Source organism: Pseudomonas sp. Z1-29 (assembly GCF_051131995.1).
In the GTDB taxonomy this organism is placed as follows: Bacteria; Pseudomonadota; Gammaproteobacteria; order Pseudomonadales; family Pseudomonadaceae; genus Aquipseudomonas.
Genome location: NZ_CP071645.1, coordinates 2,799,160 through 3,260,532 on the forward strand (window position 1 = coordinate 2,799,160; position 461,373 = coordinate 3,260,532).

At 61.8% G+C, this 461,373-nt stretch carries 386 protein-coding genes and 6 pseudogenes (2 of these 392 cut by a window edge); 200 read left to right on the top strand and 192 right to left on the bottom strand.

The annotated features are described in order from the left end of the window. Both J3P84_RS12840 and J3P84_RS12845 read right to left on the bottom strand, forming a co-directional pair. Positions 1-482, bottom strand: the beginning of a protein-coding gene (locus J3P84_RS12840) for a pyridoxal phosphate-dependent aminotransferase (RefSeq protein WP_434631285.1). 733 nt of this gene lie to the left of the window's left edge; only the first 482 of its 1,215 coding nucleotides appear in the window; the start codon lies at positions 480-482; the stop codon falls past the left edge of the window. 23 nt (positions 483-505) lie between these two features. Beyond that, on the bottom strand, positions 506-1,174 hold the full coding sequence (locus tag J3P84_RS12845) for an RraA family protein (protein WP_434630723.1): 669 nt from the start codon (positions 1,172-1,174) through the stop codon (positions 506-508). Between the two features lie 103 nt (positions 1,175-1,277). Here J3P84_RS12845 and J3P84_RS12850 point away from each other — a divergent pair, with 103 nt between their 5' ends. Continuing rightward, positions 1,278-2,171, top strand: a complete 894-nt coding sequence (locus tag J3P84_RS12850; RefSeq protein ID WP_434631288.1) for a LysR family transcriptional regulator — start codon at positions 1,278-1,280, stop codon at positions 2,169-2,171. A gap of 382 nt (positions 2,172-2,553) precedes the next feature. Here the strand turns inward: J3P84_RS12850 and J3P84_RS12855 are convergent, their stop codons facing one another. After that, entirely contained in the window at positions 2,554-3,468 is a 915-nt protein-coding gene (locus J3P84_RS12855) for a LysR family transcriptional regulator (RefSeq protein ID WP_434600907.1), read from the bottom strand. Between the two features lie 257 nt (positions 3,469-3,725). On the opposite strand from J3P84_RS12855, the gene J3P84_RS12860 reads away from it, so the two are divergent. From J3P84_RS12860 to J3P84_RS12880, 5 genes are all read left to right on the top strand, one after another. Then, positions 3,726-4,751, top strand: a complete 1,026-nt coding sequence (locus tag J3P84_RS12860) for a zinc-dependent alcohol dehydrogenase family protein (protein ID WP_305500796.1) — start codon at positions 3,726-3,728, stop codon at positions 4,749-4,751. A 677-nt stretch (positions 4,752-5,428) separates the two neighbouring features. Next, a complete protein-coding gene (locus J3P84_RS12865; protein WP_434630725.1) occupies positions 5,429-6,913 on the top strand; it encodes a hypothetical protein in 1,485 nt (494 codons plus the stop codon). A 75-nt stretch (positions 6,914-6,988) separates the two neighbouring features. Further along, positions 6,989-8,386: a GntR family transcriptional regulator gene (locus J3P84_RS12870; protein ID WP_434630727.1), complete on the top strand. Its 1,398-nt coding sequence runs from the start codon at positions 6,989-6,991 to the stop codon at positions 8,384-8,386. A gap of 92 nt (positions 8,387-8,478) precedes the next feature. Continuing rightward, on the top strand, positions 8,479-10,125 hold the full coding sequence (gene pgm / locus J3P84_RS12875) for a phosphoglucomutase (alpha-D-glucose-1,6-bisphosphate-dependent) (protein WP_434630730.1): 1,647 nt from the start codon (positions 8,479-8,481) through the stop codon (positions 10,123-10,125). A 219-nt stretch (positions 10,126-10,344) separates the two neighbouring features. Continuing rightward, the gene (locus J3P84_RS12880; RefSeq protein WP_434630732.1) at positions 10,345-12,813 is read left to right on the top strand and encodes a UvrD-helicase domain-containing protein; all 2,469 of its coding nucleotides are present in this window, start codon (positions 10,345-10,347) and stop codon (positions 12,811-12,813) included. A 54-nt stretch (positions 12,814-12,867) separates the two neighbouring features. On the opposite strand, the gene J3P84_RS12885 is transcribed toward J3P84_RS12880, so the two are convergent. Together J3P84_RS12885 and J3P84_RS12890 are read right to left on the bottom strand one after the other, a co-directional pair. After that, positions 12,868-13,146: a DUF1652 domain-containing protein gene (locus J3P84_RS12885; protein WP_003201764.1), complete on the bottom strand. Its 279-nt coding sequence runs from the start codon at positions 13,144-13,146 to the stop codon at positions 12,868-12,870. Between the two features lie 209 nt (positions 13,147-13,355). Further along, complete coding sequence (locus J3P84_RS12890) at positions 13,356-14,798, bottom strand: MFS transporter (protein WP_434630735.1); 1,443 nt, start codon at positions 14,796-14,798, stop codon at positions 13,356-13,358. Between the two features lie 129 nt (positions 14,799-14,927). Here J3P84_RS12890 and J3P84_RS12895 point away from each other — a divergent pair, with 129 nt between their 5' ends. Further along, positions 14,928-15,848: a LysR family transcriptional regulator gene (locus tag J3P84_RS12895; RefSeq protein WP_434630738.1), complete on the top strand. Its 921-nt coding sequence runs from the start codon at positions 14,928-14,930 to the stop codon at positions 15,846-15,848. A gap of 16 nt (positions 15,849-15,864) precedes the next feature. On the opposite strand, the gene J3P84_RS12900 is transcribed toward J3P84_RS12895, so the two are convergent. Then, positions 15,865-16,089 (bottom strand): YgdI/YgdR family lipoprotein, encoded by a 225-nt coding sequence (locus J3P84_RS12900; RefSeq protein WP_434573973.1) that lies wholly within the window; start codon positions 16,087-16,089, stop codon positions 15,865-15,867. A gap of 221 nt (positions 16,090-16,310) precedes the next feature. On the opposite strand from J3P84_RS12900, the gene J3P84_RS12905 reads away from it, so the two are divergent. The 3 genes from J3P84_RS12905 to J3P84_RS12915 all read left to right on the top strand — a co-directional run bounded on the left by J3P84_RS12905 (position 16,311) and on the right by J3P84_RS12915 (position 22,359). Next, positions 16,311-17,963: a VRR-NUC domain-containing protein gene (locus J3P84_RS12905; RefSeq protein WP_434630741.1), complete on the top strand. Its 1,653-nt coding sequence runs from the start codon at positions 16,311-16,313 to the stop codon at positions 17,961-17,963. A 5-nt stretch (positions 17,964-17,968) separates the two neighbouring features. Beyond that, positions 17,969-20,347, top strand: a complete 2,379-nt coding sequence (locus J3P84_RS12910) for an ATP-dependent DNA helicase (RefSeq protein ID WP_434631291.1) — start codon at positions 17,969-17,971, stop codon at positions 20,345-20,347. Between the two features lie 77 nt (positions 20,348-20,424). Next, the gene (locus J3P84_RS12915; protein WP_434630744.1) at positions 20,425-22,359 is read left to right on the top strand and encodes a PAS domain S-box protein; all 1,935 of its coding nucleotides are present in this window, start codon (positions 20,425-20,427) and stop codon (positions 22,357-22,359) included. 67 nt (positions 22,360-22,426) lie between these two features. Here the strand turns inward: J3P84_RS12915 and J3P84_RS12920 are convergent, their stop codons facing one another. From J3P84_RS12920 to J3P84_RS12950, 7 genes are all read right to left on the bottom strand, one after another. Next, positions 22,427-22,657 carry a hypothetical protein gene (locus tag J3P84_RS12920; protein WP_305500811.1) on the bottom strand — a complete coding sequence of 77 codons (231 nt, stop codon included), beginning with the start codon at positions 22,655-22,657 and terminating at the stop codon, positions 22,427-22,429. 80 nt (positions 22,658-22,737) lie between these two features. Continuing rightward, entirely contained in the window at positions 22,738-23,994 is a 1,257-nt protein-coding gene (locus J3P84_RS12925; protein WP_434630747.1) for an FAD-dependent oxidoreductase, read from the bottom strand. Continuing rightward, complete coding sequence (locus tag J3P84_RS12930; protein ID WP_434630750.1) at positions 23,991-24,227, bottom strand: 2Fe-2S iron-sulfur cluster-binding protein; 237 nt, start codon at positions 24,225-24,227, stop codon at positions 23,991-23,993. The genes J3P84_RS12925 and J3P84_RS12930 overlap by 4 nt, the downstream gene beginning before the upstream one ends. After that, complete coding sequence (locus J3P84_RS12935) at positions 24,220-25,335, bottom strand: NAD(P)/FAD-dependent oxidoreductase (RefSeq protein WP_434630752.1); 1,116 nt, start codon at positions 25,333-25,335, stop codon at positions 24,220-24,222. Before J3P84_RS12935 ends, J3P84_RS12930 begins: the two co-directional genes overlap by 8 nt. Next, positions 25,332-26,264: a 4-hydroxyproline epimerase gene (locus J3P84_RS12940; RefSeq protein ID WP_434630755.1), complete on the bottom strand. Its 933-nt coding sequence runs from the start codon at positions 26,262-26,264 to the stop codon at positions 25,332-25,334. Before J3P84_RS12940 ends, J3P84_RS12935 begins: the two co-directional genes overlap by 4 nt. Positions 26,265-26,373: 109 nt before the next feature. Then, on the bottom strand, positions 26,374-27,045 hold the full coding sequence (locus J3P84_RS12945) for a GntR family transcriptional regulator (protein ID WP_434630758.1): 672 nt from the start codon (positions 27,043-27,045) through the stop codon (positions 26,374-26,376). Between the two features lie 80 nt (positions 27,046-27,125). Then, on the bottom strand, positions 27,126-28,292 hold the full coding sequence (locus tag J3P84_RS12950; protein WP_434630761.1) for an MFS transporter: 1,167 nt from the start codon (positions 28,290-28,292) through the stop codon (positions 27,126-27,128). Between the two features lie 132 nt (positions 28,293-28,424). On the opposite strand from J3P84_RS12950, the gene J3P84_RS12955 reads away from it, so the two are divergent. Beyond that, positions 28,425-29,837, top strand: coding sequence for a PLP-dependent aminotransferase family protein (locus J3P84_RS12955; RefSeq protein WP_434630764.1), 1,413 nt, complete (start codon positions 28,425-28,427; stop codon positions 29,835-29,837). A 77-nt stretch (positions 29,838-29,914) separates the two neighbouring features. Next, positions 29,915-32,056: a TonB-dependent siderophore receptor gene (locus tag J3P84_RS12960; RefSeq protein ID WP_434630767.1), complete on the top strand. Its 2,142-nt coding sequence runs from the start codon at positions 29,915-29,917 to the stop codon at positions 32,054-32,056. Positions 32,057-32,113: 57 nt separating this feature from the next. On the opposite strand, the gene J3P84_RS12965 is transcribed toward J3P84_RS12960, so the two are convergent. After that, a complete protein-coding gene (locus tag J3P84_RS12965; RefSeq protein ID WP_434630770.1) occupies positions 32,114-32,848 on the bottom strand; it encodes an SDR family NAD(P)-dependent oxidoreductase in 735 nt (244 codons plus the stop codon). A gap of 310 nt (positions 32,849-33,158) precedes the next feature. Then, positions 33,159-33,365: a tautomerase family protein gene (locus J3P84_RS12970; RefSeq protein ID WP_030140737.1), complete on the bottom strand. Its 207-nt coding sequence runs from the start codon at positions 33,363-33,365 to the stop codon at positions 33,159-33,161. A 123-nt stretch (positions 33,366-33,488) separates the two neighbouring features. On the opposite strand from J3P84_RS12970, the gene J3P84_RS12975 reads away from it, so the two are divergent. Next, a complete protein-coding gene (locus tag J3P84_RS12975; RefSeq protein ID WP_434630773.1) occupies positions 33,489-34,412 on the top strand; it encodes a LysR family transcriptional regulator in 924 nt (307 codons plus the stop codon). Positions 34,413-34,506: 94 nt separating this feature from the next. Here the strand turns inward: J3P84_RS12975 and J3P84_RS12980 are convergent, their stop codons facing one another. Beyond that, positions 34,507-34,938, bottom strand: a complete 432-nt coding sequence (locus J3P84_RS12980; RefSeq protein ID WP_305500832.1) for a nuclear transport factor 2 family protein — start codon at positions 34,936-34,938, stop codon at positions 34,507-34,509. 110 nt (positions 34,939-35,048) lie between these two features. Next, on the bottom strand, positions 35,049-35,945 hold the full coding sequence (locus J3P84_RS12985; protein WP_434630777.1) for a LysR substrate-binding domain-containing protein: 897 nt from the start codon (positions 35,943-35,945) through the stop codon (positions 35,049-35,051). A gap of 202 nt (positions 35,946-36,147) precedes the next feature. On the opposite strand from J3P84_RS12985, the gene J3P84_RS12990 reads away from it, so the two are divergent. The 5 genes from J3P84_RS12990 to nahK all read left to right on the top strand — a co-directional run bounded on the left by J3P84_RS12990 (position 36,148) and on the right by nahK (position 44,317). Then, positions 36,148-37,455 carry an MFS transporter gene (locus tag J3P84_RS12990; RefSeq protein WP_434631294.1) on the top strand — a complete coding sequence of 436 codons (1,308 nt, stop codon included), beginning with the start codon at positions 36,148-36,150 and terminating at the stop codon, positions 37,453-37,455. Further along, complete coding sequence (locus J3P84_RS12995; RefSeq protein ID WP_434573996.1) at positions 37,452-38,726, top strand: glucarate dehydratase family protein; 1,275 nt, start codon at positions 37,452-37,454, stop codon at positions 38,724-38,726. The genes J3P84_RS12990 and J3P84_RS12995 overlap by 4 nt, the downstream gene beginning before the upstream one ends. A gap of 369 nt (positions 38,727-39,095) precedes the next feature. Continuing rightward, entirely contained in the window at positions 39,096-40,280 is a 1,185-nt protein-coding gene (locus J3P84_RS13000; protein ID WP_305500837.1) for a porin, read from the top strand. A 301-nt stretch (positions 40,281-40,581) separates the two neighbouring features. Further along, positions 40,582-41,745, top strand: coding sequence for a nitric oxide-sensing protein NosP (gene nosP / locus J3P84_RS13005; protein ID WP_434630781.1), 1,164 nt, complete (start codon positions 40,582-40,584; stop codon positions 41,743-41,745). After that, positions 41,675-44,317 (top strand): hybrid sensor histidine kinase/response regulator NahK/ErcS', encoded by a 2,643-nt coding sequence (nahK, locus tag J3P84_RS13010; RefSeq protein WP_434630784.1) that lies wholly within the window; start codon positions 41,675-41,677, stop codon positions 44,315-44,317. The genes nosP and nahK overlap by 71 nt, the downstream gene beginning before the upstream one ends. Before the next feature lie 169 nt (positions 44,318-44,486). Here nahK and J3P84_RS13015 read toward each other — a convergent pair whose 3' ends face one another. From J3P84_RS13015 to J3P84_RS13040, 6 genes are all read right to left on the bottom strand, one after another. After that, complete coding sequence (locus J3P84_RS13015) at positions 44,487-45,152, bottom strand: response regulator transcription factor (RefSeq protein ID WP_305500841.1); 666 nt, start codon at positions 45,150-45,152, stop codon at positions 44,487-44,489. A 53-nt stretch (positions 45,153-45,205) separates the two neighbouring features. Then, on the bottom strand, positions 45,206-45,739 hold the full coding sequence (locus J3P84_RS13020; protein ID WP_434600884.1) for a PQQ-dependent catabolism-associated CXXCW motif protein: 534 nt from the start codon (positions 45,737-45,739) through the stop codon (positions 45,206-45,208). 172 nt (positions 45,740-45,911) lie between these two features. Beyond that, positions 45,912-46,703 (bottom strand): ABC transporter permease, encoded by a 792-nt coding sequence (locus tag J3P84_RS13025; protein WP_434630788.1) that lies wholly within the window; start codon positions 46,701-46,703, stop codon positions 45,912-45,914. After that, positions 46,700-47,431, bottom strand: coding sequence for an ABC transporter ATP-binding protein (locus tag J3P84_RS13030; RefSeq protein WP_434630791.1), 732 nt, complete (start codon positions 47,429-47,431; stop codon positions 46,700-46,702). Before J3P84_RS13030 ends, J3P84_RS13025 begins: the two co-directional genes overlap by 4 nt. Continuing rightward, positions 47,428-48,402 carry a YVTN family beta-propeller repeat protein gene (locus tag J3P84_RS13035; RefSeq protein WP_434630793.1) on the bottom strand — a complete coding sequence of 325 codons (975 nt, stop codon included), beginning with the start codon at positions 48,400-48,402 and terminating at the stop codon, positions 47,428-47,430. Before J3P84_RS13035 ends, J3P84_RS13030 begins: the two co-directional genes overlap by 4 nt. Positions 48,403-48,428: 26 nt before the next feature. Further along, entirely contained in the window at positions 48,429-49,595 is a 1,167-nt protein-coding gene (locus tag J3P84_RS13040; protein WP_434574008.1) for an ABC transporter substrate-binding protein, read from the bottom strand. Positions 49,596-49,993: 398 nt separating this feature from the next. On the opposite strand from J3P84_RS13040, the gene J3P84_RS13045 reads away from it, so the two are divergent. Together J3P84_RS13045 and J3P84_RS13050 are read left to right on the top strand one after the other, a co-directional pair. Continuing rightward, positions 49,994-51,250, top strand: a complete 1,257-nt coding sequence (locus J3P84_RS13045) for a histidine kinase (RefSeq protein WP_434630796.1) — start codon at positions 49,994-49,996, stop codon at positions 51,248-51,250. After that, a complete protein-coding gene (locus J3P84_RS13050) occupies positions 51,247-51,885 on the top strand; it encodes a response regulator (RefSeq protein ID WP_434630799.1) in 639 nt (212 codons plus the stop codon). The genes J3P84_RS13045 and J3P84_RS13050 overlap by 4 nt, the downstream gene beginning before the upstream one ends. Before the next feature lie 45 nt (positions 51,886-51,930). On the opposite strand, the gene J3P84_RS13055 is transcribed toward J3P84_RS13050, so the two are convergent. Together J3P84_RS13055 and exaA are read right to left on the bottom strand one after the other, a co-directional pair. Beyond that, positions 51,931-52,569 carry a pentapeptide repeat-containing protein gene (locus J3P84_RS13055; RefSeq protein WP_434630802.1) on the bottom strand — a complete coding sequence of 213 codons (639 nt, stop codon included), beginning with the start codon at positions 52,567-52,569 and terminating at the stop codon, positions 51,931-51,933. Between the two features lie 146 nt (positions 52,570-52,715). After that, a complete protein-coding gene (gene exaA / locus J3P84_RS13060) occupies positions 52,716-54,572 on the bottom strand; it encodes a quinoprotein ethanol dehydrogenase (RefSeq protein ID WP_434630804.1) in 1,857 nt (618 codons plus the stop codon). 251 nt (positions 54,573-54,823) lie between these two features. Here exaA and pedF point away from each other — a divergent pair, with 251 nt between their 5' ends. From pedF to mqo, 11 genes are all read left to right on the top strand, one after another. Further along, a complete protein-coding gene (gene pedF / locus J3P84_RS13065; protein WP_305500856.1) occupies positions 54,824-55,285 on the top strand; it encodes a cytochrome c-550 PedF in 462 nt (153 codons plus the stop codon). Between the two features lie 5 nt (positions 55,286-55,290). Continuing rightward, a complete protein-coding gene (locus J3P84_RS13070) occupies positions 55,291-56,166 on the top strand; it encodes a substrate-binding periplasmic protein (RefSeq protein ID WP_434630807.1) in 876 nt (291 codons plus the stop codon). Between the two features lie 10 nt (positions 56,167-56,176). After that, on the top strand, positions 56,177-56,932 hold the full coding sequence (locus J3P84_RS13075) for a quinoprotein dehydrogenase-associated SoxYZ-like carrier (RefSeq protein ID WP_434630810.1): 756 nt from the start codon (positions 56,177-56,179) through the stop codon (positions 56,930-56,932). Between the two features lie 16 nt (positions 56,933-56,948). After that, on the top strand, positions 56,949-57,884 hold the full coding sequence (locus J3P84_RS13080) for a quinoprotein relay system zinc metallohydrolase 1 (RefSeq protein ID WP_434630812.1): 936 nt from the start codon (positions 56,949-56,951) through the stop codon (positions 57,882-57,884). A gap of 274 nt (positions 57,885-58,158) precedes the next feature. Then, positions 58,159-59,934, top strand: coding sequence for a PQQ-dependent methanol/ethanol family dehydrogenase (locus tag J3P84_RS13085; RefSeq protein WP_434630815.1), 1,776 nt, complete (start codon positions 58,159-58,161; stop codon positions 59,932-59,934). A 273-nt stretch (positions 59,935-60,207) separates the two neighbouring features. Then, on the top strand, positions 60,208-61,728 hold the full coding sequence (exaC, locus tag J3P84_RS13090) for an acetaldehyde dehydrogenase ExaC (RefSeq protein WP_434630817.1): 1,521 nt from the start codon (positions 60,208-60,210) through the stop codon (positions 61,726-61,728). Positions 61,729-61,969: 241 nt separating this feature from the next. Further along, positions 61,970-62,041 carry a pyrroloquinoline quinone precursor peptide PqqA gene (pqqA, locus tag J3P84_RS13095; RefSeq protein WP_434631297.1) on the top strand — a complete coding sequence of 24 codons (72 nt, stop codon included), beginning with the start codon at positions 61,970-61,972 and terminating at the stop codon, positions 62,039-62,041. Positions 62,042-62,170: 129 nt separating this feature from the next. Continuing rightward, positions 62,171-63,328 carry an alcohol dehydrogenase-like regulatory protein ErcA gene (gene ercA / locus J3P84_RS13100; protein ID WP_434631300.1) on the top strand — a complete coding sequence of 386 codons (1,158 nt, stop codon included), beginning with the start codon at positions 62,171-62,173 and terminating at the stop codon, positions 63,326-63,328. Then, positions 63,312-64,682, top strand: a complete 1,371-nt coding sequence (locus J3P84_RS13105) for an ATP-binding response regulator (RefSeq protein ID WP_434630820.1) — start codon at positions 63,312-63,314, stop codon at positions 64,680-64,682. Before ercA ends, J3P84_RS13105 begins: the two co-directional genes overlap by 17 nt. A 212-nt stretch (positions 64,683-64,894) precedes the next feature. Next, the gene (locus J3P84_RS13110) at positions 64,895-66,100 is read left to right on the top strand and encodes a DUF1624 domain-containing protein (protein ID WP_434630823.1); all 1,206 of its coding nucleotides are present in this window, start codon (positions 64,895-64,897) and stop codon (positions 66,098-66,100) included. Between the two features lie 378 nt (positions 66,101-66,478). After that, positions 66,479-68,122 (top strand): malate dehydrogenase (quinone), encoded by a 1,644-nt coding sequence (gene mqo, locus J3P84_RS13115; RefSeq protein ID WP_434630826.1) that lies wholly within the window; start codon positions 66,479-66,481, stop codon positions 68,120-68,122. A 166-nt stretch (positions 68,123-68,288) separates the two neighbouring features. Here mqo and J3P84_RS13120 read toward each other — a convergent pair whose 3' ends face one another. After that, positions 68,289-68,738 (bottom strand): Rrf2 family transcriptional regulator, encoded by a 450-nt coding sequence (locus J3P84_RS13120; RefSeq protein WP_434574027.1) that lies wholly within the window; start codon positions 68,736-68,738, stop codon positions 68,289-68,291. 144 nt (positions 68,739-68,882) lie between these two features. Here J3P84_RS13120 and J3P84_RS13125 point away from each other — a divergent pair, with 144 nt between their 5' ends. After that, entirely contained in the window at positions 68,883-69,782 is a 900-nt protein-coding gene (locus J3P84_RS13125; protein ID WP_434630830.1) for an NAD(P)/FAD-dependent oxidoreductase, read from the top strand. A 3-nt stretch (positions 69,783-69,785) separates the two neighbouring features. On the opposite strand, the gene J3P84_RS13130 is transcribed toward J3P84_RS13125, so the two are convergent. Genes J3P84_RS13130 through J3P84_RS13140 form a run of 3 tightly spaced genes read right to left on the bottom strand, consistent with a single transcriptional unit; the run spans position 69,786 to position 72,819 of the window. Further along, positions 69,786-71,093: a CitMHS family transporter gene (locus J3P84_RS13130; RefSeq protein WP_434630833.1), complete on the bottom strand. Its 1,308-nt coding sequence runs from the start codon at positions 71,091-71,093 to the stop codon at positions 69,786-69,788. A gap of 53 nt (positions 71,094-71,146) precedes the next feature. Next, positions 71,147-71,470, bottom strand: a complete 324-nt coding sequence (locus J3P84_RS13135) for an AtuA-related protein (RefSeq protein ID WP_434630836.1) — start codon at positions 71,468-71,470, stop codon at positions 71,147-71,149. Further along, entirely contained in the window at positions 71,470-72,819 is a 1,350-nt protein-coding gene (locus tag J3P84_RS13140; protein WP_434630839.1) for an acyclic terpene utilization AtuA family protein, read from the bottom strand. The genes J3P84_RS13135 and J3P84_RS13140 overlap by 1 nt, the downstream gene beginning before the upstream one ends. Positions 72,820-72,920: 101 nt before the next feature. Here J3P84_RS13140 and J3P84_RS13145 point away from each other — a divergent pair, with 101 nt between their 5' ends. Then, on the top strand, positions 72,921-73,799 hold the full coding sequence (locus J3P84_RS13145) for a LysR family transcriptional regulator (protein ID WP_434630842.1): 879 nt from the start codon (positions 72,921-72,923) through the stop codon (positions 73,797-73,799). Positions 73,800-73,942: 143 nt separating this feature from the next. Here the strand turns inward: J3P84_RS13145 and J3P84_RS13150 are convergent, their stop codons facing one another. Next, positions 73,943-74,794 (bottom strand): CAP domain-containing protein, encoded by an 852-nt coding sequence (locus tag J3P84_RS13150; RefSeq protein WP_305500875.1) that lies wholly within the window; start codon positions 74,792-74,794, stop codon positions 73,943-73,945. Positions 74,795-74,988: 194 nt separating this feature from the next. Next, on the bottom strand, positions 74,989-75,762 hold the full coding sequence (locus tag J3P84_RS13155) for an L-iditol 2-dehydrogenase (protein WP_434630846.1): 774 nt from the start codon (positions 75,760-75,762) through the stop codon (positions 74,989-74,991). A 409-nt stretch (positions 75,763-76,171) separates the two neighbouring features. Between J3P84_RS13155 and J3P84_RS13160 the strand changes: the two genes are divergently transcribed. The 3 genes from J3P84_RS13160 to J3P84_RS13170 all read left to right on the top strand — a co-directional run bounded on the left by J3P84_RS13160 (position 76,172) and on the right by J3P84_RS13170 (position 79,061). Then, entirely contained in the window at positions 76,172-77,113 is a 942-nt protein-coding gene (locus J3P84_RS13160) for an AraC family transcriptional regulator (RefSeq protein WP_434630849.1), read from the top strand. 75 nt (positions 77,114-77,188) lie between these two features. Then, on the top strand, positions 77,189-78,415 hold the full coding sequence (locus J3P84_RS13165) for an RtcB family protein (protein WP_434630852.1): 1,227 nt from the start codon (positions 77,189-77,191) through the stop codon (positions 78,413-78,415). Between the two features lie 10 nt (positions 78,416-78,425). Beyond that, on the top strand, positions 78,426-79,061 hold the full coding sequence (locus J3P84_RS13170) for a hypothetical protein (RefSeq protein WP_434630855.1): 636 nt from the start codon (positions 78,426-78,428) through the stop codon (positions 79,059-79,061). Between the two features lie 231 nt (positions 79,062-79,292). Here J3P84_RS13170 and J3P84_RS13175 read toward each other — a convergent pair whose 3' ends face one another. Beyond that, on the bottom strand, positions 79,293-81,065 hold the full coding sequence (locus J3P84_RS13175; RefSeq protein WP_434630858.1) for a sigma 54-interacting transcriptional regulator: 1,773 nt from the start codon (positions 81,063-81,065) through the stop codon (positions 79,293-79,295). Between the two features lie 282 nt (positions 81,066-81,347). On the opposite strand from J3P84_RS13175, the gene J3P84_RS13180 reads away from it, so the two are divergent. The 6 genes from J3P84_RS13180 to J3P84_RS13205 all read left to right on the top strand — a co-directional run bounded on the left by J3P84_RS13180 (position 81,348) and on the right by J3P84_RS13205 (position 90,374). Next, entirely contained in the window at positions 81,348-82,820 is a 1,473-nt protein-coding gene (locus J3P84_RS13180) for a benzaldehyde dehydrogenase (protein WP_434630861.1), read from the top strand. A gap of 46 nt (positions 82,821-82,866) precedes the next feature. Next, positions 82,867-83,634: a coniferyl-alcohol dehydrogenase gene (locus J3P84_RS13185; protein ID WP_434630864.1), complete on the top strand. Its 768-nt coding sequence runs from the start codon at positions 82,867-82,869 to the stop codon at positions 83,632-83,634. A gap of 70 nt (positions 83,635-83,704) precedes the next feature. Further along, the gene (locus tag J3P84_RS13190; protein ID WP_434630867.1) at positions 83,705-85,354 is read left to right on the top strand and encodes a DUF1302 domain-containing protein; all 1,650 of its coding nucleotides are present in this window, start codon (positions 83,705-83,707) and stop codon (positions 85,352-85,354) included. Between the two features lie 15 nt (positions 85,355-85,369). Further along, positions 85,370-86,731, top strand: coding sequence for a DUF1329 domain-containing protein (locus J3P84_RS13195; protein ID WP_305500892.1), 1,362 nt, complete (start codon positions 85,370-85,372; stop codon positions 86,729-86,731). Positions 86,732-86,797: 66 nt separating this feature from the next. Next, complete coding sequence (locus J3P84_RS13200; protein WP_434630870.1) at positions 86,798-87,901, top strand: WD40/YVTN/BNR-like repeat-containing protein; 1,104 nt, start codon at positions 86,798-86,800, stop codon at positions 87,899-87,901. Positions 87,902-87,953: 52 nt separating this feature from the next. After that, entirely contained in the window at positions 87,954-90,374 is a 2,421-nt protein-coding gene (locus tag J3P84_RS13205) for an efflux RND transporter permease subunit (protein ID WP_434630873.1), read from the top strand. 164 nt (positions 90,375-90,538) lie between these two features. Here J3P84_RS13205 and mhpT read toward each other — a convergent pair whose 3' ends face one another. After that, a complete protein-coding gene (mhpT, locus tag J3P84_RS13210) occupies positions 90,539-91,765 on the bottom strand; it encodes a 3-(3-hydroxy-phenyl)propionate transporter MhpT (protein WP_434574056.1) in 1,227 nt (408 codons plus the stop codon). A 310-nt stretch (positions 91,766-92,075) separates the two neighbouring features. On the opposite strand from mhpT, the gene J3P84_RS13215 reads away from it, so the two are divergent. After that, entirely contained in the window at positions 92,076-93,383 is a 1,308-nt protein-coding gene (locus J3P84_RS13215) for an OprD family porin (RefSeq protein ID WP_434630876.1), read from the top strand. A gap of 180 nt (positions 93,384-93,563) precedes the next feature. Here the strand turns inward: J3P84_RS13215 and J3P84_RS13220 are convergent, their stop codons facing one another. Next, positions 93,564-94,052, bottom strand: a complete 489-nt coding sequence (locus tag J3P84_RS13220) for a MarR family winged helix-turn-helix transcriptional regulator (RefSeq protein WP_434574059.1) — start codon at positions 94,050-94,052, stop codon at positions 93,564-93,566. A 214-nt stretch (positions 94,053-94,266) separates the two neighbouring features. Between J3P84_RS13220 and J3P84_RS13225 the strand changes: the two genes are divergently transcribed. From J3P84_RS13225 to J3P84_RS13240, 4 genes are all read left to right on the top strand, one after another. Next, positions 94,267-95,097: a p-hydroxycinnamoyl CoA hydratase/lyase gene (locus J3P84_RS13225; RefSeq protein WP_305500902.1), complete on the top strand. Its 831-nt coding sequence runs from the start codon at positions 94,267-94,269 to the stop codon at positions 95,095-95,097. Positions 95,098-95,202: 105 nt separating this feature from the next. Then, the gene (locus J3P84_RS13230; protein ID WP_434630879.1) at positions 95,203-96,651 is read left to right on the top strand and encodes an aldehyde dehydrogenase; all 1,449 of its coding nucleotides are present in this window, start codon (positions 95,203-95,205) and stop codon (positions 96,649-96,651) included. Between the two features lie 144 nt (positions 96,652-96,795). After that, entirely contained in the window at positions 96,796-98,667 is a 1,872-nt protein-coding gene (locus tag J3P84_RS13235) for a feruloyl-CoA synthase (RefSeq protein WP_434630882.1), read from the top strand. Positions 98,668-98,816: 149 nt separating this feature from the next. After that, positions 98,817-99,530 (top strand): GntR family transcriptional regulator, encoded by a 714-nt coding sequence (locus J3P84_RS13240; protein ID WP_434630884.1) that lies wholly within the window; start codon positions 98,817-98,819, stop codon positions 99,528-99,530. 138 nt (positions 99,531-99,668) lie between these two features. On the opposite strand, the gene J3P84_RS13245 is transcribed toward J3P84_RS13240, so the two are convergent. From J3P84_RS13245 to J3P84_RS13255, 3 genes are all read right to left on the bottom strand, one after another. Beyond that, complete coding sequence (locus J3P84_RS13245) at positions 99,669-100,619, bottom strand: PDR/VanB family oxidoreductase (protein ID WP_434630887.1); 951 nt, start codon at positions 100,617-100,619, stop codon at positions 99,669-99,671. Continuing rightward, entirely contained in the window at positions 100,616-101,701 is a 1,086-nt protein-coding gene (locus tag J3P84_RS13250) for a Rieske 2Fe-2S domain-containing protein (RefSeq protein ID WP_434630890.1), read from the bottom strand. The genes J3P84_RS13245 and J3P84_RS13250 overlap by 4 nt, the downstream gene beginning before the upstream one ends. Before the next feature lie 127 nt (positions 101,702-101,828). Next, a complete protein-coding gene (locus J3P84_RS13255) occupies positions 101,829-102,734 on the bottom strand; it encodes a LysR substrate-binding domain-containing protein (RefSeq protein WP_434630892.1) in 906 nt (301 codons plus the stop codon). A 156-nt stretch (positions 102,735-102,890) separates the two neighbouring features. Here J3P84_RS13255 and J3P84_RS13260 point away from each other — a divergent pair, with 156 nt between their 5' ends. From J3P84_RS13260 to J3P84_RS13300, 9 genes are all read left to right on the top strand, one after another. Beyond that, a complete protein-coding gene (locus tag J3P84_RS13260) occupies positions 102,891-104,015 on the top strand; it encodes an NAD(P)/FAD-dependent oxidoreductase (RefSeq protein ID WP_434630895.1) in 1,125 nt (374 codons plus the stop codon). Next, the gene (locus J3P84_RS13265; protein WP_434630898.1) at positions 104,005-104,334 is read left to right on the top strand and encodes a (2Fe-2S)-binding protein; all 330 of its coding nucleotides are present in this window, start codon (positions 104,005-104,007) and stop codon (positions 104,332-104,334) included. The genes J3P84_RS13260 and J3P84_RS13265 overlap by 11 nt, the downstream gene beginning before the upstream one ends. Next, complete coding sequence (locus J3P84_RS13270; protein WP_434630901.1) at positions 104,327-105,700, top strand: FAD-dependent oxidoreductase; 1,374 nt, start codon at positions 104,327-104,329, stop codon at positions 105,698-105,700. Before J3P84_RS13265 ends, J3P84_RS13270 begins: the two co-directional genes overlap by 8 nt. Further along, positions 105,697-106,047, top strand: a complete 351-nt coding sequence (locus tag J3P84_RS13275; RefSeq protein WP_434630904.1) for a RidA family protein — start codon at positions 105,697-105,699, stop codon at positions 106,045-106,047. Before J3P84_RS13270 ends, J3P84_RS13275 begins: the two co-directional genes overlap by 4 nt. A 141-nt stretch (positions 106,048-106,188) precedes the next feature. Beyond that, positions 106,189-106,971 carry an ABC transporter substrate-binding protein gene (locus J3P84_RS13280; protein WP_434630907.1) on the top strand — a complete coding sequence of 261 codons (783 nt, stop codon included), beginning with the start codon at positions 106,189-106,191 and terminating at the stop codon, positions 106,969-106,971. Positions 106,972-107,038: 67 nt separating this feature from the next. Continuing rightward, complete coding sequence (locus J3P84_RS13285; RefSeq protein ID WP_434600846.1) at positions 107,039-107,464, top strand: GlcG/HbpS family heme-binding protein; 426 nt, start codon at positions 107,039-107,041, stop codon at positions 107,462-107,464. A gap of 318 nt (positions 107,465-107,782) precedes the next feature. Continuing rightward, positions 107,783-108,619: an AraC family transcriptional regulator gene (locus tag J3P84_RS13290; protein WP_434630910.1), complete on the top strand. Its 837-nt coding sequence runs from the start codon at positions 107,783-107,785 to the stop codon at positions 108,617-108,619. Between the two features lie 54 nt (positions 108,620-108,673). After that, entirely contained in the window at positions 108,674-109,276 is a 603-nt protein-coding gene (locus J3P84_RS13295) for a LysE family translocator (protein ID WP_434630912.1), read from the top strand. A gap of 153 nt (positions 109,277-109,429) precedes the next feature. Beyond that, entirely contained in the window at positions 109,430-109,756 is a 327-nt protein-coding gene (locus J3P84_RS13300; protein WP_181288801.1) for a four-helix bundle copper-binding protein, read from the top strand. A 64-nt stretch (positions 109,757-109,820) separates the two neighbouring features. Here the strand turns inward: J3P84_RS13300 and J3P84_RS13305 are convergent, their stop codons facing one another. From J3P84_RS13305 to J3P84_RS13315, 3 genes are all read right to left on the bottom strand, one after another. Further along, positions 109,821-111,272, bottom strand: a complete 1,452-nt coding sequence (locus J3P84_RS13305) for a DHA2 family efflux MFS transporter permease subunit (RefSeq protein WP_434630917.1) — start codon at positions 111,270-111,272, stop codon at positions 109,821-109,823. Between the two features lie 139 nt (positions 111,273-111,411). Beyond that, on the bottom strand, positions 111,412-112,365 hold the full coding sequence (locus J3P84_RS13310; RefSeq protein ID WP_434568337.1) for a class I SAM-dependent methyltransferase: 954 nt from the start codon (positions 112,363-112,365) through the stop codon (positions 111,412-111,414). A 71-nt stretch (positions 112,366-112,436) separates the two neighbouring features. Then, entirely contained in the window at positions 112,437-113,117 is a 681-nt protein-coding gene (locus J3P84_RS13315; protein WP_434631303.1) for a murein L,D-transpeptidase catalytic domain family protein, read from the bottom strand. Positions 113,118-113,279: 162 nt separating this feature from the next. Here J3P84_RS13315 and J3P84_RS13320 point away from each other — a divergent pair, with 162 nt between their 5' ends. Beyond that, the gene (locus tag J3P84_RS13320; protein ID WP_434630921.1) at positions 113,280-114,842 is read left to right on the top strand and encodes a L,D-transpeptidase family protein; all 1,563 of its coding nucleotides are present in this window, start codon (positions 113,280-113,282) and stop codon (positions 114,840-114,842) included. On the opposite strand, the gene J3P84_RS13325 is transcribed toward J3P84_RS13320, so the two are convergent. After that, positions 114,843-115,475, bottom strand: a complete 633-nt coding sequence (locus J3P84_RS13325) for an NAD(P)H-dependent oxidoreductase (protein WP_434630924.1) — start codon at positions 115,473-115,475, stop codon at positions 114,843-114,845. Between the two features lie 86 nt (positions 115,476-115,561). Here J3P84_RS13325 and J3P84_RS13330 point away from each other — a divergent pair, with 86 nt between their 5' ends. The 3 genes from J3P84_RS13330 to J3P84_RS13340 all read left to right on the top strand — a co-directional run bounded on the left by J3P84_RS13330 (position 115,562) and on the right by J3P84_RS13340 (position 119,843). Continuing rightward, positions 115,562-116,191 (top strand): TetR/AcrR family transcriptional regulator, encoded by a 630-nt coding sequence (locus tag J3P84_RS13330; RefSeq protein ID WP_434630927.1) that lies wholly within the window; start codon positions 115,562-115,564, stop codon positions 116,189-116,191. A gap of 494 nt (positions 116,192-116,685) precedes the next feature. After that, positions 116,686-118,212, top strand: a complete 1,527-nt coding sequence (locus J3P84_RS13335) for an alpha-amylase family glycosyl hydrolase (protein ID WP_434630930.1) — start codon at positions 116,686-116,688, stop codon at positions 118,210-118,212. Positions 118,213-118,235: 23 nt separating this feature from the next. Continuing rightward, positions 118,236-119,843 (top strand): alpha-amylase family protein, encoded by a 1,608-nt coding sequence (locus J3P84_RS13340; RefSeq protein WP_434630932.1) that lies wholly within the window; start codon positions 118,236-118,238, stop codon positions 119,841-119,843. On the opposite strand, the gene J3P84_RS13345 is transcribed toward J3P84_RS13340, so the two are convergent. Then, on the bottom strand, positions 119,832-120,815 hold the full coding sequence (locus tag J3P84_RS13345) for an SDR family oxidoreductase (protein WP_434630934.1): 984 nt from the start codon (positions 120,813-120,815) through the stop codon (positions 119,832-119,834). The genes J3P84_RS13340 and J3P84_RS13345 overlap by 12 nt on opposite strands. A gap of 564 nt (positions 120,816-121,379) precedes the next feature. On the opposite strand from J3P84_RS13345, the gene nirB reads away from it, so the two are divergent. From nirB to J3P84_RS13360, 3 genes are all read left to right on the top strand, one after another. Continuing rightward, positions 121,380-123,941, top strand: coding sequence for a nitrite reductase large subunit NirB (nirB, locus tag J3P84_RS13350; protein WP_434630937.1), 2,562 nt, complete (start codon positions 121,380-121,382; stop codon positions 123,939-123,941). Continuing rightward, positions 123,941-124,312 carry a nitrite reductase small subunit NirD gene (nirD, locus tag J3P84_RS13355; RefSeq protein ID WP_434600836.1) on the top strand — a complete coding sequence of 124 codons (372 nt, stop codon included), beginning with the start codon at positions 123,941-123,943 and terminating at the stop codon, positions 124,310-124,312. The genes nirB and nirD overlap by 1 nt, the downstream gene beginning before the upstream one ends. A gap of 176 nt (positions 124,313-124,488) precedes the next feature. Continuing rightward, positions 124,489-124,929 carry a CBS domain-containing protein gene (locus J3P84_RS13360; RefSeq protein WP_434630940.1) on the top strand — a complete coding sequence of 147 codons (441 nt, stop codon included), beginning with the start codon at positions 124,489-124,491 and terminating at the stop codon, positions 124,927-124,929. Between the two features lie 150 nt (positions 124,930-125,079). Here the strand turns inward: J3P84_RS13360 and J3P84_RS13365 are convergent, their stop codons facing one another. Genes J3P84_RS13365 through J3P84_RS13380 form a run of 4 tightly spaced genes read right to left on the bottom strand, consistent with a single transcriptional unit; the run spans position 125,080 to position 129,717 of the window. Next, positions 125,080-125,562 (bottom strand): response regulator, encoded by a 483-nt coding sequence (locus tag J3P84_RS13365; RefSeq protein ID WP_305500942.1) that lies wholly within the window; start codon positions 125,560-125,562, stop codon positions 125,080-125,082. Beyond that, positions 125,559-127,871, bottom strand: a complete 2,313-nt coding sequence (locus J3P84_RS13370) for an ATP-binding protein (RefSeq protein WP_434630944.1) — start codon at positions 127,869-127,871, stop codon at positions 125,559-125,561. The genes J3P84_RS13365 and J3P84_RS13370 overlap by 4 nt, the downstream gene beginning before the upstream one ends. After that, positions 127,868-128,536, bottom strand: a complete 669-nt coding sequence (locus J3P84_RS13375) for a response regulator (protein WP_434630947.1) — start codon at positions 128,534-128,536, stop codon at positions 127,868-127,870. Before J3P84_RS13375 ends, J3P84_RS13370 begins: the two co-directional genes overlap by 4 nt. Further along, positions 128,533-129,717, bottom strand: coding sequence for a sensor histidine kinase (locus J3P84_RS13380; protein WP_434630950.1), 1,185 nt, complete (start codon positions 129,715-129,717; stop codon positions 128,533-128,535). The genes J3P84_RS13375 and J3P84_RS13380 overlap by 4 nt, the downstream gene beginning before the upstream one ends. Positions 129,718-129,892: 175 nt before the next feature. Between J3P84_RS13380 and J3P84_RS13385 the strand changes: the two genes are divergently transcribed. The 4 genes from J3P84_RS13385 (at position 129,893) to J3P84_RS13400 (ending at position 134,506) form a co-directional block, all read left to right on the top strand. Continuing rightward, positions 129,893-130,414: an SgcJ/EcaC family oxidoreductase gene (locus J3P84_RS13385; RefSeq protein WP_434630953.1), complete on the top strand. Its 522-nt coding sequence runs from the start codon at positions 129,893-129,895 to the stop codon at positions 130,412-130,414. A 150-nt stretch (positions 130,415-130,564) separates the two neighbouring features. Beyond that, positions 130,565-131,074: a sigma-70 family RNA polymerase sigma factor gene (locus J3P84_RS13390; protein WP_434568353.1), complete on the top strand. Its 510-nt coding sequence runs from the start codon at positions 130,565-130,567 to the stop codon at positions 131,072-131,074. Further along, positions 131,074-132,015, top strand: a complete 942-nt coding sequence (locus J3P84_RS13395; RefSeq protein ID WP_434630956.1) for a FecR domain-containing protein — start codon at positions 131,074-131,076, stop codon at positions 132,013-132,015. Before J3P84_RS13390 ends, J3P84_RS13395 begins: the two co-directional genes overlap by 1 nt. A 67-nt stretch (positions 132,016-132,082) precedes the next feature. After that, positions 132,083-134,506: a TonB-dependent siderophore receptor gene (locus J3P84_RS13400; RefSeq protein ID WP_434630959.1), complete on the top strand. Its 2,424-nt coding sequence runs from the start codon at positions 132,083-132,085 to the stop codon at positions 134,504-134,506. 182 nt (positions 134,507-134,688) lie between these two features. On the opposite strand, the gene J3P84_RS13405 is transcribed toward J3P84_RS13400, so the two are convergent. After that, positions 134,689-135,090: a hypothetical protein gene (locus J3P84_RS13405; protein WP_434630962.1), complete on the bottom strand. Its 402-nt coding sequence runs from the start codon at positions 135,088-135,090 to the stop codon at positions 134,689-134,691. A 248-nt stretch (positions 135,091-135,338) separates the two neighbouring features. On the opposite strand from J3P84_RS13405, the gene J3P84_RS13410 reads away from it, so the two are divergent. Beyond that, complete coding sequence (locus J3P84_RS13410) at positions 135,339-136,409, top strand: M42 family metallopeptidase (RefSeq protein ID WP_434630965.1); 1,071 nt, start codon at positions 135,339-135,341, stop codon at positions 136,407-136,409. A 115-nt stretch (positions 136,410-136,524) separates the two neighbouring features. Here J3P84_RS13410 and J3P84_RS13415 read toward each other — a convergent pair whose 3' ends face one another. Together J3P84_RS13415 and J3P84_RS13420 are read right to left on the bottom strand one after the other, a co-directional pair. Then, entirely contained in the window at positions 136,525-137,004 is a 480-nt protein-coding gene (locus J3P84_RS13415) for a DUF1348 family protein (protein WP_434630968.1), read from the bottom strand. Between the two features lie 92 nt (positions 137,005-137,096). After that, the gene (locus tag J3P84_RS13420; RefSeq protein ID WP_434630971.1) at positions 137,097-137,663 is read right to left on the bottom strand and encodes a TetR/AcrR family transcriptional regulator; all 567 of its coding nucleotides are present in this window, start codon (positions 137,661-137,663) and stop codon (positions 137,097-137,099) included. Between the two features lie 124 nt (positions 137,664-137,787). Here J3P84_RS13420 and pssA point away from each other — a divergent pair, with 124 nt between their 5' ends. From pssA to J3P84_RS13455, 7 genes are all read left to right on the top strand, one after another. Then, positions 137,788-139,131, top strand: a complete 1,344-nt coding sequence (pssA, locus tag J3P84_RS13425) for a CDP-diacylglycerol--serine O-phosphatidyltransferase (protein ID WP_434630974.1) — start codon at positions 137,788-137,790, stop codon at positions 139,129-139,131. An 11-nt stretch (positions 139,132-139,142) separates the two neighbouring features. Continuing rightward, positions 139,143-140,159 (top strand): AraC family transcriptional regulator, encoded by a 1,017-nt coding sequence (locus tag J3P84_RS13430; protein WP_434630977.1) that lies wholly within the window; start codon positions 139,143-139,145, stop codon positions 140,157-140,159. Between the two features lie 250 nt (positions 140,160-140,409). Next, on the top strand, positions 140,410-142,074 hold the full coding sequence (locus tag J3P84_RS13435; RefSeq protein WP_434630980.1) for an AMP-binding protein: 1,665 nt from the start codon (positions 140,410-140,412) through the stop codon (positions 142,072-142,074). Positions 142,075-142,090: 16 nt separating this feature from the next. Then, entirely contained in the window at positions 142,091-142,852 is a 762-nt protein-coding gene (locus tag J3P84_RS13440; protein WP_434630983.1) for an SDR family NAD(P)-dependent oxidoreductase, read from the top strand. Between the two features lie 11 nt (positions 142,853-142,863). Next, positions 142,864-144,051 carry an acetyl-CoA C-acyltransferase gene (locus tag J3P84_RS13445; RefSeq protein ID WP_434630986.1) on the top strand — a complete coding sequence of 396 codons (1,188 nt, stop codon included), beginning with the start codon at positions 142,864-142,866 and terminating at the stop codon, positions 144,049-144,051. 9 nt (positions 144,052-144,060) lie between these two features. Continuing rightward, positions 144,061-145,188, top strand: a complete 1,128-nt coding sequence (locus tag J3P84_RS13450; protein WP_434630989.1) for an acyl-CoA dehydrogenase — start codon at positions 144,061-144,063, stop codon at positions 145,186-145,188. Positions 145,189-145,201: 13 nt separating this feature from the next. Then, on the top strand, positions 145,202-145,975 hold the full coding sequence (locus J3P84_RS13455; RefSeq protein ID WP_434630992.1) for an enoyl-CoA hydratase: 774 nt from the start codon (positions 145,202-145,204) through the stop codon (positions 145,973-145,975). 124 nt (positions 145,976-146,099) lie between these two features. On the opposite strand, the gene J3P84_RS13460 is transcribed toward J3P84_RS13455, so the two are convergent. From J3P84_RS13460 to J3P84_RS13485, 6 genes are all read right to left on the bottom strand, one after another. Next, positions 146,100-147,251, bottom strand: a complete 1,152-nt coding sequence (locus tag J3P84_RS13460; protein WP_434630994.1) for an acyl-CoA dehydrogenase family protein — start codon at positions 147,249-147,251, stop codon at positions 146,100-146,102. Positions 147,252-147,253: 2 nt separating this feature from the next. After that, positions 147,254-148,360 (bottom strand): enoyl-CoA hydratase/isomerase family protein, encoded by a 1,107-nt coding sequence (locus J3P84_RS13465; protein WP_434630997.1) that lies wholly within the window; start codon positions 148,358-148,360, stop codon positions 147,254-147,256. A gap of 134 nt (positions 148,361-148,494) precedes the next feature. Continuing rightward, the gene (locus J3P84_RS13470; protein WP_434630999.1) at positions 148,495-149,202 is read right to left on the bottom strand and encodes an HPP family protein; all 708 of its coding nucleotides are present in this window, start codon (positions 149,200-149,202) and stop codon (positions 148,495-148,497) included. A 288-nt stretch (positions 149,203-149,490) separates the two neighbouring features. Continuing rightward, positions 149,491-150,432, bottom strand: coding sequence for a LysR family transcriptional regulator (locus tag J3P84_RS13475; protein ID WP_434631002.1), 942 nt, complete (start codon positions 150,430-150,432; stop codon positions 149,491-149,493). A 59-nt stretch (positions 150,433-150,491) separates the two neighbouring features. Beyond that, the gene (locus J3P84_RS13480) at positions 150,492-151,040 is read right to left on the bottom strand and encodes a hypothetical protein (RefSeq protein WP_434631005.1); all 549 of its coding nucleotides are present in this window, start codon (positions 151,038-151,040) and stop codon (positions 150,492-150,494) included. A 24-nt stretch (positions 151,041-151,064) separates the two neighbouring features. Beyond that, positions 151,065-151,868, bottom strand: a complete 804-nt coding sequence (locus J3P84_RS13485) for a putative hydro-lyase (protein ID WP_434631007.1) — start codon at positions 151,866-151,868, stop codon at positions 151,065-151,067. A gap of 289 nt (positions 151,869-152,157) precedes the next feature. On the opposite strand from J3P84_RS13485, the gene J3P84_RS13490 reads away from it, so the two are divergent. Further along, a complete protein-coding gene (locus tag J3P84_RS13490) occupies positions 152,158-153,399 on the top strand; it encodes an OprD family porin (protein ID WP_434631010.1) in 1,242 nt (413 codons plus the stop codon). Between the two features lie 18 nt (positions 153,400-153,417). On the opposite strand, the gene phnE is transcribed toward J3P84_RS13490, so the two are convergent. From phnE to J3P84_RS13510, 4 genes are read right to left on the bottom strand one after another with little or no spacing between them, the layout of a single operon-like run. Next, positions 153,418-154,185, bottom strand: coding sequence for a phosphonate ABC transporter, permease protein PhnE (gene phnE / locus J3P84_RS13495; RefSeq protein WP_434631012.1), 768 nt, complete (start codon positions 154,183-154,185; stop codon positions 153,418-153,420). Further along, positions 154,182-155,009, bottom strand: coding sequence for a PhnE/PtxC family ABC transporter permease (locus J3P84_RS13500; protein WP_305500994.1), 828 nt, complete (start codon positions 155,007-155,009; stop codon positions 154,182-154,184). The genes phnE and J3P84_RS13500 overlap by 4 nt, the downstream gene beginning before the upstream one ends. Then, complete coding sequence (locus J3P84_RS13505; protein WP_434631016.1) at positions 155,003-155,800, bottom strand: phosphonate ABC transporter ATP-binding protein; 798 nt, start codon at positions 155,798-155,800, stop codon at positions 155,003-155,005. Before J3P84_RS13505 ends, J3P84_RS13500 begins: the two co-directional genes overlap by 7 nt. Beyond that, positions 155,797-156,648: a putative selenate ABC transporter substrate-binding protein gene (locus J3P84_RS13510; RefSeq protein ID WP_434631019.1), complete on the bottom strand. Its 852-nt coding sequence runs from the start codon at positions 156,646-156,648 to the stop codon at positions 155,797-155,799. The genes J3P84_RS13505 and J3P84_RS13510 overlap by 4 nt, the downstream gene beginning before the upstream one ends. 403 nt (positions 156,649-157,051) lie before the next feature. Here J3P84_RS13510 and J3P84_RS13515 point away from each other — a divergent pair, with 403 nt between their 5' ends. From J3P84_RS13515 to J3P84_RS13540, 6 genes are all read left to right on the top strand, one after another. Then, positions 157,052-157,915 carry a LysR substrate-binding domain-containing protein gene (locus J3P84_RS13515; RefSeq protein WP_434568379.1) on the top strand — a complete coding sequence of 288 codons (864 nt, stop codon included), beginning with the start codon at positions 157,052-157,054 and terminating at the stop codon, positions 157,913-157,915. A gap of 119 nt (positions 157,916-158,034) precedes the next feature. Next, positions 158,035-159,087 (top strand): putative 2-aminoethylphosphonate ABC transporter ATP-binding protein, encoded by a 1,053-nt coding sequence (locus tag J3P84_RS13520; RefSeq protein ID WP_434631022.1) that lies wholly within the window; start codon positions 158,035-158,037, stop codon positions 159,085-159,087. Between the two features lie 13 nt (positions 159,088-159,100). After that, entirely contained in the window at positions 159,101-160,804 is a 1,704-nt protein-coding gene (locus J3P84_RS13525; RefSeq protein WP_434631306.1) for a putative 2-aminoethylphosphonate ABC transporter permease subunit, read from the top strand. 21 nt (positions 160,805-160,825) lie between these two features. Next, the gene (phnX, locus tag J3P84_RS13530) at positions 160,826-161,653 is read left to right on the top strand and encodes a phosphonoacetaldehyde hydrolase (protein ID WP_434631025.1); all 828 of its coding nucleotides are present in this window, start codon (positions 160,826-160,828) and stop codon (positions 161,651-161,653) included. 31 nt (positions 161,654-161,684) lie between these two features. Then, positions 161,685-162,704 (top strand): putative 2-aminoethylphosphonate ABC transporter substrate-binding protein, encoded by a 1,020-nt coding sequence (locus J3P84_RS13535; protein ID WP_434568383.1) that lies wholly within the window; start codon positions 161,685-161,687, stop codon positions 162,702-162,704. 64 nt (positions 162,705-162,768) lie between these two features. Continuing rightward, entirely contained in the window at positions 162,769-163,926 is a 1,158-nt protein-coding gene (locus tag J3P84_RS13540; RefSeq protein WP_434631028.1) for a TIGR03364 family FAD-dependent oxidoreductase, read from the top strand. Between the two features lie 52 nt (positions 163,927-163,978). Here J3P84_RS13540 and J3P84_RS13545 read toward each other — a convergent pair whose 3' ends face one another. The 8 genes from J3P84_RS13545 to J3P84_RS13580 form a co-directional block, all read right to left on the bottom strand. Further along, positions 163,979-164,677 carry an outer membrane protein gene (locus J3P84_RS13545; protein WP_434631031.1) on the bottom strand — a complete coding sequence of 233 codons (699 nt, stop codon included), beginning with the start codon at positions 164,675-164,677 and terminating at the stop codon, positions 163,979-163,981. Between the two features lie 73 nt (positions 164,678-164,750). Continuing rightward, positions 164,751-165,227: an SRPBCC family protein gene (locus tag J3P84_RS13550; protein ID WP_434631034.1), complete on the bottom strand. Its 477-nt coding sequence runs from the start codon at positions 165,225-165,227 to the stop codon at positions 164,751-164,753. Positions 165,228-165,286: 59 nt separating this feature from the next. Next, a complete protein-coding gene (locus J3P84_RS13555) occupies positions 165,287-168,700 on the bottom strand; it encodes a beta-ketoacyl synthase N-terminal-like domain-containing protein (RefSeq protein WP_434631037.1) in 3,414 nt (1,137 codons plus the stop codon). 87 nt (positions 168,701-168,787) lie between these two features. Beyond that, positions 168,788-169,621 carry an acyl carrier protein gene (locus J3P84_RS13560; RefSeq protein ID WP_434631039.1) on the bottom strand — a complete coding sequence of 278 codons (834 nt, stop codon included), beginning with the start codon at positions 169,619-169,621 and terminating at the stop codon, positions 168,788-168,790. Positions 169,622-169,703: 82 nt separating this feature from the next. Then, on the bottom strand, positions 169,704-171,485 hold the full coding sequence (locus tag J3P84_RS13565) for an FAD-dependent monooxygenase (protein WP_434631042.1): 1,782 nt from the start codon (positions 171,483-171,485) through the stop codon (positions 169,704-169,706). A 3-nt stretch (positions 171,486-171,488) separates the two neighbouring features. Next, positions 171,489-172,100 (bottom strand): HAD-IB family hydrolase, encoded by a 612-nt coding sequence (locus tag J3P84_RS13570; RefSeq protein ID WP_434631045.1) that lies wholly within the window; start codon positions 172,098-172,100, stop codon positions 171,489-171,491. Next, positions 172,090-173,595: a class I adenylate-forming enzyme family protein gene (locus tag J3P84_RS13575; protein WP_434631048.1), complete on the bottom strand. Its 1,506-nt coding sequence runs from the start codon at positions 173,593-173,595 to the stop codon at positions 172,090-172,092. The genes J3P84_RS13570 and J3P84_RS13575 overlap by 11 nt, the downstream gene beginning before the upstream one ends. A gap of 67 nt (positions 173,596-173,662) precedes the next feature. Then, the gene (locus tag J3P84_RS13580; RefSeq protein WP_434631051.1) at positions 173,663-174,679 is read right to left on the bottom strand and encodes an SDR family oxidoreductase; all 1,017 of its coding nucleotides are present in this window, start codon (positions 174,677-174,679) and stop codon (positions 173,663-173,665) included. Between the two features lie 444 nt (positions 174,680-175,123). Between J3P84_RS13580 and J3P84_RS13585 the strand changes: the two genes are divergently transcribed. Continuing rightward, a complete protein-coding gene (locus tag J3P84_RS13585; RefSeq protein WP_434631054.1) occupies positions 175,124-175,720 on the top strand; it encodes a TetR/AcrR family transcriptional regulator in 597 nt (198 codons plus the stop codon). A 369-nt stretch (positions 175,721-176,089) separates the two neighbouring features. On the opposite strand, the gene J3P84_RS13590 is transcribed toward J3P84_RS13585, so the two are convergent. Further along, positions 176,090-176,851 carry a DNA-binding protein gene (locus tag J3P84_RS13590; protein WP_434631056.1) on the bottom strand — a complete coding sequence of 254 codons (762 nt, stop codon included), beginning with the start codon at positions 176,849-176,851 and terminating at the stop codon, positions 176,090-176,092. Positions 176,852-176,935: 84 nt separating this feature from the next. On the opposite strand from J3P84_RS13590, the gene J3P84_RS13595 reads away from it, so the two are divergent. Then, positions 176,936-177,409, top strand: coding sequence for an antitoxin Xre/MbcA/ParS toxin-binding domain-containing protein (locus J3P84_RS13595; protein WP_434631059.1), 474 nt, complete (start codon positions 176,936-176,938; stop codon positions 177,407-177,409). A 315-nt stretch (positions 177,410-177,724) separates the two neighbouring features. Here J3P84_RS13595 and J3P84_RS13600 read toward each other — a convergent pair whose 3' ends face one another. The 3 genes from J3P84_RS13600 to J3P84_RS13610 all read right to left on the bottom strand — a co-directional run bounded on the left by J3P84_RS13600 (position 177,725) and on the right by J3P84_RS13610 (position 180,629). After that, a complete protein-coding gene (locus tag J3P84_RS13600; RefSeq protein ID WP_434631062.1) occupies positions 177,725-178,183 on the bottom strand; it encodes an antibiotic biosynthesis monooxygenase in 459 nt (152 codons plus the stop codon). 207 nt (positions 178,184-178,390) lie between these two features. Further along, the gene (locus tag J3P84_RS13605; RefSeq protein WP_434631065.1) at positions 178,391-179,866 is read right to left on the bottom strand and encodes an aldehyde dehydrogenase family protein; all 1,476 of its coding nucleotides are present in this window, start codon (positions 179,864-179,866) and stop codon (positions 178,391-178,393) included. After that, entirely contained in the window at positions 179,856-180,629 is a 774-nt protein-coding gene (locus tag J3P84_RS13610; RefSeq protein ID WP_434631068.1) for a GMC oxidoreductase, read from the bottom strand. The genes J3P84_RS13605 and J3P84_RS13610 overlap by 11 nt, the downstream gene beginning before the upstream one ends. A gap of 308 nt (positions 180,630-180,937) precedes the next feature. On the opposite strand from J3P84_RS13610, the gene J3P84_RS13615 reads away from it, so the two are divergent. Then, complete coding sequence (locus J3P84_RS13615; protein WP_434631071.1) at positions 180,938-182,485, top strand: hypothetical protein; 1,548 nt, start codon at positions 180,938-180,940, stop codon at positions 182,483-182,485. An 8-nt stretch (positions 182,486-182,493) separates the two neighbouring features. Next, the gene (locus J3P84_RS13620; RefSeq protein WP_434631074.1) at positions 182,494-182,721 is read left to right on the top strand and encodes a hypothetical protein; all 228 of its coding nucleotides are present in this window, start codon (positions 182,494-182,496) and stop codon (positions 182,719-182,721) included. 54 nt (positions 182,722-182,775) lie between these two features. On the opposite strand, the gene J3P84_RS13625 is transcribed toward J3P84_RS13620, so the two are convergent. Continuing rightward, positions 182,776-183,795, bottom strand: a complete 1,020-nt coding sequence (locus J3P84_RS13625; protein ID WP_434631076.1) for an acyltransferase family protein — start codon at positions 183,793-183,795, stop codon at positions 182,776-182,778. Between the two features lie 210 nt (positions 183,796-184,005). On the opposite strand from J3P84_RS13625, the pseudogene J3P84_RS13630 reads away from it, so the two are divergent. After that, positions 184,006-184,209, top strand: a pseudogene (locus J3P84_RS13630) (cell wall hydrolase); the annotation flags it as partial. Between the two features lie 279 nt (positions 184,210-184,488). Here the strand turns inward: J3P84_RS13630 and J3P84_RS13635 are convergent. Next, the gene (locus J3P84_RS13635) at positions 184,489-185,364 is read right to left on the bottom strand and encodes a DNA-binding protein (protein WP_434631078.1); all 876 of its coding nucleotides are present in this window, start codon (positions 185,362-185,364) and stop codon (positions 184,489-184,491) included. Positions 185,365-185,442: 78 nt separating this feature from the next. Between J3P84_RS13635 and J3P84_RS13640 the strand changes: the two genes are divergently transcribed. Continuing rightward, a complete protein-coding gene (locus tag J3P84_RS13640; RefSeq protein WP_434631080.1) occupies positions 185,443-186,564 on the top strand; it encodes a tyrosine-type recombinase/integrase in 1,122 nt (373 codons plus the stop codon). Positions 186,565-188,918: 2,354 nt separating this feature from the next. Here J3P84_RS13640 and J3P84_RS13645 read toward each other — a convergent pair. Genes J3P84_RS13645 through J3P84_RS13655 form a run of 3 tightly spaced genes read right to left on the bottom strand, consistent with a single transcriptional unit; the run spans position 188,919 to position 192,318 of the window. Then, positions 188,919-189,863: an ATP-binding protein gene (locus J3P84_RS13645; protein WP_434631083.1), complete on the bottom strand. Its 945-nt coding sequence runs from the start codon at positions 189,861-189,863 to the stop codon at positions 188,919-188,921. 9 nt (positions 189,864-189,872) lie between these two features. Further along, entirely contained in the window at positions 189,873-191,777 is a 1,905-nt protein-coding gene (locus J3P84_RS13650) for a hypothetical protein (protein ID WP_434631085.1), read from the bottom strand. Continuing rightward, entirely contained in the window at positions 191,767-192,318 is a 552-nt protein-coding gene (locus J3P84_RS13655; protein ID WP_434631087.1) for a hypothetical protein, read from the bottom strand. Before J3P84_RS13655 ends, J3P84_RS13650 begins: the two co-directional genes overlap by 11 nt. 522 nt (positions 192,319-192,840) lie before the next feature. Here J3P84_RS13655 and J3P84_RS13660 point away from each other — a divergent pair. After that, the gene (locus tag J3P84_RS13660; RefSeq protein WP_434631089.1) at positions 192,841-194,091 is read left to right on the top strand and encodes an MFS transporter; all 1,251 of its coding nucleotides are present in this window, start codon (positions 192,841-192,843) and stop codon (positions 194,089-194,091) included. Positions 194,092-194,096: 5 nt separating this feature from the next. Here the strand turns inward: J3P84_RS13660 and J3P84_RS13665 are convergent, their stop codons facing one another. After that, positions 194,097-195,062 carry a LysR family transcriptional regulator gene (locus J3P84_RS13665; protein WP_434631091.1) on the bottom strand — a complete coding sequence of 322 codons (966 nt, stop codon included), beginning with the start codon at positions 195,060-195,062 and terminating at the stop codon, positions 194,097-194,099. 293 nt (positions 195,063-195,355) lie between these two features. Here J3P84_RS13665 and argH point away from each other — a divergent pair, with 293 nt between their 5' ends. From argH to J3P84_RS13700, 7 genes are all read left to right on the top strand, one after another. Then, complete coding sequence (gene argH / locus J3P84_RS13670) at positions 195,356-196,783, top strand: argininosuccinate lyase (RefSeq protein WP_434631093.1); 1,428 nt, start codon at positions 195,356-195,358, stop codon at positions 196,781-196,783. A gap of 146 nt (positions 196,784-196,929) precedes the next feature. After that, positions 196,930-197,808 (top strand): amino acid ABC transporter permease, encoded by an 879-nt coding sequence (locus J3P84_RS13675; RefSeq protein WP_434568408.1) that lies wholly within the window; start codon positions 196,930-196,932, stop codon positions 197,806-197,808. A 10-nt stretch (positions 197,809-197,818) separates the two neighbouring features. Then, positions 197,819-198,583 carry an amino acid ABC transporter ATP-binding protein gene (locus tag J3P84_RS13680; RefSeq protein ID WP_434568409.1) on the top strand — a complete coding sequence of 255 codons (765 nt, stop codon included), beginning with the start codon at positions 197,819-197,821 and terminating at the stop codon, positions 198,581-198,583. 39 nt (positions 198,584-198,622) lie between these two features. Then, complete coding sequence (locus J3P84_RS13685) at positions 198,623-199,447, top strand: ABC transporter substrate-binding protein (protein WP_434631096.1); 825 nt, start codon at positions 198,623-198,625, stop codon at positions 199,445-199,447. Between the two features lie 151 nt (positions 199,448-199,598). Further along, positions 199,599-200,447: a polysaccharide deacetylase family protein gene (locus J3P84_RS13690; RefSeq protein ID WP_434631098.1), complete on the top strand. Its 849-nt coding sequence runs from the start codon at positions 199,599-199,601 to the stop codon at positions 200,445-200,447. Further along, the gene (locus J3P84_RS13695) at positions 200,440-201,324 is read left to right on the top strand and encodes a polysaccharide deacetylase family protein (protein WP_434631100.1); all 885 of its coding nucleotides are present in this window, start codon (positions 200,440-200,442) and stop codon (positions 201,322-201,324) included. Before J3P84_RS13690 ends, J3P84_RS13695 begins: the two co-directional genes overlap by 8 nt. Positions 201,325-201,349: 25 nt before the next feature. Next, on the top strand, positions 201,350-202,522 hold the full coding sequence (locus J3P84_RS13700) for an MFS transporter (RefSeq protein ID WP_434631102.1): 1,173 nt from the start codon (positions 201,350-201,352) through the stop codon (positions 202,520-202,522). A gap of 37 nt (positions 202,523-202,559) precedes the next feature. Here the strand turns inward: J3P84_RS13700 and J3P84_RS13705 are convergent, their stop codons facing one another. The 7 genes from J3P84_RS13705 to J3P84_RS13735 form a co-directional block, all read right to left on the bottom strand. Next, the gene (locus tag J3P84_RS13705) at positions 202,560-204,413 is read right to left on the bottom strand and encodes an ABC transporter ATP-binding protein (RefSeq protein ID WP_434631104.1); all 1,854 of its coding nucleotides are present in this window, start codon (positions 204,411-204,413) and stop codon (positions 202,560-202,562) included. A 77-nt stretch (positions 204,414-204,490) separates the two neighbouring features. Next, the gene (locus J3P84_RS13710) at positions 204,491-204,946 is read right to left on the bottom strand and encodes a GNAT family N-acetyltransferase (RefSeq protein ID WP_434631308.1); all 456 of its coding nucleotides are present in this window, start codon (positions 204,944-204,946) and stop codon (positions 204,491-204,493) included. A 34-nt stretch (positions 204,947-204,980) separates the two neighbouring features. Further along, positions 204,981-206,297, bottom strand: a complete 1,317-nt coding sequence (locus tag J3P84_RS13715; protein ID WP_434631106.1) for a sensor histidine kinase — start codon at positions 206,295-206,297, stop codon at positions 204,981-204,983. 57 nt (positions 206,298-206,354) lie between these two features. Beyond that, positions 206,355-207,068 carry a response regulator transcription factor gene (locus J3P84_RS13720; RefSeq protein WP_434631108.1) on the bottom strand — a complete coding sequence of 238 codons (714 nt, stop codon included), beginning with the start codon at positions 207,066-207,068 and terminating at the stop codon, positions 206,355-206,357. A gap of 85 nt (positions 207,069-207,153) precedes the next feature. Further along, positions 207,154-207,960, bottom strand: coding sequence for a MipA/OmpV family protein (locus J3P84_RS13725; RefSeq protein ID WP_434631111.1), 807 nt, complete (start codon positions 207,958-207,960; stop codon positions 207,154-207,156). Positions 207,961-208,081: 121 nt separating this feature from the next. Continuing rightward, a complete protein-coding gene (locus tag J3P84_RS13730; protein ID WP_434631114.1) occupies positions 208,082-209,251 on the bottom strand; it encodes a fumarylacetoacetate hydrolase family protein in 1,170 nt (389 codons plus the stop codon). A gap of 126 nt (positions 209,252-209,377) precedes the next feature. Further along, positions 209,378-211,384 (bottom strand): M10 family metallopeptidase C-terminal domain-containing protein, encoded by a 2,007-nt coding sequence (locus J3P84_RS13735; RefSeq protein ID WP_434631117.1) that lies wholly within the window; start codon positions 211,382-211,384, stop codon positions 209,378-209,380. A gap of 310 nt (positions 211,385-211,694) precedes the next feature. On the opposite strand from J3P84_RS13735, the gene J3P84_RS13740 reads away from it, so the two are divergent. Next, complete coding sequence (locus tag J3P84_RS13740; RefSeq protein WP_434631120.1) at positions 211,695-212,867, top strand: zinc-dependent alcohol dehydrogenase; 1,173 nt, start codon at positions 211,695-211,697, stop codon at positions 212,865-212,867. Positions 212,868-212,888: 21 nt separating this feature from the next. Here the strand turns inward: J3P84_RS13740 and J3P84_RS13745 are convergent, their stop codons facing one another. The 3 genes from J3P84_RS13745 to J3P84_RS13755 form a co-directional block, all read right to left on the bottom strand. Next, on the bottom strand, positions 212,889-214,205 hold the full coding sequence (locus J3P84_RS13745) for a hypothetical protein (protein WP_434631123.1): 1,317 nt from the start codon (positions 214,203-214,205) through the stop codon (positions 212,889-212,891). Positions 214,206-214,282: 77 nt separating this feature from the next. Next, complete coding sequence (locus tag J3P84_RS13750) at positions 214,283-215,584, bottom strand: NAD(P)/FAD-dependent oxidoreductase (protein WP_434631125.1); 1,302 nt, start codon at positions 215,582-215,584, stop codon at positions 214,283-214,285. A gap of 43 nt (positions 215,585-215,627) precedes the next feature. Next, positions 215,628-217,067, bottom strand: a complete 1,440-nt coding sequence (locus J3P84_RS13755; protein ID WP_434623610.1) for an APC family permease — start codon at positions 217,065-217,067, stop codon at positions 215,628-215,630. A gap of 225 nt (positions 217,068-217,292) precedes the next feature. On the opposite strand from J3P84_RS13755, the gene feaR (J3P84_RS13760) reads away from it, so the two are divergent. Beyond that, entirely contained in the window at positions 217,293-218,258 is a 966-nt protein-coding gene (feaR, locus tag J3P84_RS13760; protein WP_434600780.1) for a transcriptional regulator FeaR, read from the top strand. A 123-nt stretch (positions 218,259-218,381) separates the two neighbouring features. After that, entirely contained in the window at positions 218,382-219,194 is an 813-nt protein-coding gene (locus tag J3P84_RS13765; protein ID WP_434623612.1) for a molybdenum cofactor biosynthesis F family protein, read from the top strand. A 66-nt stretch (positions 219,195-219,260) separates the two neighbouring features. Here J3P84_RS13765 and J3P84_RS13770 read toward each other — a convergent pair whose 3' ends face one another. Next, complete coding sequence (locus J3P84_RS13770) at positions 219,261-220,466, bottom strand: MFS transporter (protein WP_434623614.1); 1,206 nt, start codon at positions 220,464-220,466, stop codon at positions 219,261-219,263. Between the two features lie 113 nt (positions 220,467-220,579). On the opposite strand from J3P84_RS13770, the gene J3P84_RS13775 reads away from it, so the two are divergent. The 4 genes from J3P84_RS13775 (at position 220,580) to J3P84_RS13790 (ending at position 224,097) form a co-directional block, all read left to right on the top strand. Next, a complete protein-coding gene (locus tag J3P84_RS13775) occupies positions 220,580-221,230 on the top strand; it encodes a TetR/AcrR family transcriptional regulator (RefSeq protein WP_434623616.1) in 651 nt (216 codons plus the stop codon). 35 nt (positions 221,231-221,265) lie between these two features. Continuing rightward, positions 221,266-221,868 carry a TetR/AcrR family transcriptional regulator gene (locus tag J3P84_RS13780; RefSeq protein ID WP_434600778.1) on the top strand — a complete coding sequence of 201 codons (603 nt, stop codon included), beginning with the start codon at positions 221,266-221,268 and terminating at the stop codon, positions 221,866-221,868. A 310-nt stretch (positions 221,869-222,178) separates the two neighbouring features. Then, positions 222,179-222,862 (top strand): type 1 glutamine amidotransferase domain-containing protein, encoded by a 684-nt coding sequence (locus J3P84_RS13785; protein ID WP_434623618.1) that lies wholly within the window; start codon positions 222,179-222,181, stop codon positions 222,860-222,862. A 74-nt stretch (positions 222,863-222,936) separates the two neighbouring features. After that, positions 222,937-224,097, top strand: coding sequence for an alkene reductase (locus J3P84_RS13790; protein WP_434623620.1), 1,161 nt, complete (start codon positions 222,937-222,939; stop codon positions 224,095-224,097). Positions 224,098-224,232: 135 nt separating this feature from the next. Here J3P84_RS13790 and J3P84_RS13795 read toward each other — a convergent pair whose 3' ends face one another. Further along, positions 224,233-224,823 (bottom strand): TetR/AcrR family transcriptional regulator, encoded by a 591-nt coding sequence (locus J3P84_RS13795; protein WP_434623622.1) that lies wholly within the window; start codon positions 224,821-224,823, stop codon positions 224,233-224,235. Positions 224,824-224,923: 100 nt separating this feature from the next. Between J3P84_RS13795 and J3P84_RS13800 the strand changes: the two genes are divergently transcribed. Next, positions 224,924-225,682: an SDR family oxidoreductase gene (locus J3P84_RS13800; protein WP_434623624.1), complete on the top strand. Its 759-nt coding sequence runs from the start codon at positions 224,924-224,926 to the stop codon at positions 225,680-225,682. 36 nt (positions 225,683-225,718) lie between these two features. Continuing rightward, complete coding sequence (locus J3P84_RS13805; protein ID WP_434623626.1) at positions 225,719-226,453, top strand: NADPH-dependent F420 reductase; 735 nt, start codon at positions 225,719-225,721, stop codon at positions 226,451-226,453. A gap of 42 nt (positions 226,454-226,495) precedes the next feature. Here J3P84_RS13805 and J3P84_RS13810 read toward each other — a convergent pair whose 3' ends face one another. Beyond that, positions 226,496-227,410, bottom strand: coding sequence for a LysR substrate-binding domain-containing protein (locus tag J3P84_RS13810; protein ID WP_434623628.1), 915 nt, complete (start codon positions 227,408-227,410; stop codon positions 226,496-226,498). Positions 227,411-227,560: 150 nt separating this feature from the next. Between J3P84_RS13810 and J3P84_RS13815 the strand changes: the two genes are divergently transcribed. Beyond that, positions 227,561-228,571 (top strand): zinc-dependent alcohol dehydrogenase family protein, encoded by a 1,011-nt coding sequence (locus tag J3P84_RS13815; RefSeq protein ID WP_434623630.1) that lies wholly within the window; start codon positions 227,561-227,563, stop codon positions 228,569-228,571. Positions 228,572-228,622: 51 nt separating this feature from the next. On the opposite strand, the gene J3P84_RS13820 is transcribed toward J3P84_RS13815, so the two are convergent. From J3P84_RS13820 to pstS, 6 genes are all read right to left on the bottom strand, one after another. Next, positions 228,623-229,243, bottom strand: a complete 621-nt coding sequence (locus tag J3P84_RS13820) for a hypothetical protein (RefSeq protein ID WP_434623632.1) — start codon at positions 229,241-229,243, stop codon at positions 228,623-228,625. Then, positions 229,243-229,941: a hypothetical protein gene (locus J3P84_RS13825; protein ID WP_305501063.1), complete on the bottom strand. Its 699-nt coding sequence runs from the start codon at positions 229,939-229,941 to the stop codon at positions 229,243-229,245. The genes J3P84_RS13820 and J3P84_RS13825 overlap by 1 nt, the downstream gene beginning before the upstream one ends. 95 nt (positions 229,942-230,036) lie before the next feature. Continuing rightward, on the bottom strand, positions 230,037-230,798 hold the full coding sequence (gene pstB / locus J3P84_RS13830) for a phosphate ABC transporter ATP-binding protein PstB (RefSeq protein WP_025214260.1): 762 nt from the start codon (positions 230,796-230,798) through the stop codon (positions 230,037-230,039). Between the two features lie 75 nt (positions 230,799-230,873). Further along, a complete protein-coding gene (gene pstA, locus J3P84_RS13835; protein ID WP_434623635.1) occupies positions 230,874-231,785 on the bottom strand; it encodes a phosphate ABC transporter permease PstA in 912 nt (303 codons plus the stop codon). Beyond that, positions 231,785-232,750 carry a phosphate ABC transporter permease subunit PstC gene (gene pstC / locus J3P84_RS13840; protein ID WP_305501066.1) on the bottom strand — a complete coding sequence of 322 codons (966 nt, stop codon included), beginning with the start codon at positions 232,748-232,750 and terminating at the stop codon, positions 231,785-231,787. Before pstC ends, pstA begins: the two co-directional genes overlap by 1 nt. Before the next feature lie 74 nt (positions 232,751-232,824). Continuing rightward, positions 232,825-233,856, bottom strand: a complete 1,032-nt coding sequence (gene pstS / locus J3P84_RS13845; RefSeq protein ID WP_434623637.1) for a phosphate ABC transporter substrate-binding protein PstS — start codon at positions 233,854-233,856, stop codon at positions 232,825-232,827. A gap of 188 nt (positions 233,857-234,044) precedes the next feature. On the opposite strand from pstS, the gene ppk2 reads away from it, so the two are divergent. Further along, positions 234,045-234,962 carry a polyphosphate kinase 2 gene (gene ppk2 / locus J3P84_RS13850; RefSeq protein ID WP_434623639.1) on the top strand — a complete coding sequence of 306 codons (918 nt, stop codon included), beginning with the start codon at positions 234,045-234,047 and terminating at the stop codon, positions 234,960-234,962. A gap of 307 nt (positions 234,963-235,269) precedes the next feature. Further along, complete coding sequence (locus J3P84_RS13855; protein ID WP_434623641.1) at positions 235,270-236,028, top strand: hypothetical protein; 759 nt, start codon at positions 235,270-235,272, stop codon at positions 236,026-236,028. A 13-nt stretch (positions 236,029-236,041) separates the two neighbouring features. Here J3P84_RS13855 and J3P84_RS13860 read toward each other — a convergent pair whose 3' ends face one another. Further along, on the bottom strand, positions 236,042-237,475 hold the full coding sequence (locus tag J3P84_RS13860) for an HD domain-containing phosphohydrolase (protein ID WP_434623644.1): 1,434 nt from the start codon (positions 237,473-237,475) through the stop codon (positions 236,042-236,044). A gap of 111 nt (positions 237,476-237,586) precedes the next feature. Here J3P84_RS13860 and J3P84_RS13865 point away from each other — a divergent pair, with 111 nt between their 5' ends. Together J3P84_RS13865 and J3P84_RS13870 are read left to right on the top strand one after the other, a co-directional pair. Continuing rightward, positions 237,587-238,348, top strand: coding sequence for an alpha/beta hydrolase (locus J3P84_RS13865; protein WP_434623646.1), 762 nt, complete (start codon positions 237,587-237,589; stop codon positions 238,346-238,348). 57 nt (positions 238,349-238,405) lie between these two features. Further along, entirely contained in the window at positions 238,406-239,965 is a 1,560-nt protein-coding gene (locus J3P84_RS13870) for a GMC family oxidoreductase (RefSeq protein WP_434623648.1), read from the top strand. Positions 239,966-239,993: 28 nt separating this feature from the next. Here J3P84_RS13870 and J3P84_RS13875 read toward each other — a convergent pair whose 3' ends face one another. Further along, positions 239,994-241,694 (bottom strand): diguanylate cyclase, encoded by a 1,701-nt coding sequence (locus J3P84_RS13875; protein ID WP_434623650.1) that lies wholly within the window; start codon positions 241,692-241,694, stop codon positions 239,994-239,996. 190 nt (positions 241,695-241,884) lie between these two features. On the opposite strand from J3P84_RS13875, the pseudogene J3P84_RS13880 reads away from it, so the two are divergent. Next, a pseudogene (locus J3P84_RS13880) lies at positions 241,885-243,575 on the top strand (thiamine pyrophosphate-binding protein). A 27-nt stretch (positions 243,576-243,602) separates the two neighbouring features. Here the strand turns inward: J3P84_RS13880 and J3P84_RS13885 are convergent. The 20 genes from J3P84_RS13885 to gspG all read right to left on the bottom strand — a co-directional run bounded on the left by J3P84_RS13885 (position 243,603) and on the right by gspG (position 278,094). Next, on the bottom strand, positions 243,603-244,583 hold the full coding sequence (locus tag J3P84_RS13885; protein WP_434623653.1) for a LysR substrate-binding domain-containing protein: 981 nt from the start codon (positions 244,581-244,583) through the stop codon (positions 243,603-243,605). 85 nt (positions 244,584-244,668) lie between these two features. Next, a complete protein-coding gene (locus tag J3P84_RS13890; protein WP_434623655.1) occupies positions 244,669-245,613 on the bottom strand; it encodes a peptidylprolyl isomerase in 945 nt (314 codons plus the stop codon). Beyond that, entirely contained in the window at positions 245,610-246,089 is a 480-nt protein-coding gene (locus J3P84_RS13895; protein WP_434568437.1) for a YbjN domain-containing protein, read from the bottom strand. The genes J3P84_RS13890 and J3P84_RS13895 overlap by 4 nt, the downstream gene beginning before the upstream one ends. A 20-nt stretch (positions 246,090-246,109) precedes the next feature. Further along, complete coding sequence (locus J3P84_RS13900) at positions 246,110-246,766, bottom strand: DNA repair protein (RefSeq protein WP_434623657.1); 657 nt, start codon at positions 246,764-246,766, stop codon at positions 246,110-246,112. 15 nt (positions 246,767-246,781) lie between these two features. After that, entirely contained in the window at positions 246,782-248,473 is a 1,692-nt protein-coding gene (locus tag J3P84_RS13905; RefSeq protein ID WP_434623659.1) for a putative porin, read from the bottom strand. 40 nt (positions 248,474-248,513) lie between these two features. Continuing rightward, positions 248,514-249,218 carry an energy transducer TonB family protein gene (locus J3P84_RS13910; RefSeq protein ID WP_305501091.1) on the bottom strand — a complete coding sequence of 235 codons (705 nt, stop codon included), beginning with the start codon at positions 249,216-249,218 and terminating at the stop codon, positions 248,514-248,516. A gap of 2 nt (positions 249,219-249,220) precedes the next feature. Beyond that, positions 249,221-249,646 carry an ExbD/TolR family protein gene (locus J3P84_RS13915; RefSeq protein ID WP_434568441.1) on the bottom strand — a complete coding sequence of 142 codons (426 nt, stop codon included), beginning with the start codon at positions 249,644-249,646 and terminating at the stop codon, positions 249,221-249,223. 11 nt (positions 249,647-249,657) lie between these two features. Further along, positions 249,658-251,457 (bottom strand): DUF2341 domain-containing protein, encoded by a 1,800-nt coding sequence (locus J3P84_RS13920; protein ID WP_434623662.1) that lies wholly within the window; start codon positions 251,455-251,457, stop codon positions 249,658-249,660. Positions 251,458-251,474: 17 nt separating this feature from the next. Then, on the bottom strand, positions 251,475-253,079 hold the full coding sequence (locus tag J3P84_RS13925; RefSeq protein WP_434623664.1) for a ShlB/FhaC/HecB family hemolysin secretion/activation protein: 1,605 nt from the start codon (positions 253,077-253,079) through the stop codon (positions 251,475-251,477). 26 nt (positions 253,080-253,105) lie between these two features. Continuing rightward, entirely contained in the window at positions 253,106-253,708 is a 603-nt protein-coding gene (locus J3P84_RS13930) for a transposase (protein ID WP_434631310.1), read from the bottom strand. Between the two features lie 410 nt (positions 253,709-254,118). Beyond that, positions 254,119-266,550 carry a filamentous haemagglutinin family protein gene (locus tag J3P84_RS13935; RefSeq protein ID WP_434623666.1) on the bottom strand — a complete coding sequence of 4,144 codons (12,432 nt, stop codon included), beginning with the start codon at positions 266,548-266,550 and terminating at the stop codon, positions 254,119-254,121. 214 nt (positions 266,551-266,764) lie between these two features. Beyond that, positions 266,765-267,934 carry a substrate-binding domain-containing protein gene (locus J3P84_RS13940; protein WP_434600755.1) on the bottom strand — a complete coding sequence of 390 codons (1,170 nt, stop codon included), beginning with the start codon at positions 267,932-267,934 and terminating at the stop codon, positions 266,765-266,767. A gap of 153 nt (positions 267,935-268,087) precedes the next feature. Continuing rightward, the gene (locus J3P84_RS13945) at positions 268,088-269,275 is read right to left on the bottom strand and encodes a substrate-binding domain-containing protein (RefSeq protein WP_434600754.1); all 1,188 of its coding nucleotides are present in this window, start codon (positions 269,273-269,275) and stop codon (positions 268,088-268,090) included. Positions 269,276-269,783: 508 nt separating this feature from the next. After that, complete coding sequence (gene gspF, locus J3P84_RS13950; protein ID WP_434600753.1) at positions 269,784-270,995, bottom strand: type II secretion system inner membrane protein GspF; 1,212 nt, start codon at positions 270,993-270,995, stop codon at positions 269,784-269,786. After that, a complete protein-coding gene (gene gspE, locus J3P84_RS13955; protein ID WP_434623669.1) occupies positions 270,995-272,413 on the bottom strand; it encodes a type II secretion system ATPase GspE in 1,419 nt (472 codons plus the stop codon). The genes gspF and gspE overlap by 1 nt, the downstream gene beginning before the upstream one ends. 163 nt (positions 272,414-272,576) lie before the next feature. Further along, positions 272,577-274,940, bottom strand: a complete 2,364-nt coding sequence (gene gspD, locus J3P84_RS13960) for a type II secretion system secretin GspD (RefSeq protein ID WP_434623671.1) — start codon at positions 274,938-274,940, stop codon at positions 272,577-272,579. Beyond that, positions 274,937-275,482 carry a type II secretion system protein GspM gene (gene gspM, locus J3P84_RS13965; protein WP_434623673.1) on the bottom strand — a complete coding sequence of 182 codons (546 nt, stop codon included), beginning with the start codon at positions 275,480-275,482 and terminating at the stop codon, positions 274,937-274,939. The genes gspD and gspM overlap by 4 nt, the downstream gene beginning before the upstream one ends. After that, positions 275,475-276,656: a type II secretion system protein GspL gene (gene gspL / locus J3P84_RS13970; protein WP_434623675.1), complete on the bottom strand. Its 1,182-nt coding sequence runs from the start codon at positions 276,654-276,656 to the stop codon at positions 275,475-275,477. Before gspL ends, gspM begins: the two co-directional genes overlap by 8 nt. Beyond that, positions 276,653-277,636 carry a type II secretion system minor pseudopilin GspK gene (gene gspK / locus J3P84_RS13975; RefSeq protein ID WP_434623677.1) on the bottom strand — a complete coding sequence of 328 codons (984 nt, stop codon included), beginning with the start codon at positions 277,634-277,636 and terminating at the stop codon, positions 276,653-276,655. The genes gspL and gspK overlap by 4 nt, the downstream gene beginning before the upstream one ends. A gap of 8 nt (positions 277,637-277,644) precedes the next feature. Continuing rightward, positions 277,645-278,094: a type II secretion system major pseudopilin GspG gene (gene gspG, locus J3P84_RS13980; RefSeq protein WP_434568451.1), complete on the bottom strand. Its 450-nt coding sequence runs from the start codon at positions 278,092-278,094 to the stop codon at positions 277,645-277,647. 148 nt (positions 278,095-278,242) lie between these two features. Between gspG and gspI the strand changes: the two genes are divergently transcribed. Continuing rightward, complete coding sequence (gene gspI, locus J3P84_RS13985) at positions 278,243-278,617, top strand: type II secretion system minor pseudopilin GspI (RefSeq protein WP_434623680.1); 375 nt, start codon at positions 278,243-278,245, stop codon at positions 278,615-278,617. A 145-nt stretch (positions 278,618-278,762) separates the two neighbouring features. Here gspI and J3P84_RS13990 read toward each other — a convergent pair whose 3' ends face one another. Beyond that, positions 278,763-279,191, bottom strand: a complete 429-nt coding sequence (locus J3P84_RS13990; RefSeq protein WP_434568453.1) for a type II secretion system protein N — start codon at positions 279,189-279,191, stop codon at positions 278,763-278,765. A 120-nt stretch (positions 279,192-279,311) separates the two neighbouring features. Here J3P84_RS13990 and gspH point away from each other — a divergent pair, with 120 nt between their 5' ends. The 4 genes from gspH (at position 279,312) to J3P84_RS14010 (ending at position 282,152) form a co-directional block, all read left to right on the top strand. Beyond that, entirely contained in the window at positions 279,312-279,761 is a 450-nt protein-coding gene (gene gspH, locus J3P84_RS13995) for a type II secretion system minor pseudopilin GspH (protein WP_434631312.1), read from the top strand. Continuing rightward, positions 279,758-280,369 (top strand): type II secretion system protein GspJ, encoded by a 612-nt coding sequence (locus tag J3P84_RS14000; protein WP_434623682.1) that lies wholly within the window; start codon positions 279,758-279,760, stop codon positions 280,367-280,369. Before gspH ends, J3P84_RS14000 begins: the two co-directional genes overlap by 4 nt. A 294-nt stretch (positions 280,370-280,663) precedes the next feature. After that, positions 280,664-281,839 (top strand): integrase core domain-containing protein, encoded by a 1,176-nt coding sequence (locus J3P84_RS14005; RefSeq protein WP_434623684.1) that lies wholly within the window; start codon positions 280,664-280,666, stop codon positions 281,837-281,839. A gap of 121 nt (positions 281,840-281,960) precedes the next feature. Then, entirely contained in the window at positions 281,961-282,152 is a 192-nt protein-coding gene (locus J3P84_RS14010) for a hypothetical protein (protein WP_434631583.1), read from the top strand. A gap of 82 nt (positions 282,153-282,234) precedes the next feature. On the opposite strand, the gene J3P84_RS14015 is transcribed toward J3P84_RS14010, so the two are convergent. From J3P84_RS14015 to J3P84_RS14025, 3 genes are read right to left on the bottom strand one after another with little or no spacing between them, the layout of a single operon-like run. After that, positions 282,235-283,176 (bottom strand): FecR family protein, encoded by a 942-nt coding sequence (locus J3P84_RS14015; protein ID WP_434631314.1) that lies wholly within the window; start codon positions 283,174-283,176, stop codon positions 282,235-282,237. A gap of 37 nt (positions 283,177-283,213) precedes the next feature. Then, positions 283,214-283,759, bottom strand: a complete 546-nt coding sequence (locus J3P84_RS14020; protein WP_305501123.1) for a sigma-70 family RNA polymerase sigma factor — start codon at positions 283,757-283,759, stop codon at positions 283,214-283,216. Then, positions 283,756-284,388, bottom strand: coding sequence for a TonB C-terminal domain-containing protein (locus J3P84_RS14025; protein ID WP_434623686.1), 633 nt, complete (start codon positions 284,386-284,388; stop codon positions 283,756-283,758). Before J3P84_RS14025 ends, J3P84_RS14020 begins: the two co-directional genes overlap by 4 nt. Positions 284,389-284,592: 204 nt before the next feature. Between J3P84_RS14025 and J3P84_RS14030 the strand changes: the two genes are divergently transcribed. The 8 genes from J3P84_RS14030 (at position 284,593) to J3P84_RS14065 (ending at position 293,562) form a co-directional block, all read left to right on the top strand. Continuing rightward, positions 284,593-284,934, top strand: coding sequence for a hypothetical protein (locus J3P84_RS14030; protein ID WP_434623688.1), 342 nt, complete (start codon positions 284,593-284,595; stop codon positions 284,932-284,934). 364 nt (positions 284,935-285,298) lie between these two features. Next, positions 285,299-287,476: a type VI secretion system Vgr family protein gene (locus tag J3P84_RS14035; protein WP_434623690.1), complete on the top strand. Its 2,178-nt coding sequence runs from the start codon at positions 285,299-285,301 to the stop codon at positions 287,474-287,476. A 17-nt stretch (positions 287,477-287,493) separates the two neighbouring features. Then, positions 287,494-287,952, top strand: a complete 459-nt coding sequence (locus J3P84_RS14040) for a DUF6484 domain-containing protein (RefSeq protein ID WP_305501128.1) — start codon at positions 287,494-287,496, stop codon at positions 287,950-287,952. Positions 287,953-287,967: 15 nt separating this feature from the next. Beyond that, the gene (locus J3P84_RS14045) at positions 287,968-289,080 is read left to right on the top strand and encodes a DUF2169 family type VI secretion system accessory protein (RefSeq protein WP_434623692.1); all 1,113 of its coding nucleotides are present in this window, start codon (positions 287,968-287,970) and stop codon (positions 289,078-289,080) included. Beyond that, the gene (locus J3P84_RS14050) at positions 289,080-290,117 is read left to right on the top strand and encodes a hypothetical protein (protein ID WP_434623694.1); all 1,038 of its coding nucleotides are present in this window, start codon (positions 289,080-289,082) and stop codon (positions 290,115-290,117) included. Before J3P84_RS14045 ends, J3P84_RS14050 begins: the two co-directional genes overlap by 1 nt. Beyond that, positions 290,117-291,307, top strand: coding sequence for a PAAR-like domain-containing protein (locus J3P84_RS14055; RefSeq protein ID WP_434623696.1), 1,191 nt, complete (start codon positions 290,117-290,119; stop codon positions 291,305-291,307). Before J3P84_RS14050 ends, J3P84_RS14055 begins: the two co-directional genes overlap by 1 nt. Positions 291,308-291,330: 23 nt before the next feature. Then, positions 291,331-292,257, top strand: coding sequence for a hypothetical protein (locus tag J3P84_RS14060; RefSeq protein ID WP_434623698.1), 927 nt, complete (start codon positions 291,331-291,333; stop codon positions 292,255-292,257). A 33-nt stretch (positions 292,258-292,290) separates the two neighbouring features. After that, the gene (locus J3P84_RS14065; protein ID WP_434623700.1) at positions 292,291-293,562 is read left to right on the top strand and encodes a TIGR02270 family protein; all 1,272 of its coding nucleotides are present in this window, start codon (positions 292,291-292,293) and stop codon (positions 293,560-293,562) included. A 10-nt stretch (positions 293,563-293,572) separates the two neighbouring features. Here the strand turns inward: J3P84_RS14065 and J3P84_RS14070 are convergent, their stop codons facing one another. Further along, entirely contained in the window at positions 293,573-294,574 is a 1,002-nt protein-coding gene (locus J3P84_RS14070; protein ID WP_434623702.1) for an NAD(P)-dependent oxidoreductase, read from the bottom strand. A 111-nt stretch (positions 294,575-294,685) separates the two neighbouring features. Here J3P84_RS14070 and J3P84_RS14075 point away from each other — a divergent pair, with 111 nt between their 5' ends. The 7 genes from J3P84_RS14075 to J3P84_RS14105 all read left to right on the top strand — a co-directional run bounded on the left by J3P84_RS14075 (position 294,686) and on the right by J3P84_RS14105 (position 301,809). Next, positions 294,686-295,300: a TetR/AcrR family transcriptional regulator gene (locus tag J3P84_RS14075; protein ID WP_434623704.1), complete on the top strand. Its 615-nt coding sequence runs from the start codon at positions 294,686-294,688 to the stop codon at positions 295,298-295,300. A 336-nt stretch (positions 295,301-295,636) separates the two neighbouring features. Beyond that, positions 295,637-296,317 carry a class I SAM-dependent methyltransferase gene (locus J3P84_RS14080; protein WP_434623706.1) on the top strand — a complete coding sequence of 227 codons (681 nt, stop codon included), beginning with the start codon at positions 295,637-295,639 and terminating at the stop codon, positions 296,315-296,317. 35 nt (positions 296,318-296,352) lie between these two features. Next, complete coding sequence (locus J3P84_RS14085; protein ID WP_434623708.1) at positions 296,353-297,894, top strand: class I adenylate-forming enzyme family protein; 1,542 nt, start codon at positions 296,353-296,355, stop codon at positions 297,892-297,894. A gap of 18 nt (positions 297,895-297,912) precedes the next feature. Beyond that, on the top strand, positions 297,913-298,941 hold the full coding sequence (locus J3P84_RS14090; protein ID WP_434623710.1) for a class I SAM-dependent methyltransferase: 1,029 nt from the start codon (positions 297,913-297,915) through the stop codon (positions 298,939-298,941). Continuing rightward, entirely contained in the window at positions 298,934-300,115 is a 1,182-nt protein-coding gene (locus J3P84_RS14095) for a hypothetical protein (protein ID WP_434623712.1), read from the top strand. The genes J3P84_RS14090 and J3P84_RS14095 overlap by 8 nt, the downstream gene beginning before the upstream one ends. 35 nt (positions 300,116-300,150) lie before the next feature. After that, entirely contained in the window at positions 300,151-300,537 is a 387-nt protein-coding gene (locus J3P84_RS14100) for an ectoine synthase (protein WP_434623714.1), read from the top strand. 48 nt (positions 300,538-300,585) lie between these two features. After that, a complete protein-coding gene (locus J3P84_RS14105) occupies positions 300,586-301,809 on the top strand; it encodes an MFS transporter (RefSeq protein WP_434623717.1) in 1,224 nt (407 codons plus the stop codon). 38 nt (positions 301,810-301,847) lie between these two features. On the opposite strand, the gene J3P84_RS14110 is transcribed toward J3P84_RS14105, so the two are convergent. Both J3P84_RS14110 and J3P84_RS14115 read right to left on the bottom strand, forming a co-directional pair. After that, positions 301,848-302,279, bottom strand: a complete 432-nt coding sequence (locus tag J3P84_RS14110) for a DUF1810 domain-containing protein (RefSeq protein ID WP_434623719.1) — start codon at positions 302,277-302,279, stop codon at positions 301,848-301,850. A gap of 48 nt (positions 302,280-302,327) precedes the next feature. After that, positions 302,328-303,242 (bottom strand): LysR family transcriptional regulator, encoded by a 915-nt coding sequence (locus J3P84_RS14115; protein ID WP_434623721.1) that lies wholly within the window; start codon positions 303,240-303,242, stop codon positions 302,328-302,330. Between the two features lie 205 nt (positions 303,243-303,447). Here J3P84_RS14115 and J3P84_RS14120 point away from each other — a divergent pair, with 205 nt between their 5' ends. Next, a complete protein-coding gene (locus J3P84_RS14120; protein WP_434631317.1) occupies positions 303,448-304,203 on the top strand; it encodes an SDR family NAD(P)-dependent oxidoreductase in 756 nt (251 codons plus the stop codon). 120 nt (positions 304,204-304,323) lie between these two features. Here J3P84_RS14120 and J3P84_RS14125 read toward each other — a convergent pair whose 3' ends face one another. From J3P84_RS14125 to gabT, 3 genes are all read right to left on the bottom strand, one after another. Continuing rightward, a complete protein-coding gene (locus tag J3P84_RS14125; protein ID WP_434623723.1) occupies positions 304,324-304,812 on the bottom strand; it encodes an Lrp/AsnC family transcriptional regulator in 489 nt (162 codons plus the stop codon). A 46-nt stretch (positions 304,813-304,858) separates the two neighbouring features. Continuing rightward, a complete protein-coding gene (locus J3P84_RS14130; protein WP_434623725.1) occupies positions 304,859-305,515 on the bottom strand; it encodes a 2-haloalkanoic acid dehalogenase in 657 nt (218 codons plus the stop codon). Positions 305,516-305,602: 87 nt separating this feature from the next. Next, entirely contained in the window at positions 305,603-306,895 is a 1,293-nt protein-coding gene (gabT, locus tag J3P84_RS14135; protein WP_434623727.1) for a 4-aminobutyrate--2-oxoglutarate transaminase, read from the bottom strand. A 286-nt stretch (positions 306,896-307,181) separates the two neighbouring features. Here gabT and J3P84_RS14140 point away from each other — a divergent pair, with 286 nt between their 5' ends. The 4 genes from J3P84_RS14140 (at position 307,182) to J3P84_RS14155 (ending at position 311,935) form a co-directional block, all read left to right on the top strand. Further along, positions 307,182-308,108: a 2-hydroxyacid dehydrogenase gene (locus J3P84_RS14140; RefSeq protein ID WP_434623729.1), complete on the top strand. Its 927-nt coding sequence runs from the start codon at positions 307,182-307,184 to the stop codon at positions 308,106-308,108. Between the two features lie 225 nt (positions 308,109-308,333). Further along, positions 308,334-309,191 (top strand): GNAT family N-acetyltransferase, encoded by an 858-nt coding sequence (locus J3P84_RS14145; RefSeq protein WP_434623731.1) that lies wholly within the window; start codon positions 308,334-308,336, stop codon positions 309,189-309,191. Positions 309,192-309,240: 49 nt separating this feature from the next. Beyond that, positions 309,241-309,948, top strand: a complete 708-nt coding sequence (locus J3P84_RS14150) for a cupin domain-containing protein (protein WP_434623733.1) — start codon at positions 309,241-309,243, stop codon at positions 309,946-309,948. A gap of 1,039 nt (positions 309,949-310,987) precedes the next feature. After that, positions 310,988-311,935, top strand: coding sequence for an IS110 family transposase (locus J3P84_RS14155; RefSeq protein WP_434623735.1), 948 nt, complete (start codon positions 310,988-310,990; stop codon positions 311,933-311,935). A gap of 202 nt (positions 311,936-312,137) precedes the next feature. Here the strand turns inward: J3P84_RS14155 and J3P84_RS14160 are convergent, their stop codons facing one another. The 10 genes from J3P84_RS14160 to J3P84_RS14205 all read right to left on the bottom strand — a co-directional run bounded on the left by J3P84_RS14160 (position 312,138) and on the right by J3P84_RS14205 (position 325,095). Next, complete coding sequence (locus J3P84_RS14160) at positions 312,138-313,217, bottom strand: tartrate dehydrogenase (RefSeq protein WP_434623737.1); 1,080 nt, start codon at positions 313,215-313,217, stop codon at positions 312,138-312,140. A gap of 33 nt (positions 313,218-313,250) precedes the next feature. Continuing rightward, entirely contained in the window at positions 313,251-314,708 is a 1,458-nt protein-coding gene (locus J3P84_RS14165) for an NAD-dependent succinate-semialdehyde dehydrogenase (protein ID WP_434623739.1), read from the bottom strand. A 130-nt stretch (positions 314,709-314,838) separates the two neighbouring features. Next, on the bottom strand, positions 314,839-315,996 hold the full coding sequence (gene argE, locus J3P84_RS14170; RefSeq protein ID WP_434623741.1) for an acetylornithine deacetylase: 1,158 nt from the start codon (positions 315,994-315,996) through the stop codon (positions 314,839-314,841). Then, on the bottom strand, positions 315,993-317,834 hold the full coding sequence (locus J3P84_RS14175) for an ABC transporter ATP-binding protein (protein WP_434623743.1): 1,842 nt from the start codon (positions 317,832-317,834) through the stop codon (positions 315,993-315,995). The genes argE (J3P84_RS14170) and J3P84_RS14175 overlap by 4 nt, the downstream gene beginning before the upstream one ends. Position 317,835: 1 nt before the next feature. Then, the gene (locus tag J3P84_RS14180; RefSeq protein ID WP_434568485.1) at positions 317,836-318,711 is read right to left on the bottom strand and encodes an ABC transporter permease; all 876 of its coding nucleotides are present in this window, start codon (positions 318,709-318,711) and stop codon (positions 317,836-317,838) included. Further along, a complete protein-coding gene (locus J3P84_RS14185; protein ID WP_434623746.1) occupies positions 318,708-319,664 on the bottom strand; it encodes an ABC transporter permease in 957 nt (318 codons plus the stop codon). Before J3P84_RS14185 ends, J3P84_RS14180 begins: the two co-directional genes overlap by 4 nt. 39 nt (positions 319,665-319,703) lie before the next feature. Beyond that, positions 319,704-321,350, bottom strand: coding sequence for an ABC transporter substrate-binding protein (locus J3P84_RS14190; RefSeq protein ID WP_434623747.1), 1,647 nt, complete (start codon positions 321,348-321,350; stop codon positions 319,704-319,706). Positions 321,351-321,433: 83 nt separating this feature from the next. Next, a complete protein-coding gene (locus J3P84_RS14195) occupies positions 321,434-322,708 on the bottom strand; it encodes an NAD(P)/FAD-dependent oxidoreductase (protein ID WP_434623749.1) in 1,275 nt (424 codons plus the stop codon). Positions 322,709-322,744: 36 nt separating this feature from the next. Next, on the bottom strand, positions 322,745-323,413 hold the full coding sequence (locus J3P84_RS14200) for a haloacid dehalogenase type II (RefSeq protein ID WP_305494668.1): 669 nt from the start codon (positions 323,411-323,413) through the stop codon (positions 322,745-322,747). A 356-nt stretch (positions 323,414-323,769) separates the two neighbouring features. Continuing rightward, positions 323,770-325,095 (bottom strand): NAD(P)/FAD-dependent oxidoreductase, encoded by a 1,326-nt coding sequence (locus tag J3P84_RS14205; protein WP_434623751.1) that lies wholly within the window; start codon positions 325,093-325,095, stop codon positions 323,770-323,772. A gap of 318 nt (positions 325,096-325,413) precedes the next feature. Between J3P84_RS14205 and J3P84_RS14210 the strand changes: the two genes are divergently transcribed. Then, on the top strand, positions 325,414-326,874 hold the full coding sequence (locus tag J3P84_RS14210) for an aldehyde dehydrogenase family protein (RefSeq protein ID WP_434623753.1): 1,461 nt from the start codon (positions 325,414-325,416) through the stop codon (positions 326,872-326,874). 178 nt (positions 326,875-327,052) lie between these two features. Here the strand turns inward: J3P84_RS14210 and J3P84_RS14215 are convergent, their stop codons facing one another. The 4 genes from J3P84_RS14215 to J3P84_RS14230 form a co-directional block, all read right to left on the bottom strand. Beyond that, positions 327,053-327,745, bottom strand: a complete 693-nt coding sequence (locus J3P84_RS14215; RefSeq protein ID WP_434623755.1) for a type 1 glutamine amidotransferase domain-containing protein — start codon at positions 327,743-327,745, stop codon at positions 327,053-327,055. Between the two features lie 148 nt (positions 327,746-327,893). Further along, entirely contained in the window at positions 327,894-329,147 is a 1,254-nt protein-coding gene (locus J3P84_RS14220) for an OprD family porin (protein WP_434623757.1), read from the bottom strand. 90 nt (positions 329,148-329,237) lie between these two features. Then, entirely contained in the window at positions 329,238-330,542 is a 1,305-nt protein-coding gene (locus tag J3P84_RS14225; protein WP_305494673.1) for a CitMHS family transporter, read from the bottom strand. A gap of 56 nt (positions 330,543-330,598) precedes the next feature. Continuing rightward, complete coding sequence (locus tag J3P84_RS14230) at positions 330,599-331,681, bottom strand: 4-oxalomesaconate tautomerase (protein WP_434623760.1); 1,083 nt, start codon at positions 331,679-331,681, stop codon at positions 330,599-330,601. A gap of 168 nt (positions 331,682-331,849) precedes the next feature. On the opposite strand from J3P84_RS14230, the gene J3P84_RS14235 reads away from it, so the two are divergent. Next, positions 331,850-332,740: a LysR family transcriptional regulator gene (locus J3P84_RS14235; protein WP_434623762.1), complete on the top strand. Its 891-nt coding sequence runs from the start codon at positions 331,850-331,852 to the stop codon at positions 332,738-332,740. A gap of 62 nt (positions 332,741-332,802) precedes the next feature. After that, on the top strand, positions 332,803-333,597 hold the full coding sequence (locus J3P84_RS14240) for an SDR family NAD(P)-dependent oxidoreductase (RefSeq protein ID WP_434623764.1): 795 nt from the start codon (positions 332,803-332,805) through the stop codon (positions 333,595-333,597). Between the two features lie 21 nt (positions 333,598-333,618). On the opposite strand, the gene dctA is transcribed toward J3P84_RS14240, so the two are convergent. After that, positions 333,619-334,926, bottom strand: coding sequence for a C4-dicarboxylate transporter DctA (gene dctA, locus J3P84_RS14245; RefSeq protein WP_434623766.1), 1,308 nt, complete (start codon positions 334,924-334,926; stop codon positions 333,619-333,621). Between the two features lie 97 nt (positions 334,927-335,023). Next, positions 335,024-336,193: a mandelate racemase/muconate lactonizing enzyme family protein gene (locus J3P84_RS14250; protein ID WP_305494702.1), complete on the bottom strand. Its 1,170-nt coding sequence runs from the start codon at positions 336,191-336,193 to the stop codon at positions 335,024-335,026. Between the two features lie 99 nt (positions 336,194-336,292). On the opposite strand from J3P84_RS14250, the gene J3P84_RS14255 reads away from it, so the two are divergent. After that, positions 336,293-337,201, top strand: a complete 909-nt coding sequence (locus J3P84_RS14255) for a LysR family transcriptional regulator (protein WP_434623768.1) — start codon at positions 336,293-336,295, stop codon at positions 337,199-337,201. Here J3P84_RS14255 and J3P84_RS14260 read toward each other — a convergent pair. The 3 genes from J3P84_RS14260 to J3P84_RS14270 all read right to left on the bottom strand — a co-directional run bounded on the left by J3P84_RS14260 (position 337,175) and on the right by J3P84_RS14270 (position 342,635). Then, complete coding sequence (locus tag J3P84_RS14260; RefSeq protein ID WP_434631320.1) at positions 337,175-338,314, bottom strand: alpha/beta hydrolase; 1,140 nt, start codon at positions 338,312-338,314, stop codon at positions 337,175-337,177. The genes J3P84_RS14255 and J3P84_RS14260 overlap by 27 nt on opposite strands. An 83-nt stretch (positions 338,315-338,397) precedes the next feature. Next, the gene (locus J3P84_RS14265) at positions 338,398-341,496 is read right to left on the bottom strand and encodes an efflux RND transporter permease subunit (protein WP_434623770.1); all 3,099 of its coding nucleotides are present in this window, start codon (positions 341,494-341,496) and stop codon (positions 338,398-338,400) included. Then, the gene (locus J3P84_RS14270) at positions 341,493-342,635 is read right to left on the bottom strand and encodes an efflux RND transporter periplasmic adaptor subunit (protein WP_434623772.1); all 1,143 of its coding nucleotides are present in this window, start codon (positions 342,633-342,635) and stop codon (positions 341,493-341,495) included. The genes J3P84_RS14265 and J3P84_RS14270 overlap by 4 nt, the downstream gene beginning before the upstream one ends. A 175-nt stretch (positions 342,636-342,810) precedes the next feature. Between J3P84_RS14270 and J3P84_RS14275 the strand changes: the two genes are divergently transcribed. The 5 genes from J3P84_RS14275 to J3P84_RS14295 all read left to right on the top strand — a co-directional run bounded on the left by J3P84_RS14275 (position 342,811) and on the right by J3P84_RS14295 (position 348,900). Next, a complete protein-coding gene (locus tag J3P84_RS14275; protein ID WP_434623774.1) occupies positions 342,811-343,611 on the top strand; it encodes a MipA/OmpV family protein in 801 nt (266 codons plus the stop codon). Beyond that, positions 343,611-344,297, top strand: coding sequence for a response regulator transcription factor (locus J3P84_RS14280; RefSeq protein ID WP_434568519.1), 687 nt, complete (start codon positions 343,611-343,613; stop codon positions 344,295-344,297). The genes J3P84_RS14275 and J3P84_RS14280 overlap by 1 nt, the downstream gene beginning before the upstream one ends. Beyond that, positions 344,266-345,630, top strand: coding sequence for a sensor histidine kinase (locus tag J3P84_RS14285; RefSeq protein WP_434623777.1), 1,365 nt, complete (start codon positions 344,266-344,268; stop codon positions 345,628-345,630). Before J3P84_RS14280 ends, J3P84_RS14285 begins: the two co-directional genes overlap by 32 nt. 543 nt (positions 345,631-346,173) lie before the next feature. Next, positions 346,174-346,647 carry a (2Fe-2S)-binding protein gene (locus J3P84_RS14290; RefSeq protein WP_305494711.1) on the top strand — a complete coding sequence of 158 codons (474 nt, stop codon included), beginning with the start codon at positions 346,174-346,176 and terminating at the stop codon, positions 346,645-346,647. 12 nt (positions 346,648-346,659) lie between these two features. Beyond that, positions 346,660-348,900 carry a molybdopterin cofactor-binding domain-containing protein gene (locus J3P84_RS14295; protein WP_434623779.1) on the top strand — a complete coding sequence of 747 codons (2,241 nt, stop codon included), beginning with the start codon at positions 346,660-346,662 and terminating at the stop codon, positions 348,898-348,900. A 67-nt stretch (positions 348,901-348,967) separates the two neighbouring features. Here J3P84_RS14295 and J3P84_RS14300 read toward each other — a convergent pair whose 3' ends face one another. Continuing rightward, on the bottom strand, positions 348,968-349,231 hold the full coding sequence (locus tag J3P84_RS14300) for a DUF2790 domain-containing protein (RefSeq protein WP_434623781.1): 264 nt from the start codon (positions 349,229-349,231) through the stop codon (positions 348,968-348,970). 165 nt (positions 349,232-349,396) lie between these two features. After that, on the bottom strand, positions 349,397-350,917 hold the full coding sequence (locus tag J3P84_RS14305; RefSeq protein WP_434623783.1) for a methyl-accepting chemotaxis protein: 1,521 nt from the start codon (positions 350,915-350,917) through the stop codon (positions 349,397-349,399). Between the two features lie 167 nt (positions 350,918-351,084). Between J3P84_RS14305 and J3P84_RS14310 the strand changes: the two genes are divergently transcribed. After that, the gene (locus tag J3P84_RS14310) at positions 351,085-352,233 is read left to right on the top strand and encodes a MalY/PatB family protein (RefSeq protein ID WP_434623785.1); all 1,149 of its coding nucleotides are present in this window, start codon (positions 351,085-351,087) and stop codon (positions 352,231-352,233) included. Positions 352,234-352,411: 178 nt separating this feature from the next. On the opposite strand, the gene J3P84_RS14315 is transcribed toward J3P84_RS14310, so the two are convergent. Then, the gene (locus tag J3P84_RS14315; protein ID WP_434623787.1) at positions 352,412-352,816 is read right to left on the bottom strand and encodes a VOC family protein; all 405 of its coding nucleotides are present in this window, start codon (positions 352,814-352,816) and stop codon (positions 352,412-352,414) included. Between the two features lie 178 nt (positions 352,817-352,994). On the opposite strand from J3P84_RS14315, the gene J3P84_RS14320 reads away from it, so the two are divergent. Then, positions 352,995-353,852, top strand: a complete 858-nt coding sequence (locus tag J3P84_RS14320) for an SDR family oxidoreductase (RefSeq protein WP_434568527.1) — start codon at positions 352,995-352,997, stop codon at positions 353,850-353,852. Positions 353,853-354,021: 169 nt separating this feature from the next. Here the strand turns inward: J3P84_RS14320 and J3P84_RS14325 are convergent, their stop codons facing one another. The 3 genes from J3P84_RS14325 to J3P84_RS14335 are packed head-to-tail and all read right to left on the bottom strand — an operon-like array spanning position 354,022 to position 355,502. After that, on the bottom strand, positions 354,022-354,465 hold the full coding sequence (locus tag J3P84_RS14325) for a DUF421 domain-containing protein (RefSeq protein ID WP_434623790.1): 444 nt from the start codon (positions 354,463-354,465) through the stop codon (positions 354,022-354,024). Between the two features lie 7 nt (positions 354,466-354,472). Next, the gene (locus J3P84_RS14330; RefSeq protein WP_434623792.1) at positions 354,473-354,991 is read right to left on the bottom strand and encodes a hypothetical protein; all 519 of its coding nucleotides are present in this window, start codon (positions 354,989-354,991) and stop codon (positions 354,473-354,475) included. Positions 354,992-355,001: 10 nt separating this feature from the next. Continuing rightward, positions 355,002-355,502 carry a CinA family protein gene (locus tag J3P84_RS14335; protein ID WP_434604896.1) on the bottom strand — a complete coding sequence of 167 codons (501 nt, stop codon included), beginning with the start codon at positions 355,500-355,502 and terminating at the stop codon, positions 355,002-355,004. A 167-nt stretch (positions 355,503-355,669) separates the two neighbouring features. On the opposite strand from J3P84_RS14335, the gene J3P84_RS14340 reads away from it, so the two are divergent. Then, on the top strand, positions 355,670-356,281 hold the full coding sequence (locus J3P84_RS14340) for a Yip1 family protein (RefSeq protein ID WP_434623794.1): 612 nt from the start codon (positions 355,670-355,672) through the stop codon (positions 356,279-356,281). A 155-nt stretch (positions 356,282-356,436) separates the two neighbouring features. Beyond that, on the top strand, positions 356,437-360,582 hold the full coding sequence (locus J3P84_RS14345; protein WP_434623796.1) for a CheR family methyltransferase: 4,146 nt from the start codon (positions 356,437-356,439) through the stop codon (positions 360,580-360,582). A 207-nt stretch (positions 360,583-360,789) separates the two neighbouring features. Here the strand turns inward: J3P84_RS14345 and ligD are convergent, their stop codons facing one another. The 4 genes from ligD to J3P84_RS14365 are packed head-to-tail and all read right to left on the bottom strand — an operon-like array spanning position 360,790 to position 366,939. Further along, positions 360,790-363,411 (bottom strand): DNA ligase D, encoded by a 2,622-nt coding sequence (ligD, locus tag J3P84_RS14350; RefSeq protein WP_434623798.1) that lies wholly within the window; start codon positions 363,409-363,411, stop codon positions 360,790-360,792. Next, positions 363,408-364,571, bottom strand: a complete 1,164-nt coding sequence (locus J3P84_RS14355; protein ID WP_434623800.1) for a carboxylate-amine ligase — start codon at positions 364,569-364,571, stop codon at positions 363,408-363,410. The genes ligD and J3P84_RS14355 overlap by 4 nt, the downstream gene beginning before the upstream one ends. Then, entirely contained in the window at positions 364,543-365,544 is a 1,002-nt protein-coding gene (locus J3P84_RS14360) for a methyltransferase (protein WP_434623802.1), read from the bottom strand. The genes J3P84_RS14355 and J3P84_RS14360 overlap by 29 nt, the downstream gene beginning before the upstream one ends. 9 nt (positions 365,545-365,553) lie before the next feature. Further along, the gene (locus J3P84_RS14365) at positions 365,554-366,939 is read right to left on the bottom strand and encodes an iron-containing redox enzyme family protein (protein ID WP_434623804.1); all 1,386 of its coding nucleotides are present in this window, start codon (positions 366,937-366,939) and stop codon (positions 365,554-365,556) included. Between the two features lie 319 nt (positions 366,940-367,258). Between J3P84_RS14365 and J3P84_RS14370 the strand changes: the two genes are divergently transcribed. After that, positions 367,259-368,590, top strand: coding sequence for a cation:proton antiporter (locus J3P84_RS14370; RefSeq protein WP_434623806.1), 1,332 nt, complete (start codon positions 367,259-367,261; stop codon positions 368,588-368,590). A 3-nt stretch (positions 368,591-368,593) separates the two neighbouring features. On the opposite strand, the gene J3P84_RS14375 is transcribed toward J3P84_RS14370, so the two are convergent. Together J3P84_RS14375 and J3P84_RS14380 are read right to left on the bottom strand one after the other, a co-directional pair. Further along, positions 368,594-369,130, bottom strand: a complete 537-nt coding sequence (locus J3P84_RS14375; RefSeq protein ID WP_434604881.1) for a hypothetical protein — start codon at positions 369,128-369,130, stop codon at positions 368,594-368,596. Between the two features lie 494 nt (positions 369,131-369,624). Continuing rightward, on the bottom strand, positions 369,625-370,884 hold the full coding sequence (locus J3P84_RS14380) for an IS256 family transposase (protein ID WP_434623808.1): 1,260 nt from the start codon (positions 370,882-370,884) through the stop codon (positions 369,625-369,627). Positions 370,885-371,061: 177 nt separating this feature from the next. Here J3P84_RS14380 and J3P84_RS14385 point away from each other — a divergent pair, with 177 nt between their 5' ends. The 11 genes from J3P84_RS14385 to J3P84_RS14435 all read left to right on the top strand — a co-directional run bounded on the left by J3P84_RS14385 (position 371,062) and on the right by J3P84_RS14435 (position 380,613). Further along, positions 371,062-371,811 carry a helix-turn-helix domain-containing protein gene (locus J3P84_RS14385; protein WP_434623810.1) on the top strand — a complete coding sequence of 250 codons (750 nt, stop codon included), beginning with the start codon at positions 371,062-371,064 and terminating at the stop codon, positions 371,809-371,811. A 232-nt stretch (positions 371,812-372,043) separates the two neighbouring features. Further along, the gene (locus tag J3P84_RS14390; protein ID WP_434623812.1) at positions 372,044-372,862 is read left to right on the top strand and encodes an ABC transporter substrate-binding protein; all 819 of its coding nucleotides are present in this window, start codon (positions 372,044-372,046) and stop codon (positions 372,860-372,862) included. Between the two features lie 10 nt (positions 372,863-372,872). Beyond that, positions 372,873-374,651, top strand: a complete 1,779-nt coding sequence (gene lhpI / locus J3P84_RS14395; protein ID WP_434623814.1) for a cis-3-hydroxy-L-proline dehydratase — start codon at positions 372,873-372,875, stop codon at positions 374,649-374,651. After that, complete coding sequence (locus tag J3P84_RS14400; RefSeq protein ID WP_434568542.1) at positions 374,644-375,309, top strand: amino acid ABC transporter permease; 666 nt, start codon at positions 374,644-374,646, stop codon at positions 375,307-375,309. Before lhpI ends, J3P84_RS14400 begins: the two co-directional genes overlap by 8 nt. A 9-nt stretch (positions 375,310-375,318) precedes the next feature. Then, positions 375,319-375,969 (top strand): amino acid ABC transporter permease, encoded by a 651-nt coding sequence (locus J3P84_RS14405; RefSeq protein ID WP_434568543.1) that lies wholly within the window; start codon positions 375,319-375,321, stop codon positions 375,967-375,969. Further along, positions 375,962-376,684, top strand: coding sequence for an amino acid ABC transporter ATP-binding protein (locus tag J3P84_RS14410; RefSeq protein ID WP_305494738.1), 723 nt, complete (start codon positions 375,962-375,964; stop codon positions 376,682-376,684). Before J3P84_RS14405 ends, J3P84_RS14410 begins: the two co-directional genes overlap by 8 nt. Before the next feature lie 156 nt (positions 376,685-376,840). Then, on the top strand, positions 376,841-377,869 hold the full coding sequence (locus tag J3P84_RS14415; protein WP_434604877.1) for a trans-3-hydroxy-L-proline dehydratase: 1,029 nt from the start codon (positions 376,841-376,843) through the stop codon (positions 377,867-377,869). A 191-nt stretch (positions 377,870-378,060) separates the two neighbouring features. Further along, positions 378,061-378,978, top strand: coding sequence for a dihydrodipicolinate synthase family protein (locus tag J3P84_RS14420; protein ID WP_186632069.1), 918 nt, complete (start codon positions 378,061-378,063; stop codon positions 378,976-378,978). A gap of 214 nt (positions 378,979-379,192) precedes the next feature. Next, the gene (locus tag J3P84_RS14425; protein WP_434604876.1) at positions 379,193-379,747 is read left to right on the top strand and encodes a DinB family protein; all 555 of its coding nucleotides are present in this window, start codon (positions 379,193-379,195) and stop codon (positions 379,745-379,747) included. A gap of 15 nt (positions 379,748-379,762) precedes the next feature. Next, the gene (locus J3P84_RS14430; RefSeq protein WP_434623818.1) at positions 379,763-380,113 is read left to right on the top strand and encodes a DUF6152 family protein; all 351 of its coding nucleotides are present in this window, start codon (positions 379,763-379,765) and stop codon (positions 380,111-380,113) included. Beyond that, positions 380,113-380,613: a DUF6644 family protein gene (locus tag J3P84_RS14435; RefSeq protein ID WP_434623820.1), complete on the top strand. Its 501-nt coding sequence runs from the start codon at positions 380,113-380,115 to the stop codon at positions 380,611-380,613. The genes J3P84_RS14430 and J3P84_RS14435 overlap by 1 nt, the downstream gene beginning before the upstream one ends. A 75-nt stretch (positions 380,614-380,688) precedes the next feature. Here the strand turns inward: J3P84_RS14435 and J3P84_RS14440 are convergent, their stop codons facing one another. The 5 genes from J3P84_RS14440 to J3P84_RS14460 form a co-directional block, all read right to left on the bottom strand. After that, positions 380,689-381,753 (bottom strand): 2,3-butanediol dehydrogenase, encoded by a 1,065-nt coding sequence (locus tag J3P84_RS14440; RefSeq protein ID WP_434631323.1) that lies wholly within the window; start codon positions 381,751-381,753, stop codon positions 380,689-380,691. A gap of 81 nt (positions 381,754-381,834) precedes the next feature. Continuing rightward, positions 381,835-382,947, bottom strand: a complete 1,113-nt coding sequence (locus tag J3P84_RS14445; protein WP_434623821.1) for an acetoin dehydrogenase dihydrolipoyllysine-residue acetyltransferase subunit — start codon at positions 382,945-382,947, stop codon at positions 381,835-381,837. Then, entirely contained in the window at positions 382,947-383,963 is a 1,017-nt protein-coding gene (locus tag J3P84_RS14450) for an alpha-ketoacid dehydrogenase subunit beta (protein ID WP_305494746.1), read from the bottom strand. Before J3P84_RS14450 ends, J3P84_RS14445 begins: the two co-directional genes overlap by 1 nt. Before the next feature lie 33 nt (positions 383,964-383,996). Beyond that, entirely contained in the window at positions 383,997-384,974 is a 978-nt protein-coding gene (locus tag J3P84_RS14455; protein WP_434604870.1) for a thiamine pyrophosphate-dependent dehydrogenase E1 component subunit alpha, read from the bottom strand. Positions 384,975-384,976: 2 nt separating this feature from the next. Further along, positions 384,977-386,050: an ATP-NAD kinase family protein gene (locus tag J3P84_RS14460; RefSeq protein ID WP_434568550.1), complete on the bottom strand. Its 1,074-nt coding sequence runs from the start codon at positions 386,048-386,050 to the stop codon at positions 384,977-384,979. A 344-nt stretch (positions 386,051-386,394) separates the two neighbouring features. On the opposite strand from J3P84_RS14460, the gene J3P84_RS14465 reads away from it, so the two are divergent. After that, entirely contained in the window at positions 386,395-388,260 is a 1,866-nt protein-coding gene (locus J3P84_RS14465) for a sigma-54-dependent Fis family transcriptional regulator (protein WP_434623824.1), read from the top strand. Between the two features lie 4 nt (positions 388,261-388,264). Here the strand turns inward: J3P84_RS14465 and J3P84_RS14470 are convergent, their stop codons facing one another. From J3P84_RS14470 to J3P84_RS14480, 3 genes are all read right to left on the bottom strand, one after another. Continuing rightward, entirely contained in the window at positions 388,265-388,594 is a 330-nt protein-coding gene (locus J3P84_RS14470) for a hypothetical protein (protein ID WP_305494753.1), read from the bottom strand. A gap of 295 nt (positions 388,595-388,889) precedes the next feature. Then, the gene (locus J3P84_RS14475) at positions 388,890-390,101 is read right to left on the bottom strand and encodes a cytochrome c biogenesis protein DipZ (RefSeq protein ID WP_434623826.1); all 1,212 of its coding nucleotides are present in this window, start codon (positions 390,099-390,101) and stop codon (positions 388,890-388,892) included. 195 nt (positions 390,102-390,296) lie between these two features. Next, complete coding sequence (locus J3P84_RS14480) at positions 390,297-390,560, bottom strand: DUF2790 domain-containing protein (RefSeq protein WP_434623828.1); 264 nt, start codon at positions 390,558-390,560, stop codon at positions 390,297-390,299. A 223-nt stretch (positions 390,561-390,783) separates the two neighbouring features. Here J3P84_RS14480 and J3P84_RS14485 point away from each other — a divergent pair, with 223 nt between their 5' ends. The 7 genes from J3P84_RS14485 (at position 390,784) to J3P84_RS14515 (ending at position 399,634) form a co-directional block, all read left to right on the top strand. Next, a complete protein-coding gene (locus tag J3P84_RS14485) occupies positions 390,784-391,524 on the top strand; it encodes a response regulator (RefSeq protein ID WP_123344949.1) in 741 nt (246 codons plus the stop codon). After that, complete coding sequence (locus J3P84_RS14490) at positions 391,521-392,843, top strand: ATP-binding protein (protein ID WP_434604862.1); 1,323 nt, start codon at positions 391,521-391,523, stop codon at positions 392,841-392,843. The genes J3P84_RS14485 and J3P84_RS14490 overlap by 4 nt, the downstream gene beginning before the upstream one ends. A gap of 338 nt (positions 392,844-393,181) precedes the next feature. Beyond that, a complete protein-coding gene (locus tag J3P84_RS14495) occupies positions 393,182-393,820 on the top strand; it encodes a ferric reductase-like transmembrane domain-containing protein (protein WP_434623831.1) in 639 nt (212 codons plus the stop codon). Positions 393,821-393,836: 16 nt separating this feature from the next. After that, positions 393,837-394,355: an HvfX family Cu-binding RiPP maturation protein gene (locus J3P84_RS14500; RefSeq protein WP_434623833.1), complete on the top strand. Its 519-nt coding sequence runs from the start codon at positions 393,837-393,839 to the stop codon at positions 394,353-394,355. Between the two features lie 99 nt (positions 394,356-394,454). Continuing rightward, positions 394,455-396,254, top strand: a complete 1,800-nt coding sequence (locus J3P84_RS14505) for a thiamine pyrophosphate-requiring protein (protein ID WP_434623834.1) — start codon at positions 394,455-394,457, stop codon at positions 396,252-396,254. 2 nt (positions 396,255-396,256) lie between these two features. Further along, a complete protein-coding gene (locus tag J3P84_RS14510) occupies positions 396,257-396,931 on the top strand; it encodes a DUF2238 domain-containing protein (RefSeq protein ID WP_434568558.1) in 675 nt (224 codons plus the stop codon). 129 nt (positions 396,932-397,060) lie between these two features. Next, the gene (locus tag J3P84_RS14515) at positions 397,061-399,634 is read left to right on the top strand and encodes a bifunctional diguanylate cyclase/phosphodiesterase (RefSeq protein WP_434623836.1); all 2,574 of its coding nucleotides are present in this window, start codon (positions 397,061-397,063) and stop codon (positions 399,632-399,634) included. Between the two features lie 71 nt (positions 399,635-399,705). On the opposite strand, the gene J3P84_RS14520 is transcribed toward J3P84_RS14515, so the two are convergent. Further along, entirely contained in the window at positions 399,706-400,146 is a 441-nt protein-coding gene (locus J3P84_RS14520) for a carboxymuconolactone decarboxylase family protein (protein ID WP_434623838.1), read from the bottom strand. Between the two features lie 163 nt (positions 400,147-400,309). Here J3P84_RS14520 and J3P84_RS14525 point away from each other — a divergent pair, with 163 nt between their 5' ends. The 3 genes from J3P84_RS14525 (at position 400,310) to J3P84_RS14535 (ending at position 402,845) form a co-directional block, all read left to right on the top strand. Then, entirely contained in the window at positions 400,310-401,743 is a 1,434-nt protein-coding gene (locus J3P84_RS14525; protein ID WP_434623840.1) for a PLP-dependent aminotransferase family protein, read from the top strand. A gap of 124 nt (positions 401,744-401,867) precedes the next feature. Next, on the top strand, positions 401,868-402,161 hold the full coding sequence (locus J3P84_RS14530; RefSeq protein ID WP_305494768.1) for a putative quinol monooxygenase: 294 nt from the start codon (positions 401,868-401,870) through the stop codon (positions 402,159-402,161). Positions 402,162-402,440: 279 nt separating this feature from the next. Then, positions 402,441-402,845, top strand: coding sequence for a cupin domain-containing protein (locus J3P84_RS14535; protein WP_434623842.1), 405 nt, complete (start codon positions 402,441-402,443; stop codon positions 402,843-402,845). Between the two features lie 40 nt (positions 402,846-402,885). Here J3P84_RS14535 and J3P84_RS14540 read toward each other — a convergent pair whose 3' ends face one another. Beyond that, on the bottom strand, positions 402,886-403,827 hold the full coding sequence (locus J3P84_RS14540; RefSeq protein WP_434623844.1) for a p-hydroxyphenylacetate 3-hydroxylase reductase component: 942 nt from the start codon (positions 403,825-403,827) through the stop codon (positions 402,886-402,888). A 71-nt stretch (positions 403,828-403,898) separates the two neighbouring features. Continuing rightward, positions 403,899-405,068, bottom strand: a complete 1,170-nt coding sequence (locus tag J3P84_RS14545; RefSeq protein WP_434623846.1) for a p-hydroxyphenylacetate 3-hydroxylase oxygenase component — start codon at positions 405,066-405,068, stop codon at positions 403,899-403,901. Between the two features lie 312 nt (positions 405,069-405,380). On the opposite strand from J3P84_RS14545, the gene J3P84_RS14550 reads away from it, so the two are divergent. The 6 genes from J3P84_RS14550 to J3P84_RS14575 all read left to right on the top strand — a co-directional run bounded on the left by J3P84_RS14550 (position 405,381) and on the right by J3P84_RS14575 (position 410,537). Beyond that, positions 405,381-406,679: an NAD(P)/FAD-dependent oxidoreductase gene (locus J3P84_RS14550; protein ID WP_434623848.1), complete on the top strand. Its 1,299-nt coding sequence runs from the start codon at positions 405,381-405,383 to the stop codon at positions 406,677-406,679. A 167-nt stretch (positions 406,680-406,846) separates the two neighbouring features. Then, on the top strand, positions 406,847-407,212 hold the full coding sequence (locus J3P84_RS14555) for a cupin domain-containing protein (protein ID WP_305494777.1): 366 nt from the start codon (positions 406,847-406,849) through the stop codon (positions 407,210-407,212). A gap of 51 nt (positions 407,213-407,263) precedes the next feature. Continuing rightward, entirely contained in the window at positions 407,264-407,920 is a 657-nt protein-coding gene (locus tag J3P84_RS14560) for a response regulator transcription factor (protein WP_434623850.1), read from the top strand. Between the two features lie 242 nt (positions 407,921-408,162). Next, complete coding sequence (locus J3P84_RS14565) at positions 408,163-408,984, top strand: molybdenum cofactor biosynthesis F family protein (protein ID WP_434623852.1); 822 nt, start codon at positions 408,163-408,165, stop codon at positions 408,982-408,984. Next, a complete protein-coding gene (locus J3P84_RS14570; RefSeq protein WP_434623854.1) occupies positions 408,977-409,777 on the top strand; it encodes an SDR family NAD(P)-dependent oxidoreductase in 801 nt (266 codons plus the stop codon). The genes J3P84_RS14565 and J3P84_RS14570 overlap by 8 nt, the downstream gene beginning before the upstream one ends. Next, positions 409,770-410,537, top strand: coding sequence for an SDR family oxidoreductase (locus J3P84_RS14575; RefSeq protein ID WP_434623856.1), 768 nt, complete (start codon positions 409,770-409,772; stop codon positions 410,535-410,537). The genes J3P84_RS14570 and J3P84_RS14575 overlap by 8 nt, the downstream gene beginning before the upstream one ends. A gap of 134 nt (positions 410,538-410,671) precedes the next feature. Here J3P84_RS14575 and J3P84_RS14580 read toward each other — a convergent pair whose 3' ends face one another. The 4 genes from J3P84_RS14580 to J3P84_RS14595 form a co-directional block, all read right to left on the bottom strand. Continuing rightward, complete coding sequence (locus J3P84_RS14580; RefSeq protein WP_434623858.1) at positions 410,672-411,634, bottom strand: IS110 family transposase; 963 nt, start codon at positions 411,632-411,634, stop codon at positions 410,672-410,674. 624 nt (positions 411,635-412,258) lie between these two features. Continuing rightward, complete coding sequence (feaR, locus tag J3P84_RS14585; RefSeq protein ID WP_434623860.1) at positions 412,259-413,221, bottom strand: transcriptional regulator FeaR; 963 nt, start codon at positions 413,219-413,221, stop codon at positions 412,259-412,261. A gap of 121 nt (positions 413,222-413,342) precedes the next feature. Beyond that, on the bottom strand, positions 413,343-413,963 hold the full coding sequence (locus J3P84_RS14590; protein ID WP_434623862.1) for a DUF3156 family protein: 621 nt from the start codon (positions 413,961-413,963) through the stop codon (positions 413,343-413,345). Then, positions 413,908-415,407: an APC family permease gene (locus tag J3P84_RS14595; RefSeq protein WP_434623864.1), complete on the bottom strand. Its 1,500-nt coding sequence runs from the start codon at positions 415,405-415,407 to the stop codon at positions 413,908-413,910. The genes J3P84_RS14590 and J3P84_RS14595 overlap by 56 nt, the downstream gene beginning before the upstream one ends. A gap of 292 nt (positions 415,408-415,699) precedes the next feature. On the opposite strand from J3P84_RS14595, the gene J3P84_RS14600 reads away from it, so the two are divergent. Beyond that, positions 415,700-417,028, top strand: a complete 1,329-nt coding sequence (locus J3P84_RS14600) for an alginate export family protein (protein WP_434623866.1) — start codon at positions 415,700-415,702, stop codon at positions 417,026-417,028. A gap of 15 nt (positions 417,029-417,043) precedes the next feature. Here J3P84_RS14600 and J3P84_RS14605 read toward each other — a convergent pair. Beyond that, positions 417,044-417,235, bottom strand: a pseudogene (locus J3P84_RS14605) (methyl-accepting chemotaxis protein); the annotation flags it as partial. Between the two features lie 105 nt (positions 417,236-417,340). Beyond that, a pseudogene (locus tag J3P84_RS14610) lies at positions 417,341-418,126 on the bottom strand (PAS domain-containing protein); the annotation flags it as partial. Positions 418,127-418,211: 85 nt separating this feature from the next. Here J3P84_RS14610 and J3P84_RS14615 point away from each other — a divergent pair. Then, the gene (locus J3P84_RS14615; protein ID WP_434623868.1) at positions 418,212-419,699 is read left to right on the top strand and encodes an aldehyde dehydrogenase family protein; all 1,488 of its coding nucleotides are present in this window, start codon (positions 418,212-418,214) and stop codon (positions 419,697-419,699) included. 152 nt (positions 419,700-419,851) lie between these two features. On the opposite strand, the gene J3P84_RS14620 is transcribed toward J3P84_RS14615, so the two are convergent. The 5 genes from J3P84_RS14620 to J3P84_RS14640 all read right to left on the bottom strand — a co-directional run bounded on the left by J3P84_RS14620 (position 419,852) and on the right by J3P84_RS14640 (position 425,669). Then, a complete protein-coding gene (locus J3P84_RS14620) occupies positions 419,852-421,315 on the bottom strand; it encodes an amidase (protein WP_434623870.1) in 1,464 nt (487 codons plus the stop codon). A 17-nt stretch (positions 421,316-421,332) separates the two neighbouring features. Beyond that, positions 421,333-422,583, bottom strand: a complete 1,251-nt coding sequence (locus J3P84_RS14625) for an MFS transporter (protein ID WP_434623872.1) — start codon at positions 422,581-422,583, stop codon at positions 421,333-421,335. Positions 422,584-422,592: 9 nt separating this feature from the next. After that, the gene (locus J3P84_RS14630) at positions 422,593-423,525 is read right to left on the bottom strand and encodes a SphA family protein (RefSeq protein WP_434623874.1); all 933 of its coding nucleotides are present in this window, start codon (positions 423,523-423,525) and stop codon (positions 422,593-422,595) included. Positions 423,526-423,596: 71 nt separating this feature from the next. Further along, positions 423,597-424,568 carry a helix-turn-helix domain-containing protein gene (locus tag J3P84_RS14635; RefSeq protein WP_434604814.1) on the bottom strand — a complete coding sequence of 324 codons (972 nt, stop codon included), beginning with the start codon at positions 424,566-424,568 and terminating at the stop codon, positions 423,597-423,599. Between the two features lie 99 nt (positions 424,569-424,667). Next, a complete protein-coding gene (locus J3P84_RS14640) occupies positions 424,668-425,669 on the bottom strand; it encodes an ABC transporter substrate-binding protein (protein ID WP_434623876.1) in 1,002 nt (333 codons plus the stop codon). A 209-nt stretch (positions 425,670-425,878) separates the two neighbouring features. On the opposite strand from J3P84_RS14640, the gene J3P84_RS14645 reads away from it, so the two are divergent. From J3P84_RS14645 to J3P84_RS14670, 6 genes are all read left to right on the top strand, one after another. Further along, entirely contained in the window at positions 425,879-426,898 is a 1,020-nt protein-coding gene (locus tag J3P84_RS14645) for a GlxA family transcriptional regulator (protein ID WP_434623878.1), read from the top strand. Between the two features lie 348 nt (positions 426,899-427,246). Next, positions 427,247-428,317: a sensor histidine kinase gene (locus J3P84_RS14650; protein WP_434623880.1), complete on the top strand. Its 1,071-nt coding sequence runs from the start codon at positions 427,247-427,249 to the stop codon at positions 428,315-428,317. Between the two features lie 19 nt (positions 428,318-428,336). Then, on the top strand, positions 428,337-428,987 hold the full coding sequence (locus J3P84_RS14655) for a response regulator transcription factor (RefSeq protein WP_434623882.1): 651 nt from the start codon (positions 428,337-428,339) through the stop codon (positions 428,985-428,987). 100 nt (positions 428,988-429,087) lie between these two features. Continuing rightward, a complete protein-coding gene (locus J3P84_RS14660; protein WP_434623884.1) occupies positions 429,088-429,462 on the top strand; it encodes a response regulator transcription factor in 375 nt (124 codons plus the stop codon). A gap of 979 nt (positions 429,463-430,441) precedes the next feature. Beyond that, on the top strand, positions 430,442-431,644 hold the full coding sequence (locus tag J3P84_RS14665) for an NAD(P)/FAD-dependent oxidoreductase (protein WP_434623886.1): 1,203 nt from the start codon (positions 430,442-430,444) through the stop codon (positions 431,642-431,644). Positions 431,645-431,858: 214 nt separating this feature from the next. Continuing rightward, complete coding sequence (locus tag J3P84_RS14670) at positions 431,859-432,770, top strand: LysR family transcriptional regulator (protein WP_434623888.1); 912 nt, start codon at positions 431,859-431,861, stop codon at positions 432,768-432,770. 186 nt (positions 432,771-432,956) lie between these two features. On the opposite strand, the gene J3P84_RS14675 is transcribed toward J3P84_RS14670, so the two are convergent. The 5 genes and pseudogenes from J3P84_RS14675 to J3P84_RS14695 all read right to left on the bottom strand — a co-directional run bounded on the left by J3P84_RS14675 (position 432,957) and on the right by J3P84_RS14695 (position 437,718). After that, positions 432,957-433,997: an ABC transporter substrate-binding protein gene (locus tag J3P84_RS14675; RefSeq protein WP_434623890.1), complete on the bottom strand. Its 1,041-nt coding sequence runs from the start codon at positions 433,995-433,997 to the stop codon at positions 432,957-432,959. A gap of 127 nt (positions 433,998-434,124) precedes the next feature. Continuing rightward, on the bottom strand, positions 434,125-435,294 hold the full coding sequence (gene argE, locus J3P84_RS14680; RefSeq protein ID WP_434623892.1) for an acetylornithine deacetylase: 1,170 nt from the start codon (positions 435,292-435,294) through the stop codon (positions 434,125-434,127). After that, entirely contained in the window at positions 435,287-435,961 is a 675-nt protein-coding gene (locus J3P84_RS14685) for a DUF1028 domain-containing protein (protein WP_434623894.1), read from the bottom strand. Before J3P84_RS14685 ends, argE (J3P84_RS14680) begins: the two co-directional genes overlap by 8 nt. 10 nt (positions 435,962-435,971) lie before the next feature. After that, complete coding sequence (locus J3P84_RS14690) at positions 435,972-436,382, bottom strand: RidA family protein (protein ID WP_003201555.1); 411 nt, start codon at positions 436,380-436,382, stop codon at positions 435,972-435,974. Continuing rightward, positions 436,382-437,718, bottom strand: a pseudogene (locus J3P84_RS14695) (flavin-containing monooxygenase). The gene J3P84_RS14690 and the pseudogene J3P84_RS14695 overlap by 1 nt, the downstream one beginning before the upstream one ends. Positions 437,719-438,115: 397 nt before the next feature. Between J3P84_RS14695 and J3P84_RS14700 the strand changes: the two are divergent. Genes J3P84_RS14700 through J3P84_RS14725 form a run of 6 tightly spaced genes read left to right on the top strand, consistent with a single transcriptional unit; the run spans position 438,116 to position 443,081 of the window. Further along, a complete protein-coding gene (locus tag J3P84_RS14700; RefSeq protein ID WP_434623896.1) occupies positions 438,116-438,538 on the top strand; it encodes a nuclear transport factor 2 family protein in 423 nt (140 codons plus the stop codon). Continuing rightward, complete coding sequence (locus J3P84_RS14705; RefSeq protein ID WP_434623898.1) at positions 438,535-439,290, top strand: SDR family NAD(P)-dependent oxidoreductase; 756 nt, start codon at positions 438,535-438,537, stop codon at positions 439,288-439,290. Before J3P84_RS14700 ends, J3P84_RS14705 begins: the two co-directional genes overlap by 4 nt. A gap of 3 nt (positions 439,291-439,293) precedes the next feature. Continuing rightward, a complete protein-coding gene (locus tag J3P84_RS14710; RefSeq protein WP_434623900.1) occupies positions 439,294-440,541 on the top strand; it encodes an NAD(P)/FAD-dependent oxidoreductase in 1,248 nt (415 codons plus the stop codon). Further along, entirely contained in the window at positions 440,538-441,353 is an 816-nt protein-coding gene (locus J3P84_RS14715) for a DUF1365 domain-containing protein (RefSeq protein WP_434623902.1), read from the top strand. Before J3P84_RS14710 ends, J3P84_RS14715 begins: the two co-directional genes overlap by 4 nt. Further along, the gene (locus J3P84_RS14720; RefSeq protein ID WP_434623904.1) at positions 441,325-442,593 is read left to right on the top strand and encodes a class I SAM-dependent methyltransferase; all 1,269 of its coding nucleotides are present in this window, start codon (positions 441,325-441,327) and stop codon (positions 442,591-442,593) included. Before J3P84_RS14715 ends, J3P84_RS14720 begins: the two co-directional genes overlap by 29 nt. Beyond that, positions 442,590-443,081, top strand: a complete 492-nt coding sequence (locus J3P84_RS14725; protein WP_434623906.1) for a DUF2878 domain-containing protein — start codon at positions 442,590-442,592, stop codon at positions 443,079-443,081. The genes J3P84_RS14720 and J3P84_RS14725 overlap by 4 nt, the downstream gene beginning before the upstream one ends. Before the next feature lie 16 nt (positions 443,082-443,097). Here J3P84_RS14725 and J3P84_RS14730 read toward each other — a convergent pair whose 3' ends face one another. The 3 genes from J3P84_RS14730 to J3P84_RS14740 form a co-directional block, all read right to left on the bottom strand. Continuing rightward, positions 443,098-443,403 carry a DUF6482 family protein gene (locus tag J3P84_RS14730; protein ID WP_434604779.1) on the bottom strand — a complete coding sequence of 102 codons (306 nt, stop codon included), beginning with the start codon at positions 443,401-443,403 and terminating at the stop codon, positions 443,098-443,100. Continuing rightward, positions 443,400-443,966: a chalcone isomerase family protein gene (locus J3P84_RS14735; protein WP_434623908.1), complete on the bottom strand. Its 567-nt coding sequence runs from the start codon at positions 443,964-443,966 to the stop codon at positions 443,400-443,402. Before J3P84_RS14735 ends, J3P84_RS14730 begins: the two co-directional genes overlap by 4 nt. Positions 443,967-444,056: 90 nt before the next feature. Then, positions 444,057-445,112, bottom strand: coding sequence for a LacI family DNA-binding transcriptional regulator (locus tag J3P84_RS14740; RefSeq protein ID WP_434623910.1), 1,056 nt, complete (start codon positions 445,110-445,112; stop codon positions 444,057-444,059). Positions 445,113-445,239: 127 nt separating this feature from the next. Here J3P84_RS14740 and J3P84_RS14745 point away from each other — a divergent pair, with 127 nt between their 5' ends. From J3P84_RS14745 to J3P84_RS14755, 3 genes are all read left to right on the top strand, one after another. Then, positions 445,240-446,163, top strand: a complete 924-nt coding sequence (locus J3P84_RS14745) for a TIM barrel protein (protein ID WP_434623912.1) — start codon at positions 445,240-445,242, stop codon at positions 446,161-446,163. A 20-nt stretch (positions 446,164-446,183) separates the two neighbouring features. After that, entirely contained in the window at positions 446,184-447,353 is a 1,170-nt protein-coding gene (locus J3P84_RS14750; protein ID WP_434623915.1) for a Gfo/Idh/MocA family protein, read from the top strand. A 204-nt stretch (positions 447,354-447,557) separates the two neighbouring features. Further along, a complete protein-coding gene (locus J3P84_RS14755; RefSeq protein WP_434623917.1) occupies positions 447,558-448,460 on the top strand; it encodes a sugar phosphate isomerase/epimerase family protein in 903 nt (300 codons plus the stop codon). A 10-nt stretch (positions 448,461-448,470) separates the two neighbouring features. Here the strand turns inward: J3P84_RS14755 and J3P84_RS14760 are convergent, their stop codons facing one another. After that, positions 448,471-448,929 carry a metallophosphoesterase family protein gene (locus J3P84_RS14760; protein WP_434623919.1) on the bottom strand — a complete coding sequence of 153 codons (459 nt, stop codon included), beginning with the start codon at positions 448,927-448,929 and terminating at the stop codon, positions 448,471-448,473. Between the two features lie 128 nt (positions 448,930-449,057). On the opposite strand from J3P84_RS14760, the gene J3P84_RS14765 reads away from it, so the two are divergent. The 3 genes from J3P84_RS14765 to J3P84_RS14775 all read left to right on the top strand — a co-directional run bounded on the left by J3P84_RS14765 (position 449,058) and on the right by J3P84_RS14775 (position 454,821). After that, entirely contained in the window at positions 449,058-450,626 is a 1,569-nt protein-coding gene (locus tag J3P84_RS14765; RefSeq protein ID WP_434623921.1) for a sensor domain-containing diguanylate cyclase, read from the top strand. 104 nt (positions 450,627-450,730) lie between these two features. Beyond that, on the top strand, positions 450,731-452,734 hold the full coding sequence (locus J3P84_RS14770; protein ID WP_434623923.1) for a peptidase U32 family protein: 2,004 nt from the start codon (positions 450,731-450,733) through the stop codon (positions 452,732-452,734). Between the two features lie 347 nt (positions 452,735-453,081). Next, positions 453,082-454,821, top strand: a complete 1,740-nt coding sequence (locus J3P84_RS14775) for a dipeptidase (RefSeq protein ID WP_434623925.1) — start codon at positions 453,082-453,084, stop codon at positions 454,819-454,821. A gap of 179 nt (positions 454,822-455,000) precedes the next feature. On the opposite strand, the gene J3P84_RS14780 is transcribed toward J3P84_RS14775, so the two are convergent. Together J3P84_RS14780 and J3P84_RS14785 are read right to left on the bottom strand one after the other, a co-directional pair. Further along, the gene (locus J3P84_RS14780; protein ID WP_434631326.1) at positions 455,001-456,161 is read right to left on the bottom strand and encodes a methyl-accepting chemotaxis protein; all 1,161 of its coding nucleotides are present in this window, start codon (positions 456,159-456,161) and stop codon (positions 455,001-455,003) included. Positions 456,162-456,176: 15 nt separating this feature from the next. Then, positions 456,177-456,623 (bottom strand): annotated as a pseudogene (locus J3P84_RS14785) (MCP four helix bundle domain-containing protein); the annotation flags it as partial. A 651-nt stretch (positions 456,624-457,274) separates the two neighbouring features. Between J3P84_RS14785 and J3P84_RS14790 the strand changes: the two are divergent. Then, the gene (locus tag J3P84_RS14790; protein WP_434623927.1) at positions 457,275-459,932 is read left to right on the top strand and encodes an excinuclease ABC subunit A; all 2,658 of its coding nucleotides are present in this window, start codon (positions 457,275-457,277) and stop codon (positions 459,930-459,932) included. A 360-nt stretch (positions 459,933-460,292) separates the two neighbouring features. After that, on the top strand, positions 460,293-461,373 hold the start of the coding sequence (locus tag J3P84_RS14795; protein WP_434623929.1) for a putative Ig domain-containing protein. The gene runs 4,532 nt beyond the window's last position; 1,081 of the gene's 5,613 nt are visible here — the first part of the coding sequence; its start codon is at positions 460,293-460,295; its stop codon lies beyond the right edge, outside the window.

A 461,373-nucleotide genomic window follows, 5' to 3' on the forward strand; every position in this document is an offset into this window, starting at 1 on the left:
AATGCCGCAGGCGTCAGCTTGAAGCCGCTGTCGGCGTGGCACGTCACGATTCGCGGCTCGCCACCGCACAACTGAACCATTTCGGGATAACTGACCCAATAGGGCGCCGGCATGATGACTTGATCGCCCTCGTCCAGCGTTGCGGCCAGCGCGTTGTAGATCACCTGCTTGCCGCCGTTGCAGACCAGGGTGTCTTGCCAGTCAACGTCCAAGCCATTTTCGCGGCGGAACTTGGCAGCCACCGCTTCACGCAATGCGCGCACGCCGGCCACCTGGGTGTAGCGAGTGTGGCCTTGCTCAATTGCCTTGATCGCCGCTTGGCGAATGTGCTCTGGCGTATCGAAATCCGGCTCGCCGGCGCACAGGGAGATAATGTTCGCGCCTTGCGCCCGGCGTTCCGCCACCCGATCCATGATGCGGTAGGTCGCTGAAGGCTGGGCACTCGCCAGACGTGGATTCAAGCGTTGGATATCGATGTTCACGTCGACTGCCTCGTTTGTGACATTCATCGTGCGTGCTCCACCTGGATGGCTTCGAACTGGCGGTCATGCATGACCTCGGCGACCGAGCGGCCGCCCCGGACGGCCTCGACCATACCGTCCTGCCGGCGGGCGATGCGTTCGCCCAGGTCGAGCACTTTTTCGATATGGGCCTGGGGCACGAAGACGGTCCCGCAACTGTCGGCGATGACAAAGTCGTCCTCGCTGACAGGCACGCCGGCGATGTCGAGGGTCACGGCCGAATCGATCTGGATAACCCGATTGCGCGCGCTGACCATGGTCACGCCCCGGCCATACACCGGATACCCAATCGTCGCGCTGCCGTCGATGTCACGGCTGTAGCCATCGATCACCGTGCCGCGTATCTGCTTGCCCACCGCTGCGTTGGCGAGGATGTCGCCCCAGCAGGAAACGCCGTCGAGTCCGCCGGCGATCACCAGCACCCGATCATCGCTGTCGATCCGTTCGATAACCGGGGTGATCAGGTGCACCGTCGGGGCGTTGTCGGTCTTTGCCGCCAGCAGCACGGTACTGGCGCGGCCGACGATCTTCGGGCAGCTCCAGAGCGGGCGCAGCCCGACGGTGGCGCCGGGCAAACCGAGGAAATCGAGTGCATCGGACACGGTGTTGGTGTCCAGCAATGCCAGGCGTTGGAGTAAATGAGCTTGATTCATGGAGGAGCCCCTTGATAGCGGAGGAGCCCAGTGTCAGCGAGGGGATTTGATAGGTATATTACGAATCACGGATGTATTACATACGTTGAACCTATGGAACCCCATGATTAACTTTCGCCTGATTCGTCATCTGTGGTTGTTTCTGGCGGTGGCCGAGGAACAGAATTTCGGCCGCGCCGCCAAACGCCTTGGCATGTCGCAGCCACCGTTGAGCGAGCAAATCCAGATCCTTGAACAAGCACTCAAAGTCACGCTGTTCGAACGTTCGCGCCGTGGTGCCAGGTTGACCCCGGTCGGCGCTGCGATTCTGCCAGCCGTGCGCAAATTTGCCGACCAACTGCAGCGTTTGGAGCTCGCGGTGGAAGAGGCGGTGGCGGGGCAGTCCGGAATGCTTACCATCGGCGCGATTTCCACGGCCATGTTCGATGTTCTGCCTGGCGTGATCGAGCAACTGAAAATCCAGTATCCGCAGCTCACCGTATCCGTTCGGGAAATTGACAGCGTCGAGGCGATTCCGGCGCTGGAGGCGGGAGACATCGATCTGGCCTTTGCTCGCCTCGACGGTGACTTTGGCGCGTCGATCCAATCATTTCCATTAACGGAAGACCGCCTGATGGTCGCGCTGCCCGTCGATCATCCATTGGCATCACGCAAGCGAATCAGCCTGGCCAGCCTGGCTACCGAACCGTTAGTGATGTTTTCTCGCAAGGTCAGCCCGGTGTATTTCGACAGTCTGATTGCCACCTGCCGCGCCAGCGGATTTTCTCCGCGGGTCCTGCACGAAGTCCGTTCGGTGGCATCGCAAATCGCGTTCGTCAGTTGTGGCCAGGGTATTGCGTTGGTACCGGCGTCGCTGAAGAAACTGGCGCCCAGCAACGTGGTATTGCGCCCGCTGAGCCAGAAACTCAATGTCGTCACGACTGCCGTGGCCTGGAATACGCTGCGTCCGAATCCGCTGGTGGAAGCGTTGGTCAACCAGTTGAGAGCCAGGGGGTGATACGTTTGGCCTATGGAAGCTCTTCTGGATAAGGAAGTTCGAGCGTGCTGCTAACTCTGGCGCTGCGCGCTTGCTAGCAGCCATGCCTACTTGTTCGCCAGCCTTTCGTTCAAAGGAACGTCAGCGCGCCCCATCGGACGCATTCACACCTGCGATTATCCATGGTGGGGGCCGCAATGGTGCCACGCCCGTTGAGCCAAAACCTCAGCCGGCGGTGCATTGATTTAGGTGAGACTCAACCTCAGGCTGGGGGCATCCTTTTCAAACCATCCAAATCATGCCCTCAGATGTGCCCCCAATGTAGCCATCCACTGGAAGTGAACGGAGCTCCATGGTTTGTCGAAAGGCAAAATGGTCAGATAAACAGCCTGCCAGACAACGCCTAAAGACTCTCAGGGTCCCCAAAAAACATCTGAATCCGCGATCTCAACCAGCGTTCGCCCGGGTCGTTGTCCTGGGAGCCGCGCCAGGCCATGTGCAGTTCGAAGCTGCGCACGGGGATCGGTGGGTCTTCAGCGCGCACGCCGCCGGCGGCGGTCAGTGCTTCGGCGGTGTAGTCGGGCACGGTGGCGATGATGTCGGTGCCCGACAGCAGCGTGCTCAGGCCGTTGAACTGCGGTACGGCCAATACCACATGGCGCTTGCGGTCGAGCTTTTCCAACTCTTCATCAATGAACCCGCTCAAGTCGCCGGCAAAGGACACCAACGCATGGGGGCGGGCGCAGAATTCGTCCAGCGTCAGACGTCCCGGCGCGGTGTCGGCGCGCAGCACTTTCGGCGAGCTGCGGCGCAAGACCTTGCGCTTGGCGTTGGCCGGCAGGTCGTCGGTGTAGCTGACGCCGATGGAGATTTCGCCGGAGGCCAGCAAGCCCGGCATCAGGATGTAATTGACCCGGCGCACCACCAGCACGATGCCTGGCGCTTCGGCCCGCAGGCGCTTGAGCAGCATCGGCAGCAGGGCGAACTCGGCGTCATCCGACAGGCCGATGCGAAAGACCGAGGTGCTGGTGGCAGGATCGAATTCCGCCGCCCGGCTGACCGCCGTGGAAATCGAATCCAGGGCCGGAGAGAGCAGGGCGAAGATTTCCACCGCCCGCGCGGTGGGCTCCATGCTGCGCCCGGTGCGCACGAACAGCGGATCGTCGAACAGGCTGCGCAGGCGCGACAGCGCGGCGCTGATGGCCGGTTGGCCGAGGAACAATTTCTCGGCGGCGCGGGTCACACTGCGCTCATGCATCAATGTTTCGAACACGATCAACAGGTTCAGGTCGACACGACGCAGGTCATTACGATTCATCTGGGGTCCTGGCAGATTCGGCAAGCTTGACGTGGGCGGCCATATGGGAACAATGGCCGGCATGAATCTTACGGGGAAAGGCTGGTACTCTGCACCGGCTAATTGCATTTTTCAGGGCGGGGTCCTACAGGGCCGGTTCAGTTTTCTTGCTGCGGAATCAATGACAGGCATGTCGACTATTAATAGCCACTGATGGTCTTGGCTACAAAGCCCGGATAGAGTTCATGGCATTAGAGGTTACTTTGACGAGGTTTGCGATGTCCCGCACGATCCGTTTTCACAAGTTTGGTGGTGCCGAGGTGCTCAAATGCGAAGAGCATGCGGCGGCTCTTCCTGCGCCAGGAGAAGTGCAGGTCCGCGTCGAAGCGATCGGCATCAGTTGGTACGACACCCTGTGGCGCCAGAACCTGGCATCGTCCCAGGCGCGCCTGCCTTCAGGCCTTGGCCATGAAATGGCCGGCGTGGTGACAGCCGTCGGCGACGGGGTCGATGACTTGGCCGTAGGCGACAAAGTCGCCAGCTTCCCCGCCGAGAGCCCGAACGATTATCCGGTGTACGGTGAGGTCATCGTCCTGCCGCGCACCGCTTTGACCCGCTATCCCGACGTGCTCAGCCCGATCGAGGCCGCGGTCCATTACACGCCGCTGCTGATCGCCTATTTCGCCTACATGGACCTGGCAAGGGTCAAGCCCGGGCAGTTTGCGCTGGTGACCGATGCCAGCCATTGCGCCGGTCCTTCCTTCGTGCAACTTGGCAAGGCGTTGGGCGTGCGGGTGATCGCCGCCACCAAGACGGCTGAAGAGCGTGAATACCTGCTGTCGCTGGGCGCCGAAAAAGTCATCGTCACCGAAGAGCAGGACTTGTTGATGCAAATCAACAAGCTCACCGACAGCCGTGGCGTCGATGTGGTGTTCGACGGCTTGGGCGGGCCGCAGATGTCTCTGCTCGGCGATGTCCTGGCGCCCCGTGGCAGCCTGGTGCTGTATGGCTTGCAGGGCGGCAACCAGACACCGTTTCCAGCCTGCGCGGCGTTCCAGAAGAACATCCAGTTCTTTGTCCACTGCATCGGCAATTTCACCGGCAAGCCGGAGCTGGGCATTCTCCAGGACCAGGTCGCGTTGCAACGGGCGTTGCGTGATATCAACCAGTTGACCGCCGACCGTGTCCTGTTGCCCCTCAAGACTCGGGTGTTCCCGTTCTCCGAGTTCGTCGAGGCCCATCGGTACATGGGCGAATGTCCTTGCCGTGAACGCGTTGCCCTCCAGGTAGTCGACCCCGCCTGATTTCCTCTCTTGCGCAAGAGTCATCGTTTCGACTCTTGCGCTGTTTTCGGCCGCCCTGGCCAGTCTTCTTGACCGTTCTGTGTGTCTGTCCTTCAGCAGGCCTGCGCATGGCTGCGCACGAATCAACGACGCCGTTTACTCCCGGCTGTCGAAAGGCGGCATCTTGCAAAAAGCAACTGAACTGGTTTTTGCCGCCAATCTGTATCTTTTAATCATTACTCAAGTCTTGATAATTGAATACTGACTCTCGAACTCAAGGAGGAATTGCTGCGCAGCACTCGTTTGCGCGGCCGTCTGCTGTTTCTTGTTCCTATTTAAAGTGTCCGGGGTGTTGTTTGCTCTGGGTCGCCTGCTGCCTTGAAGAAGATTATCTTGGCAAGAGGTAAAGCGTCGCTCGGCATATTCCTTGTTTTCTGTCTCCATTGTCTGTGGGACGCTGTAAGAAATCTCCTAGGACGGTTTGATAGGTGGGCGAAGATCAATGAATACGGGTGCTTTTGGCGAAAAGAGAAAAGCAGGGGGCACGATCCATACATGTGTAGATTAATTACATCGCGCGAAAGCAAAGTGTATCGTCAATACTCTTAATAAATGGCAAAGGCATTCACCCGACTGGCGCGTCGAGCAATCAACGTGGTGTGGGTGCGACGTCGATAAACGGATTTTAGGTAAAAGTTATGAGTGCAATTCATCAACAGGCAATGACTTACGTATATCAACAGGTATTGCAACGCTTGTTGGAATTTTATTCCCGTGCGGAACGGACCGCACTGCAGCTTCTGGTCCAGCGATTGATCGTCGCCGCTGGCGGTATTGAACGAATTGGCACCTATCGGGTGCTGGTGGCCCAGAATGGCAGTCGGGAGGGGTTCTATGCGCTGACGGCCCTGCGCGCCGCGCAGTTGAGCATTGCTGGCCGGCATCCGACGACTTTCGACCTGCGCGTCGCCACGCCACGCCTGGGCGAGATGACCCAGGCCACCCTGGAGAATATCCACTGTTGCTACAGCGCTCTGTTTCTCTACGACGACCCACGGGTAGAGCTGCTGATGGCGGACAATCGAGAGGTGGTGCCGTTTGATCGCTCCAAGCCGTTATCGGCGCAAGGGCGCGAGGCCAATCGCACTGACATGCTGATGCTTGGGCACCTGCGTTCCTCCGACAGCCTCCTGGGCGTGGGCGACGAAGGCTACCTGGCGATGGCGGAGTTCTACAAGAACATGGCTCGCTGGGATGCGGGCGTGGATTCATGGGTCAGTTGCGACACGCCACGCCAGCAAAAGCAGTTCCTGTCCGGGTTGCGCCGGGCGACCCGCAAGATCGGTCTGGTGTTTGAGCCCGTGGGTGGATTCGACGGCCTGTTTGCCCAACTCGATTTCCTGGGCAGTGACCTGTTCCGGCGTTTTTATGGCCAGGAGCACCTGGGTGTCTGGCAACCCGAAGGGCGGCTGGAGGCCTGCCGGCAAGTCGGGCACATCCGTATCGATGATCTGATCACCGAGCGGCTGGAAGAAAGCAATTGGGCGTTGTTCAGCGAATTCCTCGGCGTCAGCTCCGATGAGCTGGTTGCGCCATCGCTTGAGCATGAATACCTGAGTCCGTACCTCTCGGCCCACCTATGTGGCTTGCAGGCCTGTCATCAGCAGGAGCGCGGCTATGCGGCTGGCTACACCGATTATGTGCAACGCATGATCATGGTCATGCACCGCAAGCGTATGCCGGAGCCCGTCTGCCAGCAGGTCCAGGGGCTGTTGGGTTCACCGTCGGAGATTCCCGAGCGTCGAGCCGTGATCGCCCTGGAAACGGAAAAAAATCTGAATCTGAACGAAACGCAACTGGTGTGCATGCTGTTTGCGCCCTTCGTTGAAAAGGGCGCCGGCCTGGAGCATTTCCTGCGGTGCTGTCATCCCGGCATGCTGGTGGGCATGCCCGATCTGCACAGGGCGTTGCGGGGCGGCCCGGTCACGGATCAGGTGGCGCATTGGATGGTCGATGTCAGTGGCCTGCCCGTTGCGATGCTGTGCAAGTTGTACCGGGCCAGAATCACCACGCCGGAGCCGGAAATCATCCGGGCGGACCCGCAAACGGCCATGGAGCGCGCTGATACGGACCAGGGCGGGCAGGGCGCCGATGATCCCGGCGAACGTGCAGCGCGGCGCTGAGGGACGGGGTTTGACGTATTTTGTCGTGGACACTCAGGCCCGGTTGGTGAAGGTTCGGTCCGGTGGGCCGGTCTCATGAAGGGCCACCGTGAAACAGACTTCACCTACCAGGCGGTTTATCGGTACCTGACGAACCTGATCAATGAGCTGGGCGCTGATGCTCGGGTGCGTCTGCCGTCATTGCGGCAGTTGGCCGAGCGCCTCAATGTCTCCATATCCACCATCCAGTACGCTTATTCCCTGCTGGAAAAGGAAGGGCGGGTCTATTCGATTGCCAAGTCCGGATACTACGCATTGCCGATGGTCAGCGTGTCCACTCTTGGCGATGGCGATGATTTGCTGGAGACCCTGTACGTCAACGCGCGTCGCCCAGGCATGCTGGTGCTCAGCGGTGATGAACCGGCTTCGTTGCAGCCGCTCGACAGTCCGCTTCTGTTGCTTGAACGCGAGCTCCTGCGCCAGTACCCCCGCGCTTCACAACATCCCCTACAGCCCTGGGGAGAGCAGGAGTTGCGAACCGCACTGGCGGCACGCTACACCTCTTCACCGTCGCGATGCTGGAGTGCCGATGACGTCTATATCGGCGCTGACTTGCGCGGCGTTCTGGAAATCCTGATAGCGGTGCTGGCACTCAAGGGCAACACGGTGCTCGTGGAGTCGCCCTGCGAATGGACCGTCCTGCGTTTGTTGCAAGCGGCCGATATCCGCGTCATCGAGCTGCCCTTGCTGGACGAGGGGGAAATCGATATTGAACAGTTGGAGCGGTTGCTGGCGAATGAAACGGTATGCCTGATGGTGGTGTCTTCGGTGTTGAGCATGCCCAGGAGCAGGTTGAAAAGTGCAGCCGACCGGCGAGCACTGGCGCGTCTGCTGGAACAGTACGGCACGTGGGTACTGGAGAACGACAGCCATACGGAGTTGGTATTCGAGCCCGGCGCGTTGCCTTTTCGAGAGTGGCTCGACCCGGACCGGCTGATCGTGTATTCCACCTTCGAGACAACCATAGGGCCCGAGGCGCCCTACGGTTATGTGCTGTCGCGCCAGCTGACGCTGATGTTGCAGCGTCATTTCCTGTTGCGCGCATTTCGTCTTTCGCCGATTCGCCAGAAAGCGATTGCGCGTTTATACAACAATGGCCGGATCGACCAGCATCTACTGGTATTGCGACGCCTGCTACGCGAAAGCGCCGCTTCGGCGACGCAACTGTTGCGCGAGCGAGTCGGAGACTGCCTGCAATGGGAGGAGCCCGAGGGCGGCGCAACAATCTGGGTACGCTCTTCACGCCAGGTCGATCTGCGGCGGGTTTTCCAACGGCTGCTCGCCCGGCGAATCGTCATCGCGCCGGGAGAGCTGTTCAGCACCCAAGGACGATATGACCAGCATTTTCGGTTGGCTCATGCTCTCGACGGCGTGGGCGGCCGGGAAGCGGCCTTCTGCGCACTGGCCGAGGCCTTGAGGCTCGAACAATCCTGATCGCGGGGCGATGGATCGAACCCGTCGCGTGATGGTCGAACTGTCAGTAAACTGCCTTCATTTTTCCGAGCCACTCCATTCCGAGGTTTTGCATGACAGTCAGTCCATTTGCGGGCAAGCCGGCGCCGGCAGAGTTGTTGATCGATATCCCGCGACTGGTGACGGCGTATTACACCGGCCGGCCCGACGCCTCGATTGCGACCCAGCGCGTCGCGTTCGGCACTTCCGGGCACCGTGGCAGTTCGTTCGATCTGGGGTTCAACGAATGGCACGTACTGGCCATCAGTCAGGCGATCTGCCTGTACCGTGAAGCCCAGGGCATCGACGGACCGCTGTTTGTCGGTATCGACACTCATGCACTGTCGACTCCGGCGGGAGCCAGCGCGTTGGAAGTGCTGGCCGCCAATGGCGTGACCGTGATGATCGCCGAGGGTGACGAGTACACCCCGACGCCAGCGATTTCCCACGCCATCCTGTGCTACAACCGTGGCCGTACCACTGGGCTGGCTGACGGCATCGTCATTACGCCGTCGCACAATCCGCCGCAAAGTGGCGGCTACAAATACAACCCCACCAATGGCGGTCCGGCCGATACCCATATCACCAAATGGATTGAAGCCAAGGCCAACGAGCTGCTGGCCAACCAGTTGGTTGGCGTCAAGCGCATCAGCTACGAACAGGCGCTCAAGGCCGACACCACTCACCGTCACGATTACCTCAATACCTACGTGGCAGACCTCGGCAACGTCATCGATTTCGATGCGATCCGTGGTGCAGGGCTGCGCCTGGGCGTAGACCCGCTGGGCGGCGCTGGCGTGCGCTACTGGCCCGCCATCGCCGAGCACTATCGACTGGACCTGGAAGTGGTCAACACCCAGGTGGATTCCACCTTCCGCTTCATGACGGTCGATTGGGACGGGCAGATCCGCATGGACCCGTCCTCCAGCCACGCCATGCAAGGGTTGATCGGTTTGAAGGAGCGCTTCGACGTGGCCTTCGCCTGCGACCCGGATCATGACCGCCACGGCATCGTGACGCCGAGTGGCGGCTTGCTGGCGCCGAACAATTACCTGGCGGTCTCCATCGATTACCTGTTCCAGAATCGGCCGCAATGGCGTGCCGATGCGGCGGTCGGCAAGACCGTGGTCAGCAGCGGCTTGATCGACCGCGTGGCCAAGCGCCTGGGCCGCCGCCTCTATGAGGTGCCGGTGGGCTTCAAGTGGTTCGCCGACGGCCTGTTCGATGGTTCCCTTGGCTTTGGCGGCGAAGAAAGCGCCGGTGCCTCGTTCCTGCGCAAGGATGGCGGCGTATGGAGCACCGACAAGGATGGGCTGATCCCGGCCTTGTTGGCCGCTGAAATGACGGCTCGCACCGGTCTCGACCCAAGCCAGGCCTATCGCGCCCTGACGGACGAGCTGGGCGAGCCGTTCTCGGTACGTGTCGATGCCAAGGCCAGCCCGCAGCAGAAAGCGCTGCTGAGCAAGCTGTCGCCGGATCAGGTCCAGTCCACTGAGCTGGCGGGCGAAACGATCCAGAGCATCCTCAGCCACGCCCCGGGTAACGACCAGGCCATCGGCGGCCTGAAAGTCATGACCGAAAATGGCTGGTTTGCCGCGCGTCCGTCCGGCACCGAGGACATCTACAAGATCTACGCCGAAAGCTTTATTGGCGACGAGCACCTGAAACAGCTGGTGGTCGAGGCCCAGGCGCTCGTGGATGGCGCAATTTCCGGGCAGTGATCGAGTCCTTTTCGCGAGCAGGCTCGCTCCCACAGGTAATCTGACGTGGGAGCGAGCCTGCTGGCGAAGGGCCTAGTCCCCTGAAATAGCGCAATGCCAACCTGCCATGTCACTTTCATTTCATCGCCTAAATAGCTGACGGCAAAGCTTTTGGCTGGAATCCGGCTGCAAATCCAGACACCATAGCCCTCATGGTTCTGAACACCGGAGTCCTTCAGCGTGTCGCAACACACTCCCGATCTTCCTCCCGAACTCCTGCCACTGGCCCAGATGCCCTGGCTCAAGCGCCTGGCTGCGCGATTTTTTGGTCATGGCCTGACGCGCCTGCGCGCCCAGCATCGGGCGTCCTGGTTGCATGGCCAGGCCGATGGCTTTCGTAGCGGGCACACCGCGGGTTTTGATTATGGTTTCAAGGAAGGCAAAGCCGAAGGCCTGGAAGAGGGGCGTCAGGTCCTGCTGATCAGGGATTCGCGCAGCACCGAGCATCCGGGGCCCAAAGTCGACGATCTGTTGTTCGATGACTGGCGCCTGCCGCTTACCGCCGAACTGAAGAAGCGCATCAAGGCCGACGTCGCGCGCCTGCTACCGGCGCATGCGCAACCCAGCAGCGCACAGTGGAAGATGATTTTCAGCGATACCCCGGCGACGTCGGTCGTCGCGGGAGCAGGCGCAGGCAAGTCCACAACGCTGGTACTGCGCATCGTGCTGCTCTGTCATTACTTGGGGTTCGAGCTGGATTCGATGACCGTGGTCACGTTTACCCGCGAATCGCGCAAGGACTTCATGCAGAAGCTCATCGACATGTTTGCGCTTTGGGGGCATGCGATCAGCCTGGCGCAGGCACGCGAGCTGGTGCGCACGTTCCACTCACGAATCCTGCCCATGGTGCGCAGCCTGCCTGGATTCGAACGGCTCCAGGCCTTCGAGGCGCTGAGCCTTCGCGCCGGGCCAAGTGACGATGGCGCCTTGGCCAGCCCATTCGACCTGCGCATCAACGAGGTCCAGCGCCAGCACCTCAACGCCTGTTATCACAGCCTCTACAAGCGTGACGAGCGTTTCCGCGAGCTGATCAAGCCGCTTTCCCGGCACGCCTTGCAGCTCAAGACGCTGGAGCGCGATCACCCGGATGTGCAGAAGCGGATAGCCGTGACTGAACTGGCGGCCCAGCGCGACGAAGCACTGTGCGACGCGATCGAGGATCTCTGGTTCAAGGCGGGCGCCTGGCCACTCAAGGGGATCGAGCCGAAACGCCAGGCCTTCGAAGTCAATGGTTCCAGGTTTCATTGCCACGGTTACGTTCCGTCGCTGGACGCCTGGGTAATGCTGGGTTTCGATCCACGTGAGGATTCTCAGCTCAGCCGGCCCGGCGCCAAGCTGAGCCTGCGCGCGGAATGGGCTGTAAAGCGGACCCTGTTTCAAGCTTTCTGCCGTAAACCTTTGATATGGCTAGATAGTTATGAGGAGTCCAGGCGCGTATTGGCCTCGTTGGCCGGGGAGGCCAGTGCCGGTCCGGGGTTCGATTACAAGGTCAAGGGAGAGCTGGGCTCCGCCCCTTTGCTGGACTGTTTTGTCGCGGCGGCAGGGTTCATCGAGAATCTCGGCCTGGATGTCCCTGATGCCGTGGGCCAGATGAGTTTCTCCCATGACGATCCCGATCGGTATTTCTTCGAAGCGTTGAGCCGCTTCTGGCGCGCTTTCGAGGATCATCTGCTCGACCAGTCGCCGCCGGTCATGACCTACAACCGCATGTTTGCGCTGTTCAGCGAGCATTCAGAGGAAAACCTCAAGCTGCTCGATGACGCGCTGTTGCGGCCGATGGCCCACTTGATGATCGACGAGTTCCAGGATGTGTCGCCGCAGATCGTTTCCTGGATCCGAGCGAGCCTGCGCGAAGTGCGCAGGCGCGGTACCGCCCTGCACGTGGGGCGCGCCGCCCAGCGTTCTTCGCTGTTATGCGTGGGTGATGACTGGCAATCGATCTATGGCTGGCGCGGCAGTTCGCCAAGTTTCTTCATGGCCTTCAACAAGCAATTCCCGTCCCCGGCCAGCACGCGGGTAATGCTCACCGAAAACTACCGCAGCCATCAATACATCATCGACGCCGCCGAGCATGTCGTGCGCGCGGCGGCGGCCATGCCTGGCAAAAAAGCCAAGGCCAGCGGCGTGTCACGAACGCCAAGTCCGGTCAATGTGCTGGATCGGGATGACGAAGGGTTGGCGCGGCGGCTTGATGAGCATTACCGGAAGGGTGATTCGATCTTGATGCTGTATCGAAGAAGTAGCGACAAGTCATTGTTGGAAAAGCATATTCAGCCAATAGTTAATGTTGATTCTAGCTTGCCGGTGCCAATGAGGCGCTTCAGGCAAATGACTTATCACAGCGCGAAAGGCCTTGAGGCGGATGCGGTATTCCTGCTGGGTGACTGCCAGCATCTGACCAGTTCGCCGTACAAGAACCAGGTCTACCGGATGGCCGGGCTGGGCCAGGACGGCGACACCGAACCGTACGACACGGCGCAAAAAGATGAAATTCTGCGCTTGGCATACGTGGGGATCACGCGGGCGGTGCAGCATTGCTACTGGTATGTGGACGGCCAGGACAGTCAAGCCGCCAACGCGCCCAGAGCCTCGGACCGTGTCGCGGCGGGCAAGCCATTCTTTGTCGATCATCGCCGTGCGCGCGGCTGATACGTGTCACAGTCGATAATCACAAAAAAGCCCACGTTAACGTGGGCTTTTTGTTCAGGAAGCGAATCGTCGCAAGCCAACCGGCGGTACGAAGGCTTCAAGCTCGGCTTCCACCGCTTCGATGATCCGCTCCACATCGGGCGCGTTCATCACGGTGGCGCAGGGGATGCCTGCAATCGCGATCATGGTTTCGCCGCTGGCACGGTCGAACAACCGCGCAACCATGCTGCCCGGCGCATCCATGCTGGCCTCGAAGCCCATGGGATGGAAATGCCAGCGCATCAATTGGCAGGCGTTGGGGAACGTAACCTTGCTGAAAGATCCTTTATTCATCTGTAGCCCGCCTTCTTCATCAAGCGCTTCCGTTTGCTCATGTCAGGAAGGAAGAGCCATCATGGCCCTACCAGTGAGAATTAAAATAGCACCGGAAAATGAAGCTGATGTGGATTTTTTCAGTCCGTTTGGCGATTGGTTCAGTTTTTTTGATCTGGATCATGACTTAACCGGGAATGTTCAGAATGACATCATCGGTTGCGTGAGGTTTATTGCCGTTGGGACGACGCCTCTGGATCGCGGTATTTCAGCGCAATCAGCAGTGCCAGGCCCGCTATTGCAAGGGCAATGGCGAAGGTGACGTGCAAGCCGTGGGCCGCAGTCCCGGGCGTTGTAGCGCCGATACCGTTCGTCGGCAAAGTGCTGGCGAAGACTGCACCGAGCGCCGATGCGCCAGTAAGGAATCCCAGGTTGCGCGACAAGTTGAGCAAGCCGGCAATGGCCCCCCGCTGATGGGCGGGGAGCTCGGCCATGACCGATGTATTGTTGGCCGTCTGGAACATCGCATAGCCAAGTGTCGTGACTACAATGGCCGCGGCATAACCGGCTATGCCCAAGGCGGGAGGAACCAGCGACAGCAGCAGACAGCCGAACATCAGGGTCGTCAGCCCGACAAGACGCATGAGGCGCACGCCGAAACGGTCCGCCAGCCGCCCAGCGGGCATGCCGGCGAGGGCGGCGACACACGGCCCTGCCGCCAACACCAGTCCCACCGTTGTCGGAGGCAACCCGAGGGCGATGGCGAGATAGAACGGGCCAACCAGCAGGGTCGCCATCATGATCGCGGCTACCAGCGCGCTTGTAGCCAGGCTCGAGACGAGCAGGCGGTCGCGGAACATCGGCAGCGGGATCAGCGGCGACGCGAGTCGTTTCTGCGTCCGGACGAACCATCCGCCGCTCAGGACCGCCGCCAGCAACAGGCCGAAATTCAGTGCGCCAAAGCTCCCACGTCCGAGTGTCATGGCGAGGGCATAAGCGCCCAGTGTGAAAGCCAGCAGGAGCGTGCCCAGCCCATCGAAACCCACGCGCCCGGTCTTTTGCGCCGGATATCCGGCAGGCAAAAAACGCCAGGCCAGCAACAGCGTCAGTAACCCGAGAGGAATGTTGACCAGAAACAACGCCTGCCAGCCAAATCCGCTGATCAATACGCCGCCAAGGGACGGCCCGAGGGCGGTGCCGACCGCTGACAGCGTGGCGAGCAGGCCCATGGCGCTGCCGGTCCTGGCTTTGTCGACCGTTTCGCCGACAAGGGCCAGGGTCAACGTCATCATGATGGCCGCGCCCACGCCTTGCAGGGCCCTGGCAGCGATCAGCAGCCACAACGACGGCGCCAGGCCACACAGGGCCGAAGCCAGCGTGAACAGCGCGATGCCCACCAGCAGCAGCTTGCGGCGCCCGATCAAGTCGCCCAAGCGTCCGAGGCTGACGATCAGCGTGGTGATCGCCAGCAGATAGGCGAGGACCACCCACTGGACCAGTTGGAAGGACGCATCGAATGCCTGGGCCAGCACCGGCAGGCCGACGCTGGCGACGCTGGCGCCCAGGGATGCGAGCAGCGTTGCCAGTGCAAGGCTGGCCAGGGCCCCATGTGCCTTGCGCTGCGGTGGATTGTCGGCATTTGTTGACAGGTGATCTGCAGTAACGGGTTTCATCGTGTCCTCTCTGTCTGCGGCTCCTTCGGCGCAGCTGTCAGAACGGTACGCCGAGGCATAACATGGCGGAAGACGCAGCAGTTGCATGTTATAGCTGCACACAACGCCATCTGTGATCGAGTCCCGTCAATGTCCGCACCCGATTTGAATTTGCTCCTCACCCTGGATGTGCTGCTGTCCGAAGGCAGCGTGGCTGGTGCGGCGCGGCGGCTGCGCCTCAGTCCATCGGCCATGAGCCGGGCATTGGCGCGGTTGCGCCAGGCCACTGGCGACCCGTTGCTGGTGCGGGCCGGGCGGGGTCTGGTGCCAACTCCGCGCGCGCTGGCGTTGCGCGAGCAGGTCAGTCAACTGGTTCAGGACGCCCAGGCCGCGCTGCGCCCGGAGCAGGCGCCGGATCTGCGTCGAGTGAACCGAACCTTCACGCTGCGTACCCGGCAAGGCTTCGTGGAGAATTTCGCGCTGGAGCTGATTGCCCGAGTCAGCGAACAGGCGCCAGGGGTTCGGCTGTGTTTCGTCGACAAGGCCGATAAGGACAGCGCCGCGCTGCGCGAGGGCAGTGTGGATCTGGAAACCGCCGTGGTGGATGAGCGCACCCGTCCGGAGTTGCGCACGCAGGCGTTGTTTCGAGACCGCCTCATCGGCGTGGTTCGCCCAGGGCATCCGCTGAGCCAGATCGAGGTGAGCGCTGCCGACTATGCGATGGGCGCGCACATCGGCGTGTCCCTGCACGACCTCGATCATGGACCGATGGATCAGGCGTTGGGGGCATTGGGTCTGTCCCGTGAAATCATCACCAGCGTCCCGGGGTTTTCCGCTGCGCTGGGGCTCGCCCGGTCCAGCGACCTCATCGCCAGCGTGCCGGAGCGCTACACCACCCGCTTGCGCGCCGGCATGCACAGTTTTGCGCTGCCGTTTGCGCTGCCCGGGTTCACTATCGCGATGCTCTGGCACCCGCGTATGGATGCCGATCCGGTGCATCGCTGGTTAAGAGGTTGCATGAGAGAGGTTTGCGCGGATCAATACGCGCGCAAAAAACCCGGGGGGCAATAAGCCTGGAGGAAACGGTTCAGTCTTCCTTGCGAATCGTCGCCACTTCATCGGCGCGGACCCGGACTTTGCGGCCAGAAATGTCTTCGAATTCGTAGAAGCCATCGGCGGTGCGGGTGTTCGGCGTGTCCTCGGTCAAATACTGGGTACCGTTCTGCAAGGTCACCACGGTCGGCGAGGCGCAGCCGGCCAGCGCCAGCAGCGCGGTGACGACCAAGGGCAGGCCGAGAAACCTGATGTTCATATCCATAACCTCTTTCGAAAGGACGCAGCCCGGCTGATTCGACCGGGCCATCACTGAGTCAACCGCCATTGGTCTCGCTTGTTGTAGGAAAGTTCATCGCACAGGGAAGGATTTCTCCTTTAAATATAGGCGACCGCTCATCTTTTGCAGTTGCCTGCGCGGCGAGTAGCTGATATCTGTACGCATAACCAGTATTTCAGCATGCGTGGCGCTTTTTTTTCGTGACAGCCAATCCCCTTGACGACCCCTTTTATTACCTGAACAACTTCCAGCGGGTCCTCGCCTGGTTGACGCAACGCTATGCCGACGTATTGAGTGTCGAAGAGCAGCGGTTTATCGATGATTTCATCGCTTTGCCGCGTCCGGCCCAAGGCTTGCTGGTGCGGATGGTGATGCGCAAGGGCCTGCACTTTCGTCACACCAAACTGCGCTACGCGGAAATTGGCGATATCGCCGACGCCGTGGCGCCGTTGTTGGCGCTGGGCTGGGTCGAAGAGCAGGCGTGCCTGAGCCTTGTCGAACTGTTCGAGGTGCTGCTCAAGCCGGAAGTACTTCTGTGCCTGGGGCATCTGATCGAGCAACCCAAGGCACGCAAATCCGAATGGCTGCAGGCGCTGAGTAATCAGGACGGCCAGCCGCAGCCGTTTCGCGCCTGGTGCCCGCAACTCGAAGAGCGGCTGTACAGCCTCACGGTGATGGGGCTGTGCGACCGTTTGCGGTTGATGTTCTTCGGCAATCTCTATCAGGACTGGTCGGAGTTCGTGCTGGCGGACCTGGGTATCTTTGTCTATGAAGCCGTTGAGTTCAGCGCCGAGTCCCGGGGGCTGCGCAGCCGCGAGGACATCGATGCCTGTGTCTTCCTGCATGAATGCCAGCAACGCTTCGACGCCGGCGAACCGCTCGAACCGATCATCGCCCGGGTCAATGCCCTGGAGCTGGGCAATCCCTGGCTTGAGCGGCGCCGGGGCAAGCTGTTGTTCCAGATCGGCCAGCATTGCGAACGCATCGGTGATTTTGCCCAGGCCCTGAGTCTTTATCGCGGTTGTACCTACCCCGGCGCGCGACTGCGAATGATCCGCGTGCTGGAGCGCATCGGCGAATATGCCCTGGCCCTCGAACTGGCTGAAGCCGCGGCCCAGTCGCCCCAAAGCGCTGCCGAGCGCCAGGCCTTGCTCCGGATCGTGCCCCGACTGCGGCGCAAACTGGGCGGGCCGCCGGTGGCCCGCGCCGTGGCCAGGGAGGTCGAACGACTGGACTTGCATCTGCCGCGTGTCGACCCGACGTTGTCGGTGGAATATTACGTCCAGGCTCATCTGCATGACGAAGCCGCCCCGGTGCATTACGTCGAAAACAGCCTGGTCAATTCGCTGTTCGGCCTGTTGTGCTGGCCGGCGATTTTCGCGCCGCTGCCGGGGGCTTTTTTCCACCCGTTCCAGCGCGGGCCGGTGGACCTGCTGAACGAAGATTTCCATGACCGTCGCGCCGAACTGTTCGCGGCCTGTTTCGCCGAGCTGGACGACGGGCGCTATCGGCAGACCATCCGTCAACGTTACGCGGAAAAATGGGGCGTGCAGTCACCGTTCGTGTTCTGGGGCGCACTGTCCGAAGACCTGCTGGACCAGGCGCTTGACTGTCTGCCGGCCGAACACCTCAAGCACTGGTTCGGCCGTCTGCTGCTGGACATCAAGGCCAACCGCGCCGGCATGCCCGACCTGATCCAGTTCTGGCCGCAGCACAAGACCTACCGCATGATCGAAGTCAAAGGCCCCGGCGATCGCCTGCAGGATAACCAACTGCGCTGGCTGGAGTTCTGCCACGAACACCGGATGCCCGTCGCCGTCTGTTATGTGCAATGGGCGGAGCAGGGCGCGTGACCGAGATGCCGGGCTACAGCATTGCCGTGCGGGCGTTATGCGAGTTCACCGCGAAGGTTGGCGATCTCGACTTGCGTTTCACGCCGTCACCCACCGCCCTGGAAGGTATCGTCGGCCACCGTACCGTGGCATCGCGGCGCCAGGAGGGCTATCAGGCCGAAGTCAGCCTGGAAGGCGTCTATCAGACGTTGAAGGTCAAGGGGCGGGCCGACGGCTACGACCCGGCCCGCAATCGCCTGGAGGAAGTGAAGACCTATCGGGGCGACCTGAGCAAGCAACCGGACAACCACCGCCAGTTGCATTGGGCCCAGGCGAAAATCTATGGCTGGCTGCTGTGCGACAAGTTGCAGTTGCCGCGCATTGACGTTGCCTTGGTCTATTTCAACATCGTCAGTGAAAAGGAGACCTGCCTGGCCCAAAGCTGCGAAGCCTCGCAGCTCCAGGCGTTCTTCGAGCAGCAGTGCGCACGGTTCCTGGCGTGGGCCGAACAGGAAATGCGCCATCGCCAGGCGCGTAACCTGGGCGCCCAGGCGCTGACGTTTCCCCACGCCGGCTTTCGGCCGGGGCAACGTCACCTGGCTGAATCGGTATTCAAGGCGGTCAGCACCGGGCGCTGCCTGATGGCCCAGGCGCCCACCGGCATCGGCAAGACCGTCGGCACCTTGTTCCCCATGTTCAAGGCCTTGGCGCCGCAGCGTCTGGACAAGGTGTTCTTTCTCACGGCAAAAACCCCCGGACGCAGACTGGCCCTGGATGCGGCCCGGCTGATCACCAACAACGCCCCGGCGATGCCGCTGCGGGTATTGGAAATGATCGCGCGGGACAAGGCTTGCGAGCATCCGGACAAAGCCTGCCACGGCGAATCATGCCCGCTGGCCCGGGGGTTTTATGATCGCCTGCCGCAGGCCCGGGCAGCGGCGAGCCAGGTCACGCTGCTGGACCAGGCGGCGTTGCGCGACATCGCCCTGAGCCACGAAGTCTGTCCGTACTACCTGAGCCAGGAAATGGCCCGTTGGGCCGACGTGGTGGTGGCGGACTACAACTACTACTTCGATTTCAGCGCCTTGCTCTTCGGCCTCGCCCAGGCCAATGGCTGGACCGTTGCGACCCTGGTGGACGAAGCCCACAACCTGGTGGAGCGAGGGCGCCAGATGTACAGCGCGAGCCTGGACCAGCTTGCGCTGGCGACGGTGCTGAAAACGGCGCCGGAGCCTTTGAAGAAAGCGTTGCGCAAGGTCAGCCGTCAGTGGAACGCCTTGCACGAGCCGCAAATTGCCGCCTACCAGGCGTATGAAAAACCACCGGAGAAACTGCTTCAGGCACTGGGAACGTGCACCAGCGCCATCGGCGATTACCTCAATGACCATCCCCAAGGGCTGGACAGTCAGCTGCAAGCGTTTTATTTCGATGCGTTGCAGTTCGGTCGCGTGGCGGAGGCATTTGATGAGCATTTCCTGTTCGATATTCACAAGCGCGAATCCAGCCGCCAGCGCAGCCTGTCGACGCTGTGCCTGCGCAACGTGGTGCCGGCCGGTTTCCTGCGACCCAGGTTCACGGCGTCGCGCAGCAGCGTACTGTTCTCCGCGACGCTGAGCCCGCGGCGCTATTACGCCGATTTGCTGGGGACACCCGCGGACACGGTGTGGATCGATGTCGAGTCGCCGTTCCAGGCCGAACAGCTGGATGTCCAGGTGGTCAGCCGGATCTCCACCCGCTTCGCCCATCGCCAGGGCTCCCTTGAACCGATCGTCGCGCTGATGGCTCGCCAGTTCGCCGAGCGTCCCGGCAACTACCTGGCGTTCTTCAGCAGCTTCGATTACTTGCAACAGGTGGCCGGATTGTTGGCCGAGCGACATCCGCACATTGCGACCTGGACGCAATCGCGCGGCATGGGCGAGGCGCCGCGGCAGGCGTTCCTCGAACGCTTCATGGAGCACAGCCAGGGCATTGGCTTCGCGGTGCTGGGCGGCGCGTTCGGCGAGGGCATCGACCTGCCAGGCTCGCGGCTGATCGGAGCGTTCATCGCCACCCTCGGGCTGGCGCAGTTCAACCCGGTCAATGAACAGATCAAGCAGCGCATGGCGACGATCTTTGGCGACGGCTATGACTACACCTACCTGTATCCCGGCCTGCAAAAAGTCGTGCAGGCCGCTGGCCGGGTCATCCGCACCCAGCAGGATCGCGGCGTGGTGATGCTGATCGACGACCGCTTTGGCGAGGCCAAGGTGCAGCGATTATTGCCGCAGTGGTGGACCGTCAGGCAGGAACAGGATACTCCAGCTGTGGGAGCGAGCCTGCTCGCGAAGGCGTCGGACCCTCTTGCACCTTCGCAGGCTGGCTCAACCGCTTCGCGAGCAGGCTCGCTCCCACAAGGGGCTGCATAGCCCCACATAAATCAGGTTTTTACTCGGGCTGCAGTTGTTCCATACTCCGCACAAATCCCTCTGATCCCTCGGCCAACATGCTTGAGAACAACCCAAAGACTACCCGCATCAACGAAGAACAGCGCTTTCGGCTGCTTATCGATGCCGTGGTCGACTACGCCATTTACATGACCGACCCGTCCGGCATCATCACCAGCTGGAACTCTGGCGCTCGACGCTTCAAGGGCTACGAGGAATCCGAGATCCTCGGCCTGCACTTTTCCCGGTTCTACACCGATCAGGACCGTGCCGCCGGGCTGCCGCAACTGGCCCTCGATACGGCCGTGCGCGAGGGGCGTTTCGAAGGCGAAGGCTGGCGGGTGCGCAAGGACGGCACGCTGTTCTGGTCCCATGTGGTCATCGACCCGATCATCGACAGCCAGAGCGGCGAACTGCTCGGTTTCGCCAAGATCACCCGGGACCTGACCGATCGCAAGATGGCCGAGGAAACCCTCAAGCAGAGCGAGCAACAGTTCCGCCTGCTGGTGCAAAGCGTCACCGACTACGCCATCTACATGCTTGATCCGGACGGGCAGGTGACCAACTGGAACCAAGGTGCGCAGCGGATCAAGGGCTACCTGCCGGCCCAAGCGATCGGCCAGCACTTCTCGATGTTCTACACTCCCGAAGACCGGGAGGCCGGGGAGCCGCAGCGGGCCCTGAGCATCGCCGCCAGCGTCGGCCGTTTTGAAAAGAAGGGTTGGCGCGTGCGCAGGGATGGCACGCGCTTCATGGCTCATGTGGTTATCGATGCGATTCGCAGCGATACCGGCACACTCCTGGGCTTTGCCAAGATCACCCGCGACATTACCGATGCCACGCAGGCGCAACAGGCCTTGGAGCAGGCTCGCGAGGCACTGTTTCAAGCGCAGAAACTGCAAGCGATCGGCCAGCTCACCGGCGGCATCGCCCACGATTTCAACAATCTGCTGACAGTGATCCTCGGCAATCTGGAAATCATGCGCAAGCGCATGCCCAGCGAACCAAAACTCACCCAACTGCTGGACAACGCCGTCCAGGGGGCGCTTCGCGGTGTTTCCTTGACCCAGCGCATGCTGGCGTTCGCCCGTCGGCAGAAGCTCAGCTCCGAACCAGTGGAGCTGGCGACGCTGGTGCAAGGCATCAGCGGCCTGCTGCAAAGCTCGATGGGCCCGTCGATTCATATCCAGACCCGATTTGCCGAGGCGTTGTCGCCGGTGCTGGCCGACGTCAACCAGCTCGAACTGGCGATCCTCAACCTGGCGACCAATGCCCGGGATGCCATGCCCCAGGGCGGCAGGATCTTGATCGAGGCGCAGGAGCGGCTGGGTAGCCAGGCCGGTGGTCCAGGAAGGCCGTTGGGCAACGAGCGATACATTTGCCTGTCGCTCAACGACGAAGGCGATGGCATGGACGAGATGACGCTGGCCTCGGCCGTGGATCCTTTTTTCACTACCAAGGGCGTGGGCAAGGGCACCGGCCTGGGATTGTCCATGGTGCATGGTCTGGCCGAGCAACTGGGCGGACGACTGATCCTCAAGAGCGAAAAAGGCGTAGGTACCACCGCCGAGCTGTGGTTGCCGGTGGCTGATGAGTCGACCACGGACAAGCCGCCCGCAGTAGAGACAGCTACGCCACCTGTCCACGCGCTGCTGGTATTGGTGGTCGACGATGACAGCCTGGTGATGACCAGCACCCGCTTGCTGATCGAAGACCTGGGCCACCGGGTGCTTTGCGCTTTGTCGGGCCCCCAGGCGCTGGAGTTGTATGAGCGCAACCCGGATATCGACCTGGTGATCACCGACATGGCCATGCCCCAGATGGACGGTGCGCAGTTGGCGAAACTGCTGCGCGACCGTCAGCCGACGCTGCCGATCATCCTGGCGACTGGCTACGCCGAGCGCCTGGAAGGCTTCGCCACGCAGTTGCCACGGCTGACCAAGCCGTTCAAGCAGATTGATCTGGTGCAGGTGATTGGGCAGACGATGAAATAAACCGTCTTGGGGTCGCTGCGCAACCCAGCGCGAGCAAGCTCCCTCGCCAGCAAAGCGACTTGCGCAGCTACTGGGTATTTTTCTTGAAGCCCCGCAGGTTCATCGCACACAGGCAGAACTGCAGGACGATCAGCGCATAGGCATCGGTGTGCAGACCCCACACGACCCAGAGAATGTTACTGACGATAAAACAACTGAACCCAGCGACCCGCCGGCGGGGTTGGCGTGAGCCGATCAGCCACGCGGCCAATACCGTTACCGCCATCGCGGGCCATTGGACCCATCCCAGATAATCCACGCATTTCTTCCTCTTGCCGTTGATGCTCTACAGACCTTGGCACGGGCGTGGAATTCTTTTTTTCAAGCACAGGGCCGTTCTCAATTGAACGGGAGATCCTCCAACCTCAGCAACGTTTCAATCCGCGCCGGACTGAAAGGCGGGCGAGGAGCAGGCGGCGTCCAGCCAAGCAGATGCTCCAGCGCCGCGCCACAGACCCGGCCCTGACACGCCCCCATGCCGCAACGACTCGCCAGTTTTGCCTCACGCCAGTTCTCAAAATCGCTCAGCTCACCATAGGCCACGTCTTCACAACGGCAGACCAAGGTGTCGCGTTGGGGCAGGTTCTTCAAATGGGCATCAAGGGCAAAGGCAGTGTTCAAGGCCCGGGCAAAACCTTGCCAGCGTGCACGACCAGGCCACAGACGCTCGGCGGCCGGGGTATCGCCGACAGCGGCGTGGCCAGCGATGGCGCCTTCCACCAGGGCCAGTTCGCTGCCGCCGAAACCGGTGCATTCACCTGCGGCGTAATGATCAACGCGAGTGGTGGCTTGCCGGGCATCGACCGCAAGCGCTTGTCCATCGAGGCCACAGCCTAAAGCCTGGCCCAGCTGGGTATTGGGAATAAGGCCGAAGCCACAGGCCAACCGGTCGCAGGCCAGTTCAACGGTTTTGCCGTGTTGCAGCAGCCGCACGCCTTCGAGTCTGTCCTTCCCCAATGCCTCCAACACATGGGTGCCGGTGCGGTAGTGCGCATCAAACAGGCTGAACGCCTGCAACAATTTGCCCGGCCAGCGCGGCAAGCTCGCGGCGAAACCCGCCACGGCGGCGCGGTTGGCTTGCTCGGCGATTCGCAGCAGTTGCGCCCCGTGATGTTTCGCCGTGGCCGCACTGGCAAGTAGCAGCGGCCCGCTGCCGGCGACCACCAAACGTTCGCCACGCACCGGCAGGCCGCCCTTGATCAACGCCTGCAGGCCGCCGGCGCCGGTGACACCGGGCAGCGTCCAGCCAGGGAAGGGCAGCAGCAGTTCACGGGCTCCGGTGCACAGGATCAAGCGGTCATAAGCGATCAGCCAACCCTGCTCGGCGTCTTCTACCAGCAGGGTTTTATCGGCGGCGCTGGCGATCACTCGGGCGCCCATGCGCCAGGACACATTGGTGCAAGCGCGCACACGTTCCCGCAAGCGCCGTGCCTGCTTGGGCAGGTTGGCCTGGGGGCCGTCGCGCCAGATCTGTCCGCCGGGGACCGGGTTGTCGTCGAGCAGCACAATGCGCGCGCCGCTGCCGGACGCCGCCAGCGCCGCCGCCATTCCGGCAGGGCCGGCACCGATGATCAGAATGTCAGTGGATTCATTCATGCGCGGGTGTCCACTTGCATGCCATCACGGCACAGCGTCTGGCAGGCCAGGCGCCGACGACTGTCGATCAGCACCCGGCATTCCTGGCAGATGCCCATGCCGCACAAGGGCGCGCGTCGCTGGCCAGTCACCGAGGTTCGGCTGCAGCCGTCGGAGCCCAGGGCCAAAGCCGCGGCGACGGTGGAGTCTTCAGCGATCGAGAGTTTGCGTCCATCAATGCAGAGTTCAAGCATGGGCAGGTTCTCCCAGGAAACGTTGCGGCAGATAAGGTTGTGCGGCCAGCGGCGCGGTTTCGTTGAACAGTTGCGCGACCAGCAGGTCGGCCGTCGCCGGCGCGGTGGTGACGCCGAGTCCTTCGTGACCCACCGCCAGCCACAAGCCCTTGCGTTGCGGATGCTGGCCCACCAGCGGCAGGCCGTCGGGGCTCGCCGCGCGAAAACCGGTCCAGGCGCGGATGCCGTTGAGATGCGCCAGGCCAGGCATGTAATCGACGGCGCGCTTGAGCATTTTCGCCAGCATCCAGCCCTCGACCTGCGGATCGATGTTGCCAAATTGCCGAGACGCGCCAATGAACAGTTGTCCGGTCGGGCGCGGCTGGATGTTACAGGCCACCGATGGCCCGCTGGCGTTGTGGGCGCTGGTGACATAACCCAGTTCGACCAGGGTGTGGGTGACAGTGGCGGGGTAGCGATCGGTAATCAACAGGTGGCCTTTCTTGGGTTCGATCGGCAGCTCCGGACACAAGTCGGTGGCCTGGATGCCGTTGGCGAGCACCACCGCTTCGGCGCTCAGCCAGTGACCCCCGGTGAGACGCACGCGGTGGCCGTCCACTTCGCTGACCTCGGCACGCTGCTGGCGAATGTTGTCGTGATCGAGCATCCAGCGGGCGGCGGCGGGCGCGTAGAGAATGCCGTCGCCCTTGATCAGCAGACCGCCTTCCAGTCCCGTCCGCAGTTCCGGTTCGCGTTGCTGCAAAGCGGCCTGGCCAAGCAGTTCGCAGGCTTCGCCGTGGGCCATCAGATTCAGGTACTTGTCGTGGGCCACGGCCATCTCTTCGGCGTTGGCGGCCAGCCACAGCGTGCCGTTATTGCGCCAGGAGCAGCCCTCAGGCAAGGCGGGGGCCAACTCGCGCCATCGCCGCAGGGAATATCGGCTCAGGGCCAGCTCCGCCGGGTTGTCGTCGAGGACCAGCAGATGCCCCATGCCGGCCGCCGTGGCGCCGTGCCAGCCGGCGTCGAGCACCAGCACCCGCAAGCCACGCAGGGCCAAGCTCCGGGCACAGGCCGCGCCGATGATGCCGGCGCCAATGACGATGACATCGGCGACAGGCCCCTCGCTCACGGGCGAATGCCCCAGGCGAACGGGTCGTCCGGATCGATGATCAACGTAGTTTCCGCGCTGATGTAGGCGCGGCCGCGGATGGTCGGGACGATGCGCTCACCTGAACGCTCGTACGAGCCTTCGAATTCACTGCCGATGACACTGGCCTGACGCCAGATCTGTCCCGGTTGCAACTTGCCGTCGGCGGCCAGGCACGCCAGTTTGGCGCTAGTGCCGGTGCCGCAAGGGGAGCGGTCATAGGCCTTGCCGGGGCAGAGCACGAAGTTGCGACTGTCGGCATCGGGATCATCGGCGAACAGTTCGATGTGATCGATCAGCCCGCCGTCCTCGCCCCGAAAGCCCTGCTGTTCAAGAGCCTGCTGGACCGCGAACGTGTAGGCGGTCAAGGCATCGAGATTGTCGCCCGCCACCCGCTGGCCGTGGTCGGCGATCAGGAAAAACCAATTGCCGCCCCAGGCCACGTCGCCCACCACCGGACCGATGCCGGGCACTTCCAGGCGCAACGCCTGGCGATAACGGTAGGCCGGCACGTTGCGCACGCTGACCGAACGATCTTCGTGCAGAGTGGCCTGCACCTTGCCCACCGGGGTCTCGATGTTATGCACGCCGGGGCCGATCCGGCCCAGGTGCGCCAATGACACCACCAGGCCGATAGTGCCGTGGCCGCACATGCCCAGGTAGCCGCTGTTGTTGAAAAAGATCACTCCGGCACAGGCCGTCGGGTCCACCGGTTCACACAGCAGGGCGCCCACCAGCACATCGCTGCCCCTGGGTTCCAGCACGCACGCGGTGCGCCAGGCATCATGCTGTTCGGCCAGGCGCTGCCTGCGCTCGGCCATGCTGCCCTGGCCCAGGTCAGGGAAACCGGCGGTGACCAATCGGGTCGGTTCGCCGCCGGTGTGGGAGTCGATCACAGTGATGCGTTTCATGGCGCCACGTCCGTTCAGGTGAGTGAACGCAAGCGTGGCCCGCGCCGGGGGGTGGCGGCTTGAGGGTTTTATCTGTCGCTCGTGACGAAATCGGCACAGCGCGAAGGCATCATCGGCTCGACGGCAGGAATTCGAACAGTGTCTGGCAGACTCCGGCGATGTGTTCGTCCAGCAGCTTCACCGCGCGTTCGACATCACCGGCCCGGCAGGCGTCGAGAATTTCCCGGTGCTCGTGGTCGGCGCGCTCCTTGCCCGCCGACAGGCTCATCTGCATGCGCAGATAACGTTCCAGCTTGTCGTGGACCGAGCGGATCAGCCCGACCATGAACGGCCGTTGCGCCGGTTCGTAAAGGCAGGCGTGCAGTTGCCAGTTGAGCTCGGCCCAGCGGCCGACGTCATCTTCGCCGATGAACTCGCGACAGATGCTGTCGGCGCGGGCGAAGGTCGCTTCGGTCATGTTGGGAATGGCCAGGCGCAGGACCTTGTCTTCGAGCAGCATCCGCACCTCGAACATCTGCGCCAGTTCCGCTTCGGAAATCCGCGTGACCATCGCCCCGCGGTTGCGCTGGAACAGCACCAGGCCTTCGGCCTCCAGGCGCTTGAGCGCCTCGCGCACGGGGATCTTGCTGACATTGAACTGCCGGGCGATGTCGTCCTGGCGAATCGGCTCGTCTTCGGCAAAGTGCCCGGCCACAATGGCATCACGCAGGTGACGGGTGATGATCTCCGAGGTGGAGGGGGTGTTGCCCAGGTCGGGCAGGTTGAACTTGGATAATGTCACGGCGGCGAGTCGTTCGGGCTGCGTTGGGGATATGGTATACGACTTTGCCTGCGGCGATGTCGAGCGCTGGTGTGACGAGGTCAGCCATGGGATGGCTGGGCGATGAAAGCTTCACTGCGAACGATCAGCAACCCGGTGACCGCTGCGCCCGCCAGCAGTGCCAGGCCGAACACCAGCAGCGCCATGTCAGCGCCGAAACGATCGGCCAGCAACCCGGTCACCACCACCGGGATGCTGAACCCGATGTAGGCGAACAGGAAAAAACCGGCGCTGACCCGGGCTTTCTGCGCACCGGCCATGGCGGTCACGGCCGACAACCCGCCGAGGTACAAAAAGCCGTAGCACGCACTGCTGGCGCCCAGGGCCCCGAACAGCACCGCGGCCAGGGAGCCGATGCTCGCGCCCCAGGCGAGCAATGCATAGCTCAACGGCAAGACCAACAAGCCCAAGCCAGTAGCTCTGGCCGGTTGCATGCGTCGCACCCAGGGCTGGAAGAGCAGCCCGCAGCTGATGACGGTAAACGTCGACAATCCCGACCAACGCTGCAAGTCATGGGTGGCGAGCACCGACGGCAGGATGGCGATCACCAGCCCGGAAGTGGCCCAGGCCAGCAGCATGGAAAAGCTGTAGGGCAGGCTCCCGGCGGGAAACAGCGGCAGGCGCAGCAGCGGCGCCTGCTCGATTCGCACCGCGGGGTCGGGCAGTCGCCAGACGACGATCAGCGCCAGGCCAGCCAGCACCAATTGCAGCCAGAAACTGCCAGGGATAACGCTGGGACAGACGAACAGAAACAGGCTGGTCAGCGCCGCGCCCAGGCCAAAACCCAGGGAGGTGCTGGCCGTGACCCGGTTGGCCGGTGAACGGCTGTCGGCGGTTGCCAGCAGTTCCGTCATATAGGCGGTCGCGGTCGCCGAGGCCAGCCCGGTCCCGACCCCCATCATCAGGCGCGCCACACCCAGGGCGATCAGGTTGGGCCAGAACACGGTGACCAGCGTCGCCAGCATCGACAGTGCAAGCGCCGCGATGATCAACGGTTTGCGGCCCACCCGGTCGGCCAAGCCGCCGAAGGCCAGCAGCACCGGCAACACCCCCAGCACATAACCGGAGAACGCCACCGCCGTGGCGCCGGCTCCATAGCCGGAAAGCTGCGCATAGGTGGTGTATAGCGGCGCCTGGAGATTGACCGCCAGGGTGATCAGGCACAGTCCGAATGCCAGGCCCCATGAGTGTCGTTGCGATGCGTTCAAGAGCGTTCCTTGAGAGTGCGGAGTCTCGGCGAACTATCGCGGCCGTCCCGCAGGCAAACAAGGAACAGACGGACGCCTTTTATGTTTAACTGTTTTCGCGAAATTCAAGAACACTTGGAGAGAGCCCGTGTCATGGACCTGAACATCAATCGCAACGCTACGGGGTCCCTGGTCCGGCAACTCGTCGCCAGCGTCAGCGACTGGATAAACGTCCACGGCATTCGCCCTGGCGCCCGCATGCCTTCGATTCGCCAACTGGCGACGGAAAATGGCTTGAGCCTGTCGAGCGTGATCAAGGCCTACGACCAACTGGTCGCCAGCGGTGTGTTGGAATCCCGGCATGGGTCAGGGTTTTTCGTGGCGCAACGCCGCCCCGAGGCGTTGGCCCCGGAAGCCGAGGAGGCTGTCGCCTGGAAACTGTTCGATAACCCATCGACCCAACTCAAGCTGGGGTGCGGCTGGCTGCCGGACGCCTGGCGCGACGACAGCGACCTGGGCCAGGCGATCCGCCAAGTGGTGCGCTGCGACAGTCACGCGTTGTTCAACTACAGCACCCCGCTGGGCTCCGCTCCTCTGCGCCTGCAGATCCAGAAGCGCCTGGGCCTGATCGATATTCACGTCGATCAGGCGCAAATCATCACGACCCAGGGCGCCAGTCATGGCCTCGACCTGCTGGTGCGCACGTTGCTCAAACCCGGCGACCTGGTACTGGTGGAAAGCCCCGGTTACTACAACCTGTTCAACCTGCTGAAGCTGCACGGGGTCAAGACTCTGGCAGTTCCGAGGACCGCGCAGGGCCCGGACGTCGCGAGCCTGGAGCGCTTGCTCGGCGCGCATGAGCCGAAGTACTTCTTCGTCAACAGCATGTACCAGAACCCCACCGGCACCAGCCTGGCGCCGAGCGTTGCTTATCGCCTGCTGCAACTGGCGACGCTGCATGACTTCCGTATTATCGAGGACGACATCTACGCCGACTTCCAGAACGGTCCGACCTCACGCCTGGCTTCCCTCGATGCCCTGGACCGGGTGATCTACCTGGCGAGTTTTTCCAAGACCTTGTCCAGTTCATTACGCGTCGGCTACGTAGTGGCCCAGCCGGAAATCATCAACCGCCTGGCTGAAATCAAGATGGTGACCGGCATCGGCTGTTCATTGCTGGCGGAAAACGTCGTGGCGACGCTGTTGGCCAACGGCGCTTATCGCAAGTTGATCCAGCGCTTGCGCCTGCGTTTGAACAAGCAGATGGCAAGCACGTTGCGCCAGCTTGAGCCGGCCCTTTGGGAAGTGTTTGCCGAGCCCTCGGGTGGCCTGTTCATCTGGGCGCGACCTCGGCATGTGCCGGCGGCGCGCGTGCAAACGATCGCCGAGCAATTGCAGGTGCAGTTGTCCCAAGGGGCGACGTTCTTGCCGAACGGGGAGGTCAGTGACTGGTTGCGCCTGAACGTGGCGTATACCCAGGATGCTCGTGCCCAGGCTTTTTTCCGTCAGATTGAACAGGAATCGACTGTTGGGACGGCAGTGCTAATGGGAATAGATATCAAATAGGAATGAGTTGCTGTATCTTTCGCGACCTATTCCTGCCGGTCTCCAGGCTGGCGTTCTTTCGTTAGGATTGTGTGTCGATGCGTCGGATACTCGTTTCTCTGTGTGTGCTTCAGGCTTATTCCATTTCCACTTGGGCAGAAGAACCCGGCACGACGGACAGGGCGCCTTTGGAGCTGCAAGCCACCGATATCGTCGGCACCTCGGACTTCGAGACCGCGCAGGGGCCGGTGAAGGGCTACCACGCGACCCGTTCGGCCAGTGCCACGCGTACCGACACCGCGCTTCATGAAACCCCACAATCGATCTCCGTCGTATCCCGCGATGTGGTGGAGGACCTCAGCGCCACGCGTCTTCAGGATGCCCTCGATTATGCCGGTGGCGTCGGCAGGGCCAACAACTTCGGCGGCCAGGGCCTGACCACCTTTACGGTGCGCGGCTTTACCACGGGCGAGTTCTACCGCAATGGTTTTCCGATCAACCGCGGCTATCCGAACATGCCGGATGCCAACACCATCGAGCGGCTGGAGGTACTGCGCGGCCCGGCGACGATGCTGTATGGCCGTGGCGACCCGGGTGGCACGTTCAATATCGTATCCAAGCAACCGCTGGCCGAGCGTACGGTGACCCTGGGCAGCCAGGTCAGTGACCAGGGCATGCGTCGCGGCACCCTGGATGCGTCGGGGCCGCTGGATGAAGAAGGGCGCCTGGCTTATCGCCTGAACGTGATCGGCGAGGGCGGCGATACGTTTCGCGATCACGTCGAGACCGAGCGTTATGGCCTCGCCCCGGTGGTCACCTGGCAGGTCAACGACACCACGCGCCTGACGTTCGAAGGCGATTTCATGCGCAACAACCATCCGCTGGACCGTGGCTTGACCCATTATCCCGGCCAGCGCGGCACGGCGTCCCGCGATACCTTCTTCGGTGAGAAAGACGCCGGCAAGCTGCACAACGACAACAGCATGCTGCAGGTGCGTTTCGAGCACATGCTCAACGACGACTGGACCCTCGCCGGCGGCACCCAGTGGCTCGACGGCACGTTGCAGGGCAACGCCGTCGAAGCCAACGGCATCGGCGCCGATGGGCAGACCCTGGGGCGCAACTTCAACTATCGCAAACTGGAATGGACCGACCGCGATACCCAGCTCAATCTCACCGGGCATTTCTCCACCGGCGGGTTCGAGCACACGCTGTTGACCGGTGTCGAGTATGAAGACTACGACTATAAGTCGATCATCCAGCGCTCTGCTGCCGGTGCCGGTGCGTATCCGATCGACATCTTCGATCCGGTGTATGGGCAGCCGCGCCCGGCGTTGACCCGCACGCCCACCAATGACCAGGAAAACCTCAAGACCTTCGGCTTTTTCATCCAGGACCAAGTGGCGCTGACCGAGCGTCTCAAGGTGCTGGCCGGTGCGCGTTTCGAGCGGTTCGAGCATGAGTACGAAACCTTCGTTCCCCAGGCGCGTCCCGGCAGCCGCAACTGGGACGTCACCGACAACGCCGTCACCCCACGCCTGGGCGTGATCTATGACCTGACCGACACGGTCGCCGTCTATGCCAACACCGCCCGTTCGTTCAAACCCAATAACGGCGCCAGCCGCGAAGGGGGCGGGTTCAAGCCGGAGGAAGGCAAGTCTTACGAAATGGGCGTCAAATGGGAGGCGCTGGATCGTCAGTTGAGCGTCGATGCAGCGATATACCAGATCGAAAAACGCAACGTGCTGACACCCGATCCGCTGGATTCGACCTTCAGCGTGGCGGCCGGCGAGGTGCGCAGCCGTGGTTTCGACCTGAACGTGGCGGGCAACCTGACGCCGGAGTGGCGCGTGATTGGCGGCTACGCCTATGTGGATGCCGAAGTGACCAAGGACGTCAACATCCCCACGGGTACGCGCTTGCTCAACGTGCCGAAGAACTCCTTCAGCCTGTTGAACGTCTACGAGTTCCAGGACGGCGGCCTCAAGGGACTGGGCCTTGGCCTGGGCGCCAGGTACGTCGACGAGCGGGCCGGCAACACCGCGGCCACCACCTTCACCATGGACGATTACACGGTGGTTGACCTGCTCGGCTACTACAAGGTCAACGAGCGCATTCGCCTCAACCTCGACCTCAAGAACCTGTTCGATGCGGATTACGAGGAGGGCGCGTTTGGTGGTGTGTACGCCTATCCGGGCGCGCCGCGCACCGTGCAGGCAGGTATTTCCTACACGCTGTAGCGACCAGGCCAAGCTGCACGAAAAACCCCGAAGGTTTCGCCTTCGGGGTTTTGTTTTTTACCACTTGCCGGTGCTCATCCCACCGTCCACCGGCAGGATCGCGCCAGTGGTGAAATCGGCACCCGCCAGGTACAGGACCGCTTCGGCAATCTCGTCGATGGTGCCTACCCGCCCGGCCGGGGCCAGGTTGTTGAGGAAGTCACGATTGGCCGGGTCATGCATCGGCGTGTCGATGATGCCAGGCGCTACCGCGTTGACCTTGATGTTGTGTGGCGACAGTTCGAGCGCCAGGGCACGGGTCATCTGGTTGACACCGCCCTTGATCAGCACCGGCAGCGCTGCCGGCACCTGGATGTTCGGTTGCAGGGCCACCGAGGCGGAGATGTTGATGATGAAACCCTGGCGGCGGCTGATCATGTGTGCGGCAGCAGCCTGGCTGGCGTAGACGAGCCCCTTGAGGTTGGTGTCCAACAGCGATTCGAGGTCTTGGGGGCTGTATTCGATGAAGGGTTTGGGCAGGAAGAACCCGGCGTTGTTCACCAGCCCGTCCACCGCGCCGAAGACTTCGATGGCTTTGCCGATGAGGGCGGTAGAGGTTGCCGGGGCGGCAATGTCACCGGCCACGCCGATGAAGCTCGCCGGGTGACCGAGCTGGCCGGCCGCGTCATCCAGGCCCGATTGCGAGCGGGCATTGCCCACCACGTTGTAGCCGCGAGCGAGGAACGCCTTGACCAGGCCAAGGCCGATACCGCTGGACGCGCCGGTGATGATGACGGTTTTCCGATTGCTCATGATGTTGACTCCTGATCACGTTGGGTTAGAACCGCTGCGCCTGGGTTGGCGGGGTTGAGATCAGGTTATTGATGCGCTCGGGTTTGATAAATGGGGGTTCTGGTACTTGAGTTGATACTTGGTGTAATCAATCCTGCAGAAATTCACCCAACTCCTGTGGGAGCGAGCTTGCTCGCGATAGCGGCCCATCAGTCACATTTGAACTGTCTGACCCGCCGCCATCGCGAGCAAGCTCGCTCCCACAGAGGTCGCGGGATGGTGGGCAGAAAAAAGCCCGGTCATTCGGACCGGGCTCGTCAGGGATGAAGGGTCATTCCTTGGGCTTGCTTCGATACTCGGTTGTCGTCATGCCCGCATAACCCCAGTTATCCGTGTCGACTTCCTCGATCACGATATGGGTCAGGTGCGGGTCCTTGCCCAGCACGCGCTGCAGGGTCTCGGTGATTTCGCTGATGACCTGGGCTTTCTGCTCGCGGGTAACGCCGTCGCGGGTGATACGAACATTGACGAAAGGCATGATGCACTCCAGTTGAGGAAAGTGCGCAGCAGATGCCGCGCAATCGATGACCACTGTATTTATACGTCACGGGCTGATAAACAGGCATCGGGAATCTTCTGTTGATACGCGGTGTAATGAATCATGAAGCGGCATTTCGAAGATTTGCAGTTGGGCAGCATCGAATTGTTCTGCCTGGCGGCCGAGGCGGGCAGCTTCACGGCGGCCGCCCAGGTGGCCGGGGTGACTCCGGCGGCGGTGAGCCGGTCGATCTTTCGCCTGGAGGAGCGCCTGGGTTCGCGGCTGTTCGTGCGTACCACTCGAAGCATCCGGCTGACCGATGCCGGCCGGACCTTTTTTGAGCAATGTCGCCAGGCGTTGACGCAACTGGTCGAGGCGCAACAGGAAGTGATGGGCGCGCAAACGGTGCCGTCCGGGCAACTGCGCATCAGCGTGCCCACGACTTACGGTCATCATCGCATCCTGCCGCTGCTGCCGGCATTTCGCGCGTTGTACCCGCAAGTCAGCGTGGATGTCCACCTGAGCAACCGCAACATTGACTTCGTTGCCGAAGGTTATGACCTGGCGATACGGGTACGCGCCCAGCCGGATTCTTCGATGATCGCCCGGTTGCTGGAGGACGCCGGGTTGGTGGTGGTTGCGTCCCCGGAGTACCTGCAACGGGCCGGCACGCCGCTCACCCTGGAAGACCTCGACTTACACGAATGCATCCAGTTCGAACTGCCCAGCAGCGGACGGCGTATCTCCTGGCTGTTCAATGTCGAGGGCAAGGAGAAGGAGGTGTTCGGGCAGGGCGGGTATTGCTGTTCCGATGATGTGCTGGGCGGCGTAACGCTGGCCAGGCATGGCGCGGGATTGTTCCAGACCTACAGATTCATCGTGGAAAAGGAACTGGCGGACGGGCAACTGGTGGAGGTGCTGGCGCCGTTCGCGGGACGCTCGCGCCCGTTCACCTTGCTGTACCCCCACGGCCGTTACGTGCCGCAGCGAGTGCGGGCGTTTGTGGATTTTCTGTTGGGGTATCGGCAGCAATGGGCCGAGGGCTGAAGCAGGCGCCCGGCCTGGCCGGATTCCCCGTGGCGAGGGAGCAGGCTCCCTCGCCACGATGGATCACCAATATTTCAAATAACGCTACTCGCGATCAGAACCGAAACGCCTGACGCCCGATCAGCAGCCACTTCCCATTCTGCTTCTGCCAGATCTGGAAGTTCTCGATTTCCGTCGGGATCACTTCGGTGCCCTTGAGTGCTTGCGCGGAAAAATGATTGCGCACCAGGGCCACATCGCCTGACAGGGTGATTTTCTGATTCTTCATCTCCAGGGTCTTGAACGCGCTTTTTCCGGTTTCGATGTCGGCGATGAAGGCTTTCTTGTCCTGGATGTTGCCGCTGGAATGGCCGTAGGTCAGGTTCTCGGCGGCGAGCGCCTGAAGCTGGGGAATGTCCTTGTGCAGCATGGCCTGGGTCAGGTGGTCGACCGCTTCGGCAACCTCTTTTTCAGCCGAGGCGGGGGCGGCTGCGGCGTAGCCGCTGAACAGGCACAGAAAGCCGATGACCGATAGCGCTTTTTTCATGAGAATTTCCTTGTTGTTGTAGGTATGCAGGAACGAGGCGTGAGCTCTCGTCGGTCATCGTACAACTTGTCAGGAAAGACTGGAATAGCCACGTGGTCCCGTAAATGTTCTTACAACCCCTCCCGAACCGCCCCGCGAATCCCCTCCAACAGCATCGTGAACGCCGGATTGTCGTTATCCTCCCGCCACACCAGATGCAATTCGCTTTGCACGCCTTCGCCCAGATCGATCTCGCGAAACACCACTTGCTTGAACACCACGCTGGTCGCGCACCGGGGCACCAGCGCCACGCCCATGCCGGCGTTGACCAGTGCCAGGATGGTCAGCGATGAACCGAGCCATTGCACGAACTGCGGGGCGACGCGGGCCGAGCGCAGCATGCCGGTGAGCAGTTCGTTGAAGGGTGGGTAGGCGGAGTGGGAGTACATGAGGAACGGTTGCCCGTCCAGATCCTGCACGCTGACAGACTCGGCGCTGGCCAGCGGATGGCCGGCCGGCACGGCCAGGACGAACGGCTCGCGTACCAGGCATTCGGTCGCGTAGCCGGTTTCCAGCAACGGCGAACGAACGATGCCGAGGTCGATGCGCCGGGCGCGCAAGGCTTCGTGCTGCTGGTAGGTGTTCATCTCCGCGAGGACGATCTTGACCTGTGGCTGTTTGAGCCGCGCCTCGGCAATGACTTTGGGCAGGAATTCATACACCGCGCTGCCGACGAAGCTGATGGTGACCGAGCCGATATCGCCCTGGGCAAAACGCTTGGCGGCCTCGGCGGCTTGTTGCGCCTGTTGCAGCAGGTTCTGCGCTTCGATGAAAAATGCCCGGCCGGCTGCGGTGAGGGCGACGCTGCGGGTGCTGCGGGTAAACAGCTCGACGCCGAGGTGATGCTCCAGCAACTGGATCTGTCGACTCAGGGGCGGCTGGGTCATGTTCAGGCGTTCGGCGGCCCTGCGGAAATTCAGTTCGGTTGCCACTGTGGTGAAGCAGCGCAGTTGGGCCAGTTCAAACATTGATTCAATCCCGGTATCAATCAAGTGCCAAGTTAGATTAGACGGGAACAATCCCTCGCGTCCATCATCAATCCGCTCCTCGCAAAAGCACAAAGCCCCACAAAAACAAGATTGGGAGGCACCCTTGAATCACATATCGGACTCGACCCTGGCCACCGCCGCGGCCAAGGTCAAACGTCACGTCCTGCCGTTGGTGGTGGTGATGTTCATCGTCAACTACATCGACCGCGTCAACATCGGCTTCGTCCGCAGCCATCTGGAAACCGACCTGGGCATTGGCGCAGCAGCCTATGGCCTCGGTGCCGGGCTGTTCTTCATCGGCTATGCGCTGTTCGAGGTGCCGTCCAATATGCTCTTGCAGCGCTACGGCGCCCGGGCCTGGCTGACGCGCATCATGTTCACCTGGGGCGCGGCGGCCATGGCCATGGCGTTCGTGCGTGGCGAAACCAGTTTTTATGTGTTGCGCTTCATTCTGGGCGCGGCGGAGGCGGGGTTCTTCCCCGGCATCATCTATTACTTCACCCAATGGTTGCCGGCCAACGAGCGCGGCAAGGCGATGGCGATCTTCCTCAGCGGTTCGGCGATCGCCTCGGTGATTTCCGGGCCGGTATCCGGCGCCTTGCTGCACATCAGCGGGCTGGGCCTGCATGGCTGGCAATGGATGTTCCTGATCGAAGGGGGCGCGTCCATCGTGCTGTGCGGGTTTGTCTGGTTCTGGCTGCAATCGCACCCCAGCCAGGCCAAATGGCTGACCGCTGAAGAAAAAACCGTGTTGATCGCCGCCATCGCCGAAGAGCAGCGGGCGCGGGAAGCCGCCCAGGTCATCAAGCCTTCAATGTTCAAATTGCTCGCCGACCGGCAGATCGCGCTGTTCTGCTTCATCTATTTTTCCATTGCCCTGACCATTTATGGCGCCACGTTCTGGCTGCCGAGCATGATCAAGAAAATGGGCAACCTGGGGGATTTCCAGGTCGGCTTGCTCAACTCGATTCCGTGGATCATCTCCATCGTCGCGATGTACGGCTTCGCTGCCCTGGCCGGCAAGTGGAAGTTCCAGCAGGCCTGGGTCGCGGTGACGCTGGTGATCGCCGCGTTCGGCATGTTCATGTCCACCACCGGCGGGCCGATCTTCGCCTTCGTCGCCATCTGTTTCGCGGCCATCGGCTTCAAGGCCGCCTCGGCGCTGTTCTGGCCGATCCCCCAAGGCTATCTCGACGCCCGCATCGCGGCGGCCGTGATTGCCTTGATCAATTCCATCGGCAACCTCGGCGGCTTCGTCGCCCCGACGGCCTTCGGATTCCTGGAGCAGACCACCGGTTCCATCGAAGGCGGCCTGTATGGGTTGGCGATCACCTCGCTGGTTGCCGCCGTGGTGATCTTTTTCGCCCGGACCCAACCGGGGCGCGGCAAACCTGACGCGCTGTCCGGCCAGCCTGAACACTCGGTCGAAGCTGACCTGCTGAACAAATCTCAAGCCCTGAAACCTGGCCCATCGGGAGCCGCTGCATGAAGATCAAACGCGTTACCGTGACCCCCATCGCTTTTCGCGATCCACCTTTGCTCAACGCCAGCGGCATTCATGAGCCGTTCGCGCTGCGCTCGATCATCGAGATCGAAAGCGACAACGGTTACATCGGCCTCGGCGAGAGCTACGGCGATGCGCCGGCCCTGGCGATCCAGCAGCAGGTACAGAGCCAGTTGATTGGCCTCGATCCGTTCAATCTCAACCAGTTGCGCGCTATCGTCCAGGCCACCGTGGCTGCCCACAAACCGGCGAGCGTCGCCGGGGCGGAATTGGCGCCGGGTTCGCATGCGAGCAAGGCGGTGAGCAATGCCTATTCCGCTTTCGAAGTCGCTTGCCTGGACTTGCAGGCGCATTACCTGAATGTGCCGCTGGTGGATTTGCTGGGCGGTGCGATCCGCGACGAAGTGCCGTTCAGCGCGTACCTGTTTTTCAAATACGCCGAGCACATCGATTCTCCGTACCCCGCGGACAGTTGGGGCGAGGCGCTGAATGAGCAGCAGATCGTCGCCCAGGCCCGACGGATGATCGAGGAGTACGGTTTCAAGAGCATCAAGCTCAAGGCCGGGGCATTGGAGCCGGAGCATGAAGTGGCCTGCATCAAGGCCTTGAAACAGGCGTTTCCTGGCTTGCCGCTGCGCATCGATCCCAATGGCAACTGGTCGCTGGAGACCTCTATCCGCATGGCCGAGCTGCTCGGTGATGACCTGCAATATTACGAAGACCCCACGCCCGGGCTCGAAGGGATGGCCGCGCTGCACAAGCGCACGGGATTGCCGCTGGCGACGAATATGGTGGTCACCGACTTCGACGAATTCCGCCGCAGCGTGGCGCAGGACAGCGTGCAGATTGTCCTGGCTGACCACCATTACTGGGGCGGGCTGCGCGATACCCAGATGCTCGCGAAGATGTGCGAGACCTTTGGTCTGGGCGTGTCGATGCACTCCAACTCGCACCTGGGCATCAGCCTCATGGCCATGGCCCACGTGGCGGCTTCGGTGCCGAACCTGGACTACGCCTGCGATACCCATTACCCCTGGCAGGAACCGGATGAAGAAGTGATCAAGGGCGGCAAGCTGGCATTTGTCGACGGTTGCGTGAAGATCACCCGGGCGCCGGGCCTTGGCCTGGAGCTGGACCGCGATCAACTGGGCAAGCTGCATGAGCAGTTCCTCAGTTGCGGCATTCGCCAGCGCGACGATGTGCGGCAGATGCGGCGCTACCGGCCGGACTGGACCACGGTCAAACCGCGGTTCTAATACTTCCAAGGGGGCCTGCTGCGCAGGCCAGCGGGAGCAAGCTCCTTCGCCACAAGAGCAACATGGTGAGAAACCTGTGGGAGCGAGCTTGCTCGCGATAGCGGTGTATCAATCGACATCTATGTTGATGATCCGGCGCCATCGCGAGCAAGCTCGCTCCCACAGGGCCTGCTGTTGCCTTCTCGGGCAATACCGCTGGCCCCCACCCAAAGTACCGCGCCCGCCAGCCTCGCCGTCTTACACCCAAACTGCCGCGCCGGGCCGGCGCTGCCAAAGCAGCCGGTAATCCCCTCCAAGGCAGCGTATGACGCGCCCGGGTGCCTTTCGATAATCGCCTCCGACATCCCGTCCCCTGTTGCGGAGCGCGCCATGCACAACAATAAGAATACCTGCCTGCGTTTTTTGCCTGCGGTCATCGCCGGCCTGTCGAGCCTGGGCCTGACGCCTTGGGCGCAAGCCGAAATCATGCTGTACGACAAGGACCAGACCACTTTCTCCACCGATGGCTACATCAACGCCTTCTACGTCAACAGCGACGTGGACCGGGCGGGGGAGCAGTTCGACCGGCGCCAGTCGCGGGTCAAGATGGGCTTTTTGCCCAACTACCTGGGATTCAACATGGGCAAGCAGGTCGATGACCTCAAACTCGGCGCCCGCGCCTCGTTCTGGGTGACCATCAATGACAGCGAAACCAACGGCACCGACACCGCCATCGACGTGCGGCAGTTCTACGGCACCGTCGCCAATCCGGAGTGGGGCGAGGTGCTGATCGGCAAGGACTTCGGCCTGTTCGCCCGCTCCAACATCTTGCTTGATGAGTTGCTGGCCGGTTACGGCCAGGTCAGCGACACCCTCGGCCTGGTGGATGGCGGCGGGGTGTCGTTCGGCAATATCGGCAGCGGCTACCCATACCCGTTCCCGACTTCGCAGATCACCTATCGCACTCCGGTGATGGACGGGTTGCGTGTGGCGGTGGGCATCATGGACCCGGTGGACACCAACGACAGCAGCGCCACCGGCAAGGCCTACCAGGAAAACCCGCGTACCGAGAGCGAGGTCACCTATCAGTTCGATCTCGGCGGGGCGAAAATCTACAGCTGGCTGAACGGCAGCTACCAGACCTCGGATAACACCGATACCAATGTCGAATCGGTCACCTCCAAAGGCCTGGGTTATGGCGTGCAAGCGAAGATGGGCGGGCTCTCGCTCACCGGCTCCGGGTTCCAGGCCAAGGGCATCAACCCGTTTTTCACCAACAACGCCGGCGAGGCCACGCTGCGCAACGTTGATAGCAAGGGATATCTGCTGCAGGGTTCCTACAAGCTCGGCAAGAATCGCCTGGCGCTGTCCTACGGCAAGACCGAGGACGACGGCAACGGAGTGGTCGGCAGCGGTGCCGACTACGAGACTCGCGGTGTCGCGCTGTTTCATGACATCAACGACAACCTCAAGCTCGTTGCCGAATACAACCAGTTCGAAATCAACGGCCACGACACCAGCGCGCAGAACGAAGACACCGACACCTTCGCGGTGGGGGCCGTGCTGACCTGGTAAGGCACGTGGCGAGGGAGCTTGCTCCCGCTGGGGTGCGCAGCAGCCCCTTGAACTGGGATTGAGGTATATCAGGCTCATTCAGTCAGATTTTCGGGGCTGCTTCGCACCCCAGCGGGAGCAAGCTCCCTCGCCACAAAAGCATCAATCCAGGTTTTCGTGGCAGCCCCTGCCGTGCGCATCGCGGTCGGGGCCGCCACGGTTCTCCTCCCATGGAAGTGTCCACCCGCTACCCAAGTAGCATTCGTCCGCCGGGCGCGGGTTCGTACACTCAGGGCTCTATCACGCACCGTCGGAGGCGCAGATGCAGCAGGCCCAGAGCGAAGGTGTGGTCAGCGCCATGTCCCAGGCAACGGACGTCGAGCAAGTGGCCCAGGAACTGGCGCGACAGCTGCTGCACCCGTACCTGGGTTTCGTGCTGTTTTTCTGTTCCGCCGAATACAACTTGCCGGCCCTCGGCCAGGCGCTGTCACGCAGTTTCGGCGGGATTCGCCTGGTCGGTTGCACCAGCGCCGGGGAAATCACCCCGCAGGGCTACGGTCGCAACTGCGTGACGGCGGTGGGGTTCGATCATCGGCATTTTTCCATTGCCGCCGAGCTGATCGGCGAGATGGAGCACTTCAGCCTGATCGACGCCCAGCAGATGGTCGAGCGACTGGCCGGTGGCTGTCGCAGCAACGTCCTGGCGCCGATCAAGGGCCACAGTTTTGCCTTGACCTTGCTCGACGGCCTGTCCAGTCGCGAGGAAATGGTACTGGCCGCGTTGAGCGCAGCCTTGGGCGACATCCCGCATTTCGGTGGCTCGGCCGGCGATGACAATTACCTGACCCACACCCACGTCTACTTTGAAGGCCAGTTCCACAGCGGCGCCGCCGTGGTGGTGCTGATCAATACCTGGCTGGAGTTCGAGGTGTTCACCACCCATCACATCCTGCCTCGCCAGGAGAAGCTGGTGGTGACCGGCGCCGACAGCGCCTCGCGACGGGTCTACGAACTCAATGCCGAACCCGCCGCCGAAGAATACGCCCGGCATATCGGTGTGCCGGTCAGCGCGCTGGATTACCGGATCTTTGCCGCCCATCCACTGGCCGTGCGCATCAACGATCAGTACTACGTGCGGGCGATCCAGCAGGTCCACTCGGACCTGAGCCTGAGTTTTTATTGCGCCGTAGAGAACGGTATCGTGCTCACGGCCATGCGCCCGGGGCCTCTGCTGCATAACCTGCAAGCGCTGTTTGACGGCTTGCAGGAGCGCCTGGGTGACCTGTTGTTGACCATCGGCTGCGACTGCTTCCTCAGGCGCCTTGAGCTGGAAGACAGCGCTGGCCTGGAGCAGATCGGCCAGTTCCTGCGCGAACAACGGGTGACGGGGTTCAACACCTATGGAGAACAGTTCAATGGCATGCACATCAACCAGACCTTCACCGGAGTTGCCATTGCCCGTCATCGCGTCCCCGGTCATCGCTGAACTGCAGGCACAGATCGCCGCCCTGCAACACGACAACCACAAGCTGCGGCGCATCAACGCGGCGCTGATCGAGCGGGTCGAATCCGGCGTGACCCGTGGCAGCGACCCGTACGCAGCGTTCCAGCATTCGGTGGTGCTGGCCGAACAGGTCCGCGAGCGCACCGACGCCTTGAACCAGGCGATGGCCGAGCTCAAGGCCGGCAACCATCTTCTGGGCGAAGCCCGGCTGCGGGCGGAAACCGCCCATCGCCATCTGATCGATGCGATCGAGAGCATTTCCGATGCGTTCGTGCTGTTCGACGAACAGCAACGCATCGTCCTCTTCAACAGCCGTTTCAAGGCGTTCTGGGCTCACAGCCGGGTGCGGATCATCGCGGGGATGCGCCTTGGCGAGGTCAAGCGCCTGATGACCGCCAATGGCCTGTTCAGCGAAGAAACCCGCGGCCAGCCCGATGAGCCGGTGCTGTACAGATTGCAGAACGGCCGCTGGCTGCAGGTCAGCGAACGGCCGACCCAGGAAGGCGGGCGGGTGTTCCTGTTTACCGATATCACTGACGTCAAACTCAGCGAAACCGTACGCCGTGAGCAAGCCATCGCGCAGAAATCCCACTTGCTGCAGCGTGCGGTGGACAACCTGTCCCAGGGCGTAGCGATGGTCAATGCCCAGGGCATATTGGAATTGTGGAACCGGCGCTTCCTGGAACTCAGCGGCCTGGCGCCGGTGGCGGCTCATCGGCCATTCATCGAGGTGATCGCCGACAGTGAGCTGCAACTGCTGACGCCGGCCAGTCGCGACGGCAATGGGCGGTTGATCCAGGAGTGCGAACAGCGCCTGTCCGATGGCCGGGTCCTGGAGATCCGGACTCATCCGCTGCCGACCGGCGGCTACGTCAATACCTTCACTGACATTACCGAGCGCTACCAGCATGCCGAGGCACTGAGCGAAAGCGAGCGCTGGATCCGCTTGATCACAGATCACGTACCGGCACTGATCGCCTACCTCAACGCCGACCTGGTCTACGAATTCACCAACAAGGTCTATGAGCAGTGGTATTGCTGGCCGCGGGGCGTGATGCTCGGCCAGAGCCTGCGCGAAGCCCACAGCGAGCAGCATTACCAGCGCCTGGAAGCCTACGTGGCCCGAGCGTTGGCCGGGGAGAGCGTGACCTTCGAATTCGCCGAGACCAACATCAACAATCAGGAGCGCTACATGCTGCGCTCCTACGTGCCCAATCGGCTGGCCAACGGCGAGGTGGTGGGTATCTTCGTGCTGATCCGCGACATCACCGAACGTCGCCGCACCGCCGAGGCCCTGCATCAGGCCTACCAGAACCTGGAGCAGCGCGTGCAGGAGCGCACGGCCGAGCTGACCACGCTCAACGACCAGTTGCTACGCGAGATCGACGAACGCAGCCGGGTCGAGCTGCGCCTGCGCGAAGCCAAGCGCGAGGCCGAGCGGGCCAACCTGTCGAAAACCAAATTTCTCGCCGCGGTCAGCCATGACCTGCTGCAACCGTTGAACGCGGCGCGGCTGTTCACCAGCGCCTTGCTCGAACGCCGCGAACCGGTGGCGAACGCGCAACTGGTGCGCAACGTCAGCAATTCGCTGCAGGACGTGGAAAACCTGTTGGGCACCCTGGTCGATATTTCCAAGCTGGATGCCGGGGTGATCAAGGCCGATGTGGCGCCGTTCGCCCTCAGTGAGCTGCTCGACACCCTGGCCGCCGAATACCTTCAGGTTGCGCGTAGCGAGGGCCTGGCGTTGCGCTTCGTGCCTTGTTCGGTGCTGGTGCGCAGCGACATTCAGTTGCTGGCGCGGATCCTGCGCAACCTGTTGAGCAACGCCATTCGCTACACCCCCAGCGGGCGGGTGGTCCTGGGTTGCCGGCGTCACGGTAACCGTGTCTCGATCGAAGTCTGGGATTCCGGTATCGGCATTGCCCAGGATCGGCTGGAGGAAATCTTCCAGGAATTTAAGCGTGGGGACGTCCAGCGCCCTGACCAGGATCGCGGACTCGGCCTGGGATTGGCGATCGTCGAGAAGATCGCCGGGATTCTCGGGCATCCGATCAAGGTCCGCTCCTGGCCGGGCCAGGGCTCGGTGTTCGCCATCGAGGTGCCGCTCAGCGCTACCGCACCCAAGCCGCTGGCGTGCCTGGATATGAGCGAGCCGATGCTCGAACGCCTGCGTGGCGCGCGGGTCTGGGTGCTGGACAACGACGCGGCGATCTGTGCCGGCATGCGCACCTTGCTCGAAGGTTGGGGCTGCCGCGTGGTGACTGCACTGTCGGAACAGGACCTGGCACGCCAGGTGGACGATTACCGCGCCGAGGCGGACTTGCTGATTGCCGACTATCACCTGGACCACGATCAGAATGGCATGGACGCGGTGGCCCGGATCAACGCCTGCCGCACCTCACCGATCCCGGCCATGATGATCACGGCCAACTACAGCAACGAACTCAAGCAGCAGATCCGCGAGCGCGGGCACACGCTGATGCACAAGCCGGTGCGGCCGATGAAGCTGAAGATTGCGATGAGTCATTTGTTGGGCCAGGCAACCAGCCGTTGAGAAGAACCGCTTTTTGTGGCGAGGGAGCTTGCTCCCGCTGGGCTGCGCAGCAGCCCCCATCCATTCAACTCAACCAGACTGACACACCGCGTTGCCTGGGTTTGGGGCCGCTGCGCAGCCCAGCGGGAGCAAGCTCCCTCGCCACGGGCGATCTTCTCCAGGCCGCGGTTCAACGCCGCAGGTAAGCCCCGAAATCGATATCCCCCGCACTGAGAATCGCCTGCACCCGGTTATGCACGTTGAGCTTGCGCAGGATCGCCGAGACGTGGGCCTTGACCGTGGTTTCGGCGATGTCCAGCGTGTAGGCGATCTGCTTGTTCGACTCGCCTTTGGTCATGCGTTCGAGCACCAGCAATTGCTTGCGGGTCAAGGCCTGGAGCAGTTCCGGCGGGAACGCCGGGGTCTCGTTCAGGCGCCGGCCCGTCGGGCTCTTCTGGGTGCGGATGATGTCTGGCGGCAGGTACACGTTGCCATTGAGGATCTGCTCGATGGCGTCGGTCATCTGCGCGCGCGGCGACGACTTGGTGATAAAACCCACCGCGCCATAGGTGATGGCCTGCAGGACGATCTGCTTGTCCTGCTCGGCGGACACGATCACCACCGGGATAGTCGGTGCCTCGTTGCGCAAGTTGATCAGGCCATTGAGGCCGTGCATGCCGGGCATGTTCAGGTCGAGCAGGATCAGGTCGAGGTCATCGTGTTCGCGAGTCAGCGCCAGGGCGCTGTCCAGGTCAGCGGTTTCCATCACCTCGCTCCCGGCGAAACCGTCGCTGATGACGTTGTGGATGGCTTCGCGAAACAGTGGGTGATCGTCGGCTATCAGGATTTTATACATGGCCATTCACCTCGTTATTGTCGTGTTGGGGCAGTTGCACGGCTCTCGGCCATTCAGGGCAAGGGTTCGGGGCGGGCCGCTTGCAGGGGCAGGTTGGCCGCCTCCCAGGCATCCAGGCCGTCGCGGTACCAATACAGATGTTTATAGCCCAAGGCGGCGGCGCGTTTTACCGCGTTCCAGCTCAACCAGCAATCGGAGCGGCAGTAAAAGACCAGCGGTTGATCGGCCTGGCCGGCGGTGGCTTTGCGCAGGTAAAACGTGAAGTAGTCCTGCCAGGTCGCGTCCAGTTCGCCGTCGCCGGTGTTGGCCAGCCACAAGCTGCCGGGCAGGTTGGCATGGGGTTCGGTGTCGATGAACCGGCCCTGGACCCAGGGCCGGCGGTAGACGTCGATCAGCACTGGCGCGGGCGTTTGCTTTAGCAGGCGCTGCAAGGCTTCGGTGTCGACGGTTTGCGCGCTGTCTGCGGAGGCGGGCGTCGGGCTGCGGTATTGAGTGATGCGAAAGCCCTGCGGGGAAAACAGCGAGGTGTCGGCCTGCGCGACATTCAGCGACAGGCCCAGCAAGACGATCGCGAGCAAACGGGGCATAGGTTTTATCCTTCTTGTTATGCGCCCATTACATGTCACGGTCGAGGTCTTGTGAATGCGACCATAGACAGGAAAACCGGTACTAAAGTAGTAATTTCGAGCGGATGTATCCACCCAGACCCTGTGGGAGCGAGCAAGCTCGCTCCCACAAGGGGTCGTGCGTATCGGCTGCTCAACTCGCCTTGCGCAATGCCGCATGCTGCGGATTGAACGTCCACACCGCCAGCAACGCAAACACCAGGCTCAGACCCACGCACATGGCCATCGCCAGCAGGTTGAATTGCCCATACAGGGCGAAGCGCACCAGCTCCACGCCGTGGGTGAACGGGTTCACCGCGCACAGCCAGTACAACCACGGACTGGCCTCGAGCATTTTCCACAGCGGGTACAGCGCCGAAGACAGGAAAAACATCGGGAAGATGACGAAGTTCATCACCCCGGCGAAGTTCTCCAACTGGCGGATCGCATTGGACAGCAACAAGCCGAGGGCACTGAGCATCAAGGCCACCAGCAGCAACGCCGGAAGCGCCAGCAGCAAGCCCGTGGCTGGAGGCTGGACGCCATACAACCAGGCGATGGCGAGAAAGGCATAGACCTGCATCAGCGAGATCAGCGAAGTCGCGAGCAACTTGCTCGCCAACAGGAAGGCCCGGGGCAGGGGGCTGGTGAGCAGTACGCGCATGCTGCCCATTTCCCGGTCATAGACCATCGACAGTGAGCCCTGCATGCCGTTGAACAGCAGGATCATGCAGGCCAGCCCCGGCACGATGTACACCTCATAAGGAATGTAGGTGTCGTAGGGCGCAATGATCGCAATGCCCAGGGCGGCCCGGAAGCCGGCGGCGAACACCAGCAGCCATAACAACGGCCGTACCAGGGCACTGAGCAACCGCGTGCGTTGCAACACGAAGCGCAGCCATTCGCGCATCACGATGCCGCTGAAACATTGCCAATACGCATTCATGCGGCCACTCCCGGGGTGGTCAATCGATCGAAGGCCGAGCCGAGGCTGCCGCCATGTTCCAGGCTCACCGCCTCGGCGCGACCGCTGGCGACCAGCCGCCCCTGATGCACGATCAGCAAGTCGTCAAAGGGCTGCACTTCGTCCAGCAGGTGCGTGGTCCAGAGCACGCTGATGCCCTGTTCGCGGCACAGTTGGCGGATATGCTCTCCAAGGGCCTGACGGCTGGCCGGATCGAGGCCGACACTCGGCTCATCGAGCAATAACAGGCGCGGCTCGTGCAGCAGCGCGCGGGCAATTTCCACCCGGCGCCGATGCCCGCCGTTGAGGTTGCGCACCCGCTCGTGACGCCGTTCGGTCAGGTGCTGGCGAGCCAGTTCGAGCTCAATCCGGACGTCGGCCTGGCGCCGGGCAAAGCCGTGCAGCGCGAGGTGATAACGCAGGTTCTGTTCGACGCTCAGGTCCAGGTCCAGGGTGCTTTGCTGGAACACCACCCCCAACTGGCGCAAGGCCTGGCGTGGCGCGCCCTGCAACGAGTGGCCGCCGACCCGGATCTCGCCGCGTTGCACGTCGTACAGGCGCGTCAGCAAGGCAATCAGCGTCGACTTGCCGGCACCATTGGGCCCGAGCAGCGCGGCGAAGCGTCCGGCGGGCAGGCTGAAACTGATCTGGCGCAGGGCTTCGCGCGCGCCGTAGGCAAAGCTCAGGTCTCTGACCTCCAAGGCGTTCATGGCGTGACCACCACGCCCCACGGATAACGTCCGACCTTCACCGACTTGAGCACCTTGCGGCTCTGCACGTCGATCACCGAGACATCGCCGCTGACGCCATTGGTTGCCAGCAGTTGCTTCTGGTCCGGGGTGAATGCCAACTGCCAGACCCGTCGACCCACCAGCAGGTAATCCAGCACTTCGAAGGTTTGCGCGTCGATCACCGCGACATGGTTGGCCGGGCCCAGGGCGACGAATGCCAGCTTGCCGTCGGCGCTGAGCTTGATGCCCACCGGTTGGACCTTGTCCGGGTGCACGCCCTTGATCTGGAAGGTCAGGGTCTTGAGTACCTGGCGGGTGGCGACGTCGAGAATGCTCAAGGTGCCGCCGATCTCGGCCGAGGCCCAGAGCTGCGTACCGTCGCGGTTGAATTCGACGAAGCGCGGCCGCTGGTCCACCAGGGTGTTGTCGGCCAATGTCTGGGTGCTGGTGTCGATCCAGTGCAGCATATTGGTGGTCTCGCTGGTGTTGACCGCCCACTTGCCATCGGGACTGACGGCCATGCCTTCGGGCTCGACGCCCACAGCGATCTGGCCGAGTACTTCGGAGGTCTGGGTGTCGATCACCGTGACCAGGGCATCGTCTTCGTTGGAGACATAGAGCCAGCGATCGTTGGGGTGCAGAGCGAACTGTTCCGGGTCCTTGCCGGAGGGCAACTCCTTGATGATCTTGCGGGTGGCAACGTCCATCACCTGGACGCGATCCGAATCGCTGGCGCAGATGTACAGCAGGCGATTGTCATGGGACAGCAGCAGACCCCGAGGGCGCTGGCCCACCGGCAGGGTGTCGACGACTTCCAGGCTGTGCATATCGATCAGGCTCAGGCTGTTGTCTTTCTCGTTGGAGACCCAGGCGATGGCGGCGACGGCAGGGCCCGCCGCGATCAACGCAGCGCCGAAGGCGAGGATCTGGCAAAGCAGGGAGCGGCGCATGGCGTTTTCCTTGTTGTTGTTATTGATCAGGGGTAGCGGCAGCTGACTTCGGGCTGGTCGTAGCCCAGGCTGTCCATTTCGTTGCTGGGGTGCAGGAACCCGTCCTGGGGGGAGGTACTGACCAGGGCGCGTGGCTGGACCAGCGCAATGGGTTGGCGCAATTGGCCGTTCCAGGGGCGATAGCTGAGCTTGCGGCCTTTGAAACCGTCGAGCGGCAGTTGGTCGCCGAGGGCCAGTTGGCGGATGGCGAACGGGTCATCCTGACGCAGCTTGCCGACGGCGGCGGCGATGCTGCGCACGGCGATCCAGGCGGCGAAGTCGCGGTCGTTCATCCAGCGTCCGGCCAAGGCTTCGAAGCGTTTTTGCAACTGCGCCGCACCGTAGGTCTCGACGGTCTTGTGCCAGCCGGTCGGGGTCAGTCCCTGGGTGCCGGCCACGGGGCGCGGGTACCAGGTCTGGTAGGGCACGTACTCGCCAAAATCGCCGCGTTCGTCGGCCACCAGCACCACGTCGTATTCGGCGGTCTGGGTGAACAGCGGCATGTCGGCCTGGGCACTGCGGCGCTGGTCGTTGTCGAACTGCCAGGGTTTCTCGGCGACGATCTTCATGCCGAAACGCTTCATGGCCCGGCGCAGTGCGGCGGCGTAGGCCTGGTCTGCGGGTGTCTGGCCGACGATCAGCAAGGCGCGCTGCCATTTGCGCACAACGCTGAACTGGATCAGCGCATCGGCGAGTGTCGCCCGATCAGGCAGGGTGTGCAGCACATTGCCCAGGCAGTCGCTGGTGCGCAGGCTGTCGTCGGGGCTGCCGGCGTTGAACAGCAGGCTGTCGGGCAGGGCGGCGCTGAGCTGGCGCAGGCTGGTAGCGGGTGCATTCACCACGAACAGCCGCAGGCCCCGATCGTGCTGGGCGCGGGCGGCCTGGAGCAGCGCTTCGGGGCTGTCTACGCTGGCGCTTTCGAGGCGGTAGTCGTGCTTGAGAAAACGTCCGGTGCTGTTGCTGTCGACAATCGCCAGCTCGGCGCCGCGCAGCCCGGCATCGGTGGGTTCGGCAATCACATTGGACAGCAGCGGGCCGGGATCGGGGCGATAACCCAGGTAGCCGATGCGCACTTGCAACGCCACGGCATCGCCGGCCTGAGCGGTGGTCGTAGCCAGCAGATAAACCAGGGCAAAACGTGCGAGCCGGCGCATGACATCCTCCATTGCAGGTAGCGCCAGCATAGGAAGGCCACGAGCGCGGGGAAATATGCAGAAAGTACCGCCGGGGCAGTACCAAGGTAGTAGCTCGGCGCGGGCGTCGGGGTTTTAGGATGGCGATAACGTCATTCATCAGGGAGCGGACGGATCGTGCGGATACTCAAGACGCTGCTGTTGCCGTTGTTGCTGATCCTGAGCCTGATCGGGGTTAGTCGCCCCCCATCTTTACCGGTGGGAGCGAGCCTGCTCGCGAATACGGCGGCCCAGCCACCCATGACGTCGCCTGGGCGACCGCTTTCGCGAGCAGGCTCGCTCCCACAGGGGGCCGGTGTCCCACAGGAGGCCGGTGTTCCACACGGGGCCGGTTCAGACCAGGGATCGGGGCGCTAGCCATGTCCGCCCTCTGGCGAATCAACCTCTGGGTCACGGTGTTCTTTGCCCTGGTCGCCGTGGCCTGCGCAACGCTGCTGCTGCACCAGGCCACCGCCGATGTGCAGCGCGAACTGCAATCGGCCGAGTCGGTGGTGCATTACCTGCGCGAAACCGCCGAGCGAGACCCGACCAGCCTGCAATCGCGCCTTACCGGCAGCCTGCGTCACGTGCGGGTGCATTGGCTGGCGCCTGGGGAGAACGCCCCGGCGAACGATCCCGGGTTGCAGGCCTGGCTGGGTCGCCAACTGTTGGCCGACGGCCCGGTTGCGCAGATGGTGGTCCTGCAGGACGGGCGTCGGGCCTGGATCGCTGTCGACCCACGGGATGAAATCGACGAGATCCTCGATTCCCTGGCGCAACTGTTCGGCGTCTGCCTGATGGCACTCTTCGTCAGTTTGCTGGTGATTCGCTGGGCGGTGCGCCGGGGCGTGCGTTTGCTGGATGAATTGCTCCACGCGATGCGCCAGGTGTCCGCCGGGGACTTGCAGGTCAGCCTGCGCACCGAAGGCGTTTCGGAAGCCCAGCAGTTGGCAGAGCATTTCAATCGGATGACCGCCGCGCTGGCCCAGACCCGCGCGGACAACGCCCAGCTGACCCGGGCACTGCTGGCAGTGCAGGAACAGGAGCGCACGCGCTTGTCGCAGACGCTGCACGATGACCTTGGCCAATACGTGGCCGGTATTCGCGCACGGGCCTGTCTGCTGCGCCTGGTCATCCATCAGCCGCCAGCCTTGGAGCAAACGGCAAACGAACTGGAAGAACACTGCGATCACCTGCAAAAAGGCTTTCGCGCGTTGGTCCACGACTTGTATCCGGTGGTGTTGCAGCACCTGCCGTTGTGCGAGGCAATCGGGCTGCTCGCGAGGCAGTGGCAGGACAGACACGGGATCGCCTGTCAGTTGCGAGTCGATGGAGCGTCGCTGTCGATATCCGGGCCTGACAAGGCCCACCTCTATCGCCTGTTGCAGGAAGCACTGACCAACATCGCCCGGCACGCCAACGCCAGTCAGGTACGGATTCGCTTGCAGCACCGCAGCGGCCGCCTGCGCCTGCTGGTGCGCGATAACGGACGTGGCGCGCAGCAACCGGCCCGGGCGGGTGTCGGCCTGCATTCGATGGCCGAACGGGCCCGCAGCCTTGGTGGTGAGCTGCGCATCATCAGCCAGCCCGGCGCCGGGTGGGCGCTGGCCTTGAATATTCCCCTGGAGGTTTCATGAGCATCTTGTTGGTGGACGATCACGCTGTGGTTCGGCAAGGTTACGCCAGCCTGTTGCGAGCGTTGATGCCGGAACTGCTGGTGCGCGAAGCGGCCTCGGGCGAAGAAGCGTTGAGCCAGGTGCAGGAACAGGTGCCGAACCTGGTGATCATGGACTTCGGCCTGCCGGGCATCAGCGGCCTGGAAACCACCCGCCGCCTGCGTCAACGCTTGCCGCAACTGCGCGTGCTGTTTTTCAGCATGCACGACGAACTGCCATTGGTGCGCCAGGCGCTGGACGCCGGCGCCGCGGGTTACCTGACCAAAAATTCGGCACCGCAAATATTGTTGGAGGCGGTGCGCCGGGTGCTGGCCGGCCATGCCTATATCGAGCAGACCCTGGCGACCCAACTGGCCTGCGCCAGCACGCGGCCCGATGCGGACCCGCGCCTGCAATCGATGACCCAACGCGAACTGGAGATCTTCGTCATGCTCGCCAGGGGCACCCCGGCGCGGACCATCGCCGAACAGCTGTGCATCAGCGCCAAGACCGTGTCCAACCATCTGACGCTGCTCAAGAGCAAACTGCAGGTCAGCTCCCATGCCGAACTGGTCCACCTGGGAATCGATATGGGCGTGGTGCGGGTGGCGGGGTGAAATGCTGATCCCCGTGGCGAGGGAGCAAGCTCCCTCGCCACGGTCTCAGTGATCCCAACTTGTGGGGCAGCCGATGCAGTCCTGCATATTCGCATCCTGGAAATTCCCGTAATGCTGGCGCGAGCCACTCAGGTTGGCCTGTTCCAGGTTGCTTTCAGCGAGCTTGACCTCTTGCAGGTTGGCATCGCGCAGGTCGGCGCCCTTGAGGTCGGCCTTGCTCAGCCAGGCCATCTCCAGGTCGGCGGCTTGCAGGTTGGCCTCGTGCAGGCGAGCCCCGGACAAACGGGCGAATTGAAGGTAGGCACCGCTCAGGTCGGCCCGCTGGAACTGTGCCCCCTGGGCGAACAGCCCCCAACCCTGGATTGCCTTGAGCGTGGCGCCGCTGAAATCCGCCAGGCGCAGGTTGCTCTGTTGCAGGCTGGCACGGTTCAGGTTGGCGCCCTGGAGCTGCGCCTTTTCAAGGTTGGCCAGGTCCAGCCGCGCATGACGCAGGTCGGCCTCGCGCAAGTCGGCACCGGCGAGATTCATCTTGCGCAGGTCCTGGCTCGCCAGGTTGGCGCCCCGCAGGTTGGCGCCGGGGCATTGACTGGATTCGGCGATGAGGCAGCCGTTGATGGTCAGTGGGGTGTCGTCGGCGTTGGCACCGGCGGCGAGGAGCAGAAGCAGCAAGGGCAGTGGTTTCATGGCCTACACTCGGGCAAGTGTGGGAGCGAGCTTGCTCGCGATAGCGCAGTGTCAGTCAACATAAATATCGACTGAACGATCGCCATCGCGAGCAAGCTCGCTCCCACAGGGGTTGTGGTGGGGGCAGGGCTCAGGTTGGGTCAGGGTTATTTCTGCGCCGTCGCTTTATCCCAACTCGGAATCTTGAACACCCAGAACGACCCGCCCTGGGCCACCGGTTTGGTCAGTTCGGCCATGTCGCCGCCCCACAACGGCACGGCGCCGCCATAACCGACCGTCACGCCGATGTACTGCTCGCCGTCCTGTTCCCAGGTGATGGGCGGGGAGACGATGCCGCTGCCGGTCTGGAACTTCCACAGCTCCTTGCCGGTTTTCGCGTCGAAGGCCTTGAAGAAGCCGTCACCGGTGCCGGTGAACACCAGGTTGCCCTTGGTCGCCAGCACACCGGCCCACAACGGCAGCGGCTCCTTGTGTTCCCACGCCACCTTGCCAGTGGTGGGGTTCATCGCCCGCAGGCTGCCGACGTGATCGTCGTACATGCGCTTGATGCGAAAACCCATGCCCAGGTAGGCCGAGCCTTTTTTGTAGCTGACCTCCTCGGTCCAGTACTCCTCCTTCCACTGGTTGCCTGGCACATAGAACAGCCCGGTGTCCTGGCTGTACGCCATGGGGTTCCAGTTTTTCCCACCCAGGAACGGCGGCGAAACCTCCACCGGTTTACCCTTGGTTTCGCCTGGCAACGGCTTGGCCGGACGTTGGCCGGGGTTTTCCACGGGCCGACCGGTCTTCAGGTCGATGTGGCTGGCCCAGGTGATGTTGTCGACGAAGGGGAAAGCGTTCTGCAGCTTGCCGTTGTTGCGATCCACCACGTAGAAAAAACCGTTGCGGTCGGCGTGGGCGGTGGCCTTCACCTGTTTGCCGTCCTTGTCCTTGTAGTCGAACAGCACCAGCTCGTTGTTGCCGGAGAAATCCCAGGCGTCATTGGGCGTGTGCTGGTAGAACCACTTCACTTCGCCAGTGCTTGGATCGACTCCCACCTGGCCCGAAGTGTAGAGACTGTCGTAGTCATGCGGATTGCCGTCCTTGGCCGTGCGCGCCCAGGTGTTCCAGGGACCGGGGTTGCCCGCGCCGACGATGATGGTGTTGGTCTCGGGGTCGAAACTGGCGCTCTGCCAAGGCGCGCCGCCACCGTGGCTCCAGGCCTCGACCTTGCCGGTCTCGGTGGTTTTGTCGTCAGGCCAGGAGGGCGCCTTGACGTCGCCGGTCGGCGTGCTGTCCTTGCCGTTGAGGCGGCCCATGTGGCCTTCGACAAACGGCCGCATCCAGACTTCTTCACCGGTGTCCGGGTCGCGGGCGAACAGTTGCCCGACGACACCGAACTCGTCGCCGGAGCTGCCGTGGATCAGCAGGACCTTGCCGCTGGCCTTGTCCTTGATCAGCACCGGGGCGCCGGTCATGGTGTAGCCGCCGGCGTGGTCGCCGAATTTCTTGTTCCAGACCACCTTGCCGGTGTTCTTGTCCAGGGCAACCACCCGTGCGTCCAGAGTCCCGAAGTAGATCTTGTCGCCATAAATGGCCGCACCACGGTTCACCACATCGCAGCACGGCCGGATGTTGTCCGGCAGGCGGTGGTTGTAGGTCCACAGGCGTTTGCCGGTCCGGGCGTCGAGGGCGAACACCCGGGAGTAGGAGCCGGTGACATACACCACGCCGTCGCTGACGATCGCCTGGGATTCCTGGCCGCGTTGTTTTTCGTCACCGAACGAGTAGGACCAGGCCGGGGTGAGCTTGAACACGTTCTTGTCGTTGACCTGGGCCAGCGGACTCCAGCGCTGGGCGTTGGTGCCCATGCCGTATTGCAGCACGTCCTTCGTCGTCAGGTGATCGTTGGCAATGTCTTCCCAGGTCACGGCGGCGTGCGCCTGCGGCCCCAGGGACAGGCCGCCGGCGAGCAGCAAGGCAACGCTCAGGGAGGAGAGGGCAGGTAGCGTTTTTATTGTCATGGTGGGATTTCCCAGTGAGGTTTTGGCCTGACTAGGGTCGGTCTCGCAAGCTTTGTCCGATACGGAAAAAGTCCCGCCCTTGCCGGGAAGACTTCCCAAAGCGCCTGTCTTTGCGACTTGCGTCGTATGGCCCGCTACCAAGGAACTAGACCCCGGCCACCAAAGCAGCATTCGGCCGACGGCGGGCGCTTCCTAAGATGACGGCACGGCCTCTGTGAAGAGGTCTTGCGTGCAATTTCGAGGGCATAACAATGACAACAAAACGCAACGCCATCATCGCTACCGCATTGCTGATAGGGCTGACTGGCGCAGGCTCGGCGTGGGCCCATGGCAACGTAGTGCCCCAGGCAGTGGAAACCCAAGGGCTAACGCCGATCAAGGACACCAACCTGCCGTTGGATGCCGACGGCTGGGCGGCACAGAACCCGTATCGCAATTCTCCCGAACGCGAAAAAGCCGTGGAGATCGGCGCCTCGGCCTACAACCAGAACTGCGCGGCCTGCCATGGCCTTGAGGCCAAGTCCGGCGGTATTGCCCCGGATTTGCGCATGCTTGACGCCGCCGAGGCTGGCGATGAATGGTTTGTCGAACGCGTGCGCCATGGCGCGGTGCGCGATGGCCGGGTGTATATGCCGAAAATGGCCGATTACCTGAGCCAGGAAGCGCTGTGGGCGGTGCGTACCTACCTGGACAGCGTGCACGTCGAGGAGTAATTGCCATGCGCCTGTTCGCGTGGGTGATGTGCAGCCTGCTGTTGTGTGGCCAGGCGGTGCAGGCGCAGGTGCGCAGCTATGACCAGATGATTGCCGCCGGTGAATTGAAGGTCGCGGTCTACAAGGACTTCGCTCCCTACAGCTTTGAAGACCAGGGTCAGCCGCGGGGCGTTGACGTGGAGCTGGCGCAGGCCCTGGCCAAGGCCCTGGGCGTACGGCTGAAATTGCTCTGGGCACCGCCCGGCGAAAAGCTCGACGACGACTTGCGCGACTACATCTGGCGCAGCAGTCCGCTGCACGATCGACAACTGGCCGATCTGATGATGCGAGTGCCTTATGACCATGACTATGTACAAAGGCGCAACGACGTTGGCGAGCTGGAGAACGCCCAGGTCGTGATGTTCGGTCCGTATCAGCAGGAATGCTGGCAAGTGGCGTACGACCGGCGTCGACTGGACTCGGTGGGCAGCGTTGCGGTGTTCCAGCAACACCCCATTGGCGTTGAAGTCGACAGCGTGCCGTCGTTCTACCTGACGTCCGTGTTCAACGGCATGCTCAGTGCCAAGACCCGCCATTATCCCAGCGTTGCCAAGGCGTTCGGGGCCATGCAGGCCGGGGAGGTCGATGCCGTCATGGCGATGCGCGGGGAAATCGACTGGCAAGTGCACCGGACGGCTGATCCGCAATTGGCCCTGGCAGAGAACGCCTATCCGAACATGGGCAAGCAGCGCTGGGAAATCGGCATGGCCGTGCACGAAAGCAACCGGCAACTGGCCTATGCGGTGGAGGAAGCCTTGGAAGCGTTGATCCGCGACGGCAGCCTCAAGGCCGTGTATGCCCGCTATGGCCTGCGCTACGAAGTGCCGGACATGTATCAATAGGAGCGCAGCGATGAACTGGCGAGCGTGGGGCCTGCTGTGGTGTTGCCTGCCGTTGATGGCGAGCGCTATCGAGCCGGGAAAGGACCCGGTGCCTTCCGTGATGTGGGCTTTCTATCACAAGCAACTGCTGGCGGACGCGCCGTTCGTGTTCGACCAGCGAGTCCGGCTGCTGGCGCCACCGTTTGCCGAAGACGCGCGCCAGGTGCCGCTGGAAATCGATGCCCGCGCCTTTACCGGTGACGTCGTGCGTATATTGGCCTGGGCCGAATTGAACCCGCTGCCGAAGATTGTCGACTTCCAGCCCACGGAACGGGTGCTGCCCTGGCTGTCGATCCGTATTCGCATCGAGCAAGCCACTCCATTGCGTGCGGCGGTGCAAACCCGCGACGGGCTGTGGCACGTCGGTTCGACGCTGATCGACGCGGCGGGTGGCGGCTGCACCGCGCCCAGCGTCGTGCGCACCCAACCGGGTTGGGAGAAGCACTTGGGCGAAGTGCTGGGCGGTCGCTACCCGCGGGGCGATTCGAGTCGCCTGCGTCTGCAGGTTGCCCACCCCATGGACAACGGCCTGGTCAGCGGCATCCCGGAGTTTTTCATCAACCAGGCTCGGCTGCTGGACGCCGACGGCAAGCTGTTGGCGCGCCTGGAGCTGTTTCCGGCGGTCAGCGAAAACCCCTCCCTGGGCTTCGACATCCAGGGCCCGGGACAGACCCGCCTGTTGCTGCGCGACAACAGCGGCAACGAGTTCGAAGCTGCCATTCCCTGACCACAAGGAGCACGCCATGCGCTGGTTGTTGCTGATCTGTCTTGGGCTGTGCCTGCCGGCCTGGTCCGCCACCGAGTATTCGCTCAAGCCACGGCAGATCGCCGAGGGCACGTGGCTGCTGGAAGGCAGCACGGATAATTTTGCCAAGGCCAACGGCGGCAATATCGTCAATACCGCGTTCATCGTCACCGAGGCCGGCGTGGTGGTCATCGACACCGGACCGTCAAAGCGCTACGGCGAGGCGCTGCGCCAGGCTATCGCCGCAACGACTGACAAGCCGGTGGCTCAGGTGCTGCTGACTCATCATCACCCTGACCATGTATTGGGCAACCAGGCCTTCAGCGATGTGCCCATCGGGGCGCTGCCCGGCACCACCGATCTGCTGCGACAGCAGGGCGACGCGATGGCGGAAAACATGTACCGGCTGGTGGGCGACTGGATGCGCGGCACCGAGGTGGTGCTGCCGACGCAGGCGTTGAGCCCCGGCACGCTGCAGGTGGGTGAGCATCCGTTGCGCTTGCTGGCGCTGGCCGGGCATACCGGGGCGGATCTGGCGATCCTTGATGAAACCACGGGCGTGCTGTTCGCCGGCGACCTGGTGTTTTATGAGCGAGCGCTGACCACCCCGAACAGCCCCGGCCTGGAGGTATGGCTCAAGGATCTGGACACCTTGCAGGGCCTGCCATGGAAGCAGATCGTGCCCGGACATGGTCCGGTGACGGCGGATGCCCGGCCATTCGCGCAGATGCGCGACTACCTCGGCTGGCTTGACCAACTGATGCGCGACGGCGCGGCCCGGGGCGACGACATGGCCGAGATGATCCGCAGCCCCATCCCCGAGCGCTTCGCCGCGATCAGCCTGAGCCGGTATGAGTTGATTCGCAGCGTCAGCCATCTTTACCCGCGTTATGAGCGGGCGGCGATGAGGCGGGTGGACACAAAGCCCCAGTAACTGCGGCGGTGAGAGGCTTCTGTGGTGAGGGGATTTATCCCCGCTGGGGCGCGAAGCGGCCCCCTGGATCTGTCTGGCATATCGAGTTTTAGGTCTTGGGGCCGCTTCGCAGCCCAGCGGGGATAAATCCCCTCGCCACAGGGGTGGCGGCCTGTACCAAGGAACTAGAAAACTCAACATTGCGGGCAATTGTTGGCGACGGCCCCGAGCCCAAGAATCTGTGGCAGACCGGGAAAATTTCCCGGGTATAACAATAACCGCAGAGGTAGCCGTCATGACTCATCCCGCACGTCGCCAATTCTTCGCCGTGAGCCTGCTGCTCAGTGCCATGCTGCTGTCCGGCTCGGCCTTGGCCGCCGTGACCGACCAGGAAATTCTCCAGGACCCGAAAAACCCACAGCAAATCGTGACCAACGGCCTCGGTGTGCAGGGCCAGCGCTATAGCCCGCTCGACACGCTCAATGTGAACAACGTCAAGGACCTGCGGCCGGTCTGGGCGTTTTCCTTCGGCGGCGAAAAGCAGCGCGGCCAGCAGGCCCAGCCGATGATCAAGGACGGGGTGATGTACCTCACCGGCTCCTATTCGCGGGTGTTCGCGGTGGACGCACGCACCGGCAAGAAACTCTGGCAATACGATGCGCGCCTGCCCGATGACATCCGTCCCTGCTGCGACGTGATCAACCGTGGCGTGGCGCTGTACGGCGACCTGGTGTTCTTCGGCACGCTGGACGCCAAGCTGGTGGCCTTGAACAAGGACACCGGCAAGGTGGTGTGGAGCAAAAAAGTCGCTGATCACAAGGAAGGTTATTCCATCAGCGCCGCGCCCATGGTCGTCAATGGCAAGCTCATCACCGGCGTGGCGGGCGGCGAGTTCGGCGTGGTTGGGCAGATCAGCGCCTTCGACCCGAAAAACGGCGAACTGCTCTGGACCCGACCGACCGTGGAAGGCCACATGGGCTACGTCTACAAGGACGGCAAGGCCGTGGAGAATGGTATTTCCGGCGGCGAGGCCGGCAAGACCTGGCCCGGCGATCTGTGGAAAACCGGCGGTGCCGCGCCTTGGCTGGGCGGTTACTACGATCCGGAAACCAACCTCCTATTGTTCGGTACCGGCAACCCGGCACCGTGGAACTCCCACCTGCGCCCTGGCGACAACCTCTATTCCTCGTCGCGCCTGGCGCTGAACCCGGACGACGGCACCATCAAGTGGCACTTCCAGAGCACGCCACACGACGGTTGGGACTACGACGGCGTCAATGAACTGATCTCGTTCAACTACAAGGACGGTGGCAAGGACATCAAGGCGGCAGCGACGGCCGATCGTAACGGTTTCTTCTACGTGCTCGACCGCACCAATGGCAAGTTCATCCGTGGTTTCCCGTTCGTCGACAAGATCACCTGGGCCTCCGGCCTGGACAAGGACGGGCGCCCGATCTACGTAGACACCAGCCGGCCGGGCGCACCGGGCAGCGAAGCCAAGGGCAGTTCGGTGTTCGTCGCCCCGGCGTTCCTCGGCGCGAAGAACTGGATGCCGATGGCCTATAACCAGGACACCGGTCTGTTCTACGTGCCGTCCAACGAGTGGGGCATGGACATCTGGAACGAGGGCATCGCCTACAAGAAAGGCGCGGCGTTCCTCGGGGCCGGGTTCACCATCAAGCCACTGAACGAGGATTACATCGGCGTGCTGCGGGCCATCGACCCGAAGACCGGCAAGGAAGTCTGGCGCCACAAGAACTTCGCGCCGCTGTGGGGCGGGGTGCTGACCACCAAGGGCAACCTGGTATTCACCGGTACGCCTGAAGGTTTCCTGCAAGCCTTCAACGCGAAGACCGGGGAAAAAGTCTGGGAGTTCCAGACCGGTTCCGGCGTGCTCGGCTCGCCGATTACCTGGGAGATGGACGGCGAGCAGTACGTCTCGGTGGTCTCCGGCTGGGGCGGCGCGGTACCGCTGTGGGGCGGCGAGGTGGCCAAGCGCGTGAAGGACTTCAACCAGGGCGGCATGCTCTGGACGTTCAAGTTGCCGAAAGAATTGGTGGCCAAGCGCTGAGCTGAATTTGTATCTCCCGTAAATGCAAACCTGTGGGAGCGAGCTTGCTCGCGATGGCGGCCGATCAGTCAACATCAATGCTGAATGTGCCGACCTCATCGCGAGCAAGCTCGCTCCCACACAAAACACCATCCATCGGTAAGTCGCGGCATTACCTACGACCAAATAACGAGAGCGCCCCCTGCCAATGACGCATTCGTCCATCGCGCGGGGCTCTCTACCATCGGCCTATCGCCTGTCCCGCGACAGGCATCGACCAGGCAGAGGCCCATCATGATTTACGCACAACCCGGAACCCCAGGCGCCGTCGTTTCCTTCAAGCCGCGCTATGGCAATTTCATCGGCGGCGAATTCGTTCCGCCGGTCCACGCTGAGTACTTCACCAACACGTCGCCGGTCAACGGCGAAGTCATCGGCGAGTTTCCGCGCTCCAGCGCCGCCGACATCGACAAGGCCCTGGACGCCGCCCATGCCGCTGCCGACGCCTGGGGCAAAACCTCGGTCCAGGATCGCTCCCTGGTGCTGTTGAAAATCGCCGACCGTATCGAGCAGAACCTGGAGCTCCTCGCGGTCAGCGAGACCTGGGACAACGGCAAGGCCGTGCGCGAAACCCTCAATGCCGACGTACCGCTCGCGGCTGACCATTTCCGTTATTTCGCCGGCTGCATCCGCGCCCAGGAGGGCGGGGCCGCGGAAATCAACGAACTGACCACGGCCTACCATTTCCATGAACCGCTGGGCGTGGTCGGGCAAATCATCCCGTGGAACTTCCCGTTGTTGATGGCCGCCTGGAAACTCGCCCCGGCCTTGGCCGCCGGCAACTGCATCGTGCTCAAGCCGGCGGAGCAGACGCCGCTGTCGATCACCGTGTTCGCCGAGCTGATCGCCGACCTGCTGCCAGCCGGCGTCCTGAACATCGTCCACGGCTTCGGCCGCGAAGCCGGTGAAGCCCTGGCCACCAGCAAGCGCATCGCCAAGATCGCCTTCACCGGTTCCACCCCGGTCGGCTCGCACATCATGAAATGCGCCGCCGAAAACATCATCCCGTCCACCGTGGAACTGGGCGGCAAGTCGCCGAACATCTTCTTCGACGACATCATGCAGGCCGAACCGGCGTTCATCGAAAAAGCTGCCGAAGGCCTGGTGCTGGCGTTCTTCAACCAGGGTGAAGTCTGCACCTGCCCATCCCGGGCGCTGGTCCAGGAGTCGATCTATGACGAATTCATGCAAGTAGTGCTGACGAAGATCCAGCAGATCAAGCGCGGCAACCCGCTGGACACCGAGACCATGGTCGGCGCCCAGGCGTCCGAGCAGCAGTACGACAAGATCCTTTCGTACCTGGACATCGCCCGGGAAGAGGGCGCCGAATTGCTCACCGGCGGCGCGGCGGAACGCCTTGAAGGCGACCTGTCGAGCGGCTATTACATCCAGCCGACCCTGCTCAAGGGCCACAACAAGATGCGCGTGTTCCAGGAAGAAATTTTCGGGCCGGTGGTGGGCGTGACCACCTTCAAGGACGAAGCCGAAGCCCTGGCCATCGCCAACGACACCGAGTTCGGCCTCGGCGCCGGCCTCTGGACCCGCGACATCAACCGCGCCTACCGCATGGGCCGGGCGATCAAGGCGGGTCGCGTCTGGACCAACTGCTACCACCTGTACCCGGCGCATGCCGCGTTTGGTGGCTACAAGAAGTCCGGCGTCGGGCGTGAGACGCACAAGATGATGCTCGACCATTATCAGCAGACCAAGAACCTGCTGGTGAGCTATGACGTCAATCCGTTGGGGTTCTTCTGATCCGAGACGTCGAACGCCCTGTGGGAGCGAGCCTGCTCGCGAAAGCGCCAGCTCAGTCAGCATGATTTTGACTGATACACCGTCTTCGCGAGCAGGCTCGCTCCCACATTGGATTTGTGTGGCTTCTGAATTGCTACGAACGCACCCCATGCACTCCTTCGAAAGTAGCATTCGGCCCCAGGCCGCCCCCGTGCATTAATGAACCTGCCGGAATCGCCCGGTACAAGAAGAGGAAAGACCCATGTGGACTAAACCCGCGTACACCGACCTGCGTATCGGCTTTGAAGTGACGATGTACTTCGCCACCCGATGAGTGCCGGCCCGGCCTGACGCGTTCGGGCCGGGCTACCCATTGGTCGGATTGCATTCACGGCGCGATGCTTTAGGCTCAAGGTATCCCACGACAATAACAACAGGCTTACCGATGAGCCCCCCTGAAAAAATGAGCCTCAGCCCGCTGCGCAAGTTCGTTTCTCCTGAAATCATGTTCGGTGCCGGCTGCCGGCACAATGTCGGCAACTACGCCAAGACCTTCGGCGCCCGGAAGGTGCTGGTGGTCACTGACCGCGGGGTCATCGCCGCCGGTTGGGTCGGTGATGTCGAAGCCAGCCTGCAAGCCCTGGGCATCGATTACTGCATCTACAGCGACGTTTCGCCCAACCCACGGGTCGAGGAAGTCATGCTCGGCGCCGAGACGTACCGTGAAAACCACTGTGACGTGATCGTCGCGGTCGGTGGTGGCAGCCCGATGGACTGCGGCAAGGCGATCGGCATCGTTGTCGCCCACGGTCGCAGCATCCTCGAATTCGAAGGCGTCGACACCCTGCAGGTACCCAGCCCGCCGCTGATCCTGATCCCGACCACGGCCGGTACCTCGGCCGATGTGTCGCAGTTCGTGATCATCTCGAACCAGCAGGAGCGCATGAAGTTTTCCATCGTCAGCAAGGCGGCGGTGCCGGATGTGTCGTTGATCGATCCGGAGACGACCTTGAGCATGGACCCGTTCCTCTCGGCCTGTACCGGTATCGACGCGCTGGTGCATGCCATCGAGGCGTTCGTCTCCACCGGTCACGGGCCGTTGACCGATCCTCATGCGCTGGAGGCGATGCGCCTGATCAACACCCACCTGGTACAGATGATCGCCAACCCGGCCGACGTCGCCTTGCGCGAGAAAATCATGCTCGGCAGCATGCAGGCCGGGCTGGCGTTTTCCAACGCGATCCTCGGCGCGGTGCATGCCATGTCCCACAGCCTCGGTGGCTTCCTCGACCTGCCCCATGGCTTGTGCAACGCAGTGCTGGTGGAGCATGTGGTGGCGTTCAACTACAACTCGGCGCCGGAGCGTTTCAAGGTGATTGCCGAAACCCTGGGCATCGATTGTCGCGGGCTCAACCATCGACAGATCCGCACGCGGCTGGTGGAACACCTGATTGCCCTCAAGCACACCATCGGTTTCCACGAAACCCTCGGCTTGCATGGGGTGAGTACCTCGGACATTCCGTTCCTGTCGCAACACGCCATGCATGACCCGTGCATCCTTACCAATCCACGGGAGTCGAGTCAGCGGGATGTCGAGGTCGTCTATGGCGAAGCCCTCTGACGAACAGCAAAAGGCCCTCGCCGGGCTGCTGGGACTGGGCAATCATTCGACGCGCAAGAGCCATTACCCGGAGCTGGCGGCGCGTCTCGCCGAACTGGAACAGGCCCGCCAGCATCTGCAGCAACTCAACGACCAACTGGAGCAACGGGTGGCGGAGCGCACCGATGCGTTGCTGGAGGCCAACCACAACCTGCAACAGCAGATCGCCCAGCGCGAGTTGGTCGAGCAACAGCTGCGCGATGCCCGGGACGCCGCCCAGGCCGCCAATCGCAGCAAGGACAAATACCTGGCCGCCGCCAGCCACGATCTGCTGCAACCGCTCAACGCCGCGCGGTTGCTGATTGCTACATTGCGTGAACGCCAGATGCCAGCCGCCGAGCATCTGCTGGTAGAACGCACCCACCAGGCGCTCGAAGGCGCCGAGGACCTGCTCACCGACCTGCTGGATATTTCCCGGCTCGACCAGGCCGCCGTCAAACCCGACCCGGCGCCGTATCGGCTGGATGAGCTGCTCGCGCCGCTGGTGTCGGAATTCCAATCGGTGGCCGGCGCTGCGGGCCTGGAATTGCGCGTGCGATTCGCCGATGAAGCGGTGCTGACCGACTTGCGGTTAATGACCCGCATCCTGCGCAATCTGCTGAGCAACGCCTGTCGCTACACCGACCAGGGCGGCATCCTCCTGGCGGCGCGGCGCCGGGGAGGGCGCTTGAGCCTGGAGGTCTGGGACACGGGCAGGGGCATTGCCGACGATTGCCTGGAATCGATTTTCCTCGAGTTCAACCAACTGGACGTCGGCCGCGCGGCGGACCGCAAGGGCGTCGGCCTGGGGCTGGCGATCGTCGAGCGTATCGCTCATATCCTCGGCTACCGGGTGCGGGTGCGTTCGCGGCCGGGACGCGGCTCGGTGTTCAGCATCGAGGTGCCATTGTCTGCCGAAAAGCCACTGCCCCTGACCCACGCGCCTGCTCAGGCCGTCGCCGGAAACCCGTTGCCTGGGCGCCGGTTACTGGTCATCGACAATGAGCTGAGCATTTTGCAGAGCATGGCGGCACTGCTCGGGCAGTGGGGGTGCGAAGTGCTGACCGCCACCGACGAAGCGGGCGCCTTCGATGTGCTGCAAGGCCGCGCACCGGAGCTGATCCTGGCGGATTTTCACCTCGACCATGGGGTGGTCGGCTGCGAGGTGGTCAAGCACCTGCGCGAACATTTCCAGCAAGCGATCCCCGCTGTGATCATCACCGCCGACCGCAGCGACCAGTGCCGCCGTGCCTTGCGCAAGCTGAATGCGCCGCTGCTAAACAAACCGGTAAAGCCGGGCAAGTTGCGGGCGGTGTTGAGCCAGTTGCTGGGGTAGTCGGTCTTCAATTAAACCTGTGGGAGCGAGCTTGCTCGCGATAGCGGAGTGTCAGGCAAACATGTTCCGGCTGACCCACCGCCATCGCGAGCAAGCTCGCTCCCACAAAGGCATCGGAATGGATAACAATATTTTGTGTTATGTTATCCCCTTTCTTTTGGCAGGAATTCTCATTTCTGATCCTGCAAAGCCCCCGACTCCTGAGTATCGCCATGAGCCTATCCCCAAGCGCGACAAGCCCGTCCGCTGTCATCGCTCCAACCCTCGCTTCCAGTACCGCAACAACCGCGACGCGCCTGCTCGCCATCGATGCCTTGCGGGGTTTTGTCATGTTGCTGATGCTGGTCGACCATGTCCGCGAAACGTTCCTGCTGCACCGCCAGGTCACTGACCCGATCGATGCATTGAGCGTGACCCCGGACCTGTTTTTCACTCGTTTGCTCAGCACGCTCTGTGCGCCAGTGTTCATCTTCCTTACCGGTTTGTCGGCCTGGCTCTACAGCCAGAAACACACCGCCAGCGAGACTTCGGTGTTCCTGCTCAAGCGTGGTCTGTTCCTGGTGTTCCTGGAGCTCACGTTCGTCTGTTTCGCCTGGAACGCCGAGTTTCCGCCGAAGACTTTGTGGCTGCAGGTCATCTGGTGCATCGGCATCTGCATGATCGCCCTGGCGGCGTTGCTGCACTTCAAACGCAGCTGGCTGATCGTGCTGGGCGTTGCCATCGTTGCCGGGCATAACCTGTTGGATGGTGTGGTGCTGGGGCCGGACTCGCCGTTTTTCGTGCCGTGGTCGATTCTTCATCAGCGGTCGTTCATCGAGATCACCGAGTTCACCCGGGCACGCACCACCTACCCGGTGTTGCCATGGATCGGCGTGATCCTGCTGGGTTGGGCGATCGGGCCATGGTTCGGCAAGGACATCGAAGCGGCCACGCGAGTGCGGCGCCTGCTCAAGGTCGGCATCGGCTTGCTGGTGGCGTTCGTGTTTATCCGTTATCTCAACGTCTACGGTGACAAACCCTGGGTCCAGACCGGAGATGCACTGCGCACCTTCATGAGTTTCATGAGCGCGACGAAGTATCCGCCGTCGCTGATGTTCCTGATGCCGACGTTGGCGGTGGGCCTGATCCTGCTGGCGCTTTTCGAAAAAGCCCAGGCGAAGGGCAGCATCGCGATTCTGGCCATCTATGGCGGCGCGCCGATGTTTTTCTACTTGCTGCACCTCTACGTGCTGAAGGCCATGTACCTGGTGGCGGTGTTTATCTGGGGCACCAATCAGGGCGCTTATTTCGGCTTCGACCACTTGCCGATGGTCTGGTTGTGGAGCGTGTTGTTGAGCGTCGTCCTGTTTTTTCCAACGCGTTGGTTCGCAGCGTTGAAACAACGTCGGCGTGACATCGCGATCCTCAAGTACCTCTGATTTCGGGGCGGAGCGCGTATTCACGGCGCGCAACCGAGCCATTAAAACGCCGTCATTTGGTCGGCGTTTTTACCTCGAATGCAAAAATGCGCTTCGGTCTGCTTATTTCCTTCTGTAAACTCCCCCCGCTGCGACAATCGGGCACGGCCTTGGCAGGCCCGATCCAGACCGTTTTGCAGTGTCCCTCACCCAGCTGAAGCCAAGACCTACAAGAAGTCAGCGCCGGAGAGACATAAATGTGAGGCCGATATTGCTCGGCCCCTGTAGGTCCTTCCTCCAGTCCATCGATCCCCGCCTGCTGGCCATGCCGGCATGGGTGCGGACCCTGCTCGAACAGGATTGGGGGACGGAATGGCGTTCCACCCTAGGGATACACACATGTTGAAGAAAACACATACGGCGCTGCTGGGCCTGGCGATGGCGATGGGTCTTGCGACCACGCACGCCGCCGAGCCGAAAAAAGTGGATGTCTTGCTCATTGGCGGCGGCATCATGAGTTCGACCCTCGGCGTCTGGCTCAATGAGCTGGAGCCGGGCTGGACCATGGAAATGGTCGAGCGCCTGGACGGTGTTGCCGAAGAGAGCTCCAATGGCTGGAACAACGCCGGTACCGGGCACTCCGCCCTGGCCGAGTTGAACTACACGCCGGAAGACAAGAACGGCAAGGTCGACATCTCCAAGGCTATCGAAATCAACGAAGCCTTCCAGATTTCCCGTCAGTTCTGGTCCTGGCAGGTCAAGAACGGCGTGCTGAAGAACCCGCGCTCGTTCATCAACTCCACCCCGCACATGAGTTTCCTGTGGGGTGACGAGAACATCGCCTTCCTGAAGAAGCGCTACGACGCTCTCCAGGCCAGCCCGCTGTTCGCCGGCATGCAGTATTCCGAAGACCCTGCGCAGATCAGCAAGTGGGTTCCGCTGATGATGCAAGGGCGTGACCCGAGCCAGAAAGTCGCGGCCACCTGGAGCCCGCTGGGTACTGACGTGAACTTCGGCGAAATCACCCGCCAGTTCGCTGCCCACCTGCAAACCAGGCCGAACTTCTCGCTCAAGCTGTCCAGCGAAGTGGAAAACATCACTCGCAACGAGGATGGCTCCTGGCGCGTTTCGTACAAGAACCTGAAAGACGGTACCGAAACCGAGACCGACGCCAAGTTCGTGTTCATCGGTGCCGGTGGCGGCGCGCTGCACCTGCTGCAGATGTCGGACATTCCGGAAGCCCGTGAATACGCCGGTTTCCCTGTGGGCGGTTCGTTCCTGGTAACCGAAAACCCGACCGTCGCCCAGATGCACCTGGCCAAGGCGTACGGCAAGGCTTCGGTTGGCGCGCCACCGATGTCGGTTCCGCACCTGGACACCCGTGTGCTCGACGGCAAGCGCGTGATCCTGTTTGGGCCATTCGCCACGTTCTCCACCAAGTTCCTGAAAAACGGTTCGTACTTCGACCTGCTGACCAGCACCACGACCCACAACGTGTGGCCGATGACCAAGGTCGGTATCGAACAGTACCCACTAGTTGAATACCTTGCCGGCCAGCTGATGCTGTCGGATGAGGACCGCTTCAACGCGCTGAAGGAATACTTCCCGGACGCCAAGCAGGAAGACTGGCGCCTGTGGCAAGCCGGCCAGCGCGTACAGATCATCAAGCGTGACGAAGAGAAGGGCGGCGTGCTGAAACTCGGTACCGAAGTCGTCGCTTCCCAGGACGGCAGCATCGCCGGCCTGCTGGGTGCCTCGCCAGGCGCCTCGACCGCTGCACCGATCATGCTGAGCGTGCTTGAGAAGGTCTTCAAGGACAAGGTAGCCACCCCGGCCTGGCAGGAAAAACTGCGCCAGATCGTACCGAGCTACGGCACCAAGCTGAACGACAATCCTGAGCGCGTCGCACAGGAATGGGCCTACACCAGCGAAGTCCTGCAACTGGATCCGCCTCCGGCTATCGGCAAGCCAGGCACCGCGGTAGCACCGGCCCAACCGGCTGCTCCTCGCGAGGCCAACCCAGCGGCCGACATGGCGCTGTAAACCGGACGCTGTCTGGTGAGGTACAAAAACGCCGCTCATTGAGCGGCGTTTTCATTTGCAGGCTAGGCCCACCTGTGGGAGCGAGCCTGCTCGCGAAAGCGTTGTGTCAGTTTGCTTAAATGTCGAGTGTGCTGCCTCTTCGCGAGCAGGCTCGCTCCCACAGGGATCAGTGGTGAGGCTCGACCTCGTGGGCGCCCCGAAACCGCGCATCAAAGTCCTCGGCCAACTGCGCCAGGGTAATGCTGCCCAGACGCTTGAGCAGCAACGCCTGGGCCTCGTCGAAGGCGTCCGTCAGCGCTGCGTTCACCGCTTGTTCCACCAGGCATTGCGGGTGGTCGGTCGACAGGCCAAGCGCAAAGATCGACGTGCTGCCCAACGCTTGATGAATATCCAGCAGCGTCATCTCCGAAAGCGGCTTGGCCAGGGCCCAACCCCCGCGATGGCCTTTTTCCGACGTGACGTAACCCTGTTCCTTGAGCAATGCCATGGTCCGGCGCACCACCACCGGGTTGGTGCCGAGCATCTGCGCGAGGGTGTCGGAGGTGGCGGATTGCTGGTGGCGGTCCATGTGGATCAATACATGGAGCATGCGGGACAGGCGTGTGTCGTTTCTCATCGGACTGACAGATTCCATTGCTGGGGCATGTGGGAGTATTACCCGTAATCGCAAAAGTTACGAGACTGTTGACAGCGGCTTTTCAAGAAACTTACGATGTGTCGAGACTTGCCGTGCCATCGAAACCACTCTTGGAGATCGCCCATGGAATACGACGTCATCATTACAGGCGGCAGCTATGCCGGTATGTCCGCGGGTTTGCAACTGGCCCGCGCCCGGCGCAAGGTGCTGGTGATCGACGCGGGCGAGCGTCGCAACCGCTTCGCCGCGACATCCCATGGTTTTCTCGGGCAGGACGGTCGTGCCCCGGACGATATAGCCGGCGACGCCCATGTTCAGCTCATGGCGTACCCGACGGTTGAATGGGTTCGCGACACCGCGACCCAAGCCAGCAGGGATGCCGAAGCTTTTATGGTCGAGACCGCAAACGGCCTGCGTTACCGTTCTCGCCGGCTGTTGCTGGCCACAGGCGTGATTGATGACTTGCCCGACGTGCACGGGCTGACTGAGCGCTGGGGCAAAAGCGTCTTCCATTGCCCGTATTGCCACGGCTACGAGTTGGACCAAGGGCCGATCGGCGTTCTCGCAACCTCGCCGATGTCACTGCACCACGCCCTGATGCTGCCTGACTGGGGGCCGACGACGTTCTTCACCAATGGCGTGCTGGAGCTTGATCCGGAGCAACAGGCGAGCCTCGATCAGCGTGGCGTCACCGTGGTGACCGAGCGAGTGGCGCGTATCGAAGGCGAGCGGGCCGACGTGGTATTGGCCAGCGGTCGGGTGGTCGCCATCGACGGCCTGTTCGTCTTGCCGCGTACGCGGGTTGCCAGTCCACTCGCGGCAGCCCTGGGCTGCGCGTTTGAAGAGGGTCCGCTTGGCGCGTTCATCCAAAGCGACGCGATGACCCGGGAAACCAGCGTGCCGGGCATATTTGCCTGCGGCGATGCGGCCATGCCGTTCGGCTCGGTCGCGCTGGCCGTTGGCGATGGGGTGAGGGCGGGCTCCGGGGTGCATCGGTCGCTGATCTTCCAAGCCCACCCTTGAGTTTCAGACTTGTACAGCCCCGGTTGCCACGGCAAAGGCGAGCATTACCAGGCTGACGCCCCAGGCCCAGAAAAACGTATAGGCCATGTGCTTGCGCAACTCTACGCCGGACAGTGCCAGGGCCAGATACACGCTGGGTACCACCGGGCTGATGGAGAAGCCGGTGTTCTCACCGATCAGCATGGCCCGGGCCACCGCTTCGAGAGGAACGCCAGCGGCGATGGCGACGTCCTTGATCACTGGCAGCAGGGCGAAATAGTAGGCGTCCGGCGAGAAGATCATTCCAAGCGGGACGCCGAAGAACCCGACAATCACATGCAGGTATTGGGCAGCACCGGCGGGCAGAATGTCGATCAGCGCCAAGGCCATGCCGTCTGACATCTTCGCTCCGGAGAGCACGCCCAGCAGCACGGCGGCGGCCATCATCACCAGAACCATCTGTAACGCATCGGACGCATGGGCCTTGAGGCGTTCGGCCTGGGCGTCGAGGGGTGGGAAGTTCAAGGGCAGGGCGATGCCCAATCCGACCATGAAACAGGCGTACAGCGGAAAGATACCGGTGAACAGGCACAGCAGAATGCCGCCGGTCAGGGCCACATTCAGCCAGTAGCGCAGCTGCCGGGGAGAGAGACTGAATTCGCGGCTTTGCATTTGCAGGTCGTCCATGCCACGCGTCGCGGCCGCGCCCAGCGACATCGGTTGGCGCCGCTGGGCGCGCGACCCCAGTATCGTCGCCACCCCGAGCATGCACACCAGGCCCACCATCTGCACCGGCAGCAACCCCAGCCACAGCTCGGTGGCATCGAGCCCCGACACGGCAGCGGCCCGCGCAGTCGTCCCGCCCCAAGGCACCATGTTGATGACCCCGGCCGTGGTCCCCACCAGGCACAACAGCATCGTCGGGCTCATGTTCAGGCGCTTGTACAAGGGCAGCAGTGCCGGGATCGTCAGCAGGAACGTCGCGGCGCCGACGCCGTCAAGATGCACCACTGAAGTCACCAGAACGGTAACCAGCGCCACCGCCAGGGGCTTGCCGCCCGTGCTGCGGATCAACAGGTTGACCAGCGGATCGAACAGCCCACGGTCGCGCATGATGCCGAAGAACAGGATGGCAAACAGAAACAGCGCGGCGGTCGGCGCGACGGTGACCAGGCCGGCCTTGATGAACTCGCCGATCTGCGCGAGGTTGAAGCCGGCGAGCAGGCAGACGACCACGGGAAGGGTGGTGAACGCCACCACCGGACTGATCCGGCGCAGCAATATCAGCCCGATAATGGCAAGCATCATCAGGAAACCCAGGGTTGTAATCATGTTGCAGCCTCTCTTTTTATTGTTGTCGGATGGTGTTGCAGGCGGCGAATCGGTCAGTCTTCCGGTCCCGGCAGGCGCAAGGCCAGGAGCAGGTAGCTCAGGCTTTTTCCATGGCGGTCGAGACCGCAGCTTCGATTCACGCCGCCTTCCAGGGCGTCCTCGAGCACGAAGTTCAACGCCTTCAGGTTCGGCAGTTCATAGCGATGCACCCTGGAGGGCTGGCGCGTCGCGAACTGCTCGGCGACGCGCTCGCAGCTCAGCACCCGAAGCAGCCAGGGATAATGGGCCGGGTCGTGGGGAAATACCGCGATGCTGAGGATATTGCCTTTGTCGCCGGCACGGGCGTGGGCGAAGTCGGCTAGGGTGACCAGGCTCATCAGTACCACTCCAGGGCTGTATGGATTTCATCACGCGGCAGCAGGAAGCTGCGGGTGGTAACGGCTTCTGCGAGGTGGCGCCGGACGCCACCGCCGCCAGCCGGTCCGTTGGTGTAGAGCGACTCGACTTCTGCCAGGAGGGTTTCGAGCAGCGATCGGTCGGTGTGGGTCAGGCCGATACGCACCCGCACGTCCTCCAGCAAAGGCGCCTGGGCCAGGTGTTTTTGCAGATAACGGCCACCCTGGTCGTTGAACAGGCTGGCGACTCCCGACAGGTCGATCCAGGGCTGTACACCTGGCGCCAGACGATCGAAACGCTGCAGCAGGATGTCGCGCGCCAGGGCGGCACGCGCCACGGCACCGGGGCCTGCATAGGAAATCTCGGCCTCGCCGAACCAGAGTCCGCGCATCCCCGCCAGGCCCTTGAGGGTGTCGGGGCGCGGATGGCCGATCACACCAGTGACTTCCACCCGGTCGTTCCCCAGGTCCTGTACGTGAGCCGCGCCCAGATCCAGCACGACGTCCGGCGTCAGATAACGTCGCGGGTCATGGACTTCGTAAAGCAATTGCTCCTTGACGGTCTGCTCGCTGACTCGTCCGCCGCTGTTGCGCGTCTTGCCGATGATCAAGCGGCCGTCCTGTTGAATTTCGGCGATCGGGCAGCCAAGGTTGGCCGGATCCGGGATGTCCTTCATTCCGGGATGGGCGAAATAGCCGCCAGTGACCTGGGCACAGCATTCCAGCAGGTGCCCGGCGGCGGTCGCGACGGCCATTTTTTGCCAATCGTCGGCCTTCCAACCCAACCCATGGCGGATCGCGCCTACCGCCAGGGACGGATCCGCAACCCGGCCACACAGCACGATGCCAGCGCCCTCGGCCAGTGCCTGGACGATGCCGTCGGCCCCGGTGTAGACGTTCACCGAAACAGGCTGTTCATCGGCACTCGACGACAGCCATCGTTCATAGCGCGGAGGCGTTTCTTCGAGCAGGTCGTCGCCCAGTACGCAGGCGATTTTCAGCGCCGGGAAACGGCCGGCCAATTCGTCGCGCAACCGTTGCGCGGCGGCCCTGGGGTTGGCTGCGCCGCCGTTGGTGATGATCGCAATGCCGGCTTCGATGCAAATGTCCAGCATGGGTTCGAGGAAGTCGAACAGGCGCGCGGAGTAGCCCGACCGTGGATCGAGGCGCTTGCGCAATTGCGCCTCGGCGAGGGTCCGTTCAGCCAGCAGCTCCAGCATGATGTAGCGCTGGCCGCTGCGTTGCGCCATGTCCTGGGCCAGGCGTAGCGCGGCGTCGGGCCGATCATTGGCAAAACCTGCGCCACACCCGACGAGAATTGTTTTTGTCATGTTCGTGTTCCACTGAAGGGTGGCCCCATAGTGGAGAGACAGAATTAATCTGTGAATTTTAAAGATAGAATCAATTGATCCAGTAATTTTATGAGCCGGTCATGAACGTTTCTTTCCGACAGCTTCGAGCCTTCATCCTCATCGCCGAGACTTCAAGCTTCACCCGCACCGCGGAACAGTTGCATCTGTCACAACCGGCGCTGAGCTACAGCATCCGCAAACTGGAAGAAAGCATGGGGTTGCAGCTGCTTGCGCGTAATACCCGCAGCGTCGAGTTGACGCCAGCCGGCGAGCATTTCCTGCCCCAGGCCAGGCGCATGCTGCGGGACATGGACGATGCCGTGCGCGATGCTCGCGACACCTTGAGCCTGAGTCGCGGCACGCTTCGGCTCGCGGCGTTGCCCACGGCTGCCGCGTCGTTTCTGCCGATCGCCATGGCTGCTTTCCAGCGTGAAAACCCCGGCGTGACGGTGAGCCTGCTGGATGGCCGCGCCGGAGAGATCCTCGGCTGGGTGCAGCGCGGCGAGGTAGACGCCGGCATCAGTTCGCTGCCTGACGACCTGTCTGGGCTGAGCTTCGAGCGCCTGCTGGATGACAATCTGGTACTGCTGAGCCACAAGCCCTCGCAGGGTGACGGCCAGGAGGAGTGGACGCAGCAGCCCTACATTGCCCTGACGCCTGATACGAGCATCCGGCCTTTGGCTGACGCGGCGCTGCGCTATTTGAACGTGGATGCAGTCCCAGCCTGGGAGGTGGCGCATATGAGCACGGCCACGGCGCTGGTACGGGAGGGGCTGGGATTCTCTTTATTGCCGGCCAGTTGCACGGCGGTGTTCAACATCGGCGAACAGTGCGCTGTAACCCCGATCGATCAGCCGGCCAAGCGTTCGATCGGGCTGTTGCAGCGCAAGCCGGTGGCACAATCGCCGTCGTTGAGCCAGTTCATGGGACATGTGCGGCGGGTTTTGCGGGGGGGGTGAGGCGGGCGCTTGATGTGGGGCCGTCTGCCGCCTTCGCGAGCAGGCTCGCTCCCACATTGATTGCGGCGTACCCGAATGACGCTTCAGGTGCTCTTCTGTGGGAGCGAGCCTGCTCGCGAAGGCGCAAGCCCGGTCAGCACCGGTCATTGAGTACCGAACATCGCCGTCCAGTAGATCCCCGCGTCACTTTTCGGGTCCACCGCATACCCGGCTCCCAGTTCGCGAAATTGCGGGTTCATCAGGTTGGCACAATGCCCGGGGCTGGCCAGCCAGCCGTCCACCACTTTCAAAGCCGTGTCTTGCCCAGCGGCGATGTTTTCGCCGATGGCCTGGCCCAGATAGCCGGCCAGTTCGGCGCGGTCGCCGGGCGTGCGGCCATCGCGGTCCTTGTGGTCGAAGAAGTTGTTGTTGGCCATGGCTCGGGTGTGATTCACCGCCGCCAGGGCCAGGGTGGCGTTCCAGGCCAGTGGAGTGGTCGCGGTGTAGGCCTCGGTGCCGCAGCGGCGCGGTTGCGCGCGGGCGCTGTTGATGAGTTTGAGCAGTTTCTGGCCTTCGGCTTGCCAATCGCCCAGTCGCGCCGACAACAGCGGGCGAGCCAGCACGATGCGCCATTCGCGGTCCAGTCGGCTGACACCGACGTCAATGAACTGCGGGTCCAGCACGACCTGGCAGAAACTTTCCTGCACGGCCTTCATCGCCGCTTGCGCGTCGCGCGGCCCGGACAGGCTGATCGCTTGCACGTTGACCATCGGATAGGCCGCCCGGGCCAACGCCTGTTGCAGATCGCCGATGCCATTGGCCGACAGGATCAACCGCGAATCCATCGCCAGCGGCGGCAGCTCCAGGGACGCCTGGCCGGCGCAGCTCTGGGACTGGCTGCGGTAGAGGTTGATGGACTCGACCAGTTTCGTCTCTTCGGTGGCTACCGCACTGACGGCGAACGTCAGCCCCAGCGACAGCGCGGCAAGACGCATGACGGAAAAAATCGCACGCATGTAAATCTCCCTTGAGCGGACGGCGCCTATGATGCGCAATTTTTGCCCCGCTGGGGCAACGGTATTCACGCTCTCTTGAAATCCCAGGGACGGCACCGTTTGGTACCGTTCGGGACGCTCCTCAAGTAGTGGGATCAATTTTCAGGCGAATAGGTCCATTTTCATCGTCTCAAGGCCGTAAAACCTGCGATGCGTCAGCTCATCCAGTTACCGCCGTCGACGTTATAGGTCTGCGCCACCACGTATTCGCTGTCAGCCGAGGCCAGGAAAACCGCCATGCCGACGAGGTCCTGGGCAGTACCCATCCGGCCATAGGGGACCTGCTGAGCGACCTGACGCTTCTTTTCCCCCAGGGTCAGGTTCTCGTGGCGCGCAAACAGCGCGTCGACGCCGTCCCAGTGCTCGCCATCCACCACGCCAGGAGCGATGGCGTTGACGTTTATCCGATGCTTGATCAAGTCCAACCCGGCGGACTGGGTCAGGCTGATCACCGCCGCCTTCGAGGCGCAATAGACCGCCACCAAGGCCTCGCCACGCCGGCCGGCCTGGCTCGCCATGTTGATGATCCTGCCGCCGTGGCCCTGGCGGATCATCTGCCGGGCGGCGGCTTGCAGCGTGAACAGGGCGCCGGCCACGTTGATGGAGAACAGCCGCTCATAGCTCTGCCGGGTGATTTCGACGATGGGCGCCAGATCGAACAGCGCCGCGTTGTTGATCAGGATGTCCAGCTTGCCCGCCCGGGCGACGACTGCCTCGATCGCCTGGTCGATCGAGACCTGGTCCGTCACGTCCATCCTTAACGCGTAGGCGTTGTCGCCCAGTTCGCTGGCGGTGGCCTGGGCCCGGTCCAGATCGATATCGGCAATCGCCACCGTCGCGCCTTCGTCGATATAGGCCTGGGCGAATGTCCTGCCGATGCCACGGGCGGCACCGGTTATCAGCGCGCTTTTTCCTTGCAGTCGTTTCATGGGGAATGGTCCTGTTCTGGTAACAAAAATGAAGGTCGGTGGCTCTTGTGGCGAGGGAGCTTGCTCCCGCTGGGTTGCGCAGCAACCCCAAAAACGGCCAATGCGTTTCGTCAGGTAAACCGCATTAACCGGTTTTACGACTGCTGCGCAGCCGAGCGGGAGCAAGCTCCCTCGCCACGGGTATTGGATGAACCGTCATTGCTTGGGCAGCAGGACGGATCCGCCGTGTCGATGGCGATTACAGCAGTGCCATTGAAGGTCGACAAACACGCAGAGGATCCCTGCGTGATACTTTTTTAACTGACCAACATGGCGGTAAAAAAAGTATCAGTGGAGCGTCAGAGCGAAGCTGGCGGACCGCTGGGCACCCGGCGTAAGGTGCGGTCCATAACGATAAGAGAGGCGCAACATGCCTGATCACCGAACGCTCCTTTACGGCCAGCAGCCGCCCGAGCTGGAAGTCATCCTGCCGGAGCCGGAGAACAGCTTCCGCTGGTACGAGCATGACTATCCTTATCCCATGGCGCGCTGGAATCACCACCCGGAGTTTGAAATTCACTTGATCCGTCGGGGCAGTGGCAAGCTGTTGGCGGGTGACTACATCGGCCCGTTTGGGCCCGGCCATGTGGCGATGATCGGTCCGGACCTGCCCCACGACTGGATGGGCGACCTAGCGCCTGGCGAGCATCTGGCTGGGCGCGACGTGGTGTTGCAGTTTGACGGAGCCACCCTGATGGCCCTGCGTCAGACACTGCCGGAACTGGGAAACCTGCAACGCCTGTTCGACCAGGCACGCCGTGGCCTGGCCTTTAGCGGCGACACCGCGCGGCACGCGGCGCACCTGCTCGAAGCGATCGGCCCGGCCCAGGGGCTGGCGCGGCTGGCGCTGTTTTTCCAACTACTCGACACCCTTGGCCGCGCCTGCGAAAGCGATGTCTTCTGCCTGGCCAGCCCTTGCTACGCGCCGACGCTCGATGAGCGCAGCTCGGCGCGCATTCAGAAAGCCTTCGAATATTTGCAAGCCGAATTGACCGGCGACCTGCGTCTGTCGGTGATCGCCCGGCAACTGGGCATGAGCGAACCTGGTTTTTCTCGCTTCTTCAAGCGCATCACCGGCCACGGATTCATCGACCTGATGCGCAAGCTCCGGGTCCAGCGCGCCTGCCGGCTGCTTTCGCAGAGCGAAATGGCGGTGACTGACATCTGTTTTGAGGTGGGCTACAACAACCTGTCCAACTTCAATCGGCATTTCCGCATTGAGATGAACCAGACGCCCAGCGACTATCGCCGGGGCGTTATTTCCGGCTCGCCACATCCAGACACGCACCCGCATTCGACAAATCCTCGCTGAATCTGCGTTCATGCCCAGTGTCGAAATTGTGAGCCGGCAATCAAGCGCGGCTCGTCATTGAACAGAACCGCGACCATGCACCAGAAAACCTACGAATTGCTGGAAGTCGCCAACGGCAAGCCCATCAAACTCTGGACCCAGGGCGTGCCGGTGGAGGCCGAAGCTCGCCAGCAATTGCTGAACACGGCAAAAATGCCATTCATTTTCAAACACCTGGCGGTGATGCCCGATGTGCACCTGGGCAAGGGCTCGACCATCGGCAGCGTGATCCCGACCGTAGGCGCGATCATTCCGGCGGCAGTGGGGGTGGATATTGGTTGCGGCATGATCGCCGCGCGCACTTCGCTCGATGCCGCCGATTTGCCGGACAGCCTCCAGGCCCTGCGCAGCGCTATCGAAAAAGCCGTGCCCCATGGGCGCAGTCTCAGCCATGGCGGACGCGACAAGGGCGCCTGGAGCAACGTCCCACGCGAGGCTGACCAGGCGTGGGTCGCGCTGGCTGCGCGCTTCAAGGCGATTACCGACAAATACCCGAAGCTGGCCCGGACCAACAACCGGCAGCATCTGGGTACGCTGGGCAGCGGTAATCATTTCATTGAAGTGTGCCTGGATGAGGCCAATCGGGTCTGGTTCATGTTGCACAGCGGTTCCCGGGGCGTGGGCAATGCCATCGGCAATCTGTTCATCCAGTTGGCCCAGGCCGACATGCGCCAGCACCTCGCCAATCTGCCAGACCGTGACCTGGCCTACTTCGAGGAGGGCAGCCGGCATTTCGACGATTATGTCGAAGCGGTGGGCTGGGCCCAGGATTTCGCCCGGCAGAATCGGGCCTTGATGATGGACGCGGTGATACGCGCCGCCCGGCAGGTCATCGGCAAACCGTTCGAAGTGGCGCTGGAAGCGGTGAATTGTCATCACAACTATGTGCAGAAGGAGCGACACTTCGGACACGACGTACTGGTGACGCGCAAGGGCGCGGTGTCGGCCAGGAAAGGCGAGTTGGGTATCATCCCCGGTTCGATGGGCGCCAGGAGCTTTATCGTGCGCGGCCTGGGCAACGAGCAATCGTTTTGTTCGTGTAGCCACGGTGCCGGCCGGGTCATGAGCCGGACCGAGGCGAAAAGGCGTTTCAGCGTCGAGGATCAGGTCCGCGCGACCGCCCATGTGGAATGCCGGAAAGACGCTGCGGTGATTGATGAAATTCCGATGGCATACAAAGACATAGACAAGGTAATGCATGCACAACGTGAACTTGTCGAAGTGCTGCATACGCTGCGTCAGGTCGTGTGCGTGAAAGGTTAGCGGAGCCAGCATGTTGAGCATTGTCGAGCAGGCAGCCAGTGAAGCGTTGCGCCAGCGAATGGAGGCGGCCGGTTGCGCTTTCGAATTCCTGGCGCTTGCTCCCGAGGCGGATGTAATCGTCGATCAGTCGCTGCACCGCCAGGCCGTGGACCGACTGTTCCAGCACATCGAGGCACAATGGCTTGAACGAGATCGCCAACTGCGCCTTGATCCGCGCTATGCCGATATCGCCCCACCGAGCATGCACTGGGACCTGAGCAAGGCCGTTCCCAAGGCGCTGGGTCAGGATCAGGTCATTCGCCTCATGCGCGCGAGAAAGACTGAACGCAACCCGCAAGCCTATGCCTTGTACGACGCGTTTTGCGAGCCGCCCTACAGCACCCGCTTCAACAACGACACGCCCCAGGCGCTGTTCAAAGAGTGGCTCGATTTGCTGGGGCTTGTGCCGGATAGCGGCGTGGTGGTGCTGGACTGGGTCGAAAACTTCAACTTCAACGGATTGGCCAGCGACGAGCCCGATCCCGCCCGGGATCCCTGGAGCGACTATTTCGATGATGGCCTGGAGTGGTGGGGGGTGTGGTGCCTGAGCATCTGGAATCCCGAGCGCCGGACCCTGGGTGTGCTGACGGCGAGCACGACGGATTAAAGGCCTCAATATCGGGCGCAGATACAGAACTGTGGCTAGGGTTCCACACAGCGCGGTCGCGTATTGAACCAGGCTCCGTGGCGAGGGGATTTATCCCCGCTGGGCTGCGCAGCGGCCCTAAAGCAGTTAACTCAATCTGCCTGGGACTACCGAGTAGTCCAGTTTTGGGGGCCGCTGCGCAGCCCAGCGGGGATAAATCCCCTCACCACAGGTTTGGTGCCAGTTCTGTGTTCAGTCTGGCTTACCGCGTTGGTGTTTCTTCAACCGGTAGGCAAACTGCGCCCGGCTCAAGCCCAGTGACCTGGCTGCCGCCGCCAGGTTGCCGCTGTTCAGTTGCAGGGCTTCGTTGATCAGGCGCGACTCCAGGCCATCGATGGAGAAGTCCGCGTCCCATTGGCTCAGGGACGGCAACAACGGCGCCTTCGCCGTGGCGTCGCTCGCGGCCGGCGCCAATGACGTGAGCCCGCCATTGCCGTCCACCGAATACGCATCCGCCGGCAATCGCTCGTCGCGAAACAGATGCACCAGATCAATGGCCTGGCCTTCTTCACTGGCAATCAAGCCGCGCTCGATGAGGTTCTGCAGTTCCCGCACGTTGCCTGGGAAGTCGTAGCGCAGCAGCATCTTCAAGGCGCGCATGGTCAGGCCCACCGGTGTACGACCGTATTCCCGGCAGAAGCGCTTGAGGAAGGCATTGATCAGCAACGGTATGTCATCGCGGCGATCGCGCAAGGGCGGGAGGGCAATGGGATAGACGTTGAGCCGGTAGAACAGGTCTTCGCGAAACTCGCCTTGCGCCACGGCTTTGCGCAGATCGAGGTTGGTCGCCGCGACCACTCGCACGTCGACCTTGATGGCATGGCCGCCACCGACCCGCTCGATTTCCCGCTCCTGCAACGCGCGCAAAAGCTTGCCTTGGCCGGCCAGGCTCAGGCAGGTGATTTCATCGAGGAACAACGTGCCGCCATCGGCCCGCTCGAAACGGCCGGGGCGTGAATGGGTGGCGCCGGTATAGGCACCGCGCTCGACGCCGAACAGCTCGGCTTCGATCAGGTTGTCGGGAATGGCCGCGCAGTTGAGGGCGATGAACGGCCCCTGGCGGCGCCGGCTCAATTGGTGCAGCTGACGGGCGAACATTTCCTTGCCCACGCCAGACTCGCCGGTGACCAGCACGGTGGCCGGTGTCAAGGCGACCCGTTGCAGAGCCAGCGTCGCCGCGTTGAACGCCGCACTGGCGCCAATCAGCGGTTGTTCGCTGTCAGGCAGCGGATCACTGGCAGCCATTGGGTCGGGCCTGGCGTCGGACGGCAAAGGCGCCGCCGGCTGTGAGGCATTGAGGTAGCTCAGGTCGCGCTCGATATCGCCCCATTGCTCAGCGGTCTTGCCGACGACACGACAGCGCTCATGCCCCATGCCCCGGCATTCCACTTCGCGAAAGACCACCAGTTGCCCGAACAACCCGCTGACGAAGCCGATCGCGTACCCCAGCTCTGTCCAGCACACCGGATCCTGCCCGGTGCCATAGGCGGCGATGTGTTCGTCGGCTTCGCAGGAGTGGTGCCAGAGAAATTCCCCCTCGTAGAACCCCGATTCCGCATCGAACTTGAAATGCAGCGGCTCGACCTTGGTCATGCCTTCGAGGGTATGCAGGTGCGTGCCTGCGCGAAACACCGCGGCTGCGTCGGCGTGGGGCCAGCGTTCACGAATCAGCCGGGCGTCCCGGGCGCCGGAGCAATAGCCGGTGCGGGTGAGCATGCCCCGGGCCTGCTCCAGCCCCTGGCGCTCGATGATTTCCCGACGCAACGCGCCGAAGGACGAACTGTGCAGCAACAACATGCGTTGGTCGTTGAGCCAGATACGCCCGTCATCGGGGGAGAAAAACAGGCAGTTGGTCAGTTCTGCCGGGGTTGGCGAGCTGCTGTCGCTCAGTTCCTTGCTATCGCCGCGTGGACGAAAAGGCTCGGCAGCGATCCGCTCCGGCAGCGGACAGTGGGGATTATTCATTGTTATTGCCCCTGAGGTGGTAGTCGAAATGAACACCTGGTCAGATAGTTATTAAGCATAACTTTATCAAATGAACAAGTGGCGATCGGCCAGCGGCTGGTTCGACGCCAGCAACGCTGCCCTTTGCCAGCCGGAGAGCCTTGATCCAGAGCCTTGCGCCAAGTTTGTGCAGGACCGCGGGTGAATTCGGCACACGGCTTGCTCAGCCACTCCTACGGCGTTTGCGCCAGCGTCGGCAAGGCGTGGCAAACGATGACAACAACAAAGAGCCGGGAGCTTTAAATGTCTGCATCCGAAAACCACCTGCTAGCCCAGGTGATCGCGTCCGAATGTGTCTTCAACGGGAATTGGGTGCCTGCCTCGGGCCCGTTGCTGACCATCATCGAGCCGGCCACCGGTGAGGCGCTGATGCGCAGTGCTTCGGCCGATGCTGCCGATATCGCCAAGGCCAGTCGCGATGCGGCCCTGGCGCAACCGGCCTGGGCCGCCCTCGGTCCACGGGAACGGGCGGCGATCTTTCGCAAGGCGGCTGACGTCGCCGAACGCTCCTTCGCGGAACTGGCGCTGTACGTCGCACGGGAAACCGGCGCGGCATTGTTCAAGGGCCAACACGAGGTGCGCGAGGCGATCGTGCTGTTGCATCAGGCCGCCGGCATGCTGTCTCAGGCTCATGGCGTGGTGCTGCCCAGCGAGGCAGGGCGCCTGTCTTATGCGCGGCGCTTGCCCCATGGTGTGATCGGAGTGATCTCGCCGTTCAACTTTCCCCTGGTATTGTCGATGCGCTCCGTGGCGCCGGCCCTGGCGGCGGGCAATGCGGTGGTGCTCAAGCCGGATCCGCAGACGCCGGTCAGTGGCGGCTTTCTGATTGCCCGTCTCTTCGAAGCCGCGGGCCTGCCCAAGGGCTTGTTGCAGGTATTGCCCGGTGCGGCCGACGCCGGGGAAGCGCTGTGCCGTGATCCCAACGTCAAGATGATCGCCTTCACCGGTTCCACCGGCGCCGGTCGCAAGGTGGCCGAAGTGGCCGGGCGCAACCTCAAGAAAGTCGCGCTGGAGCTGGGCGGCAAAAACCCCTTGATTGTCCTCGAAGACGCCGACCTGGACCTCGCGGCCCGCAATGCGGCCTGGGGCGCCTGGTTGCATCAGGGGCAGATCTGCATGGCCACCGGGTTGATCCTCGCCCATGAGTCGATTGCTCAGGCCCTCATTCAGAAACTGGTGGATAAAGCCCAGGCGTTGACGGTCGGCAACGCCGCCCGCGAGGAAGCCGCGCTCGGACCGTTGATCAACCAACGCCAGTTGCAGCGCGTGCACGACATCGTCAATGACAGCGTGCGCGCGGGGGCGAGGCTGGAAACCGGCGGTAACTACGACCGTTTGTTTTATCAACCGACCGTGCTCAGCGGCGTGAAGCCGGGCATGCGTGCCTTCGAGGATGAAGTCTTCGGTCCGGTGGCGAGCGTGGTCAGTTTCGCCAGCGACGAGGAAGCCATCGAGCTGGCCAATCGCAGCGAGTACGGCCTGTCGGCGGCGGTCATTTCACCCTCGGTGGGCCGGGCCATGGCGATTGGCGAGCGATTGCAGTGCGGCATGCTGCACATCAATGACCAGACTGTCGCCGACGAGTGCATCAACCCGTTCGGTGGGCGCGGCGCTTCGGGCAATGGCGGCAGCGTCGGCGGCCCGGCGGACTGGGACGAGTACACCCAGTGGCAGTGGGTCACGGTCAAGGACAAGGCGCCTGTCTATCCGTTCTGACCGGTCGGTTTCAACGGGGCAGATAAAAATAACAAGAGGATTCAACATGAAACTCGACAACAAAATTGTACTGGTGACCGGCGTCTCGTCGGGCATCGGTGCCGCCACGGCGAGCCTGCTGCGTGCCCACGGCGCCCGGGTGATCGGCGTGGACCTCAAGGCGCCGCACCAGACCCTGGACGGTTTTGTACAGGGTGACCTGAGCAGCGCCGAGAACATCGACCGCCTGCTGCCGCAGCTACCCGCACGGTTCGATAGCCTGTGCAATATTGCCGGGGTGCCGGGCACCGCCAATCCGCAACTGCTGGCGCGGGTCAACTACCTCGGGTTGCGCCACTTCAGCCAGGCGTTGCTGCCACGCATCAATGCGGGCGGGAGCATCGTCAATATCGCCTCGATCCTTGGCGCCGAATGGCCGCTACGCGTAGAGCAGCACAAGGCGCTGGCGCGCAGCGAAGGGTTTGCCGCCGGGCAAGCCTGGCTGGCTGACCACCCGGTGCCGGACCAGACCTGCTACCAGTATTTCAAGGAAGCCTTGATCGTCTGGACCTACCTGCAGGCCCAACCCTGGTTCCTGGAGCATTCGGTGCGCATGAACTGTGTCGCGCCGGGGCCGGTCTTCACGCCCATCCTCGACGACTTCGTGAGCATGCTCGGCGAGGCTCGGACCCAGGCCGATGCCCATCGCATGAAGCGTCCCGCCTACGCCGATGAGGTAGCGGCGGTGATCGCCTTCCTGTGTGCCGACGAGTCGCGCTGGATCAACGGCGTCAACCTGCCCGTCGATGGTGGATTGGCCTCCACCTACGTTTGAGAACCCAAGCCGCCACCCGAGCGGGTGGCGGCAAAGCCATGCCAAACAATAACAATAATGAGAGCACCCCATGGACAACCTCAAAGACAGCTTTGGTTTCAAGCATTGCGCGCTATTCCTGGCGCTTTGCAGCAGCGGTGTGATGGGCGAGAGGGCCGAGGCCATGCAAATGGACCTGGGTGACTCCGACTGGAAACTGCGCTGGGACAACACGATCAAGTACAGCCAGGCCTGGCGCCTGCACGGACAGGACAGCCGTCTGGTCAACGCGCCGACCGCCAATGGCCTGTACCCCTCGATCCAGAGCCAGGGCGACAAGAACTTCAGTCGCGGCCTGGTCTCCAACCGTCTCGACCTGTTTTCCGAAATGGACCTCAGCCGGCAAAACTACGGGCTGCGGGTTAGCGGCGCGGCCTGGTACGACGATATCTACAACCAGGACACCGACAGCAGCGAGCAGCCACATTTCCTCAGCGAAACCCGCGAGCTGCATGGACGCGACGCTGAGATTCTCGATGCCTTCGTGTTCCTGCGCGGAGACCTCGGGGATGACTCCCAAGGCGTGGCGCGTCTTGGACGCCACAGCCTGATCTACGGCGAAAGCCTGTTCTACGGCGGCAACGGCATTGCCAATGCCCAGGGGCCGACCGATGTGGTCAAGTTGCTCAGCGTGCCGGGCACACAGTTCAAGGAGATCCTGCGTCCGGTCAATCAGATTTCCGGGCAGTTGCAGATCAACCCGCAGCTGTCGGTGGGCGCCTACTATCAGTTCGAGTGGGAACGTTCCAACCTGCCCGGCGCCGGCAGCTACCTGAGCGACGCCGACGCCATCGGTTACGGCAGCGGTCCGCTGCGTGAGGTATTCGGCAACGACACGGTGAACGGCGGCGACCTGAAACCGCGCAATTCGGGGCAGGGCGGTATGCAGATCCGCTTCAAGCCGGCCGGCACAGAGCTGGAGCTGGGTTTCTACGCGGCCCAGTATCACGACAAGGTGCCGATCGGCTTGTATGCCTACCTGGACGGTCCGGCGGCTGCGGCCAGCGGACTGCCGATCCTCGGCTCCTATCGCCAGGTCTACGCCGAAGACATCAAGACCGCCGGCGTCAGCTTTTCTACCGCTTACGGTCCGTTCAACTTTGCCGGTGAATCGTCGGTGCGCTGGAACGCGCCGCTGGTGAGCAACCTGCAAGTAGTGACCCCCGGCATGCAGGCCGATGGTGGCGACGATGCGCTGTTCGCCCGAGGCAAGACCGCGCACGTCAATCTGTCGGCGATCTACCTGCTGTCGCCCACCGCTTTCTGGGACGGCGGCTCGGCCCTGGCCGAGCTGGCCTGGAACCGCACCCTGAGCGTGACCGAGAACGCTGCCGCGCTGGATTCCAATACCACCCGGGATGCCACCGCGTTGCGAGTATTGATGGAACCGGCGTACTTCCAGATCGTCGACGGGATCGACCTCACCGTGCCGATCGGCATGGGGATTGTGCTTGATGGACGTTCATCGGCGGTGAACAAATCCGGCTTCGGCAATACCCATTCCGGCGACTGGAGCGTCGGCCTCAAAGCCACCTACCTGCAGCGCTGGGATGTCGGCCTCAATTACGTGAACTTCTTCGGCGCACCCAAGGCCGGGCTGCGCGAGGACGGCAATTTCAGTTACGGCCAGTCGTTGGCCGACCGCGACTTCGTCTCGCTCTATGTGAAAACCTCATTCTAACAAGGTGGATTCGCCATGCAGAACCCAGCATTCCTGAACACCTGCGTCCTCGCCCTTGCCCTGGCCGGCATGAGCCTGGCGCAGGCGGCGGTATCGCCTGAGCAGGCCGCGCGCTTGAAAACCGATCTGACCCCCTTCGGTGGTGAGCGCGCCGGCAACGCCGATGGCAGCATCCCGGCCTGGCAGGGCGGTTACACCCAGGTCGCGCCCGGCTACAAACCGGGTGACAAGCGCCCCGATCCATTCGCCGGCGAGAAACCGCTGTACTCGATCAAGGCCTCGAACATGACGCAGTACGCCGGGCAACTGGCCGAGGGCACCCAGCTGCTGCTGAAGAAATACCCGGACTATCGCCTGGATGTGTACCCGACTCATCGCTCGGCCGCCGCGCCGCAATGGGTGTACGACAACACCAGCAAGAATGCCACGCGCGCCGCACTGGACGTGGACAGCGAAAAAGTCTCCAACGCCTATGGCGGCATCCCGTTCCCGATCCCTGAGAACGGTGCGCAGGTGCTGTGGAACTATCGGTTGTCCTGGCAGGGCGGCGACACCATCAGCTCGCCGTTCGATACCTGGCTGATGACCGCCGGTGGCAAGAAAGTCCAGGCGACCCGGGCCCAGTACACCTATCAGTTTCCCTACTACGTCGAAGGCGGCAGCCTGGAAAACTATTCGGGCAAGTACCTGCTGGGCAAGCTGTTCACCGAATTGCCCTCGTCCAAGGCCGGCGAGGGCCTGATGACCCATTGGGACCTGGACCCGGCCAATCGTGCGGCCTGGCAGTACCTGGTCGGTCAACGCCGGGTTCGTCGTGCACCGAACATTGCCTACGACACACCGGACTTCGTCACCTCCGGCGTCGGCCTGTTCGATGAGGCGTTCATGCTGTTCGGGCCCACCGATCGTTATGACCTCAAGCTGGTGGGCAAAAAAGAACTGATCGTCCCCTACAACAATAACCGCGCCGCGCTGGCCAAGAGCGACGAGCTGGTCAAGGTCGGTTTCCTCAATCCTGACCTGGTGCGCTGGGAGAAACATCGGGTCTGGGTCGTCGAGGCCACGCTCAAGTCCGGCAAGCGCCATGTCGTGCCGCGTCGCACCTACTACGTCGACGAAGACTCCTGGCAGATCCTGATGGCCGACGGTTATGACGCCCAGGGCAAGCTCGGTCGGCAGATGTATTCGCTGACGCTGCTGGCACCGGACCTGCCGGCCTTGACCGCACAGGTCATGTGGGGCAGCTACAACCTCGACACCGGGGCCTACTTCCTCAATTCGTCGAGCAACGACCTGACAGTCCAATACCAGAAGGTCGCGAAGCCTTCAGCGTCCTATTTCACGCCGGATGCCATGGCCAACGAAAACATGCGTTGAACCAGTGGTGGCCGTGACGAGGGAGTTCGGCGCGGCCACTGACGATTTTCCAGGCGGGATGACGATATGAACGTTGAAAAAATCTTCGCGAGCCGCGGTCCGCTATGGGCGGTTTGTGCCCTGGTGTGCTGCCTGTGGGCGAGCGTGCCTTGGGTCGCGCACGCCACGACCTTGGCCGTACTGCAGCAACCGGCGCTGCCCACGGCCAAGGCGCCACGCGCGGTATTGCTCGGGCTGGCCCGGGCCGGTGAGCGCCTGGTGGCGGTCGGTGAGCGCGGGATCGTGCTGCTTTCCGACGATGCCGGAATGAATTGGCGCCAGGCCAAGGTGCCGGTCAGCGTCAGCCTGACGGCGGTGCAATTTGTCGATGCCGAACAGGGCTGGGCGGTCGGTCATCTGGGCGTGGTACTGCACACCCGGGACGGCGGCGAAACCTGGGAAAAGCAACTCGATGGCGAGCGTGCGATCGCCCTCGCGATGCAGGTTGCAGAGCGCGATGCCGATGAGCCCGGCGGTGCCAGCCAGTTGACGCAGGCTCGGCATATGCTCGCCGACGGGCCGGATAAACCGCTCCTTGACCTGTATTTCGTTGATCGCCTGCACGGCTACGTCGTGGGGGCGTACAACCAGATCTACCGTACCGACGACGGCGGGCGTAGCTGGCAACCGTGGATGCGTCATGTCGACAACCCGCAGGGCTTGAACCTGTATGGCGTCCGCGGCGTGGGCAAGGACCTGCTGCTGGTGGGAGAGCGCGGCCTGCTGTTGCGTTCGAGCGATGGCGGACAGTCGTTCCACGCCTTGAAGTCACCGTATGAAGGCAGTTTTTTCGGCCTGCTTGGCACCCGCGACGGGGCCTTGATTGCCTACGGTCTGCGTGGCAATGCCTGGTGGTCGGACGATCGAGGCAACAGTTGGCGACGCCTTGAGACCGCTATCGAGTCGACGCTGGCGGCGGCGCTTGAGCTGCGCGACGGCAGCCTGTTGTTGGCCAGCCAGGGCGGTGAGTTTTTATTCAGCCATGACCAAGGCCGCAGCTTTGACAAGCGTCAGAGCCGCAGCGGTGGCACGGTTGCCGCCGTGCAACAGGCGGTCGATGGCAGCCTCGCCAGCGTCGGTTTGAGCGGCGTGGCCGCCGACCAGGATCCGCGAGGCTCCAGTAAACCTTGAAACTTCACGGTGTAGCGCTATCGGGCCACGGCTCGTGCAACAGGAGTCAAACTTGAAAGACGACAGAATCCAAACCGTGATCGGCCGCCAGGAAGACTTCGACCGGACGTCGGGCAATTTCGCCGAGCGGGCGATTTTCAACCATCGACCGCTGGTAATCCTGCTGTGCCTGCTGGTGACCCTGGTGCTGGGCTGGCAAGCCACGCGCATCGGTATCAATGCCAGTTACGAGAAGACCATTCCCACCGGGCATCCCTACGTCGCCAACTTCCTGGAGAATCGCAGTGAGTTGAGTGGCCTGGGCAATTCGCTGCGCATCGCCGTGGAGGTCAGGCAGGGCAGTATTTTCACCAAGGACTATCTCGATACTCTGGCCAGGCTCAATGATGAGCTCTATCTGCTACCGGGCGTCGACCGCCCCTATATGAAATCGTTATGGACCCCGACCACGCGCTGGACCGCCGTGACGGAGGAGGGGCTCGATGGCGGCACGGTGATCCCTGACGATTACGATGGCTCGGCCAGCAGCATCGAACAGGTGCGCACCAACGTCGGCCGTTCCGGTGAAGTCGGCCAGTTGATCGCCGGCAACTACAAGTCCAGTGTGATCTTCGTGCCGCTGCTGGAGATCAACCCGCAGACGGGCAAGGCGCTGGACTATGGTGAGTTTTCCCGGCAACTGGAGGCGTTGCGAAACAAGTACCAGACCGACGACCTGCGGATCCATATCACCGGCTTTACCAAGATCGTCGGCGACCTGATCGAGGGAATGACCCAGGTCCTGCTGTTTTTCGTGGTGGCGGTACTGGTGACGGTGATGGTGCTGTTCGGCTACACCCGTTGTGCGCGCAGCACCCTGGTGGTGGTGACCTGTTCGCTGGCCGCCGTGCTTTGGCAACTGGGGCTGCTGGCACTGCTCGGTTACGAGCTGGACCCATACTCGGCACTGGTGCCGTTCCTGGTGTTCGCCATCGGCATGAGCCACGGCGCGCAGAAGATGAACGGCATCATGCAGGACATCGGTCGGGGCACCCACCGGGTGGTTGCCGCGCGTTATACCTTCCGCCGGCTGTTCGCCGCCGGCATCACCGCCTTGCTCTGTGATGCGGTGGGCTTTGCGGTGTTGCTGCTGATCAACATCCGGGTGATCCAGGACCTGGCGGTCACCGCCAGCCTCGGGGTGGCGGTGCTGATCTTCACCAACCTGATCCTCTTGCCGATCCTGCTCAGCTACATCGGCGTCAGCCCGGCAGCGGCGCAACGCAGCCTGAGCGCGGAAACCACCGAACAGCAAGCGCAGATCAAACATCCGCTGTGGCGCGTGCTCGATCTGTTCACCCAGCGGCGCTGGGCCATTGGCGCCATGCTGGCTGGCTTGTTGTTGGCCGCGTCTGGTTTTGCCGTGAGCCTGCACCTGAAGATCGGCGACCTGGACCCCGGCGCTCCGGAACTGCGTGCCGACTCTCGCTACAACCGCGATGCGCTGTTCATGACGCAAAACTATGCGGCCAGCTCGGACATCTTCGTGGTCATGATCAAGACCCCGGAGGATCAGTGCACCCGTTACGCCAGCCTGTCCGCGGTCGACGCGCTGGCCTGGCAACTGGAGCAATTGCCCGGCGTGGAATCGACCACCTCGATGGCGGCGCTGAGCAAGATCGCCACGGCCGGGTATAACGAGGGCAATTTCAAATGGTATGAACTGATACCCAACGACGGCGCGCTGGGCGCCGTGCAAACCCGCGCGCCACGAGAGCTGTTCAACCAGGGCTGCTCGATGCTGTCGCTGTACGTCTACCTGGCCGATCACAAGGCTGACACCTTGAACCGCGTGGTGGAGGCCAGCGAGCAGTTCATCGCCGGACATCAGCTGCCAGAGGTCAAGTTCATGCTGGCAGCCGGCAGTGCGGGGATTGAAGCGGCGACCAATATCGTCGTGAAGAAATCCATGCGCGAGATGCTCTTCTGGGTCTACGGCGCGGTCAGCCTGTTATGCCTGCTGACGTTCCGCAGCTGGCGCGCCACCCTCTGCGCGATGCTGCCGCTGATGCTCACCTCGATTCTGTGCGAGGCGCTGATGGTGGGGCTGGGCATGGGCGTGAAAGTCGCGACGCTGCCGGTCATCGCCCTGGGCGTGGGCATCGGCGTCGATTACGCGCTCTATGTGCTCAGCGTGATCCTGGCGCGCATGCGTGCCGGCGACACCCTCGCCCAGGCGTACTACCAGGCGCTGTTGTTCACCGGCAAAGTGGTATTGCTGACGGGCATGACATTGGCGGTGGCGGTGTCGACCTGGGCTTTTTCACCGATCAAGTTCCAGGCCGACATGGGGATCTTGCTGGCCTTCATGTTCCTGGTGAACATGCTTGGCGCCCTGATCCTGCTGCCGGCCCTGGCATGGTGGCTGTTGCCGCGGAAGGTGTTTGAAAAGAAGCCTGAACTGAGCCGGCGGGAGCGCTGGGTGAGGGGCTGAAACGGTGATCCTGTGGGAGCGAGCCTGCTCGCGAAAGCGGAGCGTCAGTCGGTGAACAGGCTGAGCGTGCAGGCCCTTTCGCGAGCAGGCTCGCTCCCACAAGGGAACTTGGGGCAGACCTTTGTCATGACCACCGAAAGTCCGATGTGGGAGCAATAGCCCCGTCAGGATTTCTGCGCCACCGGCTCTGCCGTGCCCAACCGTGGCCCGGCCGAACGGCGGATCACGCTGAGGATGGCCAACGTCGCCACCACCAATCCAGGGGAAGTCGCCAGCAGTACCGCAGTGGTCCCGCCGCCAGCCGCGAGGATCTGGCCGGCGGCCAAAGGCCCGGCCACCGAGCCCAGGCGCCCGATGGCAACGGCTGCGCCGACGCCGGTTGCGCGCACCGCCGTAGGGTAGGAGGGCGGCGCCGAGGCATAAAGCACCAGTTGCGCCGCCATGACAAACAGCCCGGCGGCAAACCCGGCGATGCCCATCGGCATGATGCCCACCGACAAACCGACCCCGGCCAGGGCGCTCAGCAGGCCGGCATAGACAAACAGCACTACCTTGACGGCGTTGAAACGGTCCAGCAACAAACCACCGATCAACGATCCCAGGGCCCCGCCGATGTTGAACAGCATCTGCACCAGGCCGGCCTGGGGTTTGCTGAAACCTTGTTCCACCAGCAAAGAAGGCAGCCAGTTGAGCAGCATGTACATCACCGTCAGGGTGAAGAAATAACTCAACCAGAGGCCCAGCGTTGTCAGCCCCCGGCCTTCGCCGAACAGCGCCTGACCGGTCGAACCACGGACCTCGCCCGCGACGTGTCGTATCTGCTTGAAAGCACTGGACTCCGGCAGCCACAGCAGCATCAACGGCACCACCAGCAAGGGCGCCAGGCCACCGATGAAGAACGTCATCTGCCAGTGCTCGCCAAAGGTCATGGCGACCACTGCCGCCAGCGCGCCACCCAGCGGAACCCCGGCGTACATGACACTGATGGCGGTACCACGGCGTTGTTCGCCCACGGCTTCAGCGCACAGGGCGATGAGGTTGGGCAGGGCGGCGCCCAGTCCCAGGCCGGTCATGAAGCGCACCAGCAGCAGGCTGGAGAATTGCTCGACAAACGCGGTGCCGAGGGAAAACACGCCGAACAGCAGGACAGCGGCAATCAGGATTTTCTTGCGGCCGATGCGATCGGCAATCCAGCCGCCGAAAAACGCACCTGGCAGCAGGCCGATGATCCCCGCGCTGAAGACCCAGCCCATCATCTTCGGGTCCAGGGCGAAGGTCTGTCGCAAGCCGGCAGCGGCGGTGCCGGCCGATTGAAGATCAAAGCCTTCGATCAGCGCGACGATGAAACACAGGGCAATGGTCAACGTCGCACGACGCGGCGGATGGTTCATGGCGAATCCTCTTATTGTTTTTGTCGGGACTGCGGCTCGGAGGGACGCCGCAGCGCGGGATTAAGATTAACAAAGCTAACTAAAAAATGAATCGCGAGGAGCTAACTCGCGAAATCTTTGGTTTCTCTTGGAAATTCAGCAAGTTGACACCTACAGGAGAAACAGTCGTCATATTGGTTAATTATATTAACGTTCGATTATCGGACATTGCCGATTGACGAAGTACCGGGCCGTTTCCATTCTCTGTCCGCACAGCCCTCCACTCGGGGCTGCCTCGATAGAAAACAACAACAAAAAGCGGACATCGAACATGCCAGATATCATCCGGGACGCCCAGGCGGCGATCCCTGTTTCACCGCTCGTTCACTGGTTGGCAGGAACCGGGCTGAGTCTTCTTTGCAGCGTGGCGCTGGCCGAAGACTTCATCGACGACAGCCACGGCACGTTGACCCTGCGAAATTACTACATGGATCGCGATTACAAGGACGACGGCGCCAAGACTGCGGCCCGGGAGTGGGCCCAAGGCGTGTTCATGAACGTCGAGTCGGGATTCACCCCGGGTACGCTCGGATTTGGCCTGGATGTGAGGGGGCTGCTGGGCATCAAGCTCGACTCCTCGCCGGACCGCAGCGGCACCGAACTGTTGCCGGTGTCGAGTAGCGACAAGCGCGCGGCGGATGAGTATTCGCGGCTGGGCGTGACCGGCAAGTTGCGTTTCGGCCAAACCACGGTAAAGACCGGCGATGTCTCGATTTTCCTGCCGTTTGCCTTCGCCAGTCCATCGCGGCTATTGCCGCAGACCTTTCGCGGGACAACCCTGAGCTCCAAGGACGTCGACGGATTGACGCTGAACACCGGTTACATCGATCGCATCGCCCGGCGCGATTCCACCGATTACCAGCCGATGAGCATCGCCTCGCCCAATCGTCGTTTCAACGGCGCGGCGACCTCGTCTCACATGGCGTACGTGGGAGGCGATTATCAGGTCAACAAGGATCTCGACCTGCGCATCTACCACGCCGAAGTTGCCGATCTGTACCAGCAGAATACCTTCGCCTTGCTGCATAACCTGCCATTGGGTGATGGAGTGCTGACCACCGATCTACGGAGTTTTTTCAGCAGCGAGGAGGGTGCCGCCAAGGCTGGCAAGGTGGATAACCGCAACGTCTCGGCGTTGGTCGGTTATCGCCTGGGCGGGCATCGCGTCAGCCTGGGCTACATGCATTCGAGCGGCGATACGGCAACACCGTACGTGTCGGGCACCGAGCTGATGGGTTTGAGCGAAATGACCATGAGTTCGGACTTTCTCAATGCCAAGGAGCGCACCTGGCAAGCGATCCACGATTATGACTTCGCCGCCGTTGGCGTGCCTGGCTTGCGGACCCGGTTGCGTTACGTGCGTGGCGACCATATCGAGCTGGCGGCCCTCAATGCCGAGGATCGCAAGGAGCGTGAGTTCCAGATGGAGTTGGGTTATGTGATCCAGAGCGGCCCGCTGAAAAACGTCGGGCTGCTGGCGCGCAAGTCGATCTACCGAAACGACTTCCCGGGAACGGCGGCGTTTCGCGATGAAAACCAGACCCGGTTCCTGGTGACGTACAGCGTGCCGATCTGGTGATGTAAGGCGGCGATGTTCAGCTGTTGTGGCGAGGGGATTTATCCCCGCTGGGCTGCGCAGCAGCCCCCTTCTATCTGCCGCCTTGATCCGCCTGGTCGATCGAGGCGTCCAAGGGGGAGGGACTGCTGCGCAGTCCAGCGGGGATAAATCCCCTCGCCACAGAGATAACCGCGAGGTTCCCTACTGATAAACCTTCTTCAGCAACCGCAGCAGTTCCTCGCGCTCGGCACCATTGAGGGCGGCGGTGGAGTCCAGGTCGCTCTGGGCGGCGATCTGCTTGAGCTCCTTGAGTAGGGTTTCGCCGGTCTTGCTCAGGAAAATCCCGTAGGAGCGCTTGTCCGGCTTGCAGCGCACCCGTACGGCCAGGGCGCGGCTTTCCAGTTTGTTCAACAAGGGCACCACTTGCGGTGGCTCGATGGCCAGCGCCTTGGCCAGATCGGCCTGCATCAGGCCGGGGTTCTGGTCGATGATCGCCAGGGCCGAGAACTGGGCCGGTCGCAAGTCGTGGACCGCGAGACGGCTGATCAGGTTCTGGAACAGTTTCAACTGCGCACGACGCAAGGCGTAACCGATCAGGTCATCCAGCGCGGAATCCAGCGGCGCCTGCGTGTCGGTACCGTCGGCCAGGGGCGCGGCGGCGGCTTCGGCAAGCTTGGAAGACTTGGCCATCGAAAGGTGCATCCTCAAGGTCAGTGATTAACAAGGCTATCCAGTTTGCCGGGGTTGCCGCTCGGTGGCTACGGTCGCTGGTATTTTTTGTTCTCCGGCGTTGCATCCAGGCCGCCAGGAAAATACAGATAAATCGATTAATAGTTAATTGACATAACTAATATTCAAGGTTAGTTTTTCTCCATCTTCAGCCAAGAACAAGAGAGCACGCGCCATGAGCAATTACGAAGGTCGCTGGACAACGGTCAAGGTCGACATCGAGGAAGGCATCGCCTGGGTAACCCTCAATCGCCCGGAAAAACGCAACGCCATGAGCCCGACCCTCAACCGCGAGATGATCGATGTGCTGGAGACCCTGGAACAGGATCCCGCCGCTGGCGTGCTGGTGCTGACCGGTGCGGGGGAGGCCTGGACCGCCGGCATGGACCTCAAGGAATATTTCCGCGAAGTGGATGCCGGGCCGGAAATCCTCCAGGAAAAAATCCGTCGCGAAGCCTCGCAATGGCAATGGAAACTGCTGCGCATGTACGCCAAGCCGACCATTGCCATGGTCAACGGCTGGTGCTTCGGCGGCGGCTTCAGCCCGCTGGTGGCGTGCGACCTGGCGATCTGCGCCGACGAAGCCACCTTCGGCCTTTCGGAAATCAACTGGGGCATCCCGCCCGGCAACCTCGTGAGCAAAGCCATGGCCGATACCGTGGGCCATCGCCAATCCCTGTACTACATCATGACCGGCAAGACCTTCGGCGGGAAAAAAGCCGCGGAGATGGGCCTGGTCAATGAAAGCGTACCCCTGGCACAGCTGCGTGAGGTCACCGTGGAGCTGGCGCGCAACCTGCTGGAGAAAAACCCGGTGGTGCTGCGCGCGGCCAAGCATGGTTTCAAGCGTTGCCGCGAGCTGACCTGGGAGCAGAACGAGGACTACCTCTACGCCAAGCTGGACCAGTCGCGCCTGCTCGACACCGAGGGCGGCCGCGAGCAGGGCATGAAGCAGTTCCTGGACGACAAGAGCATCAAGCCGGGCCTGCAAACCTACAAACGCTGAGACGACAGCGCGGCGGGCGCCATCGTGGGCCCGCAGGTTGTTCGTCCAAGGCCCTCGGCGCTACTGTGAACGTGTTCCCGATAAAGACAATAAAGAGGAATCACCATGCTGGACGTGCCCCTGTTGATTGGCGGCCAGTCGTGCCCGGCCCGCGATGGCCGGACCTTCGAGCGCTGCAACCCGGTGACCGGTGAAGTGGTGTCCCGCGTGGCCGCCGCCACGCTGGAAGATGCCGACGCCGCCGTGGCCGCCGCACACGCTGCCTTCCCGGCCTGGGCCGCGCTGGCGCCCAACGAGCGTCGCACCCGTCTGTTGCGCGCGGCCGAGCAGTTGCAGGCGCGCAGCGGCGAATTTATTGCCGCCGCTGGCGAAACCGGCGCCATGGCCAACTGGTACGGCTTCAATGTGCATCTGGCTGCAAACATGCTCCGCGAAGCCGCCTCCATGACCACGCAAATCAATGGCGAAGTCATCCCTTCGGACGTGCCCGGCAGTTTCGCCATGGCCTTGCGTCAGCCGTGTGGCGTGGTGTTGGGCATCGCGCCGTGGAACGCCCCGGTCATTCTCGCCACCCGCGCAATCGCCATGCCCCTGGCGTGCGGCAACACTGTGGTACTCAAGGCCTCGGAAGTCAGCCCGGCCGTGCACCACCTGATCGGCCAGGTGCTGCAGGACGCCGGTCTGGGCGATGGCGTGGTCAATGTCATCTGCAATGCGCCCACGGATGCGCCGGCCATTGTCGAGCGCCTGATCGCCAACCCGGCGGTACGGCGGGTCAACTTCACGGGCTCGACCCACGTCGGCCGCATCGTCGGCGAACTGTCGGCGCGTCATCTCAAGCCGGCATTGCTGGAGCTGGGCGGCAAGGCACCGCTGCTGGTGCTCGATGACGCCGATCTTGACGCAGCGGTGCAGGCGGCGGCGTTTGGGGCCTACTTCAACCAGGGCCAGATCTGCATGTCCACCGAGCGCCTGATCGTAGACGCGAGCGTGGCCGATGCCTTTGTCGCCCGACTGACCGCGAAGATTGCGACCCTGCGCGCCGGCGATCCTGCCGCGGGTGATTCGGTGCTGGGCTCGCTGGTGGACACCAGCGCCGGACTGCGCATCAAAGGCCTGATCGACGATGCCCTGGCCAAAGGCGCCAGACTAGTCGCCGGCGGCCAACTGGACGGCAGCATCCTCCAACCGACCTTGCTCGACGGGGTCACCCCGGACATGCGCCTGTACCACGAAGAGTCCTTCGGACCGGTGGCGGTGTTGCTGCGCGGCGACGGTGACGAAGCGTTGCTGCGCCTGGCCAACGATTCCGAGTTCGGCCTGTCGGCGGCGATCTTCAGCCGCGATACCAGCCGCGCCCTGGCGCTGGCCCAACGAATCGAATCCGGCATCTGCCACATCAATGGCCCGACCGTGCACGACGAGGCGCAAATGCCCTTCGGCGGGGTCAAGTCCAGCGGCTACGGCAGCTTTGGCGGCAAGGCCGCCATCGAGCATTTCACCCAGTTGCGCTGGGTGACGATGCAGAACGGCCCACGGCATTACCCGATCTGAAAATCCGTCGCATCGCCGGCGATGGGCCGCCCGAGCCATCGCCCGATGCAGGCCAGACATGACAATCACAAGGCCGCAGCCAGACGCTGCCACGCTCCGCTCGCGTCAAGCGACCCGAGTGTGCCTTGATGGAGGAGATGCACCGTGAGTTCCGAGTTCAGATCATCCTCCCGGCCCGAACCTGCGCGCTATCGCCAGGTGTCGATCGGGCATCCAGCCGTTGAAGTGAAGGAAGAGCAGGGCATCCTGCAGATGCGCTCCCTGGAGCCCTTGGCGCCGTTGCCGTCGCGCCTGCTCGATCGCCTGGTGCACTGGGCCCGGGTGCGACCGGACCAGACGTTCATTGCCGCTCGCGAAAACCAAGGCGATTGGCGTCACGTCAGCTATGCGGAAATGCTCGACAGCGTGCGGGCCATTGCCCAAGGCCTGCTTCGTTATGGCCTGTCGGCCGAAAAACCCCTGGCGCTGCTCTCGGGTAACGACATCGAGCATTTGCAAATGGCCTTGGGCGCGATGTACGCCGGGATTCCCTATTGCCCGGTGTCGCCGGCCTATTCGTTGCTGTCCCAGGATTTCGCCAAGTTGCGGCACGTCTGCGACCTGTTGCAGCCGGGGCTGATATTTGTCAGCGAGGCCGCGCCGTTCGAGCGCGCGATCAATGCGGTATTGCCTATGGATATCCCCCTGGTCAGCGTGCGCGGAGAAATACCCGGCCGCGCCAGGACAAGCTTCGCCAGCCTGCTGGCGCAGCCGGGCGGCAGCGAGGCCGAGCGGGCTTTCACCGCCACCGGCCCGGACAGCATCGCCAAGTTCCTGTTCACCTCCGGCTCCACCAAGCTGCCGAAGGCGGTGATCACCACCCAACGCATGCTTTGCGCCAACCAGCAGATGCTCTTGCAGACCTTCCCGGTGTTTGGCGAGGAACCACCAGTGCTGGTGGATTGGCTGCCCTGGAACCATACGTTTGGTGGCAGCCATAACGTCGGCATCGTGCTGTACAACGGCGGCACCTTCTATCTGGACGATGGCAAGCCCACCGTCCAGGGCTTCGCCGAAACCTTGCGCAATCTCAAGGAAATTTCCCCAACCGCTTACCTGACCGTGCCCAAGGGCTGGGAAGAATTGGTCAGCGCGCTGGAACAGGACGCTGAGTTGCGCGAGCGCTTCTTCAAACGCATCAGTTTGTTCTTCTTCGCCGCGGCGGGGCTTTCGCAGAGCACCTGGGATCGCCTCGACAAGGTGGCCGAGCAGCATTGCGGCGAGCGCATCCGCATGATGGCCGGCCTGGGCATGACCGAAGCGTCGCCGTCCTGCACCTTCACCACCGGGCCGCTGTCCATGGCCGGCTACATCGGCTTGCCGGCGCCAGGTTGCGAAGTGCGGATGGTGCCGGTGGACGGCAAGTTCGAAGGGCGCTTTCGCGGGCCGCACATCATGCCCGGCTACTGGCGTTCGCCGCAGCAGACCGCCGAGGTATTCGACGAGGCCGGTTTCTATTGTTCGGGCGACGCCATCAAGCTGGCCGATGCCGCCAACCCGCAGTTGGGGCTGATGTTCGACGGGCGCATCGCCGAAGACTTCAAATTGTCCTCCGGCGTGTTCGTCAGCGTCGGGCCGTTGCGCAACCGCGCGGTGCTGGAGGGCACGCCGTACGTCCAGGACCTGGTGGTGACGGCGCCGGACCGCCCGCACCTGGGCGCGCTGGTATTCCCGCGCCTGCATGACTGCCGGCGCCTCTCGGGCCTGGCGCAGGACGCCAGCGACGCCGAGGTCCTGGCCAGCCCGCCGGTGCGCCAGTGGTTTGCCGACTGGTTGCAGCGCCTGAACCGCGAAGCCAACGGCAACGCCAGTCGTGTGGAGTGGATCGCACTGCTCGACGAACCCGCTTCCATCGACCGTGGCGAAATCACCGACAAGGGCTCGATCAACCAGCGCGCCGTGTTGCAATGGCGCGCGGCGAAGGTCGAGGCGCTGTATCGGGGAGAAGACCCAACGGTCCTGCGCGCTGGCAATTAACACCAAACCCTGTGGGAGCGAGCCTGCTCGCGAATGCGGTGTATCAGCGAGAATTGGATATTGCTGAACCACCGCTTTCGCGAGCAGGCTCGCTCCCACATTTGATTGCAATTACTATGGCGGCTCTCTCTTCTCTGGAAATCACTTGGATGAGCAAGCCCGGCCAAACGGTGCTGGTTGCGTTGCGTCGGATGATCGCCTCCGGCGAGCTGGCGGCCGGCGAGCGGCTGATGGAAATTCCCACGGCGCAGTTGTTCGGCGTCTCGCGGATGCCGGTGCGCATGGCGTTTCGCACCCTGGAGCAGGAAGGGCTGCTGGTGCGTTTTGGCGGGCGGGGTTTCCAGGTGCGCTCGGTCAGCGCCGAGGAGATTGCCGGGGCGGTGGAAGTTCGTGGGGTGCTGGAGGGCCTGGCTGCCCGGCAAACCGCCGAACGCGGTTTGTCCGAGGAGGCTCGCCGGGCGCTTGAGCAGTGCCTGGTCGATGGCGACGAACTGTTCGCCAAAGGTTATGTGACCGAAGAGGACCTGGAGGTCTATCACGACCTCAACATGCGTTTTCACCAGGTAATCGTCGAGGGCAGCCACAACCCGGCCATCGCCGACGCCCTGGCGCGCAACGATCATTTGCCGTTCGCCTCGGTCACGGCCCTGGCGGTCGACCGCCAGAACATGGCCGGCGAATACCGGCGCTTCAACTACGCCCACATGCAGCATCATTCGGTGTTCGATGCGCTGGTCAATCGCCAGGGCGCCCGGGCCGAGGCGATCATGCGCGAGCACGCCAACGCGACCCTGCGCTACGCCGAGGTGTTTGGCTCGACGCTGGCGGATGAGCGGATGAAAGTGATCCTTAGAACTGAATGACCTTTTTATTGTGGGAGCGAGCCTGCTCGCGAAAGCGCTAGTCAGAAACATAAATATTTTCTGACAGACCGCTTTCGCGAGCAGGCTCGCTCCCACAGGGTATTAGGGTGTTTTAGAGACCCCGCATAGGATTGGTACTCAGAGATCCAGCACCAACAACGGTGTCCTCGACCTCGAACAGCACGGCGTGAACTGGTCGTTGCAGGCTTGCTCGGCTTCGGTCAGGAACATGTCCCGATGGTCCGGCACGCCTTCCAGCACGCGGGTCAGGCAGGTGCCGCAGACGCCTTGCTCGCAGGAAATCGGAACCTCGATGCCGTGGCTTTCCAACACCTGGACCACGCTGCGGTCCGCCGGCACCTCGAAAACCTGGCCGCTGCTGGCAAGCTTCACCGAGAAGCGGCCATCGCCTGTGGTGTCGATCGGCGCCGCGGCGAAGTATTCCCGGTGCAGATTGGCTTCCTGCCAGCCCTGGGCCTTGGCGGTGTCGAGGATGTGCTGCATGAACCCGCCAGGACCACAGACATACAAGTGCAGGTCGGCGCTGGGCGAAGCCAGTACCCGAACGGCATCCAGTGCCGTGGCGGGTTCTTCATCGAAATGCAGGAATACCCGGTCGGCGTAAGGCGACTGCTCCAGGCGTTGGACAAAAGCGGCGCGGTCCCGGGACCGGGCACAGTAGTGCAATGCGAACGCGGCGCCGCTCTGGGCGAGGTGCTCGGCCATGCACAGGATCGGCGTGATGCCGATGCCGCCGGCGAACAGCAGGCTGCCCTGGGCCGCAGGGGCCAGGGCAAACAGGTTGCGCGGTTCGCTGATCAGCAGCCGTGCGCCCGGCTGGATTTGTTCATGCAGGCTGCGTGAGCCACCTCGTGACGAGGGATCCCTGAGCACGCCGATGAGGTAGCGATGCCGTTCCTCCGGGTGGTTGCACAGCGAGTACTGGCGAACCAGCCCATCGGGCAAATGCACGTCGATATGGGCGCCGGCGGTAAACGCCGGCAATGGCTGACCGTCGATGCTGGTCAGCTCGTAGCTGCAGATGTCCGGGGTTTCAATAGTGCGTGCCGCGACCTGGACTTCGATCATGGCCGTTGCTCCGCGTGTTGCGGCTGCCGGGTACTGGCGATCAGGGCGGCCTGTTGCTCACGCTCGCGGGCGATCCAGCGTTCCAGTACCCGACGCGACTGCACGCCGCCGGCATCAATGTTGAGCTTGAGCAGATTGCGTTGCGGATGGTCCAGCAGGTTGCGCTGCTGGCGTTCGAGCATCTCCAGGTCTTCGCTGAAGATCTTGCCCTGGCCCTCGCGAATACTCGCGGTCAGCGCTTCGTCCTGAGGCTGGAAGTGGCGGGCCATGCCCCAGAAGTACCAGATGGAGGTCTCGGTTTCCGGCGTGATGAAATCAACGACGATGCTCGACGCCTTGCATTGCGGCGCGGCGTGATAGCCACCGTGGCCGGCATGGGCCACGCCGACTTCGATCATTACGTGGCTGGGCGGGGTGAATCGGCAGATCTGCCAGCGATCCACCGGTACGTCGTCGGCCAGGTTGTTGCCGCGCAGCGCCATGCGCCAGAAGGGCGGAGCCATGATATTTTCCATGTGGCGGGCGGTGACCACCTCGTCGCCTTCGACCGTGGTCACTGGCGGTGCCTCATCGATTTCCTTCTGGCCGATGCTCGAGGCATGCACGTAGGTTTCGTGGGTCAGGTCCATCAGGTTGTCGATCATCAGGCGATAGTCGCACTGGATATGGAAGAGCCCGCCGCCATACGCCCATTCCTGATTCTCCGCCCATTCCAGAGGGTGGATCAGCGAGGGGTCGGCCAATGCCTGCTCACCCGGCCAGACCCAGATAAACCCGTAGCGCTCCTGCACGGCAAAGGTCTTGTTGCAAGGAAATCCCCGAACCCGTTGCCCGGGCATCTCGACAGTCTTGCCGTCGTCCCCCATGACCAGCCCATGGTAGCCACACACCAAGTTGCCATTCTCGACATAACCGAGCGAGAGCGGTGCGCCTCGATGGGGACAGAAGTCCTCGACGGCGGCGACTTTGCCGGCTTGCCCGCGGTAGAAAACCATTTTCTCGCCACAGATCTGTCGGCCCAGCGGCTTGTCGGCAATCTCGTCCGGGGTGCAGGCAACGTACCAGGCGTTCTTGGGGTACATGAGAGGGATCTCCAGGCTGGTTTTGTTTTTATCTGTGGATCCATTAACTCTCTTAACTAATTTGCTTGTCAACGATTTTGGTGGTTGCGCAGATGATCGGTGTTTATCAATGGATCCATTGACAGCTTTAAAACCGATAGGCCGCCGGCACTTGCGCCTCGATGAATCGCTGCATGTGTTCGAGGAAGCGCGCCTGCAGTTTCGACAGCGGTCCATGGATTGGCAGCAGCATGCTGAAGTCCATTTCAATGGCCGGTTCGAAGGCACGGAAGACGATGCCGTTGCCGCGGTATTCAACGGCACTGATGGCGTCTACCAGGGCGACGCCCAGGCCTTGCTCAACAAAAGTGCACATCGGTTGGGACAATTGGGTTTCCAGGCGCAGCTCACGCTCGACGCCGTGAGCGGCGAAAATGGCGTCGATGTGTTGCCGGGAGCCGATGGATTGCGGATAGGAAATGAACCGTTCGCCCTGCAGGTCTTCCGGCTTGATGGACGCGCGGTCCTGTAGCCGATGGCCGGCGGGCAGGGCGCAGAGCATGCGCGTAGCCAGCAGCTTTTCGGCGCGGGGACTCGGGTAGGTATTGGGCAGGACGATCAGGCCCAGGTCACAGCGCTGGCCTACCACCAGGTCGACGACTTCCCGCGAGGAATGCACCACCAGCGAGATCTGCACCTGCTCATGCTCGGCCATGAACGCGGCAATCGCCCGCGGCAGGAACGACAAACCCATGGCCGGCGCGCAGGCAATGTGCAGCGAACCGCGCTTGAGGTTGCGGATGTCCTGGGCCGTGCGCGCGATCCGCTCCACCCCCAGCAGCGAGCGCTGCACCTCCTGATACAGCGTCATCGCCTCGGCGGTCGGTTGCAGCCGGCCCTTGATACGGTCGAACAGGCTGAAGCCGATGTCTTCTTCCAGGCTGGCAATCAACCGGGTCGCGGCGGGTTGCGAGATGTGCAGCATTTCGGCGGCGCGGGTCACCGTCTGGCCGAGGATCACCGCGCGAAACGCTTCCAGCTGGCGGAGGTTCATAAGGATGCTCACCCATAACAAAAAGACATGAGCTATCAAAAATAAAGCATTTTTAATGAGCGTGGCAGCATCCTAGGATCGATCGCATGAACTCGCCCGGCCATGAATCGGCACTTCGCCGTACTTCAAGGCCTTTGGAACAGCGATAAAGCAGTCATGCAAAAAACTGATGTGATCATCGTAGGTGGCGGCCTAGTGGGTATGTCCATTGCCTATGGCCTGGCCCTGCTCGGGCGCCAGGTGAGCGTGCTCGACGAGGGCGACGACGCGATTCGCGCCGCCCGTGGCAACTTCGGTTTGCTCTGGGTCCAGGGCAAGGGCTACGGAATGAGCCCGTATGCACAATGGACCCGTGATTCGGTGGCGCTGTGGCCGCGCTTCGCCGAAGCGCTGCAAGCCGACACGGGTATCGATATCCATCTGCGCCAGCAGGGCGGTTTCCAGTTGTGCCTGAGCGAAGCGGAAATGGCCGAGGAAGCCGCGCGCCTGGCCTGGCTGCGCGAGGCCCTCGACGGTGATTATCCCTATGAGCTGCTGGACAGAGCACAACTGCGCGGCCGTCTGCCGGGTGTCGGCCCCGACGTGGTGGGCGGCTGTTTCTCGCCCATGGATGGTCACGTCAACCCGCTCAAGCTGTTGCGTTCGCTGTATGCGGCCTGCAAAGCGCGTGGCGTGACGTTGATCAATGGTCACCGCGTCGAGGCCATCGAACCGCACGCCACGGGTTTGCAACTGCGCGCCGCCGATCAGCGCTGGTCTGCCGCTCAGGTTGTCCTGGCCGGGGGCCTGGGCAATCGGGCATTGGGCGAAAGGGTCGGATTGGACGTGCCCGTGCAACCCAATCGCGGGCAGATCCTGGTGACCGAACGACTCAAGCCGTTTCTCCATTACCCCACGACGTATGTGCGCCAGACCGACGAGGGCACCGTGCAACTGGGCGATTCCCATGAGTCGGCCGGCTTCGACGACAGCACCGGCAGCCAGGTCATGGCCGCGATCGCCCGACGCGCCGTGCAGTGTTTCCCACTGCTGGGTGACGTACGCCTGGTGCGGGCCTGGGGCGCGTTGCGGGTGATGAGCGCCGACGGGTTTCCGATTTACGAAATGCCCCAGGGCTGCCCGGGCCTGGCGGTCGTCAGTTGTCACAGCGGCGTGACCTTGGCCGCTGTTCACGCCCTGCGCCTGGCCCCGTGGATTGCCGGCGAGTTCGATGACCCAGCCGTCAAGCCATTCGGCCTGCAGCGCTTCAATTCGCCAACCGAGGTGCGTCATGTCGGCTGAAAGCCTGTTCCGGCCTTTGGCCGTCTCGCAGAACCAGGTACTGATCGAGTTCGATGGCAAGCCCTTGAGCGTGCCGGGTGAAGTCTGCCTTGCGGCGGCGCTGCTCGCCAGCGGAGTCCGGCATACCCGTGAAAGCGCTGTCAGCGGCAGGCCCGCTGCGCCCTACTGCCTGATGGGCGTGTGCTTCGAATGCCTGGTGCAAGTGGACGGCCAGGCCAACGTCCAGTCGTGCCTGGTGGCGGTGCGCCCGGGCATGCGTGTGCAACGCCAACGCGGCGCCGTCAGCCTGGCGCCGAACGAGGAGCGGAACGATGAGTAACGCCGTGATCGACTTGATCATCATCGGTGCCGGACCGGCCGGCATGAGCGCCGCCATCGAGGCCAGGGACCATGGATTGTCGGTCGTGGTGCTGGATGAGCAGGCCAGTCCTGGCGGGCAGATTTATCGCCAGGTGCTTCAAGCCGATGCCCGCAGCCGCGCGGTGCTCGGCGAAGACTACAGCGCCGGTGCGCAGCTGGCGGCGGATTTTCTCCAATGCGGGGCTCGTTACCTGCCCAACGCGGCGATCTGGCAAGTCACCCCCCAGCGTGAGGTGCACTACCTGATCGACGGCTGCGCAGAGGTTTTGCGCGGGCGCCATCTGCTGATCGCCACGGGCGCCTTCGAACGGCCGATGCCGATTCCCGGCTGGACCTTGCCTGGGGTCATGACGGCCGGTGCGGGGCAGATCCTGCTCAAGAGCGCGACGCTGGTACCGGCTGGGCCGGTGGTCCTGGCGGGTTGCGGTCCGCTGTTGTACCTGCTGGCGGCGCAGTACCTGCGCGCCGGCATTGCCGTCGAGGCGCTGGTCGATACCAGCCATCGTCGCGAGCTGCTGCGGGCCTGGCGACTGATTCCCGGTGCGTTGCGCGGCTGGCGCGACTTGTTCAAGGGCGTGGGGCTGCTGGCCGAGTTGAAGCGTGGCGGCATCCGCCACTTTCGCGGTGCCGGCAACCTGCGTGTCGAGGGTGAGGACTGCGCCAGTGCACTGAGCTTTGACAGTGGAGGGCAGCACTTGCGAGTGCCCGCCGGATTGATTTTATTGCACCAGGGTGTGGTTCCGCACACGCAGATCAGTTGGTCGTTGCGCCTGGAGCATGACTGGAGCGAGGCGCAGCTGTGCTGGATTCCACGGCGCGATGGCTTCGGCCAAACCAGCGCACCGGGCATTTTCATCGCCGGTGACGGCGCTGCGATTGGCGGCGCGCAGGTGGCGCGCCTGGAAGGGCGACTCGCTGCGATGGCGATTGCCGGTGTTTCCCGTGGAGCACGCGGCCTTGAGAAAGGCCTGCGTCGTGCTCGTGCTGCGCGGCCCTTGATCGATGCGTTGTATCGCCCCCCGGCAGAAAGTTGCGTCCCACCCGACGACGTCATCGTGTGTCGCTGCGAAGAAGTCACGGCTGGCGCTATCCGCCGCTACGTCGACCTCGGTTGCCTGGGTCCCAACCAGACCAAAGCCTTCAGCCGTTGCGGCATGGGCCCGTGCCAAGGGCGCCAATGCGGCTTGAGCGTCACCCAGATCATCTCCGCCCAGCGCCGCGTGTCGCCCGCTGAAGTCGGTTACTACCGCATCCGTCCCCCCCTCAAACCCATCACGCTGGCCCAACTGGCCGGCGAACGTCACTGCGTCGAGGAACCGTCATGACTATTCAACGTATCGAAAGCAACCCGCGCCTGAGCCGCAGCGTCGTGCACAACGGCGTGGCCTGGCTCAGCGGCATCGTCGCCGCCGATTGCAACCAGGACATCCAGGGCCAGACCCGCCAGGTGCTGCAGCGGATCGACGAATTGCTCGCCGCGTCGGGCAGCGACAAGCGCCGCCTGCTCAGCGTGCAGATCTGGATGAAAGACATGGGCCGCGATTTCGCTGCGATGAACGCAATCTGGAGCGACTGGGTCGACGCCGCGCACACCCCGGCGCGAGCCACCGCACAGGTGGTGTTCGATGACCCGCAGATCCTGCTGGAACTGATCGTGACCGCGGCGGTGTAGGACCGCCGGACGCCGCTGTGCCGCTATCGGGCAAGACCACCGCCAGAGTGGTCGCCCGCGCTTGTTCAGATTGCTGCTGCCATAACGGACGACTTCCCGTGGAGCGTCCGAAATCAATAACATCGCATCCGGAGCTAATCAATGAACGTTAAACGCATTGCACTCAAGCTGGGCTTCGTCTCGCTGCTGGCATTCGGCGCCAATCTGCACGCCGCCGAAACCTCGCTGCGCATCGGCATCGAGGCGGCATACCCACCCTTCGCCTCGAAAACCCCGGACAACGCCATCGTCGGCTTCGACTATGACATCGGCCAGGCGCTTTGCGCCGAGATGAAGGTTCGTTGCGTCTGGCAGGAGCAGGAGTTCGACGGCTTGATCCCGGCGCTCAAGGTGAAAAAAGTCGACGCGGTGATTTCTTCCATGTCGATCACCCCGGAGCGGATGAAGTCGGTGGACTTCACCGACCGTTATTATCGGATTCCGGCGCGGCTGGTGTTTCGCAAGGGCAGTGGCATCCAGGATATTCCCGCGCAGCTCAAAGGCAAGCGGATCGGCGTGCAACGGGCGACCAACTTCGATCGTTACGTTACCGACAAATTTGCCCCGGCTGGGGCCGAGGTGATCCGTTATGGCTCGCAAAACGAAGTCTTCCTCGACCTGCTGGGCGGACGCCTGGACGCGACGATGGCCAGTTCGGTGGCCATCGACGAAAGCCTGCTCAAGCGTCCTGAAGGCAAGGATTTCGAATTTGTTGGCCCAAACTTCGTCGAAGAACAATACTTCGGCACGGGTATTGGGATCGCCGTGCGCAAGAATGATCCGCTGGCGGGCCGTTTCAACCAGGCGCTGGCGACCCTTCGCGCCAACGGCACCTACGAGCGGATTCGCCAGAAGTACTTCGATTTTGATATCTATGGCGAATGACCGTCGCCGTGTCCATCGCCCGCAGCGTCGGCTGACGGGCCTCACGCTGCACAGCATGGAGTGATTCATGAAAACCAAAGCGGTACTCACCGAACAGGACGTTGCCCAGTTGCTGGTAGCAGCCAAAGAGCTGGCCCACCAGCGTCAATGGGCCGTATCGGTCTGTGTGGTCGACGATGGCGGGCATCCCTTGGGGCTGTTGCGCCTGGACGGCGCCTCGCCCTTGTCAGCCTACATCGCCACCGAAAAAGCCCGCACCGCCGCCATGGGCCGGCGGGACAGCAAGGTTTTTGAAGACATGATCAATGGTGGCCGCATCGCCTTCCTCAGTGCGCCGCACTTGCAAGGCATGCTCGAGGGTGGCGTGGCGATCCGTCACGACGGTCAGTGCATCGGTGCCATCGGCGTGTCCGGGGTCAAGGCCGAGGAAGATGCGGAGCTGGCGCGATTGGCGGTGGAGACGGTGTTGCCGGTGATCACGCCGGATGCCTGAGGGCTGGCGCGAACCCTGTGGGAGCGAGCTTGCTCGCGATGGCGTCGGCACTCTCGACATCAATGCAAGCTGATCCACCGCATCGCGAGCAAGCTCGCACACATTGGATCTCCGTCAGCCCGCTAGCTATTGTGGGAGCGAGCCTGCTCGCGAAGAGGCCAGTACATCCGGCATCTTCATCGACTGATACACCGCCTTCGCGAGCAGGCTCGCTCCCACAGGAGGAACACAATGCCGGAGTGAAACTGCACAAATCTTCCAGACCACCCCATCCAAGTCGTTTAATCTCAGCCAGCCGATACATAAACGAGGCAGCCCATGACAGCGCGCAACTGGATCGATCTCAAGCAGGACGCCACGTCCGGCATCGAGACCGTGCGCGCGCATTTCGAGGGGCACGCCTACGATCCGCACTGGCACGATGCCTATCTGGTGGGCGTGACGGAGCAGGGCGTGCAGCAGTTCCATTGCCGTCAGCAGCAACACAACAGCACGCCGGGCAAAGTGTTCCTGCTTGAACCGGGGGAGTTGCATGACGGTAACGCGCCGCACGAAAACGGGTTTACCTATCGCACCTTGTACCTGGAGCCGCAATGGCTGGAGCGCGAACTGCGCTCGTTGTTCGAGGATGCGCCAGACAACGCGCAACTGGGCTTTGCCGTCACGCTGAACGATGACGCGCGGCTGGCAAGGGCTACCGCCGCGGCTTTCCAGAGCCTGCACGAACAGGACATCCTGATCGTCCGCCAGACCGCCCTCGACACGCTGCTGTCGAACCTCACTCAACACCTGCATTGGCGAACACGGATCAATCCCGACCCGCGTCTGCCACTGGTCGCCCAGCAGGCCCGGGATTATTTGCACGGCCACCTGAGCGAGGACATCAGTCTGGACGATTTGGTGCGCGTCACCGGCGTGGATCGTTTTCGCCTGAGTCGTGCGTTCAAGGCGGCCTTCGGCCTGGCGCCCCACGCGTATCTGATCCAGCTGCGCCTGGCCCGGGCGCGGCGTCTGCTGGCCGGTGGCGAAAGCGCCGTGGTGGTGGCCGCCATGCTTGGCTTCGCCGACCAGAGTCACTTGGGCCGCTGGTTCCAGCGCGCCTATCGCATGAGCCCGGCGGACTACCGCAAGCGCTGCTCAATTGTTCCAGACTGAGCCAGGCTGCAACGGGATGATCAGGTTCACGATCATTCATCGAGAAGTTGCGCCATGGATCAGTTGCTGCCGTTTGCCTTGTTTGCGTTTGTCGCCTCCATCACCCCGGGTCCGACCAATATCCTGGTGCTGAGCCATAGCTCGCGCTTCGGCCTGGCGACCACCTGGCCACTCATCCTCGGCGCCTGCGCGGCTGCCGCGTTGCTGGTGTTGTTGGTGGGCACCGGGCTGGGCGACCTGCTGGCGCGACATGCGGCGATCCAAACGGCGCTGTCCTGGGCCGGCATCGCCTGGCTGAGCTGGATGGCCTGGCAGATTTTCAGCGCGCCGGCCGAGGCCATCGATCCAGACCGCCCGGTCGAAGGCCCACGGCTCGGCCTGGCGGGCGCCGCCGGGTTGCAATTGGTGAACCCGAAGACCTGGATGATGGCCCTGGCGGTGGTCAGCGTATTCGCCGGCGCCGAGGCAGACCGTACGGTGCGGGTGCTCTGGCTGTCCTTCGCGTTCTTTGCCATCTCCATTCCCTGCATGACCGCCTGGGCCTACCTGGGGCGTGGCGCGGCGAAGTTCTGCCGTTCCGCCGTGGCGATGGGGCGCTTCAATCGCGTCATGGCCGTGTTGCTACTGGTGTCGGCGTGGCTGACGCTGGTGGTCTGATCCACGATGCAGGAAGACGGCAGGGCCGGTCCAGCTGACGAAAATGTAATTTTTCTTTTGAAACCCGCGGTTCATGCGTCAAGTCGCACGCTTATACCTGCCTAGAACAGGCGGTATGCATTTTTTGATCGACCTTCAAAAAAGGAGAGTGCCATGAACAGCCGTTATCAAACCTGCATCGACGAGTGCCTGGCCTGCGCCATGGCCTGCGAGGCCTGCGCCAGTGCGTGCCTGCAAGAGCAAAACGTCCAGATGATGGCGCGTTGCATCGAGCTGGACCGCGACTGCGCCGACTTGTGCCGTCTCGCGGCAACGCTAATGCAGCGCGACAGCCGGGTGGCGACGGATCTTTGTATCGTCTGCGCGAGCATCTGCCGTGCGTGTGGCGAAGAATGCGCGAAGCACGAAGCGGGTCATTGTCAGGATTGCGCCAAGGCCTGCCAGTCTTGCGCCGAGGCCTGTGAGCGGATGGCCGCCTGAGACTCGATCGGACCGGCAGCAACGTCAGGCATCACTCGATGACTGCCGTTGCCGCCCAGTGCGATCAAGAGGCAGGGTGGGCTGCGGAGTCGACCTTCGCCTGCTGTCCCGTCGCGGTGCTTCGCAGCAGCAGTCCCGCCAGTACGGCCGCGGTCAGCGCGAACGCTGCGCCGATCAGAAACGCCAGCTGATACCCGTTATTGAGCGCAACCAGCGGCGCGAGATCGGACGCAGCCGTCTTGGTCCGGTACGCGGCAATACTCGCCAGCACCGCCAGGCCCACCGAGCCGCCCATCATGAACGACGTATTGACGACGCCTGACGCCAGGCCGGAATCCTTGGGTTCCACGTCGCTCATCGCCGCGAGCAACATCGGATTGAACGCCATCCCCGCGCCCAACCCCAGCAGCAACATGCCCGGCAGAACGTCGCCGACGAACTGGCCGTCCAGCGGAGCCCGTGCAAACAGTGCCAGGCCGATGGCGGCGAGCAGCAGGCCTGCCGCCAACGGCGTTCGTGTGCCGTAGCGCATCACCAGCCGCGCGGACAGACCCAGGGAAAAAATCGCCATGATCACGTTGGCTGGCAGGAAGGCCAATCCCACTTGCATCGGCGTATAGCCCAGCACCAATTGCATGTAGAGCGCCGACAGGAAAAACCAGGCGAACATCGACGCGGCCCAGAGCACGGCGAGCAGATTGGCGATGCGCAGGTTATGCAGGCGAAACAGGCCCATCGGGATCAACGGATGGGCAATCCGCCGTTCGAGCATGATGAAGCCCAGCATCAACAAGGCCGAGGCTGCCAGCAGGCCCAGCGTGTGGAGGGAAGTCCAGCCCTGCTCATTGCCGTTGACCACGGCGTATACGGCGATCATCAACGACAGGGTGGCGGTTACTGCGCCGGTGACGTCCAGTTGCCCACTGCTTTGCGCGCGCATGGCGGGCAGCAATTTAAGGGACAGGCCGAGGACGATCAGGCCGACAGGCAGGTTGACCAGGAAGATCCAGTGCCAACTCAGCAGATCGGTCAGCAAACCACCCAACAGCACACCGATACTGCCGCCTGCAGCGCAGACGAAACTGTACACGCCCATCGCCCGGGCACGCTCGCCGGGTTCCGTGAACAGGTCCATGATCAACGACAAGGCCACCGCCGTGACCACCGCGCCGCCAAGGCCTTGAACAGCCCGGGCAATGATCAACCATGACTGCGATGACGCCAGTCCACAGGCCAGCGACGCGAGGGTGAACGCCGCCAATCCCAAGGTGAACAGGCGGCGATGGCCATAGAGGTCGCCCAGGCGACCGCCGAGCAGCAGGAAACCGCCGAAGGTCAGTAAGTAGGCATTGACGACCCAGGCCAGTGCCGTGTCGTTGAACTGCAGGTTGTCCTTGATCGAGGGCAGGGCGACGTTCACCACCGTACCGTCGAGCACGATCATCAGCACGCCCAGGCACAAGACGATCAATGCGCGCCAGCGCTGGCGCGGGTGAGAGGGATGTGATTGCGACATGGTTCTTCAATCCTTGAACAGTCCGGGTTCGAGGTTGCCGCAGTGCAACCGGACCGGTTCACTGCAGGCAACGTGAAGCAGTCTAGCTGCGAGCAAGATCCATCAAATAGTGGAAATGTGTAATCCCGGCACGAAGTTCTCAGCCGATGGCCGAGTCGTCACGCCTGAACACCAAGGCCTTCAAGCCACAGGCGGGGTCCGCATCTGGAAACTCCGGAGGGTTTGCCAACCGCTCTTCGAACGTCAGGCCAGGCGCCTCGCGCATGACGCCTTCGATGAGGAAGCCGGGGCCGGTCGCCGGGTCGTTGCTACACGCCAGGACCGTACCAGCGGCGGTCAGCAGCTCCGGCAGGCGGCGCAGCACTCGCTGATAATCCTTGGTCAGCAGGAAGCTGCCTTTCTGGAACGTGGGCGGGTCGATGATGACCAGGTCATAGGGTCCGCTGTTGATCACCTTGCCCCAGGATTTGAACAGGTCGTGCCCCAGAAAGCTCACTTGGCCCAGGTCATGGCCGTTCAGGCGATGATTGTCACGACCACGGCTCAGGGCTGCGCGGGACATGTCCAGGTTGACCACGTGGCGGGCACCGCCGGCGATGGCCGCCACCGAGAAACCGCAGGTATAGGCGAACAGGTTGAGCACGCGCTTGCCTTGGGCGTGAGCGCGCACCCAGTCGCGGCCATAGCGCATATCGAGAAAGAGGCCGTTGTTCTGCTTTTTGCCCAGGTCGATCCGATAACGCAGGCCGCCTTCGGTCAGGGTCCATTCATCGATCGGTTCGCCCACCAACCATTGGGTCAGGCTGTCGGGCAGGTACCGATGTTGCACCGCGAGGGTGTGGGCGCCGCTGTGTTGCCAGGCGGGCAAGGAGGCGAGGGTGCGCAGCATGGCGAACAGGTCATCGAGTTGCGTAGGATCGGGTTCCTTGAACAGCGAGACCAACACCACGCCTTGCAGCCAGTCGACGGTGATCTGTTCCAGCCCCGGCCAGCAGCGCCCGCGGCCATGGAACAGGCGACGGGTTTCGTCGGGCGCCGATTCCAGCGCCGTCAGCAAAAGGCTCTGCAATGTTTGAAGGGCTTGAGGGTTCATCAGATAAAAAACGCCAGCAGCTCGAAAGGCCGGCATTTTAACCACGAACCCATGCACTGCAATCCGCTTTATCAGCCCCCGCTGGTCGCGAGGATGCTCGCCACCTGCTGCGCCTGGCAATTGAGATAGGCCGAACGCTTGAGCCACGCCGGATCCGGGTACCAGGAAAACATGAACTGCCCGCCCTTGAGCTTGTCGATCACCTGGCGCGCTACTTGCGGGCGCACGGCCGGGCAGCCCTGGCTGCGGCCGATGCGGCCCTGGCGCACGCTCCAGAGCGGGTTCACATAGTCGGCGGCGTGGATGACGATCGCGCGGTCGCGCGCCTGGTCATTGAATCCGGGCTCCAGGCCGTCCATGCGCAGCGAATAACCATGGGCGCCCTGATAACTTTCCTGGGTGCGGAACAGTCCCAGGCTGGATTGATAGCTGCCCAGTCGGTTGGAAAACTGGGTGGCGAAGTTTTCCCCGGATTTCTGCCCGTGGGCCACGAGATCACGCAGGACCAGCTTTTTCTGGCGCAGGTCGAAGATCCACAAGCGCCGGGCCGTCGAAGGTTGCGAATAATCGATCACCGCCAGGTGGCGAGCCTGTCGAGCACCGTTGGCAACTGCGCACTGCATCGCACTCAGGGCACTTTTCAGCGCTTGGGGATTGAGTTCCGGCGCGGCGTGGGCGAGGCTGTTGTAAAGAGGCTGGGTGTTGAGTTTTTCGGCCAGCGCCGGGCTGCACAGGATGCCAAGGCCAGTCACGACCAGGCAGAATCGGCGCAAGAATGCCGATACAGGTGAAGGCAGCTTGCGGTGGCGTTCGTTTGCGGCATCCCGTCCGGTTTCGTTTGTCTGCATGATGGCGGGTCGTACCTGTCGCAAAATTCACCGTCAACGAGACGGCCATGGATTGGAGTAAAGCAGTTGTTCAAAAAGTCCGCATGTTACCTGAGCCTTTTATTGCTCGTTGCGCCATTGGTCGCCACGGCCGAGGACGGCGATCCGGCTCAGGCGCAAACCACACTGGCGCAACTGTCGGTCAATTGCCCCGAATTGGCCGGTGGCGTCGACTTTCCGACGGTCATGAGCCTGCAGGCCTTGTACCAGCAAAACGCAGGCCAGGCGATCTGGGCGGACGACGGGCGGTTACAGGCGTTGCAAGCCCAGCTACAGCAACTGGCCGATGACGGACTCGATCCGGCCCGCTACGACCTGCCGGGCGATGGCCGTTACGTCAACGTGGCCTGTACCGACATCGCCATCAGCCAACGCTACCTGCAAGCGCTGCATGAGCTGCGTTTCGGCTACCTGCCGCAGAACCGCCTGGAGCCGATTTGGAAGGCCAATCCGCAGTTGCCGGACCGTCAGGCCATGGTGCTGCACTTCGCCGTCGCCGGCTTGCGCGACCCCGCCGAGGCGTTTGCACAGGCGCGGCCGCCCTTGGACCTGTATCGCAACCTGCGCGAACTCTACGCCCGGCAACGGCAACAACCGCTGGCTGACTGGCAGTCAGTGCCGGCCGGCCCATTGCTGCAACCCGACAAACGTGACGCCCGCGTGCCCGCACTGGCCCGGCGCCTGTTCAACGAAGGCTACCTGAGCGTGCCGCCGCTGGAAGCCGATGAGCACTACAGCCCGAGCCTCGTGGAGGCGATGAAAAGCTTCCAGCTCCACCATTCACTGCAAGCCGATGGGGTAGTGGGGCCGTGGACGGTTACCGAGCTGAACGTCAGCCCGGCCATGCGCCGCGAGCAATTGCGGATCAACCTGGAGCGCATGCGCTGGCTGGCTCAGGATCTGGAGCCCGACAGCGTGCTGGTCAACGTGGCGGCGGCGCAGCTGACGGTCTACCAGGCTGGCGCCCCGGTATGGCAGACCCGGACCCAGGTTGGCCGCGCCGAACGCCAGACACCGCTGATCAAGTCGCGTATCACCCGACTGACGCTGAACCCGACGTGGACCATTCCGCCGACGATCATGCGCGAGGACAAACTGCCCGAGATCCGCCGCGACCCGGAGTTTCTCACCCGGCACAACCTCAAGGTGATCGATCGCGATGGATTGCCCCTGGCGGTGGAAAATATCGACTGGGATCACCCTGGCAATCTGATGCTGCGCCAGGACGCCGGCTCGAAAAACCCCTTGGGTAAACTGGTCGTGCGCTTCCCCAACCCGTTTTCGGTATACCTGCACGACACGCCCAGCCAGGCACTTTTCAGCAAAGGCCCGCGGGCGTTCAGCTCAGGCTGCGTACGCATCGAGCAAGTCATGCACCTGCGCGATCTGCTGGTGACCCCGGCCGAACGCACGCGCACCGACACCTTGCTGGCAAGCGAGTTGACCCATGAATTCAGGCTGGCCAAGCCGATGCCGATCCTGCTTGGATACTGGACAGTGCAAGCGGACAGCCAGGGGCGGGCGGTGTATATCCCGGATATCTACCAGCGCGATGTGCCCCTGTCTGCCGCCGACCGTCGAGCACTCTGATCATGCACACGCGGCGTTGGCTTCTACGGGCGTGGTCTGCTCGATGGCCGAGAACACCCGCTGGCCGAGGGCTCGGGCCGTTTGCAGATGTACGTCCGGATCAAGGGTCTCCGAGTCCAGCAAGCGCTCGGAGCTCACCACGCGGGCACCGCAGTAGCCGAAGATCCCGTGGTCGATCTGCGTGACCATCGCCTGGTCGTAGCCGTGGCGTTGAAAACTGTCGGCGTCGGCTCCACCGAGGGCGACCAGATGGACCCGCAAATGCTGCAGTTTCTGCATAAAGAACTCGTCGAGCTTGAAGTCGAATGCCCAGCCATTGGAGAACACCCGATCAATCCAGCCCTTGAGCAACGCCGGCATCGACCACCAATAGATCGGGTAGACCAGCACCAGGGCGTCGGCCCGTTCGATCCTGGCCTGCTCGGCCAGCACGTCGGCAGGCGGCAAGGCCTCACGGTGGTGGACGGCATGGTCGGCGAAGCCGAAGCGTGGATCGAAGCCTTCAGCGGCCAGGTCGGCGATTTCGAAGGTATCGCTGGGATTGGCCTGGAGAATCCCATTGCCAATGGCCTGGGCAAGCGCATGCGTCAGAGAGCGGGGGTCATGATGAGCAACCACGATAAGGGCGTGCATGGCGAATCTCCTTCTGGCATTACCCGAGGTCAAGCGAGTATGCTGGGTTAAGTTACGGTTAGTAAGTTACGGTTGGTAAAGTTAGCATGTCAAGCACAGATGAAAATGCACCGCCCATTGCCGCGCCTCGTCGCCGACTTTCCCGCGCCGATCGGCAACGGCAATTGCTGGATGTCGCCTGGCGCCTGGTTCGGGAGGAGGGCAGCGAAGCGTTGACCCTGGCCCGGCTGGCCGACCAGGCAGGCGTCACCAAACCCATCGTCTACGACCATTTCATTACCCGATCGGGGCTGCTGGCGGCGCTCTACCAGGATTTCGATGCGCGCCAGACGGCGCTCATGGACGCTGCACTCGACGCCAGCGAACCCACGTTGCAGAGCCGTTCGCGGGTGATTGCCGAAGCGTTCGTCGAATGCGTCCTGCTTCAGGGCCGGGAGATTCCGGGCGTCAGTGCGGCGCTCTCCAGTTCACCTGAACTGGAGAGCATCAAAAGGGAGTACGAAAGGCTGTTCCTGGATAAATGCCGGGCGGTGCTAGAGCCGTTCGCCGATAGCCGGGGCCTGTCCCAAGCGAGCCTGCGCGCGATGCTCGGGGCGGCGGAAGCGTTGTCCGATGCGGCGGCCAACGGGGAAATCAGCGCGGACGAGGCCAAGCAGGAGCTGTTCGTCAGCATCGTGGCGATGGTCAATCGGGCCGCTGGCATCGCCTCCAACTGATCGGGCGATTCGCGAGCAGGCTCGCTCCCACATGGGGCGGCCCGATCCTGAGGCAGGGACATCGGTCTGACTTGATATTTGTCGCGCCGGAGCAGGTTAGCGTGGCGAGGGAGCTTGCTCCCGCTGGCCTGCGAAGCGGGCCCCAGCAACCTCTCAGGCAGACTGTATCCGCCGGTTTGCGACTGCTGCGCAGCCGAGCGGGAGCAAGCTCCCTCGCCACGGGTTCTGAGTTGGTCAGGCTGACGCTTTCGCGAGCAGGCTCGCTCCCACAGTGGACCTTTGTGAACCCTGTCCCCTGTGGGAGCGAGCTTGCTCCGGGCGGCGATCCGACGATGACGGCGGCACATCCAACATCTCTTCCGCTGATTCACTCCCCATCAAGAAAAAACGAACCCCGAGCCCCTTTTCCGGTTCTTAACTGATGTGCCTTGATGAAAGGACAGCAGGCGGGGCTGCGGTCTTGCCCACCACACACTGCGATCAGAGGAGGCGACATGCCCAACTCCTTCCCTTCGCCCTGGTGGAAGAACGCCGTGATCTACCAGGTTTACCCTCGCTCCTTTGCCGATGCCAACGGCGATGGCGTCGGCGATCTTCCCGGTTTGACAGCACGCCTGGACCATCTGCAACGCCTTGGCATCGATGCGTTGTGGCTCTCGCCAGTGTTCCGCTCGCCCATGTGCGACGCAGGCTACGACATCTGCGACTACACCGATGTCGATCCGCTGTTCGGCAACCTGGCCGACCTCGATGCGTTGATCGCCAAGGCCCACGAACGGGGCTTGAAGGTCTTGCTCGACTTTGTCCCGAATCACACTTCCGACCAGCATCCCTGGTTCATCGAGTCGCGCTCCAGCCGCGACAACCCCAAGCGCGACTGGTACATCTGGCGTGACCAGCCGAACAATTGGCGAGCCTCGATTGACGGCGGCAGCGCCTGGACCTGGGACGAAACCAGCCAGCAGTACTACCTGCACTTCTTCCTGCCCGAGCAACCGGATCTGAACTGGCGCAACCCGCAAGTCGTCGCGGCCATGCATCAAGTGCTGCACTTCTGGCTGGAGCGTGGCGTGGACGGGTTCCGCGTCGACGTGGTGCATTGCGTCGGCAAGGACCAGAGCTTTGCCGATGACCCGCGCTGCATGGCCGGTGAAACCATGGTCAAGATCAACGATCAGCCCTACAGCCATGAAGTGCTGCGCGGGCTGCGGCGCCTGGTCGACAGCTACCCCGGCGAGCGGGTGCTGATCGGCGAGGTCAACATCCGTTCCACGGCCCAGGTGGCGGCCTATTACGGCGCCAGTGACGAACTGCACATGTCGTTCAACTTCCCGCCGCTGGATGCACCGTGGGACCCGGTGGTGTTCCGTATGTGCGTACGCGAGGTGGAAAACGACCTCGGCCCGTTGCAGGCCTGGCCGACCTGGGTGCTGTCCAATCATGACAACAGCCGCCACCGCACTCGCTACGGTGGCTCATTGCGGCGGACACGGGCCGCGGCGGTGATGCTGCTGACGCTGCGCGGCACGCCTTTCATCTATCAGGGCGAGGAGCTGGGCCTGGAGGATACGCAAGTGACCGCCCAGACCCGCGTCGACCCCGGCGGACGGGACGGCAGCCGGGCGCCGATCCCCTGGACGGAACAGGCGCCTCACGGTTGGTCTGGTCAGGCGCCATGGCTGCCTTTCGCTGCGGATCCCGGCCGGTTGTCGGTGGAGACCCAAGAGCGCGACGCCGATTCCGTGCTGGCGCTTTACCGACGGCTGCTGGCGTGTCGGCGCAATAGCCTGGCGCTGCGCCTGGGCGGCTGGGAGGAACTGCCCTCGCACCCGCAGGTGCTGGCTTATCGTCGTTCTTGCGAGGGCGACGAACGCCTGGTCTGCATCAATTTTGCCGACAGCGAGCACACCTTTCCGCTGGCCGACCCCTGGCGAGTTGAAATCGCCAGCGATGGCGCGGATGAAGGCCGGCCGTTCAGCGGGCGTCTGGCTGCCGAACAGGCCCTGATCCTGTGTCGATAACCTTTGTCGATAAGGAGTCACCGATGAAAGCCAACTGGCACCGAAATACCTTGATCTACCAGATCGACCCCTCGCTGTTCTACGACAGCAACGGCGATGGCCGTGGCGACCTGAAGGGCATCATTCGTCAGCTCGATTATCTGCAAGCGCTGGGCGTCGGCGCACTCTGGCTGATGCCTTTGTACCGGTCTCCGTTCAAGGACGCCGGTTACGACGTCAGCGATTTCATGGCGCTGGACCCGCGCTTTGGCAGCGAAGAGGACTTGCGCCAGTTGATCGTCCAGGCCGGGGAGCGTGGCATCCGGGTCATCCTCGAACTGGTGGTGCAGCACACCAGCGACCGGCATCCCTGGTTCCTGCGGGCGCGGCGCGACAAGGACAGCGTCTATCGGAATTATTACCTGTGGTCCGACACGCCGGTGGACGACGGCAACCAACCGATCTTCCCGTCGGTGGAAGACAGCATCTGGCAGTGGGACGAACAGGCCGGGCAGTACTTTCGGCATCTGTTCTATCGCCATGAGCCGGATCTCAATCTGGCGAACCCGCGGGTGGTCGAAGAGATCGAGCGGATCATGGATCACTGGCTTGAACTGGGGATCGCCGGTTTTCGTCTCGATGCCGCTTCGCACCTGGTTGAGCAGGCCGGTGGCGGCGATGAAGAGCAGGGCGTGTGGTTATTGGAACGGCTGTTCAAGCACATGACCCGCATCAACCCGGAAGGCGTGCTGATGGGCGAAGTGGATGTCGAGCCCGAGCGCTACAGCCATTACTTCGGCACCGGCGAACGCCTGGGCCTGGTGCTGGATTTCTGGGTCAATAATCATCTGTTCCTGGCCTTGGCCCGAGGCGAAGCCGAGCCTCTGCAACGGGCCATTGCCCGCCGCCCGGCACCGCCTGACGGCGCCAATTATGCGGTGTGGCTGCGCAACCATGACGAGCTCGACCTCGAACGCTTGACCGAGCAGGAGCGTGAGGAGGTGATGCAGGCCTTCGCCCCGGACCAGAACATGCGCCTGTATGGCCGCGGCATCCGCCGGCGCCTGGCGCCGATGCTCGACGGTGATGTGCATCGCCAGGCGCTGGCCCAGGCGCTGCTGCTGTCACTGCCCGGAACACCCATCGTGCGCTACGGCGAAGAAATCGGCATGGGCGATGACCTGTCCCGTCCCGAACGCCTGTCGGTGCGCACGCCCATGCAATGGAGCGATGAAGCCAACGCCGGCTTTTCAACCGCCCAGCGCCTCGCCGCGCCGGTGATCGATGAAGGACCGTTTGCCTACACGCAGTTGAACGTCGAGGGCCAACAGGACGATCCCGATTCGCTGCTGGCTCGGACTCGCCGGCTGCTGCTGGCGCGCAGGCGCTTGCGCGAGGTTGGCGACGGCAAGGCGCAACTGCTGACGGTCGACCATCGTGCAGTCTTCGCCATCGCCCATGAGTGCGAAGCGACCTCGGTGATGCTGGCGAACCTCAGCCCCGAGACAGTCACTGTGCAGTTGCGGGAAGTGGATTTGCAGGGGTTCGAGGAAGTCCTCTCGGACCGCGCGTATCCGGCCTCGACCGCAGCCAGCCTGACATTGCATGGATACGGTTACCGCTGGTTCCGGCGCACCGGCTCAAAACAGTAGCAGCACCACAGCCAGCAACCCACCGGTGGCCAGCAGCAACGCGGACACCTGGGTCGAGCTGAAAGCCAGCGCTGAATCCTTCGAGCGGCCATTGAACCGCCCGCGGGTACGATGCAAGGGCTCCTGCGGTTCGAACAGATTGTCCGGGCGCTGGCTGTCGTCGTCTTCGTCGGTCATTTGCCCGGCGTAAGCGCTGCGGGCCAACAGACGATCGAGCAGGCCCGGCATCAGGCAAGTGCCGACGATCGCCTTGAGCGAGGCCACGCCCAACCACAACTCCCGGGGAGTACGCTTCACCACGCTGAAAATCGCCCGGGCGGCAACGTCCGGGTCGTGGATCGGCGGCACCGGTTGCGGGCGCTTGGCGAGCTTGTTGCGGGCCCAATCGAACTGTGGCGTGTTGATCGCCGGCAATTGCACCATGCAGACCTTGATGTCGCTGTGTTCGTGGAGCAGTTCGCAGCGCAAGGAATCGGTGAAACCACGCACCGCGAACTTGGCCGCGCAATAGGCCGCCTGCAGCGGAATGGCCCGGTAGGCCAGCGCCGAGCCGACCTGGATGATCACCCCGCGATTGCGCCGCCCCATCAGGTCCAGCGCCGCGAGCGTGCCGTGCACCGTGCCCAGGTACGTGACCTTGGTGACCCGGTGGATTTCTTCGGCGGTCAACTGGCGGATTGGCGACAACACCGTGACCATCGCGCAATTGATCCAGACGCCGACGGGCCCCAGCTCGCGCTCCATCCGTTGCGCCGCCTCGAATACCGCATCGGCGTCCGCAACATCGACGCTGATCGCCAGGCTCGTCGCGCCCAGCTGCTTGAGTTCTTCTTGCGTCGCCGCCAACGCTTGTTCGCCCCGGGCCAACAGCCCGACGCGGTAGCCGGACGCGGCAAACCGCTGGGCGGTCGCGCGGCCGACGCCGGCAGTGGCGCCGCAGATCACAACGACAGGTGGGTTTCGCTCATCCATTGCGTTCATCCGATCAATTGCTGCGCCTGGGGCGCTTATGGTTTCGCTGGGTTGGCCAGGGGCAGGGTCTGGCGCCTGGCCCGGTTTCCATTAATTGTGAAAATCCGCGTCGGCGATGGTTCAGGATTTTTGCCGGCGGGCATCAAGACCTGCACTTTTATGAAGCCCGTGGCGGGGGATCGCACCATCGCAAGGCAATGAGTGGTGCCGCTGTGGACGGGGCTGATGCAGGTCGGCTTCCGGTGACCGGACCGGCCTCTTCGCGGGCAGGCCCGCTCCCACAGGGGATTGTGGGTGCATGCGAGGGGGTGGAGGCGGGCAAAAATGAAGTCTGGCACGCTCGCTGCAAGAGGCTTGGCAGGCCCACCGCGAACACAATCGAGTGGGCAGCCCCGTCGGTCAACGAAGATCGAGCGCCAGCAGGCCGGGGATATTACGGTAGGTCAGGGCGCAGTCGCCGGATCGATACCGCACAGAACAGGCAAAGACGCCTGGAACCGCAAGGTTTCAGGCGTCTTTTTTTGCTTTCAAAAAACCGTGATGGGCTTTTGTCGGGTGCTTTTTATGAATTCCAACGTTGCTTCCCTGAACAAGCTGCAAACGCTGATCGTGATCGGCAATGGCATGGTCGGCCATCACTGCGTCGAGCAACTGATCGAGCGCGGTGCCCTCAATCATTACCGCGTGCATGTGTTCAGCGAAGAGCCGATGCGTGCCTATGACCGTGTGCATTTGTCCGAGTATTTCTCGGGCCGCGATGCCGAGTCGCTGGCCCTGGGCGAAGCCTCGTTGTACCAGACGCCCGGCGTCACGCTGCACTTGGGCGTGCCGGTGCTGGAAATCGATCGCCAGGCGCGCCAGGTTGTCACCGCCGCCGAGCGCCTCAGCTACGACAAGCTGGTGCTCGCCACCGGTTCGTACCCGTTCGTGCCGCCGATCCAGGGCGCCGAAGGTGATTCGTGCCTGGTCTACCGCACCCTTGAAGACCTCGACGCCATCCGCGCCGCCGCGAACAATGCCCGGCGTGGCGTGGTCGTCGGTGGTGGCCTGCTGGGCCTGGAAGCGGCCAATGCCCTCAAGACCCTTGGCCTGGAAGCTCACGTGGTGGAATTCGCCCCACGGCTGATGCCGGTACAACTGGACGAGCAGGGCGGCCTGGCCCTCAAGGCGCGCATCGAAAAACTCGGTGTCGGCGTGCACCTGTCCAAGGGCACCCAATCCATCAGCGCCGGTGAGCAATACCGTTACCGGATGAACTTCGCCACCGACGACTTCCTGGAAACCGACCTGATCGTGTTTTCCGCCGGTATCCGCGCCCAGGATGCCCTGGCTCGCCAGTGCGACCTGCAGATCGGCCCGCGCGGTGGCGTGGTGATTGACGACCATTGCCAGAGCAGCGACCCGGACATCTATGCCATCGGCGAATGCGCCGCCTGGAATGGCAGCATCTTCGGCCTGGTCGCGCCGGGCTACCAGATGGCCCGCAATGTCGCGGCGCGCCTGTGCGGCGAGGCTGGCGAGGCGTTCACCGGCGCGGACATGTCCACCAAGCTCAAGCTGTTGGGCGTGGACGTCGGTTCCATCGGCGACGCCCATGGCAACACGCCGGGTGCGCGCAGCTTCCAATTCATCGACGAAACCAGCGCCAGCTATCGGCGCCTGGTAGTGGACGCCGACGGCAAGCGCGTGATCGGCGCGGTGCTGGTGGGCGACAACAGCTATTACGACACCCTGCTGCAATACATGCAGAACGGCATCGCCTTGCCCAAGGACGCCGCCAGCCTGATCCTGCCATCGTCCGAGGGCGCTCCGACACTGGGCCCGGCGGCGCTGCCCGAAGCGGCGACCATCTGCTCGTGCCACAACGTCACCAAGGGCTCGATCTGCGCGGCCATCGATGGCGGCTGCAGCGATCTCGGCCAGCTCAAGTGCGACACCAAGGCCGGTACCGGTTGCGGCGGCTGCGCGGCCCTGGTCAAGCAGGTATTCGAGCACGAGCTGATCGCCCGTGGCGTCAGCGTCGACAAGAGCCTGTGCGAACACTTCGCCTATACCCGCCAGGAGCTCTACGCACTGGTGCGGGTGGAAGGGATTATCAGTTTCGAAGAGCTGCTGGCCAAACACGGTCGCGGCCATACCGGTTGCGACCTGTGCAAGCCGGCGGTGGGTTCGATCCTGGCGTCGTGCTGGAACCAGCCGATCATGGACGCGCACCTGGTGCCGCTGCAGGACACCAACGATACGTTCATGGCGAACATGCAGAAAAACGGCACCTACTCGGTGGTGCCGCGCATCGCCGGCGGTGAGATCACTGCGGACAAACTGATCGCCATTGGCGTGGTCGCGAAGAAATACGACCTCTACACCAAGATCACCGGCGGCCAGCGCATCGACCTGTTCGGCGCGCAGTTGCACCAGTTGCCGGACATCTGGGCCGAGCTGATCGAAGCCGGTTTCGAGACCGGCCACGCCTACGGCAAATCGACGCGTACGGTGAAGTCCTGCGTCGGCAGCACCTGGTGCCGCTACGGCGTGCAGGACAGCGTGCAGATGGCCCTGACCATCGAGGACCGCTACAAGGGCCTGCGCTCGCCGCACAAGCTCAAGTTCGCGGTGTCCGGTTGCACCCGTGAATGCGCCGAGGCGCAGAGCAAGGACGTGGGTGTGATCGCCACGGAGAAGGGCTGGAACCTCTACGTGGCCGGCAACGGCGGCATGCGTCCACGCCACGCCGAGCTGTTCGCCACCGACCTGGATGACGCCACGCTGATCCGCTACATCGACCGGTTCCTGATGTTCTACATCCGCACCGCGGACAAGTTGCAGCGCACCTCGGTCTGGCGCGAGAGCCTGGAAGGCGGTCTGGCCTACCTCAAGGACGTGATCATCCACGACAGCCTGGGCCTGGGCGCCGAGCTCGAAGCGCAGATGCAACTGGTGGTCGACCGCTACGAGTGCGAATGGGCCAACGCCTTGAAGGATCCGGAAAAACTCAAGCGCTTCCGCACCTTCGTCAACGACAAGCGCGACGATCCGGACGTCCATTTTGTCCGCGAACGCGGCCAGCGCCGGCCGGTGCATGCCGGCGAACTTCACCTGATTCCCGTCACCGAGGAGGTGCTCTGATGAGCCAGTCAAACGTCGTTCGTATCGCTCAAGAACCCGTCCAATGGCGCACCCTGTGCAGCCGCGAGGACCTGGTGCCCAATTCCGGCGTGGTTGCCTGGCATGACGGCCGCCAAGTGGCGCTGCTCTACCTGCCGGAGCATACGGACAAGCCGCTGTACGCCGTCGACAACCGCGACCCCAAGTCCGGCGCGAACGTCATCGGTCGTGGTCTGCTGGGCAGCATCAAGGGCGAACTGGTGATCGCCTCGCCGATGTACAAGCAGCATTTTCGCTTGGAAGACGGCCATTGCCTGGAATATCCCGAACAGCGCCTGCGGGTCTGGCCGGTGCGGTTGAACGGGGATGTGGTGGAGATTGGCGCGGACTGATCCGTGCTAAGGCCGCCTTAGTGGTGCTTTTGTGGCGAGGGAGCTTGCTCCCGCTGGACCGCGCAGCGGTCCTAAAATCTTGCGGTCGCTGCGCACTGGAGCGCCAGCCCGGCCGAGCGGGAGCAAGCTCCCTCGCCACGACAGCGATCACTTTGGTTCGAGATTGAGGATTAACAATGAAAACCGCCGCTCAACTGGTGAAGCTCAAGAGTGTGCAGAACCGGCAGGTCCACAGCATCGCGCCGGACCAGACCGTGCTTGAAGCGCTGCAGATCATGGCCGAGAAAAACGTCGGCGCGCTGCCGGTGATCGAGGCCGGCGAGGTGGTGGGGGTGTTCAGCGAACGGGACTATGCCCGCAAGATGGTGCTCAAGGGGCGTTCTTCAGTGGGCACCACGGTACGCACCATCATGAGCGCGCCGGTCATCACCGCCGACAGCCAGCAGAGCATCGAACGCTGCATGGAAGTCATGACCGAGAGCCACCTGCGCCATCTGCCGGTGCTGGACGACGGCCAGTTGATTGGCCTGCTGTCCATCGGCGACCTGGTGAAGGAAGCGCTGGTCGAGCAGGCGGACCTGATCCGCCAGCTGGAGCATTACATCCGCGGCCACTGAACCCGCTCACTGCTGGGAGGTAAGGCCCCTGTGGCGAGGGAGCTTGCTCCCGCTCGGCCGGGCTGGCGCTCCAGTGCGCAGCGACCGTAAGATTTTTGGGGCCGCTACGCAGCCCAGCGGGAGCAAGCTCCCTCGCCACGCCACGCCACACTACGCTGACGGCTCGATGCGCTGGTCAGCCGTCCCTCGATGCTGGCGCAACAATTCGATCTGCTCGGCGGGAATCAATGTACGCAGCGATTTGTACAGGGCTCGGGTTTCCAGCAGATTCCAGACCCGCAGCATGGTTTCCAGGGCGTCGAGGGGCTTGCTGATGAAGTCCCGGGCGCCTAATGCCAGGGCCCGCAGGCGGGTGTCGCGCGTGGCGTCGGCGGTCAGCACCAGGATCGGCAGGTAGTCATTGGCCGGGATGCGCCGGTTGAGCTGCTCCAGGACGGCAAACCCGTCGAAGGCCGGCATGTGCAGGTCGAGGATGACCAGGTCCGGCTCAAAACTGTTGAACAGGTCGAGTGTGCGCAACGGCTCGGTGCTGCTCAGCACGTTGTGCAGCCCTTCACGGGCCAGCAGTTGTTCCATCAACTCAAGGTTGGGGCGCTGATCGTCGATAATCAGGATGCGCAGATCGCGATTCATGCGGACTCCGGTAAATAACGTTCAAGGTGGCCGAGGAAGGCCTGGATATGAATGGGCTTGGTCAGGATCGCCGTGGCGCCGGCCTCGCGCAGGGCGCGGTGAGTGAGGTCGCTGGCATCCGCGGTGATCATCAGCACGGGCGTGGACGCGGTCGCCGCAGACTGGCGCAACCGACGCAGGACTTCCAGCCCCTCCAGGTCCGGCAATGTCACGTCGAGCAGGATCAGCTGCGGCGCGTGCTGGCGCGCCAGGTCCAGGCCCAACTGGCCTTGCATGCTCGATAGCAGCTGGATGCCCGGGCGACGCTGCATCAGGGTTTCGATCAAGGCGAGGCTCGACAGGTTGTCTTCGATGCACAGGACCTTGCCGTCGAAATCGGTGCGCGGGCGGGTGATTTCCAACGCCGCCAATGGCGGCAGCTGGGCGCCGGACACCTGGGTGGCGGGCAAGCGCAAGGTGAAGCAGCAGCCTTGTCCCGGTTCGCTAAGTACCTGAAGGCTACCCTGCATCATCTCCAGCAGGCTTTTGCTCAGGGAGAGTCCCAGGCCTGTGCCTTCGACCTGCGGGTCGGCGCCCAGGCGTTCGAACGGCTTGAACAACTGGTCCAACTGTTCGGGGGCGATGCCGTGCCCGGTGTCGCTGACGGCAATGCCCACCTGATGGCCCTCGACGTTCACTTCGATGCGCACCTCACCGCCGGGCCGGTTGTACTTGATGGCGTTGGAGAGCAGGTTGAGCAGCACCTGGACCAGGCGCTGGCGATCGGCAAGCACGCCACTGCCTTCGGGCAGCGCGGGCAGGGCGGCCAGATGAATTCCTGAATCCGCGGCCATCGGCGACACCAGCGTCAAGGCTTCGTGCAGCACGGTCGGCAGGGCAATTGGCTCGATGTTCAGGGGCAGCCGGCCGGCTTCGATCCGGGCGATGTCGAGCACTTCGTTGATCAACGCGAGCAAATGCTGGCCGGCGCGCAGGATGTGGCTGACCTGCGGGCGCTGGCCGGCGACCGAGTCCATGTCCAGCAATTGCGCGAAGCCGAGGATGGCGTTCAGCGGCGTGCGCAACTCATGACTCATGCGCGAAAGAAATTCGCTCTTGGCCCGGCTCGCGCTTTCCGCTTCCTCACGGGCGGTACGCAGGGCGATTTCAGCGGTGCGCCGGTCGGTGATGTCGCGGGTGATCTTGGAGAAACCACGCAGCGCGCCGGTGCTGTCGTATTGAGTGGTGATGACCACGCTGGCCCAGAAGCGACTGCCGTCCTTGCGGCAACGCCAGCCTTCTTCCATGTAATGGCCGTCGCGGGTGGCCTCGCGCAGGGCCATTTCGGGGTGGGCCGGGCACTCTTCGGCCAGGTAGAACAGCGAGAAATGCCGACCGAGTACCTCCTGTTCGGTATAGCCCTTGATCCGCTCGGCCCCGGCATTCCAGGTGATCACATGGCCCTTGGCGTCGAGGGCAAAAATGCCGTAGTCCTTGACGCCATCGATGATCAGCCGCAGGCGTTCCTCGTTATCGCGCAGGGCGCGCTCGCGTTCGGCGAGCAACTGCCCGGCCTCCACCAGACGGGTGCCCAACTGGCCGATTTCGTCCTTCTCCGGCGGTTGCGGCAACAATGGCTGGCCCAGCGCCAGGCGCTGGGCGTTGCCTTGCACCTGCTGGACCCGGGCGACAATGCCCTTGGACAGGAACAGCACCGCGACAATGGCCCCGAACAACCCGCAGACCGCCGCGAGCAGGGTCGCGAACAGCAGCCGCATGCGCGTGGCCGACGCGGCGGCGCTGCGGTCGGCGAGCAGGGCATCCTCGCGGATGCGCATGGCGCTGATCTGCTCGCGCAGTACGTCGAGCACCTGTTTGTTTTCGATCAGGATCGCGGTGATGGCCGCGGTGTCGTCGGCCTTGCCGGTGCGCAACGCCTGCAACCCGGCAAGCTTTTCGGTAATCAGCGGGGTAATGGTCTTGAGGTGCTCGCGCATCCTCGCGTCACGGATATTGTGATCCAGGCGTTGCAATGCAGCCTGGATCCTCGGGGTGGCCTGTTCGTAGCCGGGCAGGAAATCTTCACGCCGGGTCAGCAGGTAACCGCGCACGCTGGCCGCGGCCTCGGCCAGCAAGGTGTGCACGGCCTGGATGTCGCCCTGGACCAGCAGCACCCGGCGCACATCCTCTTCGGCACGGGCCGTCTGGCGTTCGGTGATGTAGATCAGCACCAGCGACAGCAGCAGGACCACCAACGGCAGCGAGATCACCACCAGCGCCTTGCCCCGCAACGGCAAGTCGGCCCATCTCCGGGCGGCCAGAAACCTCATGGCCATTGTCCGCTGGGTTGCGCCACCAGGCCCAGGGCAACGCCGCGCACCGCCGCCTGGGTCCGGTCGGCGGCGCCGAGCTTGCCGATGACCCGCTCCACATGCGCTTTGGCCGTGCCGGGGGCGATGCCGAGCTTTTCGCCGATCTCGCGATTACTGAACCCACCGGCCACCAGCCCGAGTACCTGGCGTTCGCGCGCGGTCAGGGCCTGGACGGGCGTTGCACCGTTGGCGCTGCGTTCGGCCATGCGGCGCAACAGGCGGGCGCTGACCGAACTGTTCAGTGCCTCTTCACCCTGGGCGACTCGCCTAAGGGCCTGGAGCATTTCCTCGCGGCTGGCATCCTTGAGCAGATAGCCGACGGCGCCCGCACCGATGGCCGCTTCGAGGTGGTCGGGGCTGTCGTCCATGGTGAAGATCATCACTTTGATCTGCGGCTGGCGTTGTTGCAGGATGCGCGCCGCGCCGAGGCCGTTGAGCACGGGCATGCGGATATCGAGGATGGCGATGTCCGGCTGTAGCCGCTCGCACAGGTCGAGCGCTTCCTGGCCGTCGCAGGCCTGGCCGACGACTTCGAACCCTTCGGTACCGGCGAGCATGGAAATGAACCCGGTGCGGGTCACTTCGTGATCATCGGCCAACAGCAGGCGCAAGGGACGACTCATGGCTGTGCTCCGTGGGCTGGCAACGGCACGCTGGCCAGCAGTCGAGTGCCGCGGTCGGGTGCACTACGACAGTTCAACTGGCCACCCAGCAGGCTCGCGCGCTCCTGCATGGCGGCCAGGCCGAGGTGGCGGGTGCCATTGGTCTCGATGGGTTGTTCCAGGGCGAAGCCGCAGCCATCGTCCTGGACCCGCAGCCAAGCCTGGCCGTCTCGCACCGCCAGCCCGAGGGAAACCTGATTGGCCTGGGCGTGCTTGAGAATGTTGTTGATGCCTTCCTGGGCGATGCGAAACAACGCAATCTCGGTATTGCCCGGCAGGCGCGCAATGCTGTGCTCGACCCAATCGACCCGGAGCCCGGCGTCACGCAGACGATCCGCCTCCTTGTCGACGGCTTTGTACAAGCCGAAATCATCGAGCACATGCGGACGCAGGCCGCCGATCAGTTGCCGACCTTCGCCGACGCAGCCCTGGGCCAGTTCGAGAATGCCCCGCAGTTCATCGGCCAGCGCCGCCGGCAAAGGCGGGCAGCGACCGGCGAAGCCCTGGAGGCGTTGATGCAATCCAGCGAGGTTCTGCGCGAGGCCATCGTGCAGGTCATAGGCGACACGCTTGCGCTCGTCCTCCTGGGCGCTGAACAACCGATGGACCAGCTCGGACATGGTCCGCTCGCGGGCCTGGAGCGTTTGCAGCAGGCGGCTGTTCTCCAGGTGCGCCGCCAACAGCGTGGCCAGCAGCTGCAGCGATTCGATGTCTTCATTGTCAGGGGCGCCCAAGGGCACGCTGTTGCCTAATAGCAGCGCGCCGAACGCAACGCCGTCGGACCCGCGCAGAGGGATCCGCAGGATCTGCGGCAACGGCGTGCCGGGGCGATCCATCCACTGCGAAGCGGGCGAGGGCGGTTGGGCCAGCTCGGCGAGCAGCTCGAGGCGCTCGCCGCTGCCGTGGCTGGCGACGGTCTGCAACTGGCTGTCAGCGGTCCATTCCAGCAACAGACCGTGATCCATGGCGACGAACGCGCACGCACGTTCCACCGCGCGTTGGCGCATCTGCGCCAACGGCAGGCGGGTCAGTTCGTGCCCGGTGCCCAACAACAGGCCCAGGCGCGCCGCCCGGCTTTGCGACTGGCGGTACTGGGTGCGGATCGCCAAGGCGCTGCCAGGGTCATGGGGTGGGCTTTGCATGGGGAACTCCAGCGTGGAAGGGCAAACCGGCGCGGTTGGTGATGGTTTCATTAAACCCTGTGATCGACACCCGGCCTATCTGCCGAATGGCATAGGCGATCGGCACCGGTTGGCCGATGGCGAGGCTCGCGAAGGCCGGCACAGTGGGCTCATTGAAACCCAAAGGAACGCTACGATGAAAATGAAAACCTGTGCCATTGCCGCTTTTCTCCTGCTGGGCGCACCCCTTGCCCAAGCGCTGGAGACCACGCCGTTTGTCTACAGCACCGTGGCCGAGCAGCCGCAGAACGTCAACGACCGTGAAATCGCCGGGCTGTTCGACCGCTGGAACGCTGCGTTGAAGACCGGCAGCGCCGTCGCGGTCACCAGCCTGTACGCCCCGGATGCGATTCTGCAACCGACCGTCTCCAACAAGGTGCGCAGTACCCCGGCGCAGATCCAGGACTATTTCGTGCACTTCCTGGCGGCCAAGCCGGTCGGGGTGATCAACTACCGGGAAATCCGTCACATGGGGCCTGACGCGGCGATGGACAGCGGAGTCTATACCTTTACGCTGACCCAGGCCGACGGTTCCAAGCGGGAAGTGCAGGCGCGCTACACCTTCCTTTACGAGCGACTCGACGGTCAGTGGAAAATCATCAACCATCACTCGTCGGCCATGCCGGAAGTACCGAAGACCCTGCAGGCCAGCCACTGACCGCAGGCAATATACGGCGCGCCCTGGGTGTCCAAGGGCGCCTGCTTCGCCAGACGTTTTGACCGTCGATGAATTAAAGCCTTGGATTCACCTGGGAACATTAATTAGAATCAGTCTCATTTAAGACATTCTTGCCCAGGGCCACTTCACATGCTTGATGCAGCTAAGCCGGCGGAGCACGCCCTCGACGCGTTATACCGTGACCATGGCGGTTGGCTGGAAGGCTGGCTGCGACGGCGCATGGGCAATGCCTGGGATGCCGCCGACCTGCGCCAGGATACGTTCCTGCGCGTACTGTCCAGCGCCCAGTCGCTGGCCGACCTGCATGAACCGCGCGCCTACCTGTTGACGGTGGGCAAGCGCTTGTTGAGCAATTTCTACACGCGCCGCCATCTGGAACAGGCTTATCTCGACGCGTTGGCCAGCCTGCCCGCCGAATGCGTGCCGTCTCCAGAGCAGCGGTGGCTGCTGCTGGAAACCCTGCAGGCCCTGGACGAGTTGCTCGATGGCCTGCCGCCGGTGGTGCGTCGGGCGTTCCTGTGGAGCCAGCTCGAAGGCCTCGGTTATCGCGAGATCGCCGAGCGCCTGCAAGTCTCCGAACGCACCGTGAAGCGTTATATGGCCCAGGCCTACGAACATTGCCTGTTGGTGGACTTCTGATGCGCCAGGCTCCGTCGGCCGAAGCCCGTGAAGTCGCCCGGGCGGCGGCCCGCTGGCTGGCGCTGATCGAGTCAGGCGCCGATGAATTCGATCATGGCGCGCTGCAGCGCTGGCGCGAAAGCAAGGCCGAGCATGAAGCGGCCTGGCAAAAAGCCCAGCGCCTGCGCCAGCGGTTTGCCGAGGTGCCGTCATCGTTGGGCCTGGCCACCCTGGATCGTCCCGCACTGTCCCGTCGCAGCGTACTCAAGCGCGCGTTGGGTGTCGCCGCGCTGGTACCGACCGCGTGGTTGCTGGGACGTGAACTGCCGCTGGACGCCTGGCGCGCCGACCTGCACACCGCCACCGGGGAACGCCGTCGGTGGACGCTGGCCGGTGGCAACGTTTTGCAGTTGAACACCGATAGCGCTGTCGACCTTGACCTTGAGGCGCGCCGCCTGATGCTGCTGCGCGGCGAGATCGCGCTGAAAGTCGTCGACGTCCCCTTGGCGGTCCAGCTGCCCTACGGTGAGGTGAGCGTCGGCCGAGGCGAAGTCTGTATTCGGCTGGATCAACGCAACTGCCGGGTTTCGGTAGTCAGCGGCGCGGCGCAACTGCAACCTGCGCAAGGGCCAGCGCTGAGGCTCGAAGAAGGCCAACAGGTCGACCTGAGTGCAACTGGCGCGGCTGCGACCAGCACCTTCGACGCCGGGCAGATGGGCTGGCGTGAAGGCGTGCTCGTGGCGCAGAACCAGCCGCTGGGGGATTTCCTTCGGGAGCTGGACCGCTATCGCCCCGGCGTGTTGCGCTGGGACGAAGGGCTGGAAGCGCTCCGCGTCACCGGCAGCTTCCGCCTGGAAAACACCGACCGGATCCTCGCGCTGCTCTCGGCCAGCCTGCCGCTTGAGGTGCACATGCGTACCCGCTACTGGGTCACCTTGACGCCGCGAAAAAATATCGCCTGAAGCCTGTCCCCTTTTTTTGTCTCGCTTGTCATTCAAGGCAACTGAACAAAAAACGAGAGTTGCTCCAATGCCCGCAGCAGTATCTTTACGTTTTCGTCCGGCCCTTGCTGGCTGGCGCCCGTTGCTGAACCTGAGCCTCATGCTGAGCCTGAGCTCCGGTGCGTTTTTCATCTCGCCCAGCCAGGCCGAGGAAAGCGCCCGGCGCAGCTATCAGGTTCCCGCCGGCAGCCTCGGCGCCGCGCTGACCCGGTTCGCCGGCCAGGCTGGCGTCAACCTCTCGGTGGACCCGGCCCTGGTGAGCGGTCGCAACAGTGCCGGGCTCGCTGGCGAGTTTGGCGTGGAGGAGGGCTTTGCCCGGCTGCTGCAGGGTTCTGGCCTGCAGCTGCAGCCAGTAGGGGAACAGGCCTACATGCTCACTCCTGCGGCGCAAGGCAGCAGCCTGCAACTGGCGCCGACCTCGATTTTCGGCGCCACCGGCGCGACGCAAGGCGATCCCTACGCAGGGGGACAGGTGGCACGGCGTGGATCCCAGGGCTTGCTCGGCTCCCGTGACTTCATGGAAACGCCGTTCAGCATGACCACCTACACGGGGGAGACGGTCAAGAATCTGCAAGCACGGACCCTCGGTGACCTGGTCGCCAGCGACCCCTCGGTGCGCGCCACCAACCCGGCGGGCGGGCGTTACGAGCAATTCACCATTCGTGGCTTGAGCCTGTTCAACAGTGACGTGGCCTACAACGGCCTTTATGGCGTGCTGCCGACTTATACAATCGACATGGAGATGGCCGATCGCGTCGACATCCTCAAGGGCCCGACCCAACTGATCAACGGGATCTCGCCGCGAGGCAGCGTCGGCGGCGGGATCAACGTAGTGCCCAAGCGGGCCACCGACAAGCCGATCACGTCCCTGACCGGCAGCTACGCCTCCGACAGCCAGCCCGGCGCTGCCGTGGATGTCGGCCGCCGTTTTGGCGAGGACAAGCAGTTTGGCGTGCGTTTCAACGGCGTCAAGCAGGCCGGCGACACCGACTGGGATCATCAGCGCGTGGACCGCCAGATGGCCGTGCTGGGCCTGGATTTTCGTGGCGAACGCCTGCGTCTTTCTACCGATATCGGCCACACCGAGCGTGACACAGACGCACCGCAAGAGCGCGTCCAGGTTGGCGCCGCCGCGCCGGTACCGCATGCCAGCGATGTGCGACGCAATTACGCGCAGCATTGGAGCAAGGCGCGTACCGAGGACACCTTCGGCGCTGTGAACGGCGAATTCGACGTCAGCGACTCGGTCATGCTTTACGGCGGTGTCGGGGCGCGCAAAAGCAACCACGACTTTCTGCGGCACAACGTATCGGTCACTAATGCGGCCGGCGATTTCACCGTGTCGCCCCGCGACTTTACCCGGGACGAGAATGTCCGCACGGCCAATGCCGGGGTGCGCAACTGGTTCCAAACCGGCCCGGTGAGCCATGAGCTGAACCTGGCGGCCAGTTATTTCTACATGGATTTCGAGAACGGCGGCGCCCGTTATGCGAACGGGCGCAGCAACCTCTATGACCCGGTGCCGACACCGACGCCGAACACCCCCACACGGCCGGACCCGAAGGTCTACACCGAGAACCACTTCAGCGGCGTGGCGCTGTCCGACACCCTGGGGTTCTTCGATGACCGGCTGCTGCTGACCCTTGGCGCCCGCTGGCAGCGGGTGGAAGTTGACGACTGGTCCGATGGGATCAAGGGTCCCACCGCCTATGACGAGGAAAAAGTCTCGCCGTCGGGCGGCATCCTGTTCAAGGCCACCGACAAGCTGTCCCTCTATGCCAACTATATGGAAGGCTTGAGCCAGGGCAAGATCGCGCCGACGTCCTCGGACAACAGCGATGAAATCTTCCCGCCGTTCATCAGCCGCCAGGTCGAGGTCGGCGCCAAGTACGATGCCGGCGCGCTGGCCGTTACCGCCGCCGTGTTCCGGATCAAGCAACCGGCCTATGCCAACGACGCCACGACCAACGTCTTCGGGCCGAACGGCAAGCGCGAGAACACCGGCGCGGAAGTCAGCGTATTCGGTGAACCGGTCAAGGGATTGCGCCTGCTCGGTGGCGTGATGTACATCGACAGCGAACTGACCGACACCACCAACCCTGCGTTTGACGGCAACCGCGCGCCGGCGACACCGGAGTACAACGTCAACCTGGGCGCCGAATGGGATGTGCCGACTGTGCAGGGGTTGACCCTGACCAGCCGCGGCATCTATTCCAGCTCGCAGTACCTGGATCCGTCCAACACCAAGGAAATCGATTCCTGGGAGCGGTTCGACGTCGGTGCGCGGTATGCCTTCAAGGTCGATGACAAGCACATCACCTTGCGCGCCAATATCGAGAACGTGGCGGACAAGCGCTATTGGAGCTCGGCCGGGGCTTCGGACGACAGCGAGCCGGGGCTGACCCTGGCGACGCCGCGCACTTACCTGGTGTCGGCGACTGTCGATTTCTGACCGGAGCTGCTGTTTATCCTGTGGGAGCGAGCAGCCATGAAATTCTGGTCGCCCAATCCAACTGTGGGAGCGAGCCTGCTCGCGAAAAGGCCGGAACTTTCAACATCTTCGTTGAATGTGATACCGCTTTCGCGAGCAGGCTCGCTCCCACAGGGGATGCATTGGCATTGTAAAAAACAATGTCAGCCGTCGCGAAACAGGTCGTGGGCATCCAGCAGCCGCCAGGCGATTTCAGGCCGTTTGTCCAACCCCCGACGGATCGCCGCCGGAATCGACTGGCGGATCTTGCGGCACAGGCCTGGCTGTTCCTGGAACTCGATAGCAATGCCGCGCATGGTCCGCACTTCGTTGTAACCCGGCTCGATGGTCACCCGTACGCCGAGGTTCTCATACAGCCGCTGCTGCAAGCGTTCAAGCTCGTCCAGGCTCTGGATGTTTTCCAGTCGCTCAAGCAGGCGTTTTTCTTCCTGGCGATTCAGGCAAAGGATGCGCAAATCGCTGCCTGGCGTTTGCAGCAACGCATCACGCCCGCAATCACAGACGCCGGGCGGGCAGGGGGGACGGATCGGCATCGACGCGGTCATGGGCTTCACAAGTTCTGCGACACAACAAAACCGCCTTTGGGCGTAGGGACGACCCCGGCAATGTGATGCCTCGCGGCGCGCTGGTCAACCCTCCACAGGGGCCGCTTGTCCGCGTCCGGATAGGGGCCGCTCGTCTGTTTTGCCGCAATCCGATCAAATTTTTCAGCACCGCGCGGGCTCAAGAAGACAAACACGTCGCGGCTCGCTCCGATAGCTGGGCCGCTCTTGGAAAAAGGAGAACCCATCGTATGCAACCCGATCCGTCCACCTTACCGCTGCTGGAAGAATTGCTGATGGCCCGTGGGCCCGGCGGGCAGGAGCATGAAGTGCGCGACATCTGCCTGCGGGAACTGCGGCCGCATTGCGACGAGACCCGGGTCGACCCGGCGGGTAATGTCATTGGCCTGATCAAGGGCACACGCCCGAGCGGCAAGGTGAACCAGCCCATCCGGATCATGGCGCACCTGGACGAAATCGCCATGCTGGTCAAACGCATCGAGCCGGACGGCACATTGCGCGTGGTGGCCCTGGGCGGCGCCAATCCGATCAATTTCGGGGTGTGCCCGGTGGACATTCTCGGCGACCGGGATTTCATTCCCGGCGTACTGTCGTTCGGATCGATGCACAGCACCGGTGAAACCCATCAGGGCGCCGATGTGCTGTCGGGGAACGTCAATTGGGGCGATGTCCATGTGATCACCCGGTGCTCCGGTGAGCAGCTGCAAACGCACGGAGTGCGGCCCGGTACCCGGGTAGTGCTGAGCCAGCATTGGCGACGTCCGTTCCGGGTCGGCGATGCCATCGCGGCGCATTTCCTCGACGACCGCGCGCCGATGGTCGCGACACTGCAAGCCGCAAGGTTATTGGCTGAGCGCCGCGAAGAACTGGCAAACGACGTTTATTTCGTCTTCACCACACAAGAGGAAGAGTCCAATGCCGGAGCGCTTTATGCCGCCAGCCACCTGCCTGGAGATGCCACGGTAGCGGTTGAGGTGGGCCCGATCATTTCCGAATACGCTACCCGACTGAGCGTCGATCCGATCATCAACACTGGCGATAAAAACGGTTGCTACAACCGCGAGATCGTCGACCAGCTGTACCAGGCCGGCAAACGTCGCGGGTTGACGCCTCAGTTCGCGCTGCTGGTGGATTTTGCCAGTGACGCCAGCGCGATCATGAGCAGCGGCGTGTCGGCCCAGGGTGGCTGCATCGCCATTCCGACTGAAAACACCCACGGTTACGAGCTGATTCTGGAAGGAAGTATCGAGGCCTGCGCGGTAACGTTGCTGGAATTCCTGCTGGATCGCGGCCACGACTGACACGAACAAAGCCCCCTGTGGGAGCGAGCCTGCTCGCGAAAGCGGTTTGACAGCCGATGAAAATATCGACTGTGATGGCCCCTTCGCGAGCAGGCTCGCTCCCACAAGAACGGGTTTACAGCCCCAATTCGGACAGCCCCGGATGATCATCCGGACGACGACCCAGCGGCCAATGGAATTTACGCTCGCTTTCCTTGATCGGCAGGTCGTTGATGCAGGCGTAGCGATTGAACATCAAGCCATTCTCGTCGAATTCCCAGTTTTCGTTGCCGTAGGAGCGGAACCAGTTGCCTGAGTCGTCGTGCCATTCATAGGCATAACGCACGGCGATGCGGTTGTCGGTGAACGCCCAGAGTTCCTTGATCAGCCGGTAATCCAGCTCCTTGGCCCATTTGCGGGCCAGGAAGGCCTTGGCTTCTTCCCGGCTATGGACGAACTCGGCGCGGTTACGCCACTGGGTGTCGAGGGTGTAGGCCAACGATACCTTCTGCGGATCGCGAGAGTTCCAGCCGTCTTCGGCCAGGCGAACTTTCTCGATCGCTGTTTCACGGGTGAACGGCGGCAGCGGCGGGCGAACTTCAGCAGAGGACGACATGGTTAAGCTCCCGATAAATGAATGATGAATTGCACTGTTTTCTGTCTCAACGGCAGTCTGTCTCAACGACGGTCTTGCGATACGCGTGTTGCTTATTCGATAGCCAGCAGGGTTTTCAGAACGTGCTGTGCCTGATCGGCTGCATTGTGATCGCCCATGACCAGTGCAACGGTGATGGCCCCATCGATCAGGATAAGCAGCTTCCCCGCCAGCACTTGCGGTTGCTCGATGCCTTGATCGCTGCACAGGCGGGTTACATAGTCGAGCAGCTTCTGTTTGTGCATCTTTGCCACCTGGCGGACCGGGTCCTGCGGGTCGCCGGTTTCGCCGCTGGTATTGATGAAGGCGCAACCGCGAAAACCTTCGCTGTCGAACCAGCCCTTGAGCACCGGGAACAGGTTCAGCAACCGCGCGAGCGGCGTCGGCGCCTTGTCCACTTCGCTGCTGAACCAGTGCATCCAGCGTTCATCGCGGCGCTTGAGGGCGGCGACAACCAGGTCCTCCTTGTTGGCGAAGTAGCGGTAGATGCTTTTCCTCGAGACGCCGGCGGTTTTCACCAAAAGGTCCATGCCGGTGGCGGCGATGCCACTTTTGTAGATCAACTTTTCGGCGACATCGAGGATGATGTCGCGTGTTTCATTGCTAGTGATTTCGTTCATGGATCGAACAGTAGAACGATCGTTCTCCTTGGTCAATTGTTTTTTCGTCGCGAAGGGGAGGCCCAAACCCGCGCGTCATGGTGTAAGCTCATCCGTTCTTCGGATTCGACCTTTTGCGAGCCCTATGCCGTCGCTTTTCAAACGCTCCCTGCTGCCCAAGCTGCGCAGCTTTCCACTCACCGCCGAGGCTGTGACCATCCTCGACGGCGCCGCCGAGTTTCGCCGTTGCCTGCTGGAGAAAATTGCCCAGGCGACCCAGCGCATCTACATCGTCGCGCTCTACTTGCAAGAGGACGAGGCCGGCCAGGAAATCCTTGACGCCTTGCATGCCGCCAAAGCCGCGCGCCCCGAGCTGGACATCGCCGTGGTGGTGGACTGGCTACGGGCCCAGCGCGGCCTGATCGGCGCCAAGAAGCAGCCGGGCAACTCGGCGTGGTACCAGCAGCAGACCCGCGTCCATGACAGCGAAGTGCCGATCTTCGGCGTGCCGGTGCAGACTCGCGAGCTGTTCGGCGTGCTGCACTTGAAAGGATTTGTGATCGATGATTGTGTGCTCTACAGCGGCGCGAGCCTGAACAACGTCTACCTGCACAAGTTCGACAAATACCGCTACGACCGATATCACCTGCTGCAGAACAGCGCGCTGGCCGACTCGATGCATCATCTGGTGCAACATGGGCTGATCGCATCCAGGGCGGTGCATCGCCTTGACCTGCCGAACCTGCCCAGCACCCGCAGCTTGCGCAAGGACATCGGCGACCTGCGCAGCCGCCTCAAATATGCAACCTATGACACTACCGCCGGCAGCCTCGATAAAGACGGCCTGTCGGTGAGCCCGCTGCTTGGCGTCGGCAAGAATAATCCGCTGAGCAAGGCGATCAGCGAGCTGATCGCCAGCAGCCGTCAGCAACTGACCATCTGCACGCCCTATTTCAACCTGCCGCTGGCCGTGACCCGGGACATCAACCGTGCCCTGGCGCGCGGGGTACGGATCGACATCATCGTCGGCGACAAGACCGCAAACGATTTTTATATCCCGCCCAGCGAGCCGTTCAAGATCATTGCGGCGTTGCCCTATCTGTACGAGATCAGCCTGCGCCGCTTCGCCAAGCGGCATCAGCGCTTCATCGACAGCGGCCAGTTGAACCTGCGTTTGTGGCGCGACGGCGATAACACCTACCACCTCAAAGGCATGTGGGTCGACGAGCGCTACACCTTGCTCACCGGCAACAACCTCAACCCGCGGGCGTTTCGCCTGGATCTGGAAAACGCCCTGTTGCTCGACGATCCCAAAGGGGAGTTGCTGGGGCCGCGGCAGGCTGAGCTGGAGCGGATCTATCAACACACCCGGCGGATCGAACGCTACCTGGACTTGGAGACCCTGCCGGACTATCCCGCCGCGGTGAGCAAGTTCCTGAAACGGGTCAGCCGGGTGCGAATAGAGCGACTGCTTTACCGGATCCTGTGAACCGCCGCGCCATGTCGGAAAAAGACACCATCTCCATCCAGCTGGTGCGCGAGGCGCTGCTGCAAAGCTGCGCCCCTGGAGTCGCCACCGAAGAAGTCCTGAGCAAGGTCGGTATCGACCCCGCATGGCTCGACGAGCCCCAGGCGCGCGTGCCGGCCCACGCCTATGCGCGACTCTGGCGCCTGCTGGCAAGGCGGCTGGATGACGAGTTCTTCGGCATGGACCCGCGCAAGCTCAAGTCCGGCAGCCTGGCCTTCCTGTGCCAGTGCGCCATGGCCCAGCCGACGTTGGCGACCGGGTTGACGGCGGGTCTGGGTTTCCTCTCCTTGATGCTTGAACACCTGCCGGCGCAGTGGGTTCGCCAGCAAAGCCTGGCGGAAATCGTCCTGCTCGAAGACGACCAGGACCCGCGCCGGGCCTTTACCTATTTCACCTATTGGATGATCGTCCATGGCGTGGCCTGCTGGCTCGCCGGGCGGCGCATTCCAATCCTGTCCGTCGAGTTGCGTTGCCCGGCGCCGGATTTCTGCGATGACTACCGCGTGATGTTCTCGCAGAACCTGCGCTTCGACCGGCCCCGTACGCGGATGATCTTCTCCGCCGACTGCCTGGACCTGCCCATCCGCCGCAGTCCGGAGGAGCTTAAGCGCTTCCTGGCCCAGGCCCCGGCGAACATCCTGGTCAAATACCGCGACCCGCAAAGCCTCGCCAGCCGTATCCGCCATGATCTGCGCCAGCTGCCTGCCGAGCAGTGGCCGGAAACCGAGGCCCTGGCTCAACAACTCTGCGTTTCCGCATCGACCCTGCGCCGCCGCCTGGCGGATGAGGGCCAGACTTACCAGGGTCTGAAAGACAGTGTGCGCAAGGAACTGGCGATCGCCTGGCTGGCCGAGCCCTCCATCAGCTTCGTCGAAATCGCCGCGCGGCTGGGTTTTGCCGATGCCAGCTCGTTCTACAAGGCGTTTCGCAAGTGGTCCGGGTCCAATCCCGGGCACTATCGCAGCCTGATTCTCAACGAGGCTGACTGATCCGGATTTGTTGTTGAATGGGCTGCCGTCTTCGCGAGCAGGCTCGCTCCCACATTGGAATATTGGCTGTCCCATGTGGGAGCGAGCCTGCTCGCGAAGAAGACCTCACTGACAACACATCCCCCGAACCATGGCCAAACCAGTCAAGCAACTTGAAAGCTTTGACCATTGCCCCGCAGCCCCTTCGGCGCGAGTATTTCCCTGCTATTCACGGTTCCCCACCAATAAAAAGTACAGAGGGATTCTGGTCATGCGCGATTATTCGTCCGCCACGTCGCAGTTCGATTACCTGCACACCGCCAATGCCGCTTTGCACGGTTCGCTCGAGGCGCTCAACGCCTGCGTGGAATGTTGCGACCGGCATGCCTTGCCGGGGCGCATTGCCTTGTTCTGGGAGGGGCGTGACGGCAGCGATGCGACGTGGACCTACCGTGACCTGCAGGACAACGCGGCGCGTTTCGCCAACTTCCTGCGCGCCCAAGGTGTTGGCAAGGGTGACAAGGTCGCCGGCCTGCTGCCGCGCAATGCCGAACTGCTGATCGTGGTGCTCGCCACCTGGCGTATCGGCGCGGTCTACCAGCCCCTGTTCACCGCATTCGGACCCAAGGCCATCGAGCACCGCCTCGGCAGTTCCGGCGCGCGCGTGGTGGTCACTGACGCCAGCAACCGGCCCAAGCTCAACGAAGTGCTCGGGTGCCCCACCATCGTTACGGTCGGCGGGGCGAAGGGCCAGGGCATCGTCCGCGGCGACTACAGTTTCTGGTCCGAACTGGCCAACCATTCCGACCAGTGCGAACCGCTGATGCTGACCGGCGAAGATCCGTTTTTGCTGATGTTCACCTCCGGCACCACCGGGCCGGCCAAGGCGCTGTCGGTTCCGCTCAAGGCCATCGTCGCGTTCCAGAGCTACATGCGTGACGCCGTGGACTTGCGCCCCGAAGACGCGTTCTGGAACGTTGCTGACCCGGGCTGGGCCTACGGCATCTATTTCGGCGTGACCGGGCCTCTGGCGCTGGGACATCCGATCACTTTCTACGATGGTCCCTTCACCTTGGAAAGCACCTGCCGGGTGATCAACAAACATGGCATCAGCAACCTGGCGGGCTCACCAACGGCCTACCGTTTGCTGATCGCTGGCGGCGAGCAGTTCGCCCGCTCGATCCAGGGCAAGCTGCGCATTGTCAGCAGCGCCGGCGAGCCGCTGAACCCGGAAGTGATCCGCTGGTTTGCCGACAACCTGAACGTGGTGATCCATGACCATTACGGCCAGACCGAGCTGGGCATGGTGCTGTGCAACCACCACGGCCTCGACCACCCGGTGCATTTGGGCGCGGCCGGTTTTGCCTCGCCGGGCCACCGCATCGTGGTGCTGGATGAAAATCAACGGGAGTTGGGGGTAGGGCAGCCAGGCATTCTTGCCGTCGATCGCAGCCAGTCGCCGATGTGCTGGTTCGCCGGCTACGAAGGCGGGCCGACCAAGGCGTTCGTCGGCGATTATTACCTGAGTGGCGATACCGTCGAATCCAACCCCGACGGCAGCATCAGCTTCGTCGGCCGCAGCGATGACGTGATCACCACGTCCGGTTATCGCGTTGGCCCGTTCGACGTAGAAAGCGCGCTGATCGAGCACCCGGCCGTGGTGGAAGCGGCGGTCATCGGCAAACCCGACCCTGAACGCACCGAGCTGGTGAAAGCTTTTGTGGTGCTCAGCGCTCAGTACCGCGCAGCGCCGGAGCTGGCCGAAGAATTGCGCCAGCATGTGCGCAAGCGCCTGGCGGCCCATGCGTACCCCCGTGAAATCGAATTTGTCAGCGACTTGCCGAAGACCCCCAGCGGTAAGTTGCAGCGCTTTATCTTGCGCAACCAGGAGATCGCCAAGGCTCAAGAGGCCGTGGCGCAGAACGTTTCAGCTTGAATCCAAGGAAACCATGATGCAGATCGATAACAAGATTTTTCTCGTCAGCGGCGGTGCTTCCGGCCTCGGCGCGGCCACCGGCGAAATGCTCGTCAAGGCCGGCGCCAAGGTGATGCTGGTCGACCTAAACGCCGATGCGGTGGCCGGCCAGGCGCAAAAGCTCGGTTGCCGGAGCGTGGTCGCCGACATCAGTAACGAAGCGGCCGCAGAAGCGGCAGTCAAGGCCACGGTGGATGCGTTCGGCGGCTTGAACGGTCTGGTCAATTGCGCCGGCATCGTGCGCGGGGAGAAGATCCTCGGCAAGAACGGCCCGCACGCACTCGAAAGCTTCAGCCAGGTGATCAACGTCAACCTGATCGGCAGCTTCAACCTGCTGCGCCTGGCTGCAGCGGCCATCGCCGAGACCGAGGCCAATGCCGACGGCGAACGCGGGGTGATCATCAATACCGCCTCGGTAGCAGCCTTCGACGGTCAGATCGGCCAGGCCGCCTACGCGGCGTCCAAGGGCGCGATTGCCAGCCTGACCCTGCCAGCCGCCCGTGAACTGGCGCGCTTCGGTATCCGCGTAATGACCATCGCGCCAGGGATCTTCGAAACCCCGATGATGGCCGGCATGACGCCGGAAGTACGTGACTCCCTGGCCGCCGGCGTGCCGTTCCCGCCGCGCCTGGGCAAACCCGCCGAGTACGCCGCGCTGGTCCGGCATATCATTGAAAACAGCATGCTCAACGGCGAGGTGATCCGTCTCGACGGCGCCTTGCGCATGGCCGCCAAATAGGAGGATTTGTCATGTCCAACGATCCGATTGTCATTGTCAGCGCCGTCCGCACCCCGATGGGCGGCTTCCAGGGCGAACTGAAAAGCCTCAGCGCGCCGCAGCTGGGTGCCGCCGCCATCAAGGCCGCCGTGGAGCGGGCCGGCATTTCGCCACAGGCGGTTGAAGAAGTGCTGTTCGGTTGCGTGCTTGCCGCAGGCCAGGGCCAGGCACCGGCACGCCAGGCGGCGCTGGGCGCCGGGCTCGACAAATCGACCCGCTGCACCACGCTCAACAAGATGTGCGGTTCAGGCATGGAAGCGGCAATCCTCGCCCACGACATGCTCGTCGCCGGCAGCGCCGAGGTGGTGATGGCTGGCGGAATGGAAAGCATGTCCAACGCGCCGTACCTGCTCGATCGTGCCCGCAGCGGCTTGCGCATGGGCCATGGCAAGGTGCTTGACCATATGTTCCTCGACGGCCTCGAAGACGCCTACGACAAGGGCCGCCTGATGGGCACTTTTGCCGAAGACTGCGCCGAGACCAACGGCTACAGCCGTGAAGCTCAGGATGCCTTCGCCATCGCGTCCACCACCCGTGCCCAGCAGGCGATCAAGGACGGCAGCTTCGACGCCGAGATCGTGCCGGTGCAGGTCATGGTCGGCAAGGAACAGGTCACCATCCGTCACGACGAGCAGCCGCCCAAGGCGCGGATCGACAAGATCGCCACGCTCAAGCCGGCGTTCCGCGACGGTGGTACGGTGACGGCGGCCAACGCCAGCTCGATTTCCGATGGCGCCGCCGCCCTGGTACTGATGCGCCAGAGCCAGGCGCAGCAGCGCGGTCTGAAACCGCTGGCGGTGATTCACGGCCACGCCGCGTTCGCCGACGCCCCGGGCCTGTTTCCCACGGCACCGATTGGTGCGGTGAAAAAACTGATGAGCAAGACCGGCTGGTCGCTGGGCGACGTCGATCTGTTCGAAGTCAACGAAGCTTTCGCCGTGGTCGGCCTGGTGACCATGGACAAGCTGGAAATTCCCCACGACAAGGTCAACGTCCACGGCGGCGCCTGTGCCCTTGGCCACCCGATCGGCGCATCCGGCGCGCGAATCCTGGTGACGCTGCTCTCGGCCCTGCGCCAGAAAGGCCTCAAGCGCGGCGTCGCGGCGATCTGCATCGGCGGCGGCGAAGCCACCGCCATGGCCGTCGAATGCCTGTACTGAGGAATCACAATGCTTGCGACTGAAGAACAGACCCAGATCCGCGACATGGCCCGGCAATTCGCCCAGGAGCGCCTGAAGCCGTTCGCCGCCGAATGGGACCGTGAGCACCGCTTCCCCAAGGAGGCCATCGCTGAAATGGCCGAACTGGGCTTTTTCGGCATGCTGGTGCCGGAGCAATGGGGCGGCTGTGACACGGGCTACCTGGCCTATGCGATGACCCTGGAGGAAATCGCCGCCGGCGACGGTGCCTGCTCGACGATCATGAGCGTGCACAACTCGGTGGGCTGCGTGCCGATCCTCAAGTTCGGCACCGACGAGCAAAAGGCCCGGTTCCTCACGCCGCTGGCCAGTGGCGCGATGCTCGGCGCTTTTGCCCTGACCGAGCCCCAGGCTGGCTCCGACGCCAGCAGCCTGAAGACGCGGGCGCGGCTGGAGGGCGATCATTACGTGCTCAACGGTTGCAAACAGTTCATCACGTCCGGGCAGAATGCCGGGGTGGTGATCGTGTTTGCCGTCACCGATCCGAGCGCCGGCAAGCGTGGCATCAGTGCGTTCATTGTGCCGACCGATTCGCCGGGCTACAGCGTCGCGCGGGTCGAGGACAAACTCGGCCAGCATGCTTCCGATACCTGCCAGATCCTTTTCGAGGATGTGAAGGTGCCGGTGGCCAATCGTCTCGGTGAGGAGGGTGATGGCTACAGGATCGCCCTGGCGAACCTCGAAGGCGGGCGAGTCGGCATCGCGGCGCAGTCGGTGGGCATGGCCCGCGCGGCGTTCGAAGCCGCTCGCGACTATGCCCGTGAACGGCAGAGCTTCGGCAAGCCGATCATCGAGCATCAGGCCGTGGCGTTCCGCCTGGCCGACATGGCGACCCAGATCGCCGTGGCGCGGCAGATGGTGCACTACGCCGCCGCGCTGCGCGATGCCGGCCAGCCGGCGCTGGTAGAAGCGTCCATGGCCAAGCTGTTCGCCTCGGAAATGGCCGAGAAGGTCTGTTCCATGGCCTTGCAAACCCTCGGTGGCTACGGTTACCTCAACGATTTCCCGCTGGAGCGCATCTACCGCGACGTGCGGGTCTGTCAGATCTACGAAGGCACCAGCGACATTCAGCGCATGGTCATTTCGCGCAACCTTTGAACAGGAGTCCCGCATGAGCTACGAAACGATTTTATTGGAGATCAAGGACCGTGTTGGCCTGATCACTCTCAACCGTCCCCAGGCGCTGAACGCCCTGAATGCGCAGATCGTCAGCGAGCTGAACCAGGCACTGGATCGCCTGGAGGCGGATCCGAAGATCGGCTGCATCGTCCTGACCGGCTCGAAAAAAGCCTTTGCCGCCGGCGCCGATATCAAGGAGATGGCCGAACTGACCTATCCGCAGATCTACCTGGACGATCTGTTCAGCGACAGCGACCGGGTTGCCAATCGCCGCAAGCCGATCATCGCGGCGGTGAACGGTTTTGCCTTGGGCGGCGGCTGCGAGCTGGCCCTGATGTGCGACTTCATCCTGGCCGGTGACAACGCCAGGTTCGGCCAGCCGGAAATCAATCTCGGCGTGCTGCCGGGCATGGGCGGCACCCAACGCCTGACCCGTGCGGTGGGCAAGGCCAAGGCCATGGACATGTGCCTGACCGGGCGCTTCATCGACGCGGTGGAAGCCGAGCGCTGCGGCATCGTGGCGCGCATCGTTCCGGCTGACGAGTTGCTGGACGAAGCCCTGAAAACCGCGGCCTTGATCGCCTCCAAATCGGTGCCCATCAGCATGATGGTCAAAGAGAGCGTCAACCGCGCCTTCGAAGTCAGCCTGTCCGAGGGTGTGCGTTTTGAGCGCCGGGTATTCCACGCGGCGTTCGCCACGCTGGATCAAAAAGAAGGCATGGCGGCGTTCGTGGCCAAACGCGCGGCGGAGTTCCAAGACAAGTAATGCGACGTCACCACTGACGCCATCGCGAGCAAGCTCGCTCCCACAGGGTTTGGCGGCGTACACAGATGTTGCGTACCCCGCCGATCCACTGTGGGAGCGAGCTTGCCTCGCGAAGCTTTTGGCGTTACACCAGGTAGTGCCTGAGCTCCCGAGCAATCACCATCCGCTGAATCTCGCTCGACCCTTCGTAGATCTGGGTGATCCGCGCGTCGCGGTAATAGCGCTCCACCGGGTAATCCTCAAGATAGCCATAGCCGCCATGGATCTGAATCGCCGAGGAGCAGACCTTCTCGGCCATTTCCGAGGCGAACAGCTTGGCTTGCGATGCTTCCGACAGGCATGGCTTGCCGGCGCTGCGCAGCCGCGCGGCATGCAGGATCAGCAGGCGAGCGGCGTTCAGGCGGGTGTGCATGTCGGCCAGCAGATTGGCGATGCTCTGGTGTTCGATGATCGGTTTGTCGAACTGCACCCGATCCCGGGAATAGGCCAGCGCCGCTTCGAATGCCGCACGGGCGATGCCCAGGGCCTGGGCGGCGATGCCGATGCGCCCGCCTTCGAGGTTGGACAGGGCGATGGCCAGGCCCTTGCCCCGTGCGCCCAGCAGGTTGGCTTCAGGAATGGTGCAGTTGCTCAGCGTGACGGCACAGGTGTCCGAGGCACGAATGCCCATCTTGTGTTCGGTGCGGTCAACGATGAAACCGGGCGTGTCGGTGGGCACCAGGAACGCCGAAATGCCTTTTTTGCCAAGGTCCGCATCCGTCACGGCAAACACAATCGCCAGCTTGGCGCGCTTGCCATTGCTGACGAACTGCTTCGCGCCGTTGATTACCCATTGACCCTCTTTCAGTTCCGCCCGCGTACGCAGGTTGTGCGCCTCGGAGCCGGCCTGTGGTTCGGTCAGGCAGAAGCAGCCGATGGCCTGGCCGCTGGCGAGATCCGCCAGCCAGGTCTGTTTCTGCTCATCGCTGCCGAAATTCAGCACCGGCCCGCAACCTACGGAGTTGTGGATGCTCATCAGTGCTCCGGTAGCACCGTCACCTGCCGAGATTTCCTCCACCGCCAGGGCATAGGCCACGTAGTCGACATAGGTACCGCCCCATTCCTCGGGCACCACCATGCCCAGCAGGCCCAGCTCGCCCATTTTTGCCACCAGCCCATCGTCGATCCAGCCGGCTTTTTCCCAGGCCTGGGCGTGGGGCGCGATTTCACCGCGGGCGAAATCACGGGCCATGTCGCGGATCATCACTTGTTCTTCGGTCAGCTCAAGGTCGTGCATGTTCAATTCCCGTGGTAGTCGAAGCCGTCGAAGAAACTCGCCACATGGTCGGCGTCCAGCGCCTCCAGGGTCGGTGGGTTCCAGCGCGGGTTCTTGTCTTTATCGATCAGCAGGGCACGTACGCCTTCGATCAGGTCGCCGCGCGTGAACCATTGCCGGTCCAGGTGCAGCTCCAGGGCAAAACAGTCTTCCAGGCTCAGGTGCCGGCCGCGTCGCAGCATTTCGAGGGTCACCGCCATCGCAAGGGGTGAGCGGGTTTCCAGCAGCTCGGCGGTCTTCAGCGCCCACTCGTGGCTGTTGGCGACCGTGACCTGGCGCAACTGCTCGACCATGCTCGGTACATCCGGCAGGGCGAAGAAATGATCGATGGCCGGCCGCAAGTCGGCCAGGGGCGGGGCAGGCAACTGTTGGACCGCCATTTTCGCCAGCAGGCTTTGCAGGTCCTTGAGCGGTGAATCGCGCCAGTCCAGGCGGTCGAGACGTTCATCGAGCTGGGTGATTTTCTGGCTGTCGAGATACCAGTCGGCCAGGCCGCAGTACAGCGCGTCGGCAGCGCGGATCTGCGCCCCGCTGACGCCCAGGTAGATACCCAGTTCACCGGGAATGCGCGGCAGGAAATAGCTGCCGCCGACATCCGGGAAATAGCCAATGCCGACCTCGGGCATGCCCAGTCGGCTACGCTCGGTCACCACCCGCAGATCGGCGCCTTGCACCAGACCCATGCCGCCGCCCAGCACGAAACCGTCCATCAAGGCGAGGATCGGTTTGCGGTAATGGTGGATAGTCAGGTCGAGGGCGTATTCCTCGACGAAGAAGTCTTCGTGCAGCGTGTCGCCCTGCTTGTGGCTGTCGTACAGCGAGCGGATATCGCCGCCCGCACAAAACGCCTTGTCGCCGGCTCCGCGCAAGACAACGGCGCGGATCTGCGAATCGGTGGCCCAGCTATCGAGTTGCTGCTGCAAGCTGCGCACCATGCCCAGGGTAAGGGCGTTCAGGCCGGCGGGGCGGTTCAGGGTCAGGTGGCCGATGTGGTTGCGAACGTCGACCAACACCTCGTAGGGCGCGGTTTCGATGCTGCCCGCAGCTTGGGATGAAACCTGAACTGTCATCGCTAACTCCCTGCTTTTATTGTTCTTTATAAATTTTTAAGCGCGTACCCGGTCCGGATCGTAACAGCGCAAATTTGCATTGCACAACCGAGATACGTGCAGGTCCTGTCTGCATATTTATAGCAGCCACAGGCTCAGCCGCGACCCGACAGCACCTCCGTGATGCTGCGACGCTTAGCATGCCGCTCGCTGGCGTGGATCAATTGTTCGAGATCTTCGGGGGTTACGTCGAAGAATGCTTCCATTTCCTCAAGCGCAAGTTTCAAGTCTTCGGCGGTGATCGCCTGGCGATCAATGGGGGGATGGTCGGCGGGAATCACCGCTGCCGGCTCGCTGGCTCGCTTGGGATAGCGCACCCGCGTGAAATTGTTGTAGGCCAGCGCGAAGACGAGCAGGCCGGAGCCGGCCAGCATGGCGGCGCCAAGCGCCTGCCAATCGAGGGCGACGATGGATGCGTCCGCCAGCACCAGCGTTGCCGCCAGGGCGCCGGCCGGTGGATGCAGGCAACGCAGCCAGCACATCAGCACCAGCGCCATGCCGGCCGCCAGGCATGCGCTACCCAGCGTGCGGCCGAGCACATGGGCGACCAGCAACGCCACGACCGATGCGCACAGATAACCACCGAAGATCGACCAGGGTTGGGCCAGGGCACCTGATGACACCGCAAACAACAGCACGGCCGAGGCGCCGAGCGGGCCGATCAGGTGTTGCGCCACTTCAAGACCGAATACCTGGCCACAGAGCCAGACACTGAACATTGTTCCAAGGGCCATGCCGATGGCGGCGCGACTCCATTCGGTGGGGCGGGTATTGATAGCAGCGGGGAACCAGCGAGCAAGCATCAAGCGAACATCCAAAAAACGAACAAAAAAAGGGGCTTACGGGAGAATCCCTGAAAGCCCTTTAAGTGTTCCAACAATTGGGGGAGGAACGGTACACAGTGTGCCGCTCGCCAACCTTGCTTACAAATTCATATTAATGCTGGTTGAGTGCATTTATTTTGAAGCTATGCGTTCAAGCACTTCTGGCTCGCGGCCACGCCTGCTGCGCGATGGGTAATTCGCAGGATTGCCCCCGGCCCATCGGGATGTGCGCTCGCAGGAGGTCGCCGGTGCCCGGGATGTTGCAGTTCACTGACAGTTCGCCAGGGCTTCGCTTGCCACCAACCGGTACGGCGCCGGCAGTTGCCCCACGTAGTCGTCCACCACTTCCCGCGTCAGGCTGACGATGTCTTCGACCCGCTCCATGCCGGCGCCGGTCCGCCAACTGGCGACGATGTCCATCACCGACGGCAACGGCACGCCGTCCACCAGCGTCAAGCTGCCCTGGTTCAATTCGCCTACCACCAGCGCCGCCGGCATGGCGCCGATACCAAAGCCGTCACGAACCAGGCGGGTGATCGCCGAGGCGGAGTTCACGCAATTGATCCGCGGCGAGACGATATTGGCCGAGTGCAGCATGTTCAGGAGGTCCTGGTGGGGCCGGGAGTTGCGCGAGAAGGTCACGATGCGCTCCTGGGACAGTTCGTCCAGCGATGCGTAGTGGCGGTCAAAGGATGAGCCGCTGCGCACCACCCAGTGCATCGGATAACGCGTCAGGAGCGCATTGCGCACGCTGTCGAGGCGCAGGATGTCGGTCTGGAAAATGATGTCCTGGTAGCCTTTCTCCAGTTGCGTGCACAGGTTGCTCGCGGTGTCGGCCGACAATTCGATTTCCAGCGCCGGGTAGCATTCCATCAGGCGCGTGACCAACGGGCTGAGCCAGGTATGGATCACCGTGTCCATCGCGCCGATGCGAATCCGCCCGCGTACCTGGCGCGGGTCCTTGATCACGGCTTTCATGCTGTGCATGGTGTCCATGATGCGCTCGGCGTACTCCAGCACCCGCTGGCCTTCGGAAGTCAATGACACGCCCTTGGAATCACGCACGAACAGACGCACGCCCAACTCGTCTTCCAGAGCTGCAATCCGGCTGGAAATCGACGCCTGGGTGGTGAACAGCTTTTCCGCCGTGAGGCGAAAGCTCTTCAGGCGGGCGACCCAGACGAAGGTTTCCAGAAACTTGATATTCATGGGCGGCGGCTCCTGAAACGGGCGGGGCAAGGTATTGGATTGTCCGGGAGCGCCGGTGATCAACCGGTCCTGCAATTCCTGGACGAGAGGTATTGGACCACGTCTTCAAGCGCCCTTGAATCCGGCACCTCGCCGAGGACCGCAGCGGCGTCGCACCACGGATATTCCAGACCCGACACCCAGGCCATGACTTCCGTAAGCTCGGCTGGCGGCAGGGTCTTCATGTGTTCGATGGTTATCGTGAGCCCCTCGGACAGCCCGGACTCGGCGCTGAATCGCCAGTCGTAGCGGCCACAACCGACCCTGACCTCACCGTTGTGTTTGTCCGACATCGCGACCAACCATTTGCACTCGTAGGTGCGCACGTTGGCGTGAGGAGGGCTGCCCAGGCAGAACGTGTAGACGTTTTCGAACGCCTGGTTGAACCGGCTCACCAGCACGTCACCCATCGCGCCACGACCTTCGACATGCTCCGGGAAGGCGATGGAGCCGGTGCGGACCACCATGTTCAGGACTGCGCCCTGGATGAAGGCCTGGTCCAGCAGGTGAGGGCGGTTGCCGTCCTTGGCGCGGATGTAATGTTCGATTGATCGCTGCGGGCTGTTCATCAGATCTCCATTTCAGGTCGGGTATCACAACGCGCTGTTCAAAACGTCGGTCACCAGCATACAACCCGGTGCGTGGGTGATGCACAGCGGCGGTCGCGAAGCCTGCACCACCGATTGCGGCGTCACGCCACAGGCCCAGAACACCGGGACCTCGTCGGCTTCCACCGGCACCGCGTCGCCATAGTCCGGCGTGTCCAAAGAATGAATGCCGATCAACGACGGATCACCCATGTGGACCGGGGCGCCATGGACGCTGGGCATGCGTCCGGTGATCTGGATCGCCTGGATCGCCGCGGCGGCCTTCATCGGGCGCATGCTCACGACCATTTTGCCAGACAGGCGCGCGGTGGGGCGCGTGTCGATGTTGGTGCGGAACATGGCAACGTTGCGCCCCAGGTCAATGTGCCTCAGGCGTATACCGGCCTCCAGCAAGGGTTGCTCGAACGAGAACGAGCAGCCGAGAGCGAAGGTCACCATGTCGTCCTGCCACAGGTGTTCGATATCCATCGGCTCTTCGCTCAACTCGCCGTGACGAAAGACCCGATAGCGCGGTACTTCGTGGCGGATATCGATGGGCGCGCCGAGGTTGCGCAGGAACGGATCCCCCGGTTCGCTCACGTCCAGCACCGGACACGCCTGGCGGTTGAGCGTGCAGTAGCGCAGGAATTCGTCGGCCCAGTCACCCGGCAGGATCACGATGTTGGCTTGCACCCGGCCCTGGCCCAGGCCGCTGGTGTGGCCGTGGTAGCGACCTGCCGCGATGTTCTGGCGCAGGGCCTGGGGTGAACACTGCTGCAGTTGTTCGAATGTCAGGGCGGACGGCGGCATCTGGGATCTCCATTGGTTTTTTGTTAGAGCTCCTTTGTAGAAGCCCCGGACGACGGCGTCCAACAAGGAAAACTGGTACCCCCTGACAACAAAAAGTTATCCGACGGTCGAGGCAGCGAAGTCAGATCAATTGCGACCCGCCATGCATCAGATTTTCTTATGCCCGAGCCGACTTTTTTCCCGTTTGACGCTGTCCGGCGCCGGTGGGAAGAATCTGCCCCAAACAATAAGCGAGGCGCGCCAGCCGTCCCCGACGGGAACACTCGCGCCCATAAAAAAGGAGCACGCCATGCACCGTTTCATCGCTAATCACTTCAACCGTAAACCCGTGGGCACCTTGCTCGGCCTCGGTCTGATGAGCGCGTCGAGTGCTCACGCCGATTTCATCAGCGACAGCAAAGCCAGCCTGGAAGCCCGCAACTTCTATTTCAACCGCGATTTTCGGCAGGAGGGCGCGCGGGACAAGGCCGAGGAGTGGGCGCAAGGCTTTCTGTTGCGCATCGAGTCGGGCTACACCGCCGGGACCTTGGGTTTCGGGCTGGATGCGTTGGCCATGGCCGGTTTCAAACTGGATTCGGGCGGCGGCACGGCAGGCACCAATCTGTTGCCGGCGGACTCGTCCGGGGGTTCCCAGGACCGCTACGGCGAACTTGGCCTGACCGCGAAGGCACGCTTGTCCAACAGCACCCTGAAAGTGGGCACCCTGCAAATCAAGGACCCGGTGGTCAATTCCAACGATACGCGCCTGCTCCCCGGGACCTTCAAGGGCGGGCTGTTGAGCGTGCAGGAAGTCGACCGCCTGAAGCTGACCGCCGGGCAGCTTACACAGATCAATTTCGTCGATTCCACCCACTATCAGGACATGACGGCCAACCGCATTGGGGGCATCAGCGACCACTTCCAGTTCGCCGGAGCGGACTACCAGTTCCTGCCGAATCTCACGGCGCAATACCGCTACGGCAAACTGGAGGACATCTACCAACAGAACTACATGGGCTTGGTCCATAGCCTGGACCTGGGCGCGGGGCAATCATTGAAAAGCGACGTGCGTTATTCCCGCAGCACCGAGGACGGCAGCTTCCGCGCTATCGACAACCAGGCGTTCGGCGCGATGTTCACCTATAGCCTCGATGGGCACGCGCTGGGCCTGGGTTACCAACGCATGAGCGGCGACGACCCATTTCCCTACATCTCGCGCAGCGATCCGTACCTGGTCAACTTCGTCCAGATCGGTGATTTCGCCAATGTCGACGAGCGCTCCTGGCAGGCCCGTTACGACTATAACTTTGCCGGCCTCGGCGTGCCGGGACTGACGTTCATGACTCGCTATATCAGTGGCGACAACGTGCAACGCAGCGCGCCGGGTGAAGGCAAGGAATGGGAGCGCAACAGCGATATCGCCTACGTGATCCAGGACGGCACGTTGAAGGGGCTGGGGCTCAAATGGCGCAATGCCTCGGTGCGCTCGAACTTTGGCAATGACCTGGACGAAAATCGCCTGATCGTCAGTTACTCGATGGCGCTGTGGTGACGGCGCGCCGGGCGGCCGTCAGGCCTTGACCCAGCGCTGGCGGCTCCAACTGCTCAGGGTATCGACAATGAACACCAGCAACAGCATGGCCAGGATCACCGTGCTGCCTTGGGCTTCCTGGAACAGGCTGAGGCTGACATAGAGCATCTGGCCCAGGCCGCCGGCGCCGACGAAGCCCAGCACACTGGCCATACGGATGTTGTTTTCCCAGCGGTAGAGGGTGTAGGCGAGCAGCTGCGGCATCAGGTTGGGCAGGGTGCCGTAGCAGAAAGCCGCGAGCGCGCTGCCACCTTGCAAACGGATCGCATCGGCGGGTTGCGAGGGGGTGTTTTCCAGCGCCTCGGCAAATAGCCGGCCGAGCACGCCGATGGTGTGCAGGGTCAGCGCCAGCGTACCGGCATTGGGGCCGAGCCCGGCGGCAAACACCATCAGCGCCGCCCACACCAGTTCCGGAACCGCGCGCAACGCGTTCAACACCAGGCGCGAGACGCTTTGCAACGGCCAGCCAAGGCGCCCGGCGGCCGGCAGTGCCAGTGCTAGCCCCAACACCGCCGCGAGCAATGTGCCGATGGCGGACATGGCGATGGTTTCCAGTGCGCCGTGGCCGATCGCCTTGAGGTACGCCGGGCTCAGGTCCGGACTGAGGAAGCGTTGCGCATAAGCGGTCATCTGCTTGAGACTCGCGCTATCACCCAATGCGCCCAGGTCGATGCCCAGATAGCCGAACGAAGCGACGACCGCCGCACCGATGCACAGCAGCAATAGCGCGTTGAACAGCCGACTCATGCCAGTCTCCAGCGCAGCAGGCGGCTGAGCTGATCGGCGAACATCACCAGCACCAGGAAGGTCAGCAGCAGGCTGGCCACTTCACCGCCGGCGAACATACGCAACGACAGGTCCATCTGCTGGCCCAGGCCACCCGCGCCGACAAAACCCATCACCACTGACGCGCGGATGGCGCATTCCCAGCGGTACACGGTGTACGACAGCAGCTCGGCGGCGACGTTGGGCAGGATCCCGTAGCAGAATGCCGCGAGCCGGCCGCTGCCGGCCTGCATCAAAGCGTGTGCCGGGCGCTGGTCGACCGATTCGAAGATTTCCGCGTAGACCTTGCCCAGCATCCCGCTGTAAGTGATGGCGATGGCCAGCACCCCGGCCGTCGGACCCAGGCCGACAGCGCGCACGAAGAGCAAGGCCCAGACGATTTCCGGCACGCTGCGCAGGAAGATCAACAGGCCGCGTATCGGCCAACGCAACCATTGACCGAGATTGCCAGGCCTGCCGGAGCGGTAGGCGGCCGACAACGACAATGCGCGACTGGCCAGCAGGCTGGCGGGGACCGCCACCAGCAGCGCCAGGGCCATGCCGGCGGTGGCAATCGCCAATGTCTGCAGGGTGGCTTGCAGCAGCAGGTCGACAAACGTTTCGTCATGGGCCGGTGGCCAGAACGCCGCGACGAACCGACCCATCTCACTCTGGCTGTCGCTGGCCAGCAGCACGCCGAGGTCGACCTCGCTGAAACGAATGCCCGGCCACAGCAGGGCCAGGGCCAACAGGGTCAGGAGCAGGCGAGGGCGGGTGGCGGGGTCCCGGGCGTCACGCTTCAGCATCGCGGAATCTGCACGCTCATAGGGAGTGGAGGGCTCGACATGGACTCCAATTGCTCGTTGGCATAAAGCGTGTCGAGCAGTTGGCGGTCGACCGCTTCGGTCGGCAAGTCGAACAGAATCTGCCCGTCACGCAGACCGATGATCCGGGAAAAATGCGCCAGCGCCAGCTCCACCGCGTGCAGGCTGGTGACCAGGGTCACGCGGTGCTCCCGGGCATGCTGGCAGAGCACCGCAAGTGTGTGCTCGGCCAACACCGGGTCCATCGCCGATACCGGCTCGTCCGCAAGCAATACCTCGGGCGCCTGGTACAACACGCGGGCAATACCGACACGTTGCAGCTGCCCGCCGGACAACTGCTGGCATTGCGCGAACAGCTTGTCGCCCAGGTCCAGCCGGGCCAACGCTGACCGAGCCCCGGGAATGTCCAGCGGGTGCAGCAGGTTCAGCAGGCTCTTGCCCAGGCCCCACTGGCCGAGCTTGCCGGCCAGCACCGCCGTGACTACACGTAGGCGCGGCGGCAGGGGAGGCGCCTGGTGGACCAGGCCGATGCGTGCGCGCAGACGCTGCCGCCGGCGCGCGGACAATTGCCAGACTGGCTCGCCCAGTACCTGCACCTCGCCAGCGCCCGGCCGCAGGGCGGTTGCGAGCACATTGAGCAGGCTCGACTTGCCCGCGCCGGACGGGCCGATGATGGCGACCTGTTCCCCCGCGCCAATGTGCAGATCCACGCCACGCAGCGCCTGCGCACCGTTGGCGTGGATGACGCTGGCTCGGGTCAGACGTAATGTCATTTCAGCAGTTCGGCGGCGCGTGCGGCTTCTTCGATGCCTTTGTAGTTCTCGGGCTTGGTCTCGATGAAGCGGCTGGCGGCCTGCAGATCAAGGATTTCCTTGTCCTTCGGGTTCGCCGGATCGAGGTCCAGGAACGCCGCCTTGATCTTCGCCGCCAGCGCCGGATCGAGCGTGCCGCGCACGGTCCAGTTGTAATCGAAGTAGGCCGGGGTAGTCGCGAACACCTTGACCTTGCTGGTGTCGACCTTGCCGGCCGCCACCAGTTTGTCCCAGACGCTGGCGTTGAGCACACCGGCATCGACCTTGCCCGCCTGGACCCAGGCCGCCGTCGCATCATGGGCGCCCGAGTAGCCGACGCGGCTGAAATAGGTTTCCGGCTTGATGCCGTCCTTGAGCATGAAATAACGCGGCATCAGGCTGCCCGAGGTGGAAGAGATCGAACCGAAGGCAAAGCTTTTGCCCTTGAGGTCGGCCAGGGATTTGACCGCAGGGTCGGCGGTGATGAATTTACTGGTGAACTGGGCATCCTGTTCGCGCTGCACCAGCGGAATGGCGTTACCCGTCTTCAGGCGAGCCTGCACGAAGGTGAAACCGCCCAGCCAGGCCAGGTCGATCCGGTCGGTGGCCAGCGCCTCGACCACGGCGGGGTAATCGCTCACCGGTACGAACTCGACTTTCATGCCGATTTTCTGCTCCAGGTACGCCCCCAGCGGCTTGAACTTGCGCAGCAGTTCGGTCGGCGCTTCATCGGGGATCGCGCTGACCTTCAAGGTGTCGGCCGCCTGCGTCAGAAGGGCGCTCAGGGACAGGGTCAAACCGACGGCCAGTGCCAGGGTACGCTTGAGCATGTAAATCTCCGGTGCATGTAGGGCGTGAGTGTTCAAGCGCCAGGCACGCGTTGAGGAGCCGCGTTGGCCTGGCGCATTGTGAGGGTAGACGAACAGGTGCAATCTTGATCGTTTCTGCCGACCAGGTAAATCCTGGCCCGTTTCGATGCCGGGATGCTACAAGGTCAACGCCGCGATGCAAGCGTAATGCTGTTCAACCAAGGCAATCGACAAACCCGTGGCGAGGGAGCTTGCTCCCGTTGGGCCGCGAAGCGGCCCCAAAACCTGCCAGATCGGAGTATCAGACACACCGCACCCGGCGCTTTACGACTGCTTCGCAGCCGAGCGGGAGCAAGCTCCCTCGCCACAAATAGATCATTTTTCTCGAGTAAATTGTCCCGTCACTTTTCTGGAGCGTCACAACATGCTCAGCGCCGAGCTGAAGTCTTTCCACATGGTCGCTCGCCTGGCCAGCGTCACCCAGGCGGCCAAGAAGCTCGGGCTCAGCCAGCCGACAGTGACCACGCAGATCCGCAGCCTGGAAGCCCAGTACGGCGTTGAACTGTTCTATCGCGGCGGGCGCCGCCTGACACTCAGTGACCAGGGCGCGCAGCTGTTGCCGATGGTGCAGAAACTGCTGCAGCAGGAGGCCGACATCGAGTTTTTCCTGCGCAACAGCGGCCAGGTGCAAGGCACGTTGCGCATCGGTGCCACCGCGCCGTATTACGTGCTGGATATCATCAAGGCTTTTCGCGAGCAGTTTGCGCTGTGCGAAGTGACCCTGGAAATCGGCAACTCACTGCAGGTCATCGAGGCGCTGGAAGAGTACCGCGTGGACCTGGCCGCGTCCTCGCAACTGGTCGAGGATGCGCGCCTGACCCGGCTGGTGCTGGGGCACGATCCACTGGTACTGGCGGTACATCGCGAGCACCCATTGGCCAGCCACGACCGTGTCGCCCCGAGCGCCCTGGCCGGGCATTGCCTGCTGATGCGCGAAACCGGCTCCACCACCCGCGCGCTCACCACAACGCTGCTGCGCGAGGCCGGGGTGGCGACCGGGCCGCTGCTGGAGATCGGCAGTCGCGAGTCGATTCGCGAAGCGGTCCTGCGCAACATCGGCATCAGCATCATCGCCCGTCACGAGGTGCCGGAGAATCCACAGCTCAAGGTGGTCGAGCTGGAAGGCGCGCCGCTGATCGCCGAGTATCTGTACTGCCTCAAGGAGCGCCGCCAGGCCCGGCTGCCGTCGGCATTCCTCGGCCTGGCACGAGAGACCAGCGCATCCTGAATTCGCTACACAAATCCGCCGATGCCACTATCGGCAGCTTTTAGCCAACTGCAATCAAGCCTTCGTACTGCCTGCCTACCATGACCCTCGTCGAGCTGACAGCTCATCGAGGTTATGTCATGACAAGAACACCTTCCGTAGACCTGCAGATACGCGACATCCATAAGGGCTTCGGCGCCTTCAAGGCGTTGGATGGGGTATCGCTGGAAATCGCCGCCGGTGAGCTGGTGTGCCTGCTGGGGCCTTCCGGCTGCGGCAAGACCACCTTGTTGCGCTGCATAGCGGGCCTGGAACGGCAAGACCGCGGCACGATCATGATCGGTGCGCGGGATGTCTCCGCCCTGGCACCGCAGGCTCGCGACTACGGCATTCTGTTCCAGTCCTACGCACTGTTTCCCAACCTGACCGTGGAGCAGAACATCGGCTACGGATTGGCGGGCAACCACCGCGAGACGATCCGCAGCCGGGTCGGCGAGATGCTGGAACTGGTCGGGCTGTGTGGCAGCGAGAAAAAATATCCCGGCCAGCTCTCCGGCGGCCAGCAGCAGCGGGTGGCGTTGGCTCGCGCCCTGGCTCCGGCGCCCTCGCTGTTGCTGCTCGATGAACCGATGTCGGCCCTCGATGCCCGGGTGCGCGAGCACCTGTGCGGCGAGTTGCGTCAGCTGCAGAAACGCCTGGGCATCACCACGTTGATGGTCACCCACAACCAGGACGAGGCGATGCTGATGGCCGATCGCATCGCGGTGATCAATCAGGGCCGCGTCGAACAGTTCGCCAGTGCGCAACAGATCTACCGCGCGCCGGCGAGCGCCTTTGTGGCTGATTTCGTCGGCCAGGGCAACTGGCTGCCTTTCGACTGCGGGCACGACGGACAGGTTCGCGTCGGCGGGCTAAGCCTCAGCGTGGAGGGCGCTGACGTGGGGCGCAGCGGTCGACTTTTCTGCCGTCCGGAAGCCATCCGGATCAACCCGTCGACACCAGAATGCAACCTGTTCGATGCGCAACTGCGCGAACTGACCTACCTCGGCAATCGCTGTCGCCTGAGCTTCGAGCTGGACGCATTGCCGGGCCACACCCTGCTCGCCGAGCTGGAGCCGCAGGCCATGCCCGGGCTGCCCCAGGCGCGGCTGAAAATCGCGCTGCCGGCCCATAGCCTGCAGGTGTTCAATTGATATGCAAAACACGATGATCCTCAAGCCGACCGCAGTGCAGGCACCTCAGGTGCCCGGTGACCTCGCAGACCGATTGTTCATACGCGGCGGTCAGTGGCTGCTGCTGGTGTTGCTGGTGCTGGCGGTATTGCTGCCATTGCTCGCCATGCTGTGGCGCGCCTTCAGCGGTGACGCCGGCCAGGGCGGAGGCCTGCAAGCGACGTTGACGCTGCTGGCCAGTGCCAATTTCCGCTGGCTGCTGGGCAACAGCCTGACGGTTTCAATGACCGTCGCGCTTATCGTCGTGCCGCTGGCCTATGCGTTCGCCTACGCATTGCAGCGCACCTGCATCGTGGCAAAGCCGGTGTGGCGGGGCATCTCGCTGCTGCCGCTGCTGGCTCCCTCGATGCTGCCCGGCATTGCGCTGATCTATCTGTTCGGCAACCAGGGGCTGCTGCGCGATTTCAGCGCCGGCAACATCTATGGTTTCTGGGGCATTGTCCTGGGGCAGGCGATCTACACCTTTCCCCATGCCATGATGGTGCTGATGTCGGCGCTGGCGCTGGCGGACGCACGGCTGTTCGACGCGGCCTCAAGCATGGGCGCCTCGCCATGGCGGGCATTTCGCACCATCACCTGGCCCGGCAGCCGGCAAGGGGTGTTCGCGGCTTTCTGCCTGGTGTTCACCTTGTGCATCACCGACTTCGGCGTGCCGGTCACGGTCGGCGGCGACTATCAGGTGCTGGCGCTGGAAGCCTACAAGTCTGTCGTTGGCCAGCAGCAGTTTGGTCGCGGCGCGCTGATCGGCATGATTCTGCTGCTGCCCGCATTGCTCAGTTTCGCCGTGGACATGTGGCTGCGCCGTACTCAACGCGACGCCATGGGCGGCCGCGCCCAGGTGTATCACCCGCAACCGTCGCGGGGGCGGGATGCAGCGTTCCTGAGCGTCACGGCACTTATCGGCGGCGTTCTGCTCGGCGTGTTCGGCATGGCAGTGTACGCATCGCTCGTGCAGTTCTGGCCGTACGACCTGTCCCTGTCCCTGGACAACTATGCCTTCTCCGAACTGCCCGGCGGCTGGCTGGCCTATCGCAACAGCCTGCTGCTGGCGGTGTGCAGCGCGGTGTTCGGTAGCCTGGCGATCTTCACCGGTGCCTACCTGATCGAGAAGACCCGGCAGAGCGCATTGACGCGCACTCTGCGGCTGCTCAGCTTCGTCCCGATGGCTGTGCCCGGGCTGGTGCTGGGCCTGGGCTACGTATTCTTTTTCAATCTGCCGGGCAATCCGCTCGGCAGCCTCTACGGCAGCCTGGCTTTGTTGGTGGTCTGTACGGTCGCGCACTTCCTGACCACCGCGCATATGACGGCCAGTACCGCCTTGCGCCAGCTCGACGATGAGTTCGAGGCCGCCGCCCTGGCGCTGAAAGTCCCGCTGGTTCGTCACTTCCTGCGGGTGACGCTGCCCATTTGCCTGCCGGCGTTGCTCGACATCGTTCGTTACCTGTTCGTGTCGGCGATGACCACGGTCTCAGCGGCGATTTTTCTCTACAGCCCTGACAGCGTTCTGGCTGCGGTGGCCGTGCTGAACATGGACGACGCCGGCAACGTCGGCGGGGCCGCCGCGATGGCGACGCTGATCCTGCTGACCTCGGCCAGCGTATCGCTACTGCTGGCAATGCTGTCGCGCCGCCTGCTGCGCCGCTCCCAGGCCTGGCGCCAGCCGGCGCCGGGTCTTTGAAAACTTTTTTTGGAGATTCTGATGCACTACCAAACGCCAACTCGCCTGCAGGCAGCGATTCTCGATTGGGCCGGAACCGTGGTGGACTTCGGTTCGTTCGCGCCGACACGGATCTTCGTTGAAGCCTTTGCCAGCTTCGACATCGAGATCAGCCTGGAGGAAGCCCGTGGCCCGATGGGCATGGGCAAATGGGACCATATCCGCACCTTGTGCAACCAACCGGGCGTGGCGGAACGGTTTGCGCGCCGGTTCGGGCGCGCACCGAGCGATGACGACGTGACTGCTATCTATGAGCGCTTCATGCCGCTGCAGATCGCCAGGGTCGCCGACCACTCGGACCTGATTCCCGGCGCACTGGAGAGCATCGCCGCACTGCGCCAGCGCGGCCTCAGGATCGGCAGTTGCTCAGGCTACCCCCGGCAGGTGATGGACAAGGTCGTCGAACTGGCCGCCGCCAAGGGTTTGAGCCCCGACCATGTGGTCGCCACCGACGACGTGCCCAAAGGCCGGCCAAGCCCGGCGCAGGCATTGGCCAACGTGATCGCCCTGGGCCTGGACGATGTCGCCGCCTGCGTGAAAGTCGATGACACCGAGCCCGGCATCCTCGAAGGCCGCAGGGCAGGGATGTGGACCGTGGCACTGAGGTTTTCCGGCAATTTTCTCGGCCTCGACTGGGAGCAGTTCCAGGCTCTGTCGGCGCCGCAGCTGGCGGCCGAGCGCGAGCGCATCGACGGCTTGTTTGCCGCAAGCCGTCCGCATTACCTGATCGACACGATTGCCGAACTGCCCGCCGTGATCGACCACATCAACACGCAACTGGCCCGCGGCGTATTGCCGTCCCATGCCTGAAAAACTTCACTGACTGACACGGAGCCGTACCATGTCCAAACGCACTGCCTGGGCCGCCGGCCTGCTTGCCGCCTGTGTTCTGCAGGCCCATGCCAATACCGAACTGACCGTCTACACGGCCCTCGAAGTCGAGCAGCTCAAGGCCTACAAACAGGCCTTCGAGCAGCAGAACCCGGACATCGAGATCAAGTGGGTGCGCGATTCCACCGGCATCGTCACCGCCAAGCTGCTGGCGGAAAAGGATCGCCCCCAAGCCGATGCGGTCTGGGGTCTGGCAGGCTCGAGCCTGGCGATTCTCAAGCAGCAGGGCCTGCTGGACGCCTACAGCCCGGCGAACCTCGGCCAGATTTCCGCCCAATACCGCGACGCCGACACGCCGCCCACCTGGGTCGGCATGGACGTCTGGGCCGCCGCCATCTGCTTCAATACGGTGGAGGCGCAAAAGCTCGGCCTGCCCAAGCCCACCCGCTGGGAAGACCTTGCCAACCCCGTGTACCAAGGCAAGATTGTCATGCCCAATCCGGCGTCGTCCGGCACCGGTTACCTGGACGTCAGTGCCTGGCTGCAGACCTTCGGCGAGACCAAGGGCTGGGCCTACATGGACAAGCTGCACGCAAACATCGGCCAATACACGCATTCCGGCTCCAAGCCCTGCAAGCTGGCGGCCGCCGGCGAGTTCCCCATAGGCATTTCGTTCGAATACCCAGCCATCCAGCTCAAGCGCAAAGGCGCGCCGCTGGACATCGTCCTGCCTGCCGAAGGCCTGGGCTGGGAAATCGAAGCCACCGCCATCATCAAAGGCACGCCGAAGCTGGCGGCTGCCAGAAAACTCGCCGACTTCTCCGCCAGCTCCGAGGCGATGCAGTTATACAAAGCGAACTTCGCGGTCCTGGCGCAACCGGGCATCGCCGAACGCCTGCCCGAGCTGCCGACGGACTACGAACAACGCTTGATCCGCAATGATTTCGCCTGGGCGTCGGAGAACCGCGACAAGGTGCTGGCCGAGTGGCGCAAGCGTTACGACGGCAAGTCCGAGCCGGTCGCCAAATAACCTTCTTCACAGGCCCGGCTGTTTCGAGCGGGCCTTACCTGATGATTGTTTTCAAGGAGTTTTCATGTCTGAGCACGACTGTGACCTGCTGATTGTAGGCGCCGGCATTCTCGGCCTGGCCCACGCCTGGGCTGGCGCCAGGCGCGGCCTCAAGGTCAAGGTGTTCGAGCGTAGCCATACGCCCCTGGGCGCCTCGGTACGCAACTTCGGGCAGGCCCTGGTCGGCGGCCAGGCGCCGGGTGTCATGCTCGACCTGGCACGCCAGGCGAACGGTTTGTGGAAAACGCTGGGCCGGGCTGCCGGGCTGCACATGCATCAGCGAGGCTCGCTGCTGTTCGCCCGTACGGAAGCCGAAGAAGCGCTGCTCGAAGCGTTCGTGAGCGGGCGGGGCGCAGCATTGGGTTATCGCACCGAGCTGTTGCGTGGCGAGGCGTTGGCGGCGCTTTACGATGGCCGTTTTGCCCATCACCGCGCGGCATTGCTCGGCCTCGACGACCAACAGTTGTATTCCCGCGAGGCACTGTCGCAGATCGTCGATTACCTGGCCCGGGCATTGGGCGTCGAATTCCATTTTTCGACGCTGGTCCGCGATGTCGAACCCCACCGTGCGCTCACCAGCGCCGGACGCTTTACCGCGCGGCACATTGTGGTGTGCTCGGGCCATGACTATCAGACGCTGCTGGCCGAGCAAATCGCCGGGCTCAACCCGCAAGTGTGCGGCTTGCAAATGCTCCGCGTACGGCCGCGCCAGCCCCTGGCGTTACGCCACGCGTTGCTCACGGGGCTGAGCTGCGTGCACTACGGCGCCTTTGCCGACCTGCCTGAAGCGCAGGCCATCCGCACGCAGATCCGCACGCACCAGCCAGAGCTCGAAGCCCATGGCATCCATCTGCTCATCAGTCCAACTCCCCACGGTGACCTGATCATCGGCGATTCCCATGTCTACGGCAGCGACATTTCACCGTTCAACGCCGAGCAGGTGGACCGCATCCTGATTGACCTGGCGCAGCACACCCTGGGCGGCGAGATCGATGTACTGGAACGCTGGCAGGGTGTATATGGCGCGCGGGGGCCGGGACCGTTCAGCGTGATTTCAGCTGCGCAAGGCGTCACGGCAGTGCTGATGCATACCGGCTTGGGCATGAGCGTGGGACTGGCGCTGGGCGAACGGACGATCGCCGCAGCGCTGGGGGAGGGGCCGTGGCAAAGCTCGGCGGCTTGACGTCGCCGAGGAGGGCGCCTCGTCGAGGCAAGGCGCTGGTCTGGCTGCCGATTCAGAGCCAGTAACGCAGGCCCAGCATCACCGATTGGGCTTCATATTCGGTGCTGACATCGCCTTGGGGCAGCCGTTCGATGTCGCCGAAGTGCGCCTCGCGCGTTTTCAGGCAGCGGTAATCCAAGGACATCAACCAGTTTTCGTTCAGCTCGTAACCCACCCCGGCACCCAGTTGGTAAGCCGAGACGGTGTCGCGGTGAGTACCGCCGAACTCCACGCCACCGGCTTCCAGGCCGCTGACCGTGAGGGTGGCGTAACCCAGGCCGCCGCCCAGGTAAGGGGTAAACCGGTTGAAAGGCGCGGGCAGGTTCAAGACGTCGTACCAGAGGTTGACCATCAGGCTGGCCGCTTTCTCTTCGCCTTCGCCCTCGATGCTCCCGCCGCCCTCATAGACCCGGTTGTTGAACTGGGTCAGGGTATTTTCGCGATAACCGAGTTCCACCTCCGGGCGCAGCCCGACCGGGAAACGCCAGCCTAACGCCAGGCCGGTGGCGTAGCCGGAATGGAGCGGCTGGTTGAATTCCATCTCGACGAAATCCAGGTTGTTCTGGTTGAGGTCCTGCGCCGATACCCAGTTCAGGCCGCCCATGAGGCTGGCGTAGGGGCCCAGCGTGTCGGCGAAGGTGGACGCCGGGGCAACAGCGCCCATGCCGATGATGCCCATCACCAGGTATTGAGTGTTTTTCAGTAAGTTCATGCTCGGTCCGAAGTGTGCCGTTATTCAAAAGATTGCGAGAGCCGGCGCGCGCGGCGCTGGCGTCGCGAACAGGTCATACGAGGTGCAGATGTGCTTGCGCTTTGTCGCGCTCCGGGGCGTCGACAGCGTTGGCGCGTTGTTCGGCAAGGGCTCTGAGATTGCCCAGCGCCGTGGTCATCGCCGTCGTCAGCATTTTGCGCAGCAGTCCGCGGTACACGAAGCTCAACGGGCCGGAGATCCTGGTGCTATGGATGACCTGGGTTTCGTCCGGAGACAGTCTGCGCATCCGGTGGTCGAATTCGAGCCGTATCCAAAGCAGTCTCGCGCTGTTGCGATAGCTTTCCTGCGGTTCCACGGCCAGCAGCCTCAATGGCATTTTCAAGCCATTCCTGAGCACACACTGACCCGCGGTTCCCGCCTGGAACGGGCCCTCGAGTTGGCAATGGCTGACGTCGGTATCCCAGAGCGGGGCTTCCTGGAAATTGCTCCAGATCTTCCAGATTTCCGACGGTGGTGATTTGACTATGAGTTGAACCTTGACATCGTTCACGGCGACACCCTGTCTGTTGCGGGCACACTTGTGCCCCTGAGTTTGATCAACGCCCGGCCTCAGGCAGCAGGCGCGGCCTGGCTCAATACTTGAGCGGTGATATTGGCTTGGCCGATCTTTTCGCCCCGGTTGAACAGGTCGATATGAATACGGTTGGTCTTGAATGATTGAAGCTGCGTCCCGAGGCTCGCTTGCGGAGCGAGTGACAACGGGCTGTTCCTCGGAATTGGCCGGTCCAGGGTGAAACTCAGGGCCAGCAGATTCATCGGGGTCTTGAGCGGAATACGCAGATGACCGTGGGCAATCTGCATGTAGCACTGGCGGGCAACCTCGAGGAAATACACCATCGAGAAATGCTCGGGATCGCCCTCGTGGAAAAAATGCCCATCCGGCAGGCTGACCGTATCCACGCTCAGCCCCTGGGCGAGGCTGCTCATGGCGCTGACGATGACATTTTCCTCCCGGGCCTTGTGCAGCAGGGCCTTGTCGACACAGCGCGCGGCCGTGAACTCAGCCGCCGGCGAGGTCTCGAAGGCCGAGCTGTAGGCCATGCCCAGAACGCAGGTGCACATGACTTTTCCAGCCTGCGTGACGGTTGCCTGAAATTCCTGGCCATCGCGGCCTTGCTCCAGAAGCAGGTCGATCACGTCCTCCTTCTGGACGTATTGCTGGAACTTGATGCTGAGCGTCTTCACGTAGGCGACGCGACCATTCAGCGGGGGCATGGCCAGTTCGACCAGTTGCATCACCCCTTCGAGCAACAGGATGCCGGGGATGTGATCCAGCGGATGGTCGAAGAAATACGGGTGACCTTCGTCTACCACCAGCCGTGCCCGCAGCGAACGCGGCTCGCGCTGGATGTGGGAAATCACCACGTGTTCCGCTCGACGCTGCCAGGGCGCCGGGCGCTGGGTACGAGCCCCCCGGTGCAGGGCGAACAGCCCCTCCATGGCCCGGACTCGCACCCGCAACCCGGCCAGAACCGTGCTGGTCAGCATGTCGCTGAGTTGCAACACATCGACACCGTCGTGTTGTGGCTCGCGGACGATTTCGCCGGCATGCACCGGCGTGATGACCTGCTGCAGCTCATGGGGCTCGTGGGCAAAGCGCAACGTGAACGGGTGTCTGATCGCAGGGGCGGGGCTCGCCGTCGCGGGGTTCCATTCGCGCAGTTTTTCAGTGAACAGCCACATCACAACCTTGCCGGCCTCACGCACCTCGATCACCGTGTGAACCGCGGAGTTCATCGTCACCGACAAGAGCGTTTCGATGCCGCAGGCTTCAGCCAGAAAACCGGTCATCTCCTGCAACGACCCGTCCACCGGGACGTTATCAGGCTGCAACTCACAAACCTCTACTGCCGCGTACTGGGCGCGCTCCTTGCCGGCCAATCGGCACGCTTCGTCCAGCGAAGCCGCGGCATGGGCGAGGACCGCTGCGCGAATCACCAGCAGGGCCGTGTCCGTTGAACCCGCTCGATAAGGACGCAGCGCAAGCAGCCCGAGCCCTTCACCTTGCGGCGTAGCGCTGCGGCGAGCACGATCGACCTCGATTTCGCCGCTGATGAAGCGGCCGGCTCCGAGCAGCAGCGTCGTGATGCCGTCGTCGAACCATTGCCGGGATGCCAGCAGGGTTTGCCAGAACAGCCCTGGTGAGCCGGCCAGGGTCTGATGAAAACCCTTGAAATCGAAAATCTGCGCCGGGTAGCCGGACAACATGTTCGGCAACATGGTTGCCACGTCGGTCACTTCCACGCCCGGCGGGCTGCCTTGGGCCCGTGAATAGAATTGCTCGGCACTGCTGTAGGCGTTGCTGAACCGCTCCCCGCCCATGTTGCAGCACATGACCATTGCCGTACCGGCCGATCCGGCAACGCCCGGCAGGCGCCGCAACAGGTGATTGACGCGGTCGGTGATCAACAGTTTGAAGGGATCGACGTGGGCCAGGGGCTTTGGCCCCATGCCAAAACCGTCGATATCGATGACGCGGTCCTGGGCCAGGAATCTCCCCGACAACGGCCCGGCCGAGGCCCCCTTGCAATCGGCGAAACGCCCGTAAGGGAAAGCGACCGGTGGGCTAGCCGGTTGCTCAAGCCGCCGTTTGAACGAGTGCAGTGAATCGCAACCGCCCAGTGCGGCTTCCGCCTCGACTATCGCGAGGTCCAGGATCTGCACGCCTGAAGCCACCGGCGTGGGGGCAGGGAGGCCATCGGGCACATATTCATCCACCACCAGATGGGCGTTGGCGCCACCGAAGCCGAAGCTGGAAATGCCTATGCGGATCGGCGATTGACGATCCTCCAGTGGCTGGACTCGCTGTGTCGCCAGGCGCAGGCAGGTGTCGTCGACTTTCAGACTGGGACGGTAGTCCGGCTGGGGTGGGATGTCCTTGTGGCGCAGGATCATCAACGCCTTGGCCAGCGAAGCGCCTCCCGCCGCAGCCAAGGGATGGCCGATAACGGACTTGATCGAACCGATGGCGATTTTTTCGTCGGCGCTGCGATGGGCAGCGAAGAAGCTGTTCAGCGAGGCCAGTTCGGTCGCATCCCCTAACGGGGTGCCGGTGCCGTGGGTTTCGATGTAATCCACGCGGCCTGGATCAAGGTCCATGTAAGCCCGTTGATAGGCGCGATACTGGGCCTGCCTGCCCGGTGCAAACACCGACCCTTCGGCACCATCGGCGGAAAGCCCCAACCCTCTCAGCACGCCCAGCGGCCGGCGTCGGGCGTTCAGGGCATCGGCCACGGGCTCGACCAGAAACGCCGTGGCGCATTCGCCCGGGACAATACCGTCGGCATCCTCGCCGAACGCCTGCATGCTGGCCCGGGCGGAAAAAGCCGTCAGTTGGGAGAAACCGAGGAACAATGCCGGGGGCAGAACGGTGTTGAGCGCCATGATGATCGCCTTGTCCGCCTGGCCACTGTTGAGCAGAGCCTTGGCCATGTCGATGGCATAGGGGAACGAACTGCAAGCGGTGTCCACCGATAAGGCCGGGCCGCCCAAGGCAAAAGCGCGCGCCAGCCCGGCCACCTGTTCACCGGGCGTGAAACCGGATGGCGTGTCGGTACCGCCGGGCACTGCCGTGGCGAAATAACTTTCATCGCTCCAGGACGTCGCGACCACCAATGCGGTTCGCTCGGTATTCAATACCGTGCCTTGCGCCGCGAGTTCGGCAAAAAGCGTCCGGAGCACGTTCTTGCCGATCGCGACTTGCCGACCTTCATAACGGGAAGGCATCGATGGGTCATCTGAAAGGCAGAATGCGCTGTCCAGGTAGACACGATCCTTTTCGCCGGCCTTGCTCGAAAATATCGACGCCTTCTGCAACCCCCAGCGCGCCGGCATTGCCTGGATGGGCGCTATGCCGCCCTGCGAGAGCAAGTGCCAAAGTGCGTCGGTGGACGACGCCCCTGGAAATTCGCCGGCCATTGCGCTGAAGCACAACTCGCCCGCTGTCGTTACCGCGCCACTCATACCCTGTCTCCTGATTGCCAAAAAGCGGGGTGACCTGGCGATCACCCGGTGTCCATTCCATGTGCGGGCAGCGTGTGCCGTCGGGCCTCAGCCCATTCTTGCCAGAAGCGCCAGTGCGTCTTCCGGGGTACGACGCGACATCAATGCCTCACCAGCAAACTCACTGACGGGGCACTCTTGTGCCATTGATTGGCAAAGGGCTTGCCGGTCGAAACCGTTGAGTCCCAAATCGGTAAAAGGCGTGTTGACGTCCGGTGACTGCGGTGCGTCCGAAACCAGCGGTGAGAGGGCGTTGAACAGCACCGCGCCGAGCTGCGTCTGCGCATCGGCGGAGCCGGGCAACGGCGCCTCGGAAGGTGCGGCAGGCGGCTTCGGATCGGTTTCGAGCCTGGCCAGCAGGGCCGTAGGGGTGAGGGCATCGAAGAGTTCCGAGGTCTGTTCTTTCTTGTCCGGGAAGTGCTGGGCCAACGACTCGAAAATATCAACCAGCCCTAGCGAGTCGATGCCCAGGCTTTCGAAACTTCGTTCGAAGTCGATTTGCTCGTTCTTGAAACCGGTGACCGAACTGATCTCGGCGCGCAACCATTGCTCATAGCTGAGGGCGACAGGTTCCTCCGTCGAGGGGGCGGCGGCCAACACGGTCGAGTGTGCAGGCACGGGCTCCAGCGTTGCGACGCTTCTACCAGCAGCCGCCTCGATGCCATGGGCATAGACGCCTTCCAGCACCTGCTGGTGGGCATTGAAATAATGGGCGGTGACCGATTCAGCCTGTTCCAGCAGGCGCATCAGGATGGATTCCTTCGCCATGTTGGATTCGCAAAGTGAATCGATGATTTTTTCCGAAAGGGAGAAATAGCTATGGGCTATTTTTCCGTTGGACACGATGAATTCCTGCACAACTTCATTGAGTTGCAAGCGCATGAGGTTCTCCTTAACCGTAAATCGGTAGGTGTTTTAGACGAGTATCGAAAGTCGTGGGCCCGGGCAAGGCGCCGTCAAGCAATCAGTGAGCGGTTGCGACTGGCCGCTGGATTTGCACTGCCTCGCTTGTCGGGGAGGCGGTTTCCCTTGGGGCCTTGAGCAATCCGGACCTCACGCTCAGGTACGTCACGAGTGTCATCGCGTCGGCGCCCTGGAACGCGATGTACCCGTCAGGACGAATCAGCATCAGCGTGCCTTCGCTGGCGTGATAACGCTTGTGCAGCCTCCAGTCGGGGTCGAGCAATGTCGAGTGCCATGCCGGCAGTTCCGCGCTGTTGAGGGCGTCGACCACGCAGTAGGCCTTGATGCCCGGATAATCTTTTTCTACTGACTCGGCCAGTGCATAGTGGCCTGGCAAGATGGGAGAAAATTGATCCGCCGCGGTGAAGATCAACAACGTGTACGTCCCGTGGAACAGGTCGATCAAGCGCGCCGGCAGCGCCCCTTGCTGTTGCCAAAGCTCGACATCGGGTGCCAGTTGCCCCGCGCGAGGCACCGGCGGCTGGAACGCCGTCCGGGCTCCTTTCCTGGCCCAGTTGCGGCGCTGCTTTTTCGTCAGCGCCTCCTGGATGCAGTCACTTTTGGCGTAGTGGTACTGATGGCCGGAGATCATCGAGGGCAGTTTGCGCTGGACCTTGGGCCTGCTGCTCAGCAGTGGCAGGACGTTATCTCGCAGCCACACCAGGGCCCGTTGCCTTACGGTGATCAACCCGGTCAACCGATGCGCGGTCTTCTCGACTTCCAGGGCCACCGGATAACGTTCCTCGTTGTAGCTGTCGAGCAGTGACGGATCCGCCAGGCCTTGATCGACATAGGCGATCTTCCACGCCAGGTTGTAGGCCTCGGAAATTCCCAGGTTCATCCATTGGCCGCCGATCGGGCTGCCGATATGCGCAGAATCGCCGACCAGGAACACCGAGCCCTGCTGCAATGACTGCACCCGGCGATGCTGGAAAGAGGCAATGGTGGTGGAGGAGATGTTCGACAGGGTCATGTTCTGCCCACGTCCCTCGCACAGCCGCTGGAAGTTCTCCAGGCTCAAGGAGGGGCGCTCGCCTTCCGGTGGCAAGTCGTAGGGCATCTCGATAAACAGCCGATAACGCGATTGTGCGCTGATCGGCGCAACCGCCACGTACCCATCCTGCGCGCCAAGAAAAAAAGCGCCTTCGTCCTTGCTGCCGGACCACTCGATGTCAGCGTCGGCGAGCATGAAAAAACGATCGTAGGACGATCCCTCGAAAGTCATCTCCAGGCGTTTTCGGATGTTGCTGCGAGCACCGTCACAGGCCACTGCCCAGCGGCTGGCGCAGGATTCCTCGCGACCGTCGCCATGACGCAGCGTGACCCGTACGGACTCGGGCTGGTTCTCGATGTCCACCAGCTCGGTGTTCCATTCGACTTCCACGCCCAGCTCAGTCAATCGTTCCAGCAGGATCTTTTCCGTTTGCGGCTGCGGCAGGCTGAGGAGCAGGGGATAGGTAGCATCCAGGCAGGAAAAGTTGTAATTCAGAACCCGTCGGGCGTTGGACTGCACCGAAAACTGATTGATGGTAAAACCATCGTTGATGGCCTGGTCGGCGACGCCGAGGTCGCGGAAGATTTCCAGGGTCCTGGAATGGATCGCCATCGCCTTGGTCGCGGTGGAGGGGCCGGCGTTTTTCTCGATGATGCGAAAAGCGACGCCCCATTTCTGCAACATGATCGCCAGCGACAAGCCGATAGGGCCGGCGCCTACGATCATTACCGCCGGCGCCTTGCCCGGCTGTTTGTAATGCGCGGGGACAAAAGTGCTCAGAGTATTCATCTGTCAGTACCAGTTTCTATAGAAGGGAGAGTTGGCAACGCTGAGCAGGGCCTCGTCGCCTGACGAGTCGCCATAGGCATAGACGTAGAAATCTTCAAGGTTGCCGACGCAGCCTTTGAGGCGCCTGACTTTCTCCCCATCGACACAGTTGGCTCCCGATATGCCCCCGGTCAGCTTGTTCCGGGCCGTCGCCAGGCGGGTGCCGCACACGTAGTCGAAACCAACTGCCTGCCCCCACGGGATCAGGTAGTTCTCCGGCGAATTGCTGACCAGCGCCGTGACGTGTCCCATGGATTGATGCCACTTCAGCCGACGCAGCGCTTCGGGCCTGAGCCAGAGCGGCAGCTGTTCACTGATGAAGTACCTGGCATGTTCGCGCTCCTGCTCGACGCTCAGGCCTCCCAGATAGCAGGCGATAAACGCCAGTCGCGCCTGCATCAGCGGTGTGATTCCCAGGATCACGCTGAGCATTTTTGGCAGCAGGGGGATGATCCTGAGCCAGAAGGGCCGGGTTCCGACGATAAAACGCATGTAGCGCCAGAAGGTATGCCTGTCGGTCAATGTGCCGTCGAAATCGAAAACGGCCAGCACCGGTCGCGTGTGATCAGCGTGCATGAATCTCTTCCTTGAGCGGGACAATCTCGATGTTCCTGGGTAGTTTGAAGGCGGAAAGGTAACGGGCGAGCAGGGTGGATACGCTGTTCTGGCTAAGGTCTGCGCTACCTTCCACAGACAAGTGCAGTACGTTGATGGCTTTATGGTCCGGGACGATGTAGGCCTTTGCCCGCACTGCACCGGGATGCTTGAGGGCAATGGACTCGATTTCTTCCAGGTCGATCATCTGCGCTTTGATTTTCGAGATACGCAGGCGCTGGCAGCAGAAAAATACGTGCCCGTCGTCGTCCTGCCAGACCAGGTCGCCGGTGTGGAACCAGCCGTCACGGAAAAACCGGGCATTTATCTGCGGCGCATCGTCATAGCCCGGGATAACCATCGGGCCGCGTACCAGCAGCTCGCCGATACGTCCCACGGCCACGTCGCGGCCCTGACCATCGACAATTCGCAACTCGACACCACTGATTGGTTGGCCCATCGCACCGCGATGCACCTCGCCGACCGAACTCTGGACAATCACCGGCATGCTTTCCGTCAGTCCGTAGCCTTGCAATACAGGGCCGCACCCCAGCAAATCGCCAAGCTTTTGCGCTTCATCCGCCGGCAGATGGCTGCCGCCGGAATAAATCATCAGTTGCGGATGCAGCGGCAGCCGTGGGCCCTTGCGTTTGGCCAGCCGGGTATTGAAGTAGCGGATGACATCCGGCACCAGGCAGGCAAAGGACACCTGGTGCTCGGACAAGACTTGCGCCAGGTCCCTGTTGAGCAGGCTGTTGGTCATCAGCAGCGTAGCGCCGATGCTGAGCGGGAAAACCATCATCACGGACAGGCCGAAGATCGCGTACAGCGGCAGGGTCACCAAGTGGACCGACCCAAGGCCTTGAGGGTGGAACTGCTCGTGCAAGCCATCGCTTGACTGCGTCAGGTCCAGATAACGATGAGAAACAGCCAGCGGCATGCCAACGCCCCGATACGTGAACTGTACCGAAACGACCGGGTTGCCTTCAGGCAGCGACAAGGGCCAGAGCTGATGCGGAAGATCAGAGGCTGCCGTTGCGTGTTCGGGCAACGACAACGGCTGCTCATCGGCGGTGCGGACGACGAGGCAACGGACCGACTGAAAGACTTCGCGGTGTTGCTCGAACAACGAATCGGTCGTGACGGTCAATGCGGGCCCGGCGAGGCCCAGCACGTTGCTCAGTTCGTACGTCGTCAGCTTGTGGTTAAGGATGACGGGGATAGCACCATGGCCAATGATCGCCAAATAATACGCGATGAAATCCACCCCATTGGGCAAGACAAGCGCAACTTTCTCTGCGGACGACACCCCAAGGGCATGGAGCAAACCGTTGCACGCTTCGGCCTTGTTCAGCAAGTCGCGGTACGTGAAGGTTTCTTCCGCATCGAGATTCCTGATAGCTATGGCGTCGGGGTGCAAATCTGAAAAACCGACAAAGCGATGCAGGAAACCTTCTTTACAGGTAAGGCTTTTCATTCCACCAACCTCTCAATCCTTGAAGTCATGGCCAGATAAATAAGTACTGCAGAGGCAGGCTAATTTTTCAGTTGAGCTTTATGTAGTTATTGTTCCGATACCAGTCCAGCGTATCGGTCAGGGTCTCAGTAACCGGGCGGAACGCGCATTTCAGTTCACTTGAACTTTTGCTGTGGCTGAAATGAGTCCTCCCTTGTTCCTGCTCAATGAGCTTGACCGTGGAAGTACTGATAAGCACCGGCTTTTTAGTAACCCGGTAATAAATTTCATAGGCGAAAGCAATAAGACGCAGCATGAACAACGGAACAGGCCGTTCCGGTGCCTTTATCCCGCTGACGTTGGCCAGTGCCCGAAAGATAGTCTTCATGTCCATATGATTGCCGGCAGCCAGATAACGCTCTCCCGATCGGCCACGTGTTATCGCTGCGATTTGATGTTCCGCCACGTCACGGGCGTCCACGACTGAAAAACTCCCGGGAAGAACCCCCGGCAACTTTTGTCCTACGAAATCCAGCAGGAACTGACCTGACGAGGTAGGACCGATGTCGCCTGGGCCAAACATCCAACCGGGTAAAACCATCGCCACGAACATGTCCGGATGCAGCGACAAGAACTCCTGAACTTTATGTTCAGACAGGATCTTGCTCAGGTAGTAATCGTCTGCCTCGGACTCGTCGCGCGACATGGTCTCGTCGATTACCTGATCGCGGTTTCCCTTCAGGACCGCGATGGAGGAAGTGTGGACCGCACGGCGAATGCCCGCGGCATAGGCGGCCTGCAACAACCGCTCGGTGCCGGTTACATTGGTGTCGTAAAGCTTTTGCCAATGCTTTCCGCCTTTATAGCTGTCGCGAAAATAGGCCGCTGTATGAAACAAGGCATCACAGCCTTCAAGGGCATGGCTGAATGCATCAACATCAAGCATATCGCCCTGGACAAGTTCGACGGGCAGGCCGCCGAACTGCTTCTTGGCTTTTTCAATGGAACGTACCAGCGCCCTTACTTTGATGTCTCGTTTTAAAAGTGCATGGACGACATTGTTCCCAAGCAGGCCTGTAGCACCTGTAACAAAGGCATATTCCATTAAAATCCAGCTCCTGTGAGATAGCCTGCTCGTGCAGCTTCGTCGCTGAACAGGCGTTGGATGACCCAACGGCGCCAGTAAAAACCATTCGGTATCTGGAAATCAAGCGGTATTTCATTATCGAGTGAAAGCCGAGGTGTCTGGGACGGGCCTGAGACGTGATGTCTCAACGAATTCGCCAGGCTGATGACGCCATTTTTCCGGCATGTGAGCGGTTTTTTCCCCAAAGGGGGCAGGGCAGTGGTCGCTCTGAATCCGTTGCATTTCGATGAAAACCGTCACCTTGCTGTCGTCCGATCCAGCCAAAAATAGGCGGCGATTACATGCCAGATTTAAAACTTTAAATGCAAAGGACGGGTACGGATGGTAAGGTGCAAACATCTGATCCACTGAACTGTTTGATCTAGTTACAAACAAACATATTGGGCCAAAGGAGCCGAGGGCGTGATTAAAAAAAGATTAGGTCGCGAGGAAAGCCAGCAAATAACACGAGACAAGTTATTTGATACCGCCACTGACCTCATGATCAAAAAAGGCTTTCACGCCGCCAGTGTCAATATTATCTCCGAAGAGGCAGGTTATTCGAAAGGTGCGTTCTTTTCCAACTTCTCAAGCAAGTCGGAACTGCTCCTGCAACTGACCCAGCGTTTCAAACGGGTTGAAATAGACCGCTTGGGCGAGACGTTGGCCGCGGGTTATACCGCAGAGCAACTCGCGCACGGATTGAACGCCTACATCGATACACTTAAAAACAATACGAACTGCGCCATCCTCGACGCCGAAATGCAACTGATCGCGTTACGCGATGAAGCGTTCGCAAAGCATTACTACGATCTGCATGAAGAAAACAGCGAGGCGCTGGGCAAGCTGATCACTATCATTTTCAACCATGCCGGCAAGAAACCTCCGTTGGCGTACGCAGCACTCGCGAAGACTTTCACGGCGCTGTCGGAGGGTTTGATATTGCAAGGACATAAAGATCCAGCGGCGGAAATCAAACTGGTGCTCAATTCGCTCATTGAAACGGCGGAGCCATTGTAGGAATGCAAGCTGGTCAAGCAGTCGGCGATCAGCGTGAAGCTACCGCACGAAGCGTTGGCAGGCCGGCTTTTTCGGAGCGTCTTGAGCCAGATGGTCCGGGTTCAGGTTGCGGGGAAAGCCAGAGCTGCCGTGAGTATTGAAAAGGAGCCCGGCATGGCCGCCAAGGCGAAACATGTTGTTACGCATAATGTATATTATGTTAAACGAGATGTTTACGTCCGACGTTTAGAATCCGGATCCGCCAGTACCCGGAAGTGAACATCGAAATTTTTGAGACCTAAAGATCGAAATTCAGATTTTTTGCCCGATTTTGGATCTTACCTTCAATGCAACGCCTAGCAAATTTGTTGAGCAGTATGGTCACGTGGTTTAACCGTCTTCGGATTTCCCCACTAATGCCACCGACAGCTCCAATACGCGAGCCTGACTACTCATCAAGTTTTGCTCGAGTTTTGCAACCTTAAGCAGATGCATCTGGTTATCTGCGTGTCTTTGCTGAAGTACCTGCTTTTCGAAATACTCAATGTGCCTCTCACGTTGTTTTATATCATTCTTCATCTTTTCCGTTAGTTCTAACAGCTGCACATTTTCACACTCCGCTTTAACCAGTCGTGCGGTAAGGTTCGTTATGACCTCCTGATTTTGCAAGTTGTTTTGAGTCGCTCGTGTCAGCTCAGCTCTGAGTTCGGCGCAGGCATTTGTTTCGATCTCCAGACTTCGAAGCGCTCTAATTTTCTCCTTGATGTTCGCTGCCCATCTGCTTCGAAGTCTTTCTTCAATCTCCTGAATTTCGTTGAGTTTTTTGTTTGCTTCAGCATTTGCAGCTTTGATTAGTTCTTTGTAAACCGACAGAAATGCTGTTCTGATCTGATCTGGAAACTGAGCGAGCCGTTCACTAGGAGAGAGATTTTCCTTCTCTACCAAAGACGCTTCTCTAAGAAACTTTGAAATGGTCGTGTATGAACCATAACCCGTCTGATTTCGTACAGCCTTGATGGTTATTTTAAGGCCTTGTTTTTTTAAATCGGCAACAGCGCACATGACTTTTTCTAATGTGAGCACATTTGATTTAGGATTTATCATGCTGTTCCCTGCCCTTACAATTCGGATTTTGGAGATGGCAACTGGCAATTATAACTCTCATGGTGAGCGTCTTTCGTGCGTTTAGTATCGAATCGAGCTAATCTAGTGATCCGTTGCAGCGGAGTCAGTCCCATGGCAGACCCTTTTACAGAGGCAGAGAAACCGACACCTTTGGCCCGGAAACCAACGGAATACCTAACCCGGGTCAGCATTGAAAATCTTAGCCCGCTCGGCGTTTTCTTGCTTGCTAAGGAGGGTTTCGCGTTGAGCGACGTTTACTCAATGGTTTCGCTTTCCGAGCTTTACTTGTCATGGAACGTCATCAAGCGGATCGTTGGTAAGCCTAGCCGAACGATGCAAGGTAAAAACGATAAAACCACGACTGGTCGACTTGGCGTTTTTGAGAGTGCGATAGCCTTTCAATACGCAAAGGTTCTCGAACACGCAATGACTGTTTTTGGCACCCTGCGACTTGCCGAGGAGTGGCTTGCCAAGCCCTGTAGATATTTGGACGGTAACATCCCCCTTGATCTGGTGGGTAACCCACTCGGATTTCAAGCTGTCGAAGACTACCTAGAACGAGTCGAACTGGGGGTCTATCAATAACGTGCCGCTTTGGTCTGGATGCCTGGCCGGTGACGAAGGGCTGCAAGCTATCGGGCGCCTTTCTTCCCTTCCCTTCCTTTCTTGGTCAGCTCCAGCAACTCGGACCCCAAGGTTTCAACCTGAACGGAGGTTCAAGGATCTTTCTACGCAACGGATGAAGACTATAGATACTCCTTTCGGAGGTAAGGTGCAGATAATCCCTGATGTCTAGGTCAGTCCACCCATTTTCATTAGCCCAATCTGCAAGCATTATGTCAATCAGCAGCTTCTTAATAAAATAGAAAATCTACAGGATCAGAATTCACATCTAAAAGGTCATATAGCGCAACTCAGCGAACTGGCTGTCAGGAGCACGAGCCAGTTCACTGAGTCTGCAAGTGGGCGGATCATGAAAATATTCACCGCGACAAGCGTCGGGTAGACACCGAGCCAAGTCGCAGCCGCCTGCTTCCATTTGGGCATGCTGGCTGATCCTGGAATGCTGATGGCGCCCGTTTGCCCGGCTTGAGGCTGGATAATCCTCAACGAATAATTCATGGCTTCAGCGCGCAACAGCAGAAATGCATCTGAAGCCAGCCAACAGTCGAGTTGCTCTTGGGAGTCGAACTGCACAAGCGTATGGGAAATCGCGGGACCTTGATCGAGCCGAATGATTGAGCGAAAGCCGGGCGCTGCGCGAACACGCTCCGCCATTTTTTTCGCCCATTCTACAAATGCCTGTTCGTGGGCCGGACGTATGATGTGGCTGACTACTACACCCGAAACTTCAGACATGCTCGTTTTCCCTATATCTGCGTGGCAGCCTATGCGTTCGCCCCGCCGCCCTAGTCAGGGCGGTAGCCTAACTCTGTAAGCGGCAGCTGCAAAAAAAGTCACTGTCGTGCCTTGCGGGAGAAGTTCGCGCGAGCCGCTCTGCCCAGGGTCAAGGCTGTCCACTGCCGTTTCGAACGATGCGAGGTCGAGGTAAACATCAGGGCACGCCTATGCTTCCATCAGCCCGGGGTTAAGTGTAATGGTCCTGATTTCGGTGAAGTCGTCGATCGCCGTCACGCCATTGAGGCGGCCGAGGCCCGAGTGCTTGGAGCCTCCCTCCTCAGTGTCCTCACCGACCGCACCCCATTCATTGATCCAGACCAGACCCGCTTCGATCCTGGGCGCTATCCGCAGCGCCTTGGAAAGATCGCGCGTCCAGATGCTGGCTCCCAACCCATAGATGCTGTCGTTGGCCATGTCGACCGCTTCCTTTTCGGTGGTGAAACGCTGCATCGTGATGACGGGGCCGAAGGTCTCCTCCTGGACGATTTGCATCGTTGGATTGCTCACTTCCAGAAACGATGGGCAATAGAACGCGCCTTTCGACAGTGGGCCTTCGATAATAGGCCCGCCTCGCACGATGACCTGAGCGCCGTCGGCAATGGCCCGTTCAACCACATTATTAACCCGTTCAACGTTCTCGCGATCGATCATCGGGCCCATGTCGCTCGACAGGTCCGTTGCAGGTCCGACCTTCACCGCGCGCAGTCGCTCGGCGAAGCGTTTGCGGAACTCGTCGGCGATCCCTTCCTGCACGATAACCCGCTGGCAGGTTACACAAAATTGCCCGGCAAACTTCGTCAATGCCATCTCGAGCATCGGCAGGGCGAGATCGAGATCCGCATCATCAAATACGATTGAGGGGGTCTTGCCGCCGAGCTCAAGTCCGATGCGCTTAAAGTGCGGGGCGGCGCTCAGCGCGATTGCCTTTCCGGTCGCGGTGCTACCGGTGAAGCTGATGACCGGCACATCCGGCGACGCGACGATATGCTTTGCACCGTCGCCAGTCTCGTCGGTGAACACGTTAATCACGCCGCGGGGTAGTTCCGGTACATCGGCAAATATCTTGGAGATGGTCGAAGTGATCTGGGCGCTTTTGCCCGGCATCTTGATGATGACGGCACAGCCGGCAGCCAGAGCAGGCGCCAGTGATCGTATCATCAAGATAACAGGGGAATTCCAGGGCGCAATGACACACGCAACGCCCATCGGCTGGCGCACCATCATGGCAATTCTGCCCGGTTTGGAGTCCACTACCCGTCCAGCTTCTGTACGTGCGATGCCGGCAAAGTAGCGCAACGAAGGCACGCAAAGGTCGACTTCGAACGAGGCATCGCGTTGGATCTTGCCGTTCTCAGTGTAGAGGATCTTGATGAGCTCATCGCGGTTGCGTTCGAAAGCATCTGCGAGCTTGTCGAGCACGCGTGCGCGCAGCTTGCGGTCGTGCGCCCAATTGGTCTCGCGCATAGCGCGTTTCGCCGCAACGATGGCCGCTGTAGCGGTTTCAACCCCTCCTTCGGCGTAGCTACCGATGACCTCGTAGGTGGCTGGGTTGATCGACTCACGGATCGTTTCTGAGCCGACCCACTCGCCGTCGACCCAGTTCAGGGCGGGATAGAGTTTGTGCATGGTATCAATAATCATGATCGACTCCTGCAAACTGTTTGATTTGGACGGAAGGCAAGGTCTTGCCCAGCCGAGCTGCAATCCGCTCGGCAACCATCACGGTCGTAACGTTGGTTGGCACCGAGGGAACATCAGGAAAGATTGACGCGTCGACGACATGAAGGTCCCTGATGCCGCGCACCGCCCCCCAGGCGTCAACCACGGCCGTCGGGTCATCGTCGCGGCCCATTGGTACTGTGGAGGTCGGATGGGCATAGGTGGAGACGTTCTCGATGATGTATTTGCGCAACTGGGCGTCATCTCGTGGCAGAGGCGGAGTGATTTCGCTGTCGATCAGGCCGGCGAACGGCTCGGAGCTGGCGATAAGGCTTGTTAGTCGGGCCACCTCCATCAGGCGCTCAAGGTCGCTTGGGTCGTCGAGGAAGTTATAGTGGATGCACGGCGCAACCCGAGGATCGCGAGATACCAGCCGGAGCGAGCCGAAGGAGCGCGGCAACACCAACGCCGAGGCCAACACGATCGCGCCGCCGGTGGGGCTGTGCGTGGGATCGAAGAAGTGCGTAGCAGAAATCTGAAGATCTAGGTTGCCAGCAGTCGCGCTCTTAGAACCGGTCCACACCAGCGCCCCGGCGGCAGGAAGCATCGCCTTGTGCTCCGCCTTAAGCGCGTAGACACTGTAAATAAGGGGGTGATCCTGAAGTCTCGCGCCCACCGGCAGGTCCGCCACCACGGGAATATCGAGGCTGCGAAGTTGAGCCGAGGGTCCAATCCCGGATCGCATGAGGATTGCAAATCCACCTACGCCGGTTCGATTCCGACCTCGGCCTCCACTATCAAAAACCCCGTAGATCAACGATCTACGGGGTTTTTTGTTGTCTGAGAAATAAATTCATTTCCGCAATTTTTGACATGATTTCCGCAACTCATGGTGTGTGTGGTGCCGTGAACACCTTTTGTCCTCTATGCGAGCTTCTCGATTACTGCTTCCTAGGTGCCTATTTGTGTGTGCTACATTCGCTTCCATGATCACGTGCAGCAGCCGTGAAATGATGGTGTTGTAGTAAAACCCTGACAAACGGATGGAATGCCATGTTGTTTGAGGATTTTGTATCGCAGGTAAGCGCAATATGGCGTCACTATTTTACGGGTGTCTCTAAGCACAAATCTGAAGGTAACCTGGTTTCCGACGGGAGACCGCTATTTCCTAATATGATTCTTTTTACAAAGTGCAAAGGCTTTTACATTTGTGAATTGTTTGGTGCATCTGAAAGTTATAAAGGATTGGTAATAAAACGCAATGAGCAGCCATCGGTGTACAGATACCTAGACCAATTTGATGGGAAAAGTAGTAGTCCTCTGTTCGCTATTGGTTCCGGTGGTGTCTCATATAGCTTGGGTACCTCGCGTGCACTGGATTCCATACAAGTAAGATTTCCCTATATCCACACATATCGTACTCACTTGTTTGGTGGCGGAGCGGGTGATAATGGTTGTGTGTTCGAGTTCAGAGATGATTTCGAAAGGTGCTTTATCGGTAACTGTGTACTGATAAACACCAAGGGTCCACTGCATCGCTGTAAGAATATATTGAGCATGTTTATATGTAACAGTCGATCAAGTAAATCTGCGGTTGATACATACCTTCGGCAGTATCTGGTTGAGGATGCGCAAGGGCACGTGCGAGGAGTCCACACGGTTGATGGTGATGCTGGGGCTCGGCTAGCTGTGGTAAGTCAATTTCAAAATCTATATCTTCAGACAGGGTTGCGAGAAACCACTATCGGTGAATTCGTGAGTCTGCATCCTGAAATAATTAAGCAGGCGTTTGATACTGATTGCTTTTTGTACGAACCTAGTATGGTTTGGCTTGAACATGATGGTACGTGTTTTGATCAGGCTATAAATCCTGACTTACTGATTAGAAGAAAGGATGGCTATTTTGATATATATGATTTAAAAGCAGCGCTACTAGATAAAAAACGCCTTACCAAGGGGGAGAGGCGGTTGCTCTCGGGCATCAACAGAACACTGAGCGGCGGGGTAACTGGGGTAGGGGGTATGGATGTAGGAATCGCGCCAGTAAGCGGTGCAGTTGCTGTTTATCTGATTTACAACCCCAACTCGGCATTGTCCGCAACGAACCCGGCGTTGCTAGGCGTCAACGCAACTTCGATAGTGGCGCCTGAAATATGCGGGGGGAGCATGCCAGCCGGGTACACGGCTTCGGCGCTGGTTTCTGTCTGGAGAACAACCTCTGACACCGCATTCGATACCGGTTATCAGGTTGACCGAAACATCTGGACCAACACGGTTCAGATTCTCAGCACGACTACGATGCAGGCCTCGCTCACGTCGCTGCCGCTGGCGGCAGCTGTGCCAAGGAATGCCAAAACATTCCGAGGGATGGCAGCAATTACTTCGACAACGAATCCTGCAAACTTGTCGTTCGCGATTAGCGGCGCATCTGTCCCAATTGGCCAGATCAGCATGGCTATAACTAACGGTGCTGTGAATGGTGGCCTGAGCGCCTCTTGTGGGGACGTTCCGTTAGTTGCGCCGCAAACTGCATTTTACTCATGCGCAACAAGTGCTGGTACGGCAACCCTAATCATCGGTATTAACGGCTATTCCTTCTGAGGTAAAGAATGAAGATTTTTGCGAAATTCACGGATCAGAAGAAAAAGATCATCGGCACTATGTTTGCCATTCAGCCAGATAGTGAGTATCGGCCTGATGTTGTCGAAATCGAGGATGACGATCCGCGCCACATCGCATTCCTCAATCCGCCACCGATTGTGGTTGTAAGTGATCCACTAGAAAAGCTGAAGGCCTTTCTCCTGGCAAACCCTGACGTCGCTGAAATTCTGCAATAGTTTTCAATATAAACAAATGTGGAGGCCTATGTATCGGTCATTAACTCTCATTGGTTATCCTGACTTGATGGCGTTAAATTTGTTGTCGGCTATGAATGAGTTAAGTGCTGGGCGTATTTTCAGGTTGTAAATCATATGCTCTAATTTCCCGAATCCTATGGATATAGGCAAGGCAATCAAAACCATCATTGAAAGTGATATTGAAAAATTCGCGCCAGCACCTTTCATTGCTAGGAAAATACAATAGATCATAGGAAGATGAATTAAGTAAATTCCATAAGAGTAGTCGCCAAGTTTGTTGATTGCCTTCTTGAAAGGTTTCGATTTTGCAAAGAAAACAATTGCACAAACACCAAGTGCGCACACAGTTGCTTGATACCGCACTGATAGGAAAAAGCTTCCTGAGGCGGCAATTATCAATAGGCCCGAGAAAGCTATTTTATTATCGTTTGACAATAGTACTCTAGAAAGAAAATATCCGCACATGAAATAGATATTCATGGGTGAAAAAATAATGTCTTTGAGCGAGGGCGCGTGTATGTCTAGCTTTAGTCCCATTTGGGTGGTGAAAATCACGACAGCAAGCCAAATCAAAATAGATCCATCTATCAGAGATTGCCTACCTTTCAAAATAACCATCAACAAAAGTATTAGTGAATAAAAGAAAATTTCGTAGATTAATGTCCAGTAAGGAATCTGAAATGAGCTGTTGAGTGTTCCTGTTGGAATTAATAGCATCGAAAGTGAATCAGTGTTGAGGCTTGGTGTTTGAGTAGAGAATAGGTATAAAATAACGAATGACAGTGCGACGGCTGAAAAGTAAGCGGGATATATTCTGAATGCTCGATGCAATAAAAACTGCAAAGGTTTTTTCTCTGTTTGCATGGCAATAACGAATCCTGAAATGATAAAGAATACGTATACCCCGATGCCACCGAAGTTATAGCCCCTGAAACTCATCATTGAGTCTCCAGTGGTTTGTCCTGCAAAAAAAATAGAATGTTGCATAAAAACGAGTGCCGCAGCTAGCCATCTCAGGGACTGTATATTCTGAAGTGTTAAGTTGTTTCCCATTTGCGAAAAGCTTCCTTGTAGGCTTCGAGTTGATTTAAATCATCGATTTTTTGTCAGTGAAAACAAAAGCTAAGGATTATACACGCTCGGGTTTGGCGCCGCCGCAAAAATAGAATTGCGGCTTTACCAGTTAGATTTCCGTGGTTACACGAAAGTTTGTAAACATCTCAACCCGCCATTGAACGGGTTTATTGTTGCCTGGAGAAAAGCATGATCGTCACTGAAAGAGATCGTAACATCCTTGCCCAGACCCTGTGGGGTGAGGCTCGCGGCGAAAGCCTGGCCGGCCAGATCGCTGTGGCTTGTGCGATTCGCAACCGAGTGTTTGACGGCAAGACCAACTCTTGGTGGGGGGAGGGATACGCCGGCGTGCGCCAGAAGCCGTACCAGTTCAGCTGCTGGAACAAGGGAGACTTTGTCTGAAATTTGCCGAGCCTCGCAGACCTTAACGAAGCATTTGGAAAAAAAGCGTTCCGCAACCTAAAAGGCGGCCCAGTAAAAACGCGGGGTTCTAGCTTATGAAAATCAGTAGCTTGCGGAACTGGAATAGCACTCCGATTGGCCATGCTTGCCTCCTTTCCGATGGCGCGATGGTATCAAAAGAAGTGCGGCGGTGGACACGAGCGTTTCGAACTTAACGGCCAACGTGCGAGTTGAAGTGACCGCTTCTGGCCGTTAGCTGACACCCTGCGATCAGTCTTTTGGACTGCTTGATGCAGATTTTCTTCTAACTCGCGGTTTGCGCTTGGCCTCGGGCAGCTGCCGCAGCTGTTTCAACTGCTGCTCCAAGGTTTCAGCCCGCGCGAGTTGTGCCGCGGCGCGCTGCATTGCTTGACTGAGCTCGTCCTGGGCCGACTCCAGTTTTCGTTGTAGGTCGTCATTTTTTCGACTCGCTACTTTGAATTGGCTTACTGCGGCTTTGCCCTCTTCCCGGGCCCGATCAACCTCTCTGTGAGCCCGATCTTCAAATCCACGCAAATAGTTCTCCTGTGTGATTCGCTCCTGCTCGACCGTGAGTCGCAACGCCTGTAGTTCCTGCTGCAATACCTGATTGTACTGCTGGGCTTCGCGGCGCTCGTGCACCAAGCTCTCCCGTTGCTGCTGCAGATCCTCGATCTGCCTCTGACGTTGAGAAAGAAGAAGTTCCAAGTCAGCCAAACGTAGCTCCATAGCCTGACGCCCAGCGACGGCGTCGGAAACTTGCTGGCGCGCTTTGGCCATGTCCTGACGCGCTTGATCTTCCGCCGCCGCAATCCGTTCACGTTCAGCATCGAGCACTTGCCGCTGCTCGGTCAAACCCCGTTCGACGACGCCCTGCGCCAGTTGAATCGCCTGCTGCCATACCGCGACAAAGGCCTGCGACACCTCGCCGGGAAGTGCCGGCAGGCGGGTCTCGCCGTTCAGCCGTTCAGCAAGGCGCGCCCACCAATGGTCAAGCAAACCGCCGACTCGCGCAGGGCTGCCGCGTCCCAGTTCCAGGCGCACACGTTCGACCGTCGGGCGTTCACCGCGCGCCAAGACGGCATCCGCCGCGGCAAACACGTCGTTTTCCGGCACCCCTACTGCCATGACTCATCTCCCGCTATATTAGGTCTGATAATAGAATGTTATCCGACCTTAATTTCTATATAGTGGAATTATCATACGTTGAACGTATTGAATATTACAGATCAATTGACCTTGGTCGACGAAACGCCGTTGGACCTGCAATCCTTGGCGCTCCACGCTCAGGAAGCAGCGGCGGCGTTTATTGCCGCCGGCACCGCGGCAAATACTGTACGCAGTTACCGCAGCGCCCTCGCCTACTGGTCGGCTTGGTTGCAGCTGCGTTTTGGCCAGGCGTTGGGCGATGCGCCCCTTCCCCCAACTGTAGCCGTGCAGTTTGTCCTCGATCACCTAGCACGGCCGTTGGCAGGTGGCGGCTGGGCGCACCTATTGCCGCCCGGCATCGACGCCGCCTTGGTCACCGCCCGGGTCAAGAGCAAGCTGGGACCACTGGCGTTCAATACCGTCAGTCACCGCTTGGCGGTACTCGGTAAATGGCACCGAATCAATGAGTGGGACAGCCCGACCGAAGCGCCGGCTTTAAAAACACTGCTGCGCGAAGCACGCAAGGCACAATCGCGCCAGGGCGTGAACGTGCGTAAGAAAACCGCGATCGTGCTCGAGCTATTGCAGGCGCTGCTCGCCACCTGTGACGACGGCGTGCGCGGGGTTCGTGATCGCGCGCTGCTCCTGCTGACCTGGAGCGGCGGCGGTCGTCGGCGCTCGGAAGTGGTTGGACTGCAAGTGGACGATGTTCGCCGACTGGATGCCGACACTTGGATGTATGCCTTGGGCACCACCAAGACCGTTACCGGTGGCGTACGCCGTGAGAAGCCGCTGCGCGGGCCGGCGGCAATCGCATTGGCCGCTTGGTTGGCGGCGGCACCCGCAAGCAGTGGACCGCTATTCCGTCGCCTGCACAAAGGCAACAAGGTGGGCGCTACAGCGCTGTCGGCCGATCAGGTCGCGCGCATCGTCCAGCGCCGAGCCAAAATGGCCGGACTGGAGGGGGACTGGGCTGCGCATAGCTTGCGTTCTGGCTTTGTAACCGAAGCCGGACGGCAGGGAGTGCCGCTCGGCGAGGTGATGGCCATGACTGAGCACCGTAGCGTCGGCTCGGTAATGGGCTATTTTCAGGCAGGCTCGTTGTTGGGCAGCCGAGCCACTGAGTTGATACCTGCTGTCGCCCCGACAGAAGAGATTGGGATAACTGGGAAAAATTAACGCTTTCCACTATAACGGAAAACAAGTCAGCTCCTTCCTCGTCCTGCCCCACATTTCTGGCCATAGCTAAGTTGAGTCGTTATGCATCAACCGCAGAGGAAAAACGGGCATTACGGGCATCCTTAAGTGAATCCCACGCACCGATGCCATCGCAGAAAAGTTTGATCTTTTCGTCGGAGGGGCGAAGGAGTTGTACGCCAGGCATCCCTTGTTTGAATATCTCCGCGAAATCTTGTTGCTCTGCCCGCCCATTTCCGGGCTGCCAGTATGCAAGGTAGAAAGTATAGGAGCGTAGATGAATCGCCCTAAGGGTCTTTTGCCCAATTCCATGGGCTCGAAATATCACATGCCCCAATCTATGTATTGACGGGTCAATCACGACCTTCGTTTGCGGGTCGCCATCCTTGCTAGTCTCGCTCTCAGAAATTACTTGAGGATGTACGAGGCGGACGAAAAGTTGTATTGAGCGGCCCATTCGAAGGTCAGCGCCTAAAATATACGGAAGAACGCATTTAAGGGCGCCGCGGTCAGGTGAATTGTGTATCCGTGCGGAATTGTAACTCATTTTCAGTAGCCACCTTTTGAGAAGGTGGTAGTCGTATTCGAATACGACCTCTGCGTAGCGCTCCACGATCCTGGTGAAAGCAGAGTCGAAAAGCCTGCACATATAATCGTCGAGCGTGGAAAGCGTGACATTGTTGCAATACGCGCATACATCACGTATTTGTGGTTCGTTTGAAATTTCGCGCTGTAGCCTGCTTAGCCAGAAAATGTTTTTTGTCTGCTGGTTGACAGCATGGAGCCGCCTGTGCAGGGAGGTTGGCCATAAATGCTCCTTCGTTAAGGGGCCTGGTTGACGGCAGTATTCACAGTTTGGCATCGAAGTAGAGCCTGAAAGAAATAAGGCAGAATTTAGCAAACAAAATTACTGATTGAACAGGCCGATCACTAAAATATCGGTTCGGTAGCCTAAAGGTAGAATATCTGAACGCGTCCACACTAAACGACAAGCGTTTTTAACTTAGAGTGAGGGTCAGCGTGGTCTCGTTGCGGAGTGCATATGATCATCAGAGCTCCCCCCAATCCATCGCGAGCTATTAAAAGTTTCTCAGAGGGGATCCGACAGCTAAAACGGAATTTGTACGAGGCTTTCCTCAAGACGGTCAAGCCGCGCCGGCTTGGGAAATAGACCGTTTCAGATCTACAGATTACAAAAAAGTTGGCCCCCTCAGAAACGTAGTACTCTAAGCGCGCTAAGATTGTAAAAAATACCAGTACCGCCTCACGATAGGTCCAGCAAGATACAAAAGAGGGCGCGGAACTGCCTAAGGACGCCAACAACGAAAAATCTTGACAAATACTTCCAGGGGACGGCCAAACATTATAGCGAGCCTTCATGCAAAGAAGAATATAAGCCGTCGCTACAGAGCACATTGGTCTTATAACTAACTTTCCATCAGGATAGTCTGCTATCTTACACATATCGCGACAACAATCGGCGTGTTTCCCCAAGTACCGTTCTTTTACGCGAATCAATATTTCAATTTGCGAGTGCAATCTCAGATGGTCTCCCAAAGCAAATCTTGAAGCGGCCATATATAAACGACAATGCAGGTAGGTCCTGAAGCTTCCAACACAAGTGATCGGAGGCGAGATGTATTGACGACCCGAGAGTTTTTCCGGACTATGCATATTGAAGAAACGTTCACACGGCCCTGAAAGCTCAGCACGCCCCAACTCTGACTGATAATAAAGTTCGCTATAGCCAGGCTCACGGGCATGGAAACTGTAAATTTCTTGATACCATCGAGCTTGGGCTCTTCCGAAATGCTCTAACGCAATCGCAAGTCCAGGTGCGCGACGCTTTTTTATTTCATCGCGAAGTCCCATATCTTGAAATCCGCAGGTGCTGCAGATCCCAATTGTATTAGGTATGGTTTGACAAGTGGTAAATCCTTTCAGGAAACGCTGTCGGCAGGTAACGCATGCCAAGCTTAGCGCTCGTTTATGTAAAGGACACATGCGATGAAATTGGATCGAATTAAACACGGAGTGGTAACCAAATTTCACGCATTCAGCGCAGAATCTTAGCGCAGATGCTGGACTACTCAGTGCGATCGCAGGCGCATACTTCCATGGCAGGTGATGCGCAATCTCGTGAATTTCCCTCTCTAGACATTCTTCTATCTTATAATTGATGAGCAGGCGGCCGCTTTCGCCATTTGTCCAAAGCCCACCAAGGTTCCTTCGAAGGTCGGCTAACTCTATAAAATTACTGTGGGAGAGTTTCAAGTAGATGGACAGAATAGACTCGTAAGGCATTGGACCACACTCGGGATAGAATAAGGTTCTCATCACCCCCCCTTCCAGTCAGTAATTTTTCTGCAGAACTCCTTGAAGTTACTTTCACGCACTGCTTCTTCAACTAGATCCGGAGGCACCACAAGAGAGCAAGAGTCGTCACACCCCAAGATCACGAATAGATAAGCAATAACTTGCGCAACGTGCTCCATCGGCAAGTTATTCACATAATTTCCAGAGGAAACGCGAGACATTTCCCGCCATACATCGCTCGCAAGGTTTGTAATTCTAAAGCCATCCGCATAAGCCTTCGGAAGCACATTTCTTGTGAAGCCATGACTAAAAGGTTTTTCCTCTAGGTTGTCATCATAGAGACGCATTATCTGCGTAAGTTGCGCCGCTGTTGTTACGCCATATAAAGGACGGATATCGGACAAAAATCTCCCAATTATATGCCTGTCATCGTTGCGAAGAAAATCTTCTGCAACTTTTTCTATGGATGGCATTGCAAACGATATAACGGTCAGTGTGAATTTGTCAGCCCGAAGCTTATTGTAGATATCAGCAAGTTGCTTAAAGTCACCGATCGATAATCTTGAAAGCTCATCAATAAGTAGCACTATTTGCTTCGCGTGTCGCGCCTCGGCTCTAGTCTTAAGTCGCTCTACCAACATTGATTGACGCTGAATAAATGTAGCTCGCGCTTTGGGAGTAATACCTTCCTGTTCAATAAGCTGATGCACGATTGAGGAGTAGCGAGGCGATGACGCATCCTTGTTCGTCGCGGGTATCATAAAAACGTAGATATTCGGAAACCGCTTGGGTATTTCTTCAAGGAGCGCTTCACAACACACAGTTTTACCAACTCTTGGCTCTCCGGTATAAACAACACCTGTTTTCCGCATGAGCACCTTGAAACAGGCGTTTTGAACCACTGCAAGCAAAGCAGGTGTGTTCAGCCTGTACTCTCTACTCAAAATTGGGTGAGAATGATCCATCTTCAGTACCTATTTAAGAATACCAAGATCTTTCCATCGCTCATTCATTACCTGTGTGTGTGGCATCTCCTCCTCTACCAAATATAACGGCTCTTCCCTAAGATGCCCTTTGGTTTCCTCCTTGAGCCGCTGCAGTTCACGATTTGTTTTAGGACTGGCATTCATTTGCATATGCCTTTGCCACGCAATAACAGGGTTTTCGCCTTCCATAATTTCAAACTCTCGCTTATAGAGAGCTCGGTTCACTAATCGCCTGGTAGTCACGCTGTGTTTAATCTTTCGCCAAGCGGCCTCCACTATCAACGTACCGAAATAAACTCCATCAGGTAGATAGGCTTCTACGTACCGATAGTCGTTGGGTGCTATCCGAATCGTCAATATTTTTCCTATAAGTCCCGCGGAATTTGCTAAATCTGGGCTGGTATAAATAGCTTGGTCGAGTTTGATTCGAGGTCTAATACCTTTCTCTATGTTACCCGTCACCCGTGCCTTTCGGTTAGTGCTGCCCAATGCGATGTTATTCAGATATACCTCAGAGGAAGCGGGCAACAGCACGTTCAGATCGCTACAATAATCAGATAGTATCTCCAAGGGGCTGTTACCTTTGTTCAATCCTCCTTGGGGAGTACCATTGTAATTAGCTGCGTAGACGTCCATCACTTCCAGTGCATCATCAACATCAATCTGATAATAGATTGCGGCTTGTTCTGGCGATTCTGCACGCCCATCTCCAGGCGAAGATCCGGTTGTGGATTCAATTTGATGCATTACCCTTGATGAAATACGCTTGAAGAGCGCTTCAACCTTAGACCTTCGCGCTGGCTGCTCAAGAGGACCAAAATTTATGCCAAATCCGACCGCATGCAACGCTAACTCATATACTTGATTAGCATGATGCTGCATCGCATTATCCAAGCATACCGCTCCCCAGATATGGTTTTTTAGAGCAGGAAACGAGTGCCCCGGCATTCCAGCAGCGTTCGAATATTTTAAATCAAGTACGCTCAATGTTTGACGAGGTTTCCAGCCACCCGAATAAGCTTCGCAAATCAGATCGACTAAGTCTTGAGCTCTTATTTCACTGGAAAAAATGAATTTTATAGCGAGTACCGCGTTACTTCTTCTACATACGGCCGCAATCATCCAAATGCGACTAATGACGTCTTTCGTTCGGCTGCGCCTGTCACCCGTGATATTAAGTAAAAAAAAAGAATCTACATGATACGAGTCAATCTCAATTAGGTCAAAGACATCATAGTTATCAAAAAGCCGAGCGTGTCCCGTACCCACCTTGGAGTGGGTTAATGCAAGCCTTCCCCCAGTGGCAAGAGATGCTCTTTTAAAGTCGCTCGCCAGAATTTCATTAATGAGTTTTGTTATCGTCCTCCGTGCCCCGCGCGGTTGATTGAGTGGCCACTCGTCTTCCTGTACGCCTTCATTTCTACAAATGGAATAAAAAACCGCGCAAAGATGTTTTTTATCGTAATGAGCCCCGTGACCAAATTTAAATTCCTCGCGAAATACCTGCCGTTCAAATTCAACAGCTATTCGTGGGTGTTTTTTCAGCGTATACCCCAAGGCGCCGGAAAGCCCTCCCTGCCCTTCGGTATGTTTAACCGGTAGTGCTTTTTGTCTGACATTGCAGCTGACACGCGAGTGCGGTATCAAACCCGCCTCTCCGACAAATAGCCCTTCCACTAACATTAATGTATAACGCTTGAATAAACGCGTAACCTCGCTCTCACTTATGCCGGTTTGGTTTCGAATTTCTCTACCCGTGTAGCCTTCCAGTCTCATATCGATCGCCTTTTTTCTCCTTAGAAATAGAGCTCGGTCATCGTCGTCCATAGCGGAGGCGTCTACTTTCTGGAATCCAACGAAGGAAATTCTTTCTTGTGTGATTTTAGATTTCATTTAACCTCCAGTGCGTGTCTTGGCTGAAAAAGCTCAATTCAAAGTCGACTGAGATCAAACGCTCCGAATAGGCTCGCGAAAAAACCACCAAGATTAGATTTTTTTCATAATCCGCTAGCGCTGATAAAAAACCGCGTAAGGTCCCCGAACGGAGTGTTAGAATGTAATGGAGCGCTTTTTCCAGCAGTGTTGGCGGGATGTATAGACTTCGGCTTCCTGCTAGATAACTAGCGACTTTAAGAAGCGGGAGTATTTTGTCTCGGCGTGGGAGCCAATCTTCATCATTGAACTCGCGGTAATTATATTTATATTTTCTCGCCACAAGAATTTTTTCTGCGCAAGACTCCGTGTTCCCTTCCACTTGTAGATAATGCAGCTCATTACAACCCTCTACCGGCAAAACCTCAGCATGATAATTCAAGATATAGTTTGGTTTTTCAGAAAACTCCTTAGTCCCACTCTTAAAACTAAAGCTTGCAATGGAAGACGAGAACTCTAAGTATAAAAGCCAGTGCGCCAGCTGCCTGTCAGTGGAAAGCAATAACACATCTTTGGCCCTAAAGCTGTATACAGCCCAGAGATTTCCAAAATGCTTTCCACGATTGGTAAATATGATGTTCTGCCACGCTTAGGCATAACCACCCCCATTATAGGTTGTGGATATGCTGATCCTTATCTCAATTCCTTATGATTGGGGCATTCCAGATAGATCCATGCTCCTAAAGGTAGACAGCTGTTACCTATAGTGCAAGTTGTGCACAGCCTCTGGTAAAAAAATCAATCGTAATCGGCGATCTCTATAGCCCACCTCTATTTAATAGATTGCTTCCCTTCTTCTGCTGCGACAATCAACGCCGGAATTGCTTTTAACAAAAATTTTCTAGAAAACCAAGCAAATTAATGTTTTATCAATTGTTTTCGTTAATATTTTTTATCTAGATGAAATTCGGTTATTTTCTTCTGGGTGCTCCGCCCCCCTGCAACTAATCCCCACCGCACCGGTCTCTAACCTCGCCGAGGTTGAGTCAATTTCGCCGAACCTCACTTCGTAAAGACTCCCCCCGTGACTGCTCATCTGGATCGCCGCAACAACCTGTCGCTGGACAGCCTCAACTTCTTTCTCGCCGACGTGCGCGACGGTCTCGGGCCGTATCTGGCGATTTACTTGCTGGCGGTGCATCAATGGGACCCGGCGAGCATCGGCGTGGTGATGACGATTGCTGGCGTCGCGGCCCTGATCACGCAGACGCCCGCTGGAGCGCTGGTGGACAGCAGCCGTGCCAAGCGCGCGCTGATTGTGATCGCCGCGCTGGTCGTGACCGCCAGTTGCCTGGTGTTGCCTTTCGTCTCGTCATTCAGACTGGTGGCGCTTACGCAGGCCCTGAGTGCGGTGGCCGCATCGATTTTTGCCCCGGCCATTTCGGCAATTACCCTGGGCATCACCGGTCCTCGCGCTTTCACGCGGCGAACCGGGCGCAACGAAACTTTCAACCATGCCGGCAACGCCTGCGCGGCGTTGCTGGCCGGTTTGTCTGCTTACCTGTTCGGTCCGGTGGCGGTGTTTTACCTGATGGCGGTCATGGCGCTGGCAAGCGTGTGTGCCGTGGCGTTCGTCTCGGCTGAAGCGATCGACCATGATTTGGCTCGCGGTCTCGAACCTCGTGGCCCCGATCACCCTCAGCCCTCCGGGTTTGCCGTGTTGCTCAGCCACCGACCGTTGTTGATGTTTGCGGTTTGCTGCGCGCTGTTCCACCTGGCGAATGCCGCCATGCTGCCGCTGGTGAGCCAAAAGCTTGCGCAAGCCAATCTGCACATGGCCACCCCGCTCACCTCCGCCTGCATCGTCGCGGCGCAGCTGGTCATGGTGCCGATGGCGCTGTTGGCTGGCGCCAAAGCCGATCAGTGGGGGCGCAAGCCGCTGCTGTTGGCGGGTTTTCTGATCCTGCCGTTGCGCGGTCTGCTCTACACCTTGTCGGATGATCCGTACTGGTTGGTCGCGATACAGCTGCTCGACGGTGTCGGCGCCGGTCTTTTCGGCGCGTTGTTCCCGGTCATGGTCAAGGATCTAACGCTCGGTTCCGGCCATTTCAATATCAGCCTCGGCGCACTCACAACGGTGTTTGGCCTCGGTGCGGCGTTGAGCAATGGTCTGGCGGGATTTGTGGTTGAAGCGGCGGGATACGATGCGGCATTCCTGACACTTGCTGGAGTCGCCGGAGCGGCATTTTTGCTGTTATGGGTTGGGGTTCCGGAAACCATGCAGCGTTCAGAAGGCATCAAAGTTGATCGAGTCGAGATGAGCCCAGGCGCCTAGAGCAGTCAGACCGGAGCCTTCAAATCCACGCCCAGTGCTTGGGCAAACGCCTTGACCAGCGGACTGCGCACCGTGTTGTGACGCAGGATCAGACTGAACGGGGTGACGATGTTGATCAGGTCCGGCCGTACCGCGCGAAACTCGCCCCGCGCCACCATCGGCGCGGCGTAATGCTGGGGCAGGAATCCCAGGAAACGCCCCGTTTTGATCAGCAGCGCAACGGCTTCCACTTGGGTGGCCGAGGCAGAAAAACTGTCGTAGTGAGCAAACTTCAGTTTGTCGCGATGAATCGCGTAACGATGGTTGATGCACTCGTGGGCCTTGAGCACATCCTCGCCCATGTCCGCCTCCGCCATGCTGAATAACGGGTGGCCGAGGGCGCAATAGACTTCCGAGCGTTCTTCGTACAGCTCGTAGTAGTCGAACTCCTCGCGTTTTTGATAGATCGGCACGATTCCCGCCACTAGCCGCCCCTCGACGACGCCTCTTTCAACCTCGTCGAGTTGGCTGGCCTGAAGTTGAAACCTGACCTTCGGCGATTGTTCGTTCATGCGCCTGAGCGCGGCAACTAACGGGGAGTTTACGTCAGAGATCGTATTATCGATAACGCCCACGCCCAGGTCACCGACAAGTTCGTTTTGCGCTGAACTAAGGCGATCGCGAAAGTTGTCGACCGAGGCAAATAAATCGATTGACGCCTGATACACCAGGCGCCCCTCTTCCGTCAGGTGAAAGCCCTCGCGCCCGCGTGTGCACAGGCGCATGCCGATGCGGATTTCCAGGTCAGAAATCTGTTTGCTGATGGCAGCCAATCCCACATTCAGCTCATTTTGGGCGGCACTGAAGCCCCCTGCCTCGACCACGGCCTTGAACACTTTGAGCAGTTTGAAGTCCAGCCCGCTGAGGGCTAACGGTGCCCGTTGCGGCATTTTCGGCGGCGGGTTTCCGGAATTGGAAAGTGGGGTTTCCATAATGCTTATTTACCTCTGACGCCCAATTCAACAACCTGTGCCCACAACAAAAACACGCTGGCCTAATAATAATGAACACAGAAAACCAGGCTTGGCAACCGCCAATAAATCCAGAACATCAGTGCCAAGGCGCTGATCGCAAAACATTAAAAGCTGACACTTCGATCAGCACTCGCACCGATGCAACTGCCCTCTTGAAAACTGCTCTGGCCTGACTTCGTTCGCTTGTTTTGTGGCGATGTTGCGACCTGGAGTGCCCGTTTCAGTTCGCGTTACCGACGAGGAAAACAACAATGTCCCAACCCACCGACCGTCTCTGGGGGGCGCGTTTCAAAAGCGGCCCTTCCGAAGCCTTGGCGGCCCTCTCCCGTTGCCCTGAACGCTACTTTCGGCTCACGCCGTACGACCTCGCCGGCTCCAAGGCTCATGCACGGGAATTACAGCGTGCCGGACTGCTGAACGAGCAAGAAACCCTGACCATGCTCGACGCGTTGGAGCGCATCGGCACGGACTTCCGCGCTGGCATCATCGCCCCGACCCTGGACGATGAAGACGTCCACACGTTCATCGAGCGGCTGCTGACCGAACGCCTCGGTGCACTCGGTGGCAAGCTGCGAGCCGGGCGTTCGCGCAACGACCAGACGGCTAACGATCTGCGGCTGTTCCTGCGGGACCACGTACGTACCCTGGCCGTTGAAGTGCTGGGCTTGCAGCAAGCGCTGGTGAACCAGGCCGAGCAGCACATCGAGAGCATCTGCCCCGGATTTACTCACCTGCAGCAGGCACAGCCGATCGTGTTTGCCCATCACCTGCTGGCCCACGCCCAATCGATGCTGCGCGACGTGCAGCGCCTGGTGGACTGGGACGCGCGCACTTCGCTGTCACCACTCGGTGCGGCGGCCATGGCCGGTTCGGCGATCGCTCGTTTACCTCAGCAATCGGCAAAGGAGATGGGCTACAGCGGTGTTTGCGAGAACTCCATCGACGCCGTGGCCAGCCGCGATCACGTCGCCGAGTTCCTGTTCATCGCCAGCATGCTCGGCATCAACATTTCTCGCCTCGCCGAAGAATTCTGCCTATGGTCGTCGCGGCAATTTCGCTGGATCGCGCTGGACGATGCCTACGCCACCGGCAGCTCGATCATGCCGCAGAAAAAGAATTCTGACATCGCCGAACTGGCACGGGGCAAGGCCGGTCGCCTGATCGGCAACCTGACCGGGCTGCTGTCCACGCTCAAGTCCTTGCCACTGTCCTACAACCGCGACCTGAGCGAAGACAAGCACGGCGTGCTCGACAGCGTCGACACCTTGCTGCTGGTGCTGCCGGCCATGGCCGGAATGGTGGCGACGATGAAGGTCGACGTCGAAGAGTTGCGTCGCCAGGCACCGCTGGGTTTTACCCTCGCCACCGAAGTCGCCGACTGGCTGGCGGTGCGCGGCGTGCCGTTCAAGGAGGCTCACGAGATCACCGGTGCGTTGGTCCAGGCTTGCGAGAAACACGCTATCGAACTGTGGGAAGCCTCCCCGGCACTGCTGACGGAAATCGACCCGCGCCTTACCCCCGAAGTACGCGAAAGCCTGACCTTGGAAGCTGCCATCGCCGCCCGCAGCGGCTGGGGCGGCACCGCGCCAGAACAGGTGCGTGAACAGCTCGGCCGGCTGAAAAGCGCGCTCGCCGCTCAGCAAACGTGGACCGAGGAATACCAAGGGTTCCGCCTTTAGGTCATGACGCAAAACGTGTGGGAGCGAGCCTGCTCGCGAACGCGGTATCCCGATTAAATCAATGTTGACTGACCCACCGCATTCGCGAGCAGGCTCGCTCCCACAGGGGAATGTGGTGGACCGGGAAGAATGTACGGAGAACCAACATGAGCCAGACACAGGCAGAACGACTCCAGGCGGAGCGCAAGCTGGCGGAAAACCAGTTCGACATTACCCAGTACGACCATGTGCCCCGGCGTTATTACGGGCGGATCTTCTTCGCCACGGTGATCGTCATCGCGCTCATCGGCCTGGTGCGCGCCTTCGCCGAAGGCAAGATCGAATGGTCGTACATCGGCCAGTTCCTCACCTCCGAGGCGATCATGTGGGGGCTGCTCAACACCATCGTCATGGCGGTGCTGGCGATGGCGCTGGGTATCGTGTTCGGCGTGATCACCGCGATCATGCGCATGTCGGCCAACCCGATCCTGCGCTACGTGGCGCTGACCTACACCTGGCTGTTTCGCGGTACGCCGCTGATTCTGCAGTTGCTGTTGTGGTTCAACCTGGCGCTGATCTTCCCCACCATCGGCATTCCCGGCGTGTTTGAAATGGACACCGTGAGCCTGATGACTCCGTTCGTGGCCGCCCTGTTTGGCCTGAGCATCAACCAGGGTGCCTACACCGCCGAAGTGGTCCGCGCCGGCCTGCTCTCGGTGGACACCGGGCAGTACGAAGCCGCCAAGTCGATCGGCATGCCGCGCCTGCAAGCGTTGCGCCGGATCATCCTGCCCCAGGCCATGCGGATCATCATCCCACCGGTGGGCAACGAGTTCATCGGCATGGTGAAGATGACCTCGCTGGCGAGCGTGATCCAGTACTCGGAACTGCTCTACAACGCCCAGAACATCTACTACGCCAACGCCCGCGTGATGGAGCTGCTGATCGTCGCCGGGATCTGGTACCTGGCCACGGTCACCGTCCTGTCCTTTGGCCAAAGCCGGCTGGAGCGTCGTTTCGCTCGCGGCGCCGGCAAGCGTTCTTGAGGAGCCGCACATGAGAAGCATCGTCAAGGCCGTGAGCCTGAACAAATACTACGACCAGTTCCACGCCCTGAAGGACATCAACATCGAGGTCGAGCAAGGCGAAGTGCTGTGCATTATCGGCCCGTCCGGCTCGGGCAAGAGCACCTTGCTGCGCTGCGTCAACCAGCTGGAAAAAATCGACAAGGGCGGCCTGTGGGTCGATGGCGAGCTGGTGGGTTACCGGATCGTCGGCAACAAGCTGCACGAACTCAACGAAACGCAGATCGCCCGCCAGCGCCTGGCCACCGGCATGGTGTTCCAACGGTTCAACCTGTTCCCGCACATGACCGTGTTGCAAAACATCATCGAAGGCCCATGCCAGGTGCTCAAGCGTTCACCTAAAGAGGCGCACGAAGAAGCCCTGGAGCTGCTTGCCCGCGTCGGCCTGGCCGACAAGCACCACAGCTACCCGATCGAGCTGTCGGGTGGTCAGCAGCAACGTGTCGCCATTGCCCGTGCGTTGGCCATGCGCCCCAAGCTGATGCTGTTCGATGAACCCACTTCGGCACTCGACCCGGAACTGGTCGGTGAGGTGCTGTCGGTGATGCGCGATCTCGCGCAGACCGGCATGACCATGATCGTCGTCACCCATGAACTGGGCTTCGCTCGCGAGGTTTCCAACCGCATGGTGTTCATGGACGGCGGGCAGATCGTGGAGGCTGGAAGCCCCGAAGAAATACTAATAAGTCCGCAAAACCCTCGCACCCAGAGCTTCATTTCTGCCGTTCGAACCTAGGCGCCCGCTGGCGCTCACAACACTCATAAGAGAACGACCATGAAGAACTTCGTTATTCCAGCAGTACTCGCAGGCGTTATGGCATCCGGTTTTTCCTTCGCCGCCCAATTGCCGGCCAGCATCAAGGCCAAGGGCGAAATCGTCGTAGCGATCATGCCGAACTACCCGCCGATGGATTTCAAGGACCCGGCCACCAACACCCTCACCGGCTTTGACTACGACCTGGGCAATGCTCTGGCCGAACGCCTGGGCGTGAAGATCAAATGGCAGGAGACCGGCTTCGAGCAAATGATCAATGCGTTGACCACCGACCGCGTGGACATGGTGCTGTCGGGCATGACCGACACCGCCGAACGTCAGGCCAGCGTGACCTTCGTCGACTATTTCACCAGCGGGCCGCAGTTCTACACCTTGCAGAAAAACAAGGACACCAACGCGATCATCGACCTGTGTGGCAAGAAGGTCGGCACCAGCCGCCGCACCACTTTCCCGACGGAGATCGCCGAGTGGAGCAAAGCCAACTGTGAAGCCGCCGGCAAGCCTGCGATCAACGTGGTCGGCACCGAGGGTTCGGCCGATGCCCGGGCGCAACTGCGCCAGAGCCGCATCGATGCGGCCATGCAGGGCAGCGAAACCCTGCCCTACCTCAAGACCCAGGAAAAGGACATGTACAAGACCGTGGGCCTGCCGATCTCCGAGCAGTTCACCGGTATGGGCGTAAGCAAGAAAAAACCTGAGCTCAGTGAAGCGGTGAAGGTTGCGCTGCAGAGCATGATCGATGACGGCAGCTACCAGGCGATCCTCAAGAAATGGGACCTGGAACTGGGTGCGATCAAGACCGTGACCATTAACGCCGGGAAGTAACGGAGCTGATCCACAATCCAATGTGGGAGCGAGCTTGCTCGCGATAGCGGTGTTTCATTCACCGAACATGCTGAATGTGCCGGCCTCATCGCGAGCAAGCTCGCTCCCACAGGGGATCGGGTGTGTATTTGAAATTATCGGAGCACTACAGATGTCTTCCTCACACCTACCCACCTGGCCCGGCCCGCACAAGGCTTGTCTGGCCCTGGCCTTCGACCTCGATGGTCCGACCGGTGATGCCATGCTCAACGGCTCGATCTGGCGCAAGCCCGAGTACTTCGGTTTCGGCGGCTATGGCCCTTATCGGGCGCTGCCGCGGCTGCTCGACCTGCTCGACGAGTTCCAGATTCCGACGACATTCTTCGTCCCGGCCTGGGTCGTGGAGAACTGGCCGAGACAGTGCCAGGCGATCATCGAGCGCGGGCATGAGGTGGCTTATCACGGCTACAGGCACGAGTCCTTTTATGCCCTGACGCTGGATCAGCAAAAGGAGGTGATGAATATCTGCCGCGAGGTGTTCTGGAAGCATCTGAACATCCGCGCCGAAGGCTTTCGTACGCCGTCCGGCGACTGGCGCGCCGAAACCCCGGCGATGCTGGTGGAAGCCGGCGTGCGCTATTCCAGCAGCATGCGCGGCGATGACCGGCCATACCTGGTGAACGTGCCGGGGTTCGACACGCCACTGGTGGAAATTCCCGGTCGCTGGGAAATGGACGACTACGCCTCTCTCGCCTATACCCGTGCGCCGAACTTCCCTTCCGGGCTGGACCGCACGGCCAGCTACGCGCTGACCCTGGATAACTGGTGCCGCGAATACGACGGCGCAATGGACGAGGGATTATGCTTGACCACCCTCTTCCACCCCAAGATTACCGGTAAGCCGGGACGCATCCTGCTACTGGAAAAACTCTTCGAGCACATGCGCACGCGCGACGACGTGTGGTTCGCCACCTGCCGCGACGTTGCCCAGTGGTGGCTGAAGGAGCATCACCATGGCTGACTCCCCTATCTGGCCGAAAGGCTATCGCTGCGCGGTGGTACTGACTGTCGATTACAACGACATCCACGGCATCCTCACCCAGGCCCCGGAGGTCGCCGGGCGCGACAAGACGCTGTCGGTATGGCGCTACGGCACCCAACGTGGCGTCGAGCGAATGCTCGGCCTGTTCAAGCAGCTCGGGGTGTCCGCCAGCTGGTTTGTCCCCGGTATCGTTGCCGAGGAAAACCCCGCGCACATTCAGGCGATCCAGGCCGACGGCCATGAAATCGCCTGCGCTGGCTATCGCCATCAGGACTACGACAGACTGGACCTGGCCGCCCAAAGCGACGATATCGCCAAGGGCTGCGAGACCCTGGCCCGGCTGACCGGCCAGCGCCCGACCGGCTTTCGAATCCCGGCGGGCAACGGTGCTCCGGGCTTCATCGAAGCCTTGAGGGATCAGGGCATTCGCTGGTCGTCGTCGTGGCGCGGCGATGACCTGCCATTCGCTCACCCGACCGTACCGAGCGTCATTGAAGTACCGCTGCACTATGAGCTGGAGGACGAGCCTTACTTCGCCTTCAACTTGAGCCCGGCAGTGCCACCCGCGCAATCGCGGATCGCGTCCTATAGCCACACCTTGGGCAACCTGCAGATGGACTTCGCCGGCTTTCACCGGTTCGGCCTCTGCTACGTGCTGCGCCTGCACCCGGAAATCATCGCCACGCCGGGACGGATAGGCGTGTTGCGCGAACTGATCGAGGGCATCCAACGGCACAATGACGTATGGATCGCCACCGGCGCCGAGGTTGCGCAATGGTGGTCAGACACCGCGGGGCCAGTCGCCGAGGATCATCCCGCGGCGGTTTATGAACGGCATTATCGGGATCACGTTTGATCTGAATAAGGATATTTGCACCACCGTGGCCACTTACTCACTCGTTATTCGGCGCCTGATGATTGTTTCCCTGACCATCGTGGTCAGTCGCGCCATTACCAGCCCGTTGCTCACGTTATTCTTGAGCAACAAGCTGGGCCTCAACCAACAGGACGTCGGCTTGCTGCTCGGCATCGCGGTCTTCATCGCCACCTTGCTGGCCCTCTATGGCGGCTATGTCATCGACCGCCTGGAGAAGCGCCGACTGCTGATCCTGGCGATGCTTTCCAGCGCCGTCGGTTTCGTACTGCTGACCTTTGCCGAAAACCTCTACCTGACCACGCTGACCGTGGTGATCACCGAGACCGCGTCAGCGCTGTTCCTGATCGGCTCCAAGGCGATCCTCAGCGAGAACCTGCCCATTGGCCAGCGCGCCAAGGCTTTTTCCCTGCGCTACACCCTGACCAATATCGGCTACGCCACCGGCCCGATGCTCGGCGTGGTGATTGCCGGTGTCTACCCGATCGCACCATTCCTCATTGCTGGCGGCATCGCGTTTTTCAGCATCTTCCTGATGACCGGCATCCCCAGGGCAGCGACACCGGCCATTGGCCCAGCGCCAAGCTTTCTCAAGACGCTGATCACCCTGAAAAACGACCGCACGCTGATCATGTTCACGTGCGGCTGCCTCTTGAGCACGGTGGTGCACGGACGTTTCACGCTTTACCTGTCGCAATACCTGCTGGTGACCCATGACTCCAGGCGCGCGCTGGAAATCATGGCCGCCCTGCTCGCCTGCAACGCGATCACCGTGATCCTGCTGCAGTACCAGATCGGCCGGTTCCTGGATCGCGAAAAGCTGCGCTACTGGATTGCCGCAGGCACCAGCCTGTTCATTGTCGGCCTGATCGGCTTCAGCCTGGCGGACGACATGCTCAGCTGGTGCGTGGCGATGTTCATTTTCACCCTCGGGGAGATGATCATCTACCCGGCCGAATTCCTCTTCGTCGATACCCTGGCCCCGGAAGAGCTGCGCGGCAGCTATTACGGCGCGCAAAACCTGGCAGCCCTTGGTGGTGCCCTGAGCCCGGTGATCTGCGGGTACCTGCTGCTGCAAACTCCGGCGCCGACGATGTTCTATGCCTTGAGCGCACTGACCGCCATGGGTGGATTCTTGTGTTTCATGAGCGGTCGTCGGGTGGCTGGCGTGCAGAAGTGATGTGTCGGCTGTTCCAGTGAACAGCCATCGCCCTCGCCTACTCCACCGCCTCGACCACGCCCTGATCCTCCCCCAGAAAGCCGCCACTCTGGTGATGCCACAGCCGAGCATAGGTGCCGTTCTTCCGGAGCAATTCGGCATGGGTGCCTTGTTCGATAATCCGCCCTTCGTCCATGACGATGAGCCTGTCCATCGCCGCGATCGTGGACAGCCGATGGGCGATGGCGATCACGGTCTTGCCCTGCATCATTTCATCGAGGCTTTCCTGGATGGCCACTTCGACTTCTGAATCGAGTGCGCTGGTAGCCTCGTCCAGCAGCAGGATCGGCGCGTTCTTGAGCATGACCCGGGCAATGGCGATGCGTTGACGCTGGCCGCCCGAAAGCTTGATGCCGCGCTCACCCACCAGGGTGTCGTAACCGCTATGGCCTTGCTTGTCGCTAAGTTGATTGATGAACCCATCGGCCTGGGCGCTGGCTGCGGCACTGCGTATTTCCTCATCGGTGGCGTCGGGGCGACCGTAGGCAATGTTGTCGCGGATCGACCGGTGCAACAGGGACGTGTCCTGAGTGACCATGCCGATGGCGCTGCGCAGGCTGTCTTGCGTGACATGCGCGATGTTCTGCCCGTCGATTCGAATCTCACCGCTGTCCACGTCATAGAAGCGCAGCAGCAGGTTGATCAGCGTGGATTTGCCGGCACCGGAGCGACCTACCAGGCCGATTTTTTCTCCCGGCCGGATGTTCAGGCTCAGGCCATCGAGCACCTGGCGTTCGCCGTTGTAATTGAAGCTGACATTGTCGAAGGTCACCGCACCACCGGTAGTAACCAGCACGCCGGCGTCCGGCGCATCCTGAACCTTGGGCCCCCGCGTCAAGGTTTCCATGCCGTCCTGCAGCGTGCCGATGTTTTCGAACAGCGAGGTCATTTGCCACATGATCCAGTGCGACATCCCGTTGATACGCAACGCCATGGCGGTGATCGCCGCCACGGCGCCGGTGCCTACTTCGCCTTGGTGCCATAACCACAGGGCGTAACCGCCGGCCCCGAGGATCAAGGCAACCACCAGTGCCTGATTGACGATTTCGAACTGGCTGACCAGGCGCATCTGGCGAAAGCCGGTTTGCTTGAAATCCTCCATGGCCGCGCGGGCGAAGTGTGCTTCGCGTTTGGAGTGGGAGAACAGCTTCACGGTGGTGATGTTGGTATAGGCGTCCGAGACCCGCCCGGTCATTGATGACCGCGCGTTGGCCTGCTCCTGCCCCACTTTCTCCAGGCGCGGCACGAAGTAGCGCATGGCCAGGCCGAACAACACTACCCAGGCAATGAAAGGCAACATCAGCTTCAGGTCAAAGCCGCCGGCCAGGGCGATGATCGCGATGAAATACACGCCGATCCCGGGGACGATCTCGATGAGGGTGAACAGCACCTCGCGCACCGACAGCGCCGTTTGCATCACCTTGGTGGTGACCCGGCCGGAGAACTCATCCGAGAAGAACGACAGGCTCTGTCGCAGCATCAGCCGATGAAAGTCCCAGCGCAGCCGCAACGGCAGGTTGATCGCCAATACCTGGTGCTGCACCATCGTGCGCAACGCGACCAGGCCGATGCTGGTCACCAGCATGATGCCGATGCCCCACAGCACTCGACTCTCCTGCCCCGCCGCATCGCCGCCGGCCTGCCAGGTCGAGAGCAGGTCGACGACCTGTCCGAGAAACGAAAACAGCCAGGCTTCGTAGATCGACACGGCGGCACTGAGCAGCGCGAAAGCGAGGATGTAGCCGCGGGCGCCCCGCGTGCAGGCCCACAAAAAACGCGCCAGGCCGTCTGGTGGCGGTGGGACTTCGTCAGGCGGAAAAGGGTCGAGCCGTTGTTCGAATGCGTGAAGCATGGGGATCTCCAGAACGATCTAACCAGGAGATTCTGGCATCTAAGAGTTGCTTTGAGGTTTTTTTGATGAGCGCAGGATTAGCTGCCCAGTTTTTTTTCCATGATGATCGTGCGCTCCGCGCCGTGAAACTCGTCCCGGACTTTTTCGAAACCCAGAGAAGAATAAAAGCCTTGCGCGGTGATCGAGGAAGGAACTCGTAGCCGCTCCACACCACCGCGCACGGCCCCCGCCTCAATCGTTGCCATCAGCTGATGCCCTATGCCTCTGCCCTGACAGGCAGGCGCAACGAACACGCTTCGGATGACGTTTCCATCAAGACTCGCTGTTGCGACAACCTCACCGTCACTGCTTGCGACATATACCTCTCGCTGGCCGAGAAAGTTCAGGATCGCTGCGGGTGAAAAGTTCTGCTGCACCTGCTCGATGATCTCTGGCGAATAATCTTGAACGTTGGACTCGCGCAGCGCCGCCACGACCACCAGGCTTATTGCTGTGGCGTCGGTACTCGTTGCCTTGCGGATGATGCAATCCATTGAGCGCTGTTCCTTGCGTTGGTTCATCTGGATGTCAGCGTAGGCTGCCGGGAGGCGCTCGGTACGACTGGCCCGAGGCCTCGGCCCGGTCATCGTATGGGGCCGCCTGGCCGAAGTGCAATTGCGCCAGAATCTCACCTTCAACCGCCGACGAGAGTATCAGGGTCCATCCAAATCGCTCGCAAATTCGCCGGGTGATGAACAGCCCCAGACCTTGTCCCCCGCCCTGCTTGCTTGAATCCCTCAACGCCATGGTATGGCGTCGAGCGGCCTCGACCACGTCAAAGCCTCCCGAGCTGTTGCGTATGCTCAATCTGCCGTCCGCCAGGCAGATTCTGATGGGCCCTGCATTACCGTGCTCTGTCGCATTGCGCAGCAAATTGCTGACGACGATCCTGACCATCGCCTCGGGGCAGGCAACTGTCGCAGGATGAAATTCTTCGATCACAAATGCCGCCCCCGTCCCGTTCAGCAGATGCGCATGATCGTCAACCAAGGCCACGATTATCGCGTCGAGCCGTGTGGTCTCGGCGGCAGCCTTCGCATCGGGCTCCCTGGACAGGAATAATAAGGCCGACATGATTTCCATCAGATTGCCTATTGTCGACTCGATGCGCGCCAAAGGTCGGTCTGTTTCCGCTGGCAACTTATACAATTTGATAACGTCGACGGCGCCTGCAATCACTGAGACAGGCGTACGGAATTCATGGCTGGCCAGGTCCAACAGGCTGCGTTCCCGTTCTATGAATCGTCCTACCCGGTCAAGGTGACGGTTCACAATGACCGCTATGTCGTGCAATTCACTCAAGTCGAAGTCGGTTGCAAGGCGCAGGGCCGGTTGCTCCGGGTCCAGCTCATCCATCCGTTGGGCCAGTAGCTGGAGGGGTCGCCTCAGCGTGCGGTAGACCCAGACAATCGCGCCCAGGATCATCAAACTGCTCAATAGCGCCATGAGCACGCTCAGCAGCGCTGTCATGTTTTGATGGTTTTCCAGGTCGGTTATGTCCACGGACATGACAATACGCTCGTTCCCAAGCGGTGTTACGAGCACAGCATGGCTACGGTCGGTGTCATAGGAATCCATCTGATGTTCATCGTGGTAGCCAGGGTCGAGCGACGCGAAGTACGGGGGCATATCGGGTGGCGGAGCATATCCGTTCAGACGCCAACCCCGAATTATCCCGGCGGATGAAAGATCTTTTTCCGCAGTTGATCTTCCATCAGACAGGTACTGGTCCGTACTGGACTGCAAAAGCTCGCGCCAGATGGGATGAACGACCATTTGCTGGCTCAAGTTGCCCTGGATGGTCAGTCCTGCAGCCAATGTGAGGCCGAACAAGATGAAAATCACGCTGATCCTGCGACTCAAGCTACTGGCTGCCATCGTTGATCTCGCTGAGAGACGTGCTCATTCATCGGCGGCTTGCAGACGGTAACCGCTACCCGCCACGGTTTTGATCAGCTTGTGTGACGCGCCTCCATCCACGGCCTTGCGCAACATATACATATGTGAACGCAGGGCGTCATTGTCCGGAACGCGGTCATCCCAGATCAGCGTTTCAAGCTCATCTCGGCGTACCAGGCCTGGTGACCTGCGCATCAGCAAAGCAAGCAGTGTTCGGCGAACGGGCGTCATCGCGAGCGTTTTACCAGCCCTCGTCACCTGCAAGGTGTCCAGGTCAAATCGCAAGTCGGCCACTTGCAGTACCTGCGACTCGAGATGCGCGCCACTCATGCGCTGAGTGACGACTCTCAATCTTATTTCAAGCTCCGCAAGCGCGACCGGCTTGACAACGTAATCATCCGCGCCCGTAAGAAACCCTTGAATCTTGTCTGCGACTTGATCCTTGGCGGTGATCAATATTACCGGGATGCGAGACTTCAATTGATTGCGAAGCTTCGCCAGCATTGTCATGCCGTCCATGCGCGGCATCATCCAGTCGAGCACGATCACATCGTATCGGTTGCTCGCCAGGAGACTGAGGCCCGTCTCGCCATCGGGCGCCGCATCGGGATGATGTCCACAAGCGTGAAGATAATCATAGATGTTGGCAGCCAAGGCCGCGTTGTCTTCAATGATGAGAACGCTCAAGGCCTGTTTGACCCTATTGTCCATGCTCATACCCGAGTTGTCCGCAGTAAATCCAGGGTTGGTACGGATCAGTCGGCAGCGTACGCCTGACCATTTGGTCCGGGCCCGTTGCCGATCAAAAACTTCTCGATATCCCGATAAACGCGGACATCGCGCCGTTTGTGTCTTCGTCTACCAACGGGCTGTCGGTGATTTTCACCGGGAGGTGTTCATACGTAGCATTTGCGATGAACACCCAGCGCTCTGCGAATGGTCGAGCAAAATCCAGACCGACGCGTTGCACCGTCGCACTGCCGGGCCGGTAATCGACAACGCCTCGGTCGACTTCTCCAGGAAGCGTACCGTAATAATAGTTCGCCAGTTTTTCAGACAAGTAGGAAATGCCGACGCTAGGGGTGATTCTGCTTCGCCCCCACTGAATGGGGTAGCCGTACTTCAACCCAGCTTCATAGCCATCGCTGGCGTCGCTGATGTCGCTTTTGACGGCGAGCTCCAGTTGCCCCAGGTCCCCGGTCCACGTGGCCGCGATCCCCATGTCGATTGCATCGTCACGGTCATCGAGCAATGAGCGGTCAACGCCACGGTCTGCGAGTTCGCGTCTGCCGAAATCTGATCGATCGATTCCATCCATGCGTGCAGACAATGTCGCATCGATTGCGAAACCGTCACGCTCGAACAGATGCGCGCCGCCGGCTATTCCACGCCAGAAAAACCGCTCACCTTCGTAGCTGAAGAGAGGGAAAGGCGTTAGCTGCACGCCCTCACCGGCATAAACGCCGCTTGATATTGCGGTTCCCAGTCCGAGGCCCCAGCGGGATTGCGGTGTTTTGCGGGTGGGATTCGCGTCATCATCAGCAATCTCAGCGTTGGCGAAGCCGGAAGTGGCACAAAGGATGGCGGAGAAAATCAGAGAAGGTTTCATACCGTACCTGTATTCAGAGAGAGGGGGCTATGCGCCGTACGTGGTCTAACGCTGAACTAGGGGTGTCGTCGAAATGTCGTCGAGAATCCTGGATGAGCGGCAGGCGGTGGCTTTCCGGTGATTATTTAGCGGAGCTGACGGAAACCACCTCGGTCTCGATCGAGCCAAGATAATTACTCGAATACCGCACGGTGTTGCCCGGGCGCAGATAGATGCCTTTTTTCTGCTCTGCCGCCAGATAGGCTTCGATCACGCTGAGTTGCTGATCCCGGCTGCGTGCTCCCATGAGCTCGTCGATAACCTCGGGGCCTGGCTCCTTGAACACCACTCCGTCACCGGTCCCGGTAAGTACAGCGCTGCCTGTGTCGATTGCCTGGCGGTTGACCATGGGAATGCGGCCGCCCTGATACGACCAGGTACGGGTGGTTGCTTGTTCGAGCGTTTCTCGCACAATAAGGCGAAGGTCCTTGATCATGTCGCCTGCGTTCGCTTGCTGACGTCGTTCGCCATCGACATAAGTTTCAATAACGACAGCGGCGAGAAAGGTTTTCCAATCCTTGGGCACCACCAGAAACGGACCAACGGGAAAACGGTCGTTTCCGCTCTTCGCATCAGGGAAACCGTCTCCAGAAGTGATGTCCTTCAAATTGATATTTCTGACCAGGGCCGCTCGGTCACTGAAGTCCCCGCAGATAAAGAAGCCCTTACGTGCCTCGTCGAAATCCGCTGCGGATCTCAGCTCGCGGTCGAACCGCGCGCACACTTCAACCTCGTAGTCCATCAAGGCATCCGTTGCGGCAATGATTTTTGAAACAGGGCCGCTGGCGGGCGATATCTTGGGGAACAGGAAGGCCTCGTCTACGCCGACCTCCTTGCCATGCTCTGGATAATTCGTGCCGGCCGCGATATGTGCCACACCCCGTGGGCCTACACCCATCAGCCGGGCAAGCGGATGCACTTGCGTGCGTGACGGCTGGCCTGCAAGCGCGTCGAGGCGCGCGAGGCTGAAACGGCTGATGACGTCGAATGCATCAGCGCTATGAAGACCGGACAGCTCGCTCAGGTCAATTGCCGTCACGCTGGTTTCAGACAGCGCGGTCACAAGGAGCGTACTGACGACATTGCCTTTGCGCACCTGTGCAAAGGTGTGTGCCATTTGCACAGGCGCCAGCATCGGTTTGGTCGCGGAGGCATTATTGACAGGCGCAGCCAGGCTTTCTGTCATGGGCATGGCAATCGCCAATGCCAGTGCCAGTGCCAAAGCGGGTACGGCAGTTCGGTTCGAGGGCATGTAAGAGGCTCAGGATGGCTAGTTGGAAGTGCCTATCCTGATGGCCTCTTGTCGTTGGTTTGTCGTCCGGACCCGTCACTCAGTAGCATTGGTCTACCCAGAGCGGTGCCGGACGCGTAGCAAGGATCACCCAAGCTGCTCAGGCGCAGCGACCCCAAGAAGCTGCAGCTCGGTAAAAGGCTCATCACCCGAAGCGAAGATAAAATCATCGTCTCCAAGTTGCGCCACCACATCGCCTTGCAACGTGATTTCGAACCGACGCCCCTGTTCATCGGCGCTGTAGCTTTTCAGGAAGGTTCGCTGGCCATCCTCACTCAGCACGGCCGTCAGCGTCGCGTTGTAGCCGTTCCCTAGCCCGGTGAAGCCTAACGCAGAGACGTCTATCTTGTCGGTATCCGGGTCGAAGTCGACAATCCGGTCCTGGAAATTTCCATCCGCCGTACGGAAGCTGTCCTCCAGGGATCCATAGCGGAACACATCGGCCCCCTCACTTCCTGTCAGCACGTCTCGCCCCGATCCTCCATCAAGAACATCGTGCCCAAAGCCGCCCGAGACGACATCGTCGCCGCCGCCGGCGATGAGCACGTCGCCCGCCGCCGAGCCCTTCAGGCGATCGGCCGACTCCGTTCCCTGGATCAGCGTGCGACTCAGCACTACGTTGGTTTCGTTGAGAACTTGAGAGAGATCGCCGTTGAGTGCCAGTTCGAAACGATGGCCCTGCCCGTCCGCTTCAAAGCTTTTAAGATAAGTGCGGGTACCGCTGTCATTGACAGAGACCGCCAGGGTTCCGTCGAGCCCATTGCCCAGTCCGCTGAAGCCCAAGGCGGACAGGTCGATAAGGTCCTGGCCCGGATCGAAATCAACGATGCGATCGCTGACGGCCTGAGAGTCGGTGCGGTAGCTGTCACCGATGGAGTTGATTCGGAACACATCGGCGCCGGCGCCGCCATGGAGAACATCGCGCTGCCCTCCTCCATCGAGCACATCATTGCCCTCATGACCGGTGAGCAGTTCCGGGACGTAGGAGCCATAAAGAACATCGGCGCCCGCGCTTCCTTCAATTTGCGGCAACACACCGGCCAGCGCGCCGAAGGTGGTGTCCAGGGTTCCGTCAGGATTCAGCCTGATGATGCTGAAGTCATCGTTACCAAAATAATTGCTCTGCCCGGCTACCAGGATCTTGCCGTCCGCAAGCACGGTGATGTCCCGGGCCGTATCCCTGCCGCCGGCCAGGTCGAGTACAGCGATGCCATTGTTGCCAAAACCTGCGTCGAAGGTTCCGTCCTGGTTCAGCCTGATGATCTTGAAGTCGAATCCGGTTCCCTCCTCCTCGTTGTAACCCGCTACCAGTATCTTGCCGTCGGCCTGCACGGTAATCGATTTCGCCATGCCAGCTACTTCAATGTCGGCCGTGCCGTCGGTGCCAAAACCTGTGTCGAGGGACCCGTCAGGATTCAACCGCGCGACCACAAACGCGCCGTTGTAGCCGGGCACGAGGATTTTTCCATCGGCCTGCAGCGTCAGGCCAAAGCCTTCCAATGTGCTGAGGCCCGGAACAGTGAACTCCACGGCGCTGCCGCCGTTGAAACTGGAATCGACCGTACCGTCGGGGTTGAAACGATTGACGGAAAAAATCTGGTCATAAGAGTCATGATTCGCCACGAGGATCTTGCCGTCAGGCTGTACGGTCGCGCTGGCGGAATCACCCCATGCTGCCGGAGCGGTGGCCGTTCCATTGACGCCGAAGCTCTGATCCACCGAACCGTCGGTGTTCAGGCGGATCATGACGATGCTCGGCGCAGAAAAATGTGGATAGACGATCAGGTACTTTCCGTCGGCCTGTACGGCTGCGCTATAACCTTCGCCCGGGTAGATGTCGCGAGGCAGCAGGGTTTTACCATCGTCGCTGAAAGTGCTGTCGAGCGTGCCGTCGGCGTTAAGGCGTACCAAAGAAGTCCTGTAGCCTTCGTACTCCCACTGACCAGTTTCCACCCAGGTCATCCCGGCAAGCCAGATCTTGCCGTCCGGCCCCACGGCTATCTTGGCGGTGTCGTTATAACCGTCCAGGTCCACGAAGGTTTTGCCGGTACCGGCACGTAGCGCCGCGCCAACGCTGATGTTTGAGCTGGTCATGCTTGAGCCTCACAGTGTCGATGGGATTCCCCGAGAATTTTGTCTTCTACAACGTAGCCGTTTACTTCAAATCCGCCAGCCTGGATTCAACCCCCCAAGGCAGCCGTCTCTGCGTATCTGACGCCTCGGCTCGCTTGTGGTTCTCACGCCTCTCACTTACCTGACATGCCTCGCCGTTTATCGCGTTCCTGTTGATCCGTGCAAACAAGATTTGAACTTGTGGGGTTTTCTTTCAACCGAAAACATCAACAGGTGCGCAACGAGATGACTTGGTGGCTAGCGTACCGACCCCACCCCGGAGGTAGATCAAATGAAAGCGTTACGCTGGCATGGAAAAAAAGATATCCGCTGTGATGACCATCTCCCCGACCCGACGATAGAACATCCGCGAGACGCGATTATCAAAGTCACTTCGTGCGCCATTTGCGGCTCGGACCTGCACTTGTATGACGGTTTCATGCCCGGTATGAAGCATGGCGACATCATGGGTCACGAGTTCATGGGCGAAGTGGTGGAAGTTGGTTCGGCCAACAAGAAGTTGAAGATTGGTGATCGGGTGGTGGTCCCCTTCACCATTTGCTGCGGTGAATGCGATCAATGCCGGCGGGGTAATTTCTCTGTGTGCGAGCGCAGCAACCGCAACAAGGACCTGGCCGACAAGGCCTTCGGCCATACCACGGCGGGCTTGTTTGGCTATACCCACCTTACCGGTGGCTACCCCGGCGGCCAGGCCGAATACGTGCGCGTGCCTTACGCGGACTTCACCCCGGTGGTCATCCCGGATGGCCTTACCGACGAGCAAGTGCTGTTCCTTGGCGACATCTTTCCCACCGGTTGGCAGGCCGCCGTGCAATGCGATATCCAGCCAACCGACACCGTCGCGATCTGGGGCGCCGGCCCGGTCGGCCAGTTCACGGTGCGCAGCGCGGTGATCCTCGGGGCCAGGCAGGTGGTATGCATCGACAACGTGCCCGAGCGCCTGGCCATGGCCAAGGCCGGTGGCGCCATCACCATCAATTTTGATGAAGAAAGCGTGCTGGACCGCCTGGCCGAGCTGACGGGAGGCAAGGGGCCGGAGAAATGCATCGACGCGGTAGGCATGGAGTCCCACGCAACCCGTTCATTCGACTCCATCTATGATCGGGTCAAGCAAGCGGTAATGCTCGAGTCGGACCGCCCCCACGTGCTGCGGGAAATGATGTACGTCTGCCGCCCCGCTGGCACGTTGTCGATCCCCGGCGTCTATGGCGGCTTGATCGACAAGATTCCGTTCGGCGCCGCCATGAACAAGGGCCTGACCTTCAAGATGGGCCAGACCCATGTGAACCGCTGGACCGATGATCTGCTCCAGCGCATCCAGGAGGGGCAGATCGACCCAAGTTTCGTCATCACTCACACCGTGAGCCTTCAGGACGGCCCGCAGATGTACAAGACTTTCCGGGACAAGAAAGACGGCTGCGTGAAGGTGGTGCTGAAGCCTTGACCTTCGGGAACCGCCTCCGACCTAGAACGACCACGCCACCAAAACCTGCCCGTAGAGATTGGTGGTGCTGTTGCCGACTTGTGTCCCGCCATTTGCGGCACTTTGCTTCGGCTTATAGAGGCCCACCAGGGGCATGAGGGTCCAATGCGGGTCAATCGACCATTCGGCGTAGAGGTCCGCCTCGTCGGCATCCAGTTGGTTACGGCTCGCGTCGAGGGTGCGGAAGGTGTAAAGCAAGATGCCTAGCTTGAGATCCTCGGCGGGAGCGAGTTTCAATCCCACATGCTGCACAGTGGCGTTGCTGTTGAACGGGCCCGCATAGTTGGCAGCGACTTCACCTTGGAACCAGGTACCGAGCGCGCGGCCATTGCCATAGAAAAGCGGGTCGTAGCCTTCGGAGAAACGACTGTATCGGTAGTTGATCGAAGGCGTGCCGGGAACATCGTCAAACGTCCAACCGGCTTCAAGATACCAGGCGTTCTCCCTGGCGTTATCTTTCTGCTCCCAAGCGTACTCACCGGCCAGGAACAGCCCGGAAACCCCTGCATTACCCTGTCCGCGAACGCTGTAGAGCTGCATACCCTTGCGCTCGGGAAACAACAGGTCCGCCATTGCCTGGTCGGTATCGGTGACTTTCAGATAAGTCAGGCCCAGGGTGCCCTGCTCGCTGACATGCTCCAGCGTACCCAGTGCCAATTCCGGCCTGGCCTGGGCCGGGTTGTCGGACTTGAGCCACATAAGATCACCCCGCCAGCCTTGCTGGCCACCCAGGCGCAGTACGGCCGTGCGATCAAAAGCCTTGCGACCGGTCAGGTAGTATCCCCCGCCCCGATTGGCTTTGCCGTCGACAAACTCCTTGCCGAGATTCAAGGCATCGCCACTGACCAGAAAGCCGTCGCCGATCACGATGTTTTGCCGCCCGAACGATATGTCCACGCCGTTCTCGTCCATGACATCGAACCGTGTGCCGGAGCGCCAACCCACGAAAGCGTCCTCGATTTTCGTGGTGCGCTCATCACCTGAAGACCAGCCGGCCGGGTCGCCATCGCCAAAGGTGGCGGAGCTTACCCAATTCAATGAACCGTACAGTTGCGACCCGGCGTCGAGACTATGGCGCAGGTCGAAACCGTATTGCAGGACCGCCTCTTGCCACCGGCTGGCCCCCTCTCTACGTGTTCCCGATTGCGAGTAGTTTTCCCGGCTATGGAAGGCGCCAGCCAACGCGAGCAAGCGCGCATCGACTTCCGTGGCTTCATCCTTGTACAGCGGCTGCGCTGCTGCTGGAACACAGACGCAGGCGAACGAAAGCGCGATTATTGTTTTTTTACAGGCGAGCATGGGCCGTACTCCGATATGCGAAAGGAGAAGCAGTGGCGCCGTCAGTCAGCGCCAGTCAGGTCATGGGTAAGGCGATATCAGCGGCGACCGTTGCGGTAGCCCGCCAGCTGGTGGCTGGCCTTTCCAAGGGTGCAGATCAGGTTGCGCCAATGATCCTTGCCGGGAATCCGCGTACGCGGGATCGCACTCATCACATCCCAATGCCGTGAACCGCCGGTCATGCCATCGGCAATGACACGGCTGACCACATGACTCGGCGTCACGCCGAAGCCCGAGTAACCCTGGACGAAATAGGCGTTGTCGCGCCCGGGCAAGGTACCGATCTGTGGGAACAGATTAGCGCTGCACTCCATCGGCCCGCCCCAGGCCAGGTCGATTTTCACGTGATCGAGGTAGGGGAAAACCTGGAGCATAAGATTTCGGTTCCACGCCTTCAGATCGTTGGGAATGTACTCGAGCAGGCGCGTCGCCGAACCGAAGAGCAGACGGTTTTCATTGGTCACCCGGTAGTACTCGATCACCGGACGAATATCGCTGAAGGCACCTCGTATCGGACTGATCTGTTCGATCAGCGCAGGGGGAAGCGGCTCCGTCACCAATTGGAAGGCGTAAGTGCTCACCATCGTCTTGTGCAATTCAGGCTCGAGCCGGTCCAGAAACGCGCCGCAGGACCAGAGGATCTTCTTCGCCCGAACCGAACCTTTCGCCGTACGCAAGTTAATGGTGTCGCCATAGGTCACCTCCAGTACGGGGGTGTTTTCATAAATGCGTCCACCCAGGCCCACCAAGGCCTTGGCCGACCCCAGGAGCATGTTCAACGAATGGATATGGCCGTTGCCCATGTGCTTCAAGGCGCAGCTGTATACGTCCGAGCCGACGATGCTTTGGACCTCGGCGCCCTCCAGATAGGCAATTTCGTGATCCGGATTGAGCTGTTTGTATTCTTTTTCCCATGCTTGTAGCAGCCGACCCTGGCGCTTGTTGAAACCGAGATAGCCATAGCCGTGGCAGAAATCCGCATCAATTTGATAACGCTGGATGCGGTTCTGGATAATCGAGGCGCCCAGGTCGCTGATCTCGAAAATCGCTTTGAGCCCCTCCTCGCCGACGCTTTTGCGAATCTTCTCCAGATCGTGTCCGATCCCGGCCATCACATGACCGCCATTGCGCCCCGAGCCGCCGAAACCCAGGTAACGGGCTTCCAGCACTACCACGTCGGTGAATCCGCGCTCGGCGAGTTCCAACGCAGTGTTGATACCGGAAAATCCACCTCCGATAACGACGACTTCGGCCTCGACATCGTGCTCCAGGTCATTGAACTTCAAGTCATATTTGCGAGTGGCGGTGTAATAGGTCGTTGGTGTTTCAACGGACAGCATGCCTGCACCTCTTGGTCAGTTTTCTTGTTGTTGTAAATGCAGCTCAGTGTGGGGAGACCGATGGCAAGGCCGGGGCGCGGTCTTGCACGAGTCGTCGATAGGCATACAGCAGCAGTGAAAACATCAGGATGCCCAAGGCGATCAGCACCTCCTTCGCTCCGCCATAACCGGCCAGCTCGGCAGATGCGGCCCCGACCCCGACCACTACGCCAGTGAACACGCTCAGCAGCCAGGCCACCGGCAGCCAGCCGCGTCCCAGACGCACCGGACGCGGGTGCAACGGTGCGTCCTTGCGCAGCAAGATGAAGCCCGAAAGCGCGAAGAAGATGGCGGTCAGATAACCAATATTGGCCGTCACCAGAATTGCCAAGGGCGATGACAGGAAAAAGATCATCGCCAGGTTCACCGCCACCGCCACGCTCATGCAACGTCCAGGTACCTGGTGTTTGTTGAGCACACCCAGTTGTTTGATGGTCAGTCCTTCCAGCGCCGTGCCGTACAACGCCCGCGAGCCATCGGCCAATGCCGCGTTCAACCCCATGAACAGCCCCACCAGCAACGCGATCACGAAAAAGCTGCTCCAGCCCGTGCCCAGCACCGCGTTGAAGGCCGCAATGTAGAAACCGCTGGGGTTCTCCAGGGCCGCTTGCGGATCCACCAAGCCGCCCAGGCCGAAAGCTACTGCGGCAAACACCAGCACGGTGTAGCCACCTGAACTCATCAACGCCAGGCGCATGTCCCGCTCGCTGCGATATTCGGGCCCGAAGGCTGCGCACATTTCGGTGCCATAGGCGCTCCAGCTGACCAGGAACATCCAGACCAACGCGGTGCGCAACGACTCCCAACCGAACGCCTCGCGCGCCTGCCAGGCCGATGCGAAGCGCTCCATGCTCCAGCCATGAGCCAGCAAAGGCGCCACTGCCAACACCAGGATCGGCACCAGCAGCAGCGCCCCCATGTATTTGGAGACCGATGCGGCCAGATGGATGCCGCGACGATTGAATTGCCAGAAAAGCACGATCAAACCCGCTCCGATCATCTGGGCCAGGCCAATGTTGGCCAGACCTGTATCGAAGCTCCAGATTTGCGAGGGAAACCACTGCGCCTGAATCAACGCTCCGGCGCTCACGCCAATGATCGACAACACCGCCGACCAGCCAAGCCAGTAACCAAAGGCGGCCAAGGGACCGACCCAGGCACAGCGTTTGCGCCATCCTTCGGCCGCGATCATTGCGATGCCGCCAGGTTTATCCGGAAACATTGCGCTGACTTCCAGGAAAATCCAGTTCTGACAGGCCCCGATGGCTGCCGAGCCCACCCAGAGCATTAGCGCGGCTACCGGACCGAGTGCACCGAGGGCGAAGCCGAAAGAAGCGAAGATCGAGCCTGACACCGCCATTGACAGTGCGAATGCATCGCTCCAGCGCAAGGTTTTCTGCAGGTGCGAAGCCGAGGCACAGGTATTGTTATTGGTTGTATCCACGGGAACAGACTCCAGCCGGGTAAGAAGCACAATCCCATTAGACGCCTCCCTGGCTGGCCAGGAACATGGTTGAGAATGTCGTGCACATGTCTGTCACTGCCATCGATAGGGAGATACTTGTCTTTTCAACATGCGTGCTACTAAATACTGCGGGTGTCGGAAACGTGTCGACGGCCGATCCAATATAAAAACAAAACCGGCGTGCAGCCGGCAGCCGAGGTAACGATGTACAACACTTGGCAAACAGAACCGCTCTATACGGGCGCCCAGGGCTTCGAGGCCTGGCAACACGACCTCGGTCAGAAATGCGGAACCTTTCACGCCGAGCCGCCTTCCGGGCCCGGCCTCGCGAGCTTTACCGGCGCGATGAAAAATCTGACGGGCACAGATTCCGCGTTGGATGGCTCGCGCATCATCAGCAATTGCCAGCACTTGCACCGCGCCCGCAGCGATATTCGGGCCGATGACAAAGATTTTTTCTACCTGGTGCTGCAAGTCGGTGGTAGCGCATTGATGTGCCAGGCTGACAATCGCGCCCGCCTGGACAAGGGCGACCTAGTGTTGCTGGACATCACGCAGCCTTGCGATTTTTACTTCGATGCCCTGAGCGACCAGATGTCGCTGATCATTCCCCGCCAAGCGCTGCACCAACGCTTGGGGCAGAGGCAATTGATATTCAACCGTCCCTTGGTTGCCAGCAGCGCTTTGGGGGGCATGGCCGGCCTGATGACCCAACGGCTATTCGATTCTTCGAACCTGCTACCGCAAGAGAGTGCGGCATTGTTCGACGCATTGCTGATGCTGTTGCGCCCTGGGGTGAGCAGTGCAATCGAGGGCGGAGACTCCAGCGGCCAGGCGCAGAAACTGATCAAGGCAAAAATCCTGATCGAACGGCATCTTTGCGATAGCGAGTTGTGTGCCGAGCGTCTGGCAGAAGCCATCGGTACATCGGTCAGAAACCTGCATCGGCTCTTCGCCCAGCAAGGCACCACCATCGGCCGGCACATATTGGAACAGCGACTGCAACGCTGTGCCGAGACCATCAGCCAGGCAGCCGCCCATGAAAAAATCACCGCCATCGCCTACGCCTGGGGCTTCAATGATGTGAGCCATTTTTCCAAGGCGTTCAAGCTGCGATTCGGCATTTCTCCCCGCGACTATCGCCATCAGTTTTCAACCGAATGCAATTGACCCTCCGGCTTGTTGGAAATGTGTCACTCCAGCACAAGCGATGGCGCTCGGCGCCAAGACATTGATTGCGCCCGCTCCTAGGATGAAACCTCAATCGGAACCGGCCGTAAACGAGGAGACATCGTGAGCTATCAGATCGAACAAGAACTGAAGAACCAACCATTCGTGCCTGAAGAGCAATGGCCGACGCTTGAGGAAATGGCCGACGGTTTTAATGAGTACAAATACGCTCCGTCCCTATTTCTGGCAGGAAAAAAAGCCAACCTTCGCTTTGCCAACGGTTGGCTGATCGAGCACCATTTTGTTGATGGGAATACGTTGACCTGGACCATCCTGGAGGGCGAAGGCACCGGTGAATCCGAAACAGAAACCTACGAAGCGGTGGAGGTTCGCCCCGGTATCTTTTTCATCGACTTCCTCAAGCCCGAACACCAGGAGTCGGCCACCCTGGTCTGGAAATACGAAACCGGTGATGTACTGGCGGCTGTCTCCCTTTTTTATGACAGAGGAGGCGAAAAACGTACGCGTACAGATTTCGTGACTGCCGTGGTCGATGGCGAGCCTGGGGGCGCGCCCATCGTTCAAGGGGCCGGCCTGGTCGGTAAGCGCGTGCTGTACCGCTACAGCGCGGACGATTGGTATGAGCACGTCTACTTCGGCGCGCAAACCATGGCCTGGCACTGCGTGAACGGGGCTGAGAAAGGTCTGGCCGACGTCGAGCGGTGCGCTTATTTCGATGTCGCCGATGACCTCTACGTGTTGTTCTGGACCGAAACGGTCATGCCTGTGGAGTCGGTTATCGTCGTGGACCTTGCGCAGATGCGCTCCGTGGGTCGGTTCTTCTGTTGGGACCCGAAGCCAAGGAAACTGATTCACCTCACCTTTGGATCAAAAGCGACTGTGCTGAACGAAACGTCTTATCCCGTCGCCTTTTGAACGTAGGGATGTAAAAAACCACTCATCGAGTGGTTTTTTTATTCGACTCTATCGAGTTCATTCCAATCAATGCGCGGCTGCGCCATGACCGGCATATCTTTCGCCCTGCGGAAAGCCATGCACCCGCGCTCGGAGCGCGAGCGCCAGGCTGGCGAGCAGCAACACCAACAGCACCCAGGGAAAAGTGCTGACGCCCCATTGGCCAAGCAACACCCCGCCCAATAACCCGCCGCCGGCGATTGCGCTGTTCCACACCACCACGTTCATCGACAGCGCAACGTCGGCGCCCTCGCCTGCTGCGTCGGCCAAGGCCGTTTGCAGCAACGTTGCGGCGCCGCCGAAGGTCAGGCCCCAGATGAAAACGCCGAGATAGATCGCTGCGGCGCAAGCTGAAAATATTCCGAGGAAGACCGATACGGCGGCGAACGTAGCGAGGCTGGTCAATACCGCCGCTCGCAGATGGCGATCGACCAGCCGCCCGGAGATCCAGATGCCAGCCAGCGCCGCGACACCGAAGACCAGCAGGACCACATCGACATGCCGGCCCAGCCCTGCGCCGGAGACAAATGGCGCGATGTACGTATAGAGAAGGTTGTGGGCCAGCATCCAGGTCAGCACAACGCCGAGCACGGCGCGCACGCCAGGCGTGAACAAGACCTGACGCAAGCCCAGACGCTGGGAGGAGGATTGACCTGGGTAATCCGGCACTTTGATCAGCACCCAAGCGATCAACGCCAGGGTCAATCCGGACATCAGACCAAACGACATGCGCCACCCTATCGCCCCGCCAAGCCAGGTTCCCAGGGGCACGCCCAGCGACAACGCGATGGGCGTGCCGACCATCGCTACCGCCAAGGCGCGCCCCTGCAAGGCCGGGACGACCATGCGCCGTGCGTAACCCGCGATGAGGCTCCAGGCCAACCCCGCCGAAACACCGGCAAAAAAACGTGCGATCAGAGTCAGCCAGTAAACGGAAGACAGCGCGGTAATGGAATTGAACACCAGGAAACCGACCACGGTGAGAAGCAGCACCGTCCTGCGGCGCCAGGTTTGGGTAGCGATGGTCAGCGGGATGGCTGCCAGTAGTGAGCCGAGCGCATACACCGTTACCATCTGCCCGGCCAGGGATGGTGAGACGCCCAGGCCATCGCCAATCTCAGGCAGCAGACCTGCCGGCAGCGTCTCCGTCACGATGCAGATGAATCCGGTCATTGCCAGCGCCAGCAGTGCTCCATAGGGCAGCTTCGCGCCCTGTCGTTCGTTGGTGACCATTCGATGCTCCGCGAGTTATATATCGATCGGTATAAATACTAGGGAGGCGTTGCTCCGCTGGTCAACCACTTTTGTATCGATTAGTATTTATGTCACTCGACAGGAGGGTTTTCATGGCTCAGATGGGACGGCCGCGCACGTTTGACCGTGACGCGGCAATCACGCAGGCGCTGCATCTGTTCTGGGAGCATGGCTATGATGCGACGTCGCTCAGCCAGCTCAAGGCCAACATCGGTGGCGGCATCACCGCACCGAGCTTTTATGCAGCGTTTGGCTCCAAGCAGGCGTTGTTCAACGAAGTGATGGAACGCTACCTGACTACCCATGGCAGGGTGATGGAGAGCCTGTTCGACACCACCCTGCCCCCCAGGGAGGCGATCGAATGCACGCTGCGCCGCTCGGCGAAAATGCAATGCGAGACAGACCATCCCAAAGGCTGCCTGGTGTCACTGGGTTATCTGAGTGCCTGCTCGGAAGAAAGCAAAGCCATCTCCCGGCCGCTCGCTGAGGCAAGAACCGCCAACCGTGCCGGAATCAAGGCCTGTGTAGATCGCGCCATCGCCGCCGGAGAGCTGCCGGCAACAGTGGCCTCGGAAGCGCTGGCCGCGGTGTTCGACAGTTTCCTGTTGGGCCTGTCGGTATTGGCGCGGGACGGCGCCTCCCTTGAGACCTTGGACGCCGCGGTTACGCAGGTCATGACGGTCTGGGACGCGCAACGCATGGGCCGTCCGATGGCGGCAAACGATCAAGCGGATGAGCAATAGTAGACTGATCGTCTAGTAACGAATAAGATCGCCCCATGAGCAGCCCAAAGACCCGCGAAACCTCCGACGTCCGCCAGGAAATCCTTGATGTAGGCCAACGAATCATGGCCGCCAAAGGCTATTCCGCCGTGGGCCTGAATGAAATCCTGGCCACTGCGGGTGTGCCAAAAGGATCCTTCTACCACTACTTCGGCTCAAAAGACGCCTTCGGCGAGGCATTGCTTGAAAGCTATTTCGCGAGCTATCTGGCGGAGCTGGACGAGGTTCTCGCGCTGCCTGGCCTGACGATGGCTCAGCGTCTGATGAAGTACTGGGACATCTGGCAACAGACTCAATCGTTCCAGGATTGCCAGGGCAAATGCCTGGCGGTGAAGCTGGGCGTGGAAGTCGCCGACCTTTCAGAGGCGATGCGCGCGGTGCTCAAGCGCGGCACAGCGGGTATCACCGACCGCCTGGCCGTGGCGATCGAGAGCGGAATCGCCGAAGGCTCCCTGGAGTCCGTTGCCGAGCCTCATGCGGTCGCGCAAAGTCTCTATCAGCTGTGGGTCGGTGCCAGTGTCATGGTCAAGATCACCAAGAGTGTCCAGCCTTTCGAGACGGCAATGGCGACGACTCGCCAGATTCTCAGCCTTACCTGATCGATACCGCTGCCTCCTGGCATCAAAATCTGCCTATCCCTACTCATCTGAAGCGTGTCCTGCGCAGCTTTAGCCTGTCTGCACCCTCCTCCAACAAACCGTGATGCGAAAAAATAAAAATATTACTAGACGACTGGTCTAATTTGAAATTAAGGTAGCCACACGTTCTACGCATCGCAAAGCAGCAGCTCGTGAAAGCCACCCACTCTGAGGTTTGGGCGACGCCTTTTGCAGCTTGATTTTTTTGCCCAGGTGCTAGACGACTGGTCTATTCAAACTGATGCGACACACTCTCAACAGGAAAATCGAAATGAAAGTTCTCATGGTACTGACCTCGCACGACACCCTCGGCAACACCGGCCGCAAGACCGGCTTCTGGCTCGAAGAGCTGGCGGCGCCCTACTACGCTTTCCTCGACGCCAAGGCCGAGATCGTTCTGGCGTCGCCTGAGGGTGGGCAGCCACCGCTTGATCCGAAGAGTAACGAGCCGTCCTTTCAGACTGACCTGACCCGCCGTTTCGAAGCCGATCCTGAAGCGACCGCCTTGCTTGCCAGCACCGTGCGCCTGGACAGTGTCTCGCCAGACGATTTCGATGCGGTTTTCTACCCAGGCGGCCACGGCCCGCTGTGGGACCTGGCCGAAGATCCGGTCTCGATCCGCTTGATCGAGTCTTTCCAGGCCGCCGGCAAGCCTGTCGCCTTGGTGTGCCACGCGCCTGGCGTGCTGCGCCACGTGAAAAAGCCTGACGGTACTCCGCTGGTCCAGGGCAAAAAAGTTGCCGGTTTCACCAATACCGAAGAAGCCGCGGTAGGCCTGACCGATGTCGTGCCGTTCCTGGTCGAGGACATGCTCAAGGTCAACGGCGGCCTGTATTCGAAAGGCGCCGACTGGTCCTCCTACGTGGTGCGTGACGGTCTGCTGATCACCGGTCAGAACCCGGGTTCGTCAAGCGAAGCCGCGCAGGTCCTTATCGATCTGCTGAACGAGGCTTGAGCCTGTTGCCGCGGGAGACGTCGCAGGTCTCCCGCCCTTATCGCGCCGATAGCTCGCCACCAAGGAATATTGTTATGAAATACAGCTCGCTGTTCGAACACACCTCGCTAGGCCGACTGACGCTGAAAAATCGCATCGTCATGCCGCCCCTGACCCGTCAACGCAGCGGCCAGCCCGGTGACGTGCCCACAGCCCTCATGGCCCGCTATTACCAACAGCGCGCGAGTGCCGGCCTGATCATCAGCGAAGGCACCCAAATCGAACCCCGTGGCAAGGGTTATGCCTGGACGCCGGGCATTTACAGCCAGGCGCAGATCGATGGCTGGCGCACCGTCACCGAGGCGGTTCACGCTGAGGGCGGGGTAATTTTTGCCCAGCTCTGGCATGTCGGTCGCGTGTCACACAGCGCACTGCAACCGGAAAACGCCGCCCCTGTCGCACCGTCGGCGATCCAGGCGAAAAAGGTCAAAGCCTTTATCGAAACCGGTCCCGGCACCGGCACGCTGATCGAACCCTCCACTCCGCGCGAGCTGAGCGTCGCCGAGATCAAGGCGCTGGTCGAACTCTATGCCCAGGCCGCACGCAACGCCCTGGCGGCCGGTTTCGATGGCATCGAGATCCACGCGGCCAACGGTTATCTGGTCAATCAGTTCATTTCCGCCCATGCCAACCAGCGCACCGATGACTACGGCGGCTCGCTGCACAATCGCCTGCGTTTCCTGCGCGAAGTGGTCCGGGCCGTCAGCGCCGTGGTCGGGCCCGACCGTGTGGGCGTGCGCTTCACGCCGCTGTTCACCAGCACCGAAGAAGACCGCGTGTACATCGGCTTCGTCGAGGACGACCCGCACCAGACCTACATCGAAGCCATCAAGGTGCTTGAGCAGGCAGGCATCGCCTATCTGTCCATCGCCGAAGCCGACTGGCCGAATGCGCCGGACCTGCCCGAGGCGTTTCGGCGCGAGGTGCGAAGCACCTTCACCGGCCGCATCATCTATGCCGGGCTGTACACCGCTGACCGCGCGGCGCGCCTGATCGAGTCGGGCCTGGCCGATCTGGTCGCATTCGGCCGGCCGTTTATCGCCAACCCCGACCTGCCCCAGCGTATCGCCAATGGTTGGCCGCTCAACGCTCTTGATGCCACCGGACTGTACGGCGGCAATGAACAAGGATTCACCGATTACCCGCGGTATTCCCCATCCACAGTTGAGCGTGAGGAAGCGGTCCCGGCGTTCTGACTCTACTGATTCACGAACCGTGGCGAGGGAGCTTGCTCCCGCTGGGCTGCGTAGCGGCCCCTTTTGTGAGCGCCGCGCATTGGAACGCCAGCCCCTCCCTCCCCACGGGTTTGCCGACGCCTTGAGATTTGAAAACTAGTCCTTGTCCCTCTTCAGGCTTTCAGGGCTGCCCGCGCACAGGCCATCCATGACCAGATCCATCAACCTGGAGAAACGTGGATGCCATTCGCTCTGGCAATCCATTTGCCAGATTCCGGCAGTGGCCAGGAAAAAGTCGTCGCTGGTCACTCCGCTACGAATCGTTCCAGCCTTTTCGTTAGCCCTCAAGAGCAATTCTGCCGCCGCCAGCATCGGCGCGTATCCCGACTTCCCCGGAAACTCATAGGCAGAAGCGGCCTGGCGTATCGCACTCGCAAGTCCGGCCTTGGTCATCGCATATTCGGCGAGGCAGTCCATCCATTCCCGGAGGGCTTCCTTCGGCGGTTTCGTGGCGAGCAGTTGTTCCGCCAACGAAGCCACCTGCTGCATTTCGAATTGATAGACCTCGAATACCAATTTTTCGCGGGTGGCGAAGTGGCGATAGAACGTGCCCTGGCCTACCCCGGCTTTCTTCGCAATCGTGCTCAGCGGGACCGCGGGATCGAGGGTCAGCTCTGTTACGGCGACCTCCAGTATCCGTTCACGGTTTTTCTTGGCGTCAGCACGCATCACCAGTTCGTCAGGCATGAGCAAAAATTTTCCTTGAATGCATTGCTAAGCGGACATCTGTCCGGTACGTTGCGTAAGTGGACAGCTGTCCGCTTGAATTTCATCACCGGAGTTTACTATGAACCGCACTGGCAACACGATCCTGGTCACTGGCGGCTCTTCAGGCATAGGCCTTGGCCTTGCGCTCAGGCTTCACGAGGCGGGAAACAAAGTGATTATCGCGGGACGTCGCAAGGCGCTGCTCGACAAAGTCGTGTCGGAACATCCGGGTATCGAATCGATATTGCTGGATGTCTGCGATCCACAATCCATCCTGCATGCCAGCGAAACCCTTGCGATCAGCCATCCGAACCTGAACGTCCTGATCAACAACGCAGGCATCATGCAATGGGAGGACCTGACTGCGCCGGACAATCTGAGTACCGCCGAAGATATCGTGACCACCAACCTGCTCGGCACGATTCGCATGGTGTACGCGTTTACGCCGCATCTGATCAAACAGCCCAGCGCAACGATTGTGAATGTCAGCTCCGCCCTGGCATTCGTCCCGCTGCCGGCGACGCCGACCTACAGCGCAACCAAAGCGGCCGTGCACTCCTTTACTCAAAGTCTTCGAGTACAGCTGGAGGCGTCTTCGGTCGAAGTCATCGAGCTTGCGCCGCCGGGTGTGCGTACCACTTTGCTTGGGCAGGAAAACGACGAACACGCCATGCCCCTGGAGCAGTTCCTGGATGGAATCTTCGAACTCCTCGCCATCACCCCGACGCCACAGGAACTTGTCGTCGAGCGCGCCAAGCCATTACGGTTTGCCGAAGCGGATGGTACACATGACGAGGTTCTGAAAATGCTGGCGGGATACAAAGCGCCAGCTGAATGATGAAATTTTGATAACTTTTTATGCGAGGCCATCGAAATGAAGATCGGAATTATCGGCGCGGGCAACATTGGAGCCACCCTTGCCCGCAAGCTCGCTGCGTGCGGCCATGAAATCAAGCTGGCGAACTCGAAGGGTCCTGAAAGCCTACAGAAACTCGCCAGCGAAATCGGTGTAAAGGCAGTGACCAGGGAAGAGGCTGTGTCTGGGGTGGACGCGGTTATCCTCTCGATCCCGTTCGCAAAACACCCCGAACTCGGGCAGGCATTCAGTAACGTCCCTGAAAAGACCGTCGTCATCGACACCTCCAATTACTATCCAGGCCGTGACGGGGCGATCAAGGACGTCGATGCCGGCAAGCCCGAGAGCATCTGGGTCAGCGAACAGCTTGGCCGCCCGGTCATCAAGGCCTGGAACGCCCTGCTCGCCGCCACGCTTGCCGATAAGGGCCAGCCAGCCGGGTCCTCAACACGCATAGCGTTACCTGTCGCAGGGAGCGATCCCGCCGCTTTGGCGGTTGCGCAGGATCTCGTCGAGGACACCGGCTTTAGCGCATTTGCCGCTGGCAACCTTGAAGACTCTTGGCGTCAGCAACCAGGTACACCGGCTTACTGCACCGAGTTGACATTGCCGGCGTTGAAATTGGCCCTGGACGCGGCTGACAAGACTCGGGCGGCGCAAAACCGCGACGCATTGATCGCCAGGTTCATGGCGCCCGGCAGTCAGCTTTCACATGAGCAAATCGTTGCCTTGAATCGCGCCATGACAGCCTGACTCTCTCGCCTGTCCTGACGGGCTCAAGATGTTCCTGAACCTCTATCGTTCCAGCCACTCGGGATGAAGCTGAACAAAGTGCTCTTGCAGCCATTCGAGAAGAACCTGCACTTGCGGCGCCAGGTGCGTCCGGCTTGGGTATAGCAACGACACTGGGCGAGGAGCTGGTCGAAAGGGTCTCAGAATCTCCACCAAAGCGCCGCTTTCCAGATACCCGGCCACAGCGATGCCTGGCGCCTGGATTATTCCGAAGCCCGACACACCGCACTGCACGTACGCATTCGATTCAGTGACGGTGATGGCGGGGTTACTTACGAACGCTCGATCCTGGCCTTCCACCAAGAAATGCCAGGACAACGGCCTGTTGCTCTGACCGGACAAGAAGTTCACCCCTCGATGGGAGACCAGGTCGCCGAGTGTCTGGGGTTCGCCGTGCCTGGCGAGATATTCGGGCGCCGCGCACGTCACCATCGTCGCCCATGCAACGGGGCGAGCGACTAATGTCGAGTCCGGTAAATCGCCTATGCGCAACGCACAGTCTATGCCCTCTCCTATCAAGTCAACGGCTCGGTCGGTCACGCCCAGTATCACGTTGATGCCTGGGAAGGTGCTGGTGAACGCTTTCAGGCTTCTGATGAAATCCATTTGCGCGAAAGCGGTCGGGATATCGACGCGAAGTCGGCCCGTAAGCGTTGCCCCGGTGCGGTCGAACATCGAAGTTGCGGCAGAAATGTCCGCAAGAATCTCCTGTACCCGCCCATAGAATCGTTCACCCTCGGCGGTGAGCACCACCTTCCTGGTCGTGCGCTGGAAAAGGCGCACACCCAATGATGTCTCCAGCTCCTGAATGGAACGGGTGACCTGCGGCCGCCCTATATCCAGCGACTCGGCAGTTTTTGTGAAGCTGCCGAGTTCGGCAAGCCTGGCGAACAGACGCATTGACTGCAGCAGTTCCATGATGTCAGGCCCTGGCGAACGCTATTGTTGCCGCAGAATATAACAATCATGTCTTTTTTCACGCATTTATTGCGCCTCTCTAAAAGCGAACCATGTGCAGAAGGCGAACCCTCTGCGGTTTGCCGTCACTGACTCCTTTGGAGATTCACAATGAAAGCCTGGCTATTAAAAGACTTCGGACTCGACAATCTGCAACTGGAAGAGACGGCTACCCCACGCCCGGGGCCCGGCGAATTGCTGGTCAAGGTTGGCGCTGTCTCGCTCAATTTTCGCGACAAGGCCATCGTTGACGGCATTTATGAGCCGCATAAGGTGCCCAAGCCCCTCATTCCCGTAAGTGATGCGGCCGGAACAGTGGTCGCAATTGGCGATGGTGTGACGCGCTTCAAGATCGGTGATCGGGTCAACTCGCACCTGTACTCCCGTTGGCTGGATGGCGAGCCCGGACCCAATGAGCCGGATTACTGTTTTGGATCACCATTGCCCGGTGGCTTGGCCGAATACATGATCATCCATCAGGAAAGCGCCGTGGGTGCGCCTGACAACATGAGCGATGAAGAGGCCGCTACGCTGCCGATTGCCGCGCTCACGGCATGGTATTCACTGGTGGACTTCGGGCAGATTGAGCCTGGACAAACCGTATTGGTCCAAGGCACTGGCGGTGTGTCCATATTTGCCGTGCAGATCGCAACTGCGCTCGGCGCCAAGGTGATCGCAACGTCGAGCAGCGACGAAAATCTGCAAGCCGTGAAGGGATTGGGGGCCATAGCAGGCGTCAACTACAGGACTACGCCAGACTGGGCAGACGAAGTGCTGAAGCTGACCGAGGGTAAAGGCGTGGATCTGCTGCTGGATGTGGCCGGAGGCAGCGGCATCAATCAATCGATCGCAGCGACCAAGGCATCCGGGCGTATTGCGCAGATCGGCTTTTTGACCGGCCAGACTGCGGAACTCGAACTGATGCCTCTTATCTTTCGCCAGACAACCATTCGCGGTATTGCGGTGGCGCCGCGCTCATCGTTCGAGCGGATGAATGCATTTCTCAACCAACACAGGATTCGCCCAGTGATCGATCAGGTGTATCCGTTCGAGAAAGCCCGGGAAGCTTACGAGCACCTGGCAAAAGGAGCATTTGGAAAGGTTGTAATCAAGATCGCCTGAACCACTGAGGCGCCACCATGGCGCCTTTTTTTGCGGTCAGGCCGCATCGCATCAAGACAAAGAAGCTTCCGCGCGTTGTTGCGCGGCTCCTTTGGGCCTGAACATCTGCTGCCACTCAAGCTGCGCCTGGACAACGGCGACCGCCTCTAGCACCTTCTGCGCCCAGCCCTCGTCCTCCGGATGCACCACGACAACACGAAAGCCATGGTCATCGCCTTCGAGCTGCACGCCTTCGGAGTCATCGACATGCAAGTCGATATCGAACGCCGGCGGGTACTTGGAGGGTGAGTTCTCCAGCCCATGCACCGTCAGGGCACGGTTGTGCAGGACGCTGTTGACCACACCGTCGACGCGGATGCCGTACAGCAGCAGCCAACGGCGGATATAGGACGGCGTGCGGCCGGACGAGGTGTAGACCCAGATGCTGCAATCCTGGCGACGCAGTTCCCGGATCAGCGAACGGGTGCCCCGGCGCAGCGGCTCACCCAGCCAACGGTGAATGCAGGCCGGCAGCCGGCTTTGCTCGACTTCGCAGTGGTGGAGTTGGCAGGCGAGCGTGTCATCGATATCAAACGAAATCCGTATGCGCTGGCGCTTGAACAGCTGCGTCGGCAATGTGCCGCGGATGGCCTGCCCTACCCGGCTGCTGAATGTTCTGCATTTGACGTCCATCAATGGCCACCTTGGGAAAGCGGCAAAGACTCGCCTTTGAGAAAAAACTTCATTGGATCGGGTGCCTGTTCTTCTAAAAACGCTGCGTATTTTTTCTTGATCTTGGGCAATTCGTACAACGCCTTGACGCCATGCTTGGCAGAGTTGCGTATCACCGAAGACGGGTTGAAATAGCCTTCGGCATTTTCCAGTGTCAGCACAAACGGCGGCAAGCCCGCGCGCATCAGCAGATAGCTGACAATAAGCGACCCACTGCGGTTGTTACCTTCGATGAACAACTGCGGCTTGCTGAGAATCCGTACATAGACGCCTGCCGCGCGCTTCCACACCGACTCGCTGCGATAGGCACAATACCAGTTGTACAAATCCTTGATGCCTCCTTCAACATTGTTGAAGAAATGCGCCTCGGTCGCTGCCAGGTGATGGGCGTATTCCAACCGGCGCGCCGGATCCCGGCCGCAGAGCACCGTGGCGTTGATCTCCAGCATCAGGTTCAGTTGCTGCAGATCGAACAGGTCGACGCCGCGGGCAACATATTCGTCAACCAACGCATAACCTTCAAGCACATTCTGCAGCACTTCATCGGTCAACGGGTCACGCGGCTCGGTGAAGTGCCGGCTGAGCTGGGCGAAGCGGTCCTGCACTTCCCGTAGTGCGCGTTCAATCGCTGGCAAATCAAGGCGATGCGTAGCAGGCATTGGTGCTCCTTGGAAAACGCTTGGTAAATGTCTACCGGATGCCCGCCAAATCCATTTGGCTTCTGCAGGGATGCGGCCTTGACCTGAAGTGTGGCTTAGCTGAACTTGCCGCTGATGTAATCGCCGGTCATCTGTTCACGCGGGTTGTCGAAAATCTGCGTCGTCGGGCCCATCTCGACCAGATAACCGGTGCGCGTGCCCTGGGAAATATCCACCGAGAAAAACGCCGTGGTGTCAGCCACGCGGATGGCCTGCTGCATGTTGTGGGTCACCAGGGCGATGGTGTAGTCCTTCTTCAACTCGACCATCAGCTCCTCGACCCGCCGGGTAGCGATCGGGTCGAGTGCCGAACACGGTTCATCCAACAGCAGCACTTCCGGCTCGGTGGCGATGGCGCGGGCAATGCACAGGCGCTGTTGCTGGCCGCCGGAGAGCGACAGGCCGCTGACCTTGAGCTTGTCCTTGACTTCGTCCCACAGCGCGGCGCCTTGCAGCGCATGCTTGACCCGGTCACCGATGTCGCCCTTGTAGCGGTTGAGGCGCAGGCCGAACGCGACGTTGTCGAAAATGCTCATCGAAAACGGGTTCGGCTGCTGGAATACCATGCCGATGTAACGGCGCACGACCACCGGGTCAACACCCTTGCCGTAGACGTCCTGTCCGAGGAAATGCACGTGGCCTTCGAAACGGAACCCTTTCACCAGGTCGTTCATCCGGTTGAGGCTGCGCAACACGGTGCTCTTGCCGCAGCCGGAAGGACCAATGAACCCGGTGATCTTGTTTTTCTCGATCGGCACATGGCTGTCACGGACCGCCATGAAGTTGCCATAAAAAATCTTGTCCAGTTTGCAGTCCATGACTACAGGTGCCTGGGTGACAAACGGAGCGGCTATTTGCGCAGTGGATACGTTCAAGATCAGATGCTCCCGTTCTTAATACTTGGGCTTGCCGAAAATACGGCTGATGATGTTCACGAACAGCACGATCATCACCAGCACCAGTGAGGCCGCCCATGCGAGCTCGAGCTGGTTGTCGAAAGGCATCCCGGAGAAGTTGTAGATCAGCACCGCCAGCGAGGCCGTCGGGTTCATGACCTCGAGATTGCCCTGGTGGTAAATCCAGTAGTTGCTGAACAGCGCGGTAAACAGCAGCGGCGCGGTCTCGCCCGCGGCACGTGCCACGGCCAGCATGACGCCGGTGAGGATGGCCGGCATGCCGGTCGGCAAGACGATTTTCCAGATCACCTGGGAGCGGGTGCAGCCCATGCCATAGGCAGCATCCTTCATGATCTTGGGCACCATGCGCATCGACTCTTCCGCCGTCAGCACGACGATCGGCAGCATCAGCACGGCCAGTGCCACGCCGCCCGCCGGCGCCGAATACGTACCGGTGGTCATCACCACCAGGGCGTAGGCAAATACCCCGGCCAGGATCGACGGCAGGCCGGTGAGCATCTTCGCGGCAAACCGCGCGGCGTTCCCCAACTTGCTGTCCGGCCCCAGCTCAGCCAGGAAGACGGCGGCCATGATGCCGATCGGCACCGCGATGGCTGCCGCGATACCGACCATCACGAAGGTACCGGCCATGGCGTTGCCGAAGCCGCCACCCATCTCGAAGCCGGTCGGTGGCAGTTCGGTAAAGACTTCCAGGTTCAGGCGCGCGCCACCACGGGTGATCAGCATGTAGAGCACGGAAATCAGCGGCACGCTGGCGAGCAGCGCCCCCGCCCAGACCAGGGTGGTCAGGATCAGGCTGCGCAGTGCGCGGCCTTCGAACTTGCGCTGCAAGCTGGGCATCGCGCCCAATGGCGCGGTCAAGTCTGTTGCGGCAGTGAGGTCTGTCATCACTTGTTACCCCGTTGGGCATACATCATGATCATCGAACCAAAAATGTTCACGATCAGCGTAATCAACATCAATACCAGGGCGGCATACATCAACACCTCGATCTCGTTCGGCCCGGCCTCGGGGAAGTTCAACGCCAGCAGGGCAGCAAGCGTGTTGGCCGGAGCAAACAGCGAGAGGGAAATGTTGTTGGCGTTGCCGACCAGCATGGCCAGCGCCATCGTCTCGCCCAGGGCACGCCCGAGGCCCAGCACCAGGGAGCCGAAGATGCCGGTGGCGGCGGAAGGCACCATCACCTTGAGAATCGCTTCCCAGTGAGTCGTCCCCATGCCGTAGGCGGCCTGCTTGGTTTTCATCGGTACGCCGGTGAGCGCATCCTGCGAAACGGCTGCGATGGTTGGCAGAATCATGATCGCAAGCACCAGCGCCGCCGGCAGCAGCCCTGGCCCGCTCAGGGACGTGCCGAAAAAAGGTATCCAGCCGAGTTCGCTGTTCAGCCAGGTTGTCAGCGGTCGGATCGCCGGGATCACCACGTAGATCCCCCACAGGCCATAGACCACGCTGGGGATGGCCGCGAGCAGTTCAACGATGGTGCGGAAAATCGCCGCGAGCTTGGGCGGCAGGAAATCCTGGGTCAGAAAGATTGCCATGCTGACGCCGAAAAATCCGGCGATCAACAACGCGATCAAGGCGCTGTAGAGCGTGCCCCAGATAGCCGGCAGGATGCCGTATTTGCCTTGGTTGACGTCCCAGACGCTGCCCAGGAGCACGTCGAAACCGTGTTTCTCCATGCCGGGAATTGCCTTGCGTCCCACCTCGAACACCAGCGCAAATACCAGCGCCAGAATCAGCACCACGCCGATGCGCGCTAGCGCACGGAAAGTGCGATCAACCAGGAAATCCTTCGTCGAGGGTGGCTGGCAGGCAGAGTCCGGATTAACCGGTACGACAAAAGGTTTGTTCATGGGCTAAGTCCGGAACAGGGGGAAAACTCTCCCGGCGTGGCGCGGAGGCACACACCGAGAGAGACCTCACGGTGTTACTGAATGTTGGCGGATGCCTTGCGAACCTGCTCGACGACCGACGCCGGCAATGGGATGTAACCCATCGAATCGGCGATCTTCTGCCCTTCGGTCAGGCTGTATTCGACCATTTCACGCATGGCCTTGGCCTTGGCCGGGTTGCCGTTGTCCTTGCGGAAGATCATCCAGGTGTAGGACGTGATCGGGTAGGACTTGGCGCCGTCCGGATCCGGCAGCCAGGCCACCAGGTTTTCCGGCATCTTCACCGCCGCCAGGGCCTCTGCACCGCTCTCGGCGTTCGGCACGACGTACTTGCCGGCCTTGTTCTGCAGTTGGGCGAAGTCGACCTTGGCGAGCTTGGCGAAGCCGTATTCGATATAGCCAATCGCGCCCGGGGTCTGACGCACAGTCGCGGTCACGCCATCGTTTTTCGGCGACTTGATGAACTTGTCACTGGCCGGCCAGTTGACGGTGTTGCCCTCGCCCAGCGCCGTCTTGAACTCCGGGTTGATGGTTGCCAGGTGCTTGGTGAACACCGCGGTGGTACCGCTGGAGTCCGCACGTACAACGACAGTGATCGGCGTATCGGTGAGTTTCAGGCCCGGGTTGGCGTCAGCGATCTGCGGATCGTTCCATTTGGTGATCTTGCCCAGGAAGATGTTCGAGTACACATCGCGTGGCAGCTTGAGGCCCTTGGGATTGCCCGGCAGGTTGTAGGCCAGCACGATTTCACCGGCGGTCATCGGCAACAACTGCACGCCTTCGGCAACCTTGGCGATGTCTTCTTCTTTCATCGCCGAGTCACTGGCGGCGAAATCAACGGTCTTGTTCAGGAAGTCCTGTACGCCCGCACCGCTGCCCTTGGATTGGTAATCCACGGTGACACCGTCGGATTTCTTGCTGAAATCCTTGAACCAGGTCAGGTAGATCGGAGCTGGAAAACTCGCCCCGGACCCCGTCAGACGGACATTCTCTGCAGCGAAGGACGCCGAGGTGGCACAAAGAGAAACCGTAACGGCGAGCGCAGCAGACTTCATCAAACTTTTCATTAAAAGAAATTCCTTGTGATGACGGGCCGGGGAACTCTGCAACATTCTTGTTACGGTTTTATGAATACGCAGTGGCAAAGTGCACTTATGTCCGTCAGATATCGCCTACACCATGGCGGCGGTTGTAATCGCCTCGTAACAAATTACGACTAACACTTCGCCATCTCCTACGACGCGAGCCCACAACCATGTCCTCGACAGACGACACCTTGATACAGCGCATCCACCGTGAACTGCTCGATCACAGCGATGAAGAACTGGAGTTGGAGCTGGCCGAAGACGGACACGACCTGGATGCCCTGTTCGATGGACAGGCTCCAGAAGGATCAGAAAAAGAAGCCCGGAGAATCTATTTCAGCGAACTGTTCCGCCTGCAAGGCGAACTGGTGAAGCTGCAAAGCTGGGTGGTCAAGACCGGCCACAAGGTCGTGATCCTCTTCGAAGGGCGCGACGCTGCCGGCAAAGGCGGAGTCATCAAACGTATCACCCAGCGCCTCAACCCTCGGGTCTGCCGGGTAGCCGCCCTGCCCGCCCCGAACGACCGCGAACGCACCCAATGGTATTTCCAGCGCTACGTTTCACACTTGCCGGCCGCCGGTGAAATCGTCCTGTTCGACCGCAGCTGGTACAACCGCGCAGGCGTCGAACAGGTCATGGGCTTTTGCAACGACGATCAGTACGAAGAGTTCTTCCGGACCGTGCCCGAGTTCGAGCGCATGCTGGCCCGCTCAGGCATCCAGCTGATCAAGTACTGGTTCTCCATTTCCGACCAGGAACAGCACCTGCGCTTTCTCAGTCGTATCCATGACCCGCTCAAGCAATGGAAACTGAGCCCCATGGACCTGGAGTCCCGGCGGCGCTGGGAGGCGTACACAAAGGCCAAGGAGATCATGCTTGAACGCACCCATATCGCCGAGGCGCCATGGTGGGTCGTGCAAGCCGACGACAAGAAAAAAGCGCGACTCAACTGCATCCACCACCTGCTCGGCCAGATGCCCTATGAAGAAGTCGAGCTCCCGGTGATCGAGCTACCGGAACGCGTCAGGCAGGAAGACTACTTCCGCAGTCCGACGCCGCCAGAAATCATCGTTCCTCAGGTTTATTGAGACACACGGGGGGCGCGCTGCGTCGAGCGCCCCCTTCTATCGCCTGACATGTTCCTGTCAGCCTCCCGTCACCCTGACGTCAGATCGTCCCGCCTAAAGTAACGCCAGGATTGTTCCTGCGGCGCCAGCGCCAACCTGTGGGAGCGAGCCTGCTCGCGAAGACGTCAGCACATCCCATAGCGATGCAAGCTGGACCGGCGCTTTCGCGAGCGGGCTCGCTCCCACGGGGTCCTGGCTTGAGCAAGGATTTGAATCCGCCGTTGTTTTTTTGCTGGAGCTCTTGTCATCAGCCGGAAGGAGAAACGTAATGAACCACCCCGACGGGCACGACAGCGCACTTGACCACTTCATCTGGCCGATGACGCCAGACGGCATTCTGAGCCGCAGAGACCTGTTGCTTCGCCTGGGCGCTGAACAGCAACTCATGGCCGCACAGGACCCTACGTGCAGGCGCGACCAACGAGACTACCTGCTTTCACTGATCGATTCGGCCCCGACACTGAACCATGGCGCTGAGCACCGTTCAGGCTTCGACGCCCAGCGAATGCGTAATGTCATCAGCGAAGCGGCCACGAAAAGCCATTGGGGCAAGCCTTCGGGAGGTCGCCGAACGCAGGGCATCGCCGCCCACTACGATGCGCAGAGCTACATGGCCGCGGTACTCGATGTCGAGCTGAGCGACGAGGGTCGCCTGATTGTGCATGACACGGTGTTTGTCGCGGACCTGGGCGCTGTAGAAAACCCCGGCCGCCTGCGCGCTCAGCTGGAAGGCGCGTGCCTGATGGGCGTCGCGTTCGTGGCCTCTGCTGAATTTGGCGCGACGGCCGCTGATCTGTGCCCGACCCTCGCCCAGCGGCCCCGCTGGCCACTCGTCTCATGGCTGCCAGGGCACATCGCGGTACACCTGATCAACCCCACGGGTGAGCTCCAGGCCTGCCAGCCCAGCCAGGTGAGCTACGTACCCGTCGTCCGGGCCTTGTGCAATGCAATCGGCAAAGCCTCGGCCAACCGCACCAGCGATTTGCCGCTCAGAAGCCGGTTGTTCGAAAGAACGGGCGGACGCTAAGTCACTGCCGGCTTCAAATCAAACCCAGTGTCAGGGCCTTCAGCGTCGCCGCCGCCCGGGTGGTGCAGTGAAGCTTGCGGAACACGCTTTCGACATGGGTGCGCACCGTGCTCGGGCTGATACCCAGCTGGCGTGCCACCTCCTTGTTGCTTCCCCCGGTACTGATGCGCCGAAGAATCTCGGTTTCACGCTCCGAGAGCAGTCCACCGCCCGGCTTGCAGGCTGTCATCGTGGTCTCCCCGCGTGACGCCGCCATTACCGCCTGGCAAGCCCGATGATCGAACCGTCCCTGATCCGCCTCGGCCATCAACAGGCAACTCGCTTCGTTGTGACTCAAGGCCGGCCGCCACGGCCGCTCGCTGAGCATCGCCTGCCAAGCCAGGGCCGCGGCGAGCAAACGATGTTCGGTTTGCAATGTGTCGCCGCCCAGGCTGCGGAAATAACCGCTGCCATCCAGGCGCTCATAGGCATGCGCGGCCAACTGACCCGGCACCGCCAGGGCGGGTATCTGGCCACAGGCTCGCGATGTCCAGTAGGGCACCAACCGCACTTGCTCAAGATCCCCGTCGAGCAAGGCTCCCGGTGTATTCCAGAGGCGATTGGGCACCGCCGCGCGGCCGATGCCATGGATCAGCGCCGCTTGGCCGAGATGGTCAATGGCCGGCGCCGACAGCCCGGAAAGCCTGGCGGCCTCTCGAACCAGCTCCGAGGCACGTCGCGAGTACCCCGCCAGCCACGGCAGCTTGAGATCGATCACATCAGCAACCAGGCTCAACGGCACCTGTGCCGTGGCTACCTGCGAATCAACTGACTGCGGCGTGCGCAGTTGATCCAGCCAGTCTTCGGCGTTTTGCAGCATTTCAGCGGCAAGCGCTGCCGGATAACGGCGATCGCGCTTGCTGGCAATCCATTGCAATGCGCTCTCCAGCCCATGCGTACGGGACAGAATCTCCAGATCCCCCGCCAGCAACACCTGATAAACCACCTCCGGCACCTGCGGATGTCGCAGGCCGGATGGCCTTCCTTCACCGTCGTATTGCTCGAACACATGACGCAGACCCTGTTCGACTTCGGTCCTCAAACCCAATGTGTGAGCGATATCACCGGACACTTCGCAATGAATCTGGGCCAGCGGCGTCGACCGGCGCATCGCCCGCTGCCCCGCCTCGCTGAGGGTATGCGTCAGCATCGCGTTGCGGCCCTCGACGTCGTCGCCCAGCAGCCGGGTGAAGCCCTCGGCATTGGCGGTGCAGCCTGACCAGCGCAGCAAGGCCACCTGGCGTCCGGTCTCGGTGTGCTCGCCAGCACCGTTGCAAGTCTGCGCGAGCATCTGCACCAAGCGGGCGGTGCGACGCGACTGATCGAACGGCTGGCCCATGCTCAGGTCGCCGACCATGGACAACGCCAGGATGGCGTCTTCCACCCCGATACAGTCAGCTGTCGTCATCTCGTTACCTCCGTGTATCTGATTGAATGTTGATGGCCTCGGATAAACGACCGATACCCGGGCCGCCGAGTATCGCCGAAACTGCGCTCACCCCAAACAGGAGATCGCATCATGTTCAAACCCAAGGCCCTTGCCCTCACACTCGCCATGACCGGTTCATTGTTCGGCGGCGCCGTCCATGCCGCGCCACAACCGCCTTCAGTCGTGATCGTCCATGGCGCTTTCGCCGACGGCTCCGACTGGGGCAAGGTCGTCCCGCTGCTGCAGGCGGAAGGCATCAAGGTCACTGTCGTACAAAATCCGCTGACTTCGCTGGCTGACGATGTCGCCGCCACGCAGCGTGTACTGAACAACCAGGAGAGCGACGTCGTGTTGGTCGGCCATTCCTGGGGCGGCACCGTCATCAGCGAGGCTGGCACCGACAAGAAAGTTCGCAGCCTGGTGTACGTCGCCGCGTTTGCTCCGGATGCCGGTCAGGCCGTCAAGGACCTGGGCAAGGAATTCCCGGCTCCATCCGGCGTGAAAGACATCGCCGCCGACAAGAACGGCTTCCTCTACATGACCACCGAGGGCATGGCTCGCGGTTTTGCCCAGGACCTTCCCCCAGCACAAACCGCGGTAATGGCCGCGACGCAAGGGCCGATCCGCGCCTCGGCCTTCGATGACAAGACCAGCGCCGCTGCCTGGAAAGGCAAGCCGACCTGGTACGTCGTGGCCAAGGAAGACCGGATGATCCAGCCAGATCTGCAAAGGGCTTTCGCCAAGAAGATCGGTGCCAAGGTCAGCGAAATCGAAGCCAGCCACGTGCCACAGCAATCACGCCCGGCAGACGTCGCAAAAGTCATCATCCAGGCCGTACAGAAGAGCCAGTAACCCAGGCCGCTGCTGCGCTGAACTCGATAACAGGAACCCTGCAAAGGAAGCCCGCTCATGCCCGTGAATCCCGCCCTGAAGAAGCACCATTACGACTTTATTGTCTGCGGGGCGGGGACTGCCGGTTCCGTCGTTGCAGGACGGCTGGCCGAGAATCCCGAGGTCCAGGTATTGCTCATCGAGGCCGGCGGCGGCGATGAGCATCCACATGTGCTGGAACCGCAGCATTGGCCGTTGAACCTGGGCAGCGAGCGCGATTGGAACTTCGTCGGTGCAGCCAACCCTCACCTCAACGACAGGAAGATGCCGCTGAACATGGGACGCGGGTTGGGCGGCGGGTCCAGCGTCAATGTCATGCTGTGGGCCCGAGGTCACAAGAACGACTGGGAAGACTTCGCCGCCGACAGCGGCGATCCTGCTTGGGGCTACGCCTCGGTCCTGAAGATCTATCAACGCGTGGAAGACTATCGGGGCATCGCCGATCCGCTGCGTCGCGGCAACGGCGGACCGGTTCATGTTGCGCCTGTTCGGGACGCGCAACCGATTGCCAACGCCTTGCTCAGTGCAGCTGCCGCAATGGGTATCCCCACCTTTGAAAACCCCAACGGCGCCATGATGGAGGGCCGCGGAGGTGCGGCCTTGAACGATCTCATCGTCAAGGATGGCCGGCGTCATTCGATCTACCGCGCCTACGTCGCTCCACGCTGCGGCCAGCCCAACCTCACCGTCCTGACCGATACGCTTGTCAGCCGGGTGCTCTTCAGCGACCAACGCGCCATCGGCGTGCAGACCATCAGCAATGGCCAGGCCGAGTGCTTCTACGCCGAACACGAAGTCATTCTTTCGCTGGGTGCGGTCAACACGCCCAAGGTCCTGATGCAATCCGGCGTGGGGCCGGAGGATGAATTGCAGCGCCATGGCATTGCGCTCGTCCAGCACCTGCCCGGCGTCGGCGCCAACCATCAGGACCACGTGTCCTTTGCGGTTATCTTCGAATACGCGAAGCCGCAACCGGTGGGTTACGGCGGCTCGGAGGCGACGCTCTACTGGAGCAGCGAAAGCGTCTTGCATCTTCCGGACATGTTCCACTGCCAGGTTGAATTTCCAGTGCCCAGCGCAGAGACCGCCGCACTCGGTGTTCCCGCCCATGGCTGGACGATGTTCGCTGGCCTTGCCCACCCGCAAAGTCGCGGTCGGATCACGCTCAGCGGCCCGGATGTGAGCGATGCTCCGATCATTCAGCCCAACACCCTGTCGCACCCGACCGATCGGCGCAACGCCCTGGAAAACATTCGTTTCGTCCAGGAACTGGGCGCCCAGACGCCGTTCAAGGGCTTGGTAAAGGGCGAAAGCCTGCCTGGAAAACTGCACATCCAAGCGTTGGAACACTATGCTCGCAACGCTGCGGTGACCTACTGGCACCAGTGCGGTACGGCAAAGATGGGCCGGGACGCGATGTCCGTGGTGGACAGTCAATTACGCGTCTACGGAATCCAGGGCCTGCGCATTGCCGATGCGTCCATCCTGCCCCATGTCACGAGCGGCAACACGATGGCGCCCTGCGTCGTGATCGGTGAGCGGGCCGTGGAAGCTATCCGCGCCACCTGTGAGCTATAAGCCTCGACGCTGACGCAAGCTTTGCGGCTCACCTTTTTGACAAGGGCCAGGATTCAACCCGGTTCTTTCCAGAACGCTTGGCCGCGTAAAGCGCCGAGTCAGCGGCCTTCAACAGTGCGTTTTGATTGGCCCCGCAGGTTTGTGTGGAGGACACTCCGAAAGAAGCAGTCGCAGTGAGCGTCTGGCCGTGATCAACCAGACTCATCTCTTCCAGAGACACCCGTATGGATTCGGCTCGGGCCACAGCACCTTCGGGCGGACAGTCCGGAAGGATGATGATCAGTTCCTCCCCGCCAAATCGGCAGGCAATGTCGGAGGATCTCAGCGATTGCACGATCAAGGCGGAAGCCGCACGCAGCACGGCGTCGCCTGCCGAGTGGCCGTAAGAGTCATTCAGCTGCTTGAAGTTATCGAGGTCGATCATCACGACACTCAGGCACGCCCCGTTGCGCTCGGCGCGCACCAACTCGCGGTTTAGCGTCTCGTCCATGAAGCGGCGGTTGTACAGCCCGGTCAGCGGGTCCTTTATGGACTGGGTTTCCAACACCTGGCGCATGCGGCCATTCGCCAACGCCAGTGCCGTTTGTTCCGCCACGGCTTCAGCGATCTGCAGGCCCTCCTCGGACAGGTCGCGCAAGCCGACTTGACGGATATGCAACAGGCCGAGGATTTCACCGTAAGCCATCAACGGAAGACAACAATCAGTCACTGGGTCAGTGCCAGACGCTGCTGGGTAATGAGGGCAGCGAAGATCGTGGTTGTGCACCGACAAATGCCAGCGTCCCCGCCTGATCGCCCAGCAATCCTTGGGGTTGAGTATCGCATCGATGCCCTTTTCCTCGGCCTGTCCCCACGCTGCGGCGTGTTGCAGGACATCAGCCGAGTTGCGATAGAGGAAGAACTCCCCCTCGCTTGCAGGTATCAACTTTTGGCAGTAAGTACTGGCCAACTGAAGCGTTTCCTTCTGGGACAACTCCGTCTGCATCAGCCTGGCCATTTCCGCGAGAAGCCCAATCTCGCCATTTCGGCGTTTCAAACGCGCCAGGCTCAGGCTCAGTTGATCGCTGGCCAGGTTGGCCGCCACGGCAGACTCCGATTGACGGCGGACACTGCTGCGCATGGACAGGTAGATGAAACGCCCCAAACCCAGGGTAACGATGAAACTGAGGATTGAAATCGCGACCGCCCAACGAATGTTGCTCAAAAGCTGGCGTTCGAGCGCCACAAGCTCCTCTGTTTCGTCAGCAATGAGCTCCGCAGTCAAGGCGCGCACGGTGTCCATCAGTTCCTTGCCGCCACCAGCGGCGATCTCGGCCTCTGCCGCATCATTGCCGTTATGGCTGACCAGCTTCACGACCCTGTCCAGGTGGACCATTTTCAGCTCGGCGTGCCGGATGAATGCTTCGACACGCGCAATCTCTTCGGCCGGATCCCCTTGATAGGCAATTCGCAGGCTTTTGATGGCAGGAGGCAAGTGAGACACGGCGACATAGTACGGCTGTAGAAAGTCGTCCTTTTCCGTCAAGGCGTAGCCACGCTCGCCGGTCTCCGCGTCGACCAGAAACCCCTGGACATTGCGGATACGCTCGATCTGCGACTCGACCACGTTTCGCTCCAGACGCGTCTCATTGGTCCAGAACAACGTGATCGGCCCCACCGCCGCGGTGACGGCCATGACGGCAGTCGCGGTGGCGGCGGCAAAAAGAAGGCTGGCTTTACGATCAGGCATTGACGATTGCGCTCTTGGATATCAAACGATGTCGGCCTGATGAAGAAAATATGTAACGAAACAGAACCGGAAAACGGTTTATCGCATTACGCAATAGGGCAGGCAAGTCGTATCGCCAGTTTTAGCTGGCATACCGATAGCCACGAAAGCAGGGTAAATTGTTTCTTCCAGATGAGTGAGGTTTCGCGCCATGCCCTCAACCCCCTGTGTCCCGTCCAGCATCCGTGGGCAACGTGGCGCGGACCTGTTCGTAGAAGTGCTGCGCAGCGAAGGCGTTCGCCATGTCTTCGGCAATCCAGGCACCACGGAGCTGCCGTTGCTCGATGCGCTTTCAGGCGTCTCTGATATTCACTACGTGCTCGGCCTCCAGGAAGCCTCCGTCGTGGCGATGGCCGACGGTTATGCGCAAGCGTCCGGGCGCCCCGCTTTCGTCAATCTCCATACGGCCGGTGGGCTGGGTAATGCGATGGGCGCCATCCTGAACGCGAAGATGGCGAACACGCCTTTGGTGATCACCGCAGGCCAGCAAGACACCCGCCATGGGGTAACCGATCCGCTGCTTCACGGTGATCTGGTCAGCCTGGCCCGACCGAGCGTCAAGTGGGCGGAGGAAATCCAGCATCCCGAACATATCCCGATGCTGTTGCGCCGCGCTCTGCAGGACTGCCGTACGGGGCCGACCGGCCCGGTGTTCCTTTCGCTGCCGATCAACGTGATGGAGCAGCACACGGATACCGGTGCTGGCCAGCCGTCGCGAATCGAACGGGGTGCGGTGACCGCAGCAATCGAGCCATTGGCTGACGCTTTATCGACGGTTACCCCGGGCCGGCTGGCGATGATCGTCGGTGAAGAGGTGTTCCAGTCGAATGCGCAAGCGGAAGCGGTGAGGCTCGCCGAAGCGCTCGGCGCGCCGGTGTTCGGGCCCTCCTGGCCCGGGCATATCCCGTTCCCCACCGCTCATCCTCAATGGCGAGGCGCCCTGGCGCCCAAGGCTGCCGACATCAGGGCAACATTCGCTGAATTCGACGCTGTGCTGCTTCTCGGCGGCCATTCGCTGATCAGTTACCAATACTCGGACGGCCCGGCGATTCCCCCACATTGCCGCCTCATTCAATTGACCGGCGATGGCCACCAACTGGGCAGGGTCCATGAAACGGCGCTGGGATTGATAGGCGACATAAGGCTGTCGTTGCAGCTGCTGCTGCCATTACTGGATAAACAACTGGCCCCGCACGGCCAGGCAATCGCGACGCTGCGAGATGTCGCTGCGCACGAGCGCAATAACCGTCGGGTCGAAGTGGCCGAGCGCGCGCGCCGTGAATTCGATACGCCGGTGACCACGCCTTTCGTGGCGGCCCATGAAGCTGTCCGGGCCATCGGCCCTGACGTCTGGATCGTCGACGAAGCGCCGGTCACCATCCCTCACGTGCGTGCTTGCCTGGACTCACATTCGGCCAGCCAGTACCTGTTTACGCGTAGCGCCATCCTCGGCTGGGGCATGCCGGCGGCTGTCGGTACATCCCTTGGCCTGGACCGCAGCCCGGTGGTGTGTCTGGTCGGCGATGGCTCGGCGATGTATTCACCCCAAGCGCTGTGGACAGCCGCCCACGAGCGTTGCCGGTGACTTTTGTGGTCATGAACAATGGCGAATACAACATTCTGAAAAACTACGCGCGTAACCAGGCGCATTACCGCAGTGCCGGCACTAACCAGTTCATCGGCATGGACATCCGCGACCCGGCCATCGACTTCCTGGCCCTCGCCTCTGCCTTGGGAGTTGCTTCGCGCCGGGTCGAGCGCGCCGGCGACATTGCCGGAGCGGTCGAGGATGGTATTCGCTCGGGCCGTCCCAATCTCATCGAATTGCCGATCACGGCTTGAAGCTGCTTTAGCGCGAATCCAAGTGGTTCAAGCCCGGAACCATTCCCTGCGCTCATCCAGCGTGTGGCGGATCAGTTCGATGAGCATCTGCACCTGCGGCACTGGCCGGGCGTCGGTGCTCACCGCCATCCACAGATGGCGCTGCATCGGCTGCTCAAACAACCCCGGCAACGCGACCAGGCCGCGATCGAAATGGCTCATGTACTGCGGCAACAGGCCAATGCAGGCGCAGCAGCGGATCATTTCCAGCATCAGCTCATAGGATTGCACCTGCACCACGCCGGCGCGGCGTTGCTCGACGAGGGTATTCCACGGCGTGAAACTGCCCACCTGGCTGTCGGCCTGCCATTGCACCAACATGTAGTCGTCCAGCTCTTCCAACCGGCGCGGACGGCTGGCCGGGCGGGAATAACGCTTGGCGATGTGCGGCAGATAGTCCAGCCGCGTCAGCCGCTCCGGCGGCTGTGTCGCAACGCTCGGCCCCGGCGTTGATTCCTGCCCGTCACTCAGCCACAGCACCAGGTCGGCACTGACCGCCTGCAACGCCAGTTCGCTGTCCAGGGTGATGATTTGCAAGCGCACGCCGGCGTTGCGGCGCAACAATGAGATCAGGTCACGACCCAGAATGTCGTGCAGGATCGACTCGGCCACTGCAAGGCGAATCAGCGGTTGATCGGCCAGCGCTGGCGGATCGTCCTCGCCCAGGGCGAGCAAGCGCGCCTGCAATTGCCGTCCTTCGCGGGTAAGCGCCAGGGTGCTGCCCTGGAAGCTGAACAGTGATCGCTGCAAGCGAGCTTCCAGCTGGGCCAACTGTTTGCGCAGCCAGGTGGCCTTGACGTTCAGGCTGCGGGACGCCTGCATGAAACAGCCGCAACGGGCGCTGACCAGAAAACACTGCGCCACCTGAGGCTCGATGCTGGCGGCCAAGGCCAACCAGGGCTCAGGCGCGCGCAAGGGCGCGCGGTATGCGGTGACAGCCTGGCGTCCTGCGGGCTCTATGAAAGACATGAGTGACTCCCTGTCATTAGAAAACGATTAAGCGTGGCGAGGGCGCTTGCTCCCGCTGGACTGCGCAGCAGTCCCGATAAACCAGCTACCGAACCTCCTCCAGCACCTTGCTCAACTGCGCGCCATCAATGCTCAACGTCGCGGTGTCGAGCATGCCGTCCAGGTAGGCCTTGGCGATCTGTTCCTGGCGCTGGGCGCGCAAGGCCTGGGTCAGGCGCTCGCGGACTTCGTCCAGGGTCGCTTCCCGCGCCGGTTGCTGCTCGGTGAGCTTGATCACGTGAAAGCCCGCCGCGCTCTGCACCGGCTCCGATATCGCCCCCACCTTCAACCGCGCCACCGCCTCGCGCACCGTCGGCACCAGCTGTTGCAACGGCTGGAAGCCGCTGTCGCCACCGCGCTCGGCACTGGCGCGGTCCTGGGAATAACGGCTGGCCAGCGCGGCGAATTCAGCCGGCGCGGCCTGGGCCTTTTTGCTCAACTCCACGGCTTGGCGGCGCACCGCCTCGACGGTCTGTGGCTCGGTCGCCGCAAGGAAAATCTGGCTGACCCGGTACAGCGCCGGCGCGGTCCAGTTGGCTTTTCCCGCTTCGTAGGCCTGTTTCAGCTCATCCTCGCTGGGATACCCGGCCGGCACCTGGCTGACCGACTGCAGATAATCCCGAAAGACAATCTGCTCGGTCGCAGCGCGCATCTGGCGCTCGACCTCCGGGCGCTGACGCCAGCCTTGGGCATCGGCCTGCTCCAGCACGGCTTTTTCCGCCAGTCTTGCGCGGATCCAGCCCTCCAGTGCGGCGCGGTTGCCGCGCATCTGCTGGCGAACCTCGGGGGCAAGCGCCGCTAGCAACGCCTTGAGTTCTTCCGGGCTGACCTGCTGGCTGCCCAACCGCGCCAGGCTCGGCGACTCGCTTGTCGCCACGCTGACCGGTTGCACCGCCGCCACCGGATCGTTGCCGGGACGCAAGCCGAGGGCAACAGCCACGGCGACCAGGCCTAGCGCTGCGGCACTGATGACAAAGGTTGGCTTTTTCACAGTGCGGCGGCCTCCTCCGGCGCGGCTTCAGCGGGCTCGGCGCCGGTGTGCAGGCGGGCGGCGTTCTGGCTGAACTCGCGCAGGTAGACGATGAATTCCTGAAGCAACCGGTCCCACAGTTCCAGGTTGCTGCGCAGGTGCTCGGCGCTGACACCGGCCGCCACCACCACGTCCATTTCCATCACCAGGAATTCGCCCTGTACCGACAACCGGGCAAAGCGTCGCGAGGCATTCCACAGCTCCGCCAGCCCGGCCGGCAACTCACCCTGCACGCGCAAGGCACAGCTGAAGGTGAAGTCCAGGTATTGGCCCGGCGTCGGCGTCGGATTGCCGAAGCGCACGGCATAACCGATGCCCTGGCTGGCGCTGAGCAGTTGCACGATACCGTTCTGCTCGGTTTCGTTGACCCGATAACCGGCGGCTTGCAATACCTCGGTGAGGGATGCGGGCGTGACGTGTTCAATCAATGAAGTCATGTTGGTTCTTCCTTGCGCTATCAATGGGTGATCGAGGCCTGGGGCGCATCGAAACGGTTCTTGTAGAGATCATCGCCAAAACCCTGGGCCAACTCTTCGAAACGTACCCGGGCCTTGCCGGCGAACGGCTGGCGGATCTTCATGACGTCGGTCACGTCGATGGTTTCGTAGGCGTGCAGCAGTTCCTTGGCGACGTCGTACATCTGCTGATTCTTGACCGAACATTGCTGCACTTGTGTGTCACGTTCATGCAACCGGGCTTCGAGACGGGCCCGTTCGGTTTCCTTGCCCCGGGCCATGACCAGCAGCTCGTCGTAGGCCTTCTTGAACTTGCCGATCTGCTCATGGCTGGCCGCGACCTGGGCCTGGGCCTGGCTTTGCAGGCTTTCCTGGCGCCCGGCCAGTTGTTCGGCCAGGCCTTGCGCCTTGGCCAGCTCGGCGGTCAGGCGCTTGACCTGCGCCTCGGCTTCCTTGGCGCGGTTTTCCGCCGCCTGGCGGGCGACGCTGGCCTGGGCCTGTTCGCTCTGCAACGTCTGCAACTGGGCGGTGGTGCTGCGCAGTTGCGTGCGCAGGCGTTCTTCCAGGCCTTCACCGTGGGCGCTGCCGATCAATAACGGACTGAGCAGCAGGCCCAGCAGCAACGCGGCAGGACATGGGTTGATGGCTCGCCTTTTCATGAGGCCTCCCGGCGCTTAGAAGCGCGTGTTGATTTCAAGCTGCAAGACATCGATGTCGTACGGCGCGCCGTACACCGCTTCGGAACTCAGCCAGCGCCCGGTGGCGAAGACGTTGCTCGCCAGGCCGTAGTTGCCGCCCAGGAAATAGCCCTTGGCGTTGGTGCCGCCCAAGTGGAACGAGGAATCGTTGAAGCCGTCCGGCAAGGCGTCCGGCTGGATGTACTTGTAGCCAGCGAACATGTTCCAGTCGCCCTGGCGCTTGAGCTCCAGCGAGTTACCGAGGGTGAACTGGAGCATCCAGGCGTTGGCGCCGCTCTCCACCTCGCCGTTCTCATCGAGGTTGTTGGCGAACTGCCCTTCCGAACGTTTGCGCATTTCACCTTCGTCATAACCGAGGTTGTGCACGTAATGCGCCTGGCTACGCAGCTTCAGGTCTTCCGGCAGATCGGTGTCCCACGCCAGGTTCAGGTCCAGCAGGTTGAACTCCGAGGCCAGGCCGACGTATTGCGGCTGGGGCGTGGCAGCCGGATTGAGCGGGTTGGGCGTGATGTCGCGCAGCAGGAACACCGTGTTGCCCTTCTGCATGAACGCCACGCGCGAGCCGTCGGTGTCGCAGCCCGGGTCACCGGCCCACGGCTCGCACGGCGACGAGCGCTGGCCTTCGATGTCGTCGAAGCGATAATAGGCCAGCGCACCCTTGACGCGGTTGCTGTCGTTGATGGCCCAGTTGGCACCCAGTTGCGCGCCGTACAGCCACTTGTTGTCGCTCTCTTCCTTGTCGGTGCCGTTGCTGGTGCTGGTGTCGTTGGTGTACTCAACCGGGAACGCGCCGACGGTGCCGAACAGGCCGAAGTCCTGGCTGAGCTTGCGGTTGAAAATCGCCGCCACGCCATCGAAGTTCAGGTCGCCGGAGTACAGCAGGTCGGTGGAGTAGAACGGGTTGGCGATACGCCCGCCGGTCAGGGTCAACTCGTCCGAGGGCTTCCAGGTCAGGTAACCCTGGTCGAGCCAGATGTCTTTCTTGCCGAAGCCGCCACCGAGGGTCTGGGTGGTGGACACCGGATTGTTATCCGAGCCGGTGCCGATACGGATGCCCGCGGTCCACTCGGGCGCGATCACCGCCTTCATGCCCAGGCGCGCCCGCAGGCGGAAGAGGTTTTCGCGGTCCTCGCGGGTATTGAGCAAGGGCGGCAGGTTCGAGCTGCTGTTGGGGTTGACGTCGTAGGGGCCGCGGTCGTTGAGGCGAGCGAAGTCGACGATCTGGTTGCTGTTGGTGCCCGAGTAATAGCGCGATTCGTCCCGCAGACGGATATCGCCATCAAAACTGATGCGCGAGACCCAATCCGGGAAAGTGTTGGGCTGGGCCCAGTTTTCCTTCTTGGCGGTGGCCATGACTTCGGCCTTGACCTGGTCGCGGATCTGCTCACGCACGATGTTCGGCACGTACTGCACCCGCACATCCCCGGGCGCACCGGCGGGTGCGGCGGCAACGGCAGTGGCAGCCTGACGGGCCTGCACGGCTTCGCGCTCGGCCTGGGCGATCAGGCCATCGGCCTGGTCCTGCTTCAGTACGCCCTGCTGCACCAGCAGGCGGATCAGATTGATCGTGGCGTTCTCCGAAGGCGCCGGGGCTGCCGACGCGTGCCCGGCCAGGCTCAAGACAACCAGGCCGACCGCCCACGACAATCGATTCACATTGGCAATCATCTGCACACAACTCCTGTTGGCAAACTTTCAAGAATTCGGGTTAACCCGGACGCCGTCCCTGCAGGGACAGGCGCACGGGCAAAGTCAGGGAGGCCGGAGGCCGTTCACTCAAATGCGGCGCGGCACGCAGGGCGGCGATCACTTGCTCATCCACCTGCGGGTTGCCGCTGGACTTGACCAGCTCGACACGGGTGATCTCCCCCACCGCGCTGAGCCAGACGTCGGCCTGCAGCGAAAACGCCAGGCTGCGCAAGTCAGGGTTCTCCCGCAGCAAGCGCTGGAAGGTGAACGCCAGAAACTGGCTATAGGTTCCGTTGCCGAGGCGTCCGCCCCCTGCCCCGGCCATGCCGCCGCCCTTGCCCGCGCCAATGTTGAAAGCGTCATTGCCGGCCTGGGCGTCACCGTCCATCTGCATCGGGTTGGCCAGGTCATCCACCGGCGACGGCGGCGCTTCCTCCTCGGGCTTGACCTCTTCGGGCTCCGGGGTCGGTTCGGGCTCGGGCACTTTTTCCTCGACCTTGGGTTCCGGCTCCTTGGGTTTTTCCGGTGGCGGCGGCGGTGGCGGCGGCAGCGGGATAATCGTCGGCACCTTCGGCGCTTCACGGCGCACGCCGCTCATGTCGTTGGCCCATTGCCACAGCAGCCACGCCGCCAGGCCAGCCAGCGCCAGGCCGGCGGCCCACTTGAGCAGGCGCAGCGGCGAGCGCTTCACGGGGGGCGGGTTGACGGGAAGTCTGGCGGTCATGATCAGCCCTGGCTCGGTTTGCCGGTCACCAGACCGACTTGGGACAGTTCCAGGCGCCGCAACAGGTCCAGCACTTCGATGACTTTCTGGTACTGCACCGTGGCGTCGCCGCGCACGATCACCGGAAAGTCCGGGCTCTGGGCCTTCTCGATGCGCAGGCGCTCCTCAAGCTCGGCCAGGGTCACCGGATAGGCATCGAGGAATACCTGGCCGCCGTCATTCACCGAAATCGCCTTGGTCTTGGCCTCCGACAGCGACACCGAGGCGCTGGCCTTGGGCAGGTTGATCTGGATGCCCGAAACCTGCGCCGTGGCGGTGAGGATGAACATCACCAGCACCACCATGAGCACATCCACCAGCGGCGTGACGTTGATGCTGTCGACCGCTGCATCATCGTCGTCATCGTGTGACGTATTTACGCTAGCCATGGCGATGCTCCTCAGGCCGGTACGGACGATTGGACGTGATGGTCTCGGCGATGAGCCGCTTCACCGGACTGGCCTTCGCCGTGCATCTCCGCCAGGCGCGTGATGAACTCGTCGACGAACACGCGCATGTCTGCGCTGACTTCCTTGTTGCGGGTGATCAGGCGGTTGTAGCCGAACAGCGCCGGGATCGCGACGAACAGGCCCATGGCGGTGGCCAGCAACGCGGCGGCCATGCCCGGGGCGATGGCGTTGATGTTGACGTCACCGGCCATGGCCGTGCCAAGGAACACCACCATGATCCCCAGCACGGTGCCGAGCAGGCCGATGTACGGGCCGCCGGCGATGGCGTTGGACAGAGTCGAGAGTTTCGAGCTCAGGGCCTGGTTCTCGCGGGTGCGCACGCCATCCATGGAGCAGCGGATCGCCTCGATGGTGGCGGCCGAGACGGTCGAGGTGTCGGCGCCCTGCTCGCGGCGGGTGCGGATCTCCTTGACCGCCACCAGGTACAGGCGCCACAGGGACGAGTGTTGCAGGCGCTGGGCAAGTTCCTGGTCGTCGGCGAACATTTCCAGGCGCGTGCCGATCCGGGCGAACTGCTCGCGGAACGCTTCGTTGGCGGCACTGAGACGACTGACCATGCGGTTCTTGCGAATCATGATGACCCACGACTGGAACATCATCAGCACCAGCACGGCAATGATCACCCAGGCGTCCAGCGGCACCGCGTTGAGCAGGAAACCGAGGCTGCCGAAACCGAAGCCGGATTGCTCTTCATCGACACCGTAGGCCACCAGTTTCGATTCGGCGCCCTGGGCGTTGGCATCGGCCAGGAGCAGCGGCGCGGGCCGGGCGACCTTGGACAGGCGCGCCTCGTCCATGGCCCCGCTGAACGGCGCGAAGGTGCCGGCGGCAACGTCTGCTCCCAAGGCGATCGGCGAATTGAACGCCGGCATCGCCAGCGCCAGGCTCGCGGCTTCGCGGCCGTTGACGTACAGCACGACTCGATCACCCGAGGCGGTCAATGCCAGGTGCTGCCATTGGCCGGGGTTCAGCGGCTGGGTCGAGACCGCACGCTGATCATTGATCGCTACGAACGGCACCCCTTGGTTGACCCCAACCAACAGACTGGCGGCAGCTTCGCGACGGGCCAGGACGACTTGCTCGCCGCTGGCCTGGTCCTGGCGCAGCCAGGTGCTGAAGGTGAACGCGGCCCCAGCGGTGTGTTGCAGCGACGGGCTGGCTGGTAGCAACAGTGGCTGGCCGTTGAACTGCAGGGCCCGGCCGATCACGCCGTCGATGCTCACGCCCGCCGCGCCCTGGGCGTTGTTGCCGTAAGCCGTGGTGTCCCGTGGCGGAATGCCGGTGGCGCCATCGAAGTGATACAGCGCGGTGTAGTCCGGATCGAAGGCCAGTTGGCCGCTGGCGGTGGCCGGGGCTTTCTGGTTGCCGTAGTACATCCACAGATCCTGGCGCTGGCCACCTTCCACGTTCGGCACATCGACCCAGATCAGGGCCATGCCCATCAACGGGTCGAAGCTTTCGATCTGGTGATTGAGCACGGTCTTGTCGTCGGCACTGACGAAGCGCAGGTCCGAACCATCCTCCTTGACCCCGTCGAAGGTGAAGTTGCCGGTGTGCAGGCGCACCAGCAACGCCGTGCGGCCCAAGGCCTGGGCGATGGCCGCGCCTTGCGGCGTGGTGTCCACCGAAATCTGTTTGCGGTAGTGCCAGTCATCCTGCCACCAGGCGTTGGCGGTCGCCGGAAGCAGCAGCCCCAGGCAGATCAACAGCGGTATGAATAAGCGTTGCATGGACATGACTCCTGGGTTCAAAACGTCGCTTGCAGGTTGAAGTGCAGGCGCGATTCCTGTTTCGTGGTGTTCGGCCCGTCGAGCAGCGGAAAGCCCCAATCGAGGCTCCCGGACAGCCATTTGCTCAGGCTTGCGCGGGTGCCGAGGCCGACGCTGGCGAGGCTGTAATCGGGATCCTGGTCGGGCAGTTCGTCGCGCAGGTACAGCTGCGCGCCCTCGGCGAAGGCATAGAAGCGCCACTCCTGGACATAGCTGCCGAGAAACCTGGCCAGCGACGGCGTGCGCAGCTCCTGGGACAACAGGTAGCCGTCGTCAGCGGTGCGCTCGGCGGCCAGGTAGCCGCGTACCGACGTGGCACCGCCGGCGGAGAACTGTTCGTTGGAGACCAGCGGCCCGGAGGCCAGTTGGAAGGCGGCCTTCGAGGCAGTCTGCCAGTCGTTGCCGAAGGTGAAGGTGTAATTGCCGTCGCCCTTGAGCACCGCAAAGCTTGGGCTGGCGCGGTAGCGCTTGTAGTCGAACTCCTCGTCGTCGCTGTCATAACCCAGCAGGCTACGGGTGCCTGCCACCAGGCTCAGGCCCAGGCCCAACTGACTGGTTTCGGTGTAGCGGAAACCGTTGTAGGCGAAGGTGAACGGCGCGTACTTGAGCGGTGCCTTGTCGCTGGCGCCGCCCAGGTTGAGTTCTTCGTCGAAGTCCTTGAAATCCACCCCGACTGAAAAGCTGTTGGCCCATGCGCCACTGGACGGCAGGCTGTAGATCGCCGACACACCGTAGGAATGGCCCTTGCCCAACACGTTGCTGCCGCCGACGGTCGCCACGTTGCTGTCGGACTGGTAACCGGAGAACTGCACGCTCCAGCGCTCGCTCAGTGGCGCGGTGTAGGAACCCGACCAGACCTTGGCGTTTTCGGTGTCCTGGGGCGCGGTGAAGAAGGTCAGCGAAATACTGTGACCCAGTTGCCAGAGGTTGTTGTAGCCGAGGCTGGCGACCGTGCGCAGCTTCTCGGTGTCGGCGCTGTAGTCGTTGTTCAGGCCCAGGCTGGCTTGCCAGGGATCCTGGTCCTCGACCTGCAAGTCCACGTCCATGGTGCCCGGCCGCTGGCCTTCGCGCACCAGCGGCATGACCTGGCGTCCCGGGGTCTTGTTCAACTGCGCCAGCTCGGTCTGGACCTGGGCGAAGTCCGGTACCTCGCCTTCCTTGAGCGCCGGCACATCTTCGCGGATTTCCACCGGCGAATAGTGCTTGGCACCGACCACCCGCACGCGGCCGATCTTGGTCTCGCTGACCTGAAGGTAGACGATGCCGTCTTCGACTTTCTGCTCCGGCAACTCGACGAACACCGATTGGTAGCCGCGAGCCTGATAGACCTTTTGCAGCGCCTCGCGAGCGCCTTCAATGTCGTTCAGAGTCTTTTGCGGGCCAAGGAATGGATACACCGCTTCCTCGATCGCACGGGCATCCAGCACGGTGTTGCCGCGCACGAAGTACTCGTTCACATCCACCAGGCGAGCCGGCGCCGCTTCGGCTTCCGGCGCTCCTTCTGCCGCGAATGCCGACGGCCCCCCGACCGCCAACAGCAGCCAGCCCCACAGCGCCGGCCGCGATTTGAAAAAATGCTCCACACCACCCCCTGAATTCAAAGTACGGCTCAATTGCTTGCGGTCGATGTCGTGGCGTGCCGGGCCAGCCAGGTGTGCAGCAGCGCGAAGTTCAAGGAGAACTCGGGCATTTGCAGCAAGGCGCCACAGAACACTTCAGCGATGATTTTCTGGATAAGCCGCACGGCCCGCGCATCGCCCAGCAGCGTGGCGAGGTCCTTGCTCAGCACGTTGAAGCTCCAGACCTTCTGGTTCAGGTCCAGGCCGACGAACCAGCGGAACAGCAGGTTGTAATTGAGTTGTTCGTAGAGGTGCTGTTCGCTGGGCACCGAATAGAGCAGTTGCAGCAGCAGGATGTGCATGGCCGTCTGCGGCGCGATGAGCATGCCGGCATCGGCGTTGAGGCCCTGCAGCACGTCGCGGTGTTCGGCCAGCAAGTCGTCGATCTGTGGCCGTAACAGCACCAGGGAGTGGCCCTGGGGGATGTAGCTGGACACTTCCTTGAGCGCGCCCTGCCAGTCATCCTGGGAAACGATCCAGACCCACGGCGCACCGTAGCGATACACCGAGACCGGCTGCTTGCGCGCCGCCTCGACGATCTTCGATAGCCGCTGGTCCAGCTCCTGCATGCCCACTTTCGAATAACGTTCCATAGTCCCCATTGCCTCACTCCCGGCTTCGCGCCCCGGCTCCAAACGACCTGAAAGGTCCCCTCGAACACGTCACACAGGCATGACGGGAATGGCGATGTGCTACCGAACTTTTGTCATGAAAGCTTCATTTGAGAGAGCGCCGCAGCTGTCGTGGCGAGGGAGCTTGCTCCCGCTGGGGTGCGCAGCAGCCCCAAAAAGGCTGACGGAGAATCAGCCTGACACACCGCAGTGACTGGCTTGGGGCCGCTTCGCAGCCCAGCGGGAGCAAGCTCCCTCGCCACGGGGGTAATGGGTGCCCGATGATGCCCAGGCACAACAACCCTGTGTTAAGGGAGGACCGGGTGCCCGAATACTTCCAGGCACAACAACCCCTGTGGGAGCGAGCCCGCTCGCGAAGGCCGCGACTCGGTTTACAGGCTCAACCGCCCCCGCTCCTCCTCGGTCAACCGCTGCCGCGCCTGCTCGTCCAACGGCCCGGCGCCCAGCACCTGCACCGGACTGGCCGGATCATAGGTACGTGGCGCCTCACGGCTGGCGCCATCACGCGAAGGCGCCAGTTGCTCGGAGCCGAAACTCACCACCTGCACGGTAAACACCGACGCCTGGTTCTGCCGCGCCGCATTCTGCTGCTGGCGCGCTACGTCTTCCGCCGCTTGCGTGGCCGAGGACGCCGCCGAACTGGCCGAGGTGATCGCCCCGGTGTTCACCGAAGCCGCCAGCGGCACGCCGGTGGACTTGCCCTGGGTCTGGATGTTGGCCGCGTTGACCACGGTCAACGCCGCGATGTTGACATTACCCGACACGCGGATCCCCGCCTCACCCGCATCGATGGTGCCCAGCGGCGCGATCAGGTCGATATCCCCCGGCGCCACTTCGGCAATCGGGTTGAGAGTGGCGATACCGGCCCCCGTGCTCGGCACCGACGGCGACAGGGTCACGTTTCCCCAGGTGTCGTACAGGCGCTTGGGCGGCGTGTAGACCACGGTGGTCTTCGAACCACGACCGGCGTTGATATCACCCTGAGCCGACCAACTGAGGATCGAACCACCAAAAGTGGTCATGATCCGGCTCTGCCCTAGCAGGATGCTGTTCTTCGCATACAACTGGATATCGCCCTCACCCTGGGTGATGACCCCGGCGGTGGACGGCGGCGCGTTGCCTTCGATGCCGAACGTCTGCCCGCCACCGGGAGTGAGCATCTGAATGCCGCCACCAAAATCGGTGTGCACCCCTGACCCGCCGAACATGGTGATGTCGCCCTTGTAGGTGATCGCATTGCCCGCCACGTCCTTGGTCGGGAACAACAGCTCGATCGCCTCTCGTCCGCGCAGATAGCTGCCCTGGCGCACGCCGCCGACTTCGTTGTACTCACGGCCACCGGCCTTGAGCTCGGCAAAGTACACGTCGCGGGCAAACACCCGTTGCTGCTCCGCCGGCAACGCCGCGAAGAAACTGCGGGCCTGCTCGGTATCGCCGCTGAAGCCGAAGCGCGCCTTGAGCCACTTCAGCAGCTCCGCTTCGTAGGTCTTGGCGACCTTGCCATCCTGGTCCGCCAGCGGGACTCCGGCCAGGGCCTGGTTCGCCGGGTCCAGGTACGCCTTGACGAAGCGCTGGTAATCCGCGCCGTCGAGGCCCGCGCCGGCTTGCAGCACCAGGCTCGCCCCGGAGCGCGAATCCCCCGGCACCACGGCGCCGATACTGGTGATGCTGACCTTGTCATCCATCAGGATGTTGCGTCCGGCGGTGATCTCCAGCAGGCCGGGGCCGGCGACGTTGAAGCTGCTGTAGAGGATGTCGCGCCCGGCTGAAACGATTGAGATGTCGGTGGGGTTGTTGTGGATGAAGAGGTTGCCGGCGCTGGTGTAATCCCCTGCCTGGGAGTTGTTGCTCAAAGAGCCGCCCAGTGGAATCCCGCTACTGACGATGTCTCGTCCTGCCATCATTCGTACAGCTCCGGCGCCTTCGTAGGCGATTCGCCCTGGCCACCTGCCAACGGATGCCGATGTCATCGACCGTCCGCTGGTGACAGCCAGCAAATCACCTTCCAGCGCATAGAAGCGCGCAGGGTCGTCATTGAGGGCCCATTCGCCTGAGGTACTGCTGGTGTCGAAGGCAAACAGCGGCAATATGTTCGCACTAGGGCGAGCGAGGTTGCCATCGGCTGAGAGATTGCTGGCTTTTATGACGGGACCGGATTCGACAGTCTCGACGATACCCACAAAGGCTGGCCTGAACGGCGTTGCCAGGGCTGCGGAGGATGCACCGGAACGACTGACCGACATGTCGCCGCCGTAGATGGAATCGCCGGCCATGAATTGCAACTCACTGTTGATGCCGGGAGCGAGCAACAGGGCTGGACGATTGTTGCCGTCATAACCTGTTCCATCCCATACCGAGGACTTGCCATAGTAAAGGCTGCCATTGGCCGCCACAGCCCTCACGATCGATGGGTAGACCACCGCCAGATCCGTCTCGACCTCTGGCACCACAGGCGTCAGATTCCCCCCCGATGACCACAGATCAACTGCCGTGTTGGCGGTCCATAACGAAAACCAGCTCACGCCGGATCCGTTAGTGGCGCCATCTTTGAAGGGCGATACGCTCATCATCGGCGCCCGGCCAGGGTCCGCTACGTCCATCACTACCAGGTCGCCCGAAGTTGTCAGATCGAACGTGGCATCGCCCGGCATCAGGGTCAGCCCGCCTGTTGGCAGGCTACGTGTGGCTCTGAAGGAGTCGTACGCACGCGTTTCCCCCGGAGACTGTGCCGAAGCAACGTTGCCATAGCGCAGGTCAATTCGACCGATGGCACCGCTGTCGATCTGCGCGTGGCCCCGCAGGTTGATGACCGCACCGTTCAGATGCCCGTCGACGAACGCGCTATCGGGATTCAAGGCGCCGCCTACACGCAGGTTGAGATCACCACCACCGGTCAATTGCAGGCTGCCATCAGCGCCCACACGCCCGGTGCTGCCCACGGCAAGAACCAGTCCTTGGCTGCGGCTGTTGCTGCCTGGCACAAGACGACTCCCTGCCATCTGTTCGAGCTCCCCCGCATCGCCGGCGACCTGAACATTCAGGTTACCGCCGCCCAGAGTACCGAAACCGGTAAACCCAACCATCAGGTCAGCCTTGCCGTCCTTCGCGGCGGTGTAACTACCAAAATTGATCCACCAAGCGGTGGGTTGTGCCTGCGTACCGGTTGCGACTGAGCCATTGCCCTGACGCCACAGCCAATTACCGACGTTGACCGTATCGTAACCAATGTCTCCTCCATTGGGCCGCCCTATACTCGCACTCGATACATCCAGGCTATTACCGGTCAGATTGCCGCCGACCTTCAAACTCAGGTTGCCGCCAAAGTCCGGGTACCAGGCGCGGTAAAGACTATTGGAACCGCCATCCACGAATTGCTCGTTTTCACCTAGTGCATCATTGAGCACCTTGCCCGCCGCCGCACGCGCCTTGGGTTGGTTGTACGGGTCGTTGGCGTACGTTTCGCTGGCTGAACTGCCGGCGGTATAGACGCCGTACAGCGAGTCCATTTTCAGATCACCTGCCGACAGCAGCTCCAAGTCCGCTGCGCCGGTGCGAATGACACTCCAACGTTGGCTGCCGGGCTCGTATTCAGGTGCTCCGCCAGCTTCACAATGAAGTGGATTGTCGACACATAAGTTGGGGTAATCAAAAACTTCAAAGTCAACCGGCAGCCCCACCATGCTGGTGTCGCCGAACCAATCCAGCGATCCTGCTTCGGTCCAGACCATCGACGCCACGCCGAACGTGCCGTAGTGACTATCAGCCAAATGCAGATCACCACCCGCCAGCACCGGCCGTACGACCCGACTGTCCGCCGCCTGCGTATCGGCACCGGCCACCAGTCGCAATGACCAGGACTGCGAGCCCTCGGCCAGCATCGGCGCGATGGCCCAGTTGCTCCCCGCCACTTCCGGACGCAACTGCACCGACTCGACACCGGCCGGCAACTTGATGTCGGTACCTGACGGAATTTTCGAACCCACACTCAGTGCCAGGGCGCTGCTGAGACGCAGCACGTTGGTCAAGCCGTTACTCGCGCCTTCAATGTCTGGCAACGCAACGCCTTTGGGCCAGATCAGGTTGCCTATCGTTGCGCTGCTGCCCAGCAGGCTGCCCGCCCCGAGCACCGTGCCCGCCTGCAGGGTTTGGGTCGAAGCCAACAACGTGCCGGCCGCGAACAACAGATTGCCCTGTGCGTCATGCACCGCCGCGGCCAGCACCGTGCCGGCCGGCAGTACCATTGGCTGATCCAGCGTGGCGGCGACCGGCAACCGCGTTCCCGCAGCCAGGGTCGCGCCCTTGAGCGGCACGTCGAAGTTGAGCACCGAGCCGGCCGGGAACGCGGTGTCGACCTCCAGGGTCACGCCAGTGCCGGGCACGACGATATCGCCCGCCGCAAAATCAATGCCTGGCAACAGCACCCAGCCCTTGTCATCGTTGCTGGCGGGCGGCTGGGCAAAACCGTCGGTGATGCTGCCATAGATGTTCAGGTCACCGCCGGCGCGCAGCGTCAGGCTGGCGGATTCGCCGGAGCCGTAGACGTTTTCATCCAAAACGTTATGCGGATTGAGGCTCGCATAGCGATATTGCGACAGGTCCAGATCCCCCTGGACCACCAGGTCGCCATCGGCCGTCGCACTCACCACCTCTACACCGGGGCGCAGGTGGAACACGTCGCGATAGCGGCTGTTGTTCAGCCCGGCGAGTTTGCGCTGCAACAGATCGTTGTTGTCGTGAGCGTTGGTGATAAAGGCGGTGTTGTCGGGGTCCACCACATCCTTCAGCCATGCCTGATTGATGACCTGATAAGGCTTGCCGCTGGCCGCCGGCACGTTCACCAGCGGCGCGTCGCTGTATTGCCACGTAGCAACCAACGCAATCGAACGGGCGCCTTGTACGTCCAGGGCACCACTGGCATCGATCGCCACGTCGCCCCCCGACACGCCACTCAGTCGTGGCGCGCTGAGTTGCAACGTCCCGCGAGGCCGACCGTCGTTCATACCGGACGCACTGCCCAGCGCGACTTCGGTACCGTGGCGCAAATCGATACGCACGCCGTTACCCAGGGTCAGGAGACCTTCCCTGGCGGTCAAGTCAACGATGGCACGGTTCGGCGAGTCGATGATCTTGCCGTAGCTGTCCACCCGCAGGCGTCGACCATGGGCGTCAAGCACGGCACCGCTGCCCAGGGTCAGGGCATTCTTGGCAGCCAGGTAAATGCTGCCGACCCGCTCACCACTGGCGTACACCGTGCCGTTGATCAACAGGCTGCCGTTGTCCAGGGACACGTCAATGGACGAAGCCTTGAGTTCGTTGCCGATCACCAGGTCGCCCTGCTTGAGCTGGAAGCTGCGGGAGCCGAACACTTGGCCGTCGCTCAAGCGTTGGTTCAACGCGGCGAACTGTTCGCTGAGACTGCCATTGTCGCCCAGGCGCTGGGCCTGGATTTGCACGCCACCGGCCAGGTATGGCATGAGCGTGCCACCGGCATCGTATTCGCCAGTGCTGCTGGCGAGGATTCGTCCTTGCAGGTCGACAACCCCGGCCGTGCTGCCCAAGGCCACGGCGCTGAGCCGTCCGGCCTGGTTGTGGCGCGCCGACAGATCAATGCTGGAGCCAACCGCCTGGCGGATGTTGCCGTTCTGGCTTTGCAGGATCACCTCGCCACCAGCGCTGTAGCGCGTGACATCGTTGAAGGTGACCGTGCGACCCGCCACGTCGATCAGCGCCTCATCGGCCAGGGTCAGGTCATCCGTCGCGCTCAGGGTCAGTTTGCCGCTGGGCAACACCACCGCACTGGCCAGGTTGAGGCTCGCTCCCTTGAGGGACAACTCGCCCCCGAGCCCGGAGACAGTGGCCGGCTTAGCGGTCGCGCCCGTCACATTGACCGCACCGCCCGCGGTGATGCGGTTGACCGAACCGGCTTCGCCAGTCAGCAACGGGGTGAGGATATTCAGGTTGCCACCGCTGTAGGCGTAGCCCGTTTTAGCGTCATAGGCGCCCTGGCTCTGATACACCGCCAGGCTGCCCTTGTGATTGGCGGTCAAGCGTTCGCTGGCACTGAGGTTGACGTTGGCGAAGCCCAGGGCCAGGCGGTCCAGGGTGGTGATCGAGCTCGGTTGGGCGAACTCGCCATAACCGAACTCGATGCGCTGGGCCTGGATGTCCAGGCGACCGGCACCGGTGCCGGCCCCGCCGGCGATGACCGAACCCGGCGCGCCGACGGCACCGTTCCAGATCAGGTTGGCGGTGCGAATGGTCGCCACGTCGTTGACGCTGCCTGCGCCATGAATGGCCGGCGTGCTGAGCATCAGGTTGGCCAACCGCGACTTGCCCGTCACCGGGTCATAGGTGTCGAGACTGACAGTGCCGTAGAAATTCAACGCCTCACGCGCCGACAGTTCCAGGGTTTCCAGGGCCGGGGCGCCGTATTCGGTGTCTCCGCGCAGCAGGCGATCGAGCACGGTCTGGCTCAGGGTCAGGCCGGCCGGCAAGACCTGACGCGCCGCTGCGTCGCTCAATGCCGGGGCGGTGCCGACGTTGATATTGCTCAGGGCCAGGGTCAGGTGACGGGTGCCGTAGCGCACCTTGTCGTCCAATTCCAGGCTCCCTCCGGTGGCGGCGACGATGCTGCCCTCGGAATGAATTCGGGTGACGCCGCTGCATGGCGTCAGGCTGCAGCCGCCGATGTTGATGGTGCCGCTGCTGCCCGATGAGGGTGCCAACACGTTGAGCAAGCCGTTGGAGGCGGCCAGCAAGTTCTGACCACTCACATTGAGGTCATAGATAAAACCGTCATGGGCATCGTAGGCAGCCGCGCCACGACCAATGGTATTGATGGCGGCGCCTTGTTCCATCGACACCTCGCCGCTGGCCAGCAGGAAAACCTCCGGTGCCGCCAACGTAACACCTTCACGCAAGATCACTCTGGACGAGGTTCTACCTCCACTGCTCGAGGGCGTGATGTAGTTTCCGCTCTGCCCATAGAGCGTCAAGAACTGGCCGCCAATAACCTGACGTGATGCATTCAAGGCATTCAGGCTTTCGGCATTGAGGGTCACGCCCTCGAAGCCGGCCGTGGCCCCGCGCCCATCGGCAACGACCTCCAACGCCCCATTACCTCCAACCACCGTGACGGTACCGCCGTAGCCACCTTTTTGAGGCGCGAACTTGCCGATGCCTTTAAAGGAGAACGCCTGATCTCCCGCTCCTTGCGCGAGCTTCAACTTCAAAGTCTTGGCGTCCACCGGCAACAGGGCTCGTGGCACGCCCAGGCGTGCGGCATCGGCTACAGCGAACTGGGCGTAGCTGGTTTCGTTGTACTGCGAATAGCGACGCAGCACATCGCCCGAAGTCAGGATGACCTGGCTGGACAGACTGTTGCGCTGCTCGGTATTGACCACCGACAGCACCCCGGCGGTGGTCCAGGAGCCGTTGCGCATCTGCAACGCACCCGCCGTGGAACCCTGACCCGCCAGACCGTTGACCTCGACCCGGAACGCCCCCGGCAGCAAGGCATAGGTGGACGGCATCAGCGTATAGGTACCGGCGGCCAGCCCCGGTACACCGGCGCCAAGGGTGATTTGTTGTCCGATCCTGGGGTCCACTGCGCCGCCCTCGGGCGCCACTGGCGCGTATGCACTCTGGTTGCCCGGCACAATGGCGTAGACCGGGTTGCTGGACAGGCCCGGTAAAGTAAAGCCGCCGTTGGCACCGATTTGCACCAGCGGGTTGAAGCGCGCGTCGGTGGAGCCGCCACGGCCGGAAATGAAACCGGCACCCAGCAGATCACCGCCGCCCGAAAGATCGAGTACCGAGCCTTCCTGGGCCACAACAGATTTTCCGCCCAGAATCACACCAATATTCAGATCCCCGTTGCCATAGGAGATGGCCCCTTGCCCCAGAAGCACCACCTTCTTGCCCGCGTACTCATAACTCTGACCATCGACGGTACCGCCGTAAGGCAGAACCAGACCGAGGCCACTGACTGAAGTGAGGCTGTTCGGCAGCAAGTCCACTTGGCTAGTGATGCTAGTGCCGTCGTTGGTGCCGACCTCAATCAACCCCAGCGGGGCCCGAACCACCCCGCCCTGCTCGATATTCGCACTGCCCAGTTGTAAGTGACCGAATGCCGAATAAGGTACCTGAGGCGTCACCTGGGTAGTCCGCCCGATGACCAAGCTGCGCGCCGGGTCGTAGGCAGAGGTGCCACTCAAGCTATACCCCGCCAATACCCGAGCCCCGACCCCAGTCGCCGGATACAGTTGCGCCGCTTGCAGGATCATGTCCGAAGGAGTCATTAATTGCGTGGTAAAGCCCGTAGGCAATCCTTCGCTGGAGAATCCCGCCAGGAAGCGCAAATCACCACGGCTGCTTAACTGGACCAGGTCGAACCCGGCGCGCTCCAACTCGACCGTGGTGCCATTGGCCTGTCTCAGCGTGCCTTTGCTGCTGAATCTCACATTGCCCTGTACATCCAACAAGTCGGCGTTGACGGAAAGCACCGCCTTGTTCGCAAGTGGCGATACGTCGCCTTCGATCAGCGGTCGGGTATAGGAATCCATATTCGGTAGACTGGCCGCCGGCCCCGCCAGCAGCAGATGAGCTGCATTAAGTTGAACACGGGTGTCGGCTGGCGCGGCTGAGCTCAACCCGAAGCTACGCGCATATAGGCTCAGGCTTTGGCCGAGGGACAGCGACACGTCGCCACCGATACTAATAATGCCGTTACTCAGCAGAGACAGGCTGTCGAAGCCGCCCGCCTGGACCTGGTCCACACCCAAACGCCCATGACCATAGATCAACGCATCCGCCGAGGCCTCGGCGGTGTCGCTTAGCGGGCTCGCCTGGGCGGTTTGTCCCAGTACCAGTTCACGCAACTGCAAGACCCGGTCATTGACCGCGCTTTTCAGGTAATACGGTGTCTCCAGCGCCACCGACAAACTTCCCCCTGCGGCCCCCGTGCCACCGGAACGGGCACTGAATTCGCCGTCCAGGTACAGGCCATTGGCCGACGCCAGGGAAATACTGCCACCGTTGCTCGTCACCGATGTGCGTCCCTGGCCAGGAACATCCAGCATTGCCTGGCTGCCATCCGCTTGCAGGCGTGCCCCCTCGCGCATCACCACGAACAATTCCGGCGCCGAAGCCGATCCTTTCGCGACATCAATCTGACCACCAATGACAATCTCGCCACCGTCACGCACCAGACCATAGGTCTGGCCGCGCATGTCCTTGGCAGTCACGGCCCGACTGGAGACATCGATCAACGCTTGCTCGCCTAACCAGATGGAGCGTCCATGGCCTTGGGCATTGACCGGGTTGCGAACTGGGTTGCTGACGCTCAGTTCGGTGAGACTGACTCGTCCTCCCCAGGCGTTGAGGGTGCCGTTGACGGTCAGTTGACCGATGCTGCGCAAGTCGATGCCTTGTCCCGGATCGACGCTGATCACGCTTCCACGCCCGATGTTCAATACCGTGCTGGCCATGTCTGCCGCGCTGGAGTTCGCGGTACCGGCACTGAGGCTCAGGCTCGCGCCGTGGCGCTGGGTGAGAACACCTTTGATCGCATCTTCCTGATACAGCTCCGGCGTCCAGCGCTGCAAGGCATCAGCCGGTTCTGCGTTGCTGCCGGGAGTCAAAGCCTGCTCACCGAAACGGTACACCGGCATCGTCACATCGACCCGGGTCCCGTCGGCCACGGTCAGGCCTTGATTACCGGTGATGTCATAGGCCGAGAAACCCTTGTCGAAGAAATCGCCGCCCAGTTGCAAAGTGCCAGGTTCGAGAGGAATGTTGCTGTTGCCGATCAGCACTTTGCTGGCCGCCAGCTTCAAGGTCCCGCCGCCACTCACGCCGGTACCGCGCAGTTCACCTTTGAGGATCAAGTCACCGTTACCGGACGATGCACCAATACTCGCGGTCAAGGTCAGGTCACCGCCCTTGCCGCCGCGAGTCTTGCCATCGGCCATCACGGCAGCGCCGGAGCTGACGTCAATCAGGCTGCCCTGCTGCACATCGATATCGCCAGTACTGCGCACGGACACGCTGCCGCCGTTGATGAACGGCAGGCCTTGGCGGTCGTTGCCGTCGAGCAGCAGATTGCTCCAGCGCCCGGCGGTGTTCAGCTTGACGCCTTCGCCCAAGGTGACCGTCGCCCGCTGTCCCGTGGCGGGTGAAAGTGTGACGTCTGCCATCTGGAAATTATCCGTCCTGACCTGTTTGAGCACGTTACCCAAGGCAATGCGACCGCTGCGGGCAGTCAGGTCGGCGTTCACCTCGACCTGCGGGGCATAAAGCGTGATATCGCCGCCGTCGGCGACCTTGAGTGCACCGTCGACCTGGATGCCTTCAGCCGCCGCCACCTTGACCGCGCCGAGCTGGAAGCCATTGAGCAACGCATTGTCCAGCACCAGCTTGCCTTGCCGGTCAGTGCCGACCACCGAGGTCAGGTCCAGCATCGCGGCAAGCTTGTCGGCCACCTTGCCGACGGTGACCTGGTCGAAGGTTGGGTTCAGGCCACTGTTGATCACGCCGCTGGTCTTGTCATAGATCGGCGAGTAGCTGCCCACCCATAATTGCGCGCGACGGGCCACGGCGTTCTGCGATTGCTGGTAGCCGTCGAGGTTGAGGTTCGGCGCTTGGGTCTGGCGTTCGCCCTGGTAGACCTCGCCGACGATCTGACCTTCCAGCACCGCGTTGCGGGTCGACACCACCAGCTTGCCGGCATCGCGGCCGACGGTGTAGCCGGCTTCAAAACGCTCGCGCGGGGCAATCAGCGGATTGTAGTAGTAATCAGTCTGGCCCCAGCGTTGGCTGTGGTCTTCGTAACCCTTGTAGATGCCGGTGTAGAGGATGTCCCCCGGCGCCTTGGACAAGTCATACAAACGCCCGTTGGGGCCCTTGAGCCAGGACTGGCGCAAGTAGCCGCTCTGTACATCCAGGGTACCGCCAGACAGGTTCAGTTGCGCCGCCTGTTGGGTCACCACGTCGTTACCGGTGAACGTCAGGGTGCCGCCTTGCGCTGCCCACTCACCGGCGCTGTGACCTCGGGTCCCCAAATAGCCGCCGACTTCCAACAGCCCACCCGCCGTGTACCAGCGGTCGGTGGCGTAACCGTTGGTACCCGCCGGGACGTAGACCAGATCCCGCACGTCCACCCACACGTCGTTGTTGGTCAACTTGCCGCCTTCGCGGTTGACCGAGGCGTCACGCTGTTCGTTGCCCTGGACGTTGACCTTGATGGAATTCGATTCCATCGCCACCTTGACGCCGATGGCGCCGGACACGTCGATCACCACGCCATCGCGCACCAGGCTGCGACCGGCCGCGCTGACCGCAACCTGGCCGCCGGTGGCCAGGGTGATGGAGCCGTTCTGGAAGTCGACGCTGCCGCCACTGACGATCTCGACCCGCGACTGGTCGGTGCGGTCGACCACGCTGCTGAGGTTGTTGAACTGGCCCGTGATCAGGTTGTTCGGCGTGCCGTCCAGGCCGGCCGGTCCGGCATTGCGTTGGCTGTCCAGGGCGGCGCCGCCCGCGGCGTCGAGCAGCACCGCCGTGGCGCTGCCCTGCCCCAGGGTCACACTGCCGCTGCTGTCGCTCGCGGCGTTGAGTAGGTGCACGGTGCCGCGCGTATCCACCGAACTGCTCGCGACCGCCACCCCGTTCTGCTGCACGCGATGTCCAGTGAGGGTGATGTCGCCGGTGCTGGCCTGGATCAGGCCACTGTTGATCACGGTGCCGGCGCTGCTGCCTGACTTGAGTGACGTCGCGACCTCGTTGCCACGGGTGGTGGAGCGCAAGTTGCCGCTGGTGCCCTGGCCCCGGCGGATGTAGAAGCTGTCGCCCGCCGCCAGGGTGGTCTGGCCCTTGGCGGTGATGATGGAGCCGGCGTTCTCCACTTCCGAACCCAGCAGCAAGGCATAGCCACCGCCTGCGGTTGAAGTGGCGGCGCGGTGGGTTTCAATTTGCGCACCGCGTTGCACTTCGACCTTGCCGGCGGCATCGGTGAAGGTTGGCTGGGTGCCGGTGGCATCGACGTACAACCCGCGCTGGCTGAACTGCTCATCGCTGATGTTCGCCGCCACCGCCGCCAGGTTGCGCACGTTGACCTGGCTGCTGCCGCTGAAAATGATGCCGTTGCGGTTAACCAGCATCACCGTGCCGTTGCCCTTGATCTGGCCCTGGATCTGGCTCGGTCGCGCCTGCGGGTCGTTGACCCGGTTGAGCACGGCCCAGTCCGATTGCTGCTGGAAATCCACCGTGGTGTTGCGCCCGACGTTAAAGGTTTCCCAGTTGAGAATCGCCTTGTCGGCGGTCTGCTCGATCTTCACCGTGGTCTTGCCGCCGTCCTGGGTCTGCTGCGGTCCCTTGGCGTTGAGCCAGCCCTGGGTCAGGCTGTTATCGACCTTGAGCCCGCCCTCGCCCAAACCGTCAGGCACCACCTGTAACTGGCCGAACGCGGCTTGCCGCCCGGCCGCCTGTGCCGCTTGCTGGGCGGCTATCGCGGCCACGGTGTTGTTGAGGTTGGTCAGCGAACGCTGCAACTGCGCATTGGCCCGCTGCTGCTGCGCCAGGGGTGGCGGCATGCCTGGCTGCGCCGTTGCAGGTCGCCCCGCACCGCCGGCCTGAGGCGCGCCCTTGGCGGCAAACCAGGCCGAACTGAACGCCGTCGCTGCGTGGGCATTGCCGGCCACCATCAGCAGGGCAATGGCCTGGGCCAGCGGCTTGAGTCGCAACATCGACAACTCGCCATCGCGACGTGGGGCATTCAGGTTCGTCTGGGGTTTGCAGCGCAGCATCCTACTCATCCTTTCGGGTTCGCTCTAAGGGGGCGCAACGCAGTGCTATCAAGCTGCTAGCGTTGGTTATAGGGGATAGGCGGTTACAGCCGCTCGGGACCGAACGGATGTCATGAAAATTTCATATGGCTGTGTTGGTACGGGTGTGACGAAAAAAATCAGCAACGGCTTGCGCCGTTGCTGATCGGGTATTGCGGGTCGTTCAAGCGTGGGCTTACAGCGGACGACCGATGCCGTTGCAAGTGTTGGCGTGGCCGATGCTAAGGGCGTTGGTAGCGGTCAGGAAGCTGCTACGAACAGCTTGCTTCCAGGCAGCTGGCAACGGCACAAAACGGTTGGCGGTGATCGCTGCGTCGTTGGTGCTGGCTACTAAGCCGTTATAGTGACGGGCGATGAAGCCTCGCACTTGCGTACTCTGGGTGGCGTCGGCATAGCACTGGCTGAAGATCACGTTGGTGAAGCCCAAGATCGGGTAGCCGGTAGTAGGGTAAGCCACGACGCTTGGATCGTTAGGGTTGGTGGTTGCGGCGAACACTGGCACCCAGGCGTTCGGGTTGGCGCGGTTGGCGGCGGCTGGTACTGGAACAGCAGCGATGGCCGCCGAAATGTTTGCTGGTGCCGGAGAAATACCACCAACCCGCGCCACTTTTGTGGCGTCATCAAGACCCGCTAGCGTCGACGCCGCATAGGCAGGGCTCATGTAGGTAATACGACCTTGAGCTGCGTTCACCGCATCCATGACACCTTGACTGCGGTTAGCTGATACTGCACCGGCCGGTAGGCCGCCACTATAGGTGGAGGCGAAGTTGGTGGTGACAGAGAAGCTGCCTGTTTCCGCGCACTTTGCGCGCAGGAAGCGGGTGAACAATTCCGTGGTTCCGCTGCTCTCGGCACGGTAAACCACAGTGATTGGACCGGTACGGCCAGAGCCGTTGATCTGGCTCCAGTCGGTCAGGCGACCGGAGAAGATCCCGCACAGTTGGTTAACGCTCAGATCGACATTGGCGGTGCCGGCCTTATTGAACGGAATGGCAACTGAGGTCGCTGCCGAGGGCACCTGGATCAATGGCCCCCAAGTGGCACTGTGAGTAGAGTTGTAGTAGCTCAACTCAGTCGACGTGAGCTTCGAATCGCTGGCGGCCCAGTGAACGTTCTTGCTGGTGTCGCCTGCCACGAATCTGGTGTAGTCATTGCTCAGGAAAGCCTGTTTGCCATTGCCGCTACCCACACCGATGTAGGGAGCGAAACCGGCCGTCAACACGCCAGGCGTTTGGTAAAGCGGCTGGGGCAAGGTAGCGCCGCCACCGTTGACATCCGCCATTGCCAACGGCGCGCATATACCGCTGCACAGCAATGCAACAGCCTTGGATAAACGATTGAACATGACAAGACTCCTGTCTTGAGAAGCGGCGCCTTACCCGAGTGCATCGACCGTAAGCGCGGCTGAAGGGTGTGAAACAACAACCGTTAACTACAAAGAAATCAGCAACGGCTTTCGCCGTTGCTGATCGGTGTTGCGTGTTGCTCAGGCGTGGTGTTACAGCGGACGACCAATGCCGTTGCAAACGTTGGTGTTACCAATGCTGAGAGCGTTGGTGCTGGTGAGGAAGCTGCTACGAACAGCTTGCTTCCAGGCAGCTGGCAAAGGCACAAAACGGTTGGCGGTGATTGCGGCATCGTTGCTGTTAGCCGCAGTTGCGTTGTAATGACGGGTGAAGAAATCACGCACCTGAGTGGTTTGTGCAGCGTTGGCGTAGCACTGGCTGAAGATCACGTTAGTGAAGCCCAGGATCGGGTAGCCGGTGGTTGGGTAAGCCACAACGCTTGGATCGCTAGGGTTGGTAGTTGCGGCGAATACCGGTACCCAGGCGTTCGGGTTAGCGCGGTTGGCGGCAGCAGGCACGGTGACGGCTGCGATTGCGGCCGACACGTTGGCCGGGGCTGGGGAAACACCGGCAACGCGAGCGACCTTGGTGGCGTCGTCCAGGCCGGCCAAGGTGGTGGCGGCGTAATCCGGGCTCATGTAGGTGATGCGACCTTGGGCAGCATTCACCGCATCCATCACAGCTTGGCTACCAGTGGCGGCTACGGCGCCGGCTGGCAGGCCAAGGCTATAGCTGGAGGCGAAGTTGGTGGTGATGGCGAAAGTGCCGGGCACAGCGGGTACAGCTGTAGGGCACTTGGCGTTCAGAAAGCGGGTGAACAGTTCGGTAGTACCGCTGCTCTCAGCACGATAAGTCACAGTGATCGGGCCGGAACGGCCGGAACCGGTGATCTGGTTCCAGTCAGTCAGCGTGCCGGCGAACACGCCGCACAACTGAGCGACGCTGAGGTTAACGTTGGCGGTGCCGGTCTTGTTGAACGGAATGGCTACCGAGGTGGCAACCGAAGGTACCTGGATCAGTGGGCCCCAGGCAGCGCCGTGGGCAGTGACGTAGTTGTTCAGCTCAGTGGTGCTGAGCTTCGAATCGCTGCCAGCCCAGTGCACGTTCTTGCTGGTGTTGCCAGCCACGAACTTGGTGTAGTCGTTGTTCAGGAAAGCCAGTTTGCCGTTGCCGCTGCCCACGCCGATGTAGGGGGCAAAACCGGCGGTCAGAACACCGGAAGTCTGGTACAGAGGCTGAGGCAAGGTAGCACCACCGCCGTTGACATCAGCCATGGCGGCCTGAGCGGCGCAGAGGCCGGCGAGGGTCAGGGATACCGCGAGAACGTTGCGCTTAAACATGAAGAATCTCCTTTCATCGTGTTCGTACGTAGGTTGGGTGACGCGTGCTTGCCGTCATGGCGCTCGGTCCTGTGCCGATGGCGATGGGGTGAGGCCATGGGTTAGAAATTCGCAGCTTCCGGTGACAGATAAAGGAAAAAACCTCGGGAGCTGAGGGCTGTTTTTCAAGTTTTTTCCTCGGGTGTTCGAGCGCTCTGGGTTGAGGGTCCGGGCTGGTTTTGCGGGGATACGGCAAGGGTTGTAAGGGAAGCCGGCGGCAGGCGGTCGTGCGGCGGGTAAACATGACAGAACGAGGAACCCGAGTTTGGCGCGGGCATGACACGGGAGGTGTTGTGGCAGTGCAAAAATATTCGCAGCTGTTGTGGCGAGGGAGCTTGCTCCCGCTGGGTTGCGAAGCGACCCCAAGCAGGTTGAATCGATCGGGCTGATTTACCGGGGTGTCAGGGTTGGGGCTGCTGCGCAGCCCAGCGGGAGCAAGCTCCCTCGCCACGGGTTAGTGCGCGCCTTGCTACTGCACCAACTGATTGATCTCGATGATCGGCAGCAGCACGGCCATGACGATGACCAGCACCACCCCGCCCATGACCACGATCATCAACGGCTCCAGCAGCGCGGTCATGCCCATGGCGCGGCGTTCGATGTCGCGGGACAGGGTTTGCGCGGCACGTTCGAGCATGGGTGGCAGGCAGCCGGTCTTCTCGCCGCTGGCGATCAGGTGGATCAGCACCGGCGGAAAGACTTTTTCCACCCGCAGCGCCGCCGCCAGGTTGACCCCTTCGCGGACCTTTGCGGTGGCATCGCTGACGCTCAGGCTCAGGCGGTCGTTGGAGAGGGTCTGGCGCGCGGCCTCCAGTGCTCGCAGCAAGGGCACCCCGGCGCCGCCGAGGATCGCCAGGGTCGAGGCGAAACGCGCGGTGTTGAGGCCCAGCACAAATCGCCCGATCAGCGGCAGGCGCAGCACCCGCGCGTGCCAGTTCAACCGCGCCGCCGGCTGGCGCAGGTACAGGCGCCAACTCCAGAAGCCCCCGGCCAGGACGCAAAAACACAGCCAGCCCCAGGCCCGGATGAAGTCGCTGGCGGTGAGCATCGCCAAGGTCAGCCCGGGCAAGTCCTGGCGGGCCTGGGAGAACGCGCTGACCACCTGCGGCACCACGTAGCTGAGCAGGAAAATCACGATGGCGACCGACACCAGTCCCACCACGCCGGGATAGATAAACGCCGTGAGGATCTTGCCGCGCAGGTTGTTGCGCTCCTCGATGTAGTCCGCCAACCGTTCCATCACCTGGGCCAGGTCGCCGGACTCTTCGCCGGCGGCAATCAGCGCCCGGTAGATTTCCGGAAAGTCCCGCGGCCGCGCCGCCAAGGCTTCGGCCAGGCGCATGCCACTGCGCACATCGGCGCGCACTGCGCTAAGGGTCTGGGCGATGTGCTTGCGTTCGGCCTGCTCCACCGTCGCACTCAACGCGGCCTCCAGTGGCAGGCTCGCCCCGAGCAGGCTCGCCAGTTGGCGGGTGGCCCAGGCCAGGTCGTTGTCCGAGAGTTTGGCACTGAACAGACCGCCGCCGTTGGCCTGCGCCGTGTTGCGCTCGAGCTGCACCTGCAACGCCGTCAACCCGCGACTGCGCAGCAGGCTGAAGGCAGCGCCCTGGCTGTCGGCTTCCAAGTGCCCGGATTCGATCTTGCCCTGAGCGTCGGCGGCTTCGAAACGGTAGCGGTTCATCAGGCGTCCCGTGTTACGCGGAGGATTTCTTCAGGCGCGGTGGCACCACTGCGCACCCAGCGTTCGCCGTCTTCGCGCATGCTGAACATGCCGGCCTGGCGGGCGGCGGCGCGCAGTGCCTGCTCCCCTGCCCCTTGATGGATCAGCGTGCGGATGTCGTCGTCGATGCAGAACAGTTCATGAATGCCGGTGCGGCCGCTGTAGCCGGTCTGGTTGCAACTCGGGCAACCCACCGGGCGCCAGGTGCCGGGGGTGGCCGGTTCAGGTTGCTTGCAGTGCGGACAGAGCCTGCGCACCAGCCGCTGGGCCAGCACGCCAAGCATCGACGAGGCCAGCAGGAAGGGTTCGACGCCCATGTCGATCAGACGGTTGATCGCCGACACCGCGTCGTTGGTGTGCAACGTTGCCAACACCAGGTGACCGGTGAGCGAGGCCTGCACGGCAATTTGTGCGGTCTCCAGGTCGCGGATTTCACCGATCATGATGATGTCGGGGTCCTGGCGGAGGATCGCCCGCAGGGCCAGGGCGAAGGTCATGTCGATTTTCGCATTGACCTGGATCTGGCTGATGCCCGGCAGGTCGTATTCCACCGGGTCTTCGACGGTGAGGATGTTGTGCACGCTGGCGTCCAGCCGCGCCAGGGCGGCATACAGGCTGGTGGTTTTGCCGCTGCCCGTAGGGCCGGTAACCAGGACGATGCCGTGGGGCTGGCGGATCAGGTGGTCGAGCTTGCCGAGCACGTCCGGGTCCATCCCCAAAGTCTCCAGTTGCAAGCGTCCGGCCTGTTTGTCCAGCAGGCGCATCACCACCCGTTCGCCGTGGCCAGTGGGCACGGTGGATACGCGGATGTCGATCGGCCGCCCGGCGACACGCAGGGCGATGCGGCCGTCCTGGGGCAGGCGTTTTTCGGCGATGTCGAGCTGGGCCATGATCTTGATCCGCGACACCAGCGCGCCGTGCAAGGCCTTGCGCGGCGAGACCACGTCACGCAGCGTGCCGTCGACCCGATAGCGCACCACCGAATGGCTCTCGTAGGGTTCGATGTGGATGTCGCTGGCCTCATCCCGGGCGGCCTGGGTCAGCAGCGCGTTGATCATGCGGATCACCGGCGCGCCGTCCTGGGTGTCCAGCAGGTCGGTGATCTCGGGAATGTCCTGCATCAGCCGGTCGAGGTCCACCTCGTTTTCCGCCGCGCCGACCACGGCGGCAGCACTGCCGGTGTCGGCGTAGGCGGTATTGAGCAGGCCGTCGAGTTCCTCGTCACGCACCCGCTCCAGCCGGACCTCGCCGAACTGGCGACGGACTTCACTGATCGACCAGCCCGGCGTCGACGGGCAGACCATCAGCACCGCCTCCTCCCCGGACTGGCGCAATACCAGGCGCTGGGCCTTGGCCCAGGCGTATGGGAGGGTGTTCATGAGCCTCCTCCTATCGCTGACATCCCCGTGGCGAGGGAGCTTGCTCCCGCTGGGCTGCGCAGCAGCCCCAAAACCCAGCGCCGCGGTGGTTCAGGCAGAAGGTGTTGAACCTGAGTGGGGCTGCTGCGCAACCCAGCGGGAGCAAGCTCCCTCGCCACGGTATTCATCGTCCGACCGGCTCCGTTGCAGGCACCGCCTTGATCACCGCCCTCGGCGTTTGCAGCCCGGCGGGCGTGGCGCCTGGAATCGCCCGGGCCGAGGCCGGCAGTTGCGGCGCCTGTACGTCCGGCAGCGCCCAGCTGCGCTCCGGTTGCAGCAGGCCTTGGGCGCGGCGCATGAAGTCGTAGCGGTTCAGGGTGATGCCGCGACCCGCCGCCGTGTCGCGGATGATGTAGGGCCGCAGGAAGACCATCAGGTTGGTCTTGGTGACCTGACGCCGCTCGTTGCGAAACAGCGCGCCGATGCCGGGGATGGTCGACAGCCACGGCACCGCGTCATTGCTCTGGCTGTAGCCGTCCTGCAGCAGCCCGCCGAGGACCATGATCTGCCCGTCGTCCAGCAGGATGCTGGTGTCGATCGCTCGTTTGTTGGTGACGATCCCGGTGGTGCTGGAGGCGCGGTTGTCGACACTGCTGACCTCCTGGTAGATGTCGAGCTTGACCGTACCGCCCTCGGAAATCTGTGGCCGGACGTTGAGCTTCAGGCCGACCTCCTCACGGGTGACGGTCTGGAACGGGTTGTTACTGGTGCCGCCGCCACCGGTGACGTAGCTGCCACTGACAAACGGGATGGTCTGGCCGACGAAGATGCTCGCCGCTTCGTTGTCCAGGGTCAGCAGGTTCGGCGTCGACAGCACATTGGTGCCGCCCTTGCTCTTCAAGGCCCGGGCCAGCACCTTGAGGTCGAGGATCTTGCCGATGCCGGGGATGTCCACGGTGCCGTTGACCAGGCCCAGGTTCAGGCCCTGGGGCAACACGTCGATGCTGGTCTTGCCGTTGAGGTTGAGCCCGGTGCCGCCGAGGTTGACCCCGCCGATCACGCCGCTGCCGCCGAGGTTGCCGGTCTGCCATTGCACGCCGAACTCGCTGGCGTCGTCTTCGCCGACTTCGACGATCAGGCTCTCGATCACCACCTGGGCGCGGCGCTGGTCGAGCAGGTCGATGACCTCGCGCAGGTTGCGATACAGCGGGTCCGGCGCGGAAATCAGCAAGGTGTTGGTGGTGGCATCGGCCTGGATGGTCACGCCACCGGCGCTGAAGGCGGTGTTCTGCTCGCTCTGCGTCGTGCTGGAGGTTTGCCCGCTGCTGCCTTGGCCATAGCCGCTGCCGCTGCCGCTGCCCGAGGTGGTGCTACTCACGGGGCTGGCTGCGCTTTCGTTGCCCTGCCCGCTCTGGCCGTTGGTGCTGGCGCCCATGCTGCTGAGCACCGAGCGCGAATTGTCGTTACCCTCGCCTTCGCTTTCCCCGGTGAGCAAACCGCGCAGGGCCTGGGCGAGTTTGGCGGCCTGGGCGTTGCGCAGGTAGACCACGTGCAGGTTGCTCGGGTTGTTCTGCGCGTTGTCGAGCTTGTAGATCAGGTTGCGCGCCAGCTCGGTCCGCTCCGGGCTGCCGGCGCGGATAATAATCGAGTTGGAGCGCGGGTCGCCGATCACATTGATCTTCTGCGTCTGGTCGCCGCCCTGGGTCTCCAGCAGGTCGGAAACCATCTGGGCGATGTCCACGGCGATGCCGTTCTGGATCGGCACCACATCGGTATCGATAGCACTCGGAGTGTCGATCCCCTCGATGAGCTGCGCGACGCGAGAGAGATTCTCGGCGTAATCGGTCACCACAATGGTGTTGTTGCCGGGGTACGCGTTGATCGGGTTGTTCGGTGAGACGATCGGGCGCAGCACCGGGATCAGGTTGACCGCGTTCTCGTATTGCAGGCGAAAGGTGCGAGTCAGCATGCCGTTGCCGGCCGGTTTGTCAGCATTGTAGATCGGCCCACCCAGCAACTTGGCATCGGCTTCCGGGACCACTTGGGCGACACCGCCGACATCGACCACGCTGAAGCCCTGCATGCGCAATGCCGCGAGCAGCATTTCATAGGCCTGGCGGGCCGGCACCTGGCCTTCGGAGACCAGGGTCAGGTTGCCTTTGACTCGCGGATCGACCAGGAACTGCTGACCGGTGGAACGCGACAAGGCGCGCACCACCGCCTGGATATCGGCCTCGACAAAATTCAGCGTCACCGGTTGATCACCCAACGGATTGCTCGCAGGGGCATCGCTACGCGGCGTGCGGGCGCGGGCGGTCAGGTCGACCTGATGGCGCACCGGCGGTTTCTGCTCGCGGGACGCCTGGGCCCGTTGCCGGTCCAGCAACGCGTCACCGCTGCGCTGGGTACTGCCCAGCGGGATGCCCAGTTCGCTGTCCACCAGCAACGGTGGCTGCGAGGCCGGTGGCGTGCTGGTGCACGCGCCCAAAGCAAGCAACAGCAGCGGCGCGGCCTTGCGCCAATGTCGCGGGTATCTGGACCCCTTCATGAAGCTTCCTTAGCGCTTGACGCGTGGTTCATGCGAACGGTTCCGGACAGAGTGCCGGGGGTTGGGTCGGAACTGGCCGGGGCCGTGCGCTGCAAGCGGGCCTCGATCACTTCCAGGGAAAATTGTGGTGGACTGCCGAGCAGCCAATCGATCACCCCGTCCGCCGGCGCTTCGGTGAAAGTGAGTTGCCACGCGTCAGGCGCCGCGGTGCCCGGCGGTTGTAACTGGTAGCGCTCGCCCAGGCCGCTGGCATCCAGAGTCTGGCGCAGGGCGACTTCAAGGGATTGGCCCTGGGCAGGTCCGCCAACGTCGCGCAGCAGCACTTCGAGGGCTTCGGTCTGTGAGCGCAGCTTCGGGGTTTCGGCCTGCCAGTAAGCGATGGTTTTCAACGCCGGCTCGATCAACGCCAGCCAGACCAGGCCGCTACCGAGCACCAACGCCGCCAGGGCCACGGCACGTTGCTCGCGGGCGGCCAGGCCCTGCCAGGCCGTGCGAAGGTTTTGCCAACGCGCCTTCAGCTGTGCCGCGGTCAGCTTATTCATCGTTCGCTTCCTGGTTTTCGTCGGGGCTGTCTTGCGCTTCCTGCCCGGCCGGAGCCACGCGCAACGTCCAACCCTGGTCAATGGCGGCGACCTCGATGCCGGCCTGCGCCAGGGGCATTTTCCAGTCGTCGCCCGCCGCGACTTTCTGCGCTTCGGCGACGAGCTTGAGGCGCAACTCAGCGTTTTCGAACACCAGTTCCTGCACATTGCCGCTCATGAACGGCATGGCGCTGCCCGCCTGCCTTACCAGGCTGGCGAAGCGCTGCCCAGGCTCCGCCAGCGAGCCGCTCTGGCGCGCGGCGATTTGCTGACGGGCCTGCTGCAAGGGATTGAGAATCACCGGCAGTTGAGGGAACGCCTGCTTCACCCGTTGACTCATCTGCGCCTTGAGCCGCTGCCCCTGGGCCGCTTCACGGCTGGCATAAAGATTGAGCCCGCCCCCCCACACCGCCACCGCCAGCGCGCAGATGCCCGCCGCCCGCCCCCAGCCGCCGCGCCCGGAACGCCCCTGCGTCAACCCGGCATGCAGGCCCCAGCCCGGCGCGACGCCAGTCCAGCGCTGGGTGACGGGCAAGCTGTCAGTCGTCACTTGCGGCGGCGACTCGCCCACCCAATGCAGGCCGCTGCCCATTTCCACAAGCCACTCGTCCAGCGCATCTTCCAGCAACGGCTGGACCACCGCGTGCTGCAAGCCATGACGCACCAGCAAGTGCCCGTCTTCGATACACGCCACTGGCCCCGACAACACCGGCAAGGCGTAGGCGGCCGGATACAGGCCGCGCAACTTGAGGCCGGCCTGCAGCAGGATCTGACCTAATAGGTTCAGCGACGCACGGTCCAGCCAGGCGACCGCTACCTGCCCGTCCGCATCGCGCGGGCCGTGGGCCACTTGCATCTGTTCAGTGGCACCGAGCATCAGCGCCTGGGCCGCGCAGGTCACGGCGGCGGTGGTTTTCGCCGCGGACAACGGCGGCAGCTCCAGGCGCGTCAGCAAGCTGTCACGCGAATGCAGGAAGCATTCGACCGGCTGCTTCTTCGTGCACTGGCCAAGCGCCCGGAGTGTGCTGAGACCGGCCTCACGCACCTGCCCTTGGCGATCCAGCCAGGCAAATGCCACCGGGCTGTCGAGGCCAAGACGATCCAGCGGCGCCAGGGCAATGCGCAAACGGCTCATACACCCACCCGCGACCAGATCACCTGAGGCAAGCGGTCCTGGCTGCATTGGAGCAAGGCATCCAGTTCGACCCGCCGTTGGCCGCTGCGCACCTGGCCCCGCAGGCGGAACCAGTCGCTGGCGATGCCGACCTTGACGGTGCTGACGTCCAGTTCGGGCATGCGCAGGCGGTTGACGAAATCCCCGCGATTGATGAACCAGTGGCCACCGTCGCGTTCATTGATCAGCGCCTGGGCGCGTTGCAGCGACAATCCCGGCACGTAGGCGGCGAGCACCGCGGCGCTGGCGGTGTTGCCGTTGAGCCAGGTGTTGGCCGGCAGGATCGTGACGTAAGGGGCCAGCATTTCCAGCAGTGCCGGGGTGACGCCCTTGACGCTGAGCAGGTCTTGTAAAGTGCGCAGCATCGGCCGGGTCGGCGCCAGCGTGTCGGAGGCGTCCGGCGAGGTGCTGCGGCCGCTGTCGAACGTGCTGCTCATGGACGCCTGGCCCGCCCGCGGCGGATTCAACAGGCGCGGGTAGCCAGCAATCACCCGCTCGACGATACGCGCCCGTACCGTGGCGGCGACACCCAACTGCTCGCACAGCCGCTCGAAGGCGCGCAGCTGTTCCTGGTCCAGCTGGTCATCGACCACCAGATTGCGCAGGTTGAACTTGCCTTGTTCATCCTCCAGTTGCCCTTCGAATGGCGTGTCGACCTGGCCGGAGCCCGGCATCAGAATAGGTTTCGCCCAAGGCTGGCCGAAGCGCGTCAAGGGATCGCGCTGGCGAACGTCCCAGAGCAACTGGCGACTCACCTGCAGGCCGCCTTGCAACCGCGCCGCGCCCTGGATGCGCAGTTGCTCGGCTTCCAGGCTGCGGGTGAACAAGGTCTGGCGGGTGAGCATGCCGCCGGCAATGACGGCCACCACGGCAGCAATCAGCAAGGCACTGATCACCGCCATGCCGCGCTGCTTCGCCGCTGTCGGCGAATTCGTGCGCATCACGGCCCTTATAACTGCCAGGAGCCGATGTCGGCGTTCACACCGTCGCCGTCAGGCTGGCCGTCGGCACCAAGGGAAAAGATATCGACCTCGCCGTTCGCGCCAGGATTGAGGTAGTTGTAGGGGCGGCCCCACGGATCATTGGGCAAGCGGTCCAGGTAGGAACGCCAGGTGCTGTTCTTGGCATCGGCCGGCCGCTCCACCAGCACCTTGAGGCCCTGGTTCATGCTGGGGTAGCTGCCGTGATCGAGGCGATAAAGCTTCAAGGCCTGCATCAACCCGCCGATGTCCTGCTTCGCCGCCGTGGCACGGGCCTGGTCAGGTCGATCAAGAACCTTGGGCACTACCATCGCCGCGAGAATGCCGAGGATGACCACCACGACCATGATCTCGATCAGGGTGAAGCCCCGCTGCCCGCGTGGGCCTCGGGAACGGGCGTAACAAGGGGCGATGTGCATCTCGACGGTCCTTCCTGGATTCGATTCGAGGCGCAGTGTTGCAAGAAAATATGTCAGCGATATTGAAATTGCTCAGGAGCTTGCGTCGTCAATCTGTAAAGAACATTGCTCAGGCTTGGGTACTGCTTTCGTCCCCTCGAGCCGACCGATGTCACGCCCAGCCCCACAAGCCGGTTTCACCCTGATTGAAGTGCTGGTGGCCCTGGCGATCATTGCCGTGGCCATGTCTGCCGCAGTGCGCGTGGCGGCGGTGATGACCCAGAGCAACGGCTTGCTGCGAGACAAGTCCATCGCCTTGCTGACGGCTCGCAGCCAATTGGCGCAATTGCGCCTGGAAGGACACGCGACGCCGGGGATGAAGGTTTTTGAATGCGATCAGGGTCGCTTGCTGCTGCGCTGCGAGCAGAACCTGCGCCCGGCGGAAAACGGGCGGATGCTGCGGGTCGAGCTGAGCGTATCCGACCGCAGCCGCGAGACGCCGCCCTTGGCTCGGCTGGAGACCTTGCTCAGTCGGGAAAAATAACCGGATGCACACGATCTTTCTGTGGCGAGGGGATTTATCCCCGTCGGGCTGCGTAGCAGCCCCTTTTCAGGCCGATAACCGAGTGGATATTCAATTTTGGGGCTGCTGCGCAGCCCAGCGGGGATAAATCCCCTCGCCACAAAGTTCAGCGGAGCAGCGACGGCAAACTCACTGAATCCGGCAGCCGCGCCAGTTCCAGCCGGGTCTGTTCGCCGCCGCGTTCGATCACCACGGCCTGCGCCTCGATCGCTACCAGCCTTACCCCTTGGGCTACCCGCTCGCCGGCCAGGAAACTGCGCGGTGGTCCGTCGTTGAGACTCAGGATCGCCACCGCGCCGCGGGCACCGGCCATCACCCCGCTGACCTTGATATCCACCGCCGCCGGTTGGTTGGAAAACCACTGCAATGCAGGACTGTCGGAACGCTCGGCCAGGCGTTGCGGGGCCACGTCCGGGGTGCGCGACTCGGCGGATGTCAGCAGCAGAGAAGACCAGGTCGCCACTCCGGCCAACGCTGCCACCAGTCCCAGCGCCTGGACGATATGCGCCGGGGAGACTCGTTCCGTGAACGTCATGACCTGATCTCCTTGTTTGATTCCAGCGTCCAGCGTACGCGTCAATTCTCTCCGTTTTATTTCACATCCTTATCATCTTCAGCGTGCACGATGATCATCAACGCAAAGGAGCGCGCCCGGATGCACGGCAAGCAACGCGGTTTTACCCTGATCGAATTGATGGTTGTGCTGGTGATCGTCGGCATCGCCAGCGCGGCCGTGAGCCTGAGCATCAAGCCGGACCCGGCGAAGCTGCTGCGCCAGGATGCCGAACGGCTGGCCCAGCTGCTGCAACTGGCCCAGACGGAAGCCCGCGCCGACGGGCGACCGATCACCTGGCGCTGGGACGCCAAGGGCTTCGGCTTCAGCCGCCGCCCGGACCAGGGAGTGGGGCTCGATCGCTTCAAGGAAGACCCGCATCTGCGCCCGCGACGGTGGCAAAGCCCGTCCATGGAGGTACGTGTGGAACCCCGGCAACGCGTGGTGCTCAATGCCGAATGGATCGGCGTGCCGCTACAGATCCGCCTGTCCGACGGCCAGAACAGCTTCACCTTGCAACGCAGCGCCGCCGGTCGGGTATGGGTTCAATGAGCGGCCGGGAGACAGGCTTCACCTTGCTTGAAGTCATGGTGGCGATCCTGCTGATGGCGGTGATCAGCCTGATCGCCTGGCGCGGGCTGGACAGCGTGACCCGCGCCGACAGCCACTTGCAGGCCAGCACCGAGCAGACCGAAGCCTTGCTGCGAGTGCTGAACCAGCTGGAGCGCGATGTGGCCCTGCGGGCCGGCGTAGAGTTGAGCGAACCGCTCAAGCCAGGGGTCGACAACGAGCCATCGACCGCCCCGCCCGCCCTCACCCTGCGCAGCACCGAAGGCCAGGGTTTTCGCCTTGACGTTATCCGTGAGGCCGCCGATCAGGGCGGTGGCTTGCAACGGGTACGCTGGTGGCTCAAGGGCGACACACTTTATCGCGCCCAGGGCCAGGCTCGCAGCCGCTACCCTCTACCGGCGCCGGGTGCGGGCGTGGCTGTGTTGAGTGAGGTCAGCGATGCGGGGCTGCGATTCTGGGACAGGGAAAAGGGCTGGCGCAAACTCAGCGGCAACCGGCAGGAGGATCCGCCGGGCATCGAGATCAGCCTGACCCGGCAGACACCGCAAGGGCCGGAGAAGTATCGGCAGGTGCTGGGGCCGTTGGAGTAGCCCGTCCGTCAAGAATGTGGGAGCGGGGTTGCTCGCGTTTCTCTGTGGGAGCGAGCTTGCTCGCGATGGCGGCCTGAGAGTTGGCCAGGGTTTCGTTGACTGACTGGGTACATATCCGTTGCTGCGGTAACGGCTGCTTGGGGTTCCGCCCTTACGGCGGGTCACTTTTTTCAGACGCCAAAAAAGTAACCCAAAAGGCTTTGCCGGTATGACTCACCCACATAGGTTACAAATCAGTTCACTCACATAGGTAACAGTTTTTAACTGGCAGGGTCGGTTTTCGAGGATCTGACCATGCCATGGCGAGAGCTGAAACCTATGGACCTGAAACTGCTATTCATCGCGGACTACATCAAAGGCCCGCCAAGCTTCAGTGCGCTTTGCCAGGCTTACGAGATCAGTCGCAAGACTGGCTATAAATGGGTCGAGCGGTATGAGAAGGAAGGGCCGGCGGGACTGGAAGAACATAGTCGTCGTCGGCTTACCCAGGAATGGGTAGTGCCCCTGGCTGTCCGTGAGGCGATCATTGAATTACGCGGTCGGGGTGAGACAGAGCCTGGCCCCAAGAAAATTCAGGCGGCTTTGCTCGAGCGTTTCCCTGACCAGACGCCGCCATCAAAGACGTCGATCTACAACATTCTAAAGAAAGCTGAGCTGGTCAAACCACGCCGATTGCGTCAACGGGTGGCGGTTTATCCCAAACCACTGCAGAAAGCAGAGGCTCCCAACCAGCTATTCAGCGCCGATTACAAAGGCCAATTCCTGACAGGTGCGGGTGTCTGGTGCTATCCATTGACGATCATGGACCATGCCAGTCGTTTCTTGCTCGCTTGCCACAGCATGGCTAACACCAACTTCCAGGAAACCCAGGCGGTGTTTACTCAGGTGTTTCGTGAGCATGGTCTGCCGGAGCGCATTCGTACCGACAATGGTGTTCCGTTTGCGAGCAAAGGGCGTGCGGGCCTTTCCCAATTATCCATCTGGTGGTTGCGTCTAGGGATCATTCCTGAGCGGATCGCACCCGGCAGGCCGGAGCAAAATGGCCGGCATGAACGTATGCATCGAACGTTGAAAAGTACTCTTCCGTCACCACCAGCGGTAGCGTGGGAGGCCCAACAACGGCACTTTGATCGTTTCAGGCAACATTACAACTATGAGCGTTTCCACGAGGCTCTAAAGCAGAAGACACCCGCGTCCTGCTATGAGCCTTCGTCCCGCCAATACCCTGAGAAGCTTCCTGAGATGACCTACCCGAGCCATATCGATAGCCTCCAAGCGGACTGCTCGGGCATCGTCAATCGTCGTGGTCTAAGGATCTACGTCGGCTATGTGCTCAAGCACCAGACCATTGGACTGGAGCAAATAGAGGACGGGATCTGGGATGTTATCTTCGGCCCAATCATCCTTGGACGGATTGACGTAAGAGATGCCATTGATGGCTACGTGACACTCCGGGTGTTACCTATGTGAGTGCACTTTTTTGTAACCCATGTGGGTGATCCGTATATTGCCCCACCACTCGGTGCCTCGCCAAGGCTCGGCATGCCCTCACTCCGGCATTGCTCCGTGGGCCCGCCGCGAAGGGCCATCCATGGCCCAGCGCGGCTATCCCGGCATCCATGCCGGGATGCTCACTGCGCAATGCCTGCGTTCGGCCAGCGTGGTTAACGGGGCGTCTCAGATCAAGATCAAGATCAGGATCAAGATCAAGATCAAGATCAAGATCAGGATCAAGATCAGGATCAAGATCAAGATCAGGATCAAGAGCGAGGCGGTCTGGTAGGCCGCCTGCCTCCTCTGCTTTACCCCGATCTAACTGTGGGAGCGAGCCTGCTCGCGAAGGGGCCAGCCCAGGCGCCGCTGAACTAACTCAACACCACCACCCCACCCGGTAACTCGGTGCACTTGGCGCCATAGGCATCGCGAATCAGCAGCGCCACCCCAGCCAGTTGATCGAGGCGGAAACGGGCCTGGACCTTGCGCAAGCCCAGCTCGCGGTTGAGTAACAGCAACATGCCAGGCCGATAACGGTTGATCTCGTCGATGACGCTGGCCAGGGTCGCATCGTTGAACACCAGCACCTGTTCGCGCCAGGCAACGGCGGCGGATACATCGGCCGCCTGTGGGCTGCCGACCTGGCGGGTGTCGTAGGTCAATTGCATGCCCGGCTCGAGGCGAAACTCTCGGCCCTGCACTTGGACTTGCACGACGCCCTCCAGGCAGGTCGCGCAGACGCTCTGGTCGATGTAGCGAACATTGAACCGCGCCCGCGCGGCGCTGATCCAGCCGGAGCCGGCCTGGACGTTGATCGTCGTGGTGCTGCTGCCGGACACTTCGACTTCGCCGGCGAGCAATTCCAGGCCCTGCCCGCCCTCGGCCAGCGGCAGGCGGCTGAGGCGAGTCTGGGTATTGAGTTCCAGGCTCACGCCATCGCCCAGCTCGACCCGGCGCTGTTCGCCCACTTCGGTGACGTAGTCCGCAGCGAGCCCGGAAACGCCACCCGGCACCGTGGCGCGGATCAGCAAGAAGCCCACGGAGGCGGCCAGCGCGCCACCGAGCAACGCCCGACGGCCAAAATGCCGAGGCCCATGCGCCGCTTCGGCGGCCGGTCGCAGCCCATGCCACAGCGTCTTGGCCTGCTCGAACGCCTGCGCATGTTCGGCGCTCTGCCCGCACCATTGGCGCAAGGCGCGGGCATCGGCGACGGTGGCGCGTCCCGAGGTCAGCAGGATCAACCAGTCACGGGCCTCGCCGGCCAGTCGGGCCTCGGGCGTATCGTCAGGGGACGCGATGCTGAAGATATTCAAGCGCACACACACTCATGAATGGGTCGGGTCTCTACTCTCAAGACGGTTTTCCCGCGCCGGGACCGAACCGTTGAATGACTTTTCTTTCCAGGCGCAGGGCGCAATGCCCCAACGCAGCCTTGATTTCCTTCTCCACCATGCGCGTGGAGATACCGAAACGCTGGGAGATCTCCAGGTGCGGGGCCTCTTCCAGGCGCGCGGCAATGAAAATCCTGCGGCGCCGCGCCGGCAACTCGTACAACGCCTTAAGCAGGGTCTGCAACTCCTTCTGGCCGCCCACCACCCGAGCCGGGTCCAGCGCTTCGTCGGAGATTTGCAGCAGCTCTTCGATCTCGCTGCCGGTGAGCAGACGAGCATCGGACTGCCGGCGGTCGGCGGCAATGTTCAGGGCCATGCGGTAGAGGTAGGCGTTAGGCTGGACGATCTCCGGCGTGTCGCCCATACGGTCGACCCGCAGGTAGGTTTCGTGCAGCACATCGTTGGCCAGTTCCTCGGAACCCAGGCGCCTGCGCAGGCGCACCTTGAAATCCTCATAGGAGGTGAGGAACAGCTTGACCATCGGGCTGCGGCCAGCGTCTTTCATTGCCCGAACACCTCTTCCCCTGCTGTGCATTCCATGCTTTTTCCTGATGAATCGGGTAACAAAAGCAGGGTCACCGGCTGGCGCAGCGAACTGGGCGCCGGACGGTCGATCCTGAGGTTCTGCAAACTGTTGACCAAGGCTTTGTCACGCAACACATCACCCGTGGAACTGACCAGCCGACTGTTTTGCACCACGCCGTCGCGTCCGATCCACACTTGCAACAACGCGCGAAAACTGCCCGGTCGGGTCAATGGCGAACGGCACAGGTTGCGCTGGATGACCGCCTGGATCGTTGCCGCATAGTTGCTGTCGCTCAATCCGGCTGTGGCGCCCGGCGGTAATGGCACCTCGCGAACCTGTACCGGTTGCAAGGTGAATGCATCCGCACGGGCATACTGCGCCGCCAGCCCGGTACCACTGAGCAGAACAGTCAGCCCTTGGGCAGGCGTAAACAGCCCCTGGACGCCCATCGTCTGGCGCCGGTTCGACAAGGCGTGATCCACCAGCACCGCCATGCCCGTGGCCCGACTGAATTGCTCCAGTGCCGGGGCCAGTTCCTGAGGCGCAATGTCCAGGTCCACCACGCCGGCCGCCTGGGCCGGCCCGGCCAGCAGACACCACGCCACCATCAGCCACCCCAAGGGCGCCCTGGCCAATCCACGCCTGCGTCCGCCCCCGGTTATGCCCTGCTGCACGACTGACGTATCCGTTGAAAAACGTCATCCTGATGGGTGTTTATGAATGTCGTATGACACCCGACACAAATCCCGCGCGCGGCACTAGACTGGTGCCGAAACGATGAGCCACCACCGTGGCGGGCCAGGAGGTCAACGATGAAACAGTGGATGAGCATGACGGCCGGAATCGGCTTGCTGATGACTTTGCCCGGGGTCCAGGGCGAAGAAGCCCCGGCCTGTATCGAGGTGACTGTCGGCGGCTACAAGACCCCGGATTACAACTGCCTGAGCCGCCAGATGGGCAACGACCCCGAGGCCGCCGCCGCTGCGCAACACGCGCAGGACAGGCTGGATGTGCCGGTCGACAAACGCGCACCGAACAGTGTCGGCCTCGCGACGCCGGCAGCCACCGGTGTGCGAATGGGCAACACTTTTGGCACGTCGGTCAAGCCCCAGCGACCGCCTGCTCCCGTACCTGGTTCGCCGCTGCCCAGATAAACGCTTTTTCTGAAGCGACAGTTTGCTTGCGCTCGGTGTGGCCGCGACGCCACGACTCGCCATACGCATAGAACAGCTGTCCAATGTGCGTTATTCATAATGGCTGCTATAACCAATAAGACTAAATGGATAGCCTTCCACTTATCGATGCGGTGGAGGTTTGGATGAATTCGCGTAAAAGGATCCATTGCGCGTTCGCTTTGGCTGGATAGATTCAAGGCCGATATGGAGATCCCCCCTGTGGTGTATGTAGAACTATGTGAGCAAAGCGCCACACCCCTTCATTCTGCCTGCCTGGCTGAGGACGCTGCCCAGCCTCCTGAATGGCTGACTGCCGCTCGCACGTGAGCCAGGGGACGCCGTAATGGCAATTACGCAAAACAACCGGTTGGTGCAGGTCGACAGTCCCCTCGGCGGCGATGTCCTGCTGCTGCAAAGTATGGACGGCAGCGAAGAGCTGGGGCGGTTGTTCCATTACGAGCTGGACCTCACTTCCGAAGACCGGGCGATCAAGTTCGACCAGTTGCTGGGCAAGCCGATGGGCCTGACCCTCGAGCTCTATGACGGAGGCAAACGTTATTTCCACGGCATTGTCAGCACCTGCCGACAGCTGACCGGGCACGGGCAGTTCGCCGGGTATCGCGTCAGCCTCCGGCCCTGGTTCTGGCTGCTCACCCGCACCTCGGATTGCCGGATCTTCCAGAACAAGACCGTGCCGGACATCATCAAGCAGGTATTTCGCGACCTCGGCTTCTCCGACTTCGAAGACAGCCTGAGCGGCAGTTACCGCGAGTGGGAATATTGCGTGCAGTACCGTGAGACCAGCTTCGATTTCGTCAGTCGGCTGATGGAGCAGGAAGGCATCTATTACTACTTCCGCCATGAGAAGTCCCGCCATGTACTGGTGCTGGCCGACGCCTACGGCGCTCACTCCACGGCGGCGGACTACGCGTCGGTGCCCTTCTATCCGCCCGATCGGCAAATGCGCGAGCGCGACCATTTCTACGATTGGCAGATGGCCCGTGAAGTGCAACCCGGCTCGCTGGCGTTGAACGACTATGACTTCCTGCGGCCGCGCGCCAGCCTTGAGGTGCGCTCCAGTGTGCCGCGAAACCACAGCAACGGCGAATACCCGCTCTTCGACTACCCCGGTGAGTACGTCCAGAGCAACGATGGCGATCACTATGCGCGAACCCGCATCGAAGCCATCCATAGCCAGTTCGAGCGCGTGCAGCTGCGTGGCCGCGCTCGCGGGCTGGGGTCCGGCCATTTGTTCACGCTGACCGGTTATGACCGCGCGGACCAGAACCGCGAATACCTGATCGTCGTCGCACGCTACCAGATCCGCCAGGAAGCCTACGAAAGCGGGCAACAGGAACAGGCTGAACAGTTCGTCAGCGAGTTGGACTGCATGGATGCCAGCCAAGCGTTTCGCCCCCTCCCCGTCACGGTCATGCCGATTGTCCGCGGTCCACAGACCGCGGTGGTGGTGGGTCCCAGTGGCGAGGAGATATGGACCGACCAGTATGGTCGGGTCAAGGTGCATTTCCATTGGGATCGCCATGATCAGTCCAACGAAAACAGCTCCTGCTGGATTCGCGTCTCACAGGCCTGGGCCGGCAAGAACTGGGGCTCGGTGCAGATTCCTCGAATCGGCCAGGAAGTCATCGTCAGCTTCCTCGAAGGCGACCCGGACCGGCCGATCATCACTGGCCGCGTCTACAACGCTGAACAGACCGTGCCTTACCAACTGCCGGCCAACGCCACCCAGAGCGGCGTGAAAAGCCGATCGAGCAAGGACGGCACACAGGCCAACTTCAATGAAATCCGCATGGAAGACAAAAAAGGCGCGGAGCAGCTGTTCATTCACGCCGAGAAGAACCAGGACATCGAGGTCGAGAACGACGAGACCCATTGGGTCGGGCATGATCGCAGCAAGACCGTCGACAACGACGAAACCGTGCAGGTCAAACACGACCGCACCGAAACAGTGGGCAATAACGAAACCATTTCCATCGGCGTCGACCGCACCGAGGATGTCGGCAGCAATGAAAAGATCACCATCGGCGCCAATCGCACCGAACGGGTCGGCAGCAACGAAACCATCACCATCGGCGCGGACCGCACGGAAAAGGTCGGCGCGAACGAAAAAATCAGCATCGCCAGCAACCGCACCGAGGACGTCGGCGGCAACGAGACTATCGACATCGCGGGCAACCGTAATGAAACGGTGCAGGGCAACGAAGGGATCGAGATCAATGGCAACCAGAGCACCCGGATCGGCCAGAACGAATCCCGCGACGTTGCCCAGAACCGCAGCACGGGCATCAAACAGAACGACAGCCTGGATGTGGGCAAGCATTTCGTGCTCAACGCCGGCGATTCGATCAGCCTGACCACCGGTGCCGCCAGCATCACCATGAAGAAGGATGGCAGCATCGTCATCAAGGGCAAGAACATCACCATCGATGGCTCTGGCGCCATCAACATCAAGGCCAACAAGAATGTGGTCGTCAAAGGCCAGAAAATTCTGCAGAACTGAGCCACGGAGCAGGCGTCATGACCGTTGAATATCATCTCCCCGTATCTTCCACCGCCACGCCGACGCGCGTGGATGGCGTCGTGATCGGGGTGCTGCTGGACGTACCCACGCCGGACGCTCCGGTCGTGGCCTTCCCCGGCTGTCCCGGCGAAACCGGCCTCGCCGCGCGCACCACCACCGCGCTCTGTCGTGACGACATCGGCGCCCAGGTCGCGCTGATGTTCGAGGCCGGTGACCCGGCCCGGCCGCTGGTGATCGGCCGCATCCAGCGCCTGCCGGCAAGCGCAACGCCAACGGTCGCCCACCTCGATGGCGAGCGGCTGGAGTTCAGCGCGAAACAGGAGATCGTCCTGCGTTGCGGCAAGGCCAGCATCACCCTGACCCGCGCGGGCAAGGTGATCATCCGGGGCACCTACCTCTCCAGCCGCTCCAGCGGGGTCAACCGCATCAAGGGCGGCTCGGTGCAAATCAACTGATAGGTAGGTCGCCTCATGGAACTGCTCAACGCCAGCAAACTGCAGGCTGCCTATACCCTGGGTATGGCGAGCGACGGCCGCGAATCCCTGGTCGTCGTGGCCAAGGGCACCTTCGATCTACCGCTGGACGGGCGTGCCGCGACCCTCACAGATATCCAGCAACCGCTGCTGATGGCCGACACCTTCTTCGGCGAGCCGGGCCTCAGCGCGCCACGAGAGGAAATGGACTTTGCGCCTTTCAAGCCATTCTGCGACGTGCTGGTATCGGGCAAAGCTTATGCACCGGGTGGTCGACCGGTGACGCAGTTGACCGCCGGTATTCGTGTCGGTCGGGTGAGCAAGGCTTTTTCAGTGTTCGGTCCCCGGCAGTGGCAACTGGGAATCTCAGGTATTCATGCCGGCTTACCGCAGCCTTTTACCGCGCAGGCTATCTCCTATGCCCAGGCTTTCGGCGGTTCTCATGCCATGGAGAAGATCCCCGACATGCGTCATTGTTACCAGGACAACCCGAGCGGTTGTGGCTGGTATCCAGGCAGTTGCGATGACGCTGGCATCGTCGGCCGGCCGATGCCGAACAGCGAAGAGCCGGGCAAGCCGATCGACAGCCCTTCTGGCGATTTCCGCCCCATGGCCCTCGGGCCAATTGGGCGCAGTTGGCCGCAACGCGCGCGCTTCGCCGGTACTTACGACGATGCCTGGCTGGCCGATTGCTTTCCGTTCCTGCCTGGGGATTTCGACAACCGCTATTTCCAGGCAGCGCCTGAAGACCAGCAAACCGATTACCTGCGCGGCGGCGAAGAGGTGTTGTTGCTGAACCTCACTTCCCGGGAGCGGGCAGGCTTTCGCATTCCCGAAATGGCTGTGCCGGTGACTTTTTTTATGAAAAAAGGCGGCTATGAAACGGTCTCGGCGGTGATCGACACCTTGCTGATTGACACTGACGCCCACCAGGTGCAACTGACCTGGCGGATTTCCCGGCCGCTACGGCGCAACATTTTCGAGATTGCCCAGGTGCTGGTCGGGACGATGTCCACGGCTTGGTGGCGTGCGCGTGAATTGGGCAAGGAGTACTACCCGTCGCTGGGTGCCCTGGTCAAAGCCAAACGTGCTCCTGAGGAAACCGATTGATGAGTGCTCTGTGCGTCATCGGTTCGGGGATGGTCAGCGCTGTTGGCCTCAGCGCACCGGCCAGCTGCGCGGCGATCCGCTGCGCCATCGACAACTTCCAGGAAACCCGCTTCATCGACCGCGGCGGCGAATGGATCATTGGCGCCAGCGTACCTTTGGAACAGCCCTGGCGCGGCCACACCAAGCTGATCAAGATGGCCGCTCGCGCCATCGCCGAGGCATTGCAGGGCACCCCAGGGGTCGATCCGGAAAAGACTCCGCTGTTGCTGTGCGTGGCGGAAGCCGAGCGTCCCGGACGCCTGAGCGGCCTGGATAAGGGACTGTTGCAGGCCATCGAGACAGAGCTGGGGCTGCGCTTTCATCCTGACTCCAGCGTCATTGCCCGGGGACGGGTCAGTGCTGCCGTGGCCCTGCTCGATGCGCGCACGCTGATCTACCAGGGCGGTCGTCGCCACGTACTGGTCGCCGGCGTCGATTCGTTCCTGAGTGGAGCGACGTTGACCGTCTTCGAAGCGCGGGAGCGCCTGCTCACCAGCCAGAACTCCAACGGTTTCATTCCCGGCGAAGGCGCCGCTGCCGTGGTGCTGGCCGCCCCGGTCGCCAGCGAAACGCCGCAGTTAACCTGCATCGGCCTGGGTTTCGGCCTGGAACAGGCCACCGTGGAATCCGAAGACCTGCCGCTGCGCGCCGAAGGCCTGACCCAGGCTGTACGCGTAGCGCTGAACGAAGCGGGCTGCGGCCTGGAGCAGATGGATTATCGCCTGACGGATATTTCCGGCGAACAGTACTACTTCAAGGAGGCTTCCCTGGCCCTGAGTCGCAGCCTGCGGGTACGCAAGGAGTTCTTCCATCTCTGGCATCCGGCGGATTGCATCGGCGAAGTCGGTGCGGCCATTGGCCCGGCAATGCTCGCCGTAGCCCTGGCTGCCAGTCGCAAGGGCTACGGCGAAGGGCCGAATATTTTCTGCCACCTGGGCAACGACGCCGGCGAGCGCGCGGCCGCACTGCTCAGCTACCGGATTGTGAGGGCTGCCTGATGGCCAACGAAGTCTTTGCCAACAACATGGAAGTTTCCTGCAAGGCGGCCGACGGCAAGTCGATCGCCTGTTTCCCGGATGTCTGCTTCACCCCCCCGCAAACCGCTGCCACTCCCCTCGGCGTGCCCATTCCCTACCCCAACACTGGCATGGCCAAGGACACGACCAAGGGCAGTCGAACGGTGAAGATCAGTGGCAAGGAAGTGATGCTTAAGGACAAGAGCTTCTTCAAGACCAGCTATGGCGACGAGGCTGGGAATGCGCCGAAAAAAGGCATCGTCACCAGCCGGAACAAGGGCAAGGTGTATTTCACGTCCTGGTCGATGGATGTGAAGTATGAAGGCAAGAATGTTGTTCGGCACATGGATCTGACTACTCATAACCATGCTTCTCAGCCTGGGAATACGGTGCCTTGGCCTTATGCTGACCGAATGGCGCTCGCCGAGAAGCTGGGGCAATGTGAAAGCGAAAGAGCGCAGGCAAACGAGGCTTGCAAGGGCACCAACAAGGAAACGAGCTGCCCGGACACCGAAAGCCTGAAAAACGCCATCAAAGCCCGTAGCGCTGCAAAAAAAACCGCAGGCGAAGGCTTTAAAACGGACCCAGCCTATCGGGCGGCACACAAGGGAGTCAAAAATGAATACTCGTCCTTGGCGACATCGATCAACGCCAATGCTTGTCAAAGGGCGCTGCGCTGTTTCCTTGCCCCCTACAAGCCCAACAGGTGTTGCCCGGGACAGACCGGTGACCACCTCATCGATTCGGCCTCCTTTACCACCGGGCCGGACTCCGCAGGTCAGTCCAGGAACCAGCACCCGACGAAGGATGGCTGGAGCAACTACAAGACCGACAAGGCCCCGGTAATGTGCGTCGAGGGCCCCAATCAGACCACCGCCACCCACGGGCAGATGCACACCCGCCGTGGCGTGGTCGCCTTGCGCGAGGCAGACTCCAAAGGTGAATGGTCAAGGGCCAAGGCCACGGAGACTGGGGCAAAAGCTGCCAGAAAAACCTTCCCGGACTCCGAATGTTCTCAGGAGTGCCTGGAAGGCCAGTTGAACGCGTATCACGACAAAGCAAAGGACAAAGGTGAGGAGAAACCGATCAACGCGAGCGCTTCCATGACCAGCAATCAACATGAACGCGATAAAGCTGCGCGTGAAATGTTTGATGACGAGTGTAGCGTTTAAGTCATTCATATCAGGAGATTGAGATGGACCCTCTAGACCCACGTTTCAGTGGACTCAGCATTGGTACTGGAGTCGTTCGTTATTGCGACCTGAGTTACTTGGTTACCACGAACGACACCTCTATCAGTGAGGGTTATACAGGGTCGATACTGTTCACTCTGTATCGGGGAACCTGGGGCGCCGGCACGGTCCCATGGCTTGCCTGCTCCGGAACGGTCTGCCATGTGCCGGCCGAACGTTATCTGGTGCTGGGCAACGATGGCTCTGTACGAGCCAGTGGCGGAGGATCCATCAAAGAAGAGGCCCCCATCGCAACCTGCGGAGTCGACCCAAAAAAACGCGGCCCTCTGCGCGAAATCCGTGGCATCGCCAAAGGCCGCGCCTACGCCGTAGGTACCTGCCGCCAAGCCTACGTTCGCGACGGCGAAGACCAATGGCGTTGCATCGACCAGAGCGCCCAGGTCGGCGATACGCCCATCACCGACACCAGCTTCGAATCCATCGACGGGTTCAGCGAGCAGGAAATCTATACCGTCGGTTGGGAAGGCGAAATCTGGGAATACAACGGCTCCGTCTTCACCCAACGGAACAGCCCGACCAACCTGGCGCTCTACAAGGTTCGCTGCGCGCCGGACGGTTTTGCCTATGCCTGCGGCCAACTCGGGACCTTGCTGCGCGGGCGCAATGACCAATGGGAAGTGATCGACCACGAAAGCACCCGGGAAGACCTCTGGGGCATGGAGTATTTCGACGGTCAGTTGTACGTGTCCTCCACCCATTTCGTCTATCGCCTGGAAGACGACAAGCTCATCCCCGTCGATTTCGGCGATGACGCACCGAGCACCTGTTATCACCTGAGTGCAGCCGATGGGATCATGTGGTCCATCGGGCCCAAGGACGTGATGGAGTTCGACGGTACAAACTGGAAACGGTGCCTGCAAATTGACTGATCCGACCCGCCCAAGCCTCGGCGGCGACGCGTGATGAAGACATTGCCCGTCGTCCTTGACCTGCACCTTGAGGAAGCAGCTTTCCTTGCCATCCTGCGCGACTACGCATTACGCGCCCCCCACTATGACCTCGACGACCTGGGCAAACTGGAGGAGCGCATCGACGCTCACCTCGATGGCTTGCGTATCGCCGGGCCAACCGGCCTGGAGATTCTGCTGGCCCAGCTCGGCCCCGACGCTGTCGGCGAGATGTTCGCTAGCGTAGTGCTGGCCTTCGAGGCGGCCGAGGCCAAGGTGCTGTCGCGGCTCAGCGAGCATCTGCGCGGTGCGATAGAAACCGAGCGTGGTTATCTGATGGCCCTGGGGTGGCTGGACTGGGAGCGGCTCTCGCCCTGGATCGAGCGCATGCTCGCCGCTCCGGAGCCGCTGTTCCGTCGCCTCGGCCTGGCCGCCTGCGGCATGCATCGCCGTGATCCTGGCCCAGCCCTGCTTGCCGGACTGTCCGAGGCTGACCCAAGCGTGCTGGCGCGTGCCGCGCGCACGGCTGGCGAGCTGCGACGTCGGGACTTGCTGTCGGAAATTCGCGCCCACCGTCTGCATGAGGATGCGACCACACGCTTCTGGGCCAATTGGGCCACCGCCCAGATGGCCGACCAGCAGGCCCTCGAGCCTCTGCGTCAATTTGCCGAGCAACCGGGCGAGTTTCAGTATCGCGCGGTCTGCGTATTGTTGGCCTGGCAGGACCGCGAACCCAGCATCGCCTGGATACGCCAGTGCGTTCAGGATCCCAGGGACAGGCGTTTGGGCATCCAGGCCCTGGGACTGCTGGGCGATCCGGTCAGCATCCCGTGGTTGATCCAGCAGATGAACGACCGGCCTTACGCCCGGGTCGCTGGCGAAGCTTTCAGCCTGATCACCGGCGCCGACCTGGCGCTGCTCGACCTGGAGCTGCGCAGCTCACCGGACTTCGCGGCAGGGCCGAACGATGACCCTGAGGACTCGAATGTCGCCATGGACCCCGATGAAAACCTGTCCTGGCCCGCCCCGTCGGCAATCGAAGCCTGGTGGCAGGCCAATGGCGGCCAATTCCAGGCGGGGACTCGTTACATGCTAGGGCTGGCCCACAGCGAACGCAGCTTTGAGCAAGCACTCGTCCGGGGCCAGCAACGCCAACGCGTGGCCGCCGCCTGCGGCCTCGCCCGCTTTCGGCCGGATGAGGTGCTCTTTCCAACCAGTGCACCGGTGTTGCGGCAACAAAGACTCTTGAAATTACCCCGTGACCCCGTGGCGAGGGAGGCATGCTGATCAAGCCACATCATTGCAGCTGACGAAGCTCACCCCCCTCCTCCTCCAGACGCCGCAGATACGCGCTGGCGTCCAGCAGTTGATAAGGGAAATAAAGCCCTGGCGGCGGCGATGGTTGGCCGTCCAGCCCGAGCAGACGCTCCAGGAGCATTGCCACACTGAGGCCGGTCAGCGGTGCGGTACCCGCTGGGTGGACGACGGCATAGCGGGTGCGCAGCGGTTTGCCCTCGAGGTCTTCGCCAGCGAGTTCGATGATGATCTCGGTGGACATCGGCCCGCCCTGGCGTCGGGTTGAGCTGACCCCGATGCCAATGTTGAATTGAACATCAGGCGCACCTGTGGCGGTGGCCAGGCCGACAACATCAATCGACGAAAAGCCTGAGGCCTCGATCTGCGTACCATCCACAGCGTGGAAGCTGGCCTTGGAGTCCTTGCCTTCGCGCCAGACGAACACCCCGTCGCGTCGTGTCAGCGCGGCGGGCAACATTTTGTTCAGGTGTTCAAAGTCGCTGGCGACGGTCGGCCCGCCGGTGTCCTGTTCATCGACCAGCGCGTTGATGCTGATCTGCTGGACTCGGCTGAACGCCTGGGCACAGCTCAATGTAGCCACCGTCGTCGCGCCCGCCATCCATTCGTAGCCCAGGACTATGGGCGAGGCATCGGGCATGTGCATGTACGTGGCGATTTCCGGCGCGATCTCGAAAATGCCGGAAGAAATGCTGAGGTGCGGCACCCCGCGCTTTTGTGCATAGCGCAATCCTGCCATCGCGTGGTCCATATAAAAGACCACAACCCCGCTGACCGGGCGAGCGCCAAGTCCCAGATCGTCCGCAGTGGAATCGATCACCACACCCTGCGCCCCGCCAATTTCCTCTGCGGCCTGCCGAGCCTTGGCAAGGTCACGGCCGCCGATCAACAGCGGTACGTCGGGATGAGCGGCGCGCAGCGCTCGGGCAGTCTGGTGACCAATGGCGCCGGAACCACCCATGAACAAGATAGGATCAAGTGACATCGTGAGTTCTCCTCGTTTCTGGACTAAAACCTACTGTTAGTAGGTAAACTATCACGCTCTCACGCCTTGTCACCTACCATTGGTAGGTTTTATTGATCTGGATGCGCTACCGTGCAGAAACCCATTAAAACCGCTACAGGCAACTCCCCTTCCCGCCGACTCTCGAAAGCCGAACGGCGCCGGCAGCTGTTGGACACTGCGTTATTGATCGTGCGCGAGGAAAACGCCGACAGCTTGACCCTCGGCCGCCTGGCCGTCCGCGCGGGCGTTTCCAAACCGGTGGTGTACGATCATTTCGCTACCCGCTCGGCGCTGTTGATCGAGCTGTACAAATGGATTGATACCGAGCGGGTCCGCGCTTTTCGCGAGGCCATGAGCAGGACTGCGCGAAGCCCGGAGGAAACCGCTCAGGTCCTGGCCAGCGCCTATATTCAGTGCGCAGCAGACAACACCGACGAATTCCATGCGGTCGGCGCAGCCCTGGCCGGCAGTGAAGAGAAGGCGGCGGTTTTCCAGGAGCTGCTCGACAACTGCGTACGGATGTTCGTGAGCGTACTTGAGCCTCACGCGACGTTGGCAAGCGCAGAACTTGAGCGCTGCTGCACCGGTTTGGTCGGTGCGGGGGAAGCACTTGCCGGCGCCCTGGTGCGGGGGCGACATGCCCAGGATGAAGTGATTGAAGCGTTCGCCGCGTTGATTCGCGGCGTGTTGAGTCCGCCTGAATAAATGTTCATGTTCCAGCAATAAGCAATTGCCTACAGATACTCAGCTATGTCACTCGACGGTGACAAAAATCTTGGATCCAATTCCTGGAATCGCCTTGACAGGCTAATGGAGCCGATGAAATATTTCCCTCCGCTACGGTTCAGCTTCAATCATCATTTGGCGCGGATGCCATAACAATAATCAAATGGAGTTCATGATGGTTTTCCTCAGTACAGTTCCATCGGTTATCCCGTCACTCTCCTTCAGTTCCTCGTTTCCCAACTAATCGCTCTATTCGGCGCCTTGGCGCTGAAGGGACTGTTGTGCAATGCCCATCGTCGTCGGCAGAGGATAACCATGAAAATAGTAGGCAGTTCGGTTCTGAAGGAATGGTATGACAGCGAATACAGCGCCTGTAATAACGGTGCTTTATTTGGTGAACTACGCGAAGAGTTCAAACAGTTTTTATCCACCCTGCCTGACGGCCCCGGCGATGCCCTTGAGCTCGGCTGCGGAGACGGTCGCAACCTTACCGCCCTGGCGCGCAAGGGCTATAGCCTGAGCGGCGTGGACATGGTCGACAGCACGGTACAGAGTCGCAAGCTCAATCCCTGGCTAAAGGATCTGTATTTCCAGCAGGCAGATATTCTGACGTACGAGCCGTTGCGTGAAGGTTACGACGTACTGGTCTGTTCCGAAGTTCTGCATTTCTTCAATCAAGATGAACTTCAGACGGTAATGGCCAAGATTATCGGTGCGGTAAAGCCTGGCGGATATATTTTCCTTGATCTGTTATCGGACCTGTCGCGGTACTTTCAAGCGAGCGGAGAACCCTTCATCTGGGACAAGGAAGCGGGCTTGTCTGTCCAGGACAGCGAAGGGTTATTTGATGCCTGGCTGGGTGATTTCGACATTTATGCGTCGCGGCATTTTTTTGATAAGCAAAGTTGGCCATTAAGCGATTCGGCAAACTTGCCAATAGCTCCCTATACCTGGCAAGGCACCTACGTCTCGGTGTGTGCGCGAAAACGTAAATGACTTTGCGACATTCAGCTTGAAAAGGATATTGAGCCATGCAGCTTTTCCATCAGGTTATCGCCAGCAATGCAAAAAAATACCCGTCCAAGCCAGCCATCATCCTCGACGGGCAAGCGACTTCCTATCAGCAACTGCAGCAGCGCGCGGATGACATTGCCTCGGTGCTCCCCCTGCTCGGCATTGCTCCCGGTGACCGGGTGGGCCTGTACGCGCCCATTTCCGTCGATTTGATCGCAGGTTATCTGGGCCTGCTACAGGCTGGAGTGATCAGCGCAGCGACGCACCACACCTTGAGTCGTACCAAGCTGATCCATCAGCTCAAGCACTCGGGCGCCCGGGTACTGATCACCGACTGCACGGATGACTTGCCTGGCCTGATTGACGAGGCTGGCCTGGAACTGGTCCTGCTTACCGTTCCAGCCCAGGTTGCGGTGCCCAAGGTCATGCAGCTTGCCGATGCCGTCGCTGCGCTCGGAGGAAAGAAGGCCGCGCCCTCCTCTGCCTTGCCCGCTGACCCTGAACGTCCCACCTCGATCTTTTATACCTCTGGGTCATCCTTCAATCCGAAAGGCGTGCTCGTCAATCACCGCATCATGTTGGCGGCCTGTGGCCGGGTGACTGCGTATCTGCAAAACAGCCCTGATGATCGTGTCCTCAGTTATTCCACGCTGGCATCCGACTACGGGGTGTACAACGTGATGATGCCGCTGTATGCCGGGGCCACCAGTGTCATCGAGAGCCGGCCGGCCAGCAGCGCCGAGGAGGTGCTCGCGGTGGTCGAACGCGAGGGGGCCACGGCAATGCATGTGTTTCCCCCGGTGTTCTTCCTGTTGGCCAATACCGGCCCGCACTGGCAGGCGCGCGTGCCTGGCTTGCGCTACATCTCCAGCAGCGGGCAGGCCCTCTACAGTCGTCATATCCAGCGGATCCGCGAAGCCCTGCCCGCGGTGCGGATTTTTTCCAACTACGGGCTCACCGAGTGCAAGCGCGTGAGCTACCTGCCGCCCGAAGAAATCGACCAACGACCGACCTCGGTGGGTAAGCCTTTGCCGGGAGTCAGCGTGTACCTGGTAGACGAACAGGGCCTGCGTATCGAGCAGCCTGGACAAACAGGCGAGTTGCTGGTGACCAGCGACTACCTGATGCTCGAGTACTGGAACATGCCCGAAGCCAATGCCAGCGCCTTTGTCCATGATGCCTTCGGCCAATCACGACTGTATCGCACCGGGGACCTGTTCAAGCAGGACGCCGAAGGCTACCTCTACTACGTCGCCCGCAAGGACGACGTCTTCGCGCGCAATATCTGGAACGTCAATCCGCGAGAAATCGAGCAGTGCCTGGCCGCGCATCCAGCGGTCGCCGAGGTCCTCGTGGTTCCGGTTGCCGACGAGTCGACCGGGCACGTGCCCAAGGCTTGCATCGTGCTTGATGCCGATCATGGCCAGACCAGCGAACAGACATTGCTCGATTACTGCAAGGCGCATCTGGACTGGCACATGGTTCCGGCCCAGTGGGCATTCCTCAAGGCCTTGCCGAAAACCGATTCGGGCAAGTTCACCACCATAGGATTGATCTGACAGCAGGAGCGCCATGTCATGAAAACTTCCCCGCAATCCATGGATGACACCGACCTCGACCGGGACCTGCAAAAAAGCGCCATGCTCAAGCTCGCCGGGCATTTCCACAGTCTGGCGACAGGCGCCAGCCAGGTGCCCATGCAGTCTCTTGGCAGCCACTTGCGCGCCGAAATCCAGGATCCACAAGTTCTCGATTATCACGATCGCCTGATCGAAGGGGCAGGACCGTTGTTCTCCCACTTCCTCGCCAGCGTGCCGTACATTCTCGAGGAGTTGTCCAGGATCGGCGCAGCCCTGACCCGCCTGGCCGAGGCCAATACCCGAGAAACAGGCCAGACCTTCAGTCTCTTCGAAGTGGATGCCTTTGATGGCAGTAACGGCCGAGCCGTTGCTGGCCATTCCAATGGACTGATCCGCAGTTTCACCTCATCGCCGAATCGGGCCAACCAGGTTGCCTTCGACCGGTATGCCGACCCGGCGCTGTCGCGGTTCTATCCGCAGTCGGTGTTCAAGGTGACACCGAACCTGCTGCAGCAACCCGAATACAGGCTTTTCAGCCAGGGCTTCGACTTCATTTACGAGATGGCCGCGTTCCAGTTCTACAGCCGCGACCGTGACCGCCAGATCGCCCATATCCAGCAATTTCTCAAGCCTGGCGGCCTGGTGTTTTTCCTTGAAAAGCTTAACCACCCGGACCCGGAGGAATACCTGCGCAGGGAACGGGTCAAGGATGAGCAATTCAAGACCCGCTACTTCAGCGAGGAAGAAATCCACTGGAAACGCCAGCAGATGCTTGAGCAAATGCAGAATGGCCAGGTCACCTTCGAAGAATTGGCAAGCGCCCTGTGCGCCCGGTTCAAGTGCGTCCATCTGTTGTGGAACAGCAGCAATTTCTGTGAGTTCGTCGCCTCCGACGATCCACAGCAAATCGAGCGCTTGGTTCGGCTGTTGGGCCCGGTGGTGCAGCCTGCGGACTTCTGTTTCGAGGGCTCGCGCCTGGGCGCCGTGGCAACGCTGCGCAGTGCCGGGGGGCCAGACGATGCTTGAGCTTGCCGAGCAGGCGTTCCATCCGGCCGCACAACCCTCGCTGTGTCAGCGGGCCGTCGAGCACTTGCCCGGCTGGCGCGAGCGGGCCGCCACGGCTGAAGCGAATCGACGGCTGAGCAACAGCACCTTCGACGAATTGTTTGCCGGCGGCTGGCTGGATCTGTTGACGCCGCGCGCGCCGGTGACGAGCAGCGGACACTGGCCCACATTAGTAGAAAGCGCGCGGATCGCCGCGCGGGCGTGCGCCTCCACGGGCTGGATGCTCGCGCTAGTGGGCGGCCACGGCGCCATCGCCCGACGACTGCCGCCTGCCTGCACGGACCAGCTCTACACCGATGGCCCACGACAGCTCTTCGCCTCAGCCTCCATCAGTGCCGATAGCCGGTTGACCTTTGAATCCGCCGGGGTACGGATCGATGGGCGCTGGCGCTTCGGTTCAGGGATCGATGACGCGACCTGGCTGATGCTCAACGCCCCCTGCCCCAACCACCCGGACGCGGCTCACACCCCACGTTTCCTGGTGCTGATCGCCGCCGATGAAGTCGAAAGACTCGACAGCTGGGACAGCTGTGGTATGGCGGCGACCGGCTCCCATGACGTACTGACCCGCCAATTGCTGGTGCCGCATGCTCGCGTATTCGCGCTGCATGAAGTGTTTGCGCAGGCCACGCATGCACCGGCGTCCGACTACATCGACCGTATGCCCCTGGTGCCTTACCTCACCACGTCGATCGTCGGTCCGCTGCTGGGGTGCGCCGAGGGTGCTCTTGGCGCGTTTGTCACTGGGCTCAACGGTTCGTTGGCGGTGAGCGATCCGCGGATCGCCGAACAGGCCGCCCACTCGGCAGCACAGCTGTACAGCGCCGGGTTGTTGTATGACTCGCTGATCACCCGACTGCATGACGCCGGTATGAATGACCGGCCGCCAGATACGCGACAACTGATGCAACTCAAGCGCGACCGCGCCTATCTGGCAGGCCAGTGCGTGCAGGCCGTGCGCCGTCTGGTGGAAAGGCTCGGTGCGTCGTCCCTGGTCGCCGGCAACCCGCTCCAGCGTCACTGGCGTGATATCCAGGCCATGGCCGCGCATCGAGACGTTGCCTGGAACGAGGCGATGCTGGCCAGCGGCGATGCGCTGCTGCGGCCCGTCGCCGCCGGCACTGCAAAGAGCTGATTTGTTTTCCATCGACTATTTCAAAGAGGTCCCCCATGTTCATTCGCAACATATCCGAGGTAGAGCAAACCCCTTATTTCGTCGAGTGGGGCGCCGGCACGAGTCATCGCTTGCTCACTGAACGTGACGCCATGGGCTTTACGCTGTGCCATACCGTCGTGCGTGCGGGTACAGAGTCGCTGTTGCAATACCGCAATCACCTGGAGGCCTGTTATTGCATTGCCGGAGAAGGTGAAGTCGAAGACATGCACGGCAATGTCTTTGCGATCCGGCCTGGCGATGTCTACGTGCTCGATCAGCATGACCGGCATTTCCTGCGCGGAGGCAAGGACCAGGACCTGATCCTGGTCAGCGTCTTCAATCCGCCACTGCGCGGTGACGAACGACACAATCTCAACGACAGTTCAGGGTCGGCCTACTGATGATTTTCTTCGCCGCCACGCCCCGTCGCTTATCCGCAGGAGGTTTCCATGCGTAAGGATTACCTCGCTTTTTTCATTTCGTTGTTTCTGTCGCGGCTGGCGGATCAGATCCTGCTGTTCATCGTACCGCTGGTAGTGTTCCAGACGACCAACAGCGCATCCTGGGCCGGGCTGGCGTTTTTCGTCGAGTCGCTGCCGCGATTCCTGGCGTTTCCGTTGTGTGGCGCCCTGTGCGACAAGTACTCGCCCATCAAAATTCTGCACATCAGCCAGGTCTACCGGGCACTGCTGTGTGTCCTGGCGATGGCGCTGCATGGGGTCTTTGGTGGCATCGCCTGGGTCGTCGTGCTGTCAGCGGTGTGCGGGGTACTGACGACGCAAGGCATCATGGCGCGCGAAGTGCTGATGCCGCACATCTTCCAGCACTACAGCTACACCAAGACCTTGTCTTACTCGCAGATCGCCGACCAGACCGGGCTGGTGCTCGGGCCATTGGTGGCGGCCCTGATGCTGGAAGTGTGGGCCTGGCATTGGGTGGTGCTGTGGATCGCCGGGTTGTTCCTGCTGGCCGATCTGAGCATGCTGGTCTGGCAACGCCTCAGCCGTATCACGCTTGAGGTTTTCGAGCAGCATCAGGACATCTGGTTGCAGCCGCTGCGGATTGCCTTCGGGCATATCCGTAACCTGGCGGAGCTGAAGAAAATCATCACCCTGGCGGTAGGCGTCAACCTGGTCGTGGGTGTCACGTTGGCCACCTCGGCGGCGATGGTGCTTGGCGAGTACAGCGCCGGCAAGGACGACTATGCGGGCCTGCAAGCGGCTGGCGCGGTGACAACGATCGTGATCCTGTTCTTTCTCGCCCGGGTCGCCCTGCCTCTGCGCGTCTCGGGAGGCGTCGGCTATTCGATGATCGCCGCGGGAGGCTTCATCAGTGCCCTGAGCCCGAACCTGGTCGGCTACGTCGTGGGCTTCCTGTTGATCGTCGGCTTCGACAAGATGTTCAACGTCTACATGCGCACGATCCGGCAACAGGTGATTCCGCCCAAGGATTTCGGCAAGACGGTGGGCGTGATCACTTTGCTCAACAACCTTTCGCAGCCGTTGGCCGGCTTGTTGGTAGCGGTGCTGGCGGCGCCCTTGGGCACGCAACCGGTAATCCTGATCCTGGCCGTGCTGGCCACGCTCCTGGGAGCCGCGGCGTGGTGGTGGTTTGCCAAGGCCCGAAGCCCCCTCACCGCCTCGATTCTGGCGGAGCAGGAAATCGGCAAGTGAAAATGGCTGGCCAACCCGCTGCAGGTCGGCTCGCCACGTCACCTCGGTTGCTCAAGCAGCAGCAGTGTCTTGCGATCCGGCTCGCCCGAATAAAACCGGTCAAGCGCCTGTTGGAACAGGGACGATCCCGGTTGGACGCTCCTGAACAACGTCAGACAGGAACGAAACTTGAGGTCGTCGGGCGAGCCAAAGATCTGCCCGGCACTCTTCCCGTGATGCAGCAGAACTGTTTCCACGCAACCCTCCAGTCGCGGGCCGAGCACGTCGTGTTGGAGATACGCACGGGCCTCGGCAATGCCGGAGATGGCGAAGCGCGCGGCCATTTCGGAACGCCCGAGGCCTTGCAACTGGGGAAAGATGAACCACATCCAGTGGCTCGTCTTGCGGCCTGCGTGTAACTCGTCCATGACTCGATCGAACACCGGGTTCTGGGCCTCGACAAAGCGGGACAGGTGGTAGATGTCTTGCATGATCCCCTCTCTTCAACCGTAAGCACCTGGGCACTCCGGGCTTCGCCGCTAGTTGTCCGTCCTGCGCCGATTGCCCAGCGGCCCTGCGTCTTTTATCTGATCGATGTTCTCAAGGAACATTTTCAGGATAGGTGACGGATTGTCGGTCCGATAACCCACCGCCAGATCAATGGTAGGTCGTGTTCCCTTGAGCGGCCTGCTGACGATCGTCCAAGGCAGCAGCGGCTCCACGTAGGCTGGCAGGATGGCAACGCCCCGCGTGGAGCTGATCAGAGAGATCCCGGTGCCGTAGTCGTCCAGCCAGTAGGAGGCGTTGACCTGCACGTTGCAACTGGCGAAATACTGCGCGATGACATCGCGTAGTACATGGGGAATCTCCGAACAGCCGATGAACGTCTCGCTCGCCAACTCGGCAGGATCGACATCGCCCACCGAGGCCAGGCGATGGTCGTTCGGCATGATGACCAGCAATGGCTCTTTCGCGACAACCTCATAACTGACATCCGGCCGCGGCTCCACGCGCAGAAAGCCAAGGTCGACGTCGCCGCGTTGGATAGCATCGGCCAGCGAAGGCGACTGCAAGCTGATGACCTTGAATTCGATGTTGGGCAGCTCATGCCGAAGCAAACGCGTCACGCTGGGCAGCCAGTCCACCTCCTGCCCTGTCAGAAAGCCCACCGAGAACACCTTCTTCGCCGGCCTTGCCGCTCGCCGAGCCGCCGCCACGGCTTCTTCGGCATGACTGAGCGCAAGCCTGGCCTGATCCAGGAACGCTATTCCGGCCGGCGTCAGTTCGATGCCCCTGGCCTTGCGGACAAACAGCTGCGCGCCAACCTCCAACTCCAGATCGCGCAGCTGGCGGCTAAGGGATGGTTGCGCGGTATGAAGACGTTTGGTCGCGGCAGAGGTCAGGTTGCCCTCTTCGGCAACGGCAACGAAGTAACGAAGGTGACGCAGCTCCATCGAGCGATACCTCTAAGGTATGGGTATGAGCAGACAAAGTCTTTTTAAAGTATTTGGGCTTTGCCTACAGTCTGCCCGACAGATAACAGAATCTGGTAACGCCGGGCAAGCTCATCGCTGCGCCTTGCCATGCTCGTCGGCTATGGACAAAAAAGCCGCCCGCAAAAATCGCTGGTTATTCCAACTCACACTAGAGGCCTTTCCAATGAACAAGATCGCACTCATTACCGGCGCCAACCGTGGCCTGGGCCGCAATGCCGCTATTGCCATCGCTGAAAAGGGCAACGACGTCATCCTCACCTATCGCAACGGCGAGGCCCAAGCCCGGGACGTGGTCGGCGAAATCGAACGGCTCGGGCGCAAAGCCGTTGCGTTGAAACTCGATGTGAGTGACGTCTCCAGCTTCGGCACATTCGTCGCTACGCTTTCCGGCGCCCTCCAGCAAGGCTGGGGTCGAGCCGACTTCGACTTCCTCCTCAACAACGCGGGTCACGGCGCGATGGCGGCGTTTGCCGAAACCACCGAAGAGCAGTTCGATGAGCTGTTCAATGTGCATGTCAAAGGTGTTTTTTTCCTGACGCAGGCGCTCTTGCCACTGATCATCGATGGCGGTCGCATCGTCAACTATTCATCCGGGCTGACGCGTGTTTCCTTTCCCGGTTTCTCGGCGTATGCCGCCGCTAAAGGCGCGATCGAAATCCTCACGGTCTATATGGCCAAAGAGCTGGGCGGCCGTGGAGTCACGGTAAATACGGTGGCCCCTGGCGCGATTGCCACGGACTTCCTGGGCGGCGCAGTGCGCGACATGCCGGATCTGAATGCGCAATTTGCTGGCATGACTGCCCTTGGCCGGGTGGGCGTCCCGGACGACATCGGACCAATGGTTGCGAGCCTGTTGGCGGAGGACAACCGCTGGGTTACCGGGCAGCGCATCGAAGTTTCCGGCGGGCAGACTATCTGATTTTGCAGAAAATCCAGTGTGGGAGCGAGCCTGCTCGCGATAGGGTTATCACGGTTATGAAATCGTTGAATGAACCGGCCTCTTCGCGAGCAGGCCGCTCCCACGGGGTCAGCGGTGGGCTTAATGGCGCAGTAGTCGGCGCAACGGCACTCCATCCTTGAGCACCGGCGATTTGATGACGATGTAACTGAAGTATTTGGAGATACCGATGTTCTTGTCCAGCAACCCTTCGACCACTTCCTGATAATGCTGGATGCTGCACGTCATGAAGCGCACCAGATAATCGTAACCGCCGCTGATCAAGTGGCACTCAAGTACTTCGTCGACCAGACGAATATTCGATTCAAACTTGGCGAAGTCTTCCCGTTTATGGTCGCTGAGGGTGATTTCGGTAAATACCGTGACCGAGTCGGTGATCTTTGCGAGGTTCAGATGCGCCCTGTACCCGGAGATATAGCCGGCTGATTCGAGGCGCTTGACCCGCTGCAGACAAGGGCTGGACGACAGTCCCACGGCATCGGCGAGGCTGACATTGGTCATCCGACCGTCCTTTTGAAGTTCAACAAGGATACTGATATCTATTCGGTCTAGTTTTATTAAACCTTCCATCGGGTACCCCTCGGTCGTCTTCAGGCTGACAGTGGTTTTAGCAAATTCAACGGCGCAAAGATAGCTGATGCTGAGCGACGAGGTCGGCCATGCTGGTGATGTAGAAATCGGCGGAATATTCTTGATTTTCAGCCTCATGGCCACGGCGAATCAGGCACAAGCCGGCCGATTTTGGCGGTTGTGCGGGCGGTCTGGACACTTGCATGATCGTTCCAGGCTCGAGTTGGTTCTGCAGCAACCATGCCTCATCCTCCAGTGGATTGTTGGCTCGCGAATGCAGGTCCTCGGGTGGAATTCCCAAGCGCTCGCAGAGCTGGTCGCGATCCTCGGCATCACGATCGCAGTAAACCAATAACCGGTAGAATTTGCGCAGATACAACATGGCACCTGGCGCATCTTCGAACAACGACCAGTTGCAAGCCGAACGGGCAAAGCTCATGCCCTCCTCCCAACTGATCTTGAGCCCCAGGCGCTCCGCCAACTGGCGATGGGCAAAACACAACAAACCGCTGAAGCCGAGATCGGAAAAACGTGGATAGAGCCCGCGTACCGCCTCGTCGAATTCCGCCAATACCTGTTCCTTGCCCGGCATGCCCGGACGGTTTTCGAGCAACGGTTGCAGGGCCGTCCAGACACCGGAATCCCGATCGACCAGGACTTCGTCGCAATCGATCAGCAGCGCACGATAATCAGTCAGGTGCATGTGTCGCCTCCCATGGTGCGTTTATCAATCCTTCTACCTGGCTGCCTCGGTCGACAAAATCGTCAACTTGCCGACCGAGACCTGAGACTAATCCATTACCCGCTGCAATGCGGCTTCAAGAATGGCCAGTGCTTCGTCGATCTGACTTTCTTCGGTGACCAGGGGAGCGAGGAAGCGCAGGACATTTCGGTACACCCCGCATTTGATCACCAACAGCCCGCCAATCCTTGCCTGATCGATCAGGCGCTGGGTGAGCTCGGCATCCGGGCTGCGGGCCTGATCATCCTTGATCAATTCGATTGCCAGCATGAAGCCGGTGCCGCGCACATCACCGATGCGCGGGTGGCGGGCCTGCAAGCGCAGCAGGCCCTGACGCAGCCGCTCCCCCAGGACCAGGCCACGCTCGAGCAGATGCTCCTGCTCATAAGCCTCGATCACCGCCAATGCCGCGGCACACGCCAAGGCGTTTCCGCCGTAGGTGCCGCCAAGGCCGCCGGGCAGTGGCGCGTCCATGATGTGCGCGCGCCCCACCACAGCCGAGATGGGCAAACCACCGGCCAGGCTCTTGGCGACGGTGACCAGGTCCGGCTGGATGCCGGCGTGCTGGAAACCGAACCATTTGCCGGTACGACCGAAGCCGGTCTGGATTTCGTCGAGGATGAGCACGATGCCGTGCTGTTCGGTCAAGGCTCGCAGCGCCTGGAGAAATTCTGGTGGAGCGCTGAGGAAGCCTCCATCGCCCTGCACCGGCTCGATGATAATCGCCGCGACCCGATCCGGAGCGACTTGGGTCGCCAGCAATTCGTTGAGTGCCTGCAACGCCATCTCACTGCTGAAACCGCGATAGGCATTCGGGTATGGCGTATGGAAGACCTCCGGCGCCAGAGGTCCGAAGTTCTGCTTGTAGGGCTGGCTCATGCCCGTCAGCGTCGTACCCAGTAAGGTACGCCCATGGAAACCGCCCCGGAAGGCAATGACGGCGGGACGATTGGTATGCGCGCGGGCGATCTTCACCGCGTTCTCCACCGCTTCCGCGCCGGAAGTGAACAGCGCCGCCTTGCAGGCTTGCTGCCCACCCACCAAGGCACACAGGCGCTTGACCAGATCGATATACGGTTTGTAGGCCACCACTTGGAAACACGCGTGGCTGACCTTCTGCAATTGAGCCTGCACCGCCGCGATCACCTTCGGGTGATTATGACCGATGTTCAACACGCCGATGCCGCCGACGAAGTCCAGATAGCGCGCCCCGTCCACGTCCCACACCTCTGCCCCCTGGGCCCGGTCGATGACCAGCGGATGCGCGGTGACCAACCCTCGTGGCACGAATTGATCGCGTTGAAGGAGCAGGCTCGGGGTTTCTTCGACTTTACTGTTCATGGCATCTCCCACAGTGAACCAGGCAACCGGGAAACGGCTGCGATGTGTTCCACAGGTTAAGCGTTCGACACAATTGTCTAAGCCGAACTTGGCCTCTGGGAAATTCGGATCGACTGTTTTCACCCCGGCAAACAGCAGAATCCTTCAGCCGACTCCAGCCCCATGGAATCTGCCGGCAGAAGCCCTGTACAAAGCAGTGTCCGGTGATTACGCAGGCTGTTTCGATACATCCTGCTTTGCCACTCGGGCATGCTGGATGTTCCCTATCTTGTACGAGAAGTGACCCATGGCCCTGTTGTATAAAGCCGACCCGGTACGCGGTGAACAATGGAAACGTCTATTCGCCGAGCACGCTCCGGACATCGAATGGCGCGCCTGGCCGGACATCGGCGACCCGAAGGACATTCGCTTCCTCGCCGCCTGGCAGGCGCCGGATGACCTCGAAACACTCTTGCCGAACCTGCAAGTGCTGTTCGCTTTGTCGGCCGGGGTCGATCAGCTTGATCTTGATCGCTTGCCCACCTCCCTGCCGGTGGTCCGTCTCCTCGATCCAGGCATCACCCGGGGCATGTGCGAGTACGCCAGCTTCGCCGTGCTCAGCCTGCACCGGGATATGCTCCGTTATCGCCAGCAACAGATTGCCCGATGCTGGCAGGCGCACTTGCTGCAACCGGCGGCCCAGCGTCGGGTCGGGGTCATGGGGCTCGGTATGCAGGCCCGGCAGATTCTGGCCACCTTGCAGACCTTTGGCTTCGCCTTGTCAGGTTGGGCACGCAGCGAGCATCACATCGCCGGGGTGAATTGCTTTGCCGGTGACGAACAGCTCCCGGCCTTCCTCGGCCAATGCGACATCGTCATTTGCGTCCTGCCATTGACCGAGCAGACCCAAGGGATTCTCAGCCGCCAGTTATTCAGACATCTGCCCGAGGGTGCTGCCCTGGTCAACATGGGCCGCGGTGGCCACCTGATAGAAGAGGATCTGCTCGAGGCCCTGGCCAGCGGCCAACTCAGTGCGGCGGTGCTCGACGTTCTGCAACAGGAGCCGGCAGCGCCGGATCACCCGTTCTGGCAGCATCCGCAGATACTGCTGACGCCGCATATCGCGGCGATGACTCAACCCGAAAGTGCCTTCGGCGTGTTACTGGACAACATCCGTCGGCATCAGCGCGGTGAGTCGATGCTCGGCCAGGTTGACCGCCAGCGATGTTATTGAGCGGTGCTTGCTCACGCAGCTACGAAAAGCACCGGCGAAAAATCCGCTGATATTTGCTGCTGGGCCTGCTGTCGATTTGAGCAATAACTGCGGTGCGTGAAGCCGCAACTGATGCAATCTACCGAATCGATCTGCGCCTCTTGTCAGGTCTCGCGGCAGGTGAGATATCAATCCTTTCGGCGGAAAAATCCGCCCGGTCACGCTCCCTTGAATACGGAGATGTTCATGTCCAGTTCGCAACGCCCGACGTATGCCTATCGCCCCATGACCGCTGCCGATGTGGCAGCGGCCCATGCCTTGTCCGTGCAGTTGAAGTGGCCCCATCGCCTGGAGGACTGGGCCATGCTGCAGCGCGTCTCGCAGGGTTTTGTCGCCGAGGACCACGGCCGCCTGATCGGCACCGCATTCACCTGCCCGCAGGGTGATTACGCCACGATCGGCCTGGTGATCGTCAGTGACGAATACCAGGGCCAGGGCATCGGTCGCAAACTGATGGAACTGGCACTCCAAGCGTGTGGAACGCAGACCGCCATGCTCAACGCGACGCTGGCCGGCGCGCCTCTTTATGCCAGCCAGGGATTCGTTGACTTTGGTCATATCCAACAACATCAGGGGAACGTATTGCCCCCCGCCCCCAAGGACCTGCCATCCGGGGAGCATTGCCGCCGCCTGACCAAGGCCGATCAAACCGACCAGATCGAACTGGCCAATTCCGGCAGCGGCCTGGACAGGCGCGCCGTGCTCGGTGACTTGTTCGACTGTGTCGAAGAGGCGGTTGGTATCGAGCGCGATGGTCAGCTGCGCGCATTCGCCATCCTGCGTCCATTCGGTCGTGGTCGTTACATCGGCCCGGTCGTTGCAGAAAACCCACAGCAGGCCAAGCACTTGATCGCGGTGCTGTTGGCTCACGTGCCGGATGCTTTCGTCCGCATGGATGTACCGTCCGACAGCGGCCTGGGCCCCTGGCTGGAAGAAGCCGGGCTGAAGCAGGTCGACACCGTCGCCCAGATGGTCCGTGGTTCCCCGCCCCAGGCCAGGGGCGGCGTAAAGCAGTTTGCGCTGGTGACCCAGGCCATCGGCTGACGCCCCTGCATCACCGCTACATCCTCTACTTTCCCGGAGAAACACCCTCATGCTAGAGCCCACTGCCGTGCTGTTGGCCCACGCCAACGGCACTCCCGCGTCAACCGTATTCACCGGCGGCTCATTGGGAGCCAGCGATCCGTTCGATAGGCAGATTGCCTATCTCGGGACCCATGACATTGCTGCCGGTATCGTCCAGGCGAGCGGACAGTTCAGCGTCGATGCATATCCCTACAGTGAAACGATCGTGATCCACGCCGGACAGGTCATTCTGCAAAGCGAGGAACACTCGCTGCAACTTGGTCCGGGTGACAGCGCGGTAATTGCCCGCGGCACATCGATTCGGATCGAGGCGCAACCTGGTTCGCTCTGGGCATTCTGCGCCGATACCCAGCCTGTTGAAGCGGGCAACGTCGGAGTGACCGCTCTCCCCAAGCACACCCTCCTCGCGCCCTCGACGCCACCGAGTGAAGAATTCCTGCTGAGCCCGACACCACAATGTCGCTCGAACAATTTGTTCGTCGAGGACACGACAAACCTGCGCATCGGCGTCTGGGATTCGACGCCCTATAACCGCAGGGCAAGGCCGCACACGATGCACGAACTGATGCACCTGATCGAGGGCAGCATCATTCTCCAGCTCGGCGATGGGCCGGGGTTGGCGGTGAATACTGGCGATACGGTGTTTGTGCCCAAGGGGGCTCCTTGCGCCTGGAAGAGCAGCGTCTATGTGCGCAAGTTTTATGTTTGCAAGTGATGTCTGACGGAGCTTTTTTGGTGTGAATATCCGTTGTTTCGGTCACGGCAGCTTAGGGTTCCGCCCTTACGGCGGGTCACTTTCGAAAAGCGCGAAAGTAACCAAAGCGCTTTTGCCCCACCACTCGGCACCTCGCCTAGGCTCGGTGTGCCCGCACTCCGGCATTGCTCCGTGGGCCCGCCGCGAAGGGCCATCCATGGCCCAGCGCGGCTAACCCGGCATCCATGCCGGGTTGCCCACTCCACAATGCCTACGTTCGGCCAGCGTGGTTAATGGGGCGCCGAGATCAACGTCCGCCGCGAGGCGGCCTTCGAGCCGACCTGTTTTTTGGTGAACCGCGCTTCTCCTGTGGGAGCGAGCCTGCTCGAAGAGGCCAGCTCATTCAACATCTTCATCGGCTGACACACCGCCATCGCGAGCAAGCTCGCTCCCACATTGGGTCTTCTACAGACGCAGGTTCACGGCACACATGAAATCCCTGTGGGAGCGAGCCTGCTCGCGAAGGGGCCGGTCCATTCAAAATCTTCATTGACTGACACACCGCCTTCGCGAGCAGGCTCGCTCCCACATTGGATCAGCGGCAGACGCAGGTCTCACGGCATACCGAGGAACCCTGTGGGAGCGAGCTTGCTCGCGAAGGGGCCAGTTCATTCAATATCTTCATCGGCTGATACACCGCCTTCGCGAGCAGGCTCGCTCCCACATTGGATCAGAGCGGCAGACGCAGGTCTCACGGCACACCGAGGAACCCTGTGGGAGCGAGCTTGCTCGCGAAAGGGCCAGCACATCCAATATCTTCATTGGCTGACACACCGCCTTCGCGAGCAGGCTCGCTTGTATGGTAGGACTTGAAGGGAGGAGGAGGGACTAGGCTCGATTCTGACTGTTAGCCGCAGTACAGACCGTGGGAGATTTCACCCCTCCTCCTTTCACCCAAGCGCCGATAAAGAATGCATCTGGCCTAGACCGACGATAGGAACAAGCCTGCGCCTCTGGGTGAACCCTTCAAGTGTTCAAACCTTAGCCCGGAGGATTTTCAATGGCAATGCCCGTCGCCACCGCCCAGCCGATCGTAGGTGTGGATGTCGCCAAAGATGAGTTGGTGATTTATCACGCCCAATCCGATCGACTCGAAACGATCCCCAACACCAAAGCTGATATTAAGAAGTGGCTCAAGGCATTACCTGCGCCAGTGGATGTCGCCATCGAAGCCACCAATATCTATCACCAGGACTTCGCCGATCTGGCTTATGCGCATGGCTGTGTGATTTATATGATCGGCGGTTACGAACTCAGTCATTACCGCAAAGGTGTGAAAGTGCGCGCTAAAACCGATGCGCTGGATGCTCGGTTGTTGGCTCGCTACTTGAACAACGAAGGCCACCAGTTGCACCCTTGGTCCCCGCCATCGCCCCTGTATTGCAGGCTTATAAGCCTTTTCCGGCGACGGGCAGCCTTGGTTCAGGCGCGTGTCAGCCTCAAGCAAAGCTGGTCGAACGAACCGTTGCTCAAAACGGCCTTCGAGAACCAGATAAAGGCCATGCAAAGACTCGAAATTTTGCTTGAGAAAACAATCCAGACGCAGTTGGATGCAGCCGGTTTGGGCAGTCAGCTCAAGCGCTGCATGAAAGTCGAAGGCATCGGTCTGTTAAGCGGTGCCCGTTTACTTACGTCGTTTCAGCGTGGAGATTTCAGAAATGCCGATGCCTTCATCGCTTTTCTGGGTCTGGACCTGCGCATATCGGACTCGGGAAAAAAGAAGGGACGCCGCTGCCTGTCTAAGCGAGGTGATCCGGAGGCACGCCGATTGATGCACAACGCCGCGATGTCGGCGAGTCGCACAGCGGCGTGGAAGGGATTTTACGAGGGTTTGAGGTCCCGAGGGCTCAGCACAACCGAGGCATTGGTAGCGCTGGCCCGCAAGCTTGCCCGAGTGGTATTCGCTCTGTTGAAGAACCAGAGCGAATACTTACCAAAAGGCATTTAGGGGCTAGCCCTGCACCATAGAATCTCCCACATTGGATCATCCAGCAGACGCAGATTTCATGGCATACCGAGAACCCTGTGGGAGCGAGCCTGCTCGCGAAAGGGCCAGCACATCCAATATCTTCATTGGCTGACACACCGCCATCGCGAGCAGGCTCGCTCCCACAGTTGTGTCGGGGCAGGACCGGAGCGCAACGCCCAGTTCAAAGCGCCCCCGCAATAGCCAGACCAACCTCCTGAGTCGACGCCTGTCCCCCAAGATCAGGCGTAATCGGGCCCTGTGCAATAACCCGCTCGATGGCCCTGAGAATCCCGTCATGGGCCGCGCGATAGCGCTCGTCACCATTACCCAGGAAGTCGAGCATCAAGGCACCGGACCAGATCATCGCAATCGGGTTGGCGATGTTCCGTCCATAGATATCTGGCGCCGAGCCATGGACCGGTTCGAACAACGAGGGAAATCGTCGCTGTGGATCGAGGTTGGCCGAAGGGGCGATGCCGATGGTGCCGGCGCAGGCAGGTCCGAGGTCGGACAGGATGTCACCGAACAGATTCGACGCCACGACCACATCGAAACGGTCTGGCTGAAGCACAAAGCGCGCACAGAGGATATCGATGTGTTGCTTGTCCCAGGTGACGTCCGGGTACTGCTGCGCCATGAGCGCCGTGCGTTCGTCCCAGTACGGCATGCTGATGGAAATGCCGTTGGACTTGGTCGCCGCCGTCAGGCGTTTGCGCGGCCGGGTCTGGGCCAGGTCGAAGGCGAACTTGAGAATCCGGTCCACACCGCGTCGGGTGAATACCGACTCCTGCAGCACGAACTCGTGCTCGGTGCCTTCGAACATCTTGCCGCCGACCGAGGAGTACTCGCCCTCGGTGTTTTCGCGGATCACCACGAAGTCGATGTCCCCGGCTTCACGTCCGGCCAACGGACACGGCACGCCGGGAAACAGCCGCACCGGACGGATGTTCACGTACTGATCGAAGTCCCGGCGAAACTTCAGCAGCGAACCCCACAGGGAAATGTGATCCGGCACCTTGTCCGGCCAGCCCACGGCGCCAAAGTAGATCGCATCGAAGCCCTTGAGCTGTTCGAACCAGTCGGCGGGCATCATCTGCCCGTGTTCCAGGTAGTAATCGCAGTGGGCCCAGTCGAGCACTTCGATGCTCAGATTCAATTGCCATTTCTTCGCCGCCTGCTCCAATACCCGCAGCCCCTCCGGCAAGACTTCCTTACCAATACCGTCGCCAGCAATCGCGGCGATTCTGAATGGTTTGCTCATCAACCGTGCCTCCTCTTCAAATCGCTGACCGCATCACAGCCCGCCGACGTGGAAGGCTTTGACTTCAAGAAATTCATCCAGGCCATACTTGCTGCCTTCACGCCCCAGGCCCGATTGCTTGATGCCGCCGAAGGGCGCGACGTCCATGGAAATGAGCCCGGTATTGAGGCCAACCATGCCGAACTCCAGGGCCTCGCCGAACCGCCATGAGCGGCGCAGATCCTGGGTGAAAAAATATGCCGCCAAGCCATAGGGCGTAGCGTTGGCCAAGGCGAGCGCCTCTTCTTCCGTGCTGAAGCGCATCAGCGGAGCAACCGGACCGAAGGTTTCTTCGTTGGCCAGCAGCATCCCGGCATGCGTCTGCCCGAGCACCGTCGGCTGGACGAACCGGCTGTCGCCCGTGGGGATTTCGCCACAAAGCAGGCGAGCGCCCTGGCTCAACGCCTCGTCGATGTGTCGAGCGACCTTGCTGACCGCCGCCGCGTTGATCAGCGGACCGATGTTCACCTCGGCCTCGAGGCCGTCGCCAACCTTGAGCTTGCCCACCTCCTCCACCAGGCGCTGGGCGAAGCGCTCGTAGATCCCATCCTGCACCAGAATGCGGTTGGCGCAGACGCAGGTCTGCCCGGCGTTGCGGAATTTGCTGAGCATGATGCCGGTCACGGCTTGCTCCAGGTCCGCGTCGTCAAACACGATGAACGGAGCGTTACCGCCCAGCTCCAGGCTCAAGCGCTTGATGTGTTCCGAGCTCTGACGCATCAGCAGGCGTCCGACAGCGGTAGAGCCGGTGAAGGAAAGCTTGCGCACCGTCGGGTTGCCGGTCAGCTCTTCACCAATGCCGGCGGGTATGCCGGTCACGACGTTGAACACCCCGGCCGGAATCCCGACCCGCTCGGCCAGCACCGCCAGGGCCAGGGCCGACAGCGGGGTCAGGTCCGACGGCTTGACCACGATCGTACAGCCCGCGGCCAGGGCCGGTGCGCACTTGCGGGTGATCATCGCATTGGGGAAATTCCACGGGGTGATCGCGGCGCAAACGCCCACCGGCTGTTTGAGGGTCATCAAGCGCCGATCACCGCTGGGGGCCGGGATGGTTTCGCCATAGATCCGTCGGGCTTCTTCGGCGAACCATTTGACGAAGCTGGCACCGTAGCGGATCTCGCCCTTGGCTTCTGCCAGCGGCTTGCCCTGCTCAAGGGTGAGGATCAGCGCCAGGTCGTCGAGGTTGTCGATCATCGCCTGGTACCAGCGATCGAGCAGCGCCGCCCGTTCCGCCGCCGGACGTGCACGCCAGGCCGGCCAGGCACGGTCGGCAGCTTCGATGGCGCGCCGGGTTTCACTGCCGTGTATCGCCGGTACCCGGGCAAGCACCTCGCCGGTGGCCGGGTTGATCACGTCCAGGGTGGCGGCGTTGTCGGCGCCGACCCACTGGCCGTCGATGTAAGCGAGTTCTACCAGCAGGCTGGGGTCTTTCAGGCGATTCTTGAGCATGACGTCGGGTCCTGTTCTGAGACAGCCTTCAGTCTATTGAGTCGCCCTGGACGAGGATGCTGAAAACGCCGGCCCTACAGCCTTGAATGCTGAAAATCAGCCTTCGACGGCAGGCTTTACTGTTGCACGATCAAATGCGCATCGAGCCCAGCAACCCTTGCAGGAAGTACTCACCCGCCTCCATCTGGCTGATCTCGATGTACTCGTCAGGCTTGTGCGCCTGTTCGATCGAACCCGGGCCGCAAACCACCACTGGCACATCCAGGCGTTGCTTGAATAACCCGCCCTCGGTGCCGAACGAGACTTTCGCGGTGCCAGTGTCCGGGGCGGCAAAGTTTTTCAGGAACCGTACCGCTTCGACGCTCGGGTGGGTGTCGAGGCCCGGGTAGACGTTCAGGGTCTCGATTTCAATCGCCGCCACGCTGGAGAGCTTTTGCGCCTCGCGTACGATCAGTTCGGCCCGTTCGCGCATCTGCTCGAGGAAGCCGTCCAGGTCGTCCGCCGGCAAGTTACGCACTTCGAAATCAAGGGTGCACAGGTTGGGTACGATGTTCAGCGCCTTGCCGCCGACAATCTGACCGACATGCACGGTGCTGTAGGGCACATCGTAATCGGTATCCCGGGCACCCTGCTCTTGCAACTGCTGTTGGCTCAGGCGCAGCGCGGCGATGAAATCGCAGGCCACATGAATCGCATTGACCGAGCGTGGCGCCAATGATGAGTGCGCCTCCAGCCCACGACAGTACGTACGGTAGGAACCCTTGCCCTTGTGCCCGAGAACGAACTGCATATGGGTCGGCTCGCCGATGACGCACAGAAACGGCCGGACCGGTGCCAGGTGCAGCACATCAAGCAAACGCCGTACCCCCACGCAGCCGATCTCCTCGTCATGGGACAGCGCCAGCTGCAGCGGCCTGCTCAATGGCTGCTCGGCGGCATCGAGCATGGCGTCGACTGCCAGGGCGATAAAGCCCTTCATATCGCAACTGCCACGGCCATAGATCCGTCCGTCCCGCACCGTCGCCGCAAACGCCGGGAAGGTCCAGGCCTGCCCCGCCGCTGGCACCACGTCGGTATGACCCGACAGCAGGATCCCCGGTACATCCCTTGGACCGGTACTGGCAAACAGGTTGGCTTTGTTGCCGCTGTCGTCCCGCACGATCAAGGACTCGATGCCCTTGGTCATGAGCAGATCGCGCACGTATTCGATCAAGGCCATATTCGATTCCGAAGAGACGGTGTCGAAGGCCATCAGCCGTTTGAGAATCTCCAATACACGGGATTTCATGCGTACGCCGCCACGGTCGGAGTGTTCGGTTGCTGGGTTTTCATCAGTTCGGCGCTGTCGTGGTGGCAAAGGATTTCGCTGCCACCGACTAACATCCGTCGGTCCGGCGCGACGCGGTTGCACAGCCCGTCGACCCGCACCGGGCAGCGACTGAGGAAAGTGCACAGCCCTGGCACAGCGGCTTTCGGCCCAATCGGCGGCAGCGTCTGGCAGGTCGTTGCCCCGCAGCTTTCCAGCCAGCCCTGGCGCAGTTCCGGTACGGAATGGATCAACAGATCGGTATACGGATGGAACGGAGCCTCGGCATAGGATTGACGCGTACCGGCCTGGACCTTGTGCCCGCTATACATCACCACGATGTCGTCACACAAGGCGCGCACGGTGGAGATGTCGTGGCTGATGAACAGATAGGACACTCCTAGCTCCTGGCGCAAATCGCGCAGCAATTCGAGAATTGCCGCACCGACCACGGTATCCAGCGCCGAGGTCACCTCGTCACAGAGAATCAGGTCTGGCTTGGCCGCCAAGGCCCGGGCCAGGTTGATCCGTTGCTTCTGTCCGCCGGACAGTTCGTTCGGACGCCGGTCCGCCATCGTCCGGGGCAAACGCACCAGGTCCAGCAGCTCGCCGATACGCTCGCGCAACGCGGCGCCCTTGAGGCCGAAATACATCTTCAGCGGGCGGCTCAGGATCGTGCTGACGCTGTGCATCGGATTGAGTGCGGTGTCGGCATTCTGGAAGACCATCTGTATGCGTCGGAACTGCTCCTGGGTACGCGACGGCAGGCTGCCGCCCAGGGGTTGACCATCGAAGGACAACCCGCCAAGGGCTGGCTGCAACAACCCGGCCACCACCCGTGCAAGGGTCGATTTGCCCGAGCCCGACTCACCGATGACGCCAATGGCCTGGCCTCGGCGAACCGTCAGGTCGATGTCTTCCAGCACGCGAATCGCTGGCATGCCCTGGGCATTCTTGTTGCCGTAGCCGGCGGTCAGCCCCTGGATGGTCAGCAAAGGGGTGTCTTGCGCGATGTCGCCGGGCGGACGGATCGTCGTGTCCGGCCGCGCCGCCGCCAACAGGCTGCGGGTGTATTCGTGGGCCGGGCCCTTGAGCAAAGGTGCCGTGGCGCTATGTTCGAAGATCTCGCCGCCATTGAGTACCACGATCTGATCAGCCATCTGCGCCACGACCGCCAGGTCGTGAGACACATAGACGGCCGTGGCCCCACGCTCGCGGACTACCCGTTTGAAGGCCCGCAGTACATCGATCTGGGTCGTCACATCAAGGGCCGTGGTCGGCTCGTCGAGCACCACCAGCAATGGATCGCTGATCAGCGCCATGGCCGCCATTACCCGTTGCAGCTGCCCGCCGGACACCTGATGAGGATAGCGCTGGCCGATGCGCTCCGGGTCTGGCAGGGCCAGGTCACGGAACAGCTCGATGGCCTTCGCCTCAAGCACCGCTCGGCTACCCAGGCCATGAATCAGCGCGCCTTCCACTACCTGGTCGATGAGTTTTTTCGCCGGGTTGAACGCCGCTGCGGCGCTCTGGGCGATATAGGACACGCGGTTGCCGCGCAACTTCTGCAATTGGCTCTCGCTCAACGCCAGCATGTCGTCCTCGCCGATTTGCACCACGCCGCCCGCCAGCCGACAACCGCGTCGGGCATAACCGAGCAATGCCAGGGCGATGGTGGTCTTGCCGGAACCGGACTCACCGATCAACGCCAATACTTCGCCTTTTTGCAGGGAGAAGCTGACCCCCTTGACGATGTCCACCTCCTCGCGCTCGCCGCAGGCGACCACGCGCAGGTCCTGTACCCGAATCAATTCGCTCATTTCAATGACCTCCCGTACGTCGGCTACGTCGCGACGACAACCGGTCGATGAACAGATTCACGCCGATGGTCAGGGTGCCGATGGCCAGGGCAGGAATCACGATGGCCGGCGCCCCCTGATTGAGGCCGCCGATGTTCTCGCGCACCAGCGAGCCAAGGTCGGCATCCGGCGGTTGCACGCCCAGCCCGAGGAAACTCATGCCACTGAGCAGCAGCACGATGAAACCAAAACGCAGGCCCAGGTCCGCCAGCACCGGATTGAGGATATTCGGCAGGATTTCCACGCAGGCGATATACAGTCGGCGCTCGCCCCGGGTACGGGCCACTTGCACGTACTCCAGCGCTTCGATATTCACCGCCATGCTGCGGGCGATGCGGAAGGCACCGGGGGTGTAGCTCAACACCGCCGTGCAGATCAGCAAGGTGACCGAGGAGCCGAAGGCCGAGACCATGATCAGCGCCAGCATCTTGCTCGGGATCGAAATGAACGCGTCCATCAGGCGGCTGATCAGCTCATCCAGCCACTTTGGCGACACCACCGACAACAGCGCCAGACTGGTTCCCAGGGTGCTCGACAGCACCGCGGCCACCAACGCCAGGCCGACGGTGAAACGCGCGCCGACAAGAACCCGGCTGAGCATGTCGCGGCCCAGGTAATCGGTGCCGAACGGGTACGTCGCGCTGAGGCTGTCGAAGACGTTGTCGGAGACCACTTCGCCCACCGGATGCGGCGCCAGCCACGGGCCGAAAATCGCCACCAGCAACCAGATCACACACATCGCGGCGCCGGCCAGGCCAAGCCAGGACTTTGCGTGGGCGTCTTTGCCCAACCCCAGCGCAGCGGCCGCCGTCGGCGATTTCACAATGAGGTTGTTCATTGGTTTCTCAGCCTCGGATTGGAAAGAATCGCGCACAGGTCGGCGATCAACACCAACGCCAGGTACGCCGTACAGAACAACATGGTGCAGGCTTGAACCAGGGCCATGTCGCGGTTGGTCACGGCATCGACCATCAAGCTGGCAATGCCGGGATAGTTGAAGATCGTTTCGACGATCACCACCCCGCCCAACAGGTAGGACAAGCTCAGGGCGATGGCATTGGCAATGGGGCCGATGGCATTGGGCAAGGCATGCCGGAGCACGATACGGATATTGCTCACGCCCTTGAGCCGGGCCATTTCCACGTAAGGGCTGTCGAGCTGATCGATCACGGCTGCGCGGGTCATGCGTGACATTTGCGCGACAATCACGCAGCACAGCGTCATCACCGGCAATGCGTAGGTGCGCATGAATTGCCAGGGGGACGTGATGTCACTGGCATAGGACAGCGCCGATAACCAACCCAGGTTCACGGCGAATATCAGCACCGCCAAGGTGGCGACCAGAAACTCCGGCACGGCCACCATGGTCAAGGTGAAAAAACTCAGGAAGCTGTCGAGGCGCCCGCCTCGGCCCATGGCCGAGCCGATACCCAGGGTCAACGCCACGGGCACCGACACCAGGGCCGTGGCAGCGGCGAGCATCAAGGTGTTGGGAACCCGGCCGGCCATCAGCTCGATTACCGGCGTGGCGTTGGACATCGACATCCCCAGGTCACCGCTGAGCAGGCTCGTCAGCCAATGCAGGTAACGCAACACACCGGGCTGGTCCAGGCCCATTTTCGCCCGCAGGGCCGCCACCTGTTCCGGCGTGGCGAACTGTCCCAGCGCCTGTTGCGCCGCGTCCCCCGGCAGTACCGCCGTGATGGCGAACACCACCATCGAGACAATCAACAAGGTCACGACCGCCGCCCCCAGACGGCGGCCGATCAACCACAGTGTGTTGCTATTCATCATCCGACCCTCGTGCAATGTGGCCCAAACCGACCTTCATCAGGCATCCAGCCAGATCTGCTCGGCAAACATGTAGCCCATGAAACCGCCCAGGGGATTGGCGCCGTAGCCCTTTACGCGCTGGTCGGCACCGTCGATGTTGCTGATGAACACCGGTACGCCGATACCTCCGTGCTCATGCACCAGCACCTGCATGTCGGCGTACATCTTGCCGCGCTTGGCCTCGTCGGTTTCACCGCGGGCCTGTATCAACAATTGGTCGAACTGCTCGTTTTTCCAGCCTGATTCGTTCCAGGGCGCGCTCGACTGGAAGAACTGCGAGAACAGCATGTCGGCATTCGGTCGCGGATTGATGTTGCCAAAGCTCAGCGGGTGCTTGGCCCAGTGGTTGGACCAGTAGCCATCGCTCGGCAGGCGGTTGACGTTGAGCTTGAGCCCGGCTTCCTTGGCGGACTGCTGCAGCAGCACCGCGATGTCCACCGAACCGGTCGCCGCGGGCGAGCACATCAGCGGCATGCTGATGCTTTCCATGCCGGCCTTCTTCAACAACGACCTGGCCTGTTCAGGATCGTAAGCCCGTTGCGGCAAATCGGCGTTGAAGAAGCGTGCTCCGGGCGCGATCGGATGGTCGTTGCCGACCCGCGCATAGCCACGGAAGATCGCCGACTTGATCTGTTCCCGGTCCAGCAATAGCTTCATCGCCTGGGTGAACTCCGGGCTTTTGCCGGGCATCTGGTCCTGACGGATGATCAGGTCAGTGTAGTTGCCCGACGGTGAGTCGATGACCCGATGCCGGGCGCTGGCCTTGATGCGGGTCGTCGAACGCGGGTTGACCTCGTTGACGATGTGCACGTCCCCTGACAGCAGGGCGTTGATCCGTGACGATTCGTCGGCAATGCCGATGAATTCGATCTCGTCCAGGTACGGCAAGCCGGGCTTCCAGTAATTGCTGTTGCGCACGCCAACCGAACGCACCCCGGGCTTGAACTCCTTGACCTTGAACGGGCCGGTACCGATGCCCTGGGTGAAATCGCTGGTGCCCTCGGGCACGATCAACATGTGCGAGACGGCAAGGACCGAGGGCAGTTCAGCGTTGGGGCCGCTCAACTGAATCTGCACTTCATGGGTGCCGACGGCTTTGACGTCGGCGAACTGCGACGCCAGCGGCAAGACCTTGGAGCCGGTGATCGGGTCCTTGTGACGCAACAGCGAGAACACCACGTCGGCGGCGGTCAATGCCTTGCCGTTGTGGAAGGTCACTTCCTTGCGCAGGCTGATCACCCAGAGCGTGGCGTCCGTGGTCTCGATACGCTCGGCCAGTTCCAGTTGCGGCACCATGTGGCTGTCAAAACGCGTCAGCCCGTTGTAGAACATGTAATGGCGTACGTAGTCGGTGGACGACGAACCTTTGGCCGGGTCCAGGGTGTCGGCGGTGGAACTGGTCGAGCCGGCGACGCGGATGCGCCCGCCCGGCTTGCCTTTGCCTGGGCTGGCGGCCTCCTCATCGGCGAACAGCTTGCCGGCGGTGCCGAACAGGCTACCGGCGCCCGCCACGGCCACCCCGGCCAACCCGAGCATCTGCAATGCATTGCGGCGGGACATGCCGCGATTGAGCCCTTCGAAAACGCGCAGACTTTCCGTACCTGTTATCAGCTGGGTATCGATACTGTTTTTTTTGTCAGTCATGTCGGTTCTACCTTTCGCAAATGATAAGGCTCGATTGCTCGCGCTATACGCAATGTGATGAAACCTGAAGCGTCCCTCGCCACTCAGTGCAAATAGTCTTGAAGGCGGTAATACGCACCTACCAGCGGCAGGAACCAGGGCTTGCCAAAATGTCCGGGGATGGCCGGCCAGTCGAGTTCGCGCCAAGGGTTGGCCTCGACTTTCCCGGCCATGACGTCGGCCATGACCTGGCCCATGTGCACCGACATCTGCACGCCATGGCCGCTGTAGCCCATGGAGTGATAGACGCCGCCGTGCTGGCCGGCCCGGGGCAGCCGATCGGAGGTCATGTCGACCAATCCGCCCCAGCAATACTCGACCTTCACGTGGGCCAGTTGCGGAAACATCTGCACCATCGCCGCGTGCAGGACTTTGCCGCTCTTGGCATCGGACACACTGTCGGACATGGCGAACCGCGCCCGCCCGCCAAACAGCAAGCGGTTGTCCGGGGTGATCCGAAAGTAGTTGCCGATCATCCGGCTGGTGACATAGGAGCGGTGTGCCGGCAGCAAACTGTCGATCAGGGCCTGCGGCAACACCTCGGTGGCGATCACAAAACTGCCCACCGGCACGATCCGCCGCCGATACCAACCCAACCCACCCTGCTGGCAGGTTCCCGTGGCCAGCAGGATCTGCGTGGCCTGGAGCGAACCCTTGGTGGTATTGACCCGATAACCACCGGCGCTGGTTTTCCAGTCCGTTACCGATACGCCTTGGAAAATCAGCGCGCCGTGACGGGCCGCGGCCTCGGCCAATCCGACCCCGAAGCGTCCGACATGCATCTGCACGCCGTTACGCTGCAGCAAGCCGCCATGGAACTGGGCCGAGTTCACTTCAGCCCGAGCTTCCTGCGCAGACAGCAACTCGACCTCGGCATCGACCTCGCGCCGGATCAATTCGCAAGTACGTGCCAACCCTTCGTAGTGCAGGGGCTTGGCCGCCAACTTGAGCTTGCCGTTGCGCTTGAAGTCGCAGGCAATCTGCTCTTGCTCCACCAGCGAGACGACACTCTGCACGGCGCTTTCATAGGCCTGGTAATAGGCGCGCGCCTTGTCGGCGCCGAGGCTGGCACTCAATGACGCGTAGTCCTGGGCGACGCCGGTGTTGCACTGGCCGCCATTGCGCCCCGAAGCCTCGCCAATGACCCGCCCGCCTTCCAGCACCACCACATTGGCGCCCTTCAAGGCCAGGGACCGGGCGGCGGCCAGGCCAGTGAAACCGCCACCGACGATGGCCACATCGACCTGCCCGGGTAACGCACCGAGCTGGGCACCGGTAAATGCCGGTGCGGTATCGAGCCAATAAGACTCACTGCCCATGTCTAACCCCTTATGCCTTGAAGCGTGCAATGAGACTCAGAGACCGACCAGACCGGCCAACCCGCCGATGTCCGGGATCTGGTGGTAACCAAAGGCCGCGTTCGCCGGTTGCTCATGACCCCGGGCCACGAAGGCTTTGTGCTTGATCTTCATGTCGTGGGCCGACATCAGGTCGTAGCGGAAGCTCGAAGACACATGCAGGACATCCTCCGGCCCGCAGCCGAGGTTATCGAGCATGTACTCGAAGGCCGCCAGACGTGGCTTGTAGGCTTGGGCCTGTTGAGCCGTGAAGACTTTATGAAAAGGTGCGCCGAGCTTGTCGACGTTGGACATGATCTGCTCGTCCATCGCATTGGAGAAAATCACCAGGGGAATCTTGTCGGCGATTTTCGACAGGCCTGCCGGTACGTCGGCATGTGGGCCCCAGGTCGGTACGGCGTCGTAATAGAGCTGGCCTTCGCCTTTGTATTCGACCCCCCAACGCTTGCAGACCCGGGCCAGGGCAGTCTTGAGAATTTCATCATAGGGCCGCCAGTCGCCCATCACCTGGTCCAGCCGGTAGGCCGAGAAATCCTTGACGAACTGATCCATCTGCTCGGCTGGGACCCGATCGGCGAACAGCTCGCGCGTCATGGTCCCCATCTGAAAGTTGGTCAACGTGCCATAGCAGTCAAAGGTAATGAACTTGGGGCGAAGGAAGCTCATGAGTGCGGTCCTGAGTGATGGTTGAGGTCATGAGGGGCAAGCGGTTGCTCGTTCTTGAAGCCTGGCTGCAACGCTGCATCACGGTTTTATTACAGCATCATGAGACCGCGCATAAACGGTTAAAAGTATAGGCCGCTTGGCACAAACCACCGTTTTTCGGGGCCCGCTCAGCAGACTGTGCGGGATGCGCCAAGCCCGGGCATCTGCACTTTTTTCAGGGTGTTCGCGGCCATTTATGGTGCGCAAAAAACCAGTCGAACCGCCGCCGGCGGCAGAATCCACCCCGCCAACGAGAACGGGCGCATTCCCTGAGGATGCGCCCGTTGCTTGTGTTGCCGGTGAGATTTGTACTGGCCTCAGAACTCCGCGACTTTGCCCCAGGCTGAAGACTGGAATCGATCCGGGTGATAGGGACGCGGGTCAACCAGGGGAGGCATGTCGCTGACAATGTCGGCGATCAAGTGGCCCGCGCCAGGGCCGATGCCGAAGCCATGGCCACTGAACCCCGCCGCCAGCACCAGGCCAGGCAGGCTCGCTATTTCGCCAATGCCCGGGACGCCATCAGGCGTGCTGTCCACATAACCTGCCCAGGCAGCGGTGACTGACGAGTTTTTCAGCATCGGGATCAGGTCGACCGCGCGCTTGTAAGTCAGCTCGACAACCGATGCATCGGCTGCAGGATCGAGGATGCGCATCCGCTCCATCGGGGTTGGCTGGTCCAACCGCCAGCGGCCCAGGCCTTCATGCCCCGACTGGAAGCCTTGCAGACCACCGGGCGCCAGCTTGCGCCAGCGACGCTGGAACATCGGCAGGAACTGCGGAGCGAACCGCAACAGCTGCGGGGTCGGGTCAACGCGCCCTCTGCCACTGATGGCCAGCGTGAAACCGCCATCAGAGCGACGGGTCATGGAGACCTCATCCGTGTGGAGTGCGTCCGGTATCTCTTCGGCGCCCTTGGAGATCGACAGTATCGTCTGGCGAATGGACGCCTGGGGAAACCGGATGCCGTACTGACGGCAGAACGAGGACGCCCATGCGCCACCGGCCAGCACCGCGAGCTTGGTGCGAATGGTGCCCTTTTCGGTAACGACCGCCGATAGCCGGCCGCCTTCGGTCTCGACGCCACGGGCAGCGCAGCCCTGATGCACCGTGCCGCCCAGCTTGATGATCGCCCGCGCAACCGCCGGAGCGGCACGGGACGGGTCTGCCGTACCGTCGGTCGGCGAGAAGACCCCGCCTTTCCAGGACTTGCCAGTCACCCGGCCATGTTCTGCAGCCTGTTCCGCCGTCAGCATGTGCGTTGTGACATTGACGGTACGGGCAAACTCACCCCACTTTGCCCAACCCGCCAGTTCTTTCTCGTTGTTGCTCAGATAGAGCAAGCCACACCTTCTGAATCCGGTGTCCTCGCCGGTCTCCGCGGCGAACTGTTCCCAAAGTTCGAGGCTCTTGGTCGACAGCGGCAGCTCACGAGCGTCCCGATTCTGCTGACGGCACCAACCCCAGTTTCGACTCGACTGCTCCGCCCCCACGCGCCCCTTCTCCACCAGCGCGACCTTCAGGCCGCGCTTTGCCAGGTAATAGGCCGTGAAGGTTCCGATAATGCCGCCGCCGATCACGACAACGTCAGCGTGCGTCGGCAGTTCAGAATTCGTCTCTACGGAAGTTAACGGTGCAGGCATTTTGGGATGTCCATTGAAGGGCGGTGAGCGGTGGCGTTATTACAACACCATGAAACCGTGCATAAACGGCTAAAAGTATAGGCCGCCTGGTACAAAGCACCGTTTTGCGCGACCTGTTCAGCAGACTTTGCGGGACGCTCCGAACCCGGGCGTTGCGGTCGGAAGCGTCAGAGCCTGGCAGGCCATGGTTAATGGGAAGTTAGCCTGGCAGATACGGCAGATTCTCCTTTGGGCCCTTGAACAACGGCATATTTTGTCCGAGCCGCTTTGTTAGCTTATTGAGCAGACTCGACATGCCGCTCTAAAGGAACGCCTTGGATGACTATTCAATCTTCGAATCGCTACAGTGTTGATCCGCAAACGGCTCAGCGGCTTTATATCAATGGCGGTTGGTCTGCGCCGGCCAGCCCGGCCAGCCTGGCGGTGGTCAACCCGGCGACAGAAGAAGTGGTCGCCCAGGTTGCCAGCGGTTCTGCCGAGGATATCGATCGGGCGGTAGCAGCGGCGCGCGCCGCGTTTGCCGGTTGGTCTGCCACCTCCACGGCGTCGCGCGCGCTGCTGCTGGGCAAGATCCATGAGCTTATCCTTGAGCGAAAAGAAGCGTTTGCCCAGGCGATCTCCCTGGAAATGGGCTCGGCCATCGCTGCTGCTCGGGCAATGCAGGTACCCTTGGCGGCCGAACACGTTCGGGTCGCGCGCGATCTGCTGTCCACTTATTGCTTCCAGACGCTCGAGGGCACGACCGCAATCCGACGCGAACCCATAGGCGTCTGCGGCTTGATCACGCCCTGGAACTGGCCGCTTTACCAGATCACAGCAAAAGTCGCCCCGGCACTGGCGGCCGGATGCACGGTGGTGCTCAAGCCCAGTGAGCTGTCACCGCTGAGCGCCCTGCTGTTTGCACAGGTGGTGCATGACGCGGGCCTGCCACCGGGGGTCTTCAACCTGGTGAACGGCAGCGGCCATGTGGTCGGCGCCGCGATGGCCGCACACGCTGATATCGACATGATTTCGATCACCGGCTCAAACCGCGCGGGCACGCTGGTGGCACAGGCGGCCGCCCCGACGGCGAAGCGGGTCGGCCAGGAACTGGGCGGCAAATCGCCGAATATATTGCTTCCCGATGCGGACTTTGCCAAAGCCGTCCCGGCCGGCGTGCTGGCGGCGCTGCGCAACGTTGGACAATCATGCAGCGCCCCGACCCGCATGATCGTTCCCAAGGACCGACTGGCTGAAGTCGAAGCGCTGGCGGCCGCAACCGCCAACGCGATCATCGTTGGTGATCCGCAATCGCCGGAAACGGTACTCGGCCCGATTGCCAATCAAGCCCAGTTCAATCGCGTGCAGGCGATGATCGAGACCGGCCTGCACGAAGGCGCAAAACTGCTTTGCGGCGGACTTGGACGCGTGCCCGGTTTTGAAAAGGGTTACTACACCCGCCCGACAGTGTTCTCCGAGGTGGATAACGCCATGCGCATCGCCCAGGAGGAAATCTTCGGGCCGGTGCTGTGCATCATTGCCTATGAAACGATCGACGAGGCGGTGGCTATTGCGAACGATACGGTCTATGGGCTGGGCGCCCACGTCCAGTCACAGGACCTTGACCTGGCGCGCGCGGTGGCTTCTCGGATCCGCGCCGGGCAAGTGCTCCTGAATTACCCGGCCTGGAATCCGATGGCGCCGTTCGGTGGTTACAAGCGATCGGGAAACGGGCGTGAGTACGGCGTCTTCGGGCTTGAGGAATATCTGGAAACCAAGGCCATCGTCGGGTTCGGCTGATTGCCCTGTGAAAGCCCTGATGCGGTGTATTTAATGAAGCATATGAATCTGTGGCGAGGGGATTTATCCCCTCGCCACAAGGATTCAACATCCTTCACTCACAGCATTACCAATCAAAGCCCTTCATACCCGCACCCTTGAGAATCAGGCGCCGAATAAGCCGTTCAATAAACCTGACTCAACCCGCCTGTTCCGCCTCCAACCGCTTGAGCAACGCCTTGGCGGCCGCTTCGGATGAGGCGGGATTCTGCCCGGTGATCAGATGCCCGTCCTCGACCACATGGCTGCCCCAGTCCGCCCCTTTGGAATACTCGCCGCCCTTGGCCTTGAGCATATCCTCGACCAGGAACGGGACCACTTCGGTCAGCCCCACCGCCTCTTCTTCGGAATTGGTGAAACCGGTGACTTTTTTACCCTTGACCACCGGCTGGCCATCCGGGGCGTTGACGTTCTTGAACACTCCGGGCGCGTGGCAGACGGCCGCGATGGGTTTATTCGCTGCGTAAAACGCTTCGATGAGGGTCTTGGAGTCGGTGTCCTCGGCGAGATCCCACAGGGGGCCATGACCGCCGGGATAAAACACCGCATCGAAGTCATAGGGGTCGACCTCGCCCAGCGGCACGGTGTTGGCCAACGCCGCTTGGGCCTGGGTGTCGGTGCCAAAGCGACGGGTTGCATCAGTCTGGGCGTCCTCTTCATCGCTCTTGGGGTCCAGCGGTGGTTGCCCGCCCTTCGGCGACGCAAGCGTGACCGTGGCCTTGGCATCGACGAACACGTAATAGGGAGCGGCGAATTCTTCCAGCCAGAAGCCGGTTTTCTTGCCGGTGTCGCCCAACTGATCGTGAGATGTAAGGACCATTAGAATCTTCATGTGAACCTATCCTCCGCGCGGTGAATGGGCGACGTGCGTGCGCCCTGTACTAGTGTCAGAGGCTGCGTTGGGGGAGACGTTCAAGCGGGTGTAGGGAACGCCATGATTTCGTCATGCCCCATTTCCGCCCTCGGCGCAGGCCAAGCCACTACCAAAGCGCCACATCGTAGGTCAGGTAGAGACGATTACTGTCACGGCCCCTGGCAAAATCCGAGCGATAGACATAGTTGCGCAGTTTCACACCCAGTCCCTTGAAAGTGCCCTGCTGCACGACATAGGCCACTTCTGCATCACGCTCCCATTCCTTCACCGCGCTGTTGGACTTGCCATCGTCACCGCTGAGATAACGACTGGAAAACGTCAGGCCGGGAATGCCAAGGCGCGCGAAGTCGTAGCCGTAACCGAGCATCCAGGTCTTCTCGTCTTCCTCGATGAATTTGCCGATCCCGGCATTGCTGAAGGAATAGACCGTCGCCCCGCTGATATAAGGCAAACCCCCTTCCCCGCTGAGTTTCTGGTAGCCGGCGCTGAAGGTGTGGCCCACGACGGCATAGGACAGCAGCCCGCTGAGCATGTCGTTATCGATGTTCCCGCCGTAGGCCGAGCCGGAATCGGCGCTGTTGAAATAGCGCAGATCGCTGGTGAGAACCCCGGGGCCAAGCGGCAGGTCGTGCTGGATGCCAGCGAAATTCTGTCGATAGAAGTTCTCCAGCTCGCCATAGAAGTAGCTCAGGCGCAGGGTCTTGCCCAACTTGTAGTCGGCGCCCGCGTAGCTGAAGTCGCCTGACTGATCGCCACCATAACCGTCGGGCACGATCGGCATGCTGTCGCTTGAATCGCGCAGTTTGAAACGCTGCAGATGCCCGCCAGTCAGGCTGAGATTGGCGATGTCGCTGCTGTTGATCTGGGTCCCCTGGTAGGTCTGCGGCAACAGGCGCGCGTCGTTGTAGATCAGCACCGGGTTCTTCGGCAACAGGGTGCCGTGCTTGAGGGTGGTCTTGGCCACCCGGGCCTTGGCGGTCATGCCGGCGCTGGCAAACTCGTCGGCGGCGCGCCCGTCGTCATGCACCGGTAGCAGGCCCGTGCCGCTGCGCCCGCGCCCGGAATCAAGCTTGACCCCCAGCAGGCCCAGGGCATCGACGCCGAAACCGACGATACCCGGGGTATAACCTGACTGGTAATCCAACAGGAAACCCTGGGCCCATTCGGTTCGCTCGCTCTTGGCGGTCTTGGCGGCCCGTGCGCTCATGCCATGTTCGTCGCGAAAGTTTTCGTTGAAGTAGACGTTGCGCAGTTGCAACTTCAACTTGCTGTCGTCGATGAACCCTTCGGCGCTGGCCATGGGCAGCGGCAACAGGCCGAGGATCGGAAACCAGGCCGCGCGGGTCAGGTAATTGCTCATGTCGGATTTCTCATTGTTGTTATTTGGCGCGCAGGCCAGCGCACTCCCCGAGTGGGGAGCGTCAGGCGAGCAACAAGGTTGTCGGGTGACTCAGGAGAACAGCGTCAGCGCCCCGGTCAGCAGGGCCAACGCGGTAATCACCAGGGAGGTGAGCACCGCCCATTTGAGGGTGGCTTTCTGGAAGTCGCCGAGGTCGCGGTCAACCATGCCCACCAGCAACAGGGTCGAGGCCACCAGCGGACTCATCAGGTGCACCGGCTGGCCGAGAATCGACGCCCGGGCGATTTCCACCGGATGAATGCCGTAGGCGGCAGCGGCGTTGGCGAGGATCGGCACCACACCGAAGTAGTAGGCATCGTTGGACAGCACGAAGGTCAGCGGCATGCTGGTAATCGCCACCACCAGCGGGAACAGATGGCCCCAGGATGGCGGGATCCAGTCGACCAGGGTCTGCGCCAGGGCATCGACCATTTTGGTCCCGGAGAAGATCCCGGCAAAAATGCCCGCCGCGAACACCAGCAAGACCACGGTCATGGCGTTGCCCGAATGAGCGAGGATGCGCTCCTTCTGGATATCCAGCTGCGGATAGTTGATCACCAGCGCCAGGACAAAACCGATCAGGAACAGGATCGCCGAATGCATGAGCCCCATCACCAGCGCGACCATGACCGCAATCACCAGCAGCAGGTTGACGTAGGCCAGCTTCGGACGCTTGTGCGGCGTGTCTTCAAGAATCGCCTTGATGTAGCAGTCGCCGCCACCGCTTTGCAGCTGGATATTGCCAATGCGCTTGCGCTCGGCGCGGCCCAGCAGGTATGCGGTGAACACCACCCAGGCGGCACCGCCGATCATGGTCGGCAGCAGCGGCACGAAATACTCGCCGGCATCCAGGCCCAACGCCGCGATGGCGCGGGTCGCCGGCCCACCCCAGGGCGTCATACCGCTCATGATGCTCAGCGACAGCATCGAGACGGTCGCCAGGATCATCGGATTCATGCCGATGCGCTTGTACAGCGGCAGCATCGCGGCGCAGGTGATCATGTAGGTCGTCGTGCCGTCACCGTCCAGGGCCACCAGCAATGACAACAGTGCGGTGCCCACGGCGATCTTCATCGGGTCGCCATTGACGCGTTTGAGAATCTTGCGGATCAGCGGGTCGAACAGGCCGGCGTCGATCATCAGGCCGAAAAACAGGATCGCGAACAGCAGCAGCGCCGCCGACGGCGCGACCATCTTCAGGCCGTCCAGCATCATCTTGCCGGTGGTTCCGCCAAACCCGCCCAGTATTGCGAAGACGATCGGCACGATTGTCAGGGCGACGATCGGCGACAGCCGTTTGGTCATTATCAGGAAGGTAAAGACCACCACCATGGCCAAGCCAAGTAAAGCGAGCATATGTCAGATCTCTTGTTGTTATTGAGTCGCTGATGCAATGACAAAAACGGCCTGGACTATCCGGCCAGGCGCCGGGAAACCGTGGCGTAGACGAAACCCGAGAAGAGCCGGCGGGCGGTGCGGACCACCGACGCACGGATGGTCTCACCCTTTTCGCCGGTGTAGGACAACACCACGTCGATGCCGCCGCTGGGGTGCTCGATGCGCACCCGCTGCAAGCGCGGCTCGCTGGCGCCGCCGAGCAGGTTGGCGACCACGCTGCCGTCGGTCACGCACGCCGTCGCCAGGCCGATCGAGCCGGTAATCGCCAGCGCGCGGTGGCAGTTGTGCGGCATGAAGTAGCGCACCTGAATCGTCCCGCCGCTCTTGGCCGCGGAAACCAGCACCGGCTTGGGAATCACCTTGTCGCTGACATCGCCCAGGCCCATCGCGAGCCCGGCTTTCAGTCGCAACGACTCCAGGCGTTGCAGGAAAGCCTTGTCGGCGTCCAGTTCGGCCGGACTCTCGTCGCCACGCTTGCCCAGTTGGCTGGCCTCGATGATCAGCATCGGCATGGCCATGTCGATACAGGTCACCGGGACGCCGTCGATCAGGTCAAGGGGTTGCCCGGTCGGGAAGAGTTTGCCGGTCTTGCTGCCCGCGGCGTCGAGGAAGGTCAGTTGCACTGGCGCCGCCGTGCCGGGCACGCCATCGATGGCGGTGTCGCCCTCATAGCTGACCTTGCCTTGCGGAGTCTGCACCTCGGCGTTGACGAAGGTGCCGGTGTTGAGGTTGCGGATACGCACCCGGGTCAGCTCGCCTGTCGCCTTGACCAGGCCCTGCTCGATGGCGAACGGGCCGACGGCGCAGAGCATGTTGCCGCAGTTGGGCGCGGTATCGACCCGCCGCTGGGACACCATGACCTGCACAAACAGGTAATCCACATCGGCCTCCGGATGCAGCGAAGGACTGACGATCGCCACTTTGCTGGTCTGCGGACTGCCACCGCCGATGCCATCGATTTCCAGCTCGTGACCGGAACCCATCAGGTTGAGCAGCAACTCGTCTCGTTCGGCGATCACCGCAGGCAAATCCCAGGCGAGAAATACCGGACCTTTGGACGTGCCGCCGCGCATGAGTACACAAGGAATTCGTTGCATGACCACTAACTCTTGTTGATCAATCTGGATAATTGATGTTCTGGACACAAGAGTGGCAGGGTTTAAAAAGTGATTCCAATGCAAAGATCGGAGCCATTATTGCGTTTCACAAAAGAATTATTCTACGATCCGGGGCGTGTTCAAGCCCCTTCCCAGCGAGATAAAAACATGGAATACGAACTGCAGGACATCCGATCTTTCGTGAAAATCGCCGAACTGGGGAGTTTTCACGAGGCCGCCGATGCGCTGCACCTGTCCCAGCCAGCCCTGAGCCGGCGCATGAAAAAACTTGAGGAAGGCCTGGGAACGGCTCTGCTTGATCGCACCACGCGCAAGGTCAGCCTGACCAGCGTCGGGCGGGATTTCCTGCCCAAGGCGCGACGCCTGCTGGATGATTTCGACGACTCGATCCTCAACATCCGCGAGTTGGCGGAACGACAGATCGGCCGAGTGACCCTGGCCTGCATCCCGACGGCGGCGTTCTACTTCCTGCCCTCGGTGATCCGGCTCTACAACGAGCGCTACCCGAAAATTCGCATCCGCCTGCTGGACCTCAGCGCCAACGAAGGATTGGAGGCAGTACTGCGCGGCGAAGCCGATTTCGGCATTAACATGATGAGCGGCCAGCACCCGGACATCGAATTCGTGCCGCTGGTCAACGAACCCTTTGTATTGGCCTGCCGGCGCGACCATGAACTGGCAGGACGCAGCGCCATGACCTGGTCGGAACTCAGCGACTATCGATTGATCGGCGTCGGGCGCCTGAGCGGCAACCGCATGCTGCTCGATCACGCGCTGTCTGGCCTGAGCTGGCGCCCGCAGTGGTTCTATGAAGTGCAACACCTGTCCACCTCCCTCGGCCTGGTCGAGGCCGGCCTCGGGGTGTCGGCGATGCCCAGCCTGGCAATGCCTGCCGGGGACCATCCGACACTGGTCAGCGTGCCGCTGATCGAGCCGGTGGTGAACCGGTCACTGGGCCTGGTTTATCGACGAGGGGCTTCGCTGTCGCCTGCCGCAGAGAAATTCGTCTCGATCCTGCTGGAGCAGTGGCCGCAGTAGAGTGCTCTTTGCACTGGCAAATCGATGCCATACTGACCGGCCACCACTCTTGGAAGACTGCCATGCCTAACGCAATCGGACTTAACCCTGTGGCGCTCATCAGCGGCGTTGGCAGCGAGACGGGCATCGGCATGGCGATCGCCCGCAGGCTCGGTGCCGCCGGCGCCAGGCTGATCGTTACCGCCAGCAGCGCGCGCATCGAAGCGCGCATCGAGGAACTGCGCGCCGAAGGGTTTGAAGTCGCGGGACGGCCCCTCGACCTCACCGATGAAAAACAGGTACGCGAGTTTGGGTCGTGGGCGGAGTCCGTCTGGGGCCGGATCGACATCCTGGTGAACAACGCCGGCATGGCCATGCAAGGCAGCCCGGAGTCTTTCTCCGAGGTGGCAACCATGGACCTGGCGCTGTGGAACCTGTCGCTGGCGCGAAATGTGACCACGGCTTTCCTGCTGACCCGCGCCGTCCTGCCCGGCATGCAGTCGCGCAATTACGGACGCATCGTCAATATCAGTTCCACCACCGGCACGCGGTGCAGCAATCCTGGCGAGGCGGCCTACAGCGCCGCGAAGGCCGCCATGGTGGGCATGAGCATGGGCCTGGCGCTGGAAGTGGCCCGGCAGGGAATCACGGTGAACTGCGTCGCACCCGGCTGGATCGCCACCGGCTCGACCACCGCCGAGGAAGCCAATGCCGCGCGCTACACCCCGATGCGCCGGGCCGGTCGCCCGGAGGAAGTCGCCGCGCTGGTCGCCTTCCTCGCCTCTGCCGAGGCGAGCTACATCACCGGGGAAGTGATGGTGGTGGACGGCGGCAACTGCCTGGTCGAGAACAAGGCGCCGGACCGGTCACTGGACTGACCGCATGACCGGTCGGCGTCGTCATTTAGGCGCCAACAGCGCCTTTCGATCGGCCTTCTCTTGTTTCATCGCCGCGATCTCACGCTCGCAGGCTTGCACGTCGAAGGAGTTGTCCCACTTGGCAATGGCGAGGGTGCCGATGCCATTGCCGATCAGGTTGGTCACGGCCCGTGCTTCATTGAGGAATCGGTCGATCCCGAGCAGCAGCACCAACCCGACCAAGGGGATGGAATGAATCGTGGTGAGTGTCGCGGCGAGGGTCACGAAACCGGCTCCGGCGACACCCGCCGAGCCTTTTGATGTGAGCAGGAACACACCCAGCAGGATCATCTGGTCCATGAACGTCAGCGGCGTATTGGTGGCCTGGGCGATGAAAATCGCCGCCATCGTCAGGTAGATGCAGGTGCCATCGGCATTGAAGGTGTACCCGGTGGGCAAGACCATGCCCACGACTGACTTTCTGCAGCCGAGTTTTTCCAGCTTGACCATCATTCGCGGAAGCACCGCTTCGGTCGAGCAGGTCCCCAGCGTGATGAGGATCTCGTCCTTGAAATAACGAAGGAACTGCATCAGCGGCATCCCCGACCATCGGGCGACCGCGCCCAGCACGACGACGATGAAAATCAGCGTCGTGACATACAGAGCGACCAGCAACTGGCCCAGGGACAGCAAGGTGCCGATGCCGTATTTGCCGATGGTGAATGCCATGCCGGCACCCGCGCCGATTGGCGCCAGGCGCATGACCATCGCGACTATCCTGAACAGCCCCTGCAGGAACAGATCGATGGTGTTGATCAGCGGCTTGCTGGTTTCGCCCATTTGCACCAGGGCGACGCCCATCAGCACCGACAGCAGAATCACCTGGAGCATGACGCCATTGGAGAACGCGCCGACAAACGTCTGCGGGATGATGTTGAGAAAGAACTCGACGGTACCACCCTGCTCACTCGCCGCCTGGCTGTACTTGCTGATGGAGCTGCCATCAAGGGAGTTGGCATTGATGTTCATCCCGACGCCAGGCTTGACGACGTTGACCACGACCAGGCCGACGACCAGCGCAATGGTCGAAAGGATCTCGAAGTAAATCAGCGCCTTCACACCAATCCGTCCGACCTCCTTGATGCTGCCCATCTTGGCGATACCCACGACCACCGTGCCGAAGATGATCGGCGCCAAGAGCATCTTGATGAGTTTGATAAAGCCATCGGCGAAGGGCTGGAGCTTGGCCCCGACATTCGGGATGAAGTAACCGATCGCTGCGCCGATCACGATGCCGATCAGTACCTGCACATACAGCTGGCTGTACCAGCGAGACTTGGAGATTTCCACGAGAGCACCTCATTTTATTGTTGTGATGGGCATGTGGCAGGCGTCTGCGCGACGCCCGATGCCGCAGCCTCGTTGGAGGCCGCGACGATGAGGACGATCAGCCCTCGCCCAGCTCGCGCATGACCGCGTACAGGGCGGACTTGGCTTCGAAACCGACGCCAGGAATATCCGGCAGGCCGACGTAGCTGTTTTCCACGCGGATGCCGTCAGCAAAACCGCCGAACGGCTGGAACACATCGGGGTACGATTCGTTGCCGCCCAGGTGCAAACCGGCAGCGATGTTCAGGGACATCTGATGGCCGCCATGAGGCACCACGCGGCGCGAAGACCAGCCCATCTCCTCCATGACTTTCAGGGTGCGCATGTATTCAACGAGCCCGTAGGACAGGGCGCAATCGAACTGCAGGTAATCGCGATCCGGGCGCATGCCGCCGTGTCGCAGCAGGTTGCGCGCGTCCTGATGGGAGAACAGGTTCTCGCCGGTCGCCATCGGCAGTTCATAGTGATTGGCGAGCTCGGCCTGGAGCGCGTAGTCCAACGGATCGCCGACTTCCTCGTACCAGAAGAGGTTGTACTGCTTGATGGCTTCGGCGTACGCGATACCGGTCTCCAGATCGAAGCGGCCGTTGGCATCAACCGCCAGTCGCCGCCCGTCCCCGACCACTTCAAGCACCGCTTCGATGCGCCGGATGTCTTCATCCAGTGGCACCGCGCCGATCTTCATCTTGACCACGTCATAGCCACGATCCAGATAACCCTGCATTTCTGCCTTGAGCTTGCTCTGGTCCTTGCCGGGATAGTAATAACCACCCGCCGCATAGACCCAGACCTTGTCATCCGCCACGCCACCGCGATAACGGTCGGCCAACAGGCGGTACAGCGGCTTGCCTTCGATCTTGGCGACCGCGTCCCACACGGCCATGTCGATGGTGCCGACGGCCACTGAACGCTCACCGTGGCCACCCGGTTTCTCGTTGGTCATCAGGGTTTTCCAGATGGCGAACGGATCCAGGTTGGCGTGTTCCTTGTCGATCAGCGTTTCCGGGTCGGCCTCGGTGACTCGCGCCAGGAATCGATCACGCATCAGCGCGCCCTGGCCGTAGCGACCGTTGGAGTTGAAACCGTAACCGATCACCGGTTTGCCATCGCGAATCACATCGGTGACAACCGCCACGACCGAGCAGGTCATTTTCGAAAAATCGATATAGGCATTGGCAATCGGAGAGGCGATGGAAACAGTTTTTTCGCGGATGTCGACGATACGCATGAGGGGTTCCTCTTGTTGTGGTTGACCCCACGTTATGCTTTGCGACGAAACCCGCCCAATGCTATTAATGCCGCGCCCTATGCACAGGAGGCATTGCCCTTGGAACTCGTCTGGCTAGAAGATTTTTCAGCACTTGCAGAGTACGGCAGCTTCGTTCGCGCCGCCGAAGCGCGCCACGTTACGCAGCCGGCTTTCAGTCGCAGGGTCCGTTCGCTGGAAAACTGGATGGGCGTGGATCTGTTTGTGCGCACGCCTCAAGGCGCGACGCTGACCGAGGCTGGAAGGCAGATTCTGCCTGGCGCCCAGGAGGCTGCGAGGCGCCTCTACAGGCTGCGCACCGAGGCCCAGGAAGTCGCCGGAGTGGCCGCCAAGACGCTGCAATTTGCAGCCACGCATTCACTGTCGTTCACGTTTTTTCCGCGCTGGCTGAGAAGCGCCGAAAATGGCGCGCCGATAGATGCCGTGCGCCTGCACTCCGACAGCATGGCGGTGTGCGAGCAGATGCTGATTCACGGTCAGGTGCAGTTCCTGCTCTGCCATCGGCACCCCGACGTACCGCCACTGTTGGCGCCTGATCAATTCAGCGGGAAAAAGGTCGGCGAGGACGTCCTGATACCCTTGGCGAGTGCCTCGGCCAATTTCGGTACCTCACCGGCGACGTTGCCCTACCTGGCCTACACCGAGGAATCGGGGCTCGGGCGTATCGTCGCTCACCGACTCCACGGCAAGGAGGAATACCTGCACCTCAAGCCGCTTTTCAGCAGCCATCTCGCCGCGGTGCTGATGTCCATGGCACTGGAAAGCAAGGGCGTCGCGTGGCTGCCCAAAAGCCTGACAGAACAGGAAATGGCTGACGGGCGCCTGGTCCGGGCCCTGGATGAAAGCTGGGATATTCCACTGGAAATCCATCTCACCCGCCCAACCGCGCCGATCAGCGCAGCGGCAGAGGAGTTCTGGAACAGGCTGAAGGGTCAGGGCGATTCAACTGCCCTGCTCTGCCACCTGTAAAACCCCACGAATGACCCCGGACTGCCATTCGAAATAAGGATTGTAAGTCAGCCGTGCGTGGATCTTCCCCGGCTCGCTGTACCCCCAGTCCGAATACCAGACTTCTTCCCCCGCTTCGCACCGGGCCACTTCGTCGGCATTGCGGCTGTTGCGGCAGAACCGCAAGGTGCCCGAACGACCGTAGAGCGGGTTGGCTGGCGAGAAGAGGATGCCCATGTGGGAAAACTGGCTGATGCGTTCATCGGCGATGCGGTCGCTGCGCGTCAGGATGCGCCGCTCCTGCGCAGCGCCCTTGTCACCGGTCGGCTCCGCCTGGCCATACCAGATCAACCGGCTCGCGGCATGGGTGAAGCGCCGTTGGAACAGCTCCCGCACGTAGCGCACGTCGACGACTGAATCCTGCTCGGTCAGCACTATCACCACCGGCCGATCGAAGTCTTGCTGCTCGATGAGCCGGCGAACCGCTACGCTGCTGCGGTAGAACTGGGCAAAGCCGTTGGTGGGGACATTGTGGTAGCGCACGGGCGACTGCTGCGGCCGGGAATTGTCGGGCGCAAGGATCCAGGTCTTGAAATGCGCCAGCCAGGGCGTGGCCCAGTCGTAGGACTCGCTCGAGCGAAAGGCCGGGGAAAACAGCACCAGGCCCTTGATGTCCGGGTCCCTGGCGGCATAGGCCAGCGCCAGATTGGCGCCGGTCGAGAAACCGCCCAGGTAGACGTTCGCGAACTCCTTGTGCAGCAACGCAACCTGCTGCTCGACCAACTGTTGCCACTGTTCCAGTTGCACATCGATCAGGTCGGCCGGCTTGGTGCCATGCCCGGGCAGCAATGCGACGCGCACCACGTAGCCTTGGGCGGCCAGATCCCGGGCGATATCGACGAAGGACCAGGGTGAATCCCCCAAGCCATGCAGCAAGAGAATGGCCTTGGTGGAAGGAACATCGGGGCGCACTTCATAAGGCGCGTTCCAGTCCAGCTCATCGGCGCGATTCTCGGTCTGGAACAGGCGCTTTTCCTCAATCCAGGCGCGGGATGCCTGGGCATACGCCTGGAAATTTTCCGCTTCGGTCATGGCATCGGCCGCGCTGGGCTGCCGCGCGCAGCCTGCCGCCATTGCAAGGCATGCCAAGGTCGCGGCGACTCCCAGCATGAGCCGGCGCCAAGGCGACGGCACATTCCTGATCTTTGCTGACACTATCAATTGATCACTCCAGCAGCTTCGCTGCGAGAAACGTTACCGGTGCGTTTGTACAACCACTGCGCCCCATCGTCCACATAGGAAAACACCACGGGTATGACCAGCAGGCTCAACAGCGTTGACGTGACAAGCCCGCCAATCAAGACGATGGCCATCGGTGCGCGAAAGCTCGGGTCGGCCCCCAGCCCCAGGGCGATTGGCATCATGCCTGCGCCCATCGCGATTGTCGTCATGACAATCGGCCGAGCGCGTTTGCCGCAGGCGTCGAGGATCGCTTCCTGGCGGCTCAGGCCGTCGCGTCGACGCGCGAGGATGATGTAGTCAACCAGCAGGATCGAATTTTTCGTCGCGATACCCATCAGCATGATCAGGCCGATCATCGAGGGCATGGACAATGTCGAGCCGGTCACGAACAGCGCCACGAAGGCTCCAGGCACCGAGAGCACCAGGGCGGCAAGGATCGTCAGCGGTTGCAGGAAATCCTTGAGCAACAGCACCAGGACCATGTAGATGCATAACACTCCGGTCAACATCGCCACGCCGAATCCGGAAGCCAGTTCGCCCATGGCCTCGGCATCGCCTACCGAGGTTCGCACCAGGCCTGGCGGTAGGTTCTGCAAGCCTGGCAAGGCCAGAACAGCCTGCTCGATGTCGCCCAGCGGTTGGCCGTTCGTCTCGATCTCGATGTTGACATTGCGCATCCGGTCGAACCGTTCGATTTGCGCCGGGCCACTGGTGATCTCCAGCGTCGCCACGTTTTCCAGCGCTACCGGACCACGCGCGCCGGGCACCGGCAGACGCTTCAGCGTCTCGAAGTCCGCGCGGGCGGTGTCGCTCAGCCGCACAACGATAGGCACCTGGCGGTCGCTGAAATTGAGCTTGGCAAGCTCCTGGTCGTAATCTCCCAAGGTGGCGACGCGAAGCGTGTCGGCAATCGCGCTCGCGGTCACGCCCAGGTCGGCGGCCCTGGCGAAATTCGGCCGAACCACCAATTCAGGGCGCATCAGGCTGACGGTCGAGATCACCGCCCCCACGCCCGGCACGCTACGCAGCTCTCGTTCCACCTGCTGCGCATGCCGGGTGAGCAAGCTAGCGTCCTCACCCGCGAGCACCAGCACGTAGCTTTCCGACTCGCCCATACCGACCTTGATACGCGCGCCAGGCAACACGGCGAGCGCTTCGCGCAGCTGGTTTTCGAGCTGCTGCCGGGTCAGTCCGGGACGCTCGTTGCGGTGCGTCAGGTTAAGCGTCAGCACCGCCGTGCGGACATTCGCGACATTGCTGCCGGCCGGTTCGATCAGGTCCGCGCCGGCGCTGCCATCCCCCACCGCGGTGTAGACCTTTCTGACGTGCTGATTTTGCGTGACTATCTGCCGCGCTTGCTCAGCCAACGCCAGCGTGTCGCCCAGTTTGCTGCCGGGCGCAAGCGTGAGGGTGACCTGGGTCTGCCAGTCGTCATCCGGCGGAATGAAGGTGCCCGGCAAAACGGTGGCGAGCATCAGTCCCCCGGCGAAAAAAGCCACGGCGCCGAGTGTGGTCACCGCGCGATGGCGCAAGCACCAGCGCGCCCAGGACAGGTAGAGGTTTATCCACCCGGGCGCATCCTGGGCCGGCCTTTTCGGCGCGCGCATCAGGTAGGCCGCCATCATGGGCGTCAGCAAGCGGGCGACGACGAGGGAGAAAAACACTGCGGTTGCCGCCGTCCAGCCAAACTGGACGAAGAACTTGCCGACCGTACCGCTCATGAAAGCCGTGGGCAGGAACACCGCGATCAGCGTGAATGCCGTGGCGACCACCGCCAGGCCGATTTCATCGGAAGCATCCATGGCGGCTTGATAAGGTTTCTTGCCCATCTGCAAATGGCGCCCGATGTTCTCGACCTCGACGATGGCGTCGTCCACCAGCACGCCGATGACCAGCGACAGCGACAATAGCGTCACGGTGTTGAGGGTGAACCCCATCCAGTGCATCACGGCGAACGTCGGTATCGCCGACAGCGGCAACGCGACGGCCGAAACGAAGGTCGCGCGCCAATCCGGCAGAAACAGGAACACCACCAGCACCGCGAGCGCCGCGCCTTCATAAAGCAGGTGCATGGAGCCCCGATAATTCTCGATCACTGGGTCGATGAAGTTGAAAGCCTGGGTGACGGTGATTTCGGGGTGACGGGTCTTGAGCAACTCCAGGGCGGTGCGTACGCCTTCATCCACCTCGATTTCGCCGGCCCCTCTGGCCCGGGTGATTTCAAAGCCGACCACTGGCTTACCGTCGAGGAACGCCGCCGACCGGGGCTCGCCGACGGTATCGGAGACCGTGGCCAGCTGGTCGAGCCGGACACGCCGGCCGTCGCTCAAGGTCACGTCAAGCAAGGCGATTTCCGCGGCCGACTGCACCGTAGCGAGGGTGCGCACCGTCTGCTCGGCACCGCCCAGGTCCACGCGGCCGCCCGATGCCTCTTGCTGGATCAGGCGCAGCTGGCGAGAGACGTCCAGGGCCGAGGTGTTCAGCGCCAGCAGACGCGCGGGATCAAGGTCGATGCGGATTTCCCGGGCCACCCCACCGACCCGAGTGACGGCCCCCACGCCAGGCACCGCCAGCAAGGCCTTGCTGACGCTGTTGTCGACAAACCAGGACAGCGCTTCGTCGTCCATCCGCTTGGCCGAAACCGTGTAGGTCAGGATCGGCGAACCGGCGAGTTCGATCTTGCGGACCACCGGGTCGCGCAAGTCGGCGGGCAAGTCGGCCCGGACCCGTGACACCGCATCACGCACGTCATCCAGCGCTTCCTGGGTGGGCTTGTCGAGGTGGAACTCGATCGAGATAGCGGCGTTGCCGTCGGTCAGGATGCTCTGGATATGCTTGACGCCCTGCACGGTTGCGAGCGAGTCCTCGAGCTTGCGGGCCACGTTATTTTCCAGTTGCGCGGGCGAAGCCCCGGGCAGCTCGGCCGACACGCTGACCATGGGCAGATCGACGTCAGGGAAGTTCTGCACCTTCATCTTCCAGAAGCCCATCAAGCCAGCGAAGGTCAGCAGGATGAACAACAGGACCGAAGGCGTCGGATTGCGGATCGACCAGGACGACAAGTTGAGGCTCATTGCGCACTCCCAGGTGCTGGGTGGTTGTTCATTGGGTCGGTGCGCGCCTGGACAACCCGGACGAGGTCACCCTCGGCAAGAAAACCACCGCCGGTTTCGACCACTGCGGCGCCAGCGTCGATACCCGCGGTTATCTCGATACGGTCGCCAACGCGGCGGCCGACCGTCACCTTGACCTGGCTCACCTTCAAGTGCGGTCCTACCTGCAACACGTAATCGAAGCCGTCACGCTGCAGCACCGAGCTCTGGGGCAGCGTCATCATCCGCTCGGCGGCCACTTCGAACTCGCCACGGGCAAACATCCCGGCACGCGCCGCCGTGCCTGCCGGCAAATCGACATAGACCAGGCCGTTGCGAGTCTGCAGGTCGACCGTCGGCGCAACCCTGCGCACCCGGCCCTCTATCGCCGCGCCATTGACCGGAGTTACCTGCGCGAGCTGGCCGGGGCTGAATCTGACAAGGTCGGGGGCCGCGACTTCGGCGCGCCATTCGAGCCGTCCGTTGCGAATCAAGCGAAACAGCTCCTGGCCAGCGGGCAGTACCGCGCCCACCGTGGCACTGCGCGCCGAAATCACCCCGTCATCGGGGGCCAGGACCTGGGTCTGGGCCAGACGCAGGTGCTGGACGCGCTCGAGCGCCCTGCCCGCCTCCAGTCGCGCCTGAGCCGTGCGTTCGGCCGTCAGCTGTTGGTGAACCTCCTGCTTCGACAGCGCCCCGCTCGACTGCAATTGACGGGCGCGCTGCGCATTGGCTCGCGCCTCGGCAAGCGTCGCTTGCGCTTCGGCGGTGGCGGCGCGACGCTGGGCGAGTTCAGCGGCCATCGTCTCCGCGCTGAACGTGGCAAGTACCTGGCCGCGCCGGACCACATCGCCGACGTTGACCATGACCTCGGCCAACCGCAGGCCATCGGCCTCGGTGCCGACGCTGGCTTCCTGCCAGGCGACAATGTTGCCGTTCGCCTGGATGCGGATCGGCAGCATGGACGATTGCAGTCGGGTAACGGCCACCGTCAGTGCCGGCCTGGCGGGCACGTCGACCTTGGCCTGGCGAGGGCCGGGCGAAACAGCGATCATCCCGACGGCGATGGCGCAGGCCATGGTCACGACAAACAGCACGACATGCCGTGTTTTTCTTTTCATAGGGTTCGTATTCCTGCGCAAGAAGCCGCGTTGCTTGAGGCGGCAACTATCCGCCAGGAAACCTTGCGCAAGTCTTACCGGCAAAAAGGCGCTTACCCGGGCGAACCGTAAGTGTTCAGTAAGAAGAAGTTCTCAACGATAGGGACGCTTTCATCCCATTGATCCGGAGACTTCCATGCCCCTGTCCATTTCGAAAACTGCAATTGCGATCCGGTTGACCACCGCCGGCACGGCGTTCGTGCTGGGCGTGTGCGCGTCGATGGCGGCCAGTGCCGACCAGCCTGAAGGCTCCGCCTGGGGGCTTGGCGTGGGTGCGGTCAGCAGCCAACAGCCGTACGAAGGCATCGACCGTGACAGCGAGGTCCTGCCGCTGATCTATTTCGAGAATGAATACCTTCGTGTCTTCGGCCCCACCGCCGAAATCAAGCTGCCGGGCCTGGAGATCAGCGACACCCAGCAGCTCGATTTCAGCCTCGTCGGCGAATACGATTTCAGTGGCTACGATGACGACGACGCGCGAATCCTGGAGGGCATGAGCGATCGCAAGGGCGGATTCTGGGCGGGCGCCAAGGTCGAATGGCGCAATGACCTGGCCGATGTCAGCGCCGAGTGGCTGGGCGATGTTTCGGGCAACAGCAAGGGCCAGCGTTTCACCCTGGGCCTGGAGCGATCCTGGCGGATCGGCGAACACATCATGCTGACGCCACGGCTGGCGGCCATCTGGCAGGACGAAAAATACATCGATTACTACTTTGGCGTTCGGGAAAATGAAGCTCGCATCGATCGGGCGGCCTATGATGGCAAGTCCGGCATCAACACCGAATTTGGCGTACGTGGAAACTATATGTTCGATGACCATCACTCCGTGTTCCTGGACCTCAAGGCGACGAGCCTTGCCAATGAAATCAAGGACAGCCCGCTGGTCGACCAGTCCACCGAGAACAGCGTGCTGTTCGGCTACCTGTACCGTTTCTGATGAGCCGCATTCTGCTGGTCGAGGACCACGAACGCCTCGCGCAACTGGTGTGCAAAGGCTTGGCGAGCGCCGGCATCGCTGTCGATGTCATCAGCCGCATCGACGCGGCGTGGGCGGCAATCCAGCAAGTGCCTTACCAGGCGCTGGTGCTTGATCGCGGCCTGCCGGACGGCGATGGGCTGCTGTTGCTGGCGCGTTTGCGTAATGCCGGGCTGGGCCTGCCGTGCCTGGTCCTGACCGCACGTGACGCGCTGCATGACCGGATCGAAGGCCTCGACGCTGGGGCGGATGACTACCTGCCCAAGCCGTTCGCCATGGACGAAATGGTCGCGCGCGTGCGAGCCCTGCTGCGTCGCCCCGCAGAGCGGCGGTCGTTGGCGCCTTCCCATGGCGACCTCAGTGTGCAGCCCGACACAGGCCTCATGTGCAGCGTCGAAGGTAGCATCCCGCTAGCGCCGGCGGAGATGCAGATCATGTTGTTGCTGCTGCGCAAACCAGGCGAAATCGTCCGGCGCAGCGCCATCGAGGCGGCGGCATGGGGCCTGAGTGAAGCCGTGACGCCGAACGCCCTGGATGTGGCCCTGCATCGGATTCGCCGCAAGCTGCTGGCGATCGGTTCCCACCAACGGATAGTCAACCTCAGAGGCCTGGGTTATGCCCTTCGGCAAGACGATCTGGCGCAATAGCATCAGCTTCAAGGTACTGGTCGCCTACGTCGCGGGCGTGGGCTTGAGCATCCTGCTGATTGCACTGGGCGCGTTCGCGCTCATCACGTCCAAGAGCGATATCCTGCTGACCACCGACGTCGCCGAGCGTACCCATGAGCTGGCCGGCAAGCTGCAGTTCGACGCGGCGGGCCGACCCACCGGGTTCGACAGCAGCGAGGGCGATCGCGTCTGGACCTTCAACAGCCTGGGCGAGGAAATCGGCTATCGGCTGCTGGATTCAGAGGCAAGCGTCCTCCTGGCTTCCACTGACGAGGCATTCTGGGCTTCGGCCGCAACGGTTCGCCCCGCGGAACAGGGGCGCTTCAAGTTCGAGCGCAAAGGCATCACGATGTACGCCGCGACCGCTCCGGTGGAGCAGGTCGACCACACCTTGTACCTGCAATTCGCCGTCAGCGAACGCCTGATGGACCTGCTGCACAAGGGCTTTGCCTGGCCTTTCATGGGCGCCGGGATCGTCCTGTTCAGCCTGGTGCTGCTCTTCGTCTTTGGCACCTGCGCCTATTTCACGCTGGGCTACACGCTCAAACCGCTACGCGAGGTCTCGGAGTCGGCGGCGGCCATCTCCCCTCGCTCCCTGCACTCACGGCTGGATGTCAAAACCGTGCCGTCCGAGGTAGCGCCGCTGGTGACCAGCTTCAACAGCGCGCTTGAGCGCCTGGAACACGGCTACCGGGTCCAGCAGGAATTTCTCGCAACCGCCGCGCACGAACTGAAGACGCCGCTGGCGCTGATCCGCGCACAGCTCGAACTGATGGCGCCAGACAAAGGCCGCGACTCGCTGCTCAACGATGCCGAGCACATGACGCGGCAGGTCCAGCAACTGCTGCTGCTGGCCGAGACCAGCGAGGCGCATAACTACAGCTTCGCCGCCGTGGATGTCATGGAGGTTGCGCGGCAAGCGGCGGGTTATCTGCAACGCATGGCCGACGCGGCCGATGTGCGCCTCGTCCTGGCTGACCCGACGGCTGTGGCCGAGCCTTGGCAGGCCGACCGCAGCGCCCTGTTTACCCTGCTGAAAAACCTCCTGGAAAATGCCATTCAGCATGCGCCTCGTGGTACGCAAGTATTGTTGGAGCTCAGCGGCGATGCGCTGACTGTGCGCGACTGGGGTCCTGGCGTGACGCAGGAGCAGGTGGTGCAGATATTCACCCGTTTCTGGCGCGGGGCTCATCGCCGCGATCATGGCGCCGGGCTGGGCCTGACGATCTGCCAGGAGATTGCCCGGGCGCACGGGTGGAGCTTGATTGCGTGGAGAGCGGAGCCCGGGTTGTCGTTTTGTTTGTCTCGCTGAACCGTGAAATCTGCGTCTGTCGAAGATCCAGTGTGGGAGCGAGCCTGCTCGCGAAGGCGGCGTGTCAGCCAATGAAGATGTTGAATGGGCGGGCCCCTTCGCGAGCAAGCTCGCTCCCACAGGGGGTCCATGTGAACCGTGAAATCTGCGTCTGTCGTGGTTCCAGAGTGGGAGCGAGCTTGCTCGCGATGGCGGAATGTCAGCCAATGATGATGTTGAATGGGCGGGCCCCTTCGCGAGCAGGCTCGCTCCCACAGGGGGTCCATGTGAACCGTGAAATCTGCGGCTGCCGAGGATCCAGTGTGGGAGCGAGCCTGCTCGCGAAGGCAGGCTGTCAGCCAGTGAATATATTGAATGTGCAGGCCCCTTCGCGAGCAGGCTCGCTCCCACAGGGGTTTGGTGTGAGCCGTGAGATCTGAGGGTTTCAAACGAAAGGACGGTGGATTTGCAAGATTGGGCAATCATCGGACCGGATCGTGCAAGCTTTCCCCGCCGATGCTTTCTATAGTAATCGGTGCCAAACCATCTGGAGCTGGTCCGACTATGAGCGCCCTCAATATCAATGGCCGTGAACACACGGTTGACGTAGATCCCGGCACCCCGATTCTCTGGGCCCTGCGCGACACGCTGGGCATGACCGGCACCAAGTTCGGCTGCGGCGCAGCCCTGTGTGGCGCCTGTACCGTCCACCTGGATGGCCAGGCCATTCGCTCCTGCGTGACCCCGGTGGCCGCGGCGCTTGGCAAGAAGATCACCACCATCGAGGCGGCCACCGACGGCAGCGACCCGGTGGGCAGTGCCGTGCATGACGCCTGGGTCAAACATGACGTGGCGCAGTGCGGTTACTGCCAGAGCGGCCAGATCATGAGCGCCACGGCGTTCCTCAAGGCGCAGCCCAAGGGCAAGCAACCCACGCCAGCCGAGATCGACTCGGCCATGGCCGGCAATATCTGCCGCTGCGGCACCTACGCCCGTATTCGCGCCGCGGTGGCCGATGCCGCCAAGACCCTCGCCTGACAGGAGCTCGCCATGCTGAACGAGATTTTTCCCAACGAGCTTCCGCGCGCCTTGCAGCACCTGCTTGAACGCGACGACAGCGACGGCCCCGCCACCCTGCCCCGGCGCAGCTTTCTCAAGATCGTCGGTATCGGCGGCCTGGCCTTGGGCGCGTTTCCTCACCTGGCCTTGGGGCAACAGGCCAACGGCGCTGGCGACGGCGCGCTCAAGCCGACTCAACAACCTTCGGCCTTTGTGCAGATCGCGCCGAGTGGCGAAGTCACCGTAACGATCAACCGCCTGGAGTTCGGCCAGGGTGTCCAGACCGGCCTGCCGATGATCCTCGCCGAAGAGCTCGACGCCGACTGGAGCCTGGTGCGCACACGTAACGGCAGCAACGACTCGGCCTACATGGACCCGGCGTTTGGCATTCACCTCACCGGTGGCTCCAATTCGATCAAGAACAGCTACACGCAATACCGCGAACTGGGCGCCCGCGCCCGCGCCATGCTGCTCAGCGCTGCCGCCGCGCGCTGGAACGTCGATGCGGCGAGCCTGACCACGCAAAACGGCACGGTGCTGGGGCCTGGCGGCCGCAAGGCCAGTTACGGCGGGCTCGCCGAAGCGGCCATGGCGCTGCCCGTTCCGGAGAAGGTGACGCTCAAGGATCCCAAGGATTTTCGCATCATCGGCCAGGCCACCACCCGCCTCGATGCCAAGGCCAAGAGCAGCGGCCAGCAGGATTTCGGCATTGATGTGAATCTACCGGGGCAACTGACCGCCGTGGTCGCCCGGCCACCGGTGTTCGGTGCCCGGATCGCGTCCCTGGACGACAGCGCCGCACGGGCGACCAAAGGCGTGAAAGCCGTATTGCGCGTGCCGCTGGACGGCGGCGCCGAAGGCGTTGCGGTGGTTGCCGACGGTTACTGGCCGGCGAAGCTGGGGCGCGATGCGCTTAAAGTCGAGTGGGACGTGGCCAAAGTCGAGAAAGTGGACACGGAAAAACAGCTGGCTCAGTACCGGGAACTGGCCGGCAAGCCTGGCCTGGTCCACTTTGATGCCGACATGAAACCACTCGCCACGGCGCCGCATCAGCTGGAGGCCGAGTTCATTTTCCCTTACCTGGCCCACGCGCCCATGGAACCGCTGAACTGCACCGTCCAGTTGTCCGAAGGTCGCGCCCAGTTGTGGGTCGGCACGCAATTCCCCGGCGGCGATGGCGCGGCGGCGGCCAAGGTGCTGAATCTCAAGCCCGAGCAAGTCCAGGTCAATGTACAGACGGCGGGCGGCGGCTTCGGCCGGCGTGGTGTGCCCAGCAATGATTTCGTCGTGCAGGCTTGTGAAGTGGCCAAGGCCGCCCGTGCTGCCGGCATCGATGCGCCGGTGCGCACGCTGTGGAGTCGAGAAGATGACATCAAGGGCGGCTACTACCGCCCGATGCACCTGCACCGTGCGCGCATCGGTTTTGACGACAGCGGCAAAGTCCTGGCCTGGGACCACGCCCTGGTCGGGCAATCCATCCTCACCGGCACGCTGTTCGGTGGGCAGATGAAAAACGGCATCGACCCCACCGCGACCGAAGGCATGCGCGATCCCTACCCGCTGCCGATGCGCTTGTCCGTACATCATCCCAAGCTCAACGTGCCGGTGTTGTGGTGGCGCAGCGTGGGTTCCACCCATACGGCCTTTGTGATGGAAACGCTGATCGACGAAATCGCCCGCGCGACGAAACAGGACCCGGTGGCGTATCGCATGAACCTGTTCGGCGATCAAAGCCCACGCCATCGCGCCGCGCTGCAACTGGCGGTGGACAAGAGCGAATACGGCAAGCGTCAACTGCCCGCCGGCCAGGCCTGGGGCGTGGCGGTCCACGAGTCGTTCAGTTCGGTGGTGGCTTATGTGGTGGAGGCCTCGGTGCAGGACGGGCGTGCGGTGCTGCACAACGTGACCGCCGGGGTCCATTGCAACCTGGTGGTCAATCCGCGGAGCGTCGAAGCCCAGGTTCAAGGCGCGGCCCTGATGGGCCTGTCGATGTGCCTGCCGGGCGGTGCCGTCACGCTGAAAGACGGTGTCGTGCAGCAGAGCAACTTCGCCGACTTCAGCGTGCCGCGCATTACCGACATGCCACAGATCGCCGTGCACATCGTTCCCAGCGCCGAACCGCCAACCGGCATGGGCGAACCCGGCCTGCCCGCCCTCGCCCCGGCGTTTGCCAATGCGATCGCCAGCCTGACGGGCAAACCGCTGCGGCAGTTGCCGTTCAACCTGGCGTAACCGCCAGCAAGTGACAGCCCGTGGCGAGGGAGCAAGCTCCCGCGCCACGGTTAGCGGTGATCGGCGATCAATTATCCTGGTCGCACCCCTGGGCCAGAGCGCTGTAGTCCAGCGCCCGGATCGTCCCGGTGGAGTCCAGATAGGTCATGCGCGATTCGACGACGCCGCAGCCCGAGCCCGACCCTTGCTTGACCGACAGCACCTTGGCGATGTCCAGATGATCGCCGTACATGTAGGTGTGTGGCTTGACGCTGTCCTGGGCGTTGGCGGTCAGGGCGCCGAGGCTGAGGACGGCAAACAGTGAAGCGAGGCTGAGGTTCTTCAGGTTCATGGCGATGTCTCCGGCGTTTGAGTGAGGTCCTGAGACGGCTTGTGCTGTCTCGATGGGTCTCATTTGACGCCGGCGAGGTATCCCGGATGTGTCAGCAACGGGCTTGAAGGAATCAGTTCGTATCGACAGCGGGGCTGGATACACAGCGATACATTTGTATCGAGGCTATTTTCGCTCAAGCTGCCGGTCTGGCCCATGAAACGCTTGCCCCAGCGCCGCCAGCCGCTCCGCCAAAGGCGGCAGGCATTGGCTGCTGCGGGCCAGCACACCGATGTTGTCGGCGTTGCGCTCGGCCACGGCCTGTACCGTTTGCAAGCGCTCATTGATACCCATCGACGCCGCGGACTGTTGCTGGGTCGTGCTGGCGATCAGGTCGTTGAAGTGGTTGATCACCGCGATGTCTTCGACGACAGCATGCAACAGTTGCGAGGCCTGCTGGCTGGCGGACACGCAACGCTCGACCCCTTCACGGCTGTCTTGCATGGCGATCGCAGCCTGACGGCTGCCCTGTTGCAGCTTGGCGATGATCTGCTGGATTTCCGTGGTGGAAGTCGAGGTCCGTTGGGACAGCGTCCGGACCTCGTCGGCCACCACGGCGAACCCACGCCCCTGCTCGCCGGCCCGGGCCGCCTCGATGGCCGCATTGAGGGCCAGCAGGTTGGTCTGTTCGGCGATGCTGTTGATCACGTCCAGTACCTGGCCGATCTGCTGCGCCTGCTCGGCCAGCAGTTGCACGGTTTCATTGGTCAGGTTGATCCGTCCCGCCAGTTCGAGAATTTCTTCCCGGGTCTGGTCAACCGTGGTGCGCCCCCGGTTGACTTGCTCGTTGGCCTGCCCGGCGCGCTGCAGCGTCTGGCCGACGTGGCCGGTAATACTCTCCATGGCCTGCATCAGCTGGCCGATCGCGCCGCTCATCTGTGCCACTTCGTCCAACTGGTGCCGGGCACCGTTTTCCAGGGTCCGGCCGACCTGGGACAGGTCCTGGCCGAGGTCCGACAGGTCACGGGTGTCGCGCACCACACCGTCCACCAGGTTGGTCACCTGCAGGAGGAAATGGTCGAAACGCTCGCCGGATGAGACTTTCACGCCCTGGCTGCGTTGTGTGTCGGTGTCACGACTCAACTGCGCGGCGGCGGCCAGCACCTTGTCGAGCACGTCCTGGTTGTCCGTTGCATCGGCCAGGCTCTGGTTCGCCAGGTAGATCAGGATCACGCTTTCGACGACGACATAAAAGGCATGCACAAAAATCATCGTCCACCCGCCGTGGGCATCCATCACGAACACCGGGTAGCCCTGATGCTGGAGCCAATGAAACCCGACGTGGTGAACGGCGATGGTACCGGCGGCCACGACGATCGGCAGCCAGTCGCGATAGAACGTCAATACCGCCAGCAGCACGAAGATGCCGAAGTGAAACTCGATCACGCCTCGGGTCTGGTTGATGTGCAGCGCGGCCATGACCATCAGCGCCATGGCGATGATGCAGCGCATCGCACGGGTGCCGCAGATGCCCCGGTAGAGCAGCGTCGCCAGCAGGCACGTTGGTGCGCCGATCAGCAGCGCCTGAGTGAAGGTCGAATGAAGAAATGCCAGGCCCAGCGAATACAGGAGCGTGAGCCAGAGCAGCCCGAGCATGATGCGATCGGCTTTGCGGTAGTGATCGTTAAAGCGCAGGGGCGATTTCATCGGGCTGTCCTTGTCATGAACCGGGCGTCCGTCGGCGGCATATCGACGTCTCGGGACGAAACTGTAGCGCATTGCAGCAAATTAATGGCAATTAGCTACCAATCTTTTTGTCCAGCCTCTTTGCTTTATGATGGCCCGATTCTGTATCCCTGACTGATGGAACCACCATGACTTTCGATTTCGACCAGGTGTTCGAACGCCAAGGCACCGGCAGCACCAAATGGAGCCGTTACCCGGCCGAGGTATTGCCGATGTGGGTGGCCGACATGGATTTTGCCGCCCCGCCGATGGTGATCGATGCGCTGCACAAGCGCCTGGAGCATCCGATGCTGGGCTACAGCGTGGCCCAGGACAGCCTGCGCGCCGCCATCGTCGCCGATCTCTGGAGCAAGTATGGCTGGCGCGTCGAGCCCCAGCAGATCCTGTTCCTGCCGGGGGTCGAGCCAGGTTTCAACATTGCTTTGCATGCGTTGGTCGAGCCGCAGCAGAACGTCGTGGTGCAGGTGCCCAACTACCCGCCGCTGCGTCATGCGCCGGGCCATTGGAACCTGAACAAGGTGGAGCTGCCCTTCACCCCGCTCGACGGAGAGTTCCACACGCCCCTGGGCGCATTGCGCGACGCCTTGCAGGGCGGCGGCGCGTTGTTGCTGAGCAATCCACACAACCCGCTGGGCAAGGTGTTCGGGCGCGACGAACTCAAGGCCGTGGCGGACATTTGTGTCGAGCAGGACGCCTGGATCATTTCCGACGAGATCCATGCCGAACTGTGCTTCGATGGCCGCGTGCACATCCCCACCGCCAGCCTCGGCGCGGAGATTGCCGAGCGCACCATCACGCTGATGTCGGCCAGCAAGGCCTACAACATCGCGGGGCTGAAAACCTCCTTTGCGATCATCCAGAACGCCAGGCTGCGCGAACGGGTCAACAGCGCCAGGGCGGGCATGGTCGACAGCGTCAATGCCCTGGGCCTGGAGGCGACTCGTGCCGCCTACAGCGAAGCGGGTCCGTGGCTGGAGGCATTGAAGGCCTACCTGCAAGCCAACCGGGACTACCTGGTCGACGCGGTGAAGAACCGCCTGCCAGGCGTGACCATGACCGTGCCCCAGGGGACCTACCTGGCGTGGCTGGATTGCTCCGGGCTGGGGCTGGACGATCCGCAAGCGTTTTTCCTGAAGGAAGCCAAGGTCGGCTTGAGCGCCGGGATGGATTTTGGCGATGATGCCGGGCAATTCGTGCGGCTGAACTTCGGTTGCCCGAGGGCCCTGCTGGAGGAAGGTCTTGCGCGGATGGAGCGGAGCCTGAAAGCCCGAGGCTGAGCAGATCCCCCCGTGGCGAGGGAGCTTGCTCCCGCTCGGTTGCGTAGCGACCGCAAGATTTTGGGGCTGCTACGCAGCCCAGCGGGAGCAAGCTCCCTCGCCACAACAGCGGATCATCTCAAGAGCGGCTGACCTCACGAGCGGATCACCCCAGGAGCAGATCACCTCAAGACCGGGGTCAGTCATACATATCCGGCGTATGCACAAAGCACAACTTATTGCCCTCCGGGTCCCGGCAATAAGCCCCGAAGTAATCCTTTGAATACTGGGGCCTCGGGCCCGGCGCGCCTTCGTCGAAACCGCCCATCGCCAAGGCCATGGCCCAGGCGGCTCGCACGGTCTGCGGCGAATCGGCGGCGAAGCTCACTTGCATGCCATTGCCCCAGGTTGCGGGCAGGCCATTGATCGGCACCTGGACGAACACCTGCGGCCAATGCCTGCCGGGTTGATGCCAGCCTTCCCCGGGCGGGCCCGAGTCGTCTTCGCTGTCCATGCGCACCAACCCCAGGCACCCCAGGACGGCATCGTAGAACGCGACCATTTTCGGTAGATCCCGCGCACCAATCTGAATGTGACTGAACATGCCCTTCTCCTTATGAAGCGTTGTTGTCATTGGAGAGCATGACCGTGTCCCCGTTCAGCCGAACATGAACACGGTCGACAAGACGCTCGCTCATCGACCGATGGGAAAATCCGACCGAACTCTGCCTGAAACGCCACAGTCCACCCTCCATCGCAACCACCTGCCATGGAGAATGAAAATGGCCGATTACCCAACCCCACCCTTCCCCAAACAAAGCCAGCCCGTCCCCGGCAGCCAGCAGAAGATGGACCCGTATCCGGACTGCGGTGAACAAAGCTACAAGGGTTCCGGTCGCCTGGCGAACAAGATTGCCCTGATCACCGGCGCCGACAGCGGTATCGGGCGCGCGGTAGCCATTGCCTTCGCCCGCGAAGGCGCTGACGTGGCCATTTCCTACCTGAACGAGCACGAGGATGCCAAGGAGACCGCTCGCTGGGTCGAACAGGCCGGCCGGCAATGCCTGTTGCTGCCCGGCGACCTGGCGGACAAGGCCCAATGCCGCAAGGTCGTCGATGAAACCGTGGCGCGCTTCGGCCGCATCGACGTCCTCGTCAACAACGCCGCGTTCCAGATGACTCACGAAACCCTGGAAGAGATTCCGGACGAAGAATGGGTGCGCACGTTCGATATCAACATCACCGCAATGTTCAGGATCTGCCAGGCCGCGGTGCCGCACATGAAGGCCGGCGGATCGATCATCAACACCACCTCGGTCAACTCGGACATGCCCAAGCCGACGTTGCTGGCCTATGCCACGACCAAAGGCGCCATCGCCAACTTCACCGGTGGCCTGGCGCAGATGCTCGGGCCCAAGGGCATCCGGGTGAACAGCGTCGCGCCAGGGCCGATCTGGACACCGCTGATCGTTGCCACCATGCCCGAGGAAGAAGTGCAGAACTTCGGTTCGCAGACACCACTGGGGCGCCCCGGCCAGCCCGTGGAAGTGGCGCCGATCTTCGTGCTGCTGGCCTCGGATGAGTCCAGCTACATCTCCGGCTCGCGGTATGCGGTGACCGGGGGCAAGCCGATCCTTTAAATGTATGTGGCGAGGGGGCTTTTTGTGGCGAGGGGATTTATCCCCGCTGGGGCGCGAAGCGGCCCTGAATCAGGACACCTCGGTATATCAGGAAGGATCCAGAGGGCTGCTTCGCAGCCCAACGGGGATAAATCCCCTCACCACAAAAGCCCCCCGCCACTACCAAGGATCACTCCTTGGCGATCACCGAAATCTTCCCGTTGCGTTCGATGATCGCGAACTTGATCTGATCCAGGGTCTCGATGCCCTGGCTCGAGCGCGCCGCTTCCATGATGTCTGCCTCTATCAGCCGGGCGTCACGCATGCGCCCCTGCAAGATACGCCCATCCTCGACGATGACGGTCGGGCCACCATCGATCAGCCGCGAAACCCAGTCGGAGCGCAGCTTGAGCAGCGAAAACCCGACATCGATGGCAATCAGCGTGACGATGACCATGAACGAATTGGTCATCGAGAAATCGTCCCCCAGCAATGCCTGCTGGGTAGCCTCGCCAATGATCATCAACAGGACGAAATCGAAGGTGGTGATCTCTGCCAGCGAACGCCGCCCGGCGATCTTGAACAATACCAACAATACCGCGTACATCGCGGCGGCTCGCAATACCGAATCCATACGTCACCTATGGAAAGATGAATTGATTGAACCTGACCTCGGCGCCATTGGGCGTTGCGATGCGGCTTTTATAGTTACCGAGGCCTTCACCGAGCAGTGACAGGTGCAGGTTGGCCCGCCCCTGCCCGTCGGCCCGGACCCAGACCTTCATACCCTGCCCCGCGGCGGCCGAACGCACTGGCTGCGGTTGCACGCTCTGCACATCGAACCCCTCCAGCCAATCGCCGCCAAGCTCCACCTCCAGCACCGCGTTGGACGCGCCTTGCAGACGGATGACCAGCGGATTGACCGAGCCGTTGCGATGGAACATCCCGTATTCGACGCCAATGCTGCCGTCCGCGCTTTGCGCTTCGCGGCTGCTCAGCGGACCACGGGAAAACAGCCCGAGCAGGGTCAGGATCACCAACAGCACCAATACGTACCAGCCGACCCGCTCGAAGCGCCAGACCTTGTGCTGGAATGCCATGTCCTCTTCCACCGGGAATTGGCGGCTGCGGTGGTCGTCCTGTTCACGCTGATCGATCATGGGGCCGCTCCTATCGAAGTTCACCGGCCAAAGCGCGCTGGTGATAGCCGGGCAATTGCCGCAAGGCGTACTCGCTGGAGAGCAACTGCACCTGGCGCCGGTCGCCAAAGAACCGCTCCTGGCGGCTGAACAACGCACGCTGGCCGTTCACCTCGAACGCCCAGGCAAAACAGACCGTGCCAGCAGGTATGCCGTCCTTGTCGTCCGGCCCGAGCAGGCCGGTGGTAGCGACCGCGACGTTGGCGTTGGCGTCGCGCAACGCGCCCAAGGCCATTTCCTCGGCGACTTCGCGGCTGGTGAGATTGAAGGTATCGATGGTGCGCGGCTTGACGCCGAGCAAGCGCTGCTTGGCTTCGGGGGAATACACCACATAGCCGCTTTCGATCAGCGAGCCACTGCCCGGCACTTCCGCCAACAGGGTGACGATCAGCCCGGCGGTACAGGACTCGGCGGTGGTCAGGCGCAGTTCATGGTCTTGCAGATAATCAACCAGGGATTGGGCAACAGTCATGGCATTCAGTCCTTCATGGATGCTGATGGGTTGACCCCCGCGGTTTCGAATCATTCCCTTTATCGCGCCGTCGCCCGGACACGCCAAATAAATGAAACCCCTGGCCGATCCTGTACCTCATAACGGTATGAGCCTCATGCAGAGGCTGTCCTGATCAGGAGGTCGTCATGTCTGTGCTTTTCGTCAAGCTGTTCACCCATCCGGAATTTGCCTGGGGGGACATTCGCGAGCAGGAGCAGGCTCACCCCCACCATTACCTGGCCCATCTGTTGTTGCTGGCGCTGATTCCGTCGGTGTGCCTGTTCATCGGTACCACCTGGACCGGCTGGAGCCTGGCCGAAAACGAGACCGTGAGGTTGAGTCAGGCCAGCGCCTTGCAACTGTGCGCCCTGCTCTACCTGACCATCGTGATCGGCGTCTCGCTGATGGGGCTGTTCATCCGCTGGATGTCGCGCACCTTCGAGGCCCGGCCCACGGTCAACCAGTGCATCGGTTTTGCCGCCTACACCGCAACCCCGTACTTCCTGGCCGGCATCTTCGGGCTGTACCCCAGCCGCTGGCTGGCGGTGGCGGTCCTGTTGCTCGCCTCGGTCTACTCGACATTCCTGCTGTTCGTCGGTCTGCCCAAGTTCATGGGCCTGAAGAAAGAACAAGGGCTATTGTATTCAGCGAGCGTCTGGGGCGTCGGTTTACTGGTGCTGGTCACGATCCTGGTGGAAATGATCCTGCTGTGGTTCAACTACCTGCAACCGGAATATCTTCGCGTGCCAGTGGGCTGAGCCCGCGTCGAGGCGCACAATGACGGAAGCCGCGGCCAGGCGAACATCCACTTCGCAATCTTCGCCTAACCCGACTATCCTGCGAGTTTTTGCATCCTGAATATCGAGGCGACAGCGCTGGACCGCTGCGCCGCCCTTCCTAAGGCCAATGTCATATGTCTTCATCAAGCAAACGCTCTCCCAACGTGCCACAGCGACGAGAGTTGAGCCCCAGCAACCTCGATTTTCCGGTAGTGGGAATCGGCGCCTCCGCAGGCGGCTTGCAGGCCATCAGGCAATTTTTCGAGCACATGCCCAAGGACAATGGCATGGCGTTCGTGATCGTCCTGCACCTGGCTCCAGACCATCAAAGCATCGCCGACAGGATCATCCAGGAATCGACCAAGATGCCGGTGCTCCAGGTGAGCGAGACGGTCGCTATCCAGAAAAACCATGTCTATGTCATTTCCCCCGCCCATCATCTGTCGATGAACGACGGATATCTGAAGGTCAAGCCGGCCGAGCCGCGCCTCGGCGGGCATGTGGCTATCGACCTGTTTTTCCGTGACCTGGCCGACGTACACAAGGAGCGGGCATTCTGCCTGGTGCTGTCGGGCACCGGCTCCGACGGAGCCGTGGGCCTGTCGCGCATCAAGGAACAGGGCGGCGTGACCATCGCCCAATCGCCCCAGGACGCCGAATTCGACGGCATGCCCCAAGCCGCCATCGACACCCAGATGGTCGACCTGGTGCTTCCCGTGGTGGAGATGCCGCAAAAGCTCCTGGAGCTGTGGCGAAATTCTCAGAATATTCGTCTGCCGACGGCCAACGACCCGGAAATCAAGACCCAACCGCCAACCTCCGAGCGCGAAGCAGTCGCCGCCGAGCAATCGCTGCATGACATCCTGGTGCAGCTGCGCGCTGGCACCGGGCATGACTTCAAGCATTACAAGCGGGCCACCGTGCTGCGGCGCATCGAACGGCGCATGCAGGTCACCGCCCAGCCAGATCTGGGCGCCTACTACGCGTATCTGCAGAATCACCCCGAAGAAACCAAGGCGCTGCTGGGCGACCTGCTGATCGGGGTGACCAATTTCTTCCGCGATCGCGAAGCCTTCGAAGCCCTGGAGCGCGACGTCCTGCCCAACCTGTTGAAGCCGGTCGAGCCGGGTAGCGTGCCGCCTGAGGAAATCAGGATCTGGTCGGCCGGCTGCTCCACCGGCGAAGAGGCCTATACCCTGGCCATGTTGCTCAGCGATCAGTTACAGCACGATTCGAGCAACGCCAAGCTGCAGATATTCGCCACCGACATCGACGAACGCGCGATTACCGTGGGGCGCGGCGGCGCCTACCCGGAAGCGATCATTACCGACGTGCCGCCCACTCGCCTGCGCCAATATTTCCTGAAGGAAAGCACGACGTACCGTGTGCGCAAGGAAATCCGCGAGCGCGTGCTGTTTGCCAAACACAGCCTGCTGTCGGACCCGCCCTTCTCGCAGATCGACCTGATCGTCTGCCGCAACCTGCTGATCTACCTCGACCGCGAGGTGCAGCGGGAAATCCTGCAGATGTTCCACTTTGCCCTGCGCCCGGGAGGCTACCTGTTCCTCGGTTCGTCGGAGTCGGCCGATGCCTGCGGCGAGCTGTTCAGCCCGGTGGACAAGCGCAACCGGATCTTCCGCGCCAAATATGGCACTGCCGCCAGCCGCCGAACCCCGACCATGCCCCGTGGCGGTTACGTGCGCAGCACCTCGTCCCTGGCCGCGCCGCAGATCATCGCGCCGCGCAAGGTGTCGTTTGCCGATATCCACCTGCGTGCCATCGAACGGGCCGCGCCACCGAGCATAATTGTCGACAGCAATGGCGACATCCTGCACATGATCGAAACCGCCGGCCGCTATCTGCGCCACGTTGGCGGCGAGATGTCGCGTAACCTGCTGACGCTGATCAACCCGCAGCTGCGCCTGGAAATCCGCACCGCCTTGTTCCAGGTGAACCAGAACGGCCAGCCGGTCAAGTCCCGCCAGGTCAATATGGAGCGCGATGGCAAGCGCTTCCTGGTGGACCTGCTGGTCCAGCCATATCGCGACGACGAATCCGATGGCGATTTTGTCCTTGTCGTGTTCGAGGAGGAGGAAGTCGACCCCAGCCAGCAGGTTACCGCCATCACCAGCCAGACCGAAAACCAGGTGCTGGCCAATCTGGAGCGGGAGCTGCAGCGGACCAAGTCGCACCTGCAGGACACCATCGAGCAGGCCGAGGTCTCCAGCGAGGAGCTCAAGGCCTCCAATGAAGAAATGCAGGCCATCAACGAGGAACTGCGCTCGGCCACCGAGGAGCTGGAAACCAGCAAGGAAGAGCTGCAATCGATCAACGAAGAGTTGCTGACGGTCAATTACGAGCTGAAGACCAAGGTCGAGGAAACCGACAAGATCAACGACTACCTCACCAACCTGATCGCCTCCACCGACATCGCCACGGTATTCGTCGACCGCAGCATGCGCATCAAATGGTTCACCCCGCGGGCCACGGAAATCTTCAGCATGCTCCCGGTGGACACCGGCCGTTCACTGCTCGACATCACCCACCGCCTGGACTATGCGGAGATGGCTGCGGACGCCACCCAGGTGTTCGAGTCGCTGAACATGATCGAGCGCGAAGTCAGCAGCAAGGATGACCGCTGGTACATCGCCCGCCTGCTGCCCTATCGCTCCAGCGAAGACCACATCGACGGCACGGTGTTGACCTTTATCGACATCACCAAGCGCCGTGCCGCTGAAGAAGAGTTGCGCCTGGGCGAAGAGCGCATGCGCCTGGTGGCCGAAAGCACCCGCGACTACGCGATCATCCTGCTCGACGAACATGGCGTGATCACCAGTTGGAACACCGGCGCGCAGTTGATTTTCGGCCATACCAAGGCCGAAGCCGAAGGCGCTTATTACGACTTCCTCTTTACCCCGGAAGACCGTAGCTACGGCGCTCCTGAAACCGAACTGAGCACCGCTCGTGCCAAAGGCCGTTGCGAAGACGAGCGCTGGCATCAACGCAAGGACGGCAGCCGCTTCTTCTGCAGTGGCGAGGTCACGCTGCTCAGTGGCGACTACTTGCAGGGCTACGTGAAGATTGCCCGTGATCTCACCGGGCATAAGCGCCTGCACGAAGAACAGACCCAACGGCTCATGGAAACCCAGAACAACAGCCACTTGAAGGATGAGTTCTTCGCGGTCATGTCCCACGAACTGAAGCACCCGCTGAATCTGATCCAGCTCAACGCCGAATTGCTGCGCCGCCTGCCGGTGACCAAGAGCGTCACTGCGGCTGCCAGGGCGGTCAACACCATCTGCGACGCTGTTACCAGCCAGGCGCGTATCATCGACGACCTGCTGGACGTAGCCCGAGTACGCACCGGCAAGCTCAAGCTCAAGCGCCTGGCGGTCGATCTGGGTCGCGTGCTGCAAGACATCTACACCGTGGTGATCAACGACAACCATCCGAACAAGGTCACTCTGGAACTGCCCGAAGGGCCCGGCAGCGAGCTGATTGTCAACGCCGATCCGACCCGGCTGGAGCAGATCATCTGGAACCTGGTGAATAACGCGCTGAAATTCACCCCGAACGGCGGCCGCGTGCAGTTGATCGCCAGCCAGGACGGGCGCATGGCTCGCCTGGACGTCAAGGATTCAGGCGTCGGTATTGCCGCGGAACACTTGAGCGAAGTGTTCGACCTGTTCGGCCAGGCCGAGACCCAGCATGCGACCCATCAGCGCGAAGGGCTGGGAATCGGCCTGTCGCTGGTACGGCAGTTGACCGAAGCCCACGGCGGCAGCGTCGAGGTCAAGTCCGAAGGGCTGGGCAAAGGCTGTACGTTCACCATCCGCCTGCCCTTGAGCAGCGCCGAGCTGGCGCCCAAGCCGCAAGCCTGCGAAGAGCAATCCGGACGCCTGAGCGGCTTGACGGTGTTGTTGGTGGACGATTCCCCCGACGTGCTCGATACCCTCAAGCTGCTGCTGGAAATGGAGGACGCCAACGTCGTTGCGTTCGATCAACCGTTGCAAGCGCTGGAAGCGGCCCGGGACGCCCGTTACGACGTGGTGATCTCGGACCTGGGCATGCCGGTAATGAATGGCCATGAACTGATGCAGGCGCTGCGCGAGTTGCCCCACATCAAAAACATCCCGGCCATCGCCCTGACCGGGTACGGTGCGTCTGTCGACATGCACAAGTCGCAGCAGTCGGGTTTTGACCAGCACATCGGCAAACCGGTGTCCTATGACGAGTTGATCGAAGCGATCGAGCAATTGCGGCGGGCGCGGGTTTATTAGGACCCCGCAAAATCTGGCAGAAACGCTCATTCATGCTAGGTATTATCTGTGGCGAGGGGATTTATCCCCGCTGGGCTGCGAAGCAGCCCTTGTGTCCAGCCGATATACCGAGAAAGTAAGTATAGGGCCGCTTCGCGCCCCAGCGGGGATAAATCCCCTCGCCACAATAATTACACTTGCCACAGAGCGGCCCCTTCCTCCTAGGGGCTACTTGGCGGTGGTCTTCATCCCGATCCGCCGACGCATCTCGGCCGTGATGCCCTGGCGGGTTTTCTTCAGGTCCGCCCAAGGCTCATGCCCCACCTCGGCCAGCCGCTCATGCACGTTGTGCACGTTCCACAGGTTGGCGCCCTTGAGCTCGGCCACTTCTTCGCGATAAATCGGCACCGACACTGGCAGCCCTTCACGGGTGCGGGCGGCATAGGCACAAATGGTCGTGGCGCCCAGGCCGTTGCGCAGGTAATCGATGAAAATCCGCCCCACCCGGTTTTTCGGTCCCGATACCGCCGAGAAGCGATCGGGCAACAGCTTGGCCATGTGGCTGACAATGGCGTGGCTGAAGCCCTTGACCTCGTCCCAGCCCAACTTGCGGGTCAGCGGCACCACCACGTGGATACCCTTGCCGCCGCTGGTCTTGAGAAACGCCTTCAGGCCCAGCTCATCCAGCACCGACAAGGTCAGTTGCGTGGCTTCCACCATGCTTTTCCACGGCAGCGCCGGGTCCGGGTCAAGGTCGAGGACAAAACGGTCGGGTTTGTCCAGGTCTACCGAAGTGGCGTTCCAGGTGTGCAGCTCCACGGTACTCATCTGCACCGCACCGATGAGCGCTTCGGCGTTGTTGATGATCATCACCGGTTGCCCGGTCAGGTCCTTGTCCAGGCTGGTGATGCCGGGAATCGCCAGGCGCTCGGGGTTCTTCTGGAAGAACAGCTCGCCGGCGATGCCATCCGGCGCGCGCACCAGGGCCACCGGACGGTCGGCCAGTTCCGGCAGGATGAATTCGGCAACGCTGGCGTAGTACTCGGCCAGTTGCATCTTGGTCGTGCCACTGCTGGCATCGATGATCCGGTCCGGGTGGGTAATGCGCACCTTGCCGTCCAGGGTCGGTGCCTGGGTGGTCTTGGCCTTGGCTTTGGTCTTCGTCTGGGCCGGCGCCGGCTCCTCTTTGGCGGCAGATTTTTTCTTGGCAACCTTTTCCACCGGTTTCGGCAGTTCCTGGGTAATCGCCTTGGCCGGCTTGTCGTTGCGCAAGCCATGGAACACCGCGTGGCGTACCGAACCTTCCTTGGTCATTTCAGCAAATGCCACCTCGGCCAGTAATTCCGGCTTGAGCCAGTGCACGCCCTTGGCCTCGTAACCAGTGGGGGGGTTGACCACGGCGGCTTTTTTCGTTTCCAGGGGCAACAGCTGCTGGTAGATGCTTTTGAGGGTCGTTTCGTTGAAACCGGTGCCGACCTTGCCGGCATACCGCAGCTCGCCGCTGTCCACGTCATGCAGGCCCAGCAACAAGGCACCGAACGCGCTGCGCGAGCCCTTGGGCTCGCTGAAGCCGACCACGACAAACTCCTGGCGATTCTTGCATTTGAGCTTGATCCAGTCGCTGCTGCGCCGGGACACATAGGCGCTGCCCTGGCGTTTGCCGATCAGTCCTTCCATGCGCATCTGGCAAGCGCTGTTGAGCAGTGCTTCGGGGGTTTCCTCGAAGGCGTCGGAAAAGCGCAGCAACGGATCTTCATTCGCCTCAAGCACCGCTGCCAGCGCGGCCCGACGCTCCTCCACCGGCACTTTGCGCAGATCCATGCCGTTGAGGTAGGGCAAATCGAACAGGTAATAGGCGATCTTGCCGCTGCTGCCGGCATCAAAGGCGTTTTGCAGGGCCTGGAAGTCCGGCACGCCTTGCTCATTGGCGACGACCATCTCGCCGTCGAGCCAGGCCGATTCCAATCCGAGCCCGGCCAAGGCCTCGGCCTGTTTCGGCAGTTTGTGGGTCCAGTCATGGCCGTTGCGGGTGATCAAGCGCACATCGCCGTTGTCGATACGCGCCATGACCCGGTAGCCGTCGAACTTGATCTCGTAGAGCCAGTCGCCCTCGGGCGCGCTGTCCACCAGCGTCGCCAGTTCCGGCTTGAGGGTTTCGGGAATCGGGCCGGCAACGGCGCCGCTGAGGGTGGTCTTCGCGGTTTTTTTTGACGATTTCGGCGGCGCGGCTTTTTCCGGTTGTTTTACCGCTTTGGCGGCAGCGGCCTTGCCTCGACGCTTGGGCACGATAGTGCGGTCGCTGAGCACGCTGTCCGGCTCGGCCTGGACCACGTCGTACTCGCTTTCCGGACGGGCCGCGTCGTCCTGGTGCTTGATCAGGAACCATTGCTCCTGTTTACCGGGCATATGGGTGCGCACCAGGTTCCACAGGCCGGCGAGTTTCTCCCCGCGCAGCTCGAACTTGAGCCGGCCTTTCTCGTAGGCTTCGTGTACATCGCCCTGGGGAATCCACACGCCCCGGTCCCAGACAATGACCTCGCCGGCGCCGTAGTGCCCTTCGGGAATGCTGCCCTCGAAGGTCGCGTAATCGAGCGGATGGTCTTCGACATGCACGGCCAGGCGCTTGACCTTCGGGTCCAGGGACGGTCCCTTGGGCACTGCCCAGCTCTTGAGCGCGCCGTCCAGCTCCAGGCGAAAATCGTAATGCAGCCGCGTGGCGTCGTGCTTCTGGATGCAGTACTGCAGGGCATGGGCGGTTTTCGCCGCTTTGCGCGAGCGTTTCGCCGCCGGTTCCGGGGTGGCGGCGAAGTCGCGCATGCGGTTGTAATCTTCAAGAGTTTTACTGGTCATGGGCCACCTGCAACTTGCGCAAGGGTCGGATCGGCCACGGGCATGCCGGCGGTTTCCGAGAGCAACTGATCAACCACCCGGCTCAGGGCCTGTTCGATGGAGTCCCCCAGCAGCAAGCCTTGTTCATACAGTACGACCTGGCGATCAGCACTGGTGCCCTCCTGAACGATCCGGCGCGCCTGCTTGAACACGTCCTGTACACCCAACGCTGTGGCGGTGTCGGCGAAGGTCTGCTCGGCCAGGTTCAGCCATTCGCCAATGAGCATGGGTTGTTCCTGCCCCTCGATGATGAACTCCGCCAGGATGCCGTGGCGCTTGGCCCGGTAGCGGTTTTCCTTGAGGATCCACTGCGACATCAGGCTGTAATTGGCCCCAGGCTTGGGCTGGGCGCAGGCATGGGCAACCATCAGGCGAAACAGCGAAACCAGGCACAGGACGTCGTCGATCCGCGGGCAGGCATCGCAGATGCGCAGCTCCAGCGTCGGGTAACGCGACGACGGCCTGAGCACCCACCAGCAATCGCTGGGCTGGCGAATGGAGCCGGTGCGCGTGAGCATGTCGACGTAGCCGTTGAACGCGGCCTCGTCGGCGAAGAACTCCGGCACGCCCATCCGCGGCCATTCATCGCAGGCTACCTGGCGATAACTGCTGAAGCCGCTGTAGCCGCCGTTCCAGAACGGCGAAGACGCACTCAGCGCCAACAACATCGGCAGCCACGGCAACACTTCGTTCATGACCTTGACCCGGTCCTGATCGCCCGGTACTTCCACGTGTACATGCAGGCCCGATAACACGCTGCGGCGCGCCACTCGCTGGTAATCGTCGAACAATTGCTGGAAATGCAGCTCGTCGGTGGGCTGCAAGCCGACCGTGGTCATCGGATGTGAGCCGGCGCTCAATAATCCCAGGCCGTGGGGTGCCAGGCGCCGCGTCAGGCCGCTACGCACCTGGGCCAGGTAATCGGCGGCCTCCGCCAGGTTCTCGAAGATGGGCGAAGCCATCTCCACCTGGCTCAGGAACATCTCGTGGGCGAAATGCTCACCCAGCTCCTCCCGGCATGCCGCAATCGCCGCTACGGGCGGCTGGTCGGGCATGTGCCGGGTTTGCAGGTCGGTGACGAAATATTCCTCTTCAATGCCGAACTTCAAACGCCTGTTCATCGATGTTCCCTCCGATACCCGCACCCGTGCGGGTGACAACCAACGCCACCACGGCGATCCGTTCCACGTCCTGATAACCCGGGGTCAGCAATTCCTCGCCGAAGACATCCGGGTCCAGTTCCCGGTAAGTCCAGCCGTACTGCGCCGAATCGCGCCAAGGGCCAAGCGCCTCCAGGAACGGATCGCGACCGTCGACCATCGCCACGCCGGTGTAGAGCACCAGCGAGCCACCAGGCGTAAGCCGGGGCAACGCCTGCTCGACGATACGCAGCGACAGGCCGGCGCCCAGCGCGCCGCCACCATGGCGATAGGCGCGCTCGGCCGGGTCGGCCATGTACGGTGGGTTGGCAACGATCAGGTCAAAGCTGCCCTCGACGTCCCGGAGAACATCACTGTGGGCGACCTCGACGTTGGCAACCTCGGCCAGCGCGGCGTTGACCGCGCACAGGCGCAGGGCCAGGGGATTGATGTCCACGGCGAGAACCTCGGCCTCGCGCCGGGCGCGGGCAATCACCATGGCCCCGACACCGGCACCACAGCCGATGTCCACGGCCCGATGCACCGCGGTGAAGTTCTGTTGCAGGTGGGTATGGATCAGATGGGCGAACCGATAGCTGTCCGGGCCGAAAAATACTGCGTCATTGGCCTGGGTGGGAAACTGCGAATGGGCGAACAGCATCCCGTCCAGGCTCGACCAGCGCACGCGGCTGTATAACAGGCCGTCACGTTCCTCCAACACCTGCGCCTCCTGCAACTGACGCTGCTCATCGGCGGAAATCAGCCCAGGCGCGAACGGCCGCGACCAGCCGAAAACGTCCCGCAGGGTCTTCGAACGCTCGTTGCCGGGCCGTTTATTGACCCGTTCATGGGTTAACGGTGTCGGGGTGATGAAACGGTAGCCGTCGGCGTGCAGGCGGCGACCCAGTTGCAGCAGCGCCAGGTCGGGTTCGGACAGGCGATCTTCCTGATTCATGCAGAGCTCCTAACGAAGGGCGGATTTGAGTTCGATGAACCGGCGGGTCGCCAGCAGCCCGGCCGGATGGCTATGGGCGCGCGGCGAAAGCCAGGACAAGAGGATCTGCATCTGCGCATCGGGCGCCTTGCCCCGCAGTAATTGCTGCAGGTTCTGCACGTCCGGATCCTGCGGCGGTGCCTGGGTATCCTGCGCCGCGCCAAGGCTGCGGCGGGCGCCGGAGCGACCGCGCTCCTCCAACCAGTCACCGGCGATCCAATCGTGCAACAGCTGCTTTTCGTAAGGGCTGAAGACCCCGAACATCGCCGCGCCAGCGCCTTCGATCAGGGTCCAGAAGCGGCTGTTCTGCGGATCTTCGTGGCGCCGGATCCAGCCTTTGCCTTGCATGGCCTTGAGGAAACCTTCCAGCTGCCCCGGCTCCGCCAGCCATTGGTTGACGGTCTTGCCTTCGAATTTGCAGTAATCGGAATGCATGTGTTGGCCAAACGGGCGCTTGCGCTCAAGCATGTCGAGGACCTCGCGTTCCAAGTCAAACGACTCGATGACCGCCCGGCTGCCCTGCCCCAGGTCGTTGAGGCGATAGCCCAGGGTGACCCGACGCCAGAAGGATTCGCGATCCGCCTCCATCGGCATCAGTTGCAGCAGCGATTGCACAGCCTTGTGGGCATGGCCGGTGCTGGCGTTGTCGATGGTCACATGGAGAGTGAAGTAATACGGGTCGATGTCGAGTTCGCTCAGCTCATAGGCGCTGATCAGCAAATGCAGTGGCAGTTGTTCGTAGCCAAGGTTGTAGCCGATGACCTCGGGCAGATACTCGTCGCCGGCATAACCCAAAGCCAGTTGCACCGCACCTTGCAGATAGCGGTCATCGTGGATGTCGGGCATGTCCGACAGCCCATGTTCGGCTAGCAGCTTGCGGTAGAGCACCACATGGTTCTGGGCCGGCACACCATCGCCGAGCTCTTCCAGATAGGTACACAGCAGCCCTTCGAAACGGTGGTCATGCCAGTGCCTGAGCACGCCATACAACCAGGCGCCATCCACTAGTTTCGTCGGCGCCACGGCCTGCAGGAAGTACAAAGCCTGGGCCTTGCTGTGGAAGAACTCCCGACGACCGCCACTCTTGCGTCGTTCCAGGTAGTCGGCGTACTGCCGGGCCACGCCGGCGCTGTGCTGTTCTACCCAGGCAAGCAGCGCCGCTGGATCGTCGGGCATCTCCTGGGGCAACGCCGCGGCCTGCTCCAGCAAAGGCTGGAGAAAGGCTTGGGCATCGGCTTGCTTGTCGCTGTCGTCGGGGCCCTGCAGCAGCCGCTCGTAGCATTGACGAACGTTGCCCGCAGTGGTGAATGGCTGCGCGGTGGCAGGCCTGGATTGGAGGGATGTCAGCGCAGTCATAAAGGCCTCTTGGGTTTCTCGACGGGACGCTCGATCAGCACGTCTCTTCCATTGCAGAGCCTCGCGCACGGGAAAAAATTCCCCTGGATCGAAAAGCGCCCGGATAAACGGGAGCCTGCCGATATGCCGGGGAACCCTCGCTTCGCTAACCCCCTCGAACGCTAGGCAAGGCGGTTTTTCGTGGCGAGGGAGCTTGCTCCCGCTGGGCCGGGCTGGCGCTCCAGTGCGCAGCAGCCCCCAAAGAAAGGCCGCTGCGCGGCCAGCGGGAGCAAGCTCCCTCGCCACAAGGAAATGAGTGACCCCAACCCAAGGAGCAACCATGATTTTCACAGTGTGGGTAGCGGTGCTCGGTGCCGTTTTGCTGACCCTGGCCCTGACGTCGTCCTACCTGCGCTGGATGCCGGTCACCACCTCGGCCGTGTGCCTGGTGCTGGGCGTCGCCATTGGCCCGGCGGGGCTGGGACTGCTGCGGCTGGGGGTCGACGATTCGTCAGGCTGGATGGAGCACCTGACCGAAGTCGCCGTGGTGTTCTCGCTGTTCGTCAGCGGCCTCAAGCTGCGCCTGCCACTGAAGAACCGCAGCTGGCGCGTGGCCTACGGGCTGGCCGGTCCGGTGATGATCCTGACCATCGCCGGCCTGTGCCTGACCTTGCACTACCTGTTTGGGCTCGGATGGGGCGTGTCCATGTTGATCGGCGCGATGCTCGCACCCACCGACCCGGTGCTGGCGGCACTGGTGCAGGTCAATGATGCCCGCGACGATGATCGCGTGCGATTCGGCTTGTCCGGGGAAGCCGGGCTGAACGACGGCACTGCATTTCCCTTTGTCATCCTTGGCTTGCTCATGCTGCAGGAAGACGGCAGCGGATTTCTCGGCGAGTGGGCCTTGCGCAACGTCTTGTGGGCCGTACCGGCGGGGCTGCTGATCGGCTACTGGCTGGGGCGTGGCATCGGCCGGCTGACCTTGTCGATGCGCATCAAGAACGCCGACAGTACCCTGTCGCCAAACGATTACCTGGCCCTGGCCCTGATCGCACTGGCCTACGTGGCGGCGGAGTCGGTGCAGGCTTATGGCTTTCTTTCGGTGTTCGCCGCCGGCCTGGGATTGCGTCAGGCGGAAGTCGAGTCCACCGATGAAAACGCGCCGCCGGCCGAGCATCTGGTGCAACCGCTGGTGGGCCATGAAGCGGTAGAACCGGAGCAGGCCGTGCACGGCGACACCCAGGCCCTGGACGACGGCCAGGTGGCGGCCGGGGTGATGATGAGCGACATGCTGGCGTTCGGCAGCCTGGTGGAGCGCTCCATGGAAGTGTTCCTGGTCACACTGCTCGGCGTGGTCCTTGCCCATCACTGGGATTGGCGGGCCCTGGCCATCGGTGCCTTGCTGTTCGCGGTGATCCGCCCGTTGAGCGTGCTGGCGATGCCTTGGGGGAGATTGCTGGATGGGCCGCAACGGTTATTGATCGGCTGGTTCGGCATACGCGGCATCGGCAGCCTGTTTTACCTGTTCTACGCCTTGAACCATCACCTGCAACCCGAAGTGGCGCAGCTGTGCATCGACCTCACGCTGTCGGTGGTGGCGCTGAGCATCCTGGTGCACGGCGTAAGCACCCAACCCGCACTGGCGTGGTATGAGCGCCGAAAAAAGTGACGGTCAGCCACCCGGGTCGGTCACTTGGATGAACACCGAATACACCCCCAGCAACACCCAGAACGCCGCGAAGATCCACGGCGTGCGCACCGAAAACAGCAGCGACTTGCGATAGCCCTTGTGGGTCGACTCGCGCTCGCTGAACAGCGGCGAATCATCGTAGGCCAGGCCCATCAACGGTTCACTGCGCAGCAGTTCGCTTTGTTTGAAATGCCAATGGTCGATGATCTCGTAGGCAGCCCGAATCCCCGGCCAGGCGTTGAGCGAACTCAGGAAACCGAGCAGCGCCAGAAATGGCGGCACGATCAGCGTGAAGAGCTTGCCCCACTCCGGATTCAGGTTGGCCATGCACGACGCGAAGGCAATCACCAGGAAAGACTGTGCGGCCAGATACGCGTCGGTTCGATTGGCGAGAATACTGGTTTCGTACTGGATTTCCCGCCGATAGAAATCCAGCCGCTCCTTGGGTGAGCCAAACAGCTTGGCATTGTGCTCGGTCAGATCTTCTTCGGGCGTAGGGTAAGTCAGGATTCTGGGCATTGCGCGGATAGTGCCTCGGCTTGAATGGGGGTGCATCTAGAAATGATCGTCGTGGCTGAGTTCAAAGCAATCGACCGGTGGCGCTTGCATCCAAGCACCCCCCGAACGGCCTGGTTCCTGCCCCGCTCTCGCTCTTGCTCTTGCTCTTGCTCTTGCTCTCGCTCTTGCTCTTGCCCTGCTTTTGACTTTGATCTCAGCGCCCCATTAACCACGCTGGCCGAACGCAGGCATTGCGCAGTGGGCAACCCGGCATGGATGCCGGGTTAGCCGCGCTGGGCCATGGATGGCCCTTCGCGGCGGCCCACGGAGCAATGCCGGAGTGAGGGCATGCCGAGCCTAGGCGAGGCACCGAGTGGTGGGGCAAAGCGTTTTTGGTTACTTTTGGCGCTCTTCCAAAAGTGACCCGCTGTAAGAGCGGAACCATAAGCCGCCGTGGGAGTGTCAGATTTTTTGTGTGCGGGCCGGTAACGGCCTGCCGTTAGGCAGACCTTCATTTACCACGTCGGCCTGATGAACCGATCCCCGTACAGGATCGCGAACTGATTCATGGCGCTTTTCCAGTCATGGGCTGCACTGCCCCAGTTTGCGGTTATATTGCGCAAGCCCAGCCAGATTAACTTGGTGGCAGCTTCATCGGTTGGGAAGTGCCCCCTCGTTTTAATGATCTTGCGCAGTTGAGCGTTGATGCTCTCGATTGCATTGGTCGTGTAAATCACTTTCCGGATGGCGGGCGGAAAGACAAAAAACGGGATGACTCGATCCCAGGCGCGTCGCCAGGCAGCTACGATGGTTGGGTACTGTTTGCCCCAGGGGCCATTTTCGAACGAGTCCAAAGCCGCTTCGGCGGCCTCGGCGTTGATCGCTTGATAGATCGGCTTAAGCGCTTTGGCCAGTTCCCGACGTTTGTCCCAGGCTGCATAGTCGAGGCTGTTGCGGATCAGATGTACGATGCAGGTTTGCAAAGTCGTCTCAGGAAACACCGAGTTCAGGGCTTCTGGCATGCCTTTGAGACCATCGGTCACGGCAATCAGCACATCTTCGACTCCGCGTGTCTTGAGGTCATTGAAGATCTTCATCCAGAACTTGGCGCCTTCCGTTGTCTCGATCCAGATGCCCAAGATATCGCGGGTTCCGTCCGGTAATACGCCCAAGGCCAAGTAGATGGCCTTATTGCGGACCAGTCCTTCTTCCCTGATTTTGACCCGCAACGCGTCGAAGAAGATGACCGGATACATCTGCTCAAGCGGTCGTTGCTGCCAGGCGCCGATCTCCTCCATCACCGCGTCGGTGACCGAACTGATGAAGTCGTGCGAGACATCTGTCCCGTACTGTTCCAAGAGAAACGCGCGAATCTCGCGAACCGTCATGCCCCGAGCGTACATGGCGATGATCTTGTCATCGAACCCGGTAAAGCGCCGCTCATGCTTGGGAATCAGGATCGGCGCAAAGCTGCCATCGCGATCACGGGGAATCTCCAGACGAAGCGGACCGTCGTCTGTCAGAACGGTCTTGCCGCTTTTACCGTTGCGCTGGTTACTCGACTCCTCGGGACGCTCCGCGCCCTGAGGATAGCCAAGATGGTGGCCCAGCTCTGCGCCCAGGGCTCGCTCGATAAGCGCCTTCTTGAAGGCCATCGACGCATCCTGAATCGCCTCGGCAGTCATTGGGCCTTTGACGAACTGATCAATCAGCTCCTTCGGGATCAAAGGGAGCTCGGTTTTGGCCCCCAAGGCCGTCTTCTTTTTGGTTGGCATACATGCACCTCTTCAGCATGTTATGCCCGCACACAAAATTTCTGACAGTCCCGCCGCCGTGACCACAGCAACGGATATACACACCAATAGACAGCCCGAGACAGATAAGACGGAGCACGTGACAAGCACCTCACTTCCATCCGACACTCCCTCCCTCACAAAAAAACGACACCGCCCATGTACCCCTCACTCGCCTCCCTGCCCCCCTGCGACCTCGAAACCCTGCTCCAGAGCCTGCAACCCATCGCGCCGCTGCTCGACACCCTCACCGACACAGTGTTCTTCATCAAGGACAACCAGGCCCGCTATGCCTTCGTCAACCAGACCCTGGCCCGACGCTGCGGCTTCAAAGAGCGCAACGACCTGCTCGGCCTCACCGCCGAACAGGTATTCCCGGAACGCTTCGGCCCGCTGTACACCGAACAGGACCGCCGAGTGCTCGCCAGCGGAAGAGAACTGGCCGACCAACTCGAACTGCACCTGTATTACGGCAACCAGCCAGTGTGGTGCCTGACCCACAAACTGGCCCTGCACGACCTCACTGGCCGGATCGTCGGCCTGGCCGGAATCTCCCGTGACCTGCAACTGCCACAATCGAGCCACCCGGCGTTCCAGAAGCTGGCGGCGGTGGATGCGCACATCAAGCGCCACTTCGCCCGTACCATCAGCCTGGCCGAGCTGACCGCCATCGCCGGGTTGTCGGTTGCGCAACTGGAGCGACACTGCAAGCGCATCTTCCAGCTCACGCCCCGACAGATGATTCACAAGGCGCGCCTGGAAGAAGCCTCGCGCTTGCTGCTGGAGCAGGACCTGCCCATCACCGAGATCGCCCTGCGCTGCGGCTACACCGATCACAGCGCGTTCAGTCGCCAGTTCCGCGCCCTGACCAGCCTGTCTCCCAGCCAATATCGGGAAAACCAGCGCTGATCGCTGTTCCTTTATCGGGCCTCCGCGTGTACCACTGCTCCCATCTGTAACACCGCACCTGACGCGCCTGCTCGCCAACGTCAGCAAGCAGCATCGGCAACCCTCGGTATATCAAGCGCTTACCAACGAGCTATCGGAAAAACAAAAACAGGCACGTCGATTGCTTATTTAATATCGTATACGAAATCCTCAATACGATATTTCCCAGCACTTATTCGACAGCGAGGCATTTATGAAAAACCCTGCATTGGCCGTAGCCCTCGGCGTGGTCCTGTTTCCCCTGCTTACCCTTCCCGCCCATGCCGACAAACTCGACGACATCATCGGCTCGGGGAAACTGCGTTGCGCCGTGACACTGGACTTCCCACCGATGGGCTTTCGTGATGAAAGCAACAAACCGGCAGGATTCGACGTGGACTATTGCCACGATCTGGCGAAGGTTCTCGGCGTCGACGCGGAGGTTGTAGAAACGCCATTCTCCGACCGAATCCCCGCGCTGCTCTCGGGCCGCGCCGATGTCATCGTCGCCTCCACTTCCGACACCCTGGAGCGGGCCAAGACCGTCGGCCTGACCGTGCCCTACTTCGCGTTCCAGATGGTCGTGCTGACCCGCGACGACACGGGCATCAACGGCTACGCCGACCTCAAGGGCAAGAAGCTCGGCAACACCAGCAGCACCTATGAAGCCATCGCCCTGGAGAAAGACCAGAAGAGCTGGGGCAGCGGCAGTTTCCGTGCCTATCAATCGCAGAACGACACACTGCTGGCCGTCGCCCAGGGCCACATCGATGCCACCGTGGTGACCAACACCGTCGCTGCCGCGACCATCAAATCGGGCAAGTACAAGGGCCTGAAAATCGCCGGAGACGCGCCTTACGTCATCGACTACGTATCCCTCGGCGCCAAACGCAACGAATACGGCCTGCTCAATTACCTCAACCTGTTCGTCAACCAGCAGGTGCGGACCGGCCGCTACAAGGAGCTCTTCGTGAAGTGGGTCGGCACCGAAATCCCGCCGGCCAACCTGACCGTGCCGCAGGTTTATTACTGAGGATCGCGGCATGCCGAGCACGCCTATCCGCCTGCAGGGCCGCAGCCTGGTCGAGGGTGCCGTCGAGGGCAGCCTGTTGTTCGCCGATGTCGGCCTGAGCTTTTGGGGCGGGGTTGATCCGGCCACGGGCGAAGTCATCGACCGACACCACCCGCTCAGTGGCGAGCGCCTGGCCGGGCGCGTGCTGGCGATTCCCAGCGGGCGTGGCTCTTGCACCGGCAGCAGCGTGTTGATGGAACTCATCAGCAACGGTAATGCACCGGCGGCACTGGTGCTGGCCGAAGCCGATGAAATCCTGACCCTGGGGGTGCTTGTCGCCGAGGTGGTTTTCCAGCGCTCGCTACCGGTGCTGTGCATCGGCAGCGAGGCATTCAGCACTTTGCGCGGCCAGGGCTTCGGGCGTGTCGAGGGCAACCGCCTGACCTTGTCCGGGCGTCGGCCCAACGACCAATGGCGTGGGGAAAATACTTGCGCGCAGCCGTTCCGGCCCTCCACTGTCCGCTTGAACGAACGGGACCAGGCGCTGCTTGACGGGGTCCATGGCAAGGCTGCCCAGGTGGCGATGCAAATCGTCTTGCGCATGGCCGACATCCAGGGCGCCGGACAATTGCTGGACATCACCCAAGCCCACATCGACGGCTGCATTTATACCGGCCCGGCCAGCCTGCGTTTTGCCGAACAACTGGTGCAGTGGGGCGCGAAGGTTTGCGTGCCCACCACCCTCAATTCGATTTCCGTGGACCAGCGCCGCTGGCGTGAGCTCGGCGTCGATCCGGCCCTGGGCGAGCCGGCCAGTGCCTTGGGCGACGCCTACATGGCGATGGGCGCGCAATTGAGTTTCACCTGTGCACCCTACCTGCTCGACACCGCGCCGACGGCGGGTGAACAGATCGTCTGGGCCGAGTCCAACGCGGTGGTCTATGCCAACAGCGTGCTTGGTGCGCGGACGCAGAAGTACCCGGACTTCCTCGATATCTGCATTGCCTTGTGTGGCCGAGCGCCGCTGGCCGGTTGTCATCTCGATGACCAGCGCAAGGCCGGCCTGATCGTCGAGGTGCCGAGGATCGAATCAGCGGATGACAGCTTCTACCCGCTGCTCGGCTATCACATTGGCAGCCTCACGGGGCGGCGTATCCCGCTGATCCGAGGCCTGGAAGACGCCGCGCCGACCCTGGACGACCTGAAAGCCTTCGGCGCCGCGTTCGCCACCACCAGCGCGGCGCCGTTGTTCCACATCGCCGGGGTGACGCCGGAGGCCATGGACCCGGCCCAGGTCCTGGATCACGACGCCGTGTTATCAGCGAAAACCGTGGACGTGACCGGATTGCTCGCCAGTTGGCGCGAACTCAACAGCGCCCGGCACAGCCATGTGGATGTGGTTTCCCTGGGTAACCCGCACTTCTCCCTGAGCGAATTCGCCACCCTGGCGAACCTTTGTGCGGGACGAACCAGGCACCCCGATGTGGTAGTGGCGATCACCTGCGGTCGCGCCGTGCTGGAGCAGGCTCGCCAGGCCGGTTACCTGGAGCCCATCGAGGCTTTCGGCGCGACGCTGGTCACCGACACCTGCTGGTGCATGCTGGGTGAACCGGTGATCCCTCCGGCCGCCACGACCCTGATGACCAATTCCGGCAAGTACGCCCACTACGCACCCGGCCTGGTGGGGCGCAGCGTGCACTTCGCCAGCCTCGGGGATTGCGTCGAGGCCGCCTGTACCGCCACGGCCAGCGGCCAGCCGCCGCAGTGGTTGCAACCTATCGCACGCAAGGGAAACCCGAGCCATGTTTGACTACAGCTTCCAATGGCGCCCGGCCCTGCGCGCGCTGCCCGATATGCTCGCCGGCGCCTGGGTGACCTTCGAAACGGCCGCGCTGTCGATGATTTTCGGCGTGCTGATCGCCCTGCTCCTGACGGTAATGCGCCAGGCCCGTCATCCGTTGTTGCGCGGCGTTGGCAACGGTTGGGTATCGATCGCCCGCAACACGCCGTCGTTGTTCCAGATCTACATCCTCTATTTCGGTCTCGGCTCTCTCGGCCTGCACGTCAGTTCATGGTTCGCCTTGCTGGCCGGTATCACCTTCAACAACGCCGGCTATCTGGCCGAGAACTTTCGCGGCGGACTCAAGGCGGTGCCGGGCACGCAGATGCGCGCCGCCCGTTCCCTGGGCATGAGCGCGTTCCAGGCCTACCGGATGATCATCGTCCCGCAATTGCTGCGCATCGTCTTCTACCCCCTGACCAACCAGATGGTCTGGGCGGTGCTGATGACATCCCTGGGCGTGGTGGTCGGCTTGAACAACGACCTCACCGGCGTGACCCAGGAATACAACGTCAAGACCTTCCGCACCTTCGAATACTTCGCCCTCGCGGCGCTGCTGTACTACCTGATCGCCAAGCTGATCGTCGGGCTGGCCCGGCTGTTGTCCTGGCGGCTGTTTCGTTATTGAGGGCTGGTCATGTTTTCTACAAGCCTTACCGTTAATGACGTGCTGTACCTGCTTGAGGGGGCCTGGGTCACGGTGCAATTGACCGCGTGGTCGATCCTGCTGGGCACCGTCGCCGGGTTGCTGTTCGGCTTGCTACGGGCGTTGCTGCCCCGCGCCAGCCTGCCGTTGGCCTGGGTATTGGACGTGTTTCGCAGTGTGCCGTTGCTGATCCAGTTCGTGCTGTTCAATTCCCTCAAGAGCATCGTCGGCCTGGACCTCAGTGCTTTCGCCGTCGGTTGTATCGTGCTCGGCGTCTACGCCGCCGCGTATTTCACCGAGATCGTCCGCGGTGGCGTGCTGGCGGTGCCGCTGAGCACCCGGCGGGCCAGTCGTTCCCTGGGCCTGAGCTACGTGCAGGACTTGCGCTTCATCGTCCTGCCGATCGCCACGCGGGTGGCCTTCCCTGGCTGGTTAAACCTGGTGCTGGGGGTGATGAAAGACACCGCCCTGGTGATGTGGATCGGCATCGTCGAATTGCTCCGCGCCTCGCAGACCATTGTCACGCGGATTCAAGAACCCCTGCTGGTGCTGTGCATCGCGGGCCTCATCTACTACGTCATGAGCCTGGTGGTCGCCCGCCTCGGCGCGCGCCTGGAAAGAAGGTGGCAGGAAAATGATTGAGATCGAAAACGTGCACAAATCATTCGGCAACCTGGAAGTGGTCAAGGGCGTCAGCCTGACGGTGGACAAGGGCGAAGTCGTCTCGATCATCGGCGGCTCCGGCTCCGGCAAGTCCACCCTGCTGATGTGCATCAACGGCCTGGAGCCAATCCAGAAAGGCAGCATCCGCGTGGATGGCGTGGAGGTCCACGACAGCGCTACCGATCTCAATCGCTTGCGGCAGAAGATCGGCATCGTCTTCCAGCAATGGAACGCCTTTCCCCACCTCACCGTACTGGAAAACGTCATGCTCGCGCCGCGCAAGGTCTTGGGCAAGAGCAAACAGGACGCCGAAGCGCTGGCGGTGCGCCAGCTTGAGCACGTCGGCCTGGGCGACAAGCTCAAGGCCTTCCCCGGCAAGCTGTCCGGCGGCCAGCAACAGCGCATGGCCATCGCCCGGGCGTTGGCGATGTCACCCGACTACATGCTGTTCGACGAAGCCACCTCGGCGCTGGACCCGCAACTGGTGGGTGAGGTGCTGGACACCATGCGCATGCTCGCCGAGGACGGCATGACCATGGTGCTGGTGACGCACGAGATCCGCTTCGCCCGCGACGTCTCCGACCGGGTGGCGTTCTTTTGCAATGGTCGGGTCCACGAAATCGGCCCGCCGGACCAGGTGATCGGCAATCCGCAGCAGCCGGAGACGGCGGCGTTTCTGAAATCGGTGAAATAGCGAATGGCCCCATCGCGAGCAAGCTCGCTCCCACAGGGTTCGGTGGTGACACTGATCAGCAGCCCATTTCCAGGGATTGGGTGGCCTATACAAAACCAGTGTGGGAGCGAGCTTGCTCGCGATGAGGCCCTAAAGGCCAACAAAAGGATCTGATCCATGCGCTCATCAAAAATCATCCATGTAGTCAGCTGCCACGCCGAAGGCGAAGTCGGCGATGTGATCGTCGGCGGCGTCGCGCCGCCACCCGGCGCCACCGTTTGGGAACAGTCACGCTGGATCGCCCAGGACCAGACCCTGCGCAACTTCGTCCTCAACGAACCCCGGGGCGGTGTGTTTCGCCACGTCAATCTGCTGGTGCCGGCCAAGGACCCGCGGGCGCAAATGGCCTGGATCATCATGGAGCCGGCCGACACGCCGCCGATGTCCGGCTCCAACTCGCTGTGCGTCGCCACCGTGCTGCTGGACAGCGGCATCCTGCCGATGAGCGAACCCCAGACGCGGTTGGTGCTGGAAGCACCGGGTGGCCTGATCGAAGCCGTGGCCGACTGCCGCGACGGCAAGGTGCAGCGGGTCGAGATCAAGAATGTGCCCTCGTTCGCCGACCGCCTCGATGCCTGGATCGAAGTCGAAGGCCTGGGTTCGCTGCAAGTGGACACGGCCTACGGCGGCGATAGCTTCGTCATCGTCGACGCCCAGCGCCTGGGCTTCGCCATCCGGCCTGACGAGGCGGCCGAGCTGGTGGCCGTGGGGCTGAAAATCACCCGCGCGGCGAACGAGCAATTGGGCTTCGTGCACCCGTTGAACGCCGACTGGTCGCACATATCTTTCTGCCAGATCGCCGCACCCCTTGTGACGGAAAACGGCATCGCCACCGGCGCCAACGCCGTCGTCATCCAGCCCGGCAAGATCGACCGCTCCCCCACTGGCACCGGCTGCTCGGCGCGCATGGCGGTGCTGCACGCCAAAGGCTTGATGCAACTGGGCGAGCGGTTTATCGGCCGCTCGATCATCGGCTCCGAATTTCATTGCCGGATCGATTCACTGACCGACGTGGCCGGACGCCCGGCGATCTACCCGTGCATCGCCGGACGGGCGTGGATTACCGGTACCCACCAGTTGTTGCTCGACCCAAGCGATCCGTGGCCGCAGGGCTATCGGCTTTCGGATACCTGGCCGGGGGCATGATTTCCAGCTTCACCCAAAACCCTTGTGGCGAGGGAGCTTGCTCCCGCTGGACTGCGAAGCAGTCCTGAAGGCTGACAACTCGGTGTGTCAGTCAGATCCTGGGGGCCGCTTCGCGACCCAGCGGGAGCAAGCTCCCTCGCCACAAAAGCAACCACATATACCCGTATACGAAATACCAAAAGGAGACACCCATGAGCAAACGCATCAACTGGAGCGGCGTATTCCCCGCTGTCACCACCCAATTCAACGACGACTTTTCGATCAACCTGGAAAAAACCCACCAGGTCATTTCCAACGTCATCCGCGATGGCGTTTCCGGCCTGGTGGTCTGTGGATCCGTGGGGGAAAACACCTCCCTGAGCGCCGAGGAAAAAATCGCCGTGACCGAAGTGGCGGTGGACGCCTCCCGTGGCCGGGTGCCGGTGATATGCGGCGTGGCCGAGTTCACCAGCGTGCAGGCCGCCAAGGTCGCCAACGCAGTGCGCAAGGTCGGTGTCGACGGGGTCATGCTGATGCCGGCGCTGGTCTACGGCTCCAAGCCGTTCGAGACCGCCGAACATTTCCGCTACGTGGCCCGGCATGCCGACGTGCCGCTGATGGTCTACAACAACCCGCCGATCTACAAGAACGATGTCACCCCGGACATCCTGATTTCCCTGGCCGACTGCGACAACGTGGTGTGTTTCAAGGATTCCTCCGGCGACACCCGCCGCTTCATCGATGTGCGCAACGAAGTCGGTGATCGCTTCGTGCTGTTTGCCGGTCTCGATGACGTGGTCCTGGAAAGCCTCGCCGTCGGCGCCGAGGGCTGGGTCTCGGGCATGTCCAACGTGTTCCCGAAAGAAGGCGAAACCATCTTCCGCCTGGCCCGCGCCGGACGGTTCGCCGAAGCCATGCCGATCTACGAATGGCTGATGCCGATCCTGCACCTGGACGCCCGCGCCGACCTGGTCCAATGCATCAAGCTGTGCGAAGCCATCGCCGGTCGCGGCAGCGCCCTCACCCGCCCACCGCGCCTGGCCTTGCCGGAAGAAGACCGCGTGTACGTGGAGCAGATCATGGCCAAGGCCCTGGCCAATCGGCCGGCGTTGCCGGATGTGGGGCTGTAAAGCCGCAGCCGATGAAAACCCTGTGGGAGCGAGCCTGCTCGCGAAAGCGGTCTGCCTGATTCGAAGGTGCTGGATGTGCCGCCGTCTTCGCGAGCAGGCTCGCTCCCACAAAGGTTGCCCTCTGTTCGTAGGGCCAACCGACCAGCAACACGTCGCCACCGCCAGTCTTTGCTACGCTTTCGCCCGGCGCAACGACGCGAACGGGAGGCGTTCCATGAACTATTTCCTGGCCCAGGCCCTGAACAACCAATGGGCCAACCACCGGCTGCTGGGCGCCTGCACGCAACTGAACACGGCCGAATACGAAGCCTACCGCACCAGTTTTTTCCCCTCCATCCAAGCCACGCTGTGCCACATCCTTGAGGTTGACCGTTATTACCTGACTGCCCTGGAAGGCGATGTTGACGGCCAGGAACGGGATTTCTACCAGACCCTGGCTTTCGCTGAGCTCAAGGAAAACCAGGGCAAGACCGACCAGCGGCTGGTGGCTTTCTGCGAAACCCTGCGGGAAACGGACCTTGCCCGCTCCATCGACCTGGTGCGCTCCGACGGCAGGGTATGCGAGCGGATCGACCGGTTGCTGTTGCACCTGTTCGAGCACCAGATCCACCACCGCGGCCAAGTCCATACCATGCTCAGCGCCACCCACGTCGAGCCGCCGCAACTCGATGAATTCTTTCTCGACTGCGACCGACGTTTCCGCGAGGTCGAGGAACAGCTGCTCCAACTCGACGGGCAGCGGGTCTGGAGCGAATATCATCCCAATTGAACCGGAGAGCTTGTCATGAACTTCACCCTTCGCTGCATTGGTTTATCGTCGTTGCTGGTCGCCACGGCGGCGTTTGCCCACCATGGCTGGAGCGAATACGACGCCAGCAACCCCTTGACGCTGGAAGGCACGATAAAGCAATCCGGGTATTCCCATCCCCACGGCACCGTGCGCCTGCAAACCACCGACAAGACCTGGACCGTAGTGCTGGCGCCGCCCTCACGCATGGAAAGCCGCGGGCTGACCAAGGACATGCTCAAGGCGGGTAACTCAGCCACCGTGGTCGGCTATGCCAACCGCAACAAACCCGATGAACTGCGCGCCGAGCGCATCACCATTGATGACAAGACCACCGAGTTGCGCTGATGCAGGCCACGGGGCCGGCCGCGCAAGGCTGGATGGACCGGCTGGCCGACTCGTCGCTGGCATTGGCCATGCGCGACGAGCTATGGCTGTACCCGCTGGTGGAGGTGCTGCACATCATCGGCTTTTCGGTGCTGGTGGGCGCGGTGGTGATGTTCGACTTGCGCGTCCTCGGCCTGTCCAAGGCCATCGCCGTGACCGCCCTCGCCCGGCACCTGCTGACCTGGGCCGTTGCGGCCCTGCTGCTGATCGTACCGGCCGGGCTGATGATGTTCAGCGCGCACCCGCAGGATTTCGCCGGCAATAACGTCTTTATCCTCAAGCTCGGTCTGATTGCGGCGGCGGGCATCAACGCCATGCTGTTTCATGCTGGAACCTACCGTTCGGTCGAACAATGGAATACCGGCCAGAAGGCCCCCGGGCTGGCGCGTGTCCAGGCACTGGTATCGATCGCGCTATGGATCACGGTGATTCTCTGCGGTCGATTGCTGGCCTACACCTGAGCCATCCCTGAGCCATACGTGAAAAAAAGACGATGGCCGCTGCCGGCCATCGCCAATCGCCCACCTCAGGCGCCCTCAGATCCGTGCCGGAGACACGATGATCTTGACGTTATGCTCCTTGTTATTGACCAATTCCTCGAAACCCTGCCCGACGATCTGCTCCAGCTGGATGCGCCCGGTTACCAGCGGTGAAATGTCCAGGCGCCCGTCGGCGATGAAGGCGATCACGTCGGCGAACTCGCCGTTATAGGCCAGCGCGCCAAGCACCTGTTTCTCGGTGGACACCAGCTCGAAGAAGTTGAACTCGCTCGGTTCTTCGAATATGCCCACCAACACGCATTTGCCGGCCTTGCGGATCAGGTCGATGGCGAACTTGGCGGTGTGCTTGTTGCCGATGCATTCGAAACTGACGTCAGCCCCCAGGCCGCCGGTCAGGCGGCGTACTTCGGCCAGGGCATCGCACTGGTTGGGATCGATGACGTGGCTGGCGCCGACTTCCAGGGCCTTGGCCTTGCGCGCGCCGGACATTTCCAGGGCAATCACCTGGGCCGCGCCGGCGGCCTTGGCGCACATGATGGTGCACAGGCCGATGGTGCCGGCGCCGACCACCACCACGTTCTGACCCAGCAGGCTGCCGGCCTTCTTCACCGCGTGCATGCCCACCGCCAGCGGCTCGATCAGCGCGCCGGCCTCGGCGGGGAAGTCCGCCGGTAGCTTGTAGAGCAGGTTGGCCGGGACGTTGACCAATTCAGCGAACGCGCCGTTGTTCATCAATCCGGTGAACGCCAGGTTCTCGCAGATGTTGTACAACCCATGAGTGCAGTAATAACAGGTGCCGCAATGCTGGCAGGCATCGGCCGCCACCGGCTCGCCGACGCTGAAGCCTTCGACGTCGGCGCCCAATTCGACGATTTCACCGCAGAATTCATGACCGAGGATGCACTGGCCCTTGATGCCGGTCAGCGGGTGCGGCGCGTCCACCGGGATGAACACTGGCCCAGCCACGTATTCATGCAGGTCCGAGCCGCAGATGCCGCACCATTGCACGCGGATCTGCACCCAACCGGCAGGCGGTGGAACAGGCAGCGGCACGTCTTCGACGCGGATGTCGTTGCGGCCATGCCAGACGGCGGCGCGCATGCTGCGGGTCGGCTTGATTGAAACGTTCATAGCTTTGTCTCCTATTCTGGCGGGGCGGCGAATCAGTCGCCGCCCGCTCGATCAGTGCTGCTGAATGAAATCCAGGATCAATCGATTGACCTGCTCGGCTGCTTCCATCTGCACCATATGCCCCTGGCCTGGCAGCACCTCGACCAGCGCCGCCAAGCCGTCGGCATGAGCCGCCGGGATGATCGCGTCGTCACTGCCCCAGATCACCAGGGTTGGCACGTGGCCGGCCTGGACCACTTCGCGCAGGTCCACCTGTTGGCGGCCGTCCTTGAAAACAGTCCCGGCCAGTTGGCGCAGGGCCGCGTCCACGCCTTCGAGGCGCTTGTACTTGAGCATGTCGTCGAGCATCTGGCGGTTGACCAGCTCGGCATTCGAGAACAGTTGCACGAGCTGCGGCTTGAGGGCATTGCGGTTGGCCGCGTCGACGAAGCCCTGCAGGTAGCTGCCATTGATCTCCGCGCCCAGGCCGGCGCTGCCGATCAGGGTCAGCGAGCGCAAGCGTTGCGGCATCAGTCGTGCGACGTTCAACGCCACCGCCCCGCCCATCGAATGCCCCACCAGGTGAGCCGCGTTGATATCCAGGTGATCGAGCAAGGCCAGCACCACGCCACTCAATTCATCAAGATCGCCGCGTTGCAGGGTTTTCGCCGATTCACCATGGCCCGGCAGGTCCAGGGCAATGACCCGCCGTCCGGCGGCCAGGGCTTCATGGTTGAACAGCCAGTTGTTCAGGTCGCCGCCAAAACCATGTATCAGCACCAGGGGCGTAGCGCCCTCACCGCGCTCGAAGTAACGGATCAACCGCCCGTCCAACTCGATTTTCTGCGGTTTCGGACCGCTGTCCTCATCGGCGGCGTCGCCCGGCACGAAATTGGATTGGAACTGCTCGATAACCGCATCGATCTCGGCGTCGCTGGCCTCGCCTTCGACGACGACACCGAGCAAGGCGCCGACCGGCAGGGTTTCGTCCTGACGGGCGACCTGCCGACGCAGGATGCCGGAAAACGGCGCCTCCACGCTGCTGGAGATCTTGTCGGTCTCGACGTCCATCACTTCATCGCCCTTGGTGATGGCCTGCCCCTCTTCCTTGAGCCAGGCATCGACCCGGCCCTCGGTCATCGACAGGCCCCACTTGGGCATGGTCAGGGTAAAAATCTGGCTCATCAGCGCTTGCTCCACTCGATCACGTTGAGCACGGCTTGTTCGATCTTCGCCGCGTCGGGGATGTACAGGTCTTCCAGGGAATCGGAGAACGGCACCGGGGTATGTGGCGCGGTGACCATTTCAATCGGCGCCTTGAGCGCACCGAAGGCTTTTTGCGCGACCAGCGCCGAGATATCGGTGGCCATCGAGCAGCGCGGGTTGGCCTCGTCGATCACCACCAGGCGGCCGGTCTTCTCGACACTTTCGAGGATGCTGTCCTCGTCCATCGGGCTGGTGGTGCGCAGGTCGATCACCTCGCAATCGATGCCGCGCCCGGCGAGGTTGCGCGCCGCGTCCAGCGCGGTGTTGACCAGCCGGCCATAGGACACCAGCGTGATGTCCTTGCCGTCGCGCAGGAAGTTGGCTTCGCCGAACGGCACGGTGTAGAGCTCCTCCGGCACCTCGCCTTGCATGCTGTAGAGCAACTTGTGCTCGCAGAAGATCACCGGGTCGTTGTCGCGAATCGCCTGGATCAGCAGGCCCTTGGCGTCGTACGGCGATGACGGGCACACCACTTTCAGCCCGGGAATGTGCGTCCATAAGGACGTGAGCATCTGCGAGTGCTGGGCGGCGGCGCGCAGGCCCGCCCCGACCATGGTGCGGATTACCAGGGGCGTGGAGGCCTTGCCGCCGAACATGTAGCGAAATTTCGCCGCCTGGTTGAGGATCTGGTCCAGGCAGCACCCGGCGAAGTCGACGAACATCAGCTCGCACACCGGGCGCACACCGCAGGTGGCCGCGCCGACCGCCGCGCCGACGTAGCCGATCTCGGAGAGCGGCGTATCCAGCACGCGTCCGGGAAACTGGTCGTAAAGCCCCTTGGTGACGCCGAGCACGCCGCCCCAGGCGTCGTTTTCACCGGGTGCACCGGCGCCGCCAGCGACGTCCTCGCCCATGATGAACACGCTGGAGTCGCGGCGCATTTCCTGGGCCAGGGCTTCGTTGATTGCCTGCTGATAGCTGATTTTTCTCGCCATGATGGGATTCTCTGTTCTTGTTTTCAGGGGAATTCAGGGATAGCTGACGTAGACGTCGGTCAGCAGGTCGGCAGCCGCGGGCTTGGGATCGGACTTGGCCTTGTACACGGCGTTTTCGATCAGCAGCTCGACTTCCTTGTCGACCTGGTCCAACTGCTCGACCGTGAGCAGACCGGCCCGCGTGGTGCGCTCGCGGAACTGCATCAGGCAGTCCTGGTTCTCGCGAAAATGCTTGACCTCATCCGGCGCTCGATAGGTCTGGGCGTCGCCCTCGAAGTGGCCGTAGTAGCGGGTCAGCTTGACCTCGATCAGCGACGGCCCTTCCCCGGCCCGGGCGCGCTCGACGGCGGCACCGGCCGCTTCATGCACGGCGAAGAAGTCAAAGCCGTCGACCGTCACCCCGGGCATGCCGAAGCCGGCGGCGCGGTCGGCGATGTGATCGCAGGCCACCGACCAGTTCGACGCGGTGGCTTCGGCGTAGCCATTGTTTTCCGCGATGAACAGACACGGCAGGTTCCACACCGAGGCCATGTTCATGGCTTCGAAAACCGCGCCTTCGTTGGAGCCGCCGTCGCCGAAAAACACCACGGCGACGCTGTCGGTGCCCTTGAGCCGGGCCGCCAGGGCGGCGCCGACCACCAGCGGCGCACCGGCGCCGACGATGCCGTTGGCACCGAGCATGCCTTTCTCGAAATCGGCAATGTGCATCGAGCCGCCCTTGCCTTGGCAGACGCCGGTTTTCTTGCCGTAGATCTCGGCCATCATCCCGTAGACATCGACGCCCTTGGCAATGCAATGGCCATGGCCCCGGTGGTTGGAGGCGATGCAATCGTCATCGCCCAGATGGGCCATGACGCCAGCGGCCGAAGCCTCTTCGCCTGCATAAAGGTGAACAAAACCGGGGATCTCGCCGGTGGCGAACTCCACGTGCAAGCGCTCTTCGAAGGCGCGGATGGTGCGCATCACTTGATAGGCGTGCAGCAATTGATCGTGGGTGAGCGGTGTCGACATTTTTATTCTCCAGGGGTGTCTTCTTGAAGGTTCAAGGGGTGTTGCGGGTGCTCGCGACCGATGGCCAACAAGCGTTGTTGCGCGGCGTAGCTGAGCACCGCGTTGACGTCGATGCTCAGCGGGCCGCCGGCATCGAGGGTGATCGTGGGTCGGTCATGGACGTTGAATTCGATTTCCCGCTCGCCGTCCAGGGCCAGCGTGCCGCTGGACAGCGACAAGCCGTGGGCAACGCCTGGCTCCAAAGGGCCGGCGGCAAGCACGCCACAGCCCTGCAGCAGACCGGGGGCCAGTGGCACCAGCAGCGCTTCGGGCGATTGCGGGTCCAGGCGCATCCAGGCGCCGCCCGGGGCCTGGCGGGACACCGGCAACCACAAGCCGCACAGCGCCGACAGGCCAATGGATTGCGGTTCGGCAAAGGTCACGAAGACTTCGGCCAGATCCTGCGCCCGGCTGATGGCCCGGGCGCCGACAAAGCGCAGCGGCGACACGGCGACATCCACCAGCGCAACTTCCCGCAAGCCACGCCCGGCGTCGCAGACCAGCAGGCGTTTGTTGCGACGCAAGCCGATCAGGTCTGGAATCCGCCCGCTGGCGTACAACCCGCCGGCCAGCCCGGCACTGGTGGCCTCGCGCAGCTCCGGGAAGGCGTTGTTGGTGCCGGTGGAAAGGGTCAGTAATGGAATATCACCGACTTCGGCGGCCACTGCCTTGTGGGTACCGTCGCCGCCGAGCACCGCGATCAGCGCCACTTCGCGCTCGGCCATCAGGCGCGCGGCCCGGCGGGTGTCTTCGACGGTCTGGCGCAGGGTCAGGTCGAGAAACTCCAGGGCCGGCCAACGGCTGCTACGGGCCTGACGACTGTGGCTGTTCTTCAGCACGGCGGCGGCCATGCCGATCATGTCGGTCGGCATCAGCACCCGTTCGATGCCGGTGGCGCCGAACGCGGCCAGCAGGCGCTGGATCACCGAGACTTTGTCGGTACTGGAAAACAGCCCGGCGTTGGCGGTCAGACGGCGTACGTCACGGCCCGAGGCGGGGTTGGCGATGATGCCGACGGTGAGCGGACGGCGACTCATGTCGCCACCACGGGGTAGGCAGGCAAATGACCTGGGCAGATAGACATAGGCACCTCTTTCTTATTCTTGGAAGCCCACCTGATGTGGGTCCAAGGCCTAGAGCAAAGCCGGTGCCAGTTACCCGTTGAATGCTGGAAAGCCTCGATATAGAGCGCTTCAAACGTAAGTTCGGGTGCGCCGGGACGGTGCTTGGTGAGACGCCACATGTCAGCCTGCACGGGACGGCGGCGAGACGTTGAGACGTTGCGTCTCACCTCGGTGCCTGCGCTGCGCCGGGCTTGCCGGCGCCCGGTGATCAGCGCTTAATGTGCGCACAACGACAAGAAGCTGAACCGGAGGCCCCAATGCTTTCCGCTCACTCCCGGGCGCATGTGGATTGCGTCAGCCGCGTGCTGAAGAACGCCGCGCAGCTGCCGCAACTGCCGGTGCCGGACCTGATCTTCGACTCCTGGCGCCGCTCCATGGAGCAACATCACCTGGACCCAGGCTCATTGCAGGGCCCGCGCATCCTTTCCCACGAAGTGCTCAAGCAATGTCGCGAGCGCTCGGAACTGTTCCTCAACATCGCCAGCGATGAAGTGGCGCGCCTGCATGGCCGGGTGCGTGATGCCGACTATTGCGTGCTGCTGACCGATGCCCAGGGCCAGACCATCGACTATCGGGTGGAAACCACCCTGCGCAACGACTGCCGCAAAGCCGGGTTGTACCTGGGCACCTGTTGGTCGGAGGGTGAAGAAGGCACTTGCGGCGTGGCGGCCGTGCTCACCGCCAGGACGGCGGTGACGGTACACAAGCGCGACCATTTTCGCGCCGCGTTCATCGGCCTGACCTGCTCCGCCGCGCCGGTCTTCGATCCGCAAGGAGAACTGCTCGGGGTACTGGACGTTTCGGCGGTGCGTTCGCCGGACGATCGACGTTCTCAGCATCTGATCCGGCAAATGGTGGTGCAAAGCGCACGGGAGATCGAACAGGCGTTTTTCATGAGCAGTGCCCAGGGCTACTGGGTCTTGCGCGCCCATCGCAACGCCGGCTACGTCGACAGCCAGCCGGATTTCCTGTTCGCCTGGGATGACGATGGTTGCCTGCAAGCGCTTAACCCGGCGGCGCGCCATTACTTGCTGGAGCGCTACGGCCAGATGCCCCGGCATATCAGCCAGGTCTTCGACCCGCAGCTGTTGCACCGCGCCCGTGACGAAAGCCTCTATCCGCTCGACCCGTTCCTGCACGGCCGCCTGAGCGCGCCGCGACGCCGGGCGACCCCACGCAAGCGCGCCACGATGACCTCGACCGAGCTCGATCCACGCCTGGCCGACAGCCTGAGCCTGGCGGTGCGGGTCAAGGATCGCAACCTGCCGGTGCTGATCCAGGGCGAGACCGGATCCGGCAAAGAAGTCTTCGCCCGCCAGTTGCATCAGGCCAGCCAGCGTCGAGACCGACCTTTCGTGGCCCTGAACTGCGCGGCGATTCCGGAAAGCCTGATCGAAAGCGAATTGTTCGGTTATGTCGCCGGCGCCTTTACCGGCGCTTCGGCCAAAGGCATGCAGGGCCTGCTGCAACAAGCCGATGGCGGCACACTGTTTCTCGACGAAATCGGCGACATGCCCCTGACCCTGCAGACCCGCCTGTTGCGGGTACTGGCCGAAGGCGAAGTGGCGCCGCTGGGGGCCGCGCGGCGCAAGGCGGTGGACATCCAGGTGATCTGCGCTACCCACCGTGACCTGGAAACCCTGGTGGCAGCCGGCGAGTTTCGCGAGGATCTGTACTTCCGCCTCGGCGGTGCCCGGTTTCAATTGCCGCCGTTACGCGAGCGCACCGACCGGCTGGCGTTGATCAACCGCATCCTCGAGGAAGAATCGACCCTGTGCGGGGGCGCGGTGCAACTGAGTGGCCCAGCGCTGGAATGCCTGCTCGGTTACCACTGGCCGGGCAATGTGCGCCAGTTGCGACATGTACTGCGTTATGCCTGTGCGGTCTGCGAAGGGAGCGTGGTCCAGCTCAGTCATTTACCGGAGTCACTGCACGGCAGCGAAACCGCTGTTCGGGGGCCAGAACCCAGCGCCAGCCCGGAACGCCAGGCGCTGCTCGATGCCCTGGTGCGTCACCGCTGGAAACCCACCCCGGCGGCCCGGGCCCTGGGTATTTCCCGTGCGACGCTGTATCGCCGGGTGCATCAGCATGGCATCGAAATGCCCGGCAGGAGCCCCGGCTGAACCCTTATCGTCGGGCCAGTTCGTGACGCACGCATTGTTCGTAATAGGTCTGCTTGACGGCGGCAGGCTTGAGCCGCGATGCGCTGTTGTAGGTCTGCTCGGTAATGCCCAAGGCAGTCATGCGCATCCATGGCCGCGCAAACTTGCGCACTTGCAGCTTCTTGCGCGCCCCATACAGGCTGACACCGGACAGCTTCGACGCCTGGGCGCCCGCCGCAATGTCCGACCCCCAGCGACACACCGACTGCTGGTTCGAGGTAAGCGCCCTGGCCTGGGCTTCAAGCGAGACAGCGGTCAGCAACATGGCCGCCGCGATCCATATAGAAACGCGCATAGGTTTGTCGTCCAACATTCTGAAATGAAAGAAGTTTGACTTGGTGTGGATGAGCAAGGGGCCAGCATTTTCACTTGGCCCCAGGTCTTTGCGACGCAACCTAGAAATAACTATAGGATTATTTCTCAAGCCGTTATTTTTAAATACCTTCTACCGTGGCGAGGGGATTTATCCCCGCTGGGCTGCAAAGCAGCCCCAACACCTTACAACTTGGTTTATCAGGTAGATCAAAGGGGCCGCTTCGCGACCCAGCGGGGATAAATCCCCTCGCCACAGCAAGCTCCCTCACCACGGGTCAGTTGCTGGCCTTCGCTTCTTGCAGCAGTTGTTGAATCACTTGCTCCTGCTCTGCATAACGCCCTTCGCCAAAGTGGCTGTAGCGCACCTGCCCCTTGGCATCGATGAAGTAATGGGCCGGCCAGTACTGGTTGTTGAAGGCGCGCCAGATTGAATACTGGTTGTCGATGGCCACCGGGTAATGGATGTCGAGCTTGCGCACCTGTTCGCGGACGTTATCGATGATCTTCTCGTAGCCGTATTCCGGCGTATGCACGCCGATCACCACCAGCCCGTCCTTCTCGTATTTCTTCGCCCAACCATTCACGTACGGCAGTGTGTGCTGGCAGTTGATGCAATCGTAGGTCCAGAAATCCACCAGCACCACTTTGCCCCGCAGTGACTCGCTGTTCAGCGGTGGTGAGTTGAGCCATTGCACCGCGCCTGCCAGCGAAGGCATCGCACCTTGGGCATCCAGGGGCGGCAGGCTGCTGGCGTCAGCCTTGCTGACCACGTAATCGATGGCCTTGGGCACGTTCTCCAGCAGGCTTTTTTCCAGGCTGGCGGACTGTTCGGAGGACGTCGCCGCCAACAACCGGTCATCTGCCCCGCTGCCGATCGCCACGGCCGCCAGCAACACCAGCCCGCCCGTCGCCCGACGCAGCCACGCGGTGATTGGCAGCGACGGTTTCAGCCGACCGATCAGGCCACGCCCGGCCAGAATCAGCGTACCCAGCGACAAGGCGCTGCCCAGGCCGTAGGCAAGCAACAGCAGGCTGGTCTGCGCGCTGGCACCTTGCAGCATCGCCCCGGTCAGGATCACCCCAAGGATCGGCCCGGCGCACGGCGCCCAGAGCAGCCCCGTGGCGACGCCGATCAGCAGCGACGCCAGCGGCCCAGCCATCCGTCCAGCTCCGGCGTCGAGGCGATTGCCCAGGCTGACCAGCGGCCGCGCGAGCCACGTGCCGACCCGGCTGAACATCAGCGACAAGGCAAACAGCACCATCATCACCAGGGCGACTTGCCGGCCGACGCTGCTGGCGCGGATGACCCACTCGCTGCTGACCACCGCCAGGCTCGACACCAGGGCGAAGGTCAGCACCATGCCGGCCAGAGTCAGCAGCACCGAGCCACGCGATTGATTGGCGCGGGCGAACAGGAACGGCACCACGGGCAGGATGCAAGGGCTGAGGATCGTCAGGACCCCGCCGAGAAAAGCGATCAGAAGCATGGCAACACCTCAAAATGGGTAAAGCATGAATGGGAGCCAATACCTTTGTGGCGAGGGGATTCATCCCCGCTGGGCTGCGAAGCAGCCCCCTGGCTCTATCGGATACACAGAGTTTCAAGGCTTTGGGGCCGCTTCGCGACCCAGCGGGGATGAATCCCCTCGCCACAGAGGCCGGCTCGCATGGCTGCCGTGTTCTCAGTTCTGGTTGGTGCAGTGATCAGAAAACTTGCGATAGTCCAGCGCCTGCTCGTGTCCCGCGGAATCCAGATAGGTCATGTGGGCATTGACCACGCCACAGGCCGGTTGCGGGTCTTCGGTCAGGGACAGCACTTTGCGCACGTCCAGGTGGCTGCCGTAGCTATAGGTCTGCGGCTGAACGTCGCTTTCGGCCCGCGCCGACAAGGTGCAGATGTTCAGCGCGGCAAACAGGCAGGCGGCGTAGATGGCTTTGGTGTTCATGACGATGTCCTCGATTCAATGGTTTATCGCAGAGGCCCGTTGTGTTGCCTCGATGGATGCCATTGAATGCCGCCCAGGTATCGCGCCTGTATCGGGCCAGGGGGCTTTTTGCATCGCTGTGTATCCGCCGCGCGCCAGATACACTGCAATACAAACCGTCGCGGGCCAGGCCGGCTGGTGCCTGTAGACTGGCCAACAACAAAACGCCAAGGGGCAGAACAGCATGGATCATGTCGATCACGTGTTGATCGTCGATGACGATCGCGAGATTCGAGAGCTGGTGGGCAACTACCTGAAAAAGAATGGCCTGCGCACCACCGTGGTCGCCGATGGCCGGCAGATGCGGGCCTTCCTGGAAACCACCCCGGTGGACCTGATCGTGCTGGATATCATGATGCCCGGCGATGATGGCCTGGTGTTGTGTCGGGAACTGCGCGCCGGCAAGCACAAGGCCACGCCGGTGCTGATGCTCACCGCCCGCAACGACGAAACCGACCGCATCATCGGCCTGGAAATGGGCGCCGACGACTATCTGGTCAAGCCTTTCGCCGCTCGCGAGCTGCTCGCCCGAATCAACGCCGTGCTGCGCCGCACCCGGATGTTGCCGCCCAATCTGGTGGTCACCGAGAGCGGACGCCTGCTGGCGTTCGGTCGCTGGCGGCTGGACACCACCGCCCGCCACCTGCTGGACAGCGACGGCACCATGGTCGCCCTGAGCGGCGCGGAGTACCGTCTGTTGCGGGTGTTCCTCGATCATCCGCAGCGCGTCCTCAACCGCGACCAGTTGCTGAACCTGACCCAAGGCCGTGACGCCGATCTGTTCGATCGCTCCATCGACCTGTTGGTCAGCCGCCTGCGCCAGCGCCTGCTGGATGATGCCCGTGAGCCGGCCTACATCAAGACCGTACGCAGCGAAGGCTACGTGTTCTCGCTGCCGGTGGAGATCCTCGAGGCGTCGGTATGAAGCTGTCGCTGCGCTGGCCTCGTACCCTCGCCTCGCGCTTGTCGTTGATCTTCCTGATCGGCCTGGTCCTGGCCCAAGGCCTGTCGTTTGGCGTCCAGTATTACGAACGCTACGAGAGCGCGAAGAACACCATGCTCGGCAACCTCGAGACCGACGTCTCGACGTCCGTCGCCATCCTCGATCGCCTGCCGGCCGCCGAGCGCGAGGCCTGGCTGCCGAAACTGGCCCGGCGCAACTACGGCTACGTGCTCGACGAAGGCGAACCTGGCATGCCGATGTTGCCCGACAACGCACCGATATCGGTCAGTTCGATCCAGCAAGCCCTGGGCGAAGCCTATGCGCTGACCTATAACCAGATCCCAGGCCCGAAGATGCACTACCAGGCGCACCTGCGCCTGAAAGACGGCAACCCGCTGACCATCGATGTGCGTCCGGCAATGGCGCCACTTTCGCCCTGGCTGCCCGCGGTGCTGCTCGGGCAACTGGCGCTGTTGATCGGCTGCACGTGGCTGGCCGTGCGCATCGCTGTCAGCCCGCTGACCCGGCTGGCCCAGGCCGTGGAAACCCTCGACCCCAACGCCCACGGCGTGCGCCTGGACGAAAAAGGCCCGACTGAAGTAGTACACGCGGCAAAGGCGTTCAATGCCATGCAGGACCGCATTGCCGCCTACCTCAAGGAGCGCATGCAACTGCTGGCGGCGATTTCCCATGACTTGCAGACGCCCATCACCCGCATGAAACTGCGCGCAGAATTCATGGACGACGGCATCGAAAAGGACAAACTGTGCAGCGATCTGAGCGAGATGGAACACCTCGTGCGTGAGGGCGTGGCCTACGCTCGCAGCATCCATGGCGCCACCGAGGCCAGTTGCCGGATCAGCCTGGATGCGTTTCTCGACAGTTTGGTGTTCGACTACCAGGACACCGGCCAGGACGTGCAGTTGTCGGGCAAGAACGCCGCCGTAATCGACACCCGTCCCCATGCGCTGCGGCGGGTGTTGGTCAATCTGGTGGACAACGCGCTGAAATTCGGCGGCGCGGCGCAGATCCAGGTCCAGCCTGCCACCCATGGGCAACTGGCGATCCAGGTGCTGGATCGCGGGCCCGGCATCAGCGAGGCAGAACTGGCCGAAGTGCTCAAGCCGTTCTACCGGGTGGAGAGCTCGCGCAATCGGGAAACCGGCGGCACGGGCCTGGGACTGGCCATTGCCCAACAACTGGCGAGTGCCATGGGCGGCTCGCTGACCTTGAGCAATCGCGATGGCGGTGGGTTGTGCGCCGAGTTGCGGTTGGCTTGCAATACCCCATCCGGAAGCTGATCAAGCGCCCTGTTGAATCTAATGCTGTTCACATGAGAAAGATGATGATCTGTGGCGAGTTGCCTTAACTGAACAGCATTACCCTGTGGGAGCGAGCTTGCTCGCGATAGCGGCGTGTCAGACGATTTCTGTTCAACTGACCTGACGCTATCGCGAGCAAGCTCGCTCCCACAGGGTTCGGTGCCGAAGTTTGTATATCAGTGTGTCAGCGGGCACATGACATACACAAACTTGCACACCAGCGCCATTCCAGACACACCCCGCTTACACCCGCTTGAAAGACTCCTTGTGTCCCCGGCCACCCTGACGGCCGGGCCATGAATCCAAGGAGCCTACCCATGCCTGCCACCACCGCAACGCCACCTGCTTTCCGTTTCCAGGGCTGGTCGCTGTTCAGCCTGATCGCCGCCCTGGTGCTGTTGATGACCGCGCTGATCCTGGCACTCAACCCGGACCTCACCGAAGGCGTTCGCAGCGCCATTCGCGCCACCGCCCGGTCATCCTTTGCCCTGTTCCTGCTGGCCTTCACCGCTTCGGCATTCGCCGTGCTGGTGCCCTCGCCCTTGAGCAAATCCCTGGTGCGCGAACGGCGCTTCATCGGCTTGGCCTTTGCCTTTTCGCACCTGGTGCACGCGGTGTTGATCTATTGGTACGGCCAGCTCAACACCGAGTTCTGGCCCGGCCGCACGACCGTCGGCAATCTGCCCGGCAGTGTGGGTTATGTGTTCATCCTGCTGCTGGCCCTGACCTCGTTCAAAAGCACCACGCGGCTGATCGGCGCCACCGCCTGGAAACGCCTGCACACCACCGGCATGTGGGTGTTGGCGGCGATCTTTGCCTACTCCAACTTCAAGCGCATTCCGATGAGCGCCTGGTACGTGCTGCCCTTCGGCCTGATCTGCGCCGCCACGGCGGTCCGCCTGGTGGGCAAGCTCGCCCAGGCCAACAAGCGCCACGCCCTGCAACGTGCGGCCTGAGTAAGGGAGATCAAACATGTACGCGTCTTTTTCGAAAGCCTTGAACGGCCTGCACCTTAACCTCGACCACGCCGGCTCATGGCTCGCACCGCTGGGGCTGCGCCTGTTCCTGGCCTGGGAGTTCTTCGAGTCGGGCCTGGAAAAATGGCACGGCCAGAACTGGTTCGCCGAAATCCAGGCGGCCTTCCCGTTCCCTTTCAACCATGTGCCGGCCAGTTGGAACTGGGAACTGTCGATGTGGGCGGAGCTGATCTGCGCCATCGCCCTGCTGGTGGGCCTGGGCACACGTGTTTCGGCGCTGGTGCTGATGATCGTCACGGTGGTCGCGACGGCGGCCGTGCACTGGCCGGCGGATTGGTCGAGCCTGAGCGAACTGGCCCAGGGATACGCCATCACCAACAAAGGCTTTGGCAACTTCAAGCTGCCATTGATTTACCTGGTGGCGCTGCTGCCGTTGCTGTTGCAGGGCGCCGGGAAAATGAGTGTGGATGCCTTGCTGAAGACGCTGCAATCGGTAAAAAAATCGAAACCTTGAGCGGCTTGCGTCGGTCCAGTCCTGTATGAGCCACGGCGCTGCGTACCGCTGCCCAGGGTCGCAGCCCGACACGACAGCCCATCAGGACGAGGAACAGACATGAGCATGACCGTCGGCGATTTTCTGGTTGAGCGCCTTTACGAGTGGGGGGTTCGCCGTATCTACGGCTACCCGGGCGATGGCATCAACGGCGTGTTTGGCGCCTTGAACCGGGCCAAGGGCAAGATCCAGTTCATTCAGGCGCGTCACGAGGAAATGGCCGCGTTCATGGCCTGCGCCCATGCCAAGTTCACCGGCGAGCTGGGGGTCTGTATCGCCACTTCGGGGCCAGGGGCGTCGCACCTGATCACCGGCCTGTATGACGCGCGAATGGACCATATGCCGGTCCTGGCCATCTGCGGCCAACAAGCGCGAAATGCGCTTGGCGGCCATTACCAGCAGGAACTCGACCTGGTCAGCCTGTTCAAGGATGTAGCCGGCGCGTTCGTCCAGCAGGCCAGCGCACCGGCGCAGGTGCGCCATCTGCTCGACCGCGCCGTGCGCACGGCGGTGGGCGAGCGCCGGGTCACCGCGCTGATCCTGCCCAACGACTTGCAAGACCTGGATTACACGGCGCCGCCCCATAAGCACGGCACGTTGCATTCTGGCGTCGGTTATCGCAAACCCAAGGTCGTGCCTTACGAGGAAGACCTGCAGCGGGCCGCCGAAGTCCTCAACGCTGGCAAGAAGGTCGCCATCCTGGTGGGCGCCGGGGCGCTGCACGCCACGGATGAAGTGATTGCCATCGCTGACAAGCTCGGTGCCGGCGTCGCCAAGGCCTTGCTCGGCAAAGCCGCGGTGCCCGACGAGTTGCCGTGGGTCACCGGCGCCATCGGCCTGTTGGGCACCGAACCCAGTGACAACCTCATGGCCGGTTGCGACACGCTGCTGATGATCGGGTCCGGCTTCCCCTATGCCGAGTTTCTGCCCCGAGAGGGCCATGCGCGTGGCGTGCAGATCGACCTGCAGCCCGACATGCTCAGCCTGCGCTACCCCATGGAAGTCAACCTGCAGGGTGACAGCGCCGACACCCTGCGAGCCTTGTTGCCGCTGATCGAAGAAAAGACCGACCGCGCCTGGCGCAAGAAAATCGAACACTGGCGTGCGGACTGGGACAAGACCCTGGAAAAACGCGCGCTGGTCTCGGCCAAGCCGATCAATCCGCAACGGGTCACGTTTGAACTGTCGCCACGGCTGCCGGACCGCGCCATCATCACCTGTGATTCCGGCTCCTGCGCCAACTGGTATGCCCGGGACCTGCAGATCCGTCGGGGCATGCTGTGTTCGCTGTCTGGTGGCCTCGCCTCCATGGGCGCCGCCGTGCCCTACGCCATTGCGGCCAAGTTCTGCCATCCGGATCGGCCGGTCATCGCCCTGGTGGGCGACGGTGCCATGCAGATGAACAACATGGCCGAGCTGATTACCGTCGCCAAGTATTGGCGCAGCTGGACGGACAGCACCTGGATCTGCGCGGTGTTCAATAATCAGGATCTGAACCAGGTGACCTGGGAACAGCGGGTCATGGAGGGCGATCCGAAATTCGAGGCCTCGCAGAACATTCCCGACGTGCCCTACCACCTGTTCGCCGAATCCATTGGCCTCAAGGGCATCCTCGTCGATCAGGAAAGCGACGTGGCCAGCGCCTGGGAACAGGCACTTGCCGCCGAACGCCCGGTGCTGATCGAGTTCCGCACCGATCCCGACGTGCCGCCGCTGCCGCCACATATCAAGCTGGAACAGGCGAAAAAATTTGCCTCGACCCTGCTCCAGGGCGACCCGAACGAACGGGGCATCGTGGTCGAGACCGCCAAACAGGTGCTGGGCGCACTGCTGCCCGGCCAGCGCAAGGATAAAGAGTAAGCATGCCGATCCGAGCAAGCCGTTACGAGCTGATCCTGCTGGGAAGTTTTATCGCCCTATGGACGGGGCTGGCTATCGCGCCGGTCAAGCGCAGCGACTGGCTGGCGGAAAATCTGCTGGTGTTTGCGCTGCTGATCGTCCTGGTGGCGGTCCATCGGCGGTTCAGCTTCTCGCGTCTGTCGGCGACGCTGGTGTTCGTATTCCTCTGCATCCATGAGGTCGGCGCCCACTACACCTACGCAAAAGTCCCCTACAACCAGTGGTGGCAAGCCCTGACCGGTGGCCAGCCGCTGGACCAGCTCCTGGGTTTCCAACGCAACCAGTTCGATCGCCTGGTGCACTTCAGCTATGGCCTGCTGCTGGCCTATCCGGTACGCGAGGCGCTGCTGCGGGTAATCCCGGCCCGTGGTTTCGCGGGTTATTTTCTGGCGTGGAACCTGATCCTGTCGTCATCGGCCATCTATGAGCTGATCGAATGGATCGGCGGCGCCTATATGGGCGGCGATACCGCCAAGGCCTTCGTCGGCGCGCAACAGGACCCGTGGGACTCGCAAAAGGACATGGCGCTGGCGGGCTTGGCCGCGTGCTTGACGTTGGTGGCCGCCGCCGCGGTCAACTATTTCCAGCAACGGGACTTTGCCCTGGAATGGGCACTGCGCAAGAAAGCCAGCACGTGAACGGGACCGGTCCTCGGAAAAAATGGTGCAACTGGTCAGCATTTTTTCACTTTTATTAAGTTAATCAGGCATTCAGCCGATACAAAGCCAGTGCGGGGTATTCTCGCGTTCAGCTGATGGCTTGTTTTTATGATTGAAGATGCTGGCAATGGCTCCTCCGTGATTTCCGGCGAGCGGCCAACCCGAAGTTTCACCCGCCGCACTTTCCCGGCCATCATGCTGTTGCTGTTCATCATGTCCGCTTTGGCCATCGCGGTGCTGCTCAACGTTACCCAGACCCAGGACGAGCAAGCCCGAGAACAAAGCGTGTTTTTTGCCCAGCGGGCCATCGAAGGCATGCGCACGGGCATCGGTCGTGATCTGAGCGACTACTCCAAATGGAGCGACGCTTATCGCCATCTGCACGTAAAGGTCGACAAAGACTGGGCCTACGACCAGGAAAATGTCGGCAGCAGCGTGTTTTCACTCTATGGCTACCAGGCCGTGTTCGTCATTTCTCCAGCCGGCAAGACGGTTTATTCGGTCATCGATGGCGAGATGAGCCAAGTGGCGGCCGACACGTGGTTGACAGGTGACCTGCGCGCACTCGCCAGCAAGGCCAGGGCGGCGGAAAACCGCGATGAAGTGATCGTCGAGCTGTTGCATCACGAGGACGCGCCCGCCTTCGTCGCCGTCTCGGCGATTACCACCGGCACGGACAACAGCGTGGCCGAAATTCCGGGGCCGCCCAGCCTGCTGTTATTTGTCAAAGTCCTGGATCGTGGCGCGCTGCAAAGCCTGTCCCGGGACTTCGCCCTGCCCGACGCGCATATTGCCCGCACGCCAGGTCCCAAGGACACCGCCCAAGTCTTGCTCAACGACCTGACCCGCGAAGCTTTGGCCTGGCGCCCGGCGACCCCCGGCAAGGACCTGCGCAAAGTGCTGCTGCCCTTGCTCGCGCTCGCATTGCTGTTTCTTGCCGTCATGGCCCTGGCGGTGTTGCGTCATGCGCTGATCATGCTCCGCGCCCAGGAGCAGCAGTACGCCAGCCTCCTCGCACACCGCAAGGCGTTGGAGCGCAGCGAGGAGCGCTTCCGGGACATCGCCGAGGTCTCGTCCGACTGGCTGTGGGAGGTCGACTCGAACGGAACATTGACCTATCTGTCGGAACGCTTCGAACAGGTCACGGGCTTCAACCCCAGCGAGTGGCTGGGCAAGCCGTTGCACCGACTGTTGCATCCACACAGCGGATCGATCTCGATTTCCCATTGGCTGCTCGCCGGTGCCAACAGCGCCTCCTCTGCGCCGCTCCTTTGCGAATACACCGCGCGCAACCAGCGCATACGCACCTGCAAACTCTCGGTACGGGCCATTGAAGCCGGCGCCCTGGGTTTTCGTGGCACCGCCACCGACATTACCGAAGAGTTGCGGGCGCTGGCGCAGATCAAGCACCTGTCGCTGCACGATCCGCTGACCGGGCTGGCCAACCGCAACCGCCTGTTCGATTGCCTCAGCCAACACCTCGACCAGGCGCGAGATACGCCACTGGCGATACTGAACCTGGACATGGACCGGTTCAAACCGGTCAACGACTCCCTGGGCCATGCCGTCGGCGACAAGGTGCTGAAGGAAGTTGCCCATATCCTGCAACAGAACGTGCGCGGCAGCGACCTGGTGGCGCGCCTGGGTGGCGATGAATTCGTCATCATCCTGCCGAACCCGGGCGGCGCTGGTGATCTCGACCAATTGTGCTCGCGCCTGATCGAATGCATGCAACGGCCCATGCACCTGGACGGCAATACGCTGTACCTGGGCGTGAGTATCGGGGTTGCCTGGTCGCAGCCCGCTGAGCAGCGTGCCGAAGAGCTGTTGCGCCAGGCCGACATCGCCCTGTACGCGGCCAAGGCCGCGGGACGCAATACCTGGCGCGTATACGAAGAGGCCATGGGCAATGTGGCCCGCGACCGTCGACGCTATGAGCAGCAGCTGCGCGATGCGATGCAGCAGGGCCAGCTCGAATTGCGTTACCTGCCCCGTTTCGATGTGGGCGCCGAGCAGCTGTATGGTTTTGAAGCCCAGGCCTTCTGGCACCATCCTGAGCGCGGTGAGCTGGGCGGGATCGACTTCATCCCGGTCGCCGAAGCATCCGGCCAACTGGAGGACCTGGGCAGCTGGATGCTGATCAACGCCTGTGACGAGGCGATGAGCTGGCCCACCCCGCTCAACGTGTCCATCGCCGTTTCGCCTCGCTGGTTCAGCAGCAGTTTCCTGTTCAATCAGGTGCACAAGGCTCTGGAAACAAGCGGCCTGCCCGCCCAACGGTTGACTCTGGAAGTGGCCGAAGGCGTCCTGCTGACTGACCATAAGACGCTCGCCAGGACCCTTCATGCCTTGAAGGCGCTGGGCGTGCGGATCAATATCGACAAGTTCGGCACCAACATAGCGTCCCTCCGGGAAGTGCTTGACCAGCCATTCGACGGCATCCGCTTCGATCGTAATATCCTGGCGCAACTGGGCCTGGAACATGACCAGGAAGGCGTGCTGGCGATGATTCGGTTGAGTCGCAGCGTCGGGTTGATGGTGACGGCCGAAGGTATCGAGAACGCCGTGCAGTTCAGCCAATTGCGCAGCGTGGCTTGCGATCATGTGCAAGGCCCGTATTTCGGCGCAGCCCTGGCCCGCTCGGAAATGGCCTCATTCTTTACCACGCCTCGCTGGCTGTAGCATTGGGAATGCCTGTGTGGGAGCGAGCCTGCTCGCGAAGGCGGTCTGACGGCCGTCGCATGAATAGCCGTTTAACCCCCGGGGCTCTGGCGAAAGCTCACCGCGAGGCGGTTCCAGCTGTTGATGGTGCTGATCGCGAGGGTCAGGTCCACCAATTCTCCTTCGCTGAAACTGGCGCGGGCCAGGGCGTAGACGTCGTCTGGCACTTGGCTTTCGGCCAGCAGCGTGACGGCTTCGGTCCAGGCCAGGCCAGCTCGTTCGCGCGGGTTGAAAAACCCGCTGTCGCGCCACACCGCCACCGCGTAGAGGCGCCGCTCGGTCTCGCCCTGGCGACGGGCATCCACCGAGTGCATGTCGGTACAGAACGCGCAGCCGTTGAGCTGCGAGGCGCGGATCCTGATCAGTTGCAATAGCGCCGGTTCTATACTCAGCCGGCTGGTCAGCGCCTCCAGGCCAATCATGGCTCTCATCGCCGCGGGGGACGCACTGTAGTAATCCAGACGCGGGCTCATGGCGGGCTCCGTAGTGATCGATGAATCCACGGTAGGTCGTCGAGGCCGCGTGTGACAGGTCCAATCCGCCGAAAAACGCCCACGCAACTTCTCCGCCACAGCGCATTGCGAGTAATCTCGCGTTTTCCCCTTGCCGCAAACGATCACCCAGGAGCCCGCGGGTATGGAACTTCATGTCGTCATCAACGGCCGCAAGGACCTGACGGGCCAGTTGTACCGACAACTTCGCAGCGCCATCGAAGGTGGTCGCCTGGCGGCCGGCACGCAGCTGCCGCCCAGCCGTCTGCTGGCCGAGCAACTTTGCATCTCGCGCAAGACGGTCTCCGACACCTACGCCCAGCTGACCTACGAAAACTTCCTCACCGGCGTCATTGGCAAGGGCACCTATGTCAACGCCCGACCGGCCAACATCGTGCGCAAGCAAAGCCACCGCGAGCTCGCCGGGGCGGACGTCGTCGAGACCTGGCGCAACATGCCGGACCTGCTGCGTCACCCGCACCCCGAAAGTGCGTTGCGCTATGACTTCATCGGCGGCGCTACCGGCAAGGGCCAGTTTCCCCTGGATGACTGGCGCCGGTGTACGGCCCATGCCTTGCGCCAGATCGCCAACGCCAAGGGTTTCTACAGCCAGCCCGAAGGGTTGGCGGCGCTGCGCAATGCCATCGCCCGGCATATCGCATTCTCTCGTGGGGTCAACTGCCAGGACGAGGACGTGGTGGTGTGCAACGGCGCGCAGCAGGCGCTGGATCTGATTTCACGGGTGCTGACCCGCCCCGGCAGCCTGGTGGCCATGGAAGATCCCGGGTATCCGCCGGCACGCCTGCTGTTCGGTTCCCATGGCGCCACGGTGGCCGGGGTGCCGGTGGATGAGCAAGGCATGCGCGTGGACTTGATTCCCGACGGCACACGGCTGATCTACGTGACACCCTCCCACCAGTTCCCCCTGGGCATGCCCATGAGCCAGCCCCGGCGCGAGGCTTTGCTGTCGCGGGCCTATGAACTGGGGGCGATCATCATCGAAGACGACTACGACAGTGAATTTCGCTATGAAGGCCGGCCCACCGACTCGCTGCAAAGCATGGATGAGCGCGGGATCGTCGCCTACGTCGGGACGTTCTCCAAGACCTTGTTGCCGGAGCTTCGGCTCGGTTATGCAATCCTGCCACCGGCGATCCTCGAAGCGGTGATCCTCGCCAAGCGCCTCACCGACCAGCACACCTCCACCCTGCCCCAATGGGCGCTGGCCAAATTCATTGCCGAGGGCTGCCTGCTCAAGCACATCCGCCGTTGCCACGCCCTGTACGCAGGCCGGCGCGAGCGAATCCTGGCCCGCATGGGCGCCGATCTGGCGCCTTGGTTCGAGGCCGTGCCGACCACCGCGGGTTTCCATATGGCCGTGTTGTGCAAGGTTCCAATCGACCTGCCGCTGGTGATCGAGCTGGCGAAAAAAGCCGAGGTCGGGCTCTACAGCCTCGACGGTTTTTTTCATGCCGCACCGGTAAGCTCCGGCCTGATGCTAGGCTTTGGCGCCATCGAACTGCTCGACATCGACGTCGCCCTCGACCGTTTGCGCGACATTCTCCAGCAGGTCGCCTGATCGATTGGACTGGGGATTTATCCGCCCATTGGCTGTTTTAGCCGGGTGCCGGCAGGCCTATTCTGCTTGGGTGTCATCACGTATCGGAAGCACTCCCGTTCGACTTGATTCAGGAGCCAGGACAATGTCTCGCCAAGTGATCAACACCGTACAGGTGCAAGCCGCCGCCGGACGCTCGGAAGAACTCGGCCGGCAGTTGCAGCAAATCGTCGAAACCCTGCGCGCCTTGCCAGGCTGCGATGCTTACATGGTCGATCGTTGCCCGGAGCACAACGACCGCTGGAACGTCAGCGCCCGATGGCAATCGGAGGCGGCCATGCAGGCCCATTTCAATTGTCCCGAAGTCCAGGGGTTCATCAGCCTGATCGAAAGCCGCCTGGCTCGCAGCGTCGACTTCAACAGTTTTCCGCTGGTGTGAATCCCTTCTCCTTGTGGCACTGAAAGCTTTCGTGGCGAGGGAGCTTGCTCCCGCTGGGTCGCGCAGCGGCCCCCAGCTTTTCGCATTGTGCCAAAAACCTGGGCCTGCTTCGCAGTCCAGCGGGAGCAAGCTCCCTCGCCACAGGGGGCCCTCCGCGTGAGGCACTCATTGGTCTACCTGTCTTCCGAAAGATTGGACGTTTTTCCACAGCGCCTCGGGGCTTAGGGTGGAGCCATCGCCACAGCGCGAAGCCACTCCCACCACAAAGGACCCGCCTCGATGAAAACCCTCTACTTGATCGCTGCCCTTGGCCTGCTTCCCGTCGCTCCGCTCTACGCTCATGAAACCGCGCCTGCGGAAAAAATCCAGGTGCTGCAAGAGAAACAGCTGAAAAACCTGCCCGACAAAAAAGCCATGATGCTGACCGTCGACTATGCGCCGGGCCAGTCTTCCATCGCCCACAAGCATGACGGCACGGCCATGGCCTACGTGCTCGAGGGCGCCATCACCTCCCAGGTCAAGGGCGAACCGGCGATCACCTACAAGGCCGGTGAGTTCTGGTACGAAGCCGCCGGCTCCGAGCACCTGGTGTCGAAGAACGCCAGCGCCACCCAACCGGCGAAGCTGTTGGTGTTCATGGTGATGGGCAAGGACGAAGCGGTGCTGATCCCGTTGAAAGACTGACCACCGCCGCGACTGTGCCGGGCTTTTGGCCCGGTGCAGCTCAGGCGCCCTGGATGATGCCCTTGAGCACCGTCTTGAAACTCTCGAGTTGCTCATCGCTGAACTGGCCGAACACCTTGTCCTGCTGCTCCTTGGCAATTGCCCAGAGGCCTTCGGTTTCATCGATGCCCTTGACGGTAAGGCGCACCCGATCGCCTTCATCGGTAACCAGCCCCTTGCGCCGCAAATTGGCCACCGCTTCTTCGATCTCACGCACCGGCATCGCCACTTCGCGCTGCAGATCGGCCATGTTCAGGCCGGCGTCGTTCTCCAGCACCATCAACATCCGCGCCTCGCTGGTGCGCAGTCCGGTGGACAACTGGCGCGGCTGGTAACTGGCCTGGTAGGCCCGCAGCGCCTGGGTCATCAGGTAATACAGGTTATGGCTCAAGCGACCCTGGAAATGACTGCTCGGCGGCTGGCCTTCGCCGTGCTGGGTCATGCGCGTATGCGGCAGGACCATCGAATAGGCGCCCTGATGGTAGAGCAACGGCGAGCGCCCGAAATCATCGAACGCGACGACTTTGCCGATCATGATCCAATGATCACCGCCATCGACCTGCTGGAACTTCTCGCAATGGAAACGCGCCGAGCAATCGACGAACACCGGCGCGCCCCCTTCGCCGGCCTCGAACTGGATTTCGGCGAAGCGATCATCCTTGGGCCGGGCGAAGTTGTTCGACAGGTCGATCTGGTCGGCGGCCAGCACGTTGACGGCGAAATGGCTCGCGGCTTCGAATACACCGTGGCTGCTGGAACGCTTGTCGATGCTCCAGAGAATCAGCGGCGGGTCGAGGGATACCGAATTGAAGCTGTTGGCTGTCACGCCGACTTTGCGCCCATCCTCGGTCGCGGCGGTGACCACGGTCACGCCGGTGGCAAAGTTGCCCAGGGCCCGGCGGTACGCGCGGGTGTCGAAAGCAGTTTCACAGATATCGGACATGCAAGACTCCCGGCCGCCTCAGTCGACGGCCTCGATTGTTGTTATTGGAACCGGGTTTGCCGGGCAGATGATCAAACCATGCTGGGATCGGGCTCCAGGCCCATCAATTCCCGGCCCAGGATCTGCGCACAGACGTCATAGTCGGTGTAGGCATGGGCGCCGGTCAGGTGCGCATCGCGAAACAGCCGTTGCAGTTCATTGGTTTCGAACCACGCGCCGCCGCCCGCGGCTTCCATCAGGCGGTCCACCGCCTGGATGCACATCTTGGTCGCATAACCCTGATTGGTCCGCCAGAACGCCAGGGTCTCGCGGCTCGGGTATTGATGCCGCTCGCTGTGCTCGGCGTGGTCTTCCCAGGTTTTTTCGAGAAAAGCCCGAGCCGCGGCCACTTGGTGGGTGGACTCGGCCAGGCGCATCAGCGCTGGCGTGGCGGCGCCGACCGCGGCACCGGTGTAGGCCCGCACGCGGGTCCGGGTCTTCTCGCGAAAGACCTCCAGCATGCGTTCGGCGACGCCCAGGCTGACGGTGGAAAAGCCGCTGGCGAAATACGGACGATACGGCGCATAGAAAATCTTGCTGTCGGGGTACAGGCCAAAGCCGCCGGACTTGCCTTCCATCATGTCCTTGGCTTTCTGGATCCGGTGTTCCGGCACAAAGGCGTTATTGATGATAAGGGTCTTGCTGCCGCTGCCGCGCATGCCGACCGCGTACCAGTCATCGCGGATCTCATAATCGCGACGAGGCAACACCGCAAAGCAATAATCCTGGGTGCCTTCGGCATTCTTTCGGCGGAAACCGACAATGGCCCATTCGGCGTGGTCGCAACCGCTACTCCAGCCCATTTCGCCGCTGAACGTCACGCCGCCCTCGACTTCCTCGGTGCGGCCGAAAGGCGCGATGCTGCTGCTGGCGGTGGCGTCGGGGTCGTCACCCCAGACCTCCTCCTGGGTCTGGGCCGGAAACAATGCCAACTGATGACTGTGGGTGCACAACAGGCTCATAGCCCAGGCGGTGCTTGCGCAAGCGCCGGCCAGCAGGGCGATGCAATCGGCGAATTGCGGCAAGGAAATCTCCATGCCACCGTATTTTTTCGGCTGGAAGGCCCGGTGCATGCCTATGCTCTTGAGCAGGGCAATATTCTCGGCGGGAACGGTACGGTCCTTCTCGGCCTGGAAGGCGTTGGCGGCGATGGCCGGCAGGATTGGCTTGAGGTCTTCGAGCAGCGGGTTTGGCTTTTTCATGGACGGGCTCTTTTATTATCTGGCGTCTGCCGATCCCGCCTTTGCCCGCCGGCCAGGCGGCTGCACAAACAACGGGATCAATGATTAAGGCCGGTCCAGTATGGGTTCACCGGAGCCGCTGAAAAATGCACCTTCCAGATCCAAGATTGTACTTTTCATGGTGCGCGATACCGCGATGGCGCGCTCGGTCAAATAGCCGGCACGGATGATCAAGACAGCCACCCCCGCCAGGCCCCTTAATAGAGCCATCCCTCGCAGCGCCTGGCTAAGGCCCTGCAAGCGGAGCTTTCCTTCACTTTGTCAGGTTGCGTCATGATCAATATCGAAACGCCCACCTATTACACGGCCACCAAGAAATACAACCTCAGTTTTGCGACCCTGGAACAGGACGTGGAAGCCGACGTTGTGGTCATCGGTGGCGGTTTCTCCGGCATCAACACCGCGTTGGAGCTGGCGGAGAAAGGCATTACCAACATCGTGGTGCTGGAGGCGCGTTACCTGGGCTTCGGCGGCACCGGACGCAACGGCGGCCAGATCATGGCCGGCATTGGTCATGACCTGGAAAAGATCAAGAAGGACGTCGGTGAAGAGGGTCTGCGCCAGGTCTTCGAAATCAGCGACCTGGGCGCCGACATCATCAAGGACCGCATCGCCAAGTACGATATCGATGCGGACTTCTGCCATGGCTATGGCTACATGGGTTTCAACGCCCGCCAGGAAAAGACCCTGCGGGCCTGGGAAAAAGATTTCAAGTCGATCAACAGCAAGCACGAGATCCGCTTTCTCGGCGGCTCCGACGTCCGGCAGATCATTGGGTCCAACGCGTACGGCAGCGCATTGCTGCACATGGGCGGTGGGCATGTGCACTCGCTGAACCTGCTGTTGGGCGAAGCCAAGGCGCTCGTCAGCCACGGCGTGCGGATCTTCGAGAACAGCCCGGCGCTGGAGGTCAGTTATGGCGAACGCATCACCGTGCGCACCGGCCGTGGCTCGGTCAGGGCCAGCAAGCTGTTGTGGGCCTGCGACAGCTTCCTGAACAAGCTGGAGCCGGAGCTGCATCGCTCGACCATCAACACCTACGCGTTCCAAATGATGACCGAGCCACTGTCGGATGAGCTGATCCAGCGCATCAGCCCGATTCGCGGCGCCTACAGCGACATCCGGCCGGTGATCGACTACTACCGCGTCACCAACGAGAACCGCCTGCTGTTCGGCGCGGCAACCCCGTTGGTCGAGCATATCCCGCAGGATCTGAAGGCGTGGAACCGGCGCCTGATGCTGAAGATTTTCCCTTACCTGAAGGATGTGAAGATCGACCTGGCCTGGGGCGGCCCCATGGCCTGCAGTCCAAACCTGTTCCCCCAGGTCGGCACCCTGCCCGGCCGCAGCAATGCGTTTTTCGTCCAGGGCTACTCGGGTTTCGGCGTCACGCCGAGCCACATCATCTGCAAGGTGCTGGCCGAAGGCATGAGCGAAGGCTCGGCGCGCTACGACCTGGTCAGCTCGATCAACCGTCCGACCATCATCGGCAAGGACGCGATCCGTCCGCTATTGCTGACCGCCGGCAAGTCCTGGCATCAGTTGTCGGGTTACTGGAATGGGCGCCGTTGAGATGAGCCGCTGAACACAAACCCTGTGGCGAGGGGATTTATCCCCGCTTGGCTGCGAAGCAGCCATATACACAGTGCGGATGTCAGTTTTCAGGGCCGCTGCGCGCCCCAACGGGGATAAATCCCCTCGCCACACTTCGTTACTTTTTACTCGTCAGGAGATATCCCATGCCGCTTACCACCCTCGAAAAAAACATCCAACTGTCCGACCTGGACGCCTGGGGCACCGTTGCCGACCTCGGTTCGCAGATTCTCGAAGGCGAAGTCAAAGCCTTCGGCAAGATGACCTTCGGTGCGCCCACCGACCCGGTCAGCAGCGCCTACTTCGGCACCACACAAGGCAAGTTCCGCATGGTCTATCCGTTCGCCGAACAGGCCACCGTGGTCACCGGCGAAGTGGTCCTCACCGACGAAGCCACCGGCCAGAGCACTCGCTACAAGGCCGGCGACAGCTGGTTCGTGACCAAGGGCACGCCCGTCCTGTGGGAAGTGGTCAGCGAAAGTTTCGTGAAACACTACTTCGCGGTAGCCTGACCGATTCCGGCTGCCGGCCCCCGTCGGCAGCCTCCTGGCGGAGTCTGGAAAATGAATGTCATCGCTGCACAAGACATCGCAAGTCATTGCCTGAACGCCTTCACGCAACTCATTCCCGCCAGCCGGGCGGCGTTCTATCGCGTAGACCGGCATTTGCAAGCCTACGACTTCAGCTTGCACGGCATGAGTGGCGAGATGCACCAGGACTATCTCGACCATTACTGCGCGTTCGATCCGCTGCGCCCGCGAAACTGTCTCTCCAGTCCGAGCGTCGTCCCGCTGAGCCTGGCCATGGCCCGCCAGCCGGTCCGCGACAATCATTGCTACCAGCGTTTCCTGCAGCGCTATGGCGTGGTGGATGTCGTGGAAGTGTTCGTCCACCGCGCCGGCCAGCCGCAAGCGGCGATTTCAATGCTGCGCACCGCGGAACAAGGCGCGTTCACCGGCCAGCAATTGAGCCAGCTCAGCGCGCTGCAAACGTTGCTGCACCTGGCGGTGGCCCAGTTGCCCTGCACGGACGACGGTCTCAGCCAGCTGACGCCCAAGGAGCGGCAGATTGCGCTGTTGCTGCGCGAGGGCGCCAGTAACAAACAACTGGCCCGAGCACTCGACATCGGCCTGCCGACGGTCAAGACCCACCTGATCAACCTGTTCCGCAAGACCGGCGTGAGCAATCGTACCGAGCTGGTCAGCAGCCTTTTCCTGTAACACCGAGCCTGTGGCACCGCCCCGTGGCGAGGGAGCTTGCTCCCGCTGGGCTGCGCAGCGGCCCCAGAAAAGGCGACTCGGTCTATTTGAATAATCGCGATAACCGATTTCAGGACCGCTACGCGGCCCAGCGGGAGCAAGCTCCCTCGCCACAAGAGCTTTGCTCAACCCTTTGGTTGATAGGCCGACGCTCTGCCAGGCGCCATGATCCGAGTGGCACATTCAACCACCGGAGCCTTGCAATGAGTACTTCTTCAGACTGGATCACCGTCGGCGCCCTGGCCGATGGCTTTGCCCCCGAAGCCTTCATCCTGCCGAACCTCGCCGACCTGGACGGCAAGACCTTTACCCTGCACTTCGCCAATGGCTGGCAGATCGAACATCGCTTCGAACAGGACGCGCTGAGCTGGAAAGCAGCCGACGGGCATTCCACCGGCACCGCGCCGTATCGAGCCACGTCGGTGCGTCCAGGCCTGTACCTCGTCGACTTCATCAAGCGTGAAGGTGGCCAGACGTGGTCGGTGAGCCTGGTGCTCGATACCGTCAGCGCCGCGTTCACCGCCGTGATCGGGCGCATGCCCGCCGAGGCGCAAACGCGCGAGGGCCTCTACAGCCGCGCATTGGCCGGCAAACCATTGACCTCTGTGGAAGTCGAGTTCCTCCATGGCACGCTGGATCGTTCATGGCAACCGGGCCTCTGCCCTCACGCACCGACGAGCGAACTGGTGGGGCTGCGCAACCTGTATCGCTACAGCCCGAGTGAAGTCTACGAACACATCTACCTCAACCAGCGGTTTTATTCCTGGCAGTGCCTCAAGGGCGTTGAACAAGGCCTGTGCGACACCGACCGCTGCGACACCTACAAGATTGCCGATCAGCTGTACCTGTTCGTCTGGCGGGAGAAGATCATCCCGACCCTGGGCCTGGTGCTGATCGACCTGCAGCAGCACCGTAGTGACGGCAAGATTTTCGGTTACGCCGGCGCATCCTTCGACGAGTTCTCGAACTTCCCGGTCAGCTCCTATTGCCAGGTACTCAACCAGACGGAGTACCCCGATGCCTGAGCCAAGCACTGTGGTGATCACGGGTGCCGGCACCGGCATCGGTGCCGCTTGCGCCCGCCTGTACGCCGCCGAGGGCGCCAACCTGGTGCTGATCGGCCGGCGCCGCGAGCCGCTGGAGCAACTGTCAGAGGAAATCGGCGGCCTGGTGCTGGTGGGCGACGCGGCGTGCCCGGCGACGTGGGACGGCTTCGTCGCACAGATACGCCAACGCCTCGGCCGACTTGACGTGCTGCTGGCTTGCGCCGGCGGGCTGGGCCAGGGCAGCGCCACCGGCACCAGCCCGTCGGCGTGGGAAGCGGCGCTACGCAGCAACCTGGACAGCGCCTTTTACAGCGCTCGTGCCTGCCTGCCGCTGCTGATGGAGAGCGCCGGCAATATCGTGTTGGTCGCCTCCATCGCCTCCCTGGCAGCCGGACCGCAGGTCTGCGGCTACACCACCGCCAAACACGCGCTGCTCGGCCTCAATCGCTCGCTGGCGCGGGACTACGGACCACGCGGTGTGCGCGTCAACGCGGTTTGCCCTGGTTGGGTACGCACGCCGATGGCCGATGAAGAGATGCAGGCCTTGATGCAGTTCCACGGTGAGAATCTGCAACAGGCCTATGCCCGGGTCTGCGCCGATGTGCCATTGGGCAGGGCCGCGAGCGCCGAGGAAATCGCCCGGGTTTGTCGTTTCCTGGCCTCGCCGGATGCTTCGATCATCACCGGCGCGACGCTGGTGGCCGATGGCGGATCCAGCATCGTCGATGTGCCGACGCTGGCCTTCAGCCGAATGGAGCAAGCAAATGCCTGATGATCTGGATTTCTCCGGCAAGACGGTGCTGGTGACCGGCGGCGCGCAAGGCATCGGCCGGGCCATCGTCGAAGGGTTTGCCTGGCGTGGGGCGCGAGTGGTCATTGCCGACCTGGACCTGGCGGGGGCCGAGGCTGTATCCAGCGACCTGCGCGCCAGCGCTTACCCGGTGGATGCCATGGGCGTCGACCTGGCCGACGCCACGGCCATTACGCAGATGATCGCCAAGCTGGAACAACGCACCGGCAGGCTGGATGTGCTGGTGCACAACGCCGGCTATTTCCCTCTGACGCCCTTCGCCGAAATCACGCCAGCGGTGCTGGAGCGAACGCTGGCGGTGAATTTGTCAGCGTTGTTCTGGCTGACCCAGGCCGCGCTGCCGATGTTCCGTCGCCAGGGTCAGGGCTGCGTGCTGGTGACCTCTTCGGTGACCGGCCCGCGCGTAGCCTACCCGGGCCTCAGCCACTATGCGGCGTCCAAGGCCGGGGTCAACGGCTTCATCCGCAATGCGGCGCTGGAGCTGGCGGCGGAAAATATCCGCGTCAATGGCGTCGAGCCGGGGATGATTGCAACACCGGCCATGGCCAACCTGGGGGACGCCCAAGTCAACCACGACATCGCCCGCCGAGTACCGCTGGGGCGACTCGGCAAACCGTCGGACATCGCCGGAGCCATGCTGTTCCTGGCTTCGGACCTGGCCGCCTACATCACCGGCCAGACCCTGATCGTCGATGGCGGCTCAACCTTGCCGGAGGTTTGAACCCTGTTCGCGATAGCGGTGGGTCAGCTGGCATCAATGCTGAATCAACTGCCGCCATCGCGAGCAAGCTCGCTCCCACACTGTTTTGTGTTGATCACCTGATCCGGAGTCAACCCGGTCACCTGTGGGAGATTCTATGTTGCAGGGGAACCCTGCAGCATAGAATTAGGGCGATATTCGCTCTGGTTTTTCATCAGGGCGAATGCCACCCGGCACAATTTCCGGGCGAGGATCACCAAGGCTTGGGTTCTGGCGAAACCTCTTGCCAAGCAGGATTCGTAGTAAGGTTTCCAGACAGGAGACCGGCTAGCCGCCATTGCCGCGGTGTGCGCCAAGCGTCGCAGTTCGCCATCTCCTTTTTTGCTTAGGTGCCTGGGGCTGTGTTTTTTTCCGGAATCCTTTGGCCTCAGGTCCATCCCTAAAAAGGCAATAAACGCATCGCCGCTGGCGAAGTCACCTCGCATGAAGGCTGTCGCCAGACCTGTTGCCGTCAGTTCACCCACGCCCTCAATGGCTTTGCAGCGGTTGATGTTTTCAGTAATTCCCGCCTCTTGGCTGGCCTCGCGCAATAGCTTCTGGATGGCCCGATCGCTTTGCTTGAAGGTCTCCAGTTGCTCGGCCAGGATATCCTTCAGAAGCGGTTCGCCCGACCAACTCAGCATGAGGCTGACGCGCGCTTTGATGAGTTCTGCGCGCTTGCGTAGCAGGCTCTTTAATACTTTGTAGGCCTGCGGAGGTGGGGTCCAGACGCGTAGCCGTTGCTGTTCGTTTGTCAGATAGCGCGCCAGCAAACGTGCATCGCAAGGATCGGTTTTGGCCCGCTGTCCAATGCTTTCGCGGTAGTGGGCCACCCGATAGGCATCCACAACGTAAACCCTGTGCCCCATCCCATGAGCCAGTTCAGCCGTGTCCAGGTGATAAAAGCTGGTGGCTTCTAGTGCAATCAAACTTTGCGCTGGCAACGTTTCGAGCCAACGAACAAGGGCCTTACGGTCGTTATCAACAATCTGAATGCTTTTTAGATCTTCGCGATAAGCCACGATTTCAGCCTTGGCGACATCAATACCGATAACCGCTGGGGAGGTAAGGATTGTCATCTCGAATCCTCGGAGCTAGGGTTTAGATGCTTGTCGGGGTCTACCGTAGCGCTGGCTTGCTTCTATCGTCGGTTTACCGATGAATTCCTTATCGGCGCTTTAGGTAGAAAGGGCGGGACGAGAAGTCTCCCACGGTCCGTACTGGCTAGAGTCGGAATCGAGCTTTTAGTCCCGCCCACCCCTTCAAGTCTAAACATACAAGCGAGCTTGCTCGCGAAGGGGTCGGCACATCCAGCATCTTCATCGACTGTGACACCGCCTTCGCGAGCAGGCTCGCTCCCACACTGTTTTGTGCTGATCACCTGATCCGGAGTCAACCCGGTCATCTGTGGGAGCGAGCCTGCTCGCGAAGGGGTCGGCACATCCAGCATCTTCATCGACTGTGACCCCGCCTTCGCGAGCAGGCTCGCTCCCACACTGTTTTGTGTCGATCACCTGATCCGGAGTCAACCCGGTCACCTGTGGGAGCGAGCTTGCTCGCGAAGGGGTCGGCACATCCAGCATCTTCATCGACTGTGGCAGCCTTCGCGAGCAGGCTCGCTCCCACACTGTTTTGTGTCGTTCACCTGATCCGGAGCCAACCCGGTCACCTGTGGGAGCGAGCTTGCTCGCGAAGACGTTGGGTCAAGCCACCCCTTGCGCCTGCTGCAACTGGCTGGAGCGGAACGCCTTGGGCGACTGTTCGAATTGTTTCTTGAACGAACGGCTGAAGTGCGCCGAATCGGTGAAGCCCCATTTGTAGGCAATCGAGGTGATCGACTCATCCCGCAAGAAAGGATTGGCCAGGTCATCGGCGCTGCGCTTGAGGCGGGCGCGCTGGATGTAGCGGCACACGCTGTCATCCTGTTCTTCGAACAAGCGGTACAGGTGTCGCACCGAGATGTTCAAGCGGTTGGCCAGGCCGACCGGGCTGAGACCGGGTTGGGTCAGGCATTCATCAATGACTTTCTGTACGTAGCTGCGCAGATGACTGCCTTGCAACCCGACGCTGTCGCCGCACAGGTCGGTTTGATGCTCCAGCGCCGATCCCAACAGCGAGACAAAGGCGTTCTGCAGGGCTTCGCCCTCCCCGGCGCTGCTTTCGCCCTCCGGGGTGTCCTTGCAAAGCTGGTCCACCAATACATGCAGCATTCTTCCGCAAGCCTTGCTTGAAGAAATCTTGCCGAAGGTCTTGCTGTCGCCGCCCAGTCGCCTGGCGACGTCCCGCCGAGATAACGACAACACGGCATGCTCGATCAGGCCGAACGGGCTGATTTCAAGGGAACCCACCGAATCCATCAGCAACAGCTCGCCGGGAGCCAGCTGGATGCTCGTGCCATTTTGGGTGATACGCGAATAACCGCTGCGCTGGCTGACCAGGAAACAGTCCTGGTCATCATCGTGATCCGGTTTGCATAGCTGGCGCCTGATGGAACCGGCATTGGTGCGCAGGTTGGCGAGTGAGAGGCCGCCGCGCTGAAAAGTCGACACTTCGCCAATGAACAACGCGCGATTGAAGGCCAGCTCCGTCTCGAAATGGCCGCATGTCGCGCGCAGGTCCCGATTCCAGGTGTCCAGCCCGCCTTGCCCAGCCTGTTGCATGCTCATGGCGCTCTCCATAATGGCTTATTGTTTTTGTGCGGCAATAGTTAACATGTTATCTAAATGCACGCAACAAGTACCTGATCGCCAGAGCAGTAGCAGGAATGATGCCAGGCAAAACGAAAACTCAGAACGTCGAAAGTACCCTCCGCAGCCCATCCAGCGTTGCGAACAAGGCATCGCGCTGCAACGGGCTCAGCGCGATGTAGCGGCGGAACGAGGGCATCCGGTTGACCACTTCGCTGCCGCCCACATGCTCCAGTCGCACAGACCATTGCCGGCCTTGCAGCTCGATGTCCAGGCGCTTGAAGTCCAGCGGCATCAGGGCGGCGTAAAGCGCACGATCACCTTCGATGGCCGTCCGCAGCCGAACCGACAACGCGGCATCTCCTTTCAACTGGCGGCAACGAATGCCGCTGCGCCGAATGGCTCCGCCATGGTGCAATTGCAGGCGCGCGCTGCCCTTTCTCGACGCAGGCACGTGCAACACGAACTCGGTCGTTACCACATGCATCAGCAACTGCGACTCGGTGCGTTCGACGATCTCCAGTTGCAGGCCGCCATCGTCGGTGACCATCGTCGCCGCCCCCGGCATCGACACTTCAAACCGCGCCAGTGCGAGGTTGCGTCGCAAGTGCTCCAGCGTTACCCCGGGTCGATAACCGGCCGGGGCGCGACGGGCACTGAACAGCTCAGACAGCTTTTGCAGCAGGCTCGATAAACTCGCCGACAGGTTGCCCTGGCTCATGGGAAAACTCCTTGGCCAGCACGTCTTCGACGGTCGCCGGCTTGAATGGATTGACCTTCTGCACCACCAGGGTCCAGAACAGGGCGTAGACCGCGGTACCGCCAAGCATCACGGCGAAGGGCACATAAATGTCCGCCGGATTCATGCCCGGCGGCGTGATGAACCACATGCCCAGGACGATGCCGACGCTGGACAGTATCTGTAGCAGCGGGAAAAACGGCGAGCGATAGGCCCGCGGCAGATCGGGACGGCGGATGCGCAGGCTGATCACCGAAATCGTCACCAGCAGATAGGCAAAACTCCAGGCACACACCGCCGCCAGTACCAGATGCATGATGTTATCGGTGTTACCGCCAAGCCACAGCGCATGCAGGCAAGGGATCAGCATCGCCACCAGGATGCACAGCAACGGCGTCTTGAAACGGGGATGCAGGTAGGTGAAGACCTTGGGCAGTGCGCCGTCCACCGCCATGCCGTAGAGAATGCGCGGCACCCCGGCCATCAGCGTATTGATGGTCGCGGCGCCGGCAAACAAGAAGCCGACCCCCAACCACATCGGCCCGATGTCGCCCATCACCTGCTCGGCGAAGCGCGGAATCGCCATGGGCGTGTCCAGCAGGTGCACGCCGCTGGTGGCATCGAGCAGCACGTTTTCCACCTGGCGCTTCATCGCCGCGCCGTAGATGAACATACAGGCCGCGACGCTGAACAGGCCCAGCATCATTGCCCTCGGCATGGTCCTGGCTGACTGGCGCAGGTCCGGCGCCAGTGGCGTGACAAATTCGCATCCGACGAACATGAACATTGCCATGCCCACCAGCGACAGCACCGTGACCAGGTCGGTCCCGACCACGGACGCGCCGAACCAGCCCTCGAGTTCTACCGCCGGCGCGGCGATCAGCCCCAACACGCCGAACACCATCAGGGTCGTCCACATGCCGAAGGTCAGGATGATTTCGGCGCGGCCAAAAGCACTGACGCCGAATGCATTGAGTACACCAAACACCACCACGAAACCCACGCCCAGCAGCCAGGACCCACCGGCCGATTCGACCAGGGTATTGAGGTGTTCGAAATTCACCAGGGCCATGACCCCGGCCAGGATGGTTTCCGCCGTTCCGGCAAACACATGGACGATCAGGTATGCCGACAAAGTGCCGGTAATCGCGAAGAAGCGCCCCATGCCGCAGTTGATGTAGTCATAGACCGAGCCGGTGGTCGGCAAGATCGATGCGGCTTCGGCGAACGTCGTTGCCTGGGCCAGCATCATCACCACCGCGATCAGCATCGCCATGGCGAAGGCGCTGCCACCGATGCCGAACCCCATGGTGGCGGTCAGGATGACCGGGCTGGCCATGATCAGGCCAATGGTGCTGGCCAACGCAGTGGGAAAACCCACCGTACCCCGGTTCAGATGCTCGGTGAGCCTGTCATTGATCGACATGGTGCGGATCCTCGAAAAACGGACTTTTAGTATGGGTGCTACCGCCGTCCGGGCACTGGCGTTCAAGCCTTCCCCAGCCAGTCCCTGATTAAAACGGCGTTGCGTGCAGGATCACTGTGCGCCGCCCTCGCCCCGAGCGTCTTGCCCATGCCTGCCGCCGGTCTTGTAGCTGCCTGCCACTGCCACAGCCATGGCGGCCAGGATCAATACCTTGGCAGGCTGGTGAAAGACTTCGCAGCCCAGGCTCTCCCTAATGCGCGCTCCGCTGTCCTATCGCACTGGGGAAAACACCATGGAGCACACTCGTCAATCACGCCTGCCACGCCAGGCCATCGGCCTGGGCATCGCCTTGCTGGCGGCAGGCTCATCGGCCCAGGCCATTGAGCTTTATGCCGACGATGACACCACCGTCAGCGGCAACTTCCTCGCGGTCTACGGTCTGTTCAACAGCCGCAAGAACTACGACGGCAGCGCCGGCGGTTCGAGCTGGCGCGAAGGTTTCATCAAGTATGGCCTGAGTATCGAGCAGACACTCGACGGCCGCGGGAACCTCTACGGGACCGCCAACCTGGTCAGCTCCGGCACCTGGGGCGATGGCGATGCGGCGGGCCTGAGCGACGGCTCAGAACGCACCACGAAATTCGATGAGGCCTTCGCCGGTTGGCGCTCCGGCGATCTGTTCCCGCTGTTGGGCAAGGATGGCGTCGACCTGTCCTTCGGTCGCCAGGTGATTACCCTTGGCGACGGTTTCATCATCAACGACGACGGCCTGAATGTCGGCAAGGGCGTGGCCGATGGCGAACTCAATCGCGGCGGCGCCTATTACCTCGCCGCCCGGCACGCCTTCGACAAGACCGCGGTGCTGCGCCTGGGCGGCAAGGACGGCGTTCACGGGAGTCTGTTGTGGTTCAAGTCCGACAATCGCGCCCAGGCCAACACCGAGATGGCCGCCGGCACCCTGGAATACACCGCAGCACCCGGCACCCTCGGGCTGACCTACATCCATGGCATCGACGTGGATGAGCACTACGCCAGTGACTTCCAGAAACAACGCGACGGCATGGACATCTACAGCCTGCGCGGTGCGGGCGATGCCGGTATCAAAAATGCGCACTTCTCCTTCGAATACGCCTGGCAAGACAAGGACGCCGGTCCTCAGAAAGCCTGGTACACCGAAGCCGGCTATACCTTCGCCGAGCTGCCCTGGAGCCCCGACCTGACCTATCGCTACAGCCGTTATTCGAAAAACTGGGACTCGATGTTCACCGGCACGAACCGAGGTTATGGCACCTGGTTCCAAGGCGAAGTGGCGGGCAATTACGCCGGCCCGTTCAACAGCAACACAGCCATCCAGCACGCCGGCCTCAAGCTCAAGCCAACCGAGACCGTGACGATCGGCGCATTGTTTTTCGACTACAAGACCTTGCACACCGCTCAAGCGCTGAACCTCTACGGTCGTGAGCTGGACCTGTACGTCGAATGGGCAGCCGATGAGCACCTGATCATCACGCCGCTGCTGGGCCTGTACAAGCCAGAGAAAGACGCCAGCAACGGAGGCAATCAGGTGGGCGGCAACGGCACCAATGTGTACAGCCAGTTAGTGGTGGCGGTTCCGTTCTGAGCGTCAGCCCTTGTGCTGATGCAACATGGTCTGGATCTGGTGCGTGGCCTGGCGGGTACTTTCCGCCAGCTTGCGCACCTCGTCGGCCACCACCGAAAAGCCGCGCCCGACCTCGCCCGCCCTGGCCGCTTCAATCGCCGCGTTCAAGGCCAGCAGGTTGGTCTGGTCAGCGATGCCCTTGATCACGCCCACCACCGTGGCGATCTGCGCGTAAGTGACCTGGTTCTGCTCCAGCATGCGCTGGTGGGTAGACTGGGCCGAACGCTCATCACTGATGTCCCGCACCGCGCCCAGCACCCGGACCAGTCGCCCTTGGGCGTCGCGCACGGCGCGGCCACGCTCGCGGCACCAGATATAATCGTGACTCTTGTGTCGCATCCGATATTCGAAGACGTATTCGCCACTGCCTTGGCTGCCAGGAATCTCCCGGTCAAAGATCGCCATGATCTTCGGCAGGTCATCGGGATGGGTGATGCCGACCTGGGCGTCCCAGCCGTCCGGCAACTCGTCCGGCCCGTACCCCAGCAATGAGCGGAACTGACTGGAAAAGCGCATGCCGCTGGCCGGGTGCTGCAAATCGCCGTTGACCACGGTGATGTCCCAGCAGCCTTCGGTCAGGGTCGATTGCAGCAGCTCCCAGATCTGCGCCTCCTGAAAGTGCTGTCGGGATTGCCGCTCAAGCTGCTCAAGCCGTGCCTGAAGCTTTTGCTCACGCTCTCCTGCCTGAGCCAGTTGTTGGCGAGCCAACGCATACGCCTGGTCGATTTGCCGGTGTCTTGATGCCTGCTCGTTCACTTGGCCCTCGGCCTGGCGTAAACGTTCAGCCGCATCCGCTGTTTGCCGGGCGTGTTGTTCAAGACTGGCCCGCAGTTGCGGATAGGCCACGAGCGCAGGCGCGTCATCGGCTTCGCCAGCCAGTACCCGCCGCACCTGCTCGATCAACGCCAATTTCTGCTTGCCGGTCTGGAGAAACATTTTCTGCCCCTGTGCCATTGATTCGAAGCACTGATCTGACCGCAAACGGGCGGTGCAGGCTTGCATCTGTCTGCACAGGTTTTGCTTGTGCCTGCCAACCGCAAAAATGGCAGCCACAGACATGCGACGCGGCAGACACGGTCAAGCCCGCCCGGCCTCCCAAGGGTTAGTCTCGGGGCTTTCCCTTGCCTGCGAACAGGAACTTACCATGAGCGATATTGCCCTGCTGCCCGAGGTCCAAGCCTTCCTTGGCCGACACCACGCGCTGTTCATCGACGGTGCTTATGTCGAAAGCCAGAGCCGACAGACCCTGGACGTGATCAACCCAGCCACGGGCCAGGTCATCGCCCAGGTCTGCGACGCCGGTCCTGGCGATATCGATGCGGCGGTCGAGTCGTCCCGGCGCGGTTTCAAGCAATGGTCCCAGGCCGCCCCGGCGGTTCGCGGGCATGTATTGCTGAAACTGGCGGACCTGATGGAGCAACACCGCGAGGAGCTGGCACAGATCGAAACCTGCCAATCCGGCAAGATCATCCATATCTCCCGCGCCTTCGAAGTCGACCAGGCTGCGCACTTCTTGCGTTACTACGCCGGCTGGGCGACCAAGATCAGCGGCCAGACCATCACCCCGTCGCTGCCCTCCTTCGCCGGCGAACGCTACACGGCGTTCACCCTGCGCGAACCGGTGGGCGTGGTGGTCGGCATCGTGCCGTGGAATTTTTCGACGATGATCGCCATCTGGAAACTCGCCTCGGCGTTGGTGACCGGTTGCAGCATTATCATCAAGCCCAGCGAGTTCACTCCGCTGACTATCCTGCGCATCGCTGAACTGGCCATGGAAGCGGGCCTGCCGGCGGGCGCGTTGAATGTAGTGACGGGTAGCGGTCTGGTGGGCAAGGGCTTGATTGAGCATCCAGGCACCAACAAGGTATCGTTCACCGGCTCGGTGCCTACCGGCATCGCCGTGGGCCAGGCGGCGATGGGCGCCGGACTGACCCGGGCGACACTGGAACTGGGTGGCAAGAACGCTGCGGGATTCCTGCCAGATGTGGACCCCGAGGTGGCGGTCAATGGCATCATCGAGGCAGGTTTCCTGCACTCCGGGCAGATTTGCGCGGCGGCCGAGCGGTTCTTTGTCCACCGCTCGCAGATCGAACCGATCATGCGCAAGCTCGCCGAACGCCTGAGTCAGCTCAGCATCGGCTCGCCGCTGGATGAAGCCACGCAATTCGGTCCGGTGACCAACCGTCAGCATCAGCAGAAACTCGGCGAGTATTTCGCCAGGGCGCGGGCACAGAACAACACGATTGTTCACGGCGGCAAGCTGATCGACAGGCCTGGCTGCTATGTCGAGCCGACCATCATCCTCGCCAACCATCGAGATGATGCGCTGCTCAATGAAGAAACCTTCGGCCCGATCGCCACCTTCCTGCCCTACGACACCGAGGAGGAACTGCTCGACCTGATGAACGACTCGCCCTACGGGCTGAGCGCCAGCCTTTGGACCAACGACCTGGGCAAGGCCCTGCGCATGGTGCCCGCCATTGAAGCCGGCACCGTCTGGGTGAACATGCACACCCTGCTCGACCCCGCCGTGCCATTCGGCGGGAGCAAGTCTTCGGGTATCGGCAGGGAGTTCGGCAGCGCGTTCATCGATGACTACACCGAGCTGAAGTCGGTGATGATTCGGTATTGAGTATGTTGGGCACCGGATAGAATCCGGCGCCCAACAGACGCATATACCCGTGGCGAGGGAGCTTGCTCCCGCTCGGTTGCGTAGCGACCGCAAGCTTGGGCCTGCTGCGCAGTCCAGCGGGAGCAAGCTCCCTCGCCACGGTAGATTTTGCGTCAGGTTTTTATCCGGTGAGCATTGACCGGCGGTACACGCCCGCGCCACGGCTGGGCGCGTTCCAGTTGGGCGGCCAGGGCCAGCAAGGTGCTTTCTTCGCCGAACCGCCCGGCAAAATGCGCGCCCAGCGGCAGGCCGTTTGCGTTCCAGGACAACGGTACCGACATCGCCGGCTGGCCGCTGGCGTTGAACAGCGCCGTGAACGGCGAGTAGCTGTGGAATCGCTCGATGAGCGCTTCAAGGCTCATGCAGACGTCGTCAACGTTGAGCTCGCCAATCATCACCGGTTCGCGGGTCAGGACCGGGGAAAGGATCACGTCGTAGTCCTGCATGAACACCGCCAACTGGCGGCCCAGCGCATGAATCCATTCCACCGCGCCGACGTACTGGGCGCCGCTGACGTTGCCTTTGTCCCGCAGGATGATCCGGGTGCGCACTTCCAGTTCCTCCGCCTGCACCGCAGACCCACGCATCTGGCCCAGCAGGTCGACGTAACGGCGCGTGCTTGCGCCAATGATGGTGAAAACCTGATCATAAAAATCAGGCAGCACCACCGGCAGTTTCACCGGTTCGACGCGGTGGCCCAAGGCTTCACACAACCTGGCGGCCTCGTTCACCGCCTGCACGCTTTGCTGGGAGGTGGCCCAGGGGCCGAGCTGTTCGACCAAGGCAATACGCAACGGCTTCGGATCACGCAGCAGCGCCGTCACATAAGGCTGGACCTGGACCGGTGCGGCATACGGCGCTCCCAAGTCGATTCCGGCGGTGGCGTCCAGCAGCGCGGCGCTGTCACGCACCGACAAGGTGATAACGTGGGGCGTGCCCATTCCTGCCCAGCCCTCGCCCATTATCGGACCTGACGGCATCAGGCCGCGGCTGGGCTTGAAGCCGAACACGCCACAGCAGGACGCCGGCACCCGCAACGAACCGCCGCCATCGTTGCCATGGGCGAACGGCACCACCCGGGCCGCCACCAGCGCCGCCGCGCCACCGCTGGAGCCGCCCGCGCTGCGCTCGGTGTTCCAAGGGTTTCGCGTGGCGCCAAAACGTGTCGATTCGGTGGAGTAGGACGTGCCAAACTCAGGCGAAGTGCTGGTGCCCATCATCACGCATCCGGCCTGTCTCAGGCGTGTCACCACTTCCGATTCGAAGTCTGCGCGGCAGGCCCCCAGCGAACGGGAGCCGTTGGTCATCGCTGCCCCCTGGACCGGCGAGAACAAATCCTTGATCAAGGTTGGAACGCCCGCCAACAGTCCCTGCCGGACTTGCGGTCCACACACCGCCTCCCGCGCCGACTCGTACAGCCGTTCCGCCACGGCATTGAGTTGTGGCTCGACCTGTTCCAGACGTTCGATGCCCGCCTCCAGCAGTTCCCCGGGCTGGACCTCGCCACGCCTGACCCACTCGGCCAGTGCAACGGCGTCTTGGGTGTCCATCAATTGATGTATGTCTTGCAGACTCATGGTTCAGACTCCTTGTTTCATGACGATTGACGTGATCCGGCGACGTTCGCCCGGCCGTGCCCACGCGTGCGCAAACCGACGGCCACCCATAGCAGCGCCGCCGCAAGACTGGCGAAGGCCAGCCATTGGATCGATTGACGAAGGTCTCCGGTAAATACACCTACGGCAGCCACCACCAACGGGCTGACGAACTGGCCGAAATAGAGAAACGAGGTGAAGCCGCCCAGGCCCCGCCCGCGGGTGCTGGCGGTCAAGGCGTTCATCACCGGCGCCATTACGTTCGGCACCAGCAGCCCGGCACCCAGCCCCTGGACGAATACGGCCAGCAGCACCGCGTTGTAGCTTTGCGCTCGAACCAGCAGGCACAGCCCAAGCCCCATCAACGCCAGCAACAGGGCGTTGCAACCGGCGATGCCGAATCGGCGGCGCAGCAACGGCCAGGTCAACGAGCCGACGAGCGTTGCCAACAGGCTCAACCCCGCCGCCAGGCCGATCAGGGTGCTGGAGGTCACGCCAAGGCTGACCAGCAACGTCGGCGCCTGGATCGGCATGACAATGGTCAGGACCATGCCGCACACAATCATCAGATAGCCAACCAGCAGTTGCGGCACCGCGACCTTGGTCGGTGCCGCCTCATCGAGGCGCTCGGCGGTTTGCAGCTTGCTCACCGGCGGTTCCCACAAGACTTTCATCATGGCCGGCACCAACAACAACGGCAGCAGGTAAAGAAGGAACGGCGAGCGCCACGAGTGCTCTCCAAGCGCTCCACCGACGACAAAAAACAGCGCCCCCACCAGGCCTATCGTCACCACTTGGCGGTTGACGTAGCGCAAGCGTTCCTCGCCGTGCCAATAGTCGGCAATCAAAGTCGCGCAGCAGGTCATCACCGCCGCCTCCGCGCAGCCAAACAGCAAGCGCGCGCCGACAATCGCCGGCAGGTTGTCGAGCAACGCCGGCAACGCGCCGAGCAAGGCGTAGAGCAATGTCGCCACCACCAGCAAGGCCTTGCGTCCGACCCGGTCGGCCAACCAGCCGGCCAGGGGCGCGCAAAGCGCAATCGCCAGGGCGGGCCCGGTGATTGCCAGCGGCACCAACAAATCGGCGCGAGGCTCGACGGGGCCGAACTCGGCGGCCAGCCTGGGAAGAATCGGCGTGACCATTACCGAGCCCATGATGGTCAGGCTGCTGCCGAGCATCAGCACCAACCCTTCACGCCGGCCAACTGCCTGACGCGGCGACGCCGTTGAAATGGAGTTTGATGAGTTCATGACGTCCCCCTAGAAACTGTGAGAAATGCGCAGGGCCGTGGTGTAGCCCTCAGCGCGGTTTCGCGCGTCGAATTCCTTGTAGACGTGCAGCCAGATCGGCGGCACGCCGGGCTTGAAATAACTCACCGCCGGCCCGACCGCGAGTACCCGGGCGCGATTGCCCGCCTCAAGCCCTGGAGCATCGTCGTCGGTGAACTGGCGGTAGTAGTAGCCGCCCACACCCAGCGTCCAGGGGCCGACATGCTGGCCGACGGCGAATTCATGGCGATACTCGACGCCGCTTTTGTAGTCGGTGGCAGGGTTGCGAGTGTTCACATCGACTTCGAAGCTGGAGGACACCTCGAAGCCGGTGTCTGAGATATAGGTCGCGTTGAGGATCGGCGAGAACGTCCAGTGGTTCAGGCCCGGCGAGATCAGCCGGTCCTCGTCGTAATCGCCCGTCGGGGTCTGGATCTGGAATTGCGCGTTGACGAACAGGTTTGGCGACAACGTCCATTGCAGGATGACGGGCAATACCTGGATGTCGGCCATGCGAAACGGATCGGCTTCGAGGTTCAGCGGACCGACCGGCGTCTGCACCCTTACCGAGGCGTCCATCTGGAAGAACGGCACTACCGCGCCATAGCCGTACTTGGCGCCGAGCACGGTGGAATCGGTCATGTGCATGTAGGCGACGCCGATCGACAGCACATCGAGGGACAGGTTGTTGTCCACCGAGCGACCATGACGGTCTTTCTGCACATTGGCCGAATAGAACGCAGTACGCAGCCCGACCGTCCCGAAGGGCGTGGCCGGCGGCATCATGCCGGCACCGAAGTCGTAGACGCCGAACGCAGTGGTCGGCGCACCGTTCTCGGTAGCGTTGGCCACGGCGCAGGCGCCGAAAAGCCCCAGGGTGAGCCACGTAAAATGCCGCAGGTTTTTCTTTTTATTCTGATTCATCGAATGCCCCATCCCAACCATGTGGTGATGGGGTCATCCTAGGGAGCCGGTCCGCCAGCCGTTATCCGTTTTCAGCACAGATGCGTGCGCCGCAGGGTTTGTGAAGGGGTTTCGCCGAACAGGGTCCGATAGTCGCTGGAGAAACGGCTCAGGTGCCAGAAGCCCCAGCGTGCCGCCACCTCCTGCACGCCCCTGGCCTGGTCGCCAGCGCGCAGCTCCCGGCGCACGGCATTGAGGCGCAGCGCCCTTAAATAGGCCACCGGGTTGATGCCCAGGGTTTCCTGGAAGCAGTACTGCAATTTACGCCGGCTGGCGCCAATGTGGTTGCACAGGTCGAGGATCGACAGCGGCTCGTCGACATGGGCCAGGGCATATTCCCGGGCCCGGTCGACCATGCGCTTGCGGGCCGTCGGGGTCAGCGGCGGCGCCTGGTCGGGCGCCACCAGCTCCAGCAGGTGCAGCATCACCGTATCGCGCAGGCCACGGCGGATCGACTCGAAGCCCAACAATGACTCATGCCCCTGGCCGCCCCCTTCGAGTTCGTCGAAGAGCGCCGCCAGCTCAGCGGGCAAGGTCGAATCGCCGAGACGGTAACACTTGGGAAGATCGGTAATTCGAAAGTCGCTGCCCTGGCGCTCCAGCAGGTGCTCCAGGGCCTGCTCCTTGACGGCGACGCCGAGCAGGTCCAAGTGCTGGGGTGTGCGCAGGTCCGGCAGGTTGCGGCCGTGGGCGACCATCAGGCTCGGCTCGACAATCGGGTGCCCGCAGCAGAACACCGGCCCGTCAGCGCGCAACGGTACGCTGAAGGTAATCGCGCCCTCCCATGCCATGCCGCGCTTGGTCATGGCCTGATTAGAGCGGTCGCGCACCAGTTGCATCCAATCTGCACGGAACTCGATCAACTCGCCTTCGAAGCGTCCTGGCGTCAGTTGGTCGTAGCTCACCTGCCAGCCGCCCATGTTCCGCGCGTGCTCGTCGATGTCGCCGGTGCGGAACCGATTGATCGGCCGCGTCGGCAACCCGTCCGCCATGTCGTCGTTCATTCACCCGACCTTCGCTGATTCCAGGGTTATGGATCGAAGATCAGGCAAGTTCCATTCCGTCTCCCGGGTGACTCGCTCGATTGTGCCGAAAACGGCTAGTCAGCTGCCTGCGCCGCCGTGGGCTTCTTCAAAGAAGTAGTCCTTCCAGCTGTCGGCCTTGTTCTTCAATACACCCAGCTCATGCAGTTTGTCGGCGTAGATATAGGTGCGTTGCGGGACCACGGTGAAATCGATTTCCGGGTCGCTGACGATCTTCTCCACCAGGGCCAATGGCAGCTTGGATTGCTCTACCCGGATATACGTCTGGGCGGCGGCAGGTTTGTCGGCCTTGATGATGTTCTGGGCTTCGACCAGCGCGGCGTAGAACGCCTTGTAGGTCTTCGGGTTTTCGTCGTGGAATTTCTCCGTGGTGTAGAGCACGTTGAATGTGGCCGGCCCGCCGAGCACCTCATAGGAGCTGAGGACTTTGTGCACGTTGGGGTTCTGCAACGCCTGGTACTGGAACGGCGGGCTGGAAAAGTGCGAATTGATTTCCGACTTGCCCGCGATCAACGCGGCCGTGGCGTCCGGGTGCGGGAGGCTGACCGAGATGTCGTCGAATTTCTTGTAGTGCTCATCGCCGAACACCTTGGCCGTCTCGATCTGCAATGTGCGCGACTGGAAGCCGACACCCGCCGCCGGAACCGCGATCCGATCCTTGTCGGTGAAGTCCTTGAGCGTCTTGATCCCGGGGTTGTTGGTCAACAGGTAGTTGGGCATCGAGCCCAGCGAGGCGATGGCCTTGACGTTCTGCTTGCCCCGGGTCCGATCCCAGATCGTCAGCATCGGCGGCACCCCGGCCGACACCACGTCGAGGGCGCCGGTCAGCAACGCTTCGTTCATGGCGGTGGCGCCGGAGATGCTGTTCCAATCCACCTTGATGTCCAGGCCCTGGGCCTTGCCATGTTTCTCGATGAGCTGCTGGTCACGCACGACGTCCAGGATCAGATAACCGATGCCGAATTGCTGGGCGATGCTGATCTTGCCTTCGGCATGCGCCTGCGGCCCGACCAGCAGGCTCGCCGCCAGGGAAAGAAAAAGTACGGGACGCTTGAACGTCATAGCCGTGGCCTCTTATGGATAAATTCAGGCGCCGACTTTAAAGCTATAAAAAATAAAATTTAAATACCTGTATCGCATAACGATAGCACCTGAAGATTCAACGCGGCCGACTTGACATTATCCGGGCGGAGGATTAATCACCCAGGGACACCGAGGCGCAGCCGCTGCCCCCTCCGAACCTGCCCATTCTTGAAACGAGCCGCGCGACCATGAACGAGATGACCTGTGACATCCGCATTGCCGCCGAGTCCGTATCCCGACCGCGCGCGCTGGTGTTCCTCGCCTATCCGCAGATGGGCCTGCTCGACCTGACCGGCGCCCAGACGGTGTTCTGGGCGGCCACCAAAGCCATGACCGAACGTGGCCTGCCCGGCTACCGGATGCACACCGCCAGCCTTGAAGGCGGCCTGATGCAGACCGCCGAAGGGCTGGTCGTGCAAACCTGCGCCCTGGGTGAGTTCGACAACGCCGTCATCGACACGCTGATCGTGCCTGGCGCGCCGAACATCCGCCAGGCGATGATCGACTGCGTCGAGCTGGTGGACTGGCTGCGCGCGGCCTCGACCAAGGCCCGCCGCACCGCTTCGGTGTGCAGCGGGACCTTCCTCATGGCCCAGGCCGGCTTGCTCGACGGCCGCCGCGCCGCCACGCACTGGGCCATGTGCGAAATGCTCAAGAGTGGCTTCCCCTTGATCGAAGTGGACCTCGACGCGATTTTTATCCAGCAGGACAGCGTCTGGACCTCGGCGGGCGTCAGCGCCGGCATCGACATGGCCCTGGCCTTGGTGGAAGCCGATTGTGGTCGCGATGTCGCGCTGCAAGTGGCCCGGGAACTGGTGGTGTTTCTCAAGCGCCCCGGTGGGCAGGCGCAGTTCAGCCAGTTGCTGCTGGCACAGACCCAGGACAGCGCCGGATTCGATGAACTGCACGCCTGGCTCGCCGAACACCTGGATGAGGCCGACCTGAGCATCGAGCGCCTGGCCCGGCAAGCGCGCATGAGCCCGCGCAACTTCGCCCGGGTCTACAAGCGCCAGACCGGACGCACCCCGGCCAAGGCCGTCGAGATGTTCCGGCTCGAAGCGGCCAGACGACTGCTGGAGGACTCCGAGCGCAACATCGATCAGATTGCCCGTTCGTGCGGCTTCGGCGACGAAGAACGGATGCGTTACACCTTCCAACGCCACCTCTCGATTTCACCACGGGACTATCGCAACCGGTTCTCCCGCTGAGCTTGAACCGCGCTGTCGCGTCAGGCTACGCACCTGGCTTGCGCCTGTGCTTCGGCCTGCTCGCCGATGAACGCACAGCAGCGTGAACGGAGCCAGGGTTCTTCCGGGTCATTATGGGAAGTGCCTCAGGACGAGTGCCCGGTCTGGCAGGATTTCAGGGTTTTATGTCCTACCCCGAGGCAAGGGGCAGCTTTTAAGATTCAAGACGATGCCCCCGTGTCCACCGCCACCGGGACCGGACCGACAAGACAAAAGAAAGGTTGCAGCGTGCCCACACCCGCCATGATGTTCAAAAGCATCTACGACAGCCTTCGGTATCACCCATCCCCGAAGGCGTCGAGCCCCTCAATGGGCATCAGCCCTCACCCGCTGGTCAACGCCCTGGGCTGGGCGGTCGGCCTGGTCGTGGCCTGCGGGATTGTCATCATCAATTCCGAAACCCATTCCGACCTGGCGCCGACGCTGCTGTACATCACCTTGCTGCTGATGGCGGCCAACCTGTTTTCAATCAACCTGGTGATCACCGTTGCGCTGCTGTGCATGTTCCTGCTGACGGCGATGTTCCTGTACAACGGCGGTTACCACCGCTGGGAATCGACGACCGGGTTCTTCCGTTGCCTGACGGCCCTGTCGGCCATCGCGTTTCTCGCACTGCGCAGCAAGCATGCCTCGGACCGCCTGCGGCATAACCAGGCCTACCTGATCGAAGCCCAGGCGCAGTTGGCCCATGCCACGCGGCTGACGTACCTGGGGGAAATGGCCGCCTCCATCGCCCATGAAGTGAACCAGCCGTTGACGGCCATTACCAGCAGCGGCGAAGCCTGTCGCCGCTGGCTGGACCGTCCGGTGCCCGACCTCAAGGAGGCCCTCGACTCGCTGGACCGGATCGTCGCCAACGCGTGCCGCGCCAGTGAAGTCATCAATCGGACCCGGGCGATGGCGCGCAAATGCGACCCTCTGCGCCGGCCCGAGCGACTGGACGAAATCGTCAGCGAAACACTGGATCTGGTGCGCCATCAGCTGGCTCAGCACCAAGTCAGCCTGAAAGTAGACCTGACGGCGGCAAGCCTGGTCGACGCCGATCGGGTCCAGCTGCAGCAGGTGATCATCAACCTGGTCTCCAACGCTTGCCACGCCATGGAAACGCTCCCGGTGCGCGACCGAATCCTTTACGTGCGCACCTGGACGCACGCGCACGCCGTGCTGCTGGCGGTGACGGACCGGGGAATCGGCATCACGGCCGAGACACTGCCCTCATTGTTCAACCCGTTTTTTACCACCCGGGAAAACGGCCTTGGCATAGGCCTGTCGATCTGTCGCTCGATCATCGATTTCCATGGCGGCAGGATCTGGGCTACCAGCGAGGCAGGCCAAGGCACCTCGTTCACCTTTTCGTTGCCGTTGTTAGCCAAAGCCTGACCTGTTGCGGCCCCCTGCCATGAACCCAAGCCACGCCATGCCCCCTGCCCTCGCCCATGAACCGATTGTCTACGTGGTCGACGACGACGCATCGTTACGCGAAGCCCTTCGCAGTCTGCTGCGGTCCATTGGCCTGTTGGTCGAACTGTTCGACTCGGTGACGGACTTCATGGGCCATCCACGTCCCGACGCACCCAGCTGCCTGTTGCTCGATGTGCGCCTTCGCGGCACCAGCGGGCTGGACTTCCAACAGCAGTTGGCGAATGCCGGAATTCATCTGCCGATCGTATTCATGACCGGGTATGGCGACATTGCCATGACCGTGCGGGCCATGAAGGCTGGCGCGGTGGATTTCCTGACCAAGCCGTTTCGCGAACAGGACCTGATCGATGCGGTGTCCGCCGCCCATCAGCGCGACCGACTGCGCCGCGAAGCCGAGCGTGGCCAGCAGGCGCTTCAGGACCGTTACGCCACGTTGACCGCCCGGGAGCGTCAGGTGATGGCACTGGCAGCGTCGGGCCTGATGAACAAGCAGATCGCCGGGCAAATAGGCCTGAGCGAGATCACCGTCAAGATCCACCGAGGCCAGGCCATGCGCAAGATGGCTGCGCGTTCGTTTGCCGACCTGGTGCGCATGGCCCAGGCCCTGGAACCGGGCCACGATCGTTGAAAGTTCATACCCACGTATACTAGGCGCGGCTTTTGGACAGCGTATCTTGCAGTGATAGGGGCGCTTTAATAGCGACCTGATATTACTGCCAGGTTTCGAAATGTCCGACACTGCACTTATTGCTGTTATCGATGACGATGAATCGGTTCGAGTTGCATTGGATGGTTTGCTGCGCTCTCACGGGTATCGCGTCAGGACTTATGCCAGTGCCGTCGCCTTCCTGTCTTCAGCCGGGTTTGAAAACACCGCGTGCGTGCTGTCGGACATACAAATGCCGGGCATGACGGGCATTCAGTTGTGCGATGAGCTCTATGCCCGAGGGATCGACATTCCGCTTGTTTTCATCACGGGCCTGCCTGTTGTGCCCGCGCTGGCCATACCGGGGGGTTGCGGTCCCGTGGCGGTTTTCCCCAAGCCGTTCAGGTGTGGGGAGTTAGTTGCTTGCATCGAGTCGATTCTTGGACGGTCGACATGAAGGCGGTTTGTGTGAATATCCGGTTCTTCGGTAATGGCGGCTTATGGTTTCGCCCTTACGGCGAGTCACTTTTGGAAGAGCGCCAAAAGTAACCAAAAACGCTCTGCCCCACCACTCGGTGCCTCGCTAAGGCTCGGCATGCCTGAACGAAGGCATTGCTCCGTGGGCCGCCGCGAAGGGCCGTCCCTGGCCCAGCGCGGCTACCTCGGCATCCATGCCGAGGTGCCCACTGCGCAACACCTTCGTTCAGCCAGCGTGGTTAATGGGGCGCCAAAATCAACGTCCACCGCGAGGCGGCCTTAGAGCCGACCTGATTTCGGTTGGTTCGCGTTTACCCTGTGGGAGCGAGCCTGCTCGCGAAGGCGATGGGTCAGTTGCATAAGTGCCAGCATGTGCCCCGCTCTTGCTCTTGCTCTTGCTCTTGCTCTTGCTCTTGCTCTTGCTCTTGCCCTGCTTTTGATTTTGATCTCGGCGCCCCATTAACCACGCTGGCCGAACGCAGGCATTGCGCAGTGGGTAACCCGGCATGGATGCCGGGTTAGCCGCGCTGGGCCATGGATGGCCCTTCGCGGCGGCCCACGGAGCAATGCCGGAGTGAGGGCATGCCGAGCCTAGGCGAGGCACCGAGTGGTGGGGCAAAGCGCTTTTGCTTACTTTTGGCGCTCTTCCAAAAGTGAGCCGCCGTAAGGGCGGAACCCCAAGTGGCCATGACCGCGGCAACGGATATGCATGCAGCACCCAAGACCCGAGCACCTTTAATACCTCCGTATACCCCCCTCACACCCACGCATACCCCCACTGACCCTATGTAGAAGTGTCTAACCCAAAGCCACCCCCTACCATCTCCCACAGCGAACCGAAGCTGAATGCGCCCGATGATTTCAACCATCAGGCCCCACACCTTCGGGTACCTCGCAACACGGTCACGCTGAAACCTCAAACAATTCAACGTATCGATTTTCGTCTTCGGGAGCTCATCATGAAACAGCACATCTTGATTGTCGGCGCCGGTTTCGGCGGCGTATGGAGCGCACTCAGCGCCGCCCGCCTGCTCGACCAGCATGATCGCAACGACGTACAGATCAGCGTCCTGGCCCCCCAGGCGGAACTGCGTATCCGCCCGCGGTTCTACGAGCCGAACGTCCATACCATGATGGCGCCGTTGGGCGCGCTGTTCGATGCGGTCGGCGTGAACTTCGTCCAAGGCGTGGCCGAGAACATCGATGTCAGCCGCAAGCAGATCAGCTACCGCGACGTGTCCGGCAGCCTCGCGACGCTGGGCTACGACCGACTGGTACTGGCCGCGGGCAGCAAGCTGGTTCGCCCTGACCTGCAAGGCATGCTTGAACACGCATTCGATGTCGATGAGATCGAACAGGCAACACGCCTCGAAGCCCACCTCAATTCGCTCGGGAACCTGCCGGACAGTCCCGCACGCAATACCGTCGTCGTCGCAGGCGGTGGTTTCACCGGCATCGAAACCGCCACCGAAATGCCCGCCCGCCTGCGCGCCGTCCTCGGCAGCGACGCCGATGTCCGTGTGATCGTGGTCGACCGCGGGCCGAAAATCGGTGCGGCACTGGGTGAGGGAATCAGCCCTTCGATCATCGAAGCGTCCGAGCACCTGGGCATCGAGTGGATCCTCAATGCCTCGGTCGAATCGGTGGATGCCGGCGGTGTCACCCTCTCGGATGGCCAGCGCATCGAGTCCAGCACCGTTATCTGGACCGTAGGCTTTCGCGCGAGCCCTCTCACCGAACAGGTGCCCGCAACCCGCGACCGCCAGGGCCGGCTGCATGTCGACGGGCATTTGAAGGTGCTCGGGCAGAACGATATCTACGCCAGCGGCGACGTGGCCTATGCCGCCACCGACGACTTGGGCAACTACGCGGTCATGTCCTGCCAGCATGCCATCGCCCTGGGTCGTTATGCGGGCAACAACGTTGCCGCCGACCTGCTCGGCGTCGCGCCGATGACCTACAGCCAGCCCAAGTACGTGACGTGCCTGGACCTGGGCGCCTGGGGCGCGGTGTACACCGAAGGCTGGTACCGCCAGCTCAAATTGGTTGGCGAGGAAGCCAAGGAGCTCAAGACCCAGATCAATTCGGTGTGGATCTACCCGCCCGCCGCCGATCGGGCAACCGCCCTGGCCGCAGCCGATCCATCGATTCCCGTAGCCTGATTCCTCTCGCCTGATTCACGCGCCCGGCCCGGCCAGTCCTTCTGCGCCGGTCTTTCCCAGACGCCTGCCAAGTTTGTTTCGGCGGGCGTTTTTTCTACCCGCGCGGCAAGCCAGCCTGGATATCGCCACTGCCCAGCAAAATCCGTTGCAACGTCCATCGCCCTGTATGAGCGACACACGGTAAGGTAGGCAAAAATCCGGATCGAGGTGTGTTGTGGCGTCCTACTCCCTGCGTCAGTTGAAGTACTTCGTGACCACCGTGGAATGCGGCAGCGTCGCCGAAGCCTCGCGCAAGCTGTACATCGCCCAGCCATCGATTGCCACGGCGGTAAAAGGCCTGGAGGACAGTTTCGGCGTGCAATTGCTGATCCGCCATCACGCTCAGGGCGTCTCGCTGACGCCCGCCGGTGCGCGTTTCTATCGCAAGGCCCAGGAACTGCTGCGCATGGCCCGGGAGTTCGAACAGAACGCGCTGGCGGACAACGATGTGATCAGCGGGCAGATCGACATCGGCTGCTTCGAGACCGTCGCCCCGCTCTACTTGCCACGGCTGATCGCCGGGTTCCGAGAGCGTTTTCCCGGGGTGGAAATCCGCGTACAGGATGGCGAACAGCAGGAGCTGGTCCAGGGCCTGACGGGGGGACGTTTCGACCTGGCGATTTTTTATGAGCACGATCTCGACAGCACCATCGAAACCGAAGCGCTCACCGCGCCGCAGCGGCCCTATGCATTGCTGCCGGAGGGGCATCGTTTCGCCGATCAGGGCCAGGTGTCATTGCGGGACCTGGCGCTCGAACCGATGATCCTGTTGGACGTGCAGCCCAGCCGGACCTATTTCGTGAGTATCTTCGAAGAACTGGGCCTGACGCCGAACATTGTCTTCAGTTCGCCCTCCATCGAGATGGTGCGCGGCATGGTCGGTCAGGGATTCGGCTTCGCCGTGCTGGTTACGCGGCCGCAATCGAGCTGCACCTACGACGGGCAGCGAGTGGTGTGCGTCAACATCGCCGAGGACGTGACAGGTTCAGCGCTGGTGGCCGGCTGGCTCAAGCGCGCGCACTTGACCAAGCCGGCGCAGCTGTTCGTGGATTATTGCAAGGAGCAGTTCGGCGAGTGGCTGGCGTAGCCCACCCTTGCGCCCAGCCGCTCCCCCGTGGCGAGGGAGCTTGCTCCCGCTGGGCTGCGAAGCAGCCCCAAAAAAGCCTGACAGGGTCCACCTGTTACACCACAGGCTCAAACAAAGGGGCTGTTGCGCACCCCAGCGGGAGCAAGCTCCCTCGCCACAAGAGCGGTTCGCCAGGGGTGTCAGTGCCTAGCGAGCCGCCCAGGCATTGAAGCGCTGCTCAAGCTCTTCACCATGGTCCACCCAGAACTCGGCATCCACCGCTCGCGCTTGCGCCAGGTTGGCCTCGGCCGTGGGCAGTTGCTCGCGTATTTCGGCGGGCAGCAAGGCCAACGTCTGGCGATGCACCGGTCCGTAGGGAATGTTTTCCGAGAAGACTTTCTGCGTCTGCGGCTGGCTGGCAAAGGCAATGAATTTCTCGGCCAGGGCCTTGTTCGGCGTACCTTTGACCACCGCCCAGTACTCTGGGTCATACAGGCTTTGTGGCCAGACGATGCTCAGTTTCATGCCTTCCTTCTGTGCCGAGGCGATGCGCCCGTTGTAGGCGGCGCTCATGGCAACGTCCCCGGCCACCAGCCATTGCGCCGGCTGCGCACCCGCCTCCCACCACTGGATGTTCGGCTTGATCTGATCGAGCTTGGCGAAAGCACGTGTCACCCCTTCAGGGGTGTTCAACACCTTGTACAGGTCCTCGGTCTTGACGCCATCCGCCAGCAAGGCGATTTCCAGGGTGTACTTGGCACCCTTGCGCAATCCGCGTTTACCCGGGTACTCGCTCACGTTCCAGAAATCCGCCCAGGATTGGGGCGCCTTGGCGAGTTTGCTCTGGTCGTAGGCCAGGACCATCGACCAGACATACGTCGCCACGCCGCATTCAGTAAGCGCACCCGGAACAAAATCCGCAGCTTTTCCGATCGCCGCCGGGTCGAGTTTTTCGAACAGGCCTTCCTCACAACCGCGCAGCAGCTCGGGACTTTCCACCTCGACCACATCCCAACTGGTGTGCCCGGCCGCGACCATCGCCTTGATCTTCGACAGCTCGCCGTTATATTCGCCGGCGACGATGTTTCCTGCACCGCTGGCGTTGAAGGGTTGGAAGTAGGCCTTGTCCTGGGCCAACTTGGTGGCGCCGCCGAATGAGATCACGGTCAGGCTTGGTGGCGCGGCCAGGACGCTGCTGCTCAGCAACGCCAGGGCACACGCAATGTTGCAACGCAAGGATATGGACATGAAGCGGTTCCTCGAAAATGCCGGCTCGCCCGCACGAGCCAGCGATGGGGCTCAGAGGCGACCGTAAGCGCGGGCGGTGCGGTCTACAGCGGTAGCAAAATCGTTCATCCTGGACTCCTTTTTTCGGTCACAGGCCATCGGGTTCGCTCAAATGCTTCGCCAGGCGGTCCATCAACCGGTCGCAGGCAGCCATTTGCTCAACGCTCACGTATTCGTCGGGCTTGTGCCCCTGGTCCATGCTGCCGGGCCCGCAAACCACCGTCGGGATACCGGCCTGATCAAACAGCCCGCCTTCGGTGCCGAACGCCACGGTGCCGAAGGCCTCGCTGCCGCACAGCCGGGCTATGAGACGCGCGGCTTCGCTGTCCGGCGCAGTCGCCAGCCCCGGGTAGGCGGACAGGTGTTCGAAACGAATCGCGGTGTCGGCGCTAACCGCGCGCATCCTCGGCAGCAGCGTCTGTTCGGCGTAATCCTGCAATTTCTCGACCACCCCCTGCGGCGCAAAATCCGGCAAGGCGCGCACCTCGAAATCGAAGCGGCAGTCGGCCGGAACGATGTTCAATGCGGTCCCGCCCTGGATCACGCCGACCTGCACGGTCGAGTAAGCCGGATCAAAGCGCCCATCGTGTCGCGACGGTTCGGCCAGCTCTGCACCGATCTCTCCCAGGCGACCGATCAGGCGCGCCGCCTGCTCGATGGCGTTGACTCCATAAGGCGCGTAGGCCGAGTGACACGGTGCGCCTCGGACGTGGCAACGCATCGCCAATTTGCCTTTATGACCGAGCACCGGTTGCAGCTCGGTGGGCTCACCGATCAGGCACAAGGCCGGCTGCGGGATGCGTTGCGGCAGCACCTCCAGCAGACTGCGCACGCCCAGGCACCCGACTTCTTCGTCATAGGAAAACGCCAGGTGCAGCGGGCGCCTGAGCGGGCTGGACAGGAATGCCGGCACCGCCGCCAGCACCGAGGCCAGGTAGCCTTTCATGTCCGCCGTACCGCGCCCGAACAGCTTGCCGTCCATCTCGCTCAGGCAGAACGGATCAACCGTCCAGGCCTGGCCGTCCACCGGCACCACATCGGTATGCCCGGACAACACCACACCGCCAGGCACCGACGGGCCGATGCTTGCCAACAGGTTGGCCTTGGTGCGCTCGGCGTTGTAGATCAGCTCGCTGCTTACTCCCAGGCCCTGCAGGTAATCGCCCACGAACCCGATCAGCGCCAGGTTCGAATCACGACTGACCGTGGCAAAGCCCACCAGCTCGGCGAGCAGTGCGCGACTGCGCAACTCACTCATCGCCCGGCACCCCGTAGCTCGGCGCCAGGGTCGGGTTGAGCGCGCGGGTCAGGTAGTCCTGCAGTTGCGGTTGATAGGCGAGCCAGAGTTTTTCCAGTTCGCCGATGGGATTCTCGTCGGCCCAGTCCACCCGTAGATCGACGATGGGCCAGGTCAGGTCATCCACCACCGACAGCGCTGCCGAATGCACCGCACCGGCCTCTCCACCCGCGGCCTGCCCAGCCTGCAACGCCCCAAGCAGGCGTGACGCGAGACTGCCCTCGCCCTGCTCGAACGCCGCGACCATGGCCGCGATGACTCCGTCGCTCGCCAGCAGATTGCCGGCCGCCACACACTGCTCACCTGGCTGGGCGCCGTGAATACCCAACGCGTGGCGACCGCTGAAGACCGCCGTACGTCCCTGGGCATCCACCACCGCGACCTGGCGATATTCGCTGTAGCCGTTACGCGCCAAGGCATGATCCAGCGCCTCTTGCGCCGCCTGGCCGGCGGCCAGTTCATCAAGAATCAGCGGCCCCAGGGCCGGCAAGGTGATGTTCTGGCTCGACACGGCACCGGCACCGGCCCGCAGCCAGGGGCAACGGGCGCCGACGGCGATGCTCGATGAGCTGATGGCGATGCCCAGCTGGCCAGTCTCGGCGCAGCGTCCGACGATGGAAAACGTCATGTCGTGCTCCTTATTCGGGAATGACCGCAATCACGTCGATTTCCATCAGCCACTGCGGCTGGCCGAGGGCGCTGACCACCAGCCCGGTGGAAATCGGGAATACGCCCTTGAGCCATTTGCCGACCTCCTGGTACACCGGCTCGCGGTAGCGCGGGTCGATCAGGTAGGTGGTCGTCTTGACGATATGGCTCAGGTCGCTGCCGGCTTCCTCCAGCAGTTGCTTGACGTTGCGCATGGCCTGTTCGGCCTGGGCCCGCGGATCGCCGAGGCCCACCAGTTGACCGTTGAAGTCGGTGCCGACCTGACCGCGCACGTACACGGTATTGCCGGCGCGAACCGCCTGGCACAGGTCGTTGTCCAGCGTCTGGTTCGGATAGGTGTCTTTGGTGTTGAACATGCGGATGCGAGTATGAGTAGGCATCAACGGACTCCCATGAGGCTGGTTTTCGAAGGTTGCGACTGGCGCTGGGAGGCATCCCGGTAATCGAGATACGTGCGCTGCTTGATGATGTGGTCGCTGATGTGCCGGGCGTCGTGCCACACGCCCCAGATGAACGCCGAGCCCCGCCGCGACAGCCATGGCAGGCCGACAAAATAGAGGCCCGGCTCGCTGCAGACCCCGCGCTGATGCCGTGGCTTGCCGTTGGCTTTGAACGCATCGACTTTCAGCCAGCTGTAATCCACCGAATACCCGGTGGCCCAGATGATGGTGCTGATGCCCGCCTCGGTCAGATCCAGTTCCAGGATCGGCTGGGTCATGCATTCCGGGTCGGGCAATAGCCGACGTGCCTCGGGCTCGGGCGGCAGATTCAGGCCGTTGCGCGCGATGTAGGCATCGGCGGCGTCAAGCAATGCCAGGTAGTTTTCATCGCCACGGGCAATGTTTTCATTGAGGTTGGGTTCGAAACTCACCGTGCTGCCGTTGAACGCCCGGGTCAGTCCCACCAGCGTGATGCCCTCATGGGCCAGCCGCCGGAAATCCACGGTGTGCCCACCCCGCGCGCCACTCACGGCAATGGTCACGTGCTCCTTGCCTGGCTTGACCGCTTCGGCGTCCCACTCGCCCAGCACCCCCAGCCACCAGCAGAAATCGCGGTTGCGATAGGCCCGCGGCGGACGATCATGGGCGCCCACCGAGAGGTAGACCCGCTTGCCGGCGCGCTGCAATTCATCGGCGATCTGCACCCCCGACGACCCGGCGCCGACCACCAGCACGGCGCCCTCGGCCAACTGCGCGGGGTTGCGATATTGCGCCGAATGAATCTGCGTCACCGCAGCCATGTCAGGCGCGATGGGCGGGATGACGGGCCGCTGAAATGGCCCGGTGGCGACCACCACGTTGGTAGCCTCGATCCGGCCGTTCGACGTTTCAATGGCGAAGCCCGGGCGACCGGCATTGCGCTCGACGTTGCGCACCTCCACGCCGGTGCGGATCGGTGCGTCGAATTTGCGCGCATAGGCTTCGAAGTACTCGGCCACCTGGTCCTTGGAAGCAAAGGCGTCCGGATCGAGCCCTTCGAATTCCAGTCCTGGAAAGCGGTCATGCCAGGCCGGGCCATTGGCAACCAGCGAATCCCAGCGCGCCGTGCGCCAGGCTTCGGCAATGCGGTTGCGCTCCACCACCAGATGCGGCACGCCCTGGCGGCTCAAATGTTCACTCATGGCGACACCGGCCTGGCCGGCGCCTATTACAAGCGTATCGATAAGTAGGGTTTCAACGGGCATGTCTGGCACTTCCGGCAGAGGGTCTGGTTCAGGTCGGCATGGCGCCGCCTCGGGTTCTGATTTCTTGTTGTTCGAAACGAGCTGTCGAGGCGATTGTGTTGGCAGGTGGGGATTTGCGAAACGAGGCTTTTTATTGCGGCTGGGAAGGAAAAAACTGGCAGGCAAAAAACTGCGCCAAGCAAGGGCGGCGCGGGCAAAAACGGGCAGATAAAAGCGCTTTAACGGTGCATTCAGACCGGTCGAGCCGCAAACGCCTTGATCTCAAATTTCTCGTGTTGGCGTTGAAACGGCTGGGTATCCAGCCACGCCCGAGTAAATTGTACAAAATCGTAAAATACTTATACAAAACGCTTTAACTCGTACAATCCATGCAGTACGCTCCGAAAACTTGTACATGAACAATATTATGTACAACTTTCGGAGCCTGACATGTCCGCATTCCTCAAGGGTTTCGCCCACGCCTTCGCCGCGCTGGACGCCAGTCGCCTGGACCAGCTCGACAGGCTCTACAGCGCCGACGTGCTGTTCCAGGATCCGTTGCACCGGATCGAAGGCCTGCCTGCCCTGCGCGAATATTTCGCCCAGCTCTACGCCAATGTCAGCGATCTGCACTACGAGTTCCAAGGGTATGACGAAATCGCTCCCGGCGAAGGTTACCTGCGCTGGACCCTGCGCTTTCGGCACCCACGTTTGAACGCCGGCGCGCCGGTCGAATTGCCCGGCTGCAGCTACCTGCGCTGGAATGATCGGGTCTATTCGCACCGGGACTTCTTTGATGCCGGCGCCCTGCTCTACGAGCACTTGCCCGTGTTCGGGCCGCTCATTCGCTGGCTCAAGCGGAGGCTGGCATGAGCCGCATCTGGCTGACCGGCGCCAGCAGCGGCATCGGTGCCGAACTGACGAAGGTGTTGCTTGAACAAGGTCATCGCCTGGCGTTGAGCGCGCGGCAAGCCGGCCCGCTGCGAGCATTGGCCGACCGTTATCAGGATCAGGTCCTGGTACTCCCGGGCGACTTGACCGACCGGGATCAGGTAGTCGCGATCATCCAGCACATCGACCGGGAATGGGGCGCCCTCGATCAGGTGATTCTCAACGCCGGCACCTGCGAATACCTGGAGCCGGGACACTTCGACGCGCGCCTGGTGGAACGGGTGCTCAATACCAACCTGCTGGGCACCTGCCACTGCCTGGAAGCCGCCCTGCCCTTGTTGCGTCGAGGCCAGAACCCGCATCTGGTCGCGGTGTGCAGCGCAGTGACCTGGCTGGCCCTGCCGCGCGCCGGTGCCTACGGCGCATCCAAGGCCGCGTTGCGCTACCTGTTTGAATCGTTGCGCATCGACCTGGCCGCCGAGGGCATCGACGTCACGCTGGTGAGCCCCGGATTCGTTGATACGCCGCTGACCCAGCGCAATGACTTCGCGATGCCCATGCGCTGGCCGGCCGAACGCGCGGCCCGGCACATCGCACGGCGACTGCCTGCCCGCCCTCTGGAAATCGCGTTTCCGGGGTTGTTCATCGTGATCATGCGGCTGCTCGGGCATCTGCCCGCACGCTGGCGGCTGGCGCTCGGCCGGCGCCTGGCGCGCAAATCCGGGGAGGCTTGAAGCATGCGCATCGCAATTATCGGCAGCGGTATCTCGGGCCTCACCTGCGCCTATCTGTTGTCTCGCCAGCATCAGGTCAGCCTGTTCGAAGCCGACAACCGGATCGGCGGGCATACCCATACGGTGGATGTCGAATGGGCAGGCCAACGCTACGGCGTGGACACCGGCTTCATCGTGTACAACGACTGGACCTACCCCAACTTCATTCGCCTGATGGACCAGTTGGGCGTGGCTTCGCGCCCGACGGAGATGAGCTTTTCGGTGCACGACCCGGCCAGCGGCCTGGAATACAAGGGCCACACCCTGGGCAGCCTGTTCGCCCAACGACGCAACCTGCTGTCGCCGGGGTTCTGGGGCATGCTCCTGGATATCCTCAGGTTCAACCGGCAGGCGACCGCAGACCTGCTGGCGCAGCGCATCGATGCCTCGACCCGGCTGGGAGATTACCTGCACGCGCAAGGTTACGGCCGACGTTTCATCGAGCAATACATCCTACCCATGGGGTCGGCGATCTGGTCGATGTCACCGGCTGGGATGATGGAATTCCCGCTGCAGTTTTTCCTGCGTTTCTGTCACAACCACGGCCTGCTGTCGGTTGATCAGCGTCCGCAATGGCGGGTGATCGAAGGCGGATCGCGCGGCTATATCGAGCCGTTGTGCGCGGGTTTGCGCGAGCATATCCACCTCGATTGCCCGGTGCGCCGGGTAAGCCGTGACGCCGATGGGGTCACCGTGCACAGCCGTCGTGGTATCGAGCGGTTCGACAAGGTGGTATTCGCCTGCCACAGCGACCAGGCCCTGGCTTTGCTGGAAACGCCCAGCGTCGCTGAAGCCGAGGTGCTCGGTGCGCTGGCCTACGCCCGCAATGAGGTGCTGCTGCATACCGATACCCGCCTGTTGCCGCAGCGCCGGAAGGCTTGGGCGAGCTGGAACTATCGGCTTGGCGGCCCGCCCGAGGCGCCGGCCGCACTGACCTACAACATGAACATCCTCCAGGGCCTGGACGCCCCCGTGACGTTTTGCGTGAGCCTCAACCAAAGCGAGTTGGTGGACCCGGCCCAGGTACTCGCGCGCTTCGACTACGCCCATCCCCAATACAGCCTCGCCGGCGTGGCCGCACAGGCACGCCAGGGCGATCTGCAAGGACGCCAGCACAGCTACTTCTGCGGTGCCTACTGGGCCAACGGTTTTCATGAGGATGGCGTGGTCAGCGCGCTTGCCGTGGCGCGGCATTTCGGAGAAACCCTTTGAACAGCAGTCTGTGTCACGGCTGGATCGGCCACCGACGCCAGACGCCACGGGTGCACGCGTTTCGCTACCCGATCGGCATGCTTTACCTGGACCTCGCCGAGCAGGAACAGGTGCTCGGCCTGTCGCGTTTGCTGCGCCCGTGGCGCATGGCCCCGTTGTGCTGGCGAGAACGTGATTACCTGCCGGCCCTGACCCGTGAAGGTATTCCGCTGATCCAAGCGGTGCGGACGATCGTCGAGCAGGCTCTGGGATCGGCTCCCAAAGGCGCGATCCACCTGCTGACCCAACCGCGCAGCTGGGGCCTGTCGTTCAACCCGGTGAGCTTCTATTTCTGCCACGAAGCCGACGGGCGCCTGGCGGCAATTCTCTGCGAAGTGCGCAACACCCCCTGGCGCGAGCGCCACCATTATGTGTTGCCGGCAAGCCCTGGCGAGCCCCATGCGTTCCAGGTCGCCAAGGCGTTCCATGTCTCCCCCTTCCTGCCACGGGACATGGATTACCGCATGCGCTTTTTGATCCAGGACACCCGCATCCGCGTACGCATGGAGAACTGGCGTGCCGGCCACAAGGTGTTCGAGGCCGACCTTGCCTTGCAACGTGCGCCCCTGGACGCACCGGCATTGCGTCGTTATTTCCTGGCCTTCCCGTGGATGAGCCTGCGCACCGTTAGCGCCATTTACTGGCAGGCGCTGCGCCTGCTTTTCAAACGCACGCCCCTGCACGACCACCAGGCCAGCCATGGCGACCTGAGTGTCGGCGAACCTGTCCATGAGGATCCTGACGATGTCCGAACCCACCCTGAGCGTCACTAAGGCCGGCGGTACCTGCCCATTGAGCGGCGGTCTGTTCAAACAGGCCGTACTCGCGCAACTGCGCCGTTTGCGTCATGGCCACCTGCGCCTGATGCTGGAGGGCGAGCCCCTGAGCTTCGGCGACGCGACCAGCCCATTGGTGGCCGACATCGAGATACTCGACAATGCCGTTTGGGGCATGGTCGCTGGCAACGGTTCGATCGGTGCCGCCGAGGCTTACATTCAAGGTTACTGGCGCAGCAATGACTTGACTGCCGTCACTCGCCTGTTCGTCGCCAATCTCAGCGTGCTCGACGCGATGGACAGCGGCCTCGCTCGCCTGGGGCGGCCGTTGCTGCGCGGATTGCACTGGCTCAACCGCAACAGTCGCAAAGGCTCGCGGCGCAACATCATGGCCCACTACGACTTGGGCAACAGCCTGTTCGAACGCTTGCTCGACCCGACCATGATGTATTCGGCGGCCATGTTCGAAAATCCCGACCAGAGCCTAGAACAGGCGCAGATCAACAAACTCCAACGCATTTGTCGCAAGCTCGACCTGCGCCCAGGTGACCATCTGTTGGAGATCGGCACCGGTTGGGGCAGCCTGGCTATCCATGCCGCCACCCAATACGGCTGTCGGGTCACCACCACGACGCTTTCCGAGGAGCAATACGCGCACACGTGCCAACGTGTCGAGGCGCTCGGCCTGCAACAACGCATCGAAGTGCTGCGCAAGGACTACCGCGACCTGGAGGGACGCTTCGACAAACTGGTGTCGATCGAAATGATCGAAGCGGTCGGCCATCGCTACCTGCCCGAATACTTCCGCTGCTGCGCCGCGCTGCTCAAGGACGACGGGTTGATGCTGTTGCAAGCCATCACCATCCGTGACCAACGCTACGAGCAGGCCCGCCGCTCGGTGGATTTCATCCAGCGCCACATCTTTCCAGGGGGCGCGTTGCCCTCGCTGTCGGTGTTGTTGCAGACCGCCAGCTCCCAGACGCCGCTCAACCTGTTGCACCTGGAGGACTTCGGCGAGCACTACGCGCGCACGCTACGGCACTGGCACGACAACTTCCGGCAATCGCGCCAGGCCTTGCTGGAGCTGGGTTATGACGAGACGTTCCAGCGCCTGTGGGAGTTCTACTTGTGCTACTGCGAAGGCGGATTCCAGGAGCGTGCGATCGGTGTCGCGCAACTGCTGTTCGCTGCGCCAGCGGCTCGCCCGGTGCCCTTGCAGGAACACCTGCAAGGATGAAGAGCCGCAGCTGGCTGATAGGCAATGCGCTCTGGCTGCAATTGGGCTGGTGGGGCTGTGTATTGGGTGCGCAACAGCCCGCATGGCTGCTGGCGGTGGTCGCCGGGTTAGGCGTCCACCTGGGGTTGTGTCCCGATCCGAAAAGCGAGTGCCAGGCGCTGTTGCGTGTCGGGGCGAGCGGGATGCTGTTGGACGGGAGCCTCGGCGCCCTGGGCCTGTTCGGGTTCAACGAGAGCCCCTTGCCCTTGTGGCTGGCCCTGCTCTGGCTGGTCTTCGCAACGGGTTTACGGCATAGCCTGGCCTGGGCAGGCAGCCCCGTATGGCGTGGCGCCCTGGCGGGCATGCTTGGTGGCCCTCTCGCCTATTGTGCCGGCGCTCCGCTGGCTGGCGTGACGCTGCCGCTGGGCGTAACCGGCACCGCGTTGATCCTGGCACCGTTATGGGCGATGTGGCTGCCATTGGCCGTGCGTCTGGCCGACCCGCGCTGATCCGGCGCGGCGGTTCTTACCAAGGCTCATCGAGGAAAATCGGCAACCGTAACGGCGCGATTGGCTCTTCACGCTGGCCGCACATTTCATCATGGACGACCTGCTGCACCAGCATGCAAGGCAAGCGTGGAACGTCACGCAGCAGCTCGCGCAGATGCGTCGTGGAGCGCACATGCAACGTACGTCCCGACTCATCGAGCAATGTGCGTGTTTGTCCATCCAGCTGAGCTCGCAGCAGGTAGATGCCGCCCTCCAGCGACAGCAGCTCCAGCCCGACGACTCGCCCCTCCACAGCCAGCGCAACCAGATCCTTCAGGGTCATGGCGTACTGCTCCTGGCGCGGGTTGGATCAAGCCCGAGCAAACGCTGACGCAGTTCGGGTTTACGGGTACGAGGATCAAGCCAGATGGCAAAAAAATGTCGGGTAAACAGCGGATCGTTGACCTCTTGAGATAGGCGCCCATCGACATAAAAGCGTGCCCCTTTTCCAGGCAGGTTCAGCCCGGTGATTCGGGTGCCAGGCTTGACGTCGACAAAGGCCCGCCGCATATGCGCCGCCCAGGCGTCCATGCGCTGCGCCCCGAAGGGCGTAGCGCTGACGCGCTGGATTTCTTCGAGACTGGTTTCAACCAAGGCGTGCCGGGGGATCGTGCGTCGGTAAACCAGTTCCAAGGCAAAAGGAGTGTCCAGGCTCGGAGTAGGCGCCGCGCTCCAGAGCCGGGCCTGATAGAGATCAAAACCATACCAGCGAAACTCCGCCTCACCGACCAGACGGGCTTGGGGCAACTCAGCCCGCCAATCCGCAGCGGCGTGGTTGGCGCACAACGCCAAGGCGAGACTGACGATAGCGAGCAGCCCTCTGTCGGCTGCGAAAAAGCTGTGCATTGACGAATTTCCGGATTCTCAGAGGTCTCCGATAATTGTACAAAATGCACAACTTGTACAGATACTGTATAAAAATTGCAGGACGCTTCGCTAAACGCTTTCCTGCACATCAACCTGAAGCGGAACCACTCTCCTGGTCACCGGCCCTGTCGGCGCGGTCGTTGCGGCCTCGACCAAGGCATCGACAGCCTGTTCGGCCAGCGTCACCACCGGGTGGGACAACACTGCCTGGACCAAGCCGGTTTTCAACGCTTCGCGCGTGAGCGGCGTGAGGTCATGACACACCACGACGGGCAGGCGCTGTTGCTGTGCCTGGAAGCTGCGCAAAGCCCGCAGCACTCCGGCAATGCCGCCGCCCGCCACATAAAGCCCCGCCAGATCGGGCTCAGCCGTGAGCAAGTCGAGGGTGTTGCCATAGGCGAACTCATCGTCTTCCAGGGTCAGGCGCGAGGCCAGCAGTTCCCATTCGCTGGAATGCTCCACCAGATAGCTGCGAAAGCTCAGCTCGCAGAGCTCCTGGCACTGGAAGCGCTGGCTGCTGAGCATGACCACCGCCGGTCCGGGCTGCCTGGCGAGGCGGCTGATGAACCAGCCCGCCGTACGGCCCGTGAGACGGTTATCGAGACCGGCATAACCGGTGCCGGCGGTACTCGACAATTCCGACAGCAGCGCAACCACCGCAATGCCCGTCTCGCGCAGCTGGCCAACGGCCTCGCGTACCCGAGGATGGTCGACTGCCACCACCCCCAGGCCGTCCACCTGATCGCGCAGCGCCAGGATGCGTTGCGCCACGTTGACCGGGTCGAGATCGTCGAGATAACCGATGACCACGCGAATCCTCGCGCGGGTGCAAGTCGCGGCGGCGTTTGACAGCGCGTGAGCCAGCCCCTGGTAAAAGGGCACGCCGCTTTTTTGCAACAAGAACCCCAGACGCAACGTGGGACGGTCGTTGAGCACACGCTGCTCGATCACGCCCTTGGCATGGAAGCCCAGTCGTGCGGCGGCGGTGGCGATGCGTTGGGCGGTATCGGCCCGCACATCGGCACGCAGATTCAGCACCCGGTCGACGGTAGACAGGCTGACCCCGGCTTCGCGAGCGACATCGGCCATGGTGGGACGCAGTTTGCGCCGTGGATTTTCTGACATGTCTTGACACCTCTGCCCGGCATCATGAGGGGTTTTGACAGATTAAGCCACGCCCCCATGGCCGCCCTTCCGGCAACCCAATAGCATCAGGGCCAAGCCAATAAAAACACTATCGCCGGAGTGCTCCATGACGATCCACATCTGCACCGCGCCTTGCTGCTGGGGCGTCGACGACGTCAACAACCCGTTTCTGCCGCCATGGCAACGCGTGCTCGACGAGGCCGCCAAGGCCGGTTATCGCGGTATCGAGCTTGGGCCCTACGGATTTCTGCCGCTGGACGCCGGCATCCTCGAACCAGCCTTGTCCAAGACTGACCTGCAAGTGGTCGCGGGAACGATTTTCGATGACCTGGTGAGCCCGGCCAACCTGCCCGAACTGCTGCGCCAGACCCATGGCATCTGCACGCTGCTCAAACAATTGCCGCCGATGAAGCAGCAAGCGGGCCAGCGCTTTGCCGGTCCCTACCTGGTGATCATCGATTGGGGCCACGACGCGCGCGACTACGCCGCCGGCCACTCGGACCGCGCGCCCCGCCTGGACGGTGCCCGCTGGAGCGCAATGATGACGCACATTCGCGCCATCGCCGAGGTCGCCTGGCACACCTACGGCATCCGTGCCGTCATCCATCCTCACGCTGGCGGCCATATCGAATTTGCCGATGAACTGGCGCGCCTGGTGGATGACATCCCCCACGAGGTCGCCGGCCTGTGCCTGGACACCGGCCATCTCTATTACGCCGGCATGGACCCGGTTGCATCGCTGCGCACCTACGCCCATCGCCTGGACTACCTGCACTTCAAGGATATCGACCCGACGGTTTTCGATCAGGTGCTGAACGAACACATCCGTTTTTTTGCCGCCTGCGCCCGTGGCGTGATGTGCCCCATCGGGCGTGGCGTCATCGATTACCCGGCGTTGCACAGCCTGGTGCAAGAGCTGGGTTACCACGGCTGCATCACCGTCGAACAGGAACGCGACCCGCGCGACGCCGCGGCCAGCCTGGACGACGTGGCAGCCAGTCGCGCCTATCTCGCCAACATCGGCTTCTGACCCGCACGAGGACTTCTCTCATGATCAACGGCAGCAAAACCCTTGCACGGCCTATCCGCTGGGCCATGGTCGGCGGCGGCGAGCACAGCCAGATCGGCTACATCCACCGCTCGGCCGCCCTGCGTGATCGCCACTTCGAGCTGGTTGCCGCCGCGCTGGACATCGACCCCGACCGTGGCCGGGCCTTTGGCGAACAGTTGGGCATCGACCCCACGCGCTGCTACGCCGACTACCTGAGCCTGTTCGAACTTGAGGCGCAACGGCCCGATGGCATCCAGGCGGTATCGATCGCCACGCCCAACGGCACGCATTACGCCATCACCCGCGCCGCGCTTGAAGCCGGTTTGCATGTGGTCTGCGAGAAACCGCTGTGCTTTACCCTGGAAGAAGCCGAAGCGTTGCGAACCCTGGCGCGATCCAGAGGACGCATCGTCGGCCTCACCTATGGCTACGCCGGGCACCAGTTGATCGAACAGGCCCGGGCGCTGATCGCCGCACAGGAACTGGGTGAGATTCGCATGGTGCACATGCAGTTCGCCCACGGTTTTCACAGCGCACCGGTGGAGGCGCAGAACCCGGCGACCCAGTGGCGCGTCGACCCGCGCCAGGCCGGGCCCAGCTATGTGCTGGGGGATGTCGGCACTCATCCGCTGTACCTGGCGAAAGTGATGCTGCCCGAGCTCAGGATCAAGCGCCTGATGTGCAGCCGGCAAAGCTTTGTCGCCAGCCGCGCGCCGCTGGAAGACAACGCCTACACCTTGATGGAATACGAAGGCGGCGCCATGGGCATGGTCTGGTCAAGCGCGGTCAATGCCGGTTCCATGCACGGCCAGAAGATTCGCGTGATCGGCTCGCGGGCAAGCCTGGAATGGTGGGATGAGCGCCCCAACCAGCTCAGCTTCGAAGTCCAGGGCCAACCCGTGCAAACCCTGGAGCGCGGCATGGGCTACCTGCACCCCGATGCCCTGCTGGATGACCGTATCGGCGGCGGCCATCCCGAAGGATTGTTCGAGGCCTGGTCGAACCTTTATCGGCGGTTCGCCCTGGCCATGGATGCCGCCGACCGTGGCGACGCCGAGGCGCTCGCCGCCCTGCGCTACCCCGGCATCGACGCCGGCGTGGACGGCGTGCGCTGGGTCGAACGCTGCGTGGAATCAGCCAACCAGGATTCAGCCTGGGTTGCCTATTAACCCTTGTTTGAGCTGGAGAAAAGTTAACACCTGTGGCGAGGGGATTTATCCCCGCTGGACTGCGAAGCAGTCCCAAATGATCTGCTGCTGCGAGATTTAACTACGGTATGTCGGGGCCGCTTCGCGCCCCAGCGGGGATAAATCCCCTCGCCACAGCAAGCTCCCTCGCCACGGGCAACCGGTTTTATCTCAAGGAGAACAACAATGAAAATCGCCCTCGATCCCTACATGCACCGTCACCTGAGCCTGCCGGACCTGTGCCGCAAGACCGCCGAGCTCGGCTTCGAATACCTTGAACTGTCGCCCCGGGAAGACTTCCTGCCGTGGTGGGTCCGCCCACGCGCCCACAAGGAACGCATCGCCGAATTCAAGAAAGCCTTGCGCGACCATGATCTGCAACTGGCTTCGCTGCTGCCGATGTACCGCTGGGCCAGCCCTCACGAGGATGAGCGCCGGGCCGCAGTGAACTACTGGAAGGAAGCGATCCAGGTCGCCGTGGAGATGGGGTGCACGACGATGAACTCGGAGTTCGGGCGCGGACCGTCGCCGGATCGCGGGCACAAGGTCAGTTGTTGCGGCGGCGTACACAGCCATGAGTCCAGCGAAGCGGCCTGGTGGCGCTCCATGGAAGAATTGGTGCCGATCCTGGAATCGGAGGGGGTTACATTGAACGTCGAGCCTCATCCGGAAGATTGGTGCGAGACGCTGCATCCGGCCCTGGACATGCTCAAGACCCTCGGCTCGAACAACGTCAAGTTCCTCTATTGCACGCCGCACACGTTCTATTTCGGCGACGACATGAAAGCCATGATCGCCGAAGCCGGATCGATGATCGCCCATGTCCACATCGCTGATACCTACAATCACAAGGCTTCGTCGGGGCTGCGCTACATCGTCAACCCGCCCGGGGCGAAAGTGACCGTGCACCAGCACATGGACATGCACCAGGGCGAGATCGACTGGGACCTGTTTTTCGGCGAGTTGGCCAAGACCGGCTTCGATGGCATCGTCACAGCGTGCGTGTTCGGCTGGGAAGAACGCGCGGATGACTCGGGGCGATTCATGCGCCAGGAAATCCAGGCGTACGTGGACAAGTACTTCAAGTAGTCCGTGCCGGTCAGGCGAGCAACGGCACGATACGCGGCTTGATCGCCTGTCCGCTTACGTCCAGCAATGCCAGCGTCACCGGCAGCTTGAACCGCCGCCGGCCGGCGCTGCCAGGGTTGAGGTAAAGCCGCTCGCCGCGCCATTCGATCAAGGGTTTATGCGAATGGCCGGTGATCACCAGCCTCACATCGGCATCGAGCAGCGCCGGCACATCGGCAATGTCGTGGACCAACAGCACCTGCCACCCGCCGATTTCGAATCGCAGGCTGTCGGCGATATCCCCTGCCCAATCGGCGCCGAGGTCGTTGTTGCCCCGCACTACGTGCAGCTCGCCAATGGCGGCCAACGTCTCGAGGATCTCCGGGCTGCCGATATCACCGGCATGAATAATCCGCTCGCAGCCTTGCAGCGCGGCCATTGCTTCGGGGCGCAGCAGGCCATGGGTATCTGAAATCACGCCCACTTTCATGAAACCTTCCTCCCCTACGGTGTGTCGTCAGCTTTAGCTGCCTCGTCGCAGTTAGCTAACGTGCTGAAATCGAATAGGATAGGCTGCGCGCTGAAGCGCCAAGCCCTGTCGTGTAGAAGGATATATCAATGCTCGGACGCAAACGGCCGGAGCCCAGGATTGAAAGCCCCGATCAAGCCTTTTCCCCGCAAGCTGTGCGGGCCGGGGCTGCATTTCGGCTGACCGTGAGTTTCATGCTCGTGGTGATCGTGGCTTTCCTGGCGGTCGAAGGCTGGCGCACCTGGCGAGACTATCGGGCGGCTTTTGCGTCTGCCCGCGATTCGGTGACGAACCTGGCGCGGGCGACGGCCCAACACGCCGAAGACACCATCCGACAAGTGGACGTGGTCACTGCCGCCCTCGGCGAACGCGTGGAAGGCGACGGCCTGCAGAACATGGACATCCCGCGCATTCATCGGCTGCTGGTGCAGCAGGCCGCGATCATGCCGCAGTTGCACGGACTGTTCATCTACGGCCCGGACGGCCAATGGCTGGTGACGGACAAGGAAGTGATTCCGGAAATGGCGAACAACGCCGACCGCGACTACTTCCAGTACCACCGCACCCACGAGGATCGAGGCGTACGTATTGGCGATGTGGTCAAGAGCCGATCCACCAACGACCTGATCATCCCCATCTCCCGCCGCTTGAACAACCCCGATGGCTCGTTCGCCGGGGTGATGCTCGGGACGGTCAAGGTCAGTTATTTCGTCGACTACTACGGCGACTTCAAGATCGACGGCAAAGGCGCGCTGGTCCTGGCCAAGCGCAGCGGTACGATCCTGGTCCGCCGGCCTTTCGTCGCGGCGGTGATCGGCAAGAGCCTCGTCAACAGCGTGATCTTCCGGGAGCATCTGCCGACTTCCAACCAGGGCGTCGCCGAAGCCAGGGCCGTCGTCGACGACACCGAGCGTCTGTATGGCTACCGGGCCCTGACCACCTACCCGCTGGTGGTGGAAGCCGGCCTGTCGCGGGAATCGATCATTGCCCCGTGGCGTCGTGACCTGCTCAAGACCGGCCTGGTACTGGTATTCCTGATCGCGATTCTGGTCGGCTTCGGGCTCATCGTCCTGAGCCAGTTGCGCTACCGCATGACCATGGAAACGCAGATTCGCAGCGCCCACCAGGCCATGCGCGACATGGCGTTGACCGACAGCCTGACCGGGCTGGGCAATCGCCGGCGGCTGGACATTGCCTTGGCCGACGAGCTGCGCCTGGCCAAGCGCCAAGGCTCGTCCCTGGCCCTGATCATGCTCGACGTCGATTACTTCAAACGCTACAACGACAAATACGGCCATGCCGCTGGCGACGATTGCCTGCGGGCGATTGCCGGCGCGATCGGACAGACCATCAAGCGACCGGGAGACCTGGCCGTCCGCTACGGCGGTGAAGAATTCACCGTGCTGCTACCGAACACGGACAGCGCAGGTGCGGCCAAAGTGGCGCAGCAAATCCTTGAATCCGTCAGGGCCTTGAACATTGAGCACGGCGACCACCCGCTGGGGATCGTGACGATCAGTGCCGGCATCACCACCTGCCAGCCGAGCAGCGAGGACGTCAGCCCTGCGATGCTGATCAAGGCCGCCGACGCCTTCCTGTACCTGGCGAAGAACACCGGGCGAAACCGCTGGTGCAGCGCCGGCGCCTCCCAGGCCTGACCGCATATCGTTGATTTCAGCCAACACTGGCCTGCACAGGTGCCGATCCGGCGCCTGGCGGCTACAATGCGCGCTTCGACCGTGACCAGCCTGACTAAAAAAACATGTCCTTGCCTAAACATCATCTGGAATTGCTCAGCCCCGCCCGCGACGTAACCATCGCCCGCGAGGCCATTCTGCATGGCGCCGATGCCGTGTACATCGGTGGCCCGAGTTTCGGCGCGCGTCACAACGCCTGCAACGAGGTGAGCGATATCGCCGGGCTGGTGGAGTTCGCCCATCGCTACCACGCCCGGGTGTTCACCACGATCAACACGATCCTGCACGACAACGAGCTGGAGCCGGCCCGCCAGTTGATCCATCAGCTCTACGACGCCGGCGTCGATGCGCTGATCGTCCAGGACCTGGGCGTCATGGAGCTGGACATTCCGCCGATCGAGCTGCACGCCAGCACCCAGACCGACATCCGCACCCTGGCCCGGGCAAAGTTTCTCGACCAGGCCGGTTTCTCGCAGCTGGTATTGGCCCGCGAGCTGAACCTGCAGGAAATCCGCGCCATTGCCGACGAGACCGATGCGGCCATCGAGTTCTTCATTCACGGCGCGCTGTGCGTGGCGTTTTCCGGCCAGTGCAACATTTCCCATGCCCAGAACGGGCGCAGCGCCAACCGTGGCGATTGCTCCCAGGCCTGCCGCCTGCCCTACACCCTCAAGGATGACCAGGGCCGGGTTGTCGCCTATGAAAAACACCTGCTGTCGATGAAGGACAACAACCAGAGCGCGAACATCCGCGCCCTGGTCGAAGCGGGCGTGCGCTCGTTCAAGATCGAAGGTCGCTACAAGGACATGGGTTATGTGAAGAACATCACCGCCTACTATCGCCAGCGCCTCGATGATGTCCTCGAAGACCGCCCGGACCTGGCCCGCGCCTCCAGCGGCCGCACCGCGCATTTCTTCGTGCCGGACCCGGACAAGACCTTCCACCGTGGCAGCACCGACTACTTCGTCAGCGAGCGCAAGATCGACATCGGCGCCTTCGACTCCCCGACGTTCACCGGCGTGCCGGTGGGCGTGGTGGAAAAAGTCGGCAAGCGCGACCTGCAAGTGGTGACCTTTGATCCGCTGTCCAACGGTGACGGCCTCAACGTGCTGGTCAAACGCGAAGTGGTCGGCTTCCGGGCCAACATCGCCGAACCCAAGGGCGAATTCCTCGACGAGGACGGCAAGCAGCGCTACCGCTACCGCGTCGAACCCAACGAGATGCCGGCCGGCCTGTATCAGTTGCGCCCCAACCATGCGCTGAGCCGCAACCTCGATCACAACTGGCAGCAAGCCCTGCTCAAGACCTCCGCCGAGCGTCGCGTCGGCCTGGCCTGGGTCGCTCGCCTGAGCGAGGAACGCCTGGAGTTGACCGCCACCAGCGAAGAAGGCATCAGCGCCAGCGTCGCCCTGGACGGTCCCTTCGGCCTGGCGAACAAACCGGAGCAGGCCCTGGAGCAGTTGCAAGACCTGCTCGGCCAGTTGGGCACCACCGAATACCACGCCACATCGATCAAACTGGATGCGCCCCAGGCTTATTTCATTCCCAACTCCCAGCTCAAGGCGTTGCGCCGCGAAGTCATCGAAGCTTTGACCGTAGCGCGTGTCGCGGCGCACCCACGGGGCGGACGCAAGGCCGAGACCACGCCGCCGCCGGTATACCCGGAGTCGCATTTGTCATTCCTGGCCAACGTCTACAACCAGAAGGCCCGGGACTTCTACCACCGCCACGGGGTCAAGCTGATCGACGCGGCGTTCGAAGCCCATGAGGAAACCGGCGAAGTCCCGGTGATGATCACCAAGCACTGCCTGCGGTTTTCCTTCAACCTTTGCCCCAAGCAGGCCAAGGGCGTCACCGGCGTACGCACCAAGGTTGCGCCGATGCAGTTGATCCATGGTGATGAAGTGCTGACGCTGAAGTTCGACTGCAAACCCTGCGAGATGCATGTGGTGGGCAAGATCAAGGGGCACATCCTTGACCTGCCGTTGCCCGGTAGCACGGCGCAGCCGGTGGTCGGTCATATCAGTCCGGAGGACTTGCTCAAGACGATCCCGCGTGGAGCGCATTGAGTCAGATGGATCTCGATTGACTGTGCTGTCCTCTTCGCGAGCAGGCTCGCTCCCACAGTAGCTTGAGCTTCTCCCGGACTGCCCCCTGGTTGGTGTCCAACCTTTGGGCGGCAGTCCACCCTGTGGGAGCGAGCCTGCTCGCGAAAGCGGTGAGTCAGCTTGCAGGAATGTTGAATGTGCGGGCCTCATCGCTCGCTCCCACTGGGGATTTTCATTTCTGCGCCGTTTTCGCTTTGTCGGGCGACAGATTCTGTTCAAAGGGCTCCCCTGTCGCGCATTCATGATGCTAGGTTGTAAGTGATTGTTTCATACCGTCACTTTTTCCCTGCAAAGGAATGCCTCCCACCATGAACTTCCCGTTCAAGCGTCTCGCTATCGCCACCCTCGTCCTGTCCAGCCTGTCGTCTTTCTCGATGTCGGCCTACGCCAACATTTCCGCGCAACAGAGCGCGACCCTGGTCAAAAATTTCACTGATAGCTCGGTCAACGATTTCCGCCAGTTCCTCGCAAGCGTCGCCAATAGCGAAGTTGCAAAAACCGCCAACCTCGGCCCGGCCATCAGCGCCTTCCAGGGCAACAAGACCCTGTCGGCGGAACAGCAGAACGAAATTCATCGCCTGCTGGGTATCTACGCCCGGGTAAAGTACGGCAAAGCCGCCACCGAAACCTTGCGCCAATTGGTGGAAATCCCGACCTATCGCAAGGACGGCGTTGCCCAGCATGAAAATCCTGAATTTCTCAAGATCGCCGACAAGATCAAGAGCCTGGCCGAGTCCTTCAACCTGAACTTTCGCAACATCGACAACCGCGTCTACGAGATATCCCTCGAAGGCTCGGGTGACGAAGTGGTGGGCATTCACGCCCATGCCGATGTAGTGCCGGTCACGCCGGAAAACTGGGTGCTCAAGGATGGCACCAAGCTTGATCCCTTCAAGGTCACCCTGGTGGGTGATCGCATGTATGGCCGCGGCACCGAAGACGACAAGAACGGCATCGTCGTGGCGCTCTACGCCATGAAGATCATCAAGGAGGAAAAACTGCCACTGGCGCGCGACTTCAAGCTGCTGGTCGATACCACCGAGGAAACCACCGGCGACGCCATTCCTTATTACTTCGAGCGTAACCCGACCCCGAACTACAACCTGGCGCTGGACGGCAGCTACCCGGTGGTGATTGCCGAGAAAGGCTATGGCACGGTCATGGCGAATTTCCCGCGCCGGGCGGCACAGGGTCAAGGTGCCGAGATCACGGCGTTGACGGGCGGCATGGCGACCAACCAGATCCCGTCGACTTCTGTGGCAACCTTTACCACGGACAAGCCCGCCGAGCTGGCTGCCAGCCTGGTCAAGGCGGGCACCGACTTTGCCAAGGCCAATGGCGGCGACTTTCAAGTGGCCAGCGAGGTCGTCGATAACACAGTCAAGCTGACCTTCACCGGCGTTTCGGCACACTCCTCCGAGCCCGAGTCAGGCGTCAACCCGGTCGCCAGGATGCTGGTATTCATCAATGGCCTGAACGGCACCGTTGGACTCAAGCACAATCACATCACCGACGCCGCGCGCTATGCCGCCGACAACTGGGGTCTGGATTACCTGGGGAAAAAACTCGGTATCGGTTTTTCCGACGCGTTCATGGGTCCGCTGACCGCCTCGCTGACCTACGTCGGTATGGATGACAAGGCCTTCAAGCTCGCGGTCAACCTGCGGGTGCCCGTGGGCAAGCCGACGCAAGCGCTGAAGACTGAAATTGACGACAGACTTTCGGCCTGGGCGAAGAAATCCAAGGTTGCCGTGGCCTTCGAAAACTCCATCGATGAGCCGATGTACCGCAATCCCGAAGGTGAATGGGTCAAGGCGCTGCTCGCCGTTGCCACCGAGAATCTCGGCATGGAACACAAGTTCGGCACGTCTGCCGGCGCCACCTCGGTTCATGATCTGCCCAACGGCGTGCAGTTCGGCCTGGCCATGCCCGACGTCAAGTACACCGGGCACAACGATAACGAGTTCAAGACCGTTGAGCAGTTCCTGCTGGACCTGCAGGTCGTGACCGAGATGATGGGGCGGATCGGGCAGTTGCCGAAGCTCTGAGGCCGGTGAGATCCATAGTGGCGAGGGGATTTATCCCCGTTCGGTTGCGTAGCGACCGCAAAAATATCTGGTCTGCTGCGCAGCCCAGCGGGGATAAATCCCCTCGCCACAGTTGTTCATTCCTTCAGATGATCGGTGGGTCCCGGCAGGGAGAAAGCTGCTCGCGTGGCCGCGTTGGGCTACACCTTGAACCGCGCCACCGTCTGATGCAGCGACTCCGCCATGTGTGCCAGGTCCTGCCCCGCCGTATCGGTATGCTGGGCTCCCTGCAAGACCTGCTCGGACAGGTTGCGGATGCTGACCAGGTTGCGGTCCACCTCCCGGGCCACCAGCGCCTGTTGTTCGGTGGCACTGGCAATCATCAGGTTGCGCTCGTTGATCTGCGAGATCGAGCAGGCAATCGCGTCCAAGGCTTCGCCGGAGCGCCGGGCTACTAGCAACGTCGCCTGTACCAGTTCACTGCTGCTTTGCATCGCGGTTACCGCGTCCCCGCTTTCGCGGCGGATCGTGCCGATCATTTCCTCGATTTCCCGGGTTGACTCCTGGGTGCGGTGGGCCAGCGCCCTTACCTCATCGGCGACGACCGCGAAGCCGCGGCCGGCATCGCCTGCCCGGGCCGCTTCGATGGCGGCATTCAAGGCCAGCAGGTTGGTCTGCTCGGCGATGCTGCGGATCACGTCAAGCACCGAACTGATGTCCTGGACCCGCCCGGCCAGTTGCTGAATACGCTCCGCGGCTTCGCTCACGCCGTCGGCCAGCACGGAAATGGACGCTACCGTCTCCTGGACCTGCTCACGACCATCCAGGGCAGTCTGCTCGGAAATCCGCGATGCTTCGCTGGTGCTCATGGCATTGCGCGCCACATCATCCACCGCGGCGGTCATCTGGTTCACGGCTGCCGCCGCCTGTTCGATCTCGATTCCCTGCAGTTGCAAGGAACTGCTGGTCTGGCTGCTCACGGCGCTCAGCTCCTCGGAGGAACTGGCGACCCGATCCACCGAGGTCGCGATCTGCCGGACCATGGAGTGGAGGCTCTGCTGCATCTCGTGCATGTTACTCATCATGCTGTCGCCCGAGCCCGCCCCCACGGGCACCTCGATGGTCAGGTCGCCTTGGGCGATATGGCCCAGCATCCGCGCCGCATCACCGGGCTCACCGCCCAGTGGCCGGGTAACGCTGCGGGTCACCAGCACCGCGACCGTCGCCACCAGGGCCAGGCACGCCAGCACCATCATCAGCAAATGCAGTTGCGCGTCCTGGTAGCGTGTCTGGGCCCCGCGCTCACGCTCGTCAAAAAGACGGTCCTGCATCGCCATCAGTCCGTCCAGGCTCTGGTACATCGCCTGCTCCGCCGGGGTTACGGATTGCTCCAGCTGCAGCACCGCCTCATGGGGCACGTTCCGGTGAATCAAGCCCTGCATTTGCGAAAAAGCGGCCTGGTAGACCTCGCCATTCTTTTTCAGGGCCGCTAAAGCCGCCTTGCCTTCGGGCCTTCGATCAAGCAACGGCCCGAGCGTTGCCAGCGCTTTGTCGATGCGTTGCCGCGTGTTGTCGATGGACGTCTGGGCCAGGGGATCGTTCCTGTCGATCAACAGTTCGCGAATGTGGCTGGCGTTATCCCGCACCCCCGTGGCGATGGCCATGATCGGGGCGATTTTCGGCCAGTCTCGCTGGGCGACCACTTCGGCCTGGTCGCGCAATATCCGCAGGTCGTACAAGGCGTACAACGCCACGGCGATCAAAGCGATGGGCGCAATGGAAAAACCCATGACGATTCGCTGGGCAATGGTGAGTCTGGTCATTATCAAAACATTTCCTTTCAGGGGCTCTGTTCAACGAATCCTGGCCCGCAGGTACTGAGCCTGAGGCAGATGCCCGGGCAGCAGAACCTGCGCTCGCCGGATCCACGGCTGGTGCCGGTCCGGTGAAAATGAAGAGTGGAATAGAGGGCTCAGAAACTGCTGGAAATGCTAGTGCGGATGGACTGTTTCATGTTGTAGGGCGTTTCTGATTTGCAGCGCACGCAGGGAGAAATTCAGGCTGATTACCTGATTTCCTACGGAAAACGCCCACCTGCTGGTAAGCCGCGATCAATTACGCAACTGAAAACAACTCGATTGAATACTGTGGGCTCAACCGCTCGATTTGCGTCCTCCGAAAATCCCGTGGCGAGGGAGCTTGCTCCCGCTGGGCTGCGAAGCAGTCCCAAAACCTCTGCTCTCGGTGTGTCAGGTTCATCGCGGTAAGCCTCCTTGGGGCCGCTGCGCAGCCCAGCGGGAGCAAGCTCCCTCGCCACGAAAGCGGTCAAGAGCTCTCATCTCTCGCGCCCGGAGTAAATTTTATTGCACAAGAATCGTCGCGCCCGGTCGCATAATGGTCAGCGCTGTGATCCAGTCCACTCTCCACGCCACAACGCCCCGAAGCGCACCACCGACGTACACAAGGAATGCCCGATGCCCCCACGCTCCGCCCCTGCTTCAACTGCGGCTTTGCCCGAAGGCACCGGTTTTGTCCGGGTGCGTGGCGCCCGCGAACACAACCTCAAGAACGTCGATGTGGACATCCCCCGCGATGCCCTGGTGGTGTTCACCGGCGTGTCGGGTTCCGGCAAGTCATCGCTGGCCTTCTCCACGGTTTATGCCGAAGCCCAGCGCCGCTATTTCGAGTCGGTCGCGCCATACGCGCGGCGTTTGATCGACCAGGTGGGCGTGCCGGACGTGGACAGCATCGAGGGCCTGCCGCCGGCGGTTGCCTTGCAACAGCAACGCGGCACGCCCAGCGCACGTTCCTCGGTGGGCAGCGTCACCACGCTGTCGAGCCTGATCCGCATGCTCTACTCCCGCGCCGGCAGCTACCCGGCGGACCAGCCGATGCTGTACGCCGAGGACTTCTCGCCCAACACCCCGCAGGGCGCCTGCCCGGAGTGCCATGGCCTGGGACGGGTCCATGAGGTGACCGAGGCGTCCATGGTGCCCGATCCGTCGCTGACCATCCGCGAGCGCGCCGTGGCGGCCTGGCCCATGGCCTGGCAAGGCCAGAACCTTCGCGACATCCTGGTGACCTTGGGTTATGACGTCGACGTTCCCTGGCGCGACCTGCCGAAAAAGCAGCGCGACTGGATTCTGTTTACCGAAGAGACCCCCACCGTCCCGGTATATGCAGGGCTGACCCCAGCCCAGACCCGCGAAGCGCTCAAGCGCAAGCTCGAACCCAGCTATCAAGGCACCTTCAGCGGTGCCCGACGCTATCTGTTGCACACCTTCATGCATTCGCAAAGCGCGCAGATGCGCAAGCGCGTGGCGCAATACATGCGCGCCAGCCCCTGCCCGATGTGCGAAGGCAAGCGCCTCAAGCGTCAGGCATTGACCGTCACCTTCGCGGGCCTGGACATAGCGCAGTTGTCCAACCTGGCGCTGCTGGAACTGGCCGAAGTGCTCAAGACCGTCGCGGCCCCCGACTATCTGGAGCAACCCGAAGAGCCGGGCGACGTGCTCACCCACAGCCAGACCCGAGAGGCCCGCGAGCAACGCGCCGCCCGCGGCGACAACCCGCACGCCGGCGGACCGGATGCGCGCCACACGCCGAACCTGTCCCTCGAGAAGCGCCTGGCGGCCCAACGCATCGCCGCCGAATTGTTGGAGCGGATCGTCACGCTGATTGACCTGGGCCTTGGCTACCTGGCCCTGGAGCGCAGCACGCCGACCCTGTCCTCCGGCGAATTGCAGCGCCTGCGCCTGGCCACCCAGCTCAATTCCCAGCTGTTCGGGGTCATCTATGTCCTGGACGAACCTTCCGCCGGCCTGCACCCGGCCGACAGCGAGGCGCTGTTCGGCGCCTTGCAACGCCTGAAGGCCGCGGGCAATTCCGTGTTCGTCGTCGAACACGACCTCGACACCATGCGTCGCGCCGACTGGCTGATCGACGTCGGCCCGGACGCCGGTGAGCAAGGCGGCAAGGTCCTCTACAGCGGACCACCCGATGGCCTCGGTCAAGTGCCCGAGTCCCGGACCCGCGCCTACCTGTTCGCCGAAGACCGCGCCACCGCGCGCATCCCCCGTGAACCTGAGGATTGGCTGCGCCTGGAAGGCATCACCCGCAACAACCTCGACAACCTGAGCGCAGCGTTTCCACTCGGTTGCTTCACGGCGGTGACCGGCATTTCCGGGTCAGGCAAGTCCAGCCTGGTCAGCCAGGCCCTGCTGGACCTGGTCGGTGCCCATCTGGGCCAGGCCAGCCCCAACGCGGAAGCCGAGGAGCAGAGCCTGGAAGACGAACCGGTGCAAACCAGTGGCGGCCGGGTCAGCGCCGGGCTCGACGCAATCAAACGACTGGTGCAAGTCGACCAGAAACCCATCGGCCGCACGCCGCGCTCCAACCTCGCCACCTACACGGGGCTGTTCGATCACGTACGCAAACTGTTCGCCGCCACCGAACAGGCGCAGGCGCTGGGATTCGATGCCGGACGGTTTTCCTTCAACGTCGCCAAGGGTCGTTGTGAAACCTGTGAAGGCGAAGGCTTCGTCAGCGTCGAGCTGCTGTTCATGCCCAGCGTCTATGCGCCCTGCCCGACCTGTCATGGGGCCCGCTACAACCCGCAGACCCTGGAGGTGACCTGGCAGGGGCTGGACATTTCCCAAGTGCTGCAACTGACGGTGAACCAGGCTCTAGAAGTGTTCGCCGAACAAGCGTCGGCCAGGCGCTCGTTGCAAGTCTTGCAAGACATCGGCCTGGGTTATCTGCGCCTTGGCCAACCGGCCACCGAGCTGTCCGGCGGCGAGGCGCAGCGGATCAAGCTGGCGACCGAGCTGCAACGCAAGGCTCGGGGCGCGACCCTTTACGTATTGGATGAGCCTACCAACGGTCTGCACCCCCAGGACGTGGATCGCCTGCTGGTGCAGTTGAATCGCCTTGTGGACGAAGGCCATACGGTGGTTGTGGTGGAACACGACATGCGCGTGGTGGCGCAGAGCGACTGGGTCATCGACATCGGCCCGGGAGCCGGGACACAGGGCGGGAACGTGGTGGTGTGCGGTGCGCCAGAGGTCGTTGCAGACTGTGACGAAAGCCGCACCGCGCCGTTCCTGAAAAGAGCTTTGCAACCCGCACGATGAACCGTGGCGAGGGAGCTTGCTCCCTCGCCACGAAAGCACTCTTCACATGGCGCAGCTAGCGCCTCAGCCGCATTCACCCTGTGGGAGCGAGCCTGCTCGCGAAAGCGGTGTGTCAGCTTGCATCGAAGGGCCTGGAATAGCGTTTTCGCGAGCAGGCTCGCTCCCACACGGAACAGCGTTCGCACCAAAAAGCGTCAATGAAACGTTACACATCGACAATCCGCACAACCGTTTATCAGTTTTTTGACACTTCGCCGATATGCGGTCACAACTTTTTCGCTCCGCTGGGTCATAACACGGTGGTCGCCGATGGAATATTGGCAGTCACTTAGGTTTTTAGCCTGATACGGAGATAAGTCCATGATTTTCAACGTACAAGATTTTGGCGCCAAAGGAGATGGCGTCACCGACGACACGGCGGCCATTCAAAGCGCGATCGATGCGGCAGCGGCCGCGGGCGGTGGCCAGGTGTACATGCCCACCGGCACCTACATCGTTTCGGGAGGCGAGGAACCCTCCGATGGCTGCCTGATGCTCAAAAGCAACGTCTACCTGTACGGCGACGGCATGGGCGACACCACGGTCAAGCTGGCCGACGGATCGGACACCAAGATCACCGGCATCATCCGCTCGGCCTATGGCGAGGAAACCCACGACTTCGGCGTCAGCAACCTCACCATCGACGGTAACCGCGACGCCACCACCGGCAAGGTGGATGGCTGGTTCAACGGTTATATTCCCGGCGAGGAAGGCTACGACTCCAACGTCACCCTCGACAGCGTCGAGATCAAGGACTGCTCCGGGTACGGCTTCGACCCGCATGAGCAGACCGTCAACATGGTCATCAAGAACAGTGTGTCCCACGGCAACGGCCTGGATGGCTTCGTCGCCGACTTCCTCAGCGACAGCACCTTCGAAAACAATATTGCCTACGACAACGACCGCCACGGTTTCAACGTCGTCACCAGCACCCACGATTTCACCATGACCAACAACGTCGCCTACAACAACGGCGGCAACGGCATCGTCGTGCAGCGCGGCAGCGAAGATATCCCCTCTCCCAGCAACATCACCATCACCGGTGGCGAGGTCTACGGCAACGGCGCCGAAGGCGTGCTGGTCAAGCTGTCCAGCGACGTGACCGTCACCGGCGTGGATATCCATGACAACGCCAGCGCCGGGATCCGCATCTACGGCAGCAACCATGTCGAGGTCATCGACAACACCCTCAACAACAACTCGTTGGGCGGCGCGGTGCCGGAAATCATCATCCAGTCCTACGACGACACCCTCGGTGTGTCCGGCAAGTACTTCAACGGCAGCGACAACCTGATCCAGGGCAACGTCATCAGCGGCAGCAACCTGTCCACCTACGGCGTCGCCGAGCGCAACGAAGACGGCACCGATCGCAACGCGATCATCGCCAACACCATCAGCCACA

What these genes read in the sequence shown, in the direction of transcription:
- J3P84_RS12845 (WP_434630723.1), bottom strand. Translation starts at nt 1,174, where the DNA reads ATGAATCAAGCTCATTTACTCCAACGCCTGGCATTGCTGGACACCAAC.
- J3P84_RS12850 (WP_434631288.1), top strand. Translation starts at nt 1,278, where the DNA reads ATGATTAACTTTCGCCTGATTCGTCATCTGTGGTTGTTTCTGGCGGTG.
- J3P84_RS12855 (WP_434600907.1), bottom strand. Translation starts at nt 3,468, where the DNA reads ATGAATCGTAATGACCTGCGTCGTGTCGACCTGAACCTGTTGATCGTG.
- J3P84_RS12860 (WP_305500796.1), top strand. Translation starts at nt 3,726, where the DNA reads ATGTCCCGCACGATCCGTTTTCACAAGTTTGGTGGTGCCGAGGTGCTC.
- J3P84_RS12865 (WP_434630725.1), top strand. Translation starts at nt 5,429, where the DNA reads ATGAGTGCAATTCATCAACAGGCAATGACTTACGTATATCAACAGGTA.
- J3P84_RS12870 (WP_434630727.1), top strand. Translation starts at nt 6,989, where the DNA reads ATGAAGGGCCACCGTGAAACAGACTTCACCTACCAGGCGGTTTATCGG.
- pgm (WP_434630730.1), top strand. Translation starts at nt 8,479, where the DNA reads ATGACAGTCAGTCCATTTGCGGGCAAGCCGGCGCCGGCAGAGTTGTTG.
- J3P84_RS12885 (WP_003201764.1), bottom strand. Translation starts at nt 13,146, where the DNA reads ATGAATAAAGGATCTTTCAGCAAGGTTACGTTCCCCAACGCCTGCCAA.
- J3P84_RS12890 (WP_434630735.1), bottom strand. Translation starts at nt 14,798, where the DNA reads ATGAAACCCGTTACTGCAGATCACCTGTCAACAAATGCCGACAATCCA.
- J3P84_RS12895 (WP_434630738.1), top strand. Translation starts at nt 14,928, where the DNA reads ATGTCCGCACCCGATTTGAATTTGCTCCTCACCCTGGATGTGCTGCTG.
- J3P84_RS12900 (WP_434573973.1), bottom strand. Translation starts at nt 16,089, where the DNA reads ATGAACATCAGGTTTCTCGGCCTGCCCTTGGTCGTCACCGCGCTGCTG.
- J3P84_RS12910 (WP_434631291.1), top strand. Translation starts at nt 17,969, where the DNA reads ATGCCGGGCTACAGCATTGCCGTGCGGGCGTTATGCGAGTTCACCGCG.
- J3P84_RS12915 (WP_434630744.1), top strand. Translation starts at nt 20,425, where the DNA reads ATGCTTGAGAACAACCCAAAGACTACCCGCATCAACGAAGAACAGCGC.
- J3P84_RS12925 (WP_434630747.1), bottom strand. Translation starts at nt 23,994, where the DNA reads ATGAATGAATCCACTGACATTCTGATCATCGGTGCCGGCCCTGCCGGA.
- J3P84_RS12930 (WP_434630750.1), bottom strand. Translation starts at nt 24,227, where the DNA reads ATGCTTGAACTCTGCATTGATGGACGCAAACTCTCGATCGCTGAAGAC.
- J3P84_RS12940 (WP_434630755.1), bottom strand. Translation starts at nt 26,264, where the DNA reads ATGAAACGCATCACTGTGATCGACTCCCACACCGGCGGCGAACCGACC.
- J3P84_RS12955 (WP_434630764.1), top strand. Translation starts at nt 28,425, where the DNA reads ATGGACCTGAACATCAATCGCAACGCTACGGGGTCCCTGGTCCGGCAA.
- J3P84_RS12960 (WP_434630767.1), top strand. Translation starts at nt 29,915, where the DNA reads ATGCGTCGGATACTCGTTTCTCTGTGTGTGCTTCAGGCTTATTCCATT.
- J3P84_RS12965 (WP_434630770.1), bottom strand. Translation starts at nt 32,848, where the DNA reads ATGAGCAATCGGAAAACCGTCATCATCACCGGCGCGTCCAGCGGTATC.
- J3P84_RS12970 (WP_030140737.1), bottom strand. Translation starts at nt 33,365, where the DNA reads ATGCCTTTCGTCAATGTTCGTATCACCCGCGACGGCGTTACCCGCGAG.
- J3P84_RS12975 (WP_434630773.1), top strand. Translation starts at nt 33,489, where the DNA reads ATGAAGCGGCATTTCGAAGATTTGCAGTTGGGCAGCATCGAATTGTTC.
- J3P84_RS12980 (WP_305500832.1), bottom strand. Translation starts at nt 34,938, where the DNA reads ATGAAAAAAGCGCTATCGGTCATCGGCTTTCTGTGCCTGTTCAGCGGC.
- J3P84_RS12985 (WP_434630777.1), bottom strand. Translation starts at nt 35,945, where the DNA reads ATGTTTGAACTGGCCCAACTGCGCTGCTTCACCACAGTGGCAACCGAA.
- J3P84_RS12990 (WP_434631294.1), top strand. Translation starts at nt 36,148, where the DNA reads ATGTTCATCGTCAACTACATCGACCGCGTCAACATCGGCTTCGTCCGC.
- J3P84_RS12995 (WP_434573996.1), top strand. Translation starts at nt 37,452, where the DNA reads ATGAAGATCAAACGCGTTACCGTGACCCCCATCGCTTTTCGCGATCCA.
- J3P84_RS13000 (WP_305500837.1), top strand. Translation starts at nt 39,096, where the DNA reads ATGCACAACAATAAGAATACCTGCCTGCGTTTTTTGCCTGCGGTCATC.
- nosP (WP_434630781.1), top strand. Translation starts at nt 40,582, where the DNA reads ATGCAGCAGGCCCAGAGCGAAGGTGTGGTCAGCGCCATGTCCCAGGCA.
- nahK (WP_434630784.1), top strand. Translation starts at nt 41,675, where the DNA reads ATGGCATGCACATCAACCAGACCTTCACCGGAGTTGCCATTGCCCGTC.
- J3P84_RS13015 (WP_305500841.1), bottom strand. Translation starts at nt 45,152, where the DNA reads ATGTATAAAATCCTGATAGCCGACGATCACCCACTGTTTCGCGAAGCC.
- J3P84_RS13020 (WP_434600884.1), bottom strand. Translation starts at nt 45,739, where the DNA reads ATGCCCCGTTTGCTCGCGATCGTCTTGCTGGGCCTGTCGCTGAATGTC.
- J3P84_RS13025 (WP_434630788.1), bottom strand. Translation starts at nt 46,703, where the DNA reads ATGAATGCGTATTGGCAATGTTTCAGCGGCATCGTGATGCGCGAATGG.
- J3P84_RS13030 (WP_434630791.1), bottom strand. Translation starts at nt 47,431, where the DNA reads ATGAACGCCTTGGAGGTCAGAGACCTGAGCTTTGCCTACGGCGCGCGC.
- J3P84_RS13035 (WP_434630793.1), bottom strand. Translation starts at nt 48,402, where the DNA reads ATGCGCCGCTCCCTGCTTTGCCAGATCCTCGCCTTCGGCGCTGCGTTG.
- J3P84_RS13040 (WP_434574008.1), bottom strand. Translation starts at nt 49,595, where the DNA reads ATGCGCCGGCTCGCACGTTTTGCCCTGGTTTATCTGCTGGCTACGACC.
- J3P84_RS13045 (WP_434630796.1), top strand. Translation starts at nt 49,994, where the DNA reads ATGTCCGCCCTCTGGCGAATCAACCTCTGGGTCACGGTGTTCTTTGCC.
- J3P84_RS13050 (WP_434630799.1), top strand. Translation starts at nt 51,247, where the DNA reads ATGAGCATCTTGTTGGTGGACGATCACGCTGTGGTTCGGCAAGGTTAC.
- J3P84_RS13055 (WP_434630802.1), bottom strand. Translation starts at nt 52,569, where the DNA reads ATGAAACCACTGCCCTTGCTGCTTCTGCTCCTCGCCGCCGGTGCCAAC.
- exaA (WP_434630804.1), bottom strand. Translation starts at nt 54,572, where the DNA reads ATGACAATAAAAACGCTACCTGCCCTCTCCTCCCTGAGCGTTGCCTTG.
- pedF (WP_305500856.1), top strand. Translation starts at nt 54,824, where the DNA reads ATGACAACAAAACGCAACGCCATCATCGCTACCGCATTGCTGATAGGG.
- J3P84_RS13070 (WP_434630807.1), top strand. Translation starts at nt 55,291, where the DNA reads ATGCGCCTGTTCGCGTGGGTGATGTGCAGCCTGCTGTTGTGTGGCCAG.
- J3P84_RS13075 (WP_434630810.1), top strand. Translation starts at nt 56,177, where the DNA reads ATGAACTGGCGAGCGTGGGGCCTGCTGTGGTGTTGCCTGCCGTTGATG.
- J3P84_RS13080 (WP_434630812.1), top strand. Translation starts at nt 56,949, where the DNA reads ATGCGCTGGTTGTTGCTGATCTGTCTTGGGCTGTGCCTGCCGGCCTGG.
- J3P84_RS13085 (WP_434630815.1), top strand. Translation starts at nt 58,159, where the DNA reads ATGACTCATCCCGCACGTCGCCAATTCTTCGCCGTGAGCCTGCTGCTC.
- exaC (WP_434630817.1), top strand. Translation starts at nt 60,208, where the DNA reads ATGATTTACGCACAACCCGGAACCCCAGGCGCCGTCGTTTCCTTCAAG.
- ercA (WP_434631300.1), top strand. Translation starts at nt 62,171, where the DNA reads ATGAGCCTCAGCCCGCTGCGCAAGTTCGTTTCTCCTGAAATCATGTTC.
- J3P84_RS13105 (WP_434630820.1), top strand. Translation starts at nt 63,312, where the DNA reads ATGGCGAAGCCCTCTGACGAACAGCAAAAGGCCCTCGCCGGGCTGCTG.
- J3P84_RS13110 (WP_434630823.1), top strand. Translation starts at nt 64,895, where the DNA reads ATGAGCCTATCCCCAAGCGCGACAAGCCCGTCCGCTGTCATCGCTCCA.
- mqo (WP_434630826.1), top strand. Translation starts at nt 66,479, where the DNA reads ATGTTGAAGAAAACACATACGGCGCTGCTGGGCCTGGCGATGGCGATG.
- J3P84_RS13120 (WP_434574027.1), bottom strand. Translation starts at nt 68,738, where the DNA reads ATGAGAAACGACACACGCCTGTCCCGCATGCTCCATGTATTGATCCAC.
- J3P84_RS13125 (WP_434630830.1), top strand. Translation starts at nt 68,883, where the DNA reads ATGGAATACGACGTCATCATTACAGGCGGCAGCTATGCCGGTATGTCC.
- J3P84_RS13130 (WP_434630833.1), bottom strand. Translation starts at nt 71,093, where the DNA reads ATGATTACAACCCTGGGTTTCCTGATGATGCTTGCCATTATCGGGCTG.
- J3P84_RS13135 (WP_434630836.1), bottom strand. Translation starts at nt 71,470, where the DNA reads ATGAGCCTGGTCACCCTAGCCGACTTCGCCCACGCCCGTGCCGGCGAC.
- J3P84_RS13140 (WP_434630839.1), bottom strand. Translation starts at nt 72,819, where the DNA reads ATGACAAAAACAATTCTCGTCGGGTGTGGCGCAGGTTTTGCCAATGAT.
- J3P84_RS13145 (WP_434630842.1), top strand. Translation starts at nt 72,921, where the DNA reads ATGAACGTTTCTTTCCGACAGCTTCGAGCCTTCATCCTCATCGCCGAG.
- J3P84_RS13150 (WP_305500875.1), bottom strand. Translation starts at nt 74,794, where the DNA reads ATGCGTGCGATTTTTTCCGTCATGCGTCTTGCCGCGCTGTCGCTGGGG.
- J3P84_RS13155 (WP_434630846.1), bottom strand. Translation starts at nt 75,762, where the DNA reads ATGAAACGACTGCAAGGAAAAAGCGCGCTGATAACCGGTGCCGCCCGT.
- J3P84_RS13160 (WP_434630849.1), top strand. Translation starts at nt 76,172, where the DNA reads ATGCCTGATCACCGAACGCTCCTTTACGGCCAGCAGCCGCCCGAGCTG.
- J3P84_RS13165 (WP_434630852.1), top strand. Translation starts at nt 77,189, where the DNA reads ATGCACCAGAAAACCTACGAATTGCTGGAAGTCGCCAACGGCAAGCCC.
- J3P84_RS13170 (WP_434630855.1), top strand. Translation starts at nt 78,426, where the DNA reads ATGTTGAGCATTGTCGAGCAGGCAGCCAGTGAAGCGTTGCGCCAGCGA.
- J3P84_RS13175 (WP_434630858.1), bottom strand. Translation starts at nt 81,065, where the DNA reads ATGAATAATCCCCACTGTCCGCTGCCGGAGCGGATCGCTGCCGAGCCT.
- J3P84_RS13180 (WP_434630861.1), top strand. Translation starts at nt 81,348, where the DNA reads ATGTCTGCATCCGAAAACCACCTGCTAGCCCAGGTGATCGCGTCCGAA.
- J3P84_RS13185 (WP_434630864.1), top strand. Translation starts at nt 82,867, where the DNA reads ATGAAACTCGACAACAAAATTGTACTGGTGACCGGCGTCTCGTCGGGC.
- J3P84_RS13190 (WP_434630867.1), top strand. Translation starts at nt 83,705, where the DNA reads ATGGACAACCTCAAAGACAGCTTTGGTTTCAAGCATTGCGCGCTATTC.
- J3P84_RS13195 (WP_305500892.1), top strand. Translation starts at nt 85,370, where the DNA reads ATGCAGAACCCAGCATTCCTGAACACCTGCGTCCTCGCCCTTGCCCTG.
- J3P84_RS13200 (WP_434630870.1), top strand. Translation starts at nt 86,798, where the DNA reads ATGAACGTTGAAAAAATCTTCGCGAGCCGCGGTCCGCTATGGGCGGTT.
- mhpT (WP_434574056.1), bottom strand. Translation starts at nt 91,765, where the DNA reads ATGAACCATCCGCCGCGTCGTGCGACGTTGACCATTGCCCTGTGTTTC.
- J3P84_RS13215 (WP_434630876.1), top strand. Translation starts at nt 92,076, where the DNA reads ATGCCAGATATCATCCGGGACGCCCAGGCGGCGATCCCTGTTTCACCG.
- J3P84_RS13220 (WP_434574059.1), bottom strand. Translation starts at nt 94,052, where the DNA reads ATGGCCAAGTCTTCCAAGCTTGCCGAAGCCGCCGCCGCGCCCCTGGCC.
- J3P84_RS13225 (WP_305500902.1), top strand. Translation starts at nt 94,267, where the DNA reads ATGAGCAATTACGAAGGTCGCTGGACAACGGTCAAGGTCGACATCGAG.
- J3P84_RS13230 (WP_434630879.1), top strand. Translation starts at nt 95,203, where the DNA reads ATGCTGGACGTGCCCCTGTTGATTGGCGGCCAGTCGTGCCCGGCCCGC.
- J3P84_RS13240 (WP_434630884.1), top strand. Translation starts at nt 98,817, where the DNA reads ATGAGCAAGCCCGGCCAAACGGTGCTGGTTGCGTTGCGTCGGATGATC.
- J3P84_RS13245 (WP_434630887.1), bottom strand. Translation starts at nt 100,619, where the DNA reads ATGATCGAAGTCCAGGTCGCGGCACGCACTATTGAAACCCCGGACATC.
- J3P84_RS13250 (WP_434630890.1), bottom strand. Translation starts at nt 101,701, where the DNA reads ATGTACCCCAAGAACGCCTGGTACGTTGCCTGCACCCCGGACGAGATT.
- J3P84_RS13255 (WP_434630892.1), bottom strand. Translation starts at nt 102,734, where the DNA reads ATGAACCTCCGCCAGCTGGAAGCGTTTCGCGCGGTGATCCTCGGCCAG.
- J3P84_RS13260 (WP_434630895.1), top strand. Translation starts at nt 102,891, where the DNA reads ATGCAAAAAACTGATGTGATCATCGTAGGTGGCGGCCTAGTGGGTATG.
- J3P84_RS13265 (WP_434630898.1), top strand. Translation starts at nt 104,005, where the DNA reads ATGTCGGCTGAAAGCCTGTTCCGGCCTTTGGCCGTCTCGCAGAACCAG.
- J3P84_RS13270 (WP_434630901.1), top strand. Translation starts at nt 104,327, where the DNA reads ATGAGTAACGCCGTGATCGACTTGATCATCATCGGTGCCGGACCGGCC.
- J3P84_RS13275 (WP_434630904.1), top strand. Translation starts at nt 105,697, where the DNA reads ATGACTATTCAACGTATCGAAAGCAACCCGCGCCTGAGCCGCAGCGTC.
- J3P84_RS13280 (WP_434630907.1), top strand. Translation starts at nt 106,189, where the DNA reads ATGAACGTTAAACGCATTGCACTCAAGCTGGGCTTCGTCTCGCTGCTG.
- J3P84_RS13285 (WP_434600846.1), top strand. Translation starts at nt 107,039, where the DNA reads ATGAAAACCAAAGCGGTACTCACCGAACAGGACGTTGCCCAGTTGCTG.
- J3P84_RS13290 (WP_434630910.1), top strand. Translation starts at nt 107,783, where the DNA reads ATGACAGCGCGCAACTGGATCGATCTCAAGCAGGACGCCACGTCCGGC.
- J3P84_RS13295 (WP_434630912.1), top strand. Translation starts at nt 108,674, where the DNA reads ATGGATCAGTTGCTGCCGTTTGCCTTGTTTGCGTTTGTCGCCTCCATC.
- J3P84_RS13300 (WP_181288801.1), top strand. Translation starts at nt 109,430, where the DNA reads ATGAACAGCCGTTATCAAACCTGCATCGACGAGTGCCTGGCCTGCGCC.
- J3P84_RS13305 (WP_434630917.1), bottom strand. Translation starts at nt 111,272, where the DNA reads ATGTCGCAATCACATCCCTCTCACCCGCGCCAGCGCTGGCGCGCATTG.
- J3P84_RS13310 (WP_434568337.1), bottom strand. Translation starts at nt 112,365, where the DNA reads ATGAACCCTCAAGCCCTTCAAACATTGCAGAGCCTTTTGCTGACGGCG.
- J3P84_RS13325 (WP_434630924.1), bottom strand. Translation starts at nt 115,475, where the DNA reads ATGCACGCCCTTATCGTGGTTGCTCATCATGACCCCCGCTCTCTGACG.
- J3P84_RS13330 (WP_434630927.1), top strand. Translation starts at nt 115,562, where the DNA reads ATGTCAAGCACAGATGAAAATGCACCGCCCATTGCCGCGCCTCGTCGC.
- J3P84_RS13335 (WP_434630930.1), top strand. Translation starts at nt 116,686, where the DNA reads ATGCCCAACTCCTTCCCTTCGCCCTGGTGGAAGAACGCCGTGATCTAC.
- J3P84_RS13340 (WP_434630932.1), top strand. Translation starts at nt 118,236, where the DNA reads ATGAAAGCCAACTGGCACCGAAATACCTTGATCTACCAGATCGACCCC.
- J3P84_RS13345 (WP_434630934.1), bottom strand. Translation starts at nt 120,815, where the DNA reads ATGGATGAGCGAAACCCACCTGTCGTTGTGATCTGCGGCGCCACTGCC.
- nirB (WP_434630937.1), top strand. Translation starts at nt 121,380, where the DNA reads ATGAATTCCAACGTTGCTTCCCTGAACAAGCTGCAAACGCTGATCGTG.
- nirD (WP_434600836.1), top strand. Translation starts at nt 123,941, where the DNA reads ATGAGCCAGTCAAACGTCGTTCGTATCGCTCAAGAACCCGTCCAATGG.
- J3P84_RS13360 (WP_434630940.1), top strand. Translation starts at nt 124,489, where the DNA reads ATGAAAACCGCCGCTCAACTGGTGAAGCTCAAGAGTGTGCAGAACCGG.
- J3P84_RS13365 (WP_305500942.1), bottom strand. Translation starts at nt 125,562, where the DNA reads ATGAATCGCGATCTGCGCATCCTGATTATCGACGATCAGCGCCCCAAC.
- J3P84_RS13370 (WP_434630944.1), bottom strand. Translation starts at nt 127,871, where the DNA reads ATGAGGTTTCTGGCCGCCCGGAGATGGGCCGACTTGCCGTTGCGGGGC.
- J3P84_RS13375 (WP_434630947.1), bottom strand. Translation starts at nt 128,536, where the DNA reads ATGAGTCGTCCCTTGCGCCTGCTGTTGGCCGATGATCACGAAGTGACC.
- J3P84_RS13380 (WP_434630950.1), bottom strand. Translation starts at nt 129,717, where the DNA reads ATGCAAAGCCCACCCCATGACCCTGGCAGCGCCTTGGCGATCCGCACC.
- J3P84_RS13385 (WP_434630953.1), top strand. Translation starts at nt 129,893, where the DNA reads ATGAAAATGAAAACCTGTGCCATTGCCGCTTTTCTCCTGCTGGGCGCA.
- J3P84_RS13390 (WP_434568353.1), top strand. Translation starts at nt 130,565, where the DNA reads ATGCTTGATGCAGCTAAGCCGGCGGAGCACGCCCTCGACGCGTTATAC.
- J3P84_RS13395 (WP_434630956.1), top strand. Translation starts at nt 131,074, where the DNA reads ATGCGCCAGGCTCCGTCGGCCGAAGCCCGTGAAGTCGCCCGGGCGGCG.
- J3P84_RS13400 (WP_434630959.1), top strand. Translation starts at nt 132,083, where the DNA reads ATGCCCGCAGCAGTATCTTTACGTTTTCGTCCGGCCCTTGCTGGCTGG.
- J3P84_RS13405 (WP_434630962.1), bottom strand. Translation starts at nt 135,090, where the DNA reads ATGACCGCGTCGATGCCGATCCGTCCCCCCTGCCCGCCCGGCGTCTGT.
- J3P84_RS13410 (WP_434630965.1), top strand. Translation starts at nt 135,339, where the DNA reads ATGCAACCCGATCCGTCCACCTTACCGCTGCTGGAAGAATTGCTGATG.
- J3P84_RS13415 (WP_434630968.1), bottom strand. Translation starts at nt 137,004, where the DNA reads ATGTCGTCCTCTGCTGAAGTTCGCCCGCCGCTGCCGCCGTTCACCCGT.
- J3P84_RS13420 (WP_434630971.1), bottom strand. Translation starts at nt 137,663, where the DNA reads ATGAACGAAATCACTAGCAATGAAACACGCGACATCATCCTCGATGTC.
- pssA (WP_434630974.1), top strand. Translation starts at nt 137,788, where the DNA reads ATGCCGTCGCTTTTCAAACGCTCCCTGCTGCCCAAGCTGCGCAGCTTT.
- J3P84_RS13430 (WP_434630977.1), top strand. Translation starts at nt 139,143, where the DNA reads ATGTCGGAAAAAGACACCATCTCCATCCAGCTGGTGCGCGAGGCGCTG.
- J3P84_RS13435 (WP_434630980.1), top strand. Translation starts at nt 140,410, where the DNA reads ATGCGCGATTATTCGTCCGCCACGTCGCAGTTCGATTACCTGCACACC.
- J3P84_RS13440 (WP_434630983.1), top strand. Translation starts at nt 142,091, where the DNA reads ATGCAGATCGATAACAAGATTTTTCTCGTCAGCGGCGGTGCTTCCGGC.
- J3P84_RS13445 (WP_434630986.1), top strand. Translation starts at nt 142,864, where the DNA reads ATGTCCAACGATCCGATTGTCATTGTCAGCGCCGTCCGCACCCCGATG.
- J3P84_RS13450 (WP_434630989.1), top strand. Translation starts at nt 144,061, where the DNA reads ATGCTTGCGACTGAAGAACAGACCCAGATCCGCGACATGGCCCGGCAA.
- J3P84_RS13455 (WP_434630992.1), top strand. Translation starts at nt 145,202, where the DNA reads ATGAGCTACGAAACGATTTTATTGGAGATCAAGGACCGTGTTGGCCTG.
- J3P84_RS13460 (WP_434630994.1), bottom strand. Translation starts at nt 147,251, where the DNA reads ATGCACGACCTTGAGCTGACCGAAGAACAAGTGATGATCCGCGACATG.
- J3P84_RS13465 (WP_434630997.1), bottom strand. Translation starts at nt 148,360, where the DNA reads ATGACAGTTCAGGTTTCATCCCAAGCTGCGGGCAGCATCGAAACCGCG.
- J3P84_RS13470 (WP_434630999.1), bottom strand. Translation starts at nt 149,202, where the DNA reads ATGCTTGCTCGCTGGTTCCCCGCTGCTATCAATACCCGCCCCACCGAA.
- J3P84_RS13475 (WP_434631002.1), bottom strand. Translation starts at nt 150,432, where the DNA reads ATGAATATCAAGTTTCTGGAAACCTTCGTCTGGGTCGCCCGCCTGAAG.
- J3P84_RS13480 (WP_434631005.1), bottom strand. Translation starts at nt 151,040, where the DNA reads ATGAACAGCCCGCAGCGATCAATCGAACATTACATCCGCGCCAAGGAC.
- J3P84_RS13485 (WP_434631007.1), bottom strand. Translation starts at nt 151,868, where the DNA reads ATGCCGCCGTCCGCCCTGACATTCGAACAACTGCAGCAGTGTTCACCC.
- J3P84_RS13490 (WP_434631010.1), top strand. Translation starts at nt 152,158, where the DNA reads ATGCACCGTTTCATCGCTAATCACTTCAACCGTAAACCCGTGGGCACC.
- phnE (WP_434631012.1), bottom strand. Translation starts at nt 154,185, where the DNA reads ATGAGTCGGCTGTTCAACGCGCTATTGCTGCTGTGCATCGGTGCGGCG.
- J3P84_RS13500 (WP_305500994.1), bottom strand. Translation starts at nt 155,009, where the DNA reads ATGCTGAAGCGTGACGCCCGGGACCCCGCCACCCGCCCTCGCCTGCTC.
- J3P84_RS13505 (WP_434631016.1), bottom strand. Translation starts at nt 155,800, where the DNA reads ATGACATTACGTCTGACCCGAGCCAGCGTCATCCACGCCAACGGTGCG.
- J3P84_RS13510 (WP_434631019.1), bottom strand. Translation starts at nt 156,648, where the DNA reads ATGCTCAAGCGTACCCTGGCACTGGCCGTCGGTTTGACCCTGTCCCTG.
- J3P84_RS13515 (WP_434568379.1), top strand. Translation starts at nt 157,052, where the DNA reads ATGCTCAGCGCCGAGCTGAAGTCTTTCCACATGGTCGCTCGCCTGGCC.
- J3P84_RS13520 (WP_434631022.1), top strand. Translation starts at nt 158,035, where the DNA reads ATGACAAGAACACCTTCCGTAGACCTGCAGATACGCGACATCCATAAG.
- J3P84_RS13525 (WP_434631306.1), top strand. Translation starts at nt 159,101, where the DNA reads ATGATCCTCAAGCCGACCGCAGTGCAGGCACCTCAGGTGCCCGGTGAC.
- phnX (WP_434631025.1), top strand. Translation starts at nt 160,826, where the DNA reads ATGCACTACCAAACGCCAACTCGCCTGCAGGCAGCGATTCTCGATTGG.
- J3P84_RS13535 (WP_434568383.1), top strand. Translation starts at nt 161,685, where the DNA reads ATGTCCAAACGCACTGCCTGGGCCGCCGGCCTGCTTGCCGCCTGTGTT.
- J3P84_RS13540 (WP_434631028.1), top strand. Translation starts at nt 162,769, where the DNA reads ATGTCTGAGCACGACTGTGACCTGCTGATTGTAGGCGCCGGCATTCTC.
- J3P84_RS13545 (WP_434631031.1), bottom strand. Translation starts at nt 164,677, where the DNA reads ATGAACTTACTGAAAAACACTCAATACCTGGTGATGGGCATCATCGGC.
- J3P84_RS13555 (WP_434631037.1), bottom strand. Translation starts at nt 168,700, where the DNA reads ATGAGTGGCGCGGTAACGACAGCGGGCGAGTTGTGCTTCAGCGCAATG.
- J3P84_RS13560 (WP_434631039.1), bottom strand. Translation starts at nt 169,621, where the DNA reads ATGCGCTTGCAACTCAATGAAGTTGTGCAGGAATTCATCGTGTCCAAC.
- J3P84_RS13565 (WP_434631042.1), bottom strand. Translation starts at nt 171,485, where the DNA reads ATGAATACTCTGAGCACTTTTGTCCCCGCGCATTACAAACAGCCGGGC.
- J3P84_RS13570 (WP_434631045.1), bottom strand. Translation starts at nt 172,100, where the DNA reads ATGCACGCTGATCACACGCGACCGGTGCTGGCCGTTTTCGATTTCGAC.
- J3P84_RS13575 (WP_434631048.1), bottom strand. Translation starts at nt 173,595, where the DNA reads ATGAAAAGCCTTACCTGTAAAGAAGGTTTCCTGCATCGCTTTGTCGGT.
- J3P84_RS13580 (WP_434631051.1), bottom strand. Translation starts at nt 174,679, where the DNA reads ATGGAATATGCCTTTGTTACAGGTGCTACAGGCCTGCTTGGGAACAAT.
- J3P84_RS13595 (WP_434631059.1), top strand. Translation starts at nt 176,936, where the DNA reads ATGGCAGACCCTTTTACAGAGGCAGAGAAACCGACACCTTTGGCCCGG.
- J3P84_RS13600 (WP_434631062.1), bottom strand. Translation starts at nt 178,183, where the DNA reads ATGTCTGAAGTTTCGGGTGTAGTAGTCAGCCACATCATACGTCCGGCC.
- J3P84_RS13605 (WP_434631065.1), bottom strand. Translation starts at nt 179,866, where the DNA reads ATGATTATTGATACCATGCACAAACTCTATCCCGCCCTGAACTGGGTC.
- J3P84_RS13610 (WP_434631068.1), bottom strand. Translation starts at nt 180,629, where the DNA reads ATGCGATCCGGGATTGGACCCTCGGCTCAACTTCGCAGCCTCGATATT.
- J3P84_RS13615 (WP_434631071.1), top strand. Translation starts at nt 180,938, where the DNA reads ATGTTGTTTGAGGATTTTGTATCGCAGGTAAGCGCAATATGGCGTCAC.
- J3P84_RS13620 (WP_434631074.1), top strand. Translation starts at nt 182,494, where the DNA reads ATGAAGATTTTTGCGAAATTCACGGATCAGAAGAAAAAGATCATCGGC.
- J3P84_RS13625 (WP_434631076.1), bottom strand. Translation starts at nt 183,795, where the DNA reads ATGGGAAACAACTTAACACTTCAGAATATACAGTCCCTGAGATGGCTA.
- J3P84_RS13635 (WP_434631078.1), bottom strand. Translation starts at nt 185,364, where the DNA reads ATGGCAGTAGGGGTGCCGGAAAACGACGTGTTTGCCGCGGCGGATGCC.
- J3P84_RS13645 (WP_434631083.1), bottom strand. Translation starts at nt 189,863, where the DNA reads ATGGATCATTCTCACCCAATTTTGAGTAGAGAGTACAGGCTGAACACA.
- J3P84_RS13650 (WP_434631085.1), bottom strand. Translation starts at nt 191,777, where the DNA reads ATGAAATCTAAAATCACACAAGAAAGAATTTCCTTCGTTGGATTCCAG.
- J3P84_RS13665 (WP_434631091.1), bottom strand. Translation starts at nt 195,062, where the DNA reads ATGGAAACCCCACTTTCCAATTCCGGAAACCCGCCGCCGAAAATGCCG.
- argH (WP_434631093.1), top strand. Translation starts at nt 195,356, where the DNA reads ATGTCCCAACCCACCGACCGTCTCTGGGGGGCGCGTTTCAAAAGCGGC.
- J3P84_RS13675 (WP_434568408.1), top strand. Translation starts at nt 196,930, where the DNA reads ATGAGCCAGACACAGGCAGAACGACTCCAGGCGGAGCGCAAGCTGGCG.
- J3P84_RS13680 (WP_434568409.1), top strand. Translation starts at nt 197,819, where the DNA reads ATGAGAAGCATCGTCAAGGCCGTGAGCCTGAACAAATACTACGACCAG.
- J3P84_RS13685 (WP_434631096.1), top strand. Translation starts at nt 198,623, where the DNA reads ATGAAGAACTTCGTTATTCCAGCAGTACTCGCAGGCGTTATGGCATCC.
- J3P84_RS13690 (WP_434631098.1), top strand. Translation starts at nt 199,599, where the DNA reads ATGTCTTCCTCACACCTACCCACCTGGCCCGGCCCGCACAAGGCTTGT.
- J3P84_RS13695 (WP_434631100.1), top strand. Translation starts at nt 200,440, where the DNA reads ATGGCTGACTCCCCTATCTGGCCGAAAGGCTATCGCTGCGCGGTGGTA.
- J3P84_RS13705 (WP_434631104.1), bottom strand. Translation starts at nt 204,413, where the DNA reads ATGCTTCACGCATTCGAACAACGGCTCGACCCTTTTCCGCCTGACGAA.
- J3P84_RS13710 (WP_434631308.1), bottom strand. Translation starts at nt 204,946, where the DNA reads ATGGATTGCATCATCCGCAAGGCAACGAGTACCGACGCCACAGCAATA.
- J3P84_RS13720 (WP_434631108.1), bottom strand. Translation starts at nt 207,068, where the DNA reads ATGAGCATGGACAATAGGGTCAAACAGGCCTTGAGCGTTCTCATCATT.
- J3P84_RS13725 (WP_434631111.1), bottom strand. Translation starts at nt 207,960, where the DNA reads ATGAAACCTTCTCTGATTTTCTCCGCCATCCTTTGTGCCACTTCCGGC.
- J3P84_RS13730 (WP_434631114.1), bottom strand. Translation starts at nt 209,251, where the DNA reads ATGCCCTCGAACCGAACTGCCGTACCCGCTTTGGCACTGGCACTGGCA.
- J3P84_RS13735 (WP_434631117.1), bottom strand. Translation starts at nt 211,384, where the DNA reads ATGACCAGCTCAAACATCAGCGTTGGCGCGGCGCTACGTGCCGGTACC.
- J3P84_RS13740 (WP_434631120.1), top strand. Translation starts at nt 211,695, where the DNA reads ATGAAAGCGTTACGCTGGCATGGAAAAAAAGATATCCGCTGTGATGAC.
- J3P84_RS13745 (WP_434631123.1), bottom strand. Translation starts at nt 214,205, where the DNA reads ATGCTCGCCTGTAAAAAAACAATAATCGCGCTTTCGTTCGCCTGCGTC.
- J3P84_RS13750 (WP_434631125.1), bottom strand. Translation starts at nt 215,584, where the DNA reads ATGCTGTCCGTTGAAACACCAACGACCTATTACACCGCCACTCGCAAA.
- feaR (WP_434600780.1), top strand. Translation starts at nt 217,293, where the DNA reads ATGTACAACACTTGGCAAACAGAACCGCTCTATACGGGCGCCCAGGGC.
- J3P84_RS13770 (WP_434623614.1), bottom strand. Translation starts at nt 220,466, where the DNA reads ATGGTCACCAACGAACGACAGGGCGCGAAGCTGCCCTATGGAGCACTG.
- J3P84_RS13775 (WP_434623616.1), top strand. Translation starts at nt 220,580, where the DNA reads ATGGCTCAGATGGGACGGCCGCGCACGTTTGACCGTGACGCGGCAATC.
- J3P84_RS13780 (WP_434600778.1), top strand. Translation starts at nt 221,266, where the DNA reads ATGAGCAGCCCAAAGACCCGCGAAACCTCCGACGTCCGCCAGGAAATC.
- J3P84_RS13785 (WP_434623618.1), top strand. Translation starts at nt 222,179, where the DNA reads ATGAAAGTTCTCATGGTACTGACCTCGCACGACACCCTCGGCAACACC.
- J3P84_RS13790 (WP_434623620.1), top strand. Translation starts at nt 222,937, where the DNA reads ATGAAATACAGCTCGCTGTTCGAACACACCTCGCTAGGCCGACTGACG.
- J3P84_RS13795 (WP_434623622.1), bottom strand. Translation starts at nt 224,823, where the DNA reads ATGCCTGACGAACTGGTGATGCGTGCTGACGCCAAGAAAAACCGTGAA.
- J3P84_RS13800 (WP_434623624.1), top strand. Translation starts at nt 224,924, where the DNA reads ATGAACCGCACTGGCAACACGATCCTGGTCACTGGCGGCTCTTCAGGC.
- J3P84_RS13805 (WP_434623626.1), top strand. Translation starts at nt 225,719, where the DNA reads ATGAAGATCGGAATTATCGGCGCGGGCAACATTGGAGCCACCCTTGCC.
- J3P84_RS13810 (WP_434623628.1), bottom strand. Translation starts at nt 227,410, where the DNA reads ATGGAACTGCTGCAGTCAATGCGTCTGTTCGCCAGGCTTGCCGAACTC.
- J3P84_RS13815 (WP_434623630.1), top strand. Translation starts at nt 227,561, where the DNA reads ATGAAAGCCTGGCTATTAAAAGACTTCGGACTCGACAATCTGCAACTG.
- J3P84_RS13820 (WP_434623632.1), bottom strand. Translation starts at nt 229,243, where the DNA reads ATGGACGTCAAATGCAGAACATTCAGCAGCCGGGTAGGGCAGGCCATC.
- J3P84_RS13825 (WP_305501063.1), bottom strand. Translation starts at nt 229,941, where the DNA reads ATGCCTGCTACGCATCGCCTTGATTTGCCAGCGATTGAACGCGCACTA.
- pstB (WP_025214260.1), bottom strand. Translation starts at nt 230,798, where the DNA reads ATGGACTGCAAACTGGACAAGATTTTTTATGGCAACTTCATGGCGGTC.
- pstA (WP_434623635.1), bottom strand. Translation starts at nt 231,785, where the DNA reads ATGACAGACCTCACTGCCGCAACAGACTTGACCGCGCCATTGGGCGCG.
- pstC (WP_305501066.1), bottom strand. Translation starts at nt 232,750, where the DNA reads ATGAACAAACCTTTTGTCGTACCGGTTAATCCGGACTCTGCCTGCCAG.
- pstS (WP_434623637.1), bottom strand. Translation starts at nt 233,856, where the DNA reads ATGAAAAGTTTGATGAAGTCTGCTGCGCTCGCCGTTACGGTTTCTCTT.
- ppk2 (WP_434623639.1), top strand. Translation starts at nt 234,045, where the DNA reads ATGTCCTCGACAGACGACACCTTGATACAGCGCATCCACCGTGAACTG.
- J3P84_RS13855 (WP_434623641.1), top strand. Translation starts at nt 235,270, where the DNA reads ATGAACCACCCCGACGGGCACGACAGCGCACTTGACCACTTCATCTGG.
- J3P84_RS13860 (WP_434623644.1), bottom strand. Translation starts at nt 237,475, where the DNA reads ATGACGACAGCTGACTGTATCGGGGTGGAAGACGCCATCCTGGCGTTG.
- J3P84_RS13865 (WP_434623646.1), top strand. Translation starts at nt 237,587, where the DNA reads ATGTTCAAACCCAAGGCCCTTGCCCTCACACTCGCCATGACCGGTTCA.
- J3P84_RS13870 (WP_434623648.1), top strand. Translation starts at nt 238,406, where the DNA reads ATGCCCGTGAATCCCGCCCTGAAGAAGCACCATTACGACTTTATTGTC.
- J3P84_RS13875 (WP_434623650.1), bottom strand. Translation starts at nt 241,694, where the DNA reads ATGCCTGATCGTAAAGCCAGCCTTCTTTTTGCCGCCGCCACCGCGACT.
- J3P84_RS13885 (WP_434623653.1), bottom strand. Translation starts at nt 244,583, where the DNA reads ATGTCTTTCATAGAGCCCGCAGGACGCCAGGCTGTCACCGCATACCGC.
- J3P84_RS13895 (WP_434568437.1), bottom strand. Translation starts at nt 246,089, where the DNA reads ATGACTTCATTGATTGAACACGTCACGCCCGCATCCCTCACCGAGGTA.
- J3P84_RS13900 (WP_434623657.1), bottom strand. Translation starts at nt 246,766, where the DNA reads ATGAAAAGGCGAGCCATCAACCCATGTCCTGCCGCGTTGCTGCTGGGC.
- J3P84_RS13905 (WP_434623659.1), bottom strand. Translation starts at nt 248,473, where the DNA reads ATGATTGCCAATGTGAATCGATTGTCGTGGGCGGTCGGCCTGGTTGTC.
- J3P84_RS13910 (WP_305501091.1), bottom strand. Translation starts at nt 249,218, where the DNA reads ATGACCGCCAGACTTCCCGTCAACCCGCCCCCCGTGAAGCGCTCGCCG.
- J3P84_RS13915 (WP_434568441.1), bottom strand. Translation starts at nt 249,646, where the DNA reads ATGGCTAGCGTAAATACGTCACACGATGACGACGATGATGCAGCGGTC.
- J3P84_RS13920 (WP_434623662.1), bottom strand. Translation starts at nt 251,457, where the DNA reads ATGCAACGCTTATTCATACCGCTGTTGATCTGCCTGGGGCTGCTGCTT.
- J3P84_RS13930 (WP_434631310.1), bottom strand. Translation starts at nt 253,708, where the DNA reads ATGGAACGTTATTCGAAAGTGGGCATGCAGGAGCTGGACCAGCGGCTA.
- J3P84_RS13935 (WP_434623666.1), bottom strand. Translation starts at nt 266,550, where the DNA reads ATGCTGCGCTGCAAACCCCAGACGAACCTGAATGCCCCACGTCGCGAT.
- J3P84_RS13940 (WP_434600755.1), bottom strand. Translation starts at nt 267,934, where the DNA reads ATGTTCAATCGTTTATCCAAGGCTGTTGCATTGCTGTGCAGCGGTATA.
- J3P84_RS13945 (WP_434600754.1), bottom strand. Translation starts at nt 269,275, where the DNA reads ATGTTTAAGCGCAACGTTCTCGCGGTATCCCTGACCCTCGCCGGCCTC.
- gspF (WP_434600753.1), bottom strand. Translation starts at nt 270,995, where the DNA reads ATGAACCGCTACCGTTTCGAAGCCGCCGACGCTCAGGGCAAGATCGAA.
- gspE (WP_434623669.1), bottom strand. Translation starts at nt 272,413, where the DNA reads ATGAACACCCTCCCATACGCCTGGGCCAAGGCCCAGCGCCTGGTATTG.
- gspD (WP_434623671.1), bottom strand. Translation starts at nt 274,940, where the DNA reads ATGAAGGGGTCCAGATACCCGCGACATTGGCGCAAGGCCGCGCCGCTG.
- gspM (WP_434623673.1), bottom strand. Translation starts at nt 275,482, where the DNA reads ATGAATAAGCTGACCGCGGCACAGCTGAAGGCGCGTTGGCAAAACCTT.
- gspL (WP_434623675.1), bottom strand. Translation starts at nt 276,656, where the DNA reads ATGAGCCGTTTGCGCATTGCCCTGGCGCCGCTGGATCGTCTTGGCCTC.
- gspK (WP_434623677.1), bottom strand. Translation starts at nt 277,636, where the DNA reads ATGCGCACGAATTCGCCGACAGCGGCGAAGCAGCGCGGCATGGCGGTG.
- gspG (WP_434568451.1), bottom strand. Translation starts at nt 278,094, where the DNA reads ATGCACATCGCCCCTTGTTACGCCCGTTCCCGAGGCCCACGCGGGCAG.
- gspI (WP_434623680.1), top strand. Translation starts at nt 278,243, where the DNA reads ATGTCACGCCCAGCCCCACAAGCCGGTTTCACCCTGATTGAAGTGCTG.
- J3P84_RS13990 (WP_434568453.1), bottom strand. Translation starts at nt 279,191, where the DNA reads ATGACGTTCACGGAACGAGTCTCCCCGGCGCATATCGTCCAGGCGCTG.
- gspH (WP_434631312.1), top strand. Translation starts at nt 279,312, where the DNA reads ATGCACGGCAAGCAACGCGGTTTTACCCTGATCGAATTGATGGTTGTG.
- J3P84_RS14000 (WP_434623682.1), top strand. Translation starts at nt 279,758, where the DNA reads ATGAGCGGCCGGGAGACAGGCTTCACCTTGCTTGAAGTCATGGTGGCG.
- J3P84_RS14005 (WP_434623684.1), top strand. Translation starts at nt 280,664, where the DNA reads ATGCCATGGCGAGAGCTGAAACCTATGGACCTGAAACTGCTATTCATC.
- J3P84_RS14010 (WP_434631583.1), top strand. Translation starts at nt 281,961, where the DNA reads ATGGCCCAGCGCGGCTATCCCGGCATCCATGCCGGGATGCTCACTGCG.
- J3P84_RS14020 (WP_305501123.1), bottom strand. Translation starts at nt 283,759, where the DNA reads ATGAAAGACGCTGGCCGCAGCCCGATGGTCAAGCTGTTCCTCACCTCC.
- J3P84_RS14025 (WP_434623686.1), bottom strand. Translation starts at nt 284,388, where the DNA reads ATGGTGGCGTGGTGTCTGCTGGCCGGGCCGGCCCAGGCGGCCGGCGTG.
- J3P84_RS14030 (WP_434623688.1), top strand. Translation starts at nt 284,593, where the DNA reads ATGAAACAGTGGATGAGCATGACGGCCGGAATCGGCTTGCTGATGACT.
- J3P84_RS14035 (WP_434623690.1), top strand. Translation starts at nt 285,299, where the DNA reads ATGGCAATTACGCAAAACAACCGGTTGGTGCAGGTCGACAGTCCCCTC.
- J3P84_RS14040 (WP_305501128.1), top strand. Translation starts at nt 287,494, where the DNA reads ATGACCGTTGAATATCATCTCCCCGTATCTTCCACCGCCACGCCGACG.
- J3P84_RS14045 (WP_434623692.1), top strand. Translation starts at nt 287,968, where the DNA reads ATGGAACTGCTCAACGCCAGCAAACTGCAGGCTGCCTATACCCTGGGT.
- J3P84_RS14050 (WP_434623694.1), top strand. Translation starts at nt 289,080, where the DNA reads ATGAGTGCTCTGTGCGTCATCGGTTCGGGGATGGTCAGCGCTGTTGGC.
- J3P84_RS14055 (WP_434623696.1), top strand. Translation starts at nt 290,117, where the DNA reads ATGGCCAACGAAGTCTTTGCCAACAACATGGAAGTTTCCTGCAAGGCG.
- J3P84_RS14060 (WP_434623698.1), top strand. Translation starts at nt 291,331, where the DNA reads ATGGACCCTCTAGACCCACGTTTCAGTGGACTCAGCATTGGTACTGGA.
- J3P84_RS14065 (WP_434623700.1), top strand. Translation starts at nt 292,291, where the DNA reads ATGAAGACATTGCCCGTCGTCCTTGACCTGCACCTTGAGGAAGCAGCT.
- J3P84_RS14070 (WP_434623702.1), bottom strand. Translation starts at nt 294,574, where the DNA reads ATGTCACTTGATCCTATCTTGTTCATGGGTGGTTCCGGCGCCATTGGT.
- J3P84_RS14080 (WP_434623706.1), top strand. Translation starts at nt 295,637, where the DNA reads ATGAAAATAGTAGGCAGTTCGGTTCTGAAGGAATGGTATGACAGCGAA.
- J3P84_RS14085 (WP_434623708.1), top strand. Translation starts at nt 296,353, where the DNA reads ATGCAGCTTTTCCATCAGGTTATCGCCAGCAATGCAAAAAAATACCCG.
- J3P84_RS14090 (WP_434623710.1), top strand. Translation starts at nt 297,913, where the DNA reads ATGAAAACTTCCCCGCAATCCATGGATGACACCGACCTCGACCGGGAC.
- J3P84_RS14095 (WP_434623712.1), top strand. Translation starts at nt 298,934, where the DNA reads ATGCTTGAGCTTGCCGAGCAGGCGTTCCATCCGGCCGCACAACCCTCG.
- J3P84_RS14100 (WP_434623714.1), top strand. Translation starts at nt 300,151, where the DNA reads ATGTTCATTCGCAACATATCCGAGGTAGAGCAAACCCCTTATTTCGTC.
- J3P84_RS14105 (WP_434623717.1), top strand. Translation starts at nt 300,586, where the DNA reads ATGCGTAAGGATTACCTCGCTTTTTTCATTTCGTTGTTTCTGTCGCGG.
- J3P84_RS14110 (WP_434623719.1), bottom strand. Translation starts at nt 302,279, where the DNA reads ATGCAAGACATCTACCACCTGTCCCGCTTTGTCGAGGCCCAGAACCCG.
- J3P84_RS14115 (WP_434623721.1), bottom strand. Translation starts at nt 303,242, where the DNA reads ATGGAGCTGCGTCACCTTCGTTACTTCGTTGCCGTTGCCGAAGAGGGC.
- J3P84_RS14120 (WP_434631317.1), top strand. Translation starts at nt 303,448, where the DNA reads ATGAACAAGATCGCACTCATTACCGGCGCCAACCGTGGCCTGGGCCGC.
- J3P84_RS14125 (WP_434623723.1), bottom strand. Translation starts at nt 304,812, where the DNA reads ATGGAAGGTTTAATAAAACTAGACCGAATAGATATCAGTATCCTTGTT.
- J3P84_RS14130 (WP_434623725.1), bottom strand. Translation starts at nt 305,515, where the DNA reads ATGCACCTGACTGATTATCGTGCGCTGCTGATCGATTGCGACGAAGTC.
- gabT (WP_434623727.1), bottom strand. Translation starts at nt 306,895, where the DNA reads ATGAACAGTAAAGTCGAAGAAACCCCGAGCCTGCTCCTTCAACGCGAT.
- J3P84_RS14140 (WP_434623729.1), top strand. Translation starts at nt 307,182, where the DNA reads ATGGCCCTGTTGTATAAAGCCGACCCGGTACGCGGTGAACAATGGAAA.
- J3P84_RS14145 (WP_434623731.1), top strand. Translation starts at nt 308,334, where the DNA reads ATGTCCAGTTCGCAACGCCCGACGTATGCCTATCGCCCCATGACCGCT.
- J3P84_RS14150 (WP_434623733.1), top strand. Translation starts at nt 309,241, where the DNA reads ATGCTAGAGCCCACTGCCGTGCTGTTGGCCCACGCCAACGGCACTCCC.
- J3P84_RS14155 (WP_434623735.1), top strand. Translation starts at nt 310,988, where the DNA reads ATGGCAATGCCCGTCGCCACCGCCCAGCCGATCGTAGGTGTGGATGTC.
- J3P84_RS14160 (WP_434623737.1), bottom strand. Translation starts at nt 313,217, where the DNA reads ATGAGCAAACCATTCAGAATCGCCGCGATTGCTGGCGACGGTATTGGT.
- J3P84_RS14165 (WP_434623739.1), bottom strand. Translation starts at nt 314,708, where the DNA reads ATGCTCAAGAATCGCCTGAAAGACCCCAGCCTGCTGGTAGAACTCGCT.
- argE (WP_434623741.1), bottom strand. Translation starts at nt 315,996, where the DNA reads ATGAAATCCCGTGTATTGGAGATTCTCAAACGGCTGATGGCCTTCGAC.
- J3P84_RS14175 (WP_434623743.1), bottom strand. Translation starts at nt 317,834, where the DNA reads ATGAGCGAATTGATTCGGGTACAGGACCTGCGCGTGGTCGCCTGCGGC.
- J3P84_RS14180 (WP_434568485.1), bottom strand. Translation starts at nt 318,711, where the DNA reads ATGAACAACCTCATTGTGAAATCGCCGACGGCGGCCGCTGCGCTGGGG.
- J3P84_RS14185 (WP_434623746.1), bottom strand. Translation starts at nt 319,664, where the DNA reads ATGAATAGCAACACACTGTGGTTGATCGGCCGCCGTCTGGGGGCGGCG.
- J3P84_RS14190 (WP_434623747.1), bottom strand. Translation starts at nt 321,350, where the DNA reads ATGACTGACAAAAAAAACAGTATCGATACCCAGCTGATAACAGGTACG.
- J3P84_RS14195 (WP_434623749.1), bottom strand. Translation starts at nt 322,708, where the DNA reads ATGGGCAGTGAGTCTTATTGGCTCGATACCGCACCGGCATTTACCGGT.
- J3P84_RS14200 (WP_305494668.1), bottom strand. Translation starts at nt 323,413, where the DNA reads ATGAGCTTCCTTCGCCCCAAGTTCATTACCTTTGACTGCTATGGCACG.
- J3P84_RS14205 (WP_434623751.1), bottom strand. Translation starts at nt 325,095, where the DNA reads ATGCCTGCACCGTTAACTTCCGTAGAGACGAATTCTGAACTGCCGACG.
- J3P84_RS14210 (WP_434623753.1), top strand. Translation starts at nt 325,414, where the DNA reads ATGACTATTCAATCTTCGAATCGCTACAGTGTTGATCCGCAAACGGCT.
- J3P84_RS14215 (WP_434623755.1), bottom strand. Translation starts at nt 327,745, where the DNA reads ATGAAGATTCTAATGGTCCTTACATCTCACGATCAGTTGGGCGACACC.
- J3P84_RS14220 (WP_434623757.1), bottom strand. Translation starts at nt 329,147, where the DNA reads ATGAGCAATTACCTGACCCGCGCGGCCTGGTTTCCGATCCTCGGCCTG.
- J3P84_RS14225 (WP_305494673.1), bottom strand. Translation starts at nt 330,542, where the DNA reads ATGCTCGCTTTACTTGGCTTGGCCATGGTGGTGGTCTTTACCTTCCTG.
- J3P84_RS14230 (WP_434623760.1), bottom strand. Translation starts at nt 331,681, where the DNA reads ATGCAACGAATTCCTTGTGTACTCATGCGCGGCGGCACGTCCAAAGGT.
- J3P84_RS14235 (WP_434623762.1), top strand. Translation starts at nt 331,850, where the DNA reads ATGGAATACGAACTGCAGGACATCCGATCTTTCGTGAAAATCGCCGAA.
- J3P84_RS14240 (WP_434623764.1), top strand. Translation starts at nt 332,803, where the DNA reads ATGCCTAACGCAATCGGACTTAACCCTGTGGCGCTCATCAGCGGCGTT.
- J3P84_RS14250 (WP_305494702.1), bottom strand. Translation starts at nt 336,193, where the DNA reads ATGCGTATCGTCGACATCCGCGAAAAAACTGTTTCCATCGCCTCTCCG.
- J3P84_RS14260 (WP_434631320.1), bottom strand. Translation starts at nt 338,314, where the DNA reads ATGGCGGCAGGCTGCGCGCGGCAGCCCAGCGCGGCCGATGCCATGACC.
- J3P84_RS14265 (WP_434623770.1), bottom strand. Translation starts at nt 341,496, where the DNA reads ATGAGCCTCAACTTGTCGTCCTGGTCGATCCGCAATCCGACGCCTTCG.
- J3P84_RS14270 (WP_434623772.1), bottom strand. Translation starts at nt 342,635, where the DNA reads ATGAAAAGAAAAACACGGCATGTCGTGCTGTTTGTCGTGACCATGGCC.
- J3P84_RS14275 (WP_434623774.1), top strand. Translation starts at nt 342,811, where the DNA reads ATGCCCCTGTCCATTTCGAAAACTGCAATTGCGATCCGGTTGACCACC.
- J3P84_RS14280 (WP_434568519.1), top strand. Translation starts at nt 343,611, where the DNA reads ATGAGCCGCATTCTGCTGGTCGAGGACCACGAACGCCTCGCGCAACTG.
- J3P84_RS14285 (WP_434623777.1), top strand. Translation starts at nt 344,266, where the DNA reads ATGCCCTTCGGCAAGACGATCTGGCGCAATAGCATCAGCTTCAAGGTA.
- J3P84_RS14290 (WP_305494711.1), top strand. Translation starts at nt 346,174, where the DNA reads ATGAGCGCCCTCAATATCAATGGCCGTGAACACACGGTTGACGTAGAT.
- J3P84_RS14295 (WP_434623779.1), top strand. Translation starts at nt 346,660, where the DNA reads ATGCTGAACGAGATTTTTCCCAACGAGCTTCCGCGCGCCTTGCAGCAC.
- J3P84_RS14300 (WP_434623781.1), bottom strand. Translation starts at nt 349,231, where the DNA reads ATGAACCTGAAGAACCTCAGCCTCGCTTCACTGTTTGCCGTCCTCAGC.
- J3P84_RS14305 (WP_434623783.1), bottom strand. Translation starts at nt 350,917, where the DNA reads ATGAAATCGCCCCTGCGCTTTAACGATCACTACCGCAAAGCCGATCGC.
- J3P84_RS14310 (WP_434623785.1), top strand. Translation starts at nt 351,085, where the DNA reads ATGACTTTCGATTTCGACCAGGTGTTCGAACGCCAAGGCACCGGCAGC.
- J3P84_RS14315 (WP_434623787.1), bottom strand. Translation starts at nt 352,816, where the DNA reads ATGTTCAGTCACATTCAGATTGGTGCGCGGGATCTACCGAAAATGGTC.
- J3P84_RS14320 (WP_434568527.1), top strand. Translation starts at nt 352,995, where the DNA reads ATGGCCGATTACCCAACCCCACCCTTCCCCAAACAAAGCCAGCCCGTC.
- J3P84_RS14325 (WP_434623790.1), bottom strand. Translation starts at nt 354,465, where the DNA reads ATGGATTCGGTATTGCGAGCCGCCGCGATGTACGCGGTATTGTTGGTA.
- J3P84_RS14330 (WP_434623792.1), bottom strand. Translation starts at nt 354,991, where the DNA reads ATGATCGATCAGCGTGAACAGGACGACCACCGCAGCCGCCAATTCCCG.
- J3P84_RS14335 (WP_434604896.1), bottom strand. Translation starts at nt 355,502, where the DNA reads ATGACTGTTGCCCAATCCCTGGTTGATTATCTGCAAGACCATGAACTG.
- J3P84_RS14340 (WP_434623794.1), top strand. Translation starts at nt 355,670, where the DNA reads ATGTCTGTGCTTTTCGTCAAGCTGTTCACCCATCCGGAATTTGCCTGG.
- J3P84_RS14345 (WP_434623796.1), top strand. Translation starts at nt 356,437, where the DNA reads ATGTCTTCATCAAGCAAACGCTCTCCCAACGTGCCACAGCGACGAGAG.
- ligD (WP_434623798.1), bottom strand. Translation starts at nt 363,411, where the DNA reads ATGACCAGTAAAACTCTTGAAGATTACAACCGCATGCGCGACTTCGCC.
- J3P84_RS14355 (WP_434623800.1), bottom strand. Translation starts at nt 364,571, where the DNA reads ATGAACAGGCGTTTGAAGTTCGGCATTGAAGAGGAATATTTCGTCACC.
- J3P84_RS14360 (WP_434623802.1), bottom strand. Translation starts at nt 365,544, where the DNA reads ATGAATCAGGAAGATCGCCTGTCCGAACCCGACCTGGCGCTGCTGCAA.
- J3P84_RS14365 (WP_434623804.1), bottom strand. Translation starts at nt 366,939, where the DNA reads ATGACTGCGCTGACATCCCTCCAATCCAGGCCTGCCACCGCGCAGCCA.
- J3P84_RS14370 (WP_434623806.1), top strand. Translation starts at nt 367,259, where the DNA reads ATGATTTTCACAGTGTGGGTAGCGGTGCTCGGTGCCGTTTTGCTGACC.
- J3P84_RS14375 (WP_434604881.1), bottom strand. Translation starts at nt 369,130, where the DNA reads ATGCCCAGAATCCTGACTTACCCTACGCCCGAAGAAGATCTGACCGAG.
- J3P84_RS14380 (WP_434623808.1), bottom strand. Translation starts at nt 370,884, where the DNA reads ATGCCAACCAAAAAGAAGACGGCCTTGGGGGCCAAAACCGAGCTCCCT.
- J3P84_RS14385 (WP_434623810.1), top strand. Translation starts at nt 371,062, where the DNA reads ATGTACCCCTCACTCGCCTCCCTGCCCCCCTGCGACCTCGAAACCCTG.
- J3P84_RS14390 (WP_434623812.1), top strand. Translation starts at nt 372,044, where the DNA reads ATGAAAAACCCTGCATTGGCCGTAGCCCTCGGCGTGGTCCTGTTTCCC.
- lhpI (WP_434623814.1), top strand. Translation starts at nt 372,873, where the DNA reads ATGCCGAGCACGCCTATCCGCCTGCAGGGCCGCAGCCTGGTCGAGGGT.
- J3P84_RS14400 (WP_434568542.1), top strand. Translation starts at nt 374,644, where the DNA reads ATGTTTGACTACAGCTTCCAATGGCGCCCGGCCCTGCGCGCGCTGCCC.
- J3P84_RS14405 (WP_434568543.1), top strand. Translation starts at nt 375,319, where the DNA reads ATGTTTTCTACAAGCCTTACCGTTAATGACGTGCTGTACCTGCTTGAG.
- J3P84_RS14410 (WP_305494738.1), top strand. Translation starts at nt 375,962, where the DNA reads ATGATTGAGATCGAAAACGTGCACAAATCATTCGGCAACCTGGAAGTG.
- J3P84_RS14415 (WP_434604877.1), top strand. Translation starts at nt 376,841, where the DNA reads ATGCGCTCATCAAAAATCATCCATGTAGTCAGCTGCCACGCCGAAGGC.
- J3P84_RS14420 (WP_186632069.1), top strand. Translation starts at nt 378,061, where the DNA reads ATGAGCAAACGCATCAACTGGAGCGGCGTATTCCCCGCTGTCACCACC.
- J3P84_RS14425 (WP_434604876.1), top strand. Translation starts at nt 379,193, where the DNA reads ATGAACTATTTCCTGGCCCAGGCCCTGAACAACCAATGGGCCAACCAC.
- J3P84_RS14430 (WP_434623818.1), top strand. Translation starts at nt 379,763, where the DNA reads ATGAACTTCACCCTTCGCTGCATTGGTTTATCGTCGTTGCTGGTCGCC.
- J3P84_RS14435 (WP_434623820.1), top strand. Translation starts at nt 380,113, where the DNA reads ATGCAGGCCACGGGGCCGGCCGCGCAAGGCTGGATGGACCGGCTGGCC.
- J3P84_RS14440 (WP_434631323.1), bottom strand. Translation starts at nt 381,753, where the DNA reads ATGCGCGCCGCCGTCTGGCATGGCCGCAACGACATCCGCGTCGAAGAC.
- J3P84_RS14445 (WP_434623821.1), bottom strand. Translation starts at nt 382,947, where the DNA reads ATGAGCCAGATTTTTACCCTGACCATGCCCAAGTGGGGCCTGTCGATG.
- J3P84_RS14450 (WP_305494746.1), bottom strand. Translation starts at nt 383,963, where the DNA reads ATGGCGAGAAAAATCAGCTATCAGCAGGCAATCAACGAAGCCCTGGCC.
- J3P84_RS14455 (WP_434604870.1), bottom strand. Translation starts at nt 384,974, where the DNA reads ATGTCGACACCGCTCACCCACGATCAATTGCTGCACGCCTATCAAGTG.
- J3P84_RS14460 (WP_434568550.1), bottom strand. Translation starts at nt 386,050, where the DNA reads ATGAGTCGCCGTCCGCTCACCGTCGGCATCATCGCCAACCCCGCCTCG.
- J3P84_RS14465 (WP_434623824.1), top strand. Translation starts at nt 386,395, where the DNA reads ATGCTTTCCGCTCACTCCCGGGCGCATGTGGATTGCGTCAGCCGCGTG.
- J3P84_RS14470 (WP_305494753.1), bottom strand. Translation starts at nt 388,594, where the DNA reads ATGCGCGTTTCTATATGGATCGCGGCGGCCATGTTGCTGACCGCTGTC.
- J3P84_RS14475 (WP_434623826.1), bottom strand. Translation starts at nt 390,101, where the DNA reads ATGCTTCTGATCGCTTTTCTCGGCGGGGTCCTGACGATCCTCAGCCCT.
- J3P84_RS14480 (WP_434623828.1), bottom strand. Translation starts at nt 390,560, where the DNA reads ATGAACACCAAAGCCATCTACGCCGCCTGCCTGTTTGCCGCGCTGAAC.
- J3P84_RS14485 (WP_123344949.1), top strand. Translation starts at nt 390,784, where the DNA reads ATGGATCATGTCGATCACGTGTTGATCGTCGATGACGATCGCGAGATT.
- J3P84_RS14490 (WP_434604862.1), top strand. Translation starts at nt 391,521, where the DNA reads ATGAAGCTGTCGCTGCGCTGGCCTCGTACCCTCGCCTCGCGCTTGTCG.
- J3P84_RS14495 (WP_434623831.1), top strand. Translation starts at nt 393,182, where the DNA reads ATGCCTGCCACCACCGCAACGCCACCTGCTTTCCGTTTCCAGGGCTGG.
- J3P84_RS14500 (WP_434623833.1), top strand. Translation starts at nt 393,837, where the DNA reads ATGTACGCGTCTTTTTCGAAAGCCTTGAACGGCCTGCACCTTAACCTC.
- J3P84_RS14505 (WP_434623834.1), top strand. Translation starts at nt 394,455, where the DNA reads ATGAGCATGACCGTCGGCGATTTTCTGGTTGAGCGCCTTTACGAGTGG.
- J3P84_RS14510 (WP_434568558.1), top strand. Translation starts at nt 396,257, where the DNA reads ATGCCGATCCGAGCAAGCCGTTACGAGCTGATCCTGCTGGGAAGTTTT.
- J3P84_RS14515 (WP_434623836.1), top strand. Translation starts at nt 397,061, where the DNA reads ATGATTGAAGATGCTGGCAATGGCTCCTCCGTGATTTCCGGCGAGCGG.
- J3P84_RS14520 (WP_434623838.1), bottom strand. Translation starts at nt 400,146, where the DNA reads ATGAGCCCGCGTCTGGATTACTACAGTGCGTCCCCCGCGGCGATGAGA.
- J3P84_RS14525 (WP_434623840.1), top strand. Translation starts at nt 400,310, where the DNA reads ATGGAACTTCATGTCGTCATCAACGGCCGCAAGGACCTGACGGGCCAG.
- J3P84_RS14530 (WP_305494768.1), top strand. Translation starts at nt 401,868, where the DNA reads ATGTCTCGCCAAGTGATCAACACCGTACAGGTGCAAGCCGCCGCCGGA.
- J3P84_RS14535 (WP_434623842.1), top strand. Translation starts at nt 402,441, where the DNA reads ATGAAAACCCTCTACTTGATCGCTGCCCTTGGCCTGCTTCCCGTCGCT.
- J3P84_RS14540 (WP_434623844.1), bottom strand. Translation starts at nt 403,827, where the DNA reads ATGTCCGATATCTGTGAAACTGCTTTCGACACCCGCGCGTACCGCCGG.
- J3P84_RS14545 (WP_434623846.1), bottom strand. Translation starts at nt 405,068, where the DNA reads ATGAAAAAGCCAAACCCGCTGCTCGAAGACCTCAAGCCAATCCTGCCG.
- J3P84_RS14550 (WP_434623848.1), top strand. Translation starts at nt 405,381, where the DNA reads ATGATCAATATCGAAACGCCCACCTATTACACGGCCACCAAGAAATAC.
- J3P84_RS14555 (WP_305494777.1), top strand. Translation starts at nt 406,847, where the DNA reads ATGCCGCTTACCACCCTCGAAAAAAACATCCAACTGTCCGACCTGGAC.
- J3P84_RS14560 (WP_434623850.1), top strand. Translation starts at nt 407,264, where the DNA reads ATGAATGTCATCGCTGCACAAGACATCGCAAGTCATTGCCTGAACGCC.
- J3P84_RS14565 (WP_434623852.1), top strand. Translation starts at nt 408,163, where the DNA reads ATGAGTACTTCTTCAGACTGGATCACCGTCGGCGCCCTGGCCGATGGC.
- J3P84_RS14570 (WP_434623854.1), top strand. Translation starts at nt 408,977, where the DNA reads ATGCCTGAGCCAAGCACTGTGGTGATCACGGGTGCCGGCACCGGCATC.
- J3P84_RS14575 (WP_434623856.1), top strand. Translation starts at nt 409,770, where the DNA reads ATGCCTGATGATCTGGATTTCTCCGGCAAGACGGTGCTGGTGACCGGC.
- J3P84_RS14580 (WP_434623858.1), bottom strand. Translation starts at nt 411,634, where the DNA reads ATGACAATCCTTACCTCCCCAGCGGTTATCGGTATTGATGTCGCCAAG.
- feaR (WP_434623860.1), bottom strand. Translation starts at nt 413,221, where the DNA reads ATGAGCATGCAACAGGCTGGGCAAGGCGGGCTGGACACCTGGAATCGG.
- J3P84_RS14590 (WP_434623862.1), bottom strand. Translation starts at nt 413,963, where the DNA reads ATGAGCCAGGGCAACCTGTCGGCGAGTTTATCGAGCCTGCTGCAAAAG.
- J3P84_RS14595 (WP_434623864.1), bottom strand. Translation starts at nt 415,407, where the DNA reads ATGTCGATCAATGACAGGCTCACCGAGCATCTGAACCGGGGTACGGTG.
- J3P84_RS14600 (WP_434623866.1), top strand. Translation starts at nt 415,700, where the DNA reads ATGGAGCACACTCGTCAATCACGCCTGCCACGCCAGGCCATCGGCCTG.
- J3P84_RS14615 (WP_434623868.1), top strand. Translation starts at nt 418,212, where the DNA reads ATGAGCGATATTGCCCTGCTGCCCGAGGTCCAAGCCTTCCTTGGCCGA.
- J3P84_RS14620 (WP_434623870.1), bottom strand. Translation starts at nt 421,315, where the DNA reads ATGAGTCTGCAAGACATACATCAATTGATGGACACCCAAGACGCCGTT.
- J3P84_RS14625 (WP_434623872.1), bottom strand. Translation starts at nt 422,583, where the DNA reads ATGAACTCATCAAACTCCATTTCAACGGCGTCGCCGCGTCAGGCAGTT.
- J3P84_RS14630 (WP_434623874.1), bottom strand. Translation starts at nt 423,525, where the DNA reads ATGAATCAGAATAAAAAGAAAAACCTGCGGCATTTTACGTGGCTCACC.
- J3P84_RS14635 (WP_434604814.1), bottom strand. Translation starts at nt 424,568, where the DNA reads ATGAACGACGACATGGCGGACGGGTTGCCGACGCGGCCGATCAATCGG.
- J3P84_RS14640 (WP_434623876.1), bottom strand. Translation starts at nt 425,669, where the DNA reads ATGACGTTCAAGCGTCCCGTACTTTTTCTTTCCCTGGCGGCGAGCCTG.
- J3P84_RS14645 (WP_434623878.1), top strand. Translation starts at nt 425,879, where the DNA reads ATGAACGAGATGACCTGTGACATCCGCATTGCCGCCGAGTCCGTATCC.
- J3P84_RS14650 (WP_434623880.1), top strand. Translation starts at nt 427,247, where the DNA reads ATGGGCATCAGCCCTCACCCGCTGGTCAACGCCCTGGGCTGGGCGGTC.
- J3P84_RS14655 (WP_434623882.1), top strand. Translation starts at nt 428,337, where the DNA reads ATGAACCCAAGCCACGCCATGCCCCCTGCCCTCGCCCATGAACCGATT.
- J3P84_RS14660 (WP_434623884.1), top strand. Translation starts at nt 429,088, where the DNA reads ATGTCCGACACTGCACTTATTGCTGTTATCGATGACGATGAATCGGTT.
- J3P84_RS14665 (WP_434623886.1), top strand. Translation starts at nt 430,442, where the DNA reads ATGAAACAGCACATCTTGATTGTCGGCGCCGGTTTCGGCGGCGTATGG.
- J3P84_RS14675 (WP_434623890.1), bottom strand. Translation starts at nt 433,997, where the DNA reads ATGTCCATATCCTTGCGTTGCAACATTGCGTGTGCCCTGGCGTTGCTG.
- argE (WP_434623892.1), bottom strand. Translation starts at nt 435,294, where the DNA reads ATGAGTGAGTTGCGCAGTCGCGCACTGCTCGCCGAGCTGGTGGGCTTT.
- J3P84_RS14685 (WP_434623894.1), bottom strand. Translation starts at nt 435,961, where the DNA reads ATGACGTTTTCCATCGTCGGACGCTGCGCCGAGACTGGCCAGCTGGGC.
- J3P84_RS14690 (WP_003201555.1), bottom strand. Translation starts at nt 436,382, where the DNA reads ATGCCTACTCATACTCGCATCCGCATGTTCAACACCAAAGACACCTAT.
- J3P84_RS14700 (WP_434623896.1), top strand. Translation starts at nt 438,116, where the DNA reads ATGTCCGCATTCCTCAAGGGTTTCGCCCACGCCTTCGCCGCGCTGGAC.
- J3P84_RS14705 (WP_434623898.1), top strand. Translation starts at nt 438,535, where the DNA reads ATGAGCCGCATCTGGCTGACCGGCGCCAGCAGCGGCATCGGTGCCGAA.
- J3P84_RS14710 (WP_434623900.1), top strand. Translation starts at nt 439,294, where the DNA reads ATGCGCATCGCAATTATCGGCAGCGGTATCTCGGGCCTCACCTGCGCC.
- J3P84_RS14720 (WP_434623904.1), top strand. Translation starts at nt 441,325, where the DNA reads ATGTCCGAACCCACCCTGAGCGTCACTAAGGCCGGCGGTACCTGCCCA.
- J3P84_RS14725 (WP_434623906.1), top strand. Translation starts at nt 442,590, where the DNA reads ATGAAGAGCCGCAGCTGGCTGATAGGCAATGCGCTCTGGCTGCAATTG.
- J3P84_RS14730 (WP_434604779.1), bottom strand. Translation starts at nt 443,403, where the DNA reads ATGACCCTGAAGGATCTGGTTGCGCTGGCTGTGGAGGGGCGAGTCGTC.
- J3P84_RS14735 (WP_434623908.1), bottom strand. Translation starts at nt 443,966, where the DNA reads ATGCACAGCTTTTTCGCAGCCGACAGAGGGCTGCTCGCTATCGTCAGT.
- J3P84_RS14740 (WP_434623910.1), bottom strand. Translation starts at nt 445,112, where the DNA reads ATGTCAGAAAATCCACGGCGCAAACTGCGTCCCACCATGGCCGATGTC.
- J3P84_RS14745 (WP_434623912.1), top strand. Translation starts at nt 445,240, where the DNA reads ATGACGATCCACATCTGCACCGCGCCTTGCTGCTGGGGCGTCGACGAC.
- J3P84_RS14750 (WP_434623915.1), top strand. Translation starts at nt 446,184, where the DNA reads ATGATCAACGGCAGCAAAACCCTTGCACGGCCTATCCGCTGGGCCATG.
- J3P84_RS14755 (WP_434623917.1), top strand. Translation starts at nt 447,558, where the DNA reads ATGAAAATCGCCCTCGATCCCTACATGCACCGTCACCTGAGCCTGCCG.
- J3P84_RS14760 (WP_434623919.1), bottom strand. Translation starts at nt 448,929, where the DNA reads ATGAAAGTGGGCGTGATTTCAGATACCCATGGCCTGCTGCGCCCCGAA.
- J3P84_RS14765 (WP_434623921.1), top strand. Translation starts at nt 449,058, where the DNA reads ATGCTCGGACGCAAACGGCCGGAGCCCAGGATTGAAAGCCCCGATCAA.
- J3P84_RS14770 (WP_434623923.1), top strand. Translation starts at nt 450,731, where the DNA reads ATGTCCTTGCCTAAACATCATCTGGAATTGCTCAGCCCCGCCCGCGAC.
- J3P84_RS14775 (WP_434623925.1), top strand. Translation starts at nt 453,082, where the DNA reads ATGAACTTCCCGTTCAAGCGTCTCGCTATCGCCACCCTCGTCCTGTCC.
- J3P84_RS14780 (WP_434631326.1), bottom strand. Translation starts at nt 456,161, where the DNA reads ATGTACCAGAGCCTGGACGGACTGATGGCGATGCAGGACCGTCTTTTT.
- J3P84_RS14790 (WP_434623927.1), top strand. Translation starts at nt 457,275, where the DNA reads ATGCCCCCACGCTCCGCCCCTGCTTCAACTGCGGCTTTGCCCGAAGGC.